The sequence below is a fragment of the Achromobacter sp. 77 genome (assembly GCF_020541125.1).
Classification (GTDB): Bacteria; Pseudomonadota; Gammaproteobacteria; order Burkholderiales; family Burkholderiaceae_B; genus Achromobacter; species Achromobacter mucicolens.
Window position 1 is genome coordinate 5,322,657 of record NZ_CP059848.1, and the last position, 454,355, is coordinate 5,777,011.

The following is a 454,355-nucleotide window of genomic DNA, read 5'->3' on the forward strand; positions in this document are numbered from 1 at the left end:
CAGCGCCTTGCTGTTTCTGTTGTCGGCCGGATTGACGCTGGTGTTCGGCATCATGAACGTCATCAACCTGACGCACGGCTCTTTCTACATGGTGGGCGCGTTCTGCGCCGCCAGCGCGGCGGCGTCCACCGGGTCGTTCGCAGCTTCGCTGCTGGCCGCGCTGGCGGGCGCGGCGCTGTACGGCCTGGTGATCGAGCTGCTGGTCATCCGTCATCTGTACCGGCGTGATCACCTGGATCAGGTGCTGGCCACGCTGGGGCTGACGCTCTTCACGAATGAACTGGTCACCGTGCTGTTTGGCCGCAGCCCGCCGTTCATGGATATTCCTCCTTTCTTGTCCGGGTCTGTCGCGCTCCTGCCCGGCCTGAACTATCCCATCATGCGGCTGGCCTTCATTGGCGCCGGCGCGCTGGTCGCGCTGGGGTTGTGGCTGCTGATCTCGCGCACGCGGGTCGGCATGCTGGTGCGCGCGGGCGCCGACGACGGCGAAATGGTCGATGCGCTGGGCGTGAACATCCAGCGTCTGTTTACCCTGATCTTCACGCTGGGCGCGTTGCTCTGCGGCTTTGCCGGCGTCATGGCCGCGCCCCTGCTGGCCGTGGAGATCGGCATGGGCGAACGCATCCTCATCACCACCTTCGTCGTCATCGTGGTGGGCGGCGTGGGCTCCGTGCGCGGCGCGCTGGTGGGCTCGCTGATGATCGGCATGACCGACGCGCTGGGGCGCGCCTACATCCCCTTCTGGATGTCGCGCCTGCTGCCGCCTGAATTGTCGGACTCGGCCAGCTCCAGTCTCGTGTCCGCCAGCATCTACATCCTGATGGCCATCGTGCTGCTGTTCAAGCCGCGCGGACTGGTGCCGGCCCAGCGCTAGGAACGATATTCATGACCAGACAAATTCCATCGAGTCCTGCTGCAGTGGCGGTGTCTGACACCCGAGGAGGCGCCGTCTCCAAGCGTGACGGCGTATCAGGGGTGTCAGACACCTATTCGATCTGCACAGACACCTGCTCCACAGGCAGGCCGCGCCTCACCCGCAGCGTCATCGTCAACACCATCGGCCTGCTGCTCTTCGTGCTGGTGCCGGCCATCGCATCGGCCACCGGCGAGAGCTTTCTCGTCAACCTCATGACGCGCTTTCTCATCTACGCCATCGCCGCCGTCAGCCTGGACCTCATCCTGGGCTACGGCGCCATGGTCAGCTTCGGCCATGCCGCGTTCTTTGGCCTGGGCGGCTACGTCATCGGCATCGCCGCCTTCCACGTGAACCAGGGCGAGACGCTGTTCGGCTGGAGCGGCAGCAACGCCGCGCTGGTCATGTGGCCTCTGGCCGTTGCCGTCGCAGGCTTGCTGGGCCTGGTGGTGGGCTTTCTGTCGCTACGCACCTCGGGCGTGCAGTTCATCATGATCACGCTGGCGTTCGGACAGATGCTGTACTTCATCCTCGTCGGGCTCATGATCTACGGCGGCGACGACGGCCTGTCCATCGACGCGCGCAACACGCTGCCCGGCCTGAACCTGAACGATCCATCCACCTTCTACTACGTCTGCCTGGCGCTCATGACGGCCTGGATCATCCTGTGCCGGCGCATCGTCAACTCGCCCTTCGGCATGGCCCTGCAGAGCATCAAGCAGAACCCGCGCCGCAGCATCGGGCTGGGTCTCGCCCCGCTGCGCTACCGCCTCACTGCATTCGTGCTGTCGGCGGCCGGCACCGGACTGGCGGGCGCGCTGTGGGCCAACTACGCGCTCTTCGTCAGCCCCGACATGTCGGCCTGGCAGAAGTCGGGCGAACTGATGGCTATGGTCATCCTGGGCGGCATGGGCTCCATCTTCGGTCCCGTGCTCGGCGTGGCCGTTTACCTGGGCCTGGAACAGGTCGCCACCGGCTGGACCGAACACTGGATGTTGATCCTGGGCCCCGTGCTGGTCCTGGTCGTGCTCTTTGGCAAGCGCGGCGTATACGGCTGGCTGGCGGGAGGCAAGCAATGACGTCACACCCCAAACTGGAAATCCGTGGCCTGCAGAAATCCTTTGGCGCCGTGCACGCCACGCAGGACGTCAACCTGGCCGTGCGGCCCGGTGAACTGCACGCCCTCATCGGCCCCAACGGCGCGGGCAAGACCACCCTGCTGTCACAGATCAGCGGTGAGATCCTGCCCGACGCCGGCAGCATCTGGCTCGACGGCGGCGACATCACGCACATGCCCGCCCACAAGCGCCCTGCCGCCGGACTGGCCCGTTCCTTTCAGATCAGCCAGCTCTATCCCGACTTCACCGCCGAAGACAACGTCGCCATGGCCGTGCAGGCGCAAAGCCCCGGCGGCTTCAACCTCTGGCGCAACGCCCGGCGCATGGCGCGGCTGCGCGAGCCCGCGCGCGACGCCCTCGAACGCGTCGGTCTGGGCGACCGCGCCGGCGTGCACGTCTCGGCGCTGGCGCACGGCGAAAAGCGCCAGCTTGAACTGGCCATGGCACTGTCGCTGAATGCGTCCGTCCTGCTGCTGGACGAACCCATGGCCGGCATGGGCGCCGAGGAATCGCAGCGCATGACCGCCCTGCTCCAGACCCTGAAGGGCCGCTACGCCATCTTGCTGGTCGAACACGACATGGACGCCGTCTTCGCGCTGGCAGATCGCGTCACCGTGCTGGTCTACGGCAAGACGATCTTCACCGGCACGCCCGACGAGGTGCGCCGCCATCCCGACGTGCGCGCCGCCTACCTGGGCGAGGAAAACTGATGCTGCAAGTCAAACAACTGCAAGGCGGCTACGGTGCCAGCAAAGTGCTTTTCGGCGTCGACCTGGACATCGCGCCGCGCCAGGTCGTCTCCCTGATCGGCCGCAACGGCATGGGCAAGAGCACCACCGTCAAAACCCTCATGGGCATGCTGCCCGCACAGGGCGGCAGCATCCTGCTCGACGGCAAACCCATCAACGGCATGGCGCCCCACCGCATCGCCCAGCTGGGCATCGGCCTCGTCCCCGAAGGCCGCCGCGTATTCGGGTCGCTATCGGTCGAAGAAAACCTCATTGCCACCGCCCGCAACACCCGCGCCGGTTGGCACGTCGGCCGCGTCTTCGACCTCTTTCCGCGCCTGAAAGAGCGCCGCACCCAATCGGCCCGCACCCTCTCGGGCGGCGAACAACAGATGCTCGCCGTCGGCCGTGCCCTCCTCATCAACCCGCGCCTGCTCATCCTGGACGAAGCCACGGAAGGCCTCGCGCCGCTCATCCGCCAGGAAATCTGGAACTGCCTGCGCCGCTTGAAGGAAGAAGGCCAGACCATTCTCGTGATCGACAAGAACCTCAAGGAAATGGCCACCCTGGTCGACCGCCACCACGTCCTGGAAAAGGGCCGCGTCGTCTGGCAAGGCAGCCCCGCCGAGCTGGCCGCGCAACCCGAACTGGCGCACCGCTACCTGGGTGTGTAGCGCGCGCCGCTAGTCCTGCGACTCGCAAAAGCTCAACCGGTTACCAAACGGATCGATCACCGCCATCACGCGCCCCCACGGCGTTTTTTCCACACAAGGCCGCATGTAGGCGTACTGCTTCGCGCTGACCTCAGCGTGAAACGCATCCACGCCCTGCATCCGCACAAACACCGCCGACCCCGGCGTCGCATCGCCGTGATGCTCCGACAGGTGCAGCACCAGATCGTCCCGATGCACCTGCGCATACAGCGGAAAGCCCGCTTCGAAGCGATGCTCCCAGTCCCAGGTGAACCCCAGAAAATCCAGATAGAAATCGCGCGCCTTTTCAACGGAGAAAATGCGCAGAATCGGAATCGCGGCTTGCAGGTGCATGGCGGGTCCTTGGTAGCATGCGAAAAAGCCAGCATAGAACAGAAGCCCATTCATGCCCATTGCCACGCAAGACTCCTGGAAACACCTTCCCGCGCCGGCTCAACGTGAACCGCTGCATTTTCAGGGACGTTATACCGCCGACGAGTACGCCCGCTTGCAGCAGGGCGTGATTCCGCAGGAGATGGAAGACAAATGGTTCATCTACCTGCATGACGGCTGGTTGCGTTTGCATCGCAGCTGGACCGGAAACTGGATCTACGCGCTGCGGCTGGAGCAGGACGGCGATGCGTGGGCGGTGACGGATTCGTGGGTGAACCGTGATCCGGAGCAATACCGGTTGACCGATGCGGAATATGACCGAGCTTCGCTGCAAAGGATGTTGCAGTGGCTGATCAAGGGACCGGCGGTTTGAGGTAGGCGCATGGGCGTTTCGCGCCGTGCATAGGCTTGCGCTTCGATGGGTGTCAGACACGCGGGTCGCATATGCCCGGGCTCGGGGCAGCGTCTCTGAGGGTGTCAGACACCTGGCGCAACAGCGCGCAGCGTCATCGCCCCGACGCAAGACACTGCGTATGCCCCGCCAGGCCGCCCGCGCGGCCGACGCGGGGCGGGCAACGAAAGACGCTCCAAACCCAAAACACCGCCGGCAAGAACCTAAAGAACCCAATCCGCCCCAACGCCCGCCAAGCTGAATCCACCCGAGCCCGGCGTGGCGGCGGCCTGTGGTGCGCGGGGCGTGTAGATGCGCCCGAGGGAATCTGAAGGGAAGGCCGAAGGCCTGGACGAAGATGACGAAGGGGAAGTCCGGAGCGAAGGCTCCGGACCGCAATCGTAGCCCCGCGCGCCACAGGCCGGCGACGCGCCGGGCGTCACTAGAAAGCAAAGCTCCCGACCGGAAAGCATCCAGGCGTCGCCAGAAAGCAAAGCACCCGACCGGAAAGCACCCAGGCGTCACCAGAAAACAAAGCCCCCGACCGGAAAGCATCCACGCACCATCAGAAAACAAAACGCCCGCCAGGTGAGCATCCCGGCGGGCGGCAAAACTGCATCGCAACAGGCATCCCGTAAAAAAGATGCCCGTTGCCAGCGCCATCAATTCAAGCTAGCACCCGAGATCTTCACGATCTCCTGATACTTCGCCTTCTCGGCCTTCACAAAATCAGCAAACGCTTCAGGCGTCATCGGGCCCGCTTCGGAACCCATCGTCAGCAGACGCTGCTTCACATCCGCCTGCCCCATCGCCTCGGCATAGGCCTTGTTCAGCTTCGCCACCACCGGCGCCGGCGTTCCGCCCGTCGTGAACACCCCGAACCACGTGCCCAGGTCAAAACCCTTCACGCCCGATTCCTCGACGGTCGGCACGTCAGCCAGCAGCGACGAGCGCTTGGCCGTCGTCACCGCCAGCGCCTTCACCTTGCCGTCCTTGATCAGCGGCGCCGACGCCGCCAGATTGTCGAACATGAAGTCCGACTGGCCCGACAGCAGCGCCAACTGCGCCGGCGCCGCGCCCTGGTAGGGGATGTGCTCCACATTGATGCCGGCCCGCGCTTTCAGCAGCTCGCCCGACAGGTGGCCCGCGCTGCCATTGCCGCCCGAACCGTAATTCAGCTTGCCCGGATTCTTCTTCGCGTATTCGATCAAGTCCGCCAGCGTCTCGATCTTGTTTTTCTGCGCGAACTCCAGATTCATCACCAGCACGTTCGGCACCGCCGCCACGATCGTCACCGGCGCAAAATCCTTCACCGGGTCGTAAGGCAGGTTGGCGAACAGCCACGGATTGATCGCGTGCGTCGCCACCGCGCCCATCACCAGCGTGTAGCCGTCAGGCTGCGCCTTGGCCACCAGGTCCGCGCCGATATTGCCGCCCGCGCCCGAACGGTTCTCCACGATCACCGGCTGACCCAGCGAACCGCGCACCTTTTCGGCCAGCATGCGCGCCATCGTATCCAGCGGGCCGCCGGGCGGGTAAGGCACCACGAAACGGATCGGCTTGGTCGGGAAGTCAGCGGCCTGCGCCAGCGCCGGGGCGCCGAAAGGCAGGGTTGCGGCCAGCGCCACGGCGCCTTGCAACAGGGCGCGGCGCACGGCGCTGCGGGGGGTATTCGTCATGGTGTGTTCTCCTCACTCCGTAATCAATGGCGGTCAGTAGCATACCCCACGCACATGGCTGCCGTAACAAAGGGATACCTGGAATATCCCCCCGACTTCCCGGGTTTGCCGAACGCCACCCAAAGAAAAACCGCCCGAAGGCGGTTTGGCGGATCAGCGCGCGGTCAGTGCAGGATCTGGCTCAGGAAGAGCTTGGTCCGTTCGTTCTGCGGGTTGTCGAAGAACTCGTCCGGGGTGTTCTGTTCGATGATCTCGCCGCGGTCCATGAAGATCACGCGGTTCGCGACCTTGCGCGCAAAACCCATTTCGTGCGTCACGCAGATCATCGTCATGCCGCTTTCCTGGGCCAGGCTCACCATCACGTCCAGCACTTCCTTCACCATTTCCGGATCCAGCGCCGACGTCGGCTCATCGAACAGCATGATCTTGGGGTTCATGCACAGCGACCGCGCGATCGCCACGCGCTGCTGCTGGCCGCCCGACAGCTGGCCCGGAAACTTCTTGGCCTGCTCCGGAATGCGCACGCGCTCCAGGTACTTCATTGCGGTGGCTTCCGCTTCCGCGCGCGGCTTCTTGAGCACCCACATGGGTCCGAGCGTCAGGTTTTCCAGCACCGTCAGATGCGGGAAAAGATTGAAGTGCTGGAACACCATGCCAACGTCCTTGCGGATCGTCTCGATGTGCTTCAGATCATTGGTGAGCTCCGTGCCGTCCACGATGATGTGGCCCTTCTGGTGCTCTTCAAGGCGGTTGATGCAGCGGATCATCGTGGACTTGCCCGAACCCGAGGGTCCGCACACCACGATGCGCTCGCCTGGCGCCACGTCCAGGTTGATGTTGCGCAACACGTGGAACTGGCCGTACCACTTGTTCACGTCCTGCAAACGAATAATGGCATCCGACATGCCTGTACTCCCGTAAGTATCGCGGTGCGCGCCCGCCTGGCGGCGGACGCGCGGCAAATTGCTAGCGTGCGTGACCCGTTGCCAGGCGTTTTTCCAGCGCCTGGCTGTATTTGGACATGGAGAAGCAGAAGACGAAGTAGATCAGCGAAATGAACAGGTACGCTTCCACCCCGAATCCGCGCCATGCCGCATCGGACAAGGCTGCCTTGGCCGCCAGCGTCAGGTCGAAAATGCCGATGATCACCACCAGCGACGTGTCCTTGAACAGCGCGATGAAGATGCTGACCAGCGGCGGAATCACGATCTTGAGCGCCTGCGGCAGGATGATCTTGCGCATTTGCTGCCAGTAGTTCAGGCCCAGCGAATCCGCGCCTTCGTACTGTCCCTTCGGAATCGCCTGCAAACCGCCCCGCACCGTTTCCGCGATGTAGGCCGCGGCGAACATGATGATGGCGATCTGCGCGCGCAGCAGCTTGTCGATCGAAAAGCCTTCCGGCAGGAACAGCGGCAGCATCACCGACGACATGAACAGCAGGCTGATGAGCGGCACGCCGCGGATCAGCTCGATGTACACGACGCACAGCGCCTTGATCGCCGGCATCTTCGAGCGCCGGCCCAAGGCCAGCAGCACGCCGATCGGGAACGCGAAGGCGATGCCGAACGTGGACAGGATGAGCGTCAGCGGCAGGCCGCCCCAACGCGCGTTTTCCACGTAGGTCAGCCCGAACACGCCGCCCCACATCAAGAGCGCCACGGCCGTCAGGCCCACGGTCCAGATGACGGCAAGCTTCCAGTTCCAGAACCGGCGGATGCCGCTGCAGACGATCACGCCCACCAGGATGACGGTGGCGATCAGCGGCCGCCATTGTTCATCGTACGGATAGGTGCCGAACAGGATCAGCCGGTGCTTTTCGATGATGAACGCCCAGCAGGCGCCGCCCGAGGCACGGCACTCCTGTGCGTTGGACGCGGTGAAGTTGGCCTTGATGAAGGCCCATTCCACCAGCGCCGGCACCGCCATCAGCAAGAACCACGCGAGCAGCACCGTGATGAGGATGTTCAGCGGCGACGAGAACAGACGCGTCCTGAGCCACGCCCAGGCTCCGGTCTGGTTGCTGGGCGGCGGCAGGGCTTCGCTGGGGGTATGCGTAGTGCTGCTCATATCAACGCTCCACCAGCGCGATGCGCTTGTTGTACCAGTTCATGAAGATCGAGATCGACAGGCTGACCGTGAGGTACGCGCCCATGATGATGAGAATGCCCTCGATGGCCTGGCCTGTCTGGTTCAGTGTCGTGTTCACCACCGACACGATGTCGGGGTACCCGATGGCCACGGCCAGCGAGCTGTTCTTCGTCAGGTTCAGGTACTGGCTGGTCATCGGGGGGATGATCACGCGCAGCGCCTGCGGCAGGATCACCAGGCGCAGCACCTTCGAGCGCGGCAGGCCCAGCGAGCCCGCGGCTTCCCATTGGCCGTTATTGACCGCCTGGATGCCCGAGCGCACCACTTCGGCAATGAACGCCGATGTGTAGATCACCAGACCCGCCAGCAGCGCGGCGAATTCCGGCGACAGCGTCAGGCCACCCGAGAAGTTAAAGCCCTTGAGCTCAGGCATGTCCAGCGTCAGCGACGCGCCGCTGACCAGCCAGCCGATGAACGGCAGCCCGATCAAGAGACCAATGGCCCAGCGGCCCAGCGGGAACATGTGGCCGGTGGCCTCATGGCGCTTCTTGCCGTAGTGGCCCAGGATGATGATCGCGACGATCGCCAGTCCCAGCCCGGCCAGCATCCAGTCGAGCGAGTTGCCTTCCAGCGCCGGCACTTTCAGGCCGCGGTTGGAAATGAACACGCCCGGCAGCGGATTGTGCGCCTGGCGCGGACCCGGCATGTTCTCGGTGATCAGCGCATACCAGAAGAAGAGCTGCAGCAGCAGCGGCACGTTGCGCATCACCTCGACATACACAGAGGTGATCTTGGCCACGAGCCAGTTCTTGGACAGGCGGCCGATGCCGATGAGCGTGCCCAGGATGGTCGCCAGCACGATGCCAAGGACGGCGACGCGCAGCGTGTTGAGCAGGCCGATCACGATGGCTCGGCCGTAAGTGTCAGAGGGGGAATAGGCGATGGCGGTTTCGCCGATGGCAAAGCCCGCCTCGCGGTTCAGGAAGCCGAAGCCCGTGGCGATGTTGCGCACGGACAGGTTGTGGAGCGTGTTTGAAACCAGGAACCACACGGCCCAGGCTACCGCGGTCAGCGCAATTACCTGGTAGACCACGGAGCGCACGCCGGGATCATTCCAGTTCAGACGCCGTGGGGGTGCCGAAATCGGGGCGTTTTTGTTGGGAGTCATCATGATGAATCTACAGAAGTCGGACACCGGGTGGCAGGCCCGAAAAGCCGCGCCACCCACTTCTGCCGCCCGCCCGAAGGCGGGTTAGGGCCTGTCCAGAATACACGTCCTGTGCAGACAGGCCCTAGGCATGACGGAGAGCCGTGCTCCGCCATGCCAGGCAGCCGCGCGTCAGCGCACCGGCCAGCCGTACATCAAGCCACCTTGCTTGTACGAAGCGTTCAAGCCGCGCTCCAGCTTCATCGCGCTGTTCTTGCCCAGCGTGGCTTCGAAGCTTTCGCCGTAGTTACCCACGTTCTTGATGATGTTGTAGGCCCACTTGTCGTCCACGCCCAGGTTCTTGCCCATGCCCGGGGTCACGCCCAGGATGCGCTGGATGTTGGGGTTGGGGCTCTTGAGCATTTCGTCGACGTTGGCCTTGGTGATGCCGTATTCCTCGGCTTCCAGCATGGCGTTCAGCGACCAGCGCACGATGTTGAACCACTGCTCGTCGCCCTGGCGCACCATGGGGCCCAGCGGTTCCTTCGAGAAGTCTTCCGGCAGGATGACGAACTTGTCCGGATTCTCGAGCGTCGTGCGGGTCGAGGCGAGCTGCGACTTGTCGGTCGTGAACGCGTCGCAACGGCCGGCCGAGAAGGCGCGGATGATTTCGTCGTACTTGTCGATCACGACCGGCTTGAATTCGATCTTCTGGCTGCGGAACCAGTCGGCGAGGTTCAGTTCGGTGGTGGTGCCCGGCTGCACGCAGATGGTGGCGCCGTTCAGTTCCTTGGCGCTCTTGACGTTCAGGTCCTTGGAGACCATGACGCCCTGGCTGTCGTAGTAGTTCACGCCCACGCCGATCAGGCCCAGCGTCGTGTCACGGGTCAGCGTGACGGTGGTGTTGCGGGTCAGAACGTCGACTTCGCCGGATTGCAGCGCGGTGAAGCGTTGCTGGGTGTTCAAGGGCGTGAACTTGACCTTGGTCGCGTCGCCGAACATGGTCGAGGCGATGGCGCGGCACATGTCCACGTCGATACCCTTGTATTCGCCTTTGCTGTCAGCGATGGAGAACCCCGGGATGCCCGTCGAAACCCCACACTGGACAAACCCTTTCTTCTTGACGTTATCGAAGGTTGCGCCCGCATTGGCAGCCGAGGATGCAGCGAACAGGGCAGCGCCAATGGCAGCGAGTTTCAGTACTTTCATCGTGATCTCCGTGTGGGATGAAGCGAATCCAAAGCAAAGGCCGGGTTGGGCCCACGCATGGGGCGGATGGTAGCCTCCGAAAAGCACGCGGCGCATCCGGGAATTCCCTTGAAATATAGGGACACTGGATGAAATGAAACGCTGTTTTTGACTAAAAACAGGGACGCGCTTTCAGATTTACGAACATGTGTTTCAGCCGGCCGAATGATGCGCATAGGTTCCGGCCGCGCCAAGAGATGTAGGCCACCTTACTGTCCCCGAGTTACTATGGCGGCTTAATCTGACAGCCGCCATGATCGAATTCCAGCACGTATTCAAATCGTATGGTCGCGGCCGCAATATTCTGGCCGACATCAACTTCCGCGTGAGCGCGGGAGAGTTCGTTTTCGTATCGGGGCCATCCGGCGCCGGCAAGTCCACGCTGCTCAAGCTGATCGGCGGTCTTGAGCCCGCCAGCCGGGGGTCCATCCAGGTGAACGGGCAGCGGCTGGACAAGCTGCCGGCCCGCGCCCGGCCCTACCTGCGCCGCGCGGTCGGCGTCATCCTGCAGGACACGCACCTGCTGTTCGATCGAAGCGCGTTCGAAAACGTGATGCTGCCGCTGGCGGTCCAGGGTCACCCCTGGGATTCCGCCGCGTCGCGCGCGCGCGCCGCCCTGGACAAGGTCGGCCTGTCGGGCAAGGAAGACCTCAACCCCATCGAGCTTTCGGGCGGCGAACAGCAGCGCCTGGCCATCGCCCGGGCCATCGTCAACCGGCCCGCCATCCTGATTGCGGACGAACCCACCGCCAACCTCGACCACGACAACGCGCAACGCATCATGAACGTGTTCCGCGACTTCAACCGCGTCGGCGTCACCACGCTGATCGCCTCGCACGACCAGGAACTCATGGCGCGCTACGCCACCCGCACCCTGCGGATCGAGCCGGGCAAGTTTGCCGACTCCCACGGCCCCGCCACCCCCACGGACGGCATGGCCGCACAGGCAGCGGCGGCACGCGCGGCCCGCACCGAGCCAGGCTTCGGTCATCCGGGAGAGTCCGCATGAACGCCTGGCTGCGGCAACATCGCTACGCGCTGCTGGTCACGCTGCGCCGGCTGATCAAACAACCCTTCTCGTCGCTGGCCAACCTGCTGGTCATGGCGCTGGCGTTGGCGCTGCCGCTCTTGGGCAGCGCCATCCTGGTGTCGGTGCAACCCGTGGCGCGGGAAATGTCCGTCACGCCGGAGGTCACCGTCTTCATGCGTGTGGACGCCCCGGCGGGCGCCGCCGCGGACGTGGCCAAGCGCATCAAGGACGATTACCCGCAGGACGTGCGCGCCGTGCGCGTGGTGGGCCGCGAAAGCGCCTTGGCCGACCTGCGCGCCAACCCCGCCTGGCAGGAGGCGCTGGCCGTGCTGCCCGGCAATCCGCTGCCCGATGCGGTCGTCGTCACGCTGGCCGATGGCGACAACCTGGCCGGACGCGCCGACACGCTGGCGTCGGCCTGGAAGCAATGGAACCATGTGGACCTCGTCCAGCTGGACAGCGCCTGGGTCCAGCGGCTGGAAGCCATCCTGCGCTTCGCGCGGATCGGCCTGGGATTCCTGGCCGCGTGCGTGGCGGTCGTGGTGCTGGCCACCGTCTTTAACACGGTGCGCATGCAGGCGCTGTCGCAACGCGAGGAAATCGGCGTGGCGCGGCTGGTCGGCGCCACCGAATCGTTCGTGCGCCGGCCGTTCCTTTACTTGGGTGCGCTGTCCGGCGCCCTGGCTTCCTTGCTGGCCATCGGGGTCGCGGCGGTCGCGCTGTCGCCCCTGAACGAGGCCCTGCTGGGACTGGCCCGCAGCTACGGGGCGGAGTTCGCCCTGCACCTGCCGGGCGCGCCGGTCCTGATCGGCGCGGTCGTCGCCTCCGCCGCGCTCGGCGCACTGTCTGCCCGCTGGTCGGTCACGCGCAGCACCCGCTTCTGACCCCGCCGCGAGGGGCGGCCCGCCCCCTCGGGTCCTGCCGTCCGCGCCCGGCCCGCCGTCTGTGTCTTATCTGCCGGCGGGTCTAAAGGTCCGTTTGAAGCCCCTTCCTCCCCGTGATCCGGGGAAAGACCCCCAAATGCCCTGTGTACGATGACTGCCTGCCATCCGTGCGGGCCGTTTTGCGTGCGGGGAACAGGTACAAGTTCCAATAAACGACGCTTTGGTCGTATTTACACAGTTTTCTTCCAAGCGCTGCCGGGATATGCAAGAATAAAGCGACATTTTTGTACATTTTTTGTCACAATTACCGCTTCCGCTCGCATCTCAGTGTCTCAATCGCCGTTTTTGCCCAGATATCCGTCCCATGGCCGCTCTTGAAGCCCGCGCAACACGTCACTACTACGACAGCGCGTTCCAATCTCAGGCAGTGAAGGTGCTCCCCAACGAGTACTACGTCACCAACGAGAACATGATGATCTCGACCGTGCTGGGGTCCTGTGTGGCGGCGTGCATCCACGACCCGGTGACGGGCGTGGGCGGCATGAACCACTTCATGCTGCCCGAGGGCGACATGCAGTCCCCCGCGTCGGCCACCATGCGCTATGGCGCCTTTGCGATGGAAGTGCTGATCAACGAGCTGCTCAAGGCCGGCGCCTCGCGCGACCGCCTGGAAGCCAAGGTGTTCGGCGGCGGCGCGGTGCTGGCGGCCATGCAGCAGATGAACATCGGCGAGCGCAACGGCCAGTTCGTCCTGAACTACCTGAAGACCGAAGGCATCCCCGTCAAGGCGCAGGATCTGGGCGACGTGCACGCGCGCCGCATCAATTATTTCCCGCGCGACGGCCGGGTGATGGTGCGCAAGATGGCGCCGCACCACCAGCGCGCCGAAGAGATCATCGCCAAGCGCGAACAGGAAGCCGCGCAAAGCGCGGCGGCCAAGACCGCCACGCCGCAACGGGTCGAGCGCTTTGCGCGGCCGGGCGTCGAACGTTTCGACCGTCCAGGCGTTGAACGGCTGAACCGCCCCGGCGTCGAGCGTTTCGACCGACCTGCCGCCCGCCCCGGCGTGGAACGCTTTGACCGCCCTGCCCGGCCTGGCGTCGAGCGCTTTGACCGGCCCGCGCCGGCCGACGCCGCCCCCGCGCAAGCGACCCGACCCAGCGCGGCGCGTCCCGGCGTCGAGCGCTTTGATACCGGACTGACCCGGCGTCCCAAGCCGTAACCCGGCCGGCCCGCCGCGCAGGGCGGCAGCGTGCAATAGCGGTTGGGCGTCCTACAATCTGCGCATGTCCACCCTCCGCCTCTTCTACGCGCTATGGCCGTCCCCTTCGCTGGCGGCGTCCCTTGCCGGTTGGGCGGAGCAGGCCAGGCTGACATGCGGCGGACGCGCCATGCGCACCGAGACGCTGCATCTGACGCTGGCATTCCTGGGGCCGGTCGACAGCGCCCTGGCCGATGAACTGGCCGCCGCCACGCCCGGCCGCGGGCTCGCGCCGGGCGACGTGCCGCTGGAACGCTATGGGGTGTTCAGCCGCCAGCGCATCCTGTGGGCGGGCCCGTCCGAGACGCCTTTCGGCCTGCAGCAAGCCCACGACGATCTCTGGCGGTGGCTGTCCGGCTACGGGCTCACCCCGCCCACCCAGCCTTTTCGCCCGCACGTCACGCTGCTACGCAACATCACGCAGGCCGAGCCGCCCGACGACGCGCCCGCGCCGCTGGCCTGGCACTACGACCGCATGGTTTTGGTCGCGTCCGAGTCGCTGACCGGCGGCAGCCGGTACCGCATCGTGGCGCAATCCCGGCCGCTCGGCGGCTAGGGCACAATCGTACGGTTGCCAATTCCTGGGACCCCCATGATCATCCTGCTGGATCAAGACGGCGTACTGGCCGATTTTGAACACGCCTTCATCGACGCCTGGCGCGCGCGCCACCCTGACGTCGCGCCCGTGGCGTTCGAGAACCGCAAGTCCTTCTACATCCGCGAGGATTACGCCCCCGAACTACGCGGGATGGCCGAGGCCATCTACACGGCGCCGGGTTTCATCCGCAACCTGCCGCCGGTCCCGGGCGCGCTGGAGGCCTTCAAGGAGTTGCTGGCGCTGGGCATGGACGTGCGGATCTGCTCGTCGCCGCTGTCCCAGTTTGAAAACTGCGTCGCCGAGAAATACCTGTGGGTGGAAAAGAACCTGGGCCGCGAGGCCACCAACCGGCTGATCCTGACCAAGGACAAGACGCTGGTGCAGGGCCACCTGCTGATCGACGACAAGCCGCATATCGAAGGCGCCGCGCGGCCGCGCTGGAAGCACATTCTGTTCGATGCGCCCTATAACCGTGAGGTGACGGACCGCCCGCGCATCAACTGGCAGAACTGGCGCAACGTGCTGGCCGGCGAGCTCTATACGGCAGACGCCTGACTCCGGCCGAATCCTGTTCAGGCGTCATCGTTTGGGACTATCCTGTGGAGTCGTACGCCCCACCCGGGAGGAGCCCGCGCCATGAATCTGTACCGCCTGCTCAAGCAGCGAGAAGCCGACCACAAGCCTCTGCGAGTCGCATTGTTGGGCGCCGGAAAGTTCGGCGCCATGTTCATGAGCCAGGCCCCGCGCACGCCGGGCATCCGCCTGGTGGCGGTGGCGGACCTGGTGCCCGACCGGGCCCGCGCCGCGCTGACCCGTGTCGGCTGGCCGGCAGGCGCGCTCAACGCCAGCAGCATCAATGACGCCTACAAGAACGGCAAGGTCTATTTCTGCGACGACGCGCGCACCGTCATCGCCAGCCCCGACGTCGACATCGTCATCGACGCGACCGGCCACGCCTCGGCCGGCATCACCCACGTGCTCACCTGCTGCGAATACGGCAAGCACATCATCATGGTCAACGTGGAGGCCGACGCCCTGGCCGGCCCGCTGCTGGCGCGCCGCGCGCGCGAAGCGGGCATCGTCTATTCGCTGGCCTACGGCGATCAGCCCGCCCTGATCTGCGAAATGGTCGACTGGGCCCGCGCCAGCGGCTTCGAGGTCATGGCCGCGGGCAAGGGCACCAAGTATCTGCCCGAATTCCACACCTCCACCCCCGACACCGTCTGGCCGTACTACGGCTTCACCGCCGAAATGGTGGCGGCGGGCGACTTCAACGCGCAGATGTTCAACAGCTTTCTGGACGGCACCAAGAGCGCCATCGAGATGGCGGCCGTCTCCAATGCCACGGGTCTTTTGCCGTCGCCCTCGGGCCTGCACTTTCCGCCGTGCGGCGTGGATGATCTGGCGCGCGTGCTGCGTCCCCGCGAGGACGGCGGCATGCTGCATCATCGCGGCCAGGTCGAGGTGATCTCGTCGCTGGAACGCGACGGCCGGCCGGTGTTCCGGGATCTGCGCTGGGGCGTGTATGTCACGCTTGCAGCCGACAGCGACTACGTGCGGCGCTGCTTTCAGGAATATGGCCTGGTCACCGATCCCAGCGGCAACTTCACCGCCATGTACAAGCCCTACCACCTGATCGGCCTGGAACTGGGCATCAGCGTGGCCAGCGTGGGCCTGCGGCGCGAGCCCACCGGCGCACCCGCAGGCTGGCACGGCGACGTCGTGGCCACCGCCAAGCGCGACCTGCAGGCCGGCCAGATCCTGGACGGCGAAGGCGGCTACACGGTGTACGGGCGCCTGATGCCTGCCCCCGATTCGGTCGAGGAAGGCTATCTGCCGCTGGGCTTGTCGAACAAGGTCAAGCTGAAGAACCCCGTGCGCCAGTCGCAGGCGATCCGCTGGCGCGACGTTGAGTACGACGAACGCTCGACCGCGGTGCAGTTCCGCCGCGAGATGGAGCAGACCTTCGCGTAGGCGCGGCCCCGCGGTCACACGGGCGCGGGGCGCTCCGCCTGAAACAACCGCAGCCGGTCCGCCGCGTTGCGCAGGTGCTCTTCGGCGGCGCGGCCCGCGGCGTCGGAGTCGCCGGCTTCAATGGCGGCAAAGATCGCCTGATGCTCGCTCTGCACGGCGGCCATGCGCTCGGCATACCTGCGCGCCGTGTTGTGGCGCGCGCTGCGGATGACGCGGCGCACGTTGGCTTCCAGGTAGTCGTTCAGCGCCACCAGGTGCGGGTTGTGCGTGGCCTGCACGATGGCCTGGTGGAATTGATAGTCTTCCTCGTCGCCCAGCTTGTCGTTGATGAGCGCGTACTCCATGCCCACCAGCGCCTGCCGCATCTTCTTCAGGTCGGGCTCGGTGCGCCGCTGCGCCGCATAGCGCGCCGCCGTGACTTCGATCGACAGCATCAGTTCCAGGATGTGCTCCAGGTCCTGGTTGTCGCCCGGCGTGGGCGCGGCGATGCGAAATGCGTTCTTCTGGAAATTCGGGTCGACGAACACGCCGCTGCCCTGCTGCGACGTGACCAGCCCTTCGGACTTGAGGCGGGCCAGGGCCTCGCGCACGACCGCGCGGCTGACCGAGTGCATCTCGGTGAGCTGCTTTTCGGTCGGCAGGCGATCGCCGGGGGCCAGCACGCCTTGGCGTATCTGGTCGGCCAGGGCGTCCGCCACCGCCGCCGATAGCGAGCTGCGGGGCGCGGCGCGCGCCGGATCGGGTTCTTGACTTGGCTGCATGTGGATCGTTCGAACGTGAGGGCGGCGCGCGGGCGCGTCGGCCATGGTTATAGGAATGTCTCGCGTGGTGGTCCCGACAGGCTGGTTCGCGGCAGCGCCCTGGAAATTATAGGTTTGCCGGTTTTTTTCCCGGCGCGCCGCGTTCTGGCACTTTACGCGATATAGATCCCGCCATTGACCTGCATGACCTCGCCCGTCACGAAGGCGGCCAGCGGCGAACACAGGAACGCGATGGTCCCGGCGATTTCCTCGGCCGTGCCAAAGCGGCGCAGCGGCGTGCTTTCCAGCAGCTGCGCGCCCTTCTGCCCGATCAGGTCGTGCGTCATGGAGGTGGCGATGATGCCGGGCGCCACCGCGTTCACGCGGATCTGCGGGGCCAGCTCCAGCGCCAGGCTGCGGGTGAAGCTTTGCACCGCGCCCTTGGACGCGGCGTAGGCGGCGTGCGCGTAGCTGCCGCGCTGCGCAGCCAGCGACGTCAGGAGGACGATCGAACCGTCGTGGCGCAGATGGCGTTGGGCGGCGCGGCACACGTAGAACGTGCCGTCCAGGTTCACGCGCATCAGCGTGCGCCAGGACTCGTCGCTGGTGTCCTTGACGAGCTGCTCGGGGTAGATGCCCGCGCAGTGGACCAGATGGTCAAGCCCGCCAAAGTGCCGGGCCGCGGCCTCGAACACCCGTTCGCAATCGTGCGGCACCGACACGTCCAGCGCGTGCGTGTAGACGCGCTGCCCGCTGGGATCGAGCTCGGCCGCCACTTCCTGCAGCCGCGCGTTGTCGATGTCGGTCAGCACCAGCCGCGCGCCATGCGCGGCCATGAGGCGCGCCGTGGCCAAGCCGATGCCATTGCCCGCGCCGGTGATGGCGGCAACCTGCCCTTCGAACGAAATCATCCTGTCTCCTGAAGCTGTTTTTGGCGGCCCGCGTCGCGTTCGCGGCAGCGGCTCGAATTCAGATTGAACGCCTGAATCGGTTGCTTGACACGAGAAAAACGCTTGCCCTATGATTTATCGGACAACTTAATAAAGTTGCCTGACAACTTGTTCGCCAAAGCGTAAATCAACTGCCGCTTTCAGGCAAGTCAGTCAGAAAAACACGGCGTCACGCCGCATAAACAGGCAGGGGACAACCAGGTGAACTTCACCGGCAGCATGACCGCATCCGCGCCCTCGGCACGTCCGACGGCGCACTTTCAGACGCCCCGGCGGCTTCATGCCCTGCCCGGCCGGCGCCTCGCCCCGGCGCCCCGCGCGTCCGCGGCCGGCGCCATTGCCTCATCTTCGCGCCACATCGCCTGCCCGCCCTCGCGGCGCGCGGGCGATGCGGCGTTCGCACCTGCCTGACCCACGCAAATCAACACACTCCCGCTCCACGGAGGAGACACGCATGAAATTGGCTTTCACCACCGGTCTGCTGTGCCTGGCCGGACTCGCCGCCACCGCCCGCGCCGCACCCGTCAAGATCGGCCTGATCGAAACGCTGTCGGGCCCGCAGGCCTCGACCGGCCTGATGTTCCGCGCCGCCGTCAAATACGAGCTGGACCGCATCAACGCCGCTGGCGGCTGGAATGGCCAGCCGCTGGAGCTGGTGGAGTTCGACAACCAGGGTGGCCCCGTTGGCGCCTCGGACCGTTTCCGCGCCGCGGCCGCCGAGGGCGTGCAGGTGCTGGTGCAGGGGTCGTCCTCGGCCATTTCGGGCCAGCTCACCGAAGACGTGCGCAAGCACAACCTGCGCAACCCGGGCAAGGAGATCGTCTTCCTGAACGTGGGCGGCGAAGCGCTGGAGCTGACCGGCCAGAAGTGCCACTTCTACCACTTCCGCTTCACCACCAACGCCGACCTGCGCGTGAAGGCGCTGGCATCCGTCATGTCCGCCGACGGCACGCTGGGCAAGCGCGTGTACGCCATAAACCAGAACTACTCGTGGGGCCAGGACATGGAAGGCGCGACCGAGCGCTTTGCCAAGGAGTACGGCTACGAGGTCGTGGGCAAGACGCTGCACGAGGTCAACAAGATCCAGGACTTCGCGCCCTATGTCGCGCGCATCCGCTCGGCCACGCCCGACACCGTGGTCACCGGCAACTGGTCCAACGACCTGTTGCTGCTCATGAAGGCCACGCAGGCCGCCGGTCTGAAGGTGCGCTTTGCCACGGTGTTCCTGGACCAGGTCGGCAACCTGGCCAACGCCGGCGAGGTCGCGCTGGGCCATTACATCGCGCACCCGTACAACATCGAGGCCGCCGGCGAGGAAGGCGCGGCGTTCGCCGAGGACTACAAGTCCAAGACCGGCCACTACCCCAGCTACACCGAGCCGCAGACCGTGATCGGCGTGCGCTTCCTGGGCGAGGCCTTGAAGCAGGTCAAGCCGCAGGACGGCAAGCTGCCGGTGCCCGAACTGGCGCTGGCGCTGGAGAAGGTCACCTACAAATCGGCGCTGGGCGAATACACCATGCGCGCCGAAGACCATCAGGTGCAGTTGCCGATGGTGGTGTCCAAGGTGGGCAAGAACGCCAAGTACAAGGCCGATGGCACCGACATGGGCTTTGAACCCGTGAAGGTGCTGGCCGCGGCGGACGTGTCCGCGCCGGTGCAGGGCACCTGCAAGATGCAACGTCCGAAGTGATGCCCGCGCGGCGGGCTGTGCGCTGAACTGCGCGCAGCCCGCCGCCGGCACATGACAAGCGCACTCCCGGCGCGGGCCGGGCAAAAACAACGTGCGCAATCGATCGCGGGACGCCAGGCGTCCCGCGCAAGAATCCTGGAGCGGACATGGAATACTTTACCGTCTCGCTGTTGAACGGCGTGATCTACGGCCTGCTGCTATTCATGGTGTCGGCAGGCCTGACACTGATTTTCGGGATGATGGGTGTGCTGAACTTCGCGCACGCATCGTTCTACATGATCGGCGCGTATGCCGCCTACACCCTCACGCCCGTCATGGGCTTCTGGACGGCGCTGGTGCTGGCCACGATCATCGCGGGCGTGCTGGGCATGGGCGTCGAACGCTTCTTCCTGCGCCGCGTGCACAAGTTCGGCCACGCGCAGGAACTGCTGGTGACCTTCGGGCTGGCGTTCATCGTCGCCGAGCTGATCAAGCTGTTCTACGGCGACTTTCCCGTCGACTACCGCGTGCCGCCGTTCCTGAACTTCGCGGCATTCCGCGTGTTCGACGCGGACTATCCGTTCTACCGCCTGCTGATGGGCGGCGTGTCGCTGGCGATGTTCGCCGTGATCTACCTGCTCTTGTCGCGCACCCGCGTCGGCATCGTGGTGCGCTCGGCCATCTACCGGCCGCGCATGGCCGAGGCGCTGGGCCACAACGTGCCGCTGGTCTTCATGAGCGTGTTCGGCGTGGGCGCGGCGATGGCGGGCCTGGCCGGCGCGGTCGCGGGCGCCTTCTACACCACCAACCCGAACATGGCGCTGGAACTGGGCGTGTTGGTGTTCGTGGTGGTCGTGGTGGGCGGCCTGGGCTCGCTGGAAGGCGCGATGATCGCGTCGCTCCTGATCGGCCTGATCAGCTCGTTCTCGGTCGGCATCGACGCCAGCCTGGCGACGCTGTTTGGTCTGTTCGGCGCGCGTGAGTGGGCCGAAAGCGTGGGCGGGCTGATGACGGTGAAGATCTCCAGCCTGGCCGCAACGCTGCCGTTTCTCTTGATGCTGGTGGTGCTGCTGGTCAAGCCGTCGGGACTGAAGGGAGAGCAGGCATGAGCCATACCGCGACTTCCACCCGCCGCGCCACGGGCGCGCTGCTGTTGATCCTGTGCGTGGCCGCGCTGTGCGCGCTGCCGTGGCTGCTGCCTGCCGGCCAGCTCGTGGCGGCCGTGCAGATGCTGATCGCCGCGCTGTTCGCCTGCGCCTTCAACCTGCTGGCCGGCCAGGGCGGCATGCTGTCCTTTGGTCATGCCGCCTACTTTGGCGTTGGCACCTTCGCCACCATCCACGCGATGAATGCGCTGGGCGGCGCGGGCCTATTGCCCACGCCGCTGATGCCGCTGGTGGGCGGCGTGGCCGGGCTGCTGTTCGGCCTGGTCGCCGGCTGGTTCGCCACCATGCGATCGGGCGTGTATTTTTCGATGATCACGCTGGCGCTGGCCGAGCTGCTGCACGCGCTGGCGCCGCACCTGAAAAGCGTCTTCGGCGGCGAGGCCGGCGTGTCGGCGATGCGCATGCCGGCATGGGGCTTTACCTTCGGCTCGGACATCGAGGTGTACTACCTGGTGCTGGCGTGGGTGCTGGTGTCGCTGGCCGCGCTGTATGGCCTGACGCGCACGCCGCTGGGCCGGCTGACGCTGGGCCTGCGCGAAAACGCCAACCGTCTGCGCTACCTGGGCTATCGCCCGCATGCGCTCAAGACCATGGTGTTTGCGCTGTCGGCCATGTTTGCCGGCATCGCGGGCGGCTTGCAGGCGCTGAACATCGAAGCCGGCAACTACGTGCTGTTCGAGGTCAAGCTGTCCACCGACGCCGTGCTGTTTGCCTACATCGGCGGCGTCAATGCGTTCCTGGGTCCGGTGCTGGGCGCGTCCATCCTGACCTTCCTGTCGCAGACGCTGGCCGACATCACGCGGTCGTGGCTGTTGTACCAGGGCATTCTCTTCGTGCTGGTGATGCTGTTCGTGCCGGACGGCCTGGTCGGCCTGGTGCAGCGCGCGGCCAAGTCGCTGCGCGAGCGCGGGCTGGCCAACTGGCTGCCGCGCGCCGCGGTGTCTGTGGCCGGGGGGCTGCTGCTCACCGGCGCCACCGTCTTCACGGTGGAACTGCTGCAACGCATGTTCGCGCGCGATTACCGCGCCCTCCTCGCCATGAACCCCGAGGCCGGCTGGCCCGCCATCCCGCTGTTCGGCCAGGACTGGGCGCCGCTTGCGCTGTCGACCTGGCTGGTGCCGCTGGCATTGTTTGCCGCGGGCCTTGCCGCCTGCCGCTGGGCGCTGGCCCTGTGGCGCGACGCGGGCGAAGCCGCCCCCCTGCTGGAGCCCGCCCAATGAGCCACGAGATCCTGACCCTGACCGATGTGCGCAAATCCTTTGGTGAAGCGCAGATCATCCGCGGCGTGAACCTGGCGGTCGAAGCCGGCGAACGCCACGCCGTCATCGGCCCGAACGGCGCGGGCAAGTCCACGCTGTTTCACCTGATGTCGGGCTCGTTCGCGCCCACCTCGGGCGACATCAGCCTGCGCTCGCGCCCCATCGGCGGCCTGGCGCCCGAAGCCATCAACCGGCTCGGCCTGGCGCGTTCGTTTCAGATCACCAACGTGTTCCCGCGTCTGCCGGTGCGCGAAAACCTGCGCCTGGCGGTGCTGCGCATGCACGGCCTGGTCTACAACTTCTGGCGGCCCATCGCACGCAACCGCGCCGTCAACGAGGACGTGGACCGCCTGCTGGAGAAAGTGCGGCTGACGGCGCGCCAGAACACGGCGGCCGGCGACCTGAACTATTCCGAGCAGCGCTCGCTGGAAATCGGCATGACGCTGGCGTCGCGGCCCAAGGTGATCCTGCTGGACGAGCCCATGGCGGGCATGTCGCAGCACGAGGTCGACTACACGGTCGAACTCATCAAGGACGTGACGCGCGACTGCACCCTGCTGATCGTCGAGCACGACATGCAGGTGGTGTTCTCGCTGGCCGACCGCATCAGCGTGCTGGTCTATGGCGAGATCCTGGCCACCGGCACGCCCGCCGAGATCCGCGGCGACGCCCGCGTGCGCGAGGCCTACCTGGGAGAGGAAACGGTATGACGACGCAATCCCCTCTCTTGTCGCTGCAGGGCGTGCATGCCCACTACGGCAAGAGCCACATCCTGCACGGCATCGACCTGTCGATCGGGCGCGGCGAGGTCGTCAGCCTGCTGGGCCGCAACGGCGCGGGCCGCTCCACCACCATGAAAAGCATCATGGGCCTGGTGGACGTGACCGGCGGTCAGATCGCGATGGAAGGCCGCGACATCACCAACAAGCGTCCCTTCGAGATCGCCCGCGCGGGCCTGGCCTTCGTGCCCGAGGAGCGCGAGGTGTTCGCCAACCTGACGGTGGACGAGAACCTGCGCATGGGCGAGCAGCCCCGTCGCGACGATGCGCCGTACTGGACCGTGGCGCAGATGTTCGACTACTTCCCGCGCCTGAAGGAACGCAGCAATACCCGCGCGGGCAACCTGTCGGGCGGCGAGCAGCAGATGCTGACCATGTGCCGTTCGCTGCTGGGCAACCCCAAGGTCATCCTGATCGACGAGCCCACCGAAGGGCTGGCGCCCAAGATCGTCGAGGTGATTGCCGACGTCATCCGGGATATCCACAAGCAGGGCGTGTCCGTCGTGCTGGTCGAACAGAAACTGACGATCGCGCTGAAGGTGTCCACCCGCGTCAGCGTCATGGGCCACGGCCGCATCGTGTTCGAAGGACCGCCCGCGCAGCTGCATGAGCGCCAGGACGTCGTCCAGGAATGGCTGGCGGTCTGAGCCGCCTTACGTACTCACCTTACACAGGCACACATCGTGGACAACACCACTGAAGTCATTCATGCCGAGTTGCGCGGCAAGGCGGTCGTCATCACCGGCGGCGCGAAGGGCATCGGCTACAGCACGGCGCAGGCCTTTGCACGCCAGGGCGCGCGCGTCGCGCTGCTGGACATGGATGCCGGCGCGCTGGACGCCGCTGTCGCGGCCCTGGCCGCCGACGGCGCGCAGGCCATGGCGGTGCAGGCGTCCGTCACGGATGCCGACGCCGTCGAGCGCGCCTTTGCACAGGTTGCGGAAACCTGGGGCGGCATCGACGTGCTGGTCAACAACGCCGGCATCTCGGCCAACAAGCCCACGCTGGAAGTCACCGTGGACGAATGGCGCCGGGCCGTCGACATCAACCTGACGGGCGTCTTCCTGTGCGCGCAGGCCGCAGGCCGGCGCATGGTGCCCGCCGGCTCGGGCAGCATCATCAACCTGGCCTCCATGTACGGCGTGGTGGCGGCGCCCGACCGCGCCGCCTACTGCGCCACCAAAGGCGCGGTGGTGCTGCTGACCGAGACGCTGGCTGTCGAATGGGGCCCGGCGGGCGTGCGCGTCAACGCGCTGGCGCCCGGCTACGTCGAAACCGACCTGGTGCGCGACCTGGCCGCGCGCGGCCGGCTGGACCCCGAACGCCTCAAGCAACGCACGCCCCTGCGCCGCATGGCGCAGCCGGCCGAAATGGCCGACCTGGCGGTTTTCCTGGCCTCGCGCCAGGCCGCCTACATCACCGGACACACCCTGGTGGCAGACGGCGGCTGGAGCCGCTACAGCTACCTCTGATTGCCCCGACGCTTAAAAAAACACACTGGAGATTCATTCATGGCCACCTACCAACCGCTCGAGCCCCAGGCGCCCTGGCGGCAACTGACGGCCGAGGCCTCGGACTGGCAGCAGGCGGACCCCGCGCTGCTCGGCACGATGCTGACCCAACTGCACTGGATCCGCGCTTTCGAGGAAGCCGTGCTGGAACTGGCCGCCGAAGGCCTGGTGCACGGTCCCGCGCACTCGTCGGTCGGGCAGGAAGGCGGCGCCGTCGGCTCGGTGCTGGCCCTGGGCGCCGGCGACCAGATCAACGGCTCGCACCGCGGCCACCACCAGTTCCTGGCCAAAGCGCTGCAGCACGTGGCGCCGCAGGGACTGGACCCGCGCAACCCGCTCACGCCCGCCATCGACGAGGTCCTGCACAAGACGCTGGCCGAGATCATGGGGCTGGCAAACGGCTACTGCCGCGGCCGTGGGGGCAGCATGCACCTGCGCTGGCTGGAAGCGGGCGCGCTGGGCACTAACGCGATCGTCGGCGGCGGTGTGCCGCTGGCCGCCGGCGCGGGCTGGGCGCACAAGCACGCGGGCACGGATCGCGTGGCCGTGACGTACTTCGGCGACGGCGCGGTGAACATCGGCTCGGTGCTGGAAACGATGAACCTGACTGCCGCGTGGAAGACGCCGCTGTGCTTTTTCATCGAGAACAACCGCTACGCCGTGTCCACGACCGTGGAAGAGTCCACCGCCGAGCCGCGCCTGTCCGCGCGCGGCCTGGCCTTCAACATTCCCGCGTGGAAGGTCGACGGCATGGACCCGCTGGCCGTGCACCTGGCCATGTCGGAAGCCGTGGCGCACATGCGCGCGGGCAAGGGTCCCACCATCGTCGAGGTGGACGTCTACCGGTTCTTCCACCAGAACGGCCCCTTCCCCGGCAGCGCGTTTGGCTATCGCACCAAGGACGAAGAGGCGCAATGGCGCCTGCGCGATCCGCTGGACCGCATCGCGGCCGAGATGATCGGCCGCGAGCTGGTCACGCAGGCCGAGGTGGACGCGCTGCGCCAGCGCTGCAAGGACGTGATGAAGGAAGTGTCCGGCCGCCTGACCGAAGCGGCTGACGGCGGCAAGCGCCGCGTGCGCGCCGACCTGTGGCCCAGCCCGGATTTCCGCGACGTGGGCCTGCGCAGTGATGGCTCGGAACTGGCCGGCCTGCGCTACCAGGAGGCGGCGGACCACACCGGCGCCACCGTCACGCGCAAGTTCGTCGATGCGGTGGCCGACGTGCTGGACCGCCGCATGGAAACCGACCCCGGCGTCGTGGTGCTGGGCGAAGACGTGCACCGTCTGAAGGGCGGCACCAACGGCGCCACGCGCGGCCTGAAGGACAAATATCCGGACCGCGTGCTGGGCACGCCCATTTCCGAAAACGCCTTTGCCGGGCTGGGCGGCGGGCTGGCGATGGACGGCCGCTACAAGCCCGTCGTGGAATTCATGTACCCGGACTTCATGTGGGTCGCGGCCGACCAGATCTTCAACCAGATCGGCAAGGCGCGCCACATGTTCGGCGGCGACATCGACGTGCCCTTCGTGCTGCGCACCAAGGTCGCAATGGGCACGGGCTACGGCTCGCAGCATTCGATGGACCCGGCCGGCATCTTCGCCACCGCGCCCGGCTGGCGCATCGTCGCCCCATCCACGCCGCACGATTACGTGGGCCTGATGAACACGGCGCTGGCCTCCAAGGACCCGGTGCTGGTCATCGAGCACGTCGATCTGTACGCGTCTTCGGGCGAGGTTCCCGAGAATGACCTGGACTACGCCATTCCGTTCGGCCGCGCGCAAGTGCGGCGCGAGGGTAGCAAGGTCACCATCCTGACGTACCTGTCCATGGTCAGCCGCGCGCTGGCGGCGGCCGAAGCGGCCGGCGTGGATGCGGAAGTCATCGACCTGCGCACGCTGGACCGCGCCAGCCTGGACTGGGACACCATCGGCGCCAGCATCAAAAAGACCAACAACGTGCTGATCGTGGAACAAGGCGCGCGCGGCACGTCCTACGGCGCCATGCTGGCCGACGAGATCCAGCGCCGCTACTTCGACTGGCTGGACCAGCCGGTCAAGCGCGTCACGGGCGGCGAGGCCTCGCCCAGCATCTCCAAGGTGCTGGAGCGCGCGGCGTTCGCCGATACCGATGAAGTGGTGGCGGGCCTGGCTGACGTGCTGGCCGACCAGGGAGAACAGCCATGACGGCCCTGCACATGACCGTGCCGATGGAAGTCGGCATCTGCTGCGCGGACCTTGATGCGCTGGCCGCGTTCTACACCGATGTCATAGGCCTGACGCTGGTGAACCGTGTGACCGTGCCGGCCGGCAAGGCGCAGGCCACGGGGCTCACGCCGCACGGCTACGACGTGGCACGTCTGCAGACGCCTTATGGCGAGCGCATCAAGCTGCTGCAGCCGGCCGTGGCGCCCGAACCGGCCGTACGCGGCAAGGCCATTCTGGACCGCCAGGGCGCCGCCTACCTGACCTTCATCGTGCGCGACCTGCGCGGCGTGGTACGCGATCTGCAATCGAAGGGCGTGGTTTTTGACAGCGCGCCCGCGCCCATGGAAGTGCGGCCGGGCACGTGGCTCGCCTTCTTCCGCGACCCCGAAGGCAATGTGCTCGAACTCGTCGAATACGACGACCCCGCCGCGTACCGGCCCGACCTGGCCCGCGCCGCTGAATAGGAACAACATCGTGGCATACCTTATCAAGCTCCCCTCCGTTGCCGCTGACGCCTCCGGCGGCGTGCTGCACCAGTGGCTCAAGCAGGAAGGCGATCGCGTCGCCGTGGGCGAGGCGCTGGCGGAAGTCGAAACCGAAAAGGCCATCGTCGAGATCAACGCCGAACAGGCAGGCGTGCTGGGCCGCATCGTGGTGCAGGCCGGGCCGGCCTCGGTGCCGATCAACACCGTGATCGGCGTGCTGATCGCGGATGGCGAAGATGCGGCGGCGATCGATCGTGCGTTGGCTGAACACGGTGGTACGGCGGTGGCTGCCGGGCCGGCTGCTGGCGCGTCGGCAGATGGAGCGGCGGCTCCCGGAGCATCGGCTCCCGGAGCGTCGGCTGCCTCGGCATCCGCTGGCGCCGGCGCTGCGTCCGCCTCGCAGCAAGCCGGCAACGCGTCCGCATCCGCCGCGCAATCCCCAGCCGCATCCTCGGCTGCTCCCGTCCCCGGCGGCCGCCTCTTCGCCAGTCCCGTCGCCCGGCGCCTTGCCGCGCAATGGCACGTCGACCTGCTGGGCGTCACCGGCACCGGCCCGCATGGCCGCATCGTGCGGCGGGACGTTGAAGCCGCGCGCGACCGTGCGCCGGCCGCTGCCCCCGCTGCCGCGCCGCTGGCTGGCCGGCCGGCCGCGCGCCGCGTGCCGCACACCGGCATGCGCCGCGCCATCGCGCGCCGTCTCACCGAAAGCAAGCAGCACGTGCCGCACTTCTACCTGACGGTCGACTGCCGCATGGACGCGCTGCTGGCGCTGCGCGCGCAGGCCAATCACGGCGGCGCGGTCAAGCTGTCGGTCAACGACTTCATCGTGCGCGCCGCCGCGCTGGCGCTGCGCGAGGTGCCCGAGGTCAACGCGTCCTGGCACGACGATGACATCGAGTACCACGCCGGCGCCGACGTCTCGGTGGCGGTGGCCACTGACGGCGGCCTGGTGACGCCCATCGTGCGCGATGCCGACGTCAAGCCGCTGTCCGCCATCTCGGGCGAGATCGCCGAGCTGGCCGCGCGCGCCAAGGTCAACCGCTTGAAGCCCGACGAGTTCACGGGCGGCTCGCTGACGGTCAGCAACCTGGGCATGTACGGCATCAGCCAGTTCGCCGCCATCATCAACCCGCCGCAGGCCGCCATCCTGGCGGTGGGCGCGGCCGAACGCCGCCCGGTGATCGACGCCGAGGGTCAACTGGCCGCCGCCACCGTGATGACAGTGACGCTATCGGCCGACCATCGCGTCGTGGATGGCGCGGTCGGCGCACGCTGGCTCGCGGCCTTCCGCACCCTGATCGAAAACCCCGTGCGCATCCTGCTGTGAGCCCCGCCATGACGAAGACGAGTTTTGACCTGGTGGTGGTGGGCGGCGGCCCGGGCGGCTACGTGGCCGCGATCCGCGCCGCGCAGTTGGGCATGTCGGTCGCGCTGGTCGAGCGCGCCGAACTGGGCGGCATCTGCCTGAACTGGGGCTGCATTCCCACAAAAGCCCTGCTGCACAGCGCCACCGTGCTGCGCGCCTGCCGCGAGGCCGCGCATTACGGCGTGACGGGCGCGGGCGAGGCGCGTCCCGATCTGGCCGCCATGGTCGCCCGGTCGCGCAAGGTCGCCGGCCGGCTGGGCCAGGGTGTCGCGCACCTGATGAAGAAGAACGGGGTGACGGTGTTTGCCGCCAGCGCCCGGCTTGCCGGGTCCGGCAAGCTGGCGCTGGACAACGGCGCCACGCTGTCGGCCAAGCACATCATCCTGGCCACCGGCGCGCGCGCCCGCGAGTTGCCGGCGCTGCCCGTGGGCGAACGCATCTGGGCCTACCGGCAGGCACTGGTTGCCGACGCGATCCCGGCATCGCTGCTGGTGGTGGGCGCAGGCGCCATCGGCGCCGAGTTCGCCAGCTTCTATCGCGCGGTGGGCGCCGAGGTCACGCTGATCGACATGACGCCGGAAATCCTGCCTCAGGAAGACGCCGAGATTTCGCAGTTGGCGCGCAAGGCCTTCGAGAAGCAAGGCACCCGCGTCCTGACCCGCTGCGCGGTGACGGCCTCGACGACCACCGCCGACGGCGTCAAGGTCACGCTGGAGCACGACGGCAAAAAGATCGAACAGACGTTCGACCGAGTCATCGTCGCCGCCGGCATCGTCGGCAACGTCGAGAATCTTGGCCTGGAAAAGACCCGCGTCAAAGTCGAAAAGACGCACATCGTCACCGACGGCCTGTGCCGCACCGGCGAGCCGGGCGTCTACGCGATCGGCGACGTGGCCGGCGCGCCGTGGCTTGCCCACAAAGCCAGCCACGAAGCCGTGCTGTGCGTGGAAGCCATCGCCGGCCTGCCCGTGCACGCCATCGACCCGCTGCGCATACCCGCCTGCACCTATTCCTACCCGCAGGTCGCCAGCATCGGCATGACCGAAGCCCGAGCGCGCGAACACGCCACCCGTCACGGCGGCGACGTCCGCGTTGGAAAATTCACCTTCGCCGGCAACGGCAAGGCGATTGCGATGGGCGAGGACCAGGGGCTCGTCAAGACAGTCTTCGACGCCAAATCGGGCGAACTGCTGGGCGCGCACATCATCCACCCCGAGGCGTCCGAGCTGATCACGGGCTATGGCGTGGCCGCATCGTTGGAAGCCACCGAGGAAGACCTGATGCACACCGTGTTCGCGCATCCGACGCTATCGGAAACGCTGCACGAATCGGTGCTGGCGGCGTTTGGACGGGCATTGCACGCGTAGCCAATGTCGGTGTCAATGTCGGTGTCTGACACCCTCGTGAGACAGGCGACATGCCCAGAGCACGTCCGCAGGGTGTCAGACACCTGCGCGCATCAAATCCGGCCCGCGTAAAAGTCCAGGAAGCACGCAATGCGCCGAGATAGCTGCGTATTGCGGTGATACACCGCGTGCATCGGTTGCAGGTAATCGGTGTATTCGCTTTCCAGCACCTTCACCAGCCGCCCGGCCGCGATGTCTTCGCGCACGACGAAGTCCGACAGGCAGGCGATGCCAACGCCGCGTAGCGCCAGTTGCCGCTGCGTTTCGCCGCTGGAGGTCGCCAGCGTCGGCGTCGCCTGAAAGCTTGAACCGCCCGCATGGCGCAGCGGCCAGAGGTTCAGGCTTTCCGGCTGGGTGAAGCCCAGCAATTCGTGGTCCGCCAGATCCTCTACCGTGCGCGGCGCGCCACGGCGGGCGATGTAGTCGGGACTGGCCATCATCCAGCGCGGCGACGGCCGTAGCGCGCGGGCATGCAGCGTGGAATCGGTCAGCGGCCCCATGCGCAGCGCCACGTCGGTGCGATGCTCCATCAGGTCCACGATGCGGTCGTTGCTGGTCAATTCCAGCGATATCTCCGGATACGCGCGCCGGAACTCGGCGACATGCGGCACCACGCAATGCAGCATCACTGGCACCGACGCATCCACGCGCAATCGCCCGGCCGGCCGCTGGTGCACCATGCGCATGCACTCCTCGGCCTCTTCCAATGCGGCCACGATCTGGCGCGCCTTGGGCAGGAAATGCCGGCCTTCCTCGGTCAGCTCCATGCGGCGTGTGGTCCGGTTCAGCAGCGTGACGCCCAGGTCTTCTTCCAGCCGCTGCAGGCCGCGGCTGACGCCCGACGCCGTCTGGCCCAGCATTTCGGCCGCGGCGCTGAGGGAACCGGCGTCGACTACGCCGAGGAAGAGGCGCAAGGCTTCGGAGTTCAGGGACATTTATTGCGCTCCGGTGGGGGGGTCGCTGAATTTTATCGGCACGATCACCGCGTTCACTTGCGAATCGACACCGAATCCACGATTTACAGGCTGGAGACGGTATTTCCGGTTTACACATCAAAAGCTGTAAAGCCCGCAAACCTGCCCGCTTGACGTGTGCCCTTCGCCACAGCCACAGCCGCTCAGCACAAAAAAAGGCGGCGCCCGAAGCGCCGCCTTTCTCAGCAACCGGCCATCAACCGATCACCGCTTGCCTTTCAGCTTGAGCTGCGACAGATCGCGCACCGCGCCGCGATCGGCCGACGTGGCCAGCGCGGCGTAGGCCTGCAGCGCCTGCGACACCACGCGTTCGCGGCCCACCGGCTCCCAGCCGTCGGCGCGCGCGTCCATCGCGGCGCGGCGGCGGGCCAGTTCGTCATCGGAGACCGCCAGGTGGATCTTGCGGTTGGGGATGTCGATCTCGATCGTGTCGCCTTCTTCGACCAGGCCGATGGTCCCGCCTTCGGCCGCTTCCGGCGAGGCGTGGCCGATCACCAGACCGGACGAGCCGCCCGAGAAGCGGCCGTCGGTAAAGAGCGCGCAGGTCTTGCCCAGGCCCTTGGACTTCAGGTAGGACGTGGGATACAGCATTTCCTGCATGCCGGGGCCGCCCTTGGGACCTTCGTAGCGGATCACCACCACGTCGCCCGCGACGACCTTGTCGCCCAGGATGCCTTCAACGGCGTCGTCCTGGCTTTCGAAGACGCGCGCGCGGCCCGTGAAGACCCATTGCGACTCGTCCACGCCGGCCGTCTTTACGATGCAACCCTTTTCCGCCAGGTTGCCGTACAGCACGGCCAGGCCGCCGTCCTTGGAATAGGCGCTTTCCTTGCTGCGGATGCAGCCCGTCTTGCGGTCGGTGTCCAGCGTCAGGAACGTGGCGTCCTGGCTGAAGGCGACCGTGGTCGGGATGCCGCCGGGCGCCGCGCGGTAGAACTTTTTGGCTTCTTCGCTGGCGTTGCCGGCCACGTCCCATTGCTGGATGGCGTTGCCCAGCGTGCCGCTGTGCACGTTGCCGCAGGACAGGTCCAGCAGATCGGCGCGCGCCAGTTCACCCAGGATGCCCAGGATGCCGCCGGCGCGGTGCACGTCTTCGATGTGGTACTTGTCGGTAGCGGGCGCCGCCTTGCACAGGCACGGCACCTTGCGCGAGATGCGGTCGATATCGGCCATGGTGAAGTCCACGCCGGCTTCCTGCGCTGCGGCCAGCAAGTGCAGCACGGTGTTGGTCGAACCGCCCATCGCCACGTCCAGCGCCATCGCGTTCTGGAACGCGCTCTTGGTGGCGATGTTGCGCGGCAGGACGGATTCGTCTTCTTCGACGTAGTAGCGGCGGCACAGGTCAACGACCAGACGGCCGGCCTGTTCGAACAGCCCCTTGCGCCAGGCGTGCGTGGCGACGATGGTGCCGTTGCCCGGCAGCGCCAGGCCGATGGCTTCGGTCAGGCAGTTCATCGAGTTGGCGGTGAACATGCCGGAACAGGAGCCGCAGGTCGGGCAGGCGCTGCGTTCGACTTCGGCGACTTCCGCGTCCGACACGTTGGGATCGGCGGCCTTGATCATGGCGTCGACCAGGTCGATCTTGGCGATGACCTTGCCGTCGGTGGGCGACTTGACCTTGCCCGCTTCCATCGGGCCGCCGGACACGAACACGACCGGGATGTTCAGGCGCATCGCGGCCATCAGCATCCCCGGGGTGATCTTGTCGCAGTTCGAGATGCAGACCATGGCGTCGGCGCAGTGCGCGTTGACCATGTATTCCACCGAGTCCGCGATGAGTTCGCGCGACGGCAGCGAATACAGCATGCCGCCGTGACCCATGGCGATGCCGTCGTCCACGGCGATGGTGTTGAATTCTTTGGCGACGCCGCCGGCGGCTTCGATTTCCTTGGCCACCAGCGCGCCCAGGTCGCGCAGGTGCACGTGGCCGGGGACGAACTGCGTGAACGAGTTCACCACGGCGATGATCGGCTTGCCGAAGTCGCCGTCCTTCATGCCGGTGGCGCGCCACAAGGCGCGGGCGCCGGCCATGTTGCGGCCGTGGGTCGAAGTGCGGGAGCGGTAGTGCGGCATGATCTGTCTCAGGCTGTAGCTGTTAGCGTGGGCGGCAAAACGGTAAATAATACGCTGGTTCCGCCCCCGGCCGCCCCGCGGCCGTGCTGAAACGGACACGCGGCCGTCAGGCGGACGCCACGCTGCGCGCCGCAAAGGCGCTGGGCGACTCCCCCAGCGCCTTGCGGAACATGGCCGCGAACGCGCTGGGGCTTTCGTACCCCAGGTCCAGCGCCACATCCAATACCCGATCGCCCCGCGCCAGCCGCTCCATGGCCGCCAGCAGCCGCGCCTGCTGGCGCCAGCGGCCGAACGTCATGCCCGTATGCCGCAGAAAAAGCCGATGCACCGTCTTGGGATCCACCCCCAACGCCCGCGCCCAGTCGGCCGCCCCGTCCTGACGTTCCGGATGCCGCACGATGGCCCGGCAGATCCGGGCAAGGCGCGGCTCCGACGGCTGCGGCAGATGCAGCGGCAGCGCGGGTTCCTGGCGCAGCTCGTCCAGCAGCAGCATCATCAGCCGGCCGTCGCGCGTGTCCGGCGTCCAGTCCAGCGGCACCTGGGCAGCGGCCGCCATCAACTCGCGCAGCAAGGGCGACACCGACAACACGCAGCACTGCGCGGGCAGATGCGCCGCCGCGCCGGGTTCCACAAACACGGTGCGCATGCGCGGCTCGCCGCTCATGCGGATGCCGTGCGTCACCCACGCCGGCACCCACACGCCGCGCGTCGGCGGCACCACCCAGATACCCGCGTCCGTATCCACCACCATCACGCCCGAGATCGCATAGACCAGCTGTCCGCGCCGGTGGCGATGGCGCTTGACGCGATGCCCGTCCGGATAGTCCACGGCCAGCCCGGCCACCGGACGGCGCGACGATTCATAGGGATAAAGATCCAGTTCGGCCGGCGTGCGCGGCACGGAGGACGCCGTCATGGCGTATCCCCCCGCAGCGCCAGCAGCGCATCCTGAAGATGCCGCAGCCCGCGGCTGAGCGGCTTGTCGCGCCGCAGAACGATCGCCAGGTCTCGCGACAGGCGCGGTGTCAGCGAGCGTACCTCCAGCGCCTCGCGCCGGCCCGCGCCCGACACCGCCAAGCGGGGCAACACCGCGCAGCCCAGGCCCGCCCCCACGATCTCCTTCATCGCCTCCGTGCTGCCCAGTTCCATGATCGGCTTGGCCGCCACGCCCGCCGCCCCGAACCAGTCGTCCACCAGCCGCCGCGTACGCGCGCCCGGCTCGAACAGCACCAGCGGCATCCGCGCCAGCGCCTGCGGCGTCACCGCCTCGGGGATGGCGGCCGCATCGCGCGCCGGAAAGATCGCCACGAATTCGTCCTCCATCAACGGCGTCGCCTGGAACATGCGGCCCGGCGCGGGCAGCGTGATCAACACGATATCCAGCGTATTGGCCTCCAGCCCGCGCAGCATGTCCGCCGTGTTGCCTGTGCTGGCCACGACGTCCAGCGCCGGGAACCGCTGGCGCAGATCCGCCAGCACCGGCGGCAGCAGATAGGTGCACGCCGTCGCGCCCGTGCCCAGCCGAATCCGCCCCGACACCTGCGACGCATGGGCGCTCATCGCCTGCTCGGCCTGCGCAATCGCGCCGTCGATCACGCGAATGTGCGCCAGCAGCTCCCGCCCCGCCGCCGTCGGCCCCGCGCGCCGACCCACGCGCTCGACCAGCTTCAGGCCGAAGCGCCGCTCCAATTGACGGATCTGCAGGCTGACCGCCGGCTGCGTCACGCCCCCGCGCTCGGCGGCGGCGGAAAAACTGCCCAATTCGATCACCTGCGCAAACGTGCGCAGGTGGTCCAGATTCAAGCCGCGCATGACTCACACCAAAGTTTTGCTTATGAAAATCATAATAGACCAAAGCTTTATTAATGAAAGCGCTTGGCCCACACTGACGTTTTCATTGCCCATCTACGCGTCCACGCTTGCGGCTCCTTGCGCACCTGCTCGCCCCCTAAATTTCCGGCCATTTCCATGTCGCCCCATTCGCCCACCGTCCTCATCCGCGACAGCGCGGAAGCCGATCTGCCCGCCATCAAGACCATCTACGCGCACCACGTGCAGCACGGCACCGCCTCGTTCGAGCTCGACCCGCCCTCCATCGCCGAAATGCGCCAGCGCCGCGCCGGCGTCCTGGAAAAGGAAATGCCCTACCTCGTCGCCGAGATCAACGGCGAAGTCGTCGGCTACGCCTACGTCACGCCCTACCGCCCGCGCCCCGCGTACCGGCACACCGTCGAAGACTCCGTCTACGTCAAGGCCGGCCGCGCCGGACTGGGCATCGGCGGCAAGCTGCTCGCCGCCCTGATCGAACGCTGCACCGCCGCCGGCTGGCGCCAGATGCTGGCCGTCGTGGGCGACAGCCGCAACGCCGCCTCGCTGGCGCTGCACGCCAGCCAAGGCTTTCACCCCGTCGGCACCCTGCGCTCCGTCGGCCACAAGCACGGCGAATGGCGTGACACCGTCCTCATGCAGCGCAGCCTGGGCGACGGCGACACCACGCCCCCCGAACGCCCATGATCCGCCCCCGCGCCGTCATCTGCCTGGGGCTCACCCAGCTTGTCGGCTGGGGCGTCACCTTCTACCTCATCGGCGCCCTCGGCCCGGCCATGACCGCAGACCTGGGCTGGAACGCCGCCACCATCTACGGCGGCTTCTCCGCCGCCATCGTCGTCATGGCCCTGGTCTCGCCCGCCGCCGGCGCCGCCGTGGACCGATGGGGCGGCCACCGCGTCATGCCCGCCGGCGCCGTGCTGTCCGCGCTGGGCTGCGCCCTGCTCGCCATCACGCACGCCCACGCCCTCTACTTCGCGGCCTGGGCCACGCTGGGCGTCGGCATGCGCCTGTGCCTGTACGACGCCGCCTTCGCCGCCCTGGCCCGCGCCGCCGGCCCCGCCGCGCGCCGGCCCATGTCCCAGATCACCCTCTTCGGCGGCCTGGCATCCACCGTCATGTGGCCCGTCGGCCACTTTCTTGCCGAATGGCTGGGCTGGCGCGGCGCCGCCTGGTGCTACGCCGCCCTGGCGCTCGCCACCGTCCCCCTCTACCTGGCCCTGCCCCGCCGCCGCTACACCGCCACCCACACCGAACCCGGCAAGGCCGTCACCGCCCTGACCCGCACCGCCGCCGAACGCCGCCTGGCCGGCACCCTGTACGCCGTCATGGCGATGCTGACCAACTTCCTGGCCGCCGGCAACGCCGCCCACCTCTTCTCCCTGCTGACCGGCCTGGGCCTGACCACCGCCGCCGCCGTCAGCGTCGCCGCCCTATGGGGCATCGGCCAATTCGCCGCGCGCCTCGGCGACGTCCTCGTCGGGGCCCGCCTGCATCCCCTGACCCTCAACCTGGCGGTGGGCCTCGCCCTCCCCCTATGCTTCCTGCTCGCCCTCGTTCCCGGCGGCAACCTCTACACCACCGCCGCCTACACCCTCCTCTACGGCGCCTGCAACGGCCTCATGACCATCACCCGCGGCACCCTGCCGCTGGCGCTCTTCGACTTCCGAAGCTACGGCGCGCTGGTCGGAGCGTTGCTGATCCCCAGCTTTCTGCTGACCGCCGCCGCACCGGTTGCGTATGCGTATGTCATCGAGTGGCAAGGCGCGAAAGCAGCAATGATGGCGTCCGCAGCGCTGGCAGCCGTCATTGCTGCGGCAGCGCTGATGCTGAGATCGAGGTTTATCGGGCGGGTGAATGAAGCGGCAGTGACGGCGGCCGCCACACCTGCCGTTGTGCCGACGGCGCGGGATGGTGTTTGAGCGCTGCGTTCTTGGGACGGTGTCAGACACCCAGGAGGCGGAGGCGCTAGATGGGATGGCGTTTCTGCAGGGTGTCAGACACCTAATGCGTCTTTGGGCGGTAACAACACCAAAATGCCGACGGCCACCTTGAAGAACCCCAACAAACCGCAGCAACGCGCGAAGCGTCATCACCAAACGCAAGACACCGCGTAAGCCCCGCCAGGCCGCCCGCGCGGCCGTCGTGGGGCGGGCGCCGCAAGATGCGTCAACCCCGCACGACTGCAGGCAAGAACCTCAAGAACTCGATTCGCCCCAGCGCCCGCCAAGCTGAAACCACCAGAGCTCGGCGTGTCGTCGGCCTGGGGTGCGCGGGGCGTGTAGATGCGCCCGAGGGAATCTGAAGGAAGCGCCGAAGGCGCTGACGAAGATGACGAAGGGGGGGGCCGCCTAGGCCAGTCCGGAGCGAAGGCTCCGGACCGCAATCGTAGCCCCGCGCGCCCCAGGCCGACGACGCGCCGGGCGTCTCAAGAACCAGCTCCAGTCCGCCGAAACACCAAGCGTCTCAAGAACCAGCCCCAGGCCACGGCCGAGCTGACCAGCCACTCACCCCTCTGCCGCCGAAGCCACCACCCATTTCTCCCACCCGATCTTCCTCAACTTGCAAGCCGGACACTCCCCGCACCCATACCCCCAATCATGCCGAGCCCCCCGCTCCCCCAGATAGCACGTATGGCTTTCCTCGACGATCGTCTCCACCAACGCATCACCACCCAGCGCGTAAGCCAGCGCCCAGGTCTCAGATTTGTCGATCCACATCAGCGGCGTCTCGATCGTCACCCGTGACCCAAGTCCCAGCCCCAACGCCACCTGCTGCGCCTTGATCGTGTCGTCCCGGCAATCCGGATACCCCGAGAAATCCGTCTCGCACATCCCGCCCACCAGCACGTCCAGCTGACGCCGATACCCCAGCGCCGCCGCCAACGTCAGGAACAACAGATTGCGCCCCGGCACAAACGTATTCGGCAGCCCATTGGCCTGCATCTCGATCGCGCGGTCGCTCGTCATCGCCGTATCGCCCACCTGACCCAGCACCTTCAGGTCCAGCAGATGGTCCTCGCCCAACCGCGCCGCCCAGTCCGGAAAATTGGCCCGGATCTCACGCAGCACATTCAGCCGCGCAGACAGTTCGATGTGATGGCGCTGCCCGTAATCGAACGCCACCGTCTCCACATGCGCATAGCGGTCAAGCGCCCAGGCGAGGCAAGTGGTGGAATCCTGGCCGCCCGAAAACAGCACGAGCGCGCGACGTTGATGATTTTGCATAAAGGGGGCTTCTGGAATAACGAAGGGATACCTCGCACTTTAACCGAGCAAACCGCCTTCCCCGTAAGGAACGCTGCGTAAAATCGACCCATCATTTTCAAGGTTTGCCCGCAACGCCCGCTTCGACTTTTCCTCTTCCAACAGCCGTCAGACGGATCCCCGCACGATGAATGCCAAGCGCACGCAGTCCGATTCCGCAGAACCCTTGCGTCACGATATCCGGCTGTTAGGCCGGCTGTTAGGAGAAGTCATCGAAGAATGCGAAGGCAAGCGCGTCTTCGACACCATCGAGACCTTGCGCCGCACCGCCGTCAAATTCCGCCGCGAAGGCGACGACGCCGACAGCAAACTGCTCGAACAACGCGTCAAGCGCCTGCAAGGCAGCGACCCCAACTCCGTCGCACGCGCCTTCAGCTACTTTCTGCACCTGGCCAACATCGCCGAAGACCGCGACCAGAACCGCCGCCAGCGCGCCCGCGCCCTCACCGACGGCACGCCCGCGCGCGGCAGCCTGCGCGAAGCCATCCAGGTGCTTGGCGGCCAGGGCGTCGGCGTGGCGCGCATCCGCCGCCTGCTGGCCGAAGCCTGCGTCATGCCCGTCCTCACCGCGCACCCCACTGAAGTGCAGCGCAAAAGCACGCTCGACGTCCACCGCGAAATCGCCAGCGCGCTTGCGCAGCGCGATGCCCAGCTCACGCCCGACGAACTGGCCGAACTCGACACCGCATTGCTCGGCCGCGTCGCCACCCTGTGGCAGACCCGCATGCTGCGCTACACGCGCCTGACCGTCGCCGACGAAATCGAAAACGCGCTCTCGTACTACCGCAGCACCTTTTTGCAGGTCATCCCGCGCCTGTACGGTGACCTCTCCAAACTGCTCAACCGCGAATCCGCCAAACCCTTCGCCGCCCCGCCCCCGCCGCTCGAACCCTTCCTGCGCATGGGCAGCTGGATCGGCGGCGACCGCGACGGCAATCCCAACGTCGACGCCGCCACGCTCGAACGCGCTCTGCTGCGCCAGGCCACCGTCCTCTTTGAACACTACCTGCAGGAAGTCCACGCGCTGGGCGCCGAACTGTCCATCACCACCCTGCTCATCGCCGCAGACCCCGAACTGCTCGCGCTCGCCGAGCGCAGCGGCGACGACTCCCCGCACCGCCGCGACGAACCCTACCGGCGCGCCCTCGTCGGCGTCTACGCCCGGCTGGCCGCCACCGCGCTGCGCCTGACCGGCCAGAACCTTGCCCGCCGCAGCACTGTCGCCGCCCCCGCCTACGACGCGCCCCAGGAATTCGCCGCCGACCTCGCCGTCATCGCCGCATCCCTGGCCGCGCACCACGGCGCCCCCCTCGCCAAGCTGCGCCTCTCCGGCCTGCAGCAGGCCCTCGAAGTCTTCGGCTTTCACCTGGCCACCGTCGACCTGCGCCAGAGCTCCGACGTCCACGAAGCCGCGCTTGCCGAACTCTTCTCGCGCGCCGGCGCCACGCACAACGGCAAGCCCCTCGACTACCTGGCCCTGTCCGAAGACGAACGCGTCGAACTCCTGCGCGCCGAACTCGCCCAGGCGCGCCCGCTCGCGTCGCCCTGGATCGCCTACTCCGAAGACACCACCCGCGAGCTCGCCGTCCTGCGCGCCGCCGCCGCCGGCCGCGCGCGCTACGGCAAACAGGCCGTGCGCCAGACTATCGTCTCGCACACCGAAACGCTCAGCGACCTGCTCGAAGTCATGGTCCTGCAAAAAGAGGCCGGCCTCATCGCGCCCGCCGGACAGGACATCCTTCCCGAAGACGGCCTCATGGTCGTGCCGCTCTTTGAAACCATCCCCGACCTGCAACGCGGCGCCGACATCATGGCCGCCTGGCTCGACCTGCCCGAAATCCGCCAACGCGTGAAGCGCGCGCAAAACGGCGCGCAGGAAGTCATGCTGGGCTACTCCGACAGCAACAAGGACGGCGGCTTCCTGACCTCCAACTGGTCGCTCTACCAGGCCGAACGCGCGCTGGTCGATGTCTTCTCCAGCCGCAACGTCCGCCTGCGCCTCTTTCACGGCCGCGGCGGCTCCGTCGGCCGCGGCGGCGGTTCCAGCTTCGACGCCATCCTTGCCCAGCCGCCCGGCACCGTCGCCGGCCAGATCCGCCTCACCGAGCAAGGCGAAGTCATCCAAAGCAAGTACAAGGACGCCGAAGTCGGCCGCTGGCACCTTGAACTCCTCGTCGCCGCCACCCTCGAATCCAGCCTCGCCCCGCGCGCCGAAGCCACCAGCGCCGAAGACGCCCACATGGCCCACCACGGCCCCGCCATGTCCTTCATGTCCGACACCGCGCAACGCACTTACCGCGGCCTCGTCTACGACACCCCCGGCTTCGCCGAATACTTCTTCGCCGCCACGCCCATCAGCGAAATCGCCGGCCTGAACATCGGCTCGCGTCCCGCCTCCCGCAAAAAGGGCCAACGCATCGAAGACCTGCGCGCCATCCCCTGGGGCTTCTCCTGGGCCCAATGCCGCCTCATGCTCACCGGCTGGTACGGCATGGGTTCGGCCATCGAGGCCTACCTCGAAACCGGCGCCCCCGACGCCCCCCGCTCCCGCCGCGGCCGCCTCGCCCAACTACGCGAAATGGCCCGCGACTGGCCCGCCTTCCGCACCCTGCTCTCCAACATGGAAATGGTGCTGGCCAAATCCGACCTCGCCATCGCCGCCCGCTACGCCCAACTCGTCCCCCAGCGCGCCCTTCGCGAACGCATCTTCGGCGCCATCAGCGCCGAACACGGCCGCACGCTCGCCATGCTCAAACTGCTGACCCAACGCGAACTGCTCGCCGACAACCCCACGCTGCAAATCCTGCTGCGCGAACGCTTCGCGTATATCGACCCGCTGAACTATCTGCAGATCGACCTCATCCGCCGGCATCGCGCGGCGCAGAAAAAGCCCGCCGCAGAGGTCGACAAGCGCGTGCAGCGCGCGATCCATCTGACGATCAACGGGATCGCGGCGGGGCTGCGGAATTCGGGGTAGGTGTCGCCACCCATGAGCTCGGTAAATGCCACATTGCAGGTCGCGTGCGGCGCCGCCATGATCGCCACGGAAACGGCGGGCAGCGGCATGCCCGTCGTCTTCCTGCACGCCAACATCTGCGACCGGCGCATGTGGCGCGCGCAGTTAGAAGCGAGCGGGCCGGACTACCAAGCCATCGCGTATGACCGACGGGGCTTCGGCGAAACTCGGACGGAACCGCAGGACCACTCCGCCGTCGCAGACCTGATCGCCGTCATCGACGCCACTGTCGGTTCTACAACCGTGATCCTGGCCGGCTGCTCCCAGGGTGCCAACATCGCGCTGAATGCAACCTTGATGCACCCCGCCCGAGTGTGCGGCCTGATGCTGATTTCGCCCACCGTGAACGGCGCCCCGGCGCCCGTCTATTCGCCAGAGATCCTGGAACAGGTCGCGCGGCAGCGACAGGCGGAGTCGGCCGCAGATCGCGACCGGATCAACGAGAACAAGGCGGAGCTTTTTTTGGACGGGCCGTTGGCCGATCCTGGGCGCGTTACCGGCGAAACACGACGCTTGTTTTTGGAAATGAACGCGATTGCGCTGGCGGCGACGCCAATCGGAACCAATCGCGACGATATCGAGGCGTTCGCCCGGCTGGGAATGATCGATGTTCCTGCGTCGGTCATATGGGGGGAGTTGGACTTTCCTCATATTCAGGAGCGCGCCCACAAGGTGTCGCGACTGCTGCCTAATGCGCAGGGTCACGCGCTGGAAGGCGTGGCCCATCTTGCTGGGCTTGAGCAGCCTGACAAGGTGACCGCACTGATTAAGGATCTGGTCAAACGCTGCGCTTAAGGCAGGGGTGCAATTTGAATTGTCTAACCGGCATCGCGTTGCGGCCGGTGTCAGACACCCGGCAACACGATCCGCCGATTCAAACGACTGTGCGTAAGGGTGTCAGACACCTAAGAGCATCTGCATCTAGGCCGTCAGATACTAAGAAGTCCGCGCGAGCGCGAAGCGTCATCACGCCAACGCAAGACACAGCGTAAGCCCCGCCAGGCCGCCCGCGCGGCCGCCGCGGGGCGGGCACCGCAAGACGTTTCAAACCCGCACGACCGCAAGCAAGAACCTCAAGAACCCCACCCGCCCCAGCGCCCGCCAAGCTGAATCCACCCGAGCCCGGCGTGGCGGCGGCCTGGGGTGCGCGGGGCGTGTAGATGCGCCCGAGGGAAACCGAAGGGAGCCGAAGGCGGACGAGGTTGACGAAGGGGCAGTCCGGAGCGAAGGCTCCGGACCGCAATCGTAGCCCCGCGCGCCCCAGGCCGACGACGCGCCGGGCGCCAAAAGAACACTGCCTCAGACTCCTTGAAAACCATCATAGGCCTGCACACAAAACACTCCCCCATCCGCAAAGACAGCAGCCTGCGGACAGGACCAGCGCACGCCCCCCCTTCACAAGCCATCACCAAGCCAAGAGAACCCTCCGCCCATTCAACGCAGCCCCACGCACCACGCCACCGTCCACCCACCGAACACCCCCCATCCCCCATTTGTCCACCCCCAGCAACTTTTAGTACTATCCCCCACAGAAATTCTATACACGCACAAATGTTCGTATATAGAACACAAAGATTTTTCTGGCCAGCCGCGCACAGAAAGGCACCCTCGGACGAGACAGCGTTCCTCCTGGTCCCCGCGTGCCCGCGTGCAAGCAGCAGCCGCAAGCACCAAGCGAGCCATATGGACACTCCCCTCAGAAATCTCGCCGTCATCGGCGCAGGCGCCATGGGCAGCGGCATTGCCGCGCTGTTCGCCTCGAAGGGACTCAATGTCGTTTTGATCGATCCGGTCGACGGCGCCCTGGACCGAGCCCTCAAGACCATCGAACGGCAGTTGAACGTCTACGCGCCCGGCGAAGTCCAGCAGGTCATCCAGCGCATACGCATGGAGCAAGACCTCGAAGCTGCCGCCGCCAGCGACCTCGTCATCGAGGCCGTCCCGGAGAACCTGGACCTCAAGCGCGGCATCTTCGCCAAGCTAGACACCCTGTGCCCCGCGCACACGATCTTCGCCACCAACACCTCCGGCCTGTCCATCAACGCCATCGCCAGCGCCGTCCAGCGCCGCGACCGCTTCGTGGGCGCCCACTTCTTCACTCCCGCCGACGTCATCCCCCTCGTCGAGGTCGTCCGCAACGACGACACCTCCGAGGACACCGTTGCCAAAGTCATGGCCACCCTGCGCTTCGGCGGCAAACGCCCCGTGCTCGTGCGGCAGGACATCCCCGGCTTCATCGCCAACCGCATCCAGCATGCGCTTGCGCGCGAAGCCATCTCCCTGCTGGAAAAGGGCGTTGCCAGCGCCGAAGACATCGACGAAGTCGTCAAGTGGAGCCTCGGCATTCGCCTCGCCCTGTCCGGCCCACTGGAACAGCGCGACATGAACGGCATCGACGTTCATTACGCCATCGCCAGCTACCTCTACAAAGACCTCGAGAACCGCACCGAACCGTCCGACCTGCTCAAGAGCAAAGTCGACAGCGGCCACCTCGGCGCCAAGAGCGGCCAGGGCTTCTACACCTGGAGCCCCGAACGCCGAGAACGCGTCCTGCGCGAGAAAAGCGCCGCCCTTGGCGAACTGGCCGCCTGGCTGAACGGCAAGGCCGGCGGCTCCTGAGCCGTTCTCAAACATCCACAAAAAGCGCGGCGGCCACGACCGACCGCGCCTCGGGCCACGAGCCCTCCCACACAAAGAAAAGCAATCGTCCCGCGCGCCCGCATCGTCACCCGATGACGCGCGCCGCCGGACATCAGAGAACCGCCTTACGGAGTTGTTGGAGGCACCATGAATAAATTGGCTTCATTTTTCACCGAGCTGATGCGCAAGTATCTGCCCGATCCCTTTGTCTTTGCGATCGCGCTCACCTTGCTCACCGTGCTGCTGGCCATGGGCATCGAAGGCCAGAGCATCGGCGACGTCACCCGCGCCTGGGGCAAAGGCTTCTGGAGCCTCTTGGCCTTCACCACCCAGATGGCCGTCATCCTGGCCATGGGTTACGTGCTGGCCACCGCGCCGCTGACCGACCGGATGCTCAACCGCATCGTCAGCCACGTCCACAAGCCGCACACCGCCATCATCGTCGCCACCCTCGTCGGCGGCATCGGCAGCTACCTGAACTGGGGCTTTGGCCTGGTCATCGGCGGCATCGTCGCCAAGAAACTGGCCCTGAAGGTCAAGGGCGTGCACTACCCCCTGATCATCGCCGCCGCCTACAGCGGCTTCACCATGTACGGTCTTGGCCTGTCGGCCAGCATCCCCGTGCTCGTCGCCACGCCCGGCCACCCCACCGCCGCGCAGATGGGCACCATCCCCCTGTCCCAAACCATCTTCTCCGTGCCCATGCTGATCACCAGCCTGGTCATCATCATCACCCTGCCGCTGCTCAACGCCTGGCTGCACCCCAAGAAGGGTGAAGCCCTCGTCGAAGTCGATCCCAACATCGACCGCGACGCCAACGCGTCCAGCGCCGCCGAAGACATGCTCGAAAAGGGCACCCTCGCCTCCAAGCTCAACAACAGCCGCCTGCTCAGCCTGCTGATCGGCGCGCTCGGCGTGGCCTACGTCGTCTTTCACTTCATGGACGGCGGATCGCTGGACCTGAACCTCATCAACTTCATCATCCTGTTCCTCGGCATCATCCTGCTCGGCACCCCCGCCGCCTACGTCGCCAAGCTGACCGAAGGCATCAAGACCATTTCCGGGATCATCCTGCAGTACCCGTTCTACGCCGGCATCATGGCCATCATGGCCGCCTCGGGTCTGGTCACCTCGATCTCCAAGGTCTTTGTCGACGTCGCCACGCCTGAAACGCTGCCGTTCTGGGGCCTGATCAGCTCGTTCGTCATCAACTTCTTTGCGCCGTCCGCCGGCGGCCACTGGGTCATCCAGGGTCCGTTCATGATCGACGCCGCCAAGGAAATCGGCAGCGCGCTCAACCAGACCACCATGGCCGTCATGCTGGGCAACGCCTGGAACGACCTCGTGCAACCCTTCTGGATCCTGCCCGCGCTGGCCCTGTCCAAGCTGAAGCTGCGCGACGTGATGGGCTATACCGTCATCATGATGCTGTGGGTCGGCGTGATCCACATCACCGCAGTATTGGCATGGGGCTATCTGACGCATTGATCGGTCCCCCCTACGCGCTCACGCGCGCCCCCAGGGGCGACACCTGCAGACCGGCGGAGCCGGATCTGGCGGTGTCCCCGATCTGGGGCGGGACTAGGGCTATTGTCAGAGCCGTGTTTTTTTGAACCGAACGGGAATTGATATGACCAAACCCACCGCATATCTCGTCACCGGCGGCAGCGCCGGGATCGGCGCCGCCATCGTCCGCATGCTGCTCGATGCCGGCCACAAGGTCGTCAACATCGACTACAAACTGCCCGAGAATCCGCCAGCGGGTCTGGTCTCGTATCAGGCCGATCTGACCGATGAAGCGCGCACGCAGGAAGTCGCCCGCGAAGTCACCAGCGCGTTCAACATCGTCGGCCTCGTGAACAACGCCGGCGCCACGCGGCCCGGCACCGCCGACACCGCCACGCTGGCCGACCTGGACTACGTCGTTAATCTGCACCTGCGCACCGCGCTCATCCTGGTGCAGGCCGCGCTGCCCGCCATGCGCGAAGCCGGCTTCGGCCGCATCGTCAACATGTCCTCGCGCGCGGCGCTGGGCAAGCCGGATCGCGTCGTCTATTCGGCCACGAAGGCCGGACTGGTGGGCATGACCCGCACGCTGGCCATGGAACTGGGCGGCGACGGCATCACCGTCAACGCCATCGGCCCCGGCCCCATCGCCACCGACCTTTTCACCAAGAGCAATCCCGCGGGCGCGCCGCAGACCGAGCGCATCATTAACAGCATCGTCGTCAAGCGCCTGGGCACCCCCGAAGACGTCGCACGCGCCGCGATGTTCTTTTTGTCGCCCGACAACGGGTTCGTCACCGGCCAGATGCTGTATGTGTGCGGCGGCACGACGCTTGGCGTCGCACCCATCTGAACGCGGCCGCCATGTCCCTGCCGACCGACCTCACCATCCGCCCGCGCCGCCTAGCGGCGCAGCAGCGCGTGGTTGATCTGGTCGGCGGCGCGGCGCAGCGGCGGCAGAAAGGCCTCCAGCATCGCCTCGCGCGAAAACCGGTTGGCATGGCCGCTGACGTTCATCGCGGCGATCACGCGGCCGCTGCGGTCGATGATGGGCACCGCCACCGACTGCAGCCCGGGCTCCAGTTCCTGCGCCACGCACGCGTAGCCATCGGCGCGCACGCCGGCCAGCACGCGCTTGATCTCATCGATGTCCGTGACGGTGTGCGCGGTGTAGCGCTGGATCTGGCTCATCGCCAGCACGCGGTCCAGTTCGGCCGGCGGCAGGCCCGCCAACAGCACGCGGCCCATCGACGTCACCCAGGCCGGCAAGCGGCTGCCCACGGCCAGGTTGATCGTCATCACCTTATGGGTCGACAACCGCAGGATGTAGACGATGTCGGCGCCTTCCAGCACCGACACGGAACACGATTCGCGCGTCAGCTCGGCGACTTCTTCCATGTAGGGCAGCGCCAGGTTCCACAGCGGCGTGCCCGACAGATAGGCGTAACCGAGCTCCAGGATGCGCGGCGTCAGCGAGAACTTGCGGTCGTCGACGGTGACGTAGCCCAGATGTTCCAGCGTCAGCAGAATGCGGCGCGCGCCCGCGCGGGTCAGGCCCGTCACGGCCGCGACTTCGGACAGCGTCATCTGCGAACGGTCGGGGCCGAAGGCCCGGATCACCGACAGGCCGCGCGCGAAGGATTGCACGTAACTGTCGCTGGGTTGCTGGGGATCTTGCTCGGCCATCCGTCTGGTTCCAAGAGTAAAAGGCCCGCCGCCGGCGAGCCCTGCGTTGCCCCTTGCGGGCGACTCCGAACGATGGAGAGTGCGGCGTGCGGGCATGCCTTGACGCCTTCGCAGTCCCCATGAAACGATGTTCTTCAGAAGAACGAAAGTTCGAAAGAAGAACAAATTATGACACGCCACCTATGAGCGAACATCATGATCTCTAAGCTTGTTGCAAGCGCTGCCGCCGCCCTGGCGGACGTCCCCGATGGCGCCACCGTCATGATCGGCGGCTTTGGCACCGCCGGCCAGCCCATGGAACTGATCGACGCCCTGCTTGAACAGGGCGCCAAGGACCTGGTCATCATCAACAACAACGCCGGCAACGGCACCACCGGCCTCGCCGCGCTGCTGGGCGCCAACCGCGTGCGCAAGATCATCTGCTCGTTTCCGCGTCAGGCGGACTCGCAGATCTTCGACGGCCTGTACCGCAGCGGCAAGCTGGAACTGGAACTGGTGCCCCAAGGCAACCTGGCCGAGCGCATCCGCGCCGCCGGCGCCGGCATCGGCGCGTTCTTCACGCCCACCGGCTACGGCACGCCGCTGGCCGACGGCAAGGAAACCCGCGAAATCAACGGCCGCCAGTACGTGCTGGAGTACCCGCTGCACGCCGACTACGCGCTCATCAAGGCCGAACGCGGCGACCGCTGGGGCAACCTGGTCTACCGCAAGACCGCCCGCAACTTCGGCCCCATCATGGCCAGCGCCGCGCGCGTCGCCGTGGCCCAAGTGCGCGAAATCGTCGAACTGGGCGAGCTGGACCCCGAAACCGTCGTGACCCCCGGCATCTTCGTCAAGCGCGTCGTGCAGATCGCAGGCCAAGCGGCCGCCAAGGAGCAGCAATGAGCACCAAACTGACCCGCGACCAGATCGCCGCCCGCGTCGCGCAGGACATTCCCGAAGGCGCCTACGTGAACCTGGGCATTGGCCTGCCCACGCTCGTCGCCAACCACCTGCCGGCCGGCCGCGAAGTCATCCTGCACACCGAAAACGGCATGCTGGGCATGGGCCCGGCGCCCGCCAAGGGCGAGGAAGACTACGACCTCATCAACGCCGGCAAGCAGCCCGTCACCGAACTGCCCGGCTGCTCGTTCTTTCACCATGCCGATTCGTTCGCGATGATGCGCGGCGGCCATCTGGACATCTGCGTGCTGGGCGCCTTTCAGGTCTCGCAGCACGGCGACCTGGCCAATTGGCACACCGGCGCGCCCGACGCCATCCCCGCCGTGGGCGGCGCGATGGATCTGGCCATCGGCGCGAAGGACGTCTTCGTGATGATGGAACTGCAGACCCGCGAAGGCCAGAGCAAGCTGGTCGAGACCTGCACCTATCCGCTGACCGGCGTGCGCTGCGTATCGCGCGTGTACACCGACGTCGCGGTGTTCGACATCAACAAGGACGGCGTGACCGTCACCGACATCTTTGGCGACATGACCGCCGATGAGCTGCTGCGCCTGACCGGCCTGCCGCTCAAGTTTGCGAACTGAAGTCCCTTAATTGCCGATACGCCGCCCCGCCAGCCGGGGCGGCTTTATGGAGAGTCCATCATGTTGTTCATGGTTCAAATGCAAGTCAATCTGCCCGTCGACATGCCCGCCGACCGCGCCGACAAACTGAAGGCCGACGAAAAGGCCCTGGCGCAGCAGCTTCAGCGCGACGGCAAGTGGAAGAGCCTGTGGCGCGTTGTCGGCCGCTACGCCAACGTCAGCATCTTCGACGTCGAAAGCAACGACGAACTGCATACGCTGCTGTCGTCCCTGCCGCTCTTCCCGTACATGGATATCGAAGTCACCGCGCTGGCGCGCCATCCCTCGGCGATCTGACAGGAGCCTTGCATGCCCTACATCATCGAAACCTTCGACAAGCCCAACCACCAGGACATGCGCCAGCAGCACCGCGCCAAGCACCTGGAATACCTGGACGCCAACAAGCAGCTCCTGTTGGCGTGCGGCGCCAAGCTGCAGGATGACGGCAAGGATGCCGGCGGCGGCCTGTACATCGTCGACGTCGACACGCGCGAAGCCGCGCAGCAGTTCATCGATGCCGACCCGTTCGCGCAGGCCGACCTGTTCGAACGCGTGACCATCACCCGCTGGCGCAAAGCCTACGTCGACGGCGTCTGCCACCTGTAATCCCGCGCGGCCGCCGTCAACGACGCCCGGCCGCGGCTTTCCCGGAAGGAATCCCACATGTCTTATGCCGATCTCAGCCAGGCACGGCTGTTCTACGTCATCGATGGCCCCGCCGACGCGCCGGTGCTCGTGCTCTCCAATTCGCTGGGCACCTGCGCCGACATGTGGGCCCGCCAGATCCCCGAACTGACCCGCCACTTCCGCGTGCTGCGTTACGACACCCGCGGCCACGGCAAGTCCTCGGTCCCCGAAGGCGAGTACAGCTTCGAGCAACTGGGCAACGACGTCGCCGAACTGCTGGCGCACCTGGACATCAAGCGCGCGCACTTCTGCGGCCTGTCGATGGGCGGCCCGACCGGCCTGTGGCTGGCGCTGGCGCGCCCCGAACTCGTCGGCAAGCTGGTCCTGTGCAACACCGCCGCGCGCATAGGTTCGACAGAAGGCTGGAGCGCCCGCATCGCCGCCGTCGCTGAGCAGACGCTGGAAAAGATGGCCCCCACGCTGGTCGAGCGCTGGCTGACCGACGGCTACCGCGCCGCCGAACCCGGCCTCACGCAGGTACTGATCGACATGCTGCGCCGCACGCCGGACGCGGGCTACGCGGGCAACTGCGCCGCGCTGCGCGACGCCGACTTCCGCGAACAGGTGTCTTCGATCACCGCGCCCACACTCGTCATCAGCAGCACGCACGACCTGGCCGCCACGCCCGCGCAAGGCCAGGAACTGACCGCCGCCATTCCCGGCGCGCGCTATGTCGAACTGAACACCTCCCACATCTCGAGCTGGGAGCAACCGGAAGCCTTCACCCGCGTGGTCGTCGACTTCCTGACGGGGTGAGCCGCATGCAACGCTGGAAGCACCGGCCCGAAGGCTCCAACTGGGGGGACTTCGGGCCCGACGACCAACTCGGCCGCCTGAACCTCATCACCGAAGAGCAGGTTCTGAAGGGCGCGCGCGAGATCCGCGCCGGCAAGACCTTCTGCCTGTCCCTGCCGCTGGACCTGCCGGGCGGCAACGTGCTCAACCCGCGACGCCATCCGCCGCAGCTAAGCCCGACGAAGCTCAAGGACACGCCGTACCTGAACTTCCCGCTCAAGAACGTGAACCCGGACGCGCTCGATGTGCTGAGCGACGACCAGGTGCTGCTGTCCATGCAGTATTCGACGCAGTGGGACGCGCTGGCGCACGTGGGCGCGCTGTTTGACGCCGATGGCGACGGCACGCCGGAACTGCGCTACTACAACGGCTTTCAGGCCGGCGTTGACGTTGTGGGCCCCGCCGACGGTGACCACACCGGCTGCGGCTGCAACAGCGGCGGCCCGTCCGCCGCGCTGAAGCTGGGCGTCGAGAACCTGGCGCAAAAGGGGATGCAGGGCCGCGGGGTGCTGGTGGACCTGTTCCGCCATTACGGCCCGGGCCGCACGCTGATCGGCCACGCCGAACTGATGCACGTGCTGGACGCGGACGGCATTGCCGTGGAGCCCGGCGACATGCTGGTGCTGCGCACCGGCTACGCCGAAGCCGTGGTCGCCATGAACGGCGCCCCGGACCCCGAGGTGCTGCACACCTACGGCGCCGCGCTGGACGGCACCGACGACGCGCTGCTGCAATGGATCACCGACAGCGGCATCGCCGCCGTCTGCGCCGACAACTACGCGGTCGAGGCCTACCCCGCCCGCGAAAAGTCCGGCGCGCGTCCCATGCTGCCGCTGCATCACCACTGCCTGTTCAAGTTGGGCCTGCCGCTGGCCGAGCTTTGGTATTTGAAGGAGCTGGCGGATTTCCTGCATGCCAACGGCCGCCACCACTTCATGCTGACCGCGCCCCCGCTGCGCCTGCCGCATGCCATTGGATCGCCGGTCACGCCGATTGCCACGGCGTGACGCGCGTAGCGCCTCTGTCAGCGGGCCAAAGAAAACGCCAGACCTCGTCTGGCGTTTTTGCTTGCCGGGCGGTCAGCCCTTCAGGCAGGTGCTCATGAAAGTCTTGCGGGCCTCGCCCGTCAGCTTTTGCTCGCCGGCCTTGGCGTTGCAGTCCTTCATCTTCTGCTGCTGCGGCGTCAGTTGCTTGGCGGGCTCCTCGCCCTTCAGGCAGCTGCTCATGAAGGTCTTGCGGTCGTCGCCCTTCTTGCCCTCGGCGGCCTTGTTGCAGTCCGACATGCGCTGCTGCTGCGGCGTGGGCGTCTTGGCGGTTGAGGGCGCGGCGGGGGTCTGGGCCTGCGCGCCGGCAAAACATGCGGACAACAGGATGGCCGAGGCCAGCTGGGTGGTACGGGAAAGCATGAGTTCCTCCCTTGAGCGCCCCAAACGCATTGGCACGCGCGACGCGGGGCTGCACGGTCCGCCGGCCAAGGCGCCGGCCCGGTCATCATCGGACAATCCCGGCGCCTTCGCAACCTCCGCCGCAACCTGTTACCCATTCATCCATCTGACCCGTTGTATCCCCGGCCGGAAAGGAGTGAGATAGGCAAAACCCGCGCCGCGAGCCCCAGGAGACGCCCATGAAAAAAATCATCCTCGCCTCGATTGCCGTGCTGGCCTGCGCATCCGCCACCGCCGACGCGCAAAGCCTTGCCTACGGCGTCACCCTGGGCAACGTCCAGGCCGTGCGCGACAACACCCGCAACGTCTCGACCATCACCGGTTTTCTGGCCAACCAGTCCGAACGCCCCGTCAACAGCGTCCTTCTGACCTACGTCCTGTACGACGCCCAGAACCGCGAGGTTGGCCGGGTCAGCGAAGACATCGTGGGCCCTCTCGCCCCCGGCCAGATCAAGGTGGTCAAGGCCATCACGCCGCTTGAATTCGCCCGCGTGACCCCGCTGGACGTGGCGGCCCGCTAAGGCTGCCCAGGGCCTAGACCCGCCGAAAAAAACCCTTTTAATATCAGGGTTTAGACAGGTGGCTATCAGCCCAATTATGGGAAAATCCCGACTGCCGACTCGATAAAAGGGGCTTCCACACGAAGCCCCTTCGTGCGTATGCCGGCGCGCCAGCAAGCCTGGCCTCGATATTAGGAACTGAAGATCATGTTTCCCAAAAGACTCTCCGAAGGCTACCAATCCTTCCTTGACGGCCGCTTCCAGACGGAAAGCAGCCGCTACCAAAAGCTGGCCGAGATCGGCCAAAGCCCGGAAATCCTGATCATTGGCTGTTGCGACTCGCGCGTGTCGCCCGAAGCGATCTTCGACGCAGGCCCCGGTGAAATGTTTGTGGTGCGCAACGTGGCCAACCTCGTGCCGCCCTGTGATCCCGACTCGGAATCGTCGTACCACGGCACCAGCGCCGCCATCGAATTTGCGGTCAACGGCCTGAACGTCAAGCACATCGTCGTGCTGGGCCACGCCTCCTGCGGCGGCATCCGCTTCTTCTTCGACGACGCCACGCCGCTCAGCAAGAGCGATTTCATCGGCAAATGGATGTCGCAGATCGAACCTGTCGCCAAGGGCATGTCCCCGGAGACCGGCGATCGCCAGGCCAACCTCAAGCGTTTGGAACTGGCCACCGTCGCACACAGCCTGAACAACCTGATGACGTTCCCGTCGATCCGCCGCCGCGTCGAAAAGGGCGAACTGGAACTGCACGGCGCCTACTTTGGCGTGGCCACCGGCGTCCTGTTCCTGCGCGATCCGGAATCCGGCGAGTTCAAGCCCTGCCTGGAAACGGGCGTTACGGAATAAGGGGCGCGGGCCCTGCGCCCGCGCCACTGGCTTGCGACAGGCGCGCCGGGCCGTTCATACCCGGTACGCCTGCGCCAGCCGCTCGTAGTTGTTCTTCAGGATGATGCCCGCGTAGTACACGTGTTCGCGCATCAGATCCTCGGCCCGCGCGCCGTCGCGGGCGATGATGGCGCTCACGATCCGATGATGGTCATCGTGCGAGCGCAGGATGATCCCGTGGTCTTCCCACAGGATGATCCGGTCCGACGCATACGGAATCGCCTGCGCCTGCGTCGCAAACCGCTTCACCCACGGATTGCCCGCCGCCTCAAGAATGCCGTTGTGCAAGGTGATGTTGACCTGCTGGTACGGCAGATGGTCTTCCGGCAGCAACACGCCCTTGGCAAGGATCCGGTCGCCCTCGTCCAGGCAGTTCTTCAGCACCGCGACCGCGTCATTCGACAGGCCGCGCAGCGCCGCCTGCCGGCAGGCCAGGCCCTCCAGGGCGGCTCGCACTTCATACGCCGCCACAATCTCCCCGATGTCGTAAGCCCGCACGGTGTAGCCGCGCTTGGGCAAATGTTCGAGCAGGCCTTCGTTGCCCAACGTGGCGAGCGCCGCGCGTACCGGCGTGCGCGACACGCCCAGTTTTTCGGCCAGCGGGATTTCTTCCAGCCGGGCGCCAGGACTGAACTTGCCGTGCAGCACCCAGTCCCGCAGCGTATCGGTGACGTGTTGAGATAGCGTATCCATGCGGCAATTGTATACATGAAGAATACATGCGGCAGTGTGCTCCAGCCCTATCTCAGGGCTTTCCATAGTGCTTCTGTCGTAAATCAAACGTCGTTCAGGGTAAGCCCCTATACCTGCCCCAACGCCATGTATACATAATCGCAAAAAATCAGACTGGCGGCCGATCCAATCCCAAGGATGGACGACACGCCACGGAGGAGACAGCATGACCAATGTATCCAAGCCCGCCACGGCCGGCCCGGAGTCCCGCCTCGCCCTCGTAACCGGCGGCGGCGGCGGCATCGGCGCCACGATCTGCCGGGAACTCGCACAGGCCGGACTGCGCGTGGTGGTGTCGGACGTGGACAGCGACCGTGCGCGCCGGGTGGCCGACGAGCTGGGCGCGCCCCATGCCGCGCATGCCTTTGACGTCAGCGACGAAGCGGCCGTCGACAGCGCATTCGAGCAGATCGAAAGCCAGCACGGCCCCATCGCGGTGCTGGTCAGCGCGGCCGGACTGCTGCTGTTCCAGGAGAACGGCGAGCGGCCGCTCATCAAGGACACGTCGCTCGATATCTGGGAGCGCAGTTTTGCCGTGAATGCGCGCGGCGTGTTCCTGTGCGGACGCGCCTACCTGCGCCGGCGCGAAGCCAAGCCGCTGGCGCATGGCCGGGTCGTCACCTTCACGTCGGTCGCCGCGCAACTGGGCGGCTACCGTTCCAGCGCCTCTTATATCGCCGCCAAGTCGGCCGTGCTGGGCCTGACCAAGGCCATGGCGCGCGAAGCCGCCCATCTTGGCATCACGGTCAACGGCATCGCGCCCGGCTTGATCGACACCGACATGCTGCGCAGCACCGTCACCAGCAGCGGCGCGCTGGCCGCGGCTGCACAGGCCATCCCGCTGGGCCGCATCGGCACCGCCGAGGAAGTGGCCGCGGCCGTGCGGTTCCTTGCCTCGGAAGATGCGGGCTACATCACCGGCAGCGTCATCGACGTGAACGGCGGCTACCGCATGCAGTAAGACTTACCCGGCGGCACCGCCGTCAACGCATCAAAGCGTCATCCACCAAAGACGCGCATCCAAAAAAGAACGGGAGACCAAGCATGAACCAACGTAGTCGCTACGCGGCCGCCGCCGCGCTGTGCGCCCTGGCCTTTTCGGCCGCCGCGCAGGCGCAGCAGGAACCGGGGATCACGGACAAGACCATCAAGATCGGCGTCTTTGCGCCGCTGTCGGGCAGCGGCATGGCCTACGGCTTTGACGTGCTGAACGCCGCCAAGATGTGGTACGCCAAGGTCAACAAGGAAGGCGGCGTCAACGGCCGCCAGATCGAACTGGTCGTGGAAGACGACCGCTGCAACGCCAACGATCTGGTCGCCGCCGTGAAGAAGCTCAACGAGCAGGACAAGGTCTTCCTGCTGAACGGGGGGTCGTGCTCGGCGGCCGTCGTCGCGTCGCGCGAATACATCGAACGCGAAAAAGTGCCGCTGGTCATGCTGAATGCCTCGGGCGACGGCGCCCTCTACCCGCCCTCCAAGTACATCTACGGCGCCTTTTCGATTTCGCAGCACGCCGTCGGCGGCTCGATGGTGCAGTTCGCATCGGAACACCTGAAAGCCAAGAAGATTGGCTACATCAATCATGACGACGCGTACGGCGGCTGGAACCTGGAGGCGGCGCAGTCGCAGGCAAAACAGCTTGGCGACCCGGCGCTGCAGGTGCAGTCGGTCAATCCGAACATCACCGACGTGACCGCGCCCATGCTGAAGATCCGCTCGGGCAATCCCGATGTGCTGCTGCTGACGACCTACGCACGCCCCGCCGCCCTCATCATCAAGAAGGCGCACGAATTGGGCTGGAACAAGCCCATCGTGCTGGCGGTCAATGGCACGGCGGATCTCAAGCAGCTCGTGGAGAACGTGGGCAACAAGGATGCGTTCAAGAACGTGTACATCCAGGACGTGCTGGCCGATCTGCCGGGCGGGCCGAAACTGACGTGGGTGTATGACATGTACAAGCAGTCGTATCCCGACCTGGCGGCCAAGCCCGGGCATCCGCAGTCCTACATGCCTTACGGCATTCCGCCCGCCATGGCGGTCGTGAACGCGCTGAAGGCTGCCGGCCCGCAGCCCACGCGCGAGAAGGTGCTGCAGGCGCTGGAAACCATGAAGTTCGACTCGGGCGTCATGGCAGGCCCCATCGAGTTCGGCCCGGGCGACCGCGCCGCGCAGGAGGCCGCCATCTACATCAAGTTCGATGGGACGAACATGACGCTCGTGCCTGGCCCCTTCAAGAGCACCTGGCAATACCAGAAGTAAACCCGCGGCCCGTCAGGGGCCACGCCCGCGCGATGGCGCAGCATCGCGCGGGCCGCCGGAGAACATCATGAGCTTTGCCGATACCTGGTTGTTCCTGCAGCAGGGGGTGCTGTCGGGGCTGGTGACGGGCAGCGTATACGCGTTGCTGGCCGTTGCCGTCGTCATCATTTTCAAGACCACCGATGTGCCGAATTTCGCCCAGGGCGAGATCTTCATGGTGGGCGGCTACATTGCGCTGTTCCTCATCCTGGTGATGGGATGGCCTTATCTGGCGGTCATTCCGGTCACGCTGGCCGCGGTGGCCCTGCTATCGGGCCTGTTCCAGCGCGTCGTCATGGAACGGGTCATCGCGTCCAAGGGCGTGGGCGTGCAGATGGTCATCGCCACGCTGGGACTGGCGTACGCCCTGAAGGGGCTGGTGCGCACATCGGGCCTGGGCGATACCCCGCGCTCGCTGCCGCCGCTTGCGTCCACGGACGCCGTCATCATCGGCGACGCCGTGCTGACCCGGCTTGACCTGCTGATCTTCGCCGTCGCGGTGATCGTCATGCTGCTGCTGTTCGGGATGTTCGCCTACACGCGCGTTGGCCGGGCCATGCGCGCGGTGGGAATGAATCCGAAGGCAGCGCGGCTGACGGGCGTGAACCTCACCCGCATCCGCATGATGGTGTGGGCGCTGTCAGGGCTGATATCGGCCGTCGCGGCGCTGCTCATCACGCCCAAGATCCTCATCACCCCGGACATCGGCCACATCGCCATCCTGGCCTATGCCGCCGCCATCGTGGGCGGCATCACCAGCCTGCCCGGCGCGGTGATCGGGGGCTTTGTGATCGGCATTGCCGAGAACCTGGTGGGGCTGTTCATTTCGACCAATGCCATCGTGGTGGCGCCCTTCGTGGCCATCATGGTCGTGCTGCTGGTGCGCCCGCAAGGACTGCTGGGCGGCAAACTGCAGGTGAAGAAAGTATGAGCAACAAGATCGATCGCGTCCTGCTGGCGCTCATGGCCGTCGTGCTGGTGGCGCTGCCTTTCATGGCTAGCGGCTATGTCGTCTACGTCGTCAACCTGCTGATGGTGTTCGTCGTGCTGGCGTTGGGCCTGCACCTGGTCATCGGCGAAACCGGGCAGTTTGCGCTGTCGCACGCGGCCTTCTATGGCGTGGGCATCTACACCGCCGGGCTCATCAATAACCTGTGGCATCCGCCCTTCTTCATCTCCATTCTGGCGGGCGGGCTGCTGGCCGCGGCGCTGGGTTACGTGATCGGCGCGCTCGCGCTGCGCATGCGCGACATCTATCTGGCGCTGTCCACGTTCGCCTTCGGGGAAGCCATGCAGTGGGTGTTCCTGAACTGGCAGTCGGTCACCAACGGATCCAACGGATTCCGCATCTCGCCCGCCTCGCTCTTCGGGTACGAACTGGTGTCGGACATGAAGGCCTACCCCTTTGTCGTGCTGATTGCCGCGCTGCTGTTGTGGGCCACCGTGGCGTTGTCGCGCTCGCAACTGGGATCGGCCTTCCGGGCCGTGCGCGAGAGCGATGTCGCGGCGCAGGCGATGGGCGTGAACGTCAATGCCATCAAGCGAACCGCGTTCACCCTGTCGGCCGCCTACGCCGGCATCGCGGGCGGCATGTACACGCTCTTCGCGTCGTTCATCCATCCCGAAAGCCTGGGCTTTCAGACCACCATCCTGATCCTGACCATGGTCGTGGTGGGCGGCATCGGATCGGTACGCGGCGCCATCGCGGGGGCTTTGTCCTTCGGCCTCATCTCCGAACTGCTGCGCCAGGCGCTGTCGTTCCAGGAAATCATCTACGGCGTCATTCTGATGGGCTTCATGATGTTCGCGCCCAAGGGCCTGTTTGCGGGCCGTGCGGCGCGGCGCGCGCCCCCGCCGGCAGCGCCTTTGCCCGCGGCCTCGCGCGCGGCGGCCACCGCCTCCAAATCCCCGCAAAGGAGCGCAGCATGAGCACACATCCTTATCTGGACGTGCAGGGACTGACGGTGAAATTCGGCGGCCTGACGGCGATCAACGGGCTGTCCATGCAGGTGGAACGCGGCCGCATTCACGCGTTGATCGGTCCGAACGGCGCCGGCAAGTCGACGACGTTCAATTGCATATCGCGTTATTACCGCCCCACGAGCGGCAGCATCACCTTCGATGGCGCCGACATCACGGGCAAGAAGCCACACGAAATGGCGGCGCTGGGCGTGGCGCGCACATTCCAGAACCTGGAGCTCTTCGGCGCGCTCAGCGTGCGGGAGAACGCGCTGCTGGGGACGTACGCGCACGGCGCGAACAGCCCGCGCAAGCTGTTGCGCCCGGCGGCGGCCGAGGCCCGCGAGCGGGTGGAGCATCTGCTCGAGCGCGTCGGCCTCGCAGACTTCCTGGACACCCCCGCCTGCAGTCTGGACTTCGGACGCCAGAAGATGCTGGAGCTGGCGCGCGCGCTGGCCATTTCTCCGCGCCTGCTGTTGCTGGACGAACCGGCGGCGGGCCTGCGCAACCGCGAGATCGAGACGCTGGACCGCCTGTTGACCGAATTGTGCGAGCGGGACGGCATCACGGTATTGCTGGTGGAACACGTGATGCAACTGGTGATGTCCATATCGGATCGCATCACCGTCATGTCGTTTGGCGAAAAGATCGCCGAGGGCACGCCCGCCGAGGTGCGCAACAACCCCCGTGTCATCGAGGCCTATCTGGGCAAGGGAGCAGCTGGTGGCTGAGATTCTGCTGGAAGTCGATGCGGTGTCGGCCGCCTACGGCAACATCCGCGCATTGCAGGACGTGTCGCTGAAGGTGCCGCAAGGCGCCATCGTGGCGCTGCTGGGCGCCAATGGCGCGGGCAAGTCGACCACGTTGAACGTGATTTCGCGTCTGGTCTCGCCCACGGCGGGCAGCGTGCGTTTCGCGGGCGAACCCATCCACCGCCTGTCCGCCGATGCGGTCGTGGGACGCGGCATCGTGCAGGTGCCGGAAGGCCGCGAGATCTTCCGCGAGATGAGCGTGCGCGAAAACCTGGAAATGGGCGCCTACCTGCGCCGGGACCGCAACGCTGTCCGGCAGGACATGGACATGGTGTGCGACACCTTTCCGCGTCTGCGAGAACGCTTCGAACAAAAGGCCGCCACGCTTTCTGGCGGCGAGCAGCAGATGCTGGCGACCGGCCGCGCCATGATGGCGCGGCCACGCATGATCCTGTTGGACGAACCGTCCATGGGGTTGTCGCCGCTGGTGGTCGAGCAGATCTTCGACATCATCCTGCGGCTGAACCGCGAACAGGGCATCACGATTCTGCTGGTCGAACAGAACGTCAAACTCGCGCTGTCGGTGTCCAGTCACGCCTACATCCTGGAGAACGGCGAGATCGCGCTGGATGGGCAATCCGCCGCGCTCGCCAGCGACGAAGGCGTGCAGCGCGCCTATCTGGGCGCATAGGCGCCGCAAGGAAAAAGCCATGATCTCAATGCAAGACAAGCGCGTCCTGGTGACGGGCGCCGGGCGCGGCCTGGGCGCCGCCATCGCACAGGGCTTTGCCCGGCAAGGCGCCCGCGTGATCGTGACCGACGTGGACGCGGCCCTTGCCGCCGCGTCGGCGCAGGCCATCGTCGCGGCCGGCGGCCATGCCGCGCATGCCGAACTGGACGTGACCCATGAGCAGGCCGTGCGCGCCTTTGCCGCCGACTGCGCGGCGCGTCACGGTCCGCTGGATATCCTCGTCAACAACGCCGGCATTTCGGCGCGCGCGCCGTTCGACGATCCGCGCACCCCCGAGATCTGGGACCGCGTGATGCGGGTGAACCTGCAAGGCACGTTCAACGTCACGCATGCCTTCGTGGAACAGCTCAAGGCCTCGCGCGGCGCCATCGTCAACCTGTGTTCCATCGTGGCTTACGGCTGCGGCATTTCGACCGCGGGCTACGTGGTGTCCAAGGGCGGCGTGCGCTCGTTCACGGAAGTGCTGGCCCGCGACCTGGCGCCCCACGGCGTGCGGGTCAACGCGGTGGCGCCGGGCCTGATGGAAACCGAGATGACCGCCGGCCAGCGCGCCCAGGCCAGCGGCACCGACTGGTACATGGGGCGCGCCCCCATGGCGCGCGCGGGGCGCGCTGACGAGATCGTCGGCCCCATCCTGTTTCTGGCCTCGGACCTGGCCAGCTATGTCAATGGCGTGGTGCTGCCGGTGGACGGCGGCTATCTGGCTGTCTAAGGAGAAATCATGAGTCTGGGTACGGCGTTGGTCACGGGCGGCGCAAGCGGCATGGGCCTGGCGATCGTGGAGCGGCTGGCGCGGGATGGATTTCGCGTCGTGATGGCCGATCGCAACGGGGCGCTGGCGGAGAAGGAATCACGGGCGCTGGCCGACCGGGGACTGGATGTCAGCCACCGCGTCGTGGACCTGGCCGACGAAGCCGCCACGCGCGCGCTGGCGAGCGCATTGCCGCCGCTGGCCGCGCTGGTGAACAACGCTGGCCTCTTTGACGAGCGCACGTTCTTCGACGTGACGAGCGATGATTACCGGCGCGCCTTCGACGTGAACCTGCTGGCGGTCGCCACCCTGACCCAGGAAGCGGCGCGGACCATGCAGCCGGGCGCAAAGATCGTGAACATCGCGTCGCGCGCGTATCTGGGCGCGAAGAACCATCCGCATTACGTGGCCTCGAAGGCGGCGCTGGTTGGCTACACCCGCGCCAGCGCGATGGAACTGGCCGGACGCGGCATCCTGGTCAACGCCATTGCGCCCGGCCTCATCGATACGCCATTGCTGCGCAACCTGACGCCCGAGCGCATGGCCGCGCAACTGGCCTTGCAGCCGACCGGGCGCGCGGGGCGGCCTGAAGACATCGCCAATGCGGTGTCCTTCCTGGCCGCGCCGCACATGGACTTCATCACGGGGCAGGTCATCTTCGTGGACGGCGGCAAGTCGCTGGGCGGCTCGGGAGCGTAGGCGGCATGGACCAGATTGCATGGGACAAGGAAGTGGATGCGCTCGTCGTGGGTTCCGGCGCGGGCGGCATGGCCGCGGCGCTGACCGCGCACGAGGAAGGGCTGGACGTGCTGCTGGTCGAAAAGACCGACCGCATCGGCGGATCGACGGCGATCTCCGGCGGCGCGGTGTGGATCCCCCTGAACGCGCAGACTGAAGCGGCGGGCCATGCGGACAGCATGGACAGCGTCTGGACCTATCTGGACCAGACGGTGGGCGCGGCGGCCCCCGAACACATGAAGCGGGCCTATCTGGAGGCAGGCCCGCGCATGATGGATTACCTGGTGTCGCGCGGCCTCTTGCAGCTTGCCGCGCGCACCGCCTCGCCGGATTACTACCCTGACCGGCCCGGCGCCGCAATGGGCGGCCGCTCGCTCGACCCGGTCGAATTCGACGGCCGCAAGCTGGGCAGCCGCATGCGGCTCCTGCGCGACCCGCTCAAGGAATTCACCGTGCTCGGCGGCATGATGGTCAACATCACCGACGTGCGGCACCTGCTTGGCGCCACGCGTTCGTTCGCGGCCTGGCGCCACAGCATGAAGCTGGTGTTGCGTTACGCCTCGGACCGCGCGCGCGGGTATCACCGCGGCACGCGGCTGCTGCTGGGCAATGCGCTGGCGGCCCAGTTGTTTCATGGCCTGTTGACCCGCAACATCGACTTCTGGCTGCAAACGCCCGCGCTATCGCTGCACCGCGACGCCGCCGGGCGCGTGCTGGGCGCCGCCCTGTCGCGGGACGGCAAGACGGTCAACGTACGCGCACGCCGTGGCGTCGTGATGGCGACGGGCGGATTCCCGTGGGATCCGGAACGGCGCGCGCGAACCTACCCGCAGCCGACCGGCGGCTGGTCGATGTCCCCGCGCGGCAATACCGGCGATGGCATCCGGCTGTCGGAACAGGCCGGCGCGGCGTTCGGCAGCGGCCATGCCAGTCCGGCGTTCTGGGCGCCGGTCTCCGTGCTGGATACCGGCACCGGCACGCCGCTCAATTACCCGCATCTGGTCTGGGACCGCGCCAAGCCCGGCCTGATCGCCGTGAATGGCGCGGGCAACCGGTTCGTCAACGAATCGACCTCGTACCACGAGTTCGTGCAGGCCATGTACCGCAGCAACGAGACCGTGCCCAGCATCCCGGCGTTCCTGGTCTGCGACCAGCGGTTCATCGACACGTGGGGCCTTGGGCTGGCCCTGCCCGGCGGCCGGCCCCGCCAACACCTGATCGACCAGGGCTACCTTTTGCAGGCGTCCACGCTGGCGGCGCTGGCCGGCCGGCTCGGCGTACCCGCCGACGCGCTGCAGGCCACCGTCCAACGCTATAACCGGCACGCCGCGCAAGGAACCGATCCCGATTTCGGCAAGGGCAGCACGGCCTACAACCGCTATCTGGGCGATCCGCAGCACCAGCCGAATCCATGCCTCGCGCCGCTCGGCGATGGGCCTTATTACGCCGTCAAGGTGTACCCGGGCGACATCGGCACCGCCTGCGGCATTGCCGCCAACGCCCATGCGCAGGCGCTGGATGCCGCCGGCGCGCCGATCCCCGGCCTTTACGTTGCGGGCAACGACATGCAATCCGTGATGGGCGGCGCGTACCCCGCGCCGGGCATCACGCTCGGCCCCGCCTTGACCTTTGGCTGGGTGGCTGGACAGCGCCTGGCCCATGCGCAACACTGACGCCTCTCACCGACAGGGAACCCCATGAAAATCTTCTTCTCGCCCGCTTCGCCCTTTGTACGCAAGTGCATGGTCATCGCCCACGAACTCGGGCTGGCCGACCGGATTGAAAAGCTGCCCAGCGCCGCCGGTCCCGTCGCCCGCGACCAGACTATCATCCCGAGCAATCCGCTGGGCCAGGTGCCCACCTTCATCACCGATGAAGGCCAGGCGCTGTTCGACAGCCGCGTTGTCTGCGAGTATCTGAACGACCTGGGCGGCGGATCGTTTTTTCCTGCCGGCAAGGCCCGCTGGCCCGTGCTGACCGAGCAGGCAATGGCCGACGGCATGCTGGGCGCGGCGCTGCTGGCGCGCTACGAGACCGTGCTGCGTCCCGAGGCCTTGCGCTGGGATGGCTGGGTCGAGGGCCAGTTGGGCAAGGTGCGCGATGGCCTTGCGCTCATCGAGAAGAACGCCGCGGGCCTCGCAGGCCGCCTGGACATCGGCACCGTCACCATCGGCTGCGCGCTGGGTTACCTGGACTTCCGCTTCCCTGACCTGGACTGGCGCGCCTCGCACCCGGCCACGGCTTCCTGGTACGAGGATTTCAGCCAGCGCCCCTCGATGCAGGCCACCAAGCCCTGATCCGGCCGCCGGCGGTTTGCGCCGGTAAGTGCCACGGCATCAATGCGACGACACGAACGCGGCTTGCGCGAAGGCCGGTATGGCGAAGCCTTCGCGCATGCGCCGCGCCTCCGCCGCTGGCGTCAGGCCAAATAGGCGCTTGAACTCGCGGCTGAACTGGGACGGGCTCGTGTAGCCCACCGCCTGGCTCGCCGTCTCGGCCGTCAGGTCCTGCCGCACCATCAAGAGCCGCGCCTGGTGCAGGCGGGTCGATTTCACGTACTGCATCGGAGACGCCTGCGTCACCGCCTTGAAATGGCTGTGAAAGCTCGGGACGCTCATGCCCGCCTCATTCGCCAGCCTGGTGACATCCAGCGGCTGGGCATACTCCGCATGGATGAGACGCAGGGATTTGCCAATACGTCCAAACTGCCCACGCAGCGATAGCGCTTCCCGCATCGAACTGCCCTGCGGGCCGGTCAGCACGCGGAAATAGAGTTCGCGCAGCAGGCCCGCTCCCAGCACTGCGGCTTCCAACGGCTTGGCCATGGCCTCGATGAAGCGCAGCACCGATGCACGCATCGCTTCATCCATCGGGGTCGACATCATGCTTTGCGGCGCCTGCGCTGGCGCCGCATGCCCGGCGCCGTCGATCTGCGACGCCAACTCCGCCGCCAATGCAAAGTCCAGGTGCAGGTACAGCGCCAGCAGCGGCCGCTCGGGCGTGGCTTCAGTCTCCATGCTGAAAGGAACCGGGACGGAGACGGCCAGGTAGTGCTGCTCGTCATAGAGGTAAAGCCGATCGCCGAAATATCCGCGCTTACGGCCCTGGCACACGATCACGATCCCGGGGTCATACAGCACGGGCGTGCGCGCCAGCGCGCGGTTGGCGCGCAGCACGCGCACGCTGGGCAACGCCGTCAGGTTGTAGCCCTCATGGGGCGCCAAGCCGCGCAGCAGCTCGGCCATGCGGCTCTCGGCAAGAGCGGGGCCTGCCGCGCCGTCCACGGTCGGGGAAGTCGCGTTCATAGTTTTATGCAATATAAGTAGCGGAATACGGCTTATCCGCGCGTTTTTGCGAGACTACCATGCATTCTCCACTGACTTTGGAGCCGACTCCATGACCTCCCCCAAAACCCTGCTCATCACCGGCGTCAGCAGCGGCTTCGGCCGCGCATTGGCCGAGGAGGCCCTCGCCGCCGGCCATCGCGTGGTGGGAACCGTGCGCAGCGACCCCGCGCGGATCGCCTTCGAGGCCTTGTCCCCAGACGCAGCCATCGGGCGCGTCCTGGACGTCACCGACTTCGACGCCATCGACGGCGTCGTGGCCGATATCGAAGCCAGCGCCGGGGCCATCGATGTGCTGGTCAACAACGCGGGCTACGGTCACGAAGGCGTGATGGAAGAGTCGCCGCTGTCGGAAATGCGCCGCCAGTTCGACGTGAACGTCTTTGGCGCGGTCGCAATGATGAAAGCGGTCCTGCCCTTCATGCGCCAGCGCCGGCGCGGCCACATCCTGAACATCACGTCCATGGGCGGCCACATCACCATGCCGGGGATCGCGTACTACTGCGGCAGCAAGTTCGCGCTGGAGGGGATTTCCGAAGCCCTGGGCAAGGAAGTGCAGCCGCTGGGTATCGCCGTGACCGCCGTGGCGCCGGGATCGTTCCGCACTGACTGGGCGGGCCGATCCATGACACGTACCCCACGCGCGATTGCAGACTACGACGCCATCTTCGATCCCATCCGCAAGGCGCGCGAAGAGAAAAGCGGCCGACAGCTGGGGGACCCGCGCAAGGCGGCGCGCGCCATGCTGGCGGCCATCGCCGCCGATCATCCGCCCGCGCACCTGCTGCTGGGCAGCGATGCGCTCGGGTTGGTCCGGGGCAAGCTGGCCGCCTTGCAGGAGGAATTGGCGGCGTGGGAGACGGTTACGAAATCCACAGATGGATAAACCCCTGCGCAGAAGGCTTTGCTACAGTGAACTTGCATCTCCCCTGACAGACCAACCCAAAGGTCAATCACGACAAGGAGCGCCCGCATGGCCATTTCTGCGATCTCCGCCATCCCCCACGTCGCCGCGCCTTTTCCGGCGCGCGTATCGATGCTGGATGAGAACCGCCCCGCCGGGGAAGCCGAACGCGCCGCGCAGAACTTCGCGGCCCGCCAGGCGCAGCGCACCGCCCAGGCCCAGGCCGCCCGCGAAGCCCAGCGCCTGGAACGCGCCCAGGCCGACAAATTGGCCAGGGCCGAGCAAAACGCCCCGCGCGTCAGAGAAAACGCTGACCCCGCGGCCGCGCCCCTTGCTCTTGCCGCCCCCGCCCTCAACATCGATGAATTGCGCGACCTGTACGCGGACGCCCGCATGCGGCGCGCGGTCGAAGACTTTGCCGCGCGGCCCGACCCGGTGGCCCAACGCGCCCAGGCCGCGAACGACTGGGGCACCATCGAAGGCCTGGCGCCGCTGCAACCTTATCGTGTCGCCATGGGCAATCCGCAAGTCGAATTGCAGGCCGCGGCTGTCATGAAGGCAGCCAGTGCTGTCGTTCCGGCGGTGGCCAACATCGGCCCCACCGAGAACGTGACCGACAACGCGCGCTACCGGCCCGGCGCCGCGCCCTGATTCCCGCGCTGACCCAGGTGTCAGACACCCGAAAGATCCTGGCGCTGACCCAGGTGTCAGACACCCAAATGAGACACCCGTCAATTGGCGACGGCGTCTCGACGGGTGTCTGACACCGCCCCCAAAGCCCGCCCATGAAAAAAGCCGCCTGAAAAGGCGGCTTTATCATGGCGCGAAGACCGATCAGTGGAAGAATTCCGCGATCATCGTGGCGCCCATGAAGGTGCCGGCGTTGGCGGCCAGCGACACCACCACGATCTTCCAGCCCAGCTTGCGGAAGGCGGGCAGGTCTTTCAGGATCGACAGGCCGGCCATGGCCAGGATGACCGTCGTGAACGGCAGGAAGTTGACCTTGCCGACCATTGCGATGATCTGGTCCGAGTACGGCAGCACGCCAGGGCAACCGGCCGTCATGGCGATCAGCGACAGCACGAACACCGCCGGCAGCTTGGGCACGACGCGCAGGATGAGGTCAGTAATGACGACCAGCAGCACGATGATGCCCATGCCGGGCAACGCGTCCGCGAACGGCACGTTGTAGCCCAGGCGGTTGCCCACCAACGCAAACAGGCCACAGATGACGTAGGCGGTCAGGCGGTCGCCAAAGCCCATCTTCGCGCCGTGCGCCGGCACGTCTTCCGACACGCTGTTGTCCACCACGGCCTCGCCCTTGGTGCGCGAGAAGCGGCCCAGCACGGGCTCCAGCTTTCCGTACAGGAAGATCGTCGTGGGCAGCGAGATGAAGAGGGTGAAGTACACGCCCACCACGGTGGTCAGCAGGTTGGCCGCGGCGGCCAGGGCAGCCACCTGATGCGCCATTTCGGGCGTCTGCTGCGAGGCGATCGCGCCCACGCCGGCGGCCATCATGCTGCCCGAGCCCACGCCTGCGCCCATGGCGAGCGAGCGCGGATCGAAGATGTTCAGGCTGGTGATGAAGCCGGCCATCAGCGCCACGAACAGCGCGCCGATCACGGTGCCGGTGATGTATTCGGCCATGACGCCGCGGCCTTCGGGCGAATTCATGCCGTAGCGCTCGCCGATGATCGCCAGGCTGGGCTCACGGCCCACCGAGAACGTGGCACCGATCGCTTCGCGCTTGATGCCCAGCAGCAGCGCCAGCGGCAGGCCGATGGCCATGGTGCCGAAAAAGTGGCCGAACTCCTGAAACACCAGCGCCCAGCCGGCCTCGCGCACCTGCGGCAAGGCGCCGCCGACCATCAGGCCCAGCTTGGCCAGGAACGGCAGCAACGCATATTGCAGGTAGCCGCTGATGCGGGTCTGCATGGCCTTGTCGATGCCGATGCCGGACGGCAGCCGCTGACCGAAAGCCGCCACGACCGCGCCGATGAAAATGGCCCACAGCATGGGTTGCAGGACGATCTTGCCGGGACCGACCGAGAAGGTCACGCTGCCGATCGCTTCGGAGATGACGACCACCAGCAGGATGGCGGCGAGCATGCGCACGCGCCCCGATAGCGGCATGGAAGGCAAGGCCAGGCTGGCGCTGGCATGTGACATTGTTTTTCCCCTGATGACGAACGGCGCGCAACGGGCGCGTCGGTTCGGACTGCGCAATTTTCGCTCTGCCCGTTGGCGGGCAACCATGACACCCGCCGCCGAGAAACGTTGCGTAAAATGCAACGAAATGCCTTTTCCTGGGAAATTTTTGCACGGGACGGCGTGCGTTAAGGGTAAACCCTTAATTGCCCGCGTGGAAAATCCGCCGCATTCCCGCCCGGAGCCGACGCCATGGATGAACAACTCGACGCCCGCCGCACGCACTACTTCATGCAGGTCATGAGCCGGGGCTCGGTGCGCGGCGCGGCCGAAGCGCTGGAAATGGATCCGTCCGCCGTCAGCCGCGCCATCGCCGCCCTGGAACGCGACTGCGGCATGGCGCTGTTCGAGCGTCGCGGCCGCGGGCTGGTGCCCACCGATGCCGGCCACATCCTTGCCCGCTACGTGAAGCGCCAGCAGGACATCCAGGAAAGCTTCTTTTCCGAGATCGACAGCCTGCGCAAGGCCGAGCGCGGCCACATCGATCTGGTGCTGGGCGAGGGCTTTGTCGAACTCATGTTCGACCGCGTCCTGCCGGGTTACTGGCGCAGCCACCCGGAAGTCACGCTGGATATCGACGTGGCTCGCACCTCCGAGATCGTGCAGCGCATCGTCGACGACCGCGCCTATATCGGGCTGGTGTTCCAGCCGCCCAATGACGCGCGGCTGCGCACGCATTATTCGCGGCCCGAACCGATACGCGCCATCGTGCGCCAGGATCATCCGCTGACCCGGCTGCGCCGCCCCCTGCTCTTGACCGACCTGGCCGACTACCCCGGCGCGTCCATGCAGGAAGGCTTCGGCGTGCGCCAGCACATCCAGGCCGCCGAGATCAGCGAGCAGGTGCGGCTGCACAACGTGCTGACCACCTCGTCCTTCAAGGCGCTGTGGCAATTCGCTGCCGCCGGCATCGGCTACGCGCTCACGCCCCCCATCGCCGTCACCGCCGACATGCAGGCACAGCGGCTGGCCAGCCTGCCGCTGGCCAATCCCATCCTGAATCAGGGCAGCCTGCACGTCCTGAGCCGCGCCGGCCGCCACATTTCGCCCGCCGCGCGCGAACTGCTGGACCACATCGTGCGCGGCATCGGCGCGCATGCCGCCGCGCCAACTGATACGGTCGGTTGAACCGGATCTGCCTCTGTCTGCGCCGCAGTCCAACGTCTACAGTGGACGGTCAAGAATCTGCCCGGAGGCGCATATGCTCAGTTTCCTGCGCACGGTCCGCTCCGTGCTGTGGGCCTTTTTCGGCGTGCGCCGGGACCGCGGCTACGACGCCGACATCGCCCACAACAAACCCGGCCCCCTCATCGCCACCGGCCTGCTGCTCGCGGCCTGCCTGGTGATCATTCTGGTGTTCGTGGCGCGGTGGGCGGTGAATGCGGCGTTGTAGCTGCGTCGCCAGCGAGCACCGGCCGGGCCAGGTGCAACTATCTATAGGCAACGACGGCGCCGCTGTACGGCATCGGTGCAGATGATTTCCCGCAAAGGCTAAAAACCCATCCTTTGCAAAAATACCCGTCACGCATGAACCATGCCCCTTCGGCAGCCGTACTTTGCAAAGGGCGTAGGGCCCGGTCTCCGCAAAAACAGCCGCCCCGCCGCCCGGCCGCCCGAAGGCGGGGCAGCCCCCTCGGGGGGCAGCTAGCGCGCGAAGCGCGCGCGGCGTGGGGGCCCCTCCCCGGGGCCTTATTTCTTTATTACCAGAATGACTTAGACGGTCTTTACGGCTGCCTGTTACGGTTATGAATCCCGTTTTTCCGGCGCCGTGCGCCCGCCCCGTCCCGGGGTTCAGACCGAGAAGATTTCAAGGGCAGTAGACATGTACGTGTATGACCCCGTCGATCAACAGCTTGTCGAGCAGCGTGTCGCGCAGTTTGCCGATCAGACGCGCCGCTTTCTCGACGGCCAGCTTACCGAGGACGATTTTCGCGTCCTGCGCCTGCAGAACGGCCTGTACATCCAGCGCCACGCTCCCATGCTGCGCGTGGCGATTCCGTATGGCCTGCTGGCATCGCGCCAATTGCGCACCCTGGCGCACATCGCGCGCAAATGGGACCGCGGCTACGGGCATTTCAGCACCCGTCAGAACATCCAGTTCAACTGGCCCAAGCTCGAAGACGTGCCGGACATCCTGGCGGAACTCGCCACGGTGCAGATGCACGCCATCCAGACCAGCGGCAACTGCATCCGCAACACCACCACGGATCACTTTGCCGGCGTCGCGCCGGACGAGCTCGTCGATCCGCTGATCTGGTGCGAGATCATCCGCCAGTGGTCCACGCTGCATCCGGAATTCGCCTTTTTGCCGCGCAAGTTCAAGATCGCGGTCAGCGGCGCCGTGGAAGACCGCGCCGCCGTGGGGGTGCACGACATCGGCCTGCAGGCGGTCGAACGCGACGGCAAGCTGGGTTTCCGCGTGTGGATCGGCGGCGGCCTGGGCCGCACGCCCATCGTCGGCAAGCTGATCAATCCGTTCGTCGAATGGCAGCACCTGCTGACCTATCTGCAAGCCGCGCTGCGCGTGTACAACCTGCATGGCCGCCGCGACAACAAGTACAAGGCGCGCATCAAGATCCTGGTCAAGGACCTGACGCCCGAGGTCTACGCGCAGCAGGTCGATGAAGAATGGCAGCGCATCAAGGGCGGCCCCGACACCATCACGCAGGAATTCGTGGACCGCATCAAGTCGCGCTTCGTCTGGCCGCAGCACGATGCCGCCGCCGCGGCGGACATCGACAACACCGCCGCGCTGGCCGCGGGCGACAAGCGTTTTGCGCGCTGGCTGCGCACCAACGTGCATGCGCACAAGGTCGCCGGCTACGCCGCGGTCACGGTGTCGCTCAAGCCCACCGGCGTGCCGCCGGGCGACATCACCGCGGACCAGATGGACGCCGTAGCCGACCTGGCCGACGACTTCGGTTATGGCGAACTGCGCGTGTCGCACGAACAGAACCTGATCCTGGCCGACGTGCGCCGTTCGCGTCTGCATGAGCTGTGGCAAAAGCTGGAGGCCCTGAACCTCGCCACGCCCAACGTCGGCCTGCTGACCAACATCATCGCCTGTCCGGGCGGAGACTTCTGCGCGCTGGCCAATGCCGTCTCCATTCCCGTGGCCGAAGCCATCCAGCGCCAGTTCGACGATCTGGACTATCTGTTCGAAATCGGCGAGCTGGACCTGAACATCTCGGGCTGCATCAACTCCTGCGGCCACCACCACGTCGGCCACATCGGCATCCTCGGCGTCGATAAGGCCGGCGAGGAGTGGTACCAGGTCACGGTGGGCGGCCGCCAGAACGGCGCTGCCAAGCCGCTGCCCGACCTTGAATCCACGCACGGCGGCGGCGCGGCCATTGGCCGCATCATCGGCCCGTCGTTCGCGCGCCATCAGGTGCCCGGCGTGGTCGACCGCCTGATCCGCACCTACCTGGGCCTGCGCGACAGCGAGGCCGAGCGCTTCATCGACGTGGTCGATCGCGTCGGCATCGACCCCTTCAAGCAGGACGTGTACGCGGACCCTGCCTTCGCCAAACCCACGCAGCACGCGGAGCCCGCCCATGTCTGAGATCTACGCCCACGACGCGCCCGGCCCGCACCTGATCCGCAACGGCAAGCTGGAGGCCGACACGTCGCGCCCCTTCGTGCCCGAACCGGAAGTGCCGGCCGAGGGCCAGGTGCCCGCCGACGAACCCGGCTGGATCGTCCCGCTGTCCGTCTGGAAGACATCGCGCGCCACCCTGCGCCGCCACAAGCATCCCGTGGCGGTATTGCTGGGCCCCGATGCCGACCTGACTGATCTGGCGGACGCCGACGGCGTGCTGCATCCGGAAGGCATCGCCTTCATCGCCGTGGACTTCCCGGTTTACACCGATGGCCGCGGCTACTCGCTGGCCCAATTGCTGCGCACGCGCTACCAGTGGCAAGGCGAGCTGCGCGCGGTGGGCGACGTGATGATCGACACCATCCACTACCAGGCGCGCGTGGGCTTTGACAGCTTTCTCGTCAAGCCCGGACACGATCCGCACAAGGCGCTGGCCGCCTTCAAGACGTTCACGGTGCACTACCAGAAGACGTACCGCGTCCCCACGCCCGCGGCCGCCTGAACGAACCGCCTGATCGAACCGCCTGAACGAGGCTACATAAACGAGGCTCCTGCGGCCTCAGTCCCCTTCGCCGGGCGCCGCCCCCAGCTGCATGCCGAACCCGCTCTGCGCCAGTTGCGCACGGATCAGATCGGCAATGCTGCGCTGGCGCGGCGCCTGCATCCGGCTGATCAGGCTGGATACGCTGACCGCCAGCCGCGGATACCCGCCGGCATCGCACAGCGCCACCCCCACGCCCAACACCCCCGGCACCGCCGCGTTGCCCACCACGGCCCAGCCGCGCCCGCGCGTGTTCTCGACCAGCCGCCGCATCTGCGCCACCGTCATGCCGCCATAAGCGCGTAGCGCCTGCTCGTTCTGCGCCACGACCTCGTCGGCTTCGGCAGCGGGCAATGCGCCGAGCAGCGCCAGACCCGCCGCGCCCACGCCCAGCGGCTGGCGATGCCCGACCGTCACGGCCAGCACCTGCACCGGATAGTTGCCGACCTCGCGGTGCAGGCAGAGCGAATCGTTCGCCGCCCGGCAGATGAGAAACGCCGAATCGCCGCTGACGTCGCTGATCTGGCGCAGCAACGGCCGCAGGCTGCGCACGGCCTGCGCGTGCGGATCGCCGGCCATCATCACGCCCAGTTCGGCGACGCGCCAGCGCGGCGCGCCCGATTCGCGCAGGGCATAGCCCTCTTCGACCAGCACATCCAGGTAGCGGTACACCGTGGACCGCTGCATGCCGGCGGCCCGCGCGATGTCCACCACGTGCATGCCGGCCGCGCCGGCCTGGCGCAACACGCCCAGCACCTTCAGCCCGCGCCGCAGGATGCGCGGACCGGAACCCTCGGAATCCGGTTTGTTCAATTTCTGGACACCTTGCGTTGATAGGGCCTCCATCAAAGCCGAATATGAAGGCGGACAGACGGAGATCTGTCCAATTATTAGACAAACAGGACGGAGACAACAATGAAGACATTCGGCAAGCGCTGGACCGCTGCGGCGGTGGCCTTGAGCGGCGCCCTCGTGGCCGCCGCCCCCGCCTGGGCGGCCAAACCCTATCCCGAACGCCCCATCACCCTCGTCGTCGGCTACGCCGCCGGCGGCGCCACCGACATCGTGGCGCGCCTGATGGCCAAATCGCTGTCCGAAGAGCTGGGCCAGACGGTCGTTGTCGAGAACAAGACCGGCGCCAACAGCAATATCGGCGCAGAAATCGTCTCGCGCGCCGCGCCCGACGGCTACACGCTGTACGTCGGGTCCATCGCCAACACCATCAACCGCACGCTGTACAGCCAGCTGAACTACGACTTCGTCAAAGGCTTCGAGCCGGTCGGCCTGCTGGCGACCATTCCGAACATCCTGGTGGTCAATCCCAAGCTGCCGATCAAGTCCGTGCAGGAATACATCGCGTATGCCAAGAAGAACCCCGGCAAGCTGACCTGCGCCTCGTCCGGCAGCGGATCGTCCATTCACCTGTCGTGCGAACTCTTCAAGATGAAGACCGGCACCGACATCCTGCACGTGCCCTATCGCGGCAGCGGCCCCGCGGTGGCGGACCTGCTGGGCGGCCAGGTGGATTCCATGTTCGACAACCTGCCCTCGTCCCTGCCCCACGTGCAGGCGGGCAAGCTGCGCGCCATTGGCGTGACGTCGCCCGAGCGCCTGCCCGCCACGCCCGATGTGCCCACACTGGCGGAATCCGGCCTGCCGGGCTTCGACGTGGAATCGTGGTTTGGACTGGTGGCGCCGGCCGGCACGCCCAAACCCGTCATCGACCGCCTGAATCAGGCGGTGAACAAGGCGCTGGCCAGCCCCGCCCTGCAGACCTCGTACAAGCAGGGCGGATTCTTCCCGCCGCAGCCGCCCAACACGCCGGAGACCTTTGCCAAGAAGATCGCCAGCGAAATCGACAAATGGGGTGCGGTCGTGAAAAGCGCCAACCTCAAGGCCAACTAGCGATCCAAGGAGCCAAGGTGTACCCGATTGATTTTTTCTTCCGCGCGGCCGAGCTGCATCCGGACCGCGTGGCGCTCGACGGTCCCGACGGGCAGGTCACCTACGCGCGGCTGGCGGCCGACACCCGCGCGCTGGCGGCCGCGCTGCAGGACCTGGACCCGGCGCCGCAGACGCGCGTGGCCATCTGCGCCGGCAACTCGGCGCGCCACATCCTGGCGCTGCTGGCGGTGCTGGCCAGCGGCAAGGTGTGGGTGCCGCTCAACTACCGCAGCACCGCGCCGGAGATCGGCCGCATCCTGGATGCCACCGAGCCGACCATCGTGATCGTGGACGGCGTGGGCGGGCCGCTTGTGCCCGTGGGCCCGGCGCGTCGCGTCGAACTGGAAGACGCGGCGGCAGACTTGACGCTGGATGGCCTGTTGGCCGGGTGCGCGGGCCGCGCGCCGCTGCGGCACGCGCTGCCCCGCGATGCCACCCAGGCCATCAAGTTCACGGGCGGCACCACCGGGCTGCCCAAGGGCGTGATGCAGCCGTATCACGCGTGGAACGCCGGCATCGTCAACCAGATCCTCAACTGGGGCCTCACCGCCGACGACCGCTATGTGGTGTCCGCGCCCATCACGCACGGCACGGGTACGTATCTGCTGCCAGTGCTGGCGCAAGGCGGCGCGCATCTGCTGCTGGATAGCGTGTCGCCCGCCACCATCACGGCGGCGTTTCGCGAGCGGGGCGGCACGCTGAGCTTCATGCCGCCCACGCTGATCTACATGCTGATGGCGCAGCCAGGCGTGTCGCGCGCGGACTTCCCGCGGCTGCGCAACCTGATCTACGGCGGTGCGCCCATGCCTGTCGAAAAAATCGAGCGTGTGCGCGCGTTCTTCGGTCCGGTGCTGGGCACGACCTACGGCCAGACCGAGGCCCCGCAGATCGTCACCGTCCTGCGTCCCGCCGACCTCGAAGCGCCTGAGAACCGCGCGTCGGTCGGCCGGGTCACGCCGCTGTCGGACGTGGCGATCATGGCGCCCGACGGCACGCTCTTGCCGCGCGGCGAGATCGGCGAAGTGGTGGTCCAGGGCGATCTGGTCATGACCGGCTACTGGCGGCTGCCCGAAAAGACGGCCGAGACCGTGGTCGACGGCTGGCTGCACACCGGCGACACCGGCCTCATCGATGCGCGCGGCTACCTGTTCCTGAAGGACCGGCTGCGCGACGTCATCATCACCGGCGGTTTCAATATCTACCCGGTGGACGTCGAGAACGCGCTGTCCGCGCATCCGGCCGTCTATGAGTGCTCGGTATTCGGCGTGCCCGACGACAAATGGGGCGAGGCGGTGCACGCGGCCGTTCAGCTTCAACCGGGCGCGCAAGCGAGCGACGATGAACTGAAGGCGCACGTGCGCACGCTGCTGGGCCCGGTGGCCACGCCCAAGCAGATCCATTTCCACGACAGCCTGCCGCGCTCGAGCGTGGGCAAGGTGCTGAAGAACGCGGTGCGCGACGCCGCAATGAAGGAGACGCCATGAACACGCCCGAAACCCGCCTGTGCGCCCATCACCTGACCGGCATGTCGTACCGCGACGTCGACCTGGTCGAAGACCTGATCGGCAAGAAGTCCTTCACCGAGGTGATGATCATGCAGATCCTGGGACGCGACGCGCGCCCGGTGGACATGCGCATCGTGGACGCCGTGCTGGTCACGCTGATGGAACACGGCATGACGCCCAGCGCGATCGCCACGCGCCTGATCTACATGAGCGCGCCCGAGAACCTGCAGGGCGCCGTGGCGTCCGGCCTGATGGCCGTGGGCAGCCAGTTCGTCGGCACCATGGAGAACTGCTCGCGCCTGCTGGATCGCATCCGGCAGGCCGCCGACGGCCCCGCCGAGGCGCTGGCGATTGCGCGCGAGCACCGCGCCTCGCGCAGCCCGCTGCCCGGCTTCGGGCATCACCTGCACAAGCCGGACGATCCGCGCGCGATCAAGCTGCTGGCGCTGGCCGAGGCGGAAAGCGAGCTGAGCGGCGAGTCCGTGCAGGCCCTGCGCTGGCTGGCCAGTGCCATCGACGAGACGTACGGCAAGCACATCACCATCAATGCGACGGGCGCCGTGGCCGCGCTGCTCAGCGAAATCGGCGTGCCCACGGACCTGATGCGCGGCTTTGCCGTCATCTCGCGCGCGGCGGGTCTGGTGTCGCACGTTGCCGAAGAGCAGCAAAGCCCTTCCGGGCGGTTTATCTGGGAAACCATCGACCACGCCATTCCGTACGTGGGCAAGGGCAAATCCCATCAGCAAGACGGCGGGCAATCATGACGGCGGCATCCGGCGGGCGCCTGGCCGGCAAGGTCGCGCTGGTAGCGGGCGCGGGCACGTCGGCGCCCGGCTGGAGCATCGGCAAGGCCAGTTGCGTGACGCTGGCGCGCCAGGGCGCGGCCGTCGTTGCGCTGGACGCCAACCTGACCGCTGCCGAAGAAGCGGCGCACGAAGTCGAATCGGCCGGCGGCAGCGCGCTGCCGGTGCAGGCCGACGTGGCCGGCCCCGCTGCGATGCAGGCCGCGGTGGATGCGGCGCTGGGCCGCTTCGGCCGCATCGACGTCCTGCAAGCCAACGCGGGTATCGGCAAGGTGGGCGGCCCCGAAGACATCTCGCTGCAAGACTGGGACCGCATCCAGCAGGTGAACGTGACCAGCCTGCTGATCGCGACACGGCTGGTGGTCCCGCTGATGCGCGCGCAAGGCGGCGGGGCCATCGTCGCGGTGTCGTCGATCGCGGGCATCCGGTACACCGGCTATCCGCATCTGGCCTACAGCGTCAGCAAGGCCGCCGTCATCCACTTCGCGCGCATGGCCGCGCAGCAATATGCCGCCGACCGCATCCGCGTGAACACGGTGATTCCCGGGCTGATCGACACCCCGCGCGTGGCCAGCAACGTCGCCAGGATGTTCGATGCCAACGACCTGGACGCCGCCCGCGCGGCGCGCGACAGGCAGGTGCCGATGGGCCGCATGGGCACGCCCTGGGAGGTCGCCAATGCGGTGGCCTTTCTGGCTTCCGACGATGCGTCTTACATCACCGGCACCGAACTGCTGGTCGATGGCGGCCTGACGGGTAAGTACGCCTGACGCGCCTACTCGGCCTTGATGTTGCCGCGCTGGATCACGCCCGTCCACTTGGCCACGTCCTCCTGGATGCGCTGCGCGAATTGCGCCGGTGTGCTGCCGACGGGCTGAAAGCCCATCCCCGTCAGCTTGTCCCGCAACGCGCCGCGTTGCACGGACTCGGCCAGCGTCTGCGACAGGCGCTCGATGATCGGCGCGGGCACGCCGGCCGGCGCAACCAGGCCGAACAACGGCGAGATGTCCACGCCCGGCAGGCCCGCTTCCGCAAAGGTGGGCACGTCGGGCAGCTGGCTCACGCGCTGCGGGCTGGTGACCGCCAGCGCCCGCAGCTTTCCGCCCTTGATGTGTTCAAGCATCGTGGGCACGGTGGCAAACCCGAACTGCACCTGGCCGCCCAGGAGGTCGGTGATCACAGTGCCGCCGCCGCGGTACGGCACGTGCAGCACGTCCACGCCCGCCTGCTGGCGCAGTTGCTCGCCGGCCAGATGCGGACCGCTGCCCACGCCCGCCGACCCGAACGACAACGTGCCCGGCTGCGCCTTGGCCAGCGCCACAAAGGACGCGATGTCCGTCGCCTTGACCGAGGGGTGCACCACCATGACGAAAGGCGCCGTCGCCATCAGCGAGATCGGCGCGAAGTCCTTGATGGCGTCATACGGTTGACGCTCGCCCAGCAGCGCGGGATTGATCGTGAACGTGGAGTCGACCATGCCGATGGTGTAGCCATCGGGCGCCGACACCGCAAGGGCGCGCGTGCCGATCGTGGTGCCACCGCCGCCACGGTTCTCCACGACGAAGGGCTGGCCCAGCGCCTCGGCAAACACCTGGCCCGCCATGCGGCCCAACGTGTCCGTGGCCGCGCCCGGCGGATACGGGATGGTCAGGCGGACCGCCTTGTCCGGATACTGCGCGGCGCGCGCCGCGAAAGACCACGGCAGCACGGCGGCGCCAGCAGCCAGGGCCGCGCCATTGATCAGGAACGCTCTGCGTGAGGGATGCATGGGGTTGTCTCCAGGTTCATATGCGGTGCGGCCTCTTGAGGGCCGGTTCGTATTTCGGTGTATCTTTCGTATCTGATGCGTGGGTGCGGATGCGTCTGCTTCAACTGCTGTAGCGGCCCTCGGCTAATTCCGCCTCCGGGTCCGCGCCCAATCCCGGCGCGTCCGGCACGTCGACCCAGCCGTCCTTGATGGGCACGCTGCGCCCGTAAGGCACATGCGCCAGTTCGACGTACAGGCGTTCCAGCGATACCTCGGCCTGCTGTGCGGCGATCAGGTGCAGGCTGGCAAGGTATCCGGGACCGAAGAACGCCACCTGCGGCGCGCACACGACGCGCGTGTCCGCGCACTTCTGCGCGATGCGCCACGCGGCGGTCAGGCCCAGCTTGATGACGCTGGGCTGCACGTACTGCGCCACTTCCGTGTCCACCACGCGTTCCAGGTCGGTCGCGCTGGCGGCGTTCTCGCCCACTGCCAGGGGAATGCCGCAGGCATCCTTCAAGCGGGCCAGCGCGCGGTCGTCTTCCGGCGGCCACAAGGGTTCCTCGATCCAGAACGGATCGTGCGGGCGCATCGCCTCGATGGCGGATTCGGCTTCGCCGGGCAGCCAGGCGCAGTTCGTGTCCACCATGATCGGCACGCCCGGCCCCGTGCTGCGGCGCACGGCAGCCAGCGCATCGGCCGTGCGCTCGTGCAGCTTGATCTCGGTAAAGCCTTCGTCCAGCGCGCGCGTGGTCACGGCGTCCAGGCGCTCGGCGTTGCCGTAGTACTGCAGCAACGACGCATACACGCGCACCCGTTCGCGGCGTTTGCCGCCCAGCAGTTCGTACAACGGCACGCCCGCGCGTTTGGCGCGCAGGTCCCACAGCGCGATGTCCAGCCCGGCCAGCGCGTGCACCACGGGGCCGGACCGCCCCAGGTTGTGCAGCGTGCGCTGCATGCCCGGCAGCAAGGTTTCGTCGTCCGCGTCCCGCCCGCAGGCCAGCGGGGCAATCAGCGTTTCAAAGATGGCGGGCAAGGCGCGCGGCTCCACGCAGTACGACTCGCCCCACGCCACCGTGCCGTCTTCCGTCTGCACGCGCACCAGCGCGCTGTCGAGCTTGTCGCGCGGCCGGCCGGCGAACAGCGGCGACGGGCTCCAGTGATGAAACGGCAGGCGCAAGGGAATGCAGGTGACGGAAACGATGGTGTTGGCGGGCATGGCGGCGCGGAGGTCGGGATGCAGAATGCGATGGGCTATTCTGGCGGCCGCCGGTTCATATGGTCAAATAGATGAATTGACTATTTCCATATGAATTTCATATGTTAAACCGGCGAGAACTCCTGCTGCTGCGCGCCATGTATCGGCACGACACCGTCACCGCCGCGGCGGCATCGGTCAACATGACGCAGCCCGCCGCCAGCGCACTTTTGCGCGACATGGAAACGCGGCTGGGCTTTGCGCTCTTCAGCCGCGAGAACCGGCGGCTGCACCTGACCAGCCAGGGCCGCGCGCTGATCCCGGAAGTCCTCAATGCGCTGGCCGGCATCGAGGCCGTGGACCGGCTGGCCATCGACATCCGCCAGGGCGCGCTGGCACGGCTGGATGTCGCTGCCGTCGCCATTGCGGCGTCCAGTCTGCTGCCGCCGGCCCTGGCCGGCGTGCGCCGCGCCCATCCGTCCGTGGCCGTGACCGTGCGCGCCGGCACCGCCCTGGAAATCATCGAGATGGCGGTGGACCATCGCATCGACCTGGGCATCATCATCGGTTCGCCGCCGGACATCGACCGCGTGTCCAGCCTGCGGCTGGCGCCCCTGGGGCTGCATGCCGTCATGCCGAAGGACCATCCGTGGGCAAGAAAGGCCACGTTGACGCTCGACGAAGTCGCCGAAGCCGGTCCGATCGTGCTGGCCCCCGCCCTGCCCGCCGGGCGCGCGACGCGTCAGGCGCTGGAGGCACGCGGCCTGCCCTATCGCCCCATCATCGAGGCCGCGCAATCATTGGCGGCGTGCGCGCTGGCCGCGCAAGGCCTGGGTGTGGCCATCGTGGAAAGCCTGGGCGCGCATTACGCCGAGCGGCAGGGCCTGGCCGCGCGGCGCCTCTTGGCGCTGGAAGACCCGGTGCTGGCGGTGGTGTGGTCGCGCGACCGCGCGATGAGCGCGCCGGCGCAGGTGCTGCAGGAAGGCTTGGCAAACGAGGCGCGCATGTGGCTGTCGCGCGGGGAGGCCGCGGCTGACAAACGCCAGACGGCGCGAGGCCGGACGCGCACGCGCCCGGCCGCATGAACCAGACGGGACGACTTACCAGGAGGTCGTGTAGGCGCCGGGGAACTGCTTGGCCACGAAAGCCTTCACTTCGTCGGACTGGTAGGCCTTGATGAAGCGCGCGATGCGCGGATCGTTCTTGTTGTCCTCGCGCGCGGCGATCACGACGGCCGCAAACGGCGCGTCCTTGCTCTCCAGCACCAACGCGTCCTTGGCGGGCGACAGGCCGGCGGGGATGGCGTAGGCGGAATTCACGGCGGCGGCATCCACGTCCTTGAGCGAGTGCGGCAGCTGCGCGGCCTCGATCTCGACGAACTTCAGGTTCTTGGGGTTCTCGGCGATGTCGAAGATCGACGCCGTCACCGTCACGCCGTCCTTCAGCTTGATCAGCTTGGCGGCCTGCAGCACCAGCAGCGCGCGGGCGCCGTTGGTCGGATCGTTCGGAATGGCCACCTTGCCGCCCTGCGGCAGATCGTCCAGCGACTTCACGCGTTTGGAATAGATGCCCATCTGCTGCACGACGGCCGTCGCCACCGGCACGAGCTTGTAGCCGCGCGCCTTGTTCTGCGATTCCAGGAAAGGCTTGTGCTGGTAGATGTTCACGTCCAGCTCCTTGGCGTCCAGCGCGGCATTGGGCTGGATGAAGTCGCTGAATTCGATCAGCTTGACCTTCAGGCCCTCCTTGGCGGCCACCTGCTGCACGACTTCACCGATCTGCGCGTGCGGGCCGACGGTGACGCCCACCTTCAACTCGGCGTCCTGCGCCATCGCCGAGGTGCCGGCAAAACCGATAAGGGTGGCAAGTACGGCCAGGGAATGACGAAGGCGCATGGGAGATCTCTAGAGGTAGTCGTAATGAGACCCCGGATTCTAGAGACGCCGCCTCAAAACCGGAAGCGATGAATATTCATATTGATATGTGGATTTCGATATAAACACCGCAATGACAGCGCCGGCGCATGCGGACACAATAGAGCCTGCTTTCATCAACCCACCCGCCTCCATGTCCACGACTACCGAACTCCATCCGCATGCGCGCGCGCTGCTGGCTGACCATTACGCCGCCGTCGACGCCGACCTTCCCGCCCTGCTCGACCTGCTGTTTGCGCGCAGCGCCGGCGAAGACTGGCACAAGGCCGGCACGTTCAAGCATCACCTGCTGGGCGTCTACCGCACGCTGGCGCTGTGGAACCAGCCGCGCGAGGTTCGTCTGCTGGGCCTGTTTCATAGCGTGTACGGCAACGAATACGTGGACCTCACGCTCTTTGACCGTGAACGCGAGCGCAACACGTTGCGCGATGTGCTCGGCGCCGAAGCCGAAGAATGGGTCAGCCTCTTTTGCGCCATGCCGCGCACGCGATTCGTGCAGGCCATCCTGCAGGGACAGGGCACGGGACCGGAAGGCCTGACGCTGGAAGGCGCCGACGGGCACGTGTTCACGTTCACGCCGCGCCAGGTCGCCGCATTCACGGTGGTGTCCGCCGCCGACATGGGCGAGCAATGGCATAGCTGGCAGGACGAGATCTTTGCCTGCTATCCGCAGCAGCAGCGCCGCGACTTGAAGACCAACTGGGCCTCGTCGCTGTGGCCCGGCCCGCTCAAGCCGCCGTCGAACATCCTGTCGATGCTGTCGCATCTGCTGGCGCCGCTGTCGCGCATGCCGCAGGACACCGGCATTCCGCTGCCGCCCGCCTTCGACAATTGCCGCGCCACGCTCAGCCCGCGCGACGAAGCTGCGGCCAGCGCGCTGTACTGGCAGGTCATCACGCGCATGCATCCCCTGACCGAAATGGACAGCGCCCGCCACATGCTGGAAGCCGCGGTGGAGCACAACCCGTGGGTCGGAGAACCGCGCCTGCTGCTGGCGCAACTGGCGTTGACGTCAGGAGATTTCGAGGCCGCGGAACAGCATGCTGCCGCCGGCCTGGCCGCGCTGCAGGCCTGGGGCACGGCGTGGGACAAGCGCATCGAATGGGCCGGATGGATGGCCTGGGCGCGCATCGAACTGCAGAACGCGCGCGCACGCAAATGGCCGGAAAACCTGGCGGCGTTGAACGGGCTGGGCTTGGTGGAGTAGCGCCGGCGGGGCTTGCCGGGATGGGACGGCGCGGGCGGCTTTTGCGCCCGCGTTCCTTTGCCAATGGGGTAGATAGCGCCTACGTGGCTTCCCCGCTTGGACAGGACGGGAGGCTAGCGCCTACGTGCCTTCCCAATGCGGCCCGGGCACGACGATGTCGAACAATTCCAGCACGCGCGCCACGGTGTGATCCACCATCTCTTCGATGGAAGCGGGCCGGTGATAGAACGCCGGCAGCGGCGGAAACACGATGCCGCCCATTTCGGTCACCGCCGTCATATTGCGCAGGTGAGCCAGATTGAACGGCGTCTCGCGCACCATCATCACGAGGCGGCGGCGCTCTTTCAGCGTGACGTCCGCGGCGCGGGTGATCAGGTTGTCGGACAGGCCGTGGGCCACGGCCGCCAGCGTGCGCATGGAGCACGGCACGATCACCATGCCCGCGGTCTGGAACGCGCCGCTGGCCAGCGTGGCGCCCACGTCGCGCACGCTGTGCACATGATCGGCCAGCGCATAGACGTCGTGGCGGCTGACATCGAGCTCATGCTTGATGTTCAGCACGCCCGAGGCGGACACCACCAGGTGCGTCTCGACGTCTTCGACGTTGCGCAGCGCCTGCAGCATGCGCACCGCGTAGAGCGCGCCGGTGGCGCCCGTGATGCCGACGACGAGCCGCCGCATGATGCGTCAGGCCGTGGCGCCGGATTGCTCCAGCAGCGTCTTCAGTTCGCCGGACTCGTTCATCTCATTCATGATGTCCGAGCCGCCGATGAACTCGCCGGACACGTACAGCTGCGGAATGGTGGGCCAGCTGGAGAACTCTTTGATGCCCTGGCGGACTTCGTCGTCCTCCAGCACATTGACCGTGACGAGCTTCTTCACGCCACAGCCTTTCAGGATCTGAATGGCCTTGCCGGAGAACCCGCATTGCGGGAACTGGGCGGTGCCCTTCATGAACAGCACGACGGGGTGCTGGGTAACGGTTTCACGGATGAATTCTTGAACGTCGCTCATGGTGGTCTCTTGGACTGGCAAAACGGAATTGCTCAATTATAGGTACACCCGGGAAAACCGCCCGATTACCCCGCCGCAGGGCCGGTATATCCGGGGCAAACGCAACAACACGTGTCGGGCCGGGCGAGCTGCGCGGGGTGTCAGACACCTGCGACCAGCAAACGCCCGCCCGAGATCCGTTCGATCCCCGCCAGATCCTGCCGGCTGTGCACGTCTGCAAACCCGGCCTGGCGCAGCATGCCGCGTACCTGCTCCGCCTGATCCCAGCCATGTTCCATCCAGAGCGAGCCGCCGGGCTTCAGGTGGGCGCGGGCGCCTTCGACAATGCGCGCCAGATCCTCCAGTCCGCCCGCGCCATCGGTCAGCGCGCCGCGCGGCTCGAAGCGCAGGTCGCCCTGGTCCAGATGCGGGTCGTCGCTGGCCACGTAGGGCGGATTGGAGACGATCAGGTCAAAGCCTTCGCCAGCCGGCACGGCCTCGTACCAGCTGCCTTCGACAAAGCGCACGGCAGCGGTCAACTCCCACGCGTTCGCGGCAGCCACGGCCAGCGCGGCCGCGCTGACGTCCGACGCCATCACGCGCGCGTCGCGCCGCGCCAGCGCGATCGACACCGCGATCGCGCCGCTGCCCGTGCCCAGATCCAGCACCATCGGCCCGGTAAGGCCATCAATGCACTCCAGCGCGGTTTCGACCAGCACTTCCGTGTCGGGCCGCGGAATCAGCACGTCGGGCGTCACCTGGAACCGGTGCCCCATGAACTCGCGATGGCCCAGCAGGTAGGCCATGGGTTCGCCCGCCAGCCGGCGCAGCGCCAGGGCCTCGTACGCCGCCGCCACCTCGGGCGCCAGCGCATCGGTGTCGTGCGCCAGCAGCCAGGCGCGCGGCTTGTCCAGCACGTGCTCCAGCAGCATGCGCACTTCCAGGCGCGGCAGGCGCGTGTCCAGCAGCAGGCTCTTGATCTGGGGCGCGGTCATCGCGTCGGCCTCAGATGTCGTCGCCCAGCGCGGCAAGCTGCTCGGCCTGGTGCTCGGCGATCAGCGCGCCGGTCAGTTCCTCGAGGTCGCCTTCCATGATCTGTTGCAGCTTGTACAGCGTCAGGTTGATGCGGTGATCGGTCACGCGGCCCTGCGGATAGTTGTAGGTGCGGATGCGCTCTGAGCGGTCGCCCGTGCCGATGAGGCTCTTGCGCTCGGCCGCTTCCTTGCTCTGGCGCTCGCGCTCTTCCTTGTCCTTCAGGCGCGCGGCCAGCACCTGCATGGCCTTGTCCTTGTTGCGGTGCTGCGAACGGTCGTCCTGGCATTCGACCACCAGCCCGGTCGGCAAGTGGGTAATGCGCACCGCCGAATCCGTCTTGTTGATGTGCTGGCCGCCCGCGCCGCTGGCGCGGAAGGTATCGATGCGCAGGTCGCTGGGATTGATGACGATCTCGGACATGGCGTCGGCTTCGGCCATGATGGCGACCGTGCAGGCCGACGTGTGGATGCGGCCCTGCGCCTCGGTGGCCGGCACGCGCTGCACGCGGTGCGCCCCCGATTCGAACTTCAGACGGCCATATGCGCCGTCGCCGTCGATGCGCGCGATCACTTCCTTGTAGCCGCCCAGCTCGGACGGGCTTTCGGACATCAGTTCCACGCGCCAGCCGCGCTGTTCCGCGTAGCGCGTGTACATGCGCAAGAGGTCGCCCGAGAACAGCGCGCTTTCGTCGCCCCCCGTGCCCGCGCGGATTTCCAGGAACACGCTGCGCCCGTCGTTGGGGTCACGCGGCAGAAGCAGCAGCTGCAGCGCCGCTTCCAGCGTTTCCAGCTTGCCGCGTCCGGTCTTGATCTCTTCTTCGGCCATCGCCTTCATGTCGGGCTCGGACAGCATCTCCTGCGCCGTCGCGATGTCTTCCTCGGTACGGGCGAACGCAGTGAAGGCTTCGACCACCGGCTCCAGTTCGGCGCGCTCGCGGGAAAGCTTGCGAAAGCGGTCCATGTCGGACGCGGTTTCCGGTTCGGCGAGCAAGGCATCGACCTCGATCAGGCGATGGCACAAATGCTCCAGCCGGCTGCGCATGGAAGATTTCATGAGGGGAAGACCCAAGGAGAAGACAGAAAAAGCGGGCGCCCACAAAGCGAACGCCCGCCATGAGGCGGGGCGTTGGGCAGAGCCGCTAACGACGGGAGTCGCGGCCGGGGAAGAGGCGCGGCATCCAGGCAAGCAGTTGCTTGCGGTCGTCGCCTTCGCTGCGGTTCAGCGCCGCGAGCGGGCCGTGCAGGTACTTTTGCGTCAGGCCGTGCGCCAGTTGTTCGAGCACGGCTTCGGGCGATTCGCCCCGCGCGAGCAGGCGGCGGGCGCGTTCCAGTTCGGCGGCGCGGACGTCTTCGGCGGCCTGGTGCAGGTCGCGGATGACGGGCACCACTTCGCGGGATTGCATCCAGTGCATGAAGCCCTGGACGCGGGTTTCGATGATGGCTTCGGCTTGCACCACCGCGGCGCGGCGGGCGTCGGTGCCGGTCTGCACCAGCCGGCCCAGATCGTCGACGGAATACAGGTACACGTCGTCCAGGCGCCCGACTTCGGGTTCGATGTCGCGCGGGACGGCCAGATCGATCATGACCATCGGGCGGTGACGGCGCAGGCGCGTGGCCCGTTCCACCATCCCCAGACCGAGGATGGGCAGGGAGCTTGCCGTACAGGAAACGACAACGTCGAATTCGGACAGCCGCTCGGTCAGGTCGGACAGCTTCATCGTGCTGGCCGAGAAGCGGTTGGCCAGCAGTTCGGCGCGTTCGGCCGTGCGGTTGGCGACCACCATGCTGCGCGGACGCTGCGCGGCAAAGTGCGTGGCGCACAATTCGATCATTTCGCCCGCGCCGATGAACAGCGTGCGGGCCTGGTCCAGATTGCCGAACACACGCTCGGCCAGGCGCACCGCGGCGGCGGCCATGGACACGGACTCGGCGCCGATGGCGGTCTGCGAACGGACTTCCTTGGCGACCGAGAAGGTGCGCTGGAACATCTGATGCAGCAGGGTGCCCAGGGAACCGGCTTCGCCGGCGGCACGCACCGCGTCCTTCATCTGGCCCACGATCTGGGTTTCGCCCAGCACCATGGAATCCAGGCCGCTCGCCACGCGGAAGGCGTGACGCACGGCGTCGTCTTGATGATGGCGATACAGGTGCGGGCGCAGCGTGCCGGCGTCCAAGCGGTTGTGTTCGGCCAGCCAGGCGGGCAACTGATCCGCCACGTGGCCGTCGGCCGCGCAGTAGATCTCGGTGCGATTACAGGTGGACAGGATGGCGGCTTCGCGGACAGAGCCGCCGAACGCCGAACGCAAGCCTTCGAGGGCGGGCTTGACCAGATCGACGGGCATGGACACGCGCTCGCGGACCGATACCGGCGCGGACGTGTGATTCAGACCGAAGGCAAGGACAGCTACCGACATGTGTGAGGGATGGCGGAAAGCCACCCGCGGCTAAGCGTTAAGAACTGCCACTATAAGAACAATGTGTCGCAGCCCGCTTGTCTCGCGTCAAAGGCGGGAAAGCATCCGGCTGTAACAACAAAACCGCTGACGATTATACTCCTGCGGGTTATCCCCAGGCCACTTCCGCCCCCGATAGCCGTCAGATGACGCCTTTTCGTGCCGTGAAGCCAACAGTCTACGGCGACGCGCGATCCGGGAAATCCGTGCGGTTCAGAAAAAAGTGGCACATCGCCGCCCCGGCTGGCACAAGTCAGAAAAATTGTGTATAGTTGCGGACTTCATTGGCCTGGTAGCTCAGTCGGTAGAGCAGAGGATTGAAAATCCTTGTGTCGGTGGTTCGATTCCGCCCCAGGCCACCAAAAGCATTCGGGACTTCGGTTCCCACGAAAAACCCAGCCCCCGCGCTGGGTTTTTTGTTGAGTTTTTTGGTGGCGGCGGCGTGTGCGCCTCCACCTGTCCCGACATTTTGTGTATAGTGGCGGGCTTCGTTGGCCTGGTAGCTCAGTCGGTAGAGCAGAGGATTGAAAATCCTTGTGTCGGTGGTTCGATTCCGCCCCAGGCCACCAAAAATTCAGATCTTCGCCATGCCGGGGATCGTATCCCCAGCTCGGGCTGCTGCTTGCCCGATAGCTAGCGGGCGAGAGTGCCACGCCGACATCGCGGTCGTGCACCGCGGCGTACAAATTCCATCGCATCTCCCCGTCTTCAACGCCCGCGAGGTCTCCGTGCGTAAATATCGATCGATTGCCCCTGTAAATGGCCGCTTGCGCCGGCTCAACCGTCGCCAGCGCAAGAAGTTGCACGTCGGTGAATTCCAAGACTGTCTTTTCGAAGTTCGCGGGTCGCTCGTTAGCGACATCGATGATGGCGATGCGCTGCTCGATGCGTTCATCGCGTGGATCGAAAGCTGCGATCTCTACTTTGCCGGTTACGTCGGTCGAGGCAGGATCGATGGCATGGTGCTCACTTCGGTGGGATCTCCAACTGAAGCACAGCGGCAATCTGTCGTCCGCTGGTTCAAGGAGCGCCCAGAAGTCGCCGAAGTCGAGGCGGGAGAATTCCGAGATGCCTTTTACGGCTATGAATAGGCATTAACCCACGCGTCGCTCGCAATCCAAAGGCAGCACACGCCGCGCCAAGCAAATAGACTGCTCGCTCGGTCGCCCCCCACACTAAGCCCCCCGGGTATCTAAGCTCCTCAGCATTTTCAGCCGTCCCATGATCAGGTCGGCACGCTCGGGCTCTGCGAGCAGGCCTGGAAGCACATTCGCAAAATCGGGATTTTCGATGAGTTTGTCGATGGCGGACCCCACGGCCTGGCGCAACGCGGCAGGCGAATCGGCAAGTTCAGCGGCCAGTTCTTCTCGACCGTCCACGATGTTCAATACATCTTCCAAGTCGTGGCTGTTCATGAAGTCGCCACCTCCCCGGCCAGCAAACGCCTCCAATTTTGTGGAGACAAACGCGACGGCGCTAATCAGCTTGATCGTCACCCCAGATTCCAGCTCCATGTCGCCAGCCGTCTCGACGGCGTAGGAATACCATCGATTGGAAAAGCCTAAGATCTCCGGCTGAACGGGCATGAGATCGAAAAGCACGCCGGATTCTTTGTGCACCCAGCGGCAAATGACATCACTGCTGACATCGCGCGCAAACCCACGCGCCGCAACGGCTTCTTCGAACCTATGAAAAGCGGCACGATTGGCCTCCAGCACGGCGTCCACGTCGCGCGTCGCGCGTACGGGGTCGGCCAAAGGGTCCGTGATCAGCAGGCCCGCCACAGCGCCCCCGACAAATACAACTTGTTCCCGCAATTCACCCAGCGCCCTGGCGATGCTGCGTAAATAGGGCAAGTTGGGGTCATCCATTCGCATCGAGGACTCCTGCATCGGCGTGCATCAGTTCGGTCTCCAAAAGCTGGGTAGCGAGGTCGCGCTCACGGGCTCTGCCTGTGCGCAAGGCATCCACCAACGCCAGCATGCGGTGCAAGGCCGGGTCCGCAAGCGCGGCCTGCGGCGCCGTGCGATACAGCGGCGAAAGCGTTGGTCCCTTGGCGGCGCCCGTGGGATGCGCCCAGACGGGGGCCTCCCCCGGCGCGGCGTTCAAGCGGCTGGCTAGTGGCTCGGTGCCGAAAGCAGTTGGAATGCCACGCTTGACCGGCCCCGGTATCGCTGGCCAGACATATCGCACGCCGTGGACGACAAACTCCAGAATATTCGCTCTTACCGGCCGCCATTTGCCGCGTGCCGGCGCCACCGCCAACCCTGCCGCGACAGCCCGCTTGACGCTTGCGTGAGCCTCCGAGGCGCTCATGTGCAGCGCCGAACCCAGCGCAGCGTAGGTCCAGTGCTGCGGCGGGTGGGCAGCAGCCTTGAGCAGTACCAGGAGGTCTTGAGGCTTCAGGTCCATGAGCATATTCGCTATTCGCGAATAGCGAATATCACCCATGAACCAGTTTTTTGCAACTGCTATATACGGCGCTCAGCGCCAGAGGCGGTTTCCAAATTGGAGCCTTCCGCACGCTTGCGAACAACCCTTCCCGCAACAGCCCTTCTGGCCCGCCGCATTTCGCGATATCGTGACATGCCGCCGTTTCGCAGTCGATCCCAAGTAACCGCACGTCCGTCCCCCACCACGGAGTCGCACCATGCGCGCCCGCGCACGAATCCTCTTCTGGCTGTCTGGCCTGGTCCTGGGATGGGCGCGCGTGGCGCTTGCGGCAGAAACGCCGCCGCCTGCCGCGCCGCCCGCCGCGATCCAGATGGCCGAGATTCCGCTGCGGGCGGACACGGATTTGCGGTACGCCGAGGGCGTGTTGCAGCGCGCGGCGACGGCGGATCCGCTGACCGCGTTGATGCCGCCGCTCGATGCCATCGCCAAGTCCGCCGATGAAAAGCTTTACGAATTCCAGCCGGCCCAGCTGCGCAACTTTCCCATCATGCGGCTTGAAAGCCTGGAGAGGCACTGGCTTTTCGACGTGCGGCGGCTGGCGCGCTGGCGGGCCGACATGCGGCAGGCGACGGCCTGGTACGCCAGCGACGCAGCCGAGCTGCTGCGCCGGCGCACGGCCTGGCAGGCGATCAAGGACGCGCCGGGCGCGGCGGGGCTGCCGGCGGCACTGGCCGACCGCGTCGACGTGGTGATCGCGCAGTTGCTGGCCGCCAGCCAGGCGCTGTCCGTGCCGCTGTCGCGCCAGGTCGAACTGGAACAGCGGGCCAATGCGATCGAGGAACAGATCAAGGCAGGCCAGCGCCAGGTGATGGAGGCGATCAGCTACGTCGACGCGCGGCTATTGCGGGTGGATTCCCCGCCGCTCTGGGCGTTGGACTGGTCCGGACGATCCGACCAGGACACCATGACCCTTCTGCGCCAAGGTCTGGACATCGAGGTTCGCTTCGCGCGCGACTACGGCGCCGCCGGCGCCAGCAATCAGCGCGCGCTGCACACGTTGCAACTGCTGCTGCTGCCGCTGCTGATCTGGCTGGCCAGAAAGAGCCGCAACGCCATCCGCACCGGTGTCATGAGCGAAACCGCCGCCGGTGTGCTCGGGCGGCCGATCTCCACGTGGGTCCTGCTGTCGATGATGGGCGTGCTGGCCCTGGAGCCGGACGCGCCGTTGATGGTGCAGCAGATCGCCCTGGTGCTGGCGGCGGTGCCGGTGCTGCGCCTGCTTCCGCCCGCCAGCCGCCGGCATCTGGACCATTGGCCGCGCGTCATTACCGTGCTCTTCCTTGCCGAGCGGCTGGGCTTCCTGTTCCTGGCCAACACCCTCTTCTATCGCCTGTCGACCGTGGCGGCGGCGGTGGCGGCCCTGACGGCCATTCTGTGGCTCCTGGCGCGCGGACGGCGCCAGACCTATCCGCCCGGCTCCGAGCGGCTGGTGCGCGCCTTGCGCGCCGTCGCCTGGTGCGCGGCGGGGCTGCTGTGCGTGTCGCTTGGCGCGAACCTCATCGGCAATGTGTCGCTGTCCGAGATGCTGACCAGCGGCATCATCGGCAGCGGCTACTTCGGGCTGGTGCTGTACGCGGGCGTGACCGTCATCATCACGCTGCTGCAGCTTCTGCTGGCCCGCCAGGGCATCTCGCGCTTCCGGCTTGCGCGCGAACACGCGCCGCCGCTGGTGCTGCTGCTGATCCGGCTTGTCAGCGCCGCCGCAGTCGTGGGCTGGGCGGTCTACACCATGGACCGCTTCCGCGTCCTGCGCGCCACCTACGCCTTCGTGACGCAGGTGCTGTCCTATACGCTGGAAGTCGGCGAGGTCTCGATCAGCCTGGGCAACATCCTGGTCTTCGCGATCTCGGTCGTGATTGCCTTCTGGGCCGCGCGCGCGGTGCGTCTTATCCTGCACGACGAGGTTCTGACCCGCATGTCGCTGCCGCGCGGCGTCGGCAACAGCATCGCCTCGCTGTCGTACTACCTGGTGCTGCTGCTGGGATTGGGCATCGCGCTGTCGGCCGCGGGTTTCCAGACCAGCCAGCTCACCATCGTGTTCGGCGCCTTGGGCGTGGGCATCGGCTTTGGCCTGCAGGGCGTGGTGAACAACTTCGTGTCAGGCCTGATCCTGATGTTCGAGCGGCCGATCCAGCCCGGCGATGTCGTGGAGATCGGCGGCACGTCGGGCCAGGTGCGGGATATCGGCATGCGCGCCACCCGCATCAAGACGTTCGACGGCGCCGACGTGATCGTCCCGAACGGCACGCTGCTGTCCGACAAGCTGACCAACTGGACGATGCTGGACCGCAGCCGCAGGATCGAGATCAGCATCGGGCTGGCCTACGGCACCGACCCGCGGCAGGTGCTCGCGCTGCTGGACGACGTCGCGCGGCAGACGCCGGGCGTCGTCACGGAGCCTGCGCCGATGGTGCTCTTCATGGGCTTTGGCGCCAGCACGCTGGATTTCAGCTTGCGCGCGTGGACCTACGACTTCGACCGGTGGATCGAGATCCGCAGCGACATGCTGGCGCGGATGTACGACACGCTGCGGGACGCGGGCATCCAGATCCCCTTTCCGCAGCGGGACTTGCACTTGCGCAGTGTTTCGGAAGAGGCTGGCCGTGCGATCTTCGCGGCCAGGCAACCCGGACCGGACGCCCCGTCTGCGGGCTGAAGCTGTACCTTAAGCGCCGGTCTCGGCGCCGGTTCACCCGCCGGCCATCACCGGCACCGTCAACCCGTTCTTGACCCGGCTCATCACCACCAGCGTCGAGAACCGCTTCACGTTCGGATTGCCCCAGAAGTAACGCTGCGCGAACACCTCGTATTCGGCCATGTCGCGCATGGTGAGCGTCAGCACGAAATCGACCTCGCCGGTCACCGACAGGCATTGCATGATTTCGGGCGCGTTCTGCATGGCGCGCTTGAACTGGTCGAGTTTGTCGGCGCGTTCGCTTTCCAATGACACCAGCACAACCATCGTGATGCCGCGGCCCACGGCGGCGGGGTCGACGACGGACACGTCCGCCGTCACCACCTTGGCTTCGCGCAGCCGCTTCATGCGGCGCAGGCACGATACCGGCGACAGGTTCACGCGTTGTGCGACGTCCTGGCTGGTGCGCTGGTTGTCTTCCTGCAGGCTTTGCAGGATCTGCAGGTCGAAATCGTCTAGTTCCATGAGGCGCTCGGAACGCGGGGAAATGGCGCCCAGGATGGCGCGGGGAGAGGCTATTCGAGGATTCTAATCGGGGCGGCGATGCAATCCCTCGCGATTTCGACGGGAAACTTCATTTCGGGTCCGCCGGACGCAGGAATTATTCAGGCCGCTTGCTTACACTGGGAGCCCTCCGCCCGCACATGCGGGATTTTTCACGCTGCACCCGCAATGCCCTCACTCCAGTTGTTCCTGCTGTTCCTGGCCGCCGATGCGGCCTTGAAGCTTACGCCCGGCCCCGACATGGCGCTTACGCTGTCGCGAGGCATGACGCAGGGATTCCGCCCCGCCTTCCATAGCGTGCTGGGCAACGTGGCGGCCGGGTTCATCCAGGTGCCCGCTGTGGTGCTGGGGCTGGCGTCGGTGCTGCGGACCTTTCCCACGCTGTTCGTCGGCATCAAGGCGGCGGGCGGCCTGTACCTGGGCTATCTGGGCATCAAGGCCATGATCCGGTGCGCGAACGCCGCCGAGGTGTCGCTGGCGGCCCGGCCCGGCGACGCGCGCGACGCCTTCTGGCAGGGCTTCATCACCAATCTGCTGAACCCGAAGGTGCTGCTTTTCATGATCGCCTTCCTGCCGCAGTTCACCTCGCCGGACAACGGACCGGTCTGGATCCAGATGCTGGTGCTGGGCGTCACGATGAAGGCGCTCAGCCTGCCCTACGGCAGCTGCTTTGCGTACGGCGCATCGCGCATCCGCGGCTGGGTCGGGCGCAACCCCTGGTTCCTGCGCATGCAGCAGGGGCTGCTGGGCGCAATCATGTTCGGGCTGGCGATCTACGTGCTGATTTCCACAGCGATGCATCCACAGCCCTGACCGCTCATTCGCCCGCCTGAACCGACGACGCCATTGCAAACCCTCAGCCTTCCATGACCGCCGCCACCTTGAACAACGGACACCCCAGCGCCACGTCCACGCTGCTGCCCACCCTGTCGCTGATTGGCGCCATGGCCTCCTTGTGCGTGGGCACGTCATTCGCCAAATCGCTGTTTCCCGAAGTGGGCGCGCAAGGCACCACCGCATATCGCATCGTCATCGGCGCCATCATCCTGCTGGCCTTCTGGCGGCCCTGGCGCTTTCCGCTCACGCGCCGCAACGCCGCAAAGATTGCCCTGTACGGCGTGACGCTGGCGTGCATGAACCTGCTGTTCTACATGGCGCTCAAGACCCTGCCGCTGGGCATTGCCATTGCCATCGAATTCACCGGGCCGCTCACGCTGGCCGTCGTGCTGTCGCGGCGCGCCATCGACTTCGTCTGGATCGCCTGCGCGCTGGCCGGCCTGATCCTGCTGATCCCCACCGGGCAATCCGTGCACGACCTCGATCCGCAAGGCATCGCGTACGCGCTGGGCGCGGCCGTGTGCTGGGCGCTGTACATCATCTTCGGCAAGATGGCCGGAAACGTGCATGGCGGACAGGCCACGTCGCTGGGCCTTCTGGCGGCCACGATGGTGGCCCTGCCGGTCGGCGCGGCGCACGCGGGCATGGCGCTGCTGGATCCCAAACTGATCCTGGCCGGCGTGGCCGTCGGGATCCTGTCCAGCGCCCTGCCTTACTCGCTGGAAATGGTGGCGCTGCGGCGGCTGCCGCAAAAGACCTTCGGCGTGCTGCTCAGCATGGAGCCGGCGATGGGCGCGCTGGCGGGGGTGGTGGTGCTCAACGAGCACCTGTCGCAGACGCAATGGCTGGCCATCTGCGGCATCATCATCGCGTCCGCCGGCTGCGCAGCCACGGCGCAGCGTAGCCGCAAGGCGCCGATCCCGGTGCCCGACTGAACGTTCCGGCGGCGCCCGCCCGCTCACTGGCCCGACAGCCCCTTGCTCCGGATGACCGCGCCCCAGCGCGCGTGCTCCTGGCGCGCGTAAGCCTCGAACGCCTGCGGCGTGCTGCCGGCCGGTTCCATGCCCTGCAAGGTAAGCTGCTTGACCACGTCCGGCGAGGCCAGGGCTTGCCGGATTGCGCGGCTAAGCGTCTCCACCACCGGCGCCGGCGTGCCGGCCGGGGCCACCACGCCCTGCCAGGCCGCCGCCTCGAAAGCCGGACCGCCCGCCTCGGCAAAGGTCGGCACGTTGGCCAGTTGCCCGGATCGGGCGGCGGACGGCACCGCGATGCCATGCAGCCTGCCCGCCTGGATCAGCGGCCGCGCGGCGGCCAGGTCCGCCATCATCAGCGGCACCACGCCAGCAGCAACGTCCTGAAGCGCCGGCGGCGTCCCCTTGTACGGCACGGCCGTGGCGCGTCCCCCGATCGTTTCCATGAACAATTCCATCGCCAGATGGTGCGGACTGCCCACGCCCAGCGAGGCGTAACTGCCCGGTTCCGTGCGCTTCAGATACGTCTTGACGTCGTCCAGCGTGCGCAGCCCGGAATCCGGGGCGGTCACCAGGACGATGGGCAGCGCCACCAGCGTGGACACCGGCGTGAAATCGGCCTGGGGATCGTAGGGCAAATCGCTGTAGAGCCATGGGTTGAGCGCCAGCGTGCTCATGCCGGCGGTCAGCACCGTGTAGCCATCTGGTTGCGCGCGGGCGGCCTCCTGCGCGGCGACGATGGTGGCCGCGCCGGGCCGGTTCTCGACCACCACCGGCTGGCCCAGCGTCTGGCCGACATGCCGGGCCACGATGCGCGTGGCCAGGTCGCTGCCGCCGCCAGCACTGAACGGCACCAGCCAGCGGATGGGGCGATCGGGATATCCGGCCGCCACCGACGCGGCTGGAATGGCCGCCGCCAGCGCGGCCGACAACAGCATGCGCAGCACGCCCTGAAACATGGAGCTCACTCCTTTTTGCACTTCGATTGGGGGCATTGCGCGGGATCAGGCGCGGGCGGCGTTCAGCCAACGCAGGCCTGCCGAGGTCGCGCCCGCGGGGCGGTACTCGCAGCCGATCCAGCCGCCGTACTGCAACTCACGCAGCACGCCGAAGATCCAGCCGTAATCGAGTTCGCCGCGGTCGGGCTCCTGGCGCAGCGGCACCCCGGCGATCTGCAGATGGCCGACCCGCCCGGTGGGCAGGTATTCGCGCAGCTTGGCGGTGACGTCGCCCTCGACGATCTGGCAGTGGTAGAGGTCCATCTGGACTTTCAGGTTGGGCGCGTCGACAGCCTGCACGACGGCGTGCGCCTCGTCCTGGCGGTTCAGGAAGTAGCCGGGGATGTCGCGCGTGTTGATCGGCTCGATCAGCAGTGTGACGCCGGCGGACCGGGCCTCGCGCGCAGCCCAGTCCAGATTGGCCAGATAGCAGTCCCGCATCTCATCGCGCGACGCGTCCGGCGGCGCCACGCCCGCCATCACGTGGACGTTGGAACAAGACAGCGCGGTGGCATAGCAGAGCGCCTGCTCGATGCCGGCCTGGAATTCTTCCTGCCTGCCCGGCAGCGCCGCCAGGCCGCGGTCGCCCTGCGCGGTGATGCCGGGCGGCGCATTGAACAGCACCTGCGCCACGCCGGCGGCATCCATGCGCTCGCGCACGAACGCGGCGGGCGCTTCATACGGAAACATGCATTCCACGCCCGCAAAGCCGTCTGCCGCTGCCGCCGCATAGCGGTCCAGGAACGCATGTTCCGGGTACATCATCGACAGATTGGCGGCGAATTTCAGCATGGCGGGCTCCTGGCGCGTGATGCCGCCGCGGGCGGCGGCATCCGCCGAAAATAGCACAGCCGGGCGCCGCCCCCAACCCGGTCAGTACGTCATGCGCACGCCCAGCAACACGCTGCGTCCGGGCAATGGCGCCACCGACGAGATGAACGACGCGTGGTTGTAGGCCAGCTTGTTCAACAGGTTGGTGCCGCGCAGGTAGACCTCGTAGCCCGTCGCGCCGTACTGGCCGCGATACGCGACGACCGCGTTGACCATGTTGTAGCCCGGGGTGGTGTCCTCGTACGCCGCAATGTCCTTCTGCGCGAATACGCGCGCGTATTCGACGCCGCCCGACCACTGCTGCCACTTGAAGTTGCCGCGCACGCCCGCGCGCCCCGCCGGAATGCGCGGCAGATTGCCGTCGCCGCCCGTCAGCCTGCCGCGCACGTAGTCGCCGAACACCGCCGCCGAGAAGACCGGCGTGAACTGGTGCCGCAGCTCGCCTTCCACGCCCGTGAATTCCGCATCCTGCTGCGTGTATTCGATCAGGCGGAAATCCTCAAAGCGATCCAGCGTATTGGCGTAGATGTAGTTCTTGACGCGGTTGTGGAACACGCTGGCCGAGAACGTCGTGTCGCCCGAATGCTTGCGCAGCGTCAAGTCGATGTTGTGCGACGTTTCGCGCGTCAGGTCCGGATTACCCAGTTCATACGTATTGGTGGCAAGGTGAACGCCGTCCGCATACAGTTCCTGCGCGTTGGGCAGGCGCTGCGAGCGCGACAGCGACAACGCCACCGAATACTGCGGCGCGAAGTCCCAGATCGCGGCGGCCGACAGCGACGTGCCCGACAGGCTGCTGCGCGGCGCGCCGCCCGACGGCGACACGCGCTGCCAGTCCTGACGCGCGCCCAGCTCGAACCGCCAGTCGTTCAACTGGTATTCCTCCAGCACGAAAATGCCGTTCGACCGCGTCTTGCTGGGCGGCAGGAACGCCTCTTCGCCTTCGGCGCTGAAATCGCTGTACGCATTCTGCAGACCGATCACGCCGCGCCACCCGGCGATAGGCTTGTGCTGCAGCTCCACCCGCATGTCGTAGCCCTTGTTCTTGAAGCGCGTGCCAACCTCGCCGCCTTCGATCTCGTCGTGCTGGTAGTCCGTCAGGCCGCCGCGAAAGCGGATCTTCTCGAAGCCGGCGAACGGATCCTGGTATTCCGCGCGCAGATCCACCCGGTTGCTGCGCAGCTTCACGTAGGGCACGCCGCCATGCTCGTGATCGTGGTCGTGGTCTTCCTCGCCCTCGTCGCCGTGGTCATGATCGTGGCCGCCGCAGTGCAGATGCGTGCCGTGCGGGTGGCACCCTTCGTACTCGTGGTTGTGGCCGGGCAGGCCGTATTCGCTTTGCAGATGCGTGAAGGCCACGCCCACATAGCCGCGCGGCGTGATCCACGACATGCCCACCGAGCCCTGCGTCGATTCGCTGTACGACCCTTCCAGCGTGCCGCCGGGCCAATCCGGCACGTCGTAGTCGCTGGTGCGGCGCTTCATGCCTTCGACGCGCACCGCGAACTGGCCTTCGCCCGCCGTGATGCCCACGGCACCGGCGCGCTCCTTTGTGCCGGTGGCGCCGCGCAGCTCGGCTTCGGCGGCGATGCCCTTCTCCGGCACCTCGGTGGGGATTTTCTTGTCCACCACGTTCACCACGCCGCCGATCGCGCCGCCGCCGTACAGCAGCGTGGCCGGCCCGCGCAGGACTTCGATGCGATCGGCCAAAAGGGGCTCGACCGTCACGGCATGGTCAGGAGAGATAGCCGAGGCGTCCATCACTTCGGACCCATCCGACAGCACCTTCACACGGGGCGCGGTCTGCCCACGGATCACCGGGCGGCTGGCGCCGCCGCCAAACGTGTCGCTGTTCACGCCCGGCAGGTTCTTGAGGGTCTCGCCCAGCGTCCCGTTGCGCTGCTCGATCAGCGCGTCCCCTTCCAGGACCGAGGCGGGCAGCGTGGTGCTGTTCAAGTCCAGCCCCAACGGGTTGGCGGACACGGTGATCGGCGCGACGGTCTGAGCGCGCGTCTCGCCCTCTGTCTGCGCCTGCGCCACGGGCGCCATCAGCATCAGCGAGCACACCAGCGGTTTCAACGGCGCCCGGCCATGTGAACGGCTGCGCAAGACCTTCACGCGCGCTTTCCCCAACCCCAGCTTCTTTCCTTTCATCTTCGCTCTCTCGGATGTTATATCATTACAAAACGCAGACGGATGATATAACATTTCATAACTGACGCAGCAGCTCCCCCAATGAAAAAGCGCGATTCCCATGCGGGAATCGCGCTTCGATGACGCGGACAACGATGAAACGGACAACCGGAAAGGCGGGAACGGCGCCCGCCCGTCGATCAGCCCGCCTTGAACTCCTTGTTCCAGAATTCGAGCATGTCCGCCTTCTTCTCGGTCAAGCCCTTCAGGTCGTAGGCGTGCAACAGCTTGACCTCGGCGTCCGAAAAACCCACCCGCTTCAACGCTTCCGGCAACTGCGCATTGGTCACGGTGGGCGCATAGCCCATCTTTTCGGCAAAGCCGATCTGCCCTTGCGGATCCAGCATGGCGTTCAGATAGGCCCAGGCCGCGTCCTTGTTGCGGCTGTTCTTGGCGACGGCCGCTTCAAACGACACCGGCACAGAGCCTTCCTTCGGGATGACAAAGCCCAGCGGCAGACCGCTGTCCTTCCATTGCAGCGCGCGAGCCTTCCACATGACGGCGATCGCGATTTCGCCGGACTTGAAGGCGGCGGCAACGGCTTCGTTGGACGGGTAGATGCGCGGCGCGTTGGGCTTGAGCTTGGCCAGAAAGCGCTTGCCGCCCTCGAAATCCTTGGTGTTGCCGTCCGCGCCCAGGCCCACGAAGACCGAGTTGTAGAGATAGAGAATGTCGGAAAAGCCGACCTGGCCCTTCCACTTCGGATCCAGCAGCACCTGCAGCGAATCCGGCGGGGTCGGGAATTTCTCGGTGTTGTAGACCAGGGTCATCGCGCTGAAGATGTGCGGAATCGAATACGGCGTCTTCAGCGTGTCGATGGCGTTGGCCAGGTTGGGCAGCTTCTTGGTGTCCAGCGGTTCCAACGTGCCCGAGCGCTCGGCGTCGTACATGTCGACTTCGCCCAGCAGCGCCACGTCCATGCTGCCGCGGCGCGAGTTCTTTTCGGCGCGCAGCTTGGTCACGCGCCCCACGGCGTTGCCCGTGTCGTAGACCACCTTCACGTCCTGCTTGGCGACGATGGGATTGATGATCTGCTGCAGCAGGTTCTGGTAATCGCCGCCCCAGGTGCCCACCACGATTTCCTTTTCGGCCGCATTGGCCATGCCGGGCAGCCAACCCAGGGCGGGCGCCAGGGCCAGGCCGGAGGCGGTCTTGATGAAGCCACGGCGATTCAGGTTTTTCTCTTGCATAACAACCTCGTATCGAAGGGAACTGACGACTTGCTACGATGCGCCGCGCGGCAGGCCAGTCTGGCGCGCGGCCTTGGGTTCAACAGGATTCAGACCAGCATTTGCACCGGCGCATCCGGCGAGGACGCGCGGATCTCGTCGGCCTCGATGTCGCGCGCGATCACGATGATCGCGTCGCGCGCATCGGGCTGCCGCGTCAGCCGCTGCGGCAGGCTGAACGTCGAGCCGACCGACTGGATCAGGATGGGTTCCTCGCAGTCCGTGACGCGCACCACCGCCTTCACGCGTAGCAGGCGGTCGCCGCACAGGCCGGCCAGGTTATCCAGCCACTCGGAAAAATCGGTCCAGCTGATGCCGCTTTGGGCGCGCGCCGCCATGACGCGGATGCGCGGATGCGCCGCGCCCTGCCCGCCTGCGGCAAGCACTCGCGCCGCCAGGCCGGCCAGGTCGGACGTGCCTTGCGACGGCGCGAACGCGGCCTGCACCGCGCGCCGGCGATCCGGTTCCGCGACGATCTCGGCAAGCGGATTCAACGCCTCGGCGCGCGCGGCGCGTTCGCCCAGCGCGCCGGGCACGGCGGGCAGCAGATCGGTCTTGGTCAATACGATGCGATGGGCCGCGCCAAACTGCGCCATCGCTTCGTCCATCTCGGCCAGCGCGTCGGGATCGCGTGCGCAGTCGTCGGTGCAGACCACCGTCAGCCGCAGGCCGCGGCTGGCCAATTCCGGATCCGCCAGCGACGCGATGATCGGGCCGGGCCGCGACAGGCCGCTGCACTCCAGGACGACGCGTTGCAACGGACCCTCGCCTTCAGGCCGGGGCGCATCCAGCAGCGCGCTCAGCGTGTAGACCAGATCGCTGCGCAACGAGCAGCAGACGCAGCCGTTGGCCATCAAGGTCATCGGCACGTTGTCGCTGTCGTTGGCCACGATCGCCCCATCCACGCCGACCTCGCCCGCCTCGTTGACGATCACGCCCGTATCGCGCGATTCCGGATCGCGCAGGTATTCCACCAGCAGCGTCGTCTTGCCGCTGCCCAGGAACCCGCACAACAGGAAAAGGTCGACGGCCATCAGGTCACGTCCTCGCCCGGGTCGCCCGAGTCGCAGGGCGACCCAGCCGGCGCGCCGCCGGTGGGCGGGCGCTCGCCGTCGGGATCGTCGGCCCAGCTGTCCCGCACCATGGCGCGCACGTCCGCCAGCAGCTCGGCGGTGTCGTACACCACGCCCGACTTGATGGTGGTCTGCAGGCAGCGCTTCCATTCGACCTTGGCGGTGTCGTCGTTCAGGCGCATGGCGCCGGTGCCGAACAGCAGCTTGAAGTCGGTGAGCGGATTCTGGTCGTGGATCAAGAGGTCGGCGCGCTTTTGCACGTCGATGGAGCCGGTGTCGTCATCGATGCCCAGCAGCGCCGCGCTGTGCGACGTGGCCGCGCGCAGCACCTCGATGGGATGAAAGCCCGCTTCCTGCAGCAGTTCCAGTTCGCGGATGAAGCCGAAGCCGTAGATCTGGTAGATGAAGCCCGAATCGCTGCCCGCGCAGACGCGTCCGCCCAGGTTCTTGTATTCGTTGATGAACTGCATCCACAGCCGGTAGTTCTGCTTCCATTCGATCTCATTGGTGGTGCTCCAGCGATACCAGTAGGCGCCGTGGCCGCCGCGCTGCGGCTGGAAGTAGCGCCACACCGCCTTCCACGTGTACTCGTCGTGCCAGTCCGCACGGCGCGCGCGCATCAGGTCGCGGTTGGCGTCGTAGATGTTGAAGGTGGGCACGAAGGTGTGACCGATTTCCAGGAACTCGTCCATGACCTGGCGCCACTTGGCCGAACCCGGCTGCGCGGCCTGCATGAAGGTCTGGCCCGCCACCGCGAAGCGGTAGTACTCGTCGCTGTAGTTGTAGTCCGTGGGAAACGACTGCACCACGCGGTCTTCGAACAGCGCCTCGGGCAGGCCGTAGTAATGTTCGGAGCTGGTCAGTCCCCAGCGCGCGGATTTCAGCGCATTCACGCGCGTCACCGCCATCTGGGCGTGATGGCAGCCCGAACGCAGGCCCACCTTGGCCGCCTCGTCCAGCGCTGCTTCCATGATGGCCGGCGGCGCGCCAAAGAACTTGATGCCGTCCGCGCCGCGCGCGGCCAGCTTGCGCACCCATTCGCGGCCCTGCTCCGGCGTGTGGATGGTCTTGACGCGATCGTTCACGGCGGGAAACACGGAATGCACGATCATGCGCGGCGCCGCGATCTGGTTGGCCGCGGACAGCTCGCGCTGCTCCATCGTCCAGCCCAGGCCGCCCATCGCGCCCATCTCGCGCACGGTGGTCACGCCATGCGCCAGCCACAGCTTGTAGATGTAGTCGGCGGGCGGCACGATGCCGCTCATCGCGTGATACGGCGTGCCGATGTGCGCGTGCGCGTCGACAAAGCCGGGCGTCACGAACTTGCCGTGGCAGTCGATCTCGTGATCGCCGGGGCCGGGACGGCGCTTGGGGTCGATGGCCTTGTGCGGCGTGCCCACGTTCACCAGCGCGGTGATGCGATCGTTCTCGATCACGATATCCACCGGGCCCCAGGGCGGCGCGCCGGTGCCGTCGATGATCGTGGCCCCGCGCAGGATCAGCCGCGGAAACGGCCCCAGGCCGCGATCGCGCGGCGCGGGCGCCGAGGGCGGATGCCACCCCTTGGCCGCGTTGACGTCGCGGGATTCCTCGCCAACTTCCGACTGCGAAAACGTGGGATCGCTCATGGCCCCTACACCCCCAGGTCGTTATGTTCGATGACGCCGCCCTTCATGATGAGGCCGATGTGCTCGCCCTGCCCCAAGAGGCACGACAGGTCGCGGTACGGATCGCCGTCCACCAGCAGGATGTCGGCCAGCGCCCCTTCCTGGATGCGGCCCAGCTGGCCGACCTGGTTCAGCACCTCGGCCGCCGTCGTGGTGGCGCACTGGATGACTTCCTGCGCGGACAGCACCTCGCGGCGGATGCGGAATTCGTCGCTTTGCAGGCGCTGTGACGGGCCCAGCAGGTCCGAGCCGTAACCGATCTTCACGCCCGCCTTCTTGTAGATCTCAAGTGAATGCAGGCCCGCGGTGCGCACCGTGGCGATCTTGGCCACGGAATCGGCCGGCAGACCGTAGTCGGCGCCTTCGTTGGCCAGGGCCTCGTAGGTCACCAGCGTCGGCACCACGAACGCGCCCTTCTCGGCCATGAAACGCGCCACGCGCTCGTCGACCAGGTTGCCGTGTTCGATGGTGCGCACGCCGTTGCGGATGGCGCGCTCGATGGCGTCGGCGGTATAGGAATGCGCCATCACGTACGTCTGGCGGCTGGCCGCCTCATCGACGATGACACGGATTTCCTCTTCCGAATAGCCAAAGGACGCAATGGGATCGGTGGGCGACGCCACGCCGCCCGAGGCCATCATCTTGATCTGGTCCGCGCCCATCTGCAGTTCCTGGCGCACGGCCTTGCGCACGTCGTCGATGCCGTCGGCCACGCGGCCGATGTCGCCCGCCCGGAAGCAGCAGCCGCAAAAGCTCATGGGACGCAGGTGGTCCGAACGCGGACGCGGATCGCCGTGGCCGCCCGTCTGGCTGATGGCGCGGCCCGAGATGAACAGCCGCGGTCCCTTGACCGTGCCTTCGTTGACGGCGCACTTCAGGCCCCAGCCCGCGCCGCCCGCGTCGCGCACGGTGGTAAAGCCCCGGCGCAGCATGGCCGCCATGATGGGCACCGCGCGCATCATCACCAGCGCGTCGGGCAGGACGCCCTGCGTGCTGAGATTCAGCTGCGTGGCCAGCACATGCACGTGCAGATCGATGAGGCCGGGCATCAGCGTGCGGCCGGCGGCGTCGATCACGCGCGCCGAGGACGCGGTGATCGGCTTGTCCGACACCTCCTTGATGACACCGTCCTCCACCAGGACGTGGTGCCCTTCCAGCAGCTCGGATTGCAGCGGATCGAGCAGGTTCGCATTCTTGAACAGCACAGCGGACATGAGAATTTCCTTCGGGGGATGTCTGGGTCAGGACGCCATGGTCTTGATGTAGCGCCGGTGGATCAGCCAGTTGGATATCAGTGCGATGACGAGCGTGCCGCAGACCAGGATGACCGCCAGCGCGGCGCCAAACGGCCAGTTCGAGGCCTTGGTGATCTGGTCATACAGCGCCGGCGCCATCATGGTCAGGCCCGAGCCGCCCAGCAGCACCGGCGTGGCGTAGGCGTTCATGCACAGGATGAACACCAGCATCGTGCCCGCCGCCACGCCCGGCGCGGCGATCGGCAAGACGATGCGGCGGAAGGTGGTGAAGAAGCTGGCGCCCACATTGCGCGCGGCCTCTTCCACGGACAGGTCCATGCCTTCCAGCACGCTTTGCAGCGTCAGGATCAGGTACGGCATGACGACTGCGGTGGTGCCGATGACGACGGCGGTCGGTGTGTACATCAGCGTCAGCGGCTTGTCGATGATGCCCAGGCCCTGCAGCACGGCGTTGACCACGCCGGCGTTGCCCAGCGCCACCATCCAGCCGGCCGCGCGCACCACGTTGCCCACCATCAGCGGAAACACCAGCAGGATCACGAACAGGCTCTTGTAGCGGCTTTGCGTGCGCGCCAGGAAGTACGCCACCGGAAAACCCAGCACCAGCGCCAGCACCGTGCACAGCGCCGCGATGCCCAGCGTGGTGAAGAAGATGTCGCGGTAGTAGGGGTCGCCGAAGAACTTGGCGTAGTTCTCGAACGTGAAGGCGGTCTGCATCATCTCGACCGGGTCGAAATGATTGAAGCTGTAGCGCGCCAGCTGAAGGATCGGGATCATGATGATCACCAGCACCACCAGCGAGGCCGGAAAGGCCAGCCCGGGGCCCAGCCATCGGCTGGGGCGCCCATCCTGCGTTGCGGTCGTCATGGCGCCTCCTATTGCGTGAAGGCGACGCAGTCGTCGGGCTCGAAGCACGCATAGACGCGCTCGCCGGCGGCTGGCGGCGCGCCGCGCGCGCCCGCATTGACGATCTGGCTGATCAGGCGGTCGCCGCCATCGAGCTGCACCCGCACCTCAAGCACCGACCCCAAATACAGCGACGACTCGATCACGCCCGGCAGCGCGTTGCCGCCGGAAGGCTGCGTCTGCAGGCGCACGCGCTCCGGCCGCACGCCCAGATGCGTGGCGTTGCCGCCGCCCGGCGCCGCGATGCGTTGGCCGGTCTTGGTCTCGAACTGATCGTCGGCCTGGCCGCGTCCCGTGAAGACGTTCATCTTGCCCAGGAAGTCCGCCACGAAGAGGTTGGCGGGCCGTTCGTACAGCGTGTCGGGCGCGCCCACCTGCTGCACGATGCCGTCGTGCATGATGGCCATGCGGTCCGCAATCGCCAACGCCTCTTCCTGGTCGTGCGTGACAAAGACGGTGGTCAGGCCCAGGCGCCGCTGCAACGCGCGGATTTCCTCGCGCACTTCCAGGCGCAGCTTGGCGTCCAGGTTGGACAGCGGTTCATCCAGCAGGAACACCTTGGGTTCGATCGCCAGCGCGCGCGCAATCGCCACGCGCTGCTGCTGGCCGCCGGACAACTGGCGCGGATAGCGGTCGCGCAGCTCAGTCATGCGCACCATGTCCAACACGCGCCGGATCTTCGCATCGCGGTCGGCCTTGGGCACCTTGTGCATTTCCAATCCGAACGCCACGTTCTCGGCCACCGTCATGTGCGGAAACAGCGCATAGCGCTGGAACACCATGCCGGTATCGCGCTTGTGCACCGGCAGCCGCGTGACGTCGGTTTCGCCAATGCGGATGCGCCCCGACGTCGGCGTGATGAAGCCGGCAATCATGCGCAGCGTCGTCGTCTTGCCGCAACCGCTGGGCCCCAGAAAGGTGACCAGCTCGCCTTCGGCAATCTCCAGGGAAAAATCCGACACCGCGACCGCCGCGCCGAACTGCTTGCGGATGTTTTCGATTGAGACCTTCGCCATTTCTTACACCACCTGACTGAGTTTCACGTAGCGGTCGGTCACAAGCATGATGATGCCCAACAGCAGGATTTGCACCGAGGCCACCGACGCGATGGTCGGGTCCAGGTTGAATTCGAGGTACTGCATGATCGCGATCGGCAGCGTCGTGCGCCCAGGGCCCACCAGCGACAGCGACAGCTCCAGGTTCTCGAACGACACGACAAAACTGAACAGCGCCGCGGCGACGATGGACGGCCGCAGCATGGGCAGCGTCACGCGCATGAATGCCTTGGGCGCGCTTGCGCCCAGGTTGCGAGCGGCTTCCTCGATAGAGCCGTCCAGCCCGGCCATGCCTGCGGTGACCAGACGCACGGTCCACGGAATGGTGAGGCACACGTGCGCAATGACGAGGCCCCCGAATGTGCCGACAAGATCCTGGTCCAGCACGTTTTCAGCGCGCAGGTAAAAGAGATAGACGGCCACGCCCGCGACGATGCCGGGAATCAGCAGCGGCGACAGCAGCAAGGTGTTGACGCCCTTGCTGCCTGCGAAGCGGTAGCGCGCAATCGCAACCGCCGCCAGCACGCCCATCGTCACGCCGATGAACGCAGCCACCAGCGACACTTGCAGGCTGAAGATGAAGCCGTTGGCGAACGCGGGATTTTCCCAGGCCTTGACGTACCAGGAGAGCGTATAGCCCGATGGCGGGAAATAGAGGATGGCGTCCTTGAAGAAGCTCAGCCAGACCACCAGCACGATGGGGCTAAGCATGAACGCATACATGAGAACCACGAAAACGCGGTGCAGCCACGTGGCCCACGGGATCACGCGCACAGGCTTGTCCCGCGAGACCGCGACGGCTGAATCCAAAGGAGGTGCATTATGCAAATCCGGTTCCTTTCAGCAACTGCCGGCTCGGTTTGAAACTCCTCCGAAAGACTCTGCGGTCCCTACGGTTAACCGAAGCATATCGACCGGTTGCTGCCCGGCTCAAGTAGGGATAACCCACGGCACGCCAAAACTCGCGGGTTATCCCTGCAGTAGCCCCGCCACGGGTGCAACCCGCTGCGAACGCTGGTCGCGGCAGGTGCAACCTGCGCTGAGGCGCGCAGCTACCGCGCCTCCGCCCTCGCTGCGCCGCCCGGGCCGCGCGTCAGGAATCGGCAGTGCGAAGCGCAGCCGATGGCGATGCAGCCGCCGCGCCGATCCATGCGGTCAGCGCCATCGACATCAGGGCTAGCAGCGACGGGTACAGCATGCTCAGGTTGCGCGCCTCGCCCTCGGCGGCGAACAGCAGAAAGAGCGGCACGTTGACCGCCAGCGCCATCAGCACGTGCACGCGAAACGGCGTGGGCAGCAGGCGCCAGCCGGTCGCGGCAACGCCCGCGATCATCAGCACCATTACCGCGCTCAAGCCCTTGGGCAGCGCGACGCCGTAGGTGCTTTCGGTACGGAACCAGTTGCCCGGATCGAGGAAGTAGAAGAAATTCGCGCCCGGCTGGAAGCTCACCGCGCCGCCGGGATTGCCCGCATAGCGCATGCGCAGCGCCAGATACACGCAGCCGCAGACGAACACCAGGGCCGCCACGACGCCTGCTGCCTTGATGCGCGGCAGGCTGCGCCGCAGAAACGGATACAGCGTCACCACGTAGAAGAAGAACGCCTCCTTGTTCCATGTCGCCATGGCCGCGACGACGGCCAGAAGGCCCAGCCGTCCCGCCGCACGCATGGGGCGCTCCACGGGAATGCGCCAGGCCAGCAGGATCGCGCACGCCATGAACAGCACTTCGAAGAAGTCGTAGAAGAAGCCGCCCTCGGTCAGGAAGAAGGGCAAGAGCAGCGCGATGACCATCGGCGCCGCGGTCGCCGCGGCCCCGCTGGCGCCTGCCGCAAGACACACCGACCGCATGGCGAACAGCGAGCCGAGCAGCGCCGCGAAGGTCAGGTAATAGACGAGGTGATAGCGCAGCGTCACGGGGGCCTGCATTGCTTCCGATTCCGGATAGCGCATCGCCAGCCCCGAGCGGCTGTTCACGCGGCGCGGCTCGGTCAGCCGTTCGGACAGACGCGCCACCGTCGCGGTCGGCAGCAAATCCTGGATGCCGTTGGCGATGGCCGGCGCAAATTGCCGGTACACATAGGGACGGTGGGCGGTGCCGTCCACCATGGCCGCCAGCGAATGCGGGCCATGCCCGTCGTTCAGCCGCCACTTCGTATAGAAACCGTTGAAGGCAGCCGCAGCCACCATCACATACAACATCGCCAGCAGAAAGCGGCGGTACACCACGCTATTGAAAAAACGGATCATCGGACTTCCGAGGCGGCCGGTTGGGAGACGCCCTGCGGGCCCAGCCATTTGGCCAGCGACAGCGCCAGCAGGCACAGCAGGGACGGATAGAGCATGCTCAGGTTGCGCATTTCGCCTGGCGAGCAGAACAACAGGAACAGCGGCAGGTTGATCGCCAGCGCCATCTGCGCGTGCCAGCGCAGGGGCTGGGGCAGGCGCGTCCAGCCGTGGAGGGCAATGCCGGCAAAGGCCAGCATGCTCACGATGCTGAAGCCGCGCGGCAAGAGGACGCCATAGGTGTTCTCGGTTCGCAGCCAGTTGCCGGGGTCCACGTAAAAGCGCAGGTTGTCCCACAGCTGGTAATCGACCGTCGAACCGGGGTTGCCCGCGTAGCGCAGGCGCAGCGCCAGATAGACGCAGCCGCTGACCAGCAGCAGCACGCCCACCACGCCTGCGGCGTGCATCCGCGGCAGGTTGCGCCGCAAGAGCGGATACAGCGCGGGCGTGAAAAAGAAGAAGGCTTCCTTGTTCCAGGTGGCCAGCCCGGCCAGCGCCACCAACGCGCACAGCCGCACCGGCGTCTGGCGCGATGCGCCCAGCGCCAGCAGCACGGCGCTCATGATGAACATCAGTTCGACGAAGTCATAGAAAAAGCCGCCCTCGGTCAGAAAGAACGGCACCACCATCGCAAGCAGCGCGGGCGCGATCGTGGCGGCCGCGGCGCCGGCCCCCGCACGCAACGCCACGCGGCGCATGACGAAAAGCGAGGTCAGCAGCGCGGCGAAGGTCAGGTAGTAGACCAGGTGATAGCGCAGGGTCACGGCCGGCATGAGGGCCTCGGACCCCGGATAGCGCATTGCCAGGCCCGAGCGGCTGTCCACCCGCCGGGGTTCGGCAAGGCGTTCGGACAGGCGCGCCACGGTGGACGCCGGCAGCAGCGACTGGATGCCATTGGCCAGCGCCGGCACGAACTGGCGATACACATAGGGGCGGTAGGCCGTGCCCTCGACCATCTGCGTCAGCCCGAGGGCCGCGTGGCCGTCGTTGAGCCGCCACTTCGTGTAGAAGCCGTTCATGACGGCCGCCGCCGCCACCACGTAGGCGCAGCAGAGCAGGAACCCGCGGTACCACGCGCCATTGAAGAAACGTTGCATGCCTGTGCCCGCCTATTTCGAAATCAGGAAGACGCCAATGGCGATGAACGCCGCGCCCGCCATCCGCAGGGCGGTGATGGTTTCCGTGCCGGACAACAGGCCGTAGGCAAAGACGCCAGCGATGGCAAAAGCCACCATCAACGGATAGGCCAGCGTCAGATCCAGCTGGCGCAGCGCCAGCGCATAAAAACCAAAACCCAGTCCGTACGCGCCGATGGCGCCCAGATAGGGCAGCGCCTGGCTCAGCAGGGACGGCGCGGCCGCTTGTGCGGCGCTGCTTCCCGCCGCCTTGAGCGCCACGCTGGCCGCCACGCTACAGGCCCCGCTGAGAATCAGCCAAAGATATGCCATGTCTACGTCCTTACAAGCAAAACCACCACGGCCACCCAGGCCAGCACCGCCAGGCGTATCTGGTTGTCGGCAAGCAGATCGCGGCCCGGCTCTTCGCCCGATCCGCCCTTGTACAGCAGGTACAGATAGCGAAATACGCCGAACGTGACGATGGGCAGCGTGATGATCAGATTCTGCGTCCCGTGCAGCGCGGCGGTGTCCGAGTCCACCGTGTAAAGGCCATACGCCAGCAGCGTCGTGCTGGCGGTAATGGCCACCAGAATGTCCAGCAGTTGCGGCGAATAATGCCGCAGCACGGTGCGCGTGCTGCCCTCCGACGCCGGCGCATCCAGAGGCGCCGAGGCAATCTCGGCGCGCCGCTTGGCAAAGCCCAGGAACAGGGTCAGCATGAAACTGCACAGCAGCATCCAGCGCGACGGGACGATGCCCACCGCGTAAGTGCCACAGGCCAGGCGGATCATGAAGCCGGATGCGATGCAGAACACATCGACCAGCACCTTGTGCTTCAGGCTCAACGTGTAGGCAATGTTCAGGGTCAGGTAACCGGCCACGGCCAGCGCCACCGGCCCCAATCCGCACGCAAGCGGCAGGCCCAGCGCCGCGCAGAACAGCACCGCGATCAGCGCGCGGGCGGCGGGCAGGCTCACCCGGCCGCTGGCGATGGCGCGCAGCCGTTTCTTGGGATGGGCCGCATCGGCGGCGCGGTCGTGATAGTCGTTCAGGACATACACCGCGCTGGAGGCCAGGCAAAACGCCACGAAACCCACACCCACCGCGAACACCAGCGCCGGGTCGGACCAGCCGTGGCTGAAGATCAGGCCGATCAGCACGAAGCCGTTCTTCAGCCACTGCTGCGGACGCAAGAGGGAAAGCCAGGCGGTCATGGCTTGACCGCCTGCCCGCGATACCACGCGTGGTGCGCCGCATCGATGAGCCACTGGTCGCCGCGGCTGTCGCCGTAGGCGTGCAGTTCGTATTGGTCCGTGCCGCCGAAGCGTTCGGTCAGGCGCCGCAGCTTTTCAGGCCCCCAGCAGTTGTAGCCGTCAAAGTCGCCGGTCAGGCGGCCCTCTGCGTCCACCGCCATGCGCGTGCAGATAAGGTCGTCGAACCCCAGGTATCGCGCCACTTCTTCCAGGTAGATATCGGGAGACGCGCTGATCAGCACGCAGCGGTCGCCGCGCTGCTGATGCCAGCGAAGACGGTCGATAAGCGCGGGCCGCAGCGGGATGGTGTGCACCCAGGCGCGGGCGACGTGGGCCAGCTGGGCGCGCGGACGTCCGCGGAGCGCGGCGCGGCACAGTGATCTTTTTGCGTCTTCGTTGCTGCGCAGGCGCATGGCAAAGGCCGCCAGCGCCGGGGCGGTTTGCAAGAGCGCCGTCAGAAAACGGACCCACGACAAGTGGGCCAGGAAGGGGACGAACGTGTCGCGCTGGGTGAGCGTGCCGTCAAAGTCGAAGGCCGCGATCACCCGCGTGGAATCGGGAAACTGCGTTTGTGTAGCCATACTGCTTTCGCGGCGGCGCCCGGTCAGGGCATGACGTCGCAAACTGTGCCGGAAAATGCGTTGGCGCCCAAGGCGCGAACGCGTAATGTCAGACGCAGGGCTGCGCGATGCAGTCCTGCGGTGAAGCCTATGCGTTTTATTTCAAATGTTGTGTGTTTGTAACACACTTGATGACAGTTCATCATAGCCTGCCCTCCGGGCGAGCAAGGCAAAAAGCACCGCGCGATTCCTGCCGTTTTTCGCGCGGCAAGGGCCTCAGGCCTGCTCTGCCTGCTTGAATGCGCCTTCCTCTTCCAGCACCTGGTTGGCCACCTTGAAAGCGTCCAGCCCCGCGGGAATGCCGCAATACACCGTGGCCTGCAAGAGAATCTCCTTGATCTCTTCGACCGTCACGCCGTTGTTCAGGGCGCCCTTGACGTGCAGCTTGATCTCGGCCGGACGGTTCAGCGCCGTCAGCATGGCCAGATTGAGCATGCTGCGCGTTTTCTTCTCCAGCCCGGGACGGCCCCATGTATAGCCCCAGCACCACTCCGTGGTGATGTTCTGGAACGCCATCATGAAGTCGTTGGCGCGCGCCAGCGATCCGTCGACATAATCGGCGCCGAGCACTTCGCGGCGCAGCGCCAGGCCTTGATCGAACAGCGCCTGGGTTTCTTTCTGGGTTTCTTTCTGGGTGTCTGCCATGGGTTCCTCCGGGATCGTGGCGGCGGGCATCGCCGGCCCGCCTGCCGGTTGTCATCCGGCCGATTGTGGGCGTGCCGCCTCCCGCCCGTCAAATGCGGCGCGGCGGCGCAAATCGATGCCTGGGCAGTGAACGCGGCGGGCGGGGCCTATAGCGAATAGCGGTAATCGCAATTCAACGTGGCCTGCAGCGGCGCGGGATAACCGCTGGCCGCCTTGCCGCCGGGACGCGGGCCCAGCAACTTGGCCTGGAACGTGCCCGCCATGTCGCCGTCCGCCGTCTTTTTCACGGCAACAGTGGACGGCAGCGCGTACAACGTCAGCGCCTGCCCGTCGGCCGGCGCGACCAGCGTGAAGACCGACTGCGAGAAATTGGCGACCACATATGCCGGCGCGTCGTCGGCCGTGAACGACAGCGTGGCCGCGGCGTACGTCAAGGTCAGGGCCAACGCATCGGACGATGGCGACGGAATATCGCCCTTGAGCGCCACCTTGCCGCTCTCGGATACGCACGACAGCGAAGCGGGCGCGGAACCGGCGTGGGCCGTGCCCGCCAGAAGTGCGATGGACAACAGGCAGGCCGCGCGTGCAATCATGGTCATTTCTCACTGTCCTCGGGCGCGGCCCAAGCCGGCAAAATTTCGTCAGGAATATATCAGACGGTCATCCCCGCCCGAGGCGATCCGTATAGGATGGAGCCGTCGTCCATCAGAAGGAGCGTTTCCATGCCGTCCCTGCGACATCCCATGCTGGCCACCGCGCTGGCCGCGGCGCTTGCCGCCGCCGCCCCCCTTGCCGCCCTCGCCGAATCCGTCACCCTGCAGGTCGAGCAGGCCACGCCCGGCGCCGATCCGCACACCAACGCCCGCATTGTCGACATCAAGCTCAAGCCGGACAGCAGCAAGGCGCTGGCGAACTTCACGCGCGAGCGCGTGGGCCAGCGCGTGCAGTTCCGCGCGAACGGCATTCTCCTGTCTTCGGCCACGCTGATGAGTCCGCTGGAAGGCGACAGCCTGCGCATCACCGCCGGCGAACACGGCTTTGCCGGCAAGTCGGCCGAAGAGATCGCGCAAGGCATCATGAAGGACGGCGCGCTGACGATGGACGACGAGAACAGATAGACGCGCCTGCCTTATCGGGTCCCGTGGCTGACGCCCGCGCATGCGGGGTCAGCCATTTGTTTTTGGCCACGCGCTTGCCGCGCGCCGCAATTTCAGAGCTCTGTCATTAACCTTTCATTTCGGACTTCTAGTATTGCTCGTCCCCATCGGGCATCAGACCCAAAGCCAGGAGTTCCAATGAGCAAGTCCATCTCCGACAAGACTGTCCGCAACCCCAGCCAGAGCACCCCGTTCAGCGAGATCCTCGAAAAGAACATGTCCCGCCGCATGGTGATGCGCGGCGGCATCGCCGCCGCGTTCGCGACGATGACCAGCCTGGGCCTGGCCGGCTGTAACGGCAGCGACGACGATGACGACGACGCCGGCAACGGCGGCCAGAATCCCGCGCCCGAAGTGCCCGGCGGCGAGCAGCCTGCCGCTCCGATCAAGCTCGGCTTCGAGTCCCTGCCCACCTCCATGACCGACGCCTGTGTCGTGCCGGCCGGCTACACCGCCCACGTGTTCGCGCCGTGGGGCACGCCGTTCAACGACAACGCCAATCCTTGGGACCGCAACGGCAACAACAGCTCGACGGACCTGCTCAACTCCACCGGCATGCACCACGACGGCATGCACTTCTTCCCGATCAACGGCAGCTCCACCGAAGGTCTGCTGGCGATCAACCACGAATACATCGACCAGGGCGCGCTGCACCCGAACGGCCCGACGAACGTCGCAGGCGTGCGTCCCATCGAGGAAATCCGCAAGGAGATCAACGCGCACGGCGTGGCGATCCTGCACGTGCGCCTGGAAAACGGCCGCTGGAACATCGTTCACAATTCGCGCTACAACCGCCGCTTCACGTCGGCCACGCCGATGAAACTGGCCGGCCCGGTCGGCGGCACGGACTGGGTCAAGACCCCGTACTCGCCCACCGGCACGATGGTGCGTGGCACCAACAACAACTGCGGCAACGGCTTCACCCCGTGGGGCACGTACATCACCGCTGAAGAAAACTGGGCCGCCTGCTTCGTGAACACCGGCACGCGACCCGCGCACCAGCTTCGCGTGGGCGTGCCGGATACCGCCGGCCGCTACCAATGGGAAACGGGCGCCAACGATCCGCTGGAAGTCCAGGGCGAGTTCGCGCGCTTTAACGTCACCGAGACCGGCGCCGACTTCACGCAGGATTGGCGCAACGAAGTCAACGGCTTCGGCTACCTGGTCGAGATCGATCCGTTCAACGAAAACAGCATCGCCACCAAGCGCACCGCGATGGGCCGCTTCGCGCACGAAGGCTGCGCCTACGCCATGCCCGAAGCCGGCAAGCCGCTCGCCTTCTACAGCGGCGACGATTCCCGTTTCGAGTACATCTACCGCTTCGTGTCGGAAGCCGTGTGGGATCCGAAGGATGCCGAGCGCACCGACCGCCTCGCCGTGGGCTCGAAGTACCTGGACAAGGGCACGCTGTACGTCGCGCGCTTTGACGCCGACGGCACGGGCCAATGGATCCCGCTCGTCGGCACGACCGTGGGCGCGGGCGGCCGCACGCTGGCCGACGAATTCGGCAGCCTGGAAAACATCATCATCAACACGCGCGGCGCAGCGGACTTCGTCGGCGCCACGCCGATGGACCGCCCGGAATGGACGGCCACGCACCCGACCAACGGCGACATCTACCTGACGCTGACGAACAACACCAGCCGCAATGCCAGCCGCGGCACCAACCCGGCCAACCCGCGCCTGAACAACGTCAACGGCCACATCGTGCGCTGGCACGACGAGCCGGGCTCGACCAAGTTCAAGTGGGACATCTTCGTGTTCGGTTCGAACGCCGGCGCCGATGCCGACACCAACCGTTCCGGCCTGACCGCGCTGAACCAGCTTGCCAGCCCGGACGGCCTGGGGTTCGACCCGCGCGGCATCCTGTGGATCCAGACCGACAACGGCATCGACGGCGGCCGCAACAACGACGTGGCCCGCGCGACCAACGACCAGATGCTGGCCGTGATCCCCGGCGCCCTGGCCAACAGCACCGGCACGGGCCCGGCAATCAATGCGACCAACCAGGCCGACCTGCGCCGCTTCTTCATCGGACCGAACGAAGCCGAGGTGACCGGTTTTGCCTTCACGCCGGACTACACCAGCGTCTTCCTGAACATCCAGCATCCGGTGAACTGGCCGGCCTACGACACCGATGACGCCACCGTCGCCACCACGGGCGTCGTCCGCCCGCGTTCGTCCACGGTGGTGATCCGCCGTGCCGACGGCGGTCCGATCGGGGTGTGATGACGGCGCGACCGGGACGCCCCGGTCGCCCAAGCACTAAGGCCACCTTCGCAGGTGGCCTTTTTTTTATTGCTTTGCGCGCAAGGCGCCGGCTAGTGATCGGCTAAGCGGCGCACCGATCAAGCCCGGGTCGCTGCGGGGACTTGTCCAATACCGTCATGCAAGCCTGGAGCACACGCCCCGGCTCAATCGAATCGATATTCGAAAATCCCGCTTCTGGCACGACGTCGCGAGTGTACTCGCGGGCCCAGAACCATTCGGGGTTGGATTCGTTGAACACGCCCACATAGGGCACACAGAGGCCCTGCGCGATATGGGAGGGGCCGCAATCGTTGGAGACGATAAGGCGCGCGTGCTGCATCAGCGCGACCAGCTCGGCCACGGGCCGGCAGCTCTCAAGCCGGAAGTCCGCCCGCTGCAGGGCTTGCAGGCGTTCGCGCTCGGCCGCTTCAGCCGGCCCCAGCACAAACGTGAACGTCGCCCCGCCGCCCAGCCGCGCCTGCAGCAGATCGGCCAGCGCAACGTAATGCTCCACCGGCCACCGCTTGAACTTGCCTGCGCCACCGCCCGGGATGAAGACGATGTCGGCCGGTTGCACCTTGTCCGCGCAGGGCCGTGCGATTTCAAGGAAGCACTGGCGCGCGATGACTTCGGGGTCGTGGTGCTGCACCGTGGACAGCAGCCGCAGGTTTGCCAGCCCGATGTATTCGCGGATGTCCTTGACGTGCGAATGCGTCCAGACACAGTCGCCAAGGCGGCGGTTGCTGAAGCCCAGGCGCATCGGGGGACGGCGCAGCAGGTTGATTACGGCAAAGCGCTCGCTGGAATGATGCAGGGTCAACGACGCGCTGGCGCGCCGCGGAAGCGCCCGGACCTGATCGCCGAACGCGTCCGCGCGGACAAACTGGTCCACCCACGGCAGCTGCGTATAAAAGTCCTCGACGGCAAATCGGGACACAACGCGCACCTGCTTGTCCGGCCACAATTTCTTGACTTGATACAGCGCGGGATACGCCACTATCTGGTCGCCGTAGCGCGACTTGCTACGAACGAATACGACGACATCGGCCATGGCCACTCACTTGGTGAAATCTCGCGCGACATCCTGCTTTCTTGCAGAACCGCGCGCAATCGGAAAACTCTGAAATCAAGACCCTGGCCGATGACTTTCAGCCTGGCAACCCGCACCCGTGCGTGAGGCCGGCAGGGGCGTATCGCCCGATGTATTGCCCGCAAACTTGCGGATCTTCTCGGCCAGCTCGGGCGTCGCCTTCTCGTAGCCGTAACAATACGGCGGCGTGGGCGCCGACTCGGGGCGGTAATCCTGCAGCACCGGCTTCGCATCGCCCAGGTACAGGTTGTCTTTCAGACGCAGAAACGCCTTGAAGTCGCGAGTGTACCCGTGATCCTCCTTGCGCCTTTCATAGGCCCCGCGATCGGAGTCGCCATTTTCCAATGCGCTGCGCGCCGGCGCAATCGGGATATAGCGACAATAATTGACATTGATGCCTTCCACGGTGGGAAAGAACTCGGGTTCCACGCATTTGCGCTGGGCATCGTTGTTGAAGATGTTGCCTTCCACCAGCGCCTTGGCCTCCAGGCTGAAACTCATGCCGTAGAAGTCCCAGTTCTCTAGCAGGTTGTTGAACAGGTGGAAGGTGCCGAATTGCGCGCGCGGATTGCGCTGCACGGTGTTGAAGAAATAGTTGTGATGCAACGTTACACGTGCAATCGAATCGCGCTCGTAGTTCTGGAACAGGTTCTTGGACGTGATGTTGTTCAGCAGCATCACCTTGTTTGAATTGTGGAACTTGGTCCACGAGATCGTCACGTCGGTCGAGCCGTTCTTCACGTTCAACAGGCGATCCGACATCCGCGACAGATCCATGTGGTCAACCCACACGTCGCGGCTGTCGTTGGCCACGTTCACGGCCTGCGTGAGGCGGGTGAGCCGCCCGTCGATGGTCAGGTGCGTCAGGATGACGTTCTTCGCGCCATACACGCCCAGGCCATCGTCGATCAGGGCCACCCGCTTGCCGCGGCCATCGATGGTCGTGTTGGACGGAACCCGCAACTGCGACTTCAGGACAATGGTCATGTCCGAGGCAAAGCGTATCCACGTCGGCCCCTTGCGGGCCTGCGCCAGCGCTGCCCGCAGCGTGCCGGGGCCGGCGTCCTGGTCGGACGTCACTTCAATGAACTTGCCGCCCAGGCCGCCCGTCGCCTTGGCCCCATACCCTTCGCGCTGCGCCAGCAACGCCGAGACGAACGGACAGTGCTCGTCCGGCGCCTTGCACGGCTCGGCTGCTGCCGCAGTGCCGCCATGCAGGCCGGCCAGCGCCAGCAGCCCGATCATCATCGTCTTTTGAAGTCGCATCACAAATTGCTCCCTGTGCGTCACGCGGACGGATCCGCGGCCGTCACGTGACGCCAGATGCCGCCGCTCAGCCGCAGGTTTTCCGGCGGGCCGGCAAGGTGCTCGCGCAGCCGCTCGAAGTACGCCTTCTGCCAGCGCTGCGCGTAGGCGTCGGCCTCCTCGCCCGGATTGGCGGCCGGCAGCATTTCCAGCGTGTAGGCCACCTGACCGTTCTCCCAGCGCGGCGCGTAGAACACGGACGGCACGCCCATCCGGTGCGCCAGATGCGCCGCAAAGCCGGAATAGGTGACGTCCTGTCCTTCGAACGTCGTGCGCGGCGCGGCGGGATTGGCCGCGCCGTCGATCGCCAGGCACAGCACGAATCCCGAGTTGATCGCGCGCATGCAGGCCTTGGCGACCTGCGCTTCGGTCTGGTCGGCCGTCGAGATCAGCGCCTCGGCGTAGCTGCTGCGGGCGATGCTGGGCGCCGACGCCAGCCAGCGCGACGGGATGCCGACCAGTTCCAGGGCCATCAAGCCCGCATACATTGGACCGACGTGGGCAGTGGCGACCACGACACCGCGGCCGGCGGCAAGCAGCGGCGCAAAGAAGCGCTCGCCGGTGTCCAGCTCACCCAGCATGGCCATCGCCTCTTCGACGCGTTCCTCGCGGCATTCGAGCCAATCGAACAGCAGATGGTCGATCATGTGTCCCCAGCGCGCGCGGCGCTCCCACGTGGCGCGGTCGATGCTGGTGTCGCCGCGCATCGACCAGGCCCAGTCCAATCGCGCCTGCGGAATGGGTGCGGTGTCAAGCTGCGCTTCCATGCGCGCCAAGGCTTCCTGGAAGGTCTCCGGCAGCCGCGCGCCGCGCTTGGCCACGTATTGCTCGAACAGCGCCTCGGCCTCGTCCTTGCGCCCGGCCTGCGACAGCGCGCCAATGGCGGACCGCTGCCACAGCAGGTTGTCCGGCGACTTTTTCAGCAGGAACATCATCTGCTCGGCCGCCGCGTCGTACTGCAAGGTGTAGCGCAGCGCCCGGGCATACAGGCCACGCGTCTGTTCGAGATCGGGCGCCAATTCGATGGCGCGCGCCAATGGCGCCACGGAATCCTTGTAGCGTCCGGCGCGCAGCAGCGTTTCACCATGCAGCGTCAGCAGCCGCACGTCGTCGGGCGCGGCCTTCAGGCCTGCTTCAAAGTGCGCCAGCGCATGCGTCTTGCGATCTTCCTCGGTGCCGCGCCGCAGATGCGCCAGCCCCAGCGACGATCGCAGCGCCGCGCAGTCGTGGCCCGCGCGCAAGGCGGCGTCGCCAAGACGAATGGCCGCGGCGTTGCGGCGGTCCGTCAGCAACGCGCGCACCGCCATCGTGGCCACGCGCGCATTGGGCAGGTTGTCCGGGTCCAGCGCTGCCGCGATGCCCGCTGCCTCGGCCACATCGCCGTTGCGCACGAAGGCCATCAGCCACGAATACGCATCTTCCGGCGCGCTCTGGGCAAGCGCAAGGGTCGTGCGGGCGACTTCCGCCGCCTCCAGCACGCGCCCCGCCTGCACGCGCAGCTGGATGCGCGCGGCATGCAGCGACGCATTGCCGGGTTCGATGCCGGCGGCGGCGTCCGCCTGCGCAATGGCCTTGTCCCATTGCTCCAGGCGGGCGAGCAGACTGGCGAGCAGGCGCCTGTCGTCGGCCCGGTCGGGATACACGGCAATCAGCGTCTCCAGCGCCGCGACGGCGGGGGCCAGCTTGCCCTCCTTCACGTACGGCGACACCAGAAGGCGCCGGACCTCACGCCAGCCATCCTTCGCCGGCCGCAGCGCCGGCTCCAGCGCGGTCATGTCGCGCGCCGGGTCTGCCGAGGCGCGGATCTGTCCGATGACGTCACGCAGGCGCGCCGTGGCGTCCTTGGGTTCGGCGCCGGCTTGCGGCGGGGAGTTTCCAACGACCGTTTCAACCATGACGCAGCCCCCTCAACAAAGCCATCGCGACGCGGGCGATGAACATGAGCACAAATCCCAGCGCCAGGGCCTGCAACAGCAGAATGCCGGTGCGCGGGCTGCTGGGGCGGTCGGTCGGAACCGGCTGCGCGATGATGGACAGATACCGCTGCAGGCGCAGCGCGTCCGTCATCGCCTGCTGGTACGACTGCTGCGCCAGCGTCAGGTTGGAATCCGCAAACACCTGGGCATTACGCAGCGCCTCGTATTCCTTCAGTTGCTTGGCTTCCGTATTGCCGTCGCCGCTCAGGCGCTGGCGCACGGAAGCCAGCCGCTTTTTCAGCGCCGCCACCTGCATCTGCGCAGGCTTGAGCATGAAATGGTCCTTGTTATCCAGCGCCCGGATCTTGTCCAGGTTGATCTGCGCGGTGCTCAGCTCGCCTTCCAGCTGGCTGGACAGGTTGAGCAGCATCGACACTGTTGCGCTGGGATCGATGTTGCCGTGCTTGGTGCGCCAGGTCGTCAGCGCATCGCGCGCCGCCAACGCCTTTTCCTCGGCCAGCTTGACCGACTCCTCGCTCACCTTCAGCTTGTCGGCCACCCCCTTCTCGTTCATCGAGCTGACGAATTCCTCGGCCAGGCCGATCAGCGCCTTGGACAGCGTGGCCGCGTCTTCCGACGAGAACGCGCTGACGCGCAGCACATCGATCTGCTCCAGCGCGTTGAACGAGACGTGCACCGAGGCCTGATAGGCGCGGTACAGATCGTCCTCGCTGGCGTCCTCGGCCAGGCGGTTCAGCGGATCCAGTCCGTCGTTCATCAGGTAACGCCGCAGGCCGACCTTGCGGTCAAGCTGCTGCATGCTGTCGCGCGATTTCAGGAAGTCCGCGACGGCCCATCCGTCCACGAAGCCGCCCAGCATGCCGCCGGAGTTGCCCGTGGTCAGCAGGCTGGCCGCCGCGCCCCCGCCGCCCTGCTGGTTAGACGCCGACTGCACGAAAAAGCGCGACTCGGCTTCGTAGCGCGGCGTGGCGACGAAGGACAGGTAGATCAGCGCCAGCACCACCGGCACCAGGACGATCAGCGCGTTGACCCAGCGATGGCGCCGGCGCTCGCGCAGCGCCGATTGCCGCTCGCGGCGGCGGCGTTCGATCTCGGATCCGCCCTCAGAAGCCGAGCTGGCCTTCGTCGAAGCCGCCTCCGAGGACGTCGTCGCCTGTGCCGGAGTCGCTCCGAGATCGTCGCGGGGGATACCTGCGGAGGCACTGGTCGAGGTCGTCGTCGATGCTGAGCGCGCTTCGTTCATAGATCAAGCCTTTGAAGCAATAATCCGCCAACTGATTCTGGCGATAACTGGAAAAAATGAGTGTCCGGCCCACCAGCCGCTCTTCGAACAGAGCCAGCCAGAGCCGGGTGAAACGGCAAGGCTCGAAGGGAATGCTCCCTTCGATCACGTAGACATCGAACGCGGGCGCCAGCGCCAGCGCGAACGAGAACTCCTGCCGCACGTAGAGCGGCCAATGCTCCATGGGCTTGGCCAGCATCTTGGAATCGCTGATCAGGTCCGCGACCAGTTCGTACGTCGCGTCGGCATCGATCTCGTACATCTCGCTGACGAAATCGATCATGGCAAGGCCGCTGGCCTTGCCGCGGATGAAGCCCTGGCGGCCAATCGCCCAGGAGACGTTGCCGTCGTGCTTGACGAAACCCTGCCGCGGCGGCCGCAGGCAGCACAGCACGTCCACCAGCTGGCGGTGCATTTCCGGCGCGGGCGACAGCAAGGCATACCGCCCGGCCGGAATGTCGAGCGTGGCGTTGGCCAGCAGCGGCAGCCTGCTGCCGAAGGCATAGGGTTCGTCGGTTACGCCATTGAGATGAATCATTGGTCACCCTCACATCGGCTGGACATTGGGACGGGCAAGGCGCTCGGCCACCAGGGCGATCACCATCATGAACACCAGCGAGGTCAGGAAATAACCCAGGCTGGCGTCGTGCGACTCGTACGCCTGGAAGTACGCCGAGCGCAGCAACTGCATGCCGTGCGCCAGCGGCGACCACAGCAACCACGGCCGCAATTGCTCCGGAAACTGCTCCGACACGAAAAACACGGCCGCGAAGATCTGGAGAAAGCGCTCGATGATCGGCGCCAGCCGCAGGAAGAAATGCCAGAACGTCGCGATCGACCCGAACAGCACGCCCATCGCCGCGCCCGCCACGCCCATCAGCACGACAAACAGGATGAAGCCGGCCCAGCTCTTGGGCAGCGTGATGAGCCCGATCGCATGGCCCGCGGTGATCAGCACCCCGAACACCACGAGATACACCGATACATAGATCATGGCCTGCACCAGCGCGCACATCAGCGGGGTGACGCCCTGGAAGTTCAACAGGCCACGCGCCGAGACATAGGCCGTGCTGCTCCGAAACGCGATCTGGCGGAACATGATCCAGGTCGTCGCGCCCAGCAGCGAGAACGTCTGCACGTCCATGCCCAGGATGTAGTGCGTGCCCATCAGGATGTACAGCGACGAAATCAGCGTCAGCAGCACCACGGGACCCACCAGCGCCCACACCAGCGCGATGCGGCTCTCGCCGTGCATCACGCGCAGTTGATAGATGAACATCGCCATCAGCGTGCGGCCGATCGGCCGGTGGCCGGCCGTATCGTCCGAATGCCCTTCATGCAGGGTGCGCAGCCGGTCGCGCAGGATGGCCAGGTCGCCCGCCTCGCTTTGCGGGACCTCGATCTCCAGCGCGATGTCGTTGCGCGACGCATGGCGGCGCGCTTCGCGTGCTTCGTCCTGCTTGCGCCGCTCCACGCGCCGCGCATGGGCGGCGGCCAGCCGCTCGTCCTCGGCGATCAGCTTGGCCGGCATGTAGCCCAGCGCGAAGACGTCCACGCCCGCGCGGATGTCCTGCTCCAGGAGGCGCACGATGATGCGCAGGCGCCGCCGCGAAAAATCGGCCAGGGACTCGTCGACCGCGCTGCGCGCGATCTCGGCATCCAGCTCCGCCTGCACGGCCTCGTACACCGCCCGCCGCGCCGCCACGGAGTCGTGCGGCTCGCCCTGCAGGCGGGCCAATAGCGGCTTGAACAGCACGGCCGGCGGGGCCTTGGCCTCGAACAGCGCGGCCGGGTCCAGCCGCCAGTTGGCGACGCCAGACCCTACCGTGTAGTTGCTTTCCTTGCGGCGCGAGCGCCAGCCCTTGATCCGATCCTCGTTACTCATGGACGCTCATGGACGCGCTATTGGGCTACGCCGGTCGAACCGCCGCCCGAATCGCTGTCGATGGCTCGCGTGGCGCTGAAGCCGGCGCTCATCGTGACGCGGAAGGCCGACAACACCTTCTGCACCTGCGTGAACGGCGCGTCCGAGATATAGATCGCCTGTCCTTCATGCACCGTGAACTCGCGCGCCAGCGCCACCTGCTCCGGCCGCGTGAGGTCGAATTGGTACACGACGGGCAGCAGGTCCGGCTTGCCTTCGGCCCCCGCCCTCGCGGGCGTGAACAGGAACACCGACCGCGGGTCGGCCAGCTTGTCGTCCAGGCCGCGCGAATCGGCCAGCGCGTCCAGCACGCTGTAGTTGCGCTTGCTGATCTCGACCCGGCCCTGCTGGCCGGCCGCGCCCAGCACGGTCAGGAATTCCTTGGCATCGTAGGCGGTGATGACATCGCCCGAGCGCAGAAGAATGTCGTTGTTCTGATTGCGGTAGATGTCCGCCAGCCGCACCGAGGCGACCTGATTGTCGCGGCGCAGGCTGATGATGAGCTGCTCGGGATTGGTCTGCACCGGCGCGGCCTGCGCCAGCGCGCTGCTCAGGCGCTGGGCGGTCTGCGTGATGGGGTACATGCCGGGCTTGGTCAGGTTGCCCTGCACCGTCACCATCTGGCCGCGGGCGTCGGCCGCGCGCGTGACGCTGACGTCCGCGCCGACCACGAGCTTGCTCAGGCGCGCCACGATGGCGTCATGCAATTGGCCAAGCGTCATGCCCTCGGCGCGGAACTTGCCGATGATCGGGAACGAGACATGGCCCGAACGATCGATCTCCTGGTTGCCCAGGTCGCTGACGCCGGAGGGGTCCGTGGCAAACACGCCCAGCCCGCCGCGCTCCCAGACGCGCACGTTGATGCCGTCGCCCGGCACCAGCTTGTCGAATCCGGCTTGCGTCAGATCGCGGTAGCGAACAGGAAAATCGGCCACGTCGGGCACCCTGCTCTTTTGCGCCAGTTCACGCGACACGGGCATCACGATGACGTCCTTGTCATCGTGAGCACCGGTCATTTCGCTGAGCATCGGGCCGGACCGTGGGAGCTGGCAACCCGAGAGTGTCAGCGCTGCCAGAAGCAGCAGGGCAAGGGTCGCGTGTCGCCGCGATCCCAGGGCCGGGACGTTCATTTGCATAAGATCCTTCAGCGTCAACAACTTGAAAAAGAACAACTGCCGACTACGCCAGCATGCGGCGCTGGGGCGCCACGTCGATGCGCTCGTCGTTCTGGGACTCGGTCATGGCGGGCATGCAGATGCTCATGAACTTGGTCAGCATCGCATCCAGCGAGAACAGCTTCTGCGCCCGCTGGCGGCTGTGTGCCCGCAGGTCCGCATTGCTGCGCACCTGATCCACCATGTTCAAGACCTTCTTGTACGCCTCGTGCATGTCGGGGTGATCGACGTCGCTGAGCAGGTGACCCGTTTCGTCCTCGACGAAACACTCCTCTGCCCCGCCCGCCGGCGTGGAAATCACCGGCACGCCCAGCAGCTGCGCCTCGATCAGGACGTTCGGCAGGCCCTCGTAGCGCGACAGCAGCACGCTGGCGTCCATCTTCGAATACCAGAACCCCACGTGGTTCGACAGGCCCACCAGCAGCAGCCGGTCCAGGACGTCGTGTTCCTGCGCCAGCGCTTCGATGTTCTCGCGCAGGCGCCCGTCGCCCACCAGGAAGAAGCGCGCCTGTGGCCGCTCCTTCAGGTAAAGCGCCGCCAGCTTGATGAAGAGCTGCGGACGCTTGTCGGGTTCCAGGCGGAACACGCCGCCGATCGTTTCCGTGGCGTCCTGGGTGCGCGCCTGGAAGGCTTCCCACTTTTCCTTGTCGGCGTCCGACGCATCGGTCGCCAGGTCGGGCACGCCGTTGTACAGGATGTGAAAGCGCTCGAGCGGCAGGTCCAGCCACTCGGCATACGCTTCCGCGGCCTTGCGGCTGTTGCTGACGAACACCACGCCGGGCACCTGCGCCAGCGCCTGGTACAGCTCGGGATACTCTTCGCGGAACCGGTCCTTGCGGATGTTCGGCGGCAGGCCGCGAAACACCAGGTGGATCGTCGGCGTGCCGGCCAGAAGCGCGGCCAGGGCGCCGAACAGGCACGTGCCGTCCTGCCACAGGCTCACCACGTCGAACCGGTTCGCGCGCAGCACCGGCGCCAGCCGCGTCACGCCGTAGTGCACGGGCGGCGGCAGCTGCTCCAGCAGGCGGCCCAGGCTGCCTTCGGGCAGGGCCTGGTGCGCGACCGAGATCGCCGGCAGGCGGTTGATCTCCGTGACGGGAATCTGCGCCTTGATGAGCACCGGCAGGAAGAAATCATCCTGCTTCTTTGAAACGCCGGACGGCTCGGTGTGCTGCTTGACCAGCACCTCGACCTTCTTGGGGCGCATGAGGATGTCGGGCGGCTGCTGTTCCGGCGAAGCCGCCAGACGGGTCAGTTCGCCGGCCAGACGGGTCAGCTGGCGCTCGGCCCCGCCCGGTCCCAGGCTGCCGGTGACCAGCGCCACCGACACGGCCTTTTCCGGCGTGTTCTCGGCAAGCTTGCGATGGCGGAAATGCAGGATCGCGTGCTTCATCGAAATGATGCGCACGTCCTTGCCGGCCAAGGCCTCTTCGGACTCGAAACGCTGATAGAACGCGTAGTCGCTGGCCAGCCCTTCGGCCAGCTCGGCCGCCTTGCTGCCTGGCGTCAGGTGCTTGGCCACCGGTGCGATCGCCTCCCAGGCGTCCGCCAGAAGCCCGCGCTTGCGCAGGCGCTTGGCGAACTCCACCCGCATGTTGCGATCCGTGTGCTGCGAGATCAGGCTGCGGAACAGCGCGTCGGACTGCTCGTGCGCGCGGATGTCGCTCAGCAGCTTGGCCCGCGCGAACAGGCGGTCCGGATTCGTCGTGGACGCGGGCAGGTGACGGTCGACCAGCGCCATGGCGTCGTCCAGGTGCCGCTCCTTCACCAGCCGCGTCGCGCAATAGCGCACGATCTGCAGGTCATCCGGGCATTCCTCGAGCAGCGTCGTCCACTGCTCGGCCATGCCTTCGTTCAGGCCCGCCGATTCCTGCAGGCGAAGCAGCAGGAACCGGACCTTCGAGTCTTGCATGTGGCCGCGGGCAAGCTCCTTGGCCCGCGCCAGGTTTTCCTGAGCGACTTGAACCCGCACCGATGCCGCAACGATTTCCTCCAACTGCGCTTGAACTTGCTGAAGTTCGGACTTGGCGTCCGCTCGCTCGGTAATCAGTGGCGGATTCATGCTGCCTTTCTCCGGTTGATCTTTTCGATCCACGCGAGGCAGCGCTCGATGTAACTGTCGTATTGCGCCGGGTTCTCGGAACGCTCCTGCAGCGTCTTCCAGTACGGCAGGGCCTGTTCGAACCGGTGCAGACGCATCGCGCCCACTGCGGCCAGACGCAGGCCGATGGGATCGTCAGGCACGAGCGAGACGATACGTTCGCCCAGCGCCAGGCGTTCGGTCGTGCTGGACGAATCCAGGGCGCGCGCCTCGGCGTACAGATAGGCCAGGATGCGGCGCTTCTCGTGATCGACCTCCGGCATGCCGGGCCACGACTGGGCCACGCGATCCAGCAGCTTCCATGCGCCCTGATGATCGCCATTCGACAGAAGCTCGCGGGCGCCGCGGATGGCGCGCGGTCCCAACCGGCCCAACTGGCGCTCGGCTTCGTCCTTGGCGCTCTGGTCGGCGCCCGGATGGGCAAGCACGTCCTTGTAGGCGTCGATGGCTTCACCGAACCAGCCGCCATTGAAGGCCACGCGGGCAAAGTGCAGCTTCGTGCTGAACGGGGCGGACTCGCCGGCGGCGGCCACTTCCAGATGGCGCATGGCCGTCTTCTTGTCGCCCAGCGCGTCGGCGGCGCGGCCACGCATGGCGTGCAGCTCGGGGAAGTCCACGTTCGTGTCGATGGCCAGGTTGGTCAGGTCGATCACTTCCTTGTGGTTGCCCGCCACCAGCGCGGCCCGCGCGCCGAGGCGCATGGCGCGTTCGAATGCACGCTGCGCCCGTGCGCCGGTCAGCGCGTCGGGGTTGAGCAGACGGTGCGCGCAGATGCGTTCGGCCGCATCACGCAGGCGTCCTTCCTCCAGCGCGCGGTTGCCTTCTTCGGCCCACGTTGCCGATTGCGCCTGCAACCAGCCGCTGATGTCTTCCTGCTCGCTCTTGGCCAGGTTGCACGAGGCCGCCAGCGTCGCCGCGGCCACGATGCAACCGCGCCACGAGGCTTCCTTGACCAATTCCAGCGCGTCGCCCTCTTCCAGCTTGGGCTGCTCGTTCGCCAGATCGCGCAGCGCGTCGCGGTCGCCGGCCAGCAGCCGGTCGCGCCACAGGACCGCGAAGCCGCGACCGTAGCTGGGATTGGCCGCGCGGACTTCCTGGACCCAGCGAATCGCCGCTTCCATGTCGCCGCCCGTCTGCAACAGCGACAGTACGGTGTCGGCCGCTTCCAGCGACATGGCGTCGCCCGGCGCGCTGATGCGGAAAAGCTGCTTCCAGTTGCCCAGGCTTTCGTCGACATAGCCCAGGTGGCCCGCGGACACCGCCGCGATGCGCACGATTTCCGGCGTTTCGATTTCGTCGCCCAGCAGGCCGGCTGCCAGCGAGTACGCCACGTCGTAGCGGCCCAGCTTGAACTGGTTACGCATCAGGATCTGCTCGGCCTTGCTGCCCGAGGCCAGGGTGCCGTCGGCGCTGGTCAGAAGCGCCAGCGAACCTTCGTAGTCACCCAGCTCTTCCTGGATGCGCGCAAACAGCACCACGTGATCCGGCAGGCCCGGGTAGCGGCGCAGCACGTCGCGCACACGGCGCGAGGCTTCGCGCAGTTCGCCCGAGTCCCACAGCTTCTCGATGCGCTCGACGCTTTCCTCGGCGCCCAGCTTGGGCACGGCGGTCTGCGGGGTCGAGGAGCTCATGCGCGGCCGGATGAAATTCTTGAACCAGTCCGTGTACAGGCGCTCAGCGAAGACCGGCGTGTAGTGGGTCAGGTCCAGCCCGCCGTCTTCCATCGCCTCGGCCTGGCCGATCTTGTTCATGAGCGGCGTCGGGTCGTAGCACGGCACCCCGATACGCTGCGCCGCGGCGGTAATGGCGGCGATCAGCTGCTGGCGCTGTTCGATCGGCACGTTGTCCGGCGTGAGCGCATTCACGTGGGTGACGAACACGATCTTGTCGCGGCCCAGCAGCTCGACGAGCTGGCGCATCTCCTGCTCGATCTCCTCGTCCGTCTGGTCACGCTTGACGACGCGGGCGAGCAGGTCGCGGTCTTCCGCGCTCAGGCTCTTGAAGACTGGGTCCTGATCGAGTTGCGCGCGGCGTTCGGCCAGGCGGTCGGTGGCGGCCATGGACCAGAAGGCGCGGGTGCGCGTGCGGTCGGCGAAGAACTCGCTGAAATAGCGGCCCAGGTAATTGGACTGGATGGGATGGCCGTCAATGGTCAGCAGCTTGCGCGAGGACAGCTCGACCACGTACAGGTCGGCCGGCTTGTGCGTGCCGCGGCGAGCCTGCTCGCCATTGGACGGACGGAAGATCAGGCGCTGCACGTCGGCGGGGATGTCGCTTTGGCCGAACATGAAACGGGCCTGCTGGAGCGCTTCGGCGGCCGTGTGCACGAAACCGTAGTTGCGGCCGAGTTGAAGCTTGATCGGGTAGCGGCCCACGGCATCGCGCAGCGGCGTATGGATGCGGCAGGTTCCGATCGGAGCGATAGTGAAAGCAGTCATTCAGGGTCTCTCCTGTAGGTATGGATTACGCGCCTGAACTACAGAGTCCAGTACAAGAGGTCGGCCGGCAGCCGTTTGGGGTCCAGGACGGACTTCAAGTCGCACACCATGCCGCCGTTCTTGACGAGCTGCGGCAGGTCTTCCCAGATGGTTTCCATGGTTTCGCGGTGCGGCACCGCCAGGATCAGCACGTCCATGTCGCGGAACTGGTCGCGGCCGACAAGCTTGATGCCGTACTCGTGGTCCATCTGCTCCGGATCGACCATGGGGTCGCACGCCACCGGCGTGATGCCGTACTGGCCAAGCGCGTTGTAAAGATCGACGACCTTCGAGTTGCGGATGTCGGGCACGTTTTCCTTGAAGGTCATGCCCAGGATGCCGACGCGGGTGGAGGCGTTCAGGCGGCCGTTGCGCGCCAGCTGCTGCACCAGCCGCGAGGCCACATGCGCGGCCATGCCGTCGTTGATGCGGCGGCCGGACAGGATGACTTCGGGGTGGTAGCCCAATTCCTGGGCCTTGGACGTCAGGTAGTAGGGGTCCACGCCGATGCAGTGACCGCCCACCAGGCCGGGGGTGAACTTCAGGAAGTTCCACTTGGTGCCGGCCGCGGCCAGGACTTCCGACGTACGGATGCCGACCAGGCCGCAGATCTTGGACATCTCGTTCATGAGCGCGATGTTGATGTCGCGCTGCGTGTTCTCCAACACCTTGGCCGCCTCGGCCACCTTGATGGAGGATGCGCGGTGCACGCCGGCATCGATGATCTGCTCATACACGCCGGCAATGACTTCCAGCGATTGCTCGTCCTGGCCGGAAACGATCTTCACGATCTTCTCAAGCGGATGCTCGCGGTCGCCCGGGTTGATGCGCTCGGGGCTGTAGCCCAGCTTGAAGTCGACGCCGCAGCGCAGGCCAGACGCCTTTTCCAGCTCGGGACCGCAGATTTCCTCGGTGGCGCCGGGGTGGACGGTCGATTCGAAGACCACGATGCAGCCCGGACGAAGCACGGGGCCGAGCGATTGGCACGCACGGACCAGCAGGGAAAAGTCGGGGTTGTTCTTTTCGTCGACGGGCGTCGGGACGGCGACCACGAAAAAGTCGCAGCCTTCCAGTTCGGACAACTGGTCCGTGAACTGCATGGGGGAAGCAAGCAATACGTCGCGTTCGATCTCGCCGGTCCAGTCATCACCCTCTTTCAGCCGTGCGATTCTCCGCTTGTCCACGTCAAAACCGATGACATCAAAGCGCCTGGAAAATGCCACTGCCACGGGCAGGCCGACATATCCAAGGCCACACACTGCGATTCTCTTTACCACGGGGGACCTCACTGTTTTCGTCGTGTCGCAGACACTAGAAATCGACGCCCCAAAGCGAGTAAATCGACATAAGGCCGAAATACTGTTGCCGTATAGGGGCGGACGTATCGCTAAAAATGAATTTGGCTCGGTACCCCGTTAACGGACTGGGTAGCGAGCCTGGGCATCGTAGAGGGGTCGAACAGCAAACTTTTTTCTAAATATTTTTATTGCTGCGGAAATAAATCAGGACAACCCGTAATAAACCCGGGAAATCCCTAGAAAAATTACATTCATTACACAAACCGCAACATCGAATTTGCGAGCAATGTAATCAAATATGAAAAGACGTTTTTCTTGGTCCGTTTTAACGAAACTGAAAAATCATTATCCAGATCGGCTGCTTATTAGGTTATTGCGTGAGGCAATATAAAAATACGCACCAAACTGGGGATCAGCATGCACCCTATCAGCACGAGACATGCCTGGGTTTTCATCGCCCGGTAATAAATGGCCGGGGCTCGGATAATTCGTCAGGCGATTCGGAAAGTCTCGCTATACAAGGTTCTGACACCCAAGCGAAATGACTTCGGGCGAGACGCAGTGACTCAAGGGTGTCAGACACCGGCCGCTGTGAAATAGTTTTTGCATTTACCCGCGCAAATGCAAAAAAGCCGGCAACGCTTGCGCGATACCGGCTTTCAGCCAAAGGTGTCGGGAAACACCTTCATGAATTCTCGACCACATGAAGTGGTCGGGGCGAGAGGATTCGAACCTCCGACTCCTGCGTCCCGAACGCAGTACTCTACCAGGCTGAGCTACGCCCCGATCTTGACAACTTATTCAGCGATGCTCAGTACCGCCAAACATTACTTCACTTTCCTGGTGAACTTCCTGCCGATCTCGCCGCCGTTTTTGGCTAGCGATCTCTATTCACCGCGAAAGCGCAGAATTCTAACAGAGAATTTTGAAAAGGGGAAATGGGGTAGATCGAAAGGGCTTCGCGGGCCCGATCGGCCTCGGCCACGGCGGCCAGGCGGGCGTGTTCCAGCGCGTCGGTGGCCTGGATGGCGGCGGCCACGGCAGCGAAGTCGGCGTCGCCCGTCTTGATGGCGTCGCGGATCAGCTGCTGCTGCTCAGGCGTGCCCACTTCCATGACGCGGATCAGCGGCAGGGTCGGCTTGCCTTCGCGCAGGTCGTCGCCCACGTTCTTGCCCAGGGCGGCGGCGTCGCCGCTGTAGTCCAGCACGTCGTCGACCAGCTGGAACGCCGTGCCCACATGGCGGCCATAGGCGGCGGCGGCGGCTTCCTGCTCGGGCGTGGCGCCGGCCAGCACGGCGCCCACCTGGGCGGCGGCCTCGAACAGCTTGGCCGTCTTGTAGCGCACCACCTGCAGGTAGCGCTCTTGCGAGACGTCCGGGTCATGCACGTTCAGAAGCTGCAGCACCTCGCCCTCGGCGATCACGGTGGTGGCTTCGGATAGGATGCTCATGATGCGCATCGAGTCGGCCTCGACCATCATTTCGAAGGATCGCGAGTACAGGTAGTCGCCCACCAGCACGCTGGCCGCGTTGCCGAACACCGCGTTGGCGGTTTCGCGGCCGCGGCGCAGGTCGGATTCGTCGACGACATCATCGTGCAGCAGCGTGGCGGTGTGGATGAATTCCACCACCGCGGCCAGCAGCTGGTGATGGGTGCCTTCGTAGCCCAACGCGCGCGCCACCATCAGCACCATGGCCGGGCGCATGCGCTTGCCGCCCGCCCCAATGATGTAGTCGCCAATCGTGCGGATCAGAACCACTTCGGAATTCAGCCGCTCGCGGATAACCGCGTCGACGGCTTTCATATCGTCAGCAATGGGGGCAATGAGCGCGGGGAGATTCAAGACGTATCCGACAAGTGTGAAGCGAGCCGCGTAACGGCTCTTACCGCTGGGCCCGCCAGCGGTCGGCGGGGGATTCGACCACGGATTATACGGGGAGTGCGCGGGAAGTCCGGCCGCCCGCGGCCCGGGCCGCGCAGCCCGGCGCCAGGCGCCCCGCGCCGGTCGGATCAGCCGGTCGGATCAGCCGGTCGGATCCCCCGGCCGGATCAGCGCCCGCGCGCCAGCAGGCCGCGCGCCATCAGGTTCGCGTAGAGCGCGCGCACGCCGAACGTCCAGGGCGGGATTTCCGTGGCCAGCTGCACCTCGTTCACGAGCGCGCCCAGACGCTCCGAGGCAATGACCACCCGGTCACCCGCCACATGCGTGAACCCGGTGCCCGGCCCCTTGCGATCCTTGGTGGGCGAGAACATCGTGCCCAGGAACAGCATGAAGCCGTCTGGGTACTGATGGTGCGCGCCGTGAGTCTGGCGCACCAGGTCCAGCGGGTCGCGGCTGATCTCTTGCATGTGGCTGACGCCGTCCAGCGTGAAACCGTCGGGGCCTTCGATGTGCAGCGAGACATCGGCGCCCCGGACGCTGTCCATCGTGAATCCGCCATCGAACAGCCGGATGAACGGCCCGATGGCGCAGGAGCCGTTGTTGTCCTTGGCCTTGGTCAGGAGCAGCGCGCTGCGGCCTTCGATGTCGCGCAGGTTCACGTCGTTGCCCAGCGTGGCGCCGACCACTTCGCCCCGGCTGTCGACGGCCAGCACGATCTCGGGTTCGGGATTGTTCCACTGCGACTCGGGCAGCACGCCGATCCGCGCGCCAAAGCCCACCGAGGCCATGGGCGGCGTCTTGGAGAACACTTCGGCGTCGGGGCCAATGCCCACTTCCAGATACTGCGACCACTGGCCGCGCTCGAGCATTTCGGCTTTCAGGCGGATGGCCTCGGGCGATCCCGGGCGCAGCCGGGACAGATCGGAGCCGATCAGCGCCTGCATGCGCACGCGGATTTCCTCGGCGCGGCCGGCGTCGCCGCCCGCCTCTTCCTCAATCAGGCGCTCCAAGAGGCTGATGGCAAACGTGACGCCCGCCGCCTTCACCGGCTGCAGGTCGCAGGGCGCCAGCAGACGCGGCCCTTGCGCGCCTAGCAGCGTGGCATCCATGAGCGCGTGCGCGTCACCCAGGGATTCGCCCTTGGCCTGGCGCGCGAGCGACACGCGGTCGGGATGGTCCAGCAGGTCGGACACGGTCGGCGCCGTAGCGGTGATATCGACAACCTCTCCCCCACGCACCACGACCACGCTCGGGCCGCCGACGGGATCGGGCCGCCACACGCGGCCCACGAGCAAGGCGTCGGACAGATCGGCGGGCAGCAGGTTATGGGGGTTCATGGCGTCTCCTCGCGTTGGTGCCCTGCCGGCGGCGGGCTGGTGTTCTGTGCCGGCTGGCCCGGCATGGCGCAGCCAGTCTAGGAGACTTCATTTATCATGTCCAACATCTTGCATATCTGTCCAATATATTGGAATCATGGCCGCCGATTACGACGTTCCCGCCATCCGCCGCACCCACGACATCCTGCGCGTGCTGGCCGGCCGGCCCGCCCCGGTAAAGGCCGCGGAGCTGGCCCGCGCCTGCCAGATGCCCAAGAGCACGCTGTACCTGCTGCTGGACTGCCTTGAGCAACGCCGCTGGGTCGAGCGCCTGGACGGCGGCTATATCGTCGGACTGGAACTGATGGCGCTAGGCGCTGCGTACCTGCGCCACGACGGGCTTCAGACGGCCTTTCATCAGGCGGCCGGCGCCTTCGTGGCCCGCTGCAACGAGGTCGTGCAACTGGCCGCGCTCGATGGCTTTGATGTGGTCTACCTGGCCCGGGAGGACGCGCGCCGGCCCGTGCGCCTGGTGTCGGACCTGGGTCTGCGGCTGCCCGCACACGCGTGCGCGCTGGGCAAGGCCCTGCTGGCCAGCCTGCCGCCCGACGACCTGGCCGCCCGGCTGCCCGAGACCCTGCCCCGCGTCACCGACCGCACGATCGCCGATGCCGCCCACCTGCACCGCGAACTGGACGACGTGCGGCGCCACGGGCTGGCCCACGACCGGGAAGAAGTCGCCACCGGTCTCGAGTGCTTTGCGGCCTTTGTAGGCGTGACGCCGCTGGGCAAGCGGGTGGCGGTCAGCACGTCCATCCCCACCGACCGCTTGGACGACGCCCACCGGCAAGCCGCCACGGAAGGCATCCGCCGCGTGGCGCGCGACATTGCGCTGCGCGTGATTCCGGGCGCCTGAAGCCTGCACGCCACACCTAAGCCCTTAGCCTGCAACAGCTTTTTGACTTTCCAAAAGTCCCGGGCTAATATCTCGGATTCGGTCAGCAATGGCCGAATTACGTCGGTTGTTCGTGCACGCCGCCTGGCATCATCGCAAGTCCTGATTCAGCGGACTTTCGGCTAGTACAAGCGCTAGTACCAGCACTGGTACGGCAGGCCAGCACGGCATTCTTGCCCAGCAGGGCAGGCAGCACGAACGAACCCATTTACCTATTTAAGGAATACCCCATGTACGCGGTCGTAAAAACCGGTGGCAAGCAGTATCGCGTTGCCGCTGGCGAAAAACTCAAGATAGAACAGATACCGGCTGACATTGGGCAAGAAATCACCCTGGACCAAGTGCTGTCCGTGGGCGAAGGCGACCAACTGAAAGTTGGCACGCCCCTCGTCTCCGGCGCCGTGGTCAAGGCAACGGTTCTTGCGCAAGGCCGCCACGACAAGGTCAAGATCTTCAAGATGCGCCGTCGCAAGCACTATCAGAAGCGTCAGGGCCACCGTCAGAACTACACCGAAATCCGCATCGAAGCCATCACGGCTTAAGAAGCGACTCGGTACCACTTAGCAGGAGCTAAACATGGCACAGAAAAAGGGCGGCGGCTCTACGCGGAACGGACGCGACTCAGAATCGAAGCGTCTGGGCGTCAAGGCATTCGGCGGCGAATTGATTCCCGCTGGTTCGATCATCGTGCGTCAGCGCGGTACTCGCTTCCACGCTGGCGTGAACGTCGGCATGGGCAAGGACCACACCCTGTTCGCGCTGGTCGACGGCAAGGTTCAATTCGGCTTCAAGGGCGCATTGAACAAGCAGACCGTTTCGATCGTCGCTGCCGAGTAATCGGTTGGCAAGCCCGCGGACTTCACGTCCGCGGTCGCATACGGTCTGGGACGCGGTCCGCCGCAGTTCCCGAACGGCAAAAGCCCTGTCGCGTGCGGCAGGGCTTTTTTGTTTGAAGGCAATTGGCGAGTAAGCTCTCTTTTGCCTCCCGGCGGCTCCCCGTGTGGACGCCCGCCCTCACCCACTACACGCGCATACACCATGAAATTCGTAGACGAAGCCACCATTGAAGTGGTCGCCGGCAAAGGCGGCAATGGCGTGGCGAGCTTTCGCCGCGAAAAATTCATTCCCCGTGGCGGCCCCGACGGCGGCGACGGCGGCCGTGGCGGCACCATCTACGCGGTGGCCGATCGCAACATCAACACGCTGATCGACTTCCGCTACGCACGCCTGCACCGCGCCAAGAACGGCGAAAACGGCCGCGGCTCGGACCAATACGGCGCAGCCGCCCCGGACATCACCCTGCGCGTGCCGGTGGGCACGATCATCCATGACGCCGAAACCGGCGAAGTCCTGTTCGACCTGAACAAGCACGAACAGAAGGTGGTGCTGGCCGCCGGCGGCCAGGGCGGCATGGGCAACATCCACTTCAAGTCCAGCGTGAACCGCGCGCCCAAGCAATGGACGCCCGGCAAGGAAGGCGAACACCGCTACCTGCGCATGGAACTGAAGGTGCTGGCCGACGTGGGCCTGCTGGGCCTGCCCAACGCCGGCAAGTCGACGCTGATCACCCGCATTTCCAATGCGAAGCCGAAGATCGCCGACTACCCCTTCACCACGCTGCACCCGAACCTGGGCGTCGTGCGCACGTCGCCGTCGCGCAGCTTTGTCGTGGCCGACATTCCGGGCCTGATCGAAGGCGCCTCCGAAGGCGCCGGCCTGGGCCACCTGTTCCTGCGCCACCTGGCGCGCACCCGCGTGCTGCTGCACCTGGTGGACGTGTCCACGCCGGATCCGGACGCCGATCCCGTCGAGCAGGCCGTCGCCGACGCGCGCGCCATCGTCGAGGAACTGCGCCGCTATGACGCCGACCTGGCCGCCAAGCCGCGCTGGCTGATCCTGAACAAGCTGGACATGGTGCCGGACCCCGAGGACACCAAGCGCCGCTTCCTCGAGCTCTACGGCTGGACCGGTCCGGTGTTCGGCATCTCGGGCCTGTCGGGCGAAGGCACGCAGGACCTGATCTACGCGCTGCAGGACTACCTGGACGCCGAGCGCGAAAAGGAACAGCTTGCGCAGGATCAGGCCGAAGGCACCTACGTGGCGCCGGACCCGCGCTTTGACGACACGCGCACCGACGCAGACAAGCCGGCCGCGCCGCGCGGCGGTAACGAATAAGCCATAATCGCAGTCCTTTCGATTACGCTTTTTTTCGCCGCAGCCGGCCGCCATCATGTCTGCTGAATCACCTGCCGTTTCCGTCGTCACCCACGCCCAGCGCATCGTCGCCAAAGTCGGCTCATCGCTGGTCACCAACGAAGGCCGAGGCCTGGACCGCGCCGCGGTCGCCCACTGGGCCGCGCAGATCGCCGCCCTGCACAAGCAGGGCAAGCAGATCGTGCTGGTGTCCAGCGGCGCCATCGCGGAAGGCATGGCGCGCCTTGGCTGGCGCAAGCGCCCGTCCGTCATGCACGAACTGCAGGCCGCGGCAGCCGTGGGCCAGATGGGACTGTGCCAGGCCTATGAGGCCGCCTTCGCCGAACACGGCCTGCGCACCGCGCAGATTTTGCTGACCCACGAAGACCTGGCCGACCGCCACCGTTACCTGAACGCGCGCAGCACGCTGTTTGCCCTGCTGCGTTTGGGTGTCGTGCCCATCGTGAACGAAAACGACACGGTCGTGACCGACGAAATCCGGCTGGGCGACAACGACACGCTGGGCGCGCTGGTCACCAACCTGATCGAAGCCGACACGCTGATCATCCTGACCGACCAACGCGGCCTGTACGACTCCGACCCGCGCAAGAATCCGCAAGCCAAGTTCATGTCGCACGCCCAGGCGGGCGACCCCGCGCTAGAAGCCATGGCGGGCGGCGCGGGCAGCGGCATCGGCACCGGCGGCATGCTGACCAAGGTGCTGGCCGCCAAGCGAGCGGCCCACAGCGGCGCGCATACCGTCATCGCCTCGGGCCGCGAACGCAATGTGCTGACGCGCCTGGCCCAGGGCGAGTGTATCGGCAGCGAACTGCAGGCGGTCGTGCCGGTGTGGTCGGCGCGCAAGCAGTGGCTGGCCGATCACCTGCGCCTGCGTGGCCGCGTGGTGCTGGACGACGGCGCCGTGCAGGCGCTGCTGCGCGAAGGCAAGAGCCTTCTGCCCATCGGCGTGACCGACGTGGAAGGCGAATTCGGCCGCGGCGACGTCGTGGCCTGCGTCGACAGCCAGGGCCATGAATGCGCCCGCGGGCTGATCAATTATTCGTCGGCCGACACGCGCCGCATCCTGCGCCAGCCTTCGTCGCAGATCGCGCGCATCCTGGGCAGCATGACCGAACCCGAGCTCATGCACCGGGACAATCTGGTCGTGCTGTAGGAAGGCGCGGCAGCAGGATATATCCCCACCCCCGCACCGCCAGCAACGGAAGATCGATATTGAACCGGCGCGCCTTGTTGCGCAGCCGGGACACGACCACGTCCACGCGCCTTGCGCTGTCCAGGGGATCGCGCGCTTGCGCCGGAAAGAAGCTCTCGCGATGAAGACAGTGGCCGGGCGCATTGAACAACCGGATGAGAACGGCGCGCTCGCGCAGGGTAAGCGGCAGGCGTTCGCCGCGAGGGCCCACCAGCATGCGGCCAAATGCCACGACGCGCCAGTCGCCCGGCCCGCACCGCGCGCGCCGGCACAGGCTGCGCAGCAGCGCGTCCCACTCCAGGAGCTCCATGTCCGCCGGCACGCAGGCGTCGACCCCTGCGTCCAGCGCCGCCGCGCGCTGCGCCGTGGTGGCGCCGCCGTCCTGCCACACCACCCGCGCGCCCGGCGCGGCTTGGCGCACGCGGTCAACAAGATCGGCCTTGCTGTCGCAAGGCCCTTGCACGACAAGCAGATCCGGCGCGTCAGCGGACACGTGTTCGAGCAGGGCGTCGACCGATGCAAAAACGCGCGTGTCCCAGTCGAATTGGCGCAGCGCACTGGCCAGCCGGCACCCCGCAACGTCCTCGGATCGCACGATAAATACGCTGCCCCGCTCCCACATGCGACCTTCCCTCTGTTATCACCCTAGTGTTATTTATATCCACCAACGTGACAGATCGGCAAGCTTCAATCGCCCTGTGAAAACATTCTCAGACCGACTGAAGCATGCGCGTCTTCTTCGTGGCCACACGCAGAAGGCGCTCGCCCGTCTGGTGCGCATCTCGCAAAGCGCGATCGGCAGCTACGAAAGTGGTCTGCGGCATTCAAGCCGATCCGCGCGCAAGCTGGCGCAGGTGCTGAAGATCGAAGTCGAATGGCTGGAGACCGGCAAGGGTCCCATGGAGCTTCCCCTGGACGCCTACGACCTGAGCAATACTTTGCCAGTATCAGGCGTTTCCGAATCGGCGCCGCGCCCCGGCGGCCGGCCCCGTCCGCTGGCGCCGTGGCCCTATCCCAACATTTCACCGTCGCAATTCGAATCGCTGACGCCCGACGAACGGGCAATGCTCGAAGCGTTAACCCAGACCTTCATCGAAACGACACTGCTTCGCCGCGGCATCAAGCCGCGCGGCCGCAAGATCGGCTGATCGCGGCCCCTGCCCGCGGCCCGCTGCATATCGGGCCACGCCGCGACCACGCTTCAAGATCAAGACACTGCGAGCCGCATCGGGCGGACCAATTTGTCCCGTTCTCGCGGACGCCTGGCGCGCACGTTGAATGCGCCTTCCAGGACAAAAATGCAGACGAAAAAAAACCGGCCACGTAAGCCGGTTTTTTTGCGCACCCCGAGATCAGGGCTTGGCAGCGGGTGCCGGCGCGGGTGCCGTTCCGCCTGCGGCGGGCACGGCATCGCCGCGGATGCGCGCGGCGATTTCAGAAGCCGCCTGGGCCGAGGGCACGCCAAAGGCCAGGACGCCACGATTCAGGGGCTCGCCGATGAGCGGCGCGGCAACCAGTTCCTGATCGATCACCAGGGCCAGCACGCTGCCGACGTTGGCGGTGCTGACGGCGGTCAGCTTGCGGGTGCCGGCTTCGGAAAAGCGCAGACCCACGAAGTTCTGGCCTTGGCGATCCACCAGCGCGGCGGCATCGGTCAAGTCGGCGCGCGTGAGCACGGGCGTTTCCTGCAGATAGAGCTTGCCGTCCGGCAGGTTCACTTCACGCAGGCCGGCGCCGGGTTCGCGCTTGGCCAGATAGAAATCCACGCGCGCGGCGGCCGCGGGCGTGGTCGATTGCTGGCCCGCCGGAGGCGTGGCCGTGGCGTCGGACGTCTTAGTCGGGGCCGTCTTGCAACCCGCTAGCGCCAATGTCACGACTACGAGGGCGGGCGCCAATGTGCGTAGGTTCAGTTGCATGCTCGATTCCTTCTTAAGTGGGCTGATGCCGGACGGTAAGACTCTAAGACTGTACACGCGGCGTGTGGAAAAAAGTGTACCGAACCTGCATGGCGGTGTCTGTCTAGACTGAATCCAAATGTAAAGCAGTAATACCAGCCTCGTTCAAATGCCCTATCCGCGCGCGTTGTGACGGTGCTCGCAGATTGTTCAATGCGCCGCGTCTGCTTGGCTCTATACTGCGCGTTCACGCAGGGGTACTCGTCCCGCCATCCACGGCGGCGACGTGTTGAGAGAGTCCCTTCGTACCAGTACGGATAATGCCGATGCTGGGAGCGTATTCCCGCCACGCGTCTTCGCACGTCCTGGGCGGGAGTCCATCCCGATCGGCTCCAACCACTCGCTTGGAGCTTTCCATGAACGCAAATCCCAAATTTTTGGCCGCGACCGCCGAAGTCGACGCTGCGGCCGTCGCACCGCTGCCCAAATCACGCCGCGTGTACGAAGTGGGCTCACGCCCGGACATCCGGGTCCCCTTCCGGGAGATCGAACAGGACGACACGCCGACGATGTTCGGCGGCGAAAAAAATCCGCCGCTGACGGTGTACGACTGTAGCGGTCCCTACACGGACCCGGACGTGAAGATCGACATCCGCCGCGGCCTGCCGGAACTGCGCCGCGCGTGGATCGAGGAACGCGGCGACACGGAGCTGCTGTCCGGCCCGACCAGCGACTACGGCAAGTCGCGCCTGACCGATCCCAAGCTGACAGCGATGCGCTTTGACCTGCAGCGCCCGCCGCGCCGCGCAAAGTCCGGCGCGAACGTTTCGCAGATGCACTACGCGCGCCGCGGCATCATCACGCCGGAAATGGAATACGTGGCGATCCGCGAAAGCCTGCGCCGCGAGCACTACCTGCAAACGTTGCGCGACAGCGGCCCCGACGGCGAAAAGATGGTCAAGCGCCTGCTGCGCCAGCACCCGGGCCAATCGTTCGGCGCGGCCATCCCCGCCGCCATCACGCCGGAGTTCGTGCGTGCCGAGGTCGCCCGCGGCCGCGCGATCATCCCCGCCAACATCAACCACCCGGAAGTGGAGCCGATGGCCATCGGCCGCAATTTCCTGGTGAAGATCAACGCGAACATCGGCAATTCCGCGGTCAGCTCGGGCATCGGCGAGGAAGTGGAAAAGATGACGTGGGCGATCCGCTGGGGCGGCGACACGGTGATGGACCTGTCGACCGGCAAGCACATCCACGAAACCCGCGAATGGATCATCCGCAACTCGCCGGTGCCGATCGGCACGGTGCCGATCTACCAGGCACTTGAAAAGGTGGACGGCAAGGCCGAGGACCTGACCTGGGAAATCTTCCGCGACACGCTGATCGAGCAAGCCGAGCAAGGCGTGGACTATTTCACGATCCACGCAGGGGTGCGCCTGCCGTTCATCCCGATGACCGCGGACCGCATGACGGGCATCGTGTCGCGCGGCGGCTCGATCATGGCCAAGTGGTGCCTGGCGCATCACAAGGAGAGTTTCCTGTACGAACGCTTCGAAGAGATCTGCGAAATCATGAAGGCGTACGACGTGAGCTTCTCGCTGGGCGACGGCCTGCGTCCGGGCTCGGGCTACGACGCAAACGACGAGGCGCAGTTCGCGGAACTGAAGACGCTGGGCGAGCTGACGCAGGTGGCGTGGAAGCACGACGTGCAGGTGATGATCGAAGGCCCGGGGCATGTGCCGATGCAGATGATCAAGGAAAACATGGAGCTGCAGCTGGAACACTGCCACGAGGCGCCGTTCTACACGCTGGGCCCGCTGACGACGGACATCGCCCCGGGCTACGACCACATTACGTCGGGCATCGGCGCGGCGCTGATCGGCTGGTATGGCACGGCGATGCTCTGCTACGTGACGCCGAAGGAACACCTGGGGCTGCCGAACAAGAAGGACGTGAAGGACGGCATCATCACGTACAAGATCGCGGCGCATGCGGCGGACCTGGCCAAGGGACATCCAGGCGCGGCGATCCGCGACAACGCACTATCGAAGGCGCGCTTCGAGTTCCGCTGGGACGATCAGTTCAATCTGGGTCTGGATCCGGATACGGCGAAGGAATTCCACGACGAGACGCTGCCTAAGGATTCGATGAAGGTGGCGCACTTCTGCTCGATGTGCGGCCCGCATTTCTGCAGCATGAAGATCACGCAGGATGTGCGGGATTATGCGGCGGCTCAGGGAGTCAGCGAGAAGGAAGCGCTGGCGAAGGGGATGCAGGAGAAGTCGGTGGAGTTTGTGCGGAAAGGGAGCGAGGTTTATCACCGGCAGTGATTTGTTGGCGGGGATTTAGGTTGATGGCGTGAAGGGGTTGCCGCTTGCGGCTTGCGGCTTGATGCTTGCGGCGGATCGGGTTCTTTAGACGCCCGGCGCGTCGTGGGCCTGGGGCGGACGGGGCTCCGATTGCGGTCCGGAGCCTTCGCTCCGGACTGCCCCGTCCTCAACCTCGTCCGCCTTCGGCTCCCTTCGGTTTCCGTCGGGCGCATCTAAACGCCCCGCCCGCCCCAGGCCCACGCCACACCGGGCTCTACGGTTGAACCTTTACGGGCGGCGGGGCGAGCCGGGTTCTTGGCGTTCTTGCACGCAGTCGTTCGGGAGAGAAACGTCTTGCGGTGCCCGCCCCCGGGCGGCCGCGCGGGCGGCCTTCGTGGGCTTACGCAGTGTCTTGCGTCGTCGCTATGACGCTTCGCGTGTGGCTGCTTCCTCTCAAGGTGTCTGACACCCTGGTGAGAGGCGCTTCATGCCGAATTCACCTCCCGAGGGTGTCAGACACCGGCAGCAGCAAACGCTCTCCCCAAGTTCCGGCACGACCGCCATTGATCGTCAATTGAACTCCGGTGCTCGATGGGCGGCGCGCGTAGAGGTGGGCAGGTTGTAGCTGGCCTTCGACGCGCGCCGCCCATCACCGCCCCTCCCCCGTCGGAGAGCACCATCAGCAAACCGCTCCCCGCCAGCGCGCAAGCGCACACCGCCACGACGTCCGACCGACCCGATGCCGATTGCCGCCGCCCGGGCGGCAGCAATTCGGCGGCCCCGCAGATCTCCTGCCCTGACCACAGGTCTTGAAGCGCCACATACCAAAGACCCTGGCAGCACGGCGTCGCGGGCACCGTGGGTGCGAGCGCCGTCGATGCGCCCGAGGGAATCTGAAGGGAGCCGAAGGCGGACGAAGATGACAACGGGGTAGTCCGGAGCGAAGGCTCCGGACCGCAATCGTGGGCGATCGTGCCCACGGTGACCGCGGCGTCGGGCGACCTACGAAGATCCGACGCAACTATGAAGATCTAAAGCAACTACGAAGATCCGCTGCAACTACAAAGATCTAAAGCAACCACGAAGATCTAACGCCACGACAAAGCTCCGTCCACCCCCGAAGATCCAAACCAACGCCTACAACAACTTCCCAGGATTCATAATCCCCGCAGGATCCATCACCTTCTTGATCTCCCGCATCAACCGTAACTCCACAGCATCCTTGCTATGCAGGAAATGCTCACGCTTGAGCTGTCCAATTCCGTGTTCAGCCGAAATACTCCCCCCGTACCGGTTCACTTCATCCAACACCGCATCCGTGATCGCCGCCCCATGCTCCGCGACCCAGTTGCGGTCTGCGCCTGCCGGGCGGGACAGGTTGTAGTGCAGGTTGCCGTCGCCGAAGTGGCCGAAGATGAACGGGCGGATGTCGGGGTACAGGGCGCGTACGCGCGCTTCGGCCGACTGCATGAAGTCGGGGATGCGCTCGATCGGCAGCGATACGTCGTGCTTCAGGTGGGGGCCGTCGGCGCGTTGGGCTTCGGAGATTTCCTCGCGCAGCTTCCACAGCGTCTGCAATTGGGCCAGTGACGCCGAGACCGCGGCGTCCAGGCACAGGCCGCGCTCAAGCGCCGTGCCGATGACGTTTTCGAGCAGCGTGTTGAGCGCGGCCTCGTCGGTGGTGTCGGCCAGTTCCACCAGCACGTAGGCCGGGTAGCGTTGTTCGAAGGGCTCCTGCACGCCCTCTGCGTGCGTCAGCACCAGGTCCAGGCAATCGCCGGTGAAGAATTCGAAGGCTTGCAGGCGTGCGCCGCATTGTTCGAACAGGATCTCGAACAGTTGCAGCGCCTGCGCCGGGGATTCGACGGCGGCCAGCACGACGGAGCGCACGTCGGTGCGCGGGTACAGGCGCAGCGCGACGGCGGTGATGATGCCGAGCGTGCCTTCCGACCCGATGAGCAGTTGCTTGAGGTCGTAGCCGGTGTTGTCCTTGCGCAGGGTGCGCAGGCCGTGAAAGATTTCGCCGGTGGGCAGCACCGCTTCCAGGCCCAGGACCAGTTCGCGGGCCATGCCGTAGCGCACCACGTTCACGCCGCCGGCATTGGTGGCGACGTTGCCACCGATCTGGCTGGAGTCTTCCGCAGCAAGGCTGAGCGGCAGCAGGCGGCCGGCGTCCTGGGCCGCGCGGCGCAGGTTGCCGAGAATGGCGCCGGCTTCTGCGACCATCGTGTTCGCGACGGTGTCGATGGCGCGCACTGCGTTCATGCGGTCCAGGCTGATGACGACGTTGTTGGCGCCGCCGTCGGGCGTGGCGCCGCCGCACAGGCCGGTGTTGCCGCCGCGCGGCACGACCGGCACGCCGGCTTCCTGGCACAGGGCGAGGCATGTGGCGACCTCGGCGGTCGTGCGCGGACGCACGACAGCTTGGGCCTGGCCGTTATACAGGCCGCGCCAGTCGGACAGCCACGGGGCGATGTCCGCCGGGTCGGTGAACACGGTATCGGGGCCCAAAGCCTGGACCAGCCGTTGAGAAAAGTCGGTTGCGCTCATGAGATGTGGGATGCAGCGGGAAAGAGAAGATCGAGTTGCAGGCGGCCGGCGGCTTGCTGCAGGTGGCGGATGGCGGCTTGGCGGGCGCGGTCCGGATCGCGCGCGCGGATGGCCTCGAACACGGCGACGTGTTCCTGGTGCACGGCGGCGGTCAGGCCTTCCTGCAGGAGGCTGTTTGACCGGGCGGTGCTGACGGCCAGGCGCAGCTGCAGGTTCAGGTATTGCAGCAGGTCCTGGTAGTAGCTGTTGTGCGTGGCCGTCGCGATGGCGACGTGAAAGGCGATGTCGTGTTCGACGCCCGCTTCGGGGTGGTCCAGATGGGCTTGAAGCGAGGCGAGGGCCGATGCCATGGCGTCCAGGTCCGACGCCGTGCTGCGAACCGCAGCCAGCGCGGCTGCGCCGCCTTCCAGTTCCATGCGCAGTTCGTAAACATTGGCGAGCTTGTCGCGGTCGACCGCAATGCCGGTGGACACCTGAAAGCCCTGTGCGCCCGTGCGCGAGACGACCGTGCTGCCCGACCCCTGCCGGCTTTGGATCAGGCCCTGCGCGCGCAGGCGTTCCGTGGCTTCGCGGATGACGGCGGCGCTGACGCCGTACTGTTCGGCCAGCACACGGCCGGACGGCAGCTTCGCGCCGACGGCATGGATGCCGTCGGCGATTTCGCTGGCGAGCTGGCGGGCGACCTGCTCGGTAAGGGTGAGGCTCTTGGTCAACATGAGCGGATTATAGGCCGATTTTTCAGGTTATCTGATAACTTTAATTGTTTCAGAGTGCCTGTCATGCGGCCCATATGCCGTGGTGGTGAAGCGCGGAAATCAGTGAACGGCGTCCAGATTTGGCGAGATTCGGCCCCGCACGGCCGCGGCGGGCGGGCGCCGTCGCTTCAAGCGGCGACCGACGCGCTTTGCAGGCCTTCGCTTTCGGCGATGACTTGGCCTTGGTCGACCACGCAGCAGCGGCCGCCCTGCGCCTTGGCCCGGTACAGCGCCGCGTCGGCGGAATCCAGCGCGCATTGCGGGGTGCGGTTGGGGCCCGACATGATCGAGATGCCGATGGACAGCCCCACGCAGACCCGATTGCCGTCGGCCAGCGTGATGGGCTGCGAGACGTCGCGCAGCAGATGCTCGCCCAGCCGCAGCGCGGCCGTGGCGTCGATGCCGGTGACCAGGACGATGAATTCGTCACCGCCGATTCTTGCGGCAACGTCGTCCACCCGCAGCATGGCCCGCATGCGCTCCGCGATGATCTTGAGCACCTGGTCGCCCCCGGCGTGTCCGTGGGTGTCATTGATCCGCTTGAAATCGTCCATGTCCATGTACAGCAGCGCGGCGGCGCTGTCATGGCCGCGCGCGCTGGAACACACACGCTCCAGCGCCGCCAGCAGGCCGGCGCGGTTGGCCAGGCCGGTCAGCGCGTCTTCGCTGGCGCGCCGGTCGCTGTCGCGTTCAGCCAGCATGGTGGACACCAGAATCCGGTTGAGCCGGTGCGAGGCGATGACCATGCTGATGAGATAAAACGGGATCTGGATGAAGACGATCGCCATCACCCATTCGCCCGTGAACAGGGCGCCCAGGCACATGGGGCCCAGGCTCAGGAAGATCATGGCGCCCACCAGCCGGGGTGCGCCGTAGTTGCGAAAGCAGATCCCGCCCGCCATGGCGCCGCACGACACGCCGGCCAGCGTCGCCGCCAGCCAGTCCCCATTCAGCAAGGTGACGAACACGCCATAGCCCACGCTGAACGCCCAGAGCAGCGCCAGCAGGATGTAGAGATCGGTATAGGTGTTGCCGCCCTTGGGGGCCGCCCGCAAGGCGGCGCGCAGAATCGTGACGCGCACCAGCGCGAGCACGATCTCCAGGATCAGCCACGAGACGTACAGCGGTTCGGGCCGGCGCCACGCGACGACGCCCGAGATCATCAGGGTATTGATGACCCCGCCGGCAAAAATGGGGAGCGTGCCGAACAGACTGGCAATGAGCGCCGCGCGGATGTCCGCAGGCGTGTCATGCCCGGAATGCGTCAGCCAACGCGTCAGCCGCCACTTGGGCAAGCTGAACTTCAGTCCTGTATCCACGCCGTCATATCCATGACCATCTACCCGAATTCAGTAGGCTGGCTGGCGTTATAGCAGGTATTTGAAACCTTTAGTATTGTCCTTGGGTGCAATACGGGCGGGCTTTACCCGTGCCCGCGGTGCCCGCAAACCGTGCATTCCGGGTCGCGCTGCACGTTGACGCTGCGCCATTGCATGGTGCGCACGTCCAGCCAGAGCAGGCGTCCGGACAGGCTTTCGCCCACCCCGGACAGCAGCTTCAGGGCTTCGGCGGCCTGCATGCTGCCGATGATGCCAACCACCGGCGCGAACACGCCCATGGTGGCGCAGTTGGCTTCCTCGACGTCGTCGGCTTCGGGAAACAGGCAGTGATAGCACGGTGCGTTGTCGTCGCGCAGGTCGTAGACGCTGACCTGGCCGTCAAAGCGGATCGCGGCGCCCGAAACCAGCGGCTTGCGATGCTGCACGCAGGCGCGATTGATGGCGTGACGGGTGGTGAAGTTGTCGGTGCAGTCCAGCACCAGGTCCGCCTGGGCGACCGCGTCGGACAGGGCCTGGTCCTTCAAGCGCTCGACCCGGGCATGAACGCGGGTCTGCGGATTGAAGGCGCCCAGCATGTCGCGGCCGGACTCGGCCTTGGGACGGCCGACGCTGGCGGTGGTGTGCAGGATCTGGCGTTGCAGATTGCTCAGTTCGACGACGTCGTCGTCGGCCAGCGTGATATCGCCCACGCCAGCGGTGGCCAGGTAGAGCGCGGCGGGCGAACCCAATCCGCCCGCCCCCACGATGAGCACACGCGCCGCCAGCAGTTTTTCCTGCCCTTCGATCCCGAGTTCGTCCAGCAGGATGTGGCGGGCGTAGCGCAGCAGTTGCTCGTCGTTCATTTGTCCTTGCTGGGCTCGACTCCGGTCGGCGTGATCTTCATGCGCTGGGGCGTCCCGCCGCCGGCCTTGGCGTCAGCCTTGGCCTGGGCGCGGGCCGAGCCCTTCTGCACCGGCTTGCCGGCCAGCAGGTTCAGCGCCTGCTGAAGCTGGAAGTCGTCCTTGCCGCCGAATTCAAACACCTTGGCCGGCAGTTCCACGTTGTCCTGGTCGGCGCTGGACTTGATCTCGTTGGTGGTCTGCTGGTTCGACAGGTGGCGTTGCAGGTCGGCTTCGCGCGGCAGGCGGAACAGGTCGCCGTCGGCCGTGTCGGCAACGACGTAGTCCGGTTCGATGCCGGTCGCCTGGATGGAGCGGCCGCTGGGCGTGAAGTAGCGCGACGTGGTGAGCTTGACCGCGGTGGATTCGGACAGCGGCAGGATCACCTGCACCGAGCCCTTGCCGAACGTGCGGTTGCCCAGCACCTTGGCGCGCTTGTGGTCCTGCAGCGCGCCGGCCACGATTTCGGACGCCGAGGCCGAGCCCACGTTCACCAGCACCACCATCGGGACCGTCTTGGTCCAGGCCGGCAGGCCGGACAGGTAGTTGCTTTCGCCGCGAGCATATTCCGAAGGCGTGGCCAGGTACTTGTGGCGGGCGTCCGGGGTGCGGCCGTCCGTGGACACGATGAGCGCATCGGGCGGCAGGAACGCGCCGGACACGCCGATGGCGCTGGTCAACAGGCCACCCGGGTCATTGCGCAGGTCCAGCACGAGGCCCTTGGGCGGTTCCTTCGCGCCCAGCTCCTTGAGCTGGCGGGCGAGATCGGCGCCGGTCTTTTCCTGGAACTGGGCGACGCGCACGTAGGCGATGCCGTTGTCCAGCATCTTGCTGCGCACGCTGCGCACCTTGATGATGTCGCGCACGATCTTCACGACGATCGGCTGCGGCCGGTCGGCGCGCATGATCGTCAGGGTGATGGGCGACTTGGGCGCGCCGCGCATGAGCTTGACCGCGTCGTTCAGGGTCATGCCCTTGGTGGGCGTGTCGTCGATCTTGATGATGAGGTCGCCAGCCATGACGCCCGCGCGGGCGGCGGGCGTGTCTTCGATGGGCGAGATGACCTTCACGAAGCCGTCTTCGGCGCCGACCTCGATGCCCAGGCCGCCGAACTCGCCTTGCGTCGCGGTCTGCATCTCGCGGAACGCGTCGGCATCCAGATAGGCGGAGTGGGGATCCAGGTTCGACACCATGCCGGAGATGGCATTGTCGATCAGGGTCTTGTCGTCGACGGCCTCGACGTAGTTGTTCTTGATGGCGGCAAACACATTGCTCAGTTGCCTGAGCTCGTCCAGAGGCAGGGGGCTGCCGCGCTGGGCGACCGCAGTCACGCCAACACTGAGCAACACGCCAGCCACCGCACCGATGGCAATCAGACCGAAACCGCGAAACTTACGAGTGCCCATGCACACTTCCCGAATTTTGTTTTCGCCGATGGGTTTGGTAATTTACCAACGGTATTTTTCCAACGACATTCAGACATTCATTTACCGACAGCATCTGCGCCGATCGCATCCCAGCAAACCGGTGCACGACCGGCCGACCTACATCTACTGCGCCAGCCATTGGGCCGGGTCCACTGGAGCGCCACGATGGCGAATTTCAAAGTATAGGCCGGATTCCACTTGGCCGCCGGTTGCGCCGACGGTTGCAATAGTATCGCCGCCAGCCACCGGATCGCCCACCCGTTTGAGCAGGCTCTGGTTGTAAGCATAGACGGTCAGGTACTGCTGGCCATGATCCACAATGATCAGGTTGCCAAAGCCGCGCAGCCAATCGGCGTAAACCACAGTACCGGGGGCCACCACCTTGACGGGCGTCCCTTCTGGCGCGCGCAGCACCACGCCCCGCCATACGCCCCCGTCCGGGCGATCCACCCCGAACCTGCCCTGCACCTGGCCGCGCACCGGCATGGTCAGCCCGTGCCGCAGACCACTGCCGCCGCCCACGGGCGGCGCCTTTGCGGTCTGCTGAGCCGATGCACTGCGCGTTGGAGTGGCGGGCTCGTCAATCGGTTCCGTCTTTTTGGGCGGTTCGGCAGGCTTTGTTTGCGCCGGCGTATCGGCAGGGCCGCCAATGCGGGTCTGGCGCTGCTCGGCGGGACGCAATCCGGCGGCATCCGGGTCGGCCACGGCCACCGGCCCCCGATTCTGGCGGGCGGCCGCCTCGACCTGTTCGCGCGCCTGGGCGGCCTCGCGGGCTTCGGTGTCGCGGCGGGCGCCGTCCTCGGCGACCTTGCGGTCGGCCTCGGCCTTGCGGCGGGCGTCCTGCGCGCGGCGTTCGGCCTCGGCGCGCTTCTTGGTTTCTTCGGCCACGCGGCGGGCTTCCTCGGCCGCACGCCGCGCCTCCTCGGCCCGGCGGACTTCCTCGGCGCGCTTGCGCGCCTCTTCCGCCTTGCGCGCTTCCTCGATCTGCTTGGCAATCGCCGCGTCCAGATCGGTGATGAGCCGCGACAGGCGCTGGTCGTCACGTCCGAGCTTGTTGGCCTCGGCGCGCTGGGCGGCGATCTGCCCTTCCAGCTGAGCCAGCAGGCTGGCGCGCTCTTTTTGCTGCGCGACCAGCGCGGTTTTCTGTTCGGAGGTCTCGGCGACCCCTTTTTCGATTTCGGCGCGGCGTTCATCCGCGCGGGCTTGCAACGCCGCCAGGCGGTCGATGTCGGCCCGCAAGGCCTTGACAGCGTCGGCCCGGGCGCGGGACACGTAGTCCAGATAGCCCAGATTGCGGCCCAGCACCTGGGGATCGTCGCCGGAGAGCAGCGCCGTCCAGGGCGACAGGCCGCTGGTGTATTGGGTGCGCAGCTGGTCGGCCAGTTCGACGCGGCGCTTGGCCAGCACGGCCTCCTGCGCGGCGATCTGCTTTTCCAGCGACGCAAGATCGGCCGTCGCCTTGCGGTTGGCCTCGGCCAGTTCCTTCAGGCGCAGGTTGATCCGGGAAATGGACGATTCCGACTGCTTGAGCGCGTCGGCCGCCTCTTTGCGGGCGGCCTCGCGGTCGTCGATTTCCTTTTGCAGGCTCTCGATGCGGTCGCGCAAGGCGGCCTGCTGTTTCTCGGCATCGGACTGACGCCCGGCAAGGTCGCTGGGCGCGGCGCGCGCAGGCAGCGTCCCACTGGCCAACATGACCGCCAACAACAACCCCGCCGTGCGACGCATAGAGATATCAGTCCTTCTTGGCCTTGCCCTGGGCTGCAACCGCAGCCATGGCCGCCTCGATCTCGGCGGCATCGCCCAGATAATAGTGGCGGATCGGGCGCAGGTCATCATCCAGTTCATAGACGAGCGGCTGGCCGGTCGGAATGTTCAGGTTGACGATGTCGTCGTCCGACACGTTGTCCAGATGCTTGATCAGGGCGCGCAGGCTGTTGCCGTGGGCGGCGATCAGCACCTGGCGGCCGGAACGGATGGCCGGCGCGATCGATTCATTCCAGAACGGCAGCACGCGGGCCACGGTGTCCTTCAGGCACTCGGTGGCGGGCAGCTGGTCGGCCGGAATCTTGGCGTAGCGGCTGTCGAAACGCGGGTGGCGTTCGTCGTCCAGGGACAACGGTTCCGGGGCGATGGCGTAAGCGCGGCGCCAGATCAGCACCTGCTCGTCGCCGTACTTGGCGGCCGTTTCGGACTTGTTCAGGCCTTGCAGGGCGCCGTAATGGCGCTCGTTCAGGCGCCAGTTCACGCCGACCGGGGTGTACATAGCGTCCATGGCGTCCAGCGCGATCCACAGGGTGCGGATGGCGCGCTTGAGCACGGAGGTGTAGGCCAGGTCGAAGGCGAAGCCTTCCTTCTTGAGCAGTTCGCCCGCCTTGCGGGCCTGTTCGCGGCCCGTGTCGGTCAGGTCGACGTCGGTCCAGCCGGTGAAACGGTTTTCAAGATTCCACTGGCTTTCACCGTGGCGCATCAGTACGAGTTTGTGCATGGTTTGGGGCGCCCGCAGCGCGGGTTAAAGTTGGAGGATGGTTAAGGAATGGGCTCATTTTATAATTGAGTGATTTTGCCCGTGATTCTGCCCCGGCGCACCGCGTCCATGTCCTGGACGCGATGCATCAGGGTTCGCCCCTACCCGGCTGGCCGGCGGACTTGCCGACATGCAAGCCGGCGTAGCGCCAGCCGACGTACTACAGGAAGCCTTCGTGGACCTTTTGCAATTCTTGCTCGATAAAAACAACATTTTCATTGTCGCCGTCGCCGTGGTGTCCGGCGTGATGCTGATCATTCCGGCCCTGCGCAAGGGCCGTACCGGATCTGCCATCAGCACGACTGAAGCCATCCAGATGGTCAACCAGCGCAATGCCGTGTGGGTCGACGTGCGCCCTGCCGAGCAATTCCAGGCCGGCCACATCGCCCAGGCACGAAACGTGCCGGCAGCCGACATCGAGCAGAAGGCCAGCTCGCTGCCCAAGAACAAGCCGCTCGTGGTGGTTTGCGACAATGGCCGCGATTCGGCCCGCGCCGCCGCCAAGCTGCGCGCTCAGGGCTTTACCGACGTCGTGCCGCTGGAAGGCGGCATGCGCGCCTGGTCCGCCGCCAGCCTGCCGGTCACCCAGAAGGGTTGAAGCGGGCGGACTCGCCCCCATCTACCTATTCTTGTACCCACAGGAGCGCCCTATGAACAAAGTCGTCATGTACAGCAAGGACTATTGCCCTTATTGCGCCCGCGCCAAGTCGCTGCTCGAGCAGCGCGGCGTGACCGACCTGGAAATCATCCAGATCGACCGGGAACCGTCCCAGCGCGATGTCATGATCGAACGCACCGGCCGGCGCACCGTCCCGCAGATCTTCATCGGCGATACCCATGTCGGCGGTTGCGACGACCTGATGGCCCTGGACCGCTCGGGTGGACTCACCCCCTTGCTGAACGGCTAATCGCCCCTTTTTGCCTCTCCCACCAACGGAAACACTCATGGCTGATCAAGACCAAAACTCCCAGCAAGAAGGCGGCAACGACGCGCCCTCGTTCAATCTGCAGCGCGTCTACCTGAAAGACCTCTCGCTGGAAATGCCTAACGCGCCTCACGTGTTCCTGGAGCAGGAAGCGCCCCAGGTCGAGGTGAGCATCACCGTGGGCGGTCAGCGCCTGGCCGAAACCGTGTTCGAAACCACGGTCACCGTCACCGTCACCACCCGCATCAACGACAAGGTCGTGTACCTGGTCGAAGGCACGCAAGCCGGCATCTTCGAAGCGGCCAACATCCCCGAAGAACAGCTTGATCCGCTGCTGGGCATTGTCTGCCCCACGATGCTCTACCCGTACCTGCGCGCCAACATCGCCGACGCGATCACCCGCACCTCGATGCCCCCGCTGCACCTGACCGAAGTCAACTTCCAGGCCCTGTACGAACAGCGCATCGCCGAACTGCAACAGCAGCAGGCTGGCGCCGCCAATGGTAGCGGTGGCGACTCGGGCATCATCCTGCCCCCCGGCGCGACCCGCCAGTAAGCACCCCGCGGCGCCCCATGAACCAACCCGCCGAGCCGCGCCTGCGCGTCGCCGTCCTGGGTGCGGGCAGTTGGGGCACCGCGCTGGCGGCGGCCGCCAGCCGCCGCCACCCCACCCAGCTCTGGGCGCGCGAAGCCGCGCAAGCGGCCGCCATGGCCGCCACCCACGAAAATGCCCGCTATCTGGCGGGCATTTCCCTGCCCAAGACGCTGCAGTTTTCCGCCGATCTGGACGCCACGCTGCGCACCTTGCAGGACGACGCCGCGCGCCCCCTGATCGTGCTGGGCGTGCCCGTCGCGGGTCTGATGTCCATCTGCGAGGCGCTGTCGCAGCGGCTGCCCGCCCTGGGCCTGCAGGACACCCCCATCGTCTGGACGTGCAAGGGCTTTGAAGCCGACACGGCCAGGCTGCCCCACGAAATCATGCGCGAGGCCCTGCCCGGCGCAACGGGCGGCGCCTTGTCAGGCCCCTCGTTCGCCCGCGAAGTCGCGCAAGGCCTGCCCGTCGCACTGACGGTCGCCAGCAGCAGCCCCGCGCTGCGCGAGGTCACGACCGCGGCGTTCCATGGCGCGGCGCTGCGGGTCTACGCCAGCACCGACCTGGTCGGCGTCGAGGTGGGCGGCGCGCTAAAGAACGTGATCGCGGTTGCCTGCGGCATCTGCGACGGCCTTGCGCTGGGCACCAATGCCCGCGCGGCCCTGATTACCCGCGGTCTGGCCGAAATGACCCGTTTTGGCGTCGCGCTGGGCGCGCAGGCCGAAACCTTCGCCGGGCTGACCGGCCTGGGCGATCTGGTGCTGACCGCCACGGGCGAGCTATCGCGCAACCGGCGCGTGGGCCTGGAGATCGGTGCCGGCCGCAAGCTGGCCGACATCCTGGCCAGCGGCATCACCGCCGAGGGCGTGCGCTGCGCCCGCGCCGCGCTGGAACGCGCCCGCGCCATCAATGTCGAATTGCCCATTACCGAAGCCGTGTGCGCCGTGCTGTTCGAAGGCGTGGCGCCCATGACGGCCGTCTCGGCCCTGCTGGCGCGGGACGCCCGTTACGAAGGGTCCGGCTCCGGCGAGGCCTTCGGCGCCGCCTAGACCGCGCCTCTGTCCATTCCGCTCCGACAACAACACACGACACCCACCCCGAGGAGACATCCTTCATGACGCAAACCCGCATGTTCCGGGTCGGCCCGCTGCTGCGTGGCCTTTGCCTGAGCCTGGCCGCCATCGTGCCCTTTGCCGCCCATGCCGACTGGCCTGAGCGCCCGATCCACATGGTGGTGCCCTTCCCGCCGGGCTCGTCTCCCGACATCCTGGCGCGCACGATTTCCGAGCCGCTTTCCCAGGCCCTGGGTCAGCCCATCGTCATCGACAACAAGCCGGGCGCGGGCGGCAACATCGGCACGCGCATGGTGGCGCAGGCCAAGCCCGACGGCTACACGCTGCTCTACACGATCAACGGCCCGCTGGTCACCGCCCCCACCCTGTACAAGAAGACGCTGGGCTACGACCCCCTGACCGATCTGGAGCCGGTGTCGCTGGTGGGCACCAGCCCCAACGTGCTGGTGGTGCCGGGCAGCCTGAAGGTCGACAACGTCCAGGACTTCGTCAAGCTGGTCAAAGGCCGCGGCAATTCGCTGAACTACGGGTCGGTCGGCCCGGGCAGCTCGGCCCACCTGGCCATGGAGATGTTCAAGGAAAGCGCGGGCGTGGACCTGGCGCACATTCCGTATTCCGGCTTTCCCCAGGTCATCACCGCCATCATCGGCGGCGACGTGCAGGCGGGCTTCATGGTGCCGGCGATCGCCGTGCCGCAGGCGCGCGACGGCAAGGTCAAGCTGCTGGCCGTGACCAGCCTGCAGCCCAGCGACGCCCTGCCCGGCGTGCCGACCATGGCCTCGCAAGGCTATCCGGATTTCGAGGCCATCTCGTGGAATGCGATCCTGGCGCCGGCCGGCACGCCCACGCCGATCGTCGAACGGCTCAATAGCGAACTGGCGCGCATCATCAATAGCGACGCCGTGCGCAAGCAGCTTGCGCTGCAATACTTCACGCCCGCCCCGTCCACCCCGGAAGCCCTGACCGCCCGCATCAAGAATGAAAAGGCGCGTTGGGACCAGGTGATCGACAAGCTCAAGCTGTCGCTGGACTGAGCTTCCCGGCCGAAGGCGGCGCTATGCGCCGCCTTCGTAGCCCTGCTGGCGCCAGGCTTCGAACACCGTGACCGCCACGGCATTCGACAGGTTCAGGCTGCGCTGGCCGGCGCGCATCGGCAGCCGCAGCCGCTGCTGGGGCGGAAACATCGCCTGGTGTTCGTCGGACAAGCCGGCGCTTTCGCGGCCAAACACGAACACATCCCCCGGCTTGAAACTGACGTCGGCCACGCTGCGCTGCGCGTGCGTGGTCAGCGCATAGATGCTGGACGCGGCCGCGCCGGTATCTTCCAGCGCCTCGCGCAGCGTGTCATGCACGCGCACGGGTTGCCACTCGTGATAGTCCAACCCGGCCCGCCGCATGCGGGCGTCATCCAGTTCAAACCCCAACGGCCGCACCAGATGCAGCTGCGCGCCGGTATTGGCGCACAGGCGAATGGCGTTGCCCGTGTTGGGCGGGATCTCCGGGCAGACAAGAATGACGTGGAACATGGCGCAGGGAAGATGAAAAGGCGTGCGGCCGGAAGCGGCCGCAGGCGTGATTGTCGCCGATTTGCCAGGATGGGCCGGCGCGCGGCGGGCCATCCCGGCGGCCGGGCCTGGACGCCGGCCGATGCGTTGACTGTCGCTTTGCATGCCGCTTTGGCCCCGACGTACGCCGGCAATCCGGCGTCATGGCGTGCGCGCGGCGACCAGCACCGTGACGCTGGCCGCGCCCGCCGCCATCAGGGCCTGCGCCGCGGCCCCAGCGGTGCTGCCGGTGGTCATCACGTCGTCCACCACCGCCACATGCCGGCCAAGAACGGTGCCGGAGCAGGTGAAAAGACCCGCGGCCCCGCGCTGCCTGGCGCGCCGGTCCAGCGTGGCCTGCCGGGCCGTCTCGCGCCGCCGCGCCAGGACAAGGCGAGGCGCGGGCAGCGACAGTTCGGCCGCCAGGCTGCGCGCGATCTCGGCCGCCGGGTTCATGCCGCGCTGGCGCAGCGACGCGCGGCTGGCCGGGATGGGGACCAGGAGCAGATCGGCAGGCCAGGCGCCCGCGCCCGGACTGGCTGCCCCGTCCGCCGCCTGCAGCGCCTGCGCCATCAACCGCGCCAGCACCGGCGCCATGCTGAGCCGCAGTTGCGTCTTGAGCATCAGGATCAGCGTGTCGCCGGGCGGCGCGTAGTCAAAGGCCGCGATGGTTTGGCTGAATGGGCGCGGCGCCGCCAGGCAGGCCGCGCACTGCTGCCCGCCGCCTTTGAGGCGAAGCGCGCACTGCGAGCATCTGGCAGACGCGCCCGGCGGCCCCGCCAGGATGTCGGCCTGGCAGCCGGCGCACAGCCGCGCCCCCGTGACCCGGGCGCCGCATAACGGGCAATCGCCGCCCATGCGCGACAGCAGCCGTCGCCCCATGTCCAGTAGGGGCAATCGGAGCCTGCGGCCGGGATGCGCAATAATGTGTGCCATCCCAGATCAAACCATGCTCCGCCCCGGGCGATCCCGCGGGCGCGACCGAAATGTCCCTGCCAGATACCGCAACGCCCCCCTCCCTGCCCCTCGTCAGCGCCGACGTGCCGCGCCAGTTCGCGCGCCGCGGCGACCTGGCTGACGCCCAATTCCTCTATGGCGAGGTGGCGCGCCGCATGCTCGGCCGGCTGCAGTACATCCGCGTGCAGCCGCAAGCCTTGCTGGACGCCGGCTGCGGCGCCGGCGACAACCTGCCGTTGCTGCGCGAGCGCTACCCGGATGCCGCCTATACCGGCCTGGACAACTGTGAGCCGCTGCTCGGCCAAGCGCGCAAGCGCCACGCGCCGGGCGGCCTGTCGGCCTGGATCGGCAAGCTGGCGCGCCGCGGCCCCGCCGCCCCCGCGTTCGTCAATGCGGATCTGGCAAACACGGGCCTGCCGCCCGAATCGCTGGAACTGGTGTGGTCGAACATGGCTATGCACTGGCACCGCGAACCGCACGCCGTGCTGGCCGAGTGGCGCCGCATCCTGAAAGTGGGCGGCCTGGCGATGTTTTCCTGTCTGGGCCCGGCCACCCTGCGCGAACTGCGTCAGGCGGTGGCCGACGCGGGCCTGCGCACCGCCACGCCGTCCTTCGTGGACATGCACGACTTCGGCGACCTGCTGGTGGAGAACGGCTTCGCGGATCCGGTCATGGACCAGGAAATCCTGACCCTGACCTATCGCAGCCCGGAAAAGCTGCTGCAGGACGTGCGCGCCCTGGGCGGAAACCCGGCCGAAGGCCGCCGCGGCGGGCTGGTGGGACGAGACTGGCGCGACCGCCTGTGCGCCGCGCTGGAAGCGCAGCGCAATGCCGATGGTCTTATCGTGCTGAGCATCGAGGTGGCGTACGGCCACGCGTGGCGCGCCGCCGCGCATCGGACCGTGGCGGGAGAAACCCGCCTGTCCGTCAGCGCGATCGGCGGCCGGCACCGCGGCGCCCCCTGACACGGGGGCCCCGCCGCTGGCTTCCTAGTGCAGCCGTTCGGGCACGATGACGCCGGGCTCGGACGCGGCCAGGCTCTGCATGGGCTCGGACGTCGCCCGGATCCGGCGGCGCAGCACCGCAGTGGGCTCCGCGGGCGGCGCGACGGGGGCCGCCGTGCCGCGCCAGGCATTGGACATGGCCTCCACCATCAGCGGCAGGTCGCGCAGGCGGTGATACTGGCTACGCAGCCAGCGGGCATCGTTGCCGGCACGCATGGCATCGTCGCGCAGGGCGGCGATCATGTCGCCGGTGCCCAGTTCCTCGGCCACCGGCATCAGACGCTGGAACAGCGCACGCAGATGGTCGATCAGGCGCACACGTTGCCCTTCCGGCGTCACGTAGCTGCCCTGCAGGCCAAAACGGCAGGCCTGGAAATGGTTGCTGCGGTAGGACAGCCACGCGTTGTCGCTGGGATCTTCCTCGCGCATCAGCAGCACCGCCAGCACCTGGGCAAACGCCGCCACCTGGCAGGCGCGTTCCACGGTCAGCGGCGTGTCGCAAACGCGGATCTCGACCGTGCCGTATTCGGGCTTGGGACGGATATCCCAGTACAGGTCCTTGATGCTTTCGGCCAGGCCGAAGGCGCGCAGTTGCGACAGATGGGCCTCGAACTGGTACCAGTCCTTGACCTCGGCGGGCATATGCCCGGCCAGCGGGAAGCTGTTGACCGCGTTCAGGCGCGAGCACGAGAACAGGGTATCCACCCCCTCGCAGTAGGGGGACGAAGCCGACAGCGCGATGAAATGCGGCACGTAGGGCGACAGGCGGCGCAAAAGCTTGATGGAATCGTCGCCGCTCTTCACGCCCAGATGGATGTGCTGGCCGAAAACCGTAAATTGACGCGCCAGGTAACCGTACATTTCGGCCAGGTACTGGAAGCGCGGGGTATCCGAGATGGAGCGTTCCTGCCAGCGCATGAAGGGATGGGCGCCGCCGCCCGCCACCGACACGCCCACCGCGTCGGCCGCTTCAACCAGAGCGTCGCGCATCTCGCGCATTTCGGCCAAAAGGCCCATGGGGTGCTCGTGCACCGAGGAGTTCAGTTCGATCATGGACCGCGTAATTTCGGGTTTGACGCGGTCGGCAATAGGATGGTTGGCCATCTGGGCCAACAGTTCGTCAGAGGCTGCAGCAAGGTCAAAACTGCGGGGGTCGATCAGTTGCAGCTCGAGTTCGATGCCCAGGGTGTTGGGGGCCGACGAAATGAACGGGATTTGTTCCATCTCGGACTCCTTTGAATGTTTGATGAGGGTATGCGCCGTTCGACCTTGAAGCCCGGCAACTTCCCGGGGGGCGCTAGACGGCGGCTTGTGAACGCATGATAGCCGCAGCTTTGTGGCAAAACGATTGAAAATCGTGACATTTGTGTGCAACATCGCGAATCATCCGGTTTTGCCCTCTGAAGAAAAGTAAGCAAGCGCTCACAGCATAGGATTGGCGCGGGTCGCCAGCGCGCCAGGCGCCGAAAGCCTGTATTGACGGGGATTCTGAGGGGGGATGGGATAACCCTGATTAGGGTTATCCCTTATCAAATTGACGCCGGACGGCGGCTATTTGCGCCAGAAGATCGGTGTGAACAGGACCAGCACGGTCAAGAGCTCCAGGCGGCCGATCAGCATGGCAAAGGTGCAGACCCAGATCTGGAAGTCCGACAGCACGGCGAACGAGCCCATCGGACCCACGGGCCCCAGCCCCGGCCCCGTGTTGTTCACGCTGGCAAACACCGCCGAGAACGCCGTGATGGGGTCCAGGCCCGAGAGCAGCAGCAGGCTGGTGAACACGGCGATCGACAGGCCGTAGAACAGCATGAAGGCCAGCACGGACGACATGGTCCGGGTCTCCACCGCCCTGCCGTTGATCCGGACGGGACTGACGGCATGCGGGTGCAGCATCGTCACCAGCTCGTTGCGGGCCTGCTTGATCAGCAGGATGGCGCGGATCATCTTGATCCCGCCCCCTGTCGACCCGGCCGAGGTCGCAAAACCCGACAGCAGCAGCATCGTCAGCGGCGCAAACAGCGGCCACTGCGCGAAGTCCGTGTTGGCATAGCCCGTGGTGGTGGCCATGGAGATGGTGTTGAACATCCCGTAGCGCAGCGCCTCCAGGGGATCCGTGTAGACGTCCTTGATGAACAGGTACACCGAGATGATCACCCCCACTCCCAGCACCACGACCAGGTACGGGATGGCCTCCGGGCAGCGCCAATAGGCGCGCGGGCTGCGCTGGCGGAAGGCGTTGAAGTGCGTCGCGAAGTTGATCCCGGCGATCAGCATGAACACCATCGCCACCATTTCGACCGCCACGGAGTCAAAGTGCGCGAAGCCGTCGTCCCAGGTGGAAAAGCCCCCCAGCCCCATGGTGGTGGCCATGTGGCACCAGGCCTCGAACCAGGACAGGCCGGCCAGCCGGTACGCCAGGAAACAGAGAATCGAAAACACGAAGTACACCGCGTACAGCGCCTTGGCCGTGCTGGCGATGCGCGGCGTCAGCCGCTCGTCCTTCATCGGACCCGGGGTTTCCGCCCGGACCACCTGGTGGCCGCCCACGCCCAGCAGGGGAAGAATGGCGACGGCCAGCACCAGGATGCCCATGCCGCCGATCCAGATCAGCGTGGCGCGCCACAGGTTGATCGACGGCGGCAAGGTGTCCAGGTTGGTCAGGACCGTGGCGCCCGTCGTGGTCAGCCCGGACATCGCCTCGAAATAGGCCCCGGTGAAGGACAAGGGCAGCCCCGCGCCATGGAAATACAGCAAGAGCGGAATGGCCGCCAGCAAGGGCAGGCCCGCCCACACCGCAGACACCAGCACGAAGCCGTCGCGCGCCCGCAATTCACTGCGGTTGCGCCGGGTCAGCGCGGCCAGGCCGCCGCCAATGCCCACCGAAATGAGAAACCCGTCCCGGAACGCGTCGCGCGCCCCGTCCGCCCCCACATAGGCGATGAACAGCGGGATCAGCATGGTGAGGGCGAACATCACCATGGTGAGGCCCAGGATGTACAGGGTGGCCAGAACGCGCTTCATGAAGGCTTATCCGGCCGCGCGCGGCCCACGCAAGGAGTGAGAGGGGCAGCGCATCAGAAGAAGGACGCCGAGACCTGGAACAGCTTTTCCACGCGCGGCATCTGCTGGCGCGAGGGTACGAAGACGATGACGTGATCGTCGGTTTCGATGACGGTATCGGCGTCGGGCAGGATGATTTCTTCGCCGCGCACCAGCGCGCCGATGCTGGCGCCCTTGGGCAGGCTGATCTTGCCCACCGCGCGGCCCACCACCTTGGACGTGGAGCGGTCGCCGTGGGCAATGGCCTCCAGGGCCTCCGCCACGCCCTGGCGCAGCCGGTGCACGGCGACCACGTCGCCGCGGCGCACATGGCGCAGCAGTTCGCTCATGGTGGCTTGCGACGGCGACACCGCGATGTCGATATGGCTGCCCTGCATCAGTTCGCCGTACGCCTGCCGGTTGATCAGCGCGATCACCTTGCGTGCGCCCAACCGCTTGGCCAGCAGCGATGACATGATGTTGTCCTCGTCGTCGCTGGTCAGCGCCAGCCAGGTGTCCATGTCCTCGATGTTTTCGCGCTCGAGCAGCGCCTCGTCGGTGCCGCTGCCGTGCAGGACCAGCACGCTATCCGGCAGCTGGGTCGCCAGGTACTCGCAGCGTTTGAGGTCGTGCTCGATGATGCGCACGCTGTACTTTTCTTCGGCGAGCTGGCGCGCGAGCCGCAGGCCGATATTGCCGCCGCCCGCGATCATCACGCGGCGCACGGCCCGCTCGGCGTCTCGCAGCTTGCGTACCGCGCGGCGGGCATGGTCGGAATCCACGACCAGCACGACTTCGTCGCCCGGCGCGATGACCGTGCCGCTGCCCGCGCGCAGGGGACGCCCGCCGCGCAGCACGTCGATCACGCGCGCCTTCACGTCCGGCCAGACGTCGCGCAGCTTGTCGACGGACGAATGCGCCATCGGGCTGCCATGCCCCACCCGGACCGTCACGACGCTGACGCGCCCTTCCGCAAATTCCACGACCTGCAAGGCCTCGGGAAATTCGATCAGGCTGTGCAGGTAAGTGGTGACGCTGCGTTCGGGGCTGATGAGCGCGTCGATGCAGAAGCCTTCTTCGCTCATGAGTTCGGGATGTTCGGGAAACTCGGCCGAACGGATGCGGGCGATGCGGCGGGGAATGTTGAAGAGCTGGCGCGCAATCTTGCACGCGACCATGTTGGCGGCGTCGGACGCCGCACAGGCGATGAAAAGATCGGTATCGGCGGCGCCTGCGTTTTCAAGCACCGACACCTGCGAGCCGTCTCCCAGGACGACACGCAGGTCAAAGTGTTCTTGCAGGTATTGCAGCTGGGCGGGGGCGGAATCGATGACCGTGATGTCGTTTTGCTCGGACACCAGGTTTTCCGCCACGCTGGTGCCTACGCGACCAGCGCCCATGATGAGGATCTTCATGTGCTGCGCTTGCGCGCGGACTCGATGCCCAATTGCTTGAGCTTGCGGTAGAGGTGGGTGCGTTCCAGCCCGGTGCGTTCGGACACGCGCGTCATGCTGTGGCTTTCCCTGACCAGGTGATATTCGAAGTAGATGCGCTCGAATTCGTCGCGCGCCTCGCGCAGCGGCTGGTCCAGCGAGATGCTGCCAAGCTGGCCGTTGGAGCTGGCCGGCGCATCGTTGACGGACACCGCAGCCAGCGCGGCCGGCGGGTCGAGTTCGTCTTCCAGCGCGACCACCGGGCTGGCAACGGCCGGATTGGCGGCGGCAGGCGCCGGATGCGGCACGCGACCCCGCGCCAGACCCGCGGCAACGGTCTTGAGCAGACGCTGCAGCGTGATGGGTTTTTCCAGGAAATCCATGGCGCCGATGCGCGTGGCTTCGACTGCCGTGTCGATGGTGGCGTGGCCGCTCATCATGATGACAGGCATATCCAGCAAGCCTTGCGAGCCCCACTCCTTGAGCAGGCTGACACCGTCGGTGTCCGGCATCCAGATGTCCAGCAACACCAGATCGGGACGCATGCGAAGACGGGCAGCGCGCGCTTGCGCCGCGTTTTCGGCCAGCTCGACCGTGTGTCCCTCGTCGTAAAGGATTTCCGACAAAAGCTCGCGTATACCGACTTCGTCGTCAACCACCAGAATTCTGGCCATAAAGCATCCACCTATTGCGTAGCCGCATTATCCTTTTCTTGCGCGGTGGCGTCCATAGTATCGGACCCGGGCGCGAGCCGGGTCAACAGGATGGAAATCCGCGCCCCTCCTTCCTTGCGGTTGGCAAGGTCGATACGTCCGCCATGCTCTTCCACGATCTTGCGGACGATTGCCAATCCTAACCCAGTCCCGTGGGACTTTGTGGTTACGTAGGGCTCGAACGCGCGCTGCATGACCTGCGGCGGGAAGCCCGGACCGGTGTCGGCCACCGTGAAACGCAGCGCCTGATGCGCCACGCGATCGGGCTGTTCGCTGCGCATGAGCTGCGTCGTCACGCTGACGCGGCCCTGCCCGCCCAGTTCCGCGATCGCGTCGCGGGCATTCGACAGCAGGTTGTGGATCACCTGCCGAAGCTGGGTCGGATCGCCTTCGATGTCGGGCAGGCCTGCCGCCAGGCTCACGTCCAGATTCAGGGCCTTCTCCGTCAGGCGCGAGGACCCGCCCTCGGGCTCCCAGCCGTAGAGCGACAACACGTCCGCCACCAGCGCGTTGAAGTTGATGCGTTGCATGACGGCTGGCGGCGTGCGGGCGTATTCGCGGAAGTCGTCCACCATCTGCTTGAGCGACGCCACCTGGTTCACGATCGTGTTGGTCGAGCGCGCCACGATCTGGGCCTCGGCGGGCGGCAGCTTGCCTTCCAGCTTCATGGCAAGGCGCTCGGCCGAGAGCTGGATGGGGGTCAGCGGATTCTTGATTTCGTGGGCCAGACGGCGCGCCACCTCGCCCCACGCCACCGTCCGGTTGGCCGAGATCACTTCGGTGATGTCGTCGAACACCACCAGATAGCCGTTGCCGCGCCCGTCCACGCGCAGGTGCGTGCCCCGCGCCAGCAGCGTCAGCGGCTGCGATGCGGTCTCGCCTTCGACCGCGGCGGGCGCGATTTCGAACTGCTGCTGCCAGTGCTGGCGTTCGGAACCGACCGCCGCATGCGTGGAAAACGCCTGACGCACGATGTTCGCAAACTCCAGCATGCCGTCCGCCGTCTCCAGCGGGCGGCCGATCACCGAACGCAAGTCGGCGCCCAGGATGGTCTGGGCGCCCTGGTTGACCGTGGTGACGCGGAAGGATTCATCGAACACCAGCACGCCGGAGGACAGGTTCGACAGCACGCTTTCCAGGTAGACGTTGGAGCGCTCGAGCTGCTGGCGGTTGCTTTCGACCATGCGGCGCGCCTCGTCGAGCTGTCGCGTCATGGCGTTGAACGAGCGCGTAAGCTGGCCGACTTCGTCGCGTTCCGGGGGTTCGGGCAAGGGCCGGTAGTCGCCCACGCCCACCGCCTGCGTGCCGCCTGCCAGGCTCAGCAGCGGGCGCACCAGCCGCTTGGACAGGGACAGCGCCACCGCGATGGCGCCGAACGCCGCCAGCAGCAGGGCCAGCGTCAGCGTGATGCCGTAGAGCTTGCGCAGGCCCAGCCGCGACAGCGCCAGCTCCTGGTAATCGCGAAAGCCCTGCTGCACGAGGTTGGCGTTGTGCGCGATCTGCTCGGGCACCGGCTGCAGCAGCTGCAGCCAGCGGGGTTCGGACGCTGGCCCCAGCAGGTTGTCGTAGCGGTCCGGGCCGTTCAGCGGGATCACCACGCGCAGATGCAGGCCGCCCTCGGCGCCCGGCGTTACGGGATCGTCGGCTTCGGCCGCCGAGTAACCGCGCGCCAGCCGCAACTGGTTCATCACCGTGGACGGCGGCATTGCAGGCAGCAGTTGCCCGTACTGGCTGGTCGAAAACGCCACCATGCGGCCGCTGCCCGTGAACACCATGGCTTCCTGCACGCCGTTGGCCTCGCGCAGCCGGGTCAGCGCCAGCGTCACGCCGCTGTCGGTGCTGCGGTTCAGTTCGACCGCCATCGAGCGCGCCCGCGCGTCCAGGTCCGCCAGCAGCGAATCCAGCGCGGCGCGGCCCAGGTTCAGGCCGGCTTCCAGCGCCGTATCCACGCGCACGTTGAACCAGGATTCGATCGAGCGCGACATGAACTGCACCGACACGGTGTAGATGAGCGCGCCGGGCACCACGCCAATTAGGGCGAACGCCAGGGAAAATCGGGCGGTAAGCCGCGCGCCGAACTGCCGGCGCCGGATCTGCCGGGCCAGCCGCACCGTCAGCGCAACCACCCAGACAAAGAGCGCCAGCGCGAAAATGCCGTTCAGGACCAGCAGCGTGTCGTAGTAGCGCGCAAAGCGCGAGGCGTTTCCGGTGGACCAGGCCAGAAGGCCCAGCAGCGCCAGACCGCTCACGGCGCCTACCATCAGCGCCAGCCGAAGCAAAAGCCTCATGAGGGATCTTTCTCCTTGTCGCCCAACATGAACGAGAAGTCCATCCACGGCGTCGCCTGCGCCCACGAACTGCTGTTCAGGGCATTGACCTGGAACGGCCGCGGCAACAGCGACGTATCCAGCCTCAGGCGCAATTGCCCGTTGTATTCCGACCCCGCATCAAACTCGCTCGCCTCTGCCACCCGCCAATTGCGGATGTGCCGGATGGCGCTCATCGCGTCGTCCAGCGAGGCCACCGGAAAGGACAGCTCGCCCACGCCCGCCCGCCATTGCCGGGTCAGCGCGTTATAGACCACCCGCCAGGTGCGGGACGTGTCCACCAGCGACTTGTCGAACCAGTACCAGCGCTCGCGGGTGATGGTGAGGTCGGCCGTGAAATACAAGGCGACGCCGCGCTGGGCGGCGTCGCGCAACTGCTGATTCAGCTCGAATTCGATATCCGCGTCGATTTCCAGGTTGCCGTCCCGCACCACCGGATCCACCCGGGTGACGCGGGGTTCGGACGCATGCGCCAAGCCGCCCGGCGCGGTCAAAAGCACGGCAGATACCAGCAACAACCCAAGAAATACGCGCGAAATAATGGACATACGGCACCGGGACTACGTCATGCCCCTATTCTTCGGGATTCAGGACTGCTTGGCAAACAAGGCGTAGAAAAACCCGTCGTGTTGCGCCGCGGGTGTTGCATCGACCGCAACTGGCAGCAATTGGCCCGGTGCCTCCAGGCGGGTTGCGTCGGGGTGGCGCTGCAGAAACTCCAGGGCCTGGCGCGTGCCTTCGATCGGAAAGACCGAGCATGTCACATAGAGCAGGCGGCCGCCCGGCGCCACGGTGGACCAGAGCGCGTCCAGGATCCGGGTCTGCAGGCTGGCCGTGCGGCGCAGGTCGTTCTCGCGGCGCAGCCAGCGGATGTCGGGGTGACGCCGCACGATGCCCGACGCCGTGCAGGGCACGTCGGCCAGCACCGCGTCAAAGGGCTTGCCGTCCCACCAGGCATCCAGGTCGGCCGCATCGGCCGCCTTGAGCCGGACGTGACCGCCGCCCAATCCCAGCCGCGCCAGGTTCTGTTCCACGCGGGCAAGCCGGTCGGCATCGGCGTCCAGGGCAAGCAGGTCGATATCGGCCAGCTCCAGCAGATGCGCCGTCTTGCCGCCCGGCGCCGAGCACGCGTCCAGCACCCGCATGCCGTTCGCGGGCGCCAGCAATTCCGCGGCGAGCTGCGCGCCCGCGTCCTGCACCGACCACCAGCCCTCGGCAAAGCCGGGCAACTGCGTCACCGGTTTGGGCGTGGCGAGCACCACGCCCGACTGACCCACCGGCTCGGCCGCCAGGCCCGCATCGGCAAACGCCGCCAGCACCTGTTCGCGGGTGGCGCGCCGGCGGTTCACCCGCAGCGTCAGCGGGGCCGGCAGGTTGGAGGCGGCCAGGATGTCACGCCATTGCTTGGGATAGGCCACGGTCAGCTGCTTGACCCACCAGCCGGGATGATTGAATTGCGCCTCGGGGCTGTCGGCCACCGCGGCTTCAAGCGCGGCGCGTTCGCGCAGGAAGCGGCGCAGGCAGGCGTTGAGCATGCCCTTGTACGACGCCAGGGCGCGCGAGCCGGCGGCCGCGGTCACCGCCTGGTCGACGACCGTGTGCGGGGCGTAGACCGGCATGCCGGGCAAGGCCACGGCCGCATCGCCCTCTTCCTTGAGCAGCGTCAGCGACACCAGCAGCAGGGACTCGAACAGCACGCTGGGATAGCGCTGCACCATCTCGCGCCCGACCGCATCGGCCCAACCCAGGTAGCGCATCGCATGAAACGACACGGCCTGCGTCGCCGGACGCAGCGCGGCGTCCACGTCGGCCAGCGCCTCGGTGAGCGAACGGCCGTCGAGCACATCCTCCACCACTTCCGCGCTGGCAAGAAGGACTGAAGAGAGCGGAGGAGCCAGATTGGGGGAGTCGGAACGCGTGGACATGGGGCGAAATCAAAGAGTAAGACCGCTATGGTAGCCCGGACCTGGACGAGAGGGCGGCGGGCGCGGCACACTGGCTGCCTGCCCCGGAGCCCGATCATGACCCTTGCCACGCTGCTGCTGTTCGTCCTGGCCTCTGCCGTCGCCATCATCACGCCCGGTCCCACCGTGCTTCTCGCCCTGTCCAACGGCTCGCGCCACGGCGTGCGCGCCGCGTGCTGGGGCATGGGCGGCGCCGTGCTGGCGGATCTGGTCCTGATCGGCGCGGTGGCCTGCGGCCTGGGCGTGCTGCTGGCGGCCTCCGAGGTCGCCTTCCAGATCGTCAAATGGGCGGGCGCGGCGTATCTGGCGTGGCTGGGCGTCAAGCTCCTGCGTTCGGACGCGGCGCTGACCCTGCCGTCCGAGCGCCCCCGAGACGCCCGTCCGGACGGCCGGGCCCTTGGCATGCGCAGCTTCGTCGTGGCGCTGACCAACCCCAAGGCCCTGCTTTTCATGTCGGCCTTTCTGCCCCAGTTCATCAACCCCGCGGCGCCGCTGCCCGCCCAATACGCCATCCTGGCCGGGATCCTGGCACTGCTGAACGTGGCGACGATGCTGGCGTACGCCACCCTGGGCGCCCAGATGGTCCGCGCCTTCCAGGCGGGCGGCCTGCGGTCTGGCGGGGACGCTGGCGCTGTACCGGCGCGCTAGCACCTGAGGTGCGGCCCCGGGTCGCTAACCGCTTGCGCGTGAAAGCGTTTATGTTGTGCAAGAGAGCTGACGCAGAGCTTGCCTGCTAGCGGCAGTTCGAGCAACACGCAACGACAATCCCCTTATCGGTGCCGACATTGATGTCGATGCTCTAGTTAAGCAAGTGTTCGATGAACGGTCGGCCCGATACAGCGATTTTTTATCGACATTTGCAGTAGGTTTTCAGCAAACAGAACTGCAAATGCATAAATGGATCCTGTTCGCACTGTTAACCACGAGCACTGAACATCTGAAACAGGGGCTGAAGCATCGCGAAATCAAGACAATCTTGCGAGAAAAGCATCCCAGAGAGCGCGAGGTGAATTCGGGCAATATCACCGAGTCACTTCAGTCAACAGCCTCCCTGCAGGTGAAGCGCAATATTATGCCTATCATCGTTGACTATGACCAGTCCAGCAAGCCGCTCTATGTTGTAGACAAGGGCTTCTTAATCTGGCTCCACCACCAAGACGCGGAGCACCTCCTCGAGGAAATCGGTCTTACATTCAATTAACTCATACACCATTAATTTCTAACCACGAACTATCGCAGATTCTCCTTCTCGAGAACCGCGGTCAGCCTTGGAAGGGCTCGAGCCAAACTTGGAGATCTTTCGATGGCCCGGTCGATGCACCAGTGGTCCCGGACAAACTCGGCCAGACGCAAGTTGTACCCTAAGCCTACGAGCGCTTTAGACCCTCGAGGAGCAAGCATCTCCTCTCGTAGCTCCCGGCTTTTACCACTCGCAACTAGACCTAAAAGTATCCTTTTTGGATCCGTTGCATCATCTGGATGTCGCGGGAACTTCGCTTGATTAATTCTAGCGAATCTGGCGAAGCCAACGTCATCCGCAAGAATCCAAGCCTCAGCCTCTTTAACCGCCAGTCGTAACAAAAGGCGTTCACTTGCCTCGCGTGGCAACCAGGCATTTAGCTGAGTCACGACGCACGGGGCCTGATCGGCATCAGCGATCATCAAAACCGGCATGATTTTCTTCGCGACATTGTTCATGGATGCGATCCTCTTCTTAAACGGATCCGCACCGCCAGCAATTAATCGCTGTGAAATCGTCGTTCGGGTCCCTGTGTAGCGAACTAACGCCTCGCCCACCGAACAACATAGATCATCCTCGCCGACTACAAAAATAGTACCGCTCATAGGAACAGACCCAGTTGGTCGACTCCCACCGGGCGAGTTTTTGGCAAAAGTACATCTGCCGGAGAAAGCCCTTCCTGCATCAGCTTCAGCTCCGTAGCGTCTGCAATTCTAGCAAGCGTACCGTCAGGCGCAGGCTCTAGTAAGACGATAGCGCGGCCATCCAAAGGGTTTCCCAGGAGGGCTTCACTATGGGTAGTGATGATTACTTGTCTACCGAAAGCTTTCTGTTTACGAAGCACTCTATCGATCATCAGCGGAATATGAGCAACAATTGCGTCATTCAAAGATAGCTCGGGCTCCTCTAGCAGCAAGAGAGAATTGCTTTCTTGGAGCATCCACAGAAGGCCAAGCAGACGTAATGTGCCGTCAGAAAACTGATCTTCCCGCTGCCACGCCCCGTGCGTGCGCCAATGTTGATAGGAGGCCATGAGGTGGGGCAACCCAGTGATCTTGTCCTGTTCGAACTTGAGTTGATTGAACTGCGGCACCGCTTTCTCTAGCGACTGCTGAATTCTTCGTAATCTTGCATCCCGCGTTTTCTGTGGAGTTTTAGCGATCCGTTGTAAGAGCCCCTGCCCGAAAGGGTCGCCTTCCACAATTCGACTAGCGATCTCCGCGTGCTTCAATAACTGCGGAACAAGATGGAGATAAGTTGTCTCGCTGAAGAAATCCGCCACCTCTCGAAATGCCGTGTTCGAATTAATCTGTTCAATGGCAGTTTGGGTGCGCCGCAGCACATCCTTACCATCAGCTTTATCAGGTCGACTGAGTACAGGCTCCGATCGTCCCGCACGCCTTACAATTTCTCGCGTAACTAAAACGCGATGCAACCCCTTTCCTTCCGGCTTGAACGCCAGCGTGTATTCCCAAGTCGGGGCCGAATCCGCGTCTTCTGAAATTTCGACATGAATTTCAATTTCATTGTCGGTTCGGGCTTGTAAACAACGCAGTTTTTTCAGCCCTCCACGATCTTCAATGGCTTTCTGCAGCCCACCTCCTGCTGTTCTGCATACATCGCGGAGAAACCGGAATACATCTAGCAGATTTGATTTACCAGATGCATTCGCGCCTATCACGTACGTGCGGTTTCGAAGAGGGATATCAAGATTCTTGAAGTTTCGCCAGTTCTTTAACTTCAATCGCGTGATGAGCATGGGGGTTCCGAGATCAGGTGACAGCGAGATGGGCTGGGCCCGCCCCGCCTCTAACAAATTCAGTTTGCGGCCAGTTTACTGTCCGGAACCAAATTCCGGTATCGATCTATGCCGCAGCGAACTGGATTTGAGGCGAGGTGACCATCGCTCTATGCCGCCGCCTCGTGCCATTGACTTAAACTGCTACTCTAGTCCGGTGCGGCTTTCATAGACTTGCGATATCTCACGCCTCGGGTGTCTCGCCAATCGTTTGGAACGCGTAGAACTGCGACGGCTGCGCGGGGCCCGCAGACAGGCCTGCATAGTACTCGGCATGATGCCAAATCTTCCGCATCCACGGAAAATCGTACGACAACTGCTTTGTTGACCCTCGCAACCTCTGCAAAATCTGTGCTATCGACTGAACCAAGCGGTACCCTGCGCTGCTCCGGCAAGGTTGTTGCTAACCAGCGACTGAACGCGTGCTCAATGTCGGGGAAAGCGATGCCTCTCAGGGTGCTGTCGAAGAAATTGACCGTAGCACTGTTAAAGATGAGCGCTGTCCCACACGGAGCATCTAGAAGCGAGAGCAAGTTCCCCCCTTGCTTTCACTTCACTCACCTACGGCAATGCCGTATAATTCTGCGCTGCTCCGCTATCCCTATTGGTGCGGCAGCCGGCTGAATCCTGCCGGCGGGCATAACGCCGCACCGCCCCCTCCCAGTGATCGATTTATGAATAAGGCTGTTCCGCTTGCCCGGTCCGTCCGGTGGCAGGCGTCGCACATCAGCGAAGCGCGCAACCGCGTGGGCCTGCCGCAGGCCGATTTCGCGGCGTTGCTGGGCGTTAGCGTGCGTACCTTGCAGGATTGGGAACAAGGCCGGCGCAACCCTTCAGGCGCCGCGCAGACATTGCTGCGGGTTGCCATGCTGCATCCCGAAACGCTGCGCCACCTGTCCTCCGTGGACGCCCCGGCCTGGCCCTGACCCTTTGACGATTACCCCGCCGCACGCCCAATGCCCGTGCGCGAACCTACGGTGAATTAGATTGGAAGTTATTGAACATTCCCGCCCCGGCAAAGGCGCCGGCACTGCTCCCAGCAATGGCGCCGACGCGACGCTGGACGCCATCACGGCCGCCGCCCAAGAGGCCAACCCGGGGCGCGCGCCGCGCGTGGGATTCGTGTCGCTGGGCTGCCCCAAAGCCCTGGTCGACTCCGAACGCATCCTGACCCAGCTGCGCACCGAAGGCTACGAAATCACGCCGGAATACAACGGTGCCGACGTGGTCGTCGTGAACACCTGTGGCTTCATCGACAGCGCCAAGGCCGAGTCGCTGGAAGCCATCGGCGAAGCCCTTGCCGAGAACGGCAAGGTCATCGTGACCGGCTGTATGGGCGTCGAGGAATCGGTGATCCGCGACGTGCATCCCAGCGTGCTGTCGGTGACCGGTCCCCAGCAATATGAAGAGGTCGTGCGCGCCGTGCACGGCGTGGCGCCCCCGCGCACGGACCACAATCCCTACGTGGACCTGGTGCCGCCGCAGGGCGTGAAGCTCACGCCGCGCCACTATGCCTACCTGAAGATCTCCGAAGGCTGCAATCATCGCTGCAGCTTCTGCATCATCCCCTCGATGCGCGGCGACCTGGTCAGCCGTCCCGTCGGCGACGTGCTGAACGAAGCCGAGCGCCTGGTGAAGGCCGGAGTCAAAGAGCTGCTCGTGATCTCGCAGGACACCAGCGCCTACGGCGTGGACCTGAAATACCGCAGCGGTTTCTGGAACGGCCGCCCGGTCAAGACCCGCATGACCGAGCTCTGTATGGCCTTGTCCGAAATGGGCGTCTGGACGCGCCTGCATTATGTGTACCCGTACCCGCACGTCGATGAAGTGATTCCGCTGATGGCCGAGGGCAAGATTCTGCCCTATCTGGACATCCCGTTCCAGCACGCCAGTCCGCGCATCCTGAAGCTGATGAAGCGTCCGGCCTTCGAAGACAAGACGCTTGCGCGCATCAAGCGCTGGCGCGAAATCTGCCCGGACCTGACGATCCGCTCGACCTTCATCGTCGGCTTTCCCGGCGAAACCGAGGAAGACTTCCAATATCTGCTGGACTGGATGCAGGAAGCGCAGCTGGACCGCGTGGGCTGTTTCCAGTATTCGCCGGTTGAAGGCGCGCCGGCCAACCTGCTGGACGATCCGGTGCCGGACGACGTCAAGCAGGATCGCTGGGAGCGCTTCATGGCGCTGCAGCAGACCATCTCCGCCCAGCGCCTGGCGCTGAAGGTCGGCCGCGAGATCGATGTGCTGATCGACGAAGTTGACGAGGACGGCGCGGTGGGCCGCAGCGCGGGCGACGCGCCGGAAATCGACGGCTGTGTCTACGTCAGTTCGGACAAGCCCCTGCAGCCGGGCGACATGGTGCGCGTGCGCGTCACCGAGTCCGACGAGTACGACCTCTGGGCCGACGCGCTGTAATTGCAGCGCCTTCGGACAAACGCCGTCCGGCGCATCGCGCGCCGGACGGCGTTTTTCTTTGGGCGTGCAAGGGGCGGGATCCCGGCACCCCGCTGCCGCCCATCAATCCGCCCCGCGAACGGGGCGGCGCCCGATCAGGACTTGGCCAGGAAGTCCGACAGATCGTCGGCGTGTTCCTCTTCCACCGCCAGGATTTCCTCCAGCAGACGGCGCGTGGTGGAATCCTGTTCACCGATGTAATCGATCATCTGGCGATAGCTGTCGATGGCGATACGCTCGGCGATCAGGTTTTCCTTGATCATCTCTTCCAGCGAATTGCCTTCGACGTATTCGGAATGGCTGCGGTCCAGGATGCCCTTGGGCGACAGGTTCGGCTCGCCGCCCAGCTGCACGATTCGCTCGGCCAGCTTGTCGGCGTGATCCTGCTCCTGCGCAGCATGCTCGGCGAATTCGGCCGCGACCGGTTCCGCATTCAGGCCGCGGGCCATGAAGTAGTGGCGCTTGTAGCGCAGCACACAGACGATTTCCGTGGCCAGCGCTTCATTCAGCAGTTTCAGCACGGTTTCACGGTCTGCGCGATACGTGTCGGTGATGGCGCCGGATTCGATGTCCTTGCGCGCCTTGGCGCGAATCGCCTTCACGTCCATATCGAAGGGACGCTTGTTTTCCTGCGGGTTGCGGTTTGCTTGTTCCATATCGTTAGCTCCTCTAGTCCGTGAAAGCAGCACGACGCTGGACTTCCAGTCGTTTTCGCAATCTTCAGTCTACCGAGCGCGCCGGAACTTGCTGTGTCCAAACATTGCCCGCGTCTGCCCGCGGCGCTCGCCCAGGGTCTCGGGAGTCCTCCGGCAACCTTGCGTAAACTATCGGCTTCGCGAAAGGCCGCGTGACGCAATCTGTAACGCGGCCGGCAATTTCCCACCCGTTTTATGACTCTGAAGAATATCTGCGTGTATTGCGGCTCCAACCCGGGCACGCGCCCGGACTACGTCGAGCAGGCCCGCGTGCTGGCGCGCGAACTCGTCAAGCGCGACCTGGGCCTGGTGTATGGCGGATCCATCGTCGGGATCATGGGCGTGGTGGCCAACGAAGTGCTGGCCGGCGGCGGCCGCGTCATCGGCGTCATCCCCGAACTGCTTCTCAAGAAGGAACAGGCGCATCTGGGGCTGACCGAGCTGCACACGGTGCAAAACATGCACGAGCGCAAGGCGATGATGATGGAGAAGGCCGACGGCTTTGTCGCCCTGCCCGGCGGCGCCGGCACGCTGGAAGAATTCTTCGAAGTCTGGACCTGGGCGCAACTGAACATGCACCAGAAGCCCTGCGGATTGCTGAACGTGGCCGGGTACTACGATGCCCTGATGCAATTCATTGACCACTCCGTGGAAGAAGCATTCATCCGTCCCCAGCATCGCGACATGCTGGTGGTGGAAGAAGACCCTGCCTTGCTGCTGGATCGCTACGCCATCTACGAGCCGCCCAACGTCTCGAAGTGGTTCGATCCGATCCGAAAGCCCTGACCCCCACGCCAAAGACCTGAACGGAAGCCCCCGCAATGCCTACCGATTCGTTGTTCCCCGGTTGCACCGAGTCCGTATTGCGCGACTATTTTCACGCCAAGGACGAGAACCGCCCGCACTACATGGCCCGCGCCTTCGCGCCCGACGCCGTGCTGAAAATGGCCCTGCGCACGCAGGCCATCGCCTTTCCGCCTGAATCGCATGGCCTGGCCGCCATCACCGACACGCTGGTGCGCAAGTTCGGCCAGACCTACGACAACGTCTACACCTTCTACCTGTCGCGTCCCCCGGCGGACACACGTCTGCCGGATTACCACTGCGACTGGCTGGTCGGCATGACCGAAAAGGCGACCGGCAACGTGCGCGTGGGCTGTGGGCGATACGACTGGGAGTTCCAGCCCGACCCGTATCGCGCCAAGCGCCTGACCATCACGATCGAAACCATGGTGACCCTGCCCCCGGGCGATGCGTCCGCGGTGTTCGGCTGGCTGCTGGCCCTGGACTACCCCTGGAGCAGCGCAGCGCGCGTGGTCGCCGGCGCTCCGCCGCTTGAAGACCTGGCGCCGGTCGTGCACTATTTGCTTCACCCGCACGGCATGTAGGGATGCGCGACGACGCCTGTCAGCGTGGGAGAGGCGTCCCCGCCCAGCCTGCCGGCATTGGATTCAAGAATTGAAATACGACATTGCAGCCTTCGACTTCGACGGGACCCTGGCAGACACCATGCCGTGGTTCAACACCATTCTCAATACCGTCGCGGAGAAGTACAACTTCCGCAAGATCGATGCGTCCGAACGCGAAGCGCTTCGCAGCCGCGATGCGATGGAGATCCTGAAGTATCTGAACATCCCGCTATGGAAGCTGCCCGCGATCATGACGCACGTGCGCACGCTGATGCAGGAAATCGATCCCAGCGTGCAGCTGTTTGACGGCATCCCGCAAGCGTTGGCCCGCCTGAAGGCGAGCGGCCTGCGCCTGGCGGTGGTCAGCTCGAACTCCGTCGAGAACGTCAAGCGCGTGCTGGGCGAGGAAACCGCGGCGCTCTTTGACGACTACGAATGCGGCAGCGACCTGTTCGGCAAGGCCGCCAAGATCGACCGCCTGCTCAAGCAGCACGGCACGTCCCCCGAGCGGTTCCTGCTGGTGGGCGACGAAATGCGCGACATCGACGCGGCCCGCAAGGCGGGCGTGCGTGTCGGGTCGGTTGCCTGGGGCTACAACCATGTCGACGCCCTGCGCGGCCGCGGCCCCGACGAGCTGTTCCTGGCGGTTCAAGACCTTCCCAACGCACTGGCATAACGCCCAGACCCCATGCATACCGATCCCGCTCACCTGATTACCGACGCCGACGCCCTGCACGCGCTTTACGGTTCGCCCGGCGAAGCCTCCCTGAAAAAAGAGGTCGACCACGTGCATCCGCACTACCGCGCGTTCATCGAGGCCGCGCCGTTCGCGCTGCTGGCGACGGCGGGACCGGATGGGCTGGACGCCTCGCCGCGCGGCGACCCCGCCGGGTTTGTGGCGGTGGAAGATGAAAAGACGTTGCTCCTGCCCGACCGCCGCGGCAACAACCGCGTGGACAGCCTGCTCAACGTCATCGCCGATCCGCGCGTGGCCCTGCTGTTCCTCGTGCCGGGCGTGGGCGAAACGCTGCGGGTGAACGGCACGGCGCGCATCAGCGTCGACCCGGCGCTTCTGGCGCGCTTCGAGATGGACGGCAAGCTGCCCCGCTCCGTGCTGGTCATCGACGTGCAGAAGGTCTATTTCCAATGCTCGCGCGCCCTGCTGCGCTCGCGTCTCTGGGACCCGCAGACGCAGACCCCCCGCACCGCGCTGCCCAGCGTCGGCCGCATTCTGTCCGACCTGACCGCGGGCACGTTCGACGGCGTGACCTACGATCGCGAACTGCCCGCCCGCGTGGCCGGTTCGCTTTACTGATTCCGGAGCGCGGCCATGGCACGCAATGTCGAGATCAAGGCGCGGGTAGACAGCCTGGATGCCCTCGAACACCTGGCCGCGGCGCTATCGGGAAAAGAGCCGGTCTTCATCGACCAGGACGACACCTTCTTCACGTGCGCCAACGGCCGCCTGAAGCTGCGCGCCTTCGCGGACGGCTCGGGCGAGCTGATCTTCTATCGGCGCGCCGACGATAGCGGTCCCAAGGAAAGCTTCTACGTCATCTCCCCCACCGACGCGCCCGACACACTGCGCGAGGCCTTGTCGCACGCCTATGGCGTGATCGGCCGCGTCAGGAAACACCGCACGGTGTTCATGGCCGGGCGCACGCGCATCCACCTGGACCGCGTGCAGGGCCTGGGCGAATTCCTGGAGCTGGAAGTGGTGCTGCGCGACGACGAAAGCGTCGAAGCAGGCATGGAAGAGGCCCGAACGCTGATGGCCGGGCTGGGCGTCGCGCCCGAGCAGTTGCTGTCGGGCGCGTATCTGGATCTGCTGGCGGCGCGCGGCCAGGCGTGAGCCGCCTGGCGCAGCGCCGTCAGGCGGGCTGCCAGCCGCGCACGAACACATCCACCGGCTGGCGCTTGCCGCCCGCCTTTTGCAGTTCAAGCAGGCGCAGCACGCCCTGGCCAGTGGCGATGTCGATGCCCGCCGCATCGGCGCGCAGCACGCTGCCCGGCGCCGCCGTGGTGGTCTCGGCCAGCGCCTGGGCGCGCCAGACCTTCACGGCATCGGGCAGCCCCGGCAACCGGATGCTGGCGCCCGGGACGGGATTGAAAGCCCGCACGCGGCGCGCCAGCAATTGGGCGGGCTGACTGCAATCGAGCGCGGCTTCGGCCTTGTCCAGCTTGGCCGCGTAGGTCACGCCGTCTTCCGGCTGCTTGCGCGCGGTCAGGCCGCCATTAGCCAACGCATCCAGCGCCTGGACGATGGCTTCACCACCCGCCTGCGCCAACGCGTCGTGCAGCTGCGCGGCATTGGTCTCGTCCGAGATCGGCACGATGCGTTCGAGCAGCATGTCGCCCGTATCCAGGCCTTCGTCCATCTGCATGATGGTGACGCCGGTACGGGCATCGCCCGCCTCGATGGCGCGCTGGATGGGTGCGGCGCCGCGCCAGCGCGGCAAAAGGCTGGCGTGGATGTTCAGGCAGCCCAGACGCGGCAGATCCAGCACCCATTGCGGCAGGATCAATCCGTACGCGGCCACCACCATGACATCGGGCGCCACGTTTTCCAGCAACGCACGGGCCTCGGCGGCCTCGTCCGGATAGCGTCCATCCAGCCGCAGGCTGCGCGGCTGAGCCACGGCAATGCCGGCATCCAGCGCCGCCTGCTTGACCGGGCTGGGCGTGAGCTTCAGGCCCCGCCCCGCCGGCCGGTCCGGCTGCGTCATGACCAAGGGGATTTCGTGGCCCGCGGCCCGCAGGGCGTCGAACGCGATACGGGCAAATTCCGGGGTTCCGGCAAAGACGATACGCATGGACCGGCTCTCCGTCAGGCGCGCAGCGCTTCGCGCTCGGCTTTCTTGAGCTTGGTCTTGATGCGATTCTGCTTGAGGTTGGACAGGTACTCGACGAACACCTTGCCTTCCAGGTGATCGAGTTCGTGCTGCACGCAAACGGCCAGAAGACCGTCGGCCTCGAATTCGAACGGCTTGCCGTCGATGTCCAGCGCCTTGCAGCGGATGCGCGACGCGCGTTCCACTTCGTCATAGACGCCGGGAACGGACAGGCAGCCTTCTTCGTAGATCTTGTAGTCGTCGCTGCGCCAGGTGATCTCGGGGTTGATCAGCGTCAGCAGCGCATTGCTTTCCTCGGATACGTCGATCACGACGACGCGCTCATGCACGTCGACCTGGGTCGCGGCCAGGCCGACACCCGGCGCGTCGTACATGGTTTCGGCCATGTCGCGCACGAGTTGGCGGATGCGGTCGTCGACCTCGGCAACCGGCTTGGCCTTTTTGTGCAAGCGCGGATCCGGGTAGCGAAGGATGGGAAGTAAAGCCATTGAAGAGGGATCGCCAGTAGTGATGCTTGGTCGAGAGTTTAATTCATTAGAGTCTTGATTTCTAATAGTTTTCGGCTAATTCAGGGATTGCGGACATTGCTGCGGCACCGTTTTTGCAGGGGCTTTTCGCCATTTGCGCGGCCGCGCATATCTGTCCACCCCGGCCCTGATGGACGCGCGTGGCGCATGCGACACTCTCGAACCCCAGACGCCTTTTCCGCGCCCGTTTCATGCCCCTCACGCAATCGCCTGAAGAACTCGCCGCCTGGCTGCGGCTGTCCCTCGAACCCAACGTCGGTTCCGCGACCGCCTGCCAGCTGCTCGCCGCCCTTGGGCTGCCCGACCAGATCTACGCGCAGCGCGCGACCGCGCTCTCGCGGCACGTGCCGGAAGCGCTGGCGCGGCAATTGGCGGCGCCCATGCCGGCCGACATGGAAAAGCAGGTGCAGGCGGCGCTGGAATGGGTGCAGCAGCCCGGCCGTCACGTCCTCACGCTGGCCGATCCCGCCTATCCGCAAAGCCTGCTGACGATCGCCGACCCGCCCATCCTGCTGTACGTCGCCGGGGACCCCGCTTTTCTGCAGGGGCCGTCGCTGGCGGTCGTGGGCGCGCGCAATGCCACGCCCGGCGGCCAGGAAAATGCGCGCGCGTTTGCCCGGCATCTGGCGGGCAACGGCTGGCGCGTCGTCAGCGGCCTGGCGCTAGGCATCGACGCCGCCGCGCATGAAGGGGCGCTGGACGCCGGCCCGCAGGGCGCGGGCACCGTTGCGGTCATGGGAACGGGCATCGACCGCATCTACCCGGCCAGCCATCGCGACCTGGCGCACCGCATCGCCGCGCACGGTGCGCTGGTGTCGGAGCTGCCGCTGGGCACCGGCGCGCGCCCGCAGCATTTTCCCAAGCGCAACCGCATCGTGGCGGGCCTGGCGCGCGGCGTGCTGGTGGTGGAAGCGGCCAAGCAGAGCGGGTCGCTGATCACCGCGCGGCTAGCCGGAGAATGCGGACGCGAAGTCTTTGCCATCCCCGGCTCCATCCATTCGCCGTTGTCGCGCGGCTGCCATGCCTTGATCCGCCAGGGCGCCAAGCTGGTCGAAACCGCCATGGACATCACGGACGAGCTTGGCGGGGGCCCCACGCCGACGCCGCCCGCGCGCAGGCAGACACCGGCCCCGGCCCCCGCCCATCCCGTGCTCGACGCCCTGGGTTTCGACCCGCTGCATCTGGACGCGATCCAGGCGCGGTGCGGCCTGGAGACGGCCGACCTGCAGACGCATCTGGTCGAACTGGAATTGCAGGGCCGCATCGCCCGGCTGGACGATGGCCGCTACCAGCGTTTGCACTAGCACTGCAACGGGGCCGGATGCGATAGCGCTAATATGTTCGGCAGCGCCGCAGCCTTGTAGCACCGGCCTCCCAATACCGACACAGGAAGAGACATGGCATTGCCCTCCCGCGTGAAGATCGTCGAGGTATCGCCTCGCGACGGTCTGCAGAACGAAAAGGAATTCGTCCCCACCGACATCAAGGTGGAACTGGTCAACCGCCTGAGCGCCGCAGGCTTCCCCAATGTGGAAGCCGCGTCGTTCGTGTCGCCCAAATGGGTGCCGCAGATGGCCGACGGCGCCGACGTGATGGCGCGCATCGAACGCCGGCCCGGCACCATCTATTCGGTGCTGACGCCCAACATGAAGGGTTTTGAAGGGGCGCTGGCCGCCCGCGCGGACGAAATCGTGATCTTCGGCGCCGCCAGCGAGGCCTTTTCCCAAAAGAACATCAACTGCTCCATCGCCGAATCCATCGCGCGTTTCGAGCCCGTCGTGCAGGCGGCGCGCGAAGCCGGCATCCGCGTGCGCGGCAGCATCAGCTGCGCGCTGGGCTGTCCCTACCAGGGCGAAGTTCCCGTCGAGGCCGTGGTGGACGTGGCGCAGCGCTACCTGGCGATGCAGGTCGATGAGATCGACGTGGCCGACACCATCGGCGTGGGCAACCCCAAGCGTGTGCGCGAAGTGATGGCCGCCGTCACGCAGGTCGTGGACCCGGCGCGCGTGTCGGGCCATTTTCACGACACCTATGGCCAGGCGCTTGCCAACATCCTGGCAGCGTTGGAAACCAACATTTCCATCTTCCACACGTCGGTGGCCGGCCTGGGCGGCTGCCCCTACGCAAAGGGCGCCACCGGCAACGTCGCGACGGAAGACGTGCTGTACATGCTGCGCGGCCTGGACATCGACACGGGCGTGGACTTCGACGCCGTGGTCGACATCGGGCAATGGATGTCCGCGCATCTGAACCGCAAGGGCTCCAGCCGCGCCGGCAACGCCATCGCCGCCAAGCGCGCGGCCTGATCCCGCGCCGCACGCCCCCGTCCGCATGACCCGGCCCGCATGACCACCCCGACAGCCACCCGCGCGCCCGAAGACCTCGCGGCGCTGCTCCGCGCCATCGGCCCGTTGCCCCTGGCGGGCCAGGCCTGGCCGGACTGGGTGCGCATCCTGACCTGGGTGTTGCTTGCGGTGCTGGGCGTGCAGGTTGTCACCACCGCCATCCGCGCGCCCTCACAGCCCTTCGACACGCTGCTGGCAGTGGGCGTGGTGCTGTGCTTTGTGGCGCTGTTGTTTGTCTCGTGGCACATGCAGACGTCCATCACCACGATCGACGATCACGGGATCCGCCAGACATGGTTCACGCGGCGCGAAGTGGCCTGGGAAGACGTGCGCTTCGCGCGCTTCGTGCCAATGGTGTTTTCCAAGCGGCTCGTCGTCTTCACGCACCGCGGAAAGCCGGTGATTTTTCAGGGTGGCACGCGGGAACTGCGCGCGGCGTTTGTGAAAATCGGAGAGTTGTACAAGAGCGCCTGATCCCGTCCAAAGTCAGCCGGTGTCAGACACACAAGGCGCCTGACACGCAGGGGCTTTGAGACACACGGGATCAACGGATGGGCAACGCGTACATCAATCCGCCCTGCGTCCACTGCGCATTCAAGCCGCGCTTGATCTTGAGCGGGCTGCCCTCGCCCACGTTGCGCTCGAAGCTCTCGCCGTAGTTGCCCACCTGCTTGACGATGTTGTAGGCCCACTTTTCGTCCAGCCCCAGATTCGCGCCGCTACCGGGCGTCACGCCCAGGATGCGCTTGATGTTGGGATTGGCGCTCTTGGCCTGTTCGTCCACGTTCTTGGACGTGACGCCGTATTCCTCGGCTTCGATCATGGCCGACAACGACCAGCGCACGATATTCAGCCACGCGTCGTCGCCCTGCCGCACGAACGGGCCCAGCGGCTCCTTGGAGATGATCTCGGGCAGCACGACGTAGTCGTCGGGATTCTGCAACTTGGAGATGCGGATCGAGGCCAGGCCCGAGGCGTCGGTCGAGAACACGTCGCAGCGGCCCGAGGCAAACGCGTTGACAACCTCGTTGAAGGTCTCGATGACGACGGGCTTGTAGGTCACGTTGTTGGCGCGCGCCCAGTCGGCCAGGGTGTTCTCGTTGGACGTGCCGGTCTGCAGGCAGACCGTGGCGCCGTTGATTTCCTTGGCGCTTTTCACGCCCAGCGATTTGGGCACCAGAAAGCCCTGACCGTCGTAGAAATTGATGCCGGCATGAATGATGCCCAGCGCCGTGTCGCGTTGCTGCGTCACCGTGGTGTTGCGCGTCAGCACATCGACTTCGCCGGATTGCAGCGCGGTGAAGCGCTGCTGCGAATTGAGCGGCACCACCTTGATCTTGTTCGCATCGCCGAACACCGCGGCCGCGATGGCGCGGCACAGGTCCACGTCCAGGCCCTGCCATTTGCCTTGCGCATCGGGCGCGGAAAAGCCCGCAAAGCCCGTGGTCGTGCCGCATGCGACGGCGCCGCGCTGTTTCACGACGTCCAGTGTTGCGGCCTGCGCGCCCTGCACGGCTGCCATCAGAAGCGCCGCGCCCACCAACCCTTTTGCAATGTTCATGACAAGAATTCCTTTCTGCTACCGGGCGCGAAAGCGCGCCAAGGCAAGCAGCTTATAGACATGAAGCGCCCCCGCCAAATAACGGACGCTTATTTAGGTATGCCGCCGGCGCGTGCCGGCGGACCTGCGCAGAAAGGATAGCAACGCGGGGTGGGCGTGACGCTGCGCGCCGTCAAGCCGCCAGCGAAATCGACACCGGCTCGTTGGCCTGGCACGCGTCGAGCGCGCGGCCCAGGCGGACCATGCCCTGTGCGATCTGGGTTTCATTCATGGTGGCGAACGACATGCGCATGGCGAACAGATCCGCCTGCGCCGCGTCGGCGTAGAACGCCTTGCCGGGCACGTAGACGACTTCGTGCTCGATGGCGTACGGCAACAGGCGCGTCGCATCCACCTCGCCGGTCAGGCGTGCCCAGAAGAACATGCCGCCCTCGGGCTTGCTGAACGTGATGCGGCCATCCAGTTCGCGCGCCAGCGCGTCGGCCATGGCGGTGCAGCGCAAGCCGTAGGCGGCGCGGATGCGCGGCACGTGTTCGTCATAGCGGCCGTTGGCCAGATACTGGGCGACGACCTCCTGGATCCAGGCCGAGGACGCCATGTCGTCGGCGGCCTTCGCGGCGACGCAGCGGCGGCGGATTTCGGGCGGCGCGACCAGCCAGCCGATGCGCAGCGCAGGCGCCATGGTCTTGGACATGCTGGCCAGGTACACCGCCCAATGGCGGGCCTCGCCCTCGGCCAGCGCCGCGATGGGCGGCACGGCCTGCCCGGCAAAGCGCAGTTCGCTGTAAGGGTCGTCTTCGACGATCAGGAAACGGTGCTTGACCGCCAGCTCCAGCAGCCGCAGGCGGCGCGCGCGCGAAATGGTGGCGCCGCAGGGATTCGAAAACGAGGCAACCACGCAGACCATCTTGGGCTTCACGCGCGCGGCCAATTCGTCCAGCGCCTCCACGTCGATGCCATCCGGGCCCGAAGGCACGGTGTGGACCGTCGCCCCCGTGTAGCGCAAGGCCTGCACGGAGTTCGGGAAGGCCGGCGATTCGATGATGGCGTGGTCGCCAGGCTGCAGCATCACGCGGGTCAGGAGCGCCAGCGCCTGCTGCGAGCCGCCCGTCACGACCAGTTCCGTATCGGCATTGCAATGCAGGCCACGCGCCGCGGACAGGCGCGCCAGCTCATGCCGCAGGCTGGCCTGGCCGTCGATGTTGGAATACTGCAGGCAGGCGCCCAGCCGGGCCATGACCTGCGTGGACGCGATCGACAAGCCGTCGACGTCGAACAATTCCTGCGCCGGATATCCGCCAGCCAGCGAAATGGTGCCCGGACGCATGGCGTAGGGCATGAGCGATCGGATGGGCGAGGCGGGAGGGTTCAGGAACGGCGTGGCAAAGACGTATTCGGGCGCTGCACTGGACATGGCGGAAGGGCTGAGTAGGAGGGGGGATCGTGTCGCCCGAATGGGCGGCGCCGGACGGCATAGAACTTTGAAATATAAACAAATCTCCGCAAATTCTAAGCCTGCCCCTCTGACAGGGTCAACGCCAGCCTTGCCCGGTTATTGGTCCGCGCGCCGACAAGCGCCAAAACACGTCCTACACTATGGGACATCCTGTTTTCCCAGAGAGCTGCATGACCGCCGACGACACCATGGCCGGGCGCCTCGCCCGGATCCAGCAACGCATCCGAGAGGCCTGCGAACGGGCGGGCCGTCCTCCTGGCAGCGTGACCCTGCTGCCCGTCAGCAAAACCTTTGGCGAGGACGCCATCCGCGAAGCGATGGCGCTGGGCCTGACCCGCTTTGGCGAGAACAAGACCCAGGAGATCCGCCAGAAGGCCGAGGCGCTGGCAGGTTTGGGGCTGCAATGGGTGCTGATCGGGCACCTGCAGACCAACAAGGCCAAGGACGCCGCGCGCGATGCGTCGGAAGTCCAATCCCTGGACCGCGTGGAACTGGCCGATGCCCTGCACCGCCGCCTGCAGACTGCGGGCCGCACGCTGGACGTGCTGGTGCAGGTCAAGACCTCGTCCGAACCCAGCAAGTACGGGATGGCGCTCGAAGAGGTCGGCCCGTTCCTGCGCCGCATCGCCGCCGACTATCCCACGCTGCGCGTGCAGGGGCTGATGACATTGGCGGTCAACTCCCCCAATGCCGATGAAGTCCGTGCCTGCTTTCGCGCGCTGCGCGAGCTGCGCGATGGACTGGCAAAAGAGAACATCCCCGGCGTTTCGCTGGACCGTCTGTCGATGGGCATGAGCGGCGACTTCGAACTGGCCATCGAGGAGGGCTCGACCGAGGTCCGCATCGGCTCGGCCATCTTCGGCGCGCGAAGTTATCCGGATCCGCAATAAGACGGAGATGCGGGAGTTTGAGGGGGCCCAATGCACGGGCCCCTTTTTGCGCAGGCGCAAGGCATAATAGCCACGCAAAAAATATGCGGCGTAAGTTGACGTCGATCAACGACGCAAGCGCCGCGCTCACGATATCCCGCACGAGGAGACACTTCATGCACAAGCACGCAAAGCGCCTGCTGGCGCTTGCCGCCCTGTCGCTGGCCGCCACCGCGGCATCCGCCCAATCCTGGCCCACGCAACCGGTCCGCTGGATCGTTCCCTACCCCGCCGGCGGCGGTACCGACGTGGTGGCCCGCACCGTGGCCAGCAGCCTGGAAAAGACGCTGGGCCAGACCATCGTTGTCGAGAACCGTCCGGGCGCCGGCACCATCATCGGCGCCACGGCCATCGCCCAGGCCGAACCCAACGGCTATCTGGTGGGCACGGCGGACTCCGGCACGCTGGCCTTCAACTCGTCGCTCTACGCCAAGCTGTCCTACGACCCCGCCAAGTTCACCTACATCGGCGGCATCGCCAAGTTCCCGCTGCTGCTGGCCGTAAACGTCAATTCGCCGTACAAGACGGTCGAAGACGTACTCGCTGCCGCCAAGAAGGAACCGGGCAAGCTGACCTCGGCATCCGCCGGCGCGGGCTCGCCGCATCACCTGGCGCTGGAGCTCTTCAAGCAACGCACGGGCGCCAACGTGCTGCACGTTCCGTACAAGGGCGCGGCGCCCGCCATCCAGGATCTGTTGGGCGGCCAGGTGGACATGATGTTCATCGACCTGGGCTCGGGCCTGCCCAACGTCAAGGCCGGCAAGCTGCGCGTGCTGGCCGCCGCCACGCCCGAGCGCGTGACGGTGCTGCCGGATGTCCCGACGATGGCCGAACAGGGCGTGGCCAATTTCACGGCCTACGCCTGGCAAGGCCTGGTCGGCCCGGCCGGCCTGCCGGAAGCCGTCGTCAAGAAGCTGTCGACCGACCTGGACGCCACGCTCAAGTCGCCCGCGGTCTCGCAGAAGATGCTGGACATGGGCGTCATCCCCATGCCGATGTCGGCGCAGGACTTCAAGACGTATGCCGATCAGGAGCGCAGCGCCTGGGCCGACGTCATCAAGAAGGCGAACATCAAGCTGGAGTGATCGCTCCGGCGCCATCCGGCAAGGCAAAAAGCCGCGGTCATTCGACCGCGGCTTTTTCATGGGCCTGCTTGGAATGGTGTCAGACACCCGGCGCAGACAGTCCCCATTTGCCGTGGAGACTCGTCAGGTGCCCGATACGCGTGGGCCGCGCCAAACGGCGTCCCGACACCCGAATCACCCCGCTACGACAGGAATCTGCCGCGGCTGCGCCTCACGCACGCGCGGAATGCGCAGCGTCAGAAGGCCCTGCTTCAGGCTCGCGCTGATCTGCGCGCGGTCGAACTCCTGCCCCAGCCGGAACGCCCGGCGAAAGAGCGGCGCGCGCATTTCACCCAGCACCAGCCGCAGGTCGCTCGGCGTCTCGACCGAGGCCTCGCCCTCGATCTGCAGCACGTCGGCCTCGACGTTGATGCGCAGCCTTTCCTTGGACACGCCCGGCAGGTCCGCAAGCAGCGTAATGCCTTCCTTGTCCTCGTAGATGTCCACGGCCGGCACGGTCACCCCGCGTCCGTCGCGCTTTTCGGAGACGGCCGCTTCGGCGGGCACGGTCAGGTCTTTGCGTTCATTCATGATCGTTACTCCTATGCGGTTGCGTTGGCGGGTCACTGCACGGTCACGGTGCGCGGCTTGGCCGATTCCTTACGCTTGATCGAAATGGCCAGGCAGCCGTCCGTGTAACGCGCCTGCACATTGTCCGGATCGGCGTCGGCAGGCAGCTCGATAACGCGCGTGTAACGGCCCTGCGTACGCTCGCGCGCGTAGTAGCGGGCGCCTTCGGGCAGGTCCTGCGGCTTGCGCTCGCCGCTGATGGTCAACAGGCTTTTTTCGATCGACACGTTCAAGCCATCCGGATCCACACCGGGAATGAACGCAACGACTTCGATCGAATCGCCGGACACCCCGACGTTGACGGGCGGAAAGTACCCCTGGGGCGTGGCGCGCAAGGCGGCAGGCACCCCAGCGCCGCGCAGCACGCGGCCCATGTGTTCCTGAATGGCGTCAAAGGCCGACGCGAAGCCGCTGTCGTTGAACGGAAAGTTGCTCATGAAGGTCTCCTCGGATCAAAAAAGGGACCGATGCAGACGCGCCACAATCGCCACCACCGCGACCGCACGTCTGATCGCTTCAGTGCCAAGTATGGGAGCGGTTTTTGGAGTTTCAAGGGGGGAAAAAAGGGCTGGTGCCACTGCCTTCATTGCCCGGTTGCCTGCATTGCGCGGCGCAAAAAAAACCGCGGCCATCGCTGGCCGCGGTTCTCGATTGCGCAGGGCGCGGATTACACCAGGACCCGTTCGATCCCGCCCGCGTTGGCGCGGCGCACGTAGTCTTCCATCCAGCCTTCGCCCAGGATGTGACGCGCCATCTCGACCACGATGTAGTCGGCTTCCATGCCGGTGTCGCCCTCGTAGCGCGACAGGCCCTGCAGGCACGACGGGCACGACGTCAGGACCTTCACGTCGCCCGTGAAGCCGTCGCTGCGGATCGCGGCATCGCCCTTCTGCAGCTCTTCCTGCTTGCGAAAGCGCACCTGCGTGGAGATGTCGGGACGGCTGACGGCCAGCGTGCCCGACTCGCCGCAGCAGCGGTCGCTCTTGACCGCGCCATCGCCCACCAGCGCGCGCACGGTCTTCATGGGTTCCTGCAGCTTCATCGGCGTGTGGCAGGGGTCGTGGTACATGTAGCGCACGCCCTTGGCCCCTTCCAGCTTGATGCCCTTTTCCAGCAGGTATTCGTGGATGTCGATCAGCCGGCAGCCCGGGAAGATCTTTTCGAATTCATAGCCGGCAAGCTGGTCGTAACAGGTGCCGCAGCTGACCACCACGGTCTTGATGTCCAGGTAGTTCAGCGTGTTGGCGACGCGGTGGAACAGCACCCGGTTGTCGGTGATGATCTGCTCGGCCTTGTCGGTCATGCCGTTGCCGCGCTGGGGATAGCCGCAGCACAGGTAGCCGGGCGGCAGCACGGTCTGCACGCCGGCGTGCCACAGCATCGCCTGCGTGGCCAGGCCCACCTGCGAGAACAGGCGCTCGGAACCGCAGCCCGGGAAGTAGAACACCGCTTCCGTGTCGGCCGTGGTGGCCTTGGGGTCGCGGATGATCGGCACGTAGTTCGCGTCTTCGATGTCGAGCAATTTGCGCGCGGCCTGCTTGGGCAGCCCGCCCGGCATCTTCTTGTTCACGAAGTGCACCACCTGCTCGCGCAGCGGCGGCTTGCCCACTGTGGCGGGCGGCTTGGCCGTCTGCTTCTTGACCAGGCCCGAGAACAGGTCGTGCGCGGCGCGCTGCACCTTGTAGCCCACGCCCACCATCGCCTTGCGGGTGGCGTTGATGGTGGCCGGATCCTTGGCGTTCAGGAAGAACATGGCGCTGGCCGTGCCCGGGTTGAACGACTTGCGGCCCATGCGGCGCAGCACGGCGCGCATGTTCATCGACACGTCGCCGAAGTCGATGTCGACCGGACAGGGGTTGTAGCACTTGTGGCAGACGGTGCAGTGGTCGGCAACGTCTTCGAACTCTTCCCAGTGCTTCAGGCTGACGCCGCGGCGGGTCTGCTCTTCGTACAGGAAGGCTTCGACCAGCAGCGACGTGGCCAGGATCTTGTTGCGGGGCGAGTACAGCAGGTTCGCGCGCGGCACGTGCGTGGCGCACACCGGCTTGCACTTGCCGCAGCGCAGGCAGTCCTTGATCGATTCCGAAATGGCGCCGATGTCGCTCTGCTGCATGATCAGCGACTCGTGGCCCATCAGGTTGAAGCTGGGCGTCCAGGCGTGGCGCAGGTCCGCGCCGGGCATGAGCTTGCCGGCGTTGAAGTGGCCATTCGGGTCGACGCGGCGCTTGTAGTCCTGGAACGGGGCCAGCTCGGCCTCGGTCAGGAACTCGTACTTGGTCAGGCCGATGCCGTGTTCGCCGGAGATCACGCCGTCCAGGTCGCGGGCGATCTGCATGATGCGCTCGACGGCCGCGTGGGCCTCGCGCAGCATTTCGTAGTCGTCCGAGTTGACCGGGATGTTGGTGTGCACGTTGCCGTCGCCGGCGTGCATGTGCAGCGCGACGAACACGCGGCTCTTGAGCACCCGGGCGTGAATGGCGACGAGTTCGTCGACGATCTTCTTGTAGGCCGCGCCCGAGAACGCGCGCTGCAGGCCCGCCAGCACCTCGGTCTTCCAGGAGACGCGGATGGTGCGGTCCTGCACCACGTCAAAGACGCGTGCGCCGGGCTGTGCGGCCAGGCGTTGGGTCAACGTGGCGTGGAGTTCGCCAAGACCCAGTCCGTCCAGTTGCGGCAGCGCCTCGCCCAGCGGCAGGTCCAGGTTGTCCAGCAGCCACTGCCAGCGCTGGCGCGTGGCGGCGATCAGCTCGATGGCCTGGCGTGTGCGCTCGGCCAGCGCTTCGGCGCGGGTGGTTTCGATGTCGGCATCGTCGATCTTGCCCACCGGCAGCGGCGTGCAAAGATAGGCGTCAAGTTCCCCCAGCAGCTTGAGCTTGTTGCTCGTGGAGAGCTCAATGTTGATGCGTTCGATGTGGTCCGTGTATTCGCCCATGCGGGGCAGCGGGATCACGACGTCTTCGTTGATCTTGAAGGCGTTGGTGTGACGGGCGATCGCGGCGGTGCGCGAACGGTCCAGCCAGAATTTCTTGCGCGCCTCGGGGCTGACGGCCACAAAGCCTTCGCCGTGGCGCGTGTTGGCCAGGCGCACGACCTCGCTGGCGGCCGCGGCCACCGCGTCGTCGTCATCGCCGACGATGTCGCCGATCAGGACCATCTTGGGCAGCACGCCGCGCTTGCTCTTGGTGGCGTAGCCCACCGCACGCAGATAGCGTTCGTCCAGGTGCTCCAGGCCGGCCAGGATGGCGCCGCGCGCCTTGCCTTCGCCGTCCAGGTAACCCTTGACCTCGACGATCGACGGGATGGCGTCGCGCGCCTGCCCGAAGAACTCCATGCAGACGGTGCGCGTGTGGCGCGGCATGCGGTGCAGCACCCAGCGCGCCGACGTGATGAGACCGTCGCAGCCTTCTTTCTGAATGCCGGGCAGGCCCGCCAGGAACTTGTCCGTGACGTCCTTGCCCAGGCCTTCCTTGCGGAACACACGGCCCTGGATTTCCAGCGTCTCGGTCTTGAGCAGGCGTTCGCCGGGCTTGCCTTTGCCGTCGAACCACTTGAGCTCGAAGCGGGCCACTTCCACGTCATGGATCTTGCCCATGTTGTGGTCAAGGCGCGTGACTTCCAGCCAGTTGCCGTCCGGATCGACCATGCGCCACCAGGCCAGGTTGTCGAGCGCGGTGCCCCATAGCACGGCCTTCTTGCCGCCGGCGTTCATGGCGATGTTGCCGCCCACGCACGAGGCCTCGGCGGACGTCGGGTCCACGGCGAACACAAAGCCGGCCGCCTCGGCCGCTTCGGACACACGCTTGGTGACCACGCCGGCGCCGGCGTGGATGACCGCGACGGGTTCGGTGAGGCCGGGCAGGATACAGGACTCGACCTTGCCCAGCTTGTCGAATTTCTCGGTGTTGATGACCGCCGACTTCCAGGTCAGCGGAATGGCGCCGCCGGTGTACCCGGTGCCGCCGCCGCGCGGCACGATGGTCAGGCCCAGTTCGATACAGGCGGTGACCAGCGCGGCAATCTCGTCCTCGGTGTCGGGCGTGAGCACGACAAAGGGGTATTCCACGCGCCAGTCGGTCGCATCGGTAACGTGCGACACGCGCGACAGGCCGTCGAACTTGATGTTGTCGCGCGCCGTGATGCGGCCCAGCACCTTCTGGGCCTGCTTGCGCATCATGGCGGTCTGGTCGAACTCGCCTTCGAAGGCGGCAATGGCCGAACGCGCCCGGGCCAGCAGCCCGACCACCTTCTCGTCGCGATGCGGATCGTGGCCGGCTTCGGCGGGCGCGCCTGGTTCGCGGCGCTTGTCGATTTCGCCCAGGCGGTGATGCAAGGCCTCGATGAGCTGCTTGCGGCGCTTGGGATTGTCGAGCAGGTCATCCTGCAGGTAAGGGTTGCGGCGCACGACCCAGATATCGCCCAACACTTCGTAGAGCATCCGGGCGGAACGGCCCGTGCGGCGCTCGCCGCGCAGATCGCTCAGCAGGCTCCAGGCATCTTCGCCCAGCAACCGGCCCACGATTTCGCGGTCGGAAAACGACGTGTAGTTGTAGGGGATTTCGCGCAATCGCGCGGGTGCGGCGGGCGGCATCGCCCCGTTCAAGATGTGGCTGGCGAGTGGGGCGTTCATGGCGGCAAGAGGGGGCCCTTAAAAAAGTATTTTATGCCATTGTCCCGACCTGGCCCCGAATAACCCGGGCAAGCCGTGCAAAAGCGCATCGGGGACGACGCGTTTCGTCCCCGTTTAAGTGTGGCGTCAGCGCTAGATTTTGCCCGGGAAGAACCAGAGCAGGCCGGCAGTCATGAACAGATAGCGCATGAATTTGCCGATGGCCATGTAGAAGACGCAGGGCCAGAAGGACAGGCGCAACCAGCCCGCGACGGCGCACAGGGGGTCACCCACCGCGGGCAACCAGGACAGGAGCAGCGCCGGCGGCCCCATCCGATGCAGCCAATCGTGGGCACGCTCGTTCCAGCGTCCGCGCATCCGGCCGCCTTCGGTGGCCTTGGGATGCGGATGGGGGTGCTTTTCCTTCCAGCGCTCGACCGCTTTCTCGGCGCCCAGCCCCATCGCGTAGCTGATGGCCCCGCCCACGGTGTTGCCGGCCGTCGCCACCAGGACGGCGGGCCAGAACATGTCCGGCGATAGCTTGATATAGCCGAACACCGCCGGCTCGGAGCCCAGCGGCAGCAGGGTCGCGGACACGAGCGAGACGGTGAAGATGGCCGGCAGGCCCACCGAGGGCAGCGCCAGCACCCCCAAGAGCCAATGAACTGCGGATAAGAGACTTTCTTCCATGGTTGCGGCAGTGTAGCCGCGGGAAACCGGGAAGGCGACAGGCATTCCCTGCAATAATCCTGGCCAGTCCCCACTCTTGCCCTGTCGCGCGGTCCATGTCCACTGATTATCTGAAACGCATCCTGACTTCCAAGGTTTACGACGTTGCGGTCGAATCCCCGCTCGAGGCAGCGCCCCTGCTGTCGCAGCGGATGTCGAACACGATGTTGCTCAAGCGCGAGGATACCCAGGCGGTGTTCAGCTTCAAGCTGCGCGGCGCCTACAACAAGATGGCGAACCTGAGTCCGGCGGCCCGCAACCGCGGCGTCATCGCCGCCTCGGCCGGCAACCACGCGCAGGGCGTCGCGCTGGCGGCCAGCCGCCTGGGCTGCCGCGCCGTGATCGTCATGCCCACGACCAGCCCGCAGGTCAAGATCGATGCCGTGCGCCGCCTGGGCGGCGAGGTCGTGCTGGCCGGCGAGAGCTTTTCGGATGCCTACGCGCACGCGCAGGTGCTGGAAAAGAAAGAGAAGCTGACCTTCGTCCATCCCTTCGACGATCCCGACGTGATCGCCGGCCAGGGCACCGTCGGCATGGAAATCCTGCGCCAGCACCCGGGCCACATCGATGCGATCTTCGTAGCCATCGGCGGCGGCGGCCTCATTGCCGGGGTCGCGGCGTACATCAAGCAACTGCGCCCCGAGATCAAGATCATCGGCGTGCAGACCGAGGACTCCGACGCCATGCTGCGCAGCGTGCGCGCGGGCCGGCGCGTCCAGCTGAACGACGTCGGCCTGTTCTCGGACGGCACGGCGGTCAAGATGGTGGGCGCCGAGACCTTCAAGCTGGCGCGCAAGTACGTGGACGATTACGTGGTGGTCAACACCGATGCGATCTGCGCGGCCATCAAGGACGTCTTTCAGGACACGCGCAGCGTGCTGGAGCCGGCCGGCGCGATGGCGGTGGCAGGCGCCAAGCAGTATGCGGCCGAGCACAACCTGAAGAACAAGACGCTCGTCGCCATTGCATGCGGCGCGAACATGAACTTCGACCGGCTGCGCTTCGTGGCCGAACGCGCCGAGGTCGGCGAAATGCGCGAGGCCGTCTTCGCGGTCACCATGCCCGAGCAGCGCGGGAGCTTCCGCCGCTTCTGCGAACTGGTGGGCGAACGCAGCGTCACCGAATTCAACTACCGCATCTCGGACGCGGATCGCGCCCACGTGTTCGTCGGCATCCAGGTCTCGTCCGCCGCGGAACCCGACAAGATTGCCGCGAACTTCCGCCGGCACGGATTCGACACGCTGGATCTGACTCACGACGAAATGGCCAAGACCCACCTGCGCCACATGGTGGGCGGCCGCTCGGCGCTGGCGCGAAACGAATTGCTGTACCGCTTTGAATTTCCCGAGCGTCCGGGCGCACTGATGCGCTTTCTGAACGCGATGAATCCCGACTGGAACATCAGCCTGTTCCATTACCGCAACCAGGGCGCCGACTACGGCCGCATCCTGATCGGCATCCAGGTGCCGCCCGCGGACAAGAAGCTGTTCCGCAACTTCGTGGCGGAATTGGGTTATCCCCACTGGAACGAGACCGACAACCCGGCCTACAAGCTCTTCCTGTAGTTCCGGCGCCGCAATGCGAGAGGGCCTCCTTGCGGAGGCCCTTCCCTTCTGGGCGCAAGTCACGCCCGGCCGGACCCAATGTAGGGGGGGTTCGCTGTCACTCGGCGGTCCACGGAGAATGGCCCGCGCATTCAGCAAGGTCCGGCCGGACGCGCTGTTGCTTAGAAACGGTGACGCAGGCCGACGGCAACCGCCGTATCGGTGGCATCGTGCTGGAACGCGTAGTTGTCGCCATAAGAGGCGTACGCGTACAGGTTCGTGCGCTTGGTGAACTCGTAGGTATAGCCAAGGCTGTACACATTGAACGTTGCGTCGTCACCCGTCAGCTTGTCATTGCTGGCGGTGGCGCGCTGCCACGAGCCGAACACGGCGTGGCGGCCCAGCGGCACGGTGGCGCCGATCATGTACGAGTTGGCGCGGAAGCCGTCGGCCAGCTTGAACGAACCCAGCTTGTTCATGCCGTCGGGCGTGGTGCCCATGTTCTGGCCGATGAACCAGCCATCGCGGGTCTGGCCAAAGGCGGCGGCCAGCTTCACGACTTCAAAGTCGTACGAACCGCCGACGATGTATTCCTGAATGCGCGCCGCATCCTTGCCGCCGACGCGGTCGTTGGACGGGTTGAAGCGATCGTAGGCGGCGGCCAGGTTCAGCGGGCCGTTGACGTATTGCACGCCGGCGGTGATCACACGGTTGTTGTTGCCCGTCGCAAAGCCCTTCTGCGTCGAATCGGTAACGGTGTCGTCCGCACTGAACGCATAACCCAGGCCGACCTTCAGGCCGCCCAGGCTGGGGGTCTGATACAGGACCATGTTGTCCAGGCGCATCGTGTTGGCGCTGCCGAACGTGGTGCCCATGTTGGCGTTGTTGTAGCTGATCGAGAACGGGTCGATCGAGCCGAAGTACTTCGAGGCCAGGTTGGTCTGACGGCCGAATTCCAGACGGCCCCACGAATCGCTGTCCAGGCCAACGGTGGCCTGACGGCCGAACAGGCGGTTGCTCTGCAGCGAGTTGCCGTTCAGGGGACCGAAGCCGCCTTCCAGCGTGAACACCGCGCGCAGGCCGTCGCCCAGGTCTTCCGTGCCGCGCAGGCCGAAGCGCGAACCGCTGCTCACGCCCTGCACCGCACCGATGCGGCTCTGCGAGTCGCCCTTGAACTTCACTTTTTCGTAGCCAAGGCCAGCGTCGATCAAACCGTACAGCGTCACGGAATCGGCGGCCTGCGCGGCGCCGGCAAAGCCGGTCAGCAACGCGACGGCCAAAAACGTCTTCTTCATTTGAAACCCCAAAATGGCGAGATGAAAGGCGCACTGCTTGGCGCCGCAAGACCGCGGAACCTCGCATGCCGCTGCGTCCAATCGCGCGGCTGATGCACTGGAGGTAGTGTCCGGCTTGTAGCAGTTCGTAGTAACCCGGATTTCGACGAACTACTTTCCATGGTTGGGATAATGACGCGCCCCTGAAGGCGCGCGGCGTCACTTGGCGCCTGCTAACACCTTGATCTCAAATATGAATCATTGCTCGCATCGCGCTTTCACATCACCGGATCGGCCATGCGGCGCGCGTCCTGGCGGGAAACAGATGTAGCGGGAGCGGAACAGTTTTTGCAGCGTAAATGCCACACGGATTCATCCGCCGCACAAAAAGCAGGACGCAAAAAAACCCCTCGGCGTCACAAGGGGTTCTTTCGGTGACCTTCCGGGCGGCTGGATAGCCGGTTTTGAATCAGCGGCCCTTGGGCGGGTAATCCAGTTCGCCGAACGTGTATTCGCCGCGCGCCTTGGCATCGGCCAGTTCCTGGCGAACTTCCGCACGGGTCTTGCCGGCGGTCTGCGAGACGGCCTTGGGCGGATAGTCGAGTTCAGCGCTCGTCACCTGGCCGGCGGCCTTGGCGCTTTGCAGTTCCTGCTGAACCTGTTCGCGCGACAGGCTGGTGGTCTGGGGGGCAGCGGGCGGATAGTCCAGTTCGCCGAACGTGACGGTGCCCGCGGCCTTGGCGGCTTGCAGTTCCTGCTGGACTTGTTCACGCGTCTTGCCATCGGCGTGAGCGGCGGACATGCCAACCAGAGTTGCGGTAACCATGAGTGCGGTTGCTAGGGCTTTCATTGCGATGACTCCATCCTAAACGTTGCACATCGTCTTGCGCCAGGCTGGCGGGCTCGATATGACAATTTGATTGCTGGAACGAAGTATCTGGCGATTGGCGCTTAGTAAAAACCCTTAATTTGGGGAACATATTTGCACGGATGGGACAATTGCGTGCCGAATCCGGGTCATGGCTCTATGTGGAACGGGCCCGCAATGGTTGCGCAGGATGATGCCAAACCTCGCATTTGTTCAGTTTCCCGCAAGGTGGGTATCGCAATATGAAGCCCCCACGCGATGGAATTGTTGTTCAAAGTGGAGAAATAGACATTTCTACTGGCGGGACAATAATTCCATTTATCATACGAATCTGCCAGAAATGGAAACTTGAGTCTCGAGGACATTCATGGACATTCAGCTTAACGACATCGCGCTATTCGTCGAGGTCGCCAAGCGCAAGAACTTCAGCCACGCCGCCGAAGCCTTGAATATCCCGACCTCCACGCTCTCGCGCCGGGTCAGCGAACTGGAACGCAGCGTGGGCATGCGGCTGCTCAACCGCAGCACCCGCAAGATCGATCTGACCGAAGCCGGCGCCATCTACTTCGAACGTTGCCGCCATATCGTCGAAGAGGCGCGCATCGCGCACGACCAACTGCTGGACATGGCCGTGCAGCCCAAGGGCCGTCTGCGGATCTCGCTGCCGACCAGCCTGGCGCAATTGTTCCTGCCCGCCGTGATCCGCGAATTTCGCGAACAGCATCCGGATATCGAATGCGACTTCGATCTGAGCATGCGCCCGATCGATCCCATCAGTAATCCCTTCGACCTGATCCTGCGTTTCGGGCAGCAGCCCGATTCCAGCCTCATCTCGCGCAAGATCGTGCTGATGGCGCACCAGCTCTATGCGTCGCCCGAGTATCTGGCCCGCCACGGCGAACCGCGCGTGCCGGCGGACCTGACCCACCACGAATGCCTGCGCCCCACCATGCGCGAGGAATCGTCCTTCTGGATGCTCCATTCGGGCGACAAGGTCGAGCGCGTGCAGGTGTCTGGCCGCCTGTCGGCCAATAACGTGGGGATGCTGGGACGATTGGCCGGTCAGGGGTTGGGCATCACCCCGCTGCTGGTGTTCGACGCGATGGAGCGCGCCATCAAGCAAACGGGGTTGGTGCGCGTGCTGCCGGAGTGGAGCCTGACGCCCCTGCCCTTGTTTGCGCTGCTGCCCTCGCGCATGCTGCCGGCCAAGACCAAGGCTTTTCTGGATTTCATCCAGCCCCGCTTGTCTGACGCCTGAGGAAGGTGCGCAGGGCGGCCTCCTGCGAAGGAGGCGGCTGATGCCGTACCGCTACGGCGTCGTGTCTGCGCCGTACTGACAGACCGTGTAGAGCGGCGTGCCGGTGGCAGCCACCTTGGCGGACCCGCCCAGATCCGGCAAATCAATGATCGCGGCGGCTTCCACCACGTTGGCGCCCAGGCGCTGCAGCAGCTTGATGGCCGCGAGCATGGTGCCGCCCGTGGCGATCAGATCGTCCACCAGCAGGACACGCTGGCCCGTACGGACCGAATCCGTGTGCATCTCGACGGCCGCGTTGCCGTATTCGAGCGAGTATTCCTCTGCCACCGTGCGGTAAGGCAGCTTGCCCTTCTTGCGCACGGGCACGAAGCCCAGATTCAGTTCATAGGCCAGCACGCTGCCCACGATGAAGCCGCGCGCGTCCACACCCGCCACCAGATCCAGGCGCTGGCGCATGTAGCGATAGACGAAGAGATCGATCAGGACGCGGAACGCACGCGGATCCTGCAGCACCGGCGTGATATCGCGGAACGTGACACCGGGTTGGGGCCAGTCCGGAACGCTGCGGATGGTGCGCCGGATGAACTCGGCGTTGTCGGTCTGCATGGATACGGCCCTGAGTGAATTGAAGCAAGGCGAACTATAACCGCGCCGCCGCGCTTAAGCCAGGATTGCCGCATGCGATGACATGTCATGCAGTCGACCGTTGCGCAACACATGGCAACGGTGCACCGCGCCCTCGGGCAGGGCCGCGTGCGTGGCCAGCACCACGGTGCGTCCGCGCACCGCGTGTTCCAGGTCCGCAAAGAATGCCGCTTCGGCCGCGCCATCCAATCCCGCGGTCGGCTCGTCCAGCACGATGACCGCGGCGGGCGCCAGCAACGCCCGGGCCAGGCACAGGCGCCGCGCTTGCCCGGCCGACAGCTGCGAGCCGGTTTCGCCAGCCCAGGTGTCCAGGCCATCGGGCAGACCGCGCACGAAATCACCGAGTCTTGCTGCATCCAGCGCCTGCCAAAGCGCGCCATCGTCGGCGTCGGGATTGCCGATCAACAGGTTCGTGCGCAGCGTGCCCAGAAACAGGGGCGAATCCTGCGAAAGCAGGACGATCCGCCGGTGCCAGTCGGCCTGCGCACATTCGCGCGCATCGCACCCGCCGAAGCGGACCTGCCCTGCCTGCGGATCCTCAAGCCTTAGGATCAGATGCAGCAGCGTGGACTTCCCCGCGCCGCTTGGGCCCAGGATGGCCACGCGTTCGCCCGGTTCGATTCGCAGGTTGATGTCTTTCAGTACCCGCACGCCATCGCCGGCGGCGCGGGCCGGATAGGCGAAGCCGACACCATCCAGTTCCAGCGCGCCGCTGTGGGGCAAGGGGCGCGGCCCCGCCGGATCCTGCATGTCGGGTTCGCATTGCGTGACCTCGCGGATGCGCGCGGCGGCCGACATTGCCGATCCCATCCGGGATGCGCCCCGCATGATCGGACCGGCGACCTCGAAAATGCCGATGACGGCCAGCAGCAAGCCCGCCAGGACGGGGGCTTCGATCCGCCCCGCCTCATGCGCGGCAAGCCCAAACCACAACAGCGCCATCACCGCCACGCCCGCGGCCACCTGCAGGAACCATTGCCCGCGCACCGCCACCCGCGCCTGGCTGCGGCGCGCCTGGGCGCTGGCTTCGCACAGACGCTCGAAATGCGCCAGCGTCTCGGCCTGAGCATGCAGGGCCACCATGTCGGCGTGGCCGTAAACCGCATCCAGCGTGGCGGCGCGCAACCCCGCCGCGCTTTCCTGCGCGGCTGCGCCCGGCTTGCGCGCCGCGCGCAGCAGCCACAGGGGCACGATCACGCACGCCGTCAGCAGCGCCAGTGCAAAGACCAGCGCCGCCGCGGGAACCCATTGCCCCAGCACGGCGGTCAGCACCGCGCCGGCAACGACCGCGGTGGCCAGCGGCGCCAGCACAAACAGAAAGACCGTATCCAGCGCATCGACGTCGTTCGTCATGCGGGCGACCAGATCGCCGCTGCGATAACGCGCAAGCTGACGCGGCGTCAGCCGGATCAGCGCCGAAAACACCAAGGCGCGCAGATCCGCCAACAGGCGCAGCGTGGCGGCATGACCGACCACCCGGTCGGCATAGCGCGACACGATCCGCAGGAAGGACAGCCCCCGCACCAGCGCGGACGGCGCAAACAGGTTGAAGACGCTGCCGGCGCCGGCCAGGAACGCGCCCGTCAGGAACCAGCCCGACACGCCCAGCAGTCCCACGCCGGCGGCCACGGTCGCCAGCGCACAGAACAATGCGAGCAAAAGCCCGCCTTTGCGGCGTGCGTATAGCGGCAGGAGCAACAACAGATTCTTCATGCGTCTTCCACGGCGCCGGCGGCGATGCGCGCCACGCGCGGCAAGCGTGCGGCCACAGCGGGCGCGTGCGTCGCCAGCACCAAGGTGCGGCCAGCGGCAAATTGCAGAATCTCATCCAGCACGCGGGCCTGCGTCGCGTCGTCCAGGTGGGCGGTGGGTTCGTCCAGCAGGATAAGCCCCGGATCGCGCAGGAACAGGCGGGCCAGCGCCACGCGCTGCGCCTGCCCGCCGGACAAGCCGTGGCCGCGGCTGCCCAGCACGGTATCCAATCCTTGCGGCAAGTCCTGCGCGAATTCCAGCACGCAAGCGCGGCGCGCGGCATCCTCAACCTGCGCATCCGTGGCGCCGGGCCGGCCCAGCCGGATGTTGTCGGCGATCGATCCGGCCAGCAATTGCGGCCGCTGGCCGATCAGCGCCACACGCTGGCGCAAGGCGGTCTCGTCCCATTGCGCCAGCGGCAGGCCATCGATGCGAATATCGCCGTCGGCGGGCCGCAGGCGCGCGATGGCCTCGATCAGGGTGGACTTGCCGATACCGCTCGCGCCCATCAGCGCCATGTGCTCGCCGGGCGCGAGCACAAGCGCCGCATCGGCCAGCACCGCGTGGCCGCGTCCCGGCGCCTCGACCCGCAAGCCATCGATGGCAACCGCGGCGCCCTTGCCGGCATGCGCGGGCTTGCCGCCCAAAGCGGGCGCTGCTTCGGCCTCGGCTTGCGGCAGGCCATCGAACAGGACGGCGATTTGCGTGACGGCGGCCAGCGCCGTCGCGCGGTCGTGATAATGCGCGGCAAACTGGCGCAGCGGCGCGTAGACCTCGGGCGCCATCAACAGGCAGAACAGCCCGGCCTGCAGCGTCAGCGGCGACCAGCGCATGTCCAGAAATCCCAGGTAAGTCAGGCCGATGTAGACCGCAATGCCCGCCACGCCCAACGCGGCAAAGAATTCCAGTACGGCCGAGGACAGGAACGCGATGCGCAGCACCGACATCGTCCGCTGGCGCAGCGCATCGCTGGCGGCCACGACGGACTGGGCCTCGGCCTGCGCGCGCCCATACAGCTTCAGCGTGGACAGCCCACGCAACCGGTCCGCGAAAAACCCCGACAGCCGGGCGAACGCACGCAGGTGGCGGCGGCTGGCGCCTTGCGCGCCCCACCCCACCAGCGCCATGAAGAGCGGAATCAGCGGCGCCGTGATCAGCAGCACCAGGCCCGCGATCACATCGACGGGCAGCAGCACCACCGCGAACGCCACCGGCAGCATCGCGGCCGCAGCCATCGCGGGCAGATACTTCGCAAAGAATCCATCCAGCGCCTCGACCTGGTCGACCACCGCGCTCGCCAGTTCACCCGACGTTTTGCCGCGGCTCCAGTAAGGGCCTTTTTGCACCAGCCGCAGGAACAGCGACTGGCGAACGTGGCGCTTGATGCGCTCGGAGGCATCCGCGCCGGCGCGCTCGCCCGCCCAGGCGATGCAAGCGCGCAGCAGCATCAGCCCCGCAATACCGGCGATGCCGCCCAGCAGTTCGTGCCGCGGCGTGCCACCCACGATCGCCGCGTCCAGCACGCTGGCAAGAAGCCAGGCCTGCACGACGAGCAATGCGCCGCTGACCAGCGGCGCGGCGCCCGCCACGATCAGCGGATACCGCGCCGTTCTGGCCAGTCCCATCAGCCACCGCGACTGTTCGCGCGGCGGCTTCTGCAGGGACGCCGACGGGTCGTGCTCGAGGCTGCTTGCGCCGCCGCTCACTCGACGTCGCGGCTGGCGCGCGGGTCATGGGTCTGACCTTCGCGCAGCTCGAACCACATCGCATTGAGAATGGCGAATGCGCACGCCAGGCCAAGGCCGAGAATCCACGAGAAATACCACATGGACGGGGCTCCTTTATCAGTACGAGTTGGGCGTGTCGCCCACCGAATCATGGGTGACCTTGCCGCGCATGACGCGGTACACCCAGCCGGTGTAGACGGTCACGATCGGCAGGAAGATGGCCACGGCAATCACCATGATCCACAGCGTCAGGTGGCTGGACGAGCCGTCCCAGATGGTCAGGCCGGCCTTCGGATTGGTCGAGGACGGCATGATGAACGGAAAGAGCGAGAAGCCCACCGTCAGGATTACGCCGGCGATCGATGCCGAGGACGACAGGAATGCCAGCATGTTTGCGCGCACGGTCAGCAGCAGCGCAGCCAGCACCGCGCCGGCCACGCCCAGCGCGGGCGCGATCCACATCCACGGCCACTTCGCGTAATTGGCCATCCAGGCGCCGGTCTGCACCGACACGGTCTTGAGCATCGGATCGGACGGCGCGGACATATCGACCGCGCTGGTGATTGCATGGCCCGGCACGCCGCCCGCGACCCAGAAGCCGCCGGCCACGAACAGCGCGGCCGTCAGCACCGCACACAGACGGCCCCAGTTGCGAGCGCGCGAGGACACGGGATCATCCGTGCGCCAGGCCAGCAGCACCGCGCCGTGCATGGCCAGCATCACCACGCTCAGCACGCCTGCAAGCAGGGCGAACGGCATGAACAGCTGGAAGAAGTGCCCTTCGTAGATCGGGCGCAGCGTCACGGCATCGAACGTGAACGGCACGCCCAGGACGATGTTGCCCATCGCCACGCCGAACACCAGCGATGCCACCACGCCCGAGAAGCACAGCACGGCGTCCCAGCGATTGCGCCAGCGCGTACCTTCCATCTTGCTGCGGTACTTGAAGCCCACCGGCCGCAGGATCAGCGCCAGCAGGACCAGCATCATCGCCAGGTAAAAGCCCGAGAACGAGGCGGCATAGAGCAAGGGCCACGCGGCAAAGATGGCGCCGCCCGCGGTGATGAGCCAGACCTGATTGCCTTCCCAGACGGGTCCCACCACGTTGATGACGATGCGGCGCTCGGCGTCGGTCTTGGCGACCACCGGCAACAGCGCCGCCACGCCCAGGTCAAAGCCGTCCATGACGGCAAAGCCGATGAGCAAGGCGCCCAGCAGCACCCACCACACCACGCGCAGCGTGCCGTAGTCAAAAGGAATTAGGGTATCCATTTGCGTTTCTCCCCTCAGGCGCGCACGGCGGCGTGGACGGGATCGGCGGCGGCATCACCCGGCGCCGGCCCGTCGGATTTCGGTCCGGCCTTGATGGCATGCAGCATGACCTTCACGCCGATGATGAGCAGGATCGTGTACAGCACCAGGAAGATCGACAGGCTGATGACGAGGTCGGTCATGGTCAGGCCCGACGCCGCGTAGTACGTGGGCAGCACGCCTTCGATCACCCAGGGCTGGCGGCCGTACTCGGCGACGAACCAGCCGCTTTCGATGGCGACCCAGGGCAGCGGCAGGCTCCACAACGCCACCTTGAGCAGCGCCGGACGCTTGTCCAGACGGCCGCGCGAGGCAAGCCAGAACGCCACGCCGAAGAACAGGATGAGGTACATGCCCACCGCGACCATGATGCGGAACGCCCAGAAAAGCGGCGCCACGGTCGGCACGGTATCGATCGCGGCCTGCTTGATGTCCGCTTCGGTGACCTTGCTGATGTCGGGCTGATGGCGCTTGACGAGGAGCGCGTAACCCAAGTCCGGCCAGGTCCTGTCAAACACCATGCGCGCATCCACATCCTTCGGGTTCGCGCGGATCTTCTGCAGGGCCTCGTAGGCCACGATGCCGTCGCGGATGCGATTCTCGGCGCGCAGGATCAGGTCGTTGATGCCCAGCAGCGGCGTGGTCAGCGAACGCGTGCCGATGATGCCCATGACATAGGGAATCTCGATCGCGAAATCGTTGCGGCGCTCGGCCTGGTTCGGGATGGCGATCAGGTTGAAGGACGCGGGCGCGGGCTCGGTGTGCCACATGGACTCCATGGCCGCGATCTTCATCTTCTGGTGTTCGGTGGTGAGATAGCCGCTTTCATCGCCCAGCACGACCACCGACAACGCGCCGGCCAGGCCGAAGCTGGCAGCTACCGCCATCGAGCGCTTGGCCAGGTCGATATGACGGCCGCGCAGCAGATACCACGCGCTGATCGACATGACGAACATGGCGCCCGCCACGTAACCGGCGCTGACGGTATGCACGAACTTGGCTTGCGCGACCGGGTTGAAGATGACCGCGGCGAAGTCGGTCATTTCCATGCGCATCGTGTCCGGATTGAAGACCGCGCCGACCGGGTTCTGCATCCAGCCGTTGGCGATCAGGATCCACAGGGCCGAGAAGTTCGTGCCGAAGGCCACCAGCCAGGTCACGGCCAGGTGGCTGACCTTGGACATGCGGTTCCAGCCGAAGAAGAACAGGCCGACGAAGGTGGCTTCCAGGAAGAACGCCATCAGCCCTTCAAGCGCCAGCGGCGCGCCGAAGACGTCGCCCACGTAGTGGCTGTAGTAGGACCAGTTCATGCCGAACTGGAACTCCATCACCACGCCCGTGGCCACGCCCAGCGCGAAGTTGATGCCGAACAGCGTGCCCCAGAACATCGTCATCTTCTTCCAGATGGCGCGTCCGGTCATGACGTACACGCTTTCCATGATGGCCAGGATGAACGACAGGCCAAGCGTGAGCGGGACAAAGATGAAATGGTAGAGCGCAGTCGCGGCGAACTGGAACCGCGAGAGATTCACGACATCGAGATCAATCATGAGGCTGCTCCCAAGGCGTCGACGCGCTGCGGCAACCGGCATGGTTCCCAGGCCGTCTACCGCGCCATGTTAGGGGCGTTGCATACAACTTCATAGAGGTTTCCTGAAAAATCGAGGCGTGACGGGTCAGCCCTTGCCCCGCAATTTGCCGGCGAAACCCAACACCTTCTGAACCTTGGAACCAAGTTTCATGAGGCTTTGCAGGGTTTCGGGCGGCAGCCGTTGAACCTCATCGAACCACCCCGTGGATAGTTCGATGAGCTCCAGCATTTCGGTCATTCGTTGTTGCGCGTAAGCCTCGTCGGGCCCGGAGGGCGACTCCAGCAGCGTGTCACGCAGGAGCGTGAGGGTGGGGTCGACTTCGCGCTTGCGCTTCTCTTCCATGAGGATGCGGAAGATTTCCCAGACGTCCTTGGGGGTCTCGAAGTAGTCGCGGCGGTCGCCCACCTGATGCATCAGCTTGACCAGGCGCCAGGACTGCAGCTCTTTCAGCCCGAGGCTGACGTTCGAGCGCGAAAAGCCCAGGGCCTCGGCGATATCGTCGGCGTTCAACGGCTGCGGCGCGAGAAACAGCAGCGCGTAGATCTGGCCGACGGTGCGGTTCACGCCCCAACGGCTGCCCATTTCACCAAAGTGCAGGACAAATCGTTCGATCTGGGGGGAAAGCGCCATGAGGATCAGCCAGTAACACAGCGAAGGGCTGCACGACACATGCAGTTACTTCGATTTCAGAAATTTCTGAAATTATCGAACAAACGATGAGAAAGCGCAAACCACACTGCGCTCAGGGGCGAAGACGCAACCGGGCGCCATTCAGGGCGCGGGCAGGCCAAATTAGCCGCCGAACGTGACAGCCATACAACACAAATCGGGGAATAGCGCCAAGCAAAAACGCCACCGGCCGGTTGGCGGGTGGCGTTGATGGGAGGGAAAAAGCGGGGTAACGGCGGGCGCTACCCGGTCCGGGACAGGCCAGGGCGGACGATCAGTCGGCCTTGACGGTCACGGCGGCCGACACGCGCTTGGCCTTGGCGCGGGCGGCGGCAACGTCTTCCGCCACGGCCAGACCCACGCCCATGCGGCGCTTGACGAAGGATTCGGGCTTGCCGAAGAGGCGAATGTCCGTGCCGGGCTCGGCCAGCGCCTCGGCCACACCATGGAACGTCACCGCCCGGGCTTCCACGCCGCCATAAATGACGCTGCTGGCGCCCGGCTGGCGCAGGCTGGGGTCGACCGGCAGCCCCAGCAGCGCGCGCGCGTGCAGTTCGAACTCGTTCTGCACCTGGGTAATCATGGTGACCATGCCGGTGTCGTGCGGACGCGGGCTGACCTCGGAGAACCAGACCTGGTCGCCCGCCACGAAAAGCTCGACGCCGAAAATGCCCAGTCCGCCCAGCTCGGACGTGACGGCCAGCGCGATGTCGCGCGCACGCTGGAGCGCCGCCGGAGACATGGGGTGCGGTTGCCAGCTTTCGACGTAGTCACCGTCGACCTGCTTGTGGCCGATGGGTTCGCAGTAGCGGGTCTCGACCTGGCCGTCGGCCCCGCGGGCCCGTACGGTCAGAAGCGTGATTTCGTAATCGAAGCGGATGAACCCCTCGACGATGGCGCGGCCGCCCCCGACCCGTCCCCCTTCCTGGGCGTAGCGCCACGCGGAGGCCACGTCGTCGGCGCTCTTGATGACCGACTGGCCCTTGCCCGACGAGGACATGACCGGCTTGATGACGCAGGGATAGCCGATGCCGCCATCGATGGCCTGGCGCAGCTCGTCCTCGGTGTCGACAAAACGGTAGGGCGAGGTGGGCAGTCCCAGCGTCTCGGCCGCGAGGCGCCGGATGCCTTCGCGATTCATGGTGAGCTGTGCCGCGCGGGCCGTCGGGGTGACCCGCGCCACGCCGGCCGCTTCCAGTTCCACCAGCAAGCTGGTGGCAATGGCCTCGATTTCGGGGACAATAACGTCCGGTTGCTCCGCTTCGATGACCTGCCGCAAGGCCTGCGGGTCAGTCATCGACACCACATGCGCCCGGTGCGCCACCTGATGGCCCGGGGCGTCGGCATACCGATCCACCGCAATGACTTCGACGCCCAGGCGCTGCAGGGCGATGATGACCTCTTTGCCCAGTTCACCGGAACCCAGCAGCATGACGCGGGTGGCCAAGGGGGACAGTGGCGTGCCAAGGACGGGACTGGAAATGCTGGACATGGAGCGGGCCTGGAAGGAAAGTTTGAAAGCCGTTGAAAGACTCGCCAGCATGCCATACGCCCCTGCGCGGGGCAAACTAGCATACTGCGATTAAAATCCGCCCCATGAACGACCATCCCACCTCTTCGTCCGGCACCGCGCTGGCATCTGCGCGCAGAACGCTTCAGATTGAAAGCCAAGGGCTGCAAGACCTGTCCGCCCGGCTGGACGACAGCTTCACGCGTGTCGTTGACCTGCTGCTCGCCTGCCGCGGCCGGGTGGTCGTCAGCGGCATCGGAAAAACGGGACACATCGCCCGCAAGATCGCCGCGACGCTGGCCTCCACCGGCACGCCCGCCTTCTTCGTGCACGCAGCCGAGGCCGTCCACGGCGATCTGGGCATGATCACCCGCGACGACGTCCTCATCGCGATCTCCTATTCCGGCTCAGGCTCGGAATTGCTGACCATCCTGCCCGTCGTGCGCCGCATGGGCGCGGGGCTGGTTGCCATCACCGGCAACCCGCAATCCGAACTGGCCCGGCAGGCCGACATCCACCTGGATGCCAGCGTGGCCCAGGAAGCCTGCCCGATGAACCTGGCGCCCACCGCCAGCACGACCGCCGCCCTGGCGCTGGGCGACGCCCTGGCCGTCGCCTGCCTGGAGGCCCGCGGTTTCGGGCCGCAGGACTTTGCCCGCTCGCACCCGGGCGGCGCGCTGGGCCGCCGCCTGCTTACCCACGTGCGCGACGTCATGCGCCAGGGAGACGCCCTGCCCATCGTCATGGCGGGCACCCCGGTATCGCAGGCGCTGGAGGTCATGTCGGCCAAGGGCATGGGCATGACCGTCGTCACCGACGCGCAGCACCGCCCGCAGGGCATCTTCACCGACGGCGACCTGCGCCGTCTCATCGCGCGGCACGGCGATATCCGCAGCCTGACCGTCGAGGCGGGCATGACGCGCTCGCCGCGCAGCATCAATCCCGAGGCGCTGGCGGTCGAGGCCGCCCGGCAGATGGACGAACAACGGCTCAATCACATGCTGGTGTTGGACAATGACGGCGCGCTGGTCGGCGCATTGCACATGCACGATCTGATGGCCGCTAAAGTGGTATGACTATGAACCTTTCTGCTTCCCTGAATCACCCGGCCGAAGCGCTGGTGCTTGCCCGTATCCCCGCCATCGTGCGCGAACGCGCCGCGGCCGTGCGCCTGATGGTTTTCGACGTGGACGGCGTGCTGACCGACGGCAGCCTCTATTACGGCGAAGGCGGTGAACTGCAAAAGCGCTTCCACGCGCTGGACGGCCACGGGCTGCGGCTGCTGATGGAAGGCGGCCTGAAAGTGGCGCTGATCACCGGACGTTCCGGCCCCATCGTCGCCCGCCGCGCCGCGGAACTGGGCATCGCCGAAGTCATCCAGGGCGTGCGCGACAAGGGCAGCGCCTTGACCGAACTTGCGCAGCGCTGCGGTGTCCAACTGAATCAAACCGGCTACATGGGCGATGACATCATCGACCTGCCGGCCTTGCAGCGCGCCGGCTTTGCGGCCAGCGTGCCCAACGCTCCCGGCTACGTCAGCCAGGCGGCCCACTGGGTTTCCACCCTGCCCGGCGGAAGCGGGGCCGTACGCGAATGCTGCGATCTCCTCTTGGCCTCGCAAGGCCGCCTGGGCGCGTTCCTGGCATCGCCGGGCCTGCTCGGCCCCGGAGCCATCCAGTGATCGCCCCGTTAACGAATACGCCCTCGCGGCGCACCCGATGAAAGAACGTTTTCCCTCACTGATCGCGCTGTTCCTGCTGCTGGTGCTGGTCACCAGCTCGTGGTGGGCGGCCGATTACGCGCAGCGCGCCATCCAGGTGGACCCGCCGCGCCGCGTCACCCACGAAATGGACGCATGGTCGCGCGAATTCGTGATGCTGCGCACCGATCCCACGGGCAAGCCCATCAATCGCCTGGAAGGCGACTACATGGAGCACTTTCCCGACGACGATTCGTATCACGTCACCGCGCCGCGCGCGGTGGGCCAGCGCGAGACCAACCCGATCACGGTCGCGGTTTCAAAGACGGCCGTGATGGAACAGGGCGGCAAGCGGATCGTCATGCAGGGCGACGCCCATGTGCTGCGCCAGCCCGATGCCGAAAACGACATGCTGGACGTGCGCAGCCAGCAACTCATCATCCTGCCCGATGACGACGTGGTCTTCACCGACCTGCCCGCCACGGTCCTGAAGGGCCGTTCGCGCATGCAGGGCACGGGCATGCACTACAACAACAAGACTCGCCAATTGCAGGTGTCGGCGTCGACCGACGTGGAAATTGCCGGTTCGGAAGGCAGGCAGCAGCGCCGCACCGAAATTCCTGCCAACAACTCTAACCAGAAAAAACCATGACCGACCTTCGGACCCTCTTCGCCCCGACGACCCGCCTGATGGGCGCCGTGCTGTTGACGGCTTGCGCGTTTGCGCCGGCCCATGCCGCGGACCCGAAGGCGGCAACGCCCGCTGAGGAGCCCAGCACGCTGATTCTGTCGGACACGCTGCACTACGACGACGTGAAGAAACAAAGCGTGTTCACCGGCAACGTCAACATGACGCGCGGCCTGATGACGCTGACGTCCGACACGCTGCAGATGAACGAGGACGCGCAGGGCAACCAATACGGCACGGCCACCGCCAACAAGGGCAAGGTCGTCACCATCCGCCAGGAACGCCCCGAGAACTTCGAACTCATCGAAGGCAAGGGCCTGCGCGCCGAATACGACGGCACCAACAGCACGTTCGACCTGATCGGCCAGGCCATCGTGACCCGCTACGTCTGTGGGAAACCGTTCGATACCATTCGCGGCGAACGGGTACGCTACAACGAGAAGTCCGGCACGTACGAAGCGCAAGGCGGCCCGAATTCCGCCGCGGCCGGTGGGCGCGTGCGTTCCTTGGCCGAACCGCGCGCCAAGCTGGACGCCGCCGTCGCCGAATGCCGCAAGCAGCAGGCAGCCAAGAAAGGGCGCTGAAGCGCTTCCCATGCAACACCAATCGCAGCCACGATGAACCAACCTTCAGTGCCGACCCCCGTGACCTCCGCCCCTTCGGGCGTCAAGCAGGGCAGCCTGCGCGCAACCGGACTGCGCAAGACCTACAACGGCCGCACCGTGGTGCAGGATGTGTCCCTGTCCGTGGTCAGCGGCGAAGTCGTGGGCCTGCTGGGCCCCAACGGCGCCGGCAAGACCACCAGCTTCTACATGATCGTCGGCCTGGTGCCCGCGGACGCGGGCCGCATCGAAATCGACGGCGCCGTCATCACGGCGATGCCCATCCACAAGCGCGCGCGCATGGGCCTGTCGTACCTGCCGCAGGACGCTTCCGTGTTCCGCCGCCTGACGGTCGAACAGAACATCCGCGCCGTGCTGGAATTGCAGGTGGGTCCGGACGGCCGTCCGTTGTCGACGCCCAAGATCAACGAGCAGATGGAGTCGCTGCTCGAAGAACTGCAGATCGGCCACATCCGCAGCAACGCCGCAATTTCACTCTCGGGCGGCGAACGCCGCCGCGTCGAAATTGCGCGCGCGCTGGCGACCAGCCCGCGTTTCATCCTGCTGGACGAACCGTTTGCCGGCGTGGACCCGATCGCGGTCATCGAGATCCAGCGCATCGTGCGCTTCCTGAAGGGCCGCGGCATCGGCGTGCTGATCACCGACCATAACGTGCGCGAAACCCTGGGCATCTGCGACCGCGCCTACATCATCAGCGAAGGCAAGGTGCTGACCGACGGCCACCCCGAGGAAATCGTGGGCGACCCCGCCGTTCGCCGCGTGTACCTGGGCGAACACTTCCGGATGTAACCCCATGCTGAAAGACACCGTAACGCCTGGGAAAGAAGGGCCATACGCCCTAGGGGTTCAGCCATAAAATTGCCATGAACTTGCGGTAGGTCAGCTTGTTTTATCGGCCCGAGTCTATACACTAGTACTAAACGAACCTGCTTATTGAAGGAGAACGCCTAACGACTTCACCGCGCCTTTTGCGCACCTTTTTCCTCTTTTAGAAGGAGAGCACACTATGAACCTGAGCATCTGCGGTCGTCACCTCGACGTCACCCCGGCCATCCGGGAATATGTCATGAACAAACTGGCGCGAGTGCTGCGGCATTTCGATCACGTCATCGATACCCAGGTCATGCTCTCAGTAGAGCCCCTGCGGCATAGAGCCGAAATCACCATGCGACTGAGCGGCAAGGACATTCATTGTGAAGCAACCGATGAAAACCTCTATGCAGCCATCGACCTTCTTGCTGACAAAGTCGACCGTCAGGTCATCAAGCACAAGGACAAGGTAAGAAGTCATTCAGCAGAGTCCGTGAAGCGGCAAGCGGCGACCCTCTCGCCACCCCAGCAGTAACGCGCTTCATGACCGCTCACCTGAGCGACTAGCCGTACAGGGATCCCAGGATCCTGCCTAAGTCCCGGTGTCCCGCTAGACCTTGTGTCCAGCCGGGGCATCGGCAAAGTCCCCTCCCCCCTCGTGTTTCATCCCGCTGGCGCCCGCCGGCCGATTGGCGTTTTACTTGGCTTTTGCCGGACGTGCGCCGCGCCGTGATGATCGCCACCCCCCAGAATGCCCACAACGCGCCGCGATCAGACTATGCTGTCGCTCTTGTGCCCCGATCGCTTCCGGTCGTCCGAAACGTCCGGGGCGGTTGATTGTTGCAGTGCGTCATATAACCCTATAATGCCCTGATGAATCATTTGTCGCGCATCCTCCCCGCCGGCAACGTCGTGCTCGATATGCTCGCCACGAGCAAGAAACGTGCGTTCGAACAGGCCGGTCTGCTTTTTGAAAACAACAACGGCTTGGCACGCGCGCTCGTGTTCGACAGCCTTTTTGCCCGTGAGCGTCTGGGGTCAACCGCCCTCGGCCAGGGCGTGGCCGTGCCGCACGGCCGCGTGAAAGGTCTGGAACAAGCGCTGGCGGCATTCATCCGCCTTGCCCAGCCCATCACGTTCGACGCGCCCGACGGACAACCCGTGTCGATGCTGCTGTGCCTGCTGGTGCCTGAAACGGCTACGCAGCAGCACCTGGACATCCTGGCCGAACTCGCCCAGCTCATGTCCAACAAGGCATTGCGCGAGGCGCTGGCCACCGAGCCCGACCCGGCCATCGTGCACAGAATGCTCACGACCGGCCAACTCTGATCCCACGCGGAATCGCTGCCATGCTCACGGTGCAGGAACTCGTCGACGACAACGCCGACAAAATCCCTTTTAACTGGATCTCGGGCCAAGGCGCGGCGGACCGCGCGATTCCCGATGACGGCATGGCGGCCGCCGACCTGGTCGGCCACTTGAACCTGATCCACCCATCTCGCATCCAGGTGTTTGGCCAGGAAGAGCTGGCGTATTACACGCGCTTCGACCTGCGCCGCCGCATGCACCACATGGACGAGCTGCTGATCGGCGGCGTCCCTGCGATTCTGCTGGCCGATGGCCTGACGCCGCCGCAAGACCTCGTCGACCAATGCGACCAGCACCAGGTACCGCTGCTGTCCACGCCGGTCGCGGCCGCGCAACTGATCGACCTCTTGCGCATCTATCTGGGCAAGAAGCTGGCGCCCACCACCACGGTGCACGGCGTGTTCCTGGACGTGCTGGGACTGGGCGTGCTGATCACGGGCGAATCGGGTCTGGGCAAGAGCGAACTGGCGCTGGAACTGATCTCGCGCGGCCACGGCCTCGTGGCCGACGACGCAGTCGAGTTCTCGCGCACCGCGCCCAACATGATCGAAGGCCACTGTCCGCAATTGCTGCAGAACCTGCTGGAAGTCCGCGGCCTGGGCCTGCTCGACATCCGCACCATCTTTGGCGAAACCTCGGTGCGCCGCAAGATGCGGCTCAAGCTCATCGTGCACCTGGTGCGCGCCACCGCGCAGGACAAGTTCGAACGCCTGCCGCTGCAAGACATCACGCAGGACATGCTGGGTCTGCCCGTGCGCAAGGTGATGCTGCAGGTGGCCGCGGGCCGCAACCTGGCCGTGCTGGTCGAGGCGGCCGTGCGCAACACCATCCTGAAATTGCGCGGCATCGACACGCTGGGCGAATTCATGGAACGCCAGGCCATGGCGATCCTCCAAAGCAGCAAATGAGCCCGCGTCGTCGCCCTGCGGCATCGTGAGCCTCTACGAGACCCTGGCCGACGAGATCGCCACGTCGATCGCAAGCGGCGTGCTGCGCGCCGGCGACAAGCTGCCCTCCGTGCGCGACGCGTGTGCCGCGCGCGGCGTCAGCCCCTCGACGGTTTTCCAGGCCTACTACCTGCTTGAAGCACGCGGTCTCATCCGCGCGCAGCCGCGCTCGGGCTACTACGTCAACGCCCCCGCCGAATCGCTGCCGCCCGAACCCGGCGCCTCATGCCCCGACGGTGAATCGACCGAACTGGCGATCAGCGAACGAATCTTCGACATCCTGGGCTCGGTGCGCAATCGCGATGTCACCCCGCTGGGCTCGGCCTTCCCCTCGCCGCTGCTCTTTCCGCTGCCGCGCCTGGCGCAGGCGATGGCCACGCATCTGAAGCGCCAGGACCCGCGCGACACCGTTGAGGACCTGGCGCCCGGCAATCCGCGCCTGCGCCGGCAGATCGCGCTGCGCTACCTGATCGGCGGCATCAACCTGCCCGCCACCGACATCGTCGTCACGAATGGCGCGCTCGAAGCCCTGAATCTCTGCCTGCAGGCGGTCACGCAGCCGGGCGATACCGTCATGGTGGAAGCGCCGACGTTCTACGGCGCCTTGCAGGCGCTGGAACGCCTTGGGCTGAAAGCGCTGGAAGTGCCCACGCATCCGCGCACCGGCATCGACCTGGACGCGATGCAGGCGGCCATCCTGCGCCACGCGCCGCGCGCCTGCTGGCTGATGACGCAATTCCAGAATCCGCTGGGCTGCCTGATGCCCGACGACAACAAGCGCCGGCTCGTCGAACTGCTTGCCCGGCACGACATTCCGCTGATCGAAGACGACGTCTACGGCGAGCTTTACTTCGGCGCGACGCGGCCCGTTCCCGCCAAGGCCTACGACACGCGCGGGCTGGTGCTGCACTGCTCGTCGTTTTCGAAATGCCTTGCGCCCGGCTATCGCATTGGCTGGGCCAGCGCCGGGCGCTACGCCCAGCAGGTGCAACGGCTGAAACTGTCATCGACGCTGTCGGCGTCTGGCCCGGCGCAGGGCGCGATTGCCGAATACCTGGAACAGGGGGGTTACGACCGCCATCTGCGCCGGCTGCGGCAGACCTTGCAGGCGCAGCAGGAGCGCATGGCCGACGCCATCGCACAGGCTTTTCCCGCGGGCACGCGCGTGACGCGGCCGCAGGGCGGATTCTTTCTTTGGCTGGAACTGCCGGCCGCCGTGGATGCGCTGTCGCTGCACCGCCAGGCGCTGGCGCGCGGCATCAGCGTGGCGCCCGGCCCTATCTTCTCTGCCAGCGGCCAATTTGGCAGCGCGCTACGCCTGAACTACGGGCACCCGTGGGACGCAAGCACCGAAGCGGCGATCCGCACGCTGGGCGACCTGGCGCACGAGGCCTGCCGCGCGGCCACCGCCGGGCGCTAGTTCAACGTCGACGACGCCCGTGCGCGCTTGACCTCCAGGCCGCTCACCGCGCCTGCTTCGTTCCCCCAACTGTTGCGGATGTAGGTCACCAGCATCGAGATGTCGTTGTCGTTGAGCACCTGGCCGAACGGCGGCATGCCGTGCGGACGCGGGTTTGCGGCCGTGGCCGGGGCGTAGCCGCCGTCGAGCACCATGCGAATGGCGTTCACGGGCGATGGCGCGGTCACCGTGGGATTGCCGGCCAGCGCGGGCCATGCCGTGCCGCTGCCTTTGCCGTCGGCCTGGTGGCATTGCGCGCATTGCTGGCGGTAGAGCTTGCCGCCCAGCTCCATGGCTGCGGGCGCGGGGACGGCGGCACGCGCATCGGTCGCGGGCGGCGTGGCGGGCAACGACTTCAAATACGTGCCGATGGCAAGGGCGTCGTCGTCGGTCAGATGCTGGGTGCTGCCCAGCACGACTTCGGCCATCGGCCCGCTGACGGTCGAATGCGCCGAAATGCCGGTCTTGAGCAGCGCGGCGATGTCCTGCGCGGACCAGCGCCCCATGCCGGTCTGCATGTCGTTGGTGAGCGGCGGCGCGTACCAATCCAGCACTGGAATCACGCCCCCCGCCAGCGCGTCGCGGGTGCGCGTGGCGCCCAGGCTGTTGCGCGGCGTATGGCAGGCCGCGCAATGCCCCAGCCCCTCGACCAGATACCGGCCGCGATTCCATTGGACCGACTGACCGGGATCGGGCGCTTGCACGCCAGGCTTGAAGTACAGCGCGCGCCACGCCGCCAGCAGCGCGCGTCGGTCGTACGGGAAATTCATGTCGGGCGGACGGTTCGCCTGCCTGACGGGCGACACGCTGCGCAGATAGGCAAAGAGCGCGTCGGCGTCGCTGCGGTTGACCCGCGTGTACTCGGTGTACGGGAACGCCGGATACAGCAAGGTGCCGTCCTTCGATTTCCCGTTGTGCAACGCCTGCCAGAAGTCGTCGGCCGTCCATGCGCCGATGCCGGTCTCCGGATCGGGCGTGATGTTCGGCCCGTAGACCGTGCCGAACGGCGTGGGAATGGGCGTGCCGCCTGCAAACGTCTTGCCGCCCTGGCTGGTGTGGCACGCCATGCAGTTGCCGGCCAGCGCCAGATAGCGGCCGCGTTCGATCAGCGCCGCGCCCTCGGCTGCCGCGGCAGTGGGCCCGGTGCTGGCATCGTCACGCGTGCCCAGCCAATACAACCCGCCGACGGCCGCCACGGCCACCAGCAACAGGACACCCAGCACTCTTTTCATCAGCGTCATTCGCGGCCCCGTTCAGCGTTGCGCCTGGCTGCCGCATTCCGCGGGCAGCCGGACCGAATTCGCGGCATCAGGCACGTAGGGCTCGACGACAGGCTGCGACGACAGCCAGGCCGCCAGTGCGCCGATGTCGGCAGGCGTGAGTTTGTGGGAGATGTCGGCCATGCAGTCCGGCGCGGCGGCGCGGCGCAGGCCGTTCTTCCAGCTGCCGATCTGCGCGCCGATGTAATCGCGGGGCAGCCCCAGCAGGCCGGGAATCGCGGGCAGCATGCCCGAGAGCGCCGCGCCGTGACAGGACGCACAGGCCGGCAGGCCTCGCGCCGCGTCGCCATCGCGGGCGAGCTTGCGGCCAGCCTCGAGCGTGGCCGCGGACACGTCCGCGCGCACGGGCGCCGGATACGGCACATGCTGGTCGGCAAAATACGCGGCCATTTCGCGCAGGTAGTCGTCGGGCAGTCCCGCCAGCAGGTGCGTCATGGGCCGGTACTGCCGCCGTCCGTCGCGAAAATTAAGCAGCTGGTGGTAGAGATAGTCTTGCGGCTTGCCGGCCAGCCGCGGGTAGTAGCCATCGGCCCCCGCCCTGCCCTGCGCGCCATGACAAGCCGTACAGGCCGCCACGCGCGCCGCCATGGTGTCGGGCTGCAAGACCGGCGGGTCGGGCTGCTGCGCCAGCGCGGGCGCGGACATAAACACAACAGCCGCCGCGGCCAAGGCCCTTGGGATCGTCCAAAACCGCAGCAGTGAAACACTACAAGAGGAAATGAGGGCTAACATCTAGGTCGAATTCCAAACCCCGAATCGAGACGGCGGGGCGCGTAAAGTGGAACTGCGATGGAACTGCGGAGTTTGCGGCCCCTAGCTTACGTCAGGGCAAGCAGCAGGGAACAGAAGCAGTTCCTGAGTTTATGGCCATATCAGATGCTATCCCGCCGGCATCGTCCTGGAAAAGCGTGCCACAATCATGTCCATGTTGAAAGTCGTCCTCGTCACCGGCATTTCCGGCTCCGGCAAATCCGTCGCGCTGCGCATGCTCGAGGACGCAAGCTATACCTGCGTTGACAATCTTCCCGTCCGCTTCCTGACCGAGTTCATTGCCCAGGCGCGCGATGACGGCATGGAGCGCGTGGCGGTCGCCATCGACGTGCGCTCGCCGGGCGAGCTTGCCGAACTGCCCGATGTGGTCACCGCGTTGCGCGCCATGGGCACCAGCCTGCGGGTCGTATTCCTGGATGCCAACACGGCCACGCTGGTGCAGCGTTATTCCGAATCGCGCCGCCGCCATCCGCTGACCGACCGCCTACAGCGCGGCGGCACCGCGCCGTCGCTGACCGAGTGCATCGCCCTGGAAAGAGAACTGCTGGCGCCGCTGCGCGAGCAGGAACACGTCATCGACACCTCGGACCTGACGCCCGGCCAGCTTCGCGCCTGGATCCGCGACCTGATCAAGGCAGACCGCGCGCCGCTGGTGCTGACGTTCGAATCCTTCGCGTACAAGCGCGGCGTGCCCGGAGACGCGGACCTGGTGTTCGACGTGCGCTGCCTGCCCAATCCCCATTACGACCGCAATCTGCGCCCGCTGACGGGCCGCGACGAGCCCGTGGCCACGTGGCTCGCGGGATACGAGCAGGTGGGTCTGATGATCGACGACATCGCGGGCTTCCTGAAGCGCTGGCTGCCGCTGTACACGCAGGACACCCGCAACTACCTGACCGTGGCCATCGGCTGTACCGGCGGCCAGCACCGCTCGGTCTACGTGGTGGAACAGCTGGCGCTGCGCTTTGCCGATCACGACCCGCTCCTGGTGCGCCACCGCACGCAACTGCCCGACGAAACCGCATGACGCTTTCCCGCCCCCTACATCTCATTTCCGTGCTGCTGCTGGCGATCGCCGTGGCAGGCTGCTCGACCAGCGGCGGACGCAAGAAGGGTGGTTACTACAAGGACGACGGGCCGGATGCCAATCCGCCGTCGAACCTGGATCAGATTCCAGACGCCGTGCCCAAGCTGGAACCCTTCGCCAGCGGCGCGAACCGGCCCTACGTCGTGTTCGGTCAGCGCTACGTGCCGGACACGAGCGGACAGCCCTACAAAAAGCGCGGCATCGCGTCGTGGTACGGCAAGAAGTTCCATGGCAACTCCACGTCGATCGGCGAGACCTACGACATGTATGCCATGACGGCCGCGCACACGACGCTGCCGATTCCCAGCTATGCGCGGGTGACCAGCCTGGTCAACGGCAAGACGATCATCGTGCGGGTGAACGACCGCGGGCCCTTCCACAGCGACCGCATCATGGACCTGTCGTACGTGGCCGCCTACAAGCTGGGCATCATTGGCCCGGGTAGCGGCCAGGTGGTCGTGGAAGCGATCCAGGCCGACGAGATCCGCCGGCTGGCCTCGCAAGGCGCGCCCGCGGCCCCCGCGCCGGAGCCGGAATCGGCCACAGGCTCGACGCCAGTGATGGCGCCCGTGGCCGCCACGCCCGTGGCGCTGACGCCTGAGCCCCTGGCGCCTGCCGCGCCCAGCCCAGCACCGATGCGCCCGGCGTCCGGTGTGGCCAGCGGCAGCGTCTACCTGCAGGTGGGCGCGTTCAGCCAGCCCGCCAATGCGCAGTCGCTGGTCAGCCGCATCAACACGCAACTGGGCGCCGAAGGCGCGCCAGCGGCGACGGTGGAACAGACCAACAATCTTTACCGGGTGCGAATCGGTCCGTATCCGGATCGCCAGAGCGCGCTCAATGCCGTGCCGCTCGTGTCGGACCGCATCGGCATCCTGCCGACCATCGCGTCGCAATAACGCATCGCGGTAATTGGCCAAGCCGGCGGCCAAATCAGCGGCCAAATAAGTGGCCGGGCGCCGGGCTTGTCTACCAGGACAGCTCTGCCTGCCCGTCGCAGACCCGGCGGGCGCGCGCGCTGCGGCTGAGATAGCGATTGCCCTCGTGGGCCAGCAGCGCCTGCTTGCGGGGCAACCCGCCGCCAAAACCCGTCAGCGACGTGTCCGCGCCGATCACGCGGTGGCACGGAATGATGATGCTGATGGGGTTGCGGCCCACGGCGCCGCCCACCGCCTGCGCGCCCTTGGGCCGGTCCACGGCGCGGGCCAGCTCGCCGTAGCTGGTGAGCACGCCGAATTCCAGCGCGCAAAGCGCATGCCAGACCTGATGCTGAAACGTCGTTCCCACGGGGTCGAGCGTCACGTCGAACACGCGCCGCTCGCCGGCGAACCACTCGTCCAGTTCGCGCCGCGCCTGTTCCAGGAAGGGGTCGTTGCCGGACAGCGTCCAGCCTTCCGGCGACGGCAGCAGCGCCTGATCGGTGAACCAGGCGCCGCGCAATCCCTTGGGACTGGCGACCAGGCGCATCTCGCCCAGCGGCGTCGGCATATCGCGATAGGTCAGCCGCTCGTTCGGGTCGGCCGGTTTATTAGACACGAGCGTCGAATACGCCATGGATTATTCCTGCGTCTTCTTGCGCGCCAGGGCGCGGTTGTACAGGATGTCGCGAGGCTGGCCGGTCACCTTGGCGGCGACGCGCGCGGCATCGCGCACGGACAGCGATTCCAGCAAGGCGTCCAGCAGAACGTCGTGGGCTGGGTCCGCGTCCTCGTCCGCGGCCGCTTCGGGCTCGGCATGGACGATCAGCACGAATTCGCCCTGCTCGCGGTGCGGATCCGCGGCCAGCCAGGCGGACGCCTCGCTCAGCCGGAAAGTGCCGATCTCTTCGAAACGCTTGGTCAGCTCGCGCGCCACGGTCAGTTCGCGGTCAGGGCCGCACACCTCGAGCAGGTCGGCAAAGGTGGCCGCCAGCCGGTGCGGCGACTCGAACATCACGACGGGCGCGGGCAATGCGCACCACTGGCGCAGCCAGCGCTGGCGGGCCACCGCCTTCGGTGGCGCAAAGCCCGCGAAGGCGTAGGCGGGGTTCTCGTCCGTGGTGACGCCACTGCCCATCAGCGCGGCGATCACGGCGCTGGGGCCGGGCACCGGCACCACGGCATAGCCGGCCGCGCGCACCGCCCGGACCACCCGCGCGCCGGGGTCGCTAACCGCGGGCGCGCCGGCGTCGGACACCAGCGCCACGCGCTGGCCTTGCGCCAGGCGCTCGCAGATGGCCTGCGCCGCGGCTGCCTCGTTGTGGCGGTGCGCCGCCATGAGCGGCGTGCCCACGCCCCAGGCATCGAGCAGCGTGCGGCTGGCGCGCGTATCTTCGGCAGCGATCACGTCAGCCCGCTGCAGGGCGTGCCAGGCACGCAGGCCCAGGTCGCCCAGATTGCCGATGGGCGTGGCCACGACATACAGCGTCGAGGCGGGCCAATGCTGGCCGGCCACGCGTTCCGACACGCGGGACCAGGCATCGCCGGCAACGGGAGGTGAGACGTTTTGATTCATTGCAGCCTGCTGACTCGGAAAACCATGTCAGTGTAGCCGCCTATGCCCGCTGCCTTTGGAATCCATGACGGACGACACCCTGCGCCTGGCCTGCGAACTTGCCCTGGCCGCCCGCCGCCGCGCCGCCAAACGCCGGCGGCGCACCGGACGCACGCCGGCCGACCGTCCGCCCCCCCGCCGCTCGCCCACGCAGCGGCGCGGCGATCATCATGAAGCGGCCGCGCTGCGCCTGCTGCTGGCGCACGGCCTGACGCTGCTGGCGCGCAACCTGGCCTGCCGCGCCGGTGAAATCGATCTGGCCATGCGCGACGGCAACACGCTCGTCTTCGTGGAGGTCCGGGCGCGCGCCAATCGCCGGTTCGGCGGGGCCGCCGCCAGCATCGGCCGGGAAAAGCAGGCGCGGCTGGCGCGGGCGGCGGCGCTGTGGCTGCCCGAACTGGCCCGCCGCCACTGGCAAGGCACGCCCCCGCCCGCCCGTTTCGACGCGGTGGTTTTCGACGACGGCGAGCCGGCCTGGCTGCGCGGCGCTTTCTGGCTGCCCTGATCCGGCTGGCGCAGTCCGGCGCCGGCCCTGGGCGATCGTTGCGCGAGGACAGAACCGCGGCCCGGCCCCGTGAGATAATCGCGCCCATGGATATGACCTCTCGTATGACGTCGCACTTTCGCGACGCCATGGCCGCTCACGAACAAAGCATGAACGTCCTGGCCGAACCGCTGGCCGTGGCCGTGGACGTGCTGTTCGGCGCCCTGGCGAACAACGGCAAGATTCTGGCTTGCGGCAATGGCGGCTCGGCCGCCGACGCGCAACATTTCATCGCCGAGCTGGTGGGCCGCTTCGAACGCGAACGCCTGCCGCTCGCGGGCATCGCGCTCAATACCGACACCTCCATCCTCACGGCGGTGGGCAACGACTACGGCTTTGACGAAGTCTTTGAACGGCAGGTCAACGCCTTCGGGCAGGCCGGCGACGTGCTCGTGGCCATTTCCACCAGCGGCAATTCGCCCAACGTGGTCCGCGCCATGGAAGCCGCCAGCGCACGCGAAATGCACGTCCTGGCCTTGACCGGCAAGGGCGGCGGCGTCATGGGGGAACTCATTACCCCGATGGACGTCCATCTATGTGTTCCCAGCGATCGCACCATGCGCATCCAGGAAGTCCATATTCTGCTGCTGCACGCGCTGTGCGACGGCATCGACGCTCTTCTGCTTGGAGACACCGAATGATTCTTGACGTCAGACCCGCAGCCCGCCCGCTGATGCTTGCCGCCGCGCTGTCCACCGCGGCGCTTTCGCTGACGGCCTGCGCGCCTTTGATCGTGGGCGGCGCCGCCGCCACCACGGCGGTGGTCGTCACCGACCGCCGCACGTCCGGCGTCCAGCTCGAAGACCAGAACATGGCGTTCAAGGCGCAGAACCTGATCTCCCAGAAGCTGGGCGATACCGCACGCGTCAATGCCATGGCATATGGCGGCCACCTTCTGCTGACCGGCGACGTGCCCTCCGAAGAAGCCAAGAACCAGGCCACCACCATTGCCCAGGGCGTGGAAAACGTGAAGCAGGTCATCAACCAGCTCAATGTCGGCCCCATCGCCTCGTTTGGCCAGCGCTCCAACGACACCTGGCTGACCTCCAAGGTCAAAACCGCCCTGCTCAACACCAAGTACGTGCCCTCCGGCACCATCGCCGTCACGACTGACCGCGGCGTCGTCTACCTGATGGGCAAGGTCACCCAGGCCGAAGGCGACTACGCCGCCAACGCCACCGCCGACGTCGGTGGCGTGACCAAGGTGGTCAAGCTCTTTGAAACCATCAGCCGCGAAGAGGCGATCCGCCTGTCGGGAAGCGGCTCCAAACCCGCCACCACCGAAAGCAAGGCGCCCATCGAAAGCGGCACCGGTCCTGCCACCGACAACACTGCCGGCACCGGCGGCACGAGCGGCGGCGTCGAAGCAATGCCCATCAAATGAAAAAAGCCATCGTAGCGCTCGCAGTTCTCGTCGCAGTCGGCATCGGCGCGTGGTTCGCCATGCGCCCGGCCCAGACCGCCCCCGACGTTACCTTCACCACCCTGGAAGGCAAGACGTTCTCGATGCAGGACCTGCGCGGCAAGGTCGTGCTGGTCAAATTCTGGGCGACCAGCTGCGTCACGTGCGTCAAGCAAATGCCCGACACCATCTCCGCCTACAACGAGTATGCGGACAAAGGGTATGAGGCCATTGCGGTCGCCATGAATTACGACCCGCCCAACTTCGTGCTGAACTTCGCCGAGACCCGCAAGCTGCCGTTCCCCGTTGCGCTGGACACCAAGGGCGACATCGCGCGCGCCTTCGGCGACATCCGCCTGACGCCCACGGCGTTCCTCATCGACAAAGAGGGACGCATCATCAAGCGCTATCTGGGCGAATACGACAAGGCCGAATTCCACGCCACGGTGGAAAAGGCCCTGGCCGCCGGCTGATCCGCCCAAGCAAGCAGCTCCCAAACAAAACGCCGCCCGCAAAATAACGGGCGGCGTTTTGTTTGGGGGCATGCCGATGGGAGGGAGCGGGCGGCTCACGCCCCCCCTCCCGCGCCGTGCATCAGAAGGCGGGAACCACCGCGCCCTTGTACTTTTCCTGGATGAAGGTCTTGACCTCCGGCGAGTGCAGCGCGTCGACCAGCTTCTTGATGCCCGGGGCGTCCTTGTTGTCGCTGCGGGTCACCAGCACGTTGGCGTAGGGCGAATCGGCGCCTTCGATGAACAGGGCGTCCTTGGTCGGCACGAGGCCGGCTTCCAGCGCGTAGTTGGTGTTGATCAGCGCCAGGTCCACGTCGTCCAGCGCACGCGGCAGCATGGCCGCTTCCAGTTCGCGGAACTTCAGCTTCTTGGGGTTCTCGACAACATCCGCGGCCGTAGCCAGGATGTTGGCCGGATCCTTGAGCTTGATGACGCCCTGCTTTTGCAGCAGCACCAGTGCGCGGCCGCCATTGGACGGATCATTGGGGATGGCGACCGTGGCGCCGTCCTTCAGGTCCGACAGGCTCTTGATCTTCTTGGAGTAACCGCCGAAGGGCTCGACGTGGACCAGCGCCACCGGCACGAGGGTCGCCTTGCGGTCCTTGTTGAAGCTGTCCAGGTACGGCTTGTGCTGGAAGAAGTTGGCGTCCAGCTGCTTGTCCGCCAGTTGCAGGTTGGGCTGCACGTAGTCGCTGAACACCTTGATGTCGAGCTCCACGCCTTCCTTGGCCAGCTTGGGCTTGACCACTTCAAGGATCTCGGCGTGCGGAACCTGCGTGGCGCCGACGACCACCTTCTCGGCATGGGCCGCATTGGCGGCAACCAGAAGGACCGACGCCGCCAGGGCGGAACGGACGAAGTTCAAACGCATGTCTTGCCTCTTTTATGTATGAAAAACGGGGATAGATGTCCCCGCAGGTTCGGGCGAGCCCCCTTTTGCGGGGCCAGCCGTTGTGAAAACGCCCCCAATTTACCTGAATGCCGGTTATTTGTCGGGCATAAGGACATGGCTTTCCAGCATAAGAAACCTGAGGGGACTACAATCCGTCGTATGCTTGCGCTAGCCGCGTTCCAACCGCGTTCTTGTGCAGGCATTTTTTTAACGCCCGCTAACTTACCTGTTATTTATTTGCCGACTTAGCTGCCATGACCGACACCCCCGACCCTGCTGCCGTTTCGTCTCCCGCCGTCAAAGCCGCCGTGCTGTCCGAGGCTCTGCCGTATATCCGACGATTTCACGGCAAGACCATCGTGGTCAAGTACGGCGGGAACGCCATGACGGAAGAGCGATTGCAGCGCAGCTTCGCGCACGATGTCGTGCTGCTCAAGCTGGTGGGTCTGAACCCGGTGGTGGTCCACGGCGGTGGTCCGCAGATCGATGACGCCCTGCGCCGCATTGGCAAGCAAGGCACCTTCATCCAGGGCATGCGCGTCACCGACGCCGAGACCATGGAAGTCGTGGAATGGGTGCTGGGCGGCCAGGTCCAGCAGGACATCGTCATGATGATCAACGAGGTCGGCGGCAAGGCCGTGGGCCTGACCGGCAAGGACGGCGGCCTGATCCAGGCCCAGAAGAAACTGATGGCCAACAAGGACAACCCGTCCGAGCCCATCGACATCGGCTTCGTGGGCGACATCACCATGGTCGAACCGGCCGTCGTGAAGGCCCTGCAGGACGACCAGTTCATTCCCGTCATCTCGCCCATCGGCTATGGCGAAGACGGCACGGCGTACAACATCAATGCCGACGTGGTCGCCGGCAAGATGGCCGAAGTGCTGGGCGCCGAGAAGCTGCTGATGCTGACCAACACCCCCGGGGTGCTGGACAAGGGCGGCAAGCTGCTGCGCAGCCTGTCCGCCCAGACCATCGACGAGCTCTTTGCCGACGGCACGATCTCCGGCGGCATGCTGCCCAAGATCTCGTCCGCGCTGGACGCAGCCAAGAACGGCGTGAACTCGGTGCACATCGTCGACGGCCGCGTGCCGCACTGCCTGCTTCTTGAAATCCTGACCGACCAGGGCGTCGGCACGATGATCAGCTCGCACTGATGCAGCCCGATTTCGCAGCACTGCGCGCCGTGAGCCTCTCATGATGCAAGCACGTCGCCAGCTGCTGCGGCCCGCGGTCCGCATGCGCCGGTCGCGCGGGATCGCCACGGGCGCGCCCGAGCGCCTGTGGCTCTTCGACCTGGACAACACGCTTCACGACACCTCGCACGCCATCTTCTCCAAGATCGATCACGGCATGACGATGGCGGTGGCCGAGGCGCTCAACGTGGACGTGGATGCCGCCAACCTGGTGCGGTCGCAGTATTGGAAACGCTATGGCGCCACCATGATCGGCATGGTGCGGCACCACGGCGTCAATGCGCATGACTTCCTGCATCGCAGCCATGACTTCGACGTCGCGCCGCTGATGCGGTCGGAAAAGGCGCTCGCCGACAAGCTGCGCCGCCTGCCCGGCCGCAAGGTGCTGCTTACCAACGCGCCGCTGCACTATGCGCGCTCCGTCCTGTCGCACCTGGGCATCCTGCGCCAGTTCGACAGCCTGTGGGCCATCGAGCACATGCGGCTGCATGGCCAATACCGTCCCAAGCCTTCCGCGGCACTGCTGCGCTACGTGCTGGCGCGCGAAGGCGTTCCCGCCCACCGCGCCGTGCTCGTGGAGGACACGCTCGCCAACCTGCGGGGCGCCCGCGTGGCGGGCTTAAAGACGGTCCACGTCTACCACCCCGGCACGCCCTTCGGCCGCGGACGCTCGCACCGTCCGGCCTACGTCGACTTGCGGGTAAACTGCGTCAGTGATTTGCTGTTACGCCGACGCCCCCTGCGGGCCTGACGGCGCGCTCCACTCCCCCTCCACCCGTCATCCTGCGCGAAGCAGTCCCTTCCATGGCGAGCAAACCCGGCGAGCGCAAGACCCAGATTCTGCAGACTCTGGCCGAAATGCTGGAGCAGCCGCACGCGTCCCGCATCACCACGGCCGCGCTGGCCGCGCGCCTTGAGGTTTCCGAAGCCGCCCTCTACCGGCACTTCGCCAGCAAGGCGCAGATGTTCGAGGGGCTGATCGAATTCATCGAAACCAGCATCTTCACGCTGGTGAACCAGATCGCCACCGCCGAGCCCTACGGCGTGCCCCAGGCGCACAAGACCGTCGCCATGCTGCTGACCTTCTCGGAACGCAACAAGGGCATGACGCGAGTGCTGACCGGCGACGCGCTGGTCACCGAAGACAACCGGCTGCAGGAACGCATCAACCACATCAACGATCGCATCGAGGCGTCGCTAAAACAGTCGCTGCGCATCGCGATCACCGATGGCGGCCTGCCGCAGGAAGCCAATGTCGCCGCGCACGCCAGCCTGCTGACGCATCTGGTGCTGGGCCGCTGGCTGCGCTACGCGCAGAGCGGATGGCGCGTCACCCCCACGCTGCATCTGGACGAACAACTGCGCCTGGCCTTGGGCTGAACCGCCTACATTAGCGTCATTTCACGGAACAATGCGCGCGGCCCTTGCGGGGCAAAACGCATCCATCGTGACCCGATTGGTTCGTGTAAATGCAACACTCACTTGCTTGCCCCACGCAGGGGGCGACGAGCATAATGCCCGGGACAAGTTTTCCACAAGCGCTGTTCTCCGCTTGCTTGATGTTCATCAATACGGGTTTTCCTCAATGCCGTCACGATCATCCTGTAGCGTCGACACACCGATTTGATTGACCCCGTGCTCGCGGGCGGTGTTTCGTCAGTTTGACCTCAACCGGAGAAGGATATGGCCGCGGAAACCGCAGTCCCCGCCTCGCAAGCCCCCAAAAAAGCCAAAATACCAATCGGGCTCATCGCCGGCATCCTCGTGATGATCGGCGTTTTAATGATGCCCCTGCCCGCTGACCTGCCCGTTGCAGGACACCGCATGCTGGCTATCCTGGCGTTTGCCGTGGTCGTCTGGATCACTGAAGCCGTCTCCTACGAAGCCAGCGCCATCATGATCACGACGCTGATGGCCTTCCTGCTGGGCACCGCACCCACCATCAAGGATCCCAACGTTCTGTACGGCACGTCGGCCGCCATCAGCATGGCGCTCACCGGCTTCGCAAATTCGGCGCTGGCGCTGGTCACCGGCGCCTTGTTCATTGCCGCCGCCATGACCTTCACGGGGCTGGACCGCCGCATCGCGCTGGTCACGTTGTCCAAAGTGGGCACCAGCACGCGCCGCATCCTCATCGGATGTATCGCCGTGACGATCGTGCTGAGCCTGGTCGTGCCCAGCGCCACCGCGCGCAGCGCCGCCGTGGTTCCCATCATGATGGGCGTGATCGCGGCCTTCGGCGTGGACAAGCGCTCGAACATCGCCGCCGGCATCATGATCATCGTGGCCCAGGCCACCAGCATCTGGAACGTCGGCATCCAGACCGCCGCAGCGCAGAACCTGCTGACGGTCGGCTTCATGGAAAAGATGCTGGGCGAACGCGTGGCCTGGTCGGACTGGCTGATTGCCGGCGCCCCCTGGTCGCTCATCATGTCCGCCGTGCTGATCGTCATCGTGCTCAAGCTGCTGCCGCCTGAAAGCAACAGCATTGCCGGCGGCAAGGAAGCCGTCGAAAAGTCGCTGCTCGACCTCGGTCCCATGACCGGCGCACAAAAGCGCCTGATGGCTGTGTCCATCATGTTGCTGCTGTTCTGGTCGACCGAAGGCAAGCTGCACAAATTCGACACCACCTCGACCACCTACTTCGGCCTCGTGCTGCTGATGTTGCCGCGCTTTGGCGTGATGACATGGAAAGACGTGCAATCGCGCATCCCATGGGGCACGGTGATCGTGTTCGGCGTCGGCATCAGCTTGGGCACGGCGCTTTTGACGACGCAGGCCGGCCAATGGCTGGGCAACCAGGTGGTGCATCACACCGGCCTGGACCACCTTGGCCCGCTCGCCATCTTCGCCATCCTGGCCGCCTTCCTGATCGTGATCCACCTGGGCTTTGCCAGCGCCACGGCACTGACCTCGGCCATGCTGCCCATCCTGATCTCGGTGCTGGCAACGCTGCCGGGCGACTTCAGCCGCCTGGGCATGACGATGCTGCTGGGCTTCGTGGTCAGCTACGGTTTCATCCTGCCCATCAACGCACCGCAGAACATGGTGTGCCTGGGTACCGAAACCTTCAACGCCAAGCAGTTCGCCAAGGTCGGGATCATTGTGACCATCGTCGGCTACCTGCTGATGCTGCTGATGGGCATGACGTACTGGCGCTGGCTGGGCTGGCTGTAAGGAATCTTCATGAAGATCACGATTGCCCAAGCCAACGAATACGGCCGCCGGGTGCTGATGGCACAGGGCGTGCCCGAGGACATCGCCCGCGACGTGGCCGAACACCTGGTGGAATCCGACCGTGTCGGCTACACCAGCCACGGCCTGTCCATCCTGACCAACTACCGCCGCGTGTTGTCCGAGGGCCTGGCCCAACCCGACGGCCGGCCAGAACTCCTCAACGACCGCGGCGCCATGCTGGCCTACGACGGCCACCACGGACTGGGCCAGTACGTGGGCAAGGTCGTCATCGAAAAGGCGATCGAGCGCACACAGGAACACGGCCAGTGCATCCTGACCCTGCGCCACAGCCATCACCTTGGCCGCATGGGCCATTTTGGCGAAATGGTGGCGGCCAAGGGCCTGATCCTGCTGGCCTTCACCAACGTCATCAACCGCTCGCCCACCGTCGCCCCGTTCGGCGGCGCTCAGGCGTGCCTGACCACGAACCCGCTGTGCTTTGCCGGTCCCCTGCCCGGCGGCCGTCCGCCGTTCATCGTGGACATGGCCACCAGCTCGATCGCGGTGAACAAGGCGCGCGTGCTGGCGGCGAAGGGCGAACAGGCGCCGCCGGGGTCGCTGATCGATGCCGACGGCAACCCAACGACGGACCCGGGCGCGCTCTTCACCGACCCGCCCGGCGCACTGCTGCCATTCGGCGGCCACAAGGGTTACGCGCTGGGACTGGTGGCCGAACTGCTCGCCGGCGTGCTGTCCGGCGGCGGCACCATCCAACCGGAACATCCGCGCATCGGCGTGGCGACGAACAACATGTTCGCGCTGCTGCTGGATCCGCAGGTGGACTTCAATACGGATTGGCGGTCGATGGAAGTCGGCGCCTTCATCGACTACCTGCATGCGTGCAAGCCGCAACCCGGCGTGGAAGCGGTGCAGTATCCGGGGGAGTACGAGGCTCGCAATCGGGCGGTCAATGCGGATTCGGTGGAGTTTGACAGCCGGATTTGGGACGGGTTGACGAAGTTGGCCGTGGAGCTTGGGGTGCCTGAAGCGTTGCCTTGAGGAAGGTTTTGACACGGCGGCGTTGAAGCGGGGTCGGTGTTAGCGATGGCAGTTTCAATGGCGAAACGTTGAGGCTGGCATTCAGGCGGGTTCTTTTGACGCACGTCGTAGCGGGGGCTGGGGTGCGCGGGGCTACGATTGCGGTCCGGAGCCTTCGCTCCGGACTGCCCCTTCGTCAACCTCGTACGCCTTCGGCTCCCTTCGGTTTCCCTCGGGCGCATCTACACGCCCCGCGCACCCCAGCCCCCGCTACGACGTGCTCCAGTCGCTTCAGCTTTGCCGGCGGCGGGGCGAGTTGGGTTCTTTAGGTTCTTGCCCACGATGGGGGGAGAGAGAAAGATCTTGCGGTGCCCGCCCCCGGGCGGCCGCGCGGGCGGCCTTCGGGGGCTTACGCGGCGTCTTGCGTCGTGGTGATGACGCTTCGCGTGTAGCTGCGACGGCTCAAGATACCGTCTTGACCGTCAAGCGTTCAGGCGTAGTCGGGCCGATACGGTGTCCGAGTTTTAAGCACGCCGAAGCATAGATGCACCAGCTTTCTCATGGCCGCGCCTAGCGCGGCCATTTTGCTCTTTCCAGCTGCTAAGAGTCGCTCATAAAGCGCACCAACGTGTGGGTTGAAGCGCTTGCTGACGATAGCGGCCATGTAGAGGGTGGCACGTACCGTGCTGGGACCCGTTTTAGATAGCCGCGGCCGGCTGTTCAGACTGGTGCCGGACTGGCGTTGCACCGGCACCACCCCCAGCTAGGAGGCCAAGCCCTCGGCTGACTCGATGGGCCGGTTATGCATGATCGACAGGATCGAGTTCCCCGCTCGATCCCCGATGCCGGGGATGCTGGTCAGCAGTTCCCGATCCTCCTTCAGGTCCGGGTGGCGGTCGATGTGGTCATTGATCGCATGATCCAGGCGTTTGATCTCTTCACGCAGGAACGCGATCGTTTTGGCGATGGATCCCTCGACCAGCACGGGTGGATCACTGAACTGCGTCTTCTCCTGGCGATTGAGTTCGCGCTGCAGATCCTTGGCCAGCGCGTCGCGCCGAGCCAACAAGGCCCGTAGTTGACGGGCATGCAGCGGTGCGGGGCGCCACAGCCCAGGCTTGAGCGCCTGACCGTAGCGGGCCAGCACGTAGCTATCGATCCCATCAGTTTTGGAGCGCACCGCCAGCGCACCGGCGAAGTCGCGCACCTGGGCAGGGTTGACCAACGAGACACTGACTGAAGCGTCATGCAGGGCCGTGGCGGCCTGCTCGTGATATTGCCCTGTGGGCTCGAGCACGGCATTCAACTGCCCCGGCTCGGCTCCCTGCTTGGCGCACCAGTGCAGCAGCGTCTGCACGCCCGCTATCGAGTTGGGTACGACCTTGGTCTTGCGTTTGTTGGCATCGCTGCCAAGCAGCGCGCAATCCAGCTTCGCCTTAGAAACGTCAATTCCGAGAAAAAACATAAACCTAAGCTCCCTTGCCAATACCAAAGAAGCCCGCTGCGCCCACTTGCCTTGTACATACAGGGTCCAATGCCCTAGGCTACCGTCCAGTGTCCAGCCGGCTCAGAGGTGCGGAACCGAGGCGTAATCTGAACCACAAAGTCCAGGCTCTAGGTGTCTGAACACGCTCATCGGTCCGCTTGTAGCGATAGCTAATCACTACAGTGGCCAAGATACAAGGTGTCTGACACCCTGGTGAGATTTCCGTCATACCAAGTGCTTCTCCCTAGGGTGTCAGACACCGGCAGAAAGCCGACACTCATTGCGCTGTCCGAACCCAACTGCGAATCACGCCCGGCTCGCCATTAATCGTCACTTGAACCCCAGTGCCCGATGGGCGGCACGCGTACGGGTCGGCAAGTTGTGGCTGGCGGTCGACGCGCGCCGCCCATCACCGCCCCTCCCCTTGTTCGTGATGCCATCAGCACACAAACCTCCGCCAGCGCGAAGCGCACAACGCCACGACGTCCCACCGGCCCGATGCCGATTGCCGCCGCCCGGGCGGCAGCAATTCGGCAGCCCCGCAGATCCCCTTCCCCGACCACAGGTCTTACAGCGCCACATACCAAAGACCCTCGCAGCACGGCGACGCGGTCACCGTGGGTGCGAGCGCCGTCGATGCGCCCGAGGGAATCTGAAGGGAGCCGAAGGCGGACGAAGATGACGAAGGGGGGGGCCGCCTAGGCAAGTCCGGAGCGAAGGCTCCGGACCGCAATCGTGGGCGATCGTGCCCACGGTGACCGCGGCGTCGGGCGACCTACGAAGAACTCCGTAGCGCAAAGACTATCGCCCTACGAAGAACAACCATCAACATCAAGTCTTCACAGACCGATGCCGACTAATACTCATCATGATCCCAAACGCAATCCCCATCGTGAACAACGCCGTCCCCCCGTAGCTCATGAAGGGCAACGGCACCCCCACCACGGGCAGGATCCCCGTCACCATGCCCACGTTCACGAAGACATAGATGAACAGCATCATCGTCAGCGCGCCGGCCAGCAGGCGGCCGAATTGCGATGAGGCGCGGGACGCGATCGTCAAGCCGCGCGCCATCATCAGGCCGTACAGCACCAGGATTGCGATGCCGCCGTACAGGCCGAATTCCTCGGCGTACACCGCGAAGATGAAGTCGGTCGTGCGTTCGGGGATGAAGTCCAGGTGCGTCTGCGTCCCCTTCATGTAGCCCTTGCCGTAGACGCCGCCGGAGCCCACCGCGATCATCGATTGGATCGTATGAAATCCCTTGCCCAGCGGATCGGAGCTGGGATTGAGCAGCGTGCAGACCCGGTGCTTCTGGTAATCGTGCAGCACCACCCAGTCCACGTCGGGCTCGCAGAGCTGGTCTTCGTAGTAGACCAGCGTGCCGATGGCAATGATGCCAGCCAGCATGACCGGCACCAGCAGCTTGAACGAGAGGCCGGCGAAATAGATCACGAAAAAGCCCGCGCCGAACACCAGCAGCGCCGTGCCCAGGTCGGGCTGCAGCACGATCAGGCCGAAAGGCGCGGCCAGCATCGCGGCCGCGGCGAGGAAGTCGCGCACGCGGACTGCGCCTTCGTGGCGCTGGAAGTACCAGGCCAGCATCATCGGCACCGCGATCTTCATCATCTCGGACGGCTGGATGCGCGTCACGCCCAGGTTCAGCCAGCGGGTCGCGCCCTTGCTGGTCTCGCCGAAGAATTCGACGCCCAGCAGCAGCACCACCCCCACCACGTAGAACGGCAAAGCCAGCTTCATCAGCAGCTTCGGCGGAATCAGCGCCATCGTCCACATCGCGAAGAAGGCGATGATGAAATTGCGCGACTGTTCCGCAAAACGCCAGTCGGTGCCGCCGACGGCCGAGTGCATCACCGTCAGGCCCAGCGCCGCGAACATCATCAGGATCGCGAGCAGCGGCCAGTCGAAGGCCGTGAAGACGCGCAGCAGGATCAGGCCAAGACGCTTCATTGTTGGCGCACCAGGTCGGAGGCGATGTCGTCGACGGTCGCCATGGTGTCTGCGCGCTCGGGACGAACGATCTTGTCCTGGCGGTCCTTGGCCAGCCAGTAGTCGAAGACCTTGCGCGCGACGGGGGCCGCCACGCTGGCGCCCCAACCGGCGTTCTCGACGATCAGCGCCACGGCGATGCGCGGGTGCTCAAGCGGCGCGAAGCCCATGAACAGCGCGTGGTCGCGCAGACGCTCGTCGATGGCGCTGGCGCGGTAGTGGCCGCCGCGCAGGCTGAACACCTGCGCGGTGCCGGTCTTGCCGGCGGCCTGGTAGGGCGTGTTGGCGAACGCGCGCCGCGCCGTGCCGGCCCGCACCACGTCGGCCATGGCATTTTTGATGACGTCCACATTGGCCTGCTTGAGCGGAATGCGATAGTCGGGCGGCGACTCGGTCGGCTTGGCCACACCCGAGCGCGGATCGCGCACCGCGTGCACCAGGTGCGGACGGCGGTACAGCCCGTTGTTGGCCAGCGTGGAGGTGCCCTGCGCCAGCTGAAGCAGCGTGAACGCGTTGTAGCCCTGGCCCACCGCGACGGAAATGGTCTCGCCCGCGTACCAGCGCTGGCGTTCCTTGTCCTTGTAGGCCGCGCGCTTCCAGTCGGTGGACGGCAGCACGCCGCGCTTTTCGCCTTCCAGGTCGATGCCCGTGATCTGGCCAAACCCGAACTGCTTGGTGAAATCGTGCAGGGCGTTCACGCCGATTTCGGGGCCAAGCGAATAGAAATATGTGTCGGAGGACACGACGATGGCCTTGTGCATGTCCGTCATGCCATAGGCTGCGCCGCCGGCGTTGCGGAATTTCTGTCCGCCGAATTCGTAGTAGCCCGGGTCCGAGATACGGTCGGTCGCGCGGCGCTTGCCCAGTTCCAGGGCGGCCAGACCCACGAAGGGCTTGTAGGTGGAGCCGATGGGATAGGTGCCGTACAGGGGACGGTTGATCAGGGGATGGTCCGGCGATTCGTTCAGCATGCGCCAATTGTCGACATCGATGCCGTCCACAAAGAGGTTCGGATCGAATGACGGCTGCGACACGAAAGCCAGCACTTCGCCCGTGTCCGGATCGATGGCGACGAGCGCGCCGCGCTGGCCTTCGAACGCCTCTTCGGCCACCTTCTGCAGTCCCATGTCGATGGACAGCATGATGTCCGAGCCAGGCACCGGATCGATGCGGCGCAGCGTGCGCATGGGCCGACCACCCGCCGTCACCTCGACTTCTTCAAGGCCGGTGCGGCCGTGCAGTTGCTCTTCCCAGGTCTTTTCGATGCCCTTCTTGCCGATGACCTCGGTGCCGCGATAGTTGCCCAGTTGCCCGGCGCGGTCCAGTTCCTCGATGTCGTTGTCGGCGATGCGGCCGATGTAGCCCACCACGTGCGCAGCCGACACGCCCTGCGGGTACTCGCGCACCCAGCGGGCGCGCAGTTCCACGCCCGGAAATTGAAACGCGTGCGCGGCAAACCACGCGGCCTCGGTTTCGTTCAGGTTGTTGCGAAGCTGCAGACTGGCGTAGCGGCTGGACTCGGCGGCGCGGCGCTTGAAGCGGCGCTGGTCGGACGGGCTGATGTAGACGACTTCGGTCAGGCGCTCGAAGAGTTCGTTCATGTTGCCCGCGTGGGCCGGCACGACTTCGAGGGTGTAGGTGCGGTAGTTGCGGGCCAGGACCTCGCCGTTGCGGTCCAGGATCTCGCCGCGGCGCGGGGGAATCGGCACGACCGCGATGCGGTTGCGGTCGGCGCGTTCGGACAGGCCTTCGTAGCGGTCGACCTGCAGGTACCAGAACCGGCCCACCAGCACGCCAAAGCATACCAACGCGAAGGCGCCGCCCACCCACGCGCGCAGGCGGAAGCGCTGCTTCTGCTGCTGGCCGGTTTTCTTGAATTCAAACATGACGCGACGCCGCCGTCAGGCGGATGAGGATTCGGCGTCGTCGACACCACGTTGCGGCAGGTGCAGCACCCAGCCCGCCAGCGGCCACAGGGCAGCGGTCAACAGCACGCTGATGCCCCAGTCCCAGCCCGGCCATTTGCCGGCCAGCCACGCGTGGATGATCTGGGTGACAAAGCGCGCAATGAAGAACACAGGCAGCATGTGCATGGCCTGGCTCCAGAGGTCGAAGCGCTGCAGCCGGCGGTGCAGGACCACCGCGCCGTAGGCGACGAGCGTGTACGACAGCGCGTGCTCGCCCAAGAGGCCCGCGTCGTGCACGTCCATCAGCAGGCCGAAGAAGAAGGCCGTGAACAGGCCCACGCGGCGCGGCTCGTGCACGCACCAGAAAGCGATGATGAGCAGCAGCACGTCGGGCGCGCCCTGCCACAGGCGCCACGGCAGCAGCGACACCAGCCACGCGAGCAGCACGGTGCCCCAAACGAAGAAGGCATGCGCGGGCCCTGACAGCCTGTCGGGCTGCACGTTGCTGGGCGTGCCAAGGCGGCGCGGAGACTGCCCTGCGGCTTGTTGGTTAGTCCGATCCACCGGAATCGACCTCCTGACGGTTGGACTCGGCGCGATCCACATCCACTTGCAGAACCAGGAAGTGGCGATAGCGTTCGGGGTGGGCCAGGGGTTCACACACGGCGCGCGCGAAACCGGATGCGGTATCGCGTTCGACCGAGGTCACCTTGGCCACGGGCAGGCCGGCGGGAAAGAGGCCGCCGACGCCGCTGGTGACAATAGTATCGCCTTCCTTGATGTCGGCATTGGCCGCCAGGTAGCGCACTTCCATCTTGCCGGGGGAATTGCCGCCAAATGCAATCAGACGCAGTCCGTTGCGCAGCAATTGCACCGGGATGGAGACCTGTTCGTCGGTGACCAGGGCCGCCTCGGCGGTCATCGGCGTCACGCGGACGATCTGGCCGACCACGCCGCCTTCGTCGATGACGGGCATGCCGGGGGCAAGACCGGCCTTGCTGCCCTTGTTGAAGACCAGACGCTGGGTGAACGCGTTGGTGGGTTCGTACATGACTTCGACCACCACCGCGGACTGCGCCACGGTGTCGGTCACACCAAGCAGGCGGCGCAGCTGGGAGTTTTCGGCGGCGAGCTGGGCGGCGTGGGACGCGACCTGGGCAAGCTCGATGCGCTGGCGTTGCAGGGCCTCGTTTTCGCTGCGGATGAGATTGGCCGCGTTGACCCACTCATTGACTTGCTGGACGAGGTCGCGCGGCGCCATGACGGCGCGCTGGAAGGGATAAAGCGCCACGGCGATCGTCCGGCGCGCCGGCTCCAGCATGCGCCATTGTGAATCCATGACGATCAGGGCCAGGGCAAGGACGACCAGAACAACCAGCCGCACCTCTGCCGGTGGGCCGCGCCTGAATAGGGGGGGAGTCCCTTGTCGTTGCATGAATCTCAGCCCGGGCGCCCGCGTCCGAGGCCCCCGCAGCGGCCGGAGCCAGAAAAAAGCGGGGCTCCGGGCTGGCGGGCAATATTAGTCGTTGATGAAGATGGCGCCCAGTTTCTCAAGGTGTTCCAGCGCCTCGCCGCAACCGCGCACGACGCAGGTCAGGGGATCGTCGGCCACCACGACCGGCAGACCGGTTTCTTCTTGCAGCAGGCGGTCCAGGTCGCGCAGCAGCGCGCCGCCACCGGTCAGGGCGATGCCCTTGTCGGTGATGTCGGCGCCCAGCTCGGGCGGCGTCTGTTCGAGGGCGATCTTGACGGCGGACACGATCTGGTTGAGCGGATCGGTCAGCGATTCCAGGATCTCGTTGGACGAAACCGTGAAGCTGCGCGGCACGCCTTCGGCCAGGTTGCGGCCCTTGACTTCGATTTCGCGGACTTCGGAACCCGGGAACGCCGAGCCGATTTCCTTTTTGATCAGTTCGGCGGTGGGTTCGCCGATCAGCATGCCGTAGTTGCGGCGGATGTAGTTGACGATGGCCTCGTCGAACTTGTCGCCGCCGACGCGCACGGAACCCTTGTAGACCATGCCGCCCAGCGAGATGACGGCCACTTCGGTGGTGCCGCCGCCGATGTCGACGACCATCGAGCCGCTGGCGTCGGACACGGCCAGGCCGGCGCCGATGGCAGCGGCCATGGGTTCTTCGATCAGGAATACATGGGAGGCGCCGGCGCCGAGGGCCGATTCGCGGATGGCGCGGCGTTCAACCTGGGTGGAACCGCAGGGAACGCAGACGATGATCCGCGGGCTGGGCGCCAGCATGTTGCGGGGGTGCACCATGCGGATGAACTGCTTGAGCATCTGCTCGGTGACCGTGAAGTCGGCGATCACGCCGTCCTTCATGGGCCGAATGGCCTCGATGTTGCCGGGAACGCGGCCGAGCATCTGCTTGGCTTCGTGCCCGACGGCTTGAATGATCTTCTTGCCGTGGGGCCCGCCTTCATGACGGATTGCGACCACGGAAGGCTCATCGAGAACGATGCCCTTGCCGCGGACGTAAATCAGCGTATTGGCGGTACCGAGGTCAATCGCCATATCGCTGGAAAAATAACTGCGCAGGAATCCGAACATGGGAGCTCAGCTAAATTCTGGGGGGAATTGGGGTCAAGCCGCGGGGCGTTTGGCCCGTAAAACGACGGGTCCGCCTGTCATCACGGCGATTAAACCGTGAATCATAACTTATAATTTCCCCGGAAATAGCGCATAAATGCAGGCTATTCAAGCTTTGTAACGGGTTTGGCATGTGCATACTGCCCACTCCCGCCCCGCGGCCTTCGCTCACCGATTTTTGCAATTCCCCATGGCGCTCAACGACAAAGATGTGGCCCGCATTGCCCGGCTGGCCAGAATCGAACTGACCCCCGACCAGCGCTCCGTCGCGCAGGCCGAACTCAACGGCATCCTCCACTTGATCGAGCGGCTCCAGTCCGTCGATACGCAAGGGGTGGAACCTTTGGCCCATCCGCTGTCCGCCCACGAAGACATCGTATTGCGCCTGCGTGAAGACGCTGTGACCGAAGCCGGTTCGCAAGCCCGCCGCGAGAAACTGCTGGCCAATGCGCCGGATGCCCAGGACGGCCTGTTCCTGGTTCCCAAGGTCCTGGAATAAGTCATGACGAAACCTGCCCTGCACACCCAGTTCGAGGGGATCGCCGCCCTGCGCGCGGCCCTCGCCCAACGCGAAGTCAGTGCCGTCGACCTGGCGCAAAGCGCCTTGTCGGCCGCCGAAGCGGCCAGCGGCCTGAACAGCTTTTTACATATTGACGCCGAATTGACGCTGGCCCAGGCGCGCGCAGCCGACGCCGCGCTGGCGGCCGGTACCGCAGGACCGCTGGCGGGCATCCCGATCGCCCACAAGGACGCCTTCGTCACGCGCGGCTGGCGCACCACCGCGGGCAGCAAGATGCTCGAGGGTTACACCAGCCCGTTCGACGCCACCGTCGTGGAGCGCCTGCAAGCGGCCGGCGCGGTTTCGCTGGGCAAGCTGAACTGCGACGAATTCGCCATGGGCTCCGGCAACGAGAACTCCGCCTACGGCGCCGTGAAGAACCCGTGGGACCACGCTGCCGTGCCCGGCGGCTCGTCGGGCGGTTCTGCCGCCGCCGTGGCCGCCCGCCTGGTCGCTGCCGCCACCGGCACCGACACCGGCGGCTCGGTTCGCCAGCCCGCCGCCCTGTGCGGCGTGAGCGGCATCAAGCCCACCTATGGCACCGTGTCGCGTTACGGCATGGTGGCCTTCGGCTCCAGCCTGGACCAGGCCGGCCCGCTGGCCCCCAGCAGCCGCGACCTGCTCGAACTGCTGGACGTCATCAGCGGCTTTGACCCGCGCGACGCCACCAGCCTTGAAAAGTGCGACGGCGCCGTCAACGAGCCCGGCCGCGTGCGCCGCGACTTCGACGCCGCGCAAGGGCGTTTCGACGCCGCCGGCAGCCAGCCCCTGAAGGGCCTGCGCATCGGCGTGCCCGAGGAATATTTTGGCGCCGGCCTGGCGTCCGACGTCGCCGCTGCCGTGCAGGCCGCGCTTGAGCAGTTCGAGGCGCTGGGCGCCGTGCGCGTGCCGGTCTCGCTGCCGCGCACCGAACTGGCTATTCCGGCGTACTACGTGATCGCCCCCGCCGAAGCGTCCAGCAACCTGGCGCGCTACGACGGCGTGCGCTACGGCCACCGCGCCAAGCAGTACGGCGACCTGAACGAGATGATCAGCCGCTCGCGCGCCGAAGGTTTCGGCGACGAGGTCAAGCGCCGCATCCTGATCGGCACCTACGTGCTGTCCCACGGCTATTACGACGCCTACTACCTGCAGGCTCAGCGCCTGCGCCGCCTGATCGCGCAGGACTTCCAGCACGCCTTTGCGGACCAGTGCGACGTCATCATGGGACCGGTCACGCCCACGGTCGCCAAGAACATCGGCGACAACCGCGACGACCCGACCGCCGACTGGCTGGCCGACGTCTACACGCTGGGCGTCAGCCTGGCGGGCCTGCCCTCCATGTCGATCCCCTGCGGCTTCGGCGGCGAAAAACAAAATCGCCCCATCGGCCTGCAGATCATCGGCAACTACTTCGACGAAGGCCGCCTCCTGGCCATCGCCGACCGCTACCAACACGTGACGGACTGGCATCAGCGTGCCCCTGTCCAGCAAGGCTGAGAACATGAACTGGGAAATCGTCATCGGCCTGGAAACGCACACGCAGCTTTCCACGGACTCCAAGATCTTTTCGGGCAGCAGCACGCAATTCGGCGCCGCGCCCAACACGCAGGCCAATGAAGTCGACCTGGCCCTGCCGGGCAGCCTGCCGGTCATGAACCGCGGCGCCGCCGAACGCGCCATCCGCTTCGGTCTGGCCGTGGGCGCCAAGATCGCGCCGCGCTCGGTCTTTGCGCGCAAGAACTACTTCTACCCTGACCTGCCCAAGGGCTACCAGATCAGTCAGTACGAGCTGCCCGTGGTGGTGGGCGGTTCGCTGTCGTTCTTCGTGGGCGAAGAAGAAAAGACCGTCAACCTGACGCGCGCCCACCTGGAGGAAGACGCCGGCAAGTCCCTGCACGACGACTTCAGCCTGGCCAATGGCAGCCCCGCCAGCGGCATCGACCTGAACCGCGCCGGCACCCCGCTGCTGGAAATCGTGACCGAACCTGAAATGCGCTCGGCCGCCGAAGCCGTGGCCTATGCGCGCGCGCTGCACAGCCTGGTCGTGTGGCTGGGCATCTGCGATGGCAACATGCAGGAAGGCTCGTTCCGCTGCGACGCCAACGTGTCGGTGCGCCCGGTGGGCCAGAAGGAATTCGGCACCCGCACCGAGATCAAGAACGTCAACTCGTTCCGCTTCCTGGAACGCGCCATCACCTATGAAGCGCGCCGCCAGATCGAGCTGATCGAGGACGGCGGCACCGTCGTCCAGGAAACGCGTCTGTACGACGCCGACCGCGACGAAACGCGCAGCATGCGCAGCAAGGAAGACGCGCACGACTACCGCTATTTCCCCGATCCCGACCTGCCCACGCTGGTGATCTCCAGCGACTGGGTGGACGAGGTCCGCGCCGCCATGCCCGAACTGCCGGCCGCCCAGCGCGCCCGCTTTGAATCGGAATACGGCCTGCCCGCCTACGACGCGGCCCAGCTGACCGTCAGCCGCGACCTGGCCGCCTACTTTGAAGCCGTGGCGCACGCGCTGCCGGCCGGTCAGGCCAAGCTTGCGTCCAACTGGGTCATGGGCGAAGTCGCCGCGGTGCTCAACAAGGAAGAAAAGACCATCGCCGAATCGCCCGTCGCCGCGCCCGCGCTGGCGGCCCTGATCGGCCGCATCATCGACGGCACGATCTCCAACAAGATCGCCCGCGAGGTCTTTGGCGCCATGTGGGCCGGCGAGAACGGCGGCGACGCCGACGCCATCATCGAATCCCGCGGCCTGAAGCAGATCAGCGACACGGGCGCCATCGGCGCGATGATCGACGAGGTGCTGGCCGCCAACCCGGCCATCGTCGATGAGTACCGCGCTGGCAAACAAAAGGCGTTCAACTCCCTGGTCGGCCAGATCATGAAGGCCGCTCGCGGCAAGGCCAACCCGCAGCAGGTGAATGACTTGCTGAAGCAGAAGTTGGATAGTTGATCGCTTATTGCGAAATCAGACTAATCCGAAGCCGCGGCAGATTGCCGCGGCTTTTTCTTTGGCGAAGAATGGAGCGGTCAATGTCTGATGGGAAGACAACATGTCTCCGTACTTTGAAGTGCCCCTGGAACAACTGCCCCAGCGTGTGGATTCGCTCATTGAAGCCGCACACCAAGGAGCCCGCATCGTCGTCCTGCGCGACGGACAGCCCTACGCCCAGATCCGCCCCGTCAATCCCATGATGAGCGAAAACGCGCATTGGGCAGTGGAGTCGATAAAGACGTTTCCCGCCATCCAGCACGACAGCTATGAAAGCTGGTGGGCGGCGGTAAAGCCGGTGCACGAATGAAACTTGTCCTTGACGCCTCGGTTGCGCTCAACTGGCTGAGCCTGCCCAGCCAGCCCTTTCGAGAGGCAGCCTTTCGCATCCTGGAGGGGCTGGACGACTACGTCACGTATGTGCCAACGATCTGGCATCTGGAGGTCGCCCATGGCGCGATGCGCGCGGAGCGCTCTGGCATGGCCACCGCGAGCATGCTGACCAAATTCTCGGAGATCCTGAGCCGCGTGCCCTTCTCTGAAGAGCAACGCCCCACGCAGCTTTGGCTGGCCGCCAGCGTGTCCCTCGCCCGGAAACACAGCCTGACCGTTTACGACGCGTCCTATCTGGAACTGGCATTGGCAACCGGCGCCACGCTTGCGACCTTCGATCAGAAACTATGTGCCGCGGCGCAAACCTGCGGGCTTTCCGTACTTGGACCGCCCTCACTCCTGGCGGAACCGCTCGCGCAGTATGGCTTCCCGTACCAGTATGGCCCCCCTTACTTCACCCCGTACTTCGTCCGATACGCCAGCACGGCATCCCGGTTCTCGGCAAACGCCGCATCGTCTTGCAGCAAGGCCAGGATGTCAGTCAGCGAAGCAATCGCGACAACGGGGATGCCATAGGTCTTGGCCACGTCCTGCACGGCCGAGTGGGGCGACAAGGCGTCGTCCGGGCCCGCGCGCTCCATGCGGTCCATCGCGATCAGCACGGCGGCCGGCTCTGCGCCCGCGGCGCGGATGATCTCCACCGATTCGCGCACCGACGTGCCGGCAGTGATGACGTCGTCGATGATGACGACCTTGCCCTTGAGCGGCGCGCCGACCAGGGTGCCGCCTTCGCCATGGTCCTTGGCTTCCTTGCGGTTGTAGGCAAACGGCACGTCGCTGCGGCCCTGCATGTCAGGATGGCCGGCCAACGCCACGGCGGTGGCGGTGGACAGCGGGATGCCCTTGTACGCGGGGCCAAACAGCATGTCGAACTCGACGCCGGAATCCAGCAGCGCCTGTGCGTAGAACTGCGCCAGCTTGCCGACCGAGCGGCCATTGTTGAACAGGCCCGCGTTAAAGAAATAGGGGCTGATACGGCCCGACTTGACCTTGAAGCTGCCAAAGCGCAGAACGCCCTCGTTCAAGGCGAAGCGGACGAAATCCAGGGCGGTGACGGAGGACTGGGCGGCGGGCATGCAAGGGGTTCCGGTAGGTGGCAGACCCCGCATTTTATCCGCTGTCGGGGACTTTCCCGGACGGCGCCGCCGAGTCGGTTAAATTCCTGGCATTGTCCGCCCCCCTGCGGCCGCATTACAGGAGTTTCGCTTTGCTGCGCATCACGTCGATCAACCTCAATGGCATCCGGTCCGCCTTCAAGAAGGGCCTGCAACCGTGGATGGAAAAGCACGCCGCCGACGTGCTGTGCCTGCAGGAAATCAAGGTCTCCCACGAGGACCTGACCGGCGACCTGCGGCATCCGCCCGGCTATACCGGCCACTTTCATCACGCCGTGAAAAAGGGCTACAGCGGCGTGGGTATCTACCTGCGAGATGCTGCCGAGCGCGTGAACAACGGCTTTGATTGTGAAGAGTTCGACAACGAAGGCCGCATCATCCGCGCCGACTGGAAGGATCTGTCGATCATCAGCGCTTACCTGCCTTCCGGCTCCAGCGGCGACGAACGCCAGCAGGCGAAGTACCGCTTCCTGGACCGGTTCGGGCCGTGGATCGATGCCCTGATGCACGAGCACAAGACGACCGGCCGCGAATTCGTCATCTGCGGCGACTGGAACATCGCGCACAAGGAAATCGACCTGAAGAATTGGAAGGGCAACATGAAGAACTCGGGCTTCCTGCCCGAAGAGCGGGCCTGGCTCACGGACGTCTTCGACAAGCGCGGCTTTGTGGACGTGTTTCGCACCATTGATGACCGTCCGGACCAATACACCTGGTGGAGCAACCGCGGCCAGGCCTGGGCCAAGAACGTCGGGTGGCGCATTGACTACCAGATCGCCACGCCAGGCATCGCCGCCAAGGCGCGTAACGTCGCCATCTACAAGGACGAGCGCTTCTCGGATCACGCGCCGTTGACGATCGATTACGACACCACCTTGCGCGCGTGATTTTTCTCAATATTTAATTGGGGCCGCATCACGTGCGAGTCACGGGCCGCTGCGCCTGCAAGCGGCCTGACAATGACCTCGTGGCTTGGGGGCACGGGCAGCCGCCTCTATGACAGGGCAGGCATTTTAAACGGGGACATATTAATTTTCCCTGATATTTCAAGCATCACGCCCACACGCGCACCCTTGGTTTCCGCATCCCGAGACGCCCACCCGAAAATGCGTCCCCAATTTTTGCTTCGAAAAACCCGTTTGTTATCAACGTGATGGCGCGGTTTTTCGCTTTGCGCAGGGCAACATTTTGCCCCTACAATCGCCGCACCATACCGGTGCAGTCTTGCACCAAAACAAACTGATCGCGCCCCAATCTGGCGCAATTTCCGCACCTATTCGAAGCACCCCCGAGGAGATCATGGTGAAAGTGCAGAGTCTGGACGACTTTCTGCGTGGCGTCGCCGCGCGCGACCCGCAGCAACCCGAGTACATGCAAGCCGTCCAGGAGGTGATGCTCAGCTTGTGGCCTTTCGTCGAGAAGCATCCCCACTACGCTGAACACGCCCTGCTCGAACGCCTGGTCGAACCCGAGCGCGTCATCCAGTTCCGCGTCTGCTGGACCGATGACCAGGGCCGCGCCCAGGTCAACCGCGCCTTCCGCATCCAGCACAGCTCGGCGATCGGCCCGTTCAAGGGCGGCATGCGCTTTCACCCGTCCGTCAACCTGTCGATCCTGAAGTTCCTCGCCTTCGAACAGACCCTGAAAAACTCGCTGACCACGTTGCCCATGGGCGGCGGCAAGGGCGGCTCGGACTTCGATCCCAAGGGCAAGTCCGATGCCGAAGTCATGCGCTTTTGCCAGGCGCTGATGATCGAGCTGTACCGCCACCTGGGCCCGGACACCGACGTGCCGGCCGGCGACATCGGCGTGGGCGCGCGCGAAGTCGGCTTCATGGCAGGCATGATGAAAAAGCTGTCCAACTCGACGGCCAGCGTGTTCACCGGCAAGGGCCTGACCTTCGGCGGCAGCCTGATCCGTCCCGAGGCCACCGGCTACGGCACCGTGTACTTCGCCGAAGAAATGCTCAAGCGCGTGGGCAAGTCCTTCGACGGCATGCGCGTTTCCGTGTCGGGCTCGGGCAACGTGGCGCAATACGCCATCGAGAAGGCGATGGCCCTGGGCGCCCGCGTCATTACCGTCTCGGATTCGAACGGCACCGTCGTCGACGAGGCCGGCTTCAACCACGAGAAGCTCGTGGCGCTGATGCACATCAAGAACGATCTGCGCGGCCGCCTGGACACCTACGCGCGCCAATTCGGCCTGCAGTACGAGGCCGGCAAGCGCCCGTGGCATGTGCCCGTCGATGTCGCCCTGCCCTGCGCCACGCAAAACGAGCTGGAGCTGTCGGATGCGCAGACGCTCATCAAGAACGGCGTGCTGGCCGTCGCCGAAGGCGCGAACATGCCCGCCACGCTCGAAGCCGCCAAGGCCTTCGTTGCCGCCCGTGTGTTGTACGCGCCGGGCAAGGCCAGCAACGCCGGCGGCGTGGCCGTGTCGGGCCTGGAAATGGCGCAGAACTCGGCCCGCCTGTCGTGGACCCGCGAGGAAGTGGACGCCCGCCTGCACGCCATCATGCGCGACATCCACGAAAACTGCGTGCGTCACGGCCACTCCGAGCGCGAGTACGTGAATTACCTGGACGGCGCCAACATCGCCGGCTTCGTGAAGGTCGCGGACGCCATGCGCCAGCAAGGCTTGTATTGATCGCTGCCCGCTGACACTCGCCCGCAGCGGCGCAGGGACGCGGATCAAGCAAAAGGCCGACTCATTGCGAGTCGGCCTTGTTATTGGTGGCGGCGGCAAGGCCGCCGCCGCTTGGCAAGACTGTCGCGCCCCGGGGACGCGGGCTTGCCAGGATCAGTGCTTCATGCCGCCATGACCGTGGCTCATGCCGGGGTTGTGCGAGGCCGGCATGACCTTGAACTGCACCGCCACTTCGCCCGCCTTTTCGAACTTGAGCGTGGCGGGCACGGTGGCGCCGTCCTTGAACGGCGCCTTCAGCTTGATGAACATGACGTGGTAGCCGCCCGGGCTGAGCTTGACCTCGGTGTCGGCGGGCAGCGCGATGCCGCCTTCGACCTGACGCATCTTGGACACGCCGTTCTCGGTCTGCACGGTGTGCAGTTCCACGCGCTCGGCGGCATCCGACGACACGGACAGCAAGCGGTCCGGTGCCTTGGCGTCGTTGTCGATATCCATGTAGCCCGCACCGTTGGCCTGGCCCGGCGCGGAAGCGCGCACCCAGAGATCGTCGATTTCGACCTGGCCCACCTTGTAGTCCTTGGCCCACGCCGAACCGGCGGTGCACAGGCCAATCGCGGCAATGGCGGCAAACTTGCGGATGTTCATGCGTGTCCTCCTGAGACGTTAACGGCGCCTGACCAGGCTGCGGGCGGCTGACAGCACCGCGTCGGTCAAGGCTTCCATGGCCTCGGAGTTTACCCGCCAATGCTGCCAGTAGAGCGGCACGTCCTCCCACGCCCGGCCGCGTAGCAGGACGAGTTGACCGGCATCAAGGTGTTCCTGCACCAGCGGCAGCGGGTTCATGGTCCAACCCAACCCGCCCAGCGTCGCCTGCACGAATGCGCGCGTGGACGGCACCCACCAGACCGGCGGCTCCCACGGCGCGGGATCGGCGATCTTGTGCGCAAAGCGCGCCTGCAGGGCGTCCTTGCGGTTGAACACCAGCACGGGCGCCTGGGCCAGCGTCTGCGCATTGACCCCCGACGCGAAGTAGCGCTTGTGGAAGTCGGGCGTGCAGGTAGCCACGTAGCGCATGCTGCCCAGCGCATGGATACGGCAGCCCTGCACGGGATCGGCCAGGGTGGTCACGGCGCCCAGCACGGAGCCGTTGCGCAGCAGGGCGGCCGTGTGATCCTGGTCTTCGGACAGCATGTCGAGCGTGGCGCGGGTGCGCGCGGCGAACTGCAGGGCGGCGTCGACGAACCAGGTTTCCAGGCTGTCGTGATTGACGGCGATCGGGATGCTGGCGTGGGGGATGTCGTCATCGGCCACGCCCAGCCGGTTCAGCGCGTCGTGCTCGAGCAAGGCGGTCTGCTCGGCCAATTGGACCAGCACCTGGCCATCGGCCGTGGCGGCGGCGGGGACGGTGCGCTGGACCAGCAGCCGGCCCATGCGGTCTTCCAGGGCCTTGATCCGTTGCGACACCGCCGACGGCGTGACGCTGAGCGACAGCGCCGCGCGCTCGAAACTGCCTTCGCGCACCACCGCGGCCAGTGCGCGCAGGTTGCCGTGATCGATTCTCATGACATTAGCTATGCTTAATATAGTGAAGGAAAATTAGCTGTATTTCACATTCATGGCAAGGGAAAATCACACCATGCCGCCCGCTCCACGCGCCCGGCAACCCATCGAAACGCCGCCACAGGCGTTGCAGTCACCGGTTTCACAGGTATCCCTTCCATGTTTGCCACGTTGTCATCCCCCGCCTTCCTCACCGCCTGGGCCAGCGGCACGGCCACGGGCCTCGGCCTGTTCGCTGTCGTGGGCGCGCAAAGCGCGTTCATCCTGCGCCAGGGCCTCATGCGCGCGCACCTGCTCAGCGTCGTCGCCATCTGCGCGCTGATCGACCTGGTGTTCATCTTCGCGAGCGTGTCCGGTCTGCAGGCACTGACCGCGTGGTTCCCCTGGCTGACCACCGCCGTGCTGTGGTTCGGCGTGGCCTTCCTGACCTGGTACGCGGCGCAGTCCGCGCGCCGCGCCTGGACGGCCACGGGCGGCCTGGCCGCCGCCCGCGACGTGGTGCCGTCGCGCCGCGCCGCCATGCTGGGCGCGCTGGGCTTTTCGCTGCTCAATCCGCATTTCTGGCTGGACATGGTGGTGGTGGGCTCGCTGGCGCATGGCTTCGAAGACGCCCGCATGGCCTTCGCGGCCGGCGCCTTCACGGCCAGCCTGCTGTGGCTCGCCGTGCTGGGCATCGGGTCGCGCCTCTTCGCCCCGTTCTTTGCCAGCGCGACGGCCTGGCGGGTCCTGGACGGCGTCATCGCCGCAGTCATGGCCGGGTTGGCGGTCAGCCTGGCGGTCAAGGGCGTCTGAGGCTCGCAGGCCATCACTTTTATAATCGTCGCCTCACCACTTTCCGTCGGGCGCAGGGCCGGCCCGCCACCGCTCCATGCGCGGACCTTCCCCTTCCAAAGACGTGCGCCTGCCGCCGCTTGCCGCCATCCAGGCGTTCGAAGCCGCGGCCCGGCTGGGTTCTTTCGAGCGCGCCAGCGAAGAGCTCTTTGTCACTGCCAGCGCCATCGGCAAGCGTATTGCCTCGCTTGAGACGCTGCTGGACGTCACCCTGTTCATCCGCAGCAGCCGCGGCGCAACCTTGAGCGCGGCCGGACGCGAGTATCTGGAACAGGTGCGCACGGCGCTCGACCTGCTGTCGGACGCCTCGCTGCACAAGCGCAACGAACCCAAGCTTGAAACGCTGCGCGTGGTGTCCACGCCCACGTTCGCCCGGCAGGTGCTGATCCCCGCCTTGCCCGGCTTCACCGCCGCGCATCCCGACGTCGAACTGGAAATCATGCTGTCCATTCCCTACCTGGACATCATGCCGCCCAACGCCGACGTCTGGATCCGCTTTGGCAGCGGCAAGTATCCCGGCCTGAACGCCCACCCCCTCACGCACGATCCCGTGTTCGCCGTGTGCTCGCCTGGCTACCAGGCAGCGCGTGGCCCGTTCCTGCGGCCAGCGGACCTGGCGCGCGCGGACCTGCTGCGTTGTCCGATGGAACCGTGGCGTCCCTGGCTGGCGGCCGCCGGCCTGGACTGGCCCGAGCCGTCGCGCGGCGTGTGGCTGGTGGACCTGGGCATGATGCTCGCCGCCGCACGCGCGGGCCAGGGCGTGGCGCTGACGCGCCGGTCGCTGGCCGCCGAGTGGCTGGACGAAGGCAAGCTGGTCCGCCTGCTGGACGTGGAAATCCCCGGCGAGTCGCAGTACTACCTGTGCACCGAAACCACACGCGCACCTGGCGGCGCAGTCCAGGCGTTTTCCCTATGGCTGACAGAGGTCTGCCAGCGCGCAGCCCAATGGCCATGCGGGCCCGAGGCCGGTCAGGAATAAATTTCCACTTGATTGCGGAATGAATTTCCGCACGACGCCGCACCCTGATCGCTAGGATGCGGCCAGCACGTCTGCGCGCGCCCGGCGCACCGATGCGGCTGCTGGCCCGCCATCAGGCCAAAGACGTTCAGCAGTCTGAAAGGAACCTTGCAGCGGCACTAGGTATTTACGCGGAAAAGCGCCGCCGGGTCAGATTCGCGTAAGCGATTAAGCAGACAGTCACGACACGCAATAAAGGAGCGCGCCAACAAAACAACCCACGCCGACTGGCGCCGGCACACGGCTTTCCACGCAGTTCACCCAATTACAACGGAGACATCCATGGATTTTCGTTTGAAGCTGCTTGCAGGAACTCTTGCATTTGCCGTATCGGCCGCGTCCTACGCCGCCGACCCCATCAAGATCGGCGTGGCCGGCCCCTACACCGGCGGCTCGTCCTCCATGGGCGTCAGCATGCGCGACGGCGTGCGCCTGGCCATCGAAGAGATCAACAAGAATGGCGGCGTGCTGGGCCGCCAGCTCGTCGCCGTCGAACGCGATGACGAAGCCAAGAACGAGCGCGGCGTGCAGATCGCGCAGGAGCTGATCAACAAGGAACAGGTGACCGCCACCGTCGGCTACATCAACACGGGCGTGGCGCTGGCCTCCCAGCGCTTCTACCAGGACGCCAAGATCCCGGTGTTCAACAACGTGGCCACCGGCAGCGTGATCACGCATCAGTTCAAGGCGCCGGAATACCCCGACAACTACGTGTTCCGCAACGCGGCGCACGACAGCATCCAGGCCCCGATGATCGTCGAAGAAGCGATCACGCGCCGCGGCTTCAAGAAAGTGGCGATCCTGGCCGACTCCACCAACTACGGCCAGCTTGGCCGCGAGGACCTGGAGAAAGCGCTGGACGCCAAGGGCATCAAGCCCGTGGCCGTCGAAAAGTTCAACATCAAGGACGTCGACATGACGGCCCAGCTGCTCAAGGCCAAGGCCGCGGGCGCCGAAGCCGTGCTGACCTACGGCATCGGCCCCGAGCTGGCGCAGATCGCCAACGGCATGACCAAGCTGGGCTGGAAGGTGCCGATCATCGGCAGCTGGACGCTGTCCATGGCCAACTACATCGACAACTCCGGCACCAATGGCGAAGGCGCACGCATGCCGCAGACCTTCATCCAGGACCCGGACACGCCCAAGCGCAAGGCGTTCATCGACGCCTACCTTGCCAAGTTCAAGCCCAAGAACAACCGCATCGACTCGCCGGTGTCGGCCGCGCAGGGCTATGACTCGATCTTCCTGCTGGCAGCCGCCATCAAGCAGGCGAACTCCACCGACGGTCCCAAGGTGCGCGAAGCGCTGGAAAACCTGCAGACCCCGGTCGAGGGCGTGGTGATGACCTACAACAAGCCCTTCACGCACGACAACCACGACGCGATCACCGCCAAGGAAGTGGTCATCGGCGAGGTCAAGGGCGGCCGGGTCGTCAAGGCCAACTAATCCCGACAAGCAGGAAGGCGGCGGCTGCCCGGCCGCCGCCGCCCGCGCCCCAAGCTCAGGGCGCGGGGCATGCAGCCGCCTGAAAACAGCGTTCTGCCCAAGGGGGTTGGGACGGAACACAGCGCCTCAAGACACACACCATGATTCTTCTACAGCTCATCTATAGTGGTATCGCGCTAGGCATGATCTACGCGGTCATTGCCTTTGGCTACCAGCTCACCTTCGCCACGTCCGGCACCTTGAACTTCGGCCAGGGCGAAGCCCTGATGCTGGGTGCGCTCGTCGGTCTGACGCTTGTCGGACTGGGCGTGAACTACTGGGTCATGATTCCCATCGTCTGCATCTTCGGCTTCGCGCAGGGCGCGCTGGTCGAGCGCGTGGGCGTGCGGCCCGCCATCAAGACGCGATCCGAATTCGGCTGGATCATGGCCACCATTGCGCTGGGCATCATCTTCAAGAACGTGGCCGAGAACATCTGGGGCCGTGACGACCTGCGCTTTCCCTCGCCGCTGCCCGAGGCGCCCATCCAGGTGCTGGGCGCGAACGTCTTGCCGATGGAGTTGCTGGTGGTGTTTGGCGCGCTGGGCATGATGATCCTGGTGGAAATCTTCAACCGCAAGTCGATCTACGGCAAGGCCTTCGTCGCCACGTCCAACGACCGCGACGCGGCCGGCCTGATGGGCATCAACACGGGCATGGTCATCACGTTCTCGTATGCGCTGTCGTCGCTGACCGCCGCGTTCGCCGGCGTGCTGGTCGCGCCGCTGACGCTGACTGGCGCCACGATGGGCGCGGTGCTCGGCCTGAAGGCGTTTGCCGTCGCGATCATTGGCGGCCTGTCCAGCGGGATGGGCGTCGTGGTGGGCGGGCTGATCCTGGGGATCGCCGAGACGACCACCGGTTTCTATCTATCAACGGGATACAAAGACGTGCCGGGATTGGTATTGCTGTTGCTCGTTCTGACCTTCAAGCCCGCCGGCCTGTTCGGCAAGACCGCGATCAAGAAGGTGTAAGCGATGAAACCCCTGCACCTTCTCCTATCCATCGTGGCCGTGGCCTGCCTGGCCGCCGTGCCGCTGGGCGTGACCAACACGTATTACCTGCACCTGATTGAAACCATCATGATCTATTCGATCCTGCTGTTCGGGCTCGATATCGTGGTGGGGTACACCGGCCAGGTGTCGCTGGGCCACGCGGGCCTGTTCGGCATCGGCTCGTATGTGGCCGGCGTGCTGGTCTTTCACCTGCAGATTCCGATCTGGTTGACCTTGCCTGCCGCCATCCTCATCGCCGCCGCTTTCGGCGCGGTGCTGGCCCTGCCGGCGCTGCGCGTCACGGGCCCCTATCTGGCGATGGTGACGCTGGCATTCGGCACGATCATCCAGATCCTGATCAACGAGATGACCTTCCTGACCGAAGGCCCGCTGGGCATCAAGATCTCCAAGCCGTCCATCGCGGGGCACGTACTGACCAAGGCCGAGTATTTCTGGCTGGTCGCCGCGCTGCTGGTGATCTCGCTGATCGTGGTGCACCGGATCCTGAAGTCGCACCTGGGCCGCTCGTTCGAAGCCCTGCGCGACAGCCCGATCGCCTCGGACTGCATGGGCGTGTCGGTGTACCGCCACAAGGTGATCGCCTTCGTCATCAGCGCCGGTTTTGCCGGGCTGGCGGGCGCGCTGTATTCGTATTCGGAACAGTACATCTCGCCGAACACGTACAACTTCGAGCTCACGATCCTGTTCCTGCTGGCCATCATCATGGGCGGACGCAAGAGCCGCACGGGCGCGCTGCTGGGCGCGTCGATCATCGTGCTGCTGCCCAAGATGCTGGACGACATCGGCACGTTCCGCCTGATCGCGCTGGCGGTGGCGATCCTGGTGACGGTAGGCAGCGCCGTGGCCATCTCGAAGGGCCGCACCGAGCCGCGCAAGGTGGCGGTGCCGGTGATCGGTACGATCGTGCTGGCTGTCTTCTCCTACTGGCTGGACGCCGTGACCGACTGGCGCCTGACCATCTTCGGCGCCATGATCCTGTTCGTCGTGTACTACCTGCCCGACGGCATCGTGGGCTTCGTGCGCAACCTGTTCTTCTCCACGCGCCGCGCTGCGCTGACGGTGAAGAAGGACCTGGTGAAGGAACAGGACGCCGTGCCCGACGCGGTCGCCGGCAAGGGCGAGACGCTGCTGGCGGCCAAGAGCGTGCTGATGCAGTTTGGCGGCCTGAAGGCGCTGAACCAGGTGGACCTGACCGTCAAGCGCGGCACGATCCACGGGCTGATCGGACCGAACGGTTCCGGCAAGAGCACGATGATGAACGTGCTGACCGGCATCTACGTGCCAACGGCCGGCGCGGTGGAGTTTTCCGGCAAGTCGCTTGTCGGCCTGCCCCCGGCCCACATCGCCGAGGCCGGCATCGCCCGCACGTTCCAGAACGTGCAGCTCTTTGGCGAGATGACCGCGCTGGAGAACGTGCTGGTGGGCCTGCACCACACCTTCACGACGGGCCTGGCGGCCATCGCGCTGCGCACGCCAAAATGGAAGACCGAGGAACAGGGCGCACGGGCGCGGGCCATGGCGCTGCTGGAGTTCGTGGGGCTGGAGTCGCTGGCCAACGAAGAAGCGCGCAACCTGCCGTACGGCAAGCAACGCCTGCTTGAGATCGCACGCGCGCTGGCGCTGGATCCGCAACTGCTGCTGCTGGACGAACCGGCGGCCGGCCTGACAGCGCCCGACATCGTGGAACTGCTGGCCATCATCCGCAAGGTGCGCGATCACGGCATCACGCTGATCCTCATCGAACACCACATGGATGTGGTGATGGGGGTGTGCGACACCGTGTCGGTGCTGGACTTCGGCCAGAAGATCGCCGAAGGGCTGCCGAATGAAGTGCAAAGCAACGCCAAGGTGATCGAGGCGTATCTGGGCGGCGCGCCCGCCTGACGCCAAGGGGACAACAAGATGCTATCGATCAAGAATCTGGAAGCAGGCTACGGGAAGGTGAAGGTGCTGCACGGCATCAGCATGGAGGTGCCCAAGGCAAAGGTGGTGACGCTGATCGGCTCGAACGGGGCCGGCAAGACGACGACGATGCGGGCATTGTCGGGGATGATCCGGCCGACGGCGGGCGAGATCACGCTGGGCAGCAAGCGCATCGACGGGCTGGAGTCGCATCGCATCGCGCGGCTGGGGCTGGCGCATTCGCCGGAGGGCCGGCGGGTGTTTCCGACGCTGTCGGTGACGGACAACCTGCTGCTGGGCGCCTTTCCTCGCCTGACGGGCAGCCGACCGAAGGGTGACGTGCAGGCGGATCTGGGGCGGGCGATGGATCTCTTCCCTCGGCTGAAGGAACGGCGCGATCAGCTGGCAGGCACGTTATCGGGCGGCGAGCAGCAGATGCTGGCGATGGCGCGTGCGGTGATGCTGAATCCCGAACTGGTGCTGCTGGACGAGCCGTCGATGGGACTGGCGCCGATCCTGGTGGAGGAAGTGTTCCGGATCATTGCGCGGCTCAAGGAAGAAGGCGTGACGATGCTGCTGGTGGAGCAGTTCGCGGCGGCGGCGTTGAATGTCGCGGATTATGGGTATGTGCTGGAGAATGGGCGGATTTCTGTGCATGGGAGTGCGGAGAAGCTGAAGCATGATCCGGCGGTGGTGGCGGCTTATTTGGGTGGGTCGCATTGAGGTTTTTTTGGGGTTTTTTTTAGGCTGGCGTTGAGGGGGGTTCTTTAGACGCCCGCCGCAGCGGGGGCCGAGGCGCGCGGGGCTACGATTGCGGTCCGGAGCCTTCGCTCCGGACTGCCCCTTCGTCAACCTCGTACGCCTTCCGGCTCCCTTCGGTTTCCCTCGGGCGCATCTACACGCCCCGCGCGCCTCGGCCCCCGCTGCGACGGGCTCTTGTAGATTCAGCTTTGCTGTCTGCGGGGCGAGTGGGGTTCTTTAGGTTCTTGCCCACGGTAGGGGGAGAGAGAAAGATCTTGCGGGGCCCGCCCGCGGCGGCCGCGCGGGCGGCCTTCGGGGGCTTACGCGCCGTCTTGCGTCGGAGCGATGACGCTTCGCGTGTGGCTGCTTCATGTCTAGGTGTCTGACACCCTGGAGAGATTCGCTTCACACCGAGGGCGTCTCCCGAGGGTGTCAGACACCGGCAGCGGCAGACGCTCTTGGCAGGTTCAGGCAGCCACGGCATTAATCGTCACTTGAACCGCGGTGCCCGATGGGCGGCGCGTACGGGTCGGCAAGTTGTAGCTGACCGTCGCCGCGCCGGGGAGTGTCAGTATTTTTGTGTTTGAGGCGTTAGAAGCCTGATAGTTGTTTCTATCAGGCTTATGGATGCTATCTCAGCGATACGGGTCGGTGAAGCGTTCTGCATAAATCACGGCGAACTGGTTCATAGCGGCCTTCCAGTCGTGCGTGGCGCTGCCCCAGGCTCCGGTGATGTTGCGCAAGACCAGCCACAGTAGCTTGGTGGCCGCTTCGTCGCTTGGGAAGTGACCTCGCGTTTTCACCGCGCGGCGCAGTTGGGCATTAATGCTCTCGATCGCATTGGTGGTGTAAATCACCTTGCGGATCGCCGGTGGGAACGTAAAGAACGGGATCACACGGTCCCAGGCCCGGCGCCATGCATCAGCGATCGGCGCGTAGCGTTGGCCCCAAGGGCCTTGCTCGAACTGCACGAGCGCGGCCAGCGCTGCCTCCACGGTCGCCGCCGTGTAGATCGGCCTTAGCGCCGCAGCCACCGTCCGGCGCTCCTTCCAGCTGGCGTATTCCAGGCTGGAGCGGATCAGGTGCACGATGCAAGTCTGCAGCGTCGTGGCCGGGAACACCGCGTTCAGCGCCTGCTCCATGCCTTTCAGACCGTCAGTGACAGCGATCAGGATGTCCTGCGTGCCGCGGGTCTTGAGCTCGTTGAACACCTTCATCCAGAACTTGGCGCCTTCGGTCTGCTCGATCCACAGGCCCAGGATGTCGCGCGTGCCGTCTGGCAACACCGCCAGCGCCAAGTAAACGGCCTTGTTGCGCACCACGCCGTCCTCGCGGATCTTGACCCGCAGCGCGTCGAAGAACACCACCGGATACATCGTCTCCAGAGGCCGCGTTTGCCAGGCCGTGACCTCGTCCATCACCGCGTCGGTCACCGAGCTGACGAACTCCGGCGAGACTTCCGTGCCGTACTGCTCGAGCAGAAACCCTTGGATCTCGCGCACCGTCATGCCGCGGGCGTACATGGCGATGATCTTGTCGTCGAACCCGGTAAAGCGGCGCTCGTGCTTGGGGATCAGGATCGGGGCGAAGCTGCCATCGCGGTCGCGTGGGATCTCCACCCGCAGCGGCCCGTCATCGGTCAGGACTGTCTTGGAACTCTTGCCGTTGCGTTGATTGGTGGCCTGCTCGGGGCGCTCGCCGCCCGCCGGATAGCCCAGGTGGTGGCCCAATTCCGCTCCCAGGGCCCGTTCGATCAGCGCCTTCTTGAACGCCATCGACAGGTCCTGCACCGCCTCGGCGGTCATAGGGCCTTTGACGAATTGATCAACCAACTCTGCGGGAATCGCCGGCAGTTCCCTCAGCGGCGTCTTTTTCTTGGTAGCCATACATGCTCCTTGAGCAACATGTTAGGCCCCAAACACAAAATTTATGACACTCCCCCGCGCCGCCCATCACCGCTCTCCCCCCTCTGACGAGCGTCATTCGAAAACTGATCTGCGCCCGCGCGCAAGCGCACCCCGCACCGACGACCCACGTCTCCGATGCCGATTGCCGCCGCCCGGGCGGCAGCAATTCGGCGGCCCCGCAAATCCCCTTCCCTGACCACAGGTCTTACAGCGCCCCAAACCAAAGACCCTCGCAGCACGGCGTCGCGGTCACCGTGGGTGCGAGCGCCGTCGATGCGCCCGAGGGAATCTGAAGGGAGCCGAAGGCGGACGAAGATGACAACGGGGTAGTCCGGAGCGAAGGCTCCGGACCGCAATCGTGGGCGATCGTGCCCACGGTGACCGCGGCGTCGGGCGACCTACGAAGCACCTCGTAGCAGCAAGATCAACAACCCACGAAGAACCGCCTGCCACAACACCAACGACCCAATAAACAGTCCCTCGCACAAAACAAGATGGGCCTCACAGGCAACCGACCAACTCGGTCATCCCCTGCAAGGCCCACGCTCACGTCACATCACCCTCAATGCAACGTCAACCTCAAACGATCGTCAGCGTCACGTCGATGTTGCCGCGCGTGGCGTTCGAGTACGGGCACACGATGTGTGCGGCTGCGACCAGCTTTTCGGCTTCGGCGCGGTCCAGGCCCGGCAGCGAGATCTTCAGTTCGACTTCGATGCCGAAACCGGTGGGGATCGCGCCGATGCCAACGGTGCCGTTCACGGACACGTCAGCCGGGATCGCGATCTTGTCGCGGTTGGCGACGAACTTCATGGCGCCCAGGAAGCAGGCCGAGTAGCCGACGGCGAACAGTTGTTCCGGGTTCGTGCCCGCGGCGCCGGCGCCGCCCAGTTCACGCGGCGTGGTCAGCTTGACGTCCAGGTTGCCGTCGTCGCTGACGCCACGGCCTTCGCGGCCTCCGGTGGCGGTGGCGTTGGCGCGGTAGAGGACTTTTTCGATCGACATGGTGTATTTCCTTTGAATGAAGTTTGTACTGCTTGCCTTGCGGGACCCTTCCCGTATTGGCGGTCAACGATGAACTTGCGACTTTCCTGAAATTTTAAATAGCGAACAACAATATCGTGCGCTACTTATAAAACCGGATGATGACAGGCATCACCCCCAACCTTAAAGACTTTCGACCAGCTTTTCCCGCAGCGCGTGAAGCGTCTTCGTCATGCCCTGCGCTTCGTCCAGCGAACACTGCGCCGCCGCACCGACCGCATGCGGCACCGCTTCGGCCTTTTCGCGCAGGTCGCGGCCCTGCTTGGTCAGGCTCACGATTACCTGGCGTTCGTCGTTCACGGCGCGCTTGCGCGTCACCAGTCCGGCGGCTTCCAGGCGCTTGAGCAGCGGCGTCAGCGTGGCGGAATCCAGGAACAGGCGATCGCCGATATCCGTCACCGTAATCTCGTCGCCTTCCCACAGCACCAGCATCACCAGGTATTGCGGATAGGTCAGATCCAGCCCGCGCAACAGCTTGCGGTACACCTTGTTCATCGCCAGCGAGGTCGAGTACAGGGCGAAGCACAGCTGGCTGTCCAGCAGCAGCGGGTTGAAAGCGCCTTTGGTCTTGTTTCTGGATTTCATGGCGCAATATTAAATAGCGCACGATTTATCGTCAACACTTTTTTTTTGCGCCTTGGCTTGCCCCGGCTTACGCCGCCTGCTCCGTTTCCGACGTGCCCCGATCCGACCCGTATTGCTTCAGGCCGTCCAGATCCAGCACGCGCACCGCGCCGTATTCGACATTCAGCAATCCCGCTTCCTCAAGCTTGCGCAGCGCCTGGTTGGCGCGCTGGCGCGAGACACGGGCCAGATAGCCGACTTCTTCCTGCGTAATCGTCAGGCGCATGCCCATGCCCGGATACAGCAAAGGGTTGAAGAGCTCGGCCAGGCAGCGGGCGACGCGCGCGTCGGGATCCAGCAGACGGTCGTACTCCGCCTTGCCGATGAACTGCGCCACGCGCTCGTTCAATTGGTGCAGCAGATAGCGGTTGAACGGAATACTGGTATCCAGCAACCAGTCGAACGTCGCGCCCGGCAGACGCGCCACCACCGAGTCGCGCAGCGCCACGATGTCGTATTTGCGGACTTCGCGCTTCAGGAGCGAACCTTCGCCGATCCAGCCGCCGGCGGGCACGCCCGTCAGCGATGCGACCTTGCCTTCCGAATTGCCCACCGACACCTTCACCAGTCCCGCAAGCACACCGATCCATGCCTGGGCGAGTTCGCCTTTGCGCTCTATGATCGATCCGGCAACGACTTGCTGCACGGAAAGGTCCCGCTCCACGCGCGCTTGCTGCTCTGCGTCGAGGACGCGGAACCAGGCGGCGGCGAGTTGCAGGGAGTCGGATAGCTGCATCGGGAATACCCTAAAAGGTCCTTGAATGTCGCGATGGTGACAGTTGGTAGCAACCCAACCTTATACCTTAACTCCTGCCGTAAATCTAAAACCAACTGGTCAAGCACGCCGCCGCAGCCGCTTCAACGCAGGCACCGCGCGCGATGCGCCCAAACCGGAGGAGACAACGTGGCACATTCATCGCCCGCATCTGCACAGATGCCGGCGGCGCCGGACACCTTTCCGGCGCTGCTGCTCGCGCATGCCAACGTTCGTGGGTCGCGGCCCGCGATACGAGAGAAAGACCTGGGGATCTGGCAAACCCTGACCTGGTCCGAAGTGGCGGAGCATGTCCGTCACGTCGCGCAGGGTCTCGCATCGCTTGGCATCCAACCCGGCATGCACGTGGCCGTCATCGGAGAGAATCGCCCGCGTCTGTACATGGCCATGATGGCCGCGCAGTCGCTCGGTGCGATTCCGGTTCCGCTCTATCAGGACGCCGTCGCGCAGGAAATGGTCTACGTGCTGCAGGATGCGGAGATCAGCGTCGCGATCGTCGAGGACCAGGAACAGGTCGACAAGATGATCGAGGTGCGCGAGCAATGCCCCGCGCTCAAGCACGTCGTCTTCGACGACCCGCGCGGTTTGCGTCACTACGCCGATCCCATGCTGCTGTCTTACGAGCAGTTGGAAGCGTTGGGAAGCGAATATGCGGCCAAGCACCCGGACTTCTATGCGCGCGCCGTGGCCGCCGTGCAGCCGCAGGACCCCGCGGCGATGTTCTACACATCCGGCACGACGGGCAAGCCCAAGGGCGTCGTGCTGACGCACCACGCGCTCATCGACCGCGCGCGCGCCGTGTCCGACATGGAAAAGCTGACCGACCAGGAAGACGTGCTGGCCTACCTGCCGCCCGCCTGGATCGGCCAGAACATGTTCTCGTACACGCAGCTGCTGGTCACGGGCTTCACGGTGAATCATCCCGAGTCGCCCGATACCGTGTCGATCGACATGCGCGACATCGGCCCCACCTATTACTTTGCGCCGCCGCGCGTGCTGGAAGGGCTGCTGACGCACGTGATGATCCGCATGGAAGACGCGGGATATCTCAAGCGCAAGCTGTTTGGCGCCTGCATGAAGCTGGCGCGCCGCGTCGGCACCAAGATCCTGGACGGCGAGTCCGTGAACGCCTGGGACCGCATGCGCTATGCATTGGGCAACGTGCTGATCTATGGCCCGCTGCGCAACGCCCTGGGCATGAGCCGCGTGCGCGTGGCCTACACGGCTGGCGAAGCGATTGGGCCGGACCTCTTTGTGTTCTACCGCTCCATCGGCATCAACCTCAAGCAGTTGTACGGGTCCACCGAGACCTCGGTGTTCGTCTGCGTGCAGCCCGACGGGCAGGTGCGCGACGACACCGTCGGACCGCCCGTGGCCGGCGTGGAAATCCGCGTGGCCGACAACGGCGAGATCCTGGTCAAGAGCCCGGGCCTGTTCAAGGAGTACTACCGCAATCCGGATGCCACGGCCGAGGCGCGCAGCGCCGACGGCTGGTTCCATACGGGCGATGCCGGTTACCTGGACACCGACGGACAGCTCAAGATCATCGACCGCGCCAAGGACGTGGGCAAGCTGGCCAACGGCAGCCTGTTCGCGCCCAAGTACATCGAGAACAAGCTCAAGTTCTTCCAGCACATCAAGGAAGCGGTGGCGTTTGGCGCGAACCGCGAGGATGTGTGCGCGTTCATCAACATCGACCTGGAAGCCGTGGGCAACTGGGCCGAGCGCCGCGGCCTGGCCTACGCCGGCTACACCGACCTGGCGGGCAAGGACGAGGTCTATCAGCTCATTGCCGAATGCGTGGAACAGGTTAATGCGGACCTGGCGACCGATCCAAAGCTGGCGGCCTCGCAGATCAGCCGCTTCCTGATCCTGCACAAGGAACTGGATCCCGATGACGACGAGCTGACCCGCACGCGCAAGGTGCGCCGCGCCTTCATCGCGCAGAAGTATGGCGTGCTGATCGAGGCGCTCTTTGGCGGCAAGCAGTCGCAGTTCATCGAGACCGAAGTGAAATTCGAAGACGGACGCACCGGCAAGATTTCGGCGGATCTGCGGATCTGCCCGGTCAAGACGTTTCCCGCCATCACCGCCCGAGCCGCGTAGAGATCATGAGCCATAACGACCGCGACCAGCGTATCGGCGATGTCATGCTGGACATGCAGAACATCTCCTTGTCCTTCGGCGGCGTCAAGGCGCTGACCGATATTTCCTTCAACGTGCGCGAGCACGAGATCCGCGCCATCATCGGGCCCAACGGCGCGGGCAAGAGCTCCATGCTCAACGTCATCAACGGCGTGTACACGCCGCAGCAAGGCGGCATTGAATTCCGCAACCAGCGATTCTCGCGCATGAACCCGCGCCGCGCCGCCGAGATGGGCATCGCGCGCACGTTCCAGAACCTGGCGCTGTTCAAGGGCATGAGCGTGCTGGACAACATCATGACGGGCCGCAACCTGCGCATGAAGAGCGGCCTGCTGGCGCAGGCGTTCCGCCTGGGGCCTGCCGAGCGCGAAGAGATCCAGCATCGCGAGTTCGTCGAAAACATCATCGACTTCCTGGAAATCCAGGCCTACCGCAAGACGCCGGTCGGCCGCCTGCCCTACGGGCTGCAGAAGCGCGTGGACCTTGGCCGCGCGCTGGCGATGGAGCCGCGCCTGTTGCTGCTGGACGAACCGATGGCCGGGATGAACATCGAGGAAAAGCAGGACATGAGCCGCTTCATCCTGGATGTGAACGATGAGTTCGGCACGACCATCGTGCTGATCGAACACGACATGGGCGTGGTCATGGACATCTCGGACCGCGTGGTCGTGCTGGACTACGGCAAGAAGATCGGCGACGGCAAGCCCGATGAAGTTCGGGCAAATGAAGACGTCATTCGCGCCTATCTCGGCGTGTCGCACTAAGCCGGACAACCCAAGGCGGAAAGACATGGGATTTTTTCTAGAGACCTTATTCGGCGGCCTGATGAGCGGCATGCTGTACGCGCTGATCGGCCTGGGCTTCGTGCTGATCTTCAAGGCGTCCGGCGTCTTCAACTTTGCGCAGGGCGCGATGGTGCTGGTGGCGGCGCTGTCGATGGCGCGCTTTTCGGAATGGCTGCCGCGCTGGCTGGGCTTTGACAACATGATCCTGGCCAACGTGCTGGCGTTCATTGTCAGCGCCATCGTGATGTTCCTGCTGGCCGTGGCGATCGAACGCTTCGTGCTGCGCCATCTGGTCAACCAGGAAGCCACCACGCTCCTGATGGCCACGCTGGGCATCAGCTATTTCCTGGACGGACTGGGCCAGATCACGTTCGGCAGCTCGGTGTACTCCATCAATGTCGGCATGCCCAAGGATCCGCTGTTGATCCTGGACTCGGTGTTCGAGGGGGGGCTGCTCATCAACCTGGAGGATCTGACCGCCGCGGTCATTGCGGCGCTGCTGGTGGCGGCGCTGGCGCTCTTCTTCCAGTACACCTCGACGGGCCGCGCGCTGCGCGCCGTGGCCGACGACCATCAGGCCGCGCAGTCGATCGGCATACCGTTGAACCGCATCTGGGTGATCGTGTGGAGCGTGGCGGGTCTGGTGGCGCTGGTGGCCGGGATCATCTGGGGATCGAAGTTCGGCGTGCAGTTCACGTTGTCCACCGCCGCGCTGCGCGCGTTGCCGGTGGTGATCCTGGGCGGTTTGACGTCGGTGCCGGGCGCCATTCTTGGCGGGCTCATCATCGGGGTGGGGGAAAAGCTGTCCGAGGTGTATCTGGGGTCGCTGGTGGGCGGCGGCATCGAAATCTGGTTCGCCTATGTGCTGGCGCTGGTGTTCCTGCTGTTCCGTCCGCAAGGGCTGTTCGGCGAGAAGATCATCGACCGCGTCTAAGCCTGCGTCACCGAGGATAAAACATGTTCTATCGCGAAAACGGCCAATTCAAGACCAGCTATCGCGCTGACCAGCAGATCTTCCCGATCCGCCAGGATCGCGTCTTCATCTGGCTGCTGATGGCGGTGGCGTTCATCGCCGTGCCGGCGATGGCCAGCGACTATCTGCTGCGCGCCATCCTGATTCCGTTCCTGATTCTGGCGCTGGCCGCCGTGGGCCTGAACATCCTGGTCGGCTACTGCGGCCAGATCTCGCTGGGAACAGGCGCCTTCATGGCGGTGGGCGCGTATGCGGCGTGGAACTTCGGCGTGCGCTTTCCCGGCATGCCGCTGGTGGCGCAGATTCTCTTGGGGGGCTGCTTCGCCACCCTTGTCGGCGTGATCTTCGGCATCCCCAGCCTGCGCATCCGTGGCCTGTACCTCGCGGTGGCGACACTGGCCGCGCAGTTCTTCGTGGACTGGGCGTTCCTGCGCATCCCCTTCTTCACCAACTATTCGTCCTCGGGCAGCGTGTCGGTGCCGCCGCTCACGGCCTTCGGGCTGCCGGTGCAGAGCGCCATGGAGAAGTACCTGTTCGTGCTGATCCTGGTCGTCATCTTCAGCCTGCTGGCCAAGAACCTGGTGCGCGGCGCCATCGGCCGCCAATGGATGGCGATCCGCGACATGGACGTCGCCGCTTCCGTCATCGGCATCCGGCCCATGTACGCCAAGCTGACGGCGTTTGCGGTCAGTTCGTTCATCGTCGGCGTGGCCGGCGCCTTGTGGGGCTACATCCACCTGGGTTCGTGGGAGCCGCTGGCGTTCGACCTGGGCCGCTCGTTCCAGCTGCTGTTCATGGTCATCATCGGCGGGCTGGGTTCGATCATCGGCAGCTTCTTTGGCGCCGCGTTCATCGTGCTGGTGCCCGTGGCGCTGTCCAACATCCCGCACATGCTGGGCCTGCCGCTGTCGGTGGACACCGCCGCCCACATCGAGCACATGGTGTTCGGCGCGCTGATCGTGTTCTTCCTGATCGCCGAGCCGCACGGCCTGGCGCGGCTGTGGAGCATCGGCAAGGAGAAGCTCAGGATCTGGCCGTTCCCGCACTGATCGTGTTTCGTTTTGATTTCCGTGGGTCCATCGCAGCACAACCGCGCTGGACCCCCGCCCCGAATACCCGGCTCAAGACCGGGCCAATCCCGGTGTCACAGGGTTGACCGACCCAAACACCACGCAGGAGGTAAATGGAGATGAAGCGTCTTAACCTGAAGTTGGCGGCAGCCTTGATGGCCGCAGCCGGCGCCGCAGGCGCCGTGGCCACGCCGGCAATGGCGGCCGAAGAGCAGTTCGTTCCGTTGCTGGTGTATCGCACGGGATCGTTCGCGCCGCTGGGCATTCCCTGGGCCGATGGCAAGCTGGATTACCTGAAGCTCGTGAACGAGCGCGATGGCGGCGTGAACGGCGTGAAGATCACGTACGAAGAATGCGAGACCGCCTACGCCACGGACCGCGGCGTGGAATGCTACGAGCGCCTGAAGGGCAAGGGCACCGGCGCATCGGGCTTCGACACGCAGTCCACCGGCATCACCTTCGCGGTCAGCGACAAGGCCATCGTCGACAAGGTGCCCGTGGAAACGATGGGCTACGGCCTGTCGCAATCGGTGGACGGCAGCGTGTTCGAGTGGAACTTCCCGCTCTTGGGCACGTACTGGACCGCCGCCGACGTGATGATCCAGGACATCGCCAAGAAAGAAGGCGGCATGGACAAGCTCAAGGGCAAGAAGATCGCCCTGGTCTATCACGACTCGCCGTACGGCAAGGAACCGATCCCGCTGCTGCAAAAGCGTGCGGCCAAGGAAGGCTTTGAATTGCTGCTGTATCCGGTGACGGCGCCGGGCGTGGAGCAGAAGTCCACCTGGCTGCAGATCCGCCAGGCGCGCCCGAACTACGTGCTGCTGTGGAGCGCGGGCATCATGACGCCCACCGCCATCCGCGAAGCGCAGGCCAGCGGCTATCCGCGCGACAAGATGTACGCGATCTGGTGGGCCGGCTCGGAAGGCGACGTCAAGGACCTGGGCGATGTCGCCAAGGGCTACAACGCCATCACCATCCACAACAGCGGCGCCGACAGCGACAAGGTCTACGACGATCTGAAGAAGTACGTCTACGACAAGGGCCAGGGCGCGGACAAGACCGGCAAGACCACGTTGGGCACCATCGCCCACACTCGCGGCATGATGATCTCGATGCTGCAGGTCGAAGCGATCCGCGCCGCGCAGGAGAAGTACGGCAAGGGCAAGGCGCTGACGCCGGAGCAGGTGCGATGGGGCTTCGAGAACCTGGACCTGACGCAGGAAAAGCTCGACAAGCTGGGCTTTGGCCAGATCATGCGTCCGGTCAAGACCTCGTGCGCCAACCACAAGGGCGACGACTGGGCCCGCATCGTGCAATGGGACGGTTCCAAGTTCAAGGTCGTTTCCGACTGGTATCAGGCCGACAAGACGATCCTGGACCCGATGGTCAAGGAATCGGCGGCCAAGTACGCCAAGGAAAAGAACATTACGCCCCGCAAGTGTGAGTGATGCCCCTGGAGCGCCCGCGGCGGCCATGCCGCGGGTGCGCAACGCATGTTGATATGACCCGGCGGCCGGCTTTCCGGCCGGCCGCCGCCACGCTGCAGGAATGTTTATGAACGACGCCAATATTGCCGCCGCAGGCGCCCCGCCGGTGCTGCTCGATGTGAACGGCATCGAGGTGATCTACAACCACGTGATCCTGGTGCTCAAGGGCGTGTCCCTGCAGGTGCCCGAAGGCAGGATCGTGGCGCTGCTGGGCGCGAACGGCGCGGGCAAGACCACCACGCTGCGCGCGATCTCCAATCTGCTCAAGGGCGAACGCGGCGACGTCACCAAGGGCAACATCCAGTACCGCGGCCAACGCATCGAAAAGCTGACGCCAGCCGAGCTGGTCAAGCGCGGCGTCGTGCAGGTGATGGAAGGCCGGCACTGCTTTGCCCACCTCACCATCGAGGAAAACCTGCTGACCGGCGCCTATACGCGCAGCATGAGTCGCGGCGACACCGCCGCCGCGCTGGAACGGGTCTACCAGTATTTCCCGCGCTTGAAGCAGCGCCGCACCAGCCAGTCCGGGTACACCTCGGGCGGCGAGCAGCAGATGACCGCGATCGGCCGCGCGCTGATGGCCAACCCGAACATGATCCTGCTGGATGAACCGTCGATGGGTCTCGCGCCGCAGATCGTCGAAGAAATCTTCGAGATCGTGCGCGACCTGAACCAGCGCGAGCGCGTGAGCTTTCTGTTGGCCGAGCAGAACACCAACATCGCCCTGCGCTACGCCGATTACGGCTACATCCTGGAGAACGGCCGCGTGATGATGGACGGCGCCGCGTCCGACCTGGCGCAGAACGAGGACGTGAAGGAGTTTTACCTGGGCATCTCCAGCGGCGAACGCAAGAGTTTCCGGGACAACAAGTTCTACCGCCGCCGCAAACGCTGGCTGGCCTGATTTCCGACGCGGGCAAGCCAGCGCTTGCCGCATGGCGCCGGCAACGGCGCCGCCAACCGGCACACGAGAAGGTGCGATTCCATGTCCGAGTTTTTCGATGACCTCGAAACCCGCGCGCCCGAGCAACGCGAGCGCGATCTGATGGCGGCCCTGCCTGGGGCGATTGCGCGGGCCATCGCGCGTGCGCCGGCCATCGCCGAGCAATTGCGCGGCGTGGACCCGGCCACGGTCACCTCGCGCGAGGCGCTGGCCCGGCTGCCGGTGCTGCGCAAGCACGAATTGCTTGAACGCCAGCAGCACAGCCGCGATGACGCCGTCCGGCCCGCTGGGCCCGCCAAGGCTTTCGGCGGCTTTTCCGCGATCGGCTGGGGCGAAGCGATGCGGGTGTTTGCCTCGCCCGGCCCGATCTACGAACCGGAAAGCGCGCGCTCGGATTACTGGCGCTTTGCGCGCGCCCTGTACGCGGCGGGCTTTCGCGCCGGCGAACTGGCCTACAACTGCTTTTCCTATCACTTCACGCCGGCCGGCTCGATGATGGAGACAGCCGCGCACGCGGTGGGCTGCACCGTATTCCCCGGCGGCACCGGGCAGACCGAACAGCAGGTGCGCGCGATTCAGGACCTGTCGCCCAGCGGCTACACCGGCACGCCCAGCTTCCTGAAGATCATCCTGGAAAAGTCCGATGAACTGGGCGTGAAGCTCGATTCGCTGCGCCGCGCGCTGGTTTCCGGAGAGGCCTTCCCGCCCTCGCTGCGCGACTGGCTGGCGGCACGCGGCATCGATGGCTACCAGGCGTACGGCAGCGCCGACCTGGGCATGATCGCTTTCGAGACGCCTGCGCGCGAGGGGCTGGTGGTGGGCGAGGACATCATCGTCGAAATCGTGCGTCCGGGCACCGGCGAGCCCGTGCGCGACGGGGAAGTCGGCGAGGTCGTGGTGACCACGCTGAACCCCGATTACCCGCTGGTGCGGTTCGGCACCGGCGATCTGTCGGCGGTGATGCCGGGCATTTCGCCGTGCGGGCGCACCAACACCCGCATCAAGGGCTGGATGGGGCGCGCCGACCAGACGACCAAGGTGCGCGGCATGTTCGTGCACCCCTCGCAGGTGGCCGACGTGGTCCGGCGGCATCCGGAAATCCTGCGGGCGCGGCTGGTCATCAGCGGCAGCACGGGCTCGGACCGCATGGTGCTCAAGGTGGAGTCGCGCGAGCAGAACGATGACCTGGCCAAGCGCATCGCCGATTCGGCGCGCGACGTGACCAAGCTGCGCGCCGATGTGCAATGGGTGGACGCAGGCGGCCTGCCGAACGACGGCAAGGTGATCGACGACATCCGCACGTACGAGTAAGGCGGCGGACGCGGGGTCAGGCCCCGCCGCGCCGGGCGCGTTCGATGATGGTGTGGATCGCCATCCCCGCAAGCATGGCGACCACAAAAATACCGGCCTCGCCGATGCCGGCCGCCGCGGCGACGACGGCGGGTCCGGGACAGAATCCCGCCACGCCCCAGCCCACGCCAAACGCCAGGCTGCCGCCGGCCAGACGCCAGTCCAGCTGCGTGGCCTGCGGCCAGCGCATGGGTTCGCCCGACAGGCTGGCGCGGCGGCGACGCAAGAGCGCAAATCCGATGCTGGCCACGACGACGGCGCCGCCCATCACGAAAGCCAGGGTGGGATTCCACAAGCCTGCCAGGTCCAGAAATCCCAACACGCGCGCGGGGTCGGCAAGTCCCGACACCAACAGGCCGAATCCGAAGACTAGCCCGGCGGCAAAAGCGTAGATCGCAGCCATGTCAGCCTCCCACCGCGTGGCGCAAGACGTAGACCGTCACGAATCCGGCCGCCATGAAGATCGCCGTGGCGACGAACGAACGGCGAGATCCGCGGGACAGGCCGCAGACGCCGTGGCCGCTGGTGCAGCCGGACCCGTATCGCGTGCCGATCCCGACGAGCAGGCCAGCCACGATCAGCCGGGGCGTGCTGGCATCGACCGTGATGGACGGCAAGGTGGCGAACAGCCGGTAAATCCACGGCGCGGCGCACAGTCCCAGCAGGAAGGCCACGCGCCAACCGTCGCCTCGCGTCGGGGTGAAAAGACCGCCCACGATGCCGCTGATGCCGGCAATGCGCCCGGCGCCAAGCATCAGCAAGACCGCGCCGGCGCCGATAAGGAAACCCCCCGCCGTACCGGCGATCGGCGTAAAGGCAGACCAGTCCACGTTCATTTGAGGGACTCCAGTGCGCGTCCGCAGTACAGGCTGGACAGGGTTTTCATCACCTGGCTGACCTCGAAACTGGCCATCTGGTAGTAGACGTACTTGCCTTCGCGCCGCGTGACGACGAGGCCTTCGTCGCGCAGCACGCCAAGCTGCTGCGAGAGCGTGGGCTGGCGGATCCCGGTCAGCGATTCCAGCTCGCCGACGTTGCGTTCATGGTGGACCAGCTGGCACAGGAGGAGCAAGCGGTCTTCGTTGGCCAGGGCCTTGAGCAGCGTGCAGGCCTGGGAGGCCGATTCACGCAGGGAGGAGACTTCACATTCGGTAAGCGGGGCATTCATGGCGGGGCGCTGACAGTGGAGGAAAAACGAGGCAACAGCGTCGTCATTATATTTCTGAATAAACTATTCGCAAATATTATTTTTTTACGTAAACTGTTCCGACGTGCCCGCCCTCCATTCCCGAGCCCCCATGAATCCGCACATCCAGGCCTTCTTTGATCCCGTCACGTCGACCATCACCTACGTCGTTCACGAGGCAGGGCCCGGCGGCGCCTGCGCCATCATCGATTCGGTGCTGGACTTCGACCCCAAGTCGGGCCGCACCAGCACCGCCAATGCGGACCGTGTGGCGGACTATGTCCGCGCGCGCGGCCTGCGGACGGTCTGGCTGCTGGAAACCCATGCCCACGCCGATCACCTGTCCGCCGCGCCTTATCTGCAGCGGCAGCTGGGCGGCGTCATCGCCATCGGCCAAAGCATCCGCAGCGTGCAGGGCGTGTTCAAGAAGATCCTGAACTTGGAGCCGGCCTTTCAGCTCGATGGATCGCAGTTCGGCCATCTGTTCGCCGACGGCGAGACCTTTCAGATTGGCGCGCTGACCGCCACGGCGGTGCACGTGCCGGGACACACGCCAGCCGACATGGCCTACCTGATCGGCGACGCAGCGTTTGTGGGCGACACGCTGTTCATGCCCGATGTCGGCACGGCTCGCTGCGATTTCCCGGGCGGCGATGCGCACCTGCTGTACCAGTCGATCCGGCGCCTCTTGCGCCTGCCCGACGACACGCGCCTCTTCATGTGTCACGACTATCCGCCCGAGGGCCGCGACGCCGCCTGGCAGACCACCGTGGCCGACCAGCGCCGCGGCAACATCCACGTGCGCGATGGCATCACCGAAGATGAATTCGTCGCCATGCGCACCCGGCGGGACGCGACACTGTCGATGCCCACACTGATCCTGCCCGCCATCCAGGTGAACATCCGCGCGGGACATTTCCCGCCGGCCGAGGACAACGGCGTGCGGTACCTGAAGATTCCCGTCAACGCGCTATGACACCTGGCTGCGGCGCACTTGCGCCGCACGGCCATATCCCGCAAGATCGCCCGATCGCAGCAATCCGATCCGACGCATCCATGTTCGCCGAAGCCGAAGCAGACCCTACCCTCTCCAAAGATGAATTCAAGGCGCTGGAAACGCGGCTGCGGGTCGGACTGCTGAATGCGCAGTACGAACGCCTGCGGCAGGCCGACAAGACGTTGCTGATCGTCGTGGCAGGGATCGACGGGGCCGGCAAGGGCGCCACCATCAACCTGCTGAACGAATGGATGGATCCGCGCCACATCCGCACGCTGGCCTATGGGCCGCGCGAGGGCGACGAACTGGATCGCCCGCCATTGTGGCGCTACTGGCGCGATCTGCCGCCCAAGGGCAGCACCGGCATCGTGTTCGGCTCCTGGTACACGCCGCTGGTCATCGAAGCCGTGCGCAAGAAGCCCAATGCAGACGCCATCGAGGCCCATGCCGCCGCCATCATGCGCTTTGAAACGATGCTGGCCTCGGAAGGCGTACAGATCGTCAAGCTGTGGTTCCACCTGTCGGCCAAGGCGCAAAAGGAACGGGCGCAGCGCCTGCTCGCCAGTCCCGAGACCGCGTGGCAGGTCAGCCCGGTCGACATGAAGGTCAACAAGCGTTTCGACCGCATCCGGTCGGGCGCGCACGTCGTGCTCAATCACACAGACTGCGGTCACGCGCCCTGGGTGGTGATCCCCAGCGCCGACGAGAACATGCGCACCGCGCGCACGGCCGAAGCGGTGCTGACGGCGCTGCGCCGGCGCGGCGTGCCGCGACTACCGCCCGCCTTCGTGGCGCATTCCAGCACGACGCGCATCGTCGACCGCCTGGGCAAGCTGGACTATGACGCCAAGGTCGAGAAGGAAGACTACGAATCCGAACTCGGCCTGCTGCAAGGCCGGCTGGCGCTCGCCGCCCGCTCCGACAAGTTCAAGGATCGCTCGCTGATCCTGGTGTTTGAAGGTCAGGATGCGGCCGGCAAGGGCGGCGCCATCCGCCGCGTCACGCACGCGCTGGACGCCCGGCAATTCGACATCACGCCCGTGTCCGCGCCCAGCTCGGAAGAATTGGCCCGTCCCTACCTGTGGCGGTTCTGGCGCCGCATTCCCCGCCATGGCCGGATCGCGCTCTTTGACCGCTCGTGGTATGGCCGCGTGCTGGTCGAGCGGGTCGAGAAGCTGATTCCCCCCGCCAAGTGGCGCCGGGCCTATGCAGAGATCAACGACTTCGAAGAACAGCTGGCGGCCAGCGGCGCGTTGGTGCTCAAGTTCTGGCTGGCGGTCACGCCCGACGAACAGCTTGCCCGCTTTCGCGAACGCGAAAAATCGCCGTTCAAGAATTTCAAGATCACGCCGGACGACTGGCGCAACCGGGACAAATGGCCCGAGTACGCGGCGGCGGCCAACGAGATGATGATGCGGACCGACGTGCCCCACGCGCCCTGGCATCTGGTGTCGGCCAACGACAAGCGTTACGCTCGGCTGCAAGTGCTGCGGCATATCGTCGAAGCCATGGAAAACCAACTCTGAATTCCGCCAGGAGGCTCCGCCCCATGAGTACCGCAGATATCCGTCCCATCGTTGCCGCTGACTTCGACGCATGGCTGCCGTTGTGGAAGGGCTACCAGGACTTCTACCGCGTCAGCATCGACGACGCCGTCACGCGCAACACGTGGGCGCGCTTTCTGGATCCGGCCGAGCCCATGCACGCGGCGCTGGCCTACGAAAGCGGCCGCGCGGTGGGCTTGGTGCACTGGATCTTCCACCGCTCCACCTGGACCGCGGGCGATTACTGCTATTTGCAGGATCTGTATGTGGACCAGGAGGCGCGCGGCACGGGCGCCGGGCGCAAGCTGATCGAACACGTCTACGCCGAAGCCGCCGCGGCCAATTGCGCCCGCGTCTACTGGCTGACGCACGAAACCAACGCAACCGCCATGCAGCTCTACGACCGCATTGCCGACCGGTCCGGCTTCATTCAGTACCGCAAGGTGATGACTTGAGCGCGCGCGATCCCAACTGTCCGCTCTGCCAGGAAGACGGCGGCACGCTCTTGTGGCGGGGACCGCACCTGCGCATCATCGAGGTCGAGGACCCCGACTATCCGGGGTTTACGCGGGTGATCTGGAACGCTCACCTGGCCGAGATGACCAGCCTGTCCACGCACGGGCGCGACCTGCTCATGCGGGCGGTGTATGTGGTCGAGGAGACGCAGCAGGCGATCCTGACGCCCGACAAGGTCAACCTGGCATCGCTTGGCAACATGGTGCCGCATCTGCATTGGCACGTGATCCCGCGTTGGCGCGGCGACCGGCATTTTCCGGATCCGATCTGGGCGGCGCCGCGCATCGCGCCGGGCGCCGAGCCCGATTCCTGGAAGCGCCGGCAAGAAGCAGTGTCAGCCCTGCTGCCGCGCTACCGCGACCGTCTGGTCGAAGCGATGAACGCGCTGCTGTGGCATTGAGCGGCCCAGCGCACTGAGCGTTCTACCGCACTGAGCTTTCTACCGCACTGACCGTTCTACGGCATCGAGCCGCTGGGCGCCGCGGGGGCCCGCCCCCGCCGTTCTCCCAGCCAGCGTGCGTAGGCCGCTTCGACCAGTTGCGCCGCGCGGTCGACGCTGAAAAGCCCCTGCCCCCGAATGAGCTCCCGGCCCGCCTCGCCCATGCGGCGGCGGCGCTCGGGGTCGGCCAGCAGGCTCTCCAGCGCGGCGGCCAACGCAGCGGGATCGCGCGGCGGCACGAGCAGGCCGGTCACGCCCGCCTGCATGGTTTCGGGAACGCCCCCCACGTCCGTGCCAATCACGGGCACGCCCATGGCGGCAGCTTCGACAAATGCCGTGCCGAAGGCTTCGCGATGGGTCGGCAAGGCGAACACGTCAAACGCCTGCAGCACGTTGCCGATGTCATGCCGCCGGCCCAGGAAGTGCACGCGGGACGCCAGGCCCAGCGCCTGAACCTGTCCCTTCAGGCGCTCGAACACCGGCATGCCGTCTCCGGCCAGCACCAGATGGGCTTGCGGAAACGCGGCCAGCACCCGCTGGAAAGCGTCGATCAGGTCGGCATGGCCCTTTTCCGTGCGCATGACGGCCACACAGCCCACGACCAGCGCATCGGCCGGCAGGCCGAGTTCCTGCCGCAGACTGCCCTTGCCGTCGCCTTCGGGCAACACAATCGGCGAATGGATGGTGGCGACGGCCTCGGGCGGCGCGCCGCCATCCAGCAATTGGCGTTGCACGTGCCGGCTCACGGCGATGACGCGGTGGGCCAGCCACGTGTAGGCGTACAGCGAGTTGATCGGCTTGGCCAGGTGGCGGGTGCGCACGATGAGCGGGGTGCGGGCAAGGCGCGCGCCCATTGCCGCGCGCACCGTGTCGCTGCGGCTGTGCGTGTTGACCACGTCGAAGCGGCCGCGCGCCGCCACGCGCCGCACGAACGCCACGCTGCGCACGAAATTGACGGCGCCGTCCATGTTCACGGTGTGCACGGTGAACCCGGCGTCGCGAAGCCGCTGCGCCAGTTCGGCGTGCGGCTGGCAGACCGCTTCCAGGTGATGGCCGCGCTCGCGCATGGCGACCATCTCCTTATAGATACAGAATTCCTGGCCGCCAAAGGCCGTGGCGGCTTCCGTATGCAGGATGCGCAAGGGGCCGCCCGTCCCGGCGTGGCTAGCGGGAAGATCGTCGGAATTCAGCATGGACGGAGCAGCGGGCTGCTGCAGGCGGTTTGCGCAGGGGCCTGCCGATGCCGGCAAAGGGTGTCGGCGGTACCAGGCAAGGCAAGGAGGACGGGATGATGGCGTGGCGGCATGACGGCAAGGGGCGCCAGGCAGCCTGGCCAAGCCACGACTGTTGGGCGTGGGTTCAAAAAAAGGCCGACTGGGTCGGCCTCCAACGGATTTGTTACATAGAATTTAAGCGAATGTAAACCACAACTCCGCAGCCCGACAAGCCTCTCTGTCTCGCGGCGGGGACACAGCCCGCAGATGACGTGACTCCCGTGGCAATAGACCTCGATTTCAGGGAAGAAAGACGCAGGTTATATACATTCAGTTACCGTTCAGGTTCTTGCCGTGGCGGCTCAACGACGTGCGAGCTGACCGCGCGCGTGGCCTTGGCCGCTCGGCCCGTGAAGTAGACTGTCCGCACCCACGTCGCAGGAGCCGGCATGAAATCGTCCCGCATCATCGTGCAGCGCGTTTACGAAGGCACCGGTCCGCAAGGGCATTACCTTGCCCTCGTCGACCGCATGTGGCCTCGCGGCCTGCGCCGCGCGGACCTCGGCCTGGACGAATGGGCCCGCGACATCGCCCCCAGCGCTGAACTGTGCAAATGGTTCAGCCACGTCGAGGAACGCTGGGACGCATTCCGCGCCAAGTACCTGGCCGAACTGGCCACGCCCGAGCAGCAAGCGCGCATGGCCGCCTTGCTGGAGGCCGCGGGCGATCGCCCCCTGACCCTGCTGTACGGTGCGCGCAACACCGAACACAATCAGGCCGTGGTGCTGCGCGACGCGCTCCTGGAATTCGCCCGCCATCACCGCAAGCGCGCGGCCTGAATCTCCCCCCGCTGTCTTGGTACGCTTATGCCCCGCCGGCGCCGCGCATCCACGCGCGCGCGAGGCGACGCCTAAGAGGAATTCCATGTCTTTCAGCTCCGACGCCTGGACCCGCAACGCCGCGCTCTATGAAAAGACGCGCGACATGCCGTTCAACCGCGAACTGGCCAGCGGCCAGCTTGCCGAGGACGCGTTCAAGCACTACATGATCCAGGACGCGCACTATCTGGTCGCGTTTGGACGCGCGCTGGCCATTGCCGCCGCCAAGGCCGACGACGCAGACGGCGTCGTGCAGTTTGCCGAAGCCGCCAAGGGCGCCGTCGTGGCCGAACGCAGCCTGCATGCCAGTTTCATGCAGCAGTTCGGCATCGACGCGGCCACGTTCGAGGCCACGCCGCTGACGCCGGCGAGCCATCACTACACCAGCTTCCTCATCGCCACCGCCTGGAGCGCGCCCTATCCGGTCGCCCTGGCTGCCCTGCTTCCCTGCTTCTGGATCTACGCGGAGATCGGGCGCGACATCCACGCGCGCGCCGTTCGGCCCAATCCGTACGCCGCCTGGATCGACACCTACGCCGGCGATGACTTCCACGCGCTGGTCCGCGCGGTGATCGCCACCGTGGATCGGGCCGCCCAAACCGCCTCGCCGCAGACCGTGGAAGCGATGCACCAGGCCTACACGCGCGCCGCCCAACTGGAATGGATGTTCTGGGACTCGGCGCACCGGCAGGCCGGCTGGCCGGTCTGAACCGGCAGGCAGCACCGGTCGGGCTGACCGGTCGAATATGCCAAAATCGCGCCCATGCCGATCGACAACCGCCTTACACCCAACGCCCTGGCCACGCAGGCCGGGCAACTGCCTGCCGCCTGGCAGGCCGCCCTGTCCGCCGACCCGGCCGTGGCCGCAGCCCTTGCCGCCGCGACCAGCCATGTCGAAGCGCGCCTGGCGCAGGGCGCTGTGGTGTATCCCGCCACGCCCTTTCGCGCCCTGCAAGGCCTGGCGCCCTCGGACGTACGGGTCGTGATCCTGGGCCAGGACCCCTACCACGGCCCCGGCCAGGCGCAGGGGCTGGCGTTCTCGGTGCCGGACGACTGCAAGCGCCCCCCCAGCCTGCGCAACATCTTCAACGAGATTGCGCGCGACTATCCGGATGTGGGCGTTCCGGCGGGCAATGACCTCACCGCCTGGGCCGAGCAGGGCGTGCTGCTGCTGAACACGGCGCTCACCGTGGAAGACGGCCAGCCCGCCTCGCACGCCAAGCGCGGCTGGGAAACGGTGACCGATGCCCTCATCAAGCACGTCGCGCGCGATCCATCGCCCAAGGTGTTCATGCTGTGGGGCGCCCACGCCCAGGCCAAGCGGCTGTTGCTGCCGCCCGACAGCGGCCATCTGGTGCTGATGTCCAACCACCCCTCGCCGCTGTCCGCCCGGCGCCCCCCTGTGCCGTTCCTGGGCTGCGGTCATTTCCGGGCCACCAACGCGTGGCTGGAAAACCAAGGGAAAAACCCTATTGATTGGGGGCTGGACAAAAAAATAATTCCCTTGCAGGGTGAATTCAGGTTATGATCGCCGCACTGCACAAAACGAGTTCGGCATTTACCGCCTTGATTTAGCGGAATTTTTTGCAGTCCGCCGGGAAACCAACCCCCGGCCTCATGCCGAACTATCATCGATTCCTGACCCCTTTCCTTTCGCCCTGCGTTCCATCAGTACAAGAGAACGCGCCACGCGCATGGTTGATCCGGTCGGCACGATGCTCCATCAACCGTCGCCTGGATCCGGCCGCCTAATCCCCTGGCCCGACCAAGCACTGCGTCGCATTGATTGCGGCAAGGGAAAGTAATGTCTTTCGAAACCCTGGGTCTCGCGCCCGCCCTGTTGTCGGCCGTTCAAGAAGCTGGCTTCACCACCCCCACCACCGTTCAAGCCGCCGCCATTCCGCAAGCGCTGGCCGGCCATGACCTGATGGTGTCCTCGCAGACCGGCAGCGGCAAGACCGCGGCCTTCATGCTGCCCGCCCTGCACCGCATTGCCCAGATGCCCGCCAACAAGGGCGTCGGCGTGCAAGTGCTGGTGCTGACCCCGACCCGCGAACTGGCCCTGCAAGTCACGGAAGCCACCGCCACGTATGGCCGCAAGCTGGCCGACCTGCGCACCGCGACCGTCGTGGGCGGCATGCCCTACGGCGCGCAACTGAAGGCGCTGTCGCGCCGCGTCGACGTGCTGGTTGCCACCCCCGGCCGCCTGATCGATCACCTGCAATCGGGCCGCGTCAAGCTCAACACCGTGCACACCCTGGTCCTGGATGAAGCCGACCGCATGCTGGACATGGGCTTCATCGAAGATATCGAGACCATCATCGAGCGCCTGCCGCAAGAGCGCCAGACGCTGCTGTTCTCGGCCACCCTGGACGGCACCGTTGCCAAGCTGGCCGCGCGCATGATGCGCGAGCCGCAGCGCATCGAGATCGCCGGCGCCAAGGAAAAGCACACCAACATCACGCAAAGCCTGCTGTACGCGGACGACGCCAGCCACAAGATGCAGCTGCTGGACCACGTGCTGCGCGACGCCTCGCTGGATCAGGCCATCGTCTTCACGTCGACCAAGCGCGGCGCGGACGACCTGGCCGACCGCCTGGCCGACCAGGGCTTTGCCGCCGCCGCCCTGCACGGCGACATGAACCAGCGCCAGCGCACCCGCACGCTGTCGCAACTGCAACGCGGCCAGCTGCGCATCCTGGTGGCCACCGACGTGGCCGCCCGCGGCATAGACGTGCAAGGCATCAGCCACGCCGTCAACTTCGACCTGCCGATGCAGGCTGAAGACTACGTGCACCGCATCGGCCGTACGGGCCGCGCCGGCCGCAGCGGCCTGGCGTTCACGCTGGCCACGCATTCCGAGCGCCACAAGGTCCGCCGCATCGAGCACTACATCGGCCAGTCGATCACGCCTGAAGTGATCGCCGGTCTGGAACCCAAGCGCACCCCGCGTCCGTCCACCGGTGGCGGCGGTGGCAAGCCCTTTGGCAAGCCCTTCGGCAAGCGTCCCGGCGGCTTCGGCGGTTCGCGTCATGGGTCGGGCGGCTTTGCCGGCGCCCGCGACGGCGCCCGCGATGGCGCCCCGCGTGAAGGCCGTTCCTTCGGCGGCCCGCGTGGCGAGTTCAAGCCGCGCGACGGCGGCTACCAGGGCAACCGTTCCTTTGAAGACCGTCCGTTCGGCGACCGCCCGCAGCGTTCGTTTGGCGACCGTCCCAGCTTCGGCGATCGTCCGCAGCGCGAAGGCGGCTACCAGGGCAATCGCCCCTTCGGCGACCGTCCCCAGCGTGAAGGCGGCTTCCGTGGCGGCGACCGCGATTCGCGTCCCAGCTTTGGCGACCGCCCCAGCTACGGCGACCGTCCCCAGCGCGACGCCCGTCCGTTCAGCGAGCGCGGCCCCCGTGAAGGCGGTTTCCGCGGTGGCGATCGCGACGCGCGCCCCAGCTTTGGCGACCGTCCCAGCTTCGGCGACCGTCCCCAGCGCGAAGGCGGCTTCCGTGGCGGCGACCGTCCCGAAGGCGGCTTCCGTGGCAAGCCCTCGTTCGACAAGCGCCCCGGCGGCCCCGCCAAGCGTTTCACCAAGTCGACCGATCGCCGCGGCTAATCTGTCCGTCTGATCCGAAAAAAGCCCCGCAGCCATGCTGCGGGGCTTTTTTTTGGGAAAATGCCGGTTTGCCCCGTACCATCCGCCCATGCAACGCCCCGCCCCCGCCAATCTGCCTCCTCTCTCCCCCGCCGCACGCGAACACAGCGACGCCACGGCCGCCCACCTGCGCGCCGCCATCGCGGCGAGCGGCGGCTGGCTGCCGTTCGATCACTGGATGGCCGAGGCCCTGTACGCGCCGGGACTGGGCTATTACGCGGCGGGCAACGTCAAGCTGGCCGATGCCGACGACGGCGGCAAGACACCCGCCGGCGACTTCGTGACCGCGCCGCAGCTCACGCCACTGTTCTCGCGCACGCTGGCGCGCCAGGCGGCCGAGGTGCTGCGTCAGACGGACACGCGCGCCGTGCTGGAATTCGGGGCCGGCACCGGCGCGCTCGCCGAAGGCGTGCTGCGCGAACTGGACGCGTTGGGGCTGTCCGACACGCGCTATCTGATTCTGGAAGTGTCGGCGGACCTGCGCGCGCGCCAGGCCGAACGGCTGGCGCCCTTCGGCGACCGGGTGCAATGGCTGGACGCCCTGCCCCACGCGTTTTCCGGATGCGTGCTGGCCAACGAAGTGCTGGACGCAATGCCGGTTTCCCTTTTTGTCTGGAGCGACGCCGGCCAGGTGCTGGAACGCGGCGTGGCGGTGGATGCCGACGGCGGTTTCATCTGGGAAGATCGCCCCGCCCCGGCCACCCTCACGGCCGCCGTCGCGGCGCGCATGCCGGCGCTGCCGGGCTACGTGTCGGAAATCAATCTGCAGGGCGAGGCGTGGATCGCGGCGATGGGCAGCTGGCTGGAACACGGCGCGGCGCTGCTGGTGGACTATGGCTTTCCCCGCAGCGAGTACTACCACCCGCAGCGCGCGGGCGGCACGCTGATGTGCCACCTGCGGCACCACGCGCACGGCGACCCGTTCACCGCGCCGGGCCTGCAGGACATCACGGCGCACGTGGATTTCACCGCGATGGCGGACGCGGCGCTGGCGGCGGGAATGCAGGTGCTGGGCTACACGTCGCAGGCGCGCTTCCTGATGAACGCGGGCCTCATGGACCTGCTGGCCGGACTGGATCCGTCCGATGCGCAGGCCTACGCGCAGGCGGTGGCACCCGTGCAGAAGCTGCTGTCGGAGGCGGAGATGGGCGAGTTGTTCAAGGTGCTGGCCGTCGGCCGCGGCATGACATCGCCGTTGAGCGGGTTCTCGCGCGGCGACCGGCTGGGCAAGCTGTAGCGCGCAAGCCGGATCAGACTGCCTGCAAATCGGCCAGACGCGCCAGGCGCGCCTGGCGCACGCTTTCCTTGATGCGCGCCGGCTCGCCCGCGCAAGCCTTGGCGATGGCGCCCGCGTCCACGCCCCGCACCGCCGCCACCCGCGATTGCCACGCGGGAAGGTCCACCGCGCGCAACACGGCCGCGGCATCCAACAGTTCAAAAAAGCGTTCCGGCTTGCGCAAGGCATCGGCGCGCTCCATCAGCGCCAACTGCGCATCGGCCCTGCCCGGGCCATCCGGCATGCCATCCTGCGCACCCAATGCGTCGAGGACTTCAGGCAAGAGTCGCGCGTAGTCGTTGCATTCCGTGGGCACGCGCATCCGCCGTCCCAGCGCTTCGCGCTGGGGCGTCAAGCGGCACATCAGCGCGTAGCGGCTTGCCAGCGGCAAGCCCTGCCGCGCGGCGCGATCCAACTGCGCAGCCACTTCGTCCACGCCCTGCAATTCGGGCATCACGCGCGCCAGCGCGCCGGATTCGTTCAGCACGCCCAGCATGCGCGAAGGCGCCTGCGCCATCAGGCCGCGCGACAATTCCTTCCAGACGCGTTCAGCCACCAGCGCATCGGCCTCGCCGGCCTCGACCATGCGGCGGCACAGCGCCATCGTTTCCGGCGCAATGCTGAAATCGCCAAAGCGCGCGGCAAAGCGGGCGAGGCGCAGGATGCGTACGGGATCCTCTTCGAACGCATCGCCCACATGACGAAAGATCCGGGCGCGCAGGTCGTCCGCGCCGCCCAGCGGGTCCACGAGCCGGCCGTCTTCGTCCTGGGCAATGGCATTTACCGTCAGGTCGCGCCGGCGCAGGTCGTCCTCCAGCGTGACGTCCGCGCCCGTGTAGAAGGTGAAGCCCTTGTAGCCGCGCCCCGACTTGCGTTCGGTGCGCGCCAGGGCGTATTCCTCTTTGGTGCGGGGGTGCAGGAAGACGGGGAAATCGCCGCCGACGGGGATGAAGCCGCGGCCGGTCATGTCTTCAGGCGTGGCGCCCACCACGACCCAATCGTGATCGCCGTGCGGCAGGCCGAGCAGCGCATCTCGCACCGCGCCGCCAACGATATAGGCGCGCAGGCCTTCGGTCGCCGGATCGCGCGTCATGGCGCGGCGGCGGTTTCGGTGCCTGCCGGCACGACGTTGCCCAGGCGCTCCTTCAGCGATTGCGGCTGGCCGGTGAACATGGCCGCGTAATACGTGGCGTTGGACATCACGTTCTTGACGTAGATGCGGGTTTCGGTGAACGGAATGGTCTCGGCAAAGATGGCGCCTTCGACGGGATGCGTGAACGTCGAACGCCAATTACGCGGCCGGCCCGGACCTGCGTTGTAACCGGCGCTGGCCAGCATCTGCGAACCGTCCAGGCCGCGCAGCACGATGTTCAGGTAGTTGGTGCCAAGCTCGGTGTTGGTGTCGAAATCGTTGACGCTGGCCGGCGTGAAGTCGCTCATGCCGATCTTGCCGGCCACCCACTTGGCCGTGGCGGGCATGAGCTGCATCAGCCCCGAAGCGCCCACGTGCGAGCGCGCATCCATGATGAAGCGCGATTCCTGGCGGATCAGCCCGTACACCCAGGCCGGATCCAGCGCGATGGCATTGGCCTTGGCGGTGACGCGGCCCTCGAACGGCGCGATGAAGCGCTGGCTGAAGTCGAATTCCTTTTCAGTGCGGTCCGACGTGTTGACCACACGGTCGTAGATGTTCTCGGCGCGGGCCAGCTCGGCGGCGGCCAACAGCTGGCGGTCGCTCATGCCGCGCAGCGTGAAGTTCCACTCGGGCACGGCTTCGGCGCGCCAGCCCAGGCGGAACAGCAGCACGGCGCGTTGCAGGCCCGGATTGGCGCGGGCCTCGGCGATCTCGCGATCGCTGATGGGCGCGGGACGCGGCGGCACATTGATGCGGCGGCCCAGCTCTTCAGCGGCCAGCTGGCCGTAGAAATCAAAGCGGTCGGCGATGCTGGCGTAGGCGGCTTGCGCCTTGTCCTTATTGCCCGTCGCGGCCTGGCCGCGGGCCTTCCAGTACACCCAGACCGTCTCGGCCTGTTGCGAAGGCGGCATTTCGTCGATGGATTCGATGACCCACTTCCAGTCGATTTTCGGCTGGCGCAACGCGGCGCGCACCTTCCAGGCGGCGTTGTATTCGGTCATGCGGATATGGCCCGCCTCGCGGTACCAATCGTTCGCCCGGCTGTCCAGGCCCAGCGCGGCGGTCAGCGCGTACTGGCCGCGCACCCAGGCCAGGTTCGACTTGGACATCGACTTGGCCCATTCCCGGCGCAGGTAGGAGTCGGCGACGCTGACGTCCGAGCGCGCCAGGCGGGCCAGCGCGATCGTGACCAGTTCCTTTTCGTTGCGACCCACGGGCATGCGGTCCTGCCGCGTCAGCCACTTCATGGGGTCTTTCATGATGACGTCGTAGGTCTTCACGTCGCGCGGTTCGAACATGTACTGCACGAACTTGCGCGCATCGGTGGTCTTGTTGGCCTCGATGGCATCGCGCAGCTGCGGCTCGAGCTGCTCCCAGCCCAGGATGCCGTCGGCCACGAGCTGGTCGTACAGCGCCCAGCATGCGCTGCCGGGCGAGAACACGGCCATCGCCTGCGCGGCCGTGGCGCGCTGGCCGGTCATGTGCTTGCCGTCCAGGATGGCGCATTCGATCTGCGCGTTGCTGTTTTTCACGGGCGCCAGCTTGCGCACCGTTTCGAAGTCGCCGCTGCGGGCGGCGGCGAGCAGCCAGTCGCCGCGCAGGCGGTCGGCCAGGTAGGCGTCGCCATTGCTGTTGATGAACTGCTGCAGCGCCGCCACGGGCCGGCCCGAGGCGGGCGGCGTCCAGAGCTGATAGCGCAGCAGCCAGTATTCCGGATACATGCCCAGCGGGTCGCCCTTGGCCTGCGGCACCAGCGCGCCCAGCACCGACCACTGCTTGCGGCTCATGGCTTCGCGGGCGGCGACCACGGCGGCCAGCGCGGGCGTTTCCGCGGTCGGCGGCAGGCCTGCCAGCACCACGGGAGGCACGGCGATCATCGGCTGGGCCGCCTGCACGGCGGGCTGAGGCTGGGGATTGACGGCGGCGCTGCGCTGCTGCGCATCGACGGGCGCACAGGCAGCCGTGAAAAGCGCCACCAGCGGCAGCAAGCGGCGCAGCCCGGCGCGGGCGTCGGCGGCTTGCAACGAGGAATTCTGATACCGTGGGGGCTGCCGGGCGCCTGTCTCGCGACGCACCCGCATGCTGAGCATACGCATGTTCGTCTTCAGCATGTTTGCCTTCATATTCAACCCCCCGGTTACAGCCACCGCATGACTACGCAAAATACTCCAGAGGATACCGCAGTCCACCGCACGCGATTGCGGAAATTGCGCACCGAAATGCCTGAAGACCAGCGCAGCCGGGGCGCTTTGCTCATGCGCGCACGCCTTTTCACCTGGCTGAATGTGGCCCGCGACCAGGCCGTGCAGGCCGGCCATCCGGCACCCACCACTGTCGCCGCCTTCTGGCCCATGGCCGACGAACCCGATCTGCGCCCGCTCCTGACGCAATGGAGCGAGGCCGGCATGACGGTGGCGCTGCCGGTCGTGCGCGAGCGCAACGCGCCGCTCGCCTTTCTGCCCTGGACGCCCGAGGCCGAACTGCGCGCCGGCCCCTACGGCATCCAGGAACCCGTGGCCGGTCCGGAACTCTTGCCCGACGTGGTGCTGGTGCCCACGCTGGGTTACACCGAACTCGGCGACCGCCTGGGCTATGGCGGCGGCTATTACGACCGCACCCTGGCCGCCCTGCGCGACCGCGGCCACCCCTTCACCGCCATCGGCATCGCCTGGAGCTGCGGCGAGCTGGACCCGGGATATGTCCCCGCCGCGCACGACGTCCGGCTGGACGCGGTGCTGACGCAGGACGGCTGGGTGCCGCATGCGCCGCTGGAGCAAGGCGGCAAGAGCGGATCGGTGCTGCATTCCTATCGCATGAATTGACGCGTCCCCGCTGACGCACCAGTTTCGTCCGGCGTGACGCACCAGCTTGGTGCGCGCGCCCGGGCAGTGTTCCAGCCGCCTTCGCCCCCCTGGCGGCCTCCCGTCCCCGGATTACGCCGTCGTCCGCCCCGGGGATGGCATTTCCCCCGCCCGCAGCGCATATTGATGCCGTGTCGCCCCGTCTGCCGCCAAAGCTGGCATGCGGGTTGCTTGTACACCTTGACCGGCCGGCCACGGCCGGATGACGGCCGCGTGCAAGCGGCCGCAAGCATCTGCACGGAGGAGCCATGAAGGACCTACCCGCCCGTCCATCCGCCTTTGACGAAATGCGCGATGGCGAGAACCGCATCCGCTCCCATTACCAGGCATTCGAGCGCTGGCACAACGAGCAGTCGGACGAAGCCATGTCCGTGCGCCGGCTGGAGGCCGACCTGAGCTTTCGCCGCGTCGGCATCACATTCTCGGTCGCGGGCGACGCCGCCGGCACCGAGCGCCTGATCCCTTTCGACCTCATCCCGCGCATCATTCCCGCCGAGGAATGGCGCCACCTGGAAGCCGGCCTCAAACAGCGCGTGCGCGCACTGAACCTGTTCATCCGCGACATCTATCACGGCCACGACATCGTGCGCGCGGGCATCGTGCCGGCCGAGCAGGTCTTCCTGAACGCGCAGTACCGTCCGGAGATGCAGGACGTCGACGTGGCCGAGGACATCTACTGCCACATCGCCGGCGTGGACCTCGTGCGGGCGGGCGCCGGTGAATTCTATGTGCTGGAGGACAACCTGCGCGTGCCGTCGGGCGTGTCGTACATGCTGGAGAACCGCAAGATGTCGATGCGGCTCATGCCCGACGCGTTCGGCCGCATCAAGGTCGAACCCGTCGCGCACTACCCCGACCTGCTGCTGGACAACCTGCGCGAGGTCGCGCCGCACGGCGGCGACGACCCCACCGTGGTGGTGCTGACGCCGGGCATGTACAACTCCGCCTACTTCGAGCACGCCTTCCTGGCACAGCAGATGGGCGTGGAACTGGTGGAAGGCCAGGACCTGTTCGTCGAGCAGAACACCGTCTACATGCGCACCACGCGCGGGCCGCGCAAGGTCGACGTGATCTACCGCCGGCTGGACGACGATTTTCTCGATCCGCTGTCCTTTCGCGCCGATTCCGCGCTGGGCGTGCCGGGCCTCTTGTCGGTGTATCGCGCCGGCCGCGTCACGCTCGCCAACGCGATCGGCACCGGCATCGCCGACGACAAGTCCACGTATCTCTACGTGCCCGACATGATCCGCTTCTATCTGGGCGAGGAACCCATCCTGTCGAACGTGCCGACCTGGCGCTGCGGCCGGCCGGACGAGCTGTCGCACGTGCTGGCCAACATGCAGGACCTGGTCGTCAAGGAAGTGCATGGCGCGGGCGGATACGGGATGCTGGTGGGGCCGTCCGCCTCGCGCGCCGAGGTGGAATCGTTCCGGGACCGCGTGCGCGCCAATCCCGCCAACTACATCGCGCAGCCCACGCTGGCGCTGTCGACCACGCCCACGTACGTGGAATCGGGCGTCGCGCCGCGCCACGTGGATCTGCGGCCGTACGTGCTGTGCGGCAAGGAGATCCGCACCGTGCCGGGCGGCCTGTGCCGCGTGGCGCTGACCGAGGGCTCGCTGGTGGTCAACAGCAGCCAGGGCGGCGGCACGAAGGACACCTGGGTGCTGGAGGACTGATCATGCTGAGCCGAACCGCCGACAACCTGTTCTGGATGTGCCGCTACACCGAGCGCGCCGAAAACACCGCCCGCATGCTGGACGTGAACCTGCAGATGTCGCTGCTGCCGCAGGACACGCATACGCGCGAGGGCTCGTGGCTGGGCGTGCTGCGCATCTCCGAATTGCAGGGGCTGTATCAGAGCAAGTACGCGTCGATCTCGCCGCACGACGTGCTGGAATACATGGTGCGCGACCCAGAGAATTCCTCGTCGATCTATTCGTGCATGCGCGCCGCCCGCGAAAACGCGCGCGCCGTGCGCGGCAGCCTCACGACGGAAGTCTGGGAAACCTACAACACGACGTGGCTCGAACTGCTCAAGCACCTGCACACGGGGCTGCTGGAACGCAATCCGGGCGAATTCTTCGAGTGGGTCAAGTTCCGTTCGCACCTGGCGCGCGGCGTCACGATCGGCACCATGCTGGAAGACGAGGCGCTGTACTTCATGCGCATCGGCATGCACCTGGAGCGCGCCGACAACACCGCCCGCATGCTGGACGTGAAGTTCCATGAACGCAGCAGCGCGGGCGCGCAGGAGAGCCGCGCGGAACCGGCCAGCGCCGCGGCCGTGCAAAGCGAGTTCTACCGCTGGTCGGCGCTGCTCAGCTCCGTGTCCGGCCTGGAGATCTACCGCAAGGTGTACCGTGACGTCATTACCCCCGACCGCGTCGCCGAACTGCTGATCCTGCATGGCGACATGCCGCGGTCGCTGCTGGCCTCGATGCGGGCGGTGGCCGACGACCTGGCGCGCGTGGCGAACCAGCGCTCGACCGAGACCGAGCGGCGCGCGGGCATGTTGTGTGCTGAGCTGCAGTACGGCCGCGTCGAGGACATCCTGGCGAGCGGACTGCACCGGTACCTGGACCGGTTCCTGGACCGCATCAACGACCTGGGCAACCGGATCAGCCAGGACTTCCTGGTGCCGCTGTCGGCATAACACGGAGACAGCCATGAAGCAGATCATCACGCACGTCACGCATTACCGCTACACCGCGCCGGTCAACTACAGTATCCAGACCCTGCGCCTGACGCCGCGCGACGACGAACACCAGCGTGTTCTGCGCTGGAACATCGAGGCGCCGGGCGAGCTGGACAAGCAGGTCGACGCCTACGGCAACATCACGCACACGCTGACGTTGAACCAGCCGCACAGCGACATCGAGCTGCGCGTGTCCGGCCAGGTGCTGGTGGCGCCGCTGGTGCGCGGCGTGCTGGGCGGCGAGGACAGCCGGCTGCCGGTGCATGCCTACTGCGTGCAGACGCGGCTGACGCAGGCGGACGAGACGGTTCTTGCGTTCGCGCGCGCGGTGCTGCCAAACGGACTGTCGACCTCGGACGACATCCTGACGCTGGCGGGCGCCATCCACGGACGCGTGGCGTACGAGCCCGGTACTACAGACGTCACCACCGCCGCCAACCAGGTGCTGGCGTTGGGTCATGGCGTATGCCAGGACCACGCCCACCTGTTCCTTGCATGCGTGCGGGGCCTGAACGTGCCCGCGCGCTACGTCAGCGGCTACCTGTACACCACGGCCGAGCACGCGGCCAGCCACGCCTGGGCCGACGTCTGGCTGCCCGATGTGGGCTGGACCAGCGTGGACATCACCAACAGCCAGTTCGCCTCGGAATGCCATTGCCGCCTGGCGGTGGGCCGGGATTACGACTCCGCGTCGCCCGTGCGGGGCGTGCGCACCGGCGGCGGCGAGGAATCCATGGAAATCAGTGTCCAGGTCCAGGCCGGCGCGCAGCAGTAAGCCGTAACATCCGCCCCGCCCCGCCGCAATACAATGCGGGGTGGCTTTTCCCTCTTTCCGATCATGACCTACTGTGTAGCTGCCCGCCTGGACGCCGGCCTGGTGTTTCTTTCCGACTCCCGCACCAATGCCGGGGTCGACCAGATCAGTGTCTTTCGCAAGATGACCGTGTTCGAGCGGCCGGGCGAGCGCGTCATGGTCCTGATGACCTCCGGCAACCTGGCGGTCAGCCAGGCCGTGCTGAACGTGCTGACCCGCCAGCGCGAGGAAGGCGCCGACACGCTCTGGAACGCGCCCGACATGTTCACGGCCACGCGCCTGGTGGGCGCGGCGGTGCGCGAGGTCTATCACAGCGAGGCCGCCGCCCTGCACGAACAGGGTGTCGACTTCAACGTCAGCATGATCTTCGGCGGGCAGATCGGCATGGAGCAATGCCGCCTGTTCCAGGTGTATTCGGCCGGCAACTTCATCGAGGCGGGCCAGGAATGCCCGTACTTCCAGATCGGCGAGGCCAAGTACGGCAAGCCCATCCTGGACCGCGTGCTGCAACCGGACACCTCGCTGGACGAAGCCGCCAAGTGCGCCCTGATCTCGATGGATTCCACGCTGCGCTCGAATATCTCGGTGGGCCTGCCGCTGGACCTGCTGGTGTACGACGCCAATTCGCTGCGCGTCACGCACTTTGCCAGCATCGACGAGCACAACGAGTATTTCCGCATGATCCGTGGCACCTGGGGCGAACGCCTGCGCCAGGTCTTTGCCGAGATCCCCGATCCGCTGTGGACCAACCCCGACGCGCCGGGCTCGCTGGTGCCGCCATCGCGGGTGCACCAGCCCCTGCGCATGGAGCCGGCCGATGCGGCGCGCAGCGCCTATGTCACGCCGCAGGTGCTGGCCGAAGACCCGGGCAAGGACCAGCCCAACTGAGAGGGTTCCGGCGCCGCGCTGGGCGGCGCCCCCCCGCATCAGCGCCGCTCGAACTTCGGCGCGCGCTTTTCTTCGAATGCCTTGCGGCCTTCCTTGGCGTCGGCGGTGGCAAAGCAGATCGCCTGCAGATCGCGCTCGTATTCCACGGCCTTTTCCAGCGGCATCGACAACGCGGCGCGCAGATTGACGCGGGCCGTCTCGGCCGCAATGGGCGCGCGCGAGGCGATGGTGGCGGCAAGCGCCTGCGCGCGCTCGCGAAGCTGCTCCTGCGGCACCACCTCGCTCACCAACCCCCAGGCCAGCGCCTGCTCGGCGCGGATGGGATCGCCCGTCAGCACCATCAGGGCGGCATTGCTCGGGCCGATCGCATGGACGAGCTGCGCGGTCATGCCGCCGCCGCCAATCCATCCCAGCTTGATCTCGGGCGCGCCCAGGCGCGCGTTGTCGGAGGCGATGCGGATATCGCAGGCCAATGCCATTTCCAGGCCGCCGCCGAACGTATAGCCGTTGATCGCAGCCACCGTGGGCTTCTTCAACATGCGCACGCAGTCGCAGTAATCGAGGCGATTCCGAAAATCCCAGGGCGTGGCATAGCGGTCCAGCTCGGTAATGTCCGAGCCGGCGCAAAAGGCCTTGGGACCCGCGCCGGTCAGGATCACCGCGCGCACCTGCGCGTCGCTATTGCATTGCTCCACCGCCGCGATCAGCAGGTCGGCCATCTCGGGCGTCATCGCGTTGAGCTTCTCGGGACGGTTGAGTTCGATGATGGCGACATGGCCATCGATACTGAGATTGACGAGTGCGCTCACGTCGAAATCCTTATGCAGCGGGGTGCGGGGAGGCGGCGGCCAGGCTGGCCTTAAAGCGCTGGGTCAGGCCGCGCGCCAAGGTGTGGGAGGGTGCGCGGGCGGCAACGCCGTCGCGCAGAAACTGCGAGGCCTCGCCCTGGAAGGCGATGTAGCCGTCGTGCCGCGGCCGGATCGAGGCCGCTTCCAGTGTGCGGGCCGTGTTGGCATAGAAGTTGCCGCTGGCCGCGTTCACGTCTGCATCGTCCCAGCTGCCGCGATGGCTGGGCTGGCCTTCGTGCTGCGGGATGAAGCGGCTTTGGGTGTCGGCTGCCAGCAACCACAACAGGTGCGCGCGCAACGCCGGCCCCACGACGCAGCGCCGCGATATCGCAATGCCGGTCCCGCCCAGGATCGATCCGGGCCGGCCAGCGTCGGCCTGGGGCGCGTCGCGGAACGTGAGCGGCTTGGCGACCGCGGAGGTGGCGTAGTTCACGTAGCCGTAGACCAGCGGGCATAGCGTGATGTCGTCGCGCGCGCTCATGTGGCCCAGCAGCGCGATCGGGTTGTAAGCCAAGGCGTGCGCGGGCGTGCGCCGCGCCAGTTCGACAAGCACGTCGCATGCGTCGGCGAGCGTCGCCTCGTCGTGCCAGGCGCCGTGCGGCCGCAAGTCCGTATCGGGTGCAAGCGCGGCGGCAATCGACAGCAGCGACAGAAACGGATGCGGTCCGCCCCAGCTGAGCGCGACCGAGCCGCTGCGTTGCGACAGCGTCAGCACCTCATGCCAGGTGCGCGGCACGGGGCCGTCCAACCGGTCAGCGCGCGTGGCCATCACCTGCGTGGCAGCGTCCAGCGGCAGCGCCCATTGGCGACCGGCCATGCGGTAACTGTCGTACGACAGCCCGATGCTGTCGCGCGCGATCCGCGCCAGCTCGTCGGGCGCGAACACGGTGTCCAGCGCTTGCAGGCAATCGTGCGCCAGGGCTTCGCCAAGATGGGGGTGATCCAGCACCACCAGGTCATAGCGGGCGCAGAGTTCGGCAATGGGCGCCGACTCGAAACCCTCGAGCGATTGCTTGTCCCAGTGCACCAGCGGCGTGTGAGCGGTGGCCGCGTGCAGCGCGTTGTAGCCGCGCGGGTGATCCCAGGTCAGGCCGCGATAGGGCAACGCACGCTCGCTCATTCCGAGGCCCCTCGCAACACCGCGCCCGAGGCCGCATGCGCGGCGATCTCGTCGGCGCTGAAGCCGAAGTCGCGCAGCACTTCGTCGGTGTGCTGACCGGTAAGCGGCGCGCCGCGCACCACTTGGCTAGGGGTTTTCGAAAAGCGGATCGGAAAGCCTGGCGTCTTGATCCGGCCTTCGGTCGGATGCTCGTATTCGACGAACGTGCCGTTGTGCGCGATCTGCGGATCGTCGACCAGATCGGCGTAGCCATACACGGGGCTGCACCAGATGCCGGCGGCATCCAGCTTGGCGAACCAGTCGGCGGTCGAGGCGCGGGCCAACGTGTCGCGCACCAGCGCGTAGATCTCGTCGCGCTTTTCCCAGCCGTCGCGCTCGCCGGCGTAGTCCGCCAGGCGCGGTTCTTCGGTCACGCGCGCCAGCACCTTCATGTCGGGCATGGCCAGCGCCAGATAGCCGTCGCTGGTCGCAAAGGTGCCGTAGGGCGCGCGGATGTACACGTGGGCATGCGGCTCGGCACTGCGCACCTGCGGTTTGTGCCCCACCGTGTACACCGAGAGCTCCTGCATCTGGATCGTGGTGATGGCATCCAGCATGTTGACCTCGACCTTCTGGCCTTCGCCAGTGCGCTCTCGGTGCAGCAGCGCGGCCAGCACGCCTTCGAACGCGCAATACGCGGTGACGGCGTCGACCACATACTGGCCCGCCGCGCGCGGCGCCTCGCCGGCCCGGCCCGACGACAGCATCGCGCCCGACATCGCCTGCAGCAGCAGATCCTGTCCGGGACGCGTGGCATAGGGGCCGTCTTCGCCGAAACCCGACATCGATACATAAATCAGGCGCGGGTTCAGGGCCGACAAGGTCTCGTAGTCCACGCCTAGGCGGCCGGCGACACCCGGCCGGTAGTTCTGGATGAACACATCGGCCTGCGCCGCCAGCTTCTGGATGATCTCCTTGCCGCCGGCGCTCTTCAGGTCGATCGCGAGCGAACGCTTGTTGCGGTTCAGCGAAAGAAAGGACACGTTGATCTTGTTGCCCGTGATGCCGCCGGCGGGCGCGTGCCGCTGCCATTCGCCGGTGGGCGGCTCGATCTTGATCACGTCGGCGCCCAGGTCGCCCAGGCGCTGCGCCGCGAACGGCCCCGCCATGGCGATGGAACAGTCCAGAACCTTGTAGCCAGAAAGAATGCTCATTGCTTCTACCCTCTGCGTGGCGCCGATGCGCCTTTCAATGCATGACCCAGCCGCCGTCCACCGCCAGCGTCTGTCCGGAAATGAAACCCGCCTCGTCCGAGGCCAGGAACACGATGGCCGCGGCGATGTCGCCGGCGTGCCCGCGGCGCTTGACCGACTGGCGTTCAAGCACCATGCGGTTGTAGCCCTCGGGGTCGGGATGGATCTTCTCGGCGTCGGTTGGGAACGCGCCCGGCGAGATGGCGTTGACCGTGATGCCCCACTTGCCAAACTCGCGGGCGAAGGCGCGCGTGACGCCCACCATCGCGCCTTTGGACTGCACGTAGGGCAGCAGGTTTTCCCATCCACCCGACAGCGTGATCGACGAGATGTTGATCACGCGGCCCCATTGCTGCTCGCGCATGCCCGGCAGCGCCGCGCGCACGATCTGCACGGCCGCCTCCACGTTCACGCGGTGCACGCGCGCCAGCTCGGCATCGCTGTATTCCTCGAACGGGCGCGAGGGATAGATGGCCGCGTTGTTGATGACCACGTCGATCGTGCCCTCCCCGGTCAGCCGCTCAAGGTGTGCTTGCAGCGCGCTGGCGTCGGCAAGGTCGGCCTGCAGGATCTGAAGCTGCCCGGCAAGCTGCGCCGGCACGGTGCTGCGCAGGCGATCGATATGCCCGGCGTGGTTATCCAGCGCGATCACATGGGCGCCCGCTTGCAGCAGCGCGACCGTGGTGTCCACGCCAAAGCCGCCCGCCGCGCCTGTGTACAGAACACGGCGGCCTTGCAAGGAGAAGCGCGCGCTCATGAGCGCCCCGCGATGGGCGCAAAGCGACCCGACAACGGCGGATAGTCGGTCTCGGGCTGCTCCGCGATCGCGCGGATGCGTGCTTCGCAGGCTGCGATGTCGGCGGCCGAACCCAGCACGCTAAACGTGGTGTCGTAGCAGCGTTCCTCGCCATGCTCCAGCCAGATGAGCTCGTTGCGCTCGCGCGCCGCGCCCTGGCCCAGCACATGGTTGGTGGAGGGCTCGATGCCCATCGCGTACTGGCCCGATTGCAGGTTCTGCCATTGATACTGGCAGGGGAATTGATGTTTGTAGGTGCTGACCTGCATCCCGAGGCCCAGCGCATCGTTCACCAGGGCGACCGGCACGCTGCCGTCGGCCCCGGCCGCCATCTCGTGCTGCCACACCTGCTCATGAAAGCCCAGCTGCGGCGCCGGCATGCGGCGGTAGCCCACGCCCTGCTTGCGGTAGTCCTGCTCGTGCGCGGCCCACACCACATCGCGGATCGGCGCCAGATAGCGCGAGCCGGCGTCCAGCACCGGATAGCCCAGGTTGATGTGATAGCAGAGCATATGGGGCGTGCGGTAAAAGCCGCGATTCACCACACGGTCCGACAGCTTGATGTCGTTGGTGCCCACCTCGATCTCGATGCGGCGGTGCAGCTCCAGATGCTCGCCGAACACGGTGCCTTGGCTTACCACGCCTTCGGCCCACAGCACGCAGCGATCGCCGTCCCAGCGTTCGCCGTAGCCGGTCAGCCGCGCGGGAATGGTGCCGACGCGGCCATGGATGGATTGCTTGGCCGCCTTGCGGGGGCCATACACATAGTTATCGGCCGGCGCGTCGTACATGAACAGGATGTGATCCAGCCCGCAGGTGACCATGAGTCCCGAAAACGAGCGCATCCAGCCCAGCCCGCCCTCGCCTTCGTAGTCATGCAGTCCGGGATGGCGAAAGCCCGAGGGCGATTGCCATCCCATGGCAAAACCGCGGTATTCGCAATCGGCGATGTCCATCGCACGATCCACCAGCACCGTGAAACGCAGGCCCGTGCCGCTGCGGAACTCCAGCATGCGGATACCGCGCTCCAGCCCGTCGTCCAGCGTCATCAGGCGTACGCCGGCAAACTGCGCAAGCTGTCCGGTGCGCGCCTCTACGTCGCGGCGCGTCATCCAGGTTCCGTAAATATCAGGCATGAGTTCTCCCTGGCGGATGCGCGGGCGCGCGTCTGCCGGTGTCGGTGTCGGTGTTCAGAATCGTGTTCGAGCGGCGCGCCGCGGGCCTTGTTCGAGGATGGCTTCGCGGTGCGCCTGGTTTGCGTGCGGCGCCGGCCTACAGACCGTTCGCGCGCAGCCGCTCGTCGAGGAACTGCTTGGCGCGCGGCACGTCGTCTTCGGTCAGGTGTTCGATGATGATGGGAATGTTGGGGTGCTTCTTTGCCAGGCGCTGCAAGTACAGGTCGTAATTGAGCGCGCCCAGGCCCGGCGCCGGCAGCTCGATCTCGCCGACCCCCCGGAACGTATGGCTTTCGGCCGCGCCCTCGTCACCGATATCGCTGTGCTTTTCCGACTTGTCATCGCCCGAACGCTTCACGTCCTTGGCATGCGCGATGCAGATCTTGTCCGAGAGCGCGTCGAACACCTGATTGAGCGTGCGGTCCATCTGGTCGATGTTGTGCGCTTCGAAGTAGTTCGTCGGATCCATCAGAAGGCCCAGGCCCGGGTGATCCACCTCGGCAAACATGCGCAGCGTCTCCTCGACCGATCCCACCACGTTGTTCACGTAGGTCTCCAGCAGGAACACCGCGCCATGGTCATAGGCATGTTGCGACAGCTCGGCGATCACCGCGCGGCACTGGTCCCAGCCTTCCTCGGTCTTGTTCTTGGGGTGATGCACCCAGTCGCTTTCAGTGTCGAACGTGCCCGTTTCCGAGATCACGTAAGGCGAACCCAGCTGGCGCGCGTGCGTGAGGATCTCTTTGAGATAGCCGTTACGGCGCTGGCGCTCGGCGGGATCGGGATGAACGATGTTGGTATAGGCCGAGATGCAGGACACCGGCAGGTCATAGTTGCGGAACGTGTCGCGGATCTGCGTGCATTTCTGCGCGGTCAGCTTCCCCGGGCCGAGCTCCATGTCCTTGAAATGCAGGTCCAGCTGCACGGTGTTGAAGCCGTGCGAGCGGATCACCTTGGCGGTGCGCTCCAGCTCATAGGGAAAGTAGCCCGAGAAGATTCCGGTCTGGATCATGATGGTTGTCTCCGTCTGTTTTTCTGTCTGGTTATTCAACAGCCGGCAGCCGTACCGTGCGGCCTTCGGCGATGGACGTATACGCGGCCTCGACCAGCGCCATCGTGCGTACGTTGTCGGTCACGCTCAACGCAGGCTCGGTGCCGCTGGCCAGCGCGTACTGCAACTGCTCCATCACGCCAATGAAGGCATGCGGAAACCACATCGTGTCCCACGTGGGCGTCACCCATCGCCCGTCGGTATGGCCTTGGGCCGCGCGCGAGGCGTAGCTCAGGGTAGACGGCTCGCCGGTGGGCCAGCCGATGGTGCCGCGCGCCACGCCCTCGGTGCCTTCCACGCGCCAGCGGATGTGCTGGTCGTCAGGGTATCCCTCGGCCCGCGGGCCGGACCACACGTCTTCGAGCGACAGCGCCAGCAGGCCGTTGCCAAATCGCAGCGTGGTGCAGACCAGCCCATCCCGATGCGCGAACTCGGTGCGCGGGTCGGGGCGGGTGATGCTGGTGATCTCGGTGGGCTCGCCAAACAGGTAGCGCAGGGCATCGAGGTGATGAACGCTCATGTTCGAGAGCGTCAGCCGGTCATAGCCGCGCAAGAAATCCTGCCAGTGCGGGATCGCGTGCATGTCGATCTGCGCGAACACCGGCATGCCCAGCACGCCCTGGTCGAGCAGTTGCTTGAGCGTGCGCATCGACTGGTCGTAGCGCATGTTCTGGTTGACCGACAGGATCTTGCCGGCGGCGCGCGCCTCGTCGCGCAAGGCGCGGGCTTCCTCCAGCGAGAGGGCGAGGGGCTTTTGCGCCAGCACGCCGCGCACGTGCGGGGCGGCCAATGCGGCGCGAATCAGCGCGGGCTGCAGGTCGGGCGGATATGCGATGTCCACGATCTCGATCTGCGGATCGGCGATCAGGGCCAGGGGATCCTCGTGCACACGCGGGATGCCGTAGCGTTCGGCGACCGCGGCCGCTTTGCTGCGGGTACGCGACGCAATCGCCGCCACCGTGAAGCCGGCCTGCTGGTAGGCCGCCAGATGGCATTCGGCCATGATCATGCCGGCGCCGATGCAGCCGATGCGAAAGCGCCGTTCCCGGACGGGCGGGTCGGGCACCAAGGTAGGGTGCGACATGGTCTCCTCCTGCCGGCCTGGTGTGCCCTGTCGACTGCCTGGCACCCTGCCGTGCGGTGTTTGATGTATTGAGCCGCGATATTCACATCAAAACAATCATGGGTAAAGGCGGAAGGCCCTCATAGGGCGGCGGCGTTACCTTTTTGATCTCGAATGATTGCAAATGATGGCTTATGATGGCCGCGCCGCCATCGTCCTGATGGTGTCTTGAGAGCCCGATCCCGCATGCGCCCCACCATTTCCCTCATCGCCCGTGAAGCCGGCATGTCCACCGCCACCGTGGACCGGGTACTGAACGACCGCGACGGCGTGCGTGGCAAGACCCGCGACCGTGTGCTGGCGATCGCCAGTCGCCTGGGCTACTTCGTCCCGGGCGCCGAGGCCGCCAGTCAGGACGTCCGGGTCGATTTCGTCTTGCCCGCCGGCACCAACAGCTTCATGACCGCCTTAGGCCGGCACCTGCTCGAAGAAGCCGCCACCCGCCCCGATGTGCAGGCCCGCCTGCATCTGATCGAAGGGTTCGATGCCAACAAGCTCGCAAAGAAGCTTTACGAGCTGCGCGAACAGACGCAGGCCGTTGGCCTGGTCGGACTGGACCATCCCCAGGTGCGCGACGCCATCATGGCGCTGCGCGACAGCGGCGTGCACGTAAGCACCCTGGTGTCGGACATTCCGATCTCGGCGCGGCTGGGGTACGTGGGCATCGACAACCGCGCCGCGGGCCGCCTGGCCGCGCTGTTGCTGGGGCGATTTCTGCCGCAGCAGACCGAACGGAAGGTCGCCGTGTTCGTCGGGTCATTGGCCTATCGCGGCCACGAAGAACGCGAGATGGGCTTTCGGTCGCTGCTGAGCGAAGAGTTTCCGCACCTGCGCATCGCCCACATCCTAGAGATCGGCGACGACCGCGACCGCGCCTTTGCCGTCACGCAGGATCTGCTGCGCAAAGACCCGCCGCATGCGATCTACAACATTGGCGCCGGCAATCAAGGTATCGCGCGGGCGCTGAAGGAGGCGCGGCCGGCTGAGGCATGGGCGGCCGACGCGGGGCCTGACGCGGCCCGGCCTGACGCGGCCCGGCCGAGCAAGGCGTCCTCTGCGTCTCGCATCGTCTTCGTCGGTCACGACCTTACCGAGGCCACGCGCCGCCTGCTGCTCGATCGCACCATGGACGCCGTGATCGACCAGAACCCGCGCGTCGAGGCGCGCGAGATCGTCAAGCTGCTGGTGGCGGCCGTCAAGGGTGCGCCCGAACCCAGCTACCTGCCGCGGCTGCAGGTGATCTTTCGGGAAAACATCCCGGAGCCGTGATGGCCCGGCGCGGGCCCGGTCGGGAACCCATGCGTGCAGTTCGCACCGGCCCGGGCCCCAGGCAACAACCAGCCCATCCGAGGCGCTACACGCACGCTTTTTAGCGCTTCTGCGGGCAAGTCCACGTAAACCCTCCTTTCCGCGCGCCGAAGCCCGGCTTGCGAAACCGCGAATTCCCAACCTCGCCCTTGTCGCGCCACACTGCCGATGCCTGCCCGCCATGCGCGGCATCGCGGGCCAAAGACACTACAAGGAGCGAGACATGTCCCACCGATACGCGCGCGCGATCAAGCGCGCAGCCTGGCCCGTGCTGGCCCTGTCCTGCCTGGCTGTTGGCAACGCCAGCGCGCAGGGGGCCTACCCGAATCACCCGATTTCACTGGTCGTGCCGTTTGCCGCGGGCGGTCCCACCGACGTCGTGGCCCGCAGCCTGGGCGCCTCCATGGCCAAGACGCTGGGCCAGAGCGTCGTCATCGAAAACCGCACCGGCGCGGGCGGCACGCTGGCCTCGCAACACGTGGCACGCGCCGCGCCCGACGGCTACACCTTCCTGATCCACCACAACGGCATGGCCACGGCGCCCGCGTTGTACCGCAAGCTGTCGTTCAATCCGCTGACCGACTTCGCCTATGTCGGCCAGGTCGCCGACGTGCCCATGACCCTGCTGGGCCGCAAGGATCTGCCGGCTGACGGCATGGCCAACTTCATCAAGTACGCCAAGGAAAACGGCAACAAGATCAACCTGGCCAATGCCGGCCTGGGCGCCGTGTCGCAGCTGTGCGGCATGCTGCTGCAGGAGTCGCTGGGCGTGCAGTTCACGACCGTGCCCTACGCGGGCACCGCGCCCGCCATGACCGCGCTGCTGGGCGGCCAGGTGGACGTGTTGTGCGACCAGACCACGCAGACCATCCCGCAGATCAAGGCCGAACGCGTCAAGCTGTACGGCGTCACGACCCAGGAACGCATCAAGACGCTGCCCGACGCGCCCACCCTGCAAGAAGGCGGCCTGAAGGGTTTCGAGGTCAAGGTATGGCACGGTGTCTACGCGCCCAAGGGCACGCCGCCCGAGGCCATCAACAAGTTCAACGCCGCGCTGCGCGCCGCACTGAAGGATCCGGCTTTCACACAGAAGATGGCCGAGCTGGGCGCCGAAATCGTGCCCGAAGCCAAGCAGACGCCTGAGGGCCTGCAGACGTGGCTGAAGTCTGAAGTCGACAAGTGGGGCGGAGTGATTCGCAAGGCGGGCGTGTACGCGGATTGAGGCCTGCGGCGCCCGCTTGGGCGCCGCGATGATTCGGCGCACCCAGTGCGCCGACGAAAGCCATAAACAGCCCGATTTTTTTCCACCAAGAAAGCATTGGCGTAAATCGGGCCTTCTCTCAGCTCTGTTCAGCGTCGGTTGGGGGCAGGTTCCCACCCCATGATGAGCGTCGCGCCCGGCACAAGAACCCAGGCCAATGGCGCCCCTGCTTGCAGATGTTTTACGGTTGAATGCGGTCGCCGCTGACGCCAATGACTGGCGACTGGATTTCGTCGAATCCGCATAGCTGGTCAATGTCCGGGGGGAATGGCGTGTAGGGCACGTGGTATTGAAGAAAGGCCTCGACACTGTCCGGATACGCTTCTATCAACAGCAGAATTATCCAGAGCGGGATGGTGATAGGTGCTTTCAACATGCCATAGGGCTCGACCAACCTGCGGCGCAATTCGGCATACCACTTCCGGTATGGTTGAAGGGTTTCCTGTCTGCGGCTTAGGCGAGGAGGCAGCGGCGCGGGTTCTGGCAAGCCTTCAGGGCCTTGGGCCATAAAGGCATGAAGATAAGCCCAAAGCGCCTTGGCTGACCGGTCTCCGTCGAACAGGCCGAGGTTTCCGCATGCAACGCAAATCTCCGTCGGCGGGCTCATATCGCGGTCGACGCCAATTAAGTACAGCGGCTTTCGACTGGTGTAGCCGCCTGTGGAAATGATGGGGATATAGCCGGCCAAAGCCTCTATGTGGTCCCAATCGAGCGCGTGAAGGCGCTGCTGCGGCAGCGATACGAAGTACAGCTTCCGAGTATCGCGGTGAATTCGGATAAAAGCTCCCCGACTTCGATGCGTACCACTGGCAATGTAAAAAACAAAGGCAAGCCCGATCGAAACCGGGAGTCCTGATAGCATGATTAGGAATGTTTCCAAGTCCACCTTGGCGGGCCCCAGAGCAAGCAAGCTTGACGCAAAAGCAATGGCAGAAACCAGCGCAGACATTCCGATGTAGCCCGCAGTGCCGCTCCGAATGTAATTTGGGTATGTTTCGAGCTCGACACATTTTTCGTTGATCCGTCTTACCCCGTCGGGCTGAGGCTTGTGACTGGCGCAACTGCTGACACTTAGCGGTGTCGCGCCGAAACGCAGATTCTTTGGAAGGCGCTTGACTTCAAACGTCACTTTGGAGCCTCGACGGGTTCAAGCTTGGCTGAATCGATAGGGTCTGAGAACCATCCCCCAGACGAGAAGACGAGCGCTTTCGGAGCATCCGGTTGCCGTAGTGCGAGATTAGGTTGACGTTCGGAGTCAGGGAAATACAGATACTCCAACGCAACCTCTGCGTCCTCGACCATTTGAATCGACCAACCACATTCACTGCTGGTACTGCCCAGCGGTGTAACCAAGCATTCTCGGCGATAGTCAATCGGGTTGGAACCAGGCGCGTACGCGATTGGTCCGTCAACCCGGGAAAGCTCGGTGCCTCGCAAGGTAACGACCAATTTGGTCTGAAATTCTTCTCCAGTCAGGCGTTTTGTAGTCGGCAACTGGCAACTGATGCGAAGGGTGCCAACCGAGTACCCGTAGGACTTATTCCATTCTGGCGTCAGTCGTGGTCGGTAGCACAAGCCGTGGTAGGCATTCAATTCTTCCAGGTTCGTGTATTGACGACGATCCACGCCCCAGACGGAGTGTTTAAGCCAGATATCAATCGGTCCGTGTTTGGTGATTTCGGCGCCGAACGCGAAGCCAACAATTAGCACGAGCGAGATGCCTGCAACAATCGCCCAGCCCACAGGGTTAAGACCGAGCACTACGACTGCCCCTCCGCTAGTCAGCACCTTAGCTGCGGCTATTCCTCCCGCCCACGTCGCAACTGATAGAGCACCGCCGGCCAGCGCGGAGCCAATCAGCATGCTTCCCAGTTGTGGGTTGCTTTCATTAAATGCACTGATAGATTTAACGAGGTCCGCTACGGCTGAGAGTCCCGCTCCGCCAGCTCCGAAAACTGCGACACCTCGTTTTGCTGCAACGATTTTCATGCTGGTTGCGAAGGCGGCATTTCCACTAGATCCGGCATGTATCGCAACAGTCGTTGCGCCAATTTCGATTCCGGCTCCAACAAGCGCGCTCGCGGCGCCCAGCAGACGGTAAAAATTTGCTAAACGGTCAGTTCCGCGGCTGAATTCCCGCCAGGCATTGTTTAGCGACTTCAATGCAAGAACGCCCCCCCAACCCCGTAAGGACGTGTCCTCCGGGCGCTCTGAGTTTGTTAACTATGTTGAGGAAGGGGTTGTCGTCCATCCTGATAAGCCTGGGCGGCGGCAGTGCTGGCTTGTCCGTTGGCGCATCATCCAGTTCGCGATACGTGGTTTCACCTACCTTCACCCAGTCATAGACTGATGTCCTCTTGCCCGAATCTGCCTGACTGATCTTCGGGGACGGCATCTTCCACCCACGCAACCCGTCTTCGCCAAGCGTTTGATACCCTTGGAATTCATAAGCGGCTCGCTGCAGGTCGTCGATGCCGACGTCGTATCGGACGATGGTGACGCCCGCTCTGATCTCCATCACATGCCGCAGACGTGGAACCAGCACATCCGCCACCTTGGTTTCCGGCAGCGCCTGCAACAACCCGATTAGCGCGTTGGACGCTGTGGTCAGCTGGTGCTGTTCCAACACCTTGTCCACGACGCTGAAAAGATTCTTGGCAAGCTCGCCGGAACTGGCCTTCAAACGAGCAAGAAGCAGTTCACTGCCATTGGCCAGTGCGAGCCAATAAGGGCTTATGCCAACGGGCAGATTGATCAGGTCATTCAACACCTGTATGCCATCTTTCGCGTGCACCAGACCGCCAATGCACTGCAGAACGGCGTCCTCATAGTCATGGGCGTTGTGGATCACGCCGCGATCAAAGCAACGCAGCGCCTTGCCCAGCAACCGCGAGGGGTCGATAAGGCGAACCCACGCAACGGAATCCGCTACCGCTGCTGCGATAGTGCGGTCAAACGCTTCGATTTCCTTCGCGTAGACGTCGGGGAATGACATGGCGCCGCTGTAGTTCACCAAGTTTTGCTGCCGCGTGATCGTGTTGGCGACGTCTGGGTTTTTACCCGCCTCTTTCTTCATCGCCTCGAAGTAATTGCGGATGAGCGTTGCGCTCTGCAATTTGTGCGCGTTGCGTCCGGCGTATTCCGTCTTGCGGGTCACGGAATGGGTAATCCGATAATGAAGCTCGCTGGCGATCCCGATCGGATCCTGCAACGCAACCACCAGGGGCGTGAAGTCCTTGCGTGGCAGCAACGCGAGGTACATGTTGGCCAGAACGTTGTGGTGGTTGGGCGCCATTTCCGAGAACTGGATTTCGCTCCATCCAAAAGGCCGGGGCGCGCCATGTCCGGATGGCGAGACGAGTTCCGGTGCGGCCTCGCCCAGCAGCGTCGCGTCGAAGATGTGTTCTTGATACGCATTGCCCGCAGGCCTGCATTGCGTGCTCAATGCATCGCGAAGGCCGCCGTCATTGGTCTCGATGGCCCACAACGTGCGGTGGGACAGCAGCGTGTCGCTGACCAGGATGTGTACGGTTTCGGCAGTCTTTGCGTCCGGCGCGAAGAGATACGTCTGAGCACCCACCGTATCGGGCCGGCTGAGCCGGCCCGGCGTTGCATCGTCGTCGTCCGCATCACTCCACCAGATACGGGCGAAGCGGACGTCTTCGGTGACTTGGTAATGCTGCGTCCACATGCGCCCGTGCTCGAAGTAGAAGAGGTAGACGTAAGTGCCCGGACGCAAGGTGCGCAATCCGTACGCTTTGCCTGCCGTGAGTGCGGGATAGCCCTCGGTGTTCAGGCGGGGAAACACCTCCCTGTCCCACGCGTAATCGGCAATGCCATAGCGCAGCGGATACAGGGGCACACCGCGTTCGCAGGGCGGTGGGGAGATGGCCTTGCCGACGCGTTTTTCATTCGGGCGGATGGAGCCCAGTGCCTTTTTGTAGTTCACCGCTTTGTCGTCCACCTGATGGGGCTCCTTTACCGCGTCACAAGGGTCGAGAGCCGTGCTTCGGCGTCCACCAACCGCTGCTTTCCCGAAATGTGCCGGCTGGTCAGCATTTCGCGAAGCACGTTGTCTGTGGAGAAAGCCGCTTGCGGGTAGCGAAAGCGCAGATCGACGTAGCGGCGAACGTCGCGTTCCAGGGTGAATGCAAGTTGATCCGCCGCCTCGCGAACGAACAGGTCCGCGTGCCGCCACAAGGCCGGATCATTCTTGGGGTCGTTATACGCAGAGGTTTGTTGGCGGACACTACGCACGCAGTCGCGCATGACCCACGCGAGGCTGGCCTGGTCGAGTGAGATCTCGTCGGCTTTCGTCAAGGCGAGGGGCTCGTCCAGCGCAGGCATGGCTTGCCCCGATACCGGAGAGTCCGCAACCAGCCATTCGCCCTGATGCGGGTTGCCCGCGTACCAGATGAAGCGTTGGATGGGGCCGAACAGCCTGGCCAGGGCGTGCGCGTTCAAGCCTTCACAGAACTCTTCAAGCGCCCGCGCGCCGTTAAGGTTGAAGCTGATCGGAAGTCCGTCTGAACCCGTCAGTTGATGCAACTGTTGCAGATGGGCGACCAGGGTATCGTGATCGTCAGAGGCGAGCAGGATGATCCCGGTTTGCTGACGGAACCAATGGTCAAGGGCGTGCGTGAACAAGGCCTCGTCCAGGGGCACGAGCAGGGGACCATGGCGATAGCCTGGGTTGCGGTACTCCTGAGGCGTGTCGCGCCAGACCCACCGGTGCTCGAATGCCCTTGTGATTCGCAGAACGTCGCTTTCGAGTGTGTCGCTGCGGGCGCCGTCCAGAAAAATCCAGGGGCGGATACCGTGTTCCAGCGAGGTCCAATCCGGACATGGCAATGTACTTACCACCCGACGCGTCCATCTGGACGCCTTGGCCGTCAAATCAGTCGCCGCTCCCGCCATGTGAGTTTCACTCGTTGATTGAACGAAAAGTCGTTCAATCTAAGGCGGGGCCGCGCCCTTGGACATATGAATACTTCGAAACTGCTGAGGAGCAGGTCTGAGTTACCAGCAAGAAAAATCCCCACGCCGCGTAACGCTTCGTGGGGATCGATCTGACCAACTTATTGAGACCGGGGTAGACGCCGGCCCTTTGCCATAACCGTCAGCGGTAATTCCGCCGCCGCGCCGGCGACCGCTTACACCGTCAGTTCCTTCCAGATCGCCAGCGGCGCTTCGGAATGGTTCAGCGTGTAGAAATGCAGGCCGGGCGCGCCGTTGTCCAGCAGCGTCTGGCACAGCTCTGTCACGACGTCCACGCCGAAGGCGCGGATGGAGGCCTTGTCGTCGCCGAATTCGGCCAGGCGCAGGCGGATCCAGCGCGGGACTTCCGCGCCGCACATCTCCGAAAACCGCAGCAGCTGCGTGTGGTTCGTGATGGGCATGATGCCCGGCACGATCGGCACGTTCACGCCCTTGGCGCGGGCCCGGTCGACGAAGTCGAAATAGGCGTCGGCATTGAAGAAGTACTGCGTGATGGCGGCATCGGCGCCCGCCTTCACCTTGGTCACGAAATGGTCCAGGTCGGCCGAGGGATTGGCGGCCTGGGGGTGCATTTCGGGATAGGCGGCCACTTCGATGTGAAACCAGTCGCCGGTTTCCTCGCGGATGAACGACACCAGCTCGTTGGCGTAGCGCAGCTCGCCCGCGTCGCCGCCCATGCCCGACGGCAGGTCGCCGCGCAGGGCCACCACACGCCGCACGCCTTCGCGCTTGTAGGCCTGCAGGATGTCCCGCAGGTCCTGGCGCGAGGCGCCCACGCACGACAGGTGCGGCGCGGCGTCACAACCCAGGTTGCGCAGCGTGCGTACGGCGTCGGCGGTGCCGGCGCGCGTGGAGCCGCCCGCGCCGAACGTCACGCTGACGTACTTGGGCTGGATGGCCAGCATCTGCTTGGCCGCGCGCACCAGCCGCTCCTGGCCGGCCAGGTCGCGGGGAGGAAAGAATTCCAGACTGAAAGCAGGAGAAATCGATTCGGACATATCAGTATTTTTATGGCTAAGCGCCGCATTCGGCCAGTGTGACAGCGCGGGGTGCCGCGGATCCGGCTCCGCCGGTCCGCAGGCACGCCCCTGGGGGAAGCGCGCAGCGCTCGGGGGGGCCCTCTACGGGATCAGCTTGGTCAGGAGACCGGAAATGATGCTGTACAGGATCGCGCCACCCACGGCCCACCAGAACCCGTTGACCTGGAAGCCCTTGAGCACGGAGCCCACGAACCAGAACAGCAAGGCGTTGATGACGATGAGGAAAAGCCCGAGGGTAACGATCGTGATGGGCAGCGTCAGCAGCACCAGGACCGGCTTGACCAGCATGTTCACCAGGCCCAGCACCAGCGCGGCGATGAGCGCCGAACCGAAACTGGCCACCGTGATGCCGGGCAGCAGGTAGGCAACGGCCAGCAAGGCCACCGCGTTCAGGATCCAGACGAGTATCAGTGTCACCATGTTCGAACTCCTGTATTGACGCTCCGCGGACCCGTCGACGCCGGGCGAGGACGGGCGTGACCCGCAGATCGGAAAATCCGCGCCGACATGGCGCGGTATTTTCCTATTGTGCTACATCCATCAATAGCGGTAGTGATTGGGCTTGTAGGGGCCCTCGACCGGCACGCTGATGTAGTCGGCCTGATCCTGGCGCAGCGTCGTGAGCTTGACGCCCAGCTTCTTCAGGTGCAGGCGGGCGACCTTCTCGTCCAGGTGCTTGGGCAGCACGTAGACTTCGCCGGACTTGTAGGCTTCGTTGCGCGTGAACAGTTCGATCTGGGCGATCGTCTGGTTGGCGAACGAGGACGACATCACGAACGAGGGGTGGCCGGTGGCGCAGCCCAGGTTCACGAGACGGCCCTGCGCCAGCAGGATGATGCGCTTGCCGTCCGGGAAGATGACGTGGTCGACTTGGGGCTTGATTTCTTCCCACTTGCAGTCGGCCAGGGCAGCGACGTCGATTTCGTTGTCGAAGTGGCCGATGTTGCAGACGATGGCCTGGTCCTTCATGGCATTCATGTGCTCGCGGGTGATCACATGGTAGTTGCCGGTGGCGGTGACAAAGATGTCGCCGTGAGCGGCGGCTTCTTCCATCGTCACGACCTTGAAGCCTTCCATGGCGGCCTGCAGGGCGCAGATCGGGTCGATTTCGGTGACCCACACTTGCGCGCGCAGCGCTACCAGCGCCTGGGCGCAGCCCTTGCCCACGTCGCCGTAACCGGCCACAACCGCAATCTTGCCGGCGACCATGACGTCGGTGGCGCGCTTGATGCCGTCAACCAGCGATTCGCGGCAGCCGTACAGGTTGTCGAACTTGGACTTGGTGACCGAGTCGTTGACGTTGATGGCGGCAAACGCCAGCTCGCCCTTCTGCGACATCTGGTACAGGCGATGCACGCCGGTGGTGGTTTCTTCGGTCACGCCCTTGATCAGCGCCAGGCGGGTCGAGTACCACTTCGGATCGCGCTTGAGCGTTTCCTTGATGGCGGCGAACAGGATGCGCTCTTCGTCGCTGCCCGGGTTGGCCAGGACGGAGAGGTCCTTTTCGGCCTTGGTGCCCAGGTGCAGCATCAACGTGGCGTCGCCGCCATCGTCCAGGATCATGTTGGCGTTCTGGCCGTTGGGCCATTCGAAGATCTTGTGCGTGTACTGCCAGTACTCTTCCAGCGTCTCGCCCTTGACGGCGAAGACCGGCGTGCCGGACGCGGCGATGGCGGCGGCGGCGTGGTCCTGCGTGGAGAAGATGTTGCACGAGGCCCAACGCACTTCGGCGCCCAGCGCCACCAGCGTTTCGATCAGCACGCCGGTCTGGATGGTCATGTGCAGGCTGCCGGCGATGCGCGCGCCCTTGAGCGGCTGCGACGCGGCGAATTCCTCGCGGATGGCCATCAGGCCGGGCATTTCGGTTTCGGCGATGGCGAGTTCGCGGCGGCCCCAGCCGGCCAGCGACATGTCGGCGACGAGGTAGTCGGTAAAGGATTTATCAGTCACAGCGTTCATGGTGTGTAGGCTCCACGTAAATTACGAACGGCGCACGAGATGGCCGGACAACGCGAATACACCACGACAGTCGAGTGCTCGCCTTTCCCGCCATACGCGACAAAGGTGAGCGCCGTTGCTGTAGCGACGCGCAAGGCGCGGCGCTTGAACAAGGATTCCTGAGCCTGGCGAGCCGGGGTCCGCATGGGGTGGCCGCGCAAGGGGGCCACCTGGGGGACCGCAGGGTCGTCGCAACGCTCCTCAGGATTGCCGGGCATTGTACAAGGTTGGCGCCCAGAACGGCCAGCACATCCGGGCCGCGCGTCTGTATCAGGTTGTGGTGGCCCAGGCGTTGGCCGCCCCGCGCGAGTCCCCCTGCGTCAGCGGCACCAGTGCATCCAGCAGGTCCGCGGCGACCGAATCCCAGCTGCGGGTCAGCGCGTGTGCCCGCACGGCGTCGCGGTCCAGCGGCAGCGCGGCCAGGCAGGCGCGCTTCAGGTCGTCGTCCAGCCGGCCCGTGACGCCCTCCTGCACCACGGCAATGGGCGCCTCGCTGCGGAAGGCGGCAACCGGCGTGCCGCAGGCCATCGCCTCCAGCATGACAAGCCCGAAGGTATCGGTCAGGCTGGGAAACACGAAGACGTCGGCCGCCGCGTAATACCCCGGCAGCGCGCCGTCCTGCTGCATGCCCAGGAAGACGGCGTCCGGAAAGCGCTTTTTCAGGCGCGCCTCGTCGGGCCCCGCGCCCACCACCACCTTCGTGCCCGGCAGATCCAGGGACAGGAAGGCATCCAGGTTCTTTTCCTTGGCGACGCGGCCCACGCTCAGCCAGACGGGCCGGGGCAGATCCCGGAACGCCTGGCTGGACGCGGGCTGGAACTTGCGCGGATCCACCCCGCGCGACCAGACCCGCAGATTCGCCAGACCGCGCCGCACGAGGATGTCGCGCACCGTGGGCGTGGGCACCAGCACGCACTGCGACGGCCGGTGAAACCAGCGCAGGTAGCGCCACGGCAGCGCGGCGGGGATGCCCATGCGCGCCTGCAGGTAGTCCGGAAACATGGTGTGAAAGGACGTGGTGAAGCGCCAGCCGCGCCGCAGCGCCATGCGGCGGGCCGCCAGCCCCAGCGGGCCTTCCGTGGCGATGTGCAGCGCATCGGGAATGGTGTCGCCCAGCACGCGGCGCAATTGCCGGCCGGGCGTGAGGCATAGGCGCAGATCGGGTTCGGAAGGCGCGGGGATGGTTCGGCTGCCCTCGGGGCTCACCACGATCAGCTCGTGGCCCCATTCTCTGAGGATCTGCCGCATGGTCGTCCAGGTGCGGACGACGCCGTTGACTTGCGGATGCCAGGCATCCGTGACGAGAACGATGCGCATGATGGAGCCGGAAGTGGGCAATGGCGCTATTGAGCCTACGCCATGTGACAAGCCCAAGACGGGGACAGGGACCCGGCCCTCAACGCCACGAAAGCGGTGTGGCGCCCCCGGCGCAGCGCGTCAGTTGTTGCGCCGCGGATACCCTTGCGAGCGGATGCGGATCCAGACTTCGCGCTTTTCGGCTTCCGACATGAACACCCAGTTGGCGACTTCCATGGCGGTGCGGCCGCAGCCGCGGCAGATGTCGTCAAACAGCGTGGAGCAGACGGCCACGCAAGGCGAATCCGAGGCCTTGAAGGCGCGTTGCGCGTCCTCGGCGTCGGGCAATTCGGAAAGATCGGCGAAGTAACGATTCATGGGGCGAAGGTTAACACCAGGGGTGCGTCCCTTTTTGGATATCCCTATCGCCTGCCAAGGCTTGGTTGACACGCGGACCCGCCCCGCCTGCCTCAGCGCCAACCGAAGAAATCGCCTGCCTCGGCCAGCACCGCGTCCGGCGATTCCTCCGCGAGGTAATGCGCGCCCGGCAGCGGCCCGCCCGTCACGTCGTCGGCGACCGCGCGCCACAGCGCCAGCACATCGAAGTTGCGGCCGACGGCCCCGCGCTCGCCCCACATCGCGCGCACCGGCATGCGCAGGCGCTCGCCGGCCGCGCGGCCCGCTTCGTCTTGCGCAAGATCGATCGTGGCCGAGGCGCGGTAGTCCTCGCAGATGCCCGTGGCCCACCCGGGCTGACGCGCGGCGCGCTCGTATTCCGCCATGGCCTCGTTGGAAAAGTGCGCCAGCCCGCCCGGCCGGCCGCCCATCACGGACCGCAGGTAGAAGACGGGGTCGTGTTCGATCATCGTTTCAGGCACGGGGGCCGGCTGGATCAGCCAGAACCAATGGAAATAGGCCTGCGCAAAGGCGCGCGTCGTGCCTTCGTACATATCCAGCGTGGGCGCGATGTCCAGCAGCATCATGCGGGCGACGGCCTCGGGATGGTCCAGCGCCAGCCGGTGCGCGACCCGCGCGCCGCGGTCATGGGCCAGGATCTCGAAGCGGTCATGACCCAGGCCGCGCATCAGCGCCACCATGTCCGCCGCCATGACCCGCTTGGAATGCTTGGCGTGATCGGCGCTGGCGGCGGGCTTGTCACTGTCGCCATAGCCGCGCAGGTCCGCGGCCACGCAGGTGCGATGACGCGTCAGCTCGGGCCAGACGCGGTGCCAGATGGCGTGGGTCTGCGGATGCCCGTGCAAGAGCAGCAGCGGCGGACCCGAGCCGTCGATGCGGGCGGCGATCTCCACACCGTTGGCGGCAAAACGCCGCACCGGCAGGTCGAAAAAGGCGGTCATCTGCGTTATCTCCTATCGTCGTGGCGCGACTGCCGCGTCAGGCGGCGTCCAGCCGATCCCGCACCTGGCGCGCCACGTCCTTCATCCACGGAAAGCGCGCCCAATGGCGGGCTTCGAAACGCGCGACCTCTGGCAACTGCTGCAGCGTCGCGCCCACCATGTCCTGCCCCTGCGCGAACATGTTGCGATGCCGCGCCGGCAGGTCAAAGCGGGCCTGCCAGCCATCGGCGGCGCGCACCTGGCCGGCGATCACGTCGATGCCGACGCGGTTGGATCCGGACGCCGGGGTATTGGACACCTTCGAGAGCAGCGCGTCGACCTCGGCGGGCGGCAGCGTCACCAAGAGCAAGCCGTTGTTGAGCGCGTTGAAATAGAAGATCTCGCCAAAGCTGGACGCGATCACCGCCCGGATGCCGAACTGCTGCAGGCCCCAGACGGCGTGTTCACGGCTGGAGCCGCAGCCGAAGTTGGGGCCCGCCACAAGAATGCTGGCGCCCGCATAGGCCGGCTGATTCAGCACGCAGTCCGGCCGCGGCGCGCCCTGTTCGTCAAAGCGCAGGTCGTACAGCAGGCCCTTGTCCAGCCCGGCCTTGTCGATGATGCGCAGAAACTGCTTGGGCATGATCTGGTCGGTGTCCAGATTGGAATACGGCAGCGGCGCGGCCACGCCTTCGATCATTGCAGTCATTTGGCGTCTCCCCATGCGCGCACGTCGACGATACGGCCGGCCAGCGCGGCGGCGGCGGCCATGGCGGGACTCATCAGGTGCGTGCGCCCTGCCCGCCCCTGACGTCCCTCGAAATTCCGGTTGGTGGTGGATGCGCAGCGCTCGCCCGGGCGCAGCACGTCGTCGTTCATCGCCAGGCACATCGAACAGCCGGGCTGGCGCCATTCGAAGCCCGCCGCGATCAGGTCGGCCGCCAGCCCCTCGGCTTCGGCCTGGGCGCGCACGGCGCCGGACCCCGGCACCACCATCGCGCGCACCCCCGCGGCCACCTTCCTGCCGCGCGCCAGACCCGCCACGACGCGCAGGTCCTCGATTCGGCCATTGGTACAGGAGCCGATGAACACCCGATCGATCGGCACGCCGGCGATCGGCTCGCCGGCGGCAAGGCCGATATAGTCCATCGCCTTCTCCAGCGCCAGCCGGGCCAGCGTGTCCGGCTCGTCGCGCGGATCGGGCACCGCGCCGTCGACGGCAATCGCCTGGTCCGGGCTCGTGCCCCACGTCACGAAGGGCGCAATGCGGCTCGCGTCGAACACGTGTTCCACATCGAAGTGCGCGCCGTCGTCCGAGCGCAGCGTGGCCCACCAGGCGCGCGCTTCGTCCAGCAATGCGCCGCGCAGCTGCGGCGCGTGCGCCGTGACGTAGGCGTCGGTGACGGCGTCCGGTGCGATCAGCGCGGCGCGCGCGCCGGCCTCGACCGTCATGTTGCACAAGGTCATGCGCGCTTCGGCGGACAGCGCGGCCACGGCCTCGCCGCAGAACTCCACGGCATGGCCGCGCGCGCCCTGCGCGCCGATGCGGTGCACGATGTAGATGACCAGATCCTTGGCCGACACATGCGCCGGCAGCGTGCCGTCGATCCGGATCCGCATGTTGCGCGCCACGCGGTACACCAGCGTCTGCGTCGCCAGAATGTGCTCGACTTCGCTCGTCCCGATGCCAAAGCCCAGGGCGCCCAGCGCGCCATACGTGGTGGTGTGGCTATCGCCGCACAGCACCACCATGCCGGGCAGGATCATGCCGTGTTCCGGCGCGATGACGTGCTCGATGCCCTGCAGCGGATCGGTGGTGTCAAAGAGCGCGATGCGCTGTTCGTCGCAATTGCGCTTCAGGTTCAGCGCCTGGCGCGACGAGGCGTCATCGGCGATCACGCGCAGCGCGGACGGCACGGGATGCGTGGGGATGATGTGGTCCACCACCGCCATCTGCTGACCCGGCCGCAACACGCCCCGGCCGCGCGCGGCCAGGCCGCTGAAGGCTTGCGGGCTGGTGTACTCGTTCATGATGTGCAGGTCGACGTAGAGCAGCACGTGCTCGCCGTCGATCCGGGCCACCTCATGGCTGGCCACCAGTTTGTCGTATAGCGTCATGCCGGGCATGTCTGTGCTTCCTTGCTTGAAGAATGCGCCCGCGGCGCGCGCGGGCGGGTAGTGCGCGTTAAACCTTGGAAGGCGATCAATTCGCCTCGATCCCGGCTTCCTTGACGATGCCGGACCAGCGCGTCATCTCCGCGGCCACCATCGCATCGGTCTTGTCCGGCGACGTGATCAGGGGTTCGAAGCCCTCTTTCTGCATGCGCTGCGTCAGCGCGGCCGATTTCAGCGCCTGGCCAAGCTTGGCGTTCAGCGTGTCGATGACCGGCTGCGGCGTCCCGGCCGGCGCGCTGATGACGAACCAGGTGTTGAATTCGTAGCCGGGCAGGCCGGACTCGGCGATGGTCGGCACGTCGGGCAGCAGCGGCGAACGCGCCGTGCCCGTCACCCCGAGCGCGCGCAGCTTCTTGCCATCGACCTGCGGCTTGGCCGCGGACAGCACCGGAAAGCTCATCTGCACCTGTCCGCTGATCGTGTCCAGCATGGCCGGACCGCCGCCCTTGTATGGCACGTGCATGATCTGCGTCTTGGAAACGGACTTGAACAACTCGGCCGCCATGTGGAACGTGCTGCCGGTGCCGGCCGAACCAAAGCTCAGGTCGTTGGCGGGACGGGCGCGCACATAGGCCAGCAGTTCGCTCACCGACTGCACGGGCAACGCGTTGGTGACCGTCAGCACATGCTGCGACGTGCCCACCGTGCCCACGGACCGCAAGTCCTTCGCGGTATCGAACGGCATGGTCTTGAAGAGCGCCGGATTGATGGCCAGCGACATGGTGTTGATGCCCAGCGTGTAGCCGTTGGGCTCGGCGCGCGCCACGGCCGTCATGCCGATGTTGCCGGACGCGCCGGCGCGGTTCTCAACGATCACGCTCTGCCCCAGTTCCTTGGCCCACGCGTCGGAGATCAGGCGGGCCGCGATGTCCACGCTGCCGCCCGGCGCGAACGGCACGATCAGCGTCACCGCACGCTCGGGAAAGGCGTTGCTGGCGGCGGCGGAATGGGCCCAACAGGATGCGGCAAGGGCGGCGCACAATGCGCCGGCCAATCTGGCTGTCTTCATTTTTCGGGTCTCCTCGGTTGGCCGCGTGGGTGCGGCTCTGTATCGGTGAACCCAGTGTATAGACCCAGTCGGTTCTTATAATTCGGAGAAAAAATAAAGCTTTGTTAAATCGGATTTATAAATAGCCATGGATGCGCTCTCTGATCTCGCCTTTTTCTCGCTCGTGGTCAAGCACGGCAACCTGTCCGCCACCGCCCGCGAACTGGGACTGACCCCGCCCGCGGTCAGCACGCGCCTGGCCAAGCTGGAGCAGCGCCTGGGGGTGCGCCTTTTGAACCGCACCACCCGCCGGGTCAGCGTGACGCAGGAAGGCGAGCTGTATCTTGCCGAGGGATCCCGCATCCTGGCCGACCTGCAGGCGCTGGAGCGATCGGTGTCCAGCGCGCGCGCCCAGCCCCAGGGGCTGCTGCGGCTGAACGCCACGTTCGGCTTCGGACGGGCCCACATCGTGCCGGCCGTCTCGGACTTTTGCCGGCAGTACCCCGAAGTGGAAGTGCAGATGCGGCTGACCGACAGGCCGCTGAACCTGATCGAGGAAGGCTTTGACGTGGCGGTGCGGTTCGGCGACCTGCCCGATGCGCGGCTGACGGCACGCCGGATCGCGTCCAACCGGCGCCTGCTGTGCGCATCGCCCCGCTACCTGGAGACGCATGGCGAGCCGCGCACGCCCGGCGACCTGCAGCGCCACCGCTGCATCGTCGTGCGCGAGAACGACGTGGCCTACGGCACCTGGCGGCTGGAATCGGGCGCCCGCGCGGAAACCGTGAAGGTGCGCGGGCCGGTCAGCTCGAACGACGGCCAGAGCGCATTGGAATGGGCGCTGGACGGCCACGGCATCGTCATGCGCTCCGAATGGGAAACGGCGGCACACCTGCGCGAAGGCCGGCTGCGCGAGGTCCTGACGGACTGGCACACCCCGCCCGCCGACATCCACGCCCTCTATCCGGAACGGCTGAACCTGCCGGCCAAGACGCTGGCCTTCGTCGACTTCCTGTCGCGGCGCTTTGCGCGCCGCGTGCGCGCGCCGGGCTCGGACGCCGCGGTGTGGTGAGCGCTCAGATCTCGTCGATGGGCGTGCGGGCGGCAGCGCCCGCGGGCGCGCTGTCCGCGTCGATGGCGTAGCGGTCGCGCGTGCGCACATAGAAGCTGGCGCCAAACCGCCCCACCGGAAAGTAGTCCTGCAGCCGCACGCGCCACGTTTCCGTGTCGATCAGCCCGTCACGCGCATGCAGCCAGCGGACCTGGCCGATGAAGATCTGGCGGCTGGCTGTCTCCAGGGTTTCAAAGAGCGTGCACTCGAACGCAACGGGGGCCTGCACGATGCGCGGCGGCGCCACGCGGTGGCTGGGCGCGGCGTCCAGGCCCGCATGCGCCAGTTCGCTGACATCGGACGGCAGGCGGTCGCCGCAGCGGTGCATCTTTTCCGCCATGGCCTCGTCGGTCAGGTGGACCACGAATTCCTTGTCCCGCGCGATGTTGACCGCCGTGTCCTTCAGGCCGCCGTCTTCCAGGCGGTTGATGCTGACCATCACGATGGGCGGGTCCTCGCCCAGCATGTTGAACATGCTGAACGGCGCGGCGTTGACCACGCCTGTCTCGGACAGCGTGGTGATCAGCGCGATCGGCCGGGGCACGATCAGGCTGGCCATCAGCTTGTAGCGCTGGTACTCGGTGATAGCGTCGAAGTCGATTTCCATATCAGGCCAGTCCCAGCATCTGGGCAAGGGTTTGCGCGGGCTGCGGGCGCTCCAGGCTGATGCGCCGCTCCAGGTCCGCAAGGTGGTTGTCGTTGATCCGCACGGCTTCAGCCACGTCGCCGCGCTCCAGCATGTCCACGATCAGCACGTGTTCACCGTGTTCGCAGGCGGCATTGCCCGGCGGCTCGTACAGCGCCACGATGAGCGAACAGCGCGACACCAGCTCGGCCAGGTAGCCGTGCAGGATGGTGTTGCCGGACAGTTCGCCCAGGCGGACGTGAAAGGCGCTGGCCTGCCGCGCCCAGGCCGGTTGCCCGGCGCGATGCAGCAGCGCGTGCTCGTCGCGCAGCTGCCGGCGCAGCGAGGCGTAGTCGGCGCGCGTGGCGCGGGCCGCGGCCAGCGGCAGCAGCGCGGCTTCCAGCGCGCGGCGCGCCTGGAAGATCTGGCGGGTGTCTTCAGGCGTGGGTTCGGCCACCACCGCGCCGCGGTTGTGATGCAGGTCCACCACATGCTCGTGCGCCAGCCGCTGCAACGCCTTGCGGGCCACCGACCGCGACACGCCGAACAGTTCGCAGATCGCGGCTTCGGGCAGCTTGGTGCCGGGCGTGAGCCGCTGGCTCATCACGCTTTCGTAGACCGCTTCGCAGATGCGGCGCTCCATGTCGGCGTCGGGCAGGACGTCATCGTCCGCGGCGGGCTTGGCGGACTTGGACCGCGCGGTGGCGGGACTGCGGGGTTTGGCGGCGCTTTTGGTGGACATGCGGGACTCGGGTCAACAAGGGAAACACATCAAGGTGGCGGGACAGCGCCTAGTCGATCACGCCCGGCGGCAGGCTGTCCACGTGCCGGCAGATCTCGCCCGGCGTGGTGAACCAGATCTCGCCCCGGTCGCGGGCGGCGGCCAGCGGCGCCAGCGCGCGCCGCAGGTGACGCAGCCGGTACGGCTGGCCGACGATGTACGGATGCAGCGCGATCCCCATGACCAGCGGCTGGCGGACCGCCTGCGCGCGCATTTCCTCGAACTGGTCAAGGATCATATCGGCAAAATCGCGCGCGTCCATCTTGCGGCCCATGATCATCGGAATGTCGTTGAGCTCCTGCGGATACGGAATCGCCCACAGGTCGCCCGCGCGGGTGCGCATGCGCATCGGCTGGTCGTCATGGCACCAGTTCAGCGTGTACCGGTAGCCCGCCTCGGCCAGCAGGTCGGGCGTCGCGTGGCTCTCGGAGATCCAGGGCGACAGCCAGCCAGCCGGCTCGCTGCCCGCATGCCGCAGGATGCGGTCGCGGCAATGCGCAAGCAGCGCGCGCTCCTCGGATTCGGGCAGCCCGCCCTGCCGGTGCGCGTTGCTGTACCCGTGGCCGATCAGCTCGTCGCCGCGCGCAAGAAAGGCATCCACCAGTTCCGGGCAGTGCTCGTACAGCGCGGTATTGATCAGCACGCCGGCCGGCAGGCGCAGTTCGTCGAACAGTTCCAGACAGCGCCAGGCCCCCACGCGGTTGCCGTATTCGCGCCAGGCGTAGTTCAGGACGTCCGGATGCGGAGACGGCGGGCCCAGCTCGGCGCCCAGCCCCTCTCCGAAGGCGAAGTGCTCGATGTTGAACCCCAGGTACACAGCCAGGCGCGCGCCGTTGGGCCACGAATAATCGGCGCGGCCGGCGATGCCGCGATACGGAAAGCGGCCGTGGCAGGCCAGGGGTTGCGGCGTCCACGGGGACTGATCGTCGCGCCCCGGTTTAGTGCTTTGAAGCGAGGATGGATTCATTTTGGTGCAAATCCTGAAGCATGATTGTGAACAAAATCGCTGCGGTTTTGGCGACAAAATCCTGGCATCGGTGTGCACAAACCCCGTCTGCGCCGCCCGCGCCCTGCGGCGGCGGGGCGAAGTCGGCATACGGCAGGCGGCGCGGAACAGGTGGCATGGATCTTGCATGAGGGAACGAAGCAGCACTTAACCCCATGCAAGATTCATTCCACTTTTTCAGGAGTGTCCCGATGACCCCGACCCGTCGTTCCTTCATGCGTCGCGCGACCGCCGCCGCCCTTTTCGCCGCGGGCCTGGCCACGCAGCCGGCGCTGGCCGCGGACCCGATCAAGATCGGCCTGATCACCGCGCTGTCCGGGGAGTCGGCGCGCGCGGGCGAAGCGCTCACGCGCGGCATGACGGTCGCCATCGACGAGATCAACGCGCGCGGCGGCCTTCTGGGCGGCCGCCAGGTCGTGCTGGTACGCCGCGACGACGAAGGCAATCCCGCCAAGGGCATGGCCGCCGCGCGCGAGCTGATCTACAAGGAAAAGGTTGCCGTGCTGTTTGGCGGCCTGGACACGCCGGTCTCCATGGCCATTGTGCCCATCGTGAACCAGGAAAAGGTGCCGTTCATGGGCCCGTGGGCCGCCGGCACCGCCATCACGCAGAACAAGGGCAACCCCAACTTCGTGTTCCGCGTGTCCGCGATGGACGAGATCGTCGACAGCGCGATGGTGCAGTACGCGCAAAAGACGTTCCAGAGCGCCAAGCCCGGCATGATCCTGGTGAACAACCCGTGGGGCGAGTCCAACGAAAAAGGCCTGAACGCCGCGCTGGCCGCGGCCAAGGTCACGCCCGCCGGCGTCGAGAAATTCCAGCCCAATGACCTGGACATCGTGCCGCAACTGAGCCGCTTGAAGGCCGCGGGCGCCGACACCCTGTTCCTCGTGGGCAACGTGGGCCCGTCGGCGCAGGTGGTGAAGTCGCTGGACCGCATGGGCTGGAAGGTGCCGGTCGTCTCGCACTGGGGCCCTGCCGGCGGCCGCTTCACGGAACTGGCCGGTCCCAATGCCAAGGACGTGCACTTCGTGCAGACCTACAGCTTCTTCGGCAAGCAGGGACCGGTGGGCGAGAAGGTGATGCAGGCGCTCAAGGCCAAGTATTCCGACATCAAGGGACCGCAGGACATCACGCCCGCCGTGGGCGTGGCCAACGCCTACGACGGCATGCAGCTAGCCGCGCTGGCCATCGCGCAGGCCGGTTCCACCGACGGCGACGCGGTGCGCCAGGGCTTCTACAAGATCGGCAAGTACGAAGGCCTGATCAAGACGTACGAGCAGCCCTTCACGCCGGCCACGCACGACGCGCTGCGCCAGGACGACTACGTCTGGACGCACTTCATCGACAACCGCATCCTGCCCGTCAAGGGCGCGCAGTAACGCGGCCGGACCACGCGGGAGACGCGCATGTTGTTGATGTCCGCCATCGTCAGCGGCCTGGGCCTGGGAAGCATGTACGGCCTGATGGCCCTGGGCTTTTACCTGACCTACGCCGTGTCCGGGACGGTGAATTTCGCCCAGGGCAGCTCCATGATGCTGGGCGCCGTGCTGACCTACACGTTCGCTCAGACGCTGGGCTGGCCGCTGGCCATCGCGCTGGTGTTCGCCCTGGCGCTGTGCGCGCTCTACGGCTTGGTCGTGGAACGGCTGGCGGTCAGGCCGTTTGCCAGCCGCGGCTCGAACGCGTGGCTTATGTCCACCGTGGCGCTGGGCATTGTGCTGGACAACGTGGTCATGTTCACGTTCGGCAAGGAGCCGCGCAGCCTGCCGTCGCCGCTGGCGCAAGCGCCGCTTGAAATCGGCGGGCTGGGGCTGGGCATCTACCCGCTGCAACTGCTGATTCCGGTGGTCGGACTGGCGTTGGCGGCGGCGCTGCACACCTTGTCGCGCCGTACCCGCTGGGGCGTGGCGCTGCTTGCCGTGGTGCAGAATCCGAACGCCGCGCGGCTCATGGGCATCCCCGTGCGCCACGCCATCATGGCCGCCTTCGCGGTATCCACGCTGTTCGCGGGCGTGGCCGGCGCGCTGGTCGCGCCGCTCTTTAACGTGACGGCGGACATGGGCACGCTGTTCGGGCTGAAGGCCTACGTGGTCGCCATCCTGGGCGGCATCACCAGCGCGTGGGGCGTGATGATCGCGGGCCTCCTGTTCGGCGTGGTCAAAGCGCTGATCACCGTGGCGCTGGGGTCGGGGTACACGCAGATCATCAGCTTCACGCTGGTGATCGTCATGTTGGCCGTGCTGCCCAATGGCCTGTTCGGGCGCGCCGATGTGAGGAAGGTCTGATGAACACGCAATCCGCAATGCGCTGGCTGCCGCCGGCGCTGTACGCCCTGCTGGCCGCGGTGGCCCTGATGCTGGCGGCCACCGTCAACGGCTACTACGTCTTCGTGCTGGGCAACGTGGCGCTGCTGGCGCTGGCCGGCATCGGCCTGAACGTGCTGTTGGGCCTGACCGGCCAGATGTCGTTCGGCCACGCGGGCTTTTACGCCATCGGCGCCTACACGGTCGCCATCCTGACCGGCCAGGCCGGGTGGAGCTTCTGGCTGGCGTGGCCGGCCGCCGCGCTGGTGTGCGCCGCGTTCGGCCTGCTGCTCGCGGTGCCGGCGCTGCGCGTGAAAGGCCCCTACCTGGCGATGATCACGATTGCCTTCGGCTTCATCGTGGAGCACGCGCTGATCGAGGGCGGCGCCCTCACCGGCGGCCAGAACGGCCTGATGGGCATCGTGCAGCCCGCCATCGGCAGCCTGGGCGGCGACCGCGGCGTGGCCATGCTGGCCATCGTGGCGGTGTTTGCCGCGCTGATCGGCTACGCGCTGCTGTCGCGCGGCACATGGGGCGCGGCCATGCGCGCGGTCAAGGACAGCGAGACGGCCAGCGAATCGATCGGCATCAATCCGCTGGCGGTCAAGGCGGTGGCCTTCATGGTGTCGGCCGCCGTGGTCGGGCTGGCCGGCGGCCTGTATGCGCCGCTGACCGGCATGATCACGCCGCACAACTTCAACTTCATGCAGTCCATCCTGTTCGTGCTGGCGGTGACGATCGGCGGCGCGGGCTCGCTGGCCGGACCGCTGCTCGGCGCGGTGGTGGTGGGCCTGCTGCCGGAAATGCTGTCCAGCCTGGAGGAATACCGCCTGCTATTCTTCGGCGCCTTCCTGCTGGTGGTGCTGTGGGCCGCGCCGGAAGGCGCCGCCGGACTGCTGGCGCGCTGGCGCCGGCGCGCGCAGACGCAGGGTCTGGCGCCCCGCCACGGCGCCATGCCCACGTCCGCGCGGTCGCGCCGCACGCTGCATGCCGACGCGCTCACCATGACCTTCGGCGGCGTGCGCGCGGTGCAGGCGGTGTCGTTCACCGTGCCGCCCGGCGCCGTGACCGCGCTGATCGGCCCCAACGGCGCGGGCAAGTCCACCGTCATCAACATGCTGAGCGGCTACTACCAGCCGACCAGCGGCAACGTGAAGCTGGGCGATGCGCCGCTGGCCGCGCTGGCGGCCCACCGCGTGGCGCGCAGCGGCATCGCCCGCACCTACCAGACCTCGCAGCTCTTTGACACGTTGAGCGTCGAGGACAACGTCGCGCTGGGCATGTTGCGCGGCCGCCTGGGCGGGCTGCTGGCCTCGCACCGATACCTGGCGGCCGACGTGCGCGAACGTGCGCGCGCCCTGCTCGCGTTCTGCGGCTACGAAGGCGCGCTGGACATTGCCGCGGCCGACCTGCCCCACGTGGACCGGCGGCTGGTGGAAATTGCGCGGGCACTGGCCACCGACGCTGACGTGCTGCTGATGGACGAGCCCGCGGCGGGCCTCTCGCGCGAGGACAAGACGCGGCTGGCCGGACTGCTGCGGCGCATCGCCGACGCGGGCGCGGGCGTGCTGCTGGTCGAGCACGACATGACGCTGGTGATGGGCGTGTCCGATCACATCGTGGCGATCGACGCCGGACGCGAACTGGCGCAGGGCAGCGTCGCCGAGATCCAGCAATCCCCCGAGGTGCGGCAAGCCTACCTGGGCGACGAGGCCGCGCGCCGTGCGCCGGCCGCTCGGCACAGGCCGGCGGGCGAGGCGCTGCCGCCCGAGGTGCTGGGCGTGGGCAACCTGACAACCGGCTACGGCGCCAACCCCGTGCTGCACGGGATCGATCTGCAGGTCAGGCAGGGCGAGATGGTGGCGCTGTTGGGCGCGAACGGCGCGGGCAAATCCACGCTGATGCGCACGCTGGCAGGGCTGCACCGGCCGGCGCAGGGCGGCATGCACCTGCAGGGCCAGGAACTGCACGGCCTGGCCGCGGACCGCATCGTCGCGCGCGGCCTGGTGCTGGTGCCCGAAGGCCGCCAGGTGTTTCCGGGGCTGAGCGTGCTGGACAACATCCGGCTGGGCGCCTTCCTGCATCCGGAGGACCGCGAGGCGCGCGTCGAGGAAATGCTGACGCGCTTTCCGCGCCTGCGCGAACGGCTGCACCAGCGCGCGGGACTGCTTTCCGGTGGCGAGCAGCAGATGCTGGCGATTGCGCGCGGCCTGATGGCCAAGCCCGTGATCCTGCTGCTGGACGAGCCGTCGCTGGGCTTGGCGCCCAAGATCATCGACGAGCTGTTCGAGGCGCTGGACCGGCTGCGCAAGGAATCGATGACGATCCTGCTGGTGGATCAGATGGCCGCGCTGGCGCTGTCGCTGGCCGACCGCGCGTACGTGCTGGAATCCGGCCGGGTTGCGGCGCACGGCGCTGCGGCCGACATCGCGCAGGACGGCGCGCTGGCCCGCGCGTACCTGGGCGCCTGACCGGCGGGGCGGCGGCAAGGCGGCTGCCCCGCCGGCCGCCGTCTCCCCGTCACGCCGCGTCCGGATCCAGCCGCGCCCCCGCGCGCACAATGCCGCAACGCTTGTGCGCGCGCATCACCACGCCCACATCGCTGTTCAGCACACCGTCCAGCTCGCCCAGCCGGCGCGTCACCACGTCCCACAGATGCAGGCTGTCGCGGCACAGCACATGCCAGAAGAGCTGCGAGGCGCCACTGGTGCCGAACAGGCAGCGCGTGTTGGGGTCCAGCGCCAGATGCGCGGCCAGCGCGTCGACCGCCTGCGGCCGCACCTGCACGGAAATCACCGCCTCTACCGGAAAGCCCACCAACGCCGGCTCGACTTCGACGCGAAAGCTCAGCGCGCGGCGCTCCACCAGGTTCTGCAGCAGGCGATGCGCGGTCGGTTCGCTGACGCCGGAACGCTCGGCCAATTCAGCCAGGCTGGCGCGCCCGTCGCGCATCAGGTGCGTCACCATGCGCTGTTCGGGATCCGTCAACGCCGCGGGCGGCGACAGCCGCGGCGCGTCCGCATCGCCGCAGGCCTGCGGCTGGATGCGCCACTGGCCCGCGCGCCGGAATGGCCGCAGCACCAGCCGCGCCTCCACGTGTTCGACCCCATCGATGGACGGCAGCACGCGGGTCACCACATCCGGCATGTCAGCCGCGTCGGCAAGCGTCAGCTCGGCCATCAGGTCGGCCGATCCGGCCAACGTCACGACGAGCTGGCTGATGTCCAGCCGCGCCAGACGCTCGGCCACGTCCGGCACGCGGCCCGAGCGGCAGCGCACCCACGCGTGCAGCACCACGCCGCGCCCGGTGGCCAGCGGATCCGGCTCCGCGATGACGCGCAGCGCGTCCGCGTCCATCAGGCGCTTGATGCGCCGCGCCACGGTTCGCTCTGCGATGCCGGTCGCCGCGCCCAGCTCCCGCCAGGAAGCGCGGGGCTGCGCCTGCAGCGCGACGAGACACGCGAGATCCGTCTCGTCCAACGCGCCGATTAGGGAATTACCCTTACTTGACGTGACCATATTCATTAATCTAACGTTCGCGCATTGATAAAAACACAAATTTTATTGGTCTATTTGACCAAAAAACAAAACCCACTTTGAGGACGTCATGAGCAGCACATCCGCAACCTTGCGTCAGGCGCAAGGGGCAAGCGCCCCGCCCGTTTCGCGCGGCCGCACGATTCTGGCCGGTAGTGTAGGCAATGCGGTGGAATGGTTCGATTGGACCATCTACGCGTCGTTCGCCATCTTCTTTTCCAGCCAGTTCTTTCCGCCGGGCAACGAAACCACCGCCCTGCTCGCGACGTTCGGCATCTTTGCGGTGGGCTTTTTCATGCGTCCCGTCGGCGGCTGGGTGCTGGGCATCTTCTCGGACCGCTATGGCCGCAAGGCCGCGCTGGGCCTGACGATCCTCATGATGGCGGGCGGCTCGCTCATCATCGCCATCACGCCCACCTACGCCACCATCGGCATCGCTGCTCCCCTGCTGCTGACCGCCGCGCGCCTGCTGCAAGGCCTGTCGCTGGGCGGAGAGTATGCCTCGGCCACGACCTTTCTGGCGGAAATGGCGCCGCCCAACAAGCGCGGCTTCTACTCCAGCTTCGTGTTCTTCAGCGCCGCGGTCGGCATCCTGGCCGCCTCGGCCGTGGGCTGGATCCTCACCACCGTTCTCACCAAGGCCGACATGGCCGAGTGGGGCTGGCGCATCCCGTTCATGCTGGGCGCGCTGGGCGGCCTGGCCGGCATGTGGATCCGCCGCGCCATCCCGGAAACCGAAGCGTTCTCGCACGCCAAGAAGGCCGGCGTTGAAAAGCAGCCGCTGCGCACGCTGCTGCGCGACCACCCGCACGAAGTGCTGCGCATCGTCGGCTTCTCGGTCCTGACCACGTTTGCGTTCTACATCTTCGTGGCCTACGTGCCCACCTATGCCATCCGGCAGGTTGGCGCCGATCCCAAGACCGCGTTTGCGGCCAACACCGTCGCGCTGATCGTGTTCATGCTGGTGCAGCCGCTGTTCGGCATGCTGTCCGACCGCATCGGCCGCAAGCCGCAGCTCATCTTCTTTGCCGCAGGCTACCTGATCTTCTTCTACCCGGTCATGACCACGCTCGGGCCGTCGTTCGGTTCGATCCTGGCGGTCGAGCTGTTCGGGCTGGTGCTGTACGCGATGTACACCGCGATTGCGCCCGCCATCATGTCCGAACAGTTTCCCACCAGCGTGCGCGCCGTCGGCATTGGCACGCCGTACAACCTGGTCGTCGCGCTGCTGGGCGGCACCACGCCCTACCTGCTGACCTGGCTGCAAAGCAAGGGCATGGAGCGCTGGTTCTTCTATTACGTGCTGGCTGGCGCCGTGATCACGCTGATCACCTTCATCCGCATGCCCGAGACGAAGGGCCAGGTCCTGAAATAGGCCGTCCTCTTCTCGCGCCCTTCCCACACATCGCTTTCCGGTCCCGCCGCGGACCGGAAGGCTTTTTCCTTTTCGATGAGACTTATGCCCGCCCAAGACATCGACCTGCATTTCCAGGATGCGCGCCAGCTTGCCCGCGCCATCCGCGAGCGCAAGCTGCGCTCGCGCGATCTCACCCTGCATTTCCTTGACCGGATCGAACGCGGCGCGGCGCTGGCGGCCTACAGCGTGGTCACGGCCGAGCGCGCGCTGGCGCAGGCCGACGCGGCGGACCGGCTGCTGGACGCCGGCATTTGCGCTGGGCCCCTGCATGGCGTGCCCGTCGCGCTCAAGGACAGCGTGCAGTGGGAAGGCACCGTCGTCAGCGGCGGCTCTCAGGCGCGCGCAGGCGTCGTCAGCACCGAGACCGCCGCCGCGGCACGCGGACTGGCGGCAGCGGGCATGGTGATTCTGGGCAAGACGCGCATGACGGAATTCGCGTTCGGGCTGTCGGGACAGAATCCGACGCAGGGCACCGCCCGCAATCCATGGGACGCCACCGTGGCGCGCGCGCCGGGCGGTTCGTCCAGCGGCGCGGGCGTGGCCGTGGCCGCGGGGCTGGCCCCCATCGCGCTGGGCGGCGACACGGGCGGCTCCGTGCGCGCGCCGGCGGCGCTGAACGGCGTGGTCGGCTACAAGCCGTCCTCCGGTCTCATCAGCCGGGCCGGCTGCCTGCCACTGTCGGAAACGCTGGACGTGCTGGGCCCGATTGCGCGCACCGTCGCCGACGCGCGTCTGCTTACGCAACTGCTGGCCGCGCCGGACGTCGATGACGCCGCCACGCTTGCGCTGCCCGCCACCTGCTTCACCAGCCTGCGGCACAGCGCCCCCCGCAAGCCGGGCGCCGTCGCCGTGCTGGCGCCGCAGTCCTGGCCCGCCCCGCTTACCGACGAGGCGCTGCAAGCGTGGCACGCGGCGCAGCATCGCCTGGCGCAGGCCGGCTATATGCCCACCGCCTGGCACCCGCCCGCGTCGCTGTCCTTTGCCCGCATGGCCGACGACAACTCGCTGGTGCTGGCCTACGAGGCCTATCGGCATTTCGGCGCGCTGGCCGAAGACCTGTCGCAACCGTTGTGGGACGTGGTGCGCGCGCGCATCGCCGCTGGCGGCCGGATCACGCAGGCCAGTTACGAGGCCGCGCTGTCGCGCCGCCAGGCCGACATGGCGGTCTTCGGGCAGGCCATGCAGGGCATCGACGCCCTGCTCATGCCCGCGATCGATCAGGCCGCGCAGGCGCTGGACGCGCAGGACACGCGCCACGCCGGCCTGGGCAAGCTGCTGCGCCCGGCCAACTTCCTGGGCGCGGCGGCGATAGCGCTGCCGTCAGGCCTGGACGCGCAGGGCTTGCCGAGCGCCGTGCAATTGCTGGCGCCCGCGGGCGCCGATGCCGCGCTGCTCGATTGCGCGGCGGCGCTTGAAGCGGTGCTGTCGCCCGTGCCGCGGCATCCGGACCTGTCGGCCTGGGGACTCTGAAAAAGAAAAAGCGCCCGATCGGATCGGGCGCTTTTTTTAACCGGGGTCGCGGTTCGCGTCAGGCGGACTTCTTCAGTTCCTGGACCTTGTCCGTGGCTTCCCACGAGAACTCGGGCTCGGCGCGGCCGAAGTGGCCGTAGGCGGCGGTCTTGGTGTAGATCGGGCGCAGCAGGTCCAGCATGTTCACGATGCCCTTCGGACGCAGGTCGAAGTGCTCGCGCACCAGCTTGGCGATCTGGTCGTCGGGAATGACGCCCGTGCCTTCCGTGTAGACGGTGATGTTGATGGGTTCGGCCACGCCGATGGCGTAGCTGACCTGCACCTGGCACTGGCGCGCCAGACCGGCGGCCACGATGTTCTTGGCCACGTAGCGGGCGGCGTAGGCGGCCGAACGGTCGACCTTGGACGGATCCTTGCCCGAGAACGCGCCGCCGCCGTGCGGGCAAGCGCCGCCATACGTGTCGACGATGATCTTGCGGCCGGTCAGGCCGCAATCGCCTTGCGGACCGCCAATGACGAAGCGGCCGGTCGGGTTGACCAGGAACTTGGTCTTGGGCGTGATCAGGCCTTCGGGGAAGCTGGGCTTGATGATGTCTTCGATGACCGCTTCGCGGATGGTCTCTTGCGAGACTTCCGGCGCATGCTGGGTCGACAGCACGACGGTGTCGACTTCGGCGGGACGGCCGTCGACGTAGCGGAACGTGACCTGCGACTTGGCGTCCGGGCGCAGCCAGCCAAGGCGGCCGTCCTTGCGCAGTTCGCTTTGGCGCTGCACCAGGCGGTGCGCGTACCAGATCGGGGCGGGCATCAGGTCGGGGGTTTCGTCGCAGGCGTAGCCGAACATCAGGCCTTGGTCGCCCGCGCCCTGGTTCAGGTAGTCTTCCGAGCTGCGGTCCACGCCCTGCGCGATGTCGGGCGACTGCTTGTCGTAGGCGACCAGCACCGCGCAACCCTTGTAGTCGATGCCGTACTCGGTGTTGTCATAGCCGATGCGGCGGATCGTGTCGCGCGCGACCTGGATATAGTCGACGTTGGCGGTGGTGGTGATTTCGCCAGCCAGCACGACCAAGCCGGTGTTGCACAGCGTTTCGGCTGCGACACGCGCGTTCGGATCTTGCGTGAAGATGGCGTCGAGGATCGAATCGGAGATCTGATCGGCAACCTTGTCGGGGTGCCCTTCGGAGACGGATTCGGAAGTAAAGAGAAAATCGTTGTTGGCCACAGATGCGTCCTTAGTGTCCGGTCTTGCCGGCGCATAGGTTCTCGAGGCGCGTTGCACCCCGGTCTGCATGACAATGCCAACTGGGCGCGACGCTTTAGCGGATTTGGCGTGGGCCGCGCTAAGCGCTTTGCCCTTGCCGTCGCCCCGCAAGTTGTCGGTTAACTCGGCGACTGGGCGCATTTTAAGCGAAAATGCCGTTCTTATGCTTGCAGCCGGGGTGTATCCATATGCCTCGATCAGCGGTATTACCCTGCCCGATTTCAACCTTTTGAAGCATGTTGCTGCCCCTGTTCCGACTTTTTGCCGCCCTGCCGCTCCCCGTCGCGCATGCGATCGGGCGGTTCGCGGGACGCGCCATCTACGCCTTGCCGGGCAAGTACCGGCGGCGCCTGCAGGCCAACGCGGCGCAGGCCGGCTACCCCGGCGCGGCATTCGCCCGGCGCGCAGCGGCCGAAGCCGGCGCGATGATCCTCGAAAATCCCCGCGTCTGGTTCCGCAACCAGGAAAGCCTGGCGCAGGTGGTCTCGGACGATGACGACGTCGTCGCCGCCGCCCGCGCCGAAAACCGGGGCATTCTCTTTCTGACCCCCCACCTGGGCTGCTTCGAGATCACCGCCCGCTATCTGGCCCGCCAGATGCCCATGACGGTGATGTTCCGCCCCCCGCGCAAGCAAGCGCTGGCGCCGCTGCTGGAAACGGCGCGCAACAGCTCGGCCGTCAATGCGGTGCCCGCCACCATGCAGGGCGTGCGCGAATTCGTGCGCGCGTTGCGCCGCGGCGAATCCGTCGGCATGCTGCCCGATCAGGCCCCCAGCGTGGGCGACGGCGTGTGGGTGCCCTTCTTCGGACGCCTGGCCTACACCATGACACTGCCCGGCAAGCTCGCGTCGCAGACCAATGTCCCCATCATCCTCACCGCCGGCGAACGCCTGCCCAAGGGCCGCGGCTGGCGCATCCACTACGTCAGGGTGCCCGAGCCGCTGCCGGCCGAGCCCGAGGCCCAGGCCGCGCTCATCAACGCCGCAATGGAAACGCTGATCCGCCGCTGCCCCGACCAGTACCTCTGGAGCTACAACCGCTACAAGACCCCGCGCGGCGCCAGCCCGGCGCCCGGCGCCGAACCGCCGCCCCCGGCCGCCTGAGCCTTTCCGCCGATCCCGCCGCCCGGTCTCATTCCGCATCCATGAACGATAAAAAAACGCGCACGCTGGTCTCCCTGCTGAAATGGTTCGGCCGTATCAAGCCGTCGACGCGCCTGCGCATCGGCGCCGTGCTGGGCTGGCTGGCGCCCCGGCTAGCCAAGTCGCGCGCGCGCATCGTGCGCCGCAACCTGGAACTGTGCTTTCCCGACCAGCCCGAGGCCGTGCGCGAACAATGGGTGGCCGACCACTTCCGGGCGCTGGCGCAGTCCATCGTCGACCGCGGCGTGCTCTGGTACGGCACGCCCGACGCCATCAAGGACATGGTCACGCAGACGGGCGCCGACCGCATCAATGCGCTGACCGCCGAAGGCCGCGCCGTTATCCTGCTTGCGCCGCACTTCATTGCGCTGGACGCGGCCGCCACCCGCCTCACCATGGAAGTGCCCAGCGCGGCCACCATGTACACGCCGCAAAGCGATCCGCACATCGACGCCGTCGTGGCCGCCGGGCGGGCGCGCTTCAATGAAGTGTTCCTCGTCAGCCGCAAGGACGGCGTGCGCGACCTCATCCGCCATCTGCGCGCGCCCCGCCCCGTCTACTACCTGCCCGACATGGACTTCGGCCGGCAGGGCTCGGTCTTCGTGCCGTTCTTCGGCGTGCCCGCCGCCACGCTGCTCGCCACGGCCCAGCTTGCCCAGAAATGGAACGCCGCGGTCCTGCCGATCGTTGGATTCTGGAATCCGGACACCGGCAAGTACCACGTCGACGTGCTGCCGCCGCTTGAAGACTTCCCCGGCAGCGACAGCCTGGAAGCGGCCACCGCCCGCCTGAACCGCGACCTCGAAAGCTGGGTGCGCCGCTGCCCCAGCCAGTATTACTGGGTCCACCGCCGCTTCAAGACGCGCCCCGAAGGCGAGCCCAAGCTGTACTGACCGCCGTCGCTCGCCGCGCCGCGAGAATGGGCGATAATCCGGTGATGAACTGGAACTTCACCAAAATGCACGGCGCGGGCAACGATTTCGTTGTGCTCGATGGCGTTCGCCAAATCATAGAGATGACGCCCGAGCGCGCGCGCGCGCTCGGCGACCGCCACTTCGGCATCGGCGCCGACCAGATCCTGCTGGTCGAACGCGCCACGCGGCCGGACGCCGACTTCCGCTATCGCATCTTCAATTCCGATGGCAGCGAGGTCGAACACTGCGGCAACGGCGCCCGCTGCTTCGTGCGCTTCGTGCACGAGCAAGGCCTGTCCGACCGCAACCCGCTGCGCGCGGAAATCGCCACGGGCATCCTGGTCCTGGACGAAGGCGACGACGAGCAGGTCACCGTGGAAATGGGCAGCACCCGTTTCGACCCGGCCGCTCTGCCCTTTGACACCGCTGGCCTGCCTTCGGCCACGCAGGGCCAGGACACCGTCTGGGAACTGGACCTGGACGCGCCCGCCGGCCTGCCGCGCGTGGTCGCCGTGTCGGCGGTTGCCATCTCCAATCCGCACGCCGTGCAGGTCGTCGAGAACGTCGACACCGCACCCGTCGCCGTGCTGGGTCCGCTGATCGAAACCCATCCGCGCTTTGCCCGCCGCGTCAACGCCGGCTTCATGCAGGTTGTTGACCGCCACAACATCCGCCTGCGCGTCTTCGAGCGCGGCGCCGGCGAAACGCTGGCCTGCGGCACGGGCGCCTGCGCCGCGGTCGCGGCCGGCATCCGCCGCGGCCTGCTCGATTCGCCCGTGCGCGTGCAAACGCGCGGCGGTGTGCTGACCGTCGCCTGGAACGGCGAACAACTGCGCATGACCGGCCCGGCCGAATCCGTCTTCACGGGCCAGGTCGACATCGACAAGCTCGTCTTCTCCATGGCGCTGAACCGATAACCCCTATGACCGATACCGCTTTCACCGCCCAGGACATCGCAGCCTTTCTGCAAGAAAACCCCGGTTTCTTCGACGAGCATGCCGACGTCTTCGCCACCCTGCAGGTGCCGCACCCGCATGGGTCGCGCGCCATCTCGCTGGGCGAACGCCAGATCCTCACGCTGCGCGAGCGCACCCGTGAACTGGAATGGCGCCTGAATGAACTGGTGCGCAACGCCTCCGCCAACGAGACCATCGGTTCGCACGTGGCCAAGTGGTGCTGCCGCCTGTTGTCCGAATGCGATCCGCAACTGGTGCCCGGCGAGATCGCGCTGGGCCTGGCCGAGCAATTCGAACTGAACCACGTGGCGCTGCGCCTGTGGAATCTGTCCGAATTGCCCAATCAAGGCTACGGCGAGCCCGTCTCCGAAGACGTGCGCACCTTCACCGACAGCCTGAAGACGCCTTATGTCGGCACCGACACTGCCTTCGAAGCCGTGACCTGGCTGGACGCCAAGCCCAAGTCGCTGGCGCTGGTGCCGCTGCGTCTGGAAGCAGACGGCGCGGCCGTGGGCCTCTTGGTGCTGGGCTCCGACGACCCCGAACGATTCACGCCCGAAATGGGCACGACGTTCCTGGAGTCGATCGCCCAGCTCGCGTCCGCCGCGCTGCATCGGCTGAATCCGGCCTCGCCCAAGGCGTAAGGCTGCAGGGGCGGACAAGGACAACGCGATGCGCGACACCGAGCCGAACGCCAATCAGCCCGCCCTGCCCGATCCGATGAGCGCCTGGCTGCGCCATCTGGAGACCAACCGCCGGTACTCGCCCCATACCTTGGATGGCTACCGGCGCGAACTGCACTTTTTGCGCGAACTCGCTGACAAGGCCGGTCTGCCGCTGGACAAGCTGGGCAACGGCCACATCCGCCAATTCGTGGCGCGCCTGCATGCGCAGGGCCGCGGCCCGCGCAGTCTGGCGCGCACGCTGGCGGCCTGGCGTGGCTTTTACCAATGGTGGGCGCCGGCCGCCGAGCTGGCTGGCAATCCCGTGGCGGGCGTGCGCGCGCCCAAGGCGCCCCGCGGCCTGCCCAAGGCGCTGTCGGTCGAGCAGACCCAGGCCCTGCTGGACAGCGCGCCGGCTCAGGTCGCCACCGAACCGGCCGCCCTGCGCGACCAGGCCATGTTCGAACTTCTGTATTCCAGCGGATTGCGCCTGTCGGAGCTGGTGGGATTGGACCTGCGCTACACGCGCACTGCCGACTACGAGTCGCGCGGCTGGCTGAATCCGGACGAAGCCGAGGTCGTGGTGCTGGGCAAGGGCGGCAAGCGCCGCTCGGTGCCGGTAGGCCAGCAGGCCATGGCCGCGCTGCGCAAGTGGATCGAGGTGCGTCCGCAGCTCGCGCCGCCCTCGCCGCTGCCCGAAGACGCTGCCGCGCTGTTTCTGGGCGCACGCGGACGCCGCATTTCGCCGCGCGTGGTGCAGTTGCAGCTCGCACGCATCGCGCAGACGGCCGGGGTGCCCACGCATGTGCATCCTCACGTCTTGCGCCACAGTTTTGCCAGCCACGTGTTGCAGTCCGCGCAGGACCTGCGCGCCGTGCAAGAAATGCTGGGCCACGCCAACATCTCGACCACGCAAATCTACACGCGGCTGGACTTCCAGCATCTGGCCAAGGCCTACGACCAGGCGCATCCGCGCGCCGGGCGCAAGTCCTGACACCGCGGCCACGCCGCGAGTTGCCCGTCATCGACCGCTAGCCGCCCGCGGCGACCATGCCGCCCAGCAGCATCACCCCCAGCAACAGCACGGCAGTCGCCGCCAACGCCTCGATGCCATAACGCAGCCATGCCGCGCCCGCGCTGGACATGCGGCTGCCCAGGCGCGTGGCGGCGCCCCCGGCCGCGACGGCCAGGCAGGCCAACGCCGCCACCGTCAGTCCCGTGCCCAATCCCATCGCCAGCGCCGACGCCACGCCCGCCATGAAAAAGCCCTGGGACAGCGCGAACACCAGCACGATCAACGCCCCGCTGCACGGCCGCAGGCCCACCGCCAGGATGGCAGACCCCGCGCGCCGCCAGTTCAGCGGACCGGCGACCTGCTCGGGCGCGGGCACATGCGCGTGTCCGCAACCGCAGTCGTGATCGTGGTGATGGTCGTTGGGTTCGTAGCCGTGGTGATGGGCGTGGGCCTCCGCGTTTGCATGTGCATGTGCGTGTCCGTGATGATGTGCGTGTCCCTGCGCGTCTGCCTGCCCACGCGCGCCGGCCCGCCGCAGCAGCGGTCTCACGGCCTTGATCCACACCAGCCACACGCCCAACAGCGTCACCAGCGCATACGAAGCCAGCTCCAGCCAGCGCGTGGCTTCGTTCATGGTGGCCGCGGTGGCGTTGAACACGACCGCCAGCACCGCCACCATCACGATCGCCACCAGCGCCTGGATCAGTGACGACGCCAAGGCCAGCAGCGCCCCGTTGCGCGCCGTCTGGCGGTTGGCCAGCACATAAGATGAGATCACCGCCTTGCCGTGGCCCGGTCCCAGCGCATGAAAGACGCCATAGGCAAAGGACAGGCCCATCAGGGCCCACGCCGCGCCGCCGTCCGCCTGCCAGGCGCGCACCGCGCCCGTCAGTTGCCGGTAGAAATGCGACTGCCAGACGGACACGCTGCCAAAGAAGCTGGACAGCCAGCCGGGCCCTGCCAGCCCGCCCCCGCTTTCGGGCACGCCGAACGGATGCGCGCCTTGCGCGGCGGCCGCCGAGATACCGCCCAGCATCAGCAGTAGGACAACGGCCAGCGCGCGCTGCGGCCGGCTTACGGGCATCGCACCTCGATGCGGTGCGTGAGCCCCTTGGTGATGGCAAAAAGTTCGTCCGGCAAGGCGTCCGGGTCGGCCGGGATCGCGGCCAGTTCCTGCATGGTTTTCCAATCCAGTTCCTTGGGCTTGCGATAGTCGGCCGTGCAGGCCGCGCCCTGCGGTCCGCCCAGCGACACCGCGCCCTTCTCGTCAAATGCGTAGGCCACGAAATAGGTGGGGTCGTAGATGTCCACTTGCGCGCCGCCCGCGCCCGGCGCGACGGGCTCGGCCAGCGGCAATGTGAAAGACAGCGTGAGCCGCGTGGTCTTGGGGTTCCAGTCGACGCGGGCGTCGCGCGGCGCGGCGAATGCCGCGCTCTTGCCGTTGACCGTGACCCGGGTGAAGTAGTGGGAGATCGGTTCGCCCAGCGCCTTCATCCAGTCCTGCGCCATGCCTTGCAGCGTCGCCGCGGGCAGGGATCCGTCCTTGCCCTTTTTCAGGCCCTGCGTCGCATAGGCGCCGAACATTTCGTCGAACCGCCACACCTGCCGCACGGCGGTGATGCGCTGCTCGGCATCGACATCGATCTGCGCGCGCGCGTCGATCCACATATGCGGGTGCGCGTTGGCAGCGCCCGCCGTCAGCAGCGCCGCCACGGCGCTCAGGGTTGCAAGGCCGCGGCAAGCTGGCGTGCGTTCCATTCAAACATTTCCAGATAGGTGGCGCCCGGCTGTCCGGGCTTGGACAGGGCATCGGAGTAGAGCGTACCACCCACCTTGGCGCCGGTCTCGCGGGCAATCTGCTGGACCAGTTTGGGACTGCTGATGTTCTCGACGAACACCGCCGGCACCTTGTCGCGCCGCACCTGCTCGATGATCGCGGCCACCTCGCGCGCCGACGGCTCGGCGTCCGTCGACACGCCCATCGCGGGGATGAACGTCACGCCATAGGCATCGCCGAAATAACCGAACGCGTCGTGCGAGGTCACAACCTTGCGCCGGTCGGTGCCAATGGCGTCGAAGCTTTTGCGCACGCTGGCGTCCAGCGCCTGCAGCTTGGCGATATACGTGTCGGCGCGTTGGCGGTAGGCCTGCGCGTGCGCGGGGTCCGCGGCCGCCAGGCCGTTGGCCACATTGCGCGCGTAGATCACGCCGTTGGCCAGGCTCTGCCACGCGTGCGGATCGGCGTCGCCGTGGTGATGATGATGGCCCGGCTCGTGATCGTGATCGTGGTCGTGGTCGTGGTCGTGGTCGTCCTTATGATCGCCCTTATGGTCGCCCTTGTGGTCGTCCTTATGCCCATGGTCATGCTCTTCGCCATGCCCCGCGAACTTGCGCGGCGCGACGCCCTGGGACGCCGTCACCGTCTGTCCCGCGAAGCCGGACGCCTTTGTCAGCTTGGGCAGCCAGGTCTCGAAATCCAGCCCGTTCACCACCAGCACGCGCGCCTCGGCCAGCTTTCTTGCATCACCCGGCGTGGGCTCGTAGCCGTGCGCGTCGCCGTCGGGGCCGACCAGCGTGGTCAGACTGATGTCGGCGCCGCCCACTTCCCGCACGATGTCGCCCAGGATGGAAAAGCTGGCCACCACCTTCAACGGCTCAGCCGCCTGTGCCGTGCCCAGGACGGCCGTCAGGCAGGCGCCCGCCAGGGCCAGCAGTGCGCGGCGGCGGGCCGGCAGAATCGAACGCATGGTCAATCTCCTTAGGAAGTCTCAGGCAGGTCGCGCGCGGCGCGTTGCCCGCAGCAGCCCGCCCTGCGGGCCGCCCACGATGGAAAACAGATAGCAGGCGCCGGCCGCCAGGATGATCGCGGGCGAGGCCGGCACGTCGAAGTGATAGGAGACCAGCAGCCCGGCCACGGAAGACGCCACGCCGATCGCCGCCGACAGCGGAATCTGCCGGGCCGCGCTGCGCACCCAGAACCGCGCCGCGGCGGCCGGCAGCATCATGATTCCCACCACCATCAGCGTGCCCAGCACCTGAAAGCCCGCCACCAGGTTCACGACCACCAGCACCAGAAAGCCCATGTGCACAAGGCCGCCCATGCCGCCGCTGGCGCGCAGGAACCCCGGGTCCAGGCATTCGGCGACCAGCAGCCGGTAGATTGCCGCCAGGACAAGCAAGGTCACGCTGGCCGTGGCCGTCACGAGCAGCAGCGCTGCGTCGTCCAGCCCCAGCACCGTGCCGAACAGCACGTGCAGCAGGTCCATGTTGGAGCCGCGCAGCGACACCAGCAGCACGCCCAGCCCGAGCGAGATCAGGTAGAAGGCGGCAAAGCTGGCGTCTTCGCGCAGCGGCGTCAGCCGGGCCACCAGCCCGGCCAGCAATGCCACGGCCAAACCGGTGGCGATGCCGCCCAGCATCATCGCGCCCAGCGACAGGCCCGCCATCAGAAAGCCCGCGGCCACGCCTGGCAGGATGGCGTGCGACATCGCGTCGCCCATCAGGCTCATGCGCCGCAATACGAGAAAAACGCCCAAGGGCGCCGCGCCCAGCGACAACGCGCAGGCGCCGGCCAACGCGCGCCGCATGAAGCCGTAGTCCAGGAACGGCGACACCAGCCACTGTGCAAGCGTCATGACCAGGCTCCCGCCTGCCGCTGCCGGGCAGCCTTCAGGTGGGCCTCGCTCAACGTCGCGGCAGTGTCGCCCCACGCCACCACCGAGCCCGACAGCAGCAGGCATTGCGGAAAGTGATCGCGCACCAGGTCCAGATCGTGCAGCACCGCGATCACGGTGCGGCCCTGTCCATGCAGGCCGCACAGCAGGGCCATCAGGTCCTCGGCCGTGTGGCTGTCCACGGCCGCGAAGGGCTCATCCAGTAGCAGCACCGGCGCGTCCTGCACCAGCATCCGCGCAAACAGGGCGCGCTGCATCTGCCCGCCCGACAGCGTGTCCACGCCCCGGTCCGCCGCATCGGCCAGGCCCACGGTTTCCAGCGCCTGCATGCAGCAATCCAGTTCCTCGCCGCCGAACCCGCGCCATCCGCCCACGCGTCGCCAGGCGCCCATAGCCACCAGGTCCAGGACCGTGGTGGGAAACGACCGGTCCAGTTCCGCCGCCTGCGGCAGCCACGCCAGCGCCGACCGCCCGGCGCCCTGGATGCGCACGCTGCCCGTCATCGGGCGCAGCACGCCCATGATTCCCTTGATGAGCGTGGACTTGCCCGCGCCGTTGGGGCCGACCACGGCCGTCATGCCGCCCGCCACGAAACTGCCCGACACCGAGCGCAGCGCGGGCCGCCCGTGCCAGCCGAATGAGGCGTCGGCCAGCTCGACGGTGATGGGCGCCGCCATCATCGCAGCCACCCCGCAAGCGTCCACCAGTCCAGCGCCCAGCCCGTCAACGCCCACAGCACGGCGGCGGCCACCGCGGCATACGCCATGCGGCGCCATGCGGAAACAAGAAATGCGGATCGGGCGGGCGCGCGCCGGCCGGGCGCGGCGCCGGACCGCGGGGGCAGGAGCGTGAAATGGGACATGGCAGGCAACAGCGGAAAACGGCAGCGGACAGGAACAGCGATAGTTTTATTATGTTATATCATAACTAAACCGAACGAGCCCGCCGGCCAGTTCCCGGACCCAGGGGTTTTCTGCTACCTTCCAGGCATCTCGCGCGCGCATCGCGCGCGCGCTTTCCATTCAGATAAAGCCCGCCATGTCCGCTCCGTCCCGTCCACCCCGCAACGACAGCGTAGGCGCTCAGCTCAGCGTCGCCGAAACGCTGTGCGCGCAGCGCGGACGCCGCCTGACCCCCATCCGCCGCAAGGTCCTTGAACTCCTGCTGCGCCATGGCCGCAGCCTGAAGGCCTACGAGCTGCTGGACGCGATGCGCGCCGTTCATCCCGGCGCCGCGCCACCCACGGTGTACCGTGCGCTGGACTTCCTGATGGACGAAGGCCTGATACACCGCCTGGACGCCGTCAACGCCTGGAGCGCCTGCCACGACGCCGGCGGCGCGCCGCACGACCTGCTCGTCGTCTGTACCGGTTGCGGCGCCGTCGCCGAAGTCTCCGACCCGGCCATGAGCCGGCAGCTGGCCGAACGCGTCGCGCAGACGGGTTATGCGCTGGCCACGCACGAAACCGAGATCCGCGCCCTGTGCCCGCAGTGCCAAAAGACGCAGCCGGCCGACGCGGGTCACCACCACCATCACCACTGACGGGGATCTTCCCCCTTTCGCTTCATCCGTTGGATGCGCCCGCCTGACCGGAACGTTTCAGCGCGGTTACCGCTTGCGCGCCCATGCGCTCTTGAAACCTCGCAAACCGCCCCAAAATAGGGGTATCGCCCCATACTTAACGGCGTACGGCTGCCATCTGGCGGCCACGGCCCCCCGGGTTGGCCCGGGGTTTGCCCCCTGCCCCCGACTGTGCTGTAATCCTGCGTCCGGCCGCTATCGGCGGCTGTCGCAGCCTGTGGCAGACATCTCCGGCAGGGACTGAAAACCCCGTCAGGCGCCGTGTTTCACGCCCCTGACATCACGCTAGCAGCTTCGCCATGAATACCCCGCGCAGTTTGGACAAAATGGTTCCCGTCACCATCCTCACCGGCTTCCTCGGTGCGGGCAAGACCACCCTGCTCAAACGCATCCTGACCGAATTCCATGGCCGCCGCGTCGCGGTCATCGAAAACGAATTCGGGCCGGAAAGCATCGACAACGACCTGCTCGTGCAGGACAGCGACGAAGAAATCATCGAACTGTCCAACGGGTGCGTCTGCTGCACGGTGCGCGGCGACCTGATGCGCACGCTGTCCGACCTTCGCGCCAAGCGCGAAGCCGGCGACCTGAATTTCGAACGCGTCATCCTCGAAACCACCGGCATGGCCAACCCCGGCCCCGTGTGCCAGACGTTTTTCATGGATGACGACATCGCCGAGTACTACCGCCTGGACGCGGTGGTCACGGTGGTCGATGCCAAGCACGGCATGGCCACGCTCGACGCACAACCCGAAGCCCAGAAGCAGGTCGGTTTCGCCGACCGCATCCTGATCTCGAAGAAAGACCTGGTCAACGAAGTCGACTACGAAGCGCTGCGCCACCGCCTGGTTCACATGAACCCGCGCGCGCCGATCACCGCCGTCAACTTCGGCGACGTCGACCTCAAGTCCATCATCGACATCAGCGGCTTCAACCTGAATTCCATTCTGGACATCGACCCGGAGTTCCTGGCCGATGAGCATCCGGACGCCGCGCACGCCCACGCCCACGGGCACGATCACGACCATGATCACGGCCACGGCCATGACCACGGTCACGATCATGACCACGACGGCGAATGCGGCGCGCACTGCAATCATGCCCATCATCACCACCCCAAGCACGACGACGAAATCGGCGCGTTCGTGTTCCGTTCCAACAAGCCGTTCGATCCCGCGCGCCTTGAGGAATTCCTGGGCGGCGTCGTGCAGGTCTATGGCCCCGACCTGATGCGCTACAAGGGCATCCTGTACATGAAGGGCATCAACCGCCGCATGTTGTTCCAGGGTGTGCACATGATGATGGGCGCCGAACCCGGCAAGCCGTGGACCGCGGCCGAAAAACCGTCCACCAAGATGGTGTTCATCGGACGTAAGCTGCCCCAGGAGATTTTTACCCGGGGCTTGGAGCAGTGCCTGGCGGGGTAATCCCCATTCCTGCGTGACGCGATGCGACGAAGGCAGTACTGTGAGGTACGGATAGCGTAGGCAACAAGTAACACGGACCGGGACGGACGCCCGCGCCAGGATCGATTCATAGTGGAGTGTTTACATGGCTACCAAGGCAGCAACCAAAAAATCAAGCAAGTCGACGAGCGATACGGCGATTGATCTGCCCAGCGAGAAGGAATTGCTGGCCATGCCCGAGTCCGACTACATGAACGACCGCCAATTGGCGTTCTTCAAGGAACGGCTCAAACAACTCGAGCAGGACATTCTGGCCAACGCCGGCGAGACCACCGAGCACCTGCGTGAAACGCAATTCGTGCCCGATCCCGCCGACCGCGCCACCATCGAGGAAGAGCACGCCCTGGAACTGCGTACCCGCGACCGCGAGCGCAAGCTGCTCAAGAAGGTGCAGCAATCCATCGCCCGCATCGACAGCGGCGAATACGGCTGGTGCGAAGAAACGGGCGAGCCCATCGGCATCCCGCGCCTGCTCGCCCGCCCCACGGCCACCCTGTCGCTCGAAGCGCAGGAACGCCGCGAGATGCGTCAAAAGCTGTACGGCGACTGACCCGTCCCGCATTCGCTCCGTCCCCTGAAAGGCCATGCCGGTTTCCGCGCATGGCCTTTTTTATCGTTCCCGGGGCGCATGAAGTCCCCAGACCTTGATATCCCCGCGCCTGCCCCCAGCTAACTTTTTCATAGGAAGGAACGCATGGAACAATTTCACGCCACCACCATCGTGTGTGTGCGCCGCGGCAACCGCGTCGCGCTGGGCGGCGATGGCCAGGTCACCCTGGGCAACATCGTCATCAAGGGCACTGCCCGCAAGATCCGCCGCCTCTATCACGACAAGATCCTCGCTGGCTTTGCCGGCGCCACCGCCGATGCGTTCACGCTGCAGGAACGCTTCGAGGCCAAGCTTGAAAAGCACCAGGGCAACCTGATGCGCGCCGCGGTCGAACTGACCCGCGACTGGCGCACCGACCGCGTCCTGCGCCGTCTGGAAGCCATGCTGATCGTGGCTGACGCCGAGCACACGCTGGTGCTCACCGGCAATGGCGACGTCCTGGAACCCGAGCACGGCCTGGCCGCCATCGGCTCCGGCGGCGCGTACGCCCAGTCGGCCGCCCTCGCGCTGCTGCGCAACACCGACCTGCCGCCCGAGACGATCATCAAGCAATCGCTCGAGATCGCCGGCGACCTGTGCATCTACACCAACCAGAACCACGTCATCGAAACGCTGGGCGACTGACGCCCGCCACGCGGCGCAGCCTGCGCCGCGGCGCCCTCCCAGCCCGCCCTAGCATCAAGGATCCGCCCTCATGTCCGCATCCAACATGACGCCCGGAGAGATCGTCTCCGAACTCGACAAGTACATCGTCGGCCAGAACCGCGCCAAACGCGCCGTCGCCGTGGCGCTGCGCAACCGCTGGCGCCGCCAGCAGGTCGCCGAGCCCCTGCGCCACGAAATCCATCCCAAGAACATCCTGATGATCGGCCCGACCGGCGTCGGCAAGACCGAGATCGCGCGCCGCCTGGCCAAGCTGGCCAACGCGCCGTTCATCAAGATCGAAGCCACCAAGTTCACCGAGGTTGGCTACGTGGGCCGCGACGTGGACACCATCATCCGCGACCTGACCGAATACTCCATCAAGCAGACCCGCGAGCTGGAAATGCGCCGCGTGCGCACCCAGGCCGAGGACGCCGCCGAAGACCGCATCCTGGACGCGCTGGTGCCTCCGCCCCGCGGCGCCTCGGGCGAACCGCAGCGCGGCGAAGACAACAGCGCCCGCCAGACCTTCAGGAAGCGTCTGCGCGAAGGGCTGATCGACGATCTTGAGATCGAAATCGAAGTCGCCCAGACCGTGCCGCAAATGGACGTCATGACGCCCCCGGGCATGGAAGAAATGGCCGAGCAGCTGCGCGGCATGTTCGCGGGCATGGCGCGCGACAAGAAAAAGCCCAAGAAGATGAAGGTGCGCGAAGCCTTCAAGCTCATCGTCGACGAAGAAGCCGCCAAGCGCGTCAACGAAGAAGACCTGCGCAGCGTGGCGATCACCAACGTCGAGCAGAACGGCATCGTCTTCCTGGACGAGATCGACAAGATTGCCGCCCGCCAGGAATCCGGCGGCGCCGATGTCTCGCGCCAGGGCGTGCAGCGCGACCTGCTGCCGCTGGTTGAAGGCACCACCGTCAACACGCGTTACGGCATGGTCCGCACCGATCACATCCTGTTCATCGCGTCGGGCGCCTTTCACCTGTCTCGCCCGTCGGACCTGATCCCCGAGCTGCAAGGCCGTTTCCCGATCCGCGTCGAACTCGAATCGCTCACCGCCGAAGACTTCGTGCGCATCCTGTCCGACACGGATGCGTCGCTGACCAAGCAGTACACGGCGCTGATGGCCACCGAGGACGTCGAGCTCGAATTCACCGACGAAGGCGTGCGCCGCCTGGCGGAGCTGGCCTTCGAGGTCAACGAAACCACCGAGAACATCGGCGCCCGCCGTCTGTACACGGTGATGGAAAAGCTGCTCGACGAGCTGTCCTTCGATGCGGCCTCCAGCCAGGACAGGCACGTCAGGATCGACGCCGCCTACGTCAACGCGCAGCTGGCCGAAGCCGCCAGCAGCCAGGACCTGGCGCGTTACGTGCTCTGATCCCGGCCCCGGCGCAACCGGACGCAAAAAAACCCCGCCGCAAGCGATTGCGGCGGGGTTTTTCATTAGGCCGGCGTCAGTTCGAGATCGCCGTCACCACGTACTTGCCGTCCTTGCGCGTGGCGGTAAAGCGCACCTTGTCGCCCGCCTTGATATTGGCCAGCAACGCCGGATCGGCCTGATAGACCAGCGACATCGCCGGCAGGTCCAGCGCCTTGATGGCATCGTGCTTGATCGTGACCTTGCCCGCAGCGGCGTCCACGCGCCGCACCTCGCCCGTGGCGTCGGCCTGCTGCGCAAACGCCAGGGGCGTGGCCAGCGAGACGACAGCCATTGCGGTGGCAACGGCCATGGGCGTTGTGTATTTGCGGTTAAAACCCATATGAAACCTCCCTATGCGGTCCGAGCGGGCAAGATGCCGAGGCGGTCTTGCCGCTTTTTACAGTGCTAGGATACTGCGCGAATGCAACAGTTCCGCTGCCAGTGCGCAACAATCCTGACGGTTGTTTGCTGACAGCCCCTGTTCGCGGCGGGCGCGCTTACCGTCGGACGCAAGCCGCTTACCTCTTTCACCACACGCTTCTCACCACACCGAATCACATCACCATGGCCAACCGCTTATCCGTCATTGCCACCCGCACCGGTGACGATGGCACCACTGGACTGGGGGACGGATCCCGGATCCCCAAGGACGCCCCCCGCATCGCCGCCCTGGGCGACGTGGACGAGCTGAACAGCGTCATCGGCCTGCTGCTGACCGAAGCCCTGCCCGAGGACGTGGCCGCTGACCTGCTCACCATCCAGCACGACCTCTTCGACATGGGCGCGGAGCTGTGCATCCCCGGCCACGTGGCGCTCAAGGACGAACAGGTTGCCCACCTGGATGCGCGCCTGGCGCATTACAACGCGGCGCTGCCGCCGCTGCGTGAATTCATCCTGCCCGGCGGTTCCCGGCCCGCGGCGCTGGCGCACATGGCCCGCACGGTGGCCCGGCGCGCCGAACGTGCCGTTGTGGCGCTGGCGGGCGTCGAGGCCGTCAACGCGCCGGTCAGGCAATACCTGAACCGGCTCTCGGACCTGATGTTCGTGCTGGCGCGCTACGTCAACCGGCATCTTGGTCAGCAGGACACCTTCTGGGCCGGCGCGCAGGCGCGCCGCTGACCTGTCCTCGCGCCTTCCGGAGCCCGCCCTCATGCCAAGCATCCTGTTATTGGGCAAGGACGGCCAGCTGGGCCGTGCGCTGCAGGCCGTCCTGCCGGCGGCGGGCGATCTGACGGCGCTGGGCCGGGATGCCCTGGACCTGCGCGACCAGGGGGCCATTACCGCGGTGCTGCACGCGCATCGCCCGGACATCATCGTCAACGCGGCCGCATGGACCGCGGTCGACCAGGCCGAGCGCGAACCCGAAGCAGCCGCCCAGGTGAACGCGGTGGCGGTGTCCACGCTGGCACGGCACGCCGCGGCCAGCGGCGCGCTGCTGGTTCACTACTCCACGGATTACGTCTTTGACGGCGCGCTTGCGCGGCCCTACACCGAAGCCGACGCGCCCAATCCCATCAATGTGTATGGCGCCACCAAACTGGCCGGAGAACGCGCCATTGCGGCAAGCGGTTGCCAGGCGCTGGTGCTGCGCTGCAGCTGGATCCATTCGCTGCACGGGCACAATTTCTTTCGCACGATCCTGAACCTGGCCCGCACGCGTGCATCGCTATATGTCGTGGCGGACCAGCACGGCACGCCGACGCCCGCTTCGCTGATCGCGCAAACCACGGTGCGCTGCATCGCCCTGCATCAGGCGCGGGCGCTGCCGTCGGGGCTTTATCACGTCGCGGCTGCAGGCGCCACAAGCTGGCATGCGTACGCGCAGTACCTTGTCGCGGGCGCCCGCAAGCGGGGCGTCAATCTAATGCTGAAACCTGAGCAGATTGCCGCCGTGGCGTCGGCGGACTATGCGGCAGACGCCGCGCGGCCGCGCAACTCACGGCTGGACACCACGGCCTTGGCGTTGGCAACCGGCTTTGCGCCGGCGGACTGGACCGCGTATGTAGATGAGAGCCTGGATGCGCTCGTGGCCTGCGGCGTGGAGAAGTTTTTTTCGCAGGCGTAGCGGGCGCGGCCACGCAAGGCCACGCCCATACCGATCAGACGATCAGTTCACGCCCGCTGCATGCGCCTGCTCGTCGGCGTGGTACGAAGACCGCACCATCGCGCCGACCGCCGCGTGCGAGAACCCCATCGCGTACGCTTCGCGCTCGAACATCGCGAACGTATCGGGGTGCACGTAGCGCAGCACCGGCAGGTGGTGTTCGGACGGCTGCAGGTACTGGCCGATCGTGATCATGTCCACGTTGTGCTCGCGCATGTCGCGCATCACCTGCAGGATTTCCTCGTCGGTCTCGCCCAGGCCCAGCATCAGGCCCGATTTGGTGGGCACTTCCGGATGCAGCTTCTTGAACTCGGCCAGCAACTTCAGCGAGTGCATGTAGTCCGAGCCCGGACGCGCCTGCTTGTACAGGCGCGGCACGGTTTCCAGGTTGTGGTTCATGACGTCCGGGGGACCGGCGTTCAGGATAGTCAGCGCGCGGTCCAGGCGGCCGCGGAAGTCGGGCACCAGCACCTCGATGCGGGTGGTGGGCGACAGTTCGCGGATATGCGTGATGCAGTCCACGAAGTGGCCCGCGCCCCCATCGCGCAGGTCGTCGCGGTCGACCGAGGTGATCACCACGTACGACAGCTTCATGGCGGCGATGGTGCGCGCCAGGTTTTCGGGTTCCTTGGTGTCCAGCGGATCGGGCCGGCCGTGGCCCACATCACAGAACGGGCAGCGGCGCGTGCACTTGTCGCCCATGATCATGAAGGTGGCGGTGCCCTTGCCGAAGCATTCGCCGATGTTCGGGCACGAGGCCTCTTCACAGACCGTGTGCAGGTTGTGCTCGCGCAGGATGCGCTTGATGTCGTAGAAGCGCGAACCGGGCGCGGCGGCCTTCACGCGGATCCATTCAGGCTTCTTCAAGCGCTCGGCCGGAATGATCTTGATGGGAATGCGCGCCGTCTTGGCCTGCGATTTCTGCTTTTGCGTCGGATCGTAGACCGCCTCGGCAGGCGCGGCGGCGGATTCGTTCGAGGGCACAGGAGACTCGGCGAGCGTGGACATGGGACACCTTCGTGACCGGCGCGCAAAGACGGCCGGGTCTGGGAGAAAACAGGCATTTTACCCCTCACGGCCCGATCCGCCGCGGGAACGTCCCGCGCCCCCGGGGACCGCCGGCCCTGGGTTATCGTCTGGCCTGACGCATTTCCTGCCTTTTGCCATGCCCTGCCTGCCCTCGCCCGCCCCGATTGCCGTGATTGCCGCCCGTCTGGATGCCGGCCCGACCGCCCGTGCCCTTCAGGCGTGCAGCGAGCGGCTGGCCCCCGCCGGCTACTACCTGGCGGCGGCGCCCTGGCACGACGCCGCGGCGCTGCCGCGGCTGGAGGCGCTGCGGCCAGCGGCCGCCCTCGTCGTCGGTCCCCTGGACAACGCCGCACTGCGCGCCACGCTCGCCGCGCTGGAGATTCCGGTCATCGAGACCTGGAGCGTTTCGCCTCAGATGCTGGACAGCGCGGTGGCGATCGACAACGCCGAGGCCGGCCGCATGGCGGCGCGGCACCTGGCCGAAAAGCGCCATTTGCGCGTTGCCTGCATCAGCGCCGACACGCCCTGGGAGCGCGCCCGGCGCGAGGGCTTCGTCGGCAGCGCCGCCGCGCTGGGCCTGGAACGGGTCGCCGACATCGTGCAGCCCGAGGTCCAGCACATGAACGACGGCCGCATGGCTTTTCTGCGCTTGCTGGCCACCAACACGATCTTCGATGCGGTGTTCTGCACGTCCGACCTGCTGGCGGCCGCCGCCGTGTCGGAAGCGCACAACCGCGACCTGCAGGTGCCGCAGGATCTGGCCGTGCTGGGGTTTTCGGATGACGGCAGCGCCGTGCAGTGGGTGCAGGGCCTGACCACGCTGGGAGTGGACGCCGCCGAATTGGGCCGGCGGGCCGGTCAGTTGCTGTTGGACCGGCTGGAGGGCGAGCGCGGCGCGGGCCAGCGCGACATGATCGATGTGGTGCTGGACCTGCGGCTCAGCACCTGATCCGCGTCAGTCCGCGACCTCGTACAGGGCGGGAAAGCCGCAGTCCTGCAGCATGCCGTTGGCTTCCTTCAGGAACGCGTGCGTGGCGGTTTCGGGAACGCGCACAAGCCACGCCACGGCATCTTCCTTGCGGCCCTGCAACAGCAGCATGCGGCCCAGGTGGAACATGCCCCGGAAATCGCCGCCCTCGGCGCAGCGCCGATAGCAGTCGAACGCGCGTTCCAGGTCTTGCGGGACTACGTCGCCTGCTTCGTGATAGCGGCCCACCACGCCAATCGACTTCACGTGACCGGCCTGCGCGGCCTGCTGGTAAAGCGCCAGCGCCGCCGCCTGATTCTGCGTGACGCCGCCGCGGCCCGTGCGCAGCATGTGCGCGTAGTTGTACATGCCCCAATCCAGGCCCGCGTCCGCCGCACGCCGGAACCAGTAGGCCGCGACCGTATCGTCGGCCGCCACGCCCCAGCCGTTTTCATAGCAGCGCCCCACCATGTTGATGGCCATGGGGTGATCGGCGTGCGCCGCGCGCTTGAACCACGACAGGCCCTCGGCGGGTTGGCGTTCGACGCCCACGCCGTCCAGCAGCATCTGCCCGTAGATCGTCTGCGCCTCGGTCAACCCCAGGTCGGCGGCGGCGCGGATCCAGGCGGCGTATTCCTCGGGCGGCCCGGATTCGCGCAGCCGGGCGAGCTGTTCGGGCGTGGTGGCGGCGACCTCGGCCGCGGTGTAGGTCTTCAATTCGTGTTCCTTCGGCGATGCCAGGCGAGCGCCAGGTTCTGCGCCAGCGCGTCGCCCGTCTCGGTGGGCGTGCGGCGCACGCCACAGGCCGCCATGTCGACGGTGCGCAAGCCTTCGTAGCCACAGGGGTTGATGCCCAGGAACGGCGCCAGGTCCATCTCGACGTTCAGCGACACGCCATGGTAGGCGCGGCCGTTGCGAATCTTGATGCCCAGCGCCGCGATCTTGGCCAGCTCACCGCCTTCGGGATGCGGCACATAGACGCCCGGCGCACCGGGCTTGCGACAGGCCCCGCCCACGCCCAACTGCGCGAGCGTGTCGATGACGGCCGATTCCAGCAGCGCCACGTATTCCTTGACGTACATGTCGGCGCGGCGCAGGTCAAAGAGCGCGTAGGCCATGACCTGCCCGGGGCCGTGATAGGTCACCTGACCGCCGCGGTCGCAATGCACGATGGGAATGTTGCCGGGGTTGAGCACGTGCTCCGGCCGGCCCGCCTGGCCCAGCGTATAGACCGGCGTGTGCTCGCACAGCCAGATTTCATCTGGCGTGCCGGCGTCGCGCTGACTGGTGTACGCCTGCATGTCCTGCCAGACCGGCAGGTAGTCCACCGGCCGCGCGAGCCACTTGATCACAGCGGTCTTGCCTTACAGGACTATGGACACCATGGGATGGCCATGCAGCGCCCGGTACAGCGCGTCGAGCTGCTCGCGCGAGGTCGCGCGCACGGTGAAGGTCAGGCCAAGATAGTTGCCGCCCTTGCTGGGCCGCATTTCGACGGTCGCGGCGTCGAATGCCGGATCGAACTGCAATACGACCTCGGTCAGCGTCTGCGCAAAGTCGGGATGGTGCTTGCCCATGACCTTGATGGGAAAGTCGCTGGGATATTCGATCAACGAATCTTCGGGCGGAATGTGCATGATGTGCCTAAAAAGAGTTGCCCCTGAATGTTCTTATATGGGGGCAAGCGGCGCGCCGGCAAGTGCCGGCGGGCGCCGCCGGCGCGGGCGGCCGACCCGCAGGTATCGCAAGCGGGCCGCCCCGCGCCGGGACTACAGCGCGGCGATGCGGGCATCATAACCCGCACGCAATTGCTCAAAAACAGGGCCGGGCTTGCCCGAACCGACCGGTTTTCCGTCCAGCGAAACGATGGCCAGCACTTCCTTGGTGGCAGACGACAGCATCAGCTCGTCGGCCTGCTCCACCTCGGCTTGCGAGATCCGGCGGGACTCGAACGGGATGCCGGCCTCGGCGGCCAGTTCACCCATCAGGCCGTAGCGGATGCCTTCGAGGATCAGATTGTTCTTGGGCGGGGCCAGCAGCTTTCCGCCGGACACGACCCAGATATTGGTGGACGCGCCTTCGGTCAGGTAGCCGTCGCGGAACTGCAGGACTTCGTCCACCTGCGCATCCACGGCCTGCTGCTTGGCCAGCACGTTGCCCAACAGGGACACGGACTTGATCTCGCAGTGCAGCCAGCGTTCGTCGGGGATGCTGATGGCGGACAGGCCCTGTGCGCGTTGCGCGGCCGTCGGCGGCGACCAGGCCGCGATCATGCCGAACACCGTGGGGGTGACGGCCGGCGACGGGAACGGATGGTCGCGCTTGGCCACGCCGCGCGTCACTTGCAGATAGACGATGCAGGTGTCCAGGTTGGAGCGGTCCAGCAACTGCTCGATCAGGTTGATCCACCCGCTGCGGTCGAACGGCTGCGCGATGCGCAAGGCGGCCAGGCTGCGGTCAAGACGGTCAAGGTGTTCGGCCATGCGGAACGCATTGCCCTGGTACACGGGGACGACTTCGTAAATGCCGTCGCCGAAAATGAAGCCGCGGTCCAGGACAGAGACCTTGGCCTCGTCCATGCGCAGGAATTCACCGTTGAGATACACCTGGCTTTCGCCCGGCACGCCCGGAATCATGAGGCACTCCTGAATTTGAAATGGAACAGGGACGAGCCGCGCGGCCCGCCCCCGAAGAATGCAAAACGGGCGCTTCGCGCACGAAACGCCCGCTGCTAGCTTACACCCGCGGCCCCGGCCGCGGTGCGCCGATTTACTGGAACCAGCGCTTGACGGTGTCGACCATGCGGCCGAAGAAGCCGGCGCGCTCGACGGCGTCCTGCACCACCAGCGGTTCCGTGCGCAGCACCTTGCCGTCCAGCGTGAACTGCAGCGTGCCGACCTGCTGACCCTTGGCCAGCGGCGCGATCAGCGGATCGGTGCGCTGGGCAACCGGCTTCAAGTCGCCGGCCTTGCCGCGCGGCACGGCGATGGACACCGGATTGGGCGGACCCAGCTTGACGTTTTCGGCGGTGCCTTCCCAGACGCGGGCGTCGATGCCGGGCTGGCTCTTGTCGAACAGCTTGACCGTGTCGAAGTTCTGGAAGCTCCAGTTCAGGAGCTTCAGGCTTTCTTCGGCGCGGGTCGCTTCGCTGTCGGTGCCCACCACGACCACCAGGATGCGGCGGTCGCCGCGCATGGCCGTGGAGACCAGGCAGTAGCCGGCCGAGTCGGTATGGCCGGTCTTCATGCCATCGACCGAGGGGTCGGCCCACAACAGGCGATTGCGGTTGGGCTGCGTGATCTTGTTGTAGGTGTAGCTCTTCTGCTTGTAGTAGTGGAAGAAGTCCGGGTGATCCGTGATGAGGTGCGCGGACAGCGTGGCCAGATCGCGCGTGGACGTCACGTGCTGGGGATCGGGCAGGCCCGTGGCGTTCATGAAGTGCGTGTTCTTCATGCCCAGGCGCTCGGCCTCCTGGTTCATCAGCGCGGCAAAGGCGGATTCGCTGCCGCCCACGGCTTCGGCCAGCGCCACGGAGGCGTCGTTGCCCGATTGCACGATCATGCCCTGGTTCAGTTCGTCCACCGTGACCGGCTTGCGCGGCTCGATGAACATGCGCGAGCCGCCCGTGCGCCACGCGTGCTCGGACACCGGCACGGTCTGCTCCAGCGTCAGGCGCTTTTCGTCCAGCGCGTTGAACACGACGTAGGCCGTCATGATCTTGGTGAGCGAGGCCGGCTCGACCTTCATGTCGGGGTTGGATGCGGCCAGCGTCTGGCCGCTGTTCACATCGATGACGATCCAGGCCTTGGCCGCGATGGTGGGAGCCGGGACGGCCGACACGTCGCCAACAGGCACTGCACCCGAGGGCGACGGCGCCGGGGCCGTCGCGGCCGGCGCGGCGGCGGGTGCAGCTGGCGCCTGCTGCGCCCACGCCGGCAGTGAGGCCGCCAGCATCGCTGACAACACGGCGCCCGAGATCAGGCGGCGGGTAAAGACAACGGGGGATTGAGCGGAGTGAGGCAATTTCTTCATCGGCAACGTGGGTCCAGGAATGACGCCCGCCGGCGCGGGGCAAGTGGCTGACAATTATAGGCAGTCGATCAGACCCATCCCGGCCGCGCAGGGTTCCCTGCGCGCCTAAAACATGCAACCTGATGCAACCTGTCGCGGCGGCAAGGTCCGTTTCAGTCCAGCGCGACCTTCAGGCGGGCCTGCACCAGCTGACGCAGCACGAGCAGCTTGCCATGGAAGAAATGCGAGGCGCCCGGCACCACCACGACCGGAATCGAGCGCGGCCGCGCCCAGTCCATGGCTTCGGACAACGGCACCACTTCGTCTTCTTCGCCATGCACCATCAGCGTGTCGTCGGGCACCTGCACTTCGTGCGATTGGAAGCGGTTGACCGCCGGCCCCATCAGCATCAGCGCCGACGGCAGAACGGCGTCGCCCTGCTCGGCCAGCGCGGCGTAGGTCTGCGCGGCGACCGCCGTGCCAAACGAGAATCCCGCCAGCACCCACGGCGCCTGCGCCAGCTCGGGGTGCAGTTCGCGCATCTGCGCCACGACGGCCAGCATGTCTTCGGTTTCGCCGACGGATTTGTCGAACACGCCTTCGGAGTGGCCGACACCGCGGAAGTTGGGACGCACCGCCACCAGGCCGTGCTGCACGCAGGCGCGCGACAAGGTCGTGACCACCTTGTTCTCGCGTGCGCCGCCCTGCAGCGGATGCGGATGCAGCACCAGCGCCCAGCCGCGCGGCGCGTCGGCGGGCCAGTCGATGGCGCAATCGATACGGCCGGCGGCGCCGACGAAAGCGTGGGTTTCAGTGCGTGCGGACATGGCGGGACTCAACGTGCGGAAAAAGGAACGATGTTAACCGCCCGGCCCGCGCGGCGAAATCCGGGTCAACCGTCAACGGCGCGCGCAAGCGCGAGCCAGAGCTCACTTTCCGCGCGCGGCGGCAGGCGGTCGCAGCGTCGCCGCCAGCCATTGCGCCAGCTGGTCGCTGGCCTCGTCGGTGGCCTGGCGCAGCGCGGCCACGCCGCCTGCGGCATCCTGCGTGGGCGCGGGCGCGGCCACCATGATGCGCTTCTGGTCCACGACCTCACGCCCGTTCAGCAACACGGCTTGCAACAGCAGGCGTCCCTGGCTCGACTGGCCGTCCTCGGTGAACACCTGCTCGAACTGCGCCAGCGACACCTGCAATTGCGGCGTCTGCAACGTGACGCGGTCGCCCAGCACCGCGCCCTGGCGCGACAGGCGATCGGTGATGCGCTGGCGCACCAGCTCGGCGGGCGACGCCGCCCAGCGATAGGTGGCGTACGACCGGGGCGCGGCGCTGTCGCCCACGCGCCAGATCATGCCGGTGTCGGACAGCCCCGGCGCGGCCTGGAACGACAGCGCGATCGGATCGCGCGCCGGCAACGCAGGCACGGGCCGCGCGTCCAGCCCCAGGTCGAACAACTGGGGCGGCGCGTCCACGCGGCCGATGCCGCAACCGGCCAGGGCCAGGGTCAGGATCAGAATGGCGCTGCGCATCTTCATGGGATCTATCTCCGGAATCCGGCAAAGCCGGGCTCGCCGGGTCCCGGCGCAATGGGCGCGGGACCGAACAGGAACGATTGCGGCGTGCTGTCCACACGGCGCAAGGTGGTGGTGGCGCCCCGTGCGGCCGTGCTGACATCGTTGGCCATGGTGGTGAAGGCCGGCAAGGTCTCGCCATCGAGCCGCGCGGCGGCCAGCGCGATGTCGTTCAGGCTGCGGGTCGCGACGGCCAGCGGGCCGTCGGGCGCGTTCAATCGCGCGAGCGACTGTCGGGCCTGCTGGGCCAGGTCGCCGATCTCGCGCGCGGCGCGGTCGGCCTGGCGCGAGGTGGTGTTCAAGGAATCCATCAGCGGACCGAGCTTGGCCAGCGTGGGCGCCAGATCACGGGTGGCGTCCTTCAGGGACTGCGAGATGTCGGTGGCATTCTGCAGGCTGGCCGTGAGGGCCTGCACGTTCTGTTCGCTCAGCACGCGCTTCAATTGCTCCGTCGCCACCTCGACGTTGGAAATCAGCTTGTCGCCGCGCTTTTCGATGCGGTCCAGAAAGCCCGGACGCAGCGGAATGGCGGCCGGATGCTCGGCCGTGGACGTCAGGCGCTTGAGCGATGAGCCGTCATCGCGCAGGTCCACGTTGGCCATGCCGGTCACGCCCTGCACGCCCAGTTCGGCCCAGGTCGATTCGGTGATCGGCGTGTTGGGGGCCACGCCAATCCGGATGCGCACCTGCCCCGGCTTGTCGGGATTGAGCGCCAGCGACTGCACGCGGCCCACGGGCACGCCCTGATAGCGCACGGCCGATTGCGGATTCAGGCCGGTGACGGCCGTGGCCGAAATGATTTCGTATGGCTGCAATTGCGTCCGGTCGCGGCCGATCCAGATGGCCGTCAGCGTCGCGGCAGCCAGCAGGACCAGCGTGAAGATACCGGCCATGAGCGCATGACTACGGTTTTCCATGGTGCATTCCCTTCGGTGCCAAATCTCCCAGCGCGCGCAAGCCGCGCTCGCCCAGGAAGAATGTATGAATGAACGGGTGATCGAACTTCAGGACTTCAGGCACCGTGTCGCAAATGATCACCCGTTTCTCGGCCAGCACGGCCACGCGCGTGGCCAGCGCCAGCAGCGTGTCCAGGTCGTGCGTCACCATGACGACGGTAAAGCCAAGCTGCCGGTGCAAACTGCGCACCAGGTCGACGAATTCGTCGGACCGCAGCGGATCGAGCCCCGCCGTGGGTTCGTCCAGGAACAGCAATTCCGGGTCCAGCGACAGCGCGCGCGCCAGCGCCACGCGCTTGACCATGCCGCCGGACAGGTCCGAGGGGCGCTTGTCCGCATCGCGCGACGACAGGCCCACCATCGCAAGCCGGCACATGACCACGTCGCGCACCAGGTCTTCGGGCACCGTGCGCAGTTCGCGCAGCGGCAGCGCCACGTTGTCGAACACCGACAGCGCCGAGAAAAGCGCGCCCGCCTGGAACAGCATGCCCCAGCGGTATGACAGGCGCCGGCGTTCGCCCGGAGACAGTTCCGAAAGCGTATGCCCCAGCACCTTCACGGTGCCCGCTGCCGGCACGTCCAGCCCGATGATCTGCCGCAGCAGCACCGTCTTGCCCGTGCCCGAGCCGCCCACCAGCACCAGGATTTCTCCCGGAAACACCGTCAGGTCCAGGTTCTCGTGCACCACGTGATCGCCGAAGGCCGTGCGAAGGCCGCGCACGGTGATGACCGGCTCGACGGTGACGCCCTCTTCGGTAAACAGCCGGTGTTGCGCGGCGCTATTCATCAGATGCCCACCGTGCTGAAGATGACCGCGTACACCGCATCCAGCAAAATCACGCCCGTGATCGACGTAACCACGGATGTCGTGGTACCGCGTCCCAGGCTTTCGGTGTTGGGCTGGATGCGCAGGCCGAAGTGGCAGGCAATGAGCGCGATCAGGATGCCGAAGGTCACGCCCTTGAGCATGCCGATCCAGTAATTGGTCAGCGAGATTGCATCGGGCAGCGATTGCAAAAACCACTGCGCGGACACGCCCAGCTGCGCCATCGCCGCCAGCATGCCGCCCAGGAGCGCCATGGCGCTGGTCCACAGCACCAGCAGCGGCATCGTGACCGCCAGCGCCACCACGCGCGGCAGGATGAGGCGCTGGCCGTGCGAAATGCCCATCACCAGCATCGCGTCCAGTTCCTGCGTCACGCGCATCACCCCGATCTGCGCCGTAATCGCGGATCCCGACCGGCCGGCCACGAGGATCGCCGCAAGCACCGGTCCCAGCTCTCGCACGATGGAGACCCCCAGGAGGCGCACGATGAAGCGGTCGGCGCCGAACATCTGTAGCTGCTGGGCCGACAGGTAAGACAGCACCACGCCGATCAGAAAGCCCACCAGCGCGGTGATGCCCAGCGCCTGCGCGCCGGTCCGGTACACCTGCGCGGAGATCTCGCGCCACGGGCCCAGCCAGGGCCGGCGCAGCATCGCGCCGACATCCAGCACGAGCTGGCCCAGCATGATGAGCAGCGCCTTGCCGTTTTCGGCGGCCTGCAGGACCGCGCCGCCGGTGGCGCGAACCCACGACCATGTCTCGGGCTTGGGCGCCGCCACGGGCGTCTCGCCCTTGTTCATCGCCAGCGTGTTGAAGACATCCTGCTGCCCGGCGCCCCAGCGCACGCGCTCGGGCAGCTTCTCGCCCCAGGCCTGCCAGATGATCAGCGCGCCGATGGTGTCCAGCCGATGGATGCTGTGCATGTCCCAACGGGCGCCGTCCTTGGCCGCCTGCGCGAGGGCCGCGCGCCTGCGTTCGACCTCGCCCGACTCGGCCAGCGCCAGGACGCTCCAATCGCCGCCCACGTGGCAAACCCCGCCTTCGTAGCGAAAAGGCGCGGCGGCGGTCGCAAGCAATGCGGAATGCGGCATGTCGTCGGGGTACCGATGCAAAATGTATCGCCAATCATAAACGCTGGGGCCCCGCAGCCGCGAGCGCGGCCCGCGTGCCCTACAATCGCGGCCATGCCCGCCCCCGTTTGCCCCATCGACCTGCCCGCCCCGGAAACGCTTGCCCGGACGCTCGCGGACCGCCTGCCCGCCTTCCAGGACATTGCCTGGACCCGCAGCACCGGATCGACCAATGCCGACCTGCTTGCGCGCGCGCGCTCGGGCGCCGGCGCGGGCAAGCCCTGGCTGCTGGGCACGCATCTGCAGGAGACCGGCCGGGGCCGCGCGGGCCGCCCGTGGCAGAACCGCTCGGGCTCCACGCTGATGTTCTCGTGCGCATTCGACGTGCACCTGCCGGCCACGCAACTGGCCGCGCTATCGCCGCTGGCCGGCGTGGCCGCTTGCGAAGCGCTGCGCACCGTCGCCGGGCCCGAGCCGCGCGGCCTGTGCATGAAATGGCCCAACGACGTCCAATGGCACGACGCCAAGCTGGCCGGCATCCTGGTGGAAACCACCCGCAATCCGGGCGGCCGCGACGCCGGATACACCGTGGTGATCGGCATGGGCGTGAACCTCATCGATGCGGCCGAGCTGTCGCTTGCCCTGGGCCGCGAGGTCGCGGACTGGACTCAGGTGCAGGCCGGCGCGGCGCACGCGGCTGCGGCCGCCGACCTGGTCTGCGCCAGCGCCACCGCATGGCACGAGGCGGTCCGCACGCTCGAACGGGAAGGCTTCGGCGGATTCCGGCAGCGTTTCGACCAGGTGGACGCCCTGGCGGGCCGCAAGGTGAACGTGCTGGACAAGGGCGCTATTCTTCTAAGCGGCACCGCCTGTGGCGTGGACGATCAAGGCCGCCTGCTGGTGCAAACGCCCGAGGGCGCCACACCGATCTCGGTCGGTGAAATTTCGATTCGACGCCAAGCATGATTATTCTCATCGACTCCGGCAACAGCCGACTCAAAGTGGGTTGGCTGGACGCCAGCAATCCGGACATGCCGCGCGAGCCCGCGGCCGTCGCCTTCGACGGCCTGGACCTGAACGCGCTGGATGACTGGCTGGCCGCCCTGCCGCGGCCGCCGCTGCGCGCGTTGGGCGTGAACGTCGCCGGCGCGGCCCGCGGCGACGCCATCGCGGACATCCTGAGCAAACACGGCTGCGCGGTCACCTGGTCGCTGTCGCAAGCAACGACGCTGGGTCTGGTCAACAGCTATCGCACCCCCACCCAGCTGGGCGCCGACCGCTGGGCATCGCTGCTAGGCGTGCTCTCGCGCCTGCCGGGCACGCATCCGCCTTTCGTGCTGGCCAGCTTCGGCACCGCCACCACCATCGACACCGTCGGACCGGACAACGTCTTCGCGGGCGGCCTGATCCTGCCGGGCCCGGCCATGATGCGCACCTCGCTTGCACACGGCACGGCCAACCTGCCCATCGCCAACGGCCAGGTCGTGCCCTACCCCACGGACACGCACGAGGCCATCGCCTCGGGCATTGCCGCGGCCCAGGCCGGCGCCGTCGTGCGCCAATGGCTGGCGGGCCGCCAGCGCTACGGCCAGACGCCGCAGATCTACGCGGCCGGCGGCGGCTGGCCCGAAGTACATCAAGAAATCGAACGCCTGCTGGCCGATGCGGGCGGCGCGTTTGGTGCGACGCCCGTTCCCGTCTACCTGGACCATCCCGTCCTGGACGGGCTGGCCGCCGTGGCGCGCGCCACGTTGAACACCTCTTTCTGACGAAGGTCCGGCATGCGCGTGCTCTTCATCCTGATCCTGCTTGCGAACCTGGGCGTCTTTGCGCTGGGACAGGGCTGGCTGGGCGCCCGGCCCGAGGACGAGGGCCGGGATGCGCGGCGGTTCAGCCAGGAATTGAACCCCGGCGCCGTGACGCTGACGCCGCGCAAAACGCCTTAACTAGCGCCCTGAAGAGCGCCCTGACGAACGCCCTGACGAACGCCTTACCGGCGCGCGGCCGGCTCGTCCAGCCAGGGCGCCAGCGCGGCCATCGTGCGCGCCGTCGCGCCGGCGTGCTGGTCGAACCAGGCCCTGGCCGCCTTGCTCGCCTGCCGCCTGCCGTCCGTATCGCTTAGCAGCGCCATCGCGGCGTCCACCGCTTGCGCCGGATCCGCCGCGCGGCGTGCCGCGCCGGCCTCGATGGCATCCTCGGCCGCCTGCTTGAAATTGAACGTATGCGGCCCGACGATCACGGGCACGCCCGCCGCGCAGGCTTCGATCAGGTTCTGGCCGCCCAGCGGCGCAAAGCTGCCCGCCACGATCGCCACATCCGACGCCGCGTAATAAAAAGCCATTTCGCCCAGCGTGTCGCCCACCAACACGGCCGTATCCGGCGACGCGGCCCCGCCCGCCGAGCGCCGTTCGAACGGCACTTTCGCGTTCGACAGCAGCCCCGCCGCTTCGTCAAACCGCTGCGGATGCCGCGGAATCAACAGAAAGAGGGGCGCGCCCGGTGCGGCCGCGTGGCGCTTGATTGCCGCGATGAACGGGGCGTCCTCGCCCTCGCGCGTGCTGGCCACGGCCACCACGGAACGTCCCAGTTGCGCACGCCAGGCGTGTCCTGCCTCGACCTGCGCGGCCGGCAGCACAAGGTCAAACTTGAGATTGCCGGTGATCTCGGCCGCAGGCGCCCCAGCCTGCGCCAGCCGGCCGGCATCTTCCGCCGTCTGCGCCAGTACTTTATCCAGACCCGCCAGCGCCTCGCGCATCACGCTGCCCATCCGGCGCGCCTGCCGTAGCGACGACGCGGAATAGCGCGCGCTGACGAGCGCCATGGGTACCTTGGCCTGCCGGGCCGCTGCCAGCAGATTCGGCCAGATCTCGCGCTCCATCAGCAGACCGCAGCGCGGACGGTGCGCCGCCATGAAGCGGCGGGTCGCGCCCGGAAAATCGTAGGGAAGCCAGGCTTGGCGCAGCTGTCCCTGGGCGATTGCGTCCTTGAAGAGGCGCTCGCCCTCGGCGCGGCCCGTCGCCGTCGTGTGCGTCAGCAACACAGGCAGGCCTTGCGCCAGCAACGCGTTCAAGAGCGGCAGCGCGGCCCGAGTCTCACCCAGGCTGACGGCATGCACCCAGACGGGGTTGTCCGGTGACTGCGAGGCGGGCTCGGGGCGGCCGAAACGCTCGGGAGAAAAGATTTCCCAGCGGCCGCCTGCGCGTTTGGCCCGGCGGGCCATCCACAGCCAGATCAGCGGCGCGAGGGTCCGCAGCGCCAGCGTGTAGACGCCGCGGTTCATGTCACTGCGCGGCGAGCGCCTGCTCGACCGAGGCCATGACGGCCTCACGCGACGGCGAGGCGCCGCGGTCGCCCAAGCTGGCGGTGTAGTTGGATCCGACCAGCGGGGTGCGTACCGGCGTGGATGCGCGGTAGATGCCGATCGTGGGACGGCCCAACGCGGCCGACAGGTGCGTGAGGCCGCTGTCCAGCCCCACCATCAGGCGCGCGCCGGCAAGCAGCTTGGCCACCGCGGTAAGGTCCATGCGGGGCATCACCTCGGCCCCTTCCATGCCGGCCACCAGCAGTTGGGCGCGTTCGGCTTCCTGTTCGTTGCCCGCCAGCAGCTTGAGCGTGCAGCCGGCCTCGCGCAGGCGGCGGAACACCACGCGCCAGTCCTCTTCGGGCCACAGCTTGTCGTCGCGGCTGGCCGACGGCATGATCACCGCATAACCGCGGTCCGTGTCCAGGTGGTGCAGCCGGGGCAGCTCGGCGGCGTTCAGGCCGCCGCTGCCCACTTCCACGACCGGCTCGGGGGCCTGCGTGGCCTGGCGCGCAAAGGATTGCAGCCCAAAATCCGGCAGGCCGGCGTGCTGGTAGCCGAACGTCAGGCCGGCCAGCTTGCGCTGGCGGATCACGGCGGGCTGCCAGAACTCGACGCGATGACGCACGTTGTAGAACAGCGAGGCCAGCGGTTCGCGCGCCGACCGCCAGTCCAGCCCGTGCTTGACGCCCTGCGTCTGGCGCACCAGCCAGGCCGATTTCAAGAGGGCCTGCATGTCCAGGACGATGTCGTACCGCACGGCGCGCAGGCGCTCGCGCAGCGCGCGGCGCTCGGCCCGCACCTGGGCGGACCACCACGACTTACGCCAGCGCCGGTGCGCGACCTTGATGACTTCGTTGACGGCGGGATGCCACGTCGGGATCTCGGCAAACGCTTCCTCGACGACCCAGTCGATCTGCGCGTCCGGCACATGCCGGGCGATATCCGTGATCGCCGGCAGCATGTGGACGAGGTCGCCCAGAGAAGACGTGCGGACAATGAGAATGCGAGTGGGCATCAAGAAGAATGCAATGGTTCAGGCCGTGTGCAAGCGTCGATCACGGTTGCTTGGACCAATTGAAAGGCAATGGAAAATCCCGCGAATTCCGGCAATTTACAACAAACCGCCGGATCCATGCGCGCCCGGTGCCTTGCCTAGGGTTCGAACTTTGATGGCCGATAGCCCAGGTCGCGCTGAGCGTCGTCATGCGCGAACACCAGGTCTTCATTCATGCGTTCGGCCATGCCGACCGACCAGTGCCTATAGCGCGGCACGAGGCGCACGCCGGCCAGCGCAAGCTTGAAGATGCCCAGCGGCACGGTCAGGATGCGCGGGCGCTTGCCCATCGCCGCGAACACCCGGGCCACCATCTGCCGGTATTGCAGGGTTTCGCCGCCCGACAGGTTGTACGCCTGATTGGCCGCCGCCGGCGCGGTAACGGCCGCAACGCTTGCCGCCGCGATATCGGCGGCCTTGACGGGCTGCCTCAGCCCGCGCGCGGCGCCAAACACCGGGAACATGCCGAACCGGCGGATGAAACGGGCAATTTCGGAAATGTTGCCGTCGTGCTCGCCCCCGTAGATCAGGGTCGGACGCAGGATCACGTACTCGACGCCGGCCGCTTCGGCCCAGGCGATCAGCGCGGCCTCGGCGTCGATCAGCTTGCGCGCCAGGGCCTGTTCGGATTCCACCGAAGACGACGTCTTCGTGAACCGGCTGGTCGAGGACAGGGCGACAATTCGCTTGGCCCCGCTGGCGCGCAGCGCGTCGAAATACTGCGGCAGGATCCAGATGGGCGCCAGCGACACCCATACCGGAATGTCTTGTTCGCCAAACACCGATTCCGGCTTGCCGCCGGCCTCGGGAAGCGCGCGCCACTGGACGCCATCGTCCGCGGACGCGGCGCGCCGGCGGGAATAGGCGATGGGCGCGAATGATTGGGCCTTCAGTTCGCTCAGCAGCGCGGCGCCCACCAGGCTGGTCGCGCCCAGCACGCCCACGCGACGCGTATCGGTGACGGCCATCATGACGATGCCTCCGTGCGCGCGGAAACGTCCGCCATCGCTCCGGACCCGGCCTCATGCGCCTTGGGCGTGTACTCCGGCACCCATCGCAACAACCCGGCGCGCACGACTTCGTCGCTGTAGGTCTTGCTGCTTTCGAGCCATTCGGTCAATTCACGCAGGAACGCCGGCGGCACGGGCCGCGAGCGGGCGATGCGCAACTTGGTATGCGGCGTCGGCCGCGTCTGTTCGCAATCGGCCAGCAATTCTTCATAGAGCTTTTCGCCCGGCCGCAACCCGGTGAACTCGATCCGGATCTGCTCTTCGTCGTACCCCGACAGGCGAATCATGTTGCGTGCCAAATCCACGATCTTGACCGGATACCCCATGTCCAGCACATGGATCTCGCCCCCGTCGCCCATGGCGGCCGCCTGCAGCACCAGCTGCGCGGCTTCGGGAATGGACATGAAATAGCGGGTGATGTCCGGATGCGTGACCGTGACCGGCCCGCCGTGCTGGATCTGCTGATGGAATTTCGGGATGACGCTGCCGGTGCTGCCCAGCACGTTGCCGAATCGGACGATGCCAAAGCGCGTCCCGCCCTTTTCGGCCTGGAAGGCCTCGCACACCATTTCGGCCAGGCGCTTGGTTGCGCCCATGACATTGGTGGGGTTGACCGCCTTGTCGGTGGAAATCAGGACGAAGCGTTCAGCCTTGTGCCGCTGCGCGCACTGGGCCACGACCAGCGTGCCGCCCACGTTGTTGCGCACCGCCTGCCACGCGTTGTCGACCTCCATCAGGGGGACATGCTTGTACGCGGCGGCGTGGAAGATCACCTGCGGCCGGTAGCGCGCAAAGATCTCGTCCATGCGGTCGGCGTCCTTCACGTCGCCCGCCAGCGTGATCAGGCTGACGCCCGGCCAATGCGTGGAAAACCATTGTTCGATCTTGTAGAGCGCGTATTCGCTCGTTTCGACCAGCACGACGCGCGCCGGCGCAAAGCGCACGAGCTGATGGCAAAGCTCGCTGCCGATCGACCCGCCGGCCCCGGTCACGAGCACGGTGGTGCCCCGCAACAGCGTGCTGACGTGGGCCGAGTCGATCTCCACCGGGTCGCGGCCCAGCAGATCCTCGATCTCGACAGGCCGCATCTGGCTGATGGCGACGCGCCCGCTCATCAGGTCGTCCACCTCGGGCAGCACAAAGACCTGCGCGCCCGAATGCACGGCCAACTCCGTCACGCGGCGCTTGACGTCGGCGGACGCGTCCGGCATGGCCAGGATGATGTGCCGCGCCTTGAACTCCTGCAACACGCTGGGCAGGCGATCCAGCGATCCCACGACGGGATAGCCGCCCAGCTCCCGGCCCCACTTCTTGGGGTTGTCGTCGACCAGCGCGACGACCTGCCAGTCCGGGCTGCGCTCAAGCTCGCGCACCAGCGAAGCGGCGCGCATGCCCGCCCCCACCAGCACCACGGGTTTGCCTTGGGCGATCAGGCCGCCGTACAGCCGGTGCTCCTTCCACATCCGCCACGCCGCCCGGCCGCCGCCCATGAACAGGAGCAGCAGCAGCGGGTACAGCAGGAACAGCGAGCGGGGAATCGAAAACGAGGGGGGAACCAGGTTGGCGACGATCAGCAGCGCGATCGCCGAGACCGCCACGGCCTTCAGGACGCGCTTCAGGTCGGGCAGGCTGGCGAAGAGCCATATGCCGCGATAAAGACCGGCCCAACGGCAAGCGATCGCGTGCACGATCAGCAGCAGCGGCAGGCCGAACAGCATCTGGTTGCCGTAACCCACCGGCCATTCGAAATTGAAGCGCAGTAGAAAGCCCCCCACCCAGGCGACGAGGGCCGCCAACAGGTCGAACAGAAACACCATGAGCGAACGAAAAGCGATGGGTAATGGCACGGTTTACGTCCAGCGACGTCCAGTTAAAGGATTGACGACAAATTCGGTCAAAACGAATCAATGGCTCAGCGCGGTTCCCGGGGGATACACCGTGTCCGCGGGAACGACCACGCCATAGCCCGCACAGCAGCCCGCCTGAAGCCAGGCGCCCGCGCCGACTCTCACGCCGCCGGCCAGATGCACGCCGGTGCCCAGGTGCGCATAGTTTTCCAGATGGGTATCGTGATCCGCGGTGCTGTGCGCGTTCAGGATGGACCCCGTGCCAATATGGGCGCTCGCCCCCACCATCGCCATCGCCAGGATGGCCGTACCTGCCTCGATGGTGGCGCTGGGACTGACGCAGGCCGCCGGATGAATCACCGTCGCCAGGGGCAAGCCCGCGGCTTCGATGGCCTTGACCCAGCCGGCGCGCAACGCGTTATTGCCGACCGCCGCAATCGCTTGGGCTTGATCGGCCGCCAAGCCGCTCAGGCCGCTCAAGCCCGCCAGATTGGACACGACCTTGCGGCCCGCGGTCTCCTGCAAGGCGGGCCAGCGGTCGTCCACAAACAGGATTTCCTGCCAATGGCCGCTGAGCTCGGCGGCCTCGGCCACCGCGCGTCCGTGCATGCCCGCCCCGATAATCACTAGCGATCTCGCCATCGTCTCTTGTTGTCCCTTTTTGTCACCCCAAACGAGCGGCATCTGCCGGAAACTCATGCCGCTCGTCATTGTGGGCGTTTGGTCTTCGTGGTCTCAATCCAAGACTCGAAATGAAAGTGTAGCAATACGGCCGCCACGCAAGCGGACCGGGAAAAACACATAACTGAGGTTGCCTCAGTGCCGTCTTATGACGCCTGCGGATGGTGACCGGGGTTCTCGGGCACGCCCGCCTTGCAGCCTATCGCAAGCGCCAGCAAAGGGCCATACGCCAAAGGCACGCCTGCCAGCGGCGAGAGCCAGCCGCGCGCCACGCAAAGCGCGATGGGGAACAGCCAGAACACATTCAACGCAATCACCGTCAGCAGGACCGGCTTGTGCGCGCCGAAGCGTCGCGTGGCGTGCTGGTACGCGTGCATGCGATGCGCCAGATAGACGCGCTCCCCGCGTCCCAGCCGTCGCAGCAGCGTCCAGGTTGCATCCACGGCAAAGACGCCCAGCAGGATCAGCCAGGCCCACAACAAGGCCGGTTGCTGCCACGCGCCGTGCAGCGCCAGGCCACCCAGGACGATTCCCAGAAAGCTGCTGCCGGCATCGCCCATGAAAATGCGCGCCGGCGGGAAATTCCACAACAGAAATCCCGCCACGGCCGCAGCCAGCAGCAGGGGCGCCACAATGGCGCCTTCATGGCCGGTCAGAACGTAGATCACGCTTGCCCCGACCGCCGCGCAGATCGCCTCCGAGGCAGCCAGGCCGTCGATGCCATCCATGAAGTTGTACAGGTTGAGCAGCCAGACCAGTGCAAAAACACCCAGCACGCTTGCCACGGCCGCCCAGAACGCGGACGCCTGGCCCAGCGCTTCCGCGGGCAGCCCGCCAAACCAGGCCATCAGCCAGGCCGCGCTGCCGAAATGCACCAGCAGCCGCCAGCGGACCGCGACATGGCCGCGGTCGTCCAGAAATCCGATGATGGCCACGGCCGTGCCCGCTCCGCCCAACGCCACCGCGGTCACCGCAGGCAGCAGGCCCAGCCAGACGAGCACCGGCAGGCCGAGCAGAAAGCTCAGCACAAAGGCCACGCCGCCGCCGCGCGGGGTGGTGACCACATGCGAACTGCGGCTGTTCGGGACGTCAAGCAGCCTGCGGCTGGCCAGGGCATACCGGCGCAGCGCGCCGGTAAGTACCCAGGCCAGACCCAAGGCCGCCGCCAGAATGCACCAGAAAATCACTGTAGGCATGATTCAGCAGTCAGGTGACGGTTCAGGATTTCGACCACACAGTCCGGTTCACATAATCCGTGTAGCTCAACACCACGCGCACGACCTGCTTGGAGACCGGTCCGCCTTCGTAGTCCTTGACCACGGGAATCACGCGCTCGCCGCGGCGATGCTGGCTGGTGACCACGCGAACCGCGTCAGCCACCCGCTCGGCCTTCAGGCCGCTCATGATCAACGTGCCCTCGTCCATGCCCTCGGGACGCTCGTGCGCATTGCGCACGGTGATGGCCGGCAGGTTCAGCAGCGACGCTTCTTCCGTGATCGTGCCGCTATCGGACAGCACGCAGAATGCGCCCATCTGCAGCTTGATGTAGTCAAGCAGGCCAAACGGCTTGACGAAGCGGATCAGCGGATGGTCCAGCGCGTCACCCAACGCCTCCAGGCGCTTGCGGGTGCGCGGGTGCGTCGACACGATGATCGGGTACTCGTACGTGTCGGCCAGGTGGCGCAGCGTGTCGAGCAGATCGCGCAGGTTCTGCGGCGTGTCCACGTTTTCTTCGCGGTGCACGCTGACCAGGAAGAACTTGTCTTCGGTCAGGCCCTCGCGCGCCAGCACGTCCGACTTCTGGATGTCGTCCATGTAGTACGCCAGCACTTCCTGCATGTGCGAGCCGGTCTTGATGATCGTCTCGGGACGGATGCCTTCGGCGATCAGGTAGCGGCGCGCATGCTCGGTCAGCACCATGTTGATGTCGCTCAGGTGGTCGAGCACCTTGCGGTTCAGCTCTTCGGGCACGCGCTGATCGAAACAGCGATTGCCCGCCTCCATGTGGAACACCGGAATCTTGCGGCGCTTGGCGGCGATCACCGCCAGGCAGGTGTTGGTGTCGCCGTACAGCAGCAGCGCGTCCGGCTTTTCCTGTTCGAAGATCTCGTCGGACTTGATGATGACGTCGCCGATCGTCTTGGCCGCGGTATCGCCCGCTGCGCCCAGAAAATAATCCGGCTTGCGAATCTGCAGGTCGTCGAAAAACACCTGATTCAGTTCGTAGTCGTAATTCTGGCCGGAATGCACCAGTACATGATCGACCTGCGCATCCAGTTCCGCGATGACGCGGCTCATCTTGATGAGTTCCGGACGCGTGCCGACCAGCGTCATGACCTTAAGCATCGATCTGCCCCCGGATGTATTCCAGATTCAACAGCAGCTTCTTCACACCTTCGACATCCAGTCGCTCCGTGTTGTGCGACGTGTAATCGTCCAACTCGGAAATCTCGGTTTCGCCTTCGACGAAATACTTCTTGTAGTTCAGGTCCCGGTTATCGGCGGGAATCCGGTAATAGCGGCCCATGTCTTCGGCCTTTGCCATTTCCTCGCGCGAAATCAGCGACTCGTACAGCTTTTCACCGTGCCGCGTGCCGATCACCTTGAGCGGGCTGTCACCGCCGATCAGTTCCTTGAGCGCAACCGCCAGGTCGGCGACGGTGGAAGCCGGCGCCTTCTGCACAAAGATGTCGCCTTGCTTGGCGTGCTCGAACGCATGCAGCACCAGGTCCACCGAATCCTCGAGCGACATCAGGAAGCGCGTCATGTTGGGATCGGTGACGGTAAGCGGTTCGCCCGTCTTCAGCTGGCTGATGAACAGCGGAATCACCGAGCCGCGCGAGGCCATCACGTTGCCGTAGCGCGTCGCGCAGATCACCGGACCGTTATTGACGGCGACGCGGGACTTGGCCACCACCAGCTTCTCGGCCATTGCCTTGGAGATGCCCATGGCGTTGATCGGGTACACCGCCTTGTCCGTGCTCAGCACGACCACACGCTGCACGCCCGCTGCAATCGCCGCGTTCAGGACGTTTTCCGTGCCGAGCACGTTGGTCTTGACCGCTTCCATGGGATAGAACTCGCAAGACGGCACCTGCTTGAGTGCCGCCGCGTGAAACACATAGTCCACGCCGATCATCGCCTGGGCGATGCTGTCGTAATCGCGCACGTCACCGATGTGGAACTTGACCTTGTCGTCGGCCAAGGCAATGCGCATGTCCTCTTGTTTTTTTTCGTCGCGGCTGAAGACGCGGATCTCTCGCACATCAGTGGAAAGGAAACGCTTGAGCACCGTATGTCCAAAGGACCCGGTGCCGCCGGTAATCATGAGAACTTTATTGTCGAACATAAATTAACCATTCAATCCGTTAGGGAACCAGGCGATGCGCGTGCATTTCACGAATCAATTCCGGCCACGAGGGAGGCACATAACCCGTCGCCTGCAAGAGGCGCGTGGCATCCAGTGACCGGTCGATCTTCAATTGATCATCTGCAATGATGTCGATGTCCTTGCCATACACCTGCGCCACGAGCTTCAGAAGCGAATACTTGTCGATCGGCGCAACGGCGCAGTGATACAGGCCGTGCAGCTCAGGATGGGGAATCACGAAGTCCTTCATCACCCGCGCAAGCTCGGTGGTCGGCAGGCCGGAAAACACGGCGTGCGTGAATCCCTTGACGGGGCCCGGTTGCGACAGGAACCAGTCCACCAGCGCCACATTGCTGCCCAATTCGTGACCGATGATCGACGTGCGCAGCGTGATGGCGTTGACGTCGGACGTCACCTCGCCAATGTACTTCGACTTGCCGTAAAGGTCCTCGGCATCGGAAGGGTCCGATTCCAGGTACATCCCTTTGCGACCATCGAACACGCAGTCGGTGCTGACGTGGATCAGGCGGGCCGACGCCAGCGCGCACAGGCGCGACAGCCGGTGCGGCAGCATGGCGTTCACCGGCAGCGCCGCCAAGGGATCCTTGGCATCGGCAAGCTGCTTGATCAAACCGACACAGTTGATGACCACGTCCGGCTTGACCCGGGCCATTACCGTCACGAGGGAATCATTATCCAGCACGTCGACGCCGGTCAGCAGATTATTGCGATGGCGCTCATCGAAATGGCGCAGGCCAGCCGCACCGCGCAGCGTCCCGTACGTCTCGAATGCCGGATCGTCGCTGAAGCGCGAAAAAACCGCGCTACCCAGCATGCCCGTTACCCCTAGAACCAAAATTTTCATGCTAAGCCTTCTCTTTCAATTCGAGTTTCTCAGAAAGAATACTCACTAATCGGTCGACCTGACGGGTTATCTCATAATGCTCAAGGTAGAACCGGCGGCCGGAGGCGGCAAGCGCCTCGCGCTCGCCCTCATTCATTGCGCGCAGGCGTTCTATGCAATCGGCCAGACCATCCGAATCCTCGGCGGCGCATACCAGCCCGGCGCCCGCATCACGAATGACCTCAGCGCCCGCCCCGTCCAGCGCGCCGATGATCGGACGGCCCGCGGCCAAATACGCCTGCACCTTGCTGGGAATCGTCTGCGCCAGGATCGCGTCCCTATTTAAAGTGACCAGCAATGCCCCCGCCCTGACAAAGATATGCGGCATCTGATCATTGGGAAAGCGCCCGGCAAGCACGACATTGGATAAGCCTTCTCGCTCCACCTCGTCGCGGATTCGCCCCAGCATGCTGCCGCTGCCCACCAGCACGATTCTGGAATTGTTGCGCCCTTTGAGCTTGCGCGCGGCGGCAAGGATTGTATGCAGCGATTGGGCAGTCCCAAGGTTACCTGCAAAGACGACGCAAAAATTATTCTCCAGCGTGGCCAGCAGGGAGGCCGGCAACGTGCAAGGCTTCAGTGGCGTTGCGCGGGGATCGGGACTTGAATTGGGGTAGTAGACGATCTTGCTGTCAGAGGCCAGACGTGCAACGGGCTCGCGGAATGCCTTGGACTGCACGAGCAGCAGCGATGCGGCCCCGTATATCGCGCGCACCATCATGCCCACGCCGGCAAGAATCGTGCGGTTTCGCACGAAGCCGGTCGCGCTCAGGCTTTCCGGCCAGAGGTCCTGGATCCAGATCGCCAGCGGCAGCTTCTTGCGCCATTTGAGGTAAATAGCGGGAATTACCGACGTGATCGGCGAAAATGCCACCGCCAGGACGACATCGAAATCCTTGTGCCCGACCGCCCGGTAACCATGGCGCAGCCCGTTGACGACAAACGACAGGTAATTGAGGACCAGATTCTTGCCGCCGCCCGCGCGCCGCGTGCGCAGCGGCACCCGATGAATCACGGTGCCGTCATCCCACTGCTCGTTCGTGCAACCCGCCTCGGTGTAGCCGTCGAAGATCTTGCCGTCCGGATAGTTGGGCTTGCCGGTCAGCACCTCGACCACATGTCCCTGCGCCGTCAACGCGCGCACGAAGTCGTTGATGAAGAACTGTTCCGGCCAAAAATACTGGCTGACGATCAGGATTCTCACGAGGCGCTCGCTCCCGAGGAGTCGCGGAGCCGGGCCCAGAACTGGGCAGGCGTATCGGGCGCCACAACGGGGCTAGGCACGGCGAGCTGGCGGCGCACCGCCCTTGCGATCGACGTGGCCGAGCCCGGATCGAACGTCTGGACGGGCACGCACACGTCGCGCACATAATCGAGCTCGGACGCCACGATCGGCAGGCCGGCATTGGCGGCCTCGATCAACGGCAGGCCAAACGATTCGCCGAACGACGGGAACACCAGCGCGCCCGCCTGCGCATACAGCGCCGCCACGCCTTCACGCGTCAGCTCGCCCTGGTTCTCGACCCGCAGCCCGTGGCGGTCTGCCACGGCCAGAAGTTCCTGCGCCAAGACTTTGTCCCGAGGGCCCAGGGTCAAAACGAGCGACGGACGCAAACCGTCCTCGGCCAGCAGCCGCCAAGCGTCGAGGAGGCGCCGATGATTCTTGTGCGCCACGCCGTCGGCCACATAGACAAAATCCCACTGGCGGGTCCGCTCTGGCTGCACTGCGGGATCGCCCACGGTGATGTCGGCCACGAAAGGCGCGATCCTGACGGGCGGCACGCGCTCGGCGGCACCAAGCCAATCCAGCACCTCGCGGCGCATGGTCGGCGTCTGAACCACGTATTCCGAAACCCGATGACGGAAACACCGCCCGATTGTCCGCTCGAAGATCAGGCGCAGCCGCGTGGGCAGCGGAAACTGCGACAGCCGCACCCCGCGCAGGTAATTGCGGTTCTGCAGGAACACGACGACGCGAGCGCGCGAAGGCAGCACCGGCGGCAGGCCATGAAAGCAGAAAAGAATGTCGTCGGGTCCCGCGGCCCGGCGCGCCGCGAATTCTCCCTTCAGGCGGGCCAGCGCGGTCGGCGCCACCCAATGCACGGCAGCGCCCTCGGGAATCTGCACCCGCGGTTCGTTGCGGGCATCCAGGAAAAGACGCAGCGGCGAACCGGCCGGCCAGGCGCCCAAAAGCGCCTGCAGCAGCACAAGGCCGCCGCCGGTATGCACGTTGGGTGCGTATAAGACGACTTCTACAGCCATTTTGATTAGTAGCTTATAGGCATGGATATGCGGGAACTGGCGTTGCCTGCGGGCAAGAAGCCAGCGTCAGAGCCCCTCCAGGATCTTGCCAAAGCGCTGCGCGATCCGATTGCCGCTGAATGTATCGCGGTAGGCCTGATTGCACCAATCGGTCCCGTCCTTGCGCAGCACGTGGTCCACGGCGCCCTCGACCGCCTTCTCGATATCCTCGACCTCGGACGGGCGGGCGTGCCAGCAGCCAAGGTGCTTCATTGCGTCCTCGGAACCGCCCGGCGGCGTCAGACCCACGATGGGCGTATCCGCACCGATGTAGTCGGACAGCTTGCTGGGCAGGAACAGGTTCTGGCGCACATTGGCTTCGATTAGCAGCAGAATGTCCGCGTCGTACATCTGCTCCAGCGATTCGACGAACGATACGTTGCCGACGGCGCGCACGGTGCCCTCCGGCAGGCTCATGGCGGCCTCGGTGGCAAGCATCTCGGGCGGCACCAGGCCGATCAGCTCGAGGCAGAGCACGCCGCGCAGGTCCGGCCGCCGCTGAAACAGGCGTCCCAGTGCCTGGAACAGCGGTTCGGGCGAGCGGCGGCCGTACAGCACGCCCACATAACGCATGATGATGCGATCGTTCCTTGCCTTCGGCCGCTGCGGGAAGAGGGCTTCATCGAAGGCATGGGGAATCACATCGGTGCGCCGGCGCACGGATTCGGGCTGCCCCTGCATCATCAGATCCAGGGAATATCGCGAGCTGTGCACGATGAAATCGGCTGCCGCCACCGCGCGCGGCTCGTGCCGGGCGTTCCACAGCTTGGTCAGCCGGCTGACCTCAAGCGGATTGCCCGCCCAGGGGTCGCTGAACTGTGCCAGCCACTTCACGTTGCGTCGCGCCTTCTTCACGCGCGTCATCACGGCGTTGACCGAATGAAACGGCGACCAGGTCATCACGGCATCGTACTGGCTGAGATCCATGTCCATGAGCTTGCTGTACGCGGATTCGCGCAGCACGGTCATCAGGTCCGGCACGCGATCGAGCTTGCGGATGGAGGATCGCACCAGGCTCATCAGGTTCTTCGCAGGCCGCAGCCGGTCGATCCGGCCGAACGTCTTCTCGGCGAACGGCAGCAGGCTGTGATCCAGCGGCAATTCCGCGCAGAAGGAGTCCGCGCACACGACGTCGACGTCGTATCCGGACCGGGCCAGCGCAGCCATGGGCTTGTAGACCGCTGCCGTCATCTGCACCTGCATGGGCGGGAAGGCGTAGCTGAACAGCAGAATCCTGCCCTTGCGCGCGTTCGGATGGTCCATGGTGGTCGAATCGTTATCCGGCAACACGGCTGGCTCCCGGAATCAGGCGAATCGCGGCCGCGATAACGCCGCAGATCAAAAACGTGCTGAGGGAAATCAACAGGATCACGAGCCCGGCAGGCAGGTGCTCCGTCGCAATGCGGATCGCGCTGCTGAAGCGAACATGCTCCAGCACCACCACATGCACGAAAAAGATGATGAAGGCGCGGTCGCTCAGCCATTTCGCAATCGCAGCGGACCGGGCCGACAGATCTACCGTCACGAACGCCAGAAACGCCGCGATCGACGCGATGACCACGTTAGGCGTGAAATAGACGTAGGCACGTTCGACCGGCACGCCGGCCTTTTCGCTGAAGCGCCACGTCAGATAGAACGTGATCCCCGAGCAAATGGCATAGACGGCAATGCACGCCCACCGCGGGATGGCCTTGCGGTCAACGCCGGCCAAGAGGCCGCCCAGGATGAACAACCCGCCATACCCAAGAAAGCTGGTGAGCTGCATGATCCGCAGGACCGGCAGCGGCCAATACTGCGGCACGCTGGTGACGGCGAACCAGATCACGAAGAAATAGACGCTCAGCGCCGGCCGGCTGCGCAGCACTTCGTAGATCGCCTGCAGGAAAGGCAGCAGGACATACAGCCCGACGATCATGTACACGAACCACAGGTGGTACATCACCGGCTCGGAAAACATCGCGAGCAGGCCCGCGCCGTAACTGCCCAGCGCACCGTTGCGGTACAGGAACGCGGCGCTCCAGAAGACCAGCGGGATGAACACCTTCAGCACCCGGCGCAGGATGTTGCCGGTCGAGACCACCTGCATTCCCGGGCGCAGCAGCATCGCGCCCGAAATCATCACGAACAGCGGCACCGCCACGCGCACGGCGGAATCCAACGCGTTGGCCGACAGCCAGTCGGGCAACGGACTCTTGCCGAAGGCGTAGAACGCCGCGCCGCAGGAGTGAATCAGGATCACGCCATAGATGGCCACCACCCGGCACAGGTCCGCCCAGGCCGCTCTCTGTTTGCCAGGCACCGCGTCGGACTTCGGATCCGCAATCCTGGTGGTCAACGTATCCGCCGTTGTCATTTTCCCGACTGCCTTCCGTGGATCACACGTTCGTAAACGTCCACCATACGCTCGGCCTGCAAGCGTATGTCATAGTGCTGCTCGGCCAGCTGGCGCGATCTTGCGCCTCGTGCCAGCCGCTCCTGCGGATCGCCGATCAGCCGCTCCATCGCCGCCGCCAGCGCGGCCGAATCGCGGGACGGCACCGCCAGCCCCGCTTCCGGCGTGAACACGACCTCGGGCAAGGCGGTCCCTTCGAAGCAGATGGTGGGCTTGCCGCAAGCCATCGCCTCGACCGCCATCAACCCAAACGAATCGGCCAGCGACGGCATGAGGAACAGGTCAGTCGCACTATAGACGTCCTGCATCACGCTATCGTCATTCGTCCAGCCTAGTTCGACGACCTGAAACCTGTCCTTGAACTTCTCGATCCGGCCCTTGTCGTTGAGCGTCAAGAGGCAGATGGGCACCTGCGTCTGCAAGCGGTCCAGCGCCTCGATCACATACTGCAGGCCCTTGAAGTCGTTGACCACGGACCGGAAGCACAGCACCAGCCGATGCGGCTCGATGCCCAGGCGGGCCTTGGCCGCTGCCTGGTCACCGGGTTTGAAGAAATCCAGGTCCAGGCCAAACGGCACCTTGTGAACGGGCACATCGTCCATCAGGGGCGACTGCCGGACCATGTTCTCCATCCAGCTCGAGGCCACCAGGATCTCGAAGTTCGAGCGCCGGTAGGCCATCCGCTTGAGCCGGAAGTTCAGCGCCGTCGTGTCGCGCTGGATCGCAAAATCGGTCTTCAGATCGGGGCACTGGCCGCAGCCCGTCTTCCATCGCTGGCACGAAAAAGGGTGAATGCAATGGCCGGTCATCGCCCACGGATCGTGCAGCGTCCACAGCGAGGGCTTCTCGGCGGTCATCGCCGGCAGCGACTGCATACTCAGAAAACCCGAATGGATGATGTGGTAGTGAACCAGGTCCGCTTCGCGGAACGCCTCCATGCGGCGCATGTGCATGCCGTTGGAATACAGCTGCGATTGCAGCGACAGCACTTTCTCGACGCCCCGCGTCAGCCGGTTGACCTTGCGCAGCAGCTTGCCGTGCAGGCTCACGACGCCTGCTTCCTGACGGTCCTGCTCCCACACGAAATGCTTGGAGGAAACACCAAGCGCCTCGAGATGAGGCTTCAGGGACAGCCCATTGAAGCGGCGTCCCGGCGACTGGTATCCGTTAACTTGCAAAACTCTCATCGTGTGCCCGCCAATCCTCTTATGTCGAACCAGGCCTGTTGCGAACGCTGACCATGTACGTTGTTCATGGTTTCCCCTCCGCCTGGCGCTACATGGGATTTCATTCACTCTTGTAATGGCGACAACGCAACCATGCGCTACTGTCGTCGCCCCAAAAACCGCGTAAGGCTCAGGCGGACCGTCCAAACAACGCCCGGAACGCACGCCGCCACCGGGAGCCGGCTTCCGCAAGCGCCCTGCTTTGATACTGTTCCAGCGTCGTGCGCATGGCAGCGATCTCCGCGGCCTGCGTCTGGATAACCGCCAGCTGGTTCGCGTCATGCGCCTTGGCGTCTTCGAGCAGCGCGCGCATGTGCCGGCCGTCGATGCGCACCACCAGCTTGGCGGACTTGACGTAGGTAACCCAAGGCGCGCCGATGCGGCCTTCAACGCCGCCGTTGATCCAGTGCTGCACGCTGGATTCCTGAGCGATGTATTTCTCGACGTGGTCATCGGTGATGCCGATGCTCTGCATCCGCAACGACTCACGCAACAGTTCCAGGATTTCCAGCGGCGTGCCTTCGGCGGGCTGGGCGCAGCTGGAAACGCTGGCCAGACTGCCGAACAGGCCACGCAGGATCACGTAGGACAGCGTCAGGTCCGATTCGAGCTTCCATTCCTTGTCGAAGAAGGCCAGCTCGCCGGGCGCGACTTCCATGCAGTTCAAGGGGGTCCAGTCGAACAGGGCGCCGGGCACCGACTTGTCCAGGGACAGCGACACCGCCGGGCCCAGATCCGCCTCGCGGCAGATCGCGTCGATCCAGGGCCGCGCCCAGTTGCACACGTCCATCGCCGACCAGCCCGGCGTGTTCAGCACTTTGACCAGGCCCAGCCACCAGAGATTGCCCTTCAGATACGGGCCATCGTCGATCGAATGGCTTACCGGCAACGCCGGCGCGGCTTCCTGCGTCACGCGGTCCCGCGCCGTGCGGACTTCGCCGCCGTCCAGGTAAAAGCGCTTCGCGGTGGCAAACGCCGGGTGGCGCTCGACGCTGTAGTGCCAGGCAAGATCCTGCGCTTCGCGCAGCGCGGCCACGGCCCGCTCCGACTTGCCGGCAATGATCAGAAACGAGTTCGCCAGGTCTTCGGCCAGGCCGTTTTCGTGGATCGAGGCCCAGGCCTGCTCCAGCGAGAAAGCCGGCACGATCCAGTCGGGCCGGGCGCGGTCGCGGCCGACCGTGCCGGTCAACAGCGGACGGGCGGCAAACTGGCCCTTCGGATCCAGCCCCTTCGAGGTCAGGAGCGACACCGGCATGTGATAGTCCGGCAGCGGGAAATACACTTCCTGCGCGCTCAGTCCGACGGAACCCAGGATGCCCTTGAGCTCATCCAGCCCGAAACGGATGATGGTCTCGGGCCCGTACTGCCCTTCCACGCCGTAGTAGGGCACGTCCACGTTCGGCTCGGGAAAGCCCGAGAAATACTTCAGGCCCAGCTTGTTCTGGATGGCGATGACCAGAACGCCGTCGTCATTGAGCTGGCGCGCGGCATTGGCCAGCAGGTCCAGCTCGGCGCGGTCGCCGCAATGGGAAAAAAGCCGGGCGTACTGCAATACGCCGATCATCGTCACGACGTCGAATTTCTTTTCGGCGTTGAAATCTTCGATGCGGTCGCAGACGACGGTGACATTGTTCAAGTCCGCCGTGCGCTGGCGCGTGATCGAGGCGCGGTGAGCCGAGGCCTCCAGGGCCACGACATCGCCGCCCAGCTCGCCCAAATACCGCGTGATGATGCCGCAGCCGGATCCCAGTTCCAGCACGCGGCCCCGGCACAGCTTCTCGAGCGGGCGCAGGATGTTGGCGCGCACGGGCGACAGGTGGCAGGCGGACCGCCAGTCCCAGATGGCGCCCACCAATTCGCGGGAAAACAGCGAGCGATCCTTCGCGTCGGCGATGATGCGCTCGATCTGCTGTTCGAAGTCGGCGCCATCGGTGTACGTGAATTCGGGAATACTGCCGTCCGTCTCCGGAAACAGCATTCCCTTGTGTTCTTTGTAATCCGTCGGAAGATTATGCATTTCAGTTCTCTATCCTGCCAGGCGTCGCCGATTACTCGGAAACGGCATCCAGCAAGATCCTGGGTTGAAATCCGATGTCGAAAAGGCCAGTGGCTGGACGCGGCTCGTCCGCCATCACGCGAAAAACAATCGCGTCGACAATACGATGATGCAATGAACCGTCTTCGCCCTGAGCGGCGAAGGTGCAAAAATACGTTGCTGGGTTCAGCGAGCATTCAAACTCGAATTCCAGGTCCAACGAGGTGCCGGCGGTAAAGTCGATGCCGTGTTCGTCCAGGATGGGGTGGGCGCAGCCCGCCAGATCGATACCCGACGTGGTGCGGATCAGCGCGTAGAACCGGACCGCCGGGCAATCCTCGGTGAACTGCACGCTGCACTTGAGCTTGTAGCGATGGCCGCGAAGAATGTGATTGACCTGCGCACCGCCCAATGTCTGAAGCATGGGCGCGGACAGCTTGGCGCCCACTTCGTCGTAGGACAGCGTATCCGGCACGAAGCTCGCATCGAAGAACGGCTCCAAGCCGCCCGACGGGACCGAATCGGCGGCAGCGGCCGGCTTGGCTTCGTCGGCCGCCGGCTCGGCCAGACTGGCCGCGCTCTCGCCCTCGGCGTCGATCCGGCGGATTTCCGCGATCAGCTCGACGGCTTTATCGCTGGTGGTGTTGCCGAGCTTCTGGCCAAAATAGACGGCCCGCTTCGGAATACCGGTGAACAGGCGTTCGCCTGCATTGAGCAGCACCGCGCGGTCGCACAGATTGATAATGGCCGCGCCCGAATGCGAAACAAACAGGATCGTGGCGCCGCGATTCTTGATCGCGTCGATTCGCGCAAAACATTTGCGCTGGAAGGGTTCGTCGCCAACAGCCAGCGCCTCATCAACGACGAGAATATCCGGATCCACGTTGATCGCCACAGCGAAAGCCAGGCGGGCATACATGCCGCTGGAATAATGTTTGACCGGCTGCTCGATAAACTGGCCAATATCGGCAAATGCCGCAATCTCATCAAAACGCGCCTCGATTTCGGGCTGACTCAAGCCCAAAACCATCGCATTTAGAAACACATTTTCGCGCCCGGTGAACTCGGGGTTGAATCCCGCGCCCAGTTCCAGCAGAGCGGCAACGCGGCCTTGCGTCTCCACGGTGCCCGAGGTCGGCATCAGCGTGCCGCAGATCATCTGCAGCAGGGTGGACTTGCCCGAGCCATTGCGGCCAATGATGCCCACGGTCTCGCCGCGGCCCACATTGAAGGACACGTCGCGCAATGCCCAGAACTCGCGGAAATAGTTGACCGGCGGCCGGCCAAGCATGCTGCGCAGACGGGGCGCGACAAACTGCTTCAGCCGGTCATGCGGCCGATCGTAGATCTGATAACACTTGCTCAGCCGATCTACGCGAATGACGTTGCCATCAGAGGACATCAGCGAACCCCTTGCGCGCTTTCTGGAACCACCAAAAACCTGCCCACGCAATCACCATGCTGATGGCCGCATAAATACCAAGCGCGCCCCAATTCGGCAATTCACCGTAAAGCAGCACTTTGCGGGATTCTTCAATAATCAAGGTAAGGGGATTGAGCATCACAACCATCTGCACCTTGGGCGGCAGATTTGAAATCGGATAGAACACGGGAGAGACGAACAGCAGCACCGACATCAACAGGCCGATCGTCTGGCCGATGTCGCGCACATAAACACCCGTTGCCGACAGGAACCAGGCAAATCCCATGGTCACCATCAGCAGGGGCATCAGCACGACCGGGAAAAATATCGCCGTCCAGCTGATGGAGCCGCTGAGCACCAATTGAGCAATCAAGAGCACGCACACGCTGATCGCCGCATGAAAGAGCGCGGCGCCCATCGCCACCCACGGAAAGATCTCCAGGGGAAAGACGACCTTTTTCACGTAGGTCACGTTGCTGTGGATGAGGCCCGGCGCGCGGCTGATGCACTCGGAAAACAGCCCGTGAACGATCAACCCGACGAACAGCACGACCGCGAAATTCGCGTGGCTGGCGTCCTGGCTGACGCCCCAGCGCGCCTTAAACACTACGGTAAAGAAAAACGTGTATACCGTCAGCATGAGCAGCGGCGTGAAAAAAGACCACGCCAGCCCGAAGATCGAGCCGCGATAGCGGCCCAGGACTTCCCGCTTGCACATTTGAACCGCGAGCTTTCGATTGCTCCAGATGCTGTCGAACATCGCAGCCGGAGATACACGCTGTGCCTGATGAGGATTCACACTACCTATCCCACTTGACCGTCCCGCTTCTTACGAAATCCGGGGCGGACATAAAGTTATTGGAAATAATTGCATTACTGACGCCGCCAAAACCCGGGAGCGGCCATTCAGAGGCTGATTCATCAGGAAAAAAGCGCCGTAATATGCTGCCGACCTATCGCTTTAAAGCCCGGGCGTCCAAATTACAACCAGCAAATTATTCGCAACATTGGTTTTGCAAATTATTCAAAATGAACGGACGAAACCTCAGGGCGCAAGGTGCGCATACTAAGTTTTAGTGCAACTGAACATCATAACATGCTGAAAACGCAGGCCGAAGCGGATTTTCCGACGGTATTACTCATTCAGATCTACAAACAATAGTACGTCTCACTATTACTGAGGCCTGGCAGTGCCGCCGTCTCGTGGCTATTTTCTCCAGACCGGTCCACAATGGATTCACAACACTGTTGGAACAGGGAGACAGCCATGCGCATTGCCGATGCCCAATGGATTCCTTCGACGCAGCACCAGACCTGGGATGCGCTGACCGACCCGCGAGTGTTACAGAAGTGCATTCCGGGGTGTGTGGAAGTCGCCATGCGCAGTCCGACCGAATACGCGGTCACGCTGCGCGCCAAGATCGCCGGTATCGACACCGACTACGACGGCGAGATCCTGCTCTCCGATGTCAACGCCCCGAACAGCTGCACGCTGGTGTTCGAAGGCAAGGGGCGAGCCGCCTGCCTGGCGATCGGCACGGCGCAGGTCAACCTGACCACCAAGGACGAGGGCACCCGCGTGGCCTACACCGTTGCCGGCATGGCAGGCGGCAAACTGGGCGAGTGCGGGGAAGGCGTGCTCCTGAAGGCCGCCGAGAAAATCGTCGAGAAGTTCTTCACTGCCTTCATTGACCACATGGCGGCCCAGCCGCGTCTGGCGCCCCCGCCACCGCCGCGCGAACCCGAACCGCGAGGGCTGTCCAATTCCCGCTGGTCCTGGATGCTGGTCGTATTGGTGATCGCCGTCTTCCTGGGATACCACACGTTTTACAAGTGATAACCCTAGGGTGCCGGTGATATCCTAGGCGGCATGACTCCGCCGCCGCCACCCGCTCAGCCAGCCACTGATCCCGCACGCTCAAGACGGGACTTGCTGATGGCGATGGCGGGGGTGTCGGCCACCGTGGTGCTTGCCGCCCTGGATTCCACCATCATCAGCACCACGCTGCCGCGCGTGGCCGAGGCCCTGAACGGCATGGCGCTGTACGCTTGGGTCGGCACGGGCTATCTGCTTGCCACGGCGGCTTCCATCCTGATCTTCGGCCGGCTGGGCGACATGTTCGGCCGCAAGCCCTTGATGCTGGTGTCGGTGCTCATCATCGCGCTTGGCTCCATTGCCTGTGGCCTGGCGCAGTCCATGACGCAGCTGATCGTGTTCCGCACCCTGCAGGGGGTGGGCGGCGGCATGATGATCGCCACCGCCTTCGCCGCGCCGGCGGACCTGTTTCCCGACGCCAAGCAGCGGGTCAGATGGATGGCGCTGGTGTCCGCCGCGTTCGCCATGGCCAGCGGCATCGGCCCCGTGCTGGGCGGCGCGGCCACGCAGGCCCTGGGATGGCGCGCCGCGTTCTTCATCTCGCCCATCGCGGCCGCGGGCGCGTTTTTCCTCCTGGCGCGTTATTTCCCGCGCATCCGGCCTATCCATGACGGCAGCCGCAAGATCGACTGGCTTGGCGCCATCCTGCTCGTGCTGGCCGTGGGCGCGCCGCTGGCCGCGCTGGAGCTTGCCTTTGCCAGCGGCGAACACGCGCACCCGATCCTCGGCCTGACGCTGGCGCTGGTCGGCGCCGCCGCCATCGCCATCCTGATTCCCACCGAGCGCCGCGTGAAGTCACCCATCTTCCCGCTGCGCGTGCTCTCAGGTCGCGAACCGCGCCTGCTGAACGTGGCGGCGATGATGGTCGGCGCGGTGATGTTCATCCTGATCTTCTACAGCCCGTTGCTGCTGCAACAGGTGCTGGGCTATACGCCCAGTCAGGCGGGACTGCTGCTGACGCCGCTGGTGGCCGCGATCTCGGTGGGCAGCATCATCAACGGCCGGATGTTTCCCAAGCAGACCGAACCGCAGCGCCTGATGGTGTTCGGCGGCGTCCTGCTGGCGGCCGGATCGCTGATGGTGGTGCTGATTTCGCCAGGCACGTCGGCGTGGTGGATTCTTGGCGCATTCTTCGTCAACGGCTGTGCACTGGGCTTTCTGCTGCCCAACCTGACGCTTTTCATGCAGATGCTCAGCGAACGGCGCGACGTGGGCGTCGCCTCGGCGCTGGTGCAGACGACGCGCGCCATCGGCAGCGCGCTGGGCACCGCCGTGGTCGGCATCCTGATTTCCCACAGCACGGTGCTCTCGGGCGTGCGCACCGGCCTGATCCTGTGTATTGTCCTGTCCCTCACGTGCGCAGTGCTGGCGCACCGGGTGAAGATGAGAAACCTGGTCACGAGCCGCAGCCACGGTTGATTCAGAGCTGAACATGCAACGCCGCGATCTGCAGGACCTGTTGATTCTAGCCGCCGTCTGGGGCGGCTCTTTTCTTTTCATGCGCGTCGCCGTGCCGGAGTTCGGACCGGTGGCGCTCATCGAACTGCGCGTGGGACTGGCCGCGCTCTTTCTCCTGCCCGCCGCGATCTGGCGCAACAAGCTGCCCTTGATCGCGCGCCGCTGGAAAGCCATTCTCGTGGTCGGCACCTTGAATGCCGCGCTGCCCTTCCTGCTTTACGCGTACGCCGCCCAGTCGTTGGGCGCGGGCTTTTTGTCCGTCGCCAACGCCGTGACGCCAGTGTGGGGCGCCGTGATCGGCTGGCTGTGGCTGAAAGACCGGTTGCCGTGGACGCGCTCGCTGGGACTGCTGATCGGTCTGTCCGGCATCGTGGTGCTGGTCTGGGACAAGCTCGACTTCCAATCCGGCGGCACGGGCTTTGCCGTGCTCGCCGCCGTCGCCGCGCCCGTCTTCTACGGCGTTGCCGCAAACTGGACGAAGCGGTTCCTGACAGGCGTGGACCCCTTGACCAGCGCAACGGGCAGCATGGTGTCGGCGGCATTGGTCCTGCTGCCCGCGGCCGTGGCCACCTGGCCGCAACAGCCGGTGTCCTGGGAGGCCTGGGGCGCGACGGTCCTGCTTGCCGTCGTGTGCACCGGCGCCGCGTACATCGTGTTCTTCCGGCTGATCGCCAACGTGGGCCCGACCGGCGCGGTCAGTGTCACGTTCCTGGTTCCCATCTTCGGGGTGGTCTGGGGCGCGTGGTTCCTGGACGAAGCCATCACCGCGCCCATCCTCGCGGGCGCGGGCATCATTCTTGTCGGCACCGCGCTGGCGTTGGGACTGGTCGGAATGAAGCGTCCCCGCTGAACGCCCGGTCAGGCCGGCGCCATCCGCGGCGCTTGCGCCAGGGCAAGACCTCGCCGGTCGTTGTCGGACAATATCGGCTCGGCCTGCACCGGCCAGGCAATCGCAATCGCCGGGTCATTCCACATCACGCATTGCTGATGCGCCGGCAGGTACGGCGCGGTCGTCTTGTAGACCACATTGGCGTATTCGGACAGCACCAGGAATCCGTGCGCAAAGCCTTCGGGCACCCAGAGCTGGCGCAGGTTCTCCGACGACAGAATCTCGCTCGTCCATTGGCCGAACGTGGGCGATCCTTCCCGCATATCGACCGCGACATCGAAGATCTCGCCTTCCGTGACGCGCACCAGCTTGCCCTGCGGTTGCAGCGTCTGATAATGCAGGCCGCGCAAGACATGGCGCCGCGAGTGCGACTGGTTGTCCTGCAGAAAGCGGACCGGCCGGCCGGCTGCCGCGTCAAAGACCGATTGCACATAGGTCTCGACGAAATAGCCGCGGTCGTCCTGGTGCATCACGGGATCGATGCGCAGGACCTCGGGCATGGACAAGGGCGTCACGCGCATCAATGAGGCAGCCGGGTAAGCAGGTTCATCAGGTACTGGCCATAGCCGCTTTTGACCAGCGGACGGGCCAGCGTTTCCAGTTGCGCCGCGTCGATCCAGCGCTTGCGGAATGCGATCTCTTCAGGGCATGCCACCTTCAAGCCTTGCCGGCGTTCAAGCGTCGCGATGAACTGCGATGCATCGAGCAGGCTATCGTGCGTGCCCGTATCCAGCCACGCATGCCCTCGTCCCATGATTTCGACGTTGAGCGCCCCGAGTTCCAGGTACGCCTGATTCACGTCGGTGATTTCCAGCTCGTTGCGTGCGGACGGACGGATCTGGCGCGCCAGGTCGATCACCCGATTGTCGTAGAAATACAGTCCGGTCACCGCGTAGTTCGATTTGGGCGACGCGGGCTTTTCCTCGATACGCAGCGCGTTGCCGTGCGCGTCGAACTCGACCACGCCGTAGCGTTGCGGATCCTGGACATGATAGGCAAAGATGGTGGCGCCCGCCTGACGCGCCATGGCGCCGGCAAGCAGCTGGTGAAAATCGTGCCCGTAGAAAAGGTTGTCGCCCAGCACCAGCGCGCAGGGCGCCTGCCCGATGAAGTCCGCCCCGATCAGAAACGCCTGCGCCAGGCCTTCGGGCGCCGGCTGCACCGCGTATTCCAGCGACAGGCCCCATTGCCCGCCGTCGCCCAGCAACTGCCGGAACCGCGGCAGGTCGTCGGGGGTGGAGATGATCAGGATCTCGCGTATGCCGGCCAGCATCAGCGTGGTCAGCGGGTAATAGATCATGGGCTTGTCGTAGACGGGCATGAGCTGCTTGCTGACCGCCAGCGTCGCGGGATGCAGCCGCGTGCCCGACCCGCCCGCCAGGATGATCCCCTTGCGCGCGCCCGTTGCCGTCATGGCGCATCTCCTTCGGCCGGGCGCGCGTGCCCTGCCCCATCACGCAGCCACTGCGGATGATCCAGATACCACCGGACGGTCTTTTCCAGGCCCGAGGCAAACGTTTCGGCGGGCTGCCAACCCAACGCCTGCCGCGCCTTGTGCGCATCGATGGCGTAGCGGCGATCGTGGCCGGGCCGGTCGGCGACCAGCGCGATCAGGTCGCGGTACGCCCTGCCATCGGGCCGCGGCCGCAAGACATCCAGCAAGGCGCACACCGCCTCGACGACCTGCAGCGTGGTGCGCTCGTTACCCGCGCCCAGGTTGTAGGTTTCGCCAGGCCGGCCGCGTTCCAGCACCTTGCGCAAGCCGTCGCAATGGTCGGCGACATACAGCCAGTCGCGCGCGTGCAGGCCATCTCCGTAGACGGGCAGTGGCTTGCCCGCCAGCGCGTGATGGATCATCAGGGGAATCAGCTTTTCGGGAAACTGCCGGGGGCCGAAATTGTTCGAACAGTGCGTCATGAGCACCGGCAGTCCGTAGGTCTGCGCCCACGCGCGCACCAGATGGTCCCCGCCCGCCTTGCTGGCGGCATAGGGATTGTTGGGCTGGTAGGGGCTGGTTTCGGTAAAGCCCGGATCGGACGGCGCCAGCGAGCCGTAGACCTCGTCCGTCGACACATGCAGGAACCGGAACGCATCGCGCGCGGCGCCGTCCAGTTCGCTCCAGAACGTGCGGGCGGCTTCCAGCAAACCGAACGTGCCGCCGACGTTGGTCCTGACGAAATTGCCAGCGCCCGCGATCGAACGGTCGACGTGGGTTTCGGCGGCAAAATTGATGATGGCGCGCGGACGATGCTGGCGCAGCACCTCGGTCACCCGATGCGTGTCGGCGATGTCCGCCACGACCAGCACATGGCGGGCGTCGTGCGCCAGGCTGTCCAGATTGGCGCGGTTGCCAGCGTAGGTCAGCTTGTCCAGATTGACGACCGTCTCATCGCCAAGCGCCAGCCAATCCAGCACGAAGTTGGATCCGATGAACCCGGCGCCTCCGGTGACGAGAATGCTCATTGCGTTGTGCCTGATCGGAGGGCAGGCCTCCAAAGCGGGTAGTTTACTGCCGCGCCGGGGTGCGCCCGTGCTCAGTATTTGTCCGACGTTCCCGTGAACGCCACGCCGATCCGCAAGAGCGCGTAGGACGCCGCGTCGATCCAACGCCGCACGAATCCCCGGCGCTGATAGTCCAGCGGCCGGATGAAGCGCCCGCCCTCGCGAATGGCGGTTTCCAGGCGTTCTTGCAGGTCCCACGCGAACGGCTGGCTGTCGACCACCACGTTGGCCTCGCGCGCCAGCAGCAGGCTGAAGGGGTCCAGGTTGGACGAGCCCACGGTGGCCACGTTGTCGATCACCGCGACCTTGGCGTGCAGGTAACCCGGCATGTACTCGTAGATCTCGATGCCGTCGCGCAGAAGCTTGTCGTACAGCGAACGCGTGGCGTGGTACTGCATCCGGTACTCGACCTTGCCCTGCAAAAGCAGACGCACCCGCACGCCGCGGGCCGCGGCCTTGGCCAGCGCGCGTCGAAAGCGCACGCCGGGAAAGAAATAGGCATTGGCGATCAGGATGTCGCGGCGCGCGCGCGAGATGCCGAACAGATAGGCGCGCTCGAACGTGCGCCGAAAGCGCAGGTTGTCGCGCAGCACCAGCGCGGCGCGCAGCATGCCGCCTGGCGGCGCGGGAACGTCGCGCGGCTTGAGCAGCTGCAGGCGATGCCAGTCGCGCGGATGGCGCCGCAGACGCGCCCAGTTCAGGCGCACCCACAACAGTTCCTGCGCGTGGGCCGCCTGCGTGACCAGCGGGCCTTCGACCTGCACGGCGAAATCGAACCGCGGTCCCGTCAGACCGTCGGTCGGATCCAGATCGTCGTAGTCGTCGATGACGTTGATGCCGCCGATGAACGCCATGCGGCCATCGATGATCGTGACCTTGCGATGCAGGCGCCGCAGGCGGCTGCGCGACGGCACGTACCGCGCAAACCAGCGCGGCTCAGGCCGGAAGATGCGGCACTGCGCGCCTGCATTGGTCAGCGCGACCCGCACGCGCTCGCCATGCAAGGCGCTGCCAAACCCATCCAGCACCACGCGCACCTTCACGCCACGGCGCGCGGCCGCCGCCAGGCACTCCAGCACCTTCGCGCCGGTGCGGTCGATCATGAAGATGTAGGTTTCCAGATGCACGCTCACGGTGGCGGCATCGATCGCCGCGCACAGCGCGGGAAAGAAGTCGGCGCCATTCTGGAGCAGACGGATATCGTTGCCCGGCACCCATTCCAGCCTGTCCTGCTCGTCCTTCACGGGAGTTCCAGCTCCGCGAGCAAGGGGGAGTGATCGGACAGCTTGGCCCATTCGCGGCCGCGCAGCACGCGGGCGCTGCGCACCGCGAAGCCGCGCTGGTAGATGCGGTCCAGGCGGAACCAGGGAAACACCGCCGGGAACGTTCGCGGCGGCGGCGCGAGCAACGAACTTCCCCCCATGCCAAGCTGGTTGGTCCGCTCCATGACCGAGACGCCGCTATTGGGCAATCCGCGCAAGGCGTTGGACAACCGCTTGACCGAGTCGCGCAGGCGCGGCAGATCGCCGCCATGGCTGCGCGGGGCATGCGAGAACACTTCGTACAACCCGAGCTGCTGCACGAACATCGGCGCCAGCCTGTCGTTCCAGTCGTTGAAATCGCCGGCGATCAGGATGGGCTCGCCATCGGGCACCATGCGCTTGATGCGCTCGGTCAGCGCCAGGATCTGGCGGCTGCGGCTGCCGGCGAACAGGCCCAGATGCACCACGAAGCAATGCACGGCACGATCCCCGACCTCGACGCGCGCGTGCAGAAGTCCACGCTGCTCGAGACGGTGATCGGAAATGTCGAGATTTTCGTGGTCGATGATGGGATAGCGCGAGAGCAGCGCGTTGCCATGATCGGTGGCATGGCGCACGGCGTTGCGGCCGTAGGCCACATCCAGCCGCAAGGCCGCGGCAAGGGATTCGTGCTGCGCGTCGAGCAGCGACTTATGCTCGTTGCGGCCCTGGACTTCCTGCAGGAAGACCAGATCTGGGCGCAGGCCATACAGGCCCAGGCGAAGTTCATTCAGGGAGTCGCGCCGGCCTAGTGCCGAACGGCCCTTGTGTATGTTGTAGCTGACGACTCGGATGAGCGACATGGAAGCAATGGCGCCTTTCAAATCTTGGGAACTGCCGGCCGGGTCCCGGAAGGTCCTCTGGCCAGCCGCCGCCGTGGTTGGCGGCGTTAGCCAGATTACTCCATTTCAGCCGGGCAATCTCATCTTTGCCACGGCACCGGTGTCTGACACCCCCGCGAGAGGCCCTTCAATCCGAGAGCCCCGCACCTGGGTGTCAGACACCGCTTCCGAAGCGCCAAGGACGCTTCGGAAGTGGTTACGCCTTTTCGACGTTGCGCAGGCGGATGTGCAGCTCGCGCAGTTGCTTCTCGTCGACTTCCGAAGGCGCTTGCGTCAGCAGATCCTGGGCGCGCTGCGTCTTCGGGAAGGCGATCACGTCGCGGATCGATTCGGCGCCGGTCATCATGGTGACGATGCGGTCCAGGCCGAAGGCGATGCCGCCGTGCGGAGGCGCGCCGTACTGCAGCGCGTCCAGCAGGTAGCCGAACTTCTCGCGGGCTTCCTCGGCGCCGATCTTCAGCGCGCGGAACACCTTGCTCTGCACTTCCTCGCGGTGGATACGGACCGAGCCGCCACCGATTTCCCAGCCGTTCAGCACCATGTCGTAGGCCTTGGCGAACGCCTTGCTGGGATCGGATTCCAGGAAGTCTTCGTGGCCGTCCTTCGGGCTGGTGAACGGGTGGTGGGCGGCGGTGTAGCGGCCGTCTTCCTCGTCGTATTCGAACATCGGGAAGTCGACCACCCACAGCGGCTTCCAGCCGGCCGTGAACAGACCCGTCTTCTTGCCGAATTCGCTGTGGCCGATCTTCACGCGCAGCGCGCCGATGGCGTCGTTGACGACCTTCTCGCGGTCCGCGCCAAAGAAGATGATGTCGCCGTCCTGGGCGCCGGTGCGCTTGACCAGTTCAGCCAGCGCGGCGTCGTGCAGGTTCTTGACGATGGGCGATTGCAGGCCGTCGCGGCCCTTGGCCACGTCGTTGACCTTGATGTAGGCCAGGCCCTTGGCGCCGTAGATGCCGACGAACTGCGTGTAGGCGTCGATCTCGCTGCGCGACATCTCGGCACCGCCCGGCACGCGCAGGGCGACCACACGGCTGCCGGGCGCCGTGGCGGCGGCGGCAAACACCTTGAAGTCCACGTCGCGCATCACGTCGGTGATGTCGGTGAACTCGAGTTGCACGCGCAGATCGGGCTTGTCCGAGCCGTAGCGGCGCATCGCTTCGGTCCAGGGCATGATCGGGAACGGCGACGGCAGGTCGACGCCCTGCACCACCTTGAACACGTGGCGGATCAGGTTCTCGAAGATCTCGCGGATTTCGATCTCGTTCAGGAACGAGGTTTCGCAATCGATCTGGGTGAATTCCGGCTGACGGTCGGCACGCAGGTCTTCGTCGCGGAAGCACTTGGTGATCTGGTAGTAACGGTCAAAGCCCGACACCATCAGCATCTGCTTGAACAGCTGCGGCGACTGCGGCAATGCGAAGAAGTGGCCGGCGTTCACACGCGAGGGCACCAGGTAGTCGCGTGCGCCTTCGGGCGTGCTCTTGGCCAGCATCGGGGTTTCGATGTCGATGAAGCCCAGCTCGTCCAGGAACTTGCGGGTTTCGATGGACACGCGGTAGCGCAGCATCAGGTTGCGCTGCATCTGCGGGCGGCGCAGGTCCAGCACGCGGTGCGTGAGGCGGGTGGTTTCCGACAGGTTGTCGTCGTCCAGCTGGAACGGCGGGGTGACCGACGCGTTCAGGATCTCGACTTCCTTGCAGAGCACTTCGACTTCGCCGGAGGCCAGTTCGGCGTTGGCCGTGCCCGCCGGACGCTCGCGCACCAGGCCGGTGACGCGGATGCAGAATTCATTGCGCAGGCGCTCGGCGGTGGCGAAGGCGGCGTTGTCCGGATCGAACACGATCTGCGCCAGGCCCGCGCGGTCGCGCAGGTCGATGAAGATGACCCCGCCGTGGTCGCGGCGGCGGTTCACCCAGCCGTACAGGGTGACGGTCTGGCCGAGATGGTCACGGCAAACCTGGCCGGTGTAGCAGGTACGCATGCGGGATGACTCCGTTGTGTGCTTGGTGTTTAAGGGTTACGAATCGGCGCGGGGTGCGTCCTGCACGCCCGGCGCCGGAGAGAGCGCAGCCGGCCGGACCACGGGCGTTGCCGCCGGGGCCGGGGCGACTACGCCCATGGAAACGATGTACTTCAGGGCCGCGTCCACGCTCATCTGAAGGTCGATCACCTCGGCGCGAGGCACCATCAGGAAAAAGCCGGACGTGGGGTTGGGCGTCGTCGGCACATACACGCTGATGTGGTCGCCAGGCAGGCTGTCGGCCACTTCACCGCTGGGCGTGCCGGTGACAAAAGCGATGGTCCAGGCCCCCGCGCGCGGATACTGCACCAGCACCGCGCGGCGAAACGCCTGTCCGTTTGGGGCAAGCACGGTATCGCTGACCTGCTTGACCGAGTTGTAAATGGAGCGCACGAGCGGGATGCGGCCCAGCAGGCTTTCCCACTGGTCCACCATCGTGCGGCCGATCAGGTTGGCGGCGAACACGCCCGTCAGAAGCACTACCGCGATCACCAGGACGAAGCGGAAACCGGGAATGTCCAGGCCGAACAGCGATTCGGAGGACAGAAAGCCAGGCACGAACCCTTCCAGGGTGGCGACCAGCAGCCCCAGTACCCACACCGTGATGACCAGGGGAACCCAGATCAACAGCCCGGTGATGAAGTACTTCTTGATGACGCGCATTCGCATCGCGAGCGCTCTACGAGGCGGCGCTGCCGGCAGCAGGCGCCGCCGGAGCGGGCGTGGCTGCCGGCGCGGCGGCGGGTGCGGCGCTCTCAGCCGGGGCCGACGTGCCCGCGGGCGCTGCGCCCTGACTGCCGCCGCTGCCGTTGCCACGGAAGTCCGTGACGTACCAGCCGGAGCCCTTGAGCTGGAATCCAGCCGCGGTCACCTGCTTGGAAAACGTGCTTTGACCGCATTCGGGGCATTCCGAAAGCGGCGCGTCAGAGATCTTCTGCAAGACGTCTTTGGCATGGCCGCAGGCGCTGCACTTGTAGGCATAGATGGGCATCGAGGACTCCCAGGCGAAAAGCCGGGCATATCAAATTCGGCCTGCCGCCGCGCGCGGGCGCGGGGCGCGGCCGCTGGGCCAGGCTAGAAAAATACGGGAAAGTCTTGAATTTTAGCGGTTTTTCATAAAGCGTCGGAGTCCGGCCCAGCGTGCAGGCCCCGGGCCGCGCCCGGGGGGCAGACCGCCCGGGCAGGCGGGCGGCTCGCTACACGGGCAGCAGGAACATCAAGGCCGCCACCAGGGTCGGCCCCAGGGCGCACAGGAACAGGCGCCCGGACGAGATGCTGCCGTCCGGGAAATGGTTCTTCAGGATCGCGAATCCGGCCGGGTTCGGCGCATTGGCGATCACCGTCAGCCCGCCGCCCGTGACCGCGCCGGCCACCAGCATGTAACGCCAGGCCTCGCTGGTGCCCTCCACCAGCGAACCCAGATAGGTCAGCGCCGCGTTGTCGGTAATGGCCGTGAGCGCGGTCGCGCCCCAGAACAGGACGAAAGGCTCCAGCCCTCCCAAGAGGTCCTGCAACCACCATTTCTGCAGTCCGCCCAGCACCACGAGGCCGGCCAGGAAGAAGCCCACCATCAGGCCCTCCTTGATCATCAGGCGGTCCTGGTGGCGCTTGTAGGCCTCGGAGAACCCGATGAACATCATCAACAGGCCCAGGAAAATGGCCGGATGATGCGCAGTCAGCACGATGGCGATGAGGAACACCAGGTGCACCGCGATCACGATGGCCGGCACCGGCGCGCGCTTGCCCGCGCCATCCGGCGCATCGACGCCGCCGCGCGTGCCCACCGCGCCTTCCAGCAGCGCCTTGCGGCAGATGAACGTCAGCAGCCCCGCATTGAGGCAGACCGCCAGCGCCGCGCGCCAGCCGAAGTGCTGGAGCATGAACGCCGAATCCCAGCCGAACGTGCCCGCCACCATCAGGACGGGCGGCGCCGCGTAGGACGTCAGCACGCCGCCGATGGACACGTTCACGAACAGCACGCCAAGCGTCAGGTACTTGAAACCGGCCCGGCCGCTGCTGCGGAAGTAGGCGTCGCGCAGCAGGATCGCGGCCAGCGTCATCGCGGCCGGTTCGGTGATGAACGAGCCGCCCAGCGGCACCATGGCCATCACGACGAAGAAGGTGGACAGCTCGCGCGGCATCGGCAGGGCTCGCGCGACGATGCGCACCAGCAGCCCCACCAGCTCAAGAATCGGCCGGCTGGCCGCCACGACCATGATGACGAAGACGAACAGCGGCTCCGTGAAGTTGCGCGTGTCCATGTAGTCGATGGCGGTCGCCGGCCCGGCCAGCGCGGCCATGGTCACGATCAGCGCGAACGCCCAGACGCCGAAGACGGCCTCGACCTCGGAAAACAGATGCCAGAAGCCCGCGTGCGGCCCCCCACGATGCGCGAGCCGCGCGAAGAAGGGAACCGAGAAAGTATGGAGGACCGCCACGGCGAACAGGATGGTGGCGATGACCTCTAGCGTCTGAGGCATTTGCGGCATTTCCTAGGGTGCCGGGCGGCTACTGGCGCCGCCGGGCTTGTAAGACAAGCGTCGCAATATAGCCCAGCGCCCGGCCGGTGTAACGCCGGGTCAACACTGATCCCTGCCGCCTTTTCTATGCGATCGGGGCCGGCGGCTCGGCGCCCGCCTGCGCCGCCTTCATCTCCATCAGCAGGCTATGCAGCATTTCCGTGGACAGCCCGTGCAGCACCAGCCGGTAGCCCGCGCGCAGCGTGGACATCGGCACCAGCGGATGGTTGTTGTTGACCAGGATGAGGTGCTGCGGAGCCCCCAGCAGCTTGGCCGCATAGATACCCACGGTCTCGTCAAGCTGAAGCGAATTGGCCGCGCGCCAGAAATCGTTGTCGGTCAGCAAAAGCTGGTAAAGCGGCGTGAACAGCTCGATGGCGCTTTGCAGGTCCAGGAAGTTCAGCTTGCCCTGCGGCATGTCCTCCAGCCGGATCGGCGGATCGCGCAGCATCGAATAGTCCACCTTCTGCGGGGCATGCATCTCCACGCCCGCGTCGCGCAGCGCCTGGTTCAGCCGGATGACGAAGTTAAAGAGATTCAGGTCGTGCTTGACGAACAGGTCGTCCTTCAGATCGTCGATCGTCATCGGCTCAAGCGGCGTCGTGCTGATGGGCACCGGCGAGTTCGCGGCGATGAACGACAGCGCCTGCGCCCCCAGATGGAAGTGCCGCAAAATCAGCCAGTTCGCCTCGGGCGACACGAAGCGCTTCAAGCCCCAGGCCAGGATGCGGTGCAGCAGCCGCGAATGCGACCAGCGGCGCGGCAGGAACGTCTTGACGATCTGGATCAGGATGATGAAGGCGCGCGCGATCGGCCGCAGGAACGGCAGCAGGTATTGCCGCGACGCGCAGCTGGAATCCGTCAGCCACGCTTTCTTGACCTTGTCCGGCAGCGGCGTGCTGCGATCCAGGTAAAGGGCCAGCCAGGGGCTGGGGTCTGCCGGATCATGTTCCCGGGCAAGGAATTCGGGTTCCTTCTTCATGCCGCATCCGCCTCCATCACATGATGAAACTGCATCAGGTAAAGCGCCGCCGTGCGGCGCGCGGTGTCGACGATGCGCTGTTCGGCGCGCCCATCCTCGTCGCAATCGAGCGCCAGTTCCACCGCCGACAGCCACCGCGCCAGATGGTGTTCATCGTTGTGGCCGTGGTATTCCAGAAAGCGGAAGGCGTCGGGCGGCAATTTCAGGCTGGCCTTGAGCAGCGGCAAGAGCGCAGGCACGATGCGTTGCCCCGTGCCTTCGATGATGTAGATCGCGCCCAACAGGCCGATGGGATCGCGCGTGGCGGCCAGGCTGTGCAGATAGGCATTCAGCGCTTCGCCGCCCGGATTGCGGCGCAAGGCGTCGATGCTGTCCACCGCGCCGCCGGCGTTGCGATAGTCCTGGAACAGGATCTGGAAGTCGTTCTGCTCCTCGCCCGCGTGCATGTCGATCAGCGCGGCCAGCGGCGCGTATTGCTCGGTCAGCGACGCGGCGCCCTCGCGCATCCACTTGCTGCCTTCGCGCACCTGCGGAATCCAGTTCTCCATCCACGCCAGGTAGTCCGCGGTCTGGAACTGCCGGTTGCGCAGACGCCGGATCACCGGCGTGCGCCACACGCGCGAGCGGTAGTCGTGCCAGATCGCCGCCAGCTCGGTCAAGAGTTGTCCCAGGCCCTGCGGCGCCATGTCGGGGTCATGCGGCGGCGCGATCGCGTCGGCATCGGCGGACCCCGCATCCTCGCGCGCGGCCGCGGCGGGCGCACCGGCAGCCACTGCGGACGTTGCGTGCACCGCTTCGGCTTCCAGCAGCATGTAGGCCGCCATGAAACGTCCGGATTCGGGGATGTAGCAGAAGATCTGCTCGCCCGGTTTGACCTCCCGCGTTTCCAGGAACTCGGCCAGCATGATCATGATGGATGCCGCGCCCGTGTTGCCGCGCCACGCCAGGTTGCTGAACCAGCGCTCGCGCGGGATCACCAGCCCGGCCTTCTCCATCAGGTCTTCCACAACGGGAATGAATTTCTCGGACGAGTAATGGCACAGGAAATGATCGACCTGGTCCGGATCCACCCATCCGTCGCGCACCAGCTTGGCGTACTCGTGGATGCCGATGTCGAACAGATGCGGCAACAGGCGGATATCCTGGCGCAGCGACAGCGCACCGTCGGCTTCAGCCTCGTTCCACGAGGGGTAGTCCAGATGCCCCTTGCTCCGGTCGGCGGACAGCCCGAGCTGCATGCACACCGGATAGTCGCCCGAGAACGAGCGCTGATGCACCCACTTCAGGCGCAGCCGCACACCCTGCGAGGCGCCGGGCAGCGGGCGTCCGCTGTTGCCCAGCAATACCGCGCCGGCCCCGTCCGACAGCATCCAGCGCAGAAAGTGCGCGTCGAAGTCCGCGTCGTAGCCGCGCGCGGCAAAGCGCGAGCGCTTGAACAGGCGCGACGGAAATTCGCTGGCGACCGCCAGCGCGCTGGCATGCGCGCCCAGTTCGACGCCTTGCGCGGCCGCCTGGATCGCCGACACGCCGGCAGCGCAGATGCCATGCACCGACAGCGTTTCCATGGGCGGCGCGGCCAGCTCGCCCTGGATCATGTTGGAAAACCCCGGCATCAGCGCATCGCCCCCGGACGAACCGCTGGCCAGCATCGATATGGCCGACAGGTCGGTGTCGTGGCGCCGCAGGCAATCGCGGATGGCGTTGGCCGCCAGCTGCGCATTTGAAAACACGGTCGTGCCCTCGGGGTCGATGGCGTAATAGCGCTGCTTGATGCCGTTCTCGGCCAGGATGCGGGTCTTGATCCGGCTGGACATGCGGTTCAGCGGGGCGATGTAGTCATCCATGGCCTCGTTGGACACGGGCTCGCCAGGCATGAAATAACCGGCGCTCTCCAGGTAGACACGATGAAACGCAATGGGCATGACGGATCTCTGGTTGAAAAAGGGGGAGTGCGGCGCTAGCGGACGTGCTCGGGCGCCATGCAGGAACGGCTGCGAAACCTGGGGATGAAGGCGCCCAGCACGAACACGCGGAACATGTAGGGCGCGAGGCCGCGCTCATTCAATTCGGCGCGCACGCGGCCGCGGTAGTGCTCGCGATGCAGGCGGGTCAGTTCGGACCAGTGCGCGCGCGGATGTTCGTGGTGCGCAGTGTGCAGGCCGATGTTAAAGAGCAGCGGATTGACCAGCCCCTCGAAGTTGCGCGCGTAGTTCAGGCCCGCCACCTGCCGCGGCCCGCCGTCCGCGTGCGCGTGCTGCAGATAGTTGGTGGCCAGCAGCCAATGCAGGCCGTGAAGCTGCGGCACGATCACGAACACCAGCGCCTTGGCAGGATTCACGGCGATGAGGCCGGCCCACAGGCCCAGCCACGCGCCGTACTGCGCCATGCAATAGCGCCAGGCGCCTGGCCAGTGCCGGCGCAACCGGCCCAGCCACGCAAAGAACAACGGATACAGCACCCAGGCCGCCTGCACCGGATGGATGAGGTAGCCCCACAGATGGTTGGTATCGCCGCCAAACCGATAGGTGCGCGCCACGTCGCGCGCGCCGTGCTTGAAGCGGTGGTGATTGGCGACGTGGGCTGGGTAGAACACGAACGTCGGATGGCCCTGCAGCAACGTGATCCAGAAATCGGTGATGCGGTTGGCGCGACGGCCGCGCCACATCCTTAAGTGCGTGTGATTGTGATGGATGACGCCGATGCCCAGCGTCAGGAACAGCATCAGCGCGTAGGCCGGCCACCAGAACCCGTGGAACCACTGCCAGCCGGCAAGCAGGGGCAGCGCGGCCAGGTAGGCCAGGCTCTGCCAATCGCGCCGATTGCGCAGCGCGGGCAGCGTGCGCCGCGGGCCCAAGCTTGGCGCCACTATGCGGAGCCTCGCAGGCCCGCGCCGGATTCGCGCTGGCGGTGGGCCTGCAACTGGCGCTCGGCGGCGTCCGCCCCCAGCCGCGTGCGGAACAGGCGATCCATGAAGGTGAACTGGAAGCCGTAGTTGCCGTTGTAGCAGGCATGGTGCAGATGGTGCCGGCGGCTGGCGGCAAACCAGTGCGCGTACGAGACCTTGGGAAAGAAATCGTAGTTGGCGTGGCCGATGCAATTGAAGAACAGGCTGAACAGCGGCACCGACAGCAGCGACCAGAAGCTGAAATCATGCACCACCATCGGCAAGAGGATCACGTTGCCCAGCATCAGCGCCTCGATGGGATGAAAGCTGTAGGTCGAGAACGGCGTGGTCACGACCGAACGGTGGTGCGGCAGGTGAAAACGGCGCAGCAGCCGCGTATGCAGCAGCCGGTGGTTGATCCAGAAATGCACGTCGTTCCAGGCCACGAGCGCCAGGATTTCCAGCACGATCTGCTGCCAGCTCGCGTCCGGGTCCAGGCGCGCCCAACCCAGTTGCAAGAGGCCCCACGGGAAGATCATGCCGGTGCCGAACAGCAGGATCGACAGACCCGACTGCGCCAGTTCGCGCCCCAGTTGTCCCGGCGCCAGGGGCCGCGGGTCGAGCGGCCGGCCCAGGCCAAGGGCCGGCAGGATGTGCCGCGTCAGCAGCCAGGTGGCCGCGCCAAAGACCAGGTAGATGCCGCCGAAAAAGAGCAGCCCCGCCAGCATGACCTGCCAGGCGGACAAGGCTTCAAAAGCTTGGCCCATGAAGGTTTTGTTTCACCCCGAAGAATGGCCGCATCATAAGCAATCCGTCAGCTTCCCGGTAGGGCAAGTATTACCAATTGAATCCGGACGCCACAAAGCGCTCATGCCGCGCGCAGCGCCGGTCCTCCCGCCGGAAACCGCCGATCCAGCGCATCCACCGCGGCATCCAGCTGCGCCGCGAGCGCCGTGCTGGCCGGCAGCATGGGCAGGCGCAATTCGTTCGACAGCAGCCCCTGGCGGCCAAGTTGCGCCTTCAGCGGCCCCGGATTCGGCTCGCCGAACGCCAGCCGGATCACCGGCGCCAACGCATGAAACAGGGTCCTGGCTTCGTCAAGCCGCTGCGCCCGCACCGCGCGGTGCATGGCCACGAAAAGATCGGGACGCACGTGCGCGGCGGCAGCGATCATGCCCGTGGCCCCCAGGCACATTGCGGACAGCGACTGCAGGTCTTCGCCCGCCAGCACGTTCATCTGACCATCGGCAATCAGCGCCACCGTCTTTTCCAGGGATCCGCCGCAGTCCTTGATGGCGGCGATATTCGGGTGCGCCGCCAGCGCCAGCAGCGTGGACGTGTCCAGCGTGGTGCCGGTCCGGTACGGAATGTCGTAGAGCACCAGCGGAAACCGCGAGGCATCGGCCAGGCAGCGGAAGTAGGCGGCGGCGCCTTCCTGGCCCGCGCGCACGTAATACGGCGCGGGCGCCAGGATGCCGGCCAGCGGCCGCGTACCGAAGGCCGACAGCCGCTGCAGCACATGGCCCTGGTGATTGCCGGCCAGTCCCATCACGATGGGCAGCGGGCCGGCTTCGGCCAGCACCGCGTCCAGCACGGCGAGCTGCTCGGCATCGTCCAGGGCCGCCGCCTCGCCGGTGCTGCCGCACACGACCAGGCCGTCCACGCCCGCCGCCAGATAGTGACGCACGAGGCGGCGCAGGGCTCCGCCGTCGACATGGCCGCCCGAAAACGGCGTGACCAGGGGCACCCAGACACCCTGGAACAGAGATTGATTCGATTGCATGAGAACACTCCTTCGTATGGACCGTTGGGGGACCGTACAGAAGTGCTCGGGATATCAGTGGGGGTGCGCGCGGGTGCGCCAAAGCGCTGCCGGCAGGCCGCTGTTCCGTCGCCCATCTGACGGAACAGCATGCTCCGGTCAGATGAGCGGCTGTTTTTTGGATTTCAGGCCGGCGGCAGCCAGCACCACGCCAAGGGCGCGGAGGTGGCTAGCAGTCTGGTGGGCCTGATGAATCATGGATGAGCGGGACGCGATAGGCGGCGGATGCAGCAATCTACCGGGCGGGCGCGGCGGTGTCAACGACAGGCCTTTCCGGCCGAATCCGGTGGCCGCGGGACGGCAGTCAGCCGAGCGTCGCGAGGAACACCTGGCACAGCGCTTCCATGCCCTTGCGGTCGTCTTCGTCGAAGCGATCCGGCACGGGGCTGTCCACGTCCCACACGCCAATCAGTTCGCCCCGGTGCACCAGCGGCACCACGATTTCCGAACGCGAAGCCGCGTCGCAGGCGATGTGGCCGGGAAAGGCATGCACGTCCGGCACGAGCTGCGTCTGGCGCTGGCTGGCCGCCGCGCCGCACACGCCGCGATCAAGCGCAATGCGCACGCAGGCGGGCTTGCCCTGGAAGGGGCCCAGTACCAGTTCCGTGCCGTCGAAGAAATAAAACCCCGCCCAGTTCAGTTCGGGCAGGGCCTGGAACGCCAGCGCGCTCAGGTTCGCGGCGTTGGCGATGCGGTCGGGCTCGCCTTGCAGCAGCGCACGCGCCTGGACGGCCAGTTCGGCATACAGGGCGGCTTTGGACTCGGCGACGATGGGAGCGGCTTCGAACATGGAATGTAACTGTACAGGCGGTTATCGATGCAGGTGATTTTAGGGGTTCCCCCCGATAAAGGGGCCGGGCTGTTACCGTATGGGACAATACTTTGTTGTCAACCGTATCACCCGACCCACCCTTCTTGATCAAGAAGCACTCCATGGACAAGCCTATCGAACCTGCGTTTTCCTTTTCGGAACGCGCCCTGCAACTCACCAGCTCCGCCATCCGCGAGATTCTCAAGGTCACCGAGCGCCCCGAAGTCATTTCGTTCGCAGGCGGTCTGCCCGCGCCCGGCGGCTTTCCGGTAGAAGTGGTGCGTGCGGCATTCGACAAGGTCCTGTCCACCAACGGCCGCGCGGCCCTGCAATACGGCCCCACCGAAGGTTATGCGCCCCTGCGCAAGTGGGTCGCCGATGAACTGACCGCGTCAGGCGCCGACGTCGCCCCCGACCAGGTCCTCATCGTCTCCGGCTCGCAGCAGGCGCTGGATCTGCTGGGCAAGGTGCTCATCGACAAGGACAGCAAGGTGCTGGTCGAAGACCCCAGCTATCTGGGCGCGCTGCAATCGTTCAGCCTGTACCAGCCGAACTTCGTGCCGGTGCCCACCGACGAAGGCGGCCTGATCCCCGAAGCAATCACGCCCGAACTGGCCGCCGGCGCCCGCTTCCTGTACGCCCTGCCCAACTTCCAGAACCCGACGGGCCGCACGCTCAACCTGGAACGCCGCATCGCGCTGGTCAAGCGCGCCGCCGAACTGGGCCTGACCATCGTCGAGGACGATCCCTACGGCGAACTGCGTTACGCCGGCGAGCCGCAGCCCGGCCTGATCGCGCTTGCCAAGGAATACGGCGCGAACGTCGTCCGCCTGGGCACGTTCTCCAAGGTGCTGGCGCCGGGCCTGCGCCTGGGCTACATCGTTGGCGGCCGCGCCCTCATCAACAAGCTGGTGCAGGCCAAGCAGGCCACGGACCTGCACACGCCCACGCTGACCCAGATGGCCGTGTACGAGATCGTCAAGGACGGCTTCCTGGCCGAACACCTGCCGAACGTGCGCGAGATCTACCGCGCCCAGGGCAGCTGCATGCTGGACGCCATCCAGAAGGAATTCCCGTCCACCGTCACCTGGACCAAGCCGGAAGGCGGCATGTTCATCTGGCTGACGCTGCCCGAGCACATCGACAGCACCAAGCTGCTCGAAAAAGCCATCGCGCAGAACGTGGCCTTCGTGCCCGGCGCGCCGTTCTACAGCGGCGAAGGCAAGCGCAACACGCTGCGCCTCAGTTTCGCGACCGTGCCGGAAGACAAGATCCGCACCGGCATCGCCATCCTGGGCAAGCTGCTGAAGGCGGAATGACAACGTCCGCCGCCGCCCCCGCCGGGGCGGCGCGGATGCGTTGATCACCGATCGGCCGGGCGCAGCGCCCGGCCGTTGTTTTATGCTGTCGGCTTTCCCGACCTCTTTTGACCGAGACAGTGAGCGCTTCGCAACCTTCCCCCGCCGACCTCAGTGACATCGTCTTCACCGACTGGGTCGAACGCTGGCTTCCGAAGTCATGGCGTCCCTATGCCCGCCTGTGCCGCCTGGACCGCCCCATCGGCACCTGGCTGACCCTGCTGCCGGCGATCGCCGCGCTGGTCCAGGCCGCGGGCGGCCTGCCCGACTTCAAACGCCTCATCGTGTTCTCGCTGGGCGCGCTGCTCATGCGCGGCATCGGCTGCACCGTCAACGACATGTGCGACCGCAACTTCGACAAGCACGTCGAACGCACGCGCTTCCGTCCGCTGACCAGCGGCCAGCTGACGATGAAGAACGCCATCTGGTTCCTGCTCGGCCAGTTGCTGGTCTGCGGCTCGCTGCTCTTTTTCCTGAACGACATGAGCCGCTGGCTGGCCGTGGCGGTCCTACCCTTCGTCTTCATCTATCCGCTGTGCAAGCGCGTCACGTACTGGCCGCAGGTCGTGCTGGGCATCTGCTTTAACTGGGGCATGCTCATGGCCTGGTCGGACACGCAGAACCATGTGCCGCTTGCCGCCATCGCCATGTGGCTGGGCGCCGTGCTGTGGCAGGTGGGCTACGACAGCATCTACGCCTACGTGGACGTGCGCGACGATCGCAGCCTGGGCCTGCACTCGACCGCCATGCGCTTTGGCGACCAGGGCAAGCTCTGGATCGGCGGTTTCTACGTGGGCACGGTGCTGTTGTGGGCCTGGGGCGGGCATGCGATGGGCCTGTCGTGGGCGTATCAGGTGGGCATGATTGCCGTGGCGGCGCACCTCGCGTGGCAACTGAAAGTCTTCGACATTCAGCGCCCCGACCGTAACTTCATGCTCTTTCGCGCCAACCTGTGGCTGGGCGCGCTGCTTGTCGTGGCCGCGCTGGCGGGTGCGCTGATCCGCTGATTCCCGGCAAACGCCACGGCGCCCGGCCGTGGCGCTTGCCGCTTCGGCCCGCCTGTTTGCGGGATTGCCGCGCGCGGGCGATGATGGCCTTTCCGCCCACGTCACGGAGTCACCGCATGCCCGCATCGTTCAAATCCCTGACTGTCGCCGCCGCCGCGTGCGCCCTCTTTGCCGCATTGCCGGCGCAGGCCGCCACCGACTGCGCACCGCTGCGCGGCTGCGCGGCCAAGTTCTGCCACATCGAAAACGACATCGCCGCCGCGCAGGCGCAGAACAACACACGCCGCGAGGCGGGTCTGCGCAAGGCGCTGTCCGAGGCCAAGGCAAGCTGCACCGACAGCCGCCTGCAATCGCAGCGCGAGGCCGACGTGCGCGAGAAGCAATCCAAGGTCACTGAGCGCCAGCAAGAGCTGAAAGAGGCTAAGGCCAAGGGCAAGCAGGACAAGATCGACAAGGCCCAACGCAAACTCGACGAAGCGCAGGCCGAATACAACGACGCACTGGCCGATCTGAACCGCTGATCCGCCGCAGTCTGCTGGCCAGGGCGGCTTGCCGCGCTGGCCACCTCCTTCCGGCCGACTTCCGGCCATCTCCTTCTGGCCGACTTCTGGCCCCCTCCCCCTGTCTTCGCTGCACCCGCCAGCCCCCGGCGCGCTGCCGGAAATCTGACACGTCATCCCATGGAAATATCGCCACCCATGGCGCCAACATGGACAATCCATGTCGATTAGCCATGATTATGGAAAGATGTTTTCAAGGAATAAGGGTTTATCCCAGGGTTGTTTAGGCACAGAATGCCTCTCATCGGGACACAGCAAGCGAGCCCCAGGCAATCAGGTCTGAGGCTCGAATCCCAAGCTCACAAGACTCGGAGGTCTGCCATGAAAACCCTTGCTACCGCATTGATGTTGTGCATGTCCGTTCTGGCCGCCGGCGCCCAAGCCGCCGAAGCCGACCAAGCCACCACCCGCGCTCAGGTTCAAGCCGAGCTGCAACAAGCCAAGGTTTCGGGCCAATACACCTTCGGCGAAGAAGGCTACCCCGCCCCCATCGCCCAGCGCAGCAGCCTGACCTCGCAGCAAGTGCAAGCTGAACTGGCCCAGGCCAAGAATGCCGGCCAAGTCACCTTCGGCAACATGGACTACCCGCCCGTCGCGGCTTCGGCTTCCGCCTCGACGCTGACCCGCGCCCAAGTTGAATCGCAACTGGCGCAAGCCAAGACCGAAGGCCTGGTGACCTTCGGCAACATGGACTATCCCCCCCACCTGGGCAGCTGATCCACGGGCCGCGCCGGCCGTGAATCACAACCAGGCAGCCCTCTGGCCACAAGCCAGAGGGCTTTTTGTTTGACGTTTCGACAAATAGATAAGTCATAACGACGTTACTCAAAACCGATTCGACATTTTTGCTGCTACAAATCGACAGCACTCCCGCATAGGATTGAGGCCACTTCCCTTCCCTCTCATTGCAGGAGCAGCATCATGTCCACGCACACCAAACCCATCGTTCTGCTGGGCGCCGGAAAAATCGGTTTCGCGATCGCGCTGATGCTGGAACGCAGCGGCGATTATTCGGTTCTGGTCGCGGACCAGGACGCTGGCCGCCTCGCCGTGCTGGCTGAACTGGGCTGCGAAACGCGCCAGGTAAGCGACGATGCCGGCGTGGCCCGCTGCATCGAAGGCGCTTACGCCGTGGTCAATGCGCTGCCCTTTCATCGCGCAGTCGCGGTGGCTGGCCTATGTGCCAAGGCCGGCGTGCATTACTTCGACCTCACCGAAGACGTCGCCAGCACGCATGCGATCCAGGCGCTCGCCAACGAGGCGCGCGGCGTGCTCATGCCGCAATGCGGCTTGGCGCCCGGCTTCATCGGCATCGTCGGCAACGCGCTCGCGCGCCGCTTCGACACCCTGCTGGACCTGCGGATGCGGGTCGGCGCACTGCCGCGCTATCCCTCCAATAGCCTGCGCTACAACCTGACGTGGAGCACCGAGGGGCTCATCAATGAATACTGCAATCCGTGCGAGGCCATCGTCGACGGGCAACTGACCAGCGTGCCCGCATTGGAAGGCTACGAAACCTTTGCGCTGGACGGCGTCGAATACGAGGCCTTCAACACCTCCGGCGGCCTGGGCACCCTGCCCGCCACGCTGCTGGGCCGCGCCCGCAACGTCGACTACAAGTCGGTGCGCTATCCCGGTCATTGCAGCATCATGAAGCTACTGCTCAATGACCTGCGCCTGCGCGATCGCCGCGATCTGCTCAAGGACATCTTCGAGTCGGCCATCCCCACCACCGAGCAGGACGTGATCGTCATCCAGGCATCGGCCTCCGGCTATCGGCATGGCCGCCTGGAAGAAGAGTCGTATCCGATCCGCGTGTTCGGCGCCGAGGTGGACGGCCATCGGCTCAGCGCGATCCAGTTGTCCACCGCTGCCGGCATCTGCGCCGCGCTCGATCTGGTGGCGCACGGCGTGCTGGCGCAGCAGGGCTTTGTGGGACAAGAGGCCATTGGTCTGGACGCGCTGCTCACCAACCGCTTCGGCCGCATCTATGCGGGCAAGCCCCTGGCGCTGGCCGGCTGCGCGGTAGCCGACCGCTAACGGTCCCGGGGCCGCACGCGCGACCCGCACTTTCGTGCGTGCGGCGTTACGTCCAGCCTTCCAGGCGCAGCGTCGCACGCACCAGGCGCTGTTCCTCCTGCTCGATATCGGCCAAGCTCTGGCGCACGCTATCCACATGGTCGGCCGCCGCCTTGCGGGCCTGCTCGGGCTGGCGCCCGATCACGGCATTGAAGAGCCGCGTGTGCTGCCGGTCGATCTGCCGCTTTTCCGGTTCGCGGTGATACAGGTTGTTCACGCAGGCGAACACCGATCCCAACAGCAAATCAGTCAGCGACTGCAGCGTGTGCACCAGCACGGGATTGTGCGAGGCCTCGCAGATCGCCAGATGAAAGGCGTGATCCAGGTGCGCGTGCGTGGCAGTGTCGGTCGCGGCGCCCTGCGCGGACACCATCTCGTCATACCGGCGCCGGATCATGATGAAATCCGCCTCGGTCCCGCGAATGGCCGCCAGCCGCGCCGATTCGGCCTCCAGCAACGACCGCACTTCCAGCAGGTCATACAGCGTGCGCGGCTGCGAATTGAACAGATGCATCAGCGGGCCGGCGTCCACCTTCGAGATATGCGCGACGAACGAGCCCTTGCCTTGCGCGGTGTGGATGATCTCGCGCGCGCGCAGCAGCTTCAGGCCCTCACGCAGCGCCGTGCGCGACACGCCCAGTTTTTCGGTCAGGCGCCGCTCGGACGGCAGGGCCTGTCCCGCCTTGAGCACGCCATCCAGAATCAGGCGCTCTATCCGTTCGGCGACTTCATCGGCCACCTGACGGGGCTTTTCTTCGATTTCCGCGTGCATGCAATCTCCGCACCAGTGGTATGACCATGCGCGGTCGACGCTTGAGCGGCTCGGCCTTGCCTAGGTAAGTGGCTGATATCAAACCACAAAAATCGTCGCTTCGCCTGACGCTCGCGTCACAAACTGGTATGACCAGCTGGTTTTCGTATGGACATCGGCGCGGGCGCGGACGATGATGTCAGCACCCCTCACCCGGCGCGGGGCGCCGGTCTGCCTTACTTATCGCCAGAGATCCGCATGACTCAACGCATCCAGCACCACGGCCTGCAAGTGGCGGCCAATCTCAGTCAATTCATCGAACAGGAAGCGCTGCCCGGCTCCGGCCTGGATGTCGACGGCTTCTGGCAAGGCTTTGCAGCCCTCGTGCACGATCTGGCACCGAAGAACCGTGCCTTGCTCGCCGAGCGCGACCGCCTGCAGGCCGAGCTCGACGCCTGGCATCGCGCCCATCCTGGCCCCATCACGGACCCGGCCGCCTACCGCAAGTTCCTTGAAGGCATCGGCTATCTGCTGCCGCAACCGGCCGCCGTGCGCGCCACCACCGACAACGTGGACACCGAAATCTCGCAGCAGGCCGGCCCGCAGCTCGTCGTGCCGATGTCCAATCCCCGTTATGCGCTGAACGCGGCCAACGCGCGCTGGGGCAGCCTGTACGACGCCCTGTACGGCACCGACGCCATCCCCGCCACGCCCGGCGACACGGGCCGCGGCTACAACCCGGAACGCGGCGCGGCCGTCATCGCGCGCGCACGCAGCTTTCTGGACACCGCCGCACCGCTGGCGCAGGGCTCGCACGCCGATGCCAAAGGCTACACGGTCGAAGGCGGTGAGCTGCGGGTGGCGCTTGCCACCGGCGCAACCGGCCTCAAGTCCGGCGCGCAATTCGTCGGCTACCAGGGCGATGCGTCCGCCCCCTCGGCCATCCTGCTCAAGAACAACGGCCTGCATTTCGAGATCCAGATCGACCGCGCCAGTACCATTGGCAGCACCGACGCGGCGGGCGTTAAGGACGTGGTGGTCGAAGCGGCGCTGACCACCATCATGGACTGCGAAGACTCGGTCGCGGCGGTCGACGCCGACGACAAGGTCCAGATCTATCGCAACTGGCTCGGCCTGATGAAGGGCGACCTGACCGAGGACGTCACCAAGGGCGGCAAGACCTTCACCCGCAAGCTCAACGCGGACCGCAACTACACGCGGCCGGACGGTTCGGCGCTGACGCTGCATGGCCGCTCGCTTATGTTCGTGCGCAACGTGGGCCATCTGATGACCAACCCGGCCGTGCTGGACCGCGACGGCCAGGAGATCCCCGAAGGCATTCTGGACGCCGTCGTCACCAGCCTGGCCGCGCTTCAGGACCGCCAGAAGAAGCTCAATTCGCGCACGGGCTCGGTCTACATCGTCAAGCCCAAGATGCACGGCCCCGCCGAAGCCGCGTTCGCCAGCGAGCTCTTCGACCGCGTCGAAGACTTGATCCGCGTGCCGCGCAACACCCTGAAAATGGGCATCATGGACGAAGAGCGCCGCACCAGCGTCAACCTGAAGGCCTGCATCGAAGCCGCTGCCTCGCGCGTCGCGTTCATCAACACGGGCTTTCTGGACCGCACCGGCGACGAAATGCACTCGGGCATGGAAGCCGGCCCCATGCTGCGCAAGGGCGACATGAAGTCCAGCGCATGGATCACCGCCTACGAACGCAACAACGTGCTGGTAGGGCTGGACGCCGGCCTGCGCGGCCGCGCCCAGATCGGCAAGGGCATGTGGGCCATGCCCGACCTGATGGCCGCCATGCTCGAACAGAAGATCGCGCATCCCAAGGCGGGCGCCAATACCGCCTGGGTGCCCTCGCCCACGGCCGCCACGCTGCACGCGCTGCATTACCACCAGATCGACGTGCAGGCGGTCCAGCAGGAACTCGAACGCACCCAGCTCGACAGCGTGCGCGACGAGCTTCTGAATGGCCTGCTCACCGTGCCGGTCGGCGATCCTTCCAAATGGTCCGCCGCCGACATCCAGCAAGAGCTGGACAACAACGTGCAAGGCATTCTCGGCTATGTGGTGCGCTGGATCGACCAGGGCGTGGGCTGCTCGAAGGTGCCCGACATCCACAACGTGGGGCTGATGGAAGACCGCGCCACGTTGCGCATCTCCAGCCAGCACATCGCCAACTGGCTGCGCCACGGCATCACGAACCGCGATCAGGTCATGGAGACCTTCAAGCGCATGGCCAAGATCGTCGACGGGCAGAACGCGGGCGATCCGCTCTACCAGCCGATGGCAGGCAACTTTGACACCTCGCTGGCGTTCAAGGCCGCGTGCGCGCTGGTGTTCGAAGGGCTGACGCAGCCCAACGGCTACACCGAGCCGCTGCTGCACAAGTACCGCTTGGAGTACAAGGCCGCGCGCGCCTGATCCAGGCTGTGCAAGCGTGACCACGCCGGACGGCATTGCCGTCCGGCTTTTTTTTTCGGCTGACACTGCCCGCCAAGGCGATCGCGCAAGCCGGATCTCACGCTAGCATCCGCCCCGAATTAAAGGCAGCGACCTTTTCGCACGATCGTGCTAAATTCGCGCCATGACAGCAAAAACTGAGAAAAGCGAACTCACCTTCGCGGCGATCGTGAACACGGCGCTCGACATGGCCGCCGCGCAAGGCATGGAAAGCCTTTCGCTGGGCCAGGTCGCCAAACGGCTCGGCATCAGCAAGAGCGGCGTGTTCTCGCGCGTCGGCTCGCTGGAAGCCCTCCAGCAGGCGGTGCTCGATGAATACGACCGGCGCTTCGTCGAAGCTGTCTTCACGCCGGCCATGGCGTATCCGCGCGGTTTGCCGCGCCTGAATGCCCTGGTTTCGCTGTGGATCGACCGTGCCAGCAATGTCGAGACGCTTACCGGCTGCATCTACGTGGCCGGCGCATTTGAATACGACGACGTCGACTCCCCGCTACGCTCGGTGCTGGAACACAACCTGAAGCGCTGGCGCGCCGCCATGGTGCGCACGGTGAACCAGGCGCTGGAGGCCGGCCATCTGCGTCCCGACACCGATCCGCAGCAGCTGGTGTTCGAGGTCTACAGCCTGATGATCGGTTTGATGCACGACGCCCGCTTCCTTCGCGACCCCAAGGCGCACGAGCGCGTGAAGGCGGGGTACGAACGCCTTATCTCCACATATCGCAGCTTCAAGTACATCGAGTAGTCCCACCTTGCCGGCTCCGTTCCGGCATTTACTTTCGCTAAATTTCGCACGACCGTGCGAATATTGACAGGAGCAGTCCATGTGGATTCTCATTCCGATAGGCGCATTAGGCGTATCCTCCGTCCTTTGGCGCCAGTGGCGCGCGCTGCTGCGCCAATTGCCCGACCGCGCCGACCATCTCGTGCTGTTCTGAGTCCGGGCGCCCGGCCTTACCGTCCGGTTTTCACCCCGCCCCACACACCATGACGCGCTCTATTCACCTGCTGATCGTCGACCCGCAAAACGATTTTTGCGACCTGCCCGATTCGTATCGGCCCACCGATCCCCTGACCGGTTCGGCGGTCGAGCCCGCGCTGCCCATCGCAGGCGCGCATGCAGACATGCAGCGGCTGGCGCGCTTCATCGACGCCACCGCTCACGCGCTCTCGTCGATCACGGTCACGCTCGATTCGCATCACCGGCTGGACATCGCGCACCCCACCTTCTGGCGCGCGGGCAATGGCGACCCGGTGCCCCCCTTTACGCCGATCACCGCCGCGCAGTTGCGCGCGGGAGAATTCGTGCCCCGGCATGACGACGACGTGCCCCGCACCCTGAACTACCTGGACGAACTCGAAGCGCGCGGCCGTTACACCCTGATGGCCTGGCCGGTGCATTGCGAAATCGGCACCTGGGGCCATAACGTACATGCCGACGTGCGAGCCGCCTATGGCCGCTGGGAGGAAGACCGGCAGTTCATCGTGCGCAAGGTGCCCAAGGGCGCCAACCCCTGGACGGAACACTACAGCGCACTGATGGCCGAAGTTCCGGACGCCGACGACCCGCGCAGCCAGCTCAACCGCGGCTTGCTGGATTCGCTGGACCGCGCGGATCTGATTCTTGTGGCGGGCGAAGCGGGCAGCCACTGCGTGAAGGCCACCGTCGAGCACCTGGCCGAACATCTGCCCGGCGGCAACCTGTCGCGCATCGTGCTGCTGACCGACTGCATGAGCCCGGTCGCGGGTTTTGCCAACGCGCAGGCCGGTTTTCTGCATCGCATGCGGGATCTTGGCGTGCAGCAACGCACCAGTACCGACATGGCACGCGCGTTGGCGTAGAACCGCTGCTACGAGACCCGCGGGCCCAATGACAACGGCCGCCTGCAAGCGCAAGGCGGCCGTGAATCAGTGAAAGGCGGGTGCCGAAGCACAACGTTCAGGCTGCGCGTCCCGCCGTCTTGCCTTCGCATTCGACGTAAAGCGCGCTGATCGCTTCGCACAGGGCCGGGGGCTGCTGAAACAGTCGCGACACCAGCAGGCAGCCCTGGATCGTCGCGAACACGGCGCGCCCCGCGGCTTCGGGCGTTCCGGAAAACTTCAAGGTGCCCTGCGCCGCGCCTTCGGCCAGCACGCGGGCCAACCACGCTTCGTGCGCGCGGAAAAATCCCTGCAACGCGCCGCGGACCCGCTCGGACAGGCTCATCACGTCAGCGGCCAGCATGCCGCCCAGACAGAGTTCACCGGAACCGCACGCGGCCGATTCCATCATCGAGAGGTATTTCTCAAGCTGCGCCTGCGCCGGCAGCGTGGTATCGATTCCACGCACCGCGCCAAGTGCGCGCGTGCTGTAGGCTTCGACGGCTTCGTAAAGCAGGTCGTCCTTGCCCGGAAAGTAGTAGTGGATGCTGGACGTCTTCACGCCCACATGCTCAGCCAGGTCGCGGTAGCTGAAGCCGTTGCATCCGCGCATGCGGATCAGCTTCTCGGCATGCGCCAGAAGCAATTCGCGAGTGGTGTTGGAAGTCGGGGTATCCATGGCTGCATATTACCTACTAATAGGTCGGCTCGTCATTGGGACGGTCCCTGATCGGTATTGCCGAGAGGGCCGCTCAAGCCGCCGACAGTGCCAGCGAACCCCGGCCGGGAATGATCCCGTTCCCGGGGTCCGCTTCGATTGCCATCTGCTTCAGCCTTGCACGGGCGGGTAGTCCAGTTCGCCGCCGTCGGTCAGGCCTTGGGCGCGGGCGGCGGCCAGTTCCTGCTTCACTTGGGCACGGGTCTTGTCGCCGGCGTGCGCATACGCGGTGGCGGCGTAGCCTTCTTCGCCCGACACCAGTTCACCGTTGGCGCGTGCGGCGGCCAGTTCTTGCTGCACCTGAGCGCGGGTCACCGTACTTTGCGTGTTCAAGGCGGGCGGGTAGTCCAGTTCGCCAGCTTGAGCGGCGCCGATGAAGGAGGCGGACAGGATCAGGGCGGATACGAGGGTCTTCATGAGAATGCTCCAGTCAATGTGAGTTGCTATATCGAAGTTGCGTTGGTGCTATCTAGTTGTAGATAGATAAGAGGCCGGAAAAAATCAGCCTTGAACGGGCGGGTAATCCAGTTCGCCACCATCAGTCAGGCCTTGGGCGCGGGCGGCAGCCAGTTCCTGCTTCACTTGGGCGCGGGTCTTGTCGCTAGCGAAAGCGATCGGGGCGGCGGCGTAGCCTTCTTCACCAAACGCCAGTTCGCCGTTGGCACGGGCGGCGGCCAGTTCTTGCTGCACTTGAGCGCGGGTCACGGTGCTTTGGGTGTTCAGTTCGGGCGGGTAGTCCAGTTCGCCGGCTTGGGCGGCGCCGATGAAGGAAGCGGACAGGATCAGGGCGGATACGAGGGTCTTCATGAGAATGCTCCAGTCAATGTGAGTTGCTGCGTCGAAGTTGGGTTACGGCTATCTAGTTATAGATAGATAAGCGGTCGAAAAAATATCAGCCTTGAACGGGCGGGTAGTCCAGTTCGCCGCTATCGGTCAGGCCTTGGGCGCGGGCGGCAGCCAGTTCTTGCTTCACTTGGGCGCGGGTCTTGTCACCGGCGAAAGCGATCGGGGCGGCGGCGTAGCCTTCTTCACCAAACGCCAGTGCGCCGTTGGCACGGGCAGCGGCCAGTTCTTGCTGGACTTGAGCGCGGGTCACCGTGCTGTGCGTGTCCAGGGCAGGCGGGTAGTCCAGTTCGCCGGCTTGGGCGGCGCCGATGAACGAAGCGGAAAGAATCAGGGCGGATACGAGGGTCTTCATGGTCAATCTCCGAGATAAGTTAAAGTGTGCGTTTCAGTTAGCTATCTACTTGTAGGTAGATGTCGAGCGAAATAAAAAAGCGGTCCTACTGTATTTCTGGGTTCGGCGCCGGGCGGTTTTGTTGGGTGCGCTGCGTCGATGGATGAATCTTACCTACTACTAGGTAGACAGCGCAAGCGGTTTAAGTGAAACAATTTATTTCGTGGGGCGGATTGGCAACACAGCCTGTAGGGGCCCGGCGGCACGCGCAACGCTGCGCCGGGCGGTCCGGCGACTCAGCCAACGGAGCCGCCCCACCCTGCGTCACGCCGACAGTGCGCGCATGACGGCATACAGATCGGACTTGCCCTCGAAGCCGATGCCAGGCAGATCGGGCATCGTCACATGGCCAGCTTCCACCTTCACGCCATCTGGAAACCCGCCGAACGGCTGGAACAGATCCGGATAACTTTCGTTGCCGCCAAGCCCCAGGCCCGCCGCGATGTTCAACGACATCTGGTGCCCGCCATGCGGCACGCACCGGCTGGCAGACCAGCCGTGCTGACGAAGCATCGCCAATGTGCGCAGATACTCCACCAGCCCGTAACTGAGCGCGCAATCGAACTGCAGATAGTCGCGGTCCGCGCGCATGCCGCCGTAGCGGATCAGGTTGCGGGCATCCTGCATCGAAAAGAGGTTTTCGCCCGTCGCCATGGGCTTGTCGTAGTAGTTGCGCAACGTCGCCTGAAGCTCGAAGTCCAGGGGGTCGCCGGCCTCCTCGTACCAGAAGAGATCGTACTGGGACAGCGCCTTGGCGTATGCAATCGCCGTATCCAGATCGAACCGCCCGTTCGCGTCGACAGCCAGCTTCTGGCCATCCTGCAGCACGCTCAGCACCGAGTCGATCCGGCGCAGGTCTTCGTCCAGCGATGCACCGCCGATCTTCTTTTTCACGACGGTATAACCGCGGTCGAGATAGCTGCGCATTTCGTCCTTGAGCGCGGCGAGGTCTTGACCCGGGTGGTAGTAGCCGCCTGCCGCATACACGAACACCCGACGGTCGGGCTGGCCATTGCCATAGCGTTCGGCCAGCAATTGGAAAAGCGGCTTGCCTTCGATCTTCGCCACCGCGTCCCACACGGCCATGTCGATCGTGCCGATCGCCACCGATCGCTCGCCGTGGCCGCCGGGCTTCTCGTTCTTGAACATCGCATCCCAGACCTTGTGCGGATCCAGGTTGCGCCCCGTGGCATCCGTGAGCGAATCCGGGTCCGCCTCCAGCACGCGCGGGATGAAGCGCTCGCGCATCAGCTTGCCCTGGCCATAGCGGCCGTTGGAGTTGAACCCGTAACCGACCACCGGCTTGCCGTCGCGGATCACGTCGGTGATCACCGCGACCAGGCTTAGCGTCATCTTGCTGAAATCGATGTAGGCGTTGCGGATAGGTGAACTGATGGGCAGGGTCTGCTCGCGGATATCGACGATTCTCATGGCTAGTCTCCAGTTGGGGCGCATCGTGAATCGATAGATTAGTGGCGCATCCCTGCCCTAGAATTCACCCAAGTTCATTTGATTATTAACTTCCAGTGAAAGCGGACCTTGCCTCAGAGCTGCAATTCTTTGTGCTGATCGCGCGGCTGGGCAGCCTGTCCGCAGCGGCGCGGCAACTGGACCTGACGCCTCCTGCGGCCACCAAGCGGCTCGCGCTGATGGAAAAGCGCCTCGGGGTGCGGCTGGTCAACCGCACGACGCGCAGCATCAGTCTGACCAATGAAGGCGAAACCTATCTGGCCTATGCCGCTCGGATCCTTGCCGACCTGCGGGAAATGGAGGACGTGGTGTCGAGCAGCAGCGCGCAACCGCGCGGCCTTATCCGGGTCAATGCCACGCTGGGTTTCGGCCGCACGACCATCGCGCCGCTGGTCTCGGACTTTGCAAGGCGCTATCCGCAGGTCCAGGTCGAACTGGAGGTGACCGACCGTCCCATCGACCTGGTGGAAGGCGGCTTCGACCTGGCCATCCGCTTCGGCGAACTCCCCGACAAGCGTCTTGCCGCGCGGCGCATCATGACCAATCGCCGCTTTCTTTGCGCCTCGCCTCACTACCTGAAGGCGCACGGCACGCCGGCCACCCTTGCCGACCTCGCCCATCACCAATGCATTCTTCATCGGCAAAACGACGAAGCGCACGGCGTCTGGCGCTTCACGCATCAAGACAGCGTGGAAGTGGTGAAGGTCGAAGGTGGGCTTTCCAGCAACGACGGTGACATCGTTCTGGGCTGGGCGCTGGATGGCCACGGCATCCTGATCCGGTCGGAATGGGATCTGGCCAAATACCTGGAAAGCGGTCGGCTGCGGGTGGTGTTGCCCGATTTCGCGCTGCCGTCGGCCGACCTGTTCGTCTACTATCCGCAGCGCCGCAATCAGACGGCCCGCGCGCGCGCCTTCATTGATTTTCTGGTGCAGGCCTTTCTCCCGGCCGGCGAACAACCGACGCCGGCCCCCGGGAAAAAGTAGCCGCCGCCACCAGCAGCGTCTGGCGGGTCAGCGCTTGACCGCCTTGTCCCAACTCCAATGACGGCCCGCCATGTGCGCCCTGAGCACCGCCGGCGTCTGAGCCACCGTATCGATGGCCCCGGTATATTCCCGCCCGCCGGCAACCGTGGGACGCAATGCCCGGCGCAGGAGCCTGACGAGCCGCTGGCGGCGATAACGCCTTTTCTCGAAAGCCACTTTCTTGAGGAAATCGGACCGTGGCATGCCGACGATGCCTGCGGCCAGCGGAATCGCCTGCTCAATCTCAGAAGCGTACTCGCCGTGCAACGCCTGGCACACGGCGATCAACCGCGCGAAATTGAATCGCGACACCTCGGCCGGGGATATCTTTGCGATGGTTTCCAGCGCCGCATGTGCCCAGACGGTTTCAACGGAAAAAAAGCGCGGCACCCCTTCCGTCCAACCGGCGCTTACGAACGCCTTGGTTTGCGACTCGACGCCCAGCTTTCCCTTGTGCTGGTTCATGGCGCTGCGGCCCGTATTGCTGCCGCCCGATGCGCCGGGAATGGTCAAGGGATAGTCGATCTCCACGAACCGGCCACCGCACAGCGCCAAGCCGATCGCGCCGGACACGTCGGGGCTGGATCCATGGAAAAAGGCGCCAGACAGCGTCCTCATTTTTTCGAGCAGGCTGCGCCGCACGATCCCGTGGTAGATCTTGGGAAGGCCGTCCGTGCCCTGGGCGGCATTCAACAAGGCTGCGGACAGGCTGTCGGCAGACTCGCGAACAACCACGGGGCCGATCCGGCTCGGCAGATACAACCTGCCGGCGTGCCCCGCGCCAAAAATCTTGGACCTGAAATCCGGCCACACGTAATTCGACATGACCTTCGGCGCGATAACGTCGATCTGATTTTCCTTGGCCCACCGCGCCGCCAGCAACGCGTCTTCCGTGATGGTGTCGTCGTCGCCGATCAGGCAGACAAACTCTCCGGAGGCGGCGCCGATCACATTATTGTGATTCCCGGTCATATCCAGCTTTTCTGCGGGCCGCAAATATTTGAAGCGGGGATCATCGCAGGGCGGATTATCACCTTGGCGAACCAACTCTTCGAGCAGTCCGTCTGTACTGGTGTCACTGACAACCAGTTCCAGGCTGCGATCCCCGATGGCCAGTATGGAGCGAACCGCATGAATCGCATACTTGGAGCGATTGTGCGTGGGAATCACAACGGATAGCAATATTTCCATTTTCTGAATAACTTATCGCAATTATCATCAGTCTTCCCGAGCCGGCGGGGAGGGCGTGTGTCAGTGCCAGAATCAACATGAATACAAGCAACACTTCGAATGCTGCCGAACCCACCAGGGGCTCGAACAGGGAAAACACCAGCAGTACAACAAAAACCACGCGCAGATAGCGGAACCACGGCGACGTCTGCTCTGCCCGGACCAAGTGCCTATAGATTAGCCGCAAGTACCATCCATACAATACGGCCCCGAATAGTCCGTAATTCAGAAGCAGCTGGAGGATGGAGTTATGCGTCCCCCAGACGTCCTCGATGCCCGGGTTAGCCTCGATGAACGTCCTGAATGTATTGGGGCCAATGCCAAACCAAGGGTGCTGAAGCCAAAGGTCGAAGCTGAACGCCCACAGCAACAGCCGATTTACCGCGGAGCTCAGTTCGCTGGCAAACGGCCCGCCATAGTCACGAAGCTGGTTTTGACCATCAATCGAAAAAAATAGAATCGCCAACGCGAACCCGACCACTGGCGCGACCCATACGAGCCACAGCAGCCGCTTCCTGTCCATCAGTAGCGCAACGAGGTACAACGCCAATATGATGGCACCGCCGCGGGACATCGTGCACAAAATGGCGATCGCAAAAAGCCACCGCAGCACGCGCATTCTAGCCGACGCAAGTGCAAACAAAAATACGAGAAAGGCGGCAAGATAATTCGACCTGCCAAGCGGCGTCGCGATGAACAACTTACGCGCATAATAATCGCCCGGACTATACGCAGCGATGTAGAACAGCACGATGACGGCGAGTGCCAGCACGACGCCTCCGGCCAGCATCATGCGCACGATCCAATCCTGCTTGATGTACTGATGAAACTGCGCGTAAAAGATCAACGTGCAAATTGCATAGATCATCGGCAAGGCACCGGCGGCCGCCCGCATATATGCGCCCTCGGGCGTCATCGCCACGCCAACCGCCCCAAAAAATACCGTTCCCGCCAGCAATATGGCGGGCGTGGGAAGCACAATCCGGGGAAGCGCAATTGCGGTGAGCAGCAGCGGAAGGACAATGAATAATCCCATCGGGACGGTCATCGTGCTTACGCCAACGGGCACCTGTATATCGCCGACAAACAACAGAAAGAATGGAAGCAGGATGACAAACAACGCAAGCCGCGTGTCGAAACGGTAAGGCAACGCCATATCCTGAGTCATGCCCTGCTCCCACGGCCGAAACGCGCGCTGCCGCGCACAGCAATCAATAGCACCAACGCGACAATCGCAACCAGCCAGGCGGCACGGACGGATGGACTGGGCACGAGCGCTCCCACAAACCCCACTACGGCCAGGCCCGAAACCGAAAGCAGTCGAAGCTTCGCACTGGTGAACATCGACCGGTTCAGCACGAGCTTGACGCCCCAGAACATCAAAACGGCGTCAACCGCGACACGGAGAAACCACGCAATGGCGGCTCCCGTCAGACCATAATTTCGCGAGAGAAGAAGCAGCGCTCCCAGAAATAGCGGCACCTCGATCAGATGAAATATGGCTGTCAAATGCGATTTTCCGGCGCCTTGGATGACGGTAAAGGGAATTTGAGCAATACAGGTAATGAACATGCCCGCCGAGAATATCTGCAGCAACACATAGCTTTGCGACGCAAAGGACTCGCCCACCCACAACGTCAAAAGTTCTTTGGCAAAAATCGCGATGGCCACCGTAATCGGCAACAGGGTCAGGAAAATCCAGCCCACTGCCTTGTTTATCAACGGCATTACCGCTTTGTCCTGCCGGGCAATCTGCGCCGCCAAGGCCGGGAACAACACGGCCGTCAAGGCGCCCGGCAGGATCGACAATTTGGTGATCAACTCTTGCGGCGTAACATAATAAGCAACGGCCGCCGACGAGATAACAGCGCCCACAATGAACCGATCAGCGTAACTCATGACGGGGCTGACGATATTGCTGATTGTCATCCACCCCCCTGAACTGCATAGCGGCCGAATCAGAGACTTGTCGAATTTGAAGGGCCCCACATCGTCCGGCAGGTAGCGCTTCGCGTACCACGCATGCAATGCGCACGTCACCACGCGCCCACCGGCCAGAACCATCGTTATCACGTCCAGCCGCGGCGGGCCATAAAGCACCACGGCCAGGGGCCCCAAAAAGGTCAACAGGCCCATCGGCAGCCTGATCAGATTGATGACCGCGAATGCGTGCCTGGCCTCCAGAATCCCTCGAAAGCCCGCGGTCAACACGACAGCGGGCATGGCCAGCGCCATGATCCAGATGGCATTGAGCACTTCCGCCTGGTCAGGCACGGCGCTGATGAATCCCAGCCCCCAGGGGCCCACCGCAGCCATCAATGCGCCCGCAACGATGCTGAAAAGCGCGATCACTGCGATGGCGGTAACCACCAGGGCGCCCACGCGCCGCCGCTCCTTGCCTTCGAGCATCACCGCAAGATGCTGCGTCAACGCACGGCCGAGTCCCAGGTCAAACAGGCTCAAGTAGCTGACGACTGCCCAGATCAGCGTCAGCAACCCGAACCGTGCATCCCCCAACTCGCGGATGAGAACCGGAATGCTGAATACTGCGGTGAGTAGCGGAAGCCCCAGGCCGAGCAGGTTGTAAACGGAATGTCGGATTAATTTCACGGATAGACCAAAGGAAGTTTCCGTAACATAAAGGATGCTCTAGGGCTGACATTCGGAGCCCTTCCAGGCAATCTTCATTGCTACGAACCCACAAGCCGTCAAGGATGCCGCAGGCGCCGCGTCAAGACGTCAACTGCTACTTTAAGAGTACAAAACGCGTCTTGCCTCGAATAACCAAAAAGATGAAGCCGCACAAAATCCCCAGCAACATCGCGGGAGGCAGCAGATTTCTCAGTCTTGGAAATACCGGCTGCACAAGGATTTCGGCCTGGGCGACATCCGCCGAATAGTGCCCTGCCAAAGCAATGCGATCATCCAACTCGTCTATGGATCGGCGCAAAATTCCGATCATCAGTTCGCTCTGGGAAATTTCGGCTCTTAATTGCGGAGCAAGCCAGAGCGACACATCAGGATCACCCCGCACAACGTAGTTGTACTTGCGGCCCAAGCTCTCAAATTTTCTTCCCTCCGCCGCGACCTCGCCATCATATTTATTACGTAAGTCAATCAGCGCTTCCAGGCGCGCGTCCATCACCTCGTCGTGAGACGCGCGTATCTGCTTTCCAATTGCGCTGAGATAGGCCTGGAGTTGGTAGTGCGAATATCCCAGGTAATCCACTCTAAGCATTTGGCTGCCGGGAATCGGCCTTACAGTCAGCGACTCACGAAAGAGTTTGGCGTCGCGTGATGCGCCGTCAGCCTGGCCGGGCGATGCAGCATTTGCCGACGACACCACCGCGTCAACGAATTCGTGGCTTTTCATCCACTCCGAGGTCAGCGAGACCTGTTCCAGCAATTCGGGTTTTAGCTCATGCCCTGCTCTGACATCACCGACGCGGACGATAAGAATCGCCGGCCACTTCTTCGGCACGACAAAATAAGCCGCAATGCCGCACGCTATACCAAACACCGCAGCGATTGCCAGTGCTTTCCAGTTGCAGAATAAACGCCGCCAAAAAATGTCCCGTTGATAATCGCCAAGCGGCGTCGCCGGCGCGTCAGCGCCGTTATCCCGAGCCGCAGCGTTCATCAAGTTATTGTCGCCCACTATCGATGTTCCTTTTTCGCAGCATTTTAGGCCAGTGACGGACCATTTTTTCAGAACAATCGGTTGACCGCCGAAGAGGCTATCAGAGAGTCACGCGCTGGGCAAGCGGCATGGACGTTTCAAACGCACGGAAAACCCGGGCTCGCTTAAATCAATGGGTTGAATCAAACTCAGATTTTCATATTGTTACCAATACCAACGAACCTTTGCGATAATTGCCAAAAAAATGCTTGGAGAGGCTTGCGCATTTCATCGGCAATTCAGTTGTTACCGGCCGATTTCACTTTCGCGGAACAATTTCCAACCGCGAAACAAAAAAGCGCCTTCTAGGAGGCGCATCTCGTGAGTTATACACACCGGTTGCCGGGTAAATGACAAGTACAGCAACGCGTGCAAATGCTGTCATTTCGCAGGCAGCAGATCCCGATGCTGCGACAACAGGGCCAGCAAGCCGCCCGGGATATTGACCAGGAACATGCCCAGGCGAAACGTCAGATAGATGGTCGCAAACGGACCAACCATCCCGGACAATTCCTCGACCACTTTCGCAAACGCCACCTCGCCAACACCCAGTCCGCCAGGAGAGATGGGGATTGCGGAAAACAAATTGCCAAACACGCCAGCCACTGCCGCGACCAACGGGTCCGGGCTAAATGGAAAGATCTTTGCTATGAGGACGATGCTAAGCGCAACCAAAGCACTGGCCGCGACCGATATCACCGCACAGAATACCAACTCAAGCCATTTCGTCTTGTACACGCTGGCATTCTGGCGGAGTATGCGCGCATACTCGACCAACCGGGCAGGCAAGAACCGGCCCAGATTGAAAAACCTGGCTGCCCCGAATGCAATCAGCGTCGCGATGCCGGCTGCACAAGCTGCAATGAAGATCCATTCAATGCCTTCAATGTAGGAAGCCGCCTTTGCTCCTTTATCCGAAGACATGACGAGATACACACTGAGCAGACAGGCTGCACCTAACAACCCGAAAAGGGAAAACACGCGATCCGACACAATGGACAGCGTGGCGGCGCCGCGCCCCTGCCCCTTCTTCATGCCTTTGAAAACATACATGGCCCGCACTACGTCACCGCCGGCGGCACCAGGCATGTAAATCGAAAAAAAGCCGCTCATCAGTTGAATGCGCAATATCGCGGGCAGCTCGACGGGAAAGCCCGCAATACGAAGGAGCAGCCACCATCGAAACCCGCCCGCAATGATGCCGATGAACATCAGGATAAGCGCCGGCGCGAAATAGGCGGGCTCGGTGAAAGCCAGGATCAACGCCTCGCCGTCAATGTAGTCACCCTTGAACAGGGCAACCACGAGCAGGGCGCCAAATGCAATCTTCAGCGCGTTGACTATCCAGCGTCTCGGATTATTCATGATCTGACCCCATCTATCTCGCTTTTACCTGAGATGGGAACGCCACGACCGCGCAAAAAGCGGTCCAGCCGTTTGCGGAATGCGAATATCAGAAGCAGCAACGCAAGACTCGCCGTGCTCAGGTACAACGCAAATGAAAGGGTCTTTGGACGATACTCCAATTCAACGCGAAAGTCCCCCGAGGGCACCGCTACCCCTCGGAATATCCCATTGACTCGCAATACTGGCGCTGGCTGCCCGTTGACCTTGGCACTCCAATTCGGATGCCAGTTGTCGGTCAACACCGCAATGCCCGGTTCTGCGGCCCGGCCAGACAGGACGACTTCAGCGTTCCTGTATCGGGCGATCTCAACCGGAGCGGCCAAGGCCCGATAGTCTTTATCCAATGTGAGGTCTTCGCTCTGACCCGATCCAGCTCGGGGAACGACGAAAGCCCTCGGCATGACCGTCGGATTCTCGAAAATTATCGTGCCTGGATAGTCAAAGACGAGACGCAACCCGTGGTCCAGAAACGCCTTTTTGTAGTTCAAATACGATGAAGGCATGACGAAATACTTGATCCCCAGCAAATCGATCGCTGACCAATCAATCTTCATCTTCTCCGGCGCGTCCTGCAGGCTGAACAGACTGGGGAATGGCCCTCTTTTTATGCGCGCGCTATAGCCAAACTGTTGTGACGGATCCATATCGAACGCGGCATAAAAGTAATCCCGAAAGTACGGCAAATTTCCTTCGTTCGTTGAACTCACTTCCTGGATTCCGAATGCCGAGCCCAGATCCGGATATAACCCCGTGGTGCCAAAGTTCGCCGTTCGGTAATTCCCGGCATTCTTCATCAGGAACGCAATGGCGTCCGTTGGATTCTCAAAAAAGTCATTACGCTCGTAACGAATCATCTTTGAAGAAACCAGCAACTCTGCGAACATCGCGGCCACAAAAACCACCGCGAGCGTCTTGAGCGCCCATCCGGCCTTGGCAAATCGAGCAACCGACAGTCCAACGATCAGGCCGACCAACAGCAATCCCGTGCCCAACAGGGCTTTCTTCTTGAACTCAAGATTGGGCTCGCCCAGTCCATAGACGTGCCATAGATAAATGGCGCCTGCGATTGCGACGCCCAGGACGGCAAGTGCGGGCAACAAGCGGGACTGTCCGGCGCGAATGTTGTCCAGACCGAGCCCTACGAGCACGATCAACGGCACGACAACCGACATCCACCAATATTGATTGCCGATGCTTCCGATAATGGGCAGCGCAGCGACTATCGGACGCAGGATGGGGAGGCCATATATGTTCCCCAGGAAAAATAGAACGGCCGCAGAACAAACCCACGCGACCAATCGAAATTTGCCTTTTTGCCTATAGATGGCGCAAGCCGCGAGGACGGCGGCGACCAATCCGAAATGGTAAACCGTATTGACATATACCTGCTTGATGACAGTAGCCGGTTCGCGCAGGTTATAAGATTCGTAGAACAGCGAGGGGGAGAACAGAGCGAGAATTCCAGCGGGGAAAACTGCTGGAAAATAAACGCGAGCGACATAGTTCTTCAACATGGCGGTGCTCTCCAGGTTTTCGATCACCGGAAGATAAATCACCGCGAGGATTGAAAACGCCACGACACCTGCCAGTGCCTGGAGTCCTACCGTGTAGGCCGCTGCTTTGAATGAAATCTCGCGACTTGCCACGCGATGTGCCAGATACGCCAGAACAACGACATACACGCCGATGATGCTCACGATGGTCGTCGGCGCGAACGTGCAACTCAACACCAACGCGAAGGTGAGACACAGTCCGATGAACCGGAGCGCACCAGGAGACCTTGAGTGCATCAGCACCGCGTATAGACAGATCGGGATGAACGGATAGCTCTGCGCCACGTTCGATCCCAGGTTGGCGACGGCGTACCCATTCAACAGGAAAAAAACCGCGGCGCCGATCGCCGCGGTCTTGGACAACCCGAAAACCCGGGTCATCGTCAGGATAAGGAAATAGACGCCAAGCACGAAGTAGATCAAGGCGCTCACGTTATAGCTCAAGCTTGAACCGCCCGTCAGGGCGGTCACAATCGTGGGCACGGAGAACTTCATATCCACAAGGCTTTCCGGGCCCAGTGCACCGCCGGCAGCGTAGGGATTCCAATAAGGCGAATCGCCGGTTTCGATCACCCGGCGCATGAATTCGACCATGGGTTCCGATTGGAATACTGCGCCTCCCGTATCGTTATAAGGCCCCCACCACTGGACGTGTTCCGGTGTTGGATAAAATGGACGCAATTCCTTGCCGCCATAATATGTAGCCGCCATATGATCCGTCATACGAAGGCTTGCGCCTTCAAAGATCACATCGGGAAACACCGCTACCACGAGCGCAAGCGCAATGGCGGTGCAAACCAGATACTGGCGCACCGCCCATTTTTTAAGGAAGGACATTGATATGGGAAAGCCGGAGTTCTAGTTTTGCGTCGCGATCAAAACCAGTATGCGATTTTGTATCGGTGCAAGAAGGAGCGCAGCAGGCAATACGAGAACCCGATGCCTTCCTTTCGGAAAATGAATTTGGACACGCCTCTTGCACGCACGCCCTGTGCGCCAGGAATATATTTGACCTGCCCGCCCGTCAGGATCGCCTTGAAAGTGATCTCAGGGCTGATACTGAACCGGTTTTGGCTCAAGCCCATGCCAAGAAGCTCGCGGCGGCGGAACATCTTGAAAGCGTACGTCGAGTCCGGAATGTACTGGCCGAGCGCGATGCGCACGCCAATTCTGAAAAAGAACTGAAAGAACTTGTACTTGAAGGGGATGGTCGAGTCATCGCCTTTTTCCAGGTATCGCGAGCACTGGGCCAGTACAGCGCCCTTTTCCATCTCGTCGTAAAGCTTCGGAATCAGATCGATCGGATCGACGGCATCCGCGGAGACAAAGATGCCGTAACGGCCCACGCCGTGAGCGGCTCCGTAGCGAACGACGGCGCCGTATCCGCGCCGTTGCAATTCGCGACGCACCACGCGCACGGGAATCACGTTCCTGTTTTCCGCCGCCCACTGCGTGGCACGCTCATAGGTGGCATCGTCGCTTTGATCGTCGACGACAACGATTTCGCTCGTGAACTTCTGATTTGCGACCGCCTGTTTGACGTTATCCAGAATATCCACGATATTTTCCTCTTCATTGAGGCAGGGGATAACGATCGTCAGGTCAAGGGGGTCAACGCTGGAACTCAAGATTTTTCTCGCAGAAGGGTTGTTGGCCGCCCCCGACCTCCAGGCAAGCCTGGCAATTCGAATTTTGATGATTGAAAATTGCCGCAACAATTATACTTACATCCCTCGGTCTAGCCGATCTTGAATTGAAAGCCCAGATGGGGGAGTTGCTCCACCCATTGCCATCCGTTTTTCCTGGCCTCAGCCCGCCCGAAGCGGCCCTTTCCCTCGCGCAGGGCGGTTTCCGGATCGGAGCCCGCAAAGCCATCGGGCAGCCCACCTGCTCATTCGTCAAGGCCTGCGGTTGCGCGGCGCCATTGAAGCCCGCAACAAAAAGCCCACCAGGACGGTGGGCTTTCAGTGCAATGCTGGGCAATGCTGGTGATCAGAACGGAATATCGTCGTCCATGTCCGCCAGATTGGCGCCGCTGCTGGCCGGGGCCGCTGCGGGAGCCGCCGGGCGCTGCTGGGGCGCGGGGCGCTGCGCCGGGGCGGCGCGTTGCTGGCGCGGGGCGTCGTCGTAGCCGCCACCGCCACCGTAGCTGCCGCCACCGCCGCCGCCGTCTTCGCGGCCGCCCAGCATTTGCATCTGGTCAGCGACGATTTCGGTGCTGTAGCGGTCGGCGCCGGTGTCCTTGTCTTGCCACTTGCGCGTCTTGAGGCGGCCTTCGATGTAGACCGAGCGGCCTTTCTTCAGGTATTCGCCGGCGATTTCAGCCAGGCGGTTGTACATGACGACGCGGTGCCATTCGGTTTCTTCGCGCTTTTCGCCGCTGGCCTTGTCCTTCCAGGACGAGGTCGTGGCGATCGACATGTTGCAGATTGCCGCCCCGTCGGGGCTGTAGCGGACTTCCGGGTCGCGACCCAGATTGCCCACGAGTATGACTTTGTTAACCGATGCCATGCCGATGTCCCTCTGTTGTTGACAGCCTGCGATTCGCGTTGCCGCGAGCGCGCCGGCAACAACATAAAAAAGCGATGTTGAAGACCGGCTTCATGAAAGTCGCCGGTCAGCGAAGCGATGACCGGCGATTGCTCAGGTGAAGCCTGTGTTGATGCGTATTATCGACGAAAGCGCTCGCCGCGCCAAACGGGTTCGGTGACAAATCGATCACCGCTGGCAAACCATTTCGGCGCTGTTGGACGCCGTTTGCGACCAGATCGGCGACTTTCCTCACGCTGCGGGAAAGTCCCAGCGATCACGCCAGGGGCCGCAGCGCCCAGGTGACCGCCAGCCAGATCGCCGACAGCACCGCCGCGGCCACGAACACCGCGCTGGCGCCCGAATGCGCGGCCAGCCATCCGCCCAGGGCTCCGCCCGCAAACAGCCCCGCCGCCTGCGCCGTGTTGTAAAAGCCCAGCGCCAGCCCCTTGTAGGCCGCCGGCGCCACGCGCGACACGAGCGAGGGCTGCAAGGCCTCCAGCACGTTGAAGGCGACGAAAAAGCCGGTCAGGGCGATGGCCAGCGTGTAGAAGCCGTGACTGGCGGCCGGCAGCAGCGCGCACACCAGCACCAGCCCGGCCACCGACGCCCGCAGCGCGCCGCGGTGCGCGCGCCGCTTTTCCGCCACGAACACCACCGGCACCATCAGAACGAAAGACACCAGGATGACCGGCAGGTAGACCTTCCAGAGGTCGCGCGCGTCCAGCCCGCCGACCTTGGCCAGCAGTGCCGGCACCACGACAAAGAGCGACACCTGGATCAGATGCAGCACGAAGACGCCGAAATTCAGCCGGAGCAGGTCGCGATGGGTCAGGACCTCGCGCGGCCTGGCCGCCTGCATGGTGCGGGCCTGCGTGCGAGGCACCACCGGCACCACCCAGCGCGCCACGGCCAGGCAGACGACGCCCAGGCAGGCGATCGTCCAGAACAATCCCGACAGCCCCCACCAGCCCACCAGCACGGGCGAAAGCACCAGCGATACGGCGAACGACAGGCCGATCGATCCGCCCACCATCGCCATGGCGCGCGTGCGCACCTCGTCGCGGGTGGCGTCAGCCAGCCAGGCGGTGACGGCCGCGGAAATGGCCCCTGCCCCCTGAATGGCGCGGCCGATCGTGATCCAGAACACATCGGTCGCCTGCGCACAGACGACGCTGCCGATGACGAATAGCAGCAGCCCGAAAAGCACCACGGGGCGGCGCCCCCAACGGTCGGACGCGAGGCCAAAGGGAATCTGCATGAAAGCCTGGGTCAGCCCGTACATGCCCAGGGCGAGGCCGACGCGGGCGGGATCGTCGCCGCCCGGCATGCCGCTTGCGGCCACTGCAAAGACCGGCAGCAACAGGAACAGTCCCAGCATCCGCGCGGCAAACAGGCCGGCCAAGGCCACGCTGGCGCGGCGCTCGGAAGGGGTCAATTTCAGTTTGGTGTCTGCCGGCATGCGGAAATTTCAACGATGACTAGGGCGGCGCGCATGCATCTGACGTCATACGCTCACGGTCTGATTCTGGCGGTGCGGCGCCGGCCCCGGTTCCGTCCCACCAGATGGCGGACCTTGAACGCGAGGGGATTCGGCGCGCTATAGTACCAAGTTGGCCTTTGAAACCGCTTAAATGCGCCCAAAGGGTGCGCGGGATCAAAGGCGTCTTCGACGCAACTGGACGTTACCCATACAGACGTGAGCATACGCATCCGGGGTGCCCGCACCCACAATCTCAAGAACGTCTCGCTGGACCTGCCGCGCCACAAACTGGTGGTGGTCACAGGTCTGTCCGGGTCCGGCAAATCCTCGCTGGCGTTCGACACGCTGTACGCGGAGGGCCAACGGCGCTATGTGGAAAGTCTTTCCGCCTACGCCCGCCAGTTCCTGCAACTGATGGACAAGCCTGACGTGGATCTCATCGAGGGGCTGTCGCCGGCCATCTCGATCGAGCAGAAGGCCGCGGGACACAATCCCCGCTCCACGGTCGGCACCATCACCGAGATCCACGACTACCTGCGCCTGCTCTACGCGCGGGTGGGCACGCCCTACTGCCCCGATCACGGCCTGCCGCTGCAGGCCCAGAGCGTCAGCCAGATGGTCGACGCGGTGCTGGGCTGGACGCCCGAGACGCGGCTGGCCGTGCTGGCCCCCATCGCGCGCGGCAAGAAGGGCAGCTTCGAGGACGAATGCGCCAGCCTGCAGGCGCAGGGCTATGTGCGCCTGCGCGTCGACGGCCAGATGATGGAAATCGACGGCATGGCGCCGCTGAAAAAGACTGAGAAGCACGACATCGACGTCGTCATCGACCGCCTGCGCATCCGGCCCGAGAGCAAGCAGCGCCTGGCCGAGAGCTTCGAAACCGCCCTGCAGCTTGCCGAAGGCCGCGCCCTGGCGCTGGACATGGACAACGAGCGCGAGCAGGTCTTCTCCAGCCGCTACGCCTGCCCGGTGTGCAGCCACAGCCTGCCCGAGCTGGAGCCACGCCTGTTCAGTTTCAACAATCCGATGGGCGCCTGCCCCAGCTGCGACGGCATCGGCCAGGTGGGCTTCTTCGATCCGAAGCGGGTCGTCGCCTTTCCCGAACTGAGCCTGGCCGCCGGCGCGATCCGCGGCTGGGATCGCCGCAATGCGTTCACGCACTCGCTGCTGACCAGCCTGGCCGCCCATTACGAATTCGACATCGAGGCGCCCTTCGAGGAGCTGCCCGAGGCGCTGCGCGACAAGGTCCTGTACGGGTCCGGCGAAGAAGAGATCTCGTTCCTGTACCTGAACGAAAAAGGCCGCAGCACCGTCAAGCGCCATACGTTCGAAGGCGTCATCCCGAACCTGGAGCGCCGGTGGCGCGAAACGGACTCGGCGACGGTGCGCGAGGAACTGGGCAAGTACCGCAACATCAAGACCTGCCCCGACTGCGCGGGCTCGCGGCTGCGCCCCGAAGCGCGCAACGTGCTCATCGGGCACGACCCGCGCGGCGGCGAGCGCCACGGCCAGGCCATCTATGAAGTCGAGTCCATGCCGCTGTCCAGCTGCCTGGACTGGTTCCGCAACCTGAACCTGACCGGCGCCAAGCAGGAGATCGCGCAGCGCATCGTGCGCGAGATCGAGGCGCGGCTCAGCTTCCTGAACAACGTGGGCCTGAACTATCTGTCGCTGGACCGCAGCGCGGACACGATCTCCGGCGGCGAAGCGCAGCGCATTCGTCTGGCCAGCCAGATCGGTTCGGGCCTGACGGGCGTGATGTACGTGCTGGACGAGCCCTCCATCGGCCTGCACCAGCGCGACAACGACCGCCTGATCGGCACGCTGCAACATCTGCGCGATCTGGGCAACAGCGTCATCGTCGTCGAGCACGACGAGGACATGATCCGCATGGCCGACTGGGTGGTGGACATGGGACCGGGCGCCGGCGAGCACGGCGGCGAAGTCGTCGCCCAGGGCGACCCCGAGACCGTGCAGCGCGATCCCAATTCGCTGACGGGCCAGTACCTGAGCGGCGCGCGCGCCATCGCCATTCCGAAGCGCCGCCCCGTCGACGACGAACTGCCATGGTTGACGCTGACCGGCGCCACCGGCAACAACCTCAAGAACGTCGAACTGCGTGTGCCGGCTGGCCGTCTCGTGTGCGTGACGGGCGTGTCCGGTTCGGGCAAATCCACGCTCATCAACGACACGCTGGCCGTGGCCGTATCGCGCCAGCTGCACCACGCGCAGAGCGAGCCCGCCCCCTACGTGTCGATGCAGGGGCTGGAGAACTTCGACAAGATCATCAGCGTCGATCAGAGCCCCATCGGGCGCACGCCGCGCAGCAACCCGGCCACCTATACGGGTCTGTTCACGCCCATCCGCGAGCTTTTTGCGGGTGTGCCGGAAGCGCGCACGCGCGGCTACGATCCGGGCCGTTTCAGCTTCAACGTGAAGGGCGGCCGGTGCGAAGCCTGCCAGGGCGACGGCGTGGTCAAGGTCGAGATGCATTTCCTGCCGGACATGTACGTGCCTTGCGACGTCTGCCACGGCAAGCGCTACAACCGCGAGACGCTCGAAATCCGCTACCGCGGCCGCAACATCAGTGAAGTGCTGGACCTCACCGTGGAGCAGGCGCTTGAGTACTTCGAATCGGTGCCCGCCATCGCGCGCAAGCTGCACACGCTCATCGACGTGGGCCTGTCGTATATCCGCCTGGGGCAAAGCGCGACCACGCTGTCCGGCGGTGAAGCGCAGCGCGTGAAGCTGTCGCAAGAACTGTCGCGCCGCAGCACCGGCCGCACGCTGTACATCCTGGACGAACCGACCACGGGCCTGCACTTTCGCGACATCGAGCTACTGCTGCAGGTGCTCAATCAATTGGTGGACGCCGGCAATACCGTGCTCATCATCGAGCACAACCTGGACGTCATCAAGACCGCGGATTGGCTGGTCGACATGGGCCCCGAGGGCGGTGACGGCGGCGGCCGTGTCGTGGCGCAAGGCACGCCGGAGACGGTCGCGGCGGCCGAGGCCAGCCACACCGGCCAGTACCTGGGCAAGCTGCTGCGCCGCAAGCCGGCCGACTGAACCTTCCCTATCTGCATAGGAAACGCCAGCATGTACACCCTCATCATCGGCAACAAGAACTACTCTTCCTGGTCCATGCGTCCGTGGATCGCCCTGCGCGCCGCCGGCATCGCATTCACGGAGCAGAAGGTCGGCCTGTTCACCGAGGCGTTTTCAGCGCGGGTGGCGCAGGTGTCGCCCGCGGGCCTCGTGCCTGTGCTGCTGGACGGCGACTTTGCCGTGTGGGATTCGCTGGCCATCTGCGAGTACGCCGCCGAGCGCCACCCCGAGGCCGCCTTGTGGCCCCAGGACGCCAAGGCACGCGCGCGGGCGCGTTCGCTGGCCGCGCAGATGCACAGCGGTTTTGGCGCACTGCGCCAGGCCATGCCGATGAACGTCGAAGCCCACTTGCCGGGCATCGAATTTCCGGAAGCGGCGCGCACGGACGTGGCGCGCGTGCAGGCCATCTGGCAGGAAACGCGTGCGCAGTTCGGCCAGGGCGGCCCCTTCCTGTTTGGCGCGTTTTCGATTGCCGACGCGTTCTTCGCGCCGGTGGTCTCGCGCTTCACAACCTACGGCATTGCGGCCGCAGGCCCCGTGCGCGAGTACATGGATGCCGTGCTGGCGCTGCCCGTCATGCAGGAGTGGACGCGCGACGCGCTGGCCGAAGCCACCTTCGTCGAAGCGGACGAGCCCTATCGCAAGCACCGCTGAAGACCGGCTTGCCCGCGGCGCGGCTACGCCATGTCGAACAGCCGCTTGTGTTCGCGGATGGCGTAGCGGTCGGTCATGCCGGCGATGTAGTCGGCGATGGCGCGCGCCTGTTCGTTGAACTGCTCGCGGCGGTAATCGGGCGGCAAGAGGCGCGGATCGTCCAGAAAGGCCGCAAACAGCTCGCGCACGATGCGGCGCGCCTTGCTCGTCATGCGCAGCACGCGGTAGTGCCGGTACAGGTTGTCGAACAGGAATTTCTTCAGCGTGTCCGCTTCGCGGCGGATATCGTCGGAGAAACCCGCCAGCGGTGGCGAGCGCCGCACATCGTCCGCGCTGGCCGGCGCCGCGTCGCGGATGCGCGCCAGCGACGTGCGGGTCAGATCGACGATCAGCGTGTTGATCATTCGGCGTATCGTTTCGGCCACCGCGCGCCGCGGCGCCAGCCCGGGATAGCGGTCCAGCACATACGCATGGTGGCGCTCGAAAATCGACACGTCCTTCAACTGATCCAGCGTGATCAACCCCGAGCGCAAACCGTCGTCGACGTCGTGGTTGTTGTACGCGATCTCGTCGGCCAGATTGGCAAGCTGCGCCTCCAGCGACGGCTGCGTGCGGTTCAGGAACCGTTCGCCGACCTCCCCCAGCATCCGTGCATGGGCAACCGAGCAATGCTTGAGGATGCCCTCGCGCGTCTCGAAGCACAGGTTCAGGCCGTTGAAGTCGGCATAGCGCTCTTCAAGCTCGTCCACCACGCGCAGGCTTTGCAGGTTGTGCTCAAAGCCGCCCGCCTGCGGCGCCAGTTCGCGCATGCAGGCATTGAGCTCGTCCTGCCCGGCGTGGCCGAACGGCGTGTGGCCCAGGTCATGCGCCAGCGAGATGGCTTCGGTCAGGTCTTCGGACAGCCCCATGCTGCGCGCCAGCGTGCGCGCAATCTGGGCCACTTCCAGGCTGTGCGTCAGGCGCGTGCGAAAGAGGTCGCCTTCATGGTTGACGAAGACCTGCGTCTTGTATTCCAGCCGCCGGAAGGCGCTGGAATGCACGATGCGATCGCGGTCGCGCTGGAACTCCGTGCGGTTTTCCGGCGGCGGCTCGGCGTGGGTCCGGCCGCGCGATCGGGACGGGTGAGAAGCATAGGAAGCCAGTTCATTCATCTGCAACACCGTCCATCACTGCGTTTACTGGGTGGTTCGGGCCAGCACGGCGCGCACCGCATCGTCCGGCGCCGGCCGCATCACGGCCTCGCCGATGCGCGGCATGAGCACGTAGCGGATCGAGCCCCCTTCTGTTTTCTTGTCCACCTGCATCAGGTCCAGCCAGCGGTCCGCACCCAGGTCGGGCGCGACGACCGGGCACCCGACAGCCTGCACCAGCGCACGCACACGCGCCACGTCGGCCCGATCGAAGCCCGCCACATCGGCCGACAGCTCGGCTGCCTGCACCATGCCGCAACCCACTGCCTCGCCGTGCAGCCAGGCGCCGTAGCCCAGACCCGACTCGATGGCGTGGCCAAATGTGTGGCCCAGGTTCAGGATGGCGCGCAACCCGGATTCGCGCTCGTCCTTGCCCACCACCTGCGCCTTCAGTTCGCACGAGCGGCGGATCGCGTAGGCCACGGCGTCGCCGTCCAGGGCACGCAGCTTCTGCGCGTTGTCCTCGCACCAGCGCCAGAACGCCGGATCCAGGATGAGGCCGTACTTGATGACTTCGGCCAGGCCGGCCGAGACCTCGCGCGCGGGCAAGGTGTTCAGCACATCGGTGTCGATTTCCACCGCGATCGGCTGATAGAACGCGCCGATCATGTTCTTGCCCAGCGGGTGGTTCACGGCGGTCTTGCCGCCCACCGACGAGTCCACCTGCGCCAGCAGCGTCGTGGGCACCTGCAGGAAGCGCACGCCGCGCATGTAGACGGCCGCGGCGAAGCCGGTCATGTCGCCGATGACGCCGCCGCCCAGCGCAACCAGCACGCACCGGCGGTCCAGGCGGTTGCCGAGCAGCGCGTCGAAGATCAGATTAAGAGACTGCCAGTCTTTGTAGGCTTCGCCGTCAGGCAGTTCGATGCGCAGCACGCGCTTGCCCGTGCGCGCCAGCGCCGCTTCGGCGCGCTCGCCGTACAGGGCCGCCACCGTGGGGTTGGTGACCACGGCGATCGCGGTCGCGTCCGCGGGAATGCACTGATCCAGGGAGTCCAGGCGGCCAGGTCCGATGTGGATCGGATAGCTTCCGCCCGGGGTGTCGACGTCAACAACGTTCATATGCGCTTCTCGAAAGCTTGTAATTGCGGCAGCAGCGCCTTGACCAGGGTGTGGATGGGCATGGACCCCGTTTCCACCACCAGGTCGGCCACTTCCTTGTATAGCGGCTCGCGCCGGGTCATCAGGTCGCGCAGCGTGCCGCGCGGATCGGCGGTGGCCAACAGGGGCCGGTTACGGTCGCGGCAGGTCCGGCGGAACAATTCATCCACGCTGGCCCTCAGATAGACGACAATCCCGCGCTGACGCAAGAGCTCCCGGTTTTCGGGGGCCAGAATGGCGCCGCCGCCGGTGGCAAGAATTATGTTGCGCCGTTGGGTACACTCTTCCAAGGCGGCGGACTCTCGGCGACGAAAACCGGCTTCGCCCTCGATTTCGAAGATTACCGGCACCCGTACGCCGCAACGCGCCTCGAGCTCATGATCCAGATCCATAAAGTCGCGCCCCAGCGCACGCGCCAGGCTACGGCCTATGGTTGTCTTGCCCGCGCCCATCATTCCGACCAAGAATACCGGCAGGTCGTGCGGCAACGACACGGTCTTGCCCGTGCACTCGACGGCGCAGGGCTGGCTTTCAGGCGCTGCGTCGGCGCGCGCCGGGTCCGGGGCTGCCTCCGGACATGAGTTAGCGGCAAAGTTCATGGCGGCATTATCACATTTGCCGCAGTTGCCCGCGCACCACACTGACCTATTTTGTTACAGAAACCGATCCCCCGCGATAAGGCGGGACCGGAGATACCCGTAAAATCGCCGCGATGAGCAAGCCCCAGAATTCCTCCAAGAAAGACAAGCCCGCCAGCAGCGGCTCCCCGATACTGCGGTTCTTCGTAAAAACCGGCATTCTTTTCGCCGGCCTGTTCCTGTGCGGTGTGTTGCTCGCGGGCATGGCGCTGGCGCTCGCGTGGCCCAACCTGCCCGACCTGAACGCCATGACGGACTACCGGCCGCGGGTGCCGCTGCGCGTGTACACCGCAGACCGCGTCCTGATCGGCGAGTTCGGCGAAGAACGCCGCAACGTGCTGCGCTTTAACGAAATCCCGGACGTCATGAAGTCCGCGGTGCTGGCGGCCGAGGACGACCGCTTCTACCAGCACGGCGGCATCGACTGGATGGGCGTGGTGCGCGCCGGCCTGACCAACCTGATCAGCATGTCCAAGACGCAGGGCGCCAGCACGATCACGATGCAGGTCGCGCGTAACTTCTACCTGTCGTCCGAAAAGACCTATTCGCGCAAGTTCTACGAACTGCTGCTGACATTCAAGATTGAATCCGAGCTCACCAAGGACCAGATCCTCGAGCTCTACATGAACCAGATCTACCTGGGCCACCGTGCCTACGGCTTTGCGGCCGCCTCGCGCACGTACTTCGGCAAGCCGCTGTCGGAAGTCACGCCGGCCGAAGCCGCCATGCTGGCCGGCATTCCGAAGGCGCCCTCGCGCTTCAATCCCATCGCCAACCGCCCCCGCGCCGAACTGCGCCAGCGCTACGTGCTGGGCCGCATGCATTCGCTGGGCTACCTGACCGAACCGGAATACAAGCAGGCGATGGCGCAGCCCATCGTCATGAAGTCCGCGGAAGGCACGCCGGCCGGCGGCTATTCCATCCATGGCGAGTACGTGGCTGAGCTGGCGCGCCAGCTGCTCTACAACGTGTACCAGGACAACGTCTATTCGCGCGGCATCAACATCTACACGACCGTGCAGTCCAAGGACCAGGAAGCCGCCTACCGCGCCGTGCGCGAAGGCGTGCTGGAATACACACGCCGCGCGCCCTATCCCGGTCCGGAAGAACAGCTCGACCTGCCCCCGGGCACCGAGAACAACCCCGCCGCGCTGGACGAATTCCTGGATGGCGTGTTCGACAAGTTCTCCGACAGCGGCGACCTGCTGACCGCAGTGGTGCTGTCGGCCAGCCCCACCGAAGTGAAGCTGGCGCGCAGCTCGCGTGAAATCATCACCGTCACGGACAAGAAGGTGCTGGGCGTGGTGGCCCGCGCGCTGAACGACAAGGCCAAGCCTGAACAGCGCATCAAGCGCGGTTCCGTGGTCTACATCCGCAAGTTCGGCGACAACTGGGAAATCATCAACATGCCTTCGGTGCAGGCGGCCTTCGTGGCGTTGTCGCCGCAGGACGGCGCCATCCGCGCCATGGTCGGCGGCTTTGATTTCTACCGCGGCAACTTCAACCGTGTGACGCAGGCATGGCGCCAGCCGGGCTCGAACATCAAGCCCTTCATCTACGCCGCCTCGCTGGAACGCGGCCTGACGCCGGGCACGCAGATCTCGGACCAGCCGTTCGAGCTGACCGCCGCGCAAACCGGCTCCAAGGCCTGGAACCCCAAGAACTACGGCAACCAGTACGAGCCCATGCTGACGCTGCGTCAGGGCCTGTACAAGTCCAAGAACATGGTGTCGATCCGCATCCTGCAGGCCATCGGTCCGCAGTACGCGCAGGACTACCTCACCCGCTTCGGCTTTGACAAGGCGCGCCAGCCGGCCGTGCTGCCGCTGGCGCTGGGCGCCGGCTCGGTCACGCCGCTGCAGCTGGCAGGCGCCTTCTCGGTGTTCGCCAATGGCGGCTACCGCGTCACGCCCTACCTGATCGACCGCGTCACCGACAGCAGCGGCAAGGTCATCATGCAGTCCAAGCCGGTTGTCGCTGGCGACGCCGCAGCCCGCGCCATCGACCCGCGCACCGCCTGGGTCATGGACGACATCCTGCGCGGCGTCACCACGTACGGCACCGCGGCGCGTGCGCGTGCATTGCTCAAGCGCGGCGACATCGCCGGCAAGACGGGCACGACCAACGAATCCGTGGACGCCTGGTTCTCGGGCTATACGCCCACGCTGGCCGCGACCGCCTGGCTGGGCTTTGACCAGCCCAAGTCGCTGGGTTCGCGTGAAACCGGCGGCGGCGTGGCCATGCCGATCTGGGTGGATTACATGCAGAGCGTGCTCAAGGGCGTGCCGGAAGAAAAGCAGCGCCCGCGTCCGGACGGCCTGCTCGTGGAAAACGGCGAGTTCTACTTCTCCGAGTTCCCGCCGGGACAAGCAGTGGCCCGTTTGGGACTGCCGGAAGCCGACACGCTGGGTGAATTCCTGAACGGCCTCACCAGCGGCTCCGGCGAAGACACCCGGATCAAGGTCGCGCCGGGCGTGGGCACGCAGACCGCCACGCCCTGGTCGCAGAAGATTCCCTTCTGATGCAGAAAGGCCGGCCCATCGGGCCGGCCTTTTTTTACAGCCGGATCGTCACGGGGACGCCGGCGGCAGCCGAGCAGATCTGGGACAGGGCGTCCGGCAACTGCGGTCCGCCCCGGGTATCGTTCCAGTGCTGGCCATCGTAGCGGTAGTGAAAGCCGCCGCTGCGCGCGGCGACCCACAGCTCCTGCATGGCAGCCTGGCTGTTCACCACGACGTGGGTGTTGTCCTCGAAAACCATGGTCAGCACATTGCCGCTGCGGCTGGTTTCCACATCGACGTCGAGCGAAGCCGCCCAGTCATCGGCCTGGCTTTCGATGCTGTCCAGCACCTGGTCGATCAACGCAAGAAATTCGGTTTCGGTCATAATCGAGCCTGCAAGAATTACGGAGTTCCCAGTGTTCCAATTGGCATACAGCCGCATGGCTCTTCGCATTGTAGCCACGCTCCTGGCGACCGGCATGGTAGCGGCCTGCGGGTACAAGGGGCCGCTCTTCATGCCGCCGCCCCCTGAAGGCAAGGCGCCGGCCCGCACGCAGCAAACGCCGCCGCCTGCGCAAATCCCTCCGGCCCCGTCCCTCCCATGACGCCCCCGTTCCCCACCCCGCCAGAATTGGCCGGCCATCCCTACTTCCAGTACCGCAATAATGCGTTGTACGCCGAGGATGTGCCGCTTGACCATCTGGCCGAACGGTTGGGAACGCCCCTTTACGTCTACTCCCGCGCGGCGCTGAAAGCCGCGTGGCAATCCTATTGCAGCGCCATCGGCCAGCGTCCGGTATTAGTCTGCTACGGCATGAAGGCCAATTCCAACCTGGCGGTGCTGGGCGAATTCGCCCGGTTGGGCGCCGGCTTTGACATCGTGTCGGGCGGTGAACTGCATCGCGCGCTCGCTGCGGGTGCGGACGCATCGCGAATCGTGTTCTCAGGCGTGGGCAAGCAGGCCTGGGAAATGCGCGACGCCCTCCTCGCCGGCGTGAAGTGCTTCAACGTCGAATCGGTGGACGAACTGCATCGCCTGTCGGACGTCGCGGCAAACATGGGCCTGCGCGCCCCGGTGTCGCTACGCGTGAATCCGGACGTGGACGCCCGCACACACCCTTATATCTCGACCGGCCTGAAAGAAAACAAGTTCGGCATCGCCATCGGGCAGGCGCTGGCTGCCTACCGCACCGCGCAGTCGCTGCCCGGCCTGCGTATCGTCGGCGTGGACTGCCATATCGGCTCGCAGCTGACCGATATCAGTCCCTACTTCGACGCGCTGGAAAAGCTGCTGGACCTGATCGAAAGCCTGGAACAGGCGGGCATCCGCATCGAACACCTGGACCTGGGCGGCGGACTGGGCATCCGCTACCAGGACGAAACGCCCCCATCGCCACGCGCCCTGCTGGACCGCGTCTTCGAGCGGCTGAACGCGCGCGGCCAGGGGCATCTGCATCTGGTCCTGGAACCGGGACGCTCGCTCGTCGGCAATGCCGGCATGCTGCTCACCACCGTCCAATACATCAAGCACGCCGAAGCCCGCAATTTCGCCATCGTCGACGCGGCCATGAACGACCTGCTGCGCCCGGCGCTCTACGAGGCCTTTCACGGCGTGCAGCCGCTGCATCCGCGCGCCGGCGACACCGCCGAATACGACATCGTCGGCCCCGTCTGCGAAAGCGCCGACTGGCTGGCAAAGCAGCGCCTGCTGGCCATCCGCCAAGGCGACGTGCTGGCGGTGGAATCGGCCGGCGCCTACGGCATGACCATGGCCAGCAACTACAACTCGCGCGGCCGCCCGGCCGAAGTGATGGTCGACGGCGATAAGTACTATGTCGTGCGCCAGCGCGAAACGCTGGCCGATCAGCTCCGCGGCGAATCGCTGCTTCCCTGAATCGGCGCGCCGCAAAACACAAAGGCCCCTGCATGCAGGGGCCTTTTTTGTACACCGCGCTGGCGCGGTCTTAGAGCTGGCCGTACGAGTGCAGGCCCGACAGGAACATGTTCACGCCCAGGAAGGCAAAGCCCGTGATCAGCAGGCCCAACAGCGCCCAGTAGGCCGCCATGGCGCCACGCAGGCCCTTGATGAGGCGCATGTGCAGCCATGCCGCGTAGTTCAGCCAGACGATCAGCGCCCAGGTTTCCTTGGGGTCCCACTGCCAATACGCGCCCCACGCATCGGCCGCCCACAGCGCACCCAGGATGGTGGCGACGGTAAAGAAGGCAAACCCGATCGCGATGGCGCGATACATGATGTCGTCCAGCACTTCCAGCGACGGCAGCGCGTCCGCAATACGGCGGCGGCCCAGCAGGATGGCGCCCACGATCACGGCGCCCACGCCGAAGTACAACATCCAGGTCGCGGAAAGCCCATCGGTGCGAAACACCATGGGCTCGGCGCACAGCAACACGCCCAGGATGAACAGCGGCGCAAGCTTGGCCCACGAGGTCGTGTGGCCATGCTGCTTGACTAGGTATGCGAAGCCCACCATCGCCGCCAGCGAGAACGTGCCGTAGCCGATGAAGTTGGCCGGCACGTGCAGTTTCATCCACCAGCTCTTGAGCGCAGGCACCAGCGGCTGGATCTGTCCCGCGTCGCGCGTGAACGAATACCAAAGCAGGAACACGACGGCCGAGGTCACCACCAGCATCACGAAGCCGCCGAGCGCGCGCGTGGCGTACTTGCGTTCGTAGTACAGGTAGAAGAGCGCGGTGATGAGCGAAAACAGGACGAAGACTTCGTACAGGTTGCTGACCGGGATATGGCCCAGGTCCGGTCCCATCAGATGGCCCTCGCGCCAGCGCACGAGCAGGCCCGTGACGCCCGCGAACACCGCGCCCCAACTCAGCGCCGTGCCCAGCCAGGCGGCGGTCGGGCTGAACAGGCCGATCCAGTAGCACACCATCGACAGCGCAAACAGCGCGCTCATCCACAGGATCGCGGACTGCGAGGAAAACAGGTACTTCAGGAAGAACACCTGCTCGGCGCGAGCCAGATCGTTGCCGTACAGCATCAGCGCGAAGCCCGCGGAGATCGCACAGGCGATCATCAAACGGCGCAGCGGACGCCACAGCCAGCCCAGCCAGGCCACCGCCGGCACCGTGCCGCACAGGATGATCTTCTCGTAATAGTCCATCGCGTGCCCGTAGCGGGTCAGCGCGAAACCAGCCCCCACTGCCAGCAGCAGAAAGAAGACGATGTCAGTCCAGTCGGGCTTTCCGCGTTGCGCGCGGCTGTCGCCGGTTTCGGACAAGGCGTCCTGCCAAAGCGATTCAGGCGACGGGGGTGGCGTGGTGGTCGTGGTGGACATAAATAACCTTAAGACCCTTTTTTCTGGCGCAGCAGCGCCTGCTTGAAGCGTTCGAACTCTTGATTGAAGTCAAGTGTACGCTTCTGTGACGTCATGGCCGCCAGGACGCTGCTGCCGCCGCCTTGCGGTTTGACCCAGATCCAGACGCGGCGGTCACGGATATAGAACATCGAAAACACGCCCAGGACCAGCAACAGACTGCCCAGATAGACGGTGTTCTTGCCCGGCGTGCGGCTGACCTGGAAGACGCTGGCCTGCACGTGATTGAAGTCGGCCAGCGACAGGAACACGGGTGCGGGATAGACGGTCAGGTCCGACAGCGCGGCCACGGCCAGGCGCGACCACACTGCCGCGCGCTCGCCTTCCGGACCATCGACGGCCACCGGTTGCTGACCGGCGCGTTCGCGCGCGATGGCGCGCAATTCGTTCATGCTGGCGCCGATCAGGCGGATCACGACATCGGCGGCGCGCTCCAGATCGGCGGCGGGGGTATTGGCTTGCAGGAACGCCGCGACGGCCTGCAGGCCGCCGGCGGCAAAGGTGTCCAGCGCACGTTCGGCCGCGGTTTCCAGCGGCTGGCGATCGGCGCCCGATGGGCTGTTGCGCTCGGCAAAACGGCGGGCCGCTTCCTTGCGCGCGGCCGGATCGGCCAGCGTGGCGCGCAGACGCATGAATTCGGCGATGGAGCTGTCGTCGTCGGCCGGGATGCGCAGATAGCGGAAGGGCTCGCCGGCATTGTTGCGCACGCCGGCCAGGAAGACGGCCGCGCCGTCCAGTTCGACGGGCAGCATGTAGTTCTGGAACTCATGCGCCTGACCCGCATCGTCGATCAGCTTGTATTCGACGCTAGGCCCCACGTTGCGCAGATTTTCGTTCTTCTTGCCGGCCGCGCTGCCCGCGACCGAGGCCACGTGTTCGGCAAAGCTCTGGTCGGCGCCCTTGGGGTCGCCGCGGGTCAGGTCTTCGACGTTGATCGGACGCATGGCCGTGACCTCGATGCCCATGCTGCGCGGGCCCTTGGCCGTTTGCGCCGTCAGCTCGCTGGTCTTGCCCACCGTACCGTCGACCGAGAACGTCGTGTCGTTGACGCCCACCAGCGGGTACCCCTTGAGCACGACTGTACTGCCGCCGTCGTCAAAGCTCGACTGATACACCGTCATGCCCTTGAAGCGCAGCGGCTCGTTCACTTCGATGGTCGAATCGAAGGTCTTGCCCGTGTCCGGATCCGTGACCTCGACTTCGCTGGCAAAGCGGCTGGGCATGCCGGTGGAGTAGTAGTCGACGATGAACTTCTTGAGCTTGAGCGTGAAAGGCATGGGCTGCACCAGCGCGCCATCGCCCACCATCACGACCGCCGTGCTGGCCTGCCCGCCCTCGGGCACCAGGACGCTTGCGCGAAAGCTCGGGTTGTTGACCGACAGGCGCCCGCTTTCAGGCACCTCGGAAATCAGCATGTTTTCGACAATGGGTTGCTTGCCGCCGAACATGACCTGCAGGCGCACCGGCAGTTCGCTGTCGAGCAGGCCGCCGATACAGATGATGACCATGGCGGCGTGGGCGAACACATAGCCCAGCCGGTTGGCGCTGCCCTTCTTGGCGGCCAGCAGAACGCCATCCTGGGCCTCGCGCACGCGCACCGCGTAACCCATGCGGCCCAGCAGCGCCTTCAGGCCGGTCACCGTCTGCGGCACGCCGGTGGGCTCGGTGGTCTCTACGCGATGCGGAAAGGCGCGCAGGCTGCCTTCGCGCACGTGCTCGCGGAACGAACGCGCGTCGCGAAGCATCTTGGGGGCATTTCGGATCAGACACACCGAGGTCGATACGACCAGAAAGCCCATGATCAGCAGGAACCACCAGCTGTTGTAGACGTGCCAGATGGAGAACTTGTCAAAGACCTCGAACCAGAACGGCCCGAACTGGTCGATGTAATTGTTGGACGATCGGTTCTGCTGCAGCACCGTACCCACCAGGCTGGCCACGCAGATGAACATCAGCAGGCTGACGGCAAAACGCATCGAACCCAGAAGTTCAAAGAGATCGCCTGGCAGGCTGCGCAGAGAGGGGCGGGAGTGGGTTCGGGTCGAATTCATGAAAAAAGGGGGGCCGCGCTATCGGCTACCCCCCTCATAGACAGTGCGAGTCGGAACGAGGTTCCGGCGCGCGCAAGTTGCATCAACGCGGACCGGCCGCGCACGTTGCGGCCAATTGCTTACCGAAGGCCAGCCGCGTAGTCCGACACCGCCTTGATGTCGGCATCCGACATGCGGTCCGCGATGGCGTGCATGACGTCGTTCTTGCGGTCGCCGCTGCGGAAAAGCTTCAGCTGCTCTTCGATATATACGGGGAACTGCCCCGACAAACGGGGGTACTGGCCAGGGATGCCCGCGCCATTGGCAGAATGGCACGCCGCGCAAGCCGGGACGTTGCGGTCAGGCAAACCGCCACGCCAGATCTTTTGACCTAGCTCAACCAAGTTCTCGTGGCCGGCGGTGGCGGGTTCCTTCAGGGGCTGCTGGGCCAGATACAGCGCAATGTTCTGCATGTCTGCCGGCGTCAGGTTCTGCACCATGGCGGTCATGGGGCTGGGATTGCCGTCGGGGCCATTGCGCACGGGGGTCTTGGCGCCTTCCTTCACCTTGAAGTCGGCAAGCTGCTTGGCCAGGTACTCGTGCGGCTGCGCGGCAAGGTTCGGGTTCACCGGAATGGTGCTGTTACCCGCCGCGCCGTGACAGGAAGCACAGGCAATGATGCCGCGTGACGCGTCGCCCTGGTCAAACAGCTGACCACCCTTGGCGGCGTCTGGTTTGGCCGGGCCCGCGGCGCCATTGGCGGCGAAACTCGTAGCAGAGAAGGCGGAGGCGCCGAGCAACAGCCCGCTCGCAACCAACATCCGGGACAGCACACGCTTCATGAAGACCTCGACGATCACATCGATCAAGGCGCAAAAAGGCGCCCACGCCTGCCCGCACTTGCAGTAAACCGTATCGAACCTGTTTTGCTTGTCCTGCTTTGCGATCTTGCTGCGGTGCTGCATCCATCGGCCCAAGAAGGGCTACAAAACGTCTGGATGGCAGCTAAACAGTAAGCAAAAAAGACGGCTCCGCACACGCGGACCACTGTAGCAAACGCCGGATTATACAATAGGGCTCGAAACCAACCGTATCGAAAGCCATCCGTGTCCCTCCTACATCGCGCCTCCTTCCTCACCTCCGCGGCTCGCCTCGACCAGTTGCCGCCCGCCGGCGCTCCCGAGGTCTGCTTCGTTGGCCGCTCCAACGCCGGCAAATCCACGGCCATCAACGTGCTGTGCAACCAGCGCCGTCTTGCGTTCTCCAGCAAGACGCCGGGCCGCACGCGCCTGATCAACATGTTCAGCCTGCCTGACCCGCTGGACCCGGAAGCCCACATCGGCTATCTGGTCGACCTGCCCGGCTACGGCTATGCGTCCGTGGCCCGCAACGAAAAGGAAAAGTGGGCAGACATCCTGGGCGGCTATCTGCGCGACCGTGAATCGCTGGTCGGCATCGTGCTGCTCATCGACATCCGCCGCGGCGTGACCGAACTGGACCGGCGCCTGGCGAACTTCATCGCGCCCACCGGCCGCCCGGTGCTGGCCCTGCTGACCAAGGCCGACAAGCTGCCGTACGGCCAGCGCATGCGCACCGTCTTCTCGGTCCGCAAGGACCTCGCCGACATCGGCGCGCTGCATACGGTCCCCTTCTCGGCGCCCGAGCGCATCGGGCTCGAAGAGGCCGGCGCTCACATCGAAAATTGGATTTCCCCGAAGGTCGTACCATGAACCCGCAGATCATCACCCCTGAGTTTCCGGTTTCCCGCCCCCGCCGCCTGCGTCGCGACGACTTCACCCGCCGTCTGGTGCGCGAGAACGCCCTGACGGTCAATGACCTGATCTACCCGGTCTTCGTGGCCGAAGGCTCTGGCCTGCGCCAGCCGGTGGCGTCCCTGCCCGGCGTGGTCCGCTATTCGCTGGACACCCTGCTGCCCGTGGCCGAGGAATGCGTGGCGCTGGGCATTCCGGTGCTGTCGCTGTTTCCCGCCATCGACCCGGCGCTCAAGACCCCGGACGGCATCGAAGCCACCAATCCCGACGGCCTCATCCCGCGCGTGGTCCGCGAACTGAAGTCGCGTTTCCCGGAACTGGGCGTGCTGTGCGATGTGGCGCTGGACCCGTACACCAGCCACGGCCAGGACGGCGTCATCGACGCGGACGGCTATGTCGTCAACGAGCCCACCGTCGAAATCCTGGTCAAGCAGGCGCTCACGCAGGCCGAAGCCGGCGTGGACATGGTCGCCCCTAGCGACATGATGGACGGCCGCATCGGCGCGGTGCGCCGCGCGCTCGAGGCCAATGGCCACATCCACACGCGCATCATGGCCTATTCGGCCAAGTACGCCAGCGCGTTCTACGGTCCGTTCCGCGACGCCGTGGGCTCGGCCACCAACCTGGGCAAGTCCAACAAGATGGCGTACCAGATGGATCCGGGCAACCTCGACGAGGCGCTGCGCGAAGTGGCTGGCGACCTGCAGGAAGGCGCCGACATGGTCATGGTCAAGCCGGGCATGCCGTATCTGGACGTGCTGCGCCGGGTCAAGGATACGTTCCGCGTACCGACCTTCGCCTACCAGGTGAGCGGCGAATACGCCATGATCAAGGCCGCCGCCGCCAATGGCTGGCTCGACCACGACAAGGTCATGATGGAGGCGCTGCTCGCCTTCAAGCGCGCCGGCGCCGACGGCATCCTGACGTACTTCGCCATCGAAGCGGCAAAACTGCTGAAAAGACAGCGTTAAAGCCGGCGGGCGCGGCGGACTGCCGTCTGCGCCCTTTCCCCGCTTTGCCGGCCTGCGCGCCGGCAACCCCCATCGAATCAGGCCTTTGCAGCGGCAGCGCGTGCCGGTTGTGCGCCGCGGCGCAGGCCCAGCCACGTTCCGCCCAGCACACACCCCAGTCCGACGACATGGGTCAGGGTGACGTGCTCGTCAAGGAACAGGGCCGCGAACAGCAGCCCGAAAATCGGCAACCAATTCACGAACAGCGCGGCGCGGCTGATCCCCAGCCGCGCGATGCCCGCGTTCCAGACGATGTTGCTGACACCCGAGGCGATCACCGCCGAAAACATCAGCACGGCCCAGGGCCACCATGCCATCTGCCACGTGCCCGCCTGGTACGAAGACGGCGTCAGCGCGGCATGCCCGACCAGCATCAATCCGCCGGCCAGATACATGTACCAAAGCATGCCCAGCGGATCCATCATCCGCGACATCCGCTGAATCACCAGGCCGCCAAACACAAAGACGAGCACGGCCACGAACACCACCGCGTCGCCCCAGCCCGTCAGTCCGAGTTGCGCGCCGCTGCCCACCACCACCATGCCCACACCCAACAGGCCCAGCAGCGCGCCGGCGATGCGGGTGGTCGTGAGCTTCTCGCGGTAGAAGATGGCGGCCAGGAAGGCGGACAGCAACGGGCTGGTGGCCATGATCAGCGTGCCGTTGGCTGCCGATGAAAAGCGCAGTCCCGACACCAGTGCCACCTGGTGCGCGTACACCACCAGGAACCCGGCCAGCGCCACCCAGCCCAACTGCGCGCCACCCAGCTTCGGGATGCGGCCGCGGCGCGCCTTGATGATGAGTGTGACGGTGACAAACGCAATGACGATCCGAACGGCGGCCAGCGCCTGGATGTCCATGTGCTGCGTCAGATACTTGATGGAGACGATGTTCAGGCCCCAGGTGGCCATGACGAACATCAATTGAAGATAGATCAGACCATGCCGGTCCTGACTTGCATCAACGGTGGGGGACGTCACGGCGTCAGCCTGGAGGGAGATGGATGCGCCGCGCGGGCGGCGAAGCGATCATGGTATATCGCCCCTTCCCTCGATTCAATGCGCGGCGGGCCGCGTTGCGCGCATCAGACGATGGCGCACTGCCTGCTTGTCCGCCGCGCCCTCAGCGGACCAGGACGCGGTCCAGCGACTCGGTGAAGCGCTTGGCGTCCTGGAATCCCACGACGCGAGCTTCCGCGATCTCCTTGCCGCCGGGCTCGAAGAACATGATGCCCGGCGGGCCGAACAGTCGAAATCGCTTGAGCAGCGCACGGTCGTCGGCATTGTTCGCCGTGACGTCGGCCTGCACCAGCACCATTCCAGCCATGCGCTGCGCAACCCCCGCATCGGTAAAGGTGAATCGCTCCATCTCGCGGCACGACACGCACCAGTCCGCATAGAAGTCCAGCATCACCGGCCGGGTGCTCTGCGCCAGCACCGCGTCCAGTTCGGCGTTGCTGCGAACCCGGGTGAACTGGACCTCGCCCGCCGCGGCCCCGCCGGCTGCCGGCGCTTCACCGCGCGCGGCCAGGTGCGAGAGCGGCTGCAGGACGTCGCGGCCCCCGCTGGCGGCCCCCACGAGCCACGCCGCGGCCGCCAGGGCGAGCAGCAGGCCCAGTCCCTTGCCAAACATGCGACCGGCGCCTGCGCCCGGCGGCAGGGCATCAAAGGCGCGCAGCATCACGGCCGACACGACGGCCAGGAATGCCCAGCCCGTCATCTGCACCCACGTCGGCACGACGGGGATGAGCATCCACCACGCCGTCGCCAGCAACAGCATGCCGAACAGCCGCTTGACGCCGTCCATCCAGGGACCGGCCTTGGGCAGCAATGCCGAAGACGACGCGCCAACAATCAACAGCGGCACGCCCATGCCCCACGCCATCGCAAAGAGCGCCGATCCGCCCAAGACCACGTCGCCCGTTTGCGAGATGTACAGCAAGGCGCCAGCAAGCGGAGCTGCAACGCAGGGCCCGACGATCAGGGCCGACAGCGCGCCCATCACCAGCGCCCCGGTATATCGCCCGCCCGGCATGCGCGAGGACCGGTCCGACAGCATGGCCTGGATGCCGGAAGGCATCTGGAACGTGAACACGTCGAACATGGCCAGCGCCAGCACGGCCAGCAGGATGGCGAAAAGCGACAGGATCCACGGCGTCTGCAGCCAGGCGGCAAGCCCCGCGCCGCTAAGCCCGGCCGCCACGCCCAGCGCGGTGTACACGACCGACATGCCCAGCACGTACGTCGCGGCCAGCGCCAGACCGCGACTGCGGCTCGGCCGGTGGTGCTGCGCCCCGCCCAGCACGATCGACGACAGGATGGGAATCATGGGCAGCACACATGGCGTGAAAGCCAGCAGCAGGCCCAGCACCAAAAAGACGCCCGCTGTCTTGATCCAGCCCAGACCGCCCAAGGCATCGGCCAGGCCCGTGTCGCCCGCGTTCACCAACGCGGACAATCCGCCGGCAGATGCCGGCGCCGCAGACGCGGCCCCGCCAATGCCCGTGCCCGCCACCGCATAACCACCGGCCACGGGCGTGAGTTTGACGGTGCTGTCCATCGGCGGATAGCATAGCCCGGCATCCGCGCAGCCTTGGCCCGTCAACGTCAGCGTGAAGGGCTGTCCTCCCGCGCCAACGGGAACGCGGATCGTCAGGTCCTTGTGAAAGACCTCCATGTCTTTTTCGAAGGTCGGGTCGTATTTGACTTCACCCTTGGGATAGACGGCTTGCCCGAGCGTGGTGGCGTCGGCCGGGGTGATCGCAATCCCGAAGCGCTCGCGGTACATGTAATAGCCGGGCGCCACGCGATAGTGCAATTCAAGCGTATCCGGCGACGCCATTTGCGCGCTGAACACAAAGGCCTTTTCCGGCTCGAGGAATTCAGTTTCCGCCCGCGCGGCGGTCTGCCATCCCAGCAGCAGAAGCATCACTGCCAGCAACGCCAGGCATCGCCTCAGGATGGAGGGGGTCACGCTGCCGGCGCGCCCGCGCGCGCCAACCGTACCGGCAAGTTGCAACATCAGTTTCTCTTGTTCTGCGTAATGGCCGTCTGCTCGCGCACCCAGTCCAGGTATGGCGCCGCGCCGCCGATGACTGGCAGCACGATGATCTCGGGAACGTCGTAGGGGTGCATCTGCGACAGGGCCTGTACGACGGCGGCATGCCGCGCGTAGGTCGTCTTGATGTGGATGGGAATTTCCTCCGTCCCTTCGACCTCTCCGTTCCACAGGTAGATGGACAACCCCGGCGCGCCAAGGTTCACGCAGGCCGCCAGCCCGTCCTCGACGAGCACGTGCGCGATACGCTTGGCCAGAAGCAGATCCGGCGCATTGCTGATGACCAGCACGACGTCGTCATCGCGCAACATGGAACCTCCTTGGGATACCCGCGTGGAATGTAACTCGAGGTATTTTATCGATATTGCGGCCAACTCCCCGGCGCTGCCGGTCACGCGGCCGCCGCGCCATCCCTTTTCACGCCGAGGCAAGCATGTCCGACAACTGCCTGTTCTGCCGCATCGCCCGTCACGAGATCCCCGCGCACGTCGTCCACGAAGACGACCGCCTCCTGGCCTTCCTGGATATCCACCCCGTGCGCGCCGGACACACGCTCATCATCCCCAAGCAGCACTATCCCTACTACGAGGACATGCCGGCCGACCTGGCGGCCAGCATCGTCAACCTGGGTCAGCGGCTGGGGCGCCAGATGAAGCGCCTGTACGACGTTGAGCGCGTGGGTTTTGCCTTTACGGGGATCCACGTTGCGCACGCGCATGCGCACGTCATCCCGATGCACCACCCGCAGGACGTGACATCCACGCAATACATCGAGCAGCAGGATCTGACTTTCAAGATGCCGCCTCAGTCGCCGCCGGAAGCGCTGGCGGCCACGGCCGCGCAATTGCGCGGGCAACTGCGCGGCGGCCCCGAACGTGGAGAATGAGCGCGGCAAATGCGCGCAGTAAGCGAAGGCGGCAAATGTAGGCGAAAAAAACAAGGGCGGGTCCGAAGACCCGCCCTTGTCGCTTATCTAGCTGCCGAAATTACTCGGCGCTGTCCTCAGCGGCTTCATCGACTTCCGGACGGTCAACCAGTTCCATGAAAGCCATGGGAGCGTTGTCGCCTTGACGGAAGCCCATCTTCAGCACGCGGGTGTAGCCGCCGTTACGGGCCGCGTAGCGCGGGCCGATTTCGGCAAACAGCTTCACAACCGCATCGCGATCGCGCAGACGGGCAAAGGCCAGACGCTTGTTCGCGAGGGTGGGCTCCTTGCCCAGCGTGATCAGGGGTTCGATGACGCGGCGCAATTCTTTCGCCTTCGGCAGCGTGGTCTTGATTGCTTCGTGAGTGATCAGCGAAACAGCCATGTTGCGGAACATGGCAAGACGGTGACTGCTGGTGCGGTTGAGCTTACGCAAGCCATTACCGTGACGCATGATAAGTTTCCTTTGAATCTAAAGACGGCGTTTCCGCCATCGGGTTGCCGGCTCTTCTATCAGCCTGCAATCAGGCTGCGGTCCGGTAGAAAACGGGGCATTTTACGACGATTTCGCAAATCGCCCGGCAACTAAGGCCGGGCGCTGCGGGAGACGCCCCTTCGCAGGGGCGGCACCCTTTCAAGACTTAGGGACGCTCCAGGCCCAGGGGCGGCCAGTTCTCGAGCTTCATGCCGAGAGTCAGGCCACGTGCAGCCAGCACTTCCTTGATCTCGTTGAGCGACTTGCGACCCAGGTTCGGGGTCTTGAGCAGCTCGTTTTCGGTACGCTGGATCAGGTCGCCGATGTAGTAGATGTTTTCGGCCTTCAGGCAGTTGGCCGAACGCACCGTCAGCTCCAGGTCGTCGACCGGGCGCAGCAGCACCGGATCGATCTGCGGCGTGCCGCGGACCGGGGCTTCGTACGAATCGCCGGCGCCTTCCAGGGCGGCGAACACCGAGATCTGGTCCATCAGGATGCGGGCCGATTGGCGCACCGCTTCCTCGGGCGAGATCACGCCGTTGGTTTCGATGTCCAGAACCAGCTTGTCCAAGTCGGTGCGTTGTTCCACGCGGGCGCTTTCAACGGCGTAGCTCACGCGGCGAACCGGGCTGAACGAGGCGTCCAGAACGATGCGGCCGATGGTGTGCGTGCGGTCTTCCGACAGCGCGCGCACGTTGCCCGGCACATAGCCGCGGCCTTTCTCGACCTTGATCTGCATTTCCAGCTTGCCCGCTTCCGTCAGGTTGCAGATGGCATGGCCGGGGTTGATGATCTCGACGTCGTGCGGCAGCTCGATGTCGCTGGCCAGCACGGTGCCGGCGCCGGACTTGCGCAGAACCAGCGTCACTTCGTCGCGGTTGTGCAGCTTGAAGACCACGCCCTTCAGGTTCAGCAGGATGTCGACGACATCTTCGCGAACGCCCGGGATGGTCGAGTATTCGTGCACCACACCGGTCATCTGGACTTCGGTCGGCGCGTAGCCGGTCATCGAAGACAACAGGATGCGGCGCAGGGCGTTGCCCAGCGTGTGACCGTAGCCACGCTCGAACGGCTCCATCACGATCTTGGCATGGTGCGTGCCGACCGGTTCGACTTCAATGGAGCGCGGCTTCAGGAAACCTTGAGTGGACATGTACTGAATTCCTTTTCAATACCCTCGGCTCGTTACACCGATAAGGCTGATGGACAGGGTGAGACGGTAAAGCTTGAAACACGGGCTGCGAAAAGCCGCCCGATACTTACCGCAAAGCCCGCTCCACCAAAACGGCGAAAGCGGGCTGCTGCGGGACGTGCAAACGGGTCGACCGGGTCGCGGGACCAGCTTGCCAGCACCTTGCGAAGGAGGTGCCGGCAGGCGTGATTAACGCGAGTACAGTTCGACGACCATCGATTCGTTGATGTCGCGAGCGACGTCAGCGCGATCGGGAGCCGACTTGAACGTGCCGGTCAGCTTGGCCGCGTCGACTTCCACCCACTGGGGGATGCCGATGCTGGTGGCCAGGTCGAGCGATTCCTTGATACGGCCTTGCTTCTTGGCCTTTTCACGAACCGAGATGACGTCGCCAGCCTTGACCAGCATCGAAGCGATGTCAGCCGTGTGGCCGTTCAGTTCGATGGCGCGGTGGCTCACCAGCTGGCGAGCTTCGGCGCGCGTCGAGCCGAAGCCCATGCGGTAGACGACGTTGTCCAGGCGCGATTCCAGCAGCTGGATCAGCGTTTCGCCGGTGTTGCCACGGCGACGCTCGGCTTCAGCGAAGTACTTGCGGAATTGCTTTTCCAGCACGCCGTACATACGCTTGAGCTTTTGCTTTTCGCGCAGCTGCAGGCCGTAGTCGGAAGTGCGGGCACCCGAAGTGCGGCCGTGTTGGCCAGGCTTGGAATCCAGCTTGCACTTGGAATCCAGCGAGCGGCGGGCGCTCTTCAGGAACAGGTCAGTACCCTCGCGGCGCGAGAGCTTGCATTTGGGTCCAATATAACGTGCCATGTGGATTCCCTTTAGATACGACGACGCTTCGGCGGACGGCAGCCGTTGTGCGGAACGGGCGTGATGTCGGCGATGGACGAGATCTTGATGCCCAGCGCGTTCAGTGCGCGAACCGACGACTCGCGGCCAGGACCGGGGCCCTTGATGCGGACTTCCAGCGTCTTGATGCCGTACTCGAGCGCAACGCGGCCGGCCGTTTCAGCGGCAACCTGCGCGGCAAACGGGGTCGACTTACGCGAACCCTTGAAGCCAGCACCGCCCGACGTGGCCCACGACAGCGCGTTGCCCTGACGGTCGGTGATGGTGATGATGGTGTTGTTGAACGAAGCGTGAACGTGCGCGATGCCGTCCGAGACGTTCTTCTTGACCTTTTTGCGCACGCGCGAAGCGCCGCTGGTGGAAGCTTTCGCCATAATCCTGTTCCTCGATTATTTCTTCAGGGACGCAGCAGCACGACGCGGGCCCTTGCGGGTCCGGGCGTTGGTGCGAGTGCGCTGGCCGCGCACGGGCAAACCGCGCTTGTGACGCATACCGCGGTAGGTTCCCAGGTCGATCAAACGCTTGATCGAGAGCTGTACTTCACGACGCAGGTCGCCTTCAACCGTGAACAAACCAACATGTTCGCGGACGCGTTCCAATTCAGCGTCGCTCAGATCCTTGACCTTTTTGTCAAAGGGTACGTTTGCCGCTTCGCAAATCTTGCGAGCGCGCGTACGACCGATGCCAAAAATGGCGGTCAGGCCGATCTCGGCGTGCTGTTGCGGCGGAATGTTAATGCCAGCAATACGGGCCATGACTGTTCCTTGAATAAATCCGTTGCGTAGTCGCTAACCCGAGTTAGCCTTGACGCTGCTTGTGACGCGGGTCGGTGCAGATAACGCGCACCACGCCGTGACGTTTGATAACTTTGCAGTTGCGGCAGATCCGCTTAACCGATGCCATTACTTTCATGGTTGACTCCTAATTTTCCGTAATCCGGTTTCGCTCACTTGGAGCGGAAAACAATCCTGGCTCGCGTCAGATCATAGGGCGTGAGCTCCACTGTGACCTTGTCACCCGGCAGGATCCGGATGTAATGCATACGCATCTTGCCGGAAATATGGCCCAACACCACGTGGCCGTTTTCGAGCTTGACGCGAAATGTCGCGTTCGGGAGGTTCTCAAGAACCTCACCTTGCATCTGAATGACGTCGTCCTTGGACATTCTTTTGCTTACCGCATCGGCAAACCCGCGCCCTTGAAGTTGGCCTTCTTGAGCAACGAGTCGTACTGGTGAGACATCATGTAGGCCTGAACCTGCGCCATGAAATCCATCGTCACCACCACAATGATCAACAGAGACGTACCACCGAAGTAGAAAGGAACGTTCCAGCGCATCACCAAGAATTCCGGCAACAGGCACACCAACGTGATGTAGATGGCACCTGCGAGCGTCAAACGCATCAGGATCTTGTCGATGTAGCGCGCCGTTTGCTCGCCCGGACGGATGCCCGGAACAAACGCACCACTCTTCTTCAGGTTGTCCGCCGTTTCGCGGCTGTTGAAAACCAGAGCCGTGTAGAAAAAGCAGAAGAAAATAATCGCGACCGAGTACAGCGTGATGTAGAGCGGTTGACGAGGCGACAGGGCCGCAGCCAGGTCGCTAAGCCAGCGCATGTTCTCGCTGCTGGAGAACCAGCTCGTGATCGTGGCCGGGAACAGAATGATCGACGACGCGAAGATCGGCGGAATCACCCCTGCCATGTTCAGCTTCAGCGGCAGATGCGAGCTCTGACCACCGTAGACCTTATTGCCGACCTGACGCTTGGCGTAGTTCACCGTGATCTTGCGCTGTCCGCGTTCCACGAACACCACAAAAGCGGTAACCAGCACCACCAGAGCCACGATGAACAGCGCCGAAAGCACAGACATCGCGTTGGTGCGGACCAGGTCCAGCAGTGCAGCCAGCGCCGCGGGCAGACCCGCAACGATACCTGCGAAGATCAGGATGGAGATCCCGTTGCCCAGACCGCGCTCCGTGATTTGCTCACCCAGCCACATGACGAACATGGTGCCGGTGACCAAGGTCACGACGGTCGTGAAGCGGAACAGCATGCCCGGATCGATCACCAGTCCCTGTTGGGACTCCAACGCCACCGAAATGCCCACTGCTTGCACCAGCGCCAGCACGACCGTGCCGTAGCGGGTGTATTGGGTAATCTTCCGACGACCGGATTCGCCCTCTTTCTTGAGCGCTTCCAGCGACGGCACCACCACCGACATCAACTGCATGATGATGGATGCCGAAATGTACGGCATGATCCCCAGGGCAAAAATCGAGAAACGCGAGAGCGCCCCGCCCGAGAACATGTTGAACAGGCCCAGGATCCCGCCCTGGTTCTGACGGAACAAGTCCGCCAGCGCGTCCGGGTTGATACCCGGAACCGGGATGTGTGTACCCAAACGGTAAACCACCAGGGCGAGCACCAGGAACACCAGACGGCGCTTCAAATCGCCGTATCGTGCTCCGGATTTGCCCAATGCCTGCGCGTTAGCCACTCGTCACCTCTGATCAAGCAAGCGAGCCGCCCGCGGCTTCGATGGCGGCGCGAGCGCCGGCCGTCGCGGTAATGCCCTTGAGCACGACCTTGCGCGAGAGTTCACCAGACTTGATGACCTTGGCGTAACGAACCGCCTGGCCAATCACGCCGGCCGCCTTCAGCGCTTGCACATCGATTTCGTCGATGGGCAGGGCTTCGAGGTCCGACAAGAGAACTTGTGCATACAGGTGTTGACCCAGCGGGGTGAAACCACGCTTGGGCAGGCGACGTTGCAGCGGCATTTGACCGCCTTCGAAGCCAACCTTGTGGAAACCGCCCGAGCGCGACTTCTGACCCTTGTGGCCACGGCCGGCGGTCTTACCCAGACCCGAACCGATGCCACGGCCGACGCGGCGCTTGGCGTGCTTGCTGCCCTCGGCGGGCTTCAGCGTATTAAGTTGCATATCCGACATGGTGATTCCTTAGGCTTCCGAGACGGAAACGAGATAATCCACCTTACGGATCATCCCACGCACCTCGGGCGTATCGACCAGCACGCGGCTGCTGTTGATGCGACCCAAGCCCAAACCGCGAACCGTATCACGGTGCGATTGCTTGGTACCGATCACCGAGCGCACGAGGGTCACTTTGATCTGCTTCTGAGCCATGATTTACCCCAGGATTTCTTCGACCGTCTTGCCGCGCTTGGCAGCAACATCGGCCGGGGTCAGGGAGGCGCGCAGGCCGTTCAACGTGGCGCGAACCATGTTGTAGGGGTTGCTCGAGCCCAAGCTCTTGGCAACCACGTTACGCACACCCATCACTTCGAAAATAGCGCGCATCGGGCCGCCGGCGATAACGCCAGTACCTTCAGCAGCGGGCGAAATCAGCACGGTAGCGGCGCCATGCTTGCCAACCACGGTGTGGTGCAGCGTGCCGTTCTTCAGAGCGACCTTGAACATGCCGCGACGGGCTTGTTCCATGGCCTTCTGAACGGACACCGGCACTTCACGCGCCTTGCCCTTACCCATGCCGATGCGGCCATCGCCATCGCCAACCACGGTCAGCGCGGCAAAGCTCATGGTGCGACCACCCTTGACCACTTTGCTCACGCGGTTGACCGCGATCATCTTTTCGCGGAGGCCGTCATCGTTCTCTTTTTCCGCGGCGTTCTTGCCTTGTACTTTAGCCATTTGACAGATCCTCGCTTAGAACTTCAGGCCGGCTTCACGCGCGGCATCGGCCAGCGCCTTGACGCGGCCATGGTAACGAAAGCCCGAGCGATCGAAAGCGACCAGTTCGATACCGGCAGCCTTGGCCTTTTCGGCCACGCGCTTGCCAACCAGCGTCGCAGCGGCTTTGTTGCCACCCTGACCGGTTTGGCCGGCCAGTTGCGCACGCACTTCGGCTTCCACCGTCGAGGCGCTGACCAGAACGCGATCGCCTTCCGGCGAAATGATGTTGGCGTAGATGTGCTGGTTCGAGCGGAAAATCGAGAGGCGATGAACGCGCAGCTCGTTGATCTTCCGGCGAGTCGGAACCGCACGACGCAAACGGGAAACTTTTTTGTCCATGATTCGTCCTTGCGTGCGCCGTTATTTCTTCTTGGTTTCTTTGATGACGACGCGTTCGTCCGAGTAACGCACGCCCTTGCCCTTGTAGGGTTCGGGTTCGCGGTACGCGCGGATTTCAGCGGCCACCTGACCGACGACTTGCTTGTTGGAGCCCTTGATGACGATTTCCGTCTGGGTGGGGCATTCGGCCTTGATGCCGGCCGGCAACTGATGCAAAACGTCGTGCGAGAAACCGAGCTGCAGCTTAACGGCGTCGCCTTGAATCGAGGCGCGGTAACCCACGCCAACCAGATTCAGCTTGCGCTCGAATCCCTTGCTCACACCGTTGACCATGTTGGCCACCAGCGCGCGCACGGTGCCCGACATGGCATTGGCGTGACGGGAATCGTTGGCGGCGACAAACGTGAGCTTGCCACCGTCCAGCGAAATCGTGACGTCGCCAGTCAGGGGTTGGGTCAAGGAGCCCAGCGGGCCCTTGACGGTGATCTGATCCTGCTTGACGTCAGCTTCGACGCCCTTGGGCAGTTCGACCGGATACTTAGCGATACGTGACATTCGAATTTCTCCTTAGGCCACGTAGCACAGCACTTCGCCGCCGACGCCGTTGGCGCGAGCCTTACGGTCGGTCATGACGCCGCGCGAGGTCGAAACGATAGCCACGCCCAGGCCGTTCATGACCTGAGGAATGCTGGTACGGCCCTTGTAGATACGCAGACCAGGACGCGAGACGCGTTCGATGCGCTCGATGACCGGACGGCCAGCGTAGTACTTCAGGGTGATCTCGAGCTCAGGCTTGGCCTGGGTGCCCTTGATTTCAAAGCTGTCGATGTAGCCTTCGTCCTTCAGCACAGCGGCAATAGCCGCCTTCAGCTTCGAGGAGGGCATGCTCACCGTAACTTTGTCCACTTGCTGCGCATTGCGAATGCGGGTCAGCATATCGGCGATGGGATCGCTCATGCTCATATTGTTTCTCCTACCAGCTGGCCTTGGTGATGCCGGGGATTTCACCCTTCATCGCCATTTCACGCAGTTTGTGGCGCGTCAGACCGAACTTGCGGAACACACCGCGAGGACGACCGGTGACCACGCAACGGTTGCGTTGACGCGTCGGGTTGGCATTGCGCGGCAGCTGTTGCAGCTTGAGCCGAGCTTGGTAACGTTCTTCGTCGGTCTTCGACTGGTCGTCGATGATCGCCTTCAACTCAGCGCGCTTGGCAGCGAACTTGTCAGCCAGCTTGGCGCGCTTGATGTCGCGATTGATGAGGGAAAGTTTAGCCACGTCATCAGCCCCTTAGTTACGGAACGGGAAGCTGAAGGCCGTCAACAGCGCCTTGGCTTCTTCGTCGGTCTTCGCGGAGGTGGTGATGCTGATGTTCAGCCCACGCAGCGCGTCGATCTTGTCGTACTCGATTTCGGGGAAAATGATTTGCTCTTTCACCCCGATGTTGTAGTTGCCACGGCCGTCGAACGCACGACCCGAGATACCGCGGAAGTCGCGCACGCGAGGCAGCGCAACCGCCACCAGGCGATCCAGGAATTCGTACATGCGTTGACCACGCAGCGTGACCATGCAACCAATCGGGTAGTTTTCGCGGATCTTGAAACCGGCGATAGCCTTCTTGGTCTTCGTCACGACAGGCTTTTGGCCGGCGATCTTGGTCAGATCCGACACAGCGTGTTCAATGACTTTCTTGTCGGAGACCGCTTCCGAGACACCCATGTTCAGGGTGATCTTGGTGATGCGCGGCACTTCCATGACGCTCTTGTAGCCAAACTTGGCCTGCAGGTCGCCAGCGACCTTGCTCTTGTAGAAATCTTGCAAACGAGACATGTCTATCGCCCCTTACGCCTTGGCGCCGACAACGGCACCATTGGAACGGAACACGCGGACCTTGCGACCTTCGACTTCTTGAACGCCCACGCGGTCGCCACGACCGGTTGCGGGGTTGAAGAGCGCCACATTCGAGATGTGGATCGGCATGGTCTTTTCGACAATCCCGCCCGGGTTGTTAGCCATCGGGTTGGCTTTCACGTGCTTCTTGGCAACATTGACGCCTTCGACCAGGACGTGGTCGGCGCCAACGCGGGCCAGCACGGTACCGCGACGCTTCTTGTCGCGGCCGGTCAGGACGATGACTTCGTCGCCTTTACGAATGTTGTTCATCGTAGGGCTCCTTACAGCACTTCCGGGGCCAGCGACACGATCTTCATGAACTTCTCGGTACGCAGTTCACGCGTAACGGGTCCGAAGATGCGGGTGCCGATAGGCTCCAGCTTGGCGTTGAGCAACACGGCGGCATTGCCACCGAAACGAATCAGCGAACCGTCTTTACGGCGCACGCCCTTGGCGGTACGAACCACCACGGCATTGTAAATTTCGCCTTTCTTGACGCGTCCGCGCGGAGCCGCATCTTTGACGCTCACCTTGATGATGTCGCCGATACCGGCATAACGGCGCTTGGAGCCACCGAGCACCTTAATGCACATGACATGACGCGCACCAGTGTTATCGGCCACGTCCAGCGTGGTCTGCATTTGGATCATGATTTTTCCTGTTCCAACTTAACTGGAAATACGGTTTTCCCAACAAGGGAACACTGCAATTCCTGCCAGTTTTGGTCCCGTCAGGTCAGCCGCCCTGCTTTTATGTCGGCAAGTCCGTAACTACTTGGACCAGCAACCGGTTGGCAACGCAACGACCCTGGGTTGAAATCCTGCGGGTATTCCCCCCGACGCGCTCATCTAGCCTTCGGCTTCGATGAATCGACAATCTGGGAAAGCTGATAATTCTAACGTGGTTAATTTTTGAGCGCAAGCACTTTGTTGGGATTGCGCACAAAAGACCACGCCCCCTGTCAAGGGGGTCGGTTTGGCGGGCCATCCGCCCCTATTTCTGGCGGTAGTAGCCCTTCTCCCAGGCGTCATGATTTGCCTTGCCGCGACGGATTTCATCCGTGAACGGCGCAGCCATGAGCACCAGGCGATTCAACCATTTTACAGGAGCGCGGCAAGGACGCTCGAAGTCCACGAAAAGCACCGCCCGCAGGCCGTCGGTGTCGTTGTGCACCTGATGGGGATACAGGTCGTCGAAGACGACAGCCTGGCCTTCGCGCCAGCTATAGCGTTCGCCGCCCACCTCGATCCAGCATTGCTCGGGCGGCTCGGGGACGACCAGGCCCAGGTGCAGGCGCAACACGCCGTTGTACGGCCCCGTGTGCAGCGGAATGCGCTTGCCGGCCTCGAGGATGGAGAAGAAGGCGGTGCGGATGCCCGGAATGTCCTGTAGCGCGCGGGCAGTATCCGGGCAGCGCGCAAGATTGCGTTCGGAGCGCAGGCCGTAGCCCATGAAGACGAAGGTCTTCCATTGGTCGTCGGACGTGATCATGCCCACGTCCGGTGAAATCTGATGGAAGGCAGGCAAGGCCTGGCGGTCGGCCAAGAGGCCGGTCAGTTCGGCGCGGATGGCGGGCGCCCGCGCTTCGAGGGCGGCAATCCAGGGGAACAGGCTGTTCTGGAATATGGGTTTGTCGCCCACCAGCGAGGCCTGCGCGATGCGCTGGCGCAGCCAGTCGATGAAACCGAAAAACACCCGGGAGTACAGGCTGGGGTGGGTGGCCGGGCGCGCATCGACGGGTTGCACCATAGGTAGACGAAAAGACAGCCGAAGATTCCCTATTTTTGCCTCTGGCGATGCGCGCGCGCAAGCGTGCGATGAGCCCAATGGCCCCAAGCTCACATCGGGGATTGGCTCCTTTTGACCGGGACAAGCTGGTTTAGACTGCCGTGGGCAGCAGCAGCCGCTGCTCCTTTCCGCTACCCATTCCTATTTCGCAAGGAACGACAGGCATGTATGAACAGTTGGCGCTGTATATCGACGGCGAATTCGTCGCCGGCGAGGGCAGGCGCACCCAGGACGTCATCAACCCGGCCACGCTCGAGGTGCTCGGCCAGCTGCCCCACGCCACGCAAGCGGATCTGGATCGCGCCCTTGCCGCCGCCCAGCGCGCTTTCGAATCGTGGAAGAAATCCTCGCCCATGGACCGCTCGGCGATCCTGCGCAAGGTCGCCACGCTGTCGCGAGAGCGCGCCCAGGAGATCGGCCGCAACATGACGCTGGATCAGGGCAAGCCGCTGGCCGAAGCCGTGGGCGAAGTCACCTCCTGCGCCGAACACGCCGATTGGCACGCCGAGGAATGCCGGCGCATCTACGGCCGCGTTATCCAGCCGCGCAATCCCGACGTCCGCCAGATCGTGGTGCGCGAGCCCATCGGCGTCTGCGCCGCCTTCACGCCCTGGAACTTCCCGTACAACCAGGCCATCCGCAAGATCGCCGCCGCCATCGGCGCCGGCTGCACGGTCGTGCTCAAGGGGCCCGAGGATTCGCCCAGCGCGGTCATGGCCATTGCGCGCATGTTCCACGACGCCGGTCTGCCCAAGGGCTGCCTGAACATCGTCTGGGGCGAGCCCGCCATGATCTCGGACTACCTGATCCGTTCGCCGATCGTGCGCAAGGTGTCGTTCACGGGCTCCGTGCCGGTGGGCAAGCAGCTTGCGGCGCTGGCCGGCGCGCACATGAAGCGCGTCACCATGGAACTGGGCGGCCATTCGCCCGTGCTCGTGTTCGACGACGCGGACATCGACCGCGCGGCCGAGATGCTGGCCAAGTTCAAGGTGCGCAACGCCGGCCAGGTCTGCGTGTCGCCCACCCGCTTCTATGTGCAGGACGGTGCGTACGAGCAGTTCCTTGCACGGTTCTCGGAAGTGCTCAAGAACATCAAGGTGGGCGACGGCCTGGAAGCCGGCACCGAGATGGGGCCGCTCGCCCATGAGCGCCGCGTGCCCGCCATGAGCGCCTTCATCGACGACGCCAAGAAGCACGGCGCGAAGGTGGTGGTCGGCGGCGGTCCGCTGGATCGCAAGGGTTTCTTCTTTGCGCCCACCGTGGTCACGGACCTGCCCGACAACGCCATGCTGATGACCGAGGAGCCCTTCGGTCCGGTCGCACCCGTGGTTCGTTTTAGCGACACCGATGAGGTGCTGCGCCGCGCCAACAGCCTGCCGTTTGGCCTGTCTTCGTATGTGTTCACGAACTCGCTGAAGACCGCGACCAAGGTCTCCAACGGCCTGGAAGCCGGCATGGTCAACATCAACCACTTCGGCAGCGCGCTGGCCGAGACGCCCTTCGGCGGCATCAAGGACAGCGGCATCGGCAGCGAAGGCGGCACGGAAACCTTCGAAGGCTACCTGGTCACGAAGTTCATCACGCACGTCTGATCCTGCGACTGCCGCATCGCAAAGCCCCGCACCTGATGTGCGGGGCTTTTTTTTGCCTGTCGCGTGACGCGGACCGGTTCGGCATTCATGACGCTGTCATGCGGGTCAGTGAGCATTGGGCCCGCTTACAAGTCGCTGACCCAAAAAACCGACCCAGGCAGCTGACCTGCGGCTGCCGGCCCGGCATGACCAACACCCCTGCCCGAACGCCGCCGCACCGAACTATCCAGGATATCCAAGCCCGATGACGCTTCGCCCTTACCGCCCCGTCCGCGCCGCAGCCTCGCTGCTGCTCGTTGCCCTACTCGCCGCATGCGGCGGCGACAAGGACGACGACAACACAACGCCGCCCGTTGCCGAGACGCCGCCCCCGACCGAAACGCCCACGCAGCCGCCCGCCCCCGTGCAGGTTGCATTCATGCCCGATATCCACTTCCATGACGTCTACGCGGACTTCAAGGATGGCTCGTTCCCCGGCATTCCGAACTCGAAGGCCGGCGACAACGCGACCATTCGCACGATGTACGCGCAACTGACGTCCACGCGTCTGTTCAACGAGAACTACTTTGCGTTCCTGGCCGCGCTGGACGATGCCGCAAAGCGCGGCGTGAAGTACATCGCGCTGCCGGGCGACTTCTCGGACGACGGCCAGCCTGTGCACATGCGCGGCCTGGTCAAGATCATGGATGACTATTCGAAGAAGCACGGCATCCAGTTCTTCGCCGCACCGGGCAACCACGATCCCAACCGCCCCTTCAACCAGCCGGCCGGCAAGAGCGACTATCTTGGCCTGGATCCCGTGACGGGCGCGATCGGTTTCTCGCAACCGATCTACAGCCGCGGCGCCAATGTGTGCAACACGGCCTACAGCGGCGACTGGACGCGGATCGGCAATACGTACTGCACCGAGGAAGTGCTGCACATGGGCTACTCGGGCATCACGGCCGCGCTCGAGCAGCACGGCTTCATGCCCCAGCCGCAGAACGTGTACTACGAGACGCCTTACAGCACCTACAAGTACGAAGACTACGACTACGCGACCGCGGCGGCGCAAGCCAACTGGATCAACCGCCAGTACGAGATCTGTGCCGAAGGCACGGGCGGCCCGAACAAGCCGCAGAACTACACGCTTTGCAAGATGGTGCCCGACACGTCCTACGTGGTCGAACCCGTCAAGGGCGTGTGGCTGGTGGGCCTGGACGCCAACGTCTATGTGCCCACGGGCCCGGGCGCCAACGACTTCACCGGTTCGGGCGACCAGGGCTACAACAAGATGCTGACCCACAAGGCCCACGTCATCAAATGGCTGGCCGACGTGGTCGCGCGCGGCAAGGCGCAGGGCAAGCAGGTCATCGCCTTCAGCCACTTCCCGATGTCCGAGTTCTTCAATGGCGCGTCCGATGACATCGAGGCGCTGCTGGGCGCCAACAAGATGCAGATGATCCGCCGACCCGCGGAGAACACCACCCGCGCGCTGGCCGAGACAGGCTTGAAGGTGCACGTGGGCGGCCACATGCACTTCAATGACATGGCCTTGCGCAACTACGGCGGCGAACACGCGCTCTTCAACATCCAGGCGCCCTCCATGGCGGCCTACGTGCCCGCGTACAAACTCATGACGCTGCAGAGCGCCGACGAGATCGAAGTGCAGACCATCCGTCTGGACGAGGTGCCGCGCTTTGATGAACTGTTCGACCTCTACCGCGCCGAGAACGCCTACACCGTGCCGCCGCGGTGGGACGTGTCGATCCTGGACGCCAAGGACTACGGCGACTTCACGTATCGCTACATGAGCGAGCTGGTGCGCCTGCGTCTGCTCAACGACGACTGGCGCTGCGAAATGCGCGAACTGGTCAAGAGCCCGTTGACGGGCGCAGACCTGCTGGCGTTGTCCCAGTTGCAGACGACGGTGACACTGAAGGAACTGGCAAACACCGGCAACCAGAACAACCTGACGCCCGCGTTTTTCGCGTGCCTGTCTGATGGCGGCGGCAGTGGCGCGAGCAATGCGGCCTATGCCGCGGATGCGGCCAACGCCCAGACGCGCGCACAAGCCCTGGCCCAGGCCAACGGCATGCAGCTGTCGGACTTCGCGCAGTGGACGGCGCTGGAAATGGCAGGCGACTTCGTGCGCCTTGCCAATGCGGGCGACCTGGCGTTCACGGATATTCCGGCGCAGCGCGCCAGCCAATACAAACTGCTGGCCCAGGCGCTTAACCAGACCAACGCCGCCGTGCAGATGAACGGCAACAACGTCAGCAACGCCAATACGCCGGCCGATCTGTTCAAGGCGCGCTTCAAGCCGTTGATGGCGATCATGCTGAAGCTGGCAAACGGCGCGCCGTCCGAGCACATCCGCCTGGACCTGACCACCAACAGCATCGTCAACCTGTCCAACCAGCCTTCGCCGTTCTAAGCGGGTTTCACCTGCCCTGAAAGGCCAACGGCCCGCAGATCCCGGGGCGTCACGCCAAAGCGCTGCTTGAACAGCCGGCTGAAATGCGAAGGGTGGGAAAATCCCACCTGATACGCCAGCTCGGCGATGCCGCGATGACGATGCCGCGCGTCCAGGAGCAATTCGCGGCACCGGTCCAGCCGCTGCTCGAAGATGAATGACTCCACGGACAGTCCGCCCGCGCGCAGGATGCGGTGCAGATAGGCGACGGAAACGCCGCAGCCCTGCGCCACCCGCGAGGGCGACAGATCAGGATCGGCGAGGTGCTGGCGGATGTAAGCCAGCACTCGCGCGCGATGCGCCACCGTGACGCTGCTGTCCGCCTCCGACACCTGCCCGTGTCCGGGCTGCACCAGAAAGAGCACGATGAGATCGATCAACCGCTCGCCCAGTTCGGCCGCTTCGGTATCGGACCAGCCTTCCATGCCCTTGAACAGATGATCCATGTAGCCGGCCAGGAGCGCACCGCGCGGCGATCCGTCGTCGGTGCGCAGCTTGTAGAAGGCGCCGATGCGCGAATCCCGCTGCGACAGCGCGCTACGGGGAAACGAGACGCTCAGGCTTCGATAGCCCGTCGCGCCGTTGGCGGTGGCCTGGTAGGGCAGGCTCTGGTTCATCAGGTACACGCAACCCGGTTCCACCTGGAATTCCCGGCCCTGCTGACGCACCGCCAGCGGACCGGCCAGCGGCAGGCCAAACGTGTAGAACTCCTGGTCCAGCCGCGACACATTGCCTGCGGTGCGTTCCAACCGCTGGCCCTGGTAATGCAGGTCGTTGAATTGCAGGCTGGCGCGGCGCGCGTAGCGGACGTGGCCCGCAAACTGACCGGCTTTGCCGCCGTGCACCTCGAACGGCCCGAAGGCATCGGCCAGCGCGGCGCGCCACTGATCGCGCCGGTCGGCGCCGGCGCTGGCCGAAATGGCGAATTCCGTATCTGGCATGGCACGTCTCCTGGTGCACGGGCGCGCAAATTGATCTTGCGTCTACATATTGTTGACTCACCCTGCTGTGGGGTGGACGGCGCATTGTGGGCGCGCGTGTCGCAAGTCTATATTCAGCCCGATAAGCACACAACCTGGCCAACCCGGGAGGAGACCCATGGACGAGGCAGGGACGGCAGGCACGCCCCCCAAGCTGGCTTCGCGCTATCTGCGCTGCGCGGGACGCGAGCTGCACTACACCGAATGGGGCCATGCCGATGCGCCCCCCATCATCATGTGGCATGGCCTGGCCCGCACGGGCCGCGACTTCGACGAACTGGCGCGGGCCCTTGCCGGCGACTACCGCGTTATCTGTCCCGATGCGATCGGTCGAGGCCTGTCGCAATGGAGTCCCGATCCGGTGGCCGAATACCGGCTCGACTTCTACGCCACGCTGGCGCGCGCATTGGTGGACAGTCTGTCGCTCACGCATGTGCGCTGGGTGGGAACCTCCATGGGCGGCGCCACGGGCATGCACGCTGCGGCAACCACGTTGCGCGATCGCATTTCGCACCTGGTCGTCAACGACATCGGACCGGAACTGCCACAGCCAGCCATCGAGCGCATCCTGGCGTATGCCGGCAACCCGCCCGCCTTCGACACGGTGACGGAACTGGAAGCCTGGCTGCGCGCCGCCTACAAGCCCTACGGCTGGCAAAGCGACGAACAATGGCGCCGCATGACCGAGACCTCCGTGCGCCGTCTGCCCGATGGCAAGGTCACCGCCCACTACGACCCGGCCATCGTCGGCCAATTCAGCCATCATCCCCATGACTACGACCGGTGGGCGGGATACGACACGCTGCGCATGCCAACCCTGCTACTGCGCGGCGCCGATTCGGACCTGCTGCTGCCGGAAGTCGCACACGCCATGACGCAGCGTGGTCCCCGCGCGCACCGCATCGACTTTCCCGGCTGCGGTCACGCCCCCGCCCTGAATGTGGCATCCCAGATAGACCCCATCCGCCAATTCCTTGCCGCACCGGACGACACGGCCACGCGCGCCCACTGATACCAGGAGATTTCCATGAAACGCATTCTGCTCGCCGCAATGGCCAGCCTGTGCATGAGTTCCGCGCTGGCGGCAAAGGACTTCGTTGTCGCACATGTCTATGACAAGACCGGCCCGCTGGAGGCCTATGCCAAGCAGACGCAGAACGGGCTGATGCTGGGACTCGAGTACGCCACGCAGGGCACCATGACGGTGGCCGGGCGCAAGATCCGCGTCATCGAGAAGGACAACCAGGGCAAGCCCGACGTCGCCCGCGCGCAGCTGGCGTCCGCCTATGCCGACGACAACGCCGACATCGCCGTGGGTCCCACGTCGTCAGGCGTGGCGCTGGCCATGCTGCCCATCGCCGAAGAGTACGAAAAGATCCTGCTCGTGGAGCCGGCGGTGGCGGACTCGATCACCGGCGAAAAATGGAACAAGTACATCTTCCGCACCGGCCGCAATTCCTCGCAGGACGCCATCGCGAACGCCGTGGCATTCGACCAGGAAGGCACGTCGATCGCGATGCTGGCTCAGGACTACGCCTTTGGCCGTGACGGTGTGAAGGCATTCAAGGGCGCGCTCAAGAATGCCAAGATCGTGCACGAGGAATACCTGCCCGCCAACGCGACGGACTTCACCGCCGGCGCGCAGCGGCTGTTCGATGCGCTCAAGGACAAGCCCGGCCGCAAGATCATCTTCATCCTGTGGGCCGGCGCCGGCAACCCGTTCAAGATCGCCGATCTGGATCCCAAGCGTTACGGCATCGAGATCGCGACGGGCGGCAACACGCTGACGGCCATGACGCCGCTCAAGTCGCTGGCGGGCATGGAAGGCGCCACCTATTACTACTACGGCATCCCCAAGAACCCGGTCAACGACTGGCTGGTGGCCGAGCACCAGAAACGATTCGGCCAGCCGCCCGACTTCTTCACGGCCGGCGGCATGGCATCGGGCATCGCCATCGTTGCCGCCTTGAACAAGACGGGCGGCAAATCGGACACCGACACGCTGATCAAGGCGATGGAGGGCATGAGCTTTGACACGCCCAAGGGCAAGATGACCTTCCGGCCGGAAGATCACCAGGCCATGCAATCGATGTACCACTTCCGGATCAAGAACGACCCGTCGGTGCCGTGGGCGGTGCAGGACCTGGTCAAGGAAATCACGCCGGACCAGATGGCCGTTCCCATCCAGAACAAGCGCTGATGCCTCGCACTCATGCTTGAGACCCAATCGCTAACGGTGCGGTTCGGCGGCCACGTGGCGGTCAACGATGTCAGCTGCGCCTACGCGCCCGGCACCTTGACCGCCATCGTCGGCCCGAACGGCGCTGGCAAGACGACGTACTTCAACCTGATCTCGGGCCAGCTACGCGCCAGCGCCGGAACCGTGGCATTGAACGGACGAGACCTGACCACGCTGTCGGCCCCGGCGCGCATGCACGCAGGGCTGGGACGCGCGTTTCAGCTCACACAGCTCTTCCCCCGGCTGAGCGTTCACGAGAACGTGCGGCTGGCGCTGCAGTCGCGGCAGCAGGGCATGGGGTGGCGCCACATCCGGTTCTGGCGCACATGGCGCGACGATCGCGGCCTCATGGACCGCGCCGACACGCTGCTCGAGCGAACGCGGCTCGCGGCGCGCCGCGACCAGCCCGCCGCCGACCTGCCGCATGGCGATCAGCGCAAGCTTGAAATCGCCATGCTTATCGCACTGGAACCGGCGGTGTTCATGT

Annotated in this window: 435 protein-coding genes, 3 tRNA genes, 3 pseudogenes and 2 riboswitches (2 of these 443 cut by a window edge); of the genes and pseudogenes, 198 read left to right on the plus strand and 243 right to left on the minus strand. The window is 65.6% G+C overall.

The features are described 5' to 3' along the window. The 4 genes from H4P35_RS24510 to H4P35_RS24525 all read left to right on the plus strand — a co-directional run. Nucleotides 1-874, plus strand: partial view of a branched-chain amino acid ABC transporter permease gene (locus H4P35_RS24510; protein WP_082586249.1) — the 3' portion only. The gene continues 41 nt to the left of window position 1, outside the view; 874 of the gene's 915 nt are visible here — the last part of the coding sequence; its start codon lies beyond the left edge, outside the window; its stop codon occupies nt 872-874. 170 nt (nt 875-1,044) lie between these two features. Next, nucleotides 1,045-1,992 carry a branched-chain amino acid ABC transporter permease gene (locus H4P35_RS24515; RefSeq protein ID WP_218948856.1) on the plus strand — a complete coding sequence of 316 codons (948 nt, stop codon included), beginning with the start codon at nt 1,045-1,047 and terminating at the stop codon, nt 1,990-1,992. Then, nucleotides 1,989-2,741 (plus strand): ABC transporter ATP-binding protein, encoded by a 753-nt coding sequence (locus tag H4P35_RS24520; RefSeq protein WP_226847345.1) that lies wholly within the window; start codon nt 1,989-1,991, stop codon nt 2,739-2,741. The genes H4P35_RS24515 and H4P35_RS24520 overlap by 4 nt, the downstream gene beginning before the upstream one ends. Continuing rightward, the gene (locus tag H4P35_RS24525) at nt 2,741-3,433 is read left to right on the plus strand and encodes an ABC transporter ATP-binding protein (RefSeq protein ID WP_056320504.1); all 693 of its coding nucleotides are present in this window, start codon (nt 2,741-2,743) and stop codon (nt 3,431-3,433) included. The genes H4P35_RS24520 and H4P35_RS24525 overlap by 1 nt, the downstream gene beginning before the upstream one ends. A 9-nt stretch (nt 3,434-3,442) precedes the next feature. On the opposite strand, the gene H4P35_RS24530 is transcribed toward H4P35_RS24525, so the two are convergent. Then, complete coding sequence (locus tag H4P35_RS24530) at nt 3,443-3,805, minus strand: glyoxalase superfamily protein (RefSeq protein WP_226847347.1); 363 nt, start codon at nt 3,803-3,805, stop codon at nt 3,443-3,445. Between the two features lie 52 nt (nt 3,806-3,857). Here H4P35_RS24530 and H4P35_RS24535 point away from each other — a divergent pair, with 52 nt between their 5' ends. Continuing rightward, nucleotides 3,858-4,217, plus strand: coding sequence for a hypothetical protein (locus H4P35_RS24535; protein WP_175156216.1), 360 nt, complete (start codon nt 3,858-3,860; stop codon nt 4,215-4,217). 680 nt (nt 4,218-4,897) lie between these two features. On the opposite strand, the gene H4P35_RS24540 is transcribed toward H4P35_RS24535, so the two are convergent. The 5 genes from H4P35_RS24540 to H4P35_RS24560 form a co-directional block, all read right to left on the minus strand. Continuing rightward, on the minus strand, nt 4,898-5,914 hold the full coding sequence (locus H4P35_RS24540; protein WP_056320497.1) for a tripartite tricarboxylate transporter substrate binding protein: 1,017 nt from the start codon (nt 5,912-5,914) through the stop codon (nt 4,898-4,900). 164 nt (nt 5,915-6,078) lie between these two features. Further along, on the minus strand, nt 6,079-6,819 hold the full coding sequence (locus tag H4P35_RS24545; RefSeq protein WP_056320495.1) for an amino acid ABC transporter ATP-binding protein: 741 nt from the start codon (nt 6,817-6,819) through the stop codon (nt 6,079-6,081). A gap of 61 nt (nt 6,820-6,880) precedes the next feature. Continuing rightward, nucleotides 6,881-7,981, minus strand: coding sequence for an amino acid ABC transporter permease (locus tag H4P35_RS24550; protein ID WP_063954610.1), 1,101 nt, complete (start codon nt 7,979-7,981; stop codon nt 6,881-6,883). Between the two features lies 1 nt (nt 7,982). Beyond that, the gene (locus H4P35_RS24555) at nt 7,983-9,173 is read right to left on the minus strand and encodes an amino acid ABC transporter permease (protein WP_063954609.1); all 1,191 of its coding nucleotides are present in this window, start codon (nt 9,171-9,173) and stop codon (nt 7,983-7,985) included. Nucleotides 9,174-9,341: 168 nt separating this feature from the next. Next, complete coding sequence (locus H4P35_RS24560; RefSeq protein WP_062841275.1) at nt 9,342-10,358, minus strand: amino acid ABC transporter substrate-binding protein; 1,017 nt, start codon at nt 10,356-10,358, stop codon at nt 9,342-9,344. 292 nt (nt 10,359-10,650) lie between these two features. Here H4P35_RS24560 and H4P35_RS24565 point away from each other — a divergent pair, with 292 nt between their 5' ends. The 6 genes from H4P35_RS24565 to H4P35_RS24590 all read left to right on the plus strand — a co-directional run bounded on the left by H4P35_RS24565 (nt 10,651) and on the right by H4P35_RS24590 (nt 16,144). Continuing rightward, the gene (locus H4P35_RS24565) at nt 10,651-11,406 is read left to right on the plus strand and encodes a cell division ATP-binding protein FtsE (protein WP_180097443.1); all 756 of its coding nucleotides are present in this window, start codon (nt 10,651-10,653) and stop codon (nt 11,404-11,406) included. Then, entirely contained in the window at nt 11,403-12,311 is a 909-nt protein-coding gene (locus H4P35_RS24570; RefSeq protein ID WP_063954607.1) for an ABC transporter permease, read from the plus strand. Before H4P35_RS24565 ends, H4P35_RS24570 begins: the two co-directional genes overlap by 4 nt. 364 nt (nt 12,312-12,675) lie before the next feature. Beyond that, on the plus strand, nt 12,676-13,533 hold the full coding sequence (gene cheD / locus H4P35_RS24575) for a chemoreceptor glutamine deamidase CheD (RefSeq protein WP_226847348.1): 858 nt from the start codon (nt 12,676-12,678) through the stop codon (nt 13,531-13,533). Between the two features lie 64 nt (nt 13,534-13,597). Next, entirely contained in the window at nt 13,598-14,128 is a 531-nt protein-coding gene (gene thpR / locus H4P35_RS24580; RefSeq protein ID WP_226847349.1) for an RNA 2',3'-cyclic phosphodiesterase, read from the plus strand. Between the two features lie 36 nt (nt 14,129-14,164). Beyond that, nucleotides 14,165-14,725, plus strand: a complete 561-nt coding sequence (locus H4P35_RS24585) for a 5'-3'-deoxyribonucleotidase (RefSeq protein ID WP_062841277.1) — start codon at nt 14,165-14,167, stop codon at nt 14,723-14,725. A gap of 81 nt (nt 14,726-14,806) precedes the next feature. Beyond that, the gene (locus tag H4P35_RS24590) at nt 14,807-16,144 is read left to right on the plus strand and encodes an NAD(P)H-dependent oxidoreductase (RefSeq protein WP_175234831.1); all 1,338 of its coding nucleotides are present in this window, start codon (nt 14,807-14,809) and stop codon (nt 16,142-16,144) included. Nucleotides 16,145-16,158: 14 nt separating this feature from the next. Here H4P35_RS24590 and H4P35_RS24595 read toward each other — a convergent pair whose 3' ends face one another. Further along, nucleotides 16,159-16,905 carry a FadR/GntR family transcriptional regulator gene (locus tag H4P35_RS24595; protein ID WP_056320473.1) on the minus strand — a complete coding sequence of 249 codons (747 nt, stop codon included), beginning with the start codon at nt 16,903-16,905 and terminating at the stop codon, nt 16,159-16,161. A gap of 152 nt (nt 16,906-17,057) precedes the next feature. Further along, nucleotides 17,058-17,795, minus strand: a complete 738-nt coding sequence (locus H4P35_RS24600) for an SDR family NAD(P)-dependent oxidoreductase (protein WP_175234833.1) — start codon at nt 17,793-17,795, stop codon at nt 17,058-17,060. 493 nt (nt 17,796-18,288) lie between these two features. Here H4P35_RS24600 and H4P35_RS24605 point away from each other — a divergent pair, with 493 nt between their 5' ends. From H4P35_RS24605 to lpdA, 10 genes are all read left to right on the plus strand, one after another. Further along, nucleotides 18,289-19,524, plus strand: a complete 1,236-nt coding sequence (locus tag H4P35_RS24605; protein WP_226847350.1) for a branched-chain amino acid ABC transporter substrate-binding protein — start codon at nt 18,289-18,291, stop codon at nt 19,522-19,524. A 146-nt stretch (nt 19,525-19,670) separates the two neighbouring features. After that, complete coding sequence (locus H4P35_RS24610; RefSeq protein ID WP_226847351.1) at nt 19,671-20,612, plus strand: branched-chain amino acid ABC transporter permease; 942 nt, start codon at nt 19,671-19,673, stop codon at nt 20,610-20,612. Beyond that, a complete protein-coding gene (locus tag H4P35_RS24615) occupies nt 20,609-21,889 on the plus strand; it encodes a branched-chain amino acid ABC transporter permease (RefSeq protein WP_226847352.1) in 1,281 nt (426 codons plus the stop codon). Before H4P35_RS24610 ends, H4P35_RS24615 begins: the two co-directional genes overlap by 4 nt. Then, a complete protein-coding gene (locus H4P35_RS24620) occupies nt 21,886-22,638 on the plus strand; it encodes an ABC transporter ATP-binding protein (protein ID WP_056320460.1) in 753 nt (250 codons plus the stop codon). The genes H4P35_RS24615 and H4P35_RS24620 overlap by 4 nt, the downstream gene beginning before the upstream one ends. Beyond that, nucleotides 22,635-23,354: an ABC transporter ATP-binding protein gene (locus tag H4P35_RS24625; protein ID WP_063954599.1), complete on the plus strand. Its 720-nt coding sequence runs from the start codon at nt 22,635-22,637 to the stop codon at nt 23,352-23,354. Before H4P35_RS24620 ends, H4P35_RS24625 begins: the two co-directional genes overlap by 4 nt. 36 nt (nt 23,355-23,390) lie before the next feature. Then, a complete protein-coding gene (locus H4P35_RS24630) occupies nt 23,391-24,179 on the plus strand; it encodes an SDR family NAD(P)-dependent oxidoreductase (protein WP_226847353.1) in 789 nt (262 codons plus the stop codon). 39 nt (nt 24,180-24,218) lie between these two features. Continuing rightward, nucleotides 24,219-26,402: a thiamine pyrophosphate-dependent enzyme gene (locus H4P35_RS24635; RefSeq protein WP_226847354.1), complete on the plus strand. Its 2,184-nt coding sequence runs from the start codon at nt 24,219-24,221 to the stop codon at nt 26,400-26,402. Continuing rightward, nucleotides 26,399-26,887: a VOC family protein gene (locus tag H4P35_RS24640; protein ID WP_226847356.1), complete on the plus strand. Its 489-nt coding sequence runs from the start codon at nt 26,399-26,401 to the stop codon at nt 26,885-26,887. Before H4P35_RS24635 ends, H4P35_RS24640 begins: the two co-directional genes overlap by 4 nt. A gap of 10 nt (nt 26,888-26,897) precedes the next feature. Continuing rightward, nucleotides 26,898-28,235 (plus strand): pyruvate dehydrogenase complex dihydrolipoamide acetyltransferase, encoded by a 1,338-nt coding sequence (locus H4P35_RS24645; protein ID WP_226847358.1) that lies wholly within the window; start codon nt 26,898-26,900, stop codon nt 28,233-28,235. 8 nt (nt 28,236-28,243) lie between these two features. Next, nucleotides 28,244-29,641 carry a dihydrolipoyl dehydrogenase gene (gene lpdA / locus H4P35_RS24650; RefSeq protein WP_226847360.1) on the plus strand — a complete coding sequence of 466 codons (1,398 nt, stop codon included), beginning with the start codon at nt 28,244-28,246 and terminating at the stop codon, nt 29,639-29,641. A gap of 92 nt (nt 29,642-29,733) precedes the next feature. Here the strand turns inward: lpdA and H4P35_RS24655 are convergent, their stop codons facing one another. The 4 genes from H4P35_RS24655 to H4P35_RS24670 form a co-directional block, all read right to left on the minus strand. Continuing rightward, the gene (locus H4P35_RS24655) at nt 29,734-30,615 is read right to left on the minus strand and encodes a LysR family transcriptional regulator (protein WP_063954593.1); all 882 of its coding nucleotides are present in this window, start codon (nt 30,613-30,615) and stop codon (nt 29,734-29,736) included. A 243-nt stretch (nt 30,616-30,858) separates the two neighbouring features. Beyond that, entirely contained in the window at nt 30,859-32,727 is a 1,869-nt protein-coding gene (gene ilvD / locus H4P35_RS24660) for a dihydroxy-acid dehydratase (RefSeq protein ID WP_063954592.1), read from the minus strand. A gap of 106 nt (nt 32,728-32,833) precedes the next feature. After that, nucleotides 32,834-33,643, minus strand: coding sequence for a helix-turn-helix domain-containing protein (locus H4P35_RS24665; RefSeq protein ID WP_226847362.1), 810 nt, complete (start codon nt 33,641-33,643; stop codon nt 32,834-32,836). Further along, entirely contained in the window at nt 33,640-34,539 is a 900-nt protein-coding gene (locus H4P35_RS24670) for a LysR family transcriptional regulator (RefSeq protein ID WP_152382806.1), read from the minus strand. Before H4P35_RS24670 ends, H4P35_RS24665 begins: the two co-directional genes overlap by 4 nt. 156 nt (nt 34,540-34,695) lie before the next feature. Between H4P35_RS24670 and H4P35_RS24675 the strand changes: the two genes are divergently transcribed. Further along, nucleotides 34,696-35,241 carry a GNAT family N-acetyltransferase gene (locus H4P35_RS24675; RefSeq protein ID WP_180097406.1) on the plus strand — a complete coding sequence of 182 codons (546 nt, stop codon included), beginning with the start codon at nt 34,696-34,698 and terminating at the stop codon, nt 35,239-35,241. Beyond that, nucleotides 35,238-36,476, plus strand: a complete 1,239-nt coding sequence (locus H4P35_RS24680; protein ID WP_226847364.1) for an MFS transporter — start codon at nt 35,238-35,240, stop codon at nt 36,474-36,476. The genes H4P35_RS24675 and H4P35_RS24680 overlap by 4 nt, the downstream gene beginning before the upstream one ends. Before the next feature lie 585 nt (nt 36,477-37,061). On the opposite strand, the gene queC is transcribed toward H4P35_RS24680, so the two are convergent. Next, complete coding sequence (gene queC, locus H4P35_RS24685) at nt 37,062-37,781, minus strand: 7-cyano-7-deazaguanine synthase QueC (RefSeq protein WP_056319804.1); 720 nt, start codon at nt 37,779-37,781, stop codon at nt 37,062-37,064. Between the two features lie 166 nt (nt 37,782-37,947). On the opposite strand from queC, the gene ppc reads away from it, so the two are divergent. The 5 genes from ppc (at nt 37,948) to H4P35_RS24710 (ending at nt 45,835) form a co-directional block, all read left to right on the plus strand. Continuing rightward, nucleotides 37,948-40,797, plus strand: coding sequence for a phosphoenolpyruvate carboxylase (gene ppc / locus H4P35_RS24690; RefSeq protein WP_226847366.1), 2,850 nt, complete (start codon nt 37,948-37,950; stop codon nt 40,795-40,797). A 12-nt stretch (nt 40,798-40,809) separates the two neighbouring features. Further along, nucleotides 40,810-41,631: an alpha/beta fold hydrolase gene (locus H4P35_RS24695; RefSeq protein ID WP_180097397.1), complete on the plus strand. Its 822-nt coding sequence runs from the start codon at nt 40,810-40,812 to the stop codon at nt 41,629-41,631. Nucleotides 41,632-42,519: 888 nt separating this feature from the next. Continuing rightward, a complete protein-coding gene (locus H4P35_RS24700) occupies nt 42,520-43,455 on the plus strand; it encodes a 3-hydroxyacyl-CoA dehydrogenase family protein (RefSeq protein ID WP_056319813.1) in 936 nt (311 codons plus the stop codon). A gap of 168 nt (nt 43,456-43,623) precedes the next feature. Beyond that, nucleotides 43,624-44,964, plus strand: coding sequence for a short-chain fatty acid transporter (locus H4P35_RS24705; RefSeq protein ID WP_226847368.1), 1,341 nt, complete (start codon nt 43,624-43,626; stop codon nt 44,962-44,964). A 142-nt stretch (nt 44,965-45,106) separates the two neighbouring features. Next, the gene (locus H4P35_RS24710; protein WP_062839031.1) at nt 45,107-45,835 is read left to right on the plus strand and encodes an SDR family NAD(P)-dependent oxidoreductase; all 729 of its coding nucleotides are present in this window, start codon (nt 45,107-45,109) and stop codon (nt 45,833-45,835) included. A gap of 50 nt (nt 45,836-45,885) precedes the next feature. On the opposite strand, the gene H4P35_RS24715 is transcribed toward H4P35_RS24710, so the two are convergent. Then, nucleotides 45,886-46,668 (minus strand): IclR family transcriptional regulator, encoded by a 783-nt coding sequence (locus H4P35_RS24715; protein WP_175156476.1) that lies wholly within the window; start codon nt 46,666-46,668, stop codon nt 45,886-45,888. A 195-nt stretch (nt 46,669-46,863) separates the two neighbouring features. Here H4P35_RS24715 and H4P35_RS24720 point away from each other — a divergent pair, with 195 nt between their 5' ends. From H4P35_RS24720 to H4P35_RS24745, 6 genes are read left to right on the plus strand one after another with little or no spacing between them, the layout of a single operon-like run. Further along, nucleotides 46,864-47,553, plus strand: a complete 690-nt coding sequence (locus tag H4P35_RS24720) for a 3-oxoacid CoA-transferase subunit A (RefSeq protein WP_056319823.1) — start codon at nt 46,864-46,866, stop codon at nt 47,551-47,553. After that, nucleotides 47,550-48,194, plus strand: a complete 645-nt coding sequence (locus tag H4P35_RS24725) for a 3-oxoacid CoA-transferase subunit B (RefSeq protein ID WP_056319825.1) — start codon at nt 47,550-47,552, stop codon at nt 48,192-48,194. Before H4P35_RS24720 ends, H4P35_RS24725 begins: the two co-directional genes overlap by 4 nt. 60 nt (nt 48,195-48,254) lie before the next feature. Next, nucleotides 48,255-48,530, plus strand: a complete 276-nt coding sequence (gene catC, locus H4P35_RS24730; RefSeq protein ID WP_171667756.1) for a muconolactone Delta-isomerase — start codon at nt 48,255-48,257, stop codon at nt 48,528-48,530. A 12-nt stretch (nt 48,531-48,542) separates the two neighbouring features. Further along, nucleotides 48,543-48,839: a YciI family protein gene (locus H4P35_RS24735; protein ID WP_226847370.1), complete on the plus strand. Its 297-nt coding sequence runs from the start codon at nt 48,543-48,545 to the stop codon at nt 48,837-48,839. A 57-nt stretch (nt 48,840-48,896) separates the two neighbouring features. Then, the gene (gene pcaD, locus H4P35_RS24740; protein ID WP_226847371.1) at nt 48,897-49,676 is read left to right on the plus strand and encodes a 3-oxoadipate enol-lactonase; all 780 of its coding nucleotides are present in this window, start codon (nt 48,897-48,899) and stop codon (nt 49,674-49,676) included. Nucleotides 49,677-49,681: 5 nt separating this feature from the next. Further along, entirely contained in the window at nt 49,682-50,722 is a 1,041-nt protein-coding gene (locus tag H4P35_RS24745; protein ID WP_226847379.1) for a cyclase family protein, read from the plus strand. Nucleotides 50,723-50,794: 72 nt separating this feature from the next. Here H4P35_RS24745 and H4P35_RS24750 read toward each other — a convergent pair whose 3' ends face one another. Continuing rightward, on the minus strand, nt 50,795-51,121 hold the full coding sequence (locus tag H4P35_RS24750; protein ID WP_062839027.1) for a PsiF family protein: 327 nt from the start codon (nt 51,119-51,121) through the stop codon (nt 50,795-50,797). Between the two features lie 218 nt (nt 51,122-51,339). Here H4P35_RS24750 and H4P35_RS24755 point away from each other — a divergent pair, with 218 nt between their 5' ends. After that, the gene (locus H4P35_RS24755; RefSeq protein WP_226847381.1) at nt 51,340-51,681 is read left to right on the plus strand and encodes an FxLYD domain-containing protein; all 342 of its coding nucleotides are present in this window, start codon (nt 51,340-51,342) and stop codon (nt 51,679-51,681) included. A gap of 186 nt (nt 51,682-51,867) precedes the next feature. Then, nucleotides 51,868-52,518, plus strand: a complete 651-nt coding sequence (locus tag H4P35_RS24760) for a carbonic anhydrase (RefSeq protein ID WP_056319841.1) — start codon at nt 51,868-51,870, stop codon at nt 52,516-52,518. Nucleotides 52,519-52,572: 54 nt separating this feature from the next. Here the strand turns inward: H4P35_RS24760 and H4P35_RS24765 are convergent, their stop codons facing one another. Further along, nucleotides 52,573-53,250, minus strand: a complete 678-nt coding sequence (locus H4P35_RS24765; protein WP_056319843.1) for a GntR family transcriptional regulator — start codon at nt 53,248-53,250, stop codon at nt 52,573-52,575. Nucleotides 53,251-53,455: 205 nt separating this feature from the next. On the opposite strand from H4P35_RS24765, the gene H4P35_RS24770 reads away from it, so the two are divergent. From H4P35_RS24770 to H4P35_RS24815, 10 genes are all read left to right on the plus strand, one after another. Then, on the plus strand, nt 53,456-54,250 hold the full coding sequence (locus tag H4P35_RS24770) for an SDR family NAD(P)-dependent oxidoreductase (RefSeq protein ID WP_226847383.1): 795 nt from the start codon (nt 53,456-53,458) through the stop codon (nt 54,248-54,250). A gap of 83 nt (nt 54,251-54,333) precedes the next feature. Continuing rightward, nucleotides 54,334-55,548, plus strand: a complete 1,215-nt coding sequence (locus H4P35_RS24775; protein ID WP_226847385.1) for an ABC transporter substrate-binding protein — start codon at nt 54,334-54,336, stop codon at nt 55,546-55,548. Nucleotides 55,549-55,615: 67 nt separating this feature from the next. Further along, nucleotides 55,616-56,518, plus strand: coding sequence for a branched-chain amino acid ABC transporter permease (locus tag H4P35_RS24780; RefSeq protein WP_226847387.1), 903 nt, complete (start codon nt 55,616-55,618; stop codon nt 56,516-56,518). After that, nucleotides 56,515-57,516, plus strand: a complete 1,002-nt coding sequence (locus H4P35_RS24785) for a branched-chain amino acid ABC transporter permease (protein WP_226847393.1) — start codon at nt 56,515-56,517, stop codon at nt 57,514-57,516. Before H4P35_RS24780 ends, H4P35_RS24785 begins: the two co-directional genes overlap by 4 nt. Further along, nucleotides 57,513-58,277 (plus strand): ABC transporter ATP-binding protein, encoded by a 765-nt coding sequence (locus tag H4P35_RS24790; RefSeq protein WP_217618236.1) that lies wholly within the window; start codon nt 57,513-57,515, stop codon nt 58,275-58,277. Before H4P35_RS24785 ends, H4P35_RS24790 begins: the two co-directional genes overlap by 4 nt. Beyond that, nucleotides 58,270-58,989 (plus strand): ABC transporter ATP-binding protein, encoded by a 720-nt coding sequence (locus H4P35_RS24795; RefSeq protein WP_062839023.1) that lies wholly within the window; start codon nt 58,270-58,272, stop codon nt 58,987-58,989. The genes H4P35_RS24790 and H4P35_RS24795 overlap by 8 nt, the downstream gene beginning before the upstream one ends. Nucleotides 58,990-59,008: 19 nt before the next feature. After that, nucleotides 59,009-59,761 (plus strand): SDR family NAD(P)-dependent oxidoreductase, encoded by a 753-nt coding sequence (locus tag H4P35_RS24800; protein WP_063955923.1) that lies wholly within the window; start codon nt 59,009-59,011, stop codon nt 59,759-59,761. 9 nt (nt 59,762-59,770) lie between these two features. Beyond that, complete coding sequence (locus H4P35_RS24805) at nt 59,771-60,499, plus strand: SDR family NAD(P)-dependent oxidoreductase (RefSeq protein WP_056319860.1); 729 nt, start codon at nt 59,771-59,773, stop codon at nt 60,497-60,499. 5 nt (nt 60,500-60,504) lie between these two features. After that, nucleotides 60,505-62,211 carry an FAD-dependent oxidoreductase gene (locus H4P35_RS24810; RefSeq protein WP_226847395.1) on the plus strand — a complete coding sequence of 569 codons (1,707 nt, stop codon included), beginning with the start codon at nt 60,505-60,507 and terminating at the stop codon, nt 62,209-62,211. Between the two features lie 24 nt (nt 62,212-62,235). Beyond that, nucleotides 62,236-62,835: a glutathione S-transferase gene (locus tag H4P35_RS24815; RefSeq protein ID WP_226847397.1), complete on the plus strand. Its 600-nt coding sequence runs from the start codon at nt 62,236-62,238 to the stop codon at nt 62,833-62,835. 39 nt (nt 62,836-62,874) lie between these two features. Here the strand turns inward: H4P35_RS24815 and H4P35_RS24820 are convergent, their stop codons facing one another. Then, nucleotides 62,875-63,783 (minus strand): AraC family transcriptional regulator, encoded by a 909-nt coding sequence (locus H4P35_RS24820; protein WP_226849535.1) that lies wholly within the window; start codon nt 63,781-63,783, stop codon nt 62,875-62,877. 151 nt (nt 63,784-63,934) lie between these two features. Here H4P35_RS24820 and H4P35_RS24825 point away from each other — a divergent pair, with 151 nt between their 5' ends. After that, on the plus strand, nt 63,935-64,768 hold the full coding sequence (locus tag H4P35_RS24825) for an oxidoreductase (protein ID WP_152382817.1): 834 nt from the start codon (nt 63,935-63,937) through the stop codon (nt 64,766-64,768). A gap of 87 nt (nt 64,769-64,855) precedes the next feature. Continuing rightward, on the plus strand, nt 64,856-65,437 hold the full coding sequence (locus tag H4P35_RS24830; protein WP_217618233.1) for a hypothetical protein: 582 nt from the start codon (nt 64,856-64,858) through the stop codon (nt 65,435-65,437). Nucleotides 65,438-65,620: 183 nt separating this feature from the next. Here H4P35_RS24830 and H4P35_RS24835 read toward each other — a convergent pair whose 3' ends face one another. Further along, nucleotides 65,621-66,955 carry a DUF3100 domain-containing protein gene (locus tag H4P35_RS24835; RefSeq protein ID WP_180097372.1) on the minus strand — a complete coding sequence of 445 codons (1,335 nt, stop codon included), beginning with the start codon at nt 66,953-66,955 and terminating at the stop codon, nt 65,621-65,623. Between the two features lie 231 nt (nt 66,956-67,186). Between H4P35_RS24835 and H4P35_RS24840 the strand changes: the two genes are divergently transcribed. From H4P35_RS24840 to H4P35_RS24855, 4 genes are all read left to right on the plus strand, one after another. Further along, the gene (locus H4P35_RS24840; RefSeq protein ID WP_175156481.1) at nt 67,187-68,122 is read left to right on the plus strand and encodes a LysR family transcriptional regulator; all 936 of its coding nucleotides are present in this window, start codon (nt 67,187-67,189) and stop codon (nt 68,120-68,122) included. A 73-nt stretch (nt 68,123-68,195) separates the two neighbouring features. Then, entirely contained in the window at nt 68,196-68,387 is a 192-nt protein-coding gene (locus H4P35_RS24845) for a DUF2970 domain-containing protein (protein ID WP_226847399.1), read from the plus strand. Between the two features lie 429 nt (nt 68,388-68,816). Further along, nucleotides 68,817-70,559: a nitrite/sulfite reductase gene (locus H4P35_RS24850; RefSeq protein WP_128829100.1), complete on the plus strand. Its 1,743-nt coding sequence runs from the start codon at nt 68,817-68,819 to the stop codon at nt 70,557-70,559. Continuing rightward, on the plus strand, nt 70,552-71,097 hold the full coding sequence (locus H4P35_RS24855; protein WP_056319884.1) for a DUF934 domain-containing protein: 546 nt from the start codon (nt 70,552-70,554) through the stop codon (nt 71,095-71,097). The genes H4P35_RS24850 and H4P35_RS24855 overlap by 8 nt, the downstream gene beginning before the upstream one ends. A 57-nt stretch (nt 71,098-71,154) precedes the next feature. On the opposite strand, the gene H4P35_RS24860 is transcribed toward H4P35_RS24855, so the two are convergent. Continuing rightward, nucleotides 71,155-71,949 carry an IclR family transcriptional regulator gene (locus tag H4P35_RS24860; RefSeq protein ID WP_056319887.1) on the minus strand — a complete coding sequence of 265 codons (795 nt, stop codon included), beginning with the start codon at nt 71,947-71,949 and terminating at the stop codon, nt 71,155-71,157. A gap of 102 nt (nt 71,950-72,051) precedes the next feature. Between H4P35_RS24860 and H4P35_RS24865 the strand changes: the two genes are divergently transcribed. From H4P35_RS24865 to H4P35_RS24880, 4 genes are read left to right on the plus strand one after another with little or no spacing between them, the layout of a single operon-like run. Then, nucleotides 72,052-73,041: a tripartite tricarboxylate transporter substrate binding protein gene (locus tag H4P35_RS24865; RefSeq protein ID WP_056319888.1), complete on the plus strand. Its 990-nt coding sequence runs from the start codon at nt 72,052-72,054 to the stop codon at nt 73,039-73,041. Nucleotides 73,042-73,058: 17 nt separating this feature from the next. Then, nucleotides 73,059-74,564: a class I adenylate-forming enzyme family protein gene (locus H4P35_RS24870; RefSeq protein WP_226847400.1), complete on the plus strand. Its 1,506-nt coding sequence runs from the start codon at nt 73,059-73,061 to the stop codon at nt 74,562-74,564. Next, entirely contained in the window at nt 74,561-75,349 is a 789-nt protein-coding gene (locus tag H4P35_RS24875) for a citryl-CoA lyase (RefSeq protein ID WP_062839013.1), read from the plus strand. Before H4P35_RS24870 ends, H4P35_RS24875 begins: the two co-directional genes overlap by 4 nt. After that, nucleotides 75,346-76,158 (plus strand): SDR family NAD(P)-dependent oxidoreductase, encoded by an 813-nt coding sequence (locus tag H4P35_RS24880; protein ID WP_226847401.1) that lies wholly within the window; start codon nt 75,346-75,348, stop codon nt 76,156-76,158. Before H4P35_RS24875 ends, H4P35_RS24880 begins: the two co-directional genes overlap by 4 nt. A gap of 5 nt (nt 76,159-76,163) precedes the next feature. Here the strand turns inward: H4P35_RS24880 and H4P35_RS24885 are convergent, their stop codons facing one another. Beyond that, a complete protein-coding gene (locus tag H4P35_RS24885; protein WP_056319902.1) occupies nt 76,164-77,156 on the minus strand; it encodes a tripartite tricarboxylate transporter substrate binding protein in 993 nt (330 codons plus the stop codon). A 100-nt stretch (nt 77,157-77,256) separates the two neighbouring features. Next, nucleotides 77,257-78,354 carry a mandelate racemase/muconate lactonizing enzyme family protein gene (locus H4P35_RS24890; protein ID WP_226847402.1) on the minus strand — a complete coding sequence of 366 codons (1,098 nt, stop codon included), beginning with the start codon at nt 78,352-78,354 and terminating at the stop codon, nt 77,257-77,259. Nucleotides 78,355-78,455: 101 nt separating this feature from the next. On the opposite strand from H4P35_RS24890, the gene H4P35_RS24895 reads away from it, so the two are divergent. Further along, nucleotides 78,456-79,418 carry a LysR family transcriptional regulator gene (locus tag H4P35_RS24895; protein WP_226847403.1) on the plus strand — a complete coding sequence of 321 codons (963 nt, stop codon included), beginning with the start codon at nt 78,456-78,458 and terminating at the stop codon, nt 79,416-79,418. Nucleotides 79,419-79,433: 15 nt separating this feature from the next. Here the strand turns inward: H4P35_RS24895 and H4P35_RS24900 are convergent, their stop codons facing one another. Continuing rightward, nucleotides 79,434-80,228, minus strand: a complete 795-nt coding sequence (locus tag H4P35_RS24900; protein ID WP_056319907.1) for a MetQ/NlpA family ABC transporter substrate-binding protein — start codon at nt 80,226-80,228, stop codon at nt 79,434-79,436. Nucleotides 80,229-80,400: 172 nt separating this feature from the next. On the opposite strand from H4P35_RS24900, the gene H4P35_RS24905 reads away from it, so the two are divergent. Next, nucleotides 80,401-81,474: a tetratricopeptide repeat protein gene (locus tag H4P35_RS24905; protein ID WP_226847404.1), complete on the plus strand. Its 1,074-nt coding sequence runs from the start codon at nt 80,401-80,403 to the stop codon at nt 81,472-81,474. Between the two features lie 120 nt (nt 81,475-81,594). Here H4P35_RS24905 and H4P35_RS24910 read toward each other — a convergent pair whose 3' ends face one another. From H4P35_RS24910 to hemA, 5 genes are all read right to left on the minus strand, one after another. After that, nucleotides 81,595-82,155, minus strand: a complete 561-nt coding sequence (locus H4P35_RS24910; RefSeq protein ID WP_056319911.1) for a UbiX family flavin prenyltransferase — start codon at nt 82,153-82,155, stop codon at nt 81,595-81,597. 6 nt (nt 82,156-82,161) lie between these two features. Next, complete coding sequence (gene grxD / locus H4P35_RS24915) at nt 82,162-82,488, minus strand: Grx4 family monothiol glutaredoxin (RefSeq protein ID WP_056319914.1); 327 nt, start codon at nt 82,486-82,488, stop codon at nt 82,162-82,164. 140 nt (nt 82,489-82,628) lie between these two features. Continuing rightward, the gene (gene prmC, locus H4P35_RS24920) at nt 82,629-83,462 is read right to left on the minus strand and encodes a peptide chain release factor N(5)-glutamine methyltransferase (protein WP_226847407.1); all 834 of its coding nucleotides are present in this window, start codon (nt 83,460-83,462) and stop codon (nt 82,629-82,631) included. Between the two features lie 10 nt (nt 83,463-83,472). After that, a complete protein-coding gene (gene prfA, locus H4P35_RS24925) occupies nt 83,473-84,555 on the minus strand; it encodes a peptide chain release factor 1 (protein ID WP_056319917.1) in 1,083 nt (360 codons plus the stop codon). An 85-nt stretch (nt 84,556-84,640) separates the two neighbouring features. Next, nucleotides 84,641-85,915: a glutamyl-tRNA reductase gene (gene hemA / locus H4P35_RS24930; protein ID WP_056319920.1), complete on the minus strand. Its 1,275-nt coding sequence runs from the start codon at nt 85,913-85,915 to the stop codon at nt 84,641-84,643. 325 nt (nt 85,916-86,240) lie between these two features. Here hemA and H4P35_RS24935 point away from each other — a divergent pair. The 3 genes from H4P35_RS24935 (at nt 86,241) to H4P35_RS24945 (ending at nt 87,045) form a co-directional block, all read left to right on the plus strand. Next, a tRNA-Phe gene (locus H4P35_RS24935) sits at nt 86,241-86,316 on the plus strand. 131 nt (nt 86,317-86,447) lie between these two features. Beyond that, nucleotides 86,448-86,523, plus strand: a tRNA-Phe gene (locus H4P35_RS24940). A gap of 18 nt (nt 86,524-86,541) precedes the next feature. Continuing rightward, nucleotides 86,542-87,045, plus strand: coding sequence for a 50S ribosome-binding protein YggL (locus H4P35_RS24945; protein ID WP_152382831.1), 504 nt, complete (start codon nt 86,542-86,544; stop codon nt 87,043-87,045). 84 nt (nt 87,046-87,129) lie between these two features. Here H4P35_RS24945 and H4P35_RS24950 read toward each other — a convergent pair whose 3' ends face one another. Continuing rightward, a complete protein-coding gene (locus tag H4P35_RS24950) occupies nt 87,130-87,825 on the minus strand; it encodes a hypothetical protein (RefSeq protein WP_217484616.1) in 696 nt (231 codons plus the stop codon). Then, nucleotides 87,818-88,405, minus strand: coding sequence for a hypothetical protein (locus H4P35_RS24955; RefSeq protein WP_217484617.1), 588 nt, complete (start codon nt 88,403-88,405; stop codon nt 87,818-87,820). Before H4P35_RS24955 ends, H4P35_RS24950 begins: the two co-directional genes overlap by 8 nt. Before the next feature lie 199 nt (nt 88,406-88,604). Between H4P35_RS24955 and H4P35_RS24960 the strand changes: the two genes are divergently transcribed. Further along, entirely contained in the window at nt 88,605-91,064 is a 2,460-nt protein-coding gene (locus H4P35_RS24960; protein ID WP_226847411.1) for a mechanosensitive ion channel domain-containing protein, read from the plus strand. 33 nt (nt 91,065-91,097) lie between these two features. Here the strand turns inward: H4P35_RS24960 and H4P35_RS24965 are convergent, their stop codons facing one another. Beyond that, a complete protein-coding gene (locus H4P35_RS24965; protein ID WP_056319925.1) occupies nt 91,098-91,568 on the minus strand; it encodes an Lrp/AsnC family transcriptional regulator in 471 nt (156 codons plus the stop codon). 207 nt (nt 91,569-91,775) lie between these two features. Between H4P35_RS24965 and H4P35_RS24970 the strand changes: the two genes are divergently transcribed. Both H4P35_RS24970 and H4P35_RS24975 read left to right on the plus strand, forming a co-directional pair. Then, on the plus strand, nt 91,776-92,420 hold the full coding sequence (locus H4P35_RS24970) for a LysE family translocator (protein WP_180097327.1): 645 nt from the start codon (nt 91,776-91,778) through the stop codon (nt 92,418-92,420). A 53-nt stretch (nt 92,421-92,473) separates the two neighbouring features. Next, nucleotides 92,474-93,379, plus strand: coding sequence for an EamA family transporter (locus H4P35_RS24975; protein ID WP_180097325.1), 906 nt, complete (start codon nt 92,474-92,476; stop codon nt 93,377-93,379). A gap of 23 nt (nt 93,380-93,402) precedes the next feature. Here H4P35_RS24975 and H4P35_RS24980 read toward each other — a convergent pair whose 3' ends face one another. From H4P35_RS24980 to H4P35_RS25060, 17 genes are all read right to left on the minus strand, one after another. Then, the gene (locus tag H4P35_RS24980) at nt 93,403-94,374 is read right to left on the minus strand and encodes a tripartite tricarboxylate transporter substrate binding protein (protein WP_226849536.1); all 972 of its coding nucleotides are present in this window, start codon (nt 94,372-94,374) and stop codon (nt 93,403-93,405) included. Between the two features lie 45 nt (nt 94,375-94,419). Further along, entirely contained in the window at nt 94,420-95,205 is a 786-nt protein-coding gene (gene otnI / locus H4P35_RS24985) for a 2-oxo-tetronate isomerase (protein ID WP_226847413.1), read from the minus strand. Nucleotides 95,206-95,286: 81 nt separating this feature from the next. Then, nucleotides 95,287-97,299, minus strand: a complete 2,013-nt coding sequence (locus tag H4P35_RS24990; RefSeq protein ID WP_226849537.1) for a TonB-dependent receptor domain-containing protein — start codon at nt 97,297-97,299, stop codon at nt 95,287-95,289. A 278-nt stretch (nt 97,300-97,577) separates the two neighbouring features. Further along, nucleotides 97,578-98,627 carry an ABC transporter substrate-binding protein gene (locus H4P35_RS24995; protein ID WP_056319935.1) on the minus strand — a complete coding sequence of 350 codons (1,050 nt, stop codon included), beginning with the start codon at nt 98,625-98,627 and terminating at the stop codon, nt 97,578-97,580. A gap of 89 nt (nt 98,628-98,716) precedes the next feature. Beyond that, the gene (locus H4P35_RS25000) at nt 98,717-99,700 is read right to left on the minus strand and encodes a GTP-binding protein (RefSeq protein WP_226847415.1); all 984 of its coding nucleotides are present in this window, start codon (nt 99,698-99,700) and stop codon (nt 98,717-98,719) included. Further along, nucleotides 99,700-101,367 carry an amidohydrolase family protein gene (locus tag H4P35_RS25005; protein ID WP_180097316.1) on the minus strand — a complete coding sequence of 556 codons (1,668 nt, stop codon included), beginning with the start codon at nt 101,365-101,367 and terminating at the stop codon, nt 99,700-99,702. Before H4P35_RS25005 ends, H4P35_RS25000 begins: the two co-directional genes overlap by 1 nt. Before the next feature lie 5 nt (nt 101,368-101,372). Then, nucleotides 101,373-102,620 carry an amidohydrolase family protein gene (locus tag H4P35_RS25010; RefSeq protein ID WP_056319941.1) on the minus strand — a complete coding sequence of 416 codons (1,248 nt, stop codon included), beginning with the start codon at nt 102,618-102,620 and terminating at the stop codon, nt 101,373-101,375. A 27-nt stretch (nt 102,621-102,647) separates the two neighbouring features. Next, nucleotides 102,648-103,529, minus strand: coding sequence for an ABC transporter permease (locus tag H4P35_RS25015; RefSeq protein ID WP_056319944.1), 882 nt, complete (start codon nt 103,527-103,529; stop codon nt 102,648-102,650). An 8-nt stretch (nt 103,530-103,537) separates the two neighbouring features. Next, nucleotides 103,538-104,584, minus strand: coding sequence for an ABC transporter ATP-binding protein (locus H4P35_RS25020; protein WP_180097314.1), 1,047 nt, complete (start codon nt 104,582-104,584; stop codon nt 103,538-103,540). A 3-nt stretch (nt 104,585-104,587) separates the two neighbouring features. Further along, a complete protein-coding gene (locus H4P35_RS25025) occupies nt 104,588-105,433 on the minus strand; it encodes an ABC transporter permease (protein WP_226847417.1) in 846 nt (281 codons plus the stop codon). 283 nt (nt 105,434-105,716) lie between these two features. Further along, the gene (locus H4P35_RS25030; RefSeq protein WP_226847419.1) at nt 105,717-106,871 is read right to left on the minus strand and encodes a hypothetical protein; all 1,155 of its coding nucleotides are present in this window, start codon (nt 106,869-106,871) and stop codon (nt 105,717-105,719) included. Next, nucleotides 106,868-108,004 (minus strand): hypothetical protein, encoded by a 1,137-nt coding sequence (locus H4P35_RS25035; RefSeq protein ID WP_226847421.1) that lies wholly within the window; start codon nt 108,002-108,004, stop codon nt 106,868-106,870. The genes H4P35_RS25030 and H4P35_RS25035 overlap by 4 nt, the downstream gene beginning before the upstream one ends. Before the next feature lie 12 nt (nt 108,005-108,016). Further along, the gene (locus H4P35_RS25040; RefSeq protein WP_142052518.1) at nt 108,017-108,355 is read right to left on the minus strand and encodes a multidrug efflux SMR transporter; all 339 of its coding nucleotides are present in this window, start codon (nt 108,353-108,355) and stop codon (nt 108,017-108,019) included. A gap of 2 nt (nt 108,356-108,357) precedes the next feature. After that, the gene (locus H4P35_RS25045) at nt 108,358-109,239 is read right to left on the minus strand and encodes a decaprenyl-phosphate phosphoribosyltransferase (protein WP_152382846.1); all 882 of its coding nucleotides are present in this window, start codon (nt 109,237-109,239) and stop codon (nt 108,358-108,360) included. Then, nucleotides 109,236-109,859: an HAD-IB family hydrolase gene (locus tag H4P35_RS25050; RefSeq protein ID WP_226847423.1), complete on the minus strand. Its 624-nt coding sequence runs from the start codon at nt 109,857-109,859 to the stop codon at nt 109,236-109,238. Before H4P35_RS25050 ends, H4P35_RS25045 begins: the two co-directional genes overlap by 4 nt. A gap of 255 nt (nt 109,860-110,114) precedes the next feature. Next, nucleotides 110,115-110,543, minus strand: coding sequence for a carboxymuconolactone decarboxylase family protein (locus H4P35_RS25055; protein WP_056320016.1), 429 nt, complete (start codon nt 110,541-110,543; stop codon nt 110,115-110,117). A 146-nt stretch (nt 110,544-110,689) separates the two neighbouring features. Next, nucleotides 110,690-111,142, minus strand: a complete 453-nt coding sequence (locus tag H4P35_RS25060; protein WP_312540403.1) for a hypothetical protein — start codon at nt 111,140-111,142, stop codon at nt 110,690-110,692. A 123-nt stretch (nt 111,143-111,265) separates the two neighbouring features. Between H4P35_RS25060 and H4P35_RS25065 the strand changes: the two genes are divergently transcribed. Next, nucleotides 111,266-111,661 (plus strand): hypothetical protein, encoded by a 396-nt coding sequence (locus tag H4P35_RS25065; RefSeq protein ID WP_175156502.1) that lies wholly within the window; start codon nt 111,266-111,268, stop codon nt 111,659-111,661. Nucleotides 111,662-111,838: 177 nt separating this feature from the next. After that, complete coding sequence (locus H4P35_RS25070) at nt 111,839-113,929, plus strand: PhoX family phosphatase (protein WP_226847424.1); 2,091 nt, start codon at nt 111,839-111,841, stop codon at nt 113,927-113,929. Nucleotides 113,930-114,032: 103 nt separating this feature from the next. Here the strand turns inward: H4P35_RS25070 and H4P35_RS25075 are convergent, their stop codons facing one another. The 13 genes from H4P35_RS25075 to H4P35_RS25135 all read right to left on the minus strand — a co-directional run bounded on the left by H4P35_RS25075 (nt 114,033) and on the right by H4P35_RS25135 (nt 131,758). Next, nucleotides 114,033-115,001, minus strand: coding sequence for a glycosyltransferase family 9 protein (locus tag H4P35_RS25075; protein ID WP_226847425.1), 969 nt, complete (start codon nt 114,999-115,001; stop codon nt 114,033-114,035). Between the two features lie 75 nt (nt 115,002-115,076). After that, entirely contained in the window at nt 115,077-116,306 is a 1,230-nt protein-coding gene (locus H4P35_RS25080; protein ID WP_226849538.1) for a polysaccharide lyase family 1 protein, read from the minus strand. A gap of 20 nt (nt 116,307-116,326) precedes the next feature. Continuing rightward, on the minus strand, nt 116,327-118,240 hold the full coding sequence (locus tag H4P35_RS25085) for a tetratricopeptide repeat protein (RefSeq protein WP_226847426.1): 1,914 nt from the start codon (nt 118,238-118,240) through the stop codon (nt 116,327-116,329). Continuing rightward, entirely contained in the window at nt 118,233-119,264 is a 1,032-nt protein-coding gene (locus H4P35_RS25090) for a sugar ABC transporter (RefSeq protein WP_175156606.1), read from the minus strand. The genes H4P35_RS25085 and H4P35_RS25090 overlap by 8 nt, the downstream gene beginning before the upstream one ends. 121 nt (nt 119,265-119,385) lie before the next feature. Then, the gene (locus H4P35_RS25095) at nt 119,386-120,102 is read right to left on the minus strand and encodes an ATPase (protein ID WP_226847427.1); all 717 of its coding nucleotides are present in this window, start codon (nt 120,100-120,102) and stop codon (nt 119,386-119,388) included. 9 nt (nt 120,103-120,111) lie between these two features. Further along, entirely contained in the window at nt 120,112-121,449 is a 1,338-nt protein-coding gene (locus tag H4P35_RS25100) for an ABC transporter permease (RefSeq protein WP_152382852.1), read from the minus strand. A 17-nt stretch (nt 121,450-121,466) separates the two neighbouring features. Next, nucleotides 121,467-122,624 carry a polysaccharide biosynthesis/export family protein gene (locus tag H4P35_RS25105; RefSeq protein WP_056320018.1) on the minus strand — a complete coding sequence of 386 codons (1,158 nt, stop codon included), beginning with the start codon at nt 122,622-122,624 and terminating at the stop codon, nt 121,467-121,469. A 43-nt stretch (nt 122,625-122,667) separates the two neighbouring features. Continuing rightward, nucleotides 122,668-124,725 carry a glycosyltransferase gene (locus tag H4P35_RS25110; RefSeq protein WP_180097298.1) on the minus strand — a complete coding sequence of 686 codons (2,058 nt, stop codon included), beginning with the start codon at nt 124,723-124,725 and terminating at the stop codon, nt 122,668-122,670. Beyond that, the gene (locus H4P35_RS25115) at nt 124,722-127,202 is read right to left on the minus strand and encodes a hypothetical protein (RefSeq protein ID WP_180097296.1); all 2,481 of its coding nucleotides are present in this window, start codon (nt 127,200-127,202) and stop codon (nt 124,722-124,724) included. Before H4P35_RS25115 ends, H4P35_RS25110 begins: the two co-directional genes overlap by 4 nt. A gap of 38 nt (nt 127,203-127,240) precedes the next feature. Next, nucleotides 127,241-128,500: a nucleotide sugar dehydrogenase gene (locus H4P35_RS25120; protein WP_128829408.1), complete on the minus strand. Its 1,260-nt coding sequence runs from the start codon at nt 128,498-128,500 to the stop codon at nt 127,241-127,243. Between the two features lie 748 nt (nt 128,501-129,248). Next, nucleotides 129,249-129,325, minus strand: a tRNA-Pro gene (locus tag H4P35_RS25125). A 91-nt stretch (nt 129,326-129,416) separates the two neighbouring features. Further along, on the minus strand, nt 129,417-130,382 hold the full coding sequence (gene ispB / locus H4P35_RS25130) for an octaprenyl diphosphate synthase (protein ID WP_056319988.1): 966 nt from the start codon (nt 130,380-130,382) through the stop codon (nt 129,417-129,419). A 206-nt stretch (nt 130,383-130,588) separates the two neighbouring features. Continuing rightward, nucleotides 130,589-131,758: a fumarylacetoacetate hydrolase family protein gene (locus H4P35_RS25135; protein WP_226847430.1), complete on the minus strand. Its 1,170-nt coding sequence runs from the start codon at nt 131,756-131,758 to the stop codon at nt 130,589-130,591. A 136-nt stretch (nt 131,759-131,894) separates the two neighbouring features. On the opposite strand from H4P35_RS25135, the gene H4P35_RS25140 reads away from it, so the two are divergent. The 5 genes from H4P35_RS25140 to proB all read left to right on the plus strand — a co-directional run bounded on the left by H4P35_RS25140 (nt 131,895) and on the right by proB (nt 136,059). Next, on the plus strand, nt 131,895-132,653 hold the full coding sequence (locus H4P35_RS25140) for an IclR family transcriptional regulator (RefSeq protein WP_226847432.1): 759 nt from the start codon (nt 131,895-131,897) through the stop codon (nt 132,651-132,653). 269 nt (nt 132,654-132,922) lie between these two features. Continuing rightward, entirely contained in the window at nt 132,923-133,234 is a 312-nt protein-coding gene (gene rplU / locus H4P35_RS25145; RefSeq protein ID WP_006216228.1) for a 50S ribosomal protein L21, read from the plus strand. 34 nt (nt 133,235-133,268) lie between these two features. After that, a complete protein-coding gene (rpmA, locus tag H4P35_RS25150; protein WP_006389959.1) occupies nt 133,269-133,529 on the plus strand; it encodes a 50S ribosomal protein L27 in 261 nt (86 codons plus the stop codon). 201 nt (nt 133,530-133,730) lie between these two features. Beyond that, a complete protein-coding gene (gene obgE / locus H4P35_RS25155) occupies nt 133,731-134,867 on the plus strand; it encodes a GTPase ObgE (RefSeq protein WP_056319997.1) in 1,137 nt (378 codons plus the stop codon). 55 nt (nt 134,868-134,922) lie between these two features. Next, nucleotides 134,923-136,059, plus strand: coding sequence for a glutamate 5-kinase (gene proB / locus H4P35_RS25160; RefSeq protein ID WP_226847441.1), 1,137 nt, complete (start codon nt 134,923-134,925; stop codon nt 136,057-136,059). Here proB and H4P35_RS25165 read toward each other — a convergent pair. Continuing rightward, nucleotides 136,028-136,693, minus strand: a complete 666-nt coding sequence (locus tag H4P35_RS25165; protein WP_226847443.1) for a response regulator transcription factor — start codon at nt 136,691-136,693, stop codon at nt 136,028-136,030. The genes proB and H4P35_RS25165 overlap by 32 nt on opposite strands. 103 nt (nt 136,694-136,796) lie before the next feature. Between H4P35_RS25165 and H4P35_RS25170 the strand changes: the two genes are divergently transcribed. Then, nucleotides 136,797-137,246, plus strand: coding sequence for a helix-turn-helix transcriptional regulator (locus tag H4P35_RS25170; protein ID WP_063952153.1), 450 nt, complete (start codon nt 136,797-136,799; stop codon nt 137,244-137,246). A gap of 204 nt (nt 137,247-137,450) precedes the next feature. On the opposite strand, the gene H4P35_RS25175 is transcribed toward H4P35_RS25170, so the two are convergent. Further along, nucleotides 137,451-138,014 (minus strand): hypothetical protein, encoded by a 564-nt coding sequence (locus tag H4P35_RS25175; RefSeq protein WP_056320000.1) that lies wholly within the window; start codon nt 138,012-138,014, stop codon nt 137,451-137,453. Nucleotides 138,015-138,236: 222 nt separating this feature from the next. Then, a riboswitch (TPP riboswitch) is annotated at nt 138,237-138,345 on the plus strand. Nucleotides 138,346-138,409: 64 nt separating this feature from the next. Here H4P35_RS25175 and thiC point away from each other — a divergent pair. Further along, nucleotides 138,410-140,323, plus strand: a complete 1,914-nt coding sequence (gene thiC, locus H4P35_RS25180; RefSeq protein ID WP_062838980.1) for a phosphomethylpyrimidine synthase ThiC — start codon at nt 138,410-138,412, stop codon at nt 140,321-140,323. Nucleotides 140,324-141,439: 1,116 nt separating this feature from the next. Here the strand turns inward: thiC and H4P35_RS25185 are convergent. The 7 genes from H4P35_RS25185 to gpmA all read right to left on the minus strand — a co-directional run bounded on the left by H4P35_RS25185 (nt 141,440) and on the right by gpmA (nt 149,737). Beyond that, nucleotides 141,440-142,852 (minus strand): FAD-binding oxidoreductase, encoded by a 1,413-nt coding sequence (locus tag H4P35_RS25185; RefSeq protein ID WP_142052483.1) that lies wholly within the window; start codon nt 142,850-142,852, stop codon nt 141,440-141,442. Beyond that, nucleotides 142,849-143,568: a FadR/GntR family transcriptional regulator gene (locus H4P35_RS25190; RefSeq protein WP_217618587.1), complete on the minus strand. Its 720-nt coding sequence runs from the start codon at nt 143,566-143,568 to the stop codon at nt 142,849-142,851. The genes H4P35_RS25185 and H4P35_RS25190 overlap by 4 nt, the downstream gene beginning before the upstream one ends. Nucleotides 143,569-143,735: 167 nt before the next feature. Next, nucleotides 143,736-144,926: a diguanylate cyclase gene (locus tag H4P35_RS25195; RefSeq protein WP_226847445.1), complete on the minus strand. Its 1,191-nt coding sequence runs from the start codon at nt 144,924-144,926 to the stop codon at nt 143,736-143,738. A 104-nt stretch (nt 144,927-145,030) separates the two neighbouring features. Then, nucleotides 145,031-145,789 carry a molybdopterin-synthase adenylyltransferase MoeB gene (locus H4P35_RS25200; protein WP_128829518.1) on the minus strand — a complete coding sequence of 253 codons (759 nt, stop codon included), beginning with the start codon at nt 145,787-145,789 and terminating at the stop codon, nt 145,031-145,033. Next, the gene (locus tag H4P35_RS25205; RefSeq protein WP_152382862.1) at nt 145,786-147,231 is read right to left on the minus strand and encodes a S41 family peptidase; all 1,446 of its coding nucleotides are present in this window, start codon (nt 147,229-147,231) and stop codon (nt 145,786-145,788) included. Before H4P35_RS25205 ends, H4P35_RS25200 begins: the two co-directional genes overlap by 4 nt. A 144-nt stretch (nt 147,232-147,375) precedes the next feature. After that, nucleotides 147,376-148,977 carry a murein hydrolase activator EnvC gene (locus H4P35_RS25210; protein WP_226847447.1) on the minus strand — a complete coding sequence of 534 codons (1,602 nt, stop codon included), beginning with the start codon at nt 148,975-148,977 and terminating at the stop codon, nt 147,376-147,378. Between the two features lie 7 nt (nt 148,978-148,984). After that, nucleotides 148,985-149,737: a 2,3-diphosphoglycerate-dependent phosphoglycerate mutase gene (gpmA, locus tag H4P35_RS25215; protein ID WP_180097276.1), complete on the minus strand. Its 753-nt coding sequence runs from the start codon at nt 149,735-149,737 to the stop codon at nt 148,985-148,987. A gap of 214 nt (nt 149,738-149,951) precedes the next feature. Here gpmA and H4P35_RS25220 point away from each other — a divergent pair, with 214 nt between their 5' ends. The 5 genes from H4P35_RS25220 (at nt 149,952) to H4P35_RS25240 (ending at nt 153,401) form a co-directional block, all read left to right on the plus strand. Next, nucleotides 149,952-150,374 (plus strand): rhodanese-like domain-containing protein, encoded by a 423-nt coding sequence (locus H4P35_RS25220; protein WP_175236592.1) that lies wholly within the window; start codon nt 149,952-149,954, stop codon nt 150,372-150,374. 52 nt (nt 150,375-150,426) lie between these two features. After that, nucleotides 150,427-150,684: a glutaredoxin 3 gene (gene grxC, locus H4P35_RS25225; protein ID WP_056319736.1), complete on the plus strand. Its 258-nt coding sequence runs from the start codon at nt 150,427-150,429 to the stop codon at nt 150,682-150,684. A gap of 37 nt (nt 150,685-150,721) precedes the next feature. Then, the gene (gene secB / locus H4P35_RS25230; RefSeq protein WP_056319734.1) at nt 150,722-151,258 is read left to right on the plus strand and encodes a protein-export chaperone SecB; all 537 of its coding nucleotides are present in this window, start codon (nt 150,722-150,724) and stop codon (nt 151,256-151,258) included. A 17-nt stretch (nt 151,259-151,275) separates the two neighbouring features. Further along, nucleotides 151,276-152,343 carry an NAD(P)H-dependent glycerol-3-phosphate dehydrogenase gene (locus tag H4P35_RS25235; RefSeq protein ID WP_180097274.1) on the plus strand — a complete coding sequence of 356 codons (1,068 nt, stop codon included), beginning with the start codon at nt 151,276-151,278 and terminating at the stop codon, nt 152,341-152,343. A gap of 65 nt (nt 152,344-152,408) precedes the next feature. Next, nucleotides 152,409-153,401 carry a tripartite tricarboxylate transporter substrate binding protein gene (locus H4P35_RS25240; RefSeq protein WP_226847449.1) on the plus strand — a complete coding sequence of 331 codons (993 nt, stop codon included), beginning with the start codon at nt 152,409-152,411 and terminating at the stop codon, nt 153,399-153,401. Between the two features lie 21 nt (nt 153,402-153,422). Here the strand turns inward: H4P35_RS25240 and H4P35_RS25245 are convergent, their stop codons facing one another. Both H4P35_RS25245 and H4P35_RS25250 read right to left on the minus strand, forming a co-directional pair. Beyond that, nucleotides 153,423-153,893: a tRNA (cytidine(34)-2'-O)-methyltransferase gene (locus H4P35_RS25245; protein ID WP_056319784.1), complete on the minus strand. Its 471-nt coding sequence runs from the start codon at nt 153,891-153,893 to the stop codon at nt 153,423-153,425. Between the two features lie 180 nt (nt 153,894-154,073). Next, a complete protein-coding gene (locus H4P35_RS25250) occupies nt 154,074-154,808 on the minus strand; it encodes a ComF family protein (RefSeq protein WP_226847451.1) in 735 nt (244 codons plus the stop codon). Between the two features lie 89 nt (nt 154,809-154,897). Here H4P35_RS25250 and H4P35_RS25255 point away from each other — a divergent pair, with 89 nt between their 5' ends. Continuing rightward, nucleotides 154,898-155,833, plus strand: coding sequence for a methyltransferase domain-containing protein (locus H4P35_RS25255; protein ID WP_175156578.1), 936 nt, complete (start codon nt 154,898-154,900; stop codon nt 155,831-155,833). Between the two features lie 24 nt (nt 155,834-155,857). Here the strand turns inward: H4P35_RS25255 and H4P35_RS25260 are convergent, their stop codons facing one another. From H4P35_RS25260 to rsmB, 7 genes are all read right to left on the minus strand, one after another. Then, nucleotides 155,858-157,096: a YbdK family carboxylate-amine ligase gene (locus tag H4P35_RS25260; RefSeq protein ID WP_142052460.1), complete on the minus strand. Its 1,239-nt coding sequence runs from the start codon at nt 157,094-157,096 to the stop codon at nt 155,858-155,860. A 327-nt stretch (nt 157,097-157,423) separates the two neighbouring features. Then, complete coding sequence (locus H4P35_RS25265; protein WP_152382865.1) at nt 157,424-158,893, minus strand: TrkH family potassium uptake protein; 1,470 nt, start codon at nt 158,891-158,893, stop codon at nt 157,424-157,426. Between the two features lie 53 nt (nt 158,894-158,946). Further along, on the minus strand, nt 158,947-160,326 hold the full coding sequence (gene trkA, locus H4P35_RS25270) for a Trk system potassium transporter TrkA (protein ID WP_056319722.1): 1,380 nt from the start codon (nt 160,324-160,326) through the stop codon (nt 158,947-158,949). Continuing rightward, a complete protein-coding gene (locus H4P35_RS25275) occupies nt 160,323-161,018 on the minus strand; it encodes a response regulator (RefSeq protein ID WP_152382866.1) in 696 nt (231 codons plus the stop codon). The genes trkA and H4P35_RS25275 overlap by 4 nt, the downstream gene beginning before the upstream one ends. Before the next feature lie 11 nt (nt 161,019-161,029). Further along, nucleotides 161,030-163,345, minus strand: coding sequence for an ATP-binding protein (locus tag H4P35_RS25280; protein WP_152382867.1), 2,316 nt, complete (start codon nt 163,343-163,345; stop codon nt 161,030-161,032). Continuing rightward, nucleotides 163,342-163,932: a DUF4390 domain-containing protein gene (locus H4P35_RS25285; RefSeq protein WP_128829524.1), complete on the minus strand. Its 591-nt coding sequence runs from the start codon at nt 163,930-163,932 to the stop codon at nt 163,342-163,344. Before H4P35_RS25285 ends, H4P35_RS25280 begins: the two co-directional genes overlap by 4 nt. Before the next feature lie 39 nt (nt 163,933-163,971). After that, on the minus strand, nt 163,972-165,309 hold the full coding sequence (rsmB, locus tag H4P35_RS25290) for a 16S rRNA (cytosine(967)-C(5))-methyltransferase RsmB (RefSeq protein WP_226847454.1): 1,338 nt from the start codon (nt 165,307-165,309) through the stop codon (nt 163,972-163,974). A 96-nt stretch (nt 165,310-165,405) separates the two neighbouring features. On the opposite strand from rsmB, the pseudogene H4P35_RS25295 reads away from it, so the two are divergent. Together H4P35_RS25295 and H4P35_RS25300 are read left to right on the plus strand one after the other, a co-directional pair. Next, nucleotides 165,406-166,003 (plus strand): annotated as a pseudogene (locus H4P35_RS25295) (LysE family translocator). A gap of 156 nt (nt 166,004-166,159) precedes the next feature. Continuing rightward, complete coding sequence (locus tag H4P35_RS25300) at nt 166,160-166,549, plus strand: hypothetical protein (RefSeq protein ID WP_226847458.1); 390 nt, start codon at nt 166,160-166,162, stop codon at nt 166,547-166,549. 29 nt (nt 166,550-166,578) lie between these two features. On the opposite strand, the gene H4P35_RS25305 is transcribed toward H4P35_RS25300, so the two are convergent. Together H4P35_RS25305 and H4P35_RS25310 are read right to left on the minus strand one after the other, a co-directional pair. Next, entirely contained in the window at nt 166,579-167,193 is a 615-nt protein-coding gene (locus tag H4P35_RS25305; RefSeq protein WP_223573482.1) for a hypothetical protein, read from the minus strand. Then, nucleotides 167,190-168,347, minus strand: a complete 1,158-nt coding sequence (locus H4P35_RS25310) for an AAA family ATPase (protein WP_223573484.1) — start codon at nt 168,345-168,347, stop codon at nt 167,190-167,192. Before H4P35_RS25310 ends, H4P35_RS25305 begins: the two co-directional genes overlap by 4 nt. 713 nt (nt 168,348-169,060) lie before the next feature. On the opposite strand from H4P35_RS25310, the gene H4P35_RS25315 reads away from it, so the two are divergent. Together H4P35_RS25315 and rimO are read left to right on the plus strand one after the other, a co-directional pair. After that, a complete protein-coding gene (locus tag H4P35_RS25315; protein WP_063952133.1) occupies nt 169,061-169,312 on the plus strand; it encodes a DNA-binding transcriptional regulator in 252 nt (83 codons plus the stop codon). Nucleotides 169,313-169,454: 142 nt separating this feature from the next. Then, nucleotides 169,455-170,801, plus strand: a complete 1,347-nt coding sequence (gene rimO, locus H4P35_RS25320; RefSeq protein ID WP_062839051.1) for a 30S ribosomal protein S12 methylthiotransferase RimO — start codon at nt 169,455-169,457, stop codon at nt 170,799-170,801. Nucleotides 170,802-170,935: 134 nt separating this feature from the next. On the opposite strand, the gene H4P35_RS25325 is transcribed toward rimO, so the two are convergent. Next, entirely contained in the window at nt 170,936-171,496 is a 561-nt protein-coding gene (locus tag H4P35_RS25325; RefSeq protein WP_062838961.1) for a bacterioferritin, read from the minus strand. Between the two features lie 234 nt (nt 171,497-171,730). On the opposite strand from H4P35_RS25325, the gene H4P35_RS25330 reads away from it, so the two are divergent. From H4P35_RS25330 to H4P35_RS25350, 5 genes are all read left to right on the plus strand, one after another. Continuing rightward, nucleotides 171,731-172,321 carry a TIGR00730 family Rossman fold protein gene (locus H4P35_RS25330; RefSeq protein ID WP_056319681.1) on the plus strand — a complete coding sequence of 197 codons (591 nt, stop codon included), beginning with the start codon at nt 171,731-171,733 and terminating at the stop codon, nt 172,319-172,321. A 35-nt stretch (nt 172,322-172,356) separates the two neighbouring features. Further along, nucleotides 172,357-172,923, plus strand: a complete 567-nt coding sequence (locus H4P35_RS25335) for a hypothetical protein (RefSeq protein ID WP_226847460.1) — start codon at nt 172,357-172,359, stop codon at nt 172,921-172,923. A gap of 70 nt (nt 172,924-172,993) precedes the next feature. Beyond that, nucleotides 172,994-173,620: an HAD hydrolase-like protein gene (locus H4P35_RS25340; protein ID WP_056319675.1), complete on the plus strand. Its 627-nt coding sequence runs from the start codon at nt 172,994-172,996 to the stop codon at nt 173,618-173,620. A 12-nt stretch (nt 173,621-173,632) separates the two neighbouring features. Further along, nucleotides 173,633-174,259 (plus strand): pyridoxamine 5'-phosphate oxidase family protein, encoded by a 627-nt coding sequence (locus tag H4P35_RS25345; protein WP_226847462.1) that lies wholly within the window; start codon nt 173,633-173,635, stop codon nt 174,257-174,259. Nucleotides 174,260-174,274: 15 nt separating this feature from the next. Next, nucleotides 174,275-174,796, plus strand: a complete 522-nt coding sequence (locus H4P35_RS25350) for a class IV adenylate cyclase (protein WP_226847464.1) — start codon at nt 174,275-174,277, stop codon at nt 174,794-174,796. 19 nt (nt 174,797-174,815) lie between these two features. On the opposite strand, the gene fmt is transcribed toward H4P35_RS25350, so the two are convergent. Together fmt and def are read right to left on the minus strand one after the other, a co-directional pair. Then, nucleotides 174,816-175,757 (minus strand): methionyl-tRNA formyltransferase, encoded by a 942-nt coding sequence (gene fmt, locus H4P35_RS25355; RefSeq protein WP_152382873.1) that lies wholly within the window; start codon nt 175,755-175,757, stop codon nt 174,816-174,818. 14 nt (nt 175,758-175,771) lie between these two features. Next, nucleotides 175,772-176,284: a peptide deformylase gene (gene def / locus H4P35_RS25360; protein WP_152382874.1), complete on the minus strand. Its 513-nt coding sequence runs from the start codon at nt 176,282-176,284 to the stop codon at nt 175,772-175,774. A gap of 230 nt (nt 176,285-176,514) precedes the next feature. Between def and dprA the strand changes: the two genes are divergently transcribed. The 3 genes from dprA to H4P35_RS25375 all read left to right on the plus strand — a co-directional run bounded on the left by dprA (nt 176,515) and on the right by H4P35_RS25375 (nt 179,142). Continuing rightward, the gene (gene dprA, locus H4P35_RS25365) at nt 176,515-177,627 is read left to right on the plus strand and encodes a DNA-processing protein DprA (protein ID WP_226847466.1); all 1,113 of its coding nucleotides are present in this window, start codon (nt 176,515-176,517) and stop codon (nt 177,625-177,627) included. Nucleotides 177,628-177,720: 93 nt separating this feature from the next. Further along, nucleotides 177,721-178,629: a hydroxymethylglutaryl-CoA lyase gene (locus H4P35_RS25370; RefSeq protein ID WP_056319662.1), complete on the plus strand. Its 909-nt coding sequence runs from the start codon at nt 177,721-177,723 to the stop codon at nt 178,627-178,629. 39 nt (nt 178,630-178,668) lie between these two features. Further along, nucleotides 178,669-179,142 (plus strand): hypothetical protein, encoded by a 474-nt coding sequence (locus H4P35_RS25375; RefSeq protein WP_152382877.1) that lies wholly within the window; start codon nt 178,669-178,671, stop codon nt 179,140-179,142. 70 nt (nt 179,143-179,212) lie between these two features. On the opposite strand, the gene H4P35_RS25380 is transcribed toward H4P35_RS25375, so the two are convergent. Together H4P35_RS25380 and H4P35_RS25385 are read right to left on the minus strand one after the other, a co-directional pair. Then, nucleotides 179,213-180,229: an amino acid ABC transporter substrate-binding protein gene (locus H4P35_RS25380; protein ID WP_175156586.1), complete on the minus strand. Its 1,017-nt coding sequence runs from the start codon at nt 180,227-180,229 to the stop codon at nt 179,213-179,215. A gap of 172 nt (nt 180,230-180,401) precedes the next feature. Beyond that, nucleotides 180,402-181,643, minus strand: a complete 1,242-nt coding sequence (locus tag H4P35_RS25385) for a PLP-dependent aminotransferase family protein (protein ID WP_180097249.1) — start codon at nt 181,641-181,643, stop codon at nt 180,402-180,404. 212 nt (nt 181,644-181,855) lie between these two features. On the opposite strand from H4P35_RS25385, the gene H4P35_RS25390 reads away from it, so the two are divergent. Continuing rightward, nucleotides 181,856-182,575: a YggS family pyridoxal phosphate-dependent enzyme gene (locus H4P35_RS25390; RefSeq protein ID WP_226847468.1), complete on the plus strand. Its 720-nt coding sequence runs from the start codon at nt 181,856-181,858 to the stop codon at nt 182,573-182,575. Between the two features lie 155 nt (nt 182,576-182,730). Next, entirely contained in the window at nt 182,731-183,699 is a 969-nt protein-coding gene (locus tag H4P35_RS25395) for a tripartite tricarboxylate transporter substrate binding protein (RefSeq protein WP_226847469.1), read from the plus strand. A gap of 174 nt (nt 183,700-183,873) precedes the next feature. Here H4P35_RS25395 and H4P35_RS25400 read toward each other — a convergent pair whose 3' ends face one another. From H4P35_RS25400 to H4P35_RS25415, 4 genes are all read right to left on the minus strand, one after another. Next, entirely contained in the window at nt 183,874-184,269 is a 396-nt protein-coding gene (locus tag H4P35_RS25400) for an Hsp20/alpha crystallin family protein (protein WP_056319645.1), read from the minus strand. Nucleotides 184,270-184,301: 32 nt separating this feature from the next. Then, a complete protein-coding gene (locus H4P35_RS25405) occupies nt 184,302-184,745 on the minus strand; it encodes an Hsp20/alpha crystallin family protein (protein ID WP_175156588.1) in 444 nt (147 codons plus the stop codon). Between the two features lie 230 nt (nt 184,746-184,975). After that, entirely contained in the window at nt 184,976-188,935 is a 3,960-nt protein-coding gene (locus tag H4P35_RS25410) for an FAD/FMN-binding oxidoreductase (RefSeq protein ID WP_226847471.1), read from the minus strand. A gap of 132 nt (nt 188,936-189,067) precedes the next feature. Further along, nucleotides 189,068-189,604: a YqaA family protein gene (locus tag H4P35_RS25415; RefSeq protein WP_056319771.1), complete on the minus strand. Its 537-nt coding sequence runs from the start codon at nt 189,602-189,604 to the stop codon at nt 189,068-189,070. Between the two features lie 95 nt (nt 189,605-189,699). On the opposite strand from H4P35_RS25415, the gene ilvA reads away from it, so the two are divergent. Then, nucleotides 189,700-191,208 carry a threonine ammonia-lyase, biosynthetic gene (gene ilvA / locus H4P35_RS25420; protein WP_056319636.1) on the plus strand — a complete coding sequence of 503 codons (1,509 nt, stop codon included), beginning with the start codon at nt 189,700-189,702 and terminating at the stop codon, nt 191,206-191,208. Nucleotides 191,209-191,369: 161 nt separating this feature from the next. Here ilvA and H4P35_RS25425 read toward each other — a convergent pair whose 3' ends face one another. Continuing rightward, nucleotides 191,370-192,482 (minus strand): porin, encoded by a 1,113-nt coding sequence (locus H4P35_RS25425; protein ID WP_056319633.1) that lies wholly within the window; start codon nt 192,480-192,482, stop codon nt 191,370-191,372. Between the two features lie 448 nt (nt 192,483-192,930). Further along, nucleotides 192,931-193,311, minus strand: a complete 381-nt coding sequence (locus H4P35_RS25430) for a DUF4148 domain-containing protein (RefSeq protein ID WP_128829534.1) — start codon at nt 193,309-193,311, stop codon at nt 192,931-192,933. 385 nt (nt 193,312-193,696) lie between these two features. Between H4P35_RS25430 and H4P35_RS25435 the strand changes: the two genes are divergently transcribed. Next, a complete protein-coding gene (locus tag H4P35_RS25435) occupies nt 193,697-194,587 on the plus strand; it encodes a LysR family transcriptional regulator (protein WP_056319627.1) in 891 nt (296 codons plus the stop codon). Nucleotides 194,588-194,638: 51 nt separating this feature from the next. Here H4P35_RS25435 and H4P35_RS25440 read toward each other — a convergent pair whose 3' ends face one another. From H4P35_RS25440 to purT, 8 genes are all read right to left on the minus strand, one after another. After that, nucleotides 194,639-195,193 carry an adenine phosphoribosyltransferase gene (locus H4P35_RS25440; protein ID WP_056319625.1) on the minus strand — a complete coding sequence of 185 codons (555 nt, stop codon included), beginning with the start codon at nt 195,191-195,193 and terminating at the stop codon, nt 194,639-194,641. 54 nt (nt 195,194-195,247) lie between these two features. After that, nucleotides 195,248-196,945, minus strand: a complete 1,698-nt coding sequence (cydC, locus tag H4P35_RS25445; protein ID WP_226847472.1) for a thiol reductant ABC exporter subunit CydC — start codon at nt 196,943-196,945, stop codon at nt 195,248-195,250. Beyond that, on the minus strand, nt 196,942-198,690 hold the full coding sequence (cydD, locus tag H4P35_RS25450; protein WP_370638944.1) for a thiol reductant ABC exporter subunit CydD: 1,749 nt from the start codon (nt 198,688-198,690) through the stop codon (nt 196,942-196,944). The genes cydC and cydD overlap by 4 nt, the downstream gene beginning before the upstream one ends. Then, complete coding sequence (gene cydX / locus H4P35_RS25455) at nt 198,687-198,812, minus strand: cytochrome bd-I oxidase subunit CydX (RefSeq protein WP_056319618.1); 126 nt, start codon at nt 198,810-198,812, stop codon at nt 198,687-198,689. The genes cydD and cydX overlap by 4 nt, the downstream gene beginning before the upstream one ends. Nucleotides 198,813-198,828: 16 nt before the next feature. Then, nucleotides 198,829-199,983 (minus strand): cytochrome d ubiquinol oxidase subunit II, encoded by a 1,155-nt coding sequence (cydB, locus tag H4P35_RS25460; RefSeq protein WP_217618573.1) that lies wholly within the window; start codon nt 199,981-199,983, stop codon nt 198,829-198,831. Between the two features lie 14 nt (nt 199,984-199,997). Beyond that, the gene (locus H4P35_RS25465) at nt 199,998-201,572 is read right to left on the minus strand and encodes a cytochrome ubiquinol oxidase subunit I (protein WP_056319612.1); all 1,575 of its coding nucleotides are present in this window, start codon (nt 201,570-201,572) and stop codon (nt 199,998-200,000) included. 126 nt (nt 201,573-201,698) lie between these two features. Then, nucleotides 201,699-202,244 carry a GbsR/MarR family transcriptional regulator gene (locus H4P35_RS25470; protein WP_056319609.1) on the minus strand — a complete coding sequence of 182 codons (546 nt, stop codon included), beginning with the start codon at nt 202,242-202,244 and terminating at the stop codon, nt 201,699-201,701. Nucleotides 202,245-202,557: 313 nt separating this feature from the next. Next, complete coding sequence (gene purT, locus H4P35_RS25475; RefSeq protein WP_226847474.1) at nt 202,558-203,775, minus strand: formate-dependent phosphoribosylglycinamide formyltransferase; 1,218 nt, start codon at nt 203,773-203,775, stop codon at nt 202,558-202,560. 104 nt (nt 203,776-203,879) lie between these two features. Between purT and H4P35_RS25480 the strand changes: the two genes are divergently transcribed. From H4P35_RS25480 to H4P35_RS25520, 9 genes are all read left to right on the plus strand, one after another. Next, the gene (locus tag H4P35_RS25480) at nt 203,880-204,869 is read left to right on the plus strand and encodes an SIS domain-containing protein (RefSeq protein ID WP_062838940.1); all 990 of its coding nucleotides are present in this window, start codon (nt 203,880-203,882) and stop codon (nt 204,867-204,869) included. Then, nucleotides 204,866-205,474 carry an HAD family hydrolase gene (locus H4P35_RS25485; RefSeq protein WP_180097236.1) on the plus strand — a complete coding sequence of 203 codons (609 nt, stop codon included), beginning with the start codon at nt 204,866-204,868 and terminating at the stop codon, nt 205,472-205,474. The genes H4P35_RS25480 and H4P35_RS25485 overlap by 4 nt, the downstream gene beginning before the upstream one ends. A 37-nt stretch (nt 205,475-205,511) precedes the next feature. After that, nucleotides 205,512-206,144, plus strand: coding sequence for an LPS export ABC transporter periplasmic protein LptC (lptC, locus tag H4P35_RS25490; RefSeq protein ID WP_056319599.1), 633 nt, complete (start codon nt 205,512-205,514; stop codon nt 206,142-206,144). Next, nucleotides 206,141-206,764 (plus strand): lipopolysaccharide transport periplasmic protein LptA, encoded by a 624-nt coding sequence (lptA, locus tag H4P35_RS25495; RefSeq protein WP_056319596.1) that lies wholly within the window; start codon nt 206,141-206,143, stop codon nt 206,762-206,764. Before lptC ends, lptA begins: the two co-directional genes overlap by 4 nt. 33 nt (nt 206,765-206,797) lie before the next feature. Then, on the plus strand, nt 206,798-207,592 hold the full coding sequence (gene lptB, locus H4P35_RS25500; RefSeq protein WP_128829541.1) for an LPS export ABC transporter ATP-binding protein: 795 nt from the start codon (nt 206,798-206,800) through the stop codon (nt 207,590-207,592). A gap of 217 nt (nt 207,593-207,809) precedes the next feature. After that, nucleotides 207,810-208,148, plus strand: a complete 339-nt coding sequence (gene hpf / locus H4P35_RS25505; RefSeq protein WP_056319592.1) for a ribosome hibernation-promoting factor, HPF/YfiA family — start codon at nt 207,810-207,812, stop codon at nt 208,146-208,148. A gap of 338 nt (nt 208,149-208,486) precedes the next feature. Further along, nucleotides 208,487-208,942 (plus strand): PTS sugar transporter subunit IIA, encoded by a 456-nt coding sequence (locus H4P35_RS25510; protein WP_056319588.1) that lies wholly within the window; start codon nt 208,487-208,489, stop codon nt 208,940-208,942. 20 nt (nt 208,943-208,962) lie between these two features. Beyond that, complete coding sequence (hprK, locus tag H4P35_RS25515) at nt 208,963-209,889, plus strand: HPr(Ser) kinase/phosphatase (RefSeq protein ID WP_006216298.1); 927 nt, start codon at nt 208,963-208,965, stop codon at nt 209,887-209,889. 25 nt (nt 209,890-209,914) lie between these two features. Then, nucleotides 209,915-211,348: a PLP-dependent aminotransferase family protein gene (locus tag H4P35_RS25520; RefSeq protein ID WP_226847476.1), complete on the plus strand. Its 1,434-nt coding sequence runs from the start codon at nt 209,915-209,917 to the stop codon at nt 211,346-211,348. On the opposite strand, the gene H4P35_RS25525 is transcribed toward H4P35_RS25520, so the two are convergent. Further along, nucleotides 211,345-212,628 (minus strand): cytochrome c, encoded by a 1,284-nt coding sequence (locus tag H4P35_RS25525; protein ID WP_226847478.1) that lies wholly within the window; start codon nt 212,626-212,628, stop codon nt 211,345-211,347. The genes H4P35_RS25520 and H4P35_RS25525 overlap by 4 nt on opposite strands. A 12-nt stretch (nt 212,629-212,640) precedes the next feature. Beyond that, entirely contained in the window at nt 212,641-213,399 is a 759-nt protein-coding gene (locus H4P35_RS25530; protein ID WP_081100876.1) for a c-type cytochrome, read from the minus strand. Nucleotides 213,400-213,592: 193 nt separating this feature from the next. Between H4P35_RS25530 and rapZ the strand changes: the two genes are divergently transcribed. Both rapZ and H4P35_RS25540 read left to right on the plus strand, forming a co-directional pair. Further along, complete coding sequence (rapZ, locus tag H4P35_RS25535; RefSeq protein WP_056319767.1) at nt 213,593-214,465, plus strand: RNase adapter RapZ; 873 nt, start codon at nt 213,593-213,595, stop codon at nt 214,463-214,465. After that, a complete protein-coding gene (locus H4P35_RS25540; RefSeq protein ID WP_226847482.1) occupies nt 214,462-215,421 on the plus strand; it encodes a septal ring lytic transglycosylase RlpA family protein in 960 nt (319 codons plus the stop codon). The genes rapZ and H4P35_RS25540 overlap by 4 nt, the downstream gene beginning before the upstream one ends. 70 nt (nt 215,422-215,491) lie before the next feature. Here H4P35_RS25540 and H4P35_RS25545 read toward each other — a convergent pair whose 3' ends face one another. Then, nucleotides 215,492-216,076 (minus strand): methylated-DNA--[protein]-cysteine S-methyltransferase, encoded by a 585-nt coding sequence (locus tag H4P35_RS25545; protein ID WP_152382891.1) that lies wholly within the window; start codon nt 216,074-216,076, stop codon nt 215,492-215,494. 3 nt (nt 216,077-216,079) lie between these two features. Then, nucleotides 216,080-217,015: a 16S rRNA (cytidine(1402)-2'-O)-methyltransferase gene (gene rsmI / locus H4P35_RS25550; RefSeq protein ID WP_226847484.1), complete on the minus strand. Its 936-nt coding sequence runs from the start codon at nt 217,013-217,015 to the stop codon at nt 216,080-216,082. Nucleotides 217,016-217,079: 64 nt separating this feature from the next. Here rsmI and H4P35_RS25555 point away from each other — a divergent pair, with 64 nt between their 5' ends. The 4 genes from H4P35_RS25555 (at nt 217,080) to H4P35_RS25570 (ending at nt 219,473) form a co-directional block, all read left to right on the plus strand. Continuing rightward, nucleotides 217,080-217,559: a YraN family protein gene (locus H4P35_RS25555; protein ID WP_180097228.1), complete on the plus strand. Its 480-nt coding sequence runs from the start codon at nt 217,080-217,082 to the stop codon at nt 217,557-217,559. Nucleotides 217,560-217,645: 86 nt separating this feature from the next. Further along, entirely contained in the window at nt 217,646-218,239 is a 594-nt protein-coding gene (locus H4P35_RS25560) for a phosphoheptose isomerase (protein ID WP_056319572.1), read from the plus strand. Then, on the plus strand, nt 218,236-218,982 hold the full coding sequence (locus H4P35_RS25565; protein WP_226847486.1) for a BON domain-containing protein: 747 nt from the start codon (nt 218,236-218,238) through the stop codon (nt 218,980-218,982). The genes H4P35_RS25560 and H4P35_RS25565 overlap by 4 nt, the downstream gene beginning before the upstream one ends. Next, a complete protein-coding gene (locus H4P35_RS25570) occupies nt 218,979-219,473 on the plus strand; it encodes a peroxiredoxin (protein ID WP_056319566.1) in 495 nt (164 codons plus the stop codon). The genes H4P35_RS25565 and H4P35_RS25570 overlap by 4 nt, the downstream gene beginning before the upstream one ends. Before the next feature lie 121 nt (nt 219,474-219,594). On the opposite strand, the gene H4P35_RS25575 is transcribed toward H4P35_RS25570, so the two are convergent. Continuing rightward, entirely contained in the window at nt 219,595-220,383 is a 789-nt protein-coding gene (locus H4P35_RS25575; protein WP_056319563.1) for a MetQ/NlpA family ABC transporter substrate-binding protein, read from the minus strand. A gap of 275 nt (nt 220,384-220,658) precedes the next feature. Between H4P35_RS25575 and argB the strand changes: the two genes are divergently transcribed. The 5 genes from argB to H4P35_RS25600 all read left to right on the plus strand — a co-directional run bounded on the left by argB (nt 220,659) and on the right by H4P35_RS25600 (nt 225,836). After that, nucleotides 220,659-221,561, plus strand: coding sequence for an acetylglutamate kinase (argB, locus tag H4P35_RS25580; RefSeq protein WP_013396740.1), 903 nt, complete (start codon nt 220,659-220,661; stop codon nt 221,559-221,561). 43 nt (nt 221,562-221,604) lie between these two features. Next, the gene (locus H4P35_RS25585; RefSeq protein WP_062839048.1) at nt 221,605-222,351 is read left to right on the plus strand and encodes a pyrimidine 5'-nucleotidase; all 747 of its coding nucleotides are present in this window, start codon (nt 221,605-221,607) and stop codon (nt 222,349-222,351) included. 53 nt (nt 222,352-222,404) lie between these two features. Further along, nucleotides 222,405-222,980 (plus strand): nucleoid occlusion factor SlmA, encoded by a 576-nt coding sequence (slmA, locus tag H4P35_RS25590; RefSeq protein WP_056319559.1) that lies wholly within the window; start codon nt 222,405-222,407, stop codon nt 222,978-222,980. A 303-nt stretch (nt 222,981-223,283) separates the two neighbouring features. Then, nucleotides 223,284-224,777 carry a DASS family sodium-coupled anion symporter gene (locus tag H4P35_RS25595; protein ID WP_152382895.1) on the plus strand — a complete coding sequence of 498 codons (1,494 nt, stop codon included), beginning with the start codon at nt 223,284-223,286 and terminating at the stop codon, nt 224,775-224,777. Between the two features lie 9 nt (nt 224,778-224,786). Then, complete coding sequence (locus H4P35_RS25600) at nt 224,787-225,836, plus strand: Ldh family oxidoreductase (RefSeq protein ID WP_056319551.1); 1,050 nt, start codon at nt 224,787-224,789, stop codon at nt 225,834-225,836. 469 nt (nt 225,837-226,305) lie between these two features. On the opposite strand, the pseudogene H4P35_RS25605 reads toward H4P35_RS25600, so the two are convergent. From H4P35_RS25605 to H4P35_RS25630, 6 genes and pseudogenes are all read right to left on the minus strand, one after another. Beyond that, nucleotides 226,306-227,280, minus strand: a pseudogene (locus H4P35_RS25605) (IS110 family transposase). Between the two features lie 852 nt (nt 227,281-228,132). After that, nucleotides 228,133-229,269 carry a rod shape-determining protein RodA gene (rodA, locus tag H4P35_RS25610; RefSeq protein WP_056319549.1) on the minus strand — a complete coding sequence of 379 codons (1,137 nt, stop codon included), beginning with the start codon at nt 229,267-229,269 and terminating at the stop codon, nt 228,133-228,135. Continuing rightward, nucleotides 229,266-231,194 (minus strand): penicillin-binding protein 2, encoded by a 1,929-nt coding sequence (gene mrdA / locus H4P35_RS25615; protein ID WP_056319545.1) that lies wholly within the window; start codon nt 231,192-231,194, stop codon nt 229,266-229,268. Before mrdA ends, rodA begins: the two co-directional genes overlap by 4 nt. A gap of 15 nt (nt 231,195-231,209) precedes the next feature. Next, nucleotides 231,210-231,716: a rod shape-determining protein MreD gene (gene mreD / locus H4P35_RS25620; protein WP_108005818.1), complete on the minus strand. Its 507-nt coding sequence runs from the start codon at nt 231,714-231,716 to the stop codon at nt 231,210-231,212. Between the two features lie 49 nt (nt 231,717-231,765). Next, nucleotides 231,766-232,650, minus strand: coding sequence for a rod shape-determining protein MreC (mreC, locus tag H4P35_RS25625; RefSeq protein ID WP_056319540.1), 885 nt, complete (start codon nt 232,648-232,650; stop codon nt 231,766-231,768). Nucleotides 232,651-232,734: 84 nt separating this feature from the next. After that, nucleotides 232,735-233,778, minus strand: a complete 1,044-nt coding sequence (locus H4P35_RS25630; protein ID WP_006216320.1) for a rod shape-determining protein — start codon at nt 233,776-233,778, stop codon at nt 232,735-232,737. A gap of 229 nt (nt 233,779-234,007) precedes the next feature. Between H4P35_RS25630 and gatC the strand changes: the two genes are divergently transcribed. The 5 genes and pseudogenes from gatC to H4P35_RS25655 all read left to right on the plus strand — a co-directional run. Further along, nucleotides 234,008-234,316 carry an Asp-tRNA(Asn)/Glu-tRNA(Gln) amidotransferase subunit GatC gene (gatC, locus tag H4P35_RS25635; RefSeq protein ID WP_226847488.1) on the plus strand — a complete coding sequence of 103 codons (309 nt, stop codon included), beginning with the start codon at nt 234,008-234,010 and terminating at the stop codon, nt 234,314-234,316. 3 nt (nt 234,317-234,319) lie between these two features. Then, complete coding sequence (gene gatA / locus H4P35_RS25640) at nt 234,320-235,855, plus strand: Asp-tRNA(Asn)/Glu-tRNA(Gln) amidotransferase subunit GatA (RefSeq protein ID WP_226847489.1); 1,536 nt, start codon at nt 234,320-234,322, stop codon at nt 235,853-235,855. Between the two features lie 4 nt (nt 235,856-235,859). After that, on the plus strand, nt 235,860-237,317 hold the full coding sequence (gene gatB, locus H4P35_RS25645; RefSeq protein ID WP_152382898.1) for an Asp-tRNA(Asn)/Glu-tRNA(Gln) amidotransferase subunit GatB: 1,458 nt from the start codon (nt 235,860-235,862) through the stop codon (nt 237,315-237,317). A gap of 100 nt (nt 237,318-237,417) precedes the next feature. Continuing rightward, complete coding sequence (locus tag H4P35_RS25650; RefSeq protein WP_128829556.1) at nt 237,418-237,666, plus strand: type II toxin-antitoxin system Phd/YefM family antitoxin; 249 nt, start codon at nt 237,418-237,420, stop codon at nt 237,664-237,666. After that, a pseudogene (locus tag H4P35_RS25655) lies at nt 237,663-237,989 on the plus strand (type II toxin-antitoxin system VapC family toxin); the annotation flags it as partial. The gene H4P35_RS25650 and the pseudogene H4P35_RS25655, both read left to right, overlap by 4 nt. 149 nt (nt 237,990-238,138) lie before the next feature. On the opposite strand, the gene pyrE reads toward H4P35_RS25655, so the two are convergent. Next, nucleotides 238,139-238,825 carry an orotate phosphoribosyltransferase gene (gene pyrE / locus H4P35_RS25660; protein ID WP_056319532.1) on the minus strand — a complete coding sequence of 229 codons (687 nt, stop codon included), beginning with the start codon at nt 238,823-238,825 and terminating at the stop codon, nt 238,139-238,141. A gap of 131 nt (nt 238,826-238,956) precedes the next feature. Here pyrE and H4P35_RS25665 point away from each other — a divergent pair, with 131 nt between their 5' ends. Together H4P35_RS25665 and gdhA are read left to right on the plus strand one after the other, a co-directional pair. Continuing rightward, complete coding sequence (locus tag H4P35_RS25665; protein WP_226847491.1) at nt 238,957-239,751, plus strand: exodeoxyribonuclease III; 795 nt, start codon at nt 238,957-238,959, stop codon at nt 239,749-239,751. A gap of 412 nt (nt 239,752-240,163) precedes the next feature. Next, nucleotides 240,164-241,510: an NADP-specific glutamate dehydrogenase gene (gdhA, locus tag H4P35_RS25670; RefSeq protein ID WP_056319526.1), complete on the plus strand. Its 1,347-nt coding sequence runs from the start codon at nt 240,164-240,166 to the stop codon at nt 241,508-241,510. 153 nt (nt 241,511-241,663) lie between these two features. Here the strand turns inward: gdhA and H4P35_RS25675 are convergent, their stop codons facing one another. Together H4P35_RS25675 and H4P35_RS25680 are read right to left on the minus strand one after the other, a co-directional pair. Further along, on the minus strand, nt 241,664-242,155 hold the full coding sequence (locus tag H4P35_RS25675) for a copper chaperone PCu(A)C (protein WP_217618565.1): 492 nt from the start codon (nt 242,153-242,155) through the stop codon (nt 241,664-241,666). A gap of 18 nt (nt 242,156-242,173) precedes the next feature. Beyond that, a complete protein-coding gene (locus H4P35_RS25680; protein ID WP_056319519.1) occupies nt 242,174-243,073 on the minus strand; it encodes a LysR family transcriptional regulator ArgP in 900 nt (299 codons plus the stop codon). A 156-nt stretch (nt 243,074-243,229) separates the two neighbouring features. Between H4P35_RS25680 and H4P35_RS25685 the strand changes: the two genes are divergently transcribed. The 6 genes from H4P35_RS25685 to H4P35_RS25710 all read left to right on the plus strand — a co-directional run bounded on the left by H4P35_RS25685 (nt 243,230) and on the right by H4P35_RS25710 (nt 250,045). Then, nucleotides 243,230-243,862, plus strand: a complete 633-nt coding sequence (locus H4P35_RS25685) for a LysE/ArgO family amino acid transporter (RefSeq protein WP_056319516.1) — start codon at nt 243,230-243,232, stop codon at nt 243,860-243,862. A gap of 76 nt (nt 243,863-243,938) precedes the next feature. Continuing rightward, nucleotides 243,939-244,880 (plus strand): LysR substrate-binding domain-containing protein, encoded by a 942-nt coding sequence (locus H4P35_RS25690; RefSeq protein ID WP_175156953.1) that lies wholly within the window; start codon nt 243,939-243,941, stop codon nt 244,878-244,880. 321 nt (nt 244,881-245,201) lie between these two features. Next, nucleotides 245,202-246,365, plus strand: coding sequence for an ABC transporter substrate-binding protein (locus H4P35_RS25695; protein WP_226847492.1), 1,164 nt, complete (start codon nt 245,202-245,204; stop codon nt 246,363-246,365). A 140-nt stretch (nt 246,366-246,505) separates the two neighbouring features. Then, nucleotides 246,506-247,378, plus strand: a complete 873-nt coding sequence (locus tag H4P35_RS25700; protein ID WP_006216335.1) for a branched-chain amino acid ABC transporter permease — start codon at nt 246,506-246,508, stop codon at nt 247,376-247,378. A gap of 3 nt (nt 247,379-247,381) precedes the next feature. Then, nucleotides 247,382-249,304 (plus strand): ATP-binding cassette domain-containing protein, encoded by a 1,923-nt coding sequence (locus H4P35_RS25705; RefSeq protein WP_226847493.1) that lies wholly within the window; start codon nt 247,382-247,384, stop codon nt 249,302-249,304. A gap of 18 nt (nt 249,305-249,322) precedes the next feature. Next, nucleotides 249,323-250,045 (plus strand): ABC transporter ATP-binding protein, encoded by a 723-nt coding sequence (locus H4P35_RS25710; RefSeq protein WP_108005811.1) that lies wholly within the window; start codon nt 249,323-249,325, stop codon nt 250,043-250,045. Nucleotides 250,046-250,698: 653 nt separating this feature from the next. Here the strand turns inward: H4P35_RS25710 and H4P35_RS25715 are convergent. The 4 genes from H4P35_RS25715 to H4P35_RS25730 all read right to left on the minus strand — a co-directional run bounded on the left by H4P35_RS25715 (nt 250,699) and on the right by H4P35_RS25730 (nt 254,374). After that, complete coding sequence (locus H4P35_RS25715; RefSeq protein ID WP_142051401.1) at nt 250,699-251,949, minus strand: IS256 family transposase; 1,251 nt, start codon at nt 251,947-251,949, stop codon at nt 250,699-250,701. 600 nt (nt 251,950-252,549) lie between these two features. Beyond that, nucleotides 252,550-252,975, minus strand: a complete 426-nt coding sequence (locus tag H4P35_RS25720) for an organic hydroperoxide resistance protein (protein WP_056327382.1) — start codon at nt 252,973-252,975, stop codon at nt 252,550-252,552. Between the two features lie 162 nt (nt 252,976-253,137). Then, complete coding sequence (locus H4P35_RS25725) at nt 253,138-253,599, minus strand: MarR family winged helix-turn-helix transcriptional regulator (RefSeq protein WP_056327380.1); 462 nt, start codon at nt 253,597-253,599, stop codon at nt 253,138-253,140. Between the two features lie 67 nt (nt 253,600-253,666). Continuing rightward, a complete protein-coding gene (locus H4P35_RS25730) occupies nt 253,667-254,374 on the minus strand; it encodes a Crp/Fnr family transcriptional regulator (RefSeq protein ID WP_056327378.1) in 708 nt (235 codons plus the stop codon). A 168-nt stretch (nt 254,375-254,542) separates the two neighbouring features. On the opposite strand from H4P35_RS25730, the gene H4P35_RS25735 reads away from it, so the two are divergent. From H4P35_RS25735 to H4P35_RS25765, 7 genes are all read left to right on the plus strand, one after another. After that, nucleotides 254,543-256,519, plus strand: a complete 1,977-nt coding sequence (locus H4P35_RS25735; protein WP_226847500.1) for a long-chain fatty acid--CoA ligase — start codon at nt 254,543-254,545, stop codon at nt 256,517-256,519. 5 nt (nt 256,520-256,524) lie between these two features. Next, a complete protein-coding gene (locus tag H4P35_RS25740; protein WP_056327375.1) occupies nt 256,525-257,322 on the plus strand; it encodes an ABC transporter ATP-binding protein in 798 nt (265 codons plus the stop codon). A gap of 25 nt (nt 257,323-257,347) precedes the next feature. After that, nucleotides 257,348-258,277 (plus strand): branched-chain amino acid ABC transporter permease, encoded by a 930-nt coding sequence (locus H4P35_RS25745; protein WP_056327372.1) that lies wholly within the window; start codon nt 257,348-257,350, stop codon nt 258,275-258,277. A gap of 23 nt (nt 258,278-258,300) precedes the next feature. Then, the gene (locus H4P35_RS25750) at nt 258,301-259,365 is read left to right on the plus strand and encodes a branched-chain amino acid ABC transporter permease (RefSeq protein ID WP_152382907.1); all 1,065 of its coding nucleotides are present in this window, start codon (nt 258,301-258,303) and stop codon (nt 259,363-259,365) included. Between the two features lie 134 nt (nt 259,366-259,499). Next, the gene (locus H4P35_RS25755; protein WP_081100873.1) at nt 259,500-260,837 is read left to right on the plus strand and encodes an ABC transporter substrate-binding protein; all 1,338 of its coding nucleotides are present in this window, start codon (nt 259,500-259,502) and stop codon (nt 260,835-260,837) included. A 106-nt stretch (nt 260,838-260,943) separates the two neighbouring features. Then, a complete protein-coding gene (locus H4P35_RS25760) occupies nt 260,944-261,780 on the plus strand; it encodes an ABC transporter ATP-binding protein (protein WP_142052405.1) in 837 nt (278 codons plus the stop codon). Nucleotides 261,781-261,861: 81 nt separating this feature from the next. Next, the gene (locus tag H4P35_RS25765) at nt 261,862-263,130 is read left to right on the plus strand and encodes a phenylacetate--CoA ligase family protein (RefSeq protein ID WP_226847502.1); all 1,269 of its coding nucleotides are present in this window, start codon (nt 261,862-261,864) and stop codon (nt 263,128-263,130) included. Between the two features lie 16 nt (nt 263,131-263,146). Here the strand turns inward: H4P35_RS25765 and H4P35_RS25770 are convergent, their stop codons facing one another. Genes H4P35_RS25770 through H4P35_RS25780 form a run of 3 tightly spaced genes read right to left on the minus strand, consistent with a single transcriptional unit; the run spans nt 263,147 to nt 264,337 of the window. Then, nucleotides 263,147-263,572, minus strand: coding sequence for a DUF6691 family protein (locus H4P35_RS25770; protein ID WP_226847504.1), 426 nt, complete (start codon nt 263,570-263,572; stop codon nt 263,147-263,149). A 1-nt stretch (nt 263,573) separates the two neighbouring features. Next, nucleotides 263,574-264,005: a YeeE/YedE family protein gene (locus H4P35_RS25775; protein WP_226847506.1), complete on the minus strand. Its 432-nt coding sequence runs from the start codon at nt 264,003-264,005 to the stop codon at nt 263,574-263,576. After that, nucleotides 264,002-264,337 (minus strand): helix-turn-helix transcriptional regulator, encoded by a 336-nt coding sequence (locus H4P35_RS25780; RefSeq protein ID WP_056327361.1) that lies wholly within the window; start codon nt 264,335-264,337, stop codon nt 264,002-264,004. The genes H4P35_RS25775 and H4P35_RS25780 overlap by 4 nt, the downstream gene beginning before the upstream one ends. A 130-nt stretch (nt 264,338-264,467) precedes the next feature. On the opposite strand from H4P35_RS25780, the gene H4P35_RS25785 reads away from it, so the two are divergent. From H4P35_RS25785 to H4P35_RS25800, 4 genes are all read left to right on the plus strand, one after another. Beyond that, nucleotides 264,468-265,331 carry an MBL fold metallo-hydrolase gene (locus H4P35_RS25785; protein ID WP_226847508.1) on the plus strand — a complete coding sequence of 288 codons (864 nt, stop codon included), beginning with the start codon at nt 264,468-264,470 and terminating at the stop codon, nt 265,329-265,331. An 80-nt stretch (nt 265,332-265,411) separates the two neighbouring features. Continuing rightward, nucleotides 265,412-266,878 (plus strand): polyphosphate:AMP phosphotransferase, encoded by a 1,467-nt coding sequence (gene pap, locus H4P35_RS25790; RefSeq protein ID WP_226847510.1) that lies wholly within the window; start codon nt 265,412-265,414, stop codon nt 266,876-266,878. 23 nt (nt 266,879-266,901) lie between these two features. Further along, the gene (locus H4P35_RS25795; RefSeq protein WP_179690568.1) at nt 266,902-267,351 is read left to right on the plus strand and encodes a GNAT family N-acetyltransferase; all 450 of its coding nucleotides are present in this window, start codon (nt 266,902-266,904) and stop codon (nt 267,349-267,351) included. Then, nucleotides 267,348-267,812 carry an HIT family protein gene (locus tag H4P35_RS25800; RefSeq protein ID WP_056327353.1) on the plus strand — a complete coding sequence of 155 codons (465 nt, stop codon included), beginning with the start codon at nt 267,348-267,350 and terminating at the stop codon, nt 267,810-267,812. Before H4P35_RS25795 ends, H4P35_RS25800 begins: the two co-directional genes overlap by 4 nt. A 56-nt stretch (nt 267,813-267,868) precedes the next feature. On the opposite strand, the gene H4P35_RS25805 is transcribed toward H4P35_RS25800, so the two are convergent. Further along, entirely contained in the window at nt 267,869-269,044 is a 1,176-nt protein-coding gene (locus tag H4P35_RS25805) for a glycosyltransferase (protein ID WP_180097194.1), read from the minus strand. Nucleotides 269,045-269,514: 470 nt separating this feature from the next. Between H4P35_RS25805 and H4P35_RS25810 the strand changes: the two genes are divergently transcribed. From H4P35_RS25810 to H4P35_RS25830, 5 genes are all read left to right on the plus strand, one after another. Next, a complete protein-coding gene (locus H4P35_RS25810) occupies nt 269,515-269,904 on the plus strand; it encodes a DUF488 domain-containing protein (protein ID WP_217618408.1) in 390 nt (129 codons plus the stop codon). A gap of 85 nt (nt 269,905-269,989) precedes the next feature. Then, a complete protein-coding gene (tenA, locus tag H4P35_RS25815; RefSeq protein WP_175156943.1) occupies nt 269,990-270,652 on the plus strand; it encodes a thiaminase II in 663 nt (220 codons plus the stop codon). 54 nt (nt 270,653-270,706) lie between these two features. Next, on the plus strand, nt 270,707-271,471 hold the full coding sequence (locus H4P35_RS25820; RefSeq protein ID WP_175156942.1) for a uracil-DNA glycosylase: 765 nt from the start codon (nt 270,707-270,709) through the stop codon (nt 271,469-271,471). 276 nt (nt 271,472-271,747) lie between these two features. Continuing rightward, nucleotides 271,748-273,544 carry a DEAD/DEAH box helicase gene (locus H4P35_RS25825; protein WP_062838908.1) on the plus strand — a complete coding sequence of 599 codons (1,797 nt, stop codon included), beginning with the start codon at nt 271,748-271,750 and terminating at the stop codon, nt 273,542-273,544. Between the two features lie 88 nt (nt 273,545-273,632). Then, on the plus strand, nt 273,633-274,820 hold the full coding sequence (locus H4P35_RS25830) for a class I SAM-dependent methyltransferase (protein ID WP_226847513.1): 1,188 nt from the start codon (nt 273,633-273,635) through the stop codon (nt 274,818-274,820). Nucleotides 274,821-274,833: 13 nt separating this feature from the next. Here H4P35_RS25830 and H4P35_RS25835 read toward each other — a convergent pair whose 3' ends face one another. Then, on the minus strand, nt 274,834-275,952 hold the full coding sequence (locus H4P35_RS25835) for a CCA tRNA nucleotidyltransferase (protein ID WP_226847515.1): 1,119 nt from the start codon (nt 275,950-275,952) through the stop codon (nt 274,834-274,836). Beyond that, nucleotides 275,949-278,075, minus strand: coding sequence for a lytic transglycosylase domain-containing protein (locus H4P35_RS25840; protein ID WP_226849540.1), 2,127 nt, complete (start codon nt 278,073-278,075; stop codon nt 275,949-275,951). Before H4P35_RS25840 ends, H4P35_RS25835 begins: the two co-directional genes overlap by 4 nt. A gap of 69 nt (nt 278,076-278,144) precedes the next feature. On the opposite strand from H4P35_RS25840, the gene H4P35_RS25845 reads away from it, so the two are divergent. From H4P35_RS25845 to H4P35_RS25865, 5 genes are all read left to right on the plus strand, one after another. Beyond that, nucleotides 278,145-278,816 carry a 5-formyltetrahydrofolate cyclo-ligase gene (locus H4P35_RS25845; protein ID WP_152382917.1) on the plus strand — a complete coding sequence of 224 codons (672 nt, stop codon included), beginning with the start codon at nt 278,145-278,147 and terminating at the stop codon, nt 278,814-278,816. Nucleotides 278,817-279,103: 287 nt separating this feature from the next. Further along, the gene (locus H4P35_RS25850; protein ID WP_062838905.1) at nt 279,104-280,534 is read left to right on the plus strand and encodes a circularly permuted type 2 ATP-grasp protein; all 1,431 of its coding nucleotides are present in this window, start codon (nt 279,104-279,106) and stop codon (nt 280,532-280,534) included. Between the two features lie 2 nt (nt 280,535-280,536). Further along, nucleotides 280,537-281,511, plus strand: coding sequence for an alpha-E domain-containing protein (locus H4P35_RS25855; protein ID WP_056327334.1), 975 nt, complete (start codon nt 280,537-280,539; stop codon nt 281,509-281,511). Nucleotides 281,512-281,524: 13 nt separating this feature from the next. After that, entirely contained in the window at nt 281,525-282,328 is an 804-nt protein-coding gene (locus tag H4P35_RS25860) for a transglutaminase family protein (protein WP_175156937.1), read from the plus strand. A 63-nt stretch (nt 282,329-282,391) separates the two neighbouring features. Then, on the plus strand, nt 282,392-283,255 hold the full coding sequence (locus H4P35_RS25865; RefSeq protein ID WP_056327404.1) for a proteasome-type protease: 864 nt from the start codon (nt 282,392-282,394) through the stop codon (nt 283,253-283,255). Between the two features lie 38 nt (nt 283,256-283,293). Here H4P35_RS25865 and H4P35_RS25870 read toward each other — a convergent pair whose 3' ends face one another. From H4P35_RS25870 to H4P35_RS25900, 7 genes are all read right to left on the minus strand, one after another. After that, complete coding sequence (locus H4P35_RS25870; protein ID WP_056327330.1) at nt 283,294-284,064, minus strand: enoyl-CoA hydratase/isomerase family protein; 771 nt, start codon at nt 284,062-284,064, stop codon at nt 283,294-283,296. Between the two features lie 10 nt (nt 284,065-284,074). Further along, a complete protein-coding gene (locus H4P35_RS25875) occupies nt 284,075-285,223 on the minus strand; it encodes a hypothetical protein (protein ID WP_218948846.1) in 1,149 nt (382 codons plus the stop codon). Then, entirely contained in the window at nt 285,220-286,416 is a 1,197-nt protein-coding gene (locus H4P35_RS25880; protein ID WP_108007271.1) for a CaiB/BaiF CoA-transferase family protein, read from the minus strand. The genes H4P35_RS25875 and H4P35_RS25880 overlap by 4 nt, the downstream gene beginning before the upstream one ends. 34 nt (nt 286,417-286,450) lie before the next feature. Continuing rightward, entirely contained in the window at nt 286,451-287,212 is a 762-nt protein-coding gene (locus H4P35_RS25885) for an SDR family NAD(P)-dependent oxidoreductase (RefSeq protein WP_180097180.1), read from the minus strand. Then, entirely contained in the window at nt 287,209-288,387 is a 1,179-nt protein-coding gene (locus H4P35_RS25890) for an aldose 1-epimerase family protein (RefSeq protein WP_226847517.1), read from the minus strand. Before H4P35_RS25890 ends, H4P35_RS25885 begins: the two co-directional genes overlap by 4 nt. A gap of 136 nt (nt 288,388-288,523) precedes the next feature. After that, nucleotides 288,524-289,438: a sugar phosphate isomerase/epimerase gene (locus tag H4P35_RS25895; RefSeq protein ID WP_226847519.1), complete on the minus strand. Its 915-nt coding sequence runs from the start codon at nt 289,436-289,438 to the stop codon at nt 288,524-288,526. 31 nt (nt 289,439-289,469) lie between these two features. After that, a complete protein-coding gene (locus tag H4P35_RS25900; protein ID WP_226847521.1) occupies nt 289,470-290,561 on the minus strand; it encodes a Gfo/Idh/MocA family protein in 1,092 nt (363 codons plus the stop codon). Nucleotides 290,562-290,786: 225 nt separating this feature from the next. On the opposite strand from H4P35_RS25900, the gene H4P35_RS25905 reads away from it, so the two are divergent. Further along, on the plus strand, nt 290,787-291,869 hold the full coding sequence (locus H4P35_RS25905; RefSeq protein ID WP_226847523.1) for a LacI family DNA-binding transcriptional regulator: 1,083 nt from the start codon (nt 290,787-290,789) through the stop codon (nt 291,867-291,869). A gap of 262 nt (nt 291,870-292,131) precedes the next feature. Continuing rightward, nucleotides 292,132-293,130: a tripartite tricarboxylate transporter substrate-binding protein gene (locus H4P35_RS25910; protein WP_226847525.1), complete on the plus strand. Its 999-nt coding sequence runs from the start codon at nt 292,132-292,134 to the stop codon at nt 293,128-293,130. A 220-nt stretch (nt 293,131-293,350) separates the two neighbouring features. On the opposite strand, the gene H4P35_RS25915 is transcribed toward H4P35_RS25910, so the two are convergent. From H4P35_RS25915 to H4P35_RS25975, 13 genes are all read right to left on the minus strand, one after another. Then, a complete protein-coding gene (locus H4P35_RS25915; protein WP_226847527.1) occupies nt 293,351-294,298 on the minus strand; it encodes a DUF6708 domain-containing protein in 948 nt (315 codons plus the stop codon). Then, nucleotides 294,295-295,332, minus strand: a complete 1,038-nt coding sequence (locus tag H4P35_RS25920; protein WP_226847529.1) for a hypothetical protein — start codon at nt 295,330-295,332, stop codon at nt 294,295-294,297. The genes H4P35_RS25915 and H4P35_RS25920 overlap by 4 nt, the downstream gene beginning before the upstream one ends. Further along, a complete protein-coding gene (locus tag H4P35_RS25925) occupies nt 295,286-297,133 on the minus strand; it encodes a toxin VasX (protein ID WP_226847531.1) in 1,848 nt (615 codons plus the stop codon). The genes H4P35_RS25920 and H4P35_RS25925 overlap by 47 nt, the downstream gene beginning before the upstream one ends. 14 nt (nt 297,134-297,147) lie before the next feature. Continuing rightward, a complete protein-coding gene (locus H4P35_RS25930; RefSeq protein WP_226847533.1) occupies nt 297,148-298,065 on the minus strand; it encodes a DUF4123 domain-containing protein in 918 nt (305 codons plus the stop codon). A 257-nt stretch (nt 298,066-298,322) separates the two neighbouring features. Continuing rightward, the gene (metF, locus tag H4P35_RS25935) at nt 298,323-299,165 is read right to left on the minus strand and encodes a methylenetetrahydrofolate reductase [NAD(P)H] (RefSeq protein WP_062838890.1); all 843 of its coding nucleotides are present in this window, start codon (nt 299,163-299,165) and stop codon (nt 298,323-298,325) included. A 123-nt stretch (nt 299,166-299,288) separates the two neighbouring features. Beyond that, nucleotides 299,289-299,624: a phage holin family protein gene (locus tag H4P35_RS25940; protein WP_056327402.1), complete on the minus strand. Its 336-nt coding sequence runs from the start codon at nt 299,622-299,624 to the stop codon at nt 299,289-299,291. A 123-nt stretch (nt 299,625-299,747) separates the two neighbouring features. After that, complete coding sequence (ahcY, locus tag H4P35_RS25945) at nt 299,748-301,166, minus strand: adenosylhomocysteinase (RefSeq protein WP_062838889.1); 1,419 nt, start codon at nt 301,164-301,166, stop codon at nt 299,748-299,750. A gap of 100 nt (nt 301,167-301,266) precedes the next feature. Further along, a riboswitch (S-adenosyl-L-homocysteine riboswitch) is annotated at nt 301,267-301,414 on the minus strand. A 61-nt stretch (nt 301,415-301,475) separates the two neighbouring features. Beyond that, entirely contained in the window at nt 301,476-302,522 is a 1,047-nt protein-coding gene (locus H4P35_RS25950) for a glycosyltransferase family 1 protein (protein WP_226847535.1), read from the minus strand. 120 nt (nt 302,523-302,642) lie between these two features. Next, nucleotides 302,643-302,879 (minus strand): DUF1289 domain-containing protein, encoded by a 237-nt coding sequence (locus H4P35_RS25955; RefSeq protein WP_056327298.1) that lies wholly within the window; start codon nt 302,877-302,879, stop codon nt 302,643-302,645. 92 nt (nt 302,880-302,971) lie between these two features. Next, complete coding sequence (locus H4P35_RS25960; protein ID WP_063953738.1) at nt 302,972-303,859, minus strand: alpha/beta fold hydrolase; 888 nt, start codon at nt 303,857-303,859, stop codon at nt 302,972-302,974. 37 nt (nt 303,860-303,896) lie between these two features. After that, nucleotides 303,897-304,547, minus strand: coding sequence for a 3-isopropylmalate dehydratase small subunit (leuD, locus tag H4P35_RS25965; protein WP_226847537.1), 651 nt, complete (start codon nt 304,545-304,547; stop codon nt 303,897-303,899). Continuing rightward, nucleotides 304,544-305,965 carry a 3-isopropylmalate dehydratase large subunit gene (leuC, locus tag H4P35_RS25970; protein ID WP_175211921.1) on the minus strand — a complete coding sequence of 474 codons (1,422 nt, stop codon included), beginning with the start codon at nt 305,963-305,965 and terminating at the stop codon, nt 304,544-304,546. The genes leuD and leuC overlap by 4 nt, the downstream gene beginning before the upstream one ends. A 76-nt stretch (nt 305,966-306,041) precedes the next feature. Next, the gene (locus tag H4P35_RS25975) at nt 306,042-307,022 is read right to left on the minus strand and encodes a tripartite tricarboxylate transporter substrate binding protein (RefSeq protein WP_056327290.1); all 981 of its coding nucleotides are present in this window, start codon (nt 307,020-307,022) and stop codon (nt 306,042-306,044) included. A 127-nt stretch (nt 307,023-307,149) separates the two neighbouring features. On the opposite strand from H4P35_RS25975, the gene H4P35_RS25980 reads away from it, so the two are divergent. Further along, nucleotides 307,150-308,073, plus strand: coding sequence for a LysR family transcriptional regulator (locus tag H4P35_RS25980; RefSeq protein WP_226847538.1), 924 nt, complete (start codon nt 307,150-307,152; stop codon nt 308,071-308,073). A 4-nt stretch (nt 308,074-308,077) separates the two neighbouring features. Here H4P35_RS25980 and H4P35_RS25985 read toward each other — a convergent pair whose 3' ends face one another. From H4P35_RS25985 to H4P35_RS25995, 3 genes are read right to left on the minus strand one after another with little or no spacing between them, the layout of a single operon-like run. Next, nucleotides 308,078-308,719, minus strand: a complete 642-nt coding sequence (locus H4P35_RS25985; RefSeq protein ID WP_063953734.1) for a flavin reductase family protein — start codon at nt 308,717-308,719, stop codon at nt 308,078-308,080. A 1-nt stretch (nt 308,720) separates the two neighbouring features. Next, nucleotides 308,721-309,479 carry a GntR family transcriptional regulator gene (locus H4P35_RS25990; RefSeq protein WP_063953733.1) on the minus strand — a complete coding sequence of 253 codons (759 nt, stop codon included), beginning with the start codon at nt 309,477-309,479 and terminating at the stop codon, nt 308,721-308,723. Between the two features lie 49 nt (nt 309,480-309,528). Beyond that, nucleotides 309,529-310,485 (minus strand): polysaccharide deacetylase family protein, encoded by a 957-nt coding sequence (locus tag H4P35_RS25995; RefSeq protein ID WP_226847539.1) that lies wholly within the window; start codon nt 310,483-310,485, stop codon nt 309,529-309,531. Nucleotides 310,486-310,715: 230 nt separating this feature from the next. Between H4P35_RS25995 and H4P35_RS26000 the strand changes: the two genes are divergently transcribed. From H4P35_RS26000 to H4P35_RS26010, 3 genes are read left to right on the plus strand one after another with little or no spacing between them, the layout of a single operon-like run. Next, entirely contained in the window at nt 310,716-311,906 is a 1,191-nt protein-coding gene (locus tag H4P35_RS26000) for an ABC transporter substrate-binding protein (RefSeq protein ID WP_226847540.1), read from the plus strand. A gap of 27 nt (nt 311,907-311,933) precedes the next feature. Continuing rightward, nucleotides 311,934-312,812 carry a branched-chain amino acid ABC transporter permease gene (locus tag H4P35_RS26005; protein ID WP_226847541.1) on the plus strand — a complete coding sequence of 293 codons (879 nt, stop codon included), beginning with the start codon at nt 311,934-311,936 and terminating at the stop codon, nt 312,810-312,812. After that, on the plus strand, nt 312,812-315,301 hold the full coding sequence (locus tag H4P35_RS26010; RefSeq protein WP_226847542.1) for a branched-chain amino acid ABC transporter ATP-binding protein/permease: 2,490 nt from the start codon (nt 312,812-312,814) through the stop codon (nt 315,299-315,301). Before H4P35_RS26005 ends, H4P35_RS26010 begins: the two co-directional genes overlap by 1 nt. Before the next feature lie 49 nt (nt 315,302-315,350). Here H4P35_RS26010 and H4P35_RS26015 read toward each other — a convergent pair whose 3' ends face one another. After that, complete coding sequence (locus H4P35_RS26015) at nt 315,351-316,355, minus strand: Lrp/AsnC family transcriptional regulator (protein ID WP_226847543.1); 1,005 nt, start codon at nt 316,353-316,355, stop codon at nt 315,351-315,353. An 82-nt stretch (nt 316,356-316,437) separates the two neighbouring features. Here H4P35_RS26015 and H4P35_RS26020 point away from each other — a divergent pair, with 82 nt between their 5' ends. Further along, nucleotides 316,438-317,742: an MFS transporter gene (locus tag H4P35_RS26020; protein ID WP_226847544.1), complete on the plus strand. Its 1,305-nt coding sequence runs from the start codon at nt 316,438-316,440 to the stop codon at nt 317,740-317,742. Nucleotides 317,743-317,826: 84 nt separating this feature from the next. Continuing rightward, entirely contained in the window at nt 317,827-319,254 is a 1,428-nt protein-coding gene (locus tag H4P35_RS26025; protein WP_226847545.1) for an amidase, read from the plus strand. A 58-nt stretch (nt 319,255-319,312) separates the two neighbouring features. Here H4P35_RS26025 and metK read toward each other — a convergent pair whose 3' ends face one another. Continuing rightward, nucleotides 319,313-320,476 carry a methionine adenosyltransferase gene (metK, locus tag H4P35_RS26030; RefSeq protein ID WP_142052332.1) on the minus strand — a complete coding sequence of 388 codons (1,164 nt, stop codon included), beginning with the start codon at nt 320,474-320,476 and terminating at the stop codon, nt 319,313-319,315. 275 nt (nt 320,477-320,751) lie between these two features. Between metK and H4P35_RS26035 the strand changes: the two genes are divergently transcribed. The 5 genes from H4P35_RS26035 to xerC are packed head-to-tail and all read left to right on the plus strand — an operon-like array spanning nt 320,752 to nt 325,183. Next, nucleotides 320,752-321,618, plus strand: coding sequence for a lysophospholipid acyltransferase family protein (locus H4P35_RS26035; protein WP_180097145.1), 867 nt, complete (start codon nt 320,752-320,754; stop codon nt 321,616-321,618). A 41-nt stretch (nt 321,619-321,659) separates the two neighbouring features. Continuing rightward, nucleotides 321,660-322,550, plus strand: coding sequence for a lysophospholipid acyltransferase family protein (locus tag H4P35_RS26040; RefSeq protein WP_056327266.1), 891 nt, complete (start codon nt 321,660-321,662; stop codon nt 322,548-322,550). A 26-nt stretch (nt 322,551-322,576) separates the two neighbouring features. Next, on the plus strand, nt 322,577-323,488 hold the full coding sequence (gene dapF / locus H4P35_RS26045; RefSeq protein WP_180097143.1) for a diaminopimelate epimerase: 912 nt from the start codon (nt 322,577-322,579) through the stop codon (nt 323,486-323,488). A 5-nt stretch (nt 323,489-323,493) separates the two neighbouring features. Continuing rightward, entirely contained in the window at nt 323,494-324,171 is a 678-nt protein-coding gene (locus H4P35_RS26050) for a DUF484 family protein (protein WP_175156920.1), read from the plus strand. Between the two features lie 28 nt (nt 324,172-324,199). Then, on the plus strand, nt 324,200-325,183 hold the full coding sequence (gene xerC / locus H4P35_RS26055) for a tyrosine recombinase XerC (RefSeq protein WP_226847546.1): 984 nt from the start codon (nt 324,200-324,202) through the stop codon (nt 325,181-325,183). Between the two features lie 37 nt (nt 325,184-325,220). Here xerC and H4P35_RS26060 read toward each other — a convergent pair whose 3' ends face one another. Genes H4P35_RS26060 through H4P35_RS26085 form a run of 6 tightly spaced genes read right to left on the minus strand, consistent with a single transcriptional unit; the run spans nt 325,221 to nt 329,740 of the window. Then, the gene (locus H4P35_RS26060; protein ID WP_226847547.1) at nt 325,221-326,288 is read right to left on the minus strand and encodes a nickel/cobalt transporter; all 1,068 of its coding nucleotides are present in this window, start codon (nt 326,286-326,288) and stop codon (nt 325,221-325,223) included. Then, nucleotides 326,279-326,962, minus strand: a complete 684-nt coding sequence (locus H4P35_RS26065; RefSeq protein ID WP_128829606.1) for a DUF1007 family protein — start codon at nt 326,960-326,962, stop codon at nt 326,279-326,281. The genes H4P35_RS26060 and H4P35_RS26065 overlap by 10 nt, the downstream gene beginning before the upstream one ends. After that, nucleotides 326,923-327,951 carry a metal ABC transporter solute-binding protein, Zn/Mn family gene (locus H4P35_RS26070; RefSeq protein WP_226847548.1) on the minus strand — a complete coding sequence of 343 codons (1,029 nt, stop codon included), beginning with the start codon at nt 327,949-327,951 and terminating at the stop codon, nt 326,923-326,925. The genes H4P35_RS26065 and H4P35_RS26070 overlap by 40 nt, the downstream gene beginning before the upstream one ends. A gap of 21 nt (nt 327,952-327,972) precedes the next feature. Further along, nucleotides 327,973-328,839, minus strand: a complete 867-nt coding sequence (locus H4P35_RS26075; RefSeq protein WP_142052320.1) for a metal ABC transporter permease — start codon at nt 328,837-328,839, stop codon at nt 327,973-327,975. Beyond that, entirely contained in the window at nt 328,836-329,558 is a 723-nt protein-coding gene (locus H4P35_RS26080; protein ID WP_226847549.1) for a metal ABC transporter ATP-binding protein, read from the minus strand. The genes H4P35_RS26075 and H4P35_RS26080 overlap by 4 nt, the downstream gene beginning before the upstream one ends. Then, entirely contained in the window at nt 329,555-329,740 is a 186-nt protein-coding gene (locus H4P35_RS26085) for a hypothetical protein (protein WP_062838869.1), read from the minus strand. The genes H4P35_RS26080 and H4P35_RS26085 overlap by 4 nt, the downstream gene beginning before the upstream one ends. Before the next feature lie 176 nt (nt 329,741-329,916). Here H4P35_RS26085 and H4P35_RS26090 point away from each other — a divergent pair, with 176 nt between their 5' ends. The 5 genes from H4P35_RS26090 to hslU all read left to right on the plus strand — a co-directional run bounded on the left by H4P35_RS26090 (nt 329,917) and on the right by hslU (nt 334,564). Next, complete coding sequence (locus H4P35_RS26090) at nt 329,917-330,420, plus strand: Fur family transcriptional regulator (RefSeq protein WP_056327248.1); 504 nt, start codon at nt 329,917-329,919, stop codon at nt 330,418-330,420. Nucleotides 330,421-330,758: 338 nt separating this feature from the next. Continuing rightward, on the plus strand, nt 330,759-331,886 hold the full coding sequence (locus H4P35_RS26095) for a GTP-binding protein (RefSeq protein ID WP_226847550.1): 1,128 nt from the start codon (nt 330,759-330,761) through the stop codon (nt 331,884-331,886). A 124-nt stretch (nt 331,887-332,010) separates the two neighbouring features. Continuing rightward, entirely contained in the window at nt 332,011-332,475 is a 465-nt protein-coding gene (gene dksA / locus H4P35_RS26100; RefSeq protein WP_056327244.1) for an RNA polymerase-binding protein DksA, read from the plus strand. A gap of 144 nt (nt 332,476-332,619) precedes the next feature. Then, nucleotides 332,620-333,159 carry an ATP-dependent protease subunit HslV gene (gene hslV, locus H4P35_RS26105; RefSeq protein ID WP_056327243.1) on the plus strand — a complete coding sequence of 180 codons (540 nt, stop codon included), beginning with the start codon at nt 332,620-332,622 and terminating at the stop codon, nt 333,157-333,159. A 70-nt stretch (nt 333,160-333,229) separates the two neighbouring features. After that, nucleotides 333,230-334,564 (plus strand): ATP-dependent protease ATPase subunit HslU, encoded by a 1,335-nt coding sequence (gene hslU / locus H4P35_RS26110; protein ID WP_226847551.1) that lies wholly within the window; start codon nt 333,230-333,232, stop codon nt 334,562-334,564. A gap of 76 nt (nt 334,565-334,640) precedes the next feature. Here hslU and H4P35_RS26115 read toward each other — a convergent pair whose 3' ends face one another. Next, entirely contained in the window at nt 334,641-334,946 is a 306-nt protein-coding gene (locus H4P35_RS26115) for a copper-binding protein (protein ID WP_056327239.1), read from the minus strand. Nucleotides 334,947-335,170: 224 nt separating this feature from the next. Between H4P35_RS26115 and H4P35_RS26120 the strand changes: the two genes are divergently transcribed. Then, on the plus strand, nt 335,171-335,725 hold the full coding sequence (locus H4P35_RS26120) for a cob(I)yrinic acid a,c-diamide adenosyltransferase (protein WP_226847552.1): 555 nt from the start codon (nt 335,171-335,173) through the stop codon (nt 335,723-335,725). Between the two features lie 31 nt (nt 335,726-335,756). Next, nucleotides 335,757-336,671 carry a dTDP-4-dehydrorhamnose reductase gene (rfbD, locus tag H4P35_RS26125; protein ID WP_226847553.1) on the plus strand — a complete coding sequence of 305 codons (915 nt, stop codon included), beginning with the start codon at nt 335,757-335,759 and terminating at the stop codon, nt 336,669-336,671. A gap of 42 nt (nt 336,672-336,713) precedes the next feature. Here the strand turns inward: rfbD and lipA are convergent, their stop codons facing one another. Then, on the minus strand, nt 336,714-337,718 hold the full coding sequence (lipA, locus tag H4P35_RS26130) for a lipoyl synthase (RefSeq protein WP_056327233.1): 1,005 nt from the start codon (nt 337,716-337,718) through the stop codon (nt 336,714-336,716). Nucleotides 337,719-337,875: 157 nt separating this feature from the next. Here lipA and H4P35_RS26135 point away from each other — a divergent pair, with 157 nt between their 5' ends. Next, nucleotides 337,876-338,688, plus strand: coding sequence for a LacI family DNA-binding transcriptional regulator (locus H4P35_RS26135; protein ID WP_226847554.1), 813 nt, complete (start codon nt 337,876-337,878; stop codon nt 338,686-338,688). A 6-nt stretch (nt 338,689-338,694) separates the two neighbouring features. Here H4P35_RS26135 and H4P35_RS26140 read toward each other — a convergent pair whose 3' ends face one another. The 10 genes from H4P35_RS26140 to H4P35_RS26185 form a co-directional block, all read right to left on the minus strand. Beyond that, entirely contained in the window at nt 338,695-339,423 is a 729-nt protein-coding gene (locus tag H4P35_RS26140; protein ID WP_226847555.1) for a tetratricopeptide repeat protein, read from the minus strand. Next, the gene (gene lipB / locus H4P35_RS26145) at nt 339,420-340,058 is read right to left on the minus strand and encodes a lipoyl(octanoyl) transferase LipB (protein ID WP_152382955.1); all 639 of its coding nucleotides are present in this window, start codon (nt 340,056-340,058) and stop codon (nt 339,420-339,422) included. The genes H4P35_RS26140 and lipB overlap by 4 nt, the downstream gene beginning before the upstream one ends. A gap of 12 nt (nt 340,059-340,070) precedes the next feature. Further along, complete coding sequence (locus tag H4P35_RS26150; protein WP_056327226.1) at nt 340,071-340,343, minus strand: YbeD family protein; 273 nt, start codon at nt 340,341-340,343, stop codon at nt 340,071-340,073. 132 nt (nt 340,344-340,475) lie between these two features. Beyond that, nucleotides 340,476-341,342 carry a D-amino acid aminotransferase gene (locus H4P35_RS26155; RefSeq protein WP_056327224.1) on the minus strand — a complete coding sequence of 289 codons (867 nt, stop codon included), beginning with the start codon at nt 341,340-341,342 and terminating at the stop codon, nt 340,476-340,478. A 133-nt stretch (nt 341,343-341,475) separates the two neighbouring features. Beyond that, nucleotides 341,476-342,738 (minus strand): D-alanyl-D-alanine carboxypeptidase family protein, encoded by a 1,263-nt coding sequence (locus H4P35_RS26160; protein ID WP_142052305.1) that lies wholly within the window; start codon nt 342,736-342,738, stop codon nt 341,476-341,478. A 152-nt stretch (nt 342,739-342,890) separates the two neighbouring features. Further along, entirely contained in the window at nt 342,891-343,544 is a 654-nt protein-coding gene (locus tag H4P35_RS26165) for an alpha/beta hydrolase (RefSeq protein WP_056327219.1), read from the minus strand. Between the two features lie 102 nt (nt 343,545-343,646). After that, complete coding sequence (locus tag H4P35_RS26170) at nt 343,647-344,249, minus strand: ABC-type transport auxiliary lipoprotein family protein (RefSeq protein WP_056327217.1); 603 nt, start codon at nt 344,247-344,249, stop codon at nt 343,647-343,649. 5 nt (nt 344,250-344,254) lie between these two features. Beyond that, the gene (locus H4P35_RS26175) at nt 344,255-345,202 is read right to left on the minus strand and encodes an MlaD family protein (protein WP_056327214.1); all 948 of its coding nucleotides are present in this window, start codon (nt 345,200-345,202) and stop codon (nt 344,255-344,257) included. Further along, complete coding sequence (locus H4P35_RS26180; RefSeq protein ID WP_056327212.1) at nt 345,189-346,028, minus strand: ABC transporter ATP-binding protein; 840 nt, start codon at nt 346,026-346,028, stop codon at nt 345,189-345,191. The genes H4P35_RS26175 and H4P35_RS26180 overlap by 14 nt, the downstream gene beginning before the upstream one ends. After that, nucleotides 346,028-347,158, minus strand: coding sequence for an ABC transporter permease (locus tag H4P35_RS26185; protein WP_128829611.1), 1,131 nt, complete (start codon nt 347,156-347,158; stop codon nt 346,028-346,030). The genes H4P35_RS26180 and H4P35_RS26185 overlap by 1 nt, the downstream gene beginning before the upstream one ends. A 93-nt stretch (nt 347,159-347,251) precedes the next feature. On the opposite strand from H4P35_RS26185, the gene H4P35_RS26190 reads away from it, so the two are divergent. Genes H4P35_RS26190 through H4P35_RS26200 form a run of 3 tightly spaced genes read left to right on the plus strand, consistent with a single transcriptional unit; the run spans nt 347,252 to nt 349,083 of the window. Next, nucleotides 347,252-348,103: a biotin--[acetyl-CoA-carboxylase] ligase gene (locus tag H4P35_RS26190; protein ID WP_226847556.1), complete on the plus strand. Its 852-nt coding sequence runs from the start codon at nt 347,252-347,254 to the stop codon at nt 348,101-348,103. Beyond that, on the plus strand, nt 348,100-348,906 hold the full coding sequence (locus tag H4P35_RS26195) for a type III pantothenate kinase (protein ID WP_226847557.1): 807 nt from the start codon (nt 348,100-348,102) through the stop codon (nt 348,904-348,906). Before H4P35_RS26190 ends, H4P35_RS26195 begins: the two co-directional genes overlap by 4 nt. Before the next feature lie 12 nt (nt 348,907-348,918). After that, on the plus strand, nt 348,919-349,083 hold the full coding sequence (locus H4P35_RS26200; protein WP_174245407.1) for a hypothetical protein: 165 nt from the start codon (nt 348,919-348,921) through the stop codon (nt 349,081-349,083). Nucleotides 349,084-349,127: 44 nt separating this feature from the next. Here H4P35_RS26200 and H4P35_RS26205 read toward each other — a convergent pair whose 3' ends face one another. The 17 genes from H4P35_RS26205 to H4P35_RS26285 form a co-directional block, all read right to left on the minus strand. Continuing rightward, complete coding sequence (locus H4P35_RS26205) at nt 349,128-350,417, minus strand: 3-deoxy-D-manno-octulosonic acid transferase (RefSeq protein ID WP_226847558.1); 1,290 nt, start codon at nt 350,415-350,417, stop codon at nt 349,128-349,130. Nucleotide 350,418: 1 nt separating this feature from the next. Then, complete coding sequence (gene waaC / locus H4P35_RS26210; RefSeq protein ID WP_062838855.1) at nt 350,419-351,456, minus strand: lipopolysaccharide heptosyltransferase I; 1,038 nt, start codon at nt 351,454-351,456, stop codon at nt 350,419-350,421. A gap of 137 nt (nt 351,457-351,593) precedes the next feature. After that, entirely contained in the window at nt 351,594-352,466 is an 873-nt protein-coding gene (locus tag H4P35_RS26215) for an NAD-dependent epimerase/dehydratase family protein (RefSeq protein ID WP_200952227.1), read from the minus strand. Beyond that, complete coding sequence (locus H4P35_RS26220; RefSeq protein WP_226849541.1) at nt 352,463-354,322, minus strand: nucleoside-diphosphate sugar epimerase/dehydratase; 1,860 nt, start codon at nt 354,320-354,322, stop codon at nt 352,463-352,465. Before H4P35_RS26220 ends, H4P35_RS26215 begins: the two co-directional genes overlap by 4 nt. Before the next feature lie 87 nt (nt 354,323-354,409). Beyond that, nucleotides 354,410-354,961 carry an acetyltransferase gene (locus H4P35_RS26225; protein WP_233461890.1) on the minus strand — a complete coding sequence of 184 codons (552 nt, stop codon included), beginning with the start codon at nt 354,959-354,961 and terminating at the stop codon, nt 354,410-354,412. A 218-nt stretch (nt 354,962-355,179) separates the two neighbouring features. Next, nucleotides 355,180-356,229: a glycosyltransferase family 4 protein gene (locus H4P35_RS26230; RefSeq protein ID WP_056327195.1), complete on the minus strand. Its 1,050-nt coding sequence runs from the start codon at nt 356,227-356,229 to the stop codon at nt 355,180-355,182. Between the two features lie 22 nt (nt 356,230-356,251). Then, nucleotides 356,252-357,379: a non-hydrolyzing UDP-N-acetylglucosamine 2-epimerase gene (gene wecB / locus H4P35_RS26235; protein WP_056327194.1), complete on the minus strand. Its 1,128-nt coding sequence runs from the start codon at nt 357,377-357,379 to the stop codon at nt 356,252-356,254. Beyond that, complete coding sequence (locus H4P35_RS26240; RefSeq protein ID WP_056327192.1) at nt 357,372-358,382, minus strand: polysaccharide biosynthesis protein; 1,011 nt, start codon at nt 358,380-358,382, stop codon at nt 357,372-357,374. Before H4P35_RS26240 ends, wecB begins: the two co-directional genes overlap by 8 nt. Before the next feature lie 19 nt (nt 358,383-358,401). Beyond that, nucleotides 358,402-359,268, minus strand: coding sequence for an SDR family oxidoreductase (locus H4P35_RS26245; protein WP_226847559.1), 867 nt, complete (start codon nt 359,266-359,268; stop codon nt 358,402-358,404). Nucleotide 359,269: 1 nt separating this feature from the next. Continuing rightward, complete coding sequence (locus H4P35_RS26250) at nt 359,270-360,511, minus strand: glycosyltransferase family 4 protein (protein WP_226847560.1); 1,242 nt, start codon at nt 360,509-360,511, stop codon at nt 359,270-359,272. Then, nucleotides 360,508-361,569 (minus strand): glycosyltransferase, encoded by a 1,062-nt coding sequence (locus H4P35_RS26255; protein ID WP_226847561.1) that lies wholly within the window; start codon nt 361,567-361,569, stop codon nt 360,508-360,510. The genes H4P35_RS26250 and H4P35_RS26255 overlap by 4 nt, the downstream gene beginning before the upstream one ends. A gap of 66 nt (nt 361,570-361,635) precedes the next feature. After that, a complete protein-coding gene (locus H4P35_RS26260) occupies nt 361,636-362,898 on the minus strand; it encodes a hypothetical protein (RefSeq protein WP_226847562.1) in 1,263 nt (420 codons plus the stop codon). Then, nucleotides 362,885-363,943 (minus strand): acyltransferase, encoded by a 1,059-nt coding sequence (locus H4P35_RS26265; RefSeq protein WP_226847563.1) that lies wholly within the window; start codon nt 363,941-363,943, stop codon nt 362,885-362,887. Before H4P35_RS26265 ends, H4P35_RS26260 begins: the two co-directional genes overlap by 14 nt. Before the next feature lie 14 nt (nt 363,944-363,957). Further along, nucleotides 363,958-364,809, minus strand: coding sequence for a glycosyltransferase (locus tag H4P35_RS26270; protein ID WP_370638989.1), 852 nt, complete (start codon nt 364,807-364,809; stop codon nt 363,958-363,960). Between the two features lie 547 nt (nt 364,810-365,356). Next, a complete protein-coding gene (locus tag H4P35_RS26275; RefSeq protein ID WP_226847565.1) occupies nt 365,357-367,243 on the minus strand; it encodes a bifunctional 2-polyprenyl-6-hydroxyphenol methylase/3-demethylubiquinol 3-O-methyltransferase UbiG in 1,887 nt (628 codons plus the stop codon). Between the two features lie 31 nt (nt 367,244-367,274). Next, nucleotides 367,275-368,663 carry an ABC transporter ATP-binding protein gene (locus tag H4P35_RS26280; protein WP_056327176.1) on the minus strand — a complete coding sequence of 463 codons (1,389 nt, stop codon included), beginning with the start codon at nt 368,661-368,663 and terminating at the stop codon, nt 367,275-367,277. Beyond that, entirely contained in the window at nt 368,653-369,444 is a 792-nt protein-coding gene (locus tag H4P35_RS26285) for an ABC transporter permease (protein ID WP_056327174.1), read from the minus strand. The genes H4P35_RS26280 and H4P35_RS26285 overlap by 11 nt, the downstream gene beginning before the upstream one ends. Nucleotides 369,445-369,951: 507 nt before the next feature. Between H4P35_RS26285 and H4P35_RS26290 the strand changes: the two genes are divergently transcribed. From H4P35_RS26290 to H4P35_RS26300, 3 genes are all read left to right on the plus strand, one after another. Beyond that, complete coding sequence (locus H4P35_RS26290; RefSeq protein ID WP_180097106.1) at nt 369,952-370,521, plus strand: carbon monoxide dehydrogenase subunit G; 570 nt, start codon at nt 369,952-369,954, stop codon at nt 370,519-370,521. A 99-nt stretch (nt 370,522-370,620) separates the two neighbouring features. Continuing rightward, on the plus strand, nt 370,621-371,979 hold the full coding sequence (locus tag H4P35_RS26295) for an MFS transporter (protein ID WP_226847566.1): 1,359 nt from the start codon (nt 370,621-370,623) through the stop codon (nt 371,977-371,979). 13 nt (nt 371,980-371,992) lie between these two features. Beyond that, nucleotides 371,993-372,868: a DMT family transporter gene (locus tag H4P35_RS26300; protein ID WP_226847567.1), complete on the plus strand. Its 876-nt coding sequence runs from the start codon at nt 371,993-371,995 to the stop codon at nt 372,866-372,868. An 8-nt stretch (nt 372,869-372,876) separates the two neighbouring features. Here H4P35_RS26300 and rfbC read toward each other — a convergent pair whose 3' ends face one another. The 15 genes from rfbC to H4P35_RS26375 all read right to left on the minus strand — a co-directional run bounded on the left by rfbC (nt 372,877) and on the right by H4P35_RS26375 (nt 388,572). After that, nucleotides 372,877-373,428 carry a dTDP-4-dehydrorhamnose 3,5-epimerase gene (rfbC, locus tag H4P35_RS26305; protein WP_226847568.1) on the minus strand — a complete coding sequence of 184 codons (552 nt, stop codon included), beginning with the start codon at nt 373,426-373,428 and terminating at the stop codon, nt 372,877-372,879. Beyond that, nucleotides 373,428-374,321, minus strand: a complete 894-nt coding sequence (gene rfbA / locus H4P35_RS26310) for a glucose-1-phosphate thymidylyltransferase RfbA (protein WP_142052271.1) — start codon at nt 374,319-374,321, stop codon at nt 373,428-373,430. Before rfbA ends, rfbC begins: the two co-directional genes overlap by 1 nt. Then, nucleotides 374,318-375,370, minus strand: a complete 1,053-nt coding sequence (gene rfbB / locus H4P35_RS26315) for a dTDP-glucose 4,6-dehydratase (protein ID WP_226847569.1) — start codon at nt 375,368-375,370, stop codon at nt 374,318-374,320. The genes rfbA and rfbB overlap by 4 nt, the downstream gene beginning before the upstream one ends. A gap of 71 nt (nt 375,371-375,441) precedes the next feature. Continuing rightward, complete coding sequence (gene clsB, locus H4P35_RS26320) at nt 375,442-376,653, minus strand: cardiolipin synthase ClsB (RefSeq protein WP_056327161.1); 1,212 nt, start codon at nt 376,651-376,653, stop codon at nt 375,442-375,444. Further along, nucleotides 376,650-377,513 carry an endonuclease/exonuclease/phosphatase family protein gene (locus H4P35_RS26325; protein WP_056327159.1) on the minus strand — a complete coding sequence of 288 codons (864 nt, stop codon included), beginning with the start codon at nt 377,511-377,513 and terminating at the stop codon, nt 376,650-376,652. Before H4P35_RS26325 ends, clsB begins: the two co-directional genes overlap by 4 nt. Before the next feature lie 235 nt (nt 377,514-377,748). After that, nucleotides 377,749-379,536 carry an aspartate--tRNA ligase gene (gene aspS, locus H4P35_RS26330; protein WP_175156962.1) on the minus strand — a complete coding sequence of 596 codons (1,788 nt, stop codon included), beginning with the start codon at nt 379,534-379,536 and terminating at the stop codon, nt 377,749-377,751. A 36-nt stretch (nt 379,537-379,572) separates the two neighbouring features. Beyond that, entirely contained in the window at nt 379,573-380,238 is a 666-nt protein-coding gene (locus H4P35_RS26335) for a DUF502 domain-containing protein (RefSeq protein WP_370638990.1), read from the minus strand. 16 nt (nt 380,239-380,254) lie between these two features. Next, the gene (locus H4P35_RS26340) at nt 380,255-380,566 is read right to left on the minus strand and encodes an FmdB family zinc ribbon protein (protein WP_226847570.1); all 312 of its coding nucleotides are present in this window, start codon (nt 380,564-380,566) and stop codon (nt 380,255-380,257) included. Between the two features lie 205 nt (nt 380,567-380,771). Further along, nucleotides 380,772-382,055 (minus strand): putative Na+/H+ antiporter, encoded by a 1,284-nt coding sequence (locus H4P35_RS26345; RefSeq protein WP_142052265.1) that lies wholly within the window; start codon nt 382,053-382,055, stop codon nt 380,772-380,774. A gap of 124 nt (nt 382,056-382,179) precedes the next feature. After that, nucleotides 382,180-383,076 carry a hypothetical protein gene (locus H4P35_RS26350; protein WP_226847571.1) on the minus strand — a complete coding sequence of 299 codons (897 nt, stop codon included), beginning with the start codon at nt 383,074-383,076 and terminating at the stop codon, nt 382,180-382,182. Next, on the minus strand, nt 383,073-384,998 hold the full coding sequence (locus tag H4P35_RS26355) for an iron-containing redox enzyme family protein (protein ID WP_226847572.1): 1,926 nt from the start codon (nt 384,996-384,998) through the stop codon (nt 383,073-383,075). Before H4P35_RS26355 ends, H4P35_RS26350 begins: the two co-directional genes overlap by 4 nt. A 35-nt stretch (nt 384,999-385,033) precedes the next feature. After that, nucleotides 385,034-385,942: a fatty acid desaturase gene (locus H4P35_RS26360; RefSeq protein ID WP_226847573.1), complete on the minus strand. Its 909-nt coding sequence runs from the start codon at nt 385,940-385,942 to the stop codon at nt 385,034-385,036. Continuing rightward, nucleotides 385,942-386,727 (minus strand): sterol desaturase family protein, encoded by a 786-nt coding sequence (locus H4P35_RS26365; protein WP_226847574.1) that lies wholly within the window; start codon nt 386,725-386,727, stop codon nt 385,942-385,944. The genes H4P35_RS26360 and H4P35_RS26365 overlap by 1 nt, the downstream gene beginning before the upstream one ends. A gap of 101 nt (nt 386,728-386,828) precedes the next feature. Beyond that, entirely contained in the window at nt 386,829-387,743 is a 915-nt protein-coding gene (gene dapA, locus H4P35_RS26370) for a 4-hydroxy-tetrahydrodipicolinate synthase (protein WP_226847575.1), read from the minus strand. A 343-nt stretch (nt 387,744-388,086) separates the two neighbouring features. Then, a complete protein-coding gene (locus H4P35_RS26375) occupies nt 388,087-388,572 on the minus strand; it encodes a GAF domain-containing protein (protein WP_226847576.1) in 486 nt (161 codons plus the stop codon). A gap of 143 nt (nt 388,573-388,715) precedes the next feature. Here H4P35_RS26375 and H4P35_RS26380 point away from each other — a divergent pair, with 143 nt between their 5' ends. The 5 genes from H4P35_RS26380 to H4P35_RS26400 all read left to right on the plus strand — a co-directional run bounded on the left by H4P35_RS26380 (nt 388,716) and on the right by H4P35_RS26400 (nt 393,558). After that, nucleotides 388,716-389,912 (plus strand): PLP-dependent aminotransferase family protein, encoded by a 1,197-nt coding sequence (locus tag H4P35_RS26380; RefSeq protein ID WP_056327137.1) that lies wholly within the window; start codon nt 388,716-388,718, stop codon nt 389,910-389,912. Nucleotides 389,913-390,031: 119 nt separating this feature from the next. Beyond that, the gene (ubiA, locus tag H4P35_RS26385; RefSeq protein WP_226847577.1) at nt 390,032-390,958 is read left to right on the plus strand and encodes a 4-hydroxybenzoate octaprenyltransferase; all 927 of its coding nucleotides are present in this window, start codon (nt 390,032-390,034) and stop codon (nt 390,956-390,958) included. A gap of 116 nt (nt 390,959-391,074) precedes the next feature. Next, entirely contained in the window at nt 391,075-391,479 is a 405-nt protein-coding gene (locus tag H4P35_RS26390) for a DUF1090 domain-containing protein (protein ID WP_056327133.1), read from the plus strand. 360 nt (nt 391,480-391,839) lie between these two features. Next, nucleotides 391,840-392,235 (plus strand): DUF4148 domain-containing protein, encoded by a 396-nt coding sequence (locus tag H4P35_RS26395; protein ID WP_226847578.1) that lies wholly within the window; start codon nt 391,840-391,842, stop codon nt 392,233-392,235. Nucleotides 392,236-392,439: 204 nt separating this feature from the next. Continuing rightward, a complete protein-coding gene (locus H4P35_RS26400) occupies nt 392,440-393,558 on the plus strand; it encodes a saccharopine dehydrogenase family protein (RefSeq protein WP_142052238.1) in 1,119 nt (372 codons plus the stop codon). A gap of 46 nt (nt 393,559-393,604) precedes the next feature. Here H4P35_RS26400 and glcC read toward each other — a convergent pair whose 3' ends face one another. After that, the gene (gene glcC, locus H4P35_RS26405) at nt 393,605-394,369 is read right to left on the minus strand and encodes a transcriptional regulator GlcC (RefSeq protein WP_063953670.1); all 765 of its coding nucleotides are present in this window, start codon (nt 394,367-394,369) and stop codon (nt 393,605-393,607) included. Between the two features lie 237 nt (nt 394,370-394,606). Between glcC and H4P35_RS26410 the strand changes: the two genes are divergently transcribed. From H4P35_RS26410 to H4P35_RS26420, 3 genes are all read left to right on the plus strand, one after another. Continuing rightward, the gene (locus H4P35_RS26410; protein ID WP_226847579.1) at nt 394,607-396,781 is read left to right on the plus strand and encodes a malate synthase G; all 2,175 of its coding nucleotides are present in this window, start codon (nt 394,607-394,609) and stop codon (nt 396,779-396,781) included. 163 nt (nt 396,782-396,944) lie between these two features. Next, nucleotides 396,945-397,562, plus strand: coding sequence for a TetR/AcrR family transcriptional regulator (locus H4P35_RS26415; protein WP_056327123.1), 618 nt, complete (start codon nt 396,945-396,947; stop codon nt 397,560-397,562). A 242-nt stretch (nt 397,563-397,804) separates the two neighbouring features. Further along, entirely contained in the window at nt 397,805-398,659 is an 855-nt protein-coding gene (locus H4P35_RS26420; RefSeq protein ID WP_226847580.1) for a cysteine hydrolase, read from the plus strand. Between the two features lie 97 nt (nt 398,660-398,756). Here the strand turns inward: H4P35_RS26420 and H4P35_RS26425 are convergent, their stop codons facing one another. The 5 genes from H4P35_RS26425 to H4P35_RS26445 all read right to left on the minus strand — a co-directional run bounded on the left by H4P35_RS26425 (nt 398,757) and on the right by H4P35_RS26445 (nt 402,063). Further along, entirely contained in the window at nt 398,757-399,356 is a 600-nt protein-coding gene (locus H4P35_RS26425) for a TetR/AcrR family transcriptional regulator (protein ID WP_226847581.1), read from the minus strand. A gap of 150 nt (nt 399,357-399,506) precedes the next feature. Then, nucleotides 399,507-399,812, minus strand: a complete 306-nt coding sequence (locus H4P35_RS26430; RefSeq protein WP_056327117.1) for a DUF4148 domain-containing protein — start codon at nt 399,810-399,812, stop codon at nt 399,507-399,509. An 84-nt stretch (nt 399,813-399,896) separates the two neighbouring features. Next, a complete protein-coding gene (locus H4P35_RS26435) occupies nt 399,897-400,202 on the minus strand; it encodes a DUF4148 domain-containing protein (RefSeq protein ID WP_056327115.1) in 306 nt (101 codons plus the stop codon). Nucleotides 400,203-400,287: 85 nt separating this feature from the next. Then, nucleotides 400,288-400,593 carry a DUF4148 domain-containing protein gene (locus tag H4P35_RS26440; RefSeq protein ID WP_056327114.1) on the minus strand — a complete coding sequence of 102 codons (306 nt, stop codon included), beginning with the start codon at nt 400,591-400,593 and terminating at the stop codon, nt 400,288-400,290. A 303-nt stretch (nt 400,594-400,896) separates the two neighbouring features. Continuing rightward, a complete protein-coding gene (locus H4P35_RS26445; protein ID WP_226847582.1) occupies nt 400,897-402,063 on the minus strand; it encodes a mandelate racemase/muconate lactonizing enzyme family protein in 1,167 nt (388 codons plus the stop codon). 95 nt (nt 402,064-402,158) lie between these two features. Between H4P35_RS26445 and H4P35_RS26450 the strand changes: the two genes are divergently transcribed. Further along, complete coding sequence (locus H4P35_RS26450; RefSeq protein ID WP_226847583.1) at nt 402,159-403,088, plus strand: LysR substrate-binding domain-containing protein; 930 nt, start codon at nt 402,159-402,161, stop codon at nt 403,086-403,088. A 27-nt stretch (nt 403,089-403,115) separates the two neighbouring features. Here the strand turns inward: H4P35_RS26450 and H4P35_RS26455 are convergent, their stop codons facing one another. From H4P35_RS26455 to H4P35_RS26495, 9 genes are all read right to left on the minus strand, one after another. Then, nucleotides 403,116-404,297: a glycosyltransferase gene (locus H4P35_RS26455; RefSeq protein WP_180097070.1), complete on the minus strand. Its 1,182-nt coding sequence runs from the start codon at nt 404,295-404,297 to the stop codon at nt 403,116-403,118. Next, nucleotides 404,203-405,525: an O-antigen ligase gene (locus tag H4P35_RS26460; RefSeq protein ID WP_226847585.1), complete on the minus strand. Its 1,323-nt coding sequence runs from the start codon at nt 405,523-405,525 to the stop codon at nt 404,203-404,205. The genes H4P35_RS26455 and H4P35_RS26460 overlap by 95 nt, the downstream gene beginning before the upstream one ends. Further along, nucleotides 405,522-406,967: a flippase gene (locus H4P35_RS26465; protein ID WP_226847586.1), complete on the minus strand. Its 1,446-nt coding sequence runs from the start codon at nt 406,965-406,967 to the stop codon at nt 405,522-405,524. The genes H4P35_RS26460 and H4P35_RS26465 overlap by 4 nt, the downstream gene beginning before the upstream one ends. Nucleotides 406,968-407,103: 136 nt before the next feature. After that, nucleotides 407,104-408,015, minus strand: coding sequence for a hypothetical protein (locus tag H4P35_RS26470; protein WP_226847587.1), 912 nt, complete (start codon nt 408,013-408,015; stop codon nt 407,104-407,106). A 402-nt stretch (nt 408,016-408,417) separates the two neighbouring features. Beyond that, nucleotides 408,418-409,401: a lysylphosphatidylglycerol synthase transmembrane domain-containing protein gene (locus tag H4P35_RS26475; RefSeq protein ID WP_226847588.1), complete on the minus strand. Its 984-nt coding sequence runs from the start codon at nt 409,399-409,401 to the stop codon at nt 408,418-408,420. Beyond that, a complete protein-coding gene (locus tag H4P35_RS26480) occupies nt 409,398-411,833 on the minus strand; it encodes a YfhO family protein (RefSeq protein WP_226847589.1) in 2,436 nt (811 codons plus the stop codon). Before H4P35_RS26480 ends, H4P35_RS26475 begins: the two co-directional genes overlap by 4 nt. Before the next feature lie 38 nt (nt 411,834-411,871). Further along, on the minus strand, nt 411,872-412,555 hold the full coding sequence (locus H4P35_RS26485; protein WP_255616245.1) for a glycosyltransferase family 2 protein: 684 nt from the start codon (nt 412,553-412,555) through the stop codon (nt 411,872-411,874). Between the two features lie 433 nt (nt 412,556-412,988). Then, nucleotides 412,989-413,507 carry a single-stranded DNA-binding protein gene (gene ssb, locus H4P35_RS26490; protein WP_062838810.1) on the minus strand — a complete coding sequence of 173 codons (519 nt, stop codon included), beginning with the start codon at nt 413,505-413,507 and terminating at the stop codon, nt 412,989-412,991. A 295-nt stretch (nt 413,508-413,802) separates the two neighbouring features. Beyond that, a complete protein-coding gene (locus H4P35_RS26495) occupies nt 413,803-414,987 on the minus strand; it encodes an MFS transporter (protein WP_056327097.1) in 1,185 nt (394 codons plus the stop codon). Between the two features lie 237 nt (nt 414,988-415,224). Between H4P35_RS26495 and uvrA the strand changes: the two genes are divergently transcribed. Continuing rightward, complete coding sequence (gene uvrA, locus H4P35_RS26500; RefSeq protein ID WP_179690679.1) at nt 415,225-418,080, plus strand: excinuclease ABC subunit UvrA; 2,856 nt, start codon at nt 415,225-415,227, stop codon at nt 418,078-418,080. 30 nt (nt 418,081-418,110) lie between these two features. Beyond that, the gene (locus tag H4P35_RS26505) at nt 418,111-418,773 is read left to right on the plus strand and encodes a glutathione S-transferase family protein (protein ID WP_226847591.1); all 663 of its coding nucleotides are present in this window, start codon (nt 418,111-418,113) and stop codon (nt 418,771-418,773) included. A gap of 23 nt (nt 418,774-418,796) precedes the next feature. On the opposite strand, the gene H4P35_RS26510 is transcribed toward H4P35_RS26505, so the two are convergent. Genes H4P35_RS26510 through H4P35_RS26520 form a run of 3 tightly spaced genes read right to left on the minus strand, consistent with a single transcriptional unit; the run spans nt 418,797 to nt 421,663 of the window. Continuing rightward, nucleotides 418,797-419,924 carry a deoxyguanosinetriphosphate triphosphohydrolase gene (locus tag H4P35_RS26510; RefSeq protein WP_142052198.1) on the minus strand — a complete coding sequence of 376 codons (1,128 nt, stop codon included), beginning with the start codon at nt 419,922-419,924 and terminating at the stop codon, nt 418,797-418,799. A gap of 24 nt (nt 419,925-419,948) precedes the next feature. After that, nucleotides 419,949-421,025 carry a 3-dehydroquinate synthase gene (gene aroB, locus H4P35_RS26515; protein WP_226847592.1) on the minus strand — a complete coding sequence of 359 codons (1,077 nt, stop codon included), beginning with the start codon at nt 421,023-421,025 and terminating at the stop codon, nt 419,949-419,951. Next, nucleotides 421,022-421,663 (minus strand): shikimate kinase, encoded by a 642-nt coding sequence (locus tag H4P35_RS26520; protein ID WP_062838805.1) that lies wholly within the window; start codon nt 421,661-421,663, stop codon nt 421,022-421,024. Before H4P35_RS26520 ends, aroB begins: the two co-directional genes overlap by 4 nt. Nucleotides 421,664-421,776: 113 nt before the next feature. Here H4P35_RS26520 and H4P35_RS26525 point away from each other — a divergent pair, with 113 nt between their 5' ends. Beyond that, complete coding sequence (locus tag H4P35_RS26525) at nt 421,777-424,224, plus strand: penicillin-binding protein 1A (RefSeq protein WP_056327085.1); 2,448 nt, start codon at nt 421,777-421,779, stop codon at nt 424,222-424,224. Between the two features lie 34 nt (nt 424,225-424,258). Here the strand turns inward: H4P35_RS26525 and cyaY are convergent, their stop codons facing one another. Beyond that, on the minus strand, nt 424,259-424,588 hold the full coding sequence (gene cyaY, locus H4P35_RS26530) for an iron donor protein CyaY (protein ID WP_056327082.1): 330 nt from the start codon (nt 424,586-424,588) through the stop codon (nt 424,259-424,261). Nucleotides 424,589-424,682: 94 nt separating this feature from the next. Between cyaY and H4P35_RS26535 the strand changes: the two genes are divergently transcribed. Further along, nucleotides 424,683-424,808, plus strand: coding sequence for a lipoprotein (locus H4P35_RS26535; RefSeq protein ID WP_230964903.1), 126 nt, complete (start codon nt 424,683-424,685; stop codon nt 424,806-424,808). After that, nucleotides 424,805-426,097 carry a diaminopimelate decarboxylase gene (gene lysA / locus H4P35_RS26540; RefSeq protein WP_056327080.1) on the plus strand — a complete coding sequence of 431 codons (1,293 nt, stop codon included), beginning with the start codon at nt 424,805-424,807 and terminating at the stop codon, nt 426,095-426,097. The genes H4P35_RS26535 and lysA overlap by 4 nt, the downstream gene beginning before the upstream one ends. Before the next feature lie 70 nt (nt 426,098-426,167). Here the strand turns inward: lysA and ccsB are convergent, their stop codons facing one another. The 3 genes from ccsB to H4P35_RS26555 form a co-directional block, all read right to left on the minus strand. Then, nucleotides 426,168-427,514: a c-type cytochrome biogenesis protein CcsB gene (gene ccsB, locus H4P35_RS26545; protein WP_056327078.1), complete on the minus strand. Its 1,347-nt coding sequence runs from the start codon at nt 427,512-427,514 to the stop codon at nt 426,168-426,170. 8 nt (nt 427,515-427,522) lie between these two features. Continuing rightward, nucleotides 427,523-429,604, minus strand: coding sequence for a cytochrome c biogenesis protein ResB (locus H4P35_RS26550; protein WP_062838802.1), 2,082 nt, complete (start codon nt 429,602-429,604; stop codon nt 427,523-427,525). 119 nt (nt 429,605-429,723) lie between these two features. Then, the gene (locus H4P35_RS26555) at nt 429,724-430,425 is read right to left on the minus strand and encodes a cytochrome c (RefSeq protein WP_108006863.1); all 702 of its coding nucleotides are present in this window, start codon (nt 430,423-430,425) and stop codon (nt 429,724-429,726) included. A gap of 264 nt (nt 430,426-430,689) precedes the next feature. Here H4P35_RS26555 and yihA point away from each other — a divergent pair, with 264 nt between their 5' ends. Together yihA and hemB are read left to right on the plus strand one after the other, a co-directional pair. Beyond that, nucleotides 430,690-431,313, plus strand: coding sequence for a ribosome biogenesis GTP-binding protein YihA/YsxC (gene yihA / locus H4P35_RS26560; RefSeq protein WP_056327074.1), 624 nt, complete (start codon nt 430,690-430,692; stop codon nt 431,311-431,313). Continuing rightward, complete coding sequence (gene hemB, locus H4P35_RS26565) at nt 431,310-432,326, plus strand: porphobilinogen synthase (RefSeq protein ID WP_226847593.1); 1,017 nt, start codon at nt 431,310-431,312, stop codon at nt 432,324-432,326. Before yihA ends, hemB begins: the two co-directional genes overlap by 4 nt. A gap of 77 nt (nt 432,327-432,403) precedes the next feature. Here hemB and H4P35_RS26570 read toward each other — a convergent pair whose 3' ends face one another. From H4P35_RS26570 to cutA, 3 genes are all read right to left on the minus strand, one after another. Beyond that, entirely contained in the window at nt 432,404-433,285 is an 882-nt protein-coding gene (locus tag H4P35_RS26570) for a DMT family transporter (protein ID WP_152385387.1), read from the minus strand. Between the two features lie 202 nt (nt 433,286-433,487). Next, nucleotides 433,488-435,386, minus strand: coding sequence for a protein-disulfide reductase DsbD (gene dsbD, locus H4P35_RS26575; protein WP_370638945.1), 1,899 nt, complete (start codon nt 435,384-435,386; stop codon nt 433,488-433,490). Next, nucleotides 435,386-435,733, minus strand: a complete 348-nt coding sequence (cutA, locus tag H4P35_RS26580; protein ID WP_056327070.1) for a divalent-cation tolerance protein CutA — start codon at nt 435,731-435,733, stop codon at nt 435,386-435,388. Before cutA ends, dsbD begins: the two co-directional genes overlap by 1 nt. A gap of 122 nt (nt 435,734-435,855) precedes the next feature. Here cutA and H4P35_RS26585 point away from each other — a divergent pair, with 122 nt between their 5' ends. Further along, nucleotides 435,856-436,308 carry an HIT family protein gene (locus H4P35_RS26585; RefSeq protein WP_226847594.1) on the plus strand — a complete coding sequence of 151 codons (453 nt, stop codon included), beginning with the start codon at nt 435,856-435,858 and terminating at the stop codon, nt 436,306-436,308. A gap of 100 nt (nt 436,309-436,408) precedes the next feature. Here the strand turns inward: H4P35_RS26585 and rplQ are convergent, their stop codons facing one another. From rplQ to H4P35_RS26680, 19 genes are all read right to left on the minus strand, one after another. Next, the gene (rplQ, locus tag H4P35_RS26590; protein WP_006389635.1) at nt 436,409-436,801 is read right to left on the minus strand and encodes a 50S ribosomal protein L17; all 393 of its coding nucleotides are present in this window, start codon (nt 436,799-436,801) and stop codon (nt 436,409-436,411) included. A gap of 187 nt (nt 436,802-436,988) precedes the next feature. After that, nucleotides 436,989-437,975, minus strand: coding sequence for a DNA-directed RNA polymerase subunit alpha (gene rpoA / locus H4P35_RS26595; protein WP_008169002.1), 987 nt, complete (start codon nt 437,973-437,975; stop codon nt 436,989-436,991). Between the two features lie 228 nt (nt 437,976-438,203). Further along, nucleotides 438,204-438,827 carry a 30S ribosomal protein S4 gene (rpsD, locus tag H4P35_RS26600; protein WP_056327065.1) on the minus strand — a complete coding sequence of 208 codons (624 nt, stop codon included), beginning with the start codon at nt 438,825-438,827 and terminating at the stop codon, nt 438,204-438,206. Nucleotides 438,828-438,838: 11 nt separating this feature from the next. Then, a complete protein-coding gene (rpsK, locus tag H4P35_RS26605) occupies nt 438,839-439,240 on the minus strand; it encodes a 30S ribosomal protein S11 (protein ID WP_006216516.1) in 402 nt (133 codons plus the stop codon). A 15-nt stretch (nt 439,241-439,255) separates the two neighbouring features. After that, on the minus strand, nt 439,256-439,621 hold the full coding sequence (rpsM, locus tag H4P35_RS26610) for a 30S ribosomal protein S13 (protein WP_008168996.1): 366 nt from the start codon (nt 439,619-439,621) through the stop codon (nt 439,256-439,258). A gap of 43 nt (nt 439,622-439,664) precedes the next feature. Continuing rightward, nucleotides 439,665-439,778 carry a 50S ribosomal protein L36 gene (gene rpmJ, locus H4P35_RS26615; protein WP_003806928.1) on the minus strand — a complete coding sequence of 38 codons (114 nt, stop codon included), beginning with the start codon at nt 439,776-439,778 and terminating at the stop codon, nt 439,665-439,667. Between the two features lie 34 nt (nt 439,779-439,812). Then, complete coding sequence (infA, locus tag H4P35_RS26620; protein WP_003806927.1) at nt 439,813-440,031, minus strand: translation initiation factor IF-1; 219 nt, start codon at nt 440,029-440,031, stop codon at nt 439,813-439,815. 8 nt (nt 440,032-440,039) lie between these two features. Next, the gene (gene secY, locus H4P35_RS26625; RefSeq protein WP_056327063.1) at nt 440,040-441,365 is read right to left on the minus strand and encodes a preprotein translocase subunit SecY; all 1,326 of its coding nucleotides are present in this window, start codon (nt 441,363-441,365) and stop codon (nt 440,040-440,042) included. Nucleotides 441,366-441,378: 13 nt separating this feature from the next. Further along, the gene (gene rplO, locus H4P35_RS26630; RefSeq protein WP_056327061.1) at nt 441,379-441,819 is read right to left on the minus strand and encodes a 50S ribosomal protein L15; all 441 of its coding nucleotides are present in this window, start codon (nt 441,817-441,819) and stop codon (nt 441,379-441,381) included. A gap of 9 nt (nt 441,820-441,828) precedes the next feature. Continuing rightward, nucleotides 441,829-442,014, minus strand: coding sequence for a 50S ribosomal protein L30 (rpmD, locus tag H4P35_RS26635; protein WP_006216520.1), 186 nt, complete (start codon nt 442,012-442,014; stop codon nt 441,829-441,831). A 3-nt stretch (nt 442,015-442,017) separates the two neighbouring features. Next, nucleotides 442,018-442,539, minus strand: coding sequence for a 30S ribosomal protein S5 (gene rpsE, locus H4P35_RS26640; protein ID WP_008168987.1), 522 nt, complete (start codon nt 442,537-442,539; stop codon nt 442,018-442,020). A gap of 15 nt (nt 442,540-442,554) precedes the next feature. Beyond that, nucleotides 442,555-442,920 (minus strand): 50S ribosomal protein L18, encoded by a 366-nt coding sequence (rplR, locus tag H4P35_RS26645; protein WP_008168985.1) that lies wholly within the window; start codon nt 442,918-442,920, stop codon nt 442,555-442,557. 21 nt (nt 442,921-442,941) lie between these two features. Then, complete coding sequence (rplF, locus tag H4P35_RS26650; protein ID WP_056327059.1) at nt 442,942-443,475, minus strand: 50S ribosomal protein L6; 534 nt, start codon at nt 443,473-443,475, stop codon at nt 442,942-442,944. 12 nt (nt 443,476-443,487) lie between these two features. After that, complete coding sequence (rpsH, locus tag H4P35_RS26655; RefSeq protein ID WP_006216525.1) at nt 443,488-443,883, minus strand: 30S ribosomal protein S8; 396 nt, start codon at nt 443,881-443,883, stop codon at nt 443,488-443,490. 10 nt (nt 443,884-443,893) lie between these two features. Next, nucleotides 443,894-444,199: a 30S ribosomal protein S14 gene (gene rpsN, locus H4P35_RS26660; protein ID WP_006216527.1), complete on the minus strand. Its 306-nt coding sequence runs from the start codon at nt 444,197-444,199 to the stop codon at nt 443,894-443,896. 12 nt (nt 444,200-444,211) lie between these two features. Then, nucleotides 444,212-444,751 (minus strand): 50S ribosomal protein L5, encoded by a 540-nt coding sequence (gene rplE, locus H4P35_RS26665; protein WP_006216529.1) that lies wholly within the window; start codon nt 444,749-444,751, stop codon nt 444,212-444,214. A gap of 12 nt (nt 444,752-444,763) precedes the next feature. Beyond that, nucleotides 444,764-445,084: a 50S ribosomal protein L24 gene (gene rplX / locus H4P35_RS26670; RefSeq protein ID WP_008168975.1), complete on the minus strand. Its 321-nt coding sequence runs from the start codon at nt 445,082-445,084 to the stop codon at nt 444,764-444,766. Nucleotides 445,085-445,095: 11 nt separating this feature from the next. Then, entirely contained in the window at nt 445,096-445,464 is a 369-nt protein-coding gene (gene rplN / locus H4P35_RS26675) for a 50S ribosomal protein L14 (RefSeq protein ID WP_006216531.1), read from the minus strand. 343 nt (nt 445,465-445,807) lie between these two features. Then, nucleotides 445,808-446,563: an aspartyl/asparaginyl beta-hydroxylase domain-containing protein gene (locus H4P35_RS26680; protein ID WP_226847595.1), complete on the minus strand. Its 756-nt coding sequence runs from the start codon at nt 446,561-446,563 to the stop codon at nt 445,808-445,810. Between the two features lie 203 nt (nt 446,564-446,766). Between H4P35_RS26680 and H4P35_RS26685 the strand changes: the two genes are divergently transcribed. Together H4P35_RS26685 and H4P35_RS26690 are read left to right on the plus strand one after the other, a co-directional pair. Continuing rightward, nucleotides 446,767-448,194: an NAD-dependent succinate-semialdehyde dehydrogenase gene (locus H4P35_RS26685; RefSeq protein WP_056327056.1), complete on the plus strand. Its 1,428-nt coding sequence runs from the start codon at nt 446,767-446,769 to the stop codon at nt 448,192-448,194. A gap of 244 nt (nt 448,195-448,438) precedes the next feature. After that, complete coding sequence (locus H4P35_RS26690; RefSeq protein WP_226847596.1) at nt 448,439-450,610, plus strand: metallophosphoesterase; 2,172 nt, start codon at nt 448,439-448,441, stop codon at nt 450,608-450,610. On the opposite strand, the gene H4P35_RS26695 is transcribed toward H4P35_RS26690, so the two are convergent. Continuing rightward, a complete protein-coding gene (locus tag H4P35_RS26695; RefSeq protein WP_226847597.1) occupies nt 450,607-451,590 on the minus strand; it encodes a helix-turn-helix domain-containing protein in 984 nt (327 codons plus the stop codon). The two genes, H4P35_RS26690 and H4P35_RS26695, sit on opposite strands and share 4 nt — an antisense overlap. A 157-nt stretch (nt 451,591-451,747) precedes the next feature. Here H4P35_RS26695 and H4P35_RS26700 point away from each other — a divergent pair, with 157 nt between their 5' ends. The 3 genes in view from H4P35_RS26700 to H4P35_RS26710 are tightly spaced (at most 15 nt apart) and all read left to right on the plus strand, a layout consistent with a single transcriptional unit that may run on beyond the window. Then, a complete protein-coding gene (locus H4P35_RS26700) occupies nt 451,748-452,641 on the plus strand; it encodes an alpha/beta fold hydrolase (RefSeq protein ID WP_226847598.1) in 894 nt (297 codons plus the stop codon). 15 nt (nt 452,642-452,656) lie between these two features. Next, a complete protein-coding gene (locus H4P35_RS26705; protein ID WP_056327047.1) occupies nt 452,657-453,829 on the plus strand; it encodes a substrate-binding domain-containing protein in 1,173 nt (390 codons plus the stop codon). A 12-nt stretch (nt 453,830-453,841) separates the two neighbouring features. Further along, nucleotides 453,842-454,355: the 5' portion of an ABC transporter ATP-binding protein gene (locus H4P35_RS26710; RefSeq protein WP_226847599.1), read on the plus strand. Its footprint extends 254 nt past the window's final position; 514 of the gene's 768 nt are visible here — the first part of the coding sequence; the start codon lies at nt 453,842-453,844; the stop codon falls past the right edge of the window.

Coding starts and splice junctions, on each gene's coding strand:
- H4P35_RS24520 (WP_226847345.1), top strand. CDS start 1,989: ATGACGTCACACCCCAAACTGGAAATCCGTGGCCTGCAGAAATCCTTT.
- H4P35_RS24525 (WP_056320504.1), top strand. CDS start 2,741: ATGCTGCAAGTCAAACAACTGCAAGGCGGCTACGGTGCCAGCAAAGTG.
- H4P35_RS24530 (WP_226847347.1), bottom strand. CDS start 3,805: ATGCACCTGCAAGCCGCGATTCCGATTCTGCGCATTTTCTCCGTTGAA.
- H4P35_RS24535 (WP_175156216.1), top strand. CDS start 3,858: ATGCCCATTGCCACGCAAGACTCCTGGAAACACCTTCCCGCGCCGGCT.
- H4P35_RS24540 (WP_056320497.1), bottom strand. CDS start 5,914: ATGACGAATACCCCCCGCAGCGCCGTGCGCCGCGCCCTGTTGCAAGGC.
- H4P35_RS24545 (WP_056320495.1), bottom strand. CDS start 6,819: ATGTCGGATGCCATTATTCGTTTGCAGGACGTGAACAAGTGGTACGGC.
- H4P35_RS24550 (WP_063954610.1), bottom strand. CDS start 7,981: ATGAGCAGCACTACGCATACCCCCAGCGAAGCCCTGCCGCCGCCCAGC.
- H4P35_RS24555 (WP_063954609.1), bottom strand. CDS start 9,173: ATGATGACTCCCAACAAAAACGCCCCGATTTCGGCACCCCCACGGCGT.
- H4P35_RS24560 (WP_062841275.1), bottom strand. CDS start 10,358: ATGAAAGTACTGAAACTCGCTGCCATTGGCGCTGCCCTGTTCGCTGCA.
- H4P35_RS24565 (WP_180097443.1), top strand. CDS start 10,651: ATGATCGAATTCCAGCACGTATTCAAATCGTATGGTCGCGGCCGCAAT.
- H4P35_RS24570 (WP_063954607.1), top strand. CDS start 11,403: ATGAACGCCTGGCTGCGGCAACATCGCTACGCGCTGCTGGTCACGCTG.
- cheD (WP_226847348.1), top strand. CDS start 12,676: ATGGCCGCTCTTGAAGCCCGCGCAACACGTCACTACTACGACAGCGCG.
- thpR (WP_226847349.1), top strand. CDS start 13,598: ATGTCCACCCTCCGCCTCTTCTACGCGCTATGGCCGTCCCCTTCGCTG.
- H4P35_RS24585 (WP_062841277.1), top strand. CDS start 14,165: ATGATCATCCTGCTGGATCAAGACGGCGTACTGGCCGATTTTGAACAC.
- H4P35_RS24590 (WP_175234831.1), top strand. CDS start 14,807: ATGAATCTGTACCGCCTGCTCAAGCAGCGAGAAGCCGACCACAAGCCT.
- H4P35_RS24595 (WP_056320473.1), bottom strand. CDS start 16,905: ATGCAGCCAAGTCAAGAACCCGATCCGGCGCGCGCCGCGCCCCGCAGC.
- H4P35_RS24600 (WP_175234833.1), bottom strand. CDS start 17,795: ATGATTTCGTTCGAAGGGCAGGTTGCCGCCATCACCGGCGCGGGCAAT.
- H4P35_RS24605 (WP_226847350.1), top strand. CDS start 18,289: ATGAAATTGGCTTTCACCACCGGTCTGCTGTGCCTGGCCGGACTCGCC.
- H4P35_RS24610 (WP_226847351.1), top strand. CDS start 19,671: ATGGAATACTTTACCGTCTCGCTGTTGAACGGCGTGATCTACGGCCTG.
- H4P35_RS24615 (WP_226847352.1), top strand. CDS start 20,609: ATGAGCCATACCGCGACTTCCACCCGCCGCGCCACGGGCGCGCTGCTG.
- H4P35_RS24620 (WP_056320460.1), top strand. CDS start 21,886: ATGAGCCACGAGATCCTGACCCTGACCGATGTGCGCAAATCCTTTGGT.
- H4P35_RS24625 (WP_063954599.1), top strand. CDS start 22,635: ATGACGACGCAATCCCCTCTCTTGTCGCTGCAGGGCGTGCATGCCCAC.
- H4P35_RS24635 (WP_226847354.1), top strand. CDS start 24,219: ATGGCCACCTACCAACCGCTCGAGCCCCAGGCGCCCTGGCGGCAACTG.
- H4P35_RS24640 (WP_226847356.1), top strand. CDS start 26,399: ATGACGGCCCTGCACATGACCGTGCCGATGGAAGTCGGCATCTGCTGC.
- lpdA (WP_226847360.1), top strand. CDS start 28,244: ATGACGAAGACGAGTTTTGACCTGGTGGTGGTGGGCGGCGGCCCGGGC.
- H4P35_RS24655 (WP_063954593.1), bottom strand. CDS start 30,615: ATGTCCCTGAACTCCGAAGCCTTGCGCCTCTTCCTCGGCGTAGTCGAC.
- ilvD (WP_063954592.1), bottom strand. CDS start 32,727: ATGCCGCACTACCGCTCCCGCACTTCGACCCACGGCCGCAACATGGCC.
- H4P35_RS24665 (WP_226847362.1), bottom strand. CDS start 33,643: ATGACGGCGTCCTCCGTGCCGCGCACGCCGGCCGAACTGGATCTTTAT.
- H4P35_RS24670 (WP_152382806.1), bottom strand. CDS start 34,539: ATGCGCGGCTTGAATCTGGACCACCTGCGCACGTTTGCGCAGGTGATC.
- H4P35_RS24675 (WP_180097406.1), top strand. CDS start 34,696: ATGTCGCCCCATTCGCCCACCGTCCTCATCCGCGACAGCGCGGAAGCC.
- H4P35_RS24680 (WP_226847364.1), top strand. CDS start 35,238: ATGATCCGCCCCCGCGCCGTCATCTGCCTGGGGCTCACCCAGCTTGTC.
- queC (WP_056319804.1), bottom strand. CDS start 37,781: ATGCAAAATCATCAACGTCGCGCGCTCGTGCTGTTTTCGGGCGGCCAG.
- ppc (WP_226847366.1), top strand. CDS start 37,948: ATGAATGCCAAGCGCACGCAGTCCGATTCCGCAGAACCCTTGCGTCAC.
- H4P35_RS24695 (WP_180097397.1), top strand. CDS start 40,810: ATGAGCTCGGTAAATGCCACATTGCAGGTCGCGTGCGGCGCCGCCATG.
- H4P35_RS24700 (WP_056319813.1), top strand. CDS start 42,520: ATGGACACTCCCCTCAGAAATCTCGCCGTCATCGGCGCAGGCGCCATG.
- H4P35_RS24705 (WP_226847368.1), top strand. CDS start 43,624: ATGAATAAATTGGCTTCATTTTTCACCGAGCTGATGCGCAAGTATCTG.
- H4P35_RS24710 (WP_062839031.1), top strand. CDS start 45,107: ATGACCAAACCCACCGCATATCTCGTCACCGGCGGCAGCGCCGGGATC.
- H4P35_RS24715 (WP_175156476.1), bottom strand. CDS start 46,668: ATGGCCGAGCAAGATCCCCAGCAACCCAGCGACAGTTACGTGCAATCC.
- H4P35_RS24720 (WP_056319823.1), top strand. CDS start 46,864: ATGATCTCTAAGCTTGTTGCAAGCGCTGCCGCCGCCCTGGCGGACGTC.
- H4P35_RS24725 (WP_056319825.1), top strand. CDS start 47,550: ATGAGCACCAAACTGACCCGCGACCAGATCGCCGCCCGCGTCGCGCAG.
- catC (WP_171667756.1), top strand. CDS start 48,255: ATGTTGTTCATGGTTCAAATGCAAGTCAATCTGCCCGTCGACATGCCC.
- H4P35_RS24735 (WP_226847370.1), top strand. CDS start 48,543: ATGCCCTACATCATCGAAACCTTCGACAAGCCCAACCACCAGGACATG.
- pcaD (WP_226847371.1), top strand. CDS start 48,897: ATGTCTTATGCCGATCTCAGCCAGGCACGGCTGTTCTACGTCATCGAT.
- H4P35_RS24745 (WP_226847379.1), top strand. CDS start 49,682: ATGCAACGCTGGAAGCACCGGCCCGAAGGCTCCAACTGGGGGGACTTC.
- H4P35_RS24750 (WP_062839027.1), bottom strand. CDS start 51,121: ATGCTTTCCCGTACCACCCAGCTGGCCTCGGCCATCCTGTTGTCCGCA.
- H4P35_RS24755 (WP_226847381.1), top strand. CDS start 51,340: ATGAAAAAAATCATCCTCGCCTCGATTGCCGTGCTGGCCTGCGCATCC.
- H4P35_RS24760 (WP_056319841.1), top strand. CDS start 51,868: ATGTTTCCCAAAAGACTCTCCGAAGGCTACCAATCCTTCCTTGACGGC.
- H4P35_RS24765 (WP_056319843.1), bottom strand. CDS start 53,250: ATGGATACGCTATCTCAACACGTCACCGATACGCTGCGGGACTGGGTG.
- H4P35_RS24770 (WP_226847383.1), top strand. CDS start 53,456: ATGACCAATGTATCCAAGCCCGCCACGGCCGGCCCGGAGTCCCGCCTC.
- H4P35_RS24775 (WP_226847385.1), top strand. CDS start 54,334: ATGAACCAACGTAGTCGCTACGCGGCCGCCGCCGCGCTGTGCGCCCTG.
- H4P35_RS24780 (WP_226847387.1), top strand. CDS start 55,616: ATGAGCTTTGCCGATACCTGGTTGTTCCTGCAGCAGGGGGTGCTGTCG.
- H4P35_RS24785 (WP_226847393.1), top strand. CDS start 56,515: ATGAGCAACAAGATCGATCGCGTCCTGCTGGCGCTCATGGCCGTCGTG.
- H4P35_RS24790 (WP_217618236.1), top strand. CDS start 57,513: ATGAGCACACATCCTTATCTGGACGTGCAGGGACTGACGGTGAAATTC.
- H4P35_RS24800 (WP_063955923.1), top strand. CDS start 59,009: ATGATCTCAATGCAAGACAAGCGCGTCCTGGTGACGGGCGCCGGGCGC.
- H4P35_RS24805 (WP_056319860.1), top strand. CDS start 59,771: ATGAGTCTGGGTACGGCGTTGGTCACGGGCGGCGCAAGCGGCATGGGC.
- H4P35_RS24810 (WP_226847395.1), top strand. CDS start 60,505: ATGGACCAGATTGCATGGGACAAGGAAGTGGATGCGCTCGTCGTGGGT.
- H4P35_RS24815 (WP_226847397.1), top strand. CDS start 62,236: ATGAAAATCTTCTTCTCGCCCGCTTCGCCCTTTGTACGCAAGTGCATG.
- H4P35_RS24820 (WP_226849535.1), bottom strand. CDS start 63,783: ATGGCCGAGCTGCTGCGCGGCTTGGCGCCCCATGAGGGCTACAACCTG.
- H4P35_RS24825 (WP_152382817.1), top strand. CDS start 63,935: ATGACCTCCCCCAAAACCCTGCTCATCACCGGCGTCAGCAGCGGCTTC.
- H4P35_RS24830 (WP_217618233.1), top strand. CDS start 64,856: ATGGCCATTTCTGCGATCTCCGCCATCCCCCACGTCGCCGCGCCTTTT.
- H4P35_RS24835 (WP_180097372.1), bottom strand. CDS start 66,955: ATGTCACATGCCAGCGCCAGCCTGGCCTTGCCTTCCATGCCGCTATCG.
- H4P35_RS24840 (WP_175156481.1), top strand. CDS start 67,187: ATGGATGAACAACTCGACGCCCGCCGCACGCACTACTTCATGCAGGTC.
- H4P35_RS24845 (WP_226847399.1), top strand. CDS start 68,196: ATGCTCAGTTTCCTGCGCACGGTCCGCTCCGTGCTGTGGGCCTTTTTC.
- H4P35_RS24850 (WP_128829100.1), top strand. CDS start 68,817: ATGTACGTGTATGACCCCGTCGATCAACAGCTTGTCGAGCAGCGTGTC.
- H4P35_RS24855 (WP_056319884.1), top strand. CDS start 70,552: ATGTCTGAGATCTACGCCCACGACGCGCCCGGCCCGCACCTGATCCGC.
- H4P35_RS24865 (WP_056319888.1), top strand. CDS start 72,052: ATGAAGACATTCGGCAAGCGCTGGACCGCTGCGGCGGTGGCCTTGAGC.
- H4P35_RS24875 (WP_062839013.1), top strand. CDS start 74,561: ATGAACACGCCCGAAACCCGCCTGTGCGCCCATCACCTGACCGGCATG.
- H4P35_RS24880 (WP_226847401.1), top strand. CDS start 75,346: ATGACGGCGGCATCCGGCGGGCGCCTGGCCGGCAAGGTCGCGCTGGTA.
- H4P35_RS24885 (WP_056319902.1), bottom strand. CDS start 77,156: ATGCATCCCTCACGCAGAGCGTTCCTGATCAATGGCGCGGCCCTGGCT.
- H4P35_RS24890 (WP_226847402.1), bottom strand. CDS start 78,354: ATGCCCGCCAACACCATCGTTTCCGTCACCTGCATTCCCTTGCGCCTG.
- H4P35_RS24895 (WP_226847403.1), top strand. CDS start 78,456: ATGTTAAACCGGCGAGAACTCCTGCTGCTGCGCGCCATGTATCGGCAC.
- H4P35_RS24900 (WP_056319907.1), bottom strand. CDS start 80,228: ATGCGCCTTCGTCATTCCCTGGCCGTACTTGCCACCCTTATCGGTTTT.
- H4P35_RS24905 (WP_226847404.1), top strand. CDS start 80,401: ATGTCCACGACTACCGAACTCCATCCGCATGCGCGCGCGCTGCTGGCT.
- H4P35_RS24910 (WP_056319911.1), bottom strand. CDS start 82,155: ATGCGGCGGCTCGTCGTCGGCATCACGGGCGCCACCGGCGCGCTCTAC.
- grxD (WP_056319914.1), bottom strand. CDS start 82,488: ATGAGCGACGTTCAAGAATTCATCCGTGAAACCGTTACCCAGCACCCC.
- prmC (WP_226847407.1), bottom strand. CDS start 83,462: ATGACCGCGCCCCAGATCAAGAGCCTGCTGCTGGACACGCGCCTGCCG.
- prfA (WP_056319917.1), bottom strand. CDS start 84,555: ATGAAATCTTCCATGCGCAGCCGGCTGGAGCATTTGTGCCATCGCCTG.
- hemA (WP_056319920.1), bottom strand. CDS start 85,915: ATGTCGGTAGCTGTCCTTGCCTTCGGTCTGAATCACACGTCCGCGCCG.
- H4P35_RS24945 (WP_152382831.1), top strand. CDS start 86,542: ATGCCGGGGATCGTATCCCCAGCTCGGGCTGCTGCTTGCCCGATAGCT.
- H4P35_RS24950 (WP_217484616.1), bottom strand. CDS start 87,825: ATGGATGACCCCAACTTGCCCTATTTACGCAGCATCGCCAGGGCGCTG.
- H4P35_RS24955 (WP_217484617.1), bottom strand. CDS start 88,405: ATGGGTGATATTCGCTATTCGCGAATAGCGAATATGCTCATGGACCTG.
- H4P35_RS24960 (WP_226847411.1), top strand. CDS start 88,605: ATGCGCGCCCGCGCACGAATCCTCTTCTGGCTGTCTGGCCTGGTCCTG.
- H4P35_RS24965 (WP_056319925.1), bottom strand. CDS start 91,568: ATGGAACTAGACGATTTCGACCTGCAGATCCTGCAAAGCCTGCAGGAA.
- H4P35_RS24970 (WP_180097327.1), top strand. CDS start 91,776: ATGCCCTCACTCCAGTTGTTCCTGCTGTTCCTGGCCGCCGATGCGGCC.
- H4P35_RS24975 (WP_180097325.1), top strand. CDS start 92,474: ATGACCGCCGCCACCTTGAACAACGGACACCCCAGCGCCACGTCCACG.
- H4P35_RS24980 (WP_226849536.1), bottom strand. CDS start 94,374: ATGTTTCAGGGCGTGCTGCGCATGCTGTTGTCGGCCGCGCTGGCGGCG.
- otnI (WP_226847413.1), bottom strand. CDS start 95,205: ATGCTGAAATTCGCCGCCAATCTGTCGATGATGTACCCGGAACATGCG.
- H4P35_RS24990 (WP_226849537.1), bottom strand. CDS start 97,299: ATGCTGATGGCGCCCGTGGCGCAGGCGCAGACAGAGGGCGAGACGCGC.
- H4P35_RS24995 (WP_056319935.1), bottom strand. CDS start 98,627: ATGCAAGAGAAAAACCTGAATCGCCGTGGCTTCATCAAGACCGCCTCC.
- H4P35_RS25000 (WP_226847415.1), bottom strand. CDS start 99,700: ATGGCCGTCGACCTTTTCCTGTTGTGCGGGTTCCTGGGCAGCGGCAAG.
- H4P35_RS25005 (WP_180097316.1), bottom strand. CDS start 101,367: ATGAGCGATCCCACGTTTTCGCAGTCGGAAGTTGGCGAGGAATCCCGC.
- H4P35_RS25010 (WP_056319941.1), bottom strand. CDS start 102,620: ATGTCCGCTGTGCTGTTCAAGAATGCGAACCTGCTCGATCCGCTGCAA.
- H4P35_RS25015 (WP_056319944.1), bottom strand. CDS start 103,529: ATGACGACCGCAACGCAGGATGGGCGCCCCAGCCGATGGCTGGGCCCC.
- H4P35_RS25020 (WP_180097314.1), bottom strand. CDS start 104,584: ATGGCGAAGGTCTCAATCGAAAACATCCGCAAGCAGTTCGGCGCGGCG.
- H4P35_RS25030 (WP_226847419.1), bottom strand. CDS start 106,871: ATGATCCGTTTTTTCAATAGCGTGGTGTACCGCCGCTTTCTGCTGGCG.
- H4P35_RS25035 (WP_226847421.1), bottom strand. CDS start 108,004: ATGCAACGTTTCTTCAATGGCGCGTGGTACCGCGGGTTCCTGCTCTGC.
- H4P35_RS25040 (WP_142052518.1), bottom strand. CDS start 108,355: ATGGCATATCTTTGGCTGATTCTCAGCGGGGCCTGTAGCGTGGCGGCC.
- H4P35_RS25045 (WP_152382846.1), bottom strand. CDS start 109,239: ATGACCGCCTGGCTTTCCCTCTTGCGTCCGCAGCAGTGGCTGAAGAAC.
- H4P35_RS25050 (WP_226847423.1), bottom strand. CDS start 109,859: ATGGCTACACAAACGCAGTTTCCCGATTCCACGCGGGTGATCGCGGCC.
- H4P35_RS25055 (WP_056320016.1), bottom strand. CDS start 110,543: ATGGCAGACACCCAGAAAGAAACCCAGAAAGAAACCCAGGCGCTGTTC.
- H4P35_RS25060 (WP_312540403.1), bottom strand. CDS start 111,142: ATGACCATGATTGCACGCGCGGCCTGCCTGTTGTCCATCGCACTTCTG.
- H4P35_RS25065 (WP_175156502.1), top strand. CDS start 111,266: ATGCCGTCCCTGCGACATCCCATGCTGGCCACCGCGCTGGCCGCGGCG.
- H4P35_RS25070 (WP_226847424.1), top strand. CDS start 111,839: ATGAGCAAGTCCATCTCCGACAAGACTGTCCGCAACCCCAGCCAGAGC.
- H4P35_RS25075 (WP_226847425.1), bottom strand. CDS start 115,001: ATGGCCGATGTCGTCGTATTCGTTCGTAGCAAGTCGCGCTACGGCGAC.
- H4P35_RS25080 (WP_226849538.1), bottom strand. CDS start 116,306: ATGCGACTTCAAAAGACGATGATGATCGGGCTGCTGGCGCTGGCCGGC.
- H4P35_RS25085 (WP_226847426.1), bottom strand. CDS start 118,240: ATGGTTGAAACGGTCGTTGGAAACTCCCCGCCGCAAGCCGGCGCCGAA.
- H4P35_RS25095 (WP_226847427.1), bottom strand. CDS start 120,102: ATGATTCATCTCAATGGCGTAACCGACGAACCCTATGCCTTCGGCAGC.
- H4P35_RS25100 (WP_152382852.1), bottom strand. CDS start 121,449: ATGAGTAACGAGGATCGGATCAAGGGCTGGCGCTCGCGCCGCAAGGAA.
- H4P35_RS25105 (WP_056320018.1), bottom strand. CDS start 122,624: ATGCAAATGAACGTCCCGGCCCTGGGATCGCGGCGACACGCGACCCTT.
- H4P35_RS25110 (WP_180097298.1), bottom strand. CDS start 124,725: ATGAATCCGCCACTGATTACCGAGCGAGCGGACGCCAAGTCCGAACTT.
- H4P35_RS25115 (WP_180097296.1), bottom strand. CDS start 127,202: ATGACTGCTTTCACTATCGCTCCGATCGGAACCTGCCGCATCCATACG.
- H4P35_RS25135 (WP_226847430.1), bottom strand. CDS start 131,758: ATGAACCCCCATAACCTGCTGCCCGCCGATCTGTCCGACGCCTTGCTC.
- H4P35_RS25140 (WP_226847432.1), top strand. CDS start 131,895: ATGGCCGCCGATTACGACGTTCCCGCCATCCGCCGCACCCACGACATC.
- rplU (WP_006216228.1), top strand. CDS start 132,923: ATGTACGCGGTCGTAAAAACCGGTGGCAAGCAGTATCGCGTTGCCGCT.
- rpmA (WP_006389959.1), top strand. CDS start 133,269: ATGGCACAGAAAAAGGGCGGCGGCTCTACGCGGAACGGACGCGACTCA.
- obgE (WP_056319997.1), top strand. CDS start 133,731: ATGAAATTCGTAGACGAAGCCACCATTGAAGTGGTCGCCGGCAAAGGC.
- proB (WP_226847441.1), top strand. CDS start 134,923: ATGTCTGCTGAATCACCTGCCGTTTCCGTCGTCACCCACGCCCAGCGC.
- H4P35_RS25175 (WP_056320000.1), bottom strand. CDS start 138,014: ATGCAACTGAACCTACGCACATTGGCGCCCGCCCTCGTAGTCGTGACA.
- thiC (WP_062838980.1), top strand. CDS start 138,410: ATGAACGCAAATCCCAAATTTTTGGCCGCGACCGCCGAAGTCGACGCT.
- H4P35_RS25185 (WP_142052483.1), bottom strand. CDS start 142,852: ATGAGCGCAACCGACTTTTCTCAACGGCTGGTCCAGGCTTTGGGCCCC.
- H4P35_RS25190 (WP_217618587.1), bottom strand. CDS start 143,568: ATGTTGACCAAGAGCCTCACCCTTACCGAGCAGGTCGCCCGCCAGCTC.
- H4P35_RS25200 (WP_128829518.1), bottom strand. CDS start 145,789: ATGAACGACGAGCAACTGCTGCGCTACGCCCGCCACATCCTGCTGGAC.
- H4P35_RS25205 (WP_152382862.1), bottom strand. CDS start 147,231: ATGGGCACTCGTAAGTTTCGCGGTTTCGGTCTGATTGCCATCGGTGCG.
- H4P35_RS25210 (WP_226847447.1), bottom strand. CDS start 148,977: ATGCGTCGCACGGCGGGGTTGTTGTTGGCGGTCATGTTGGCCAGTGGG.
- gpmA (WP_180097276.1), bottom strand. CDS start 149,737: ATGCACAAACTCGTACTGATGCGCCACGGTGAAAGCCAGTGGAATCTT.
- grxC (WP_056319736.1), top strand. CDS start 150,427: ATGAACAAAGTCGTCATGTACAGCAAGGACTATTGCCCTTATTGCGCC.
- secB (WP_056319734.1), top strand. CDS start 150,722: ATGGCTGATCAAGACCAAAACTCCCAGCAAGAAGGCGGCAACGACGCG.
- H4P35_RS25235 (WP_180097274.1), top strand. CDS start 151,276: ATGAACCAACCCGCCGAGCCGCGCCTGCGCGTCGCCGTCCTGGGTGCG.
- H4P35_RS25240 (WP_226847449.1), top strand. CDS start 152,409: ATGACGCAAACCCGCATGTTCCGGGTCGGCCCGCTGCTGCGTGGCCTT.
- H4P35_RS25245 (WP_056319784.1), bottom strand. CDS start 153,893: ATGTTCCACGTCATTCTTGTCTGCCCGGAGATCCCGCCCAACACGGGC.
- H4P35_RS25255 (WP_175156578.1), top strand. CDS start 154,898: ATGTCCCTGCCAGATACCGCAACGCCCCCCTCCCTGCCCCTCGTCAGC.
- H4P35_RS25260 (WP_142052460.1), bottom strand. CDS start 157,096: ATGGAACAAATCCCGTTCATTTCGTCGGCCCCCAACACCCTGGGCATC.
- H4P35_RS25265 (WP_152382865.1), bottom strand. CDS start 158,893: ATGAAGCGCGTTCTGGCCACCCTGTACATCCTGGGCCTCACCATGGTG.
- trkA (WP_056319722.1), bottom strand. CDS start 160,326: ATGAAGATCCTCATCATGGGCGCTGGTCGCGTAGGCACCAGCGTGGCG.
- H4P35_RS25275 (WP_152382866.1), bottom strand. CDS start 161,018: ATGGCCAGAATTCTGGTGGTTGACGACGAAGTCGGTATACGCGAGCTT.
- H4P35_RS25280 (WP_152382867.1), bottom strand. CDS start 163,345: ATGAGGCTTTTGCTTCGGCTGGCGCTGATGGTAGGCGCCGTGAGCGGT.
- H4P35_RS25285 (WP_128829524.1), bottom strand. CDS start 163,932: ATGTCCATTATTTCGCGCGTATTTCTTGGGTTGTTGCTGGTATCTGCC.
- rsmB (WP_226847454.1), bottom strand. CDS start 165,309: ATGTCCACGCGTTCCGACTCCCCCAATCTGGCTCCTCCGCTCTCTTCA.
- H4P35_RS25305 (WP_223573482.1), bottom strand. CDS start 167,193: ATGAGCGGTACTATTTTTGTAGTCGGCGAGGATGATCTATGTTGTTCG.
- H4P35_RS25310 (WP_223573484.1), bottom strand. CDS start 168,347: ATGCTCATCACGCGATTGAAGTTAAAGAACTGGCGAAACTTCAAGAAT.
- H4P35_RS25315 (WP_063952133.1), top strand. CDS start 169,061: ATGAATAAGGCTGTTCCGCTTGCCCGGTCCGTCCGGTGGCAGGCGTCG.
- H4P35_RS25325 (WP_062838961.1), bottom strand. CDS start 171,496: ATGGAACAAGCAAACCGCAACCCGCAGGAAAACAAGCGTCCCTTCGAT.
- H4P35_RS25330 (WP_056319681.1), top strand. CDS start 171,731: ATGACTCTGAAGAATATCTGCGTGTATTGCGGCTCCAACCCGGGCACG.
- H4P35_RS25335 (WP_226847460.1), top strand. CDS start 172,357: ATGCCTACCGATTCGTTGTTCCCCGGTTGCACCGAGTCCGTATTGCGC.
- H4P35_RS25345 (WP_226847462.1), top strand. CDS start 173,633: ATGCATACCGATCCCGCTCACCTGATTACCGACGCCGACGCCCTGCAC.
- H4P35_RS25350 (WP_226847464.1), top strand. CDS start 174,275: ATGGCACGCAATGTCGAGATCAAGGCGCGGGTAGACAGCCTGGATGCC.
- fmt (WP_152382873.1), bottom strand. CDS start 175,757: ATGCGTATCGTCTTTGCCGGAACCCCGGAATTTGCCCGTATCGCGTTC.
- def (WP_152382874.1), bottom strand. CDS start 176,284: ATGGCTTTACTTCCCATCCTTCGCTACCCGGATCCGCGCTTGCACAAA.
- dprA (WP_226847466.1), top strand. CDS start 176,515: ATGCCCCTCACGCAATCGCCTGAAGAACTCGCCGCCTGGCTGCGGCTG.
- H4P35_RS25370 (WP_056319662.1), top strand. CDS start 177,721: ATGGCATTGCCCTCCCGCGTGAAGATCGTCGAGGTATCGCCTCGCGAC.
- H4P35_RS25375 (WP_152382877.1), top strand. CDS start 178,669: ATGACCACCCCGACAGCCACCCGCGCGCCCGAAGACCTCGCGGCGCTG.
- H4P35_RS25380 (WP_175156586.1), bottom strand. CDS start 180,229: ATGAACATTGCAAAAGGGTTGGTGGGCGCGGCGCTTCTGATGGCAGCC.
- H4P35_RS25385 (WP_180097249.1), bottom strand. CDS start 181,643: ATGTCCAGTGCAGCGCCCGAATACGTCTTTGCCACGCCGTTCCTGAAC.
- H4P35_RS25390 (WP_226847468.1), top strand. CDS start 181,856: ATGACCGCCGACGACACCATGGCCGGGCGCCTCGCCCGGATCCAGCAA.
- H4P35_RS25395 (WP_226847469.1), top strand. CDS start 182,731: ATGCACAAGCACGCAAAGCGCCTGCTGGCGCTTGCCGCCCTGTCGCTG.
- H4P35_RS25400 (WP_056319645.1), bottom strand. CDS start 184,269: ATGAATGAACGCAAAGACCTGACCGTGCCCGCCGAAGCGGCCGTCTCC.
- H4P35_RS25405 (WP_175156588.1), bottom strand. CDS start 184,745: ATGAGCAACTTTCCGTTCAACGACAGCGGCTTCGCGTCGGCCTTTGAC.
- H4P35_RS25410 (WP_226847471.1), bottom strand. CDS start 188,935: ATGAACGCCCCACTCGCCAGCCACATCTTGAACGGGGCGATGCCGCCC.
- H4P35_RS25415 (WP_056319771.1), bottom strand. CDS start 189,604: ATGGAAGAAAGTCTCTTATCCGCAGTTCATTGGCTCTTGGGGGTGCTG.
- ilvA (WP_056319636.1), top strand. CDS start 189,700: ATGTCCACTGATTATCTGAAACGCATCCTGACTTCCAAGGTTTACGAC.
- H4P35_RS25425 (WP_056319633.1), bottom strand. CDS start 192,482: ATGAAGAAGACGTTTTTGGCCGTCGCGTTGCTGACCGGCTTTGCCGGC.
- H4P35_RS25430 (WP_128829534.1), bottom strand. CDS start 193,311: ATGAAAGCCCTAGCAACCGCACTCATGGTTACCGCAACTCTGGTTGGC.
- H4P35_RS25435 (WP_056319627.1), top strand. CDS start 193,697: ATGGACATTCAGCTTAACGACATCGCGCTATTCGTCGAGGTCGCCAAG.
- H4P35_RS25440 (WP_056319625.1), bottom strand. CDS start 195,193: ATGCAGACCGACAACGCCGAGTTCATCCGGCGCACCATCCGCAGCGTT.
- cydC (WP_226847472.1), bottom strand. CDS start 196,945: ATGAAGAATCTGTTGTTGCTCCTGCCGCTATACGCACGCCGCAAAGGC.
- cydX (WP_056319618.1), bottom strand. CDS start 198,812: ATGTGGTATTTCTCGTGGATTCTCGGCCTTGGCCTGGCGTGCGCATTC.
- cydB (WP_217618573.1), bottom strand. CDS start 199,983: ATGGATACCCTAATTCCTTTTGACTACGGCACGCTGCGCGTGGTGTGG.
- H4P35_RS25465 (WP_056319612.1), bottom strand. CDS start 201,572: ATGATTGATCTCGATGTCGTGAATCTCTCGCGGTTCCAGTTCGCCGCG.
- H4P35_RS25470 (WP_056319609.1), bottom strand. CDS start 202,244: ATGGCGCTTTCCCCCCAGATCGAACGATTTGTCCTGCACTTTGGTGAA.
- purT (WP_226847474.1), bottom strand. CDS start 203,775: ATGTCCAGCATTTCCAGTCCCGTCCTTGGCACGCCACTGTCCCCCTTG.
- H4P35_RS25480 (WP_062838940.1), top strand. CDS start 203,880: ATGAACGACCATCCCACCTCTTCGTCCGGCACCGCGCTGGCATCTGCG.
- H4P35_RS25485 (WP_180097236.1), top strand. CDS start 204,866: ATGACTATGAACCTTTCTGCTTCCCTGAATCACCCGGCCGAAGCGCTG.
- lptC (WP_056319599.1), top strand. CDS start 205,512: ATGAAAGAACGTTTTCCCTCACTGATCGCGCTGTTCCTGCTGCTGGTG.
- lptA (WP_056319596.1), top strand. CDS start 206,141: ATGACCGACCTTCGGACCCTCTTCGCCCCGACGACCCGCCTGATGGGC.
- lptB (WP_128829541.1), top strand. CDS start 206,798: ATGAACCAACCTTCAGTGCCGACCCCCGTGACCTCCGCCCCTTCGGGC.
- hpf (WP_056319592.1), top strand. CDS start 207,810: ATGAACCTGAGCATCTGCGGTCGTCACCTCGACGTCACCCCGGCCATC.
- H4P35_RS25510 (WP_056319588.1), top strand. CDS start 208,487: ATGAATCATTTGTCGCGCATCCTCCCCGCCGGCAACGTCGTGCTCGAT.
- hprK (WP_006216298.1), top strand. CDS start 208,963: ATGCTCACGGTGCAGGAACTCGTCGACGACAACGCCGACAAAATCCCT.
- H4P35_RS25525 (WP_226847478.1), bottom strand. CDS start 212,628: ATGACGCTGATGAAAAGAGTGCTGGGTGTCCTGTTGCTGGTGGCCGTG.
- H4P35_RS25530 (WP_081100876.1), bottom strand. CDS start 213,399: ATGTTAGCCCTCATTTCCTCTTGTAGTGTTTCACTGCTGCGGTTTTGG.
- rapZ (WP_056319767.1), top strand. CDS start 213,593: ATGTTGAAAGTCGTCCTCGTCACCGGCATTTCCGGCTCCGGCAAATCC.
- H4P35_RS25540 (WP_226847482.1), top strand. CDS start 214,462: ATGACGCTTTCCCGCCCCCTACATCTCATTTCCGTGCTGCTGCTGGCG.
- H4P35_RS25545 (WP_152382891.1), bottom strand. CDS start 216,076: ATGGCGTATTCGACGCTCGTGTCTAATAAACCGGCCGACCCGAACGAG.
- rsmI (WP_226847484.1), bottom strand. CDS start 217,015: ATGAATCAAAACGTCTCACCTCCCGTTGCCGGCGATGCCTGGTCCCGC.
- H4P35_RS25555 (WP_180097228.1), top strand. CDS start 217,080: ATGACGGACGACACCCTGCGCCTGGCCTGCGAACTTGCCCTGGCCGCC.
- H4P35_RS25560 (WP_056319572.1), top strand. CDS start 217,646: ATGGATATGACCTCTCGTATGACGTCGCACTTTCGCGACGCCATGGCC.
- H4P35_RS25565 (WP_226847486.1), top strand. CDS start 218,236: ATGATTCTTGACGTCAGACCCGCAGCCCGCCCGCTGATGCTTGCCGCC.
- H4P35_RS25570 (WP_056319566.1), top strand. CDS start 218,979: ATGAAAAAAGCCATCGTAGCGCTCGCAGTTCTCGTCGCAGTCGGCATC.
- H4P35_RS25575 (WP_056319563.1), bottom strand. CDS start 220,383: ATGCGTTTGAACTTCGTCCGTTCCGCCCTGGCGGCGTCGGTCCTTCTG.
- argB (WP_013396740.1), top strand. CDS start 220,659: ATGACCGACACCCCCGACCCTGCTGCCGTTTCGTCTCCCGCCGTCAAA.
- H4P35_RS25585 (WP_062839048.1), top strand. CDS start 221,605: ATGCAAGCACGTCGCCAGCTGCTGCGGCCCGCGGTCCGCATGCGCCGG.
- slmA (WP_056319559.1), top strand. CDS start 222,405: ATGGCGAGCAAACCCGGCGAGCGCAAGACCCAGATTCTGCAGACTCTG.
- H4P35_RS25595 (WP_152382895.1), top strand. CDS start 223,284: ATGGCCGCGGAAACCGCAGTCCCCGCCTCGCAAGCCCCCAAAAAAGCC.
- H4P35_RS25600 (WP_056319551.1), top strand. CDS start 224,787: ATGAAGATCACGATTGCCCAAGCCAACGAATACGGCCGCCGGGTGCTG.
- rodA (WP_056319549.1), bottom strand. CDS start 229,269: ATGAAGCGTCTTGGCCTGATCCTGCTGCGCGTCTTCACGGCCTTCGAC.
- mrdA (WP_056319545.1), bottom strand. CDS start 231,194: ATGTTTGAATTCAAGAAAACCGGCCAGCAGCAGAAGCAGCGCTTCCGC.
- mreC (WP_056319540.1), bottom strand. CDS start 232,650: ATGCAACGACAAGGGACTCCCCCCCTATTCAGGCGCGGCCCACCGGCA.
- H4P35_RS25630 (WP_006216320.1), bottom strand. CDS start 233,778: ATGTTCGGATTCCTGCGCAGTTATTTTTCCAGCGATATGGCGATTGAC.
- gatC (WP_226847488.1), top strand. CDS start 234,008: ATGGCGCTCAACGACAAAGATGTGGCCCGCATTGCCCGGCTGGCCAGA.
- gatA (WP_226847489.1), top strand. CDS start 234,320: ATGACGAAACCTGCCCTGCACACCCAGTTCGAGGGGATCGCCGCCCTG.
- gatB (WP_152382898.1), top strand. CDS start 235,860: ATGAACTGGGAAATCGTCATCGGCCTGGAAACGCACACGCAGCTTTCC.
- H4P35_RS25650 (WP_128829556.1), top strand. CDS start 237,418: ATGTCTCCGTACTTTGAAGTGCCCCTGGAACAACTGCCCCAGCGTGTG.
- pyrE (WP_056319532.1), bottom strand. CDS start 238,825: ATGCCCGCCGCCCAGTCCTCCGTCACCGCCCTGGATTTCGTCCGCTTC.
- gdhA (WP_056319526.1), top strand. CDS start 240,164: ATGGTGAAAGTGCAGAGTCTGGACGACTTTCTGCGTGGCGTCGCCGCG.
- H4P35_RS25675 (WP_217618565.1), bottom strand. CDS start 242,155: ATGAACATCCGCAAGTTTGCCGCCATTGCCGCGATTGGCCTGTGCACC.
- H4P35_RS25680 (WP_056319519.1), bottom strand. CDS start 243,073: ATGAGAATCGATCACGGCAACCTGCGCGCACTGGCCGCGGTGGTGCGC.
- H4P35_RS25685 (WP_056319516.1), top strand. CDS start 243,230: ATGTTTGCCACGTTGTCATCCCCCGCCTTCCTCACCGCCTGGGCCAGC.
- H4P35_RS25690 (WP_175156953.1), top strand. CDS start 243,939: ATGCGCGGACCTTCCCCTTCCAAAGACGTGCGCCTGCCGCCGCTTGCC.
- H4P35_RS25695 (WP_226847492.1), top strand. CDS start 245,202: ATGGATTTTCGTTTGAAGCTGCTTGCAGGAACTCTTGCATTTGCCGTA.
- H4P35_RS25700 (WP_006216335.1), top strand. CDS start 246,506: ATGATTCTTCTACAGCTCATCTATAGTGGTATCGCGCTAGGCATGATC.
- H4P35_RS25705 (WP_226847493.1), top strand. CDS start 247,382: ATGAAACCCCTGCACCTTCTCCTATCCATCGTGGCCGTGGCCTGCCTG.
- H4P35_RS25710 (WP_108005811.1), top strand. CDS start 249,323: ATGCTATCGATCAAGAATCTGGAAGCAGGCTACGGGAAGGTGAAGGTG.
- H4P35_RS25715 (WP_142051401.1), bottom strand. CDS start 251,949: ATGGCTACCAAGAAAAAGACGCCGCTGAGGGAACTGCCGGCGATTCCC.
- H4P35_RS25720 (WP_056327382.1), bottom strand. CDS start 252,975: ATGTCGATCGAAAAAGTCCTCTACCGCGCCAACGCCACCGCCACCGGA.
- H4P35_RS25725 (WP_056327380.1), bottom strand. CDS start 253,599: ATGAAATCCAGAAACAAGACCAAAGGCGCTTTCAACCCGCTGCTGCTG.
- H4P35_RS25730 (WP_056327378.1), bottom strand. CDS start 254,374: ATGCAGCTATCCGACTCCCTGCAACTCGCCGCCGCCTGGTTCCGCGTC.
- H4P35_RS25740 (WP_056327375.1), top strand. CDS start 256,525: ATGAGCCATAACGACCGCGACCAGCGTATCGGCGATGTCATGCTGGAC.
- H4P35_RS25745 (WP_056327372.1), top strand. CDS start 257,348: ATGGGATTTTTTCTAGAGACCTTATTCGGCGGCCTGATGAGCGGCATG.
- H4P35_RS25750 (WP_152382907.1), top strand. CDS start 258,301: ATGTTCTATCGCGAAAACGGCCAATTCAAGACCAGCTATCGCGCTGAC.
- H4P35_RS25755 (WP_081100873.1), top strand. CDS start 259,500: ATGGAGATGAAGCGTCTTAACCTGAAGTTGGCGGCAGCCTTGATGGCC.
- H4P35_RS25760 (WP_142052405.1), top strand. CDS start 260,944: ATGAACGACGCCAATATTGCCGCCGCAGGCGCCCCGCCGGTGCTGCTC.
- H4P35_RS25765 (WP_226847502.1), top strand. CDS start 261,862: ATGTCCGAGTTTTTCGATGACCTCGAAACCCGCGCGCCCGAGCAACGC.
- H4P35_RS25770 (WP_226847504.1), bottom strand. CDS start 263,572: ATGGCTGCGATCTACGCTTTTGCCGCCGGGCTAGTCTTCGGATTCGGC.
- H4P35_RS25775 (WP_226847506.1), bottom strand. CDS start 264,005: ATGAACGTGGACTGGTCTGCCTTTACGCCGATCGCCGGTACGGCGGGG.
- H4P35_RS25780 (WP_056327361.1), bottom strand. CDS start 264,337: ATGAATGCCCCGCTTACCGAATGTGAAGTCTCCTCCCTGCGTGAATCG.
- H4P35_RS25785 (WP_226847508.1), top strand. CDS start 264,468: ATGAATCCGCACATCCAGGCCTTCTTTGATCCCGTCACGTCGACCATC.
- pap (WP_226847510.1), top strand. CDS start 265,412: ATGTTCGCCGAAGCCGAAGCAGACCCTACCCTCTCCAAAGATGAATTC.
- H4P35_RS25795 (WP_179690568.1), top strand. CDS start 266,902: ATGAGTACCGCAGATATCCGTCCCATCGTTGCCGCTGACTTCGACGCA.
- H4P35_RS25805 (WP_180097194.1), bottom strand. CDS start 269,044: ATGCTGAATTCCGACGATCTTCCCGCTAGCCACGCCGGGACGGGCGGC.
- H4P35_RS25810 (WP_217618408.1), top strand. CDS start 269,515: ATGAAATCGTCCCGCATCATCGTGCAGCGCGTTTACGAAGGCACCGGT.
- tenA (WP_175156943.1), top strand. CDS start 269,990: ATGTCTTTCAGCTCCGACGCCTGGACCCGCAACGCCGCGCTCTATGAA.
- H4P35_RS25820 (WP_175156942.1), top strand. CDS start 270,707: ATGCCGATCGACAACCGCCTTACACCCAACGCCCTGGCCACGCAGGCC.
- H4P35_RS25825 (WP_062838908.1), top strand. CDS start 271,748: ATGTCTTTCGAAACCCTGGGTCTCGCGCCCGCCCTGTTGTCGGCCGTT.
- H4P35_RS25830 (WP_226847513.1), top strand. CDS start 273,633: ATGCAACGCCCCGCCCCCGCCAATCTGCCTCCTCTCTCCCCCGCCGCA.
- H4P35_RS25835 (WP_226847515.1), bottom strand. CDS start 275,952: ATGACGCGCGATCCGGCGACCGAAGGCCTGCGCGCCTATATCGTTGGC.
- H4P35_RS25840 (WP_226849540.1), bottom strand. CDS start 278,075: ATGCGGGTGCGTCGCGAGACAGGCGCCCGGCAGCCCCCACGGTATCAG.
- H4P35_RS25845 (WP_152382917.1), top strand. CDS start 278,145: ATGACTACGCAAAATACTCCAGAGGATACCGCAGTCCACCGCACGCGA.
- H4P35_RS25850 (WP_062838905.1), top strand. CDS start 279,104: ATGAAGGACCTACCCGCCCGTCCATCCGCCTTTGACGAAATGCGCGAT.
- H4P35_RS25855 (WP_056327334.1), top strand. CDS start 280,537: ATGCTGAGCCGAACCGCCGACAACCTGTTCTGGATGTGCCGCTACACC.
- H4P35_RS25860 (WP_175156937.1), top strand. CDS start 281,525: ATGAAGCAGATCATCACGCACGTCACGCATTACCGCTACACCGCGCCG.
- H4P35_RS25865 (WP_056327404.1), top strand. CDS start 282,392: ATGACCTACTGTGTAGCTGCCCGCCTGGACGCCGGCCTGGTGTTTCTT.
- H4P35_RS25875 (WP_218948846.1), bottom strand. CDS start 285,223: ATGAGCGAGCGTGCGTTGCCCTATCGCGGCCTGACCTGGGATCACCCG.
- H4P35_RS25880 (WP_108007271.1), bottom strand. CDS start 286,416: ATGAGCATTCTTTCTGGCTACAAGGTTCTGGACTGTTCCATCGCCATG.
- H4P35_RS25885 (WP_180097180.1), bottom strand. CDS start 287,212: ATGAGCGCGCGCTTCTCCTTGCAAGGCCGCCGTGTTCTGTACACAGGC.
- H4P35_RS25890 (WP_226847517.1), bottom strand. CDS start 288,387: ATGCCTGATATTTACGGAACCTGGATGACGCGCCGCGACGTAGAGGCG.
- H4P35_RS25895 (WP_226847519.1), bottom strand. CDS start 289,438: ATGATCCAGACCGGAATCTTCTCGGGCTACTTTCCCTATGAGCTGGAG.
- H4P35_RS25900 (WP_226847521.1), bottom strand. CDS start 290,561: ATGTCGCACCCTACCTTGGTGCCCGACCCGCCCGTCCGGGAACGGCGC.
- H4P35_RS25905 (WP_226847523.1), top strand. CDS start 290,787: ATGCGCCCCACCATTTCCCTCATCGCCCGTGAAGCCGGCATGTCCACC.
- H4P35_RS25910 (WP_226847525.1), top strand. CDS start 292,132: ATGTCCCACCGATACGCGCGCGCGATCAAGCGCGCAGCCTGGCCCGTG.
- metF (WP_062838890.1), bottom strand. CDS start 299,165: ATGTCCGAATCGATTTCTCCTGCTTTCAGTCTGGAATTCTTTCCTCCC.
- ahcY (WP_062838889.1), bottom strand. CDS start 301,166: ATGAACGCTGTGACTGATAAATCCTTTACCGACTACCTCGTCGCCGAC.
- H4P35_RS25950 (WP_226847535.1), bottom strand. CDS start 302,522: ATGCGCATCGTTCTCGTCACGGATGCCTGGCATCCGCAAGTCAACGGC.
- H4P35_RS25955 (WP_056327298.1), bottom strand. CDS start 302,879: ATGAATCGTTACTTCGCCGATCTTTCCGAATTGCCCGACGCCGAGGAC.
- H4P35_RS25960 (WP_063953738.1), bottom strand. CDS start 303,859: ATGACCGCCTTTTTCGACCTGCCGGTGCGGCGTTTTGCCGCCAACGGT.
- leuD (WP_226847537.1), bottom strand. CDS start 304,547: ATGACTGCAATGATCGAAGGCGTGGCCGCGCCGCTGCCGTATTCCAAT.
- leuC (WP_175211921.1), bottom strand. CDS start 305,965: ATGCCCGGCATGACGCTATACGACAAACTGGTGGCCAGCCATGAGGTG.
- H4P35_RS25975 (WP_056327290.1), bottom strand. CDS start 307,022: ATGAAGACAGCCAGATTGGCCGGCGCATTGTGCGCCGCCCTTGCCGCA.
- H4P35_RS25980 (WP_226847538.1), top strand. CDS start 307,150: ATGGATGCGCTCTCTGATCTCGCCTTTTTCTCGCTCGTGGTCAAGCAC.
- H4P35_RS25985 (WP_063953734.1), bottom strand. CDS start 308,719: ATGGAAATCGACTTCGACGCTATCACCGAGTACCAGCGCTACAAGCTG.
- H4P35_RS25990 (WP_063953733.1), bottom strand. CDS start 309,479: ATGTCCACCAAAAGCGCCGCCAAACCCCGCAGTCCCGCCACCGCGCGG.
- H4P35_RS25995 (WP_226847539.1), bottom strand. CDS start 310,485: ATGAATCCATCCTCGCTTCAAAGCACTAAACCGGGGCGCGACGATCAG.
- H4P35_RS26000 (WP_226847540.1), top strand. CDS start 310,716: ATGACCCCGACCCGTCGTTCCTTCATGCGTCGCGCGACCGCCGCCGCC.
- H4P35_RS26005 (WP_226847541.1), top strand. CDS start 311,934: ATGTTGTTGATGTCCGCCATCGTCAGCGGCCTGGGCCTGGGAAGCATG.
- H4P35_RS26010 (WP_226847542.1), top strand. CDS start 312,812: ATGAACACGCAATCCGCAATGCGCTGGCTGCCGCCGGCGCTGTACGCC.
- H4P35_RS26015 (WP_226847543.1), bottom strand. CDS start 316,355: ATGAATATGGTCACGTCAAGTAAGGGTAATTCCCTAATCGGCGCGTTG.
- H4P35_RS26020 (WP_226847544.1), top strand. CDS start 316,438: ATGAGCAGCACATCCGCAACCTTGCGTCAGGCGCAAGGGGCAAGCGCC.
- H4P35_RS26025 (WP_226847545.1), top strand. CDS start 317,827: ATGCCCGCCCAAGACATCGACCTGCATTTCCAGGATGCGCGCCAGCTT.
- H4P35_RS26035 (WP_180097145.1), top strand. CDS start 320,752: ATGTTGCTGCCCCTGTTCCGACTTTTTGCCGCCCTGCCGCTCCCCGTC.
- H4P35_RS26040 (WP_056327266.1), top strand. CDS start 321,660: ATGAACGATAAAAAAACGCGCACGCTGGTCTCCCTGCTGAAATGGTTC.
- dapF (WP_180097143.1), top strand. CDS start 322,577: ATGGGCGATAATCCGGTGATGAACTGGAACTTCACCAAAATGCACGGC.
- H4P35_RS26050 (WP_175156920.1), top strand. CDS start 323,494: ATGACCGATACCGCTTTCACCGCCCAGGACATCGCAGCCTTTCTGCAA.
- xerC (WP_226847546.1), top strand. CDS start 324,200: ATGCGCGACACCGAGCCGAACGCCAATCAGCCCGCCCTGCCCGATCCG.
- H4P35_RS26060 (WP_226847547.1), bottom strand. CDS start 326,288: ATGCCCGTAAGCCGGCCGCAGCGCGCGCTGGCCGTTGTCCTACTGCTG.
- H4P35_RS26065 (WP_128829606.1), bottom strand. CDS start 326,962: ATGGAACGCACGCCAGCTTGCCGCGGCCTTGCAACCCTGAGCGCCGTG.
- H4P35_RS26070 (WP_226847548.1), bottom strand. CDS start 327,951: ATGCGTTCGATTCTGCCGGCCCGCCGCCGCGCACTGCTGGCCCTGGCG.
- H4P35_RS26075 (WP_142052320.1), bottom strand. CDS start 328,839: ATGACGCTTGCACAGTGGCTGGTGTCGCCGTTCCTGGACTACGGCTTC.
- H4P35_RS26080 (WP_226847549.1), bottom strand. CDS start 329,558: ATGATGGCGGCGCCCATCACCGTCGAGCTGGCCGACGCCTCATTCGGC.
- H4P35_RS26085 (WP_062838869.1), bottom strand. CDS start 329,740: ATGTCCCATTTCACGCTCCTGCCCCCGCGGTCCGGCGCCGCGCCCGGC.
- H4P35_RS26090 (WP_056327248.1), top strand. CDS start 329,917: ATGTCCGCTCCGTCCCGTCCACCCCGCAACGACAGCGTAGGCGCTCAG.
- H4P35_RS26095 (WP_226847550.1), top strand. CDS start 330,759: ATGAATACCCCGCGCAGTTTGGACAAAATGGTTCCCGTCACCATCCTC.
- dksA (WP_056327244.1), top strand. CDS start 332,011: ATGGCTACCAAGGCAGCAACCAAAAAATCAAGCAAGTCGACGAGCGAT.
- hslV (WP_056327243.1), top strand. CDS start 332,620: ATGGAACAATTTCACGCCACCACCATCGTGTGTGTGCGCCGCGGCAAC.
- hslU (WP_226847551.1), top strand. CDS start 333,230: ATGTCCGCATCCAACATGACGCCCGGAGAGATCGTCTCCGAACTCGAC.
- H4P35_RS26115 (WP_056327239.1), bottom strand. CDS start 334,946: ATGGGTTTTAACCGCAAATACACAACGCCCATGGCCGTTGCCACCGCA.
- H4P35_RS26120 (WP_226847552.1), top strand. CDS start 335,171: ATGGCCAACCGCTTATCCGTCATTGCCACCCGCACCGGTGACGATGGC.
- rfbD (WP_226847553.1), top strand. CDS start 335,757: ATGCCAAGCATCCTGTTATTGGGCAAGGACGGCCAGCTGGGCCGTGCG.
- lipA (WP_056327233.1), bottom strand. CDS start 337,718: ATGTCCACGCTCGCCGAGTCTCCTGTGCCCTCGAACGAATCCGCCGCC.
- H4P35_RS26135 (WP_226847554.1), top strand. CDS start 337,876: ATGCCCTGCCTGCCCTCGCCCGCCCCGATTGCCGTGATTGCCGCCCGT.
- H4P35_RS26150 (WP_056327226.1), bottom strand. CDS start 340,343: ATGCACATTCCGCCCGAAGATTCGTTGATCGAATATCCCAGCGACTTT.
- H4P35_RS26155 (WP_056327224.1), bottom strand. CDS start 341,342: ATGATTCCGGGCGTGCCGGGCGAAAGCCAGGTGTATCTCAACGGTGAA.
- H4P35_RS26160 (WP_142052305.1), bottom strand. CDS start 342,738: ATGAAGAAATTGCCTCACTCCGCTCAATCCCCCGTTGTCTTTACCCGC.
- H4P35_RS26165 (WP_056327219.1), bottom strand. CDS start 343,544: ATGTCCGCACGCACTGAAACCCACGCTTTCGTCGGCGCCGCCGGCCGT.
- H4P35_RS26170 (WP_056327217.1), bottom strand. CDS start 344,249: ATGAAGATGCGCAGCGCCATTCTGATCCTGACCCTGGCCCTGGCCGGT.
- H4P35_RS26175 (WP_056327214.1), bottom strand. CDS start 345,202: ATGGAAAACCGTAGTCATGCGCTCATGGCCGGTATCTTCACGCTGGTC.
- H4P35_RS26180 (WP_056327212.1), bottom strand. CDS start 346,028: ATGAATAGCGCCGCGCAACACCGGCTGTTTACCGAAGAGGGCGTCACC.
- H4P35_RS26185 (WP_128829611.1), bottom strand. CDS start 347,158: ATGCCGCATTCCGCATTGCTTGCGACCGCCGCCGCGCCTTTTCGCTAC.
- H4P35_RS26190 (WP_226847556.1), top strand. CDS start 347,252: ATGCCCGCCCCCGTTTGCCCCATCGACCTGCCCGCCCCGGAAACGCTT.
- H4P35_RS26195 (WP_226847557.1), top strand. CDS start 348,100: ATGATTATTCTCATCGACTCCGGCAACAGCCGACTCAAAGTGGGTTGG.
- H4P35_RS26200 (WP_174245407.1), top strand. CDS start 348,919: ATGCGCGTGCTCTTCATCCTGATCCTGCTTGCGAACCTGGGCGTCTTT.
- H4P35_RS26205 (WP_226847558.1), bottom strand. CDS start 350,417: ATGAACCGCGGCGTCTACACGCTGGCGCTGCGGACCCTCGCGCCGCTG.
- waaC (WP_062838855.1), bottom strand. CDS start 351,456: ATGCCCACTCGCATTCTCATTGTCCGCACGTCTTCTCTGGGCGACCTC.
- H4P35_RS26215 (WP_200952227.1), bottom strand. CDS start 352,466: ATGATGGCCGTCACCGATACGCGTCGCGTGGGCGTGCTGGGCGCGACC.
- H4P35_RS26220 (WP_226849541.1), bottom strand. CDS start 354,322: ATGGTGTTTCTGTTCGACCTGTTGGCGGCCCTCGTCGCCTGGGTGGGG.
- H4P35_RS26225 (WP_233461890.1), bottom strand. CDS start 354,961: ATGCACGGACGCGCGGTGGCCGAGGCCGCCGAGCTCAGCGGCCATTGG.
- H4P35_RS26230 (WP_056327195.1), bottom strand. CDS start 356,229: ATGCCTACAGTGATTTTCTGGTGCATTCTGGCGGCGGCCTTGGGTCTG.
- wecB (WP_056327194.1), bottom strand. CDS start 357,379: ATGCTTAAGGTCATGACGCTGGTCGGCACGCGTCCGGAACTCATCAAG.
- H4P35_RS26240 (WP_056327192.1), bottom strand. CDS start 358,382: ATGTTCGACAATAAAGTTCTCATGATTACCGGCGGCACCGGGTCCTTT.
- H4P35_RS26245 (WP_226847559.1), bottom strand. CDS start 359,268: ATGAAAATTTTGGTTCTAGGGGTAACGGGCATGCTGGGTAGCGCGGTT.
- H4P35_RS26255 (WP_226847561.1), bottom strand. CDS start 361,569: ATGGCTGTAGAAGTCGTCTTATACGCACCCAACGTGCATACCGGCGGC.
- H4P35_RS26270 (WP_370638989.1), bottom strand. CDS start 364,809: ATGACCGGCCATTGCATTCACCCTTTTTCGTGCCAGCGATGGAAGACG.
- H4P35_RS26275 (WP_226847565.1), bottom strand. CDS start 367,243: ATGCATAATCTTCCGACGGATTACAAAGAACACAAGGGAATGCTGTTT.
- H4P35_RS26280 (WP_056327176.1), bottom strand. CDS start 368,663: ATGTCCTCTGATGGCAACGTCATTCGCGTAGATCGGCTGAGCAAGTGT.
- H4P35_RS26285 (WP_056327174.1), bottom strand. CDS start 369,444: ATGTTCGACAGCATCTGGAGCAATCGAAAGCTCGCGGTTCAAATGTGC.
- H4P35_RS26290 (WP_180097106.1), top strand. CDS start 369,952: ATGCGCATTGCCGATGCCCAATGGATTCCTTCGACGCAGCACCAGACC.
- H4P35_RS26295 (WP_226847566.1), top strand. CDS start 370,621: ATGGCGATGGCGGGGGTGTCGGCCACCGTGGTGCTTGCCGCCCTGGAT.
- H4P35_RS26300 (WP_226847567.1), top strand. CDS start 371,993: ATGCAACGCCGCGATCTGCAGGACCTGTTGATTCTAGCCGCCGTCTGG.
- rfbC (WP_226847568.1), bottom strand. CDS start 373,428: ATGCGCGTGACGCCCTTGTCCATGCCCGAGGTCCTGCGCATCGATCCC.
- rfbA (WP_142052271.1), bottom strand. CDS start 374,321: ATGACGGCAACGGGCGCGCGCAAGGGGATCATCCTGGCGGGCGGGTCG.
- rfbB (WP_226847569.1), bottom strand. CDS start 375,370: ATGAGCATTCTCGTCACCGGAGGCGCCGGGTTCATCGGATCCAACTTC.
- H4P35_RS26325 (WP_056327159.1), bottom strand. CDS start 377,513: ATGTCGCTCATCCGAGTCGTCAGCTACAACATACACAAGGGCCGTTCG.
- aspS (WP_175156962.1), bottom strand. CDS start 379,536: ATGCGTACCTGCTACACCGGCCAGGTTTGCCGTGACCATCTCGGCCAG.
- H4P35_RS26335 (WP_370638990.1), bottom strand. CDS start 380,238: ATGCGCGTCATCAAGAAGTACTTCATCACCGGGCTGTTGATCTGGGTT.
- H4P35_RS26340 (WP_226847570.1), bottom strand. CDS start 380,566: ATGCCCATCTATGCCTACAAGTGCAGCGCCTGCGGCCATGCCAAAGAC.
- H4P35_RS26345 (WP_142052265.1), bottom strand. CDS start 382,055: ATGCCTCAGACGCTAGAGGTCATCGCCACCATCCTGTTCGCCGTGGCG.
- H4P35_RS26350 (WP_226847571.1), bottom strand. CDS start 383,076: ATGAAGAAGGAACCCGAATTCCTTGCCCGGGAACATGATCCGGCAGAC.
- H4P35_RS26355 (WP_226847572.1), bottom strand. CDS start 384,998: ATGCCCATTGCGTTTCATCGTGTCTACCTGGAGAGCGCCGGTTATTTC.
- H4P35_RS26365 (WP_226847574.1), bottom strand. CDS start 386,727: ATGGGCCAAGCTTTTGAAGCCTTGTCCGCCTGGCAGGTCATGCTGGCG.
- dapA (WP_226847575.1), bottom strand. CDS start 387,743: ATGCAATCGAATCAATCTCTGTTCCAGGGTGTCTGGGTGCCCCTGGTC.
- H4P35_RS26375 (WP_226847576.1), bottom strand. CDS start 388,572: ATGTTCGAAGCCGCTCCCATCGTCGCCGAGTCCAAAGCCGCCCTGTAT.
- H4P35_RS26380 (WP_056327137.1), top strand. CDS start 388,716: ATGGACAAGCCTATCGAACCTGCGTTTTCCTTTTCGGAACGCGCCCTG.
- H4P35_RS26390 (WP_056327133.1), top strand. CDS start 391,075: ATGCCCGCATCGTTCAAATCCCTGACTGTCGCCGCCGCCGCGTGCGCC.
- H4P35_RS26395 (WP_226847578.1), top strand. CDS start 391,840: ATGAAAACCCTTGCTACCGCATTGATGTTGTGCATGTCCGTTCTGGCC.
- H4P35_RS26400 (WP_142052238.1), top strand. CDS start 392,440: ATGTCCACGCACACCAAACCCATCGTTCTGCTGGGCGCCGGAAAAATC.
- glcC (WP_063953670.1), bottom strand. CDS start 394,369: ATGCACGCGGAAATCGAAGAAAAGCCCCGTCAGGTGGCCGATGAAGTC.
- H4P35_RS26410 (WP_226847579.1), top strand. CDS start 394,607: ATGACTCAACGCATCCAGCACCACGGCCTGCAAGTGGCGGCCAATCTC.
- H4P35_RS26415 (WP_056327123.1), top strand. CDS start 396,945: ATGACAGCAAAAACTGAGAAAAGCGAACTCACCTTCGCGGCGATCGTG.
- H4P35_RS26420 (WP_226847580.1), top strand. CDS start 397,805: ATGACGCGCTCTATTCACCTGCTGATCGTCGACCCGCAAAACGATTTT.
- H4P35_RS26425 (WP_226847581.1), bottom strand. CDS start 399,356: ATGGATACCCCGACTTCCAACACCACTCGCGAATTGCTTCTGGCGCAT.
- H4P35_RS26430 (WP_056327117.1), bottom strand. CDS start 399,812: ATGAAGACCCTCGTATCCGCCCTGATCCTGTCCGCCTCCTTCATCGGC.
- H4P35_RS26435 (WP_056327115.1), bottom strand. CDS start 400,202: ATGAAGACCCTCGTATCCGCCCTGATCCTGTCCGCTTCCTTCATCGGC.
- H4P35_RS26440 (WP_056327114.1), bottom strand. CDS start 400,593: ATGAAGACCCTCGTATCCGCCCTGATTCTTTCCGCTTCGTTCATCGGC.
- H4P35_RS26445 (WP_226847582.1), bottom strand. CDS start 402,063: ATGAGAATCGTCGATATCCGCGAGCAGACCCTGCCCATCAGTTCACCT.
- H4P35_RS26460 (WP_226847585.1), bottom strand. CDS start 405,525: ATGACTCAGGATATGGCGTTGCCTTACCGTTTCGACACGCGGCTTGCG.
- H4P35_RS26475 (WP_226847588.1), bottom strand. CDS start 409,401: ATGAATAATCCGAGACGCTGGATAGTCAACGCGCTGAAGATTGCATTT.
- H4P35_RS26480 (WP_226847589.1), bottom strand. CDS start 411,833: ATGTCCTTCCTTAAAAAATGGGCGGTGCGCCAGTATCTGGTTTGCACC.
- ssb (WP_062838810.1), bottom strand. CDS start 413,507: ATGGCATCGGTTAACAAAGTCATACTCGTGGGCAATCTGGGTCGCGAC.
- H4P35_RS26495 (WP_056327097.1), bottom strand. CDS start 414,987: ATGCCGGCAGACACCAAACTGAAATTGACCCCTTCCGAGCGCCGCGCC.
- H4P35_RS26505 (WP_226847591.1), top strand. CDS start 418,111: ATGTACACCCTCATCATCGGCAACAAGAACTACTCTTCCTGGTCCATG.
- H4P35_RS26510 (WP_142052198.1), bottom strand. CDS start 419,924: ATGAATGAACTGGCTTCCTATGCTTCTCACCCGTCCCGATCGCGCGGC.
- aroB (WP_226847592.1), bottom strand. CDS start 421,025: ATGAACGTTGTTGACGTCGACACCCCGGGCGGAAGCTATCCGATCCAC.
- H4P35_RS26520 (WP_062838805.1), bottom strand. CDS start 421,663: ATGAACTTTGCCGCTAACTCATGTCCGGAGGCAGCCCCGGACCCGGCG.
- H4P35_RS26525 (WP_056327085.1), top strand. CDS start 421,777: ATGAGCAAGCCCCAGAATTCCTCCAAGAAAGACAAGCCCGCCAGCAGC.
- cyaY (WP_056327082.1), bottom strand. CDS start 424,588: ATGACCGAAACCGAATTTCTTGCGTTGATCGACCAGGTGCTGGACAGC.
- H4P35_RS26535 (WP_230964903.1), top strand. CDS start 424,683: ATGGTAGCGGCCTGCGGGTACAAGGGGCCGCTCTTCATGCCGCCGCCC.
- lysA (WP_056327080.1), top strand. CDS start 424,805: ATGACGCCCCCGTTCCCCACCCCGCCAGAATTGGCCGGCCATCCCTAC.
- ccsB (WP_056327078.1), bottom strand. CDS start 427,514: ATGTCCACCACGACCACCACGCCACCCCCGTCGCCTGAATCGCTTTGG.
- H4P35_RS26550 (WP_062838802.1), bottom strand. CDS start 429,604: ATGAATTCGACCCGAACCCACTCCCGCCCCTCTCTGCGCAGCCTGCCA.
- H4P35_RS26555 (WP_108006863.1), bottom strand. CDS start 430,425: ATGAAGCGTGTGCTGTCCCGGATGTTGGTTGCGAGCGGGCTGTTGCTC.
- hemB (WP_226847593.1), top strand. CDS start 431,310: ATGAACCCGCAGATCATCACCCCTGAGTTTCCGGTTTCCCGCCCCCGC.
- H4P35_RS26570 (WP_152385387.1), bottom strand. CDS start 433,285: ATGTTCGTCATGGCCACCTGGGGCCTGAACATCGTCTCCATCAAGTAT.
- dsbD (WP_370638945.1), bottom strand. CDS start 435,386: ATGTTGCAACTTGCCGGTACGGTTGGCGCGCGCGGGCGCGCCGGCAGC.
- cutA (WP_056327070.1), bottom strand. CDS start 435,733: ATGTTGCGCGATGACGACGTCGTGCTGGTCATCAGCAATGCGCCGGAT.
- H4P35_RS26585 (WP_226847594.1), top strand. CDS start 435,856: ATGTCCGACAACTGCCTGTTCTGCCGCATCGCCCGTCACGAGATCCCC.
- rplQ (WP_006389635.1), bottom strand. CDS start 436,801: ATGCGTCACGGTAATGGCTTGCGTAAGCTCAACCGCACCAGCAGTCAC.
- rpoA (WP_008169002.1), bottom strand. CDS start 437,975: ATGTCCACTCAAGGTTTCCTGAAGCCGCGCTCCATTGAAGTCGAACCG.
- rpsD (WP_056327065.1), bottom strand. CDS start 438,827: ATGGCACGTTATATTGGACCCAAATGCAAGCTCTCGCGCCGCGAGGGT.
- rpsK (WP_006216516.1), bottom strand. CDS start 439,240: ATGGCGAAAGCTTCCACCAGCGGCGCTTCGCGCGTGCGCAAAAAGGTC.
- rpsM (WP_008168996.1), bottom strand. CDS start 439,621: ATGGCCCGTATTGCTGGCATTAACATTCCGCCGCAACAGCACGCCGAG.
- rpmJ (WP_003806928.1), bottom strand. CDS start 439,778: ATGAAAGTAATGGCATCGGTTAAGCGGATCTGCCGCAACTGCAAAGTT.
- infA (WP_003806927.1), bottom strand. CDS start 440,031: ATGTCCAAGGACGACGTCATTCAGATGCAAGGTGAGGTTCTTGAGAAC.
- rplO (WP_056327061.1), bottom strand. CDS start 441,819: ATGTCGGATATGCAACTTAATACGCTGAAGCCCGCCGAGGGCAGCAAG.
- rpmD (WP_006216520.1), bottom strand. CDS start 442,014: ATGGCTCAGAAGCAGATCAAAGTGACCCTCGTGCGCTCGGTGATCGGT.
- rpsE (WP_008168987.1), bottom strand. CDS start 442,539: ATGGCTAAAGTACAAGGCAAGAACGCCGCGGAAAAAGAGAACGATGAC.
- rplR (WP_008168985.1), bottom strand. CDS start 442,920: ATGGACAAAAAAGTTTCCCGTTTGCGTCGTGCGGTTCCGACTCGCCGG.
- rplF (WP_056327059.1), bottom strand. CDS start 443,475: ATGTCACGTATCGCTAAGTATCCGGTCGAACTGCCCAAGGGCGTCGAA.
- rpsH (WP_006216525.1), bottom strand. CDS start 443,883: ATGAGCATGAGCGATCCCATCGCCGATATGCTGACCCGCATTCGCAAT.
- rplE (WP_006216529.1), bottom strand. CDS start 444,751: ATGTCTCGTTTGCAAGATTTCTACAAGAGCAAGGTCGCTGGCGACCTG.
- rplX (WP_008168975.1), bottom strand. CDS start 445,084: ATGAACAACATTCGTAAAGGCGACGAAGTCATCGTCCTGACCGGCCGC.
- rplN (WP_006216531.1), bottom strand. CDS start 445,464: ATGATCCAAATGCAGACCACGCTGGACGTGGCCGATAACACTGGTGCG.
- H4P35_RS26680 (WP_226847595.1), bottom strand. CDS start 446,563: ATGGTGCAACCCGTCGATGCGCGCCCGGCCACCCACCCCAGCCTGTAC.
- H4P35_RS26685 (WP_056327056.1), top strand. CDS start 446,767: ATGTATGAACAGTTGGCGCTGTATATCGACGGCGAATTCGTCGCCGGC.
- H4P35_RS26690 (WP_226847596.1), top strand. CDS start 448,439: ATGACGCTTCGCCCTTACCGCCCCGTCCGCGCCGCAGCCTCGCTGCTG.
- H4P35_RS26695 (WP_226847597.1), bottom strand. CDS start 451,590: ATGCCAGATACGGAATTCGCCATTTCGGCCAGCGCCGGCGCCGACCGG.
- H4P35_RS26700 (WP_226847598.1), top strand. CDS start 451,748: ATGGACGAGGCAGGGACGGCAGGCACGCCCCCCAAGCTGGCTTCGCGC.
- H4P35_RS26705 (WP_056327047.1), top strand. CDS start 452,657: ATGAAACGCATTCTGCTCGCCGCAATGGCCAGCCTGTGCATGAGTTCC.